This window comes from Metaplanococcus flavidus (assembly GCF_042675885.1).
GTDB classification, from domain to species: Bacteria; Bacillota; Bacilli; order Bacillales_A; family Planococcaceae; genus Planococcus; species Planococcus flavidus.
In genome coordinates this window covers 173,015-611,113 of sequence record NZ_JBHTKI010000008.1, presented here as the reverse complement: position 1 = coordinate 611,113, position 438,099 = coordinate 173,015, and the positions used below count along the sequence as shown (strand labels likewise).

Annotated in this window: 401 protein-coding genes, 1 tRNA gene, 2 pseudogenes and 3 other annotated features (1 of these 407 running past the window's edge); of the genes and pseudogenes, 319 read left to right on the top strand and 85 right to left on the bottom strand. The window is 44.6% G+C overall.

Features of this window, described 5'->3' with window-relative positions:
* Positions 1–551 precede the first annotated feature (551 nt).
* The 3 genes from galU (ACFQ1X_RS07880) (at position 552) to ACFQ1X_RS07870 (ending at position 4,987) form a co-directional block, all read left to right on the top strand.
* Entirely contained in the window at positions 552–1,436 is an 885-nt protein-coding gene (galU, locus tag ACFQ1X_RS07880; protein WP_144841564.1) for a UTP--glucose-1-phosphate uridylyltransferase GalU, read from the top strand.
* Positions 1,437–1,661: 225 nt separating this feature from the next.
* Entirely contained in the window at positions 1,662–2,681 is a 1,020-nt protein-coding gene (locus ACFQ1X_RS07875; protein WP_144841565.1) for a threonine aldolase family protein, read from the top strand.
* A 701-nt stretch (positions 2,682–3,382) separates the two neighbouring features.
* Positions 3,383–4,987, top strand: coding sequence for an Ig-like domain-containing protein (locus ACFQ1X_RS07870; protein ID WP_144841566.1), 1,605 nt, complete (start codon positions 3,383–3,385; stop codon positions 4,985–4,987).
* 184 nt (positions 4,988–5,171) lie between these two features.
* On the opposite strand, the gene ACFQ1X_RS07865 is transcribed toward ACFQ1X_RS07870, so the two are convergent.
* Positions 5,172–5,798 (bottom strand): hypothetical protein, encoded by a 627-nt coding sequence (locus ACFQ1X_RS07865; RefSeq protein ID WP_144841567.1) that lies wholly within the window; start codon positions 5,796–5,798, stop codon positions 5,172–5,174.
* A 180-nt stretch (positions 5,799–5,978) separates the two neighbouring features.
* Here ACFQ1X_RS07865 and ACFQ1X_RS07860 point away from each other — a divergent pair.
* Positions 5,979–7,469 (top strand): annotated as a pseudogene (locus ACFQ1X_RS07860) (BCCT family transporter).
* Positions 7,470–8,066: 597 nt separating this feature from the next.
* Here ACFQ1X_RS07860 and ACFQ1X_RS07855 read toward each other — a convergent pair.
* Positions 8,067–9,668: a glutathione ABC transporter substrate-binding protein gene (locus tag ACFQ1X_RS07855; protein WP_144841568.1), complete on the bottom strand. Its 1,602-nt coding sequence runs from the start codon at positions 9,666–9,668 to the stop codon at positions 8,067–8,069.
* 292 nt (positions 9,669–9,960) lie between these two features.
* Here ACFQ1X_RS07855 and ACFQ1X_RS07850 point away from each other — a divergent pair, with 292 nt between their 5' ends.
* The 3 genes from ACFQ1X_RS07850 (at position 9,961) to ACFQ1X_RS07840 (ending at position 12,323) form a co-directional block, all read left to right on the top strand.
* Positions 9,961–11,040: a M24 family metallopeptidase gene (locus tag ACFQ1X_RS07850; RefSeq protein WP_144841569.1), complete on the top strand. Its 1,080-nt coding sequence runs from the start codon at positions 9,961–9,963 to the stop codon at positions 11,038–11,040.
* Between the two features lie 629 nt (positions 11,041–11,669).
* Entirely contained in the window at positions 11,670–12,065 is a 396-nt protein-coding gene (locus ACFQ1X_RS07845) for a hypothetical protein (RefSeq protein WP_144841570.1), read from the top strand.
* A gap of 117 nt (positions 12,066–12,182) precedes the next feature.
* Complete coding sequence (locus ACFQ1X_RS07840; protein ID WP_379082007.1) at positions 12,183–12,323, top strand: hypothetical protein; 141 nt, start codon at positions 12,183–12,185, stop codon at positions 12,321–12,323.
* Positions 12,324–12,621: 298 nt separating this feature from the next.
* On the opposite strand, the gene ACFQ1X_RS07835 is transcribed toward ACFQ1X_RS07840, so the two are convergent.
* Positions 12,622–14,286, bottom strand: a complete 1,665-nt coding sequence (locus tag ACFQ1X_RS07835; RefSeq protein WP_144841571.1) for a formate--tetrahydrofolate ligase — start codon at positions 14,284–14,286, stop codon at positions 12,622–12,624.
* Between the two features lie 181 nt (positions 14,287–14,467).
* Between ACFQ1X_RS07835 and ACFQ1X_RS07830 the strand changes: the two genes are divergently transcribed.
* Positions 14,468–15,418 (top strand): ribose-phosphate diphosphokinase, encoded by a 951-nt coding sequence (locus ACFQ1X_RS07830; protein ID WP_144841572.1) that lies wholly within the window; start codon positions 14,468–14,470, stop codon positions 15,416–15,418.
* A gap of 613 nt (positions 15,419–16,031) precedes the next feature.
* On the opposite strand, the gene ACFQ1X_RS07825 is transcribed toward ACFQ1X_RS07830, so the two are convergent.
* Positions 16,032–17,198, bottom strand: coding sequence for a CDP-glycerol glycerophosphotransferase family protein (locus tag ACFQ1X_RS07825; RefSeq protein WP_379082003.1), 1,167 nt, complete (start codon positions 17,196–17,198; stop codon positions 16,032–16,034).
* Positions 17,198–17,590 carry a glycerol-3-phosphate cytidylyltransferase gene (gene tagD / locus ACFQ1X_RS07820; RefSeq protein WP_144841574.1) on the bottom strand — a complete coding sequence of 131 codons (393 nt, stop codon included), beginning with the start codon at positions 17,588–17,590 and terminating at the stop codon, positions 17,198–17,200. The genes ACFQ1X_RS07825 and tagD overlap by 1 nt, the downstream gene beginning before the upstream one ends.
* A gap of 117 nt (positions 17,591–17,707) precedes the next feature.
* On the opposite strand from tagD, the gene ACFQ1X_RS07815 reads away from it, so the two are divergent.
* The 3 genes from ACFQ1X_RS07815 to tagH are packed head-to-tail and all read left to right on the top strand — an operon-like array spanning position 17,708 to position 20,645.
* Positions 17,708–18,979, top strand: a complete 1,272-nt coding sequence (locus ACFQ1X_RS07815; RefSeq protein WP_144841575.1) for a CDP-glycerol glycerophosphotransferase family protein — start codon at positions 17,708–17,710, stop codon at positions 18,977–18,979.
* Between the two features lie 32 nt (positions 18,980–19,011).
* Positions 19,012–19,818 carry an ABC transporter permease gene (locus tag ACFQ1X_RS07810; RefSeq protein WP_144841576.1) on the top strand — a complete coding sequence of 269 codons (807 nt, stop codon included), beginning with the start codon at positions 19,012–19,014 and terminating at the stop codon, positions 19,816–19,818.
* A 17-nt stretch (positions 19,819–19,835) separates the two neighbouring features.
* Complete coding sequence (gene tagH, locus ACFQ1X_RS07805; RefSeq protein ID WP_144841577.1) at positions 19,836–20,645, top strand: teichoic acids export ABC transporter ATP-binding subunit TagH; 810 nt, start codon at positions 19,836–19,838, stop codon at positions 20,643–20,645.
* Positions 20,646–21,164: 519 nt separating this feature from the next.
* Here tagH and ACFQ1X_RS07800 read toward each other — a convergent pair.
* Positions 21,165–21,932: a WecB/TagA/CpsF family glycosyltransferase gene (locus ACFQ1X_RS07800; RefSeq protein WP_379081998.1), complete on the bottom strand. Its 768-nt coding sequence runs from the start codon at positions 21,930–21,932 to the stop codon at positions 21,165–21,167.
* Positions 21,933–22,617: 685 nt separating this feature from the next.
* Entirely contained in the window at positions 22,618–23,718 is a 1,101-nt protein-coding gene (locus tag ACFQ1X_RS07795) for an S-layer homology domain-containing protein (RefSeq protein WP_144838097.1), read from the bottom strand.
* Positions 23,719–24,253: 535 nt separating this feature from the next.
* Here ACFQ1X_RS07795 and ACFQ1X_RS07790 point away from each other — a divergent pair.
* From ACFQ1X_RS07790 to ACFQ1X_RS07765, 6 genes are all read left to right on the top strand, one after another.
* On the top strand, positions 24,254–25,621 hold the full coding sequence (locus ACFQ1X_RS07790; RefSeq protein WP_144838095.1) for a sugar phosphate nucleotidyltransferase: 1,368 nt from the start codon (positions 24,254–24,256) through the stop codon (positions 25,619–25,621).
* 90 nt (positions 25,622–25,711) lie between these two features.
* Entirely contained in the window at positions 25,712–26,665 is a 954-nt protein-coding gene (gene manA / locus ACFQ1X_RS07785) for a mannose-6-phosphate isomerase, class I (RefSeq protein ID WP_144838093.1), read from the top strand.
* Between the two features lie 292 nt (positions 26,666–26,957).
* Positions 26,958–28,016 (top strand): S-layer homology domain-containing protein, encoded by a 1,059-nt coding sequence (locus tag ACFQ1X_RS07780; protein WP_144838091.1) that lies wholly within the window; start codon positions 26,958–26,960, stop codon positions 28,014–28,016.
* A gap of 533 nt (positions 28,017–28,549) precedes the next feature.
* On the top strand, positions 28,550–29,140 hold the full coding sequence (locus ACFQ1X_RS07775) for a competence protein ComK (protein ID WP_144838089.1): 591 nt from the start codon (positions 28,550–28,552) through the stop codon (positions 29,138–29,140).
* A gap of 494 nt (positions 29,141–29,634) precedes the next feature.
* Positions 29,635–30,159 carry a DUF6241 domain-containing protein gene (locus ACFQ1X_RS07770; protein ID WP_144838087.1) on the top strand — a complete coding sequence of 175 codons (525 nt, stop codon included), beginning with the start codon at positions 29,635–29,637 and terminating at the stop codon, positions 30,157–30,159.
* Positions 30,160–30,532: 373 nt separating this feature from the next.
* Positions 30,533–31,075, top strand: a complete 543-nt coding sequence (locus ACFQ1X_RS07765; RefSeq protein WP_144838085.1) for a DUF2179 domain-containing protein — start codon at positions 30,533–30,535, stop codon at positions 31,073–31,075.
* 270 nt (positions 31,076–31,345) lie between these two features.
* Here ACFQ1X_RS07765 and ACFQ1X_RS07760 read toward each other — a convergent pair whose 3' ends face one another.
* Entirely contained in the window at positions 31,346–31,525 is a 180-nt protein-coding gene (locus ACFQ1X_RS07760) for a hypothetical protein (protein ID WP_144838084.1), read from the bottom strand.
* Positions 31,526–31,537: 12 nt separating this feature from the next.
* Entirely contained in the window at positions 31,538–32,404 is an 867-nt protein-coding gene (locus ACFQ1X_RS07755) for a metallophosphoesterase family protein (RefSeq protein ID WP_144838082.1), read from the bottom strand.
* 178 nt (positions 32,405–32,582) lie between these two features.
* Here ACFQ1X_RS07755 and ACFQ1X_RS07750 point away from each other — a divergent pair, with 178 nt between their 5' ends.
* From ACFQ1X_RS07750 to ACFQ1X_RS07740, 3 genes are all read left to right on the top strand, one after another.
* Positions 32,583–32,819, top strand: coding sequence for a hypothetical protein (locus ACFQ1X_RS07750; protein ID WP_144838080.1), 237 nt, complete (start codon positions 32,583–32,585; stop codon positions 32,817–32,819).
* Between the two features lie 530 nt (positions 32,820–33,349).
* Positions 33,350–33,646, top strand: coding sequence for a YrhK family protein (locus ACFQ1X_RS07745; RefSeq protein WP_144838078.1), 297 nt, complete (start codon positions 33,350–33,352; stop codon positions 33,644–33,646).
* A 156-nt stretch (positions 33,647–33,802) separates the two neighbouring features.
* On the top strand, positions 33,803–34,129 hold the full coding sequence (locus tag ACFQ1X_RS07740; protein WP_144838076.1) for a hypothetical protein: 327 nt from the start codon (positions 33,803–33,805) through the stop codon (positions 34,127–34,129).
* Between the two features lie 652 nt (positions 34,130–34,781).
* On the opposite strand, the gene ACFQ1X_RS07735 is transcribed toward ACFQ1X_RS07740, so the two are convergent.
* Positions 34,782–36,158, bottom strand: a complete 1,377-nt coding sequence (locus ACFQ1X_RS07735; protein ID WP_144838074.1) for an LA2681 family HEPN domain-containing protein — start codon at positions 36,156–36,158, stop codon at positions 34,782–34,784.
* 233 nt (positions 36,159–36,391) lie between these two features.
* Here ACFQ1X_RS07735 and ACFQ1X_RS07730 point away from each other — a divergent pair, with 233 nt between their 5' ends.
* Positions 36,392–38,182 (top strand): S9 family peptidase, encoded by a 1,791-nt coding sequence (locus ACFQ1X_RS07730; protein WP_144838072.1) that lies wholly within the window; start codon positions 36,392–36,394, stop codon positions 38,180–38,182.
* Between the two features lie 357 nt (positions 38,183–38,539).
* Here the strand turns inward: ACFQ1X_RS07730 and ACFQ1X_RS07725 are convergent, their stop codons facing one another.
* Complete coding sequence (locus tag ACFQ1X_RS07725) at positions 38,540–40,210, bottom strand: DUF2207 domain-containing protein (protein ID WP_144838070.1); 1,671 nt, start codon at positions 40,208–40,210, stop codon at positions 38,540–38,542.
* A 534-nt stretch (positions 40,211–40,744) separates the two neighbouring features.
* Between ACFQ1X_RS07725 and ACFQ1X_RS07720 the strand changes: the two genes are divergently transcribed.
* From ACFQ1X_RS07720 to ACFQ1X_RS07675, 10 genes are all read left to right on the top strand, one after another.
* Positions 40,745–41,722, top strand: coding sequence for a GNAT family N-acetyltransferase (locus ACFQ1X_RS07720; protein ID WP_144838068.1), 978 nt, complete (start codon positions 40,745–40,747; stop codon positions 41,720–41,722).
* Positions 41,723–42,053: 331 nt separating this feature from the next.
* Positions 42,054–42,800, top strand: coding sequence for a YveK family protein (locus tag ACFQ1X_RS07715; protein WP_144838066.1), 747 nt, complete (start codon positions 42,054–42,056; stop codon positions 42,798–42,800).
* On the top strand, positions 42,790–43,485 hold the full coding sequence (locus ACFQ1X_RS07710; RefSeq protein WP_144838103.1) for a CpsD/CapB family tyrosine-protein kinase: 696 nt from the start codon (positions 42,790–42,792) through the stop codon (positions 43,483–43,485). Before ACFQ1X_RS07715 ends, ACFQ1X_RS07710 begins: the two co-directional genes overlap by 11 nt.
* Before the next feature lie 180 nt (positions 43,486–43,665).
* Positions 43,666–44,784 carry a right-handed parallel beta-helix repeat-containing protein gene (locus tag ACFQ1X_RS07705; RefSeq protein WP_144838064.1) on the top strand — a complete coding sequence of 373 codons (1,119 nt, stop codon included), beginning with the start codon at positions 43,666–43,668 and terminating at the stop codon, positions 44,782–44,784.
* Positions 44,785–44,846: 62 nt separating this feature from the next.
* The gene (locus ACFQ1X_RS07700) at positions 44,847–45,821 is read left to right on the top strand and encodes a glycosyltransferase (protein WP_144838062.1); all 975 of its coding nucleotides are present in this window, start codon (positions 44,847–44,849) and stop codon (positions 45,819–45,821) included.
* Positions 45,822–45,863: 42 nt separating this feature from the next.
* The gene (locus ACFQ1X_RS07695) at positions 45,864–46,841 is read left to right on the top strand and encodes a GNAT family N-acetyltransferase (protein WP_144838060.1); all 978 of its coding nucleotides are present in this window, start codon (positions 45,864–45,866) and stop codon (positions 46,839–46,841) included.
* Positions 46,842–47,335: 494 nt separating this feature from the next.
* Complete coding sequence (locus ACFQ1X_RS07690; RefSeq protein WP_379081983.1) at positions 47,336–47,908, top strand: GNAT family N-acetyltransferase; 573 nt, start codon at positions 47,336–47,338, stop codon at positions 47,906–47,908.
* A 283-nt stretch (positions 47,909–48,191) separates the two neighbouring features.
* The gene (locus ACFQ1X_RS07685; RefSeq protein ID WP_144838056.1) at positions 48,192–49,421 is read left to right on the top strand and encodes a glycosyltransferase; all 1,230 of its coding nucleotides are present in this window, start codon (positions 48,192–48,194) and stop codon (positions 49,419–49,421) included.
* Positions 49,422–49,693: 272 nt separating this feature from the next.
* On the top strand, positions 49,694–50,683 hold the full coding sequence (locus tag ACFQ1X_RS07680; RefSeq protein WP_144838054.1) for a GNAT family N-acetyltransferase: 990 nt from the start codon (positions 49,694–49,696) through the stop codon (positions 50,681–50,683).
* Positions 50,684–50,702: 19 nt separating this feature from the next.
* Positions 50,703–51,674, top strand: coding sequence for a hypothetical protein (locus ACFQ1X_RS07675; RefSeq protein WP_144838052.1), 972 nt, complete (start codon positions 50,703–50,705; stop codon positions 51,672–51,674).
* A 255-nt stretch (positions 51,675–51,929) separates the two neighbouring features.
* Here ACFQ1X_RS07675 and ACFQ1X_RS07670 read toward each other — a convergent pair whose 3' ends face one another.
* A complete protein-coding gene (locus tag ACFQ1X_RS07670) occupies positions 51,930–52,928 on the bottom strand; it encodes a peptidoglycan bridge formation glycyltransferase FemA/FemB family protein (protein ID WP_144838050.1) in 999 nt (332 codons plus the stop codon).
* 632 nt (positions 52,929–53,560) lie between these two features.
* Positions 53,561–54,553 (bottom strand): GNAT family N-acetyltransferase, encoded by a 993-nt coding sequence (locus ACFQ1X_RS07665; RefSeq protein ID WP_144838048.1) that lies wholly within the window; start codon positions 54,551–54,553, stop codon positions 53,561–53,563.
* A gap of 620 nt (positions 54,554–55,173) precedes the next feature.
* Between ACFQ1X_RS07665 and ACFQ1X_RS07660 the strand changes: the two genes are divergently transcribed.
* From ACFQ1X_RS07660 to ACFQ1X_RS07615, 10 genes are all read left to right on the top strand, one after another.
* Positions 55,174–56,652 (top strand): lipopolysaccharide biosynthesis protein, encoded by a 1,479-nt coding sequence (locus ACFQ1X_RS07660; protein WP_144838046.1) that lies wholly within the window; start codon positions 55,174–55,176, stop codon positions 56,650–56,652.
* 37 nt (positions 56,653–56,689) lie between these two features.
* Positions 56,690–57,841: a DegT/DnrJ/EryC1/StrS family aminotransferase gene (locus ACFQ1X_RS07655; protein WP_144838044.1), complete on the top strand. Its 1,152-nt coding sequence runs from the start codon at positions 56,690–56,692 to the stop codon at positions 57,839–57,841.
* Between the two features lie 17 nt (positions 57,842–57,858).
* Complete coding sequence (gene rfbA, locus ACFQ1X_RS07650; RefSeq protein ID WP_144838042.1) at positions 57,859–58,746, top strand: glucose-1-phosphate thymidylyltransferase RfbA; 888 nt, start codon at positions 57,859–57,861, stop codon at positions 58,744–58,746.
* A 16-nt stretch (positions 58,747–58,762) separates the two neighbouring features.
* Positions 58,763–59,779, top strand: a complete 1,017-nt coding sequence (rfbB, locus tag ACFQ1X_RS07645) for a dTDP-glucose 4,6-dehydratase (protein ID WP_144838040.1) — start codon at positions 58,763–58,765, stop codon at positions 59,777–59,779.
* Positions 59,780–59,864: 85 nt separating this feature from the next.
* Positions 59,865–60,815, top strand: a complete 951-nt coding sequence (gene fcl, locus ACFQ1X_RS07640) for a GDP-L-fucose synthase (RefSeq protein WP_144838038.1) — start codon at positions 59,865–59,867, stop codon at positions 60,813–60,815.
* 10 nt (positions 60,816–60,825) lie between these two features.
* Positions 60,826–61,893: a GDP-mannose 4,6-dehydratase gene (gene gmd, locus ACFQ1X_RS07635; RefSeq protein WP_144838036.1), complete on the top strand. Its 1,068-nt coding sequence runs from the start codon at positions 60,826–60,828 to the stop codon at positions 61,891–61,893.
* Between the two features lie 100 nt (positions 61,894–61,993).
* Positions 61,994–63,346 (top strand): hypothetical protein, encoded by a 1,353-nt coding sequence (locus tag ACFQ1X_RS07630; RefSeq protein ID WP_379081975.1) that lies wholly within the window; start codon positions 61,994–61,996, stop codon positions 63,344–63,346.
* A gap of 44 nt (positions 63,347–63,390) precedes the next feature.
* Entirely contained in the window at positions 63,391–64,692 is a 1,302-nt protein-coding gene (locus ACFQ1X_RS07625) for a glycosyltransferase family 4 protein (protein ID WP_144838032.1), read from the top strand.
* A 629-nt stretch (positions 64,693–65,321) separates the two neighbouring features.
* The gene (locus ACFQ1X_RS07620) at positions 65,322–65,777 is read left to right on the top strand and encodes a hypothetical protein (protein WP_144838031.1); all 456 of its coding nucleotides are present in this window, start codon (positions 65,322–65,324) and stop codon (positions 65,775–65,777) included.
* 147 nt (positions 65,778–65,924) lie between these two features.
* Complete coding sequence (locus tag ACFQ1X_RS07615; RefSeq protein ID WP_144838029.1) at positions 65,925–66,395, top strand: VanZ family protein; 471 nt, start codon at positions 65,925–65,927, stop codon at positions 66,393–66,395.
* A gap of 65 nt (positions 66,396–66,460) precedes the next feature.
* Here ACFQ1X_RS07615 and ACFQ1X_RS07610 read toward each other — a convergent pair whose 3' ends face one another.
* Entirely contained in the window at positions 66,461–66,958 is a 498-nt protein-coding gene (locus ACFQ1X_RS07610) for an antibiotic biosynthesis monooxygenase family protein (protein WP_144838027.1), read from the bottom strand.
* Positions 66,959–67,747: 789 nt separating this feature from the next.
* On the opposite strand from ACFQ1X_RS07610, the gene ACFQ1X_RS07605 reads away from it, so the two are divergent.
* From ACFQ1X_RS07605 to ACFQ1X_RS07575, 6 genes are all read left to right on the top strand, one after another.
* Positions 67,748–68,419, top strand: coding sequence for a sugar transferase (locus tag ACFQ1X_RS07605; RefSeq protein WP_379081971.1), 672 nt, complete (start codon positions 67,748–67,750; stop codon positions 68,417–68,419).
* A 16-nt stretch (positions 68,420–68,435) separates the two neighbouring features.
* Complete coding sequence (locus ACFQ1X_RS07600) at positions 68,436–69,140, top strand: WecB/TagA/CpsF family glycosyltransferase (RefSeq protein WP_144838024.1); 705 nt, start codon at positions 68,436–68,438, stop codon at positions 69,138–69,140.
* The gene (locus ACFQ1X_RS07595) at positions 69,141–70,220 is read left to right on the top strand and encodes a glycosyltransferase family 2 protein (RefSeq protein WP_144838022.1); all 1,080 of its coding nucleotides are present in this window, start codon (positions 69,141–69,143) and stop codon (positions 70,218–70,220) included.
* A complete protein-coding gene (gene galE / locus ACFQ1X_RS07590; protein WP_144838021.1) occupies positions 70,221–71,267 on the top strand; it encodes a UDP-glucose 4-epimerase GalE in 1,047 nt (348 codons plus the stop codon).
* 149 nt (positions 71,268–71,416) lie between these two features.
* A complete protein-coding gene (galU, locus tag ACFQ1X_RS07585) occupies positions 71,417–72,304 on the top strand; it encodes a UTP--glucose-1-phosphate uridylyltransferase GalU (RefSeq protein WP_144838019.1) in 888 nt (295 codons plus the stop codon).
* Positions 72,305–72,461: 157 nt separating this feature from the next.
* Complete coding sequence (locus ACFQ1X_RS07575) at positions 72,462–72,698, top strand: DUF2537 domain-containing protein (RefSeq protein WP_407943667.1); 237 nt, start codon at positions 72,462–72,464, stop codon at positions 72,696–72,698.
* Between the two features lie 482 nt (positions 72,699–73,180).
* Here ACFQ1X_RS07575 and ACFQ1X_RS16525 read toward each other — a convergent pair.
* Positions 73,181–73,645, bottom strand: a pseudogene (locus ACFQ1X_RS16525) (polysaccharide deacetylase family protein); the annotation flags it as partial.
* Between the two features lie 436 nt (positions 73,646–74,081).
* Here ACFQ1X_RS16525 and ACFQ1X_RS07565 point away from each other — a divergent pair.
* Positions 74,082–75,122, top strand: coding sequence for a WxL protein peptidoglycan domain-containing protein (locus ACFQ1X_RS07565; protein ID WP_144838015.1), 1,041 nt, complete (start codon positions 74,082–74,084; stop codon positions 75,120–75,122).
* 111 nt (positions 75,123–75,233) lie between these two features.
* On the top strand, positions 75,234–76,097 hold the full coding sequence (locus ACFQ1X_RS07560; protein ID WP_144838013.1) for a DUF1028 domain-containing protein: 864 nt from the start codon (positions 75,234–75,236) through the stop codon (positions 76,095–76,097).
* 544 nt (positions 76,098–76,641) lie between these two features.
* Here ACFQ1X_RS07560 and ACFQ1X_RS07555 read toward each other — a convergent pair.
* Both ACFQ1X_RS07555 and ACFQ1X_RS07550 read right to left on the bottom strand, forming a co-directional pair.
* A complete protein-coding gene (locus tag ACFQ1X_RS07555) occupies positions 76,642–79,803 on the bottom strand; it encodes an efflux RND transporter permease subunit (protein ID WP_144838011.1) in 3,162 nt (1,053 codons plus the stop codon).
* 12 nt (positions 79,804–79,815) lie between these two features.
* The gene (locus ACFQ1X_RS07550; protein ID WP_144838009.1) at positions 79,816–80,637 is read right to left on the bottom strand and encodes a TetR/AcrR family transcriptional regulator; all 822 of its coding nucleotides are present in this window, start codon (positions 80,635–80,637) and stop codon (positions 79,816–79,818) included.
* Between the two features lie 238 nt (positions 80,638–80,875).
* On the opposite strand from ACFQ1X_RS07550, the gene ACFQ1X_RS07545 reads away from it, so the two are divergent.
* From ACFQ1X_RS07545 to ACFQ1X_RS07535, 3 genes are all read left to right on the top strand, one after another.
* A complete protein-coding gene (locus tag ACFQ1X_RS07545) occupies positions 80,876–81,397 on the top strand; it encodes a GyrI-like domain-containing protein (RefSeq protein WP_144838007.1) in 522 nt (173 codons plus the stop codon).
* 267 nt (positions 81,398–81,664) lie between these two features.
* Complete coding sequence (locus tag ACFQ1X_RS07540) at positions 81,665–82,168, top strand: sigma-70 family RNA polymerase sigma factor (RefSeq protein WP_144838005.1); 504 nt, start codon at positions 81,665–81,667, stop codon at positions 82,166–82,168.
* A gap of 105 nt (positions 82,169–82,273) precedes the next feature.
* Positions 82,274–83,527 (top strand): ATP-binding protein, encoded by a 1,254-nt coding sequence (locus tag ACFQ1X_RS07535; protein WP_379082032.1) that lies wholly within the window; start codon positions 82,274–82,276, stop codon positions 83,525–83,527.
* Positions 83,528–83,594: 67 nt separating this feature from the next.
* Here the strand turns inward: ACFQ1X_RS07535 and uvsE are convergent, their stop codons facing one another.
* Positions 83,595–84,476 (bottom strand): UV DNA damage repair endonuclease UvsE, encoded by an 882-nt coding sequence (gene uvsE / locus ACFQ1X_RS07530; protein ID WP_144838001.1) that lies wholly within the window; start codon positions 84,474–84,476, stop codon positions 83,595–83,597.
* Between the two features lie 95 nt (positions 84,477–84,571).
* Between uvsE and ACFQ1X_RS07525 the strand changes: the two genes are divergently transcribed.
* Both ACFQ1X_RS07525 and ACFQ1X_RS07520 read left to right on the top strand, forming a co-directional pair.
* On the top strand, positions 84,572–84,736 hold the full coding sequence (locus ACFQ1X_RS07525) for an SRPBCC family protein (protein WP_379081962.1): 165 nt from the start codon (positions 84,572–84,574) through the stop codon (positions 84,734–84,736).
* Between the two features lie 8 nt (positions 84,737–84,744).
* A complete protein-coding gene (locus ACFQ1X_RS07520; protein ID WP_144837999.1) occupies positions 84,745–85,056 on the top strand; it encodes an SRPBCC family protein in 312 nt (103 codons plus the stop codon).
* A 473-nt stretch (positions 85,057–85,529) separates the two neighbouring features.
* Here ACFQ1X_RS07520 and ACFQ1X_RS07515 read toward each other — a convergent pair whose 3' ends face one another.
* Positions 85,530–86,288 carry an NRDE family protein gene (locus ACFQ1X_RS07515; RefSeq protein ID WP_144837984.1) on the bottom strand — a complete coding sequence of 253 codons (759 nt, stop codon included), beginning with the start codon at positions 86,286–86,288 and terminating at the stop codon, positions 85,530–85,532.
* Positions 86,289–86,759: 471 nt separating this feature from the next.
* Between ACFQ1X_RS07515 and ACFQ1X_RS07510 the strand changes: the two genes are divergently transcribed.
* From ACFQ1X_RS07510 to ACFQ1X_RS07450, 13 genes are all read left to right on the top strand, one after another.
* Positions 86,760–88,427 carry a sensor domain-containing diguanylate cyclase gene (locus tag ACFQ1X_RS07510; RefSeq protein WP_144837982.1) on the top strand — a complete coding sequence of 556 codons (1,668 nt, stop codon included), beginning with the start codon at positions 86,760–86,762 and terminating at the stop codon, positions 88,425–88,427.
* A gap of 346 nt (positions 88,428–88,773) precedes the next feature.
* Positions 88,774–92,079, top strand: a complete 3,306-nt coding sequence (locus ACFQ1X_RS07505; protein ID WP_144837980.1) for an ATP-binding protein — start codon at positions 88,774–88,776, stop codon at positions 92,077–92,079.
* A 21-nt stretch (positions 92,080–92,100) separates the two neighbouring features.
* Positions 92,101–92,796 (top strand): response regulator transcription factor, encoded by a 696-nt coding sequence (locus ACFQ1X_RS07500; protein ID WP_144837978.1) that lies wholly within the window; start codon positions 92,101–92,103, stop codon positions 92,794–92,796.
* 201 nt (positions 92,797–92,997) lie between these two features.
* Positions 92,998–93,420, top strand: coding sequence for a DUF4870 domain-containing protein (locus tag ACFQ1X_RS07495; RefSeq protein WP_144837976.1), 423 nt, complete (start codon positions 92,998–93,000; stop codon positions 93,418–93,420).
* A 65-nt stretch (positions 93,421–93,485) separates the two neighbouring features.
* Positions 93,486–94,610 (top strand): phenylacetate--CoA ligase family protein, encoded by a 1,125-nt coding sequence (locus ACFQ1X_RS07490; protein WP_144837974.1) that lies wholly within the window; start codon positions 93,486–93,488, stop codon positions 94,608–94,610.
* On the top strand, positions 94,591–94,731 hold the full coding sequence (locus tag ACFQ1X_RS07485; protein WP_379081955.1) for a hypothetical protein: 141 nt from the start codon (positions 94,591–94,593) through the stop codon (positions 94,729–94,731). Before ACFQ1X_RS07490 ends, ACFQ1X_RS07485 begins: the two co-directional genes overlap by 20 nt.
* Positions 94,732–95,075: 344 nt before the next feature.
* Positions 95,076–96,221 (top strand): YeiH family protein, encoded by a 1,146-nt coding sequence (locus tag ACFQ1X_RS07480; protein ID WP_144837972.1) that lies wholly within the window; start codon positions 95,076–95,078, stop codon positions 96,219–96,221.
* 104 nt (positions 96,222–96,325) lie between these two features.
* Positions 96,326–96,655 carry a hypothetical protein gene (locus tag ACFQ1X_RS07475; RefSeq protein ID WP_144837970.1) on the top strand — a complete coding sequence of 110 codons (330 nt, stop codon included), beginning with the start codon at positions 96,326–96,328 and terminating at the stop codon, positions 96,653–96,655.
* Positions 96,656–96,789: 134 nt separating this feature from the next.
* Positions 96,790–97,095 carry an antibiotic biosynthesis monooxygenase family protein gene (locus ACFQ1X_RS07470; protein WP_144837968.1) on the top strand — a complete coding sequence of 102 codons (306 nt, stop codon included), beginning with the start codon at positions 96,790–96,792 and terminating at the stop codon, positions 97,093–97,095.
* On the top strand, positions 97,092–97,445 hold the full coding sequence (locus ACFQ1X_RS07465; RefSeq protein ID WP_144837966.1) for a hypothetical protein: 354 nt from the start codon (positions 97,092–97,094) through the stop codon (positions 97,443–97,445). Before ACFQ1X_RS07470 ends, ACFQ1X_RS07465 begins: the two co-directional genes overlap by 4 nt.
* 17 nt (positions 97,446–97,462) lie before the next feature.
* Entirely contained in the window at positions 97,463–98,119 is a 657-nt protein-coding gene (locus tag ACFQ1X_RS07460; RefSeq protein WP_379081949.1) for a cobalamin B12-binding domain-containing protein, read from the top strand.
* Positions 98,097–98,864, top strand: a complete 768-nt coding sequence (locus tag ACFQ1X_RS07455; RefSeq protein ID WP_144837962.1) for an STAS domain-containing protein — start codon at positions 98,097–98,099, stop codon at positions 98,862–98,864. The genes ACFQ1X_RS07460 and ACFQ1X_RS07455 overlap by 23 nt, the downstream gene beginning before the upstream one ends.
* A gap of 164 nt (positions 98,865–99,028) precedes the next feature.
* Positions 99,029–100,036: an LLM class flavin-dependent oxidoreductase gene (locus ACFQ1X_RS07450; protein WP_144837960.1), complete on the top strand. Its 1,008-nt coding sequence runs from the start codon at positions 99,029–99,031 to the stop codon at positions 100,034–100,036.
* 94 nt (positions 100,037–100,130) lie between these two features.
* On the opposite strand, the gene ACFQ1X_RS07445 is transcribed toward ACFQ1X_RS07450, so the two are convergent.
* Complete coding sequence (locus ACFQ1X_RS07445) at positions 100,131–100,304, bottom strand: hypothetical protein (protein ID WP_379081944.1); 174 nt, start codon at positions 100,302–100,304, stop codon at positions 100,131–100,133.
* 153 nt (positions 100,305–100,457) lie between these two features.
* On the opposite strand from ACFQ1X_RS07445, the gene ACFQ1X_RS07440 reads away from it, so the two are divergent.
* On the top strand, positions 100,458–101,249 hold the full coding sequence (locus ACFQ1X_RS07440; RefSeq protein ID WP_144837958.1) for a serine hydrolase: 792 nt from the start codon (positions 100,458–100,460) through the stop codon (positions 101,247–101,249).
* 316 nt (positions 101,250–101,565) lie between these two features.
* On the opposite strand, the gene ACFQ1X_RS07435 is transcribed toward ACFQ1X_RS07440, so the two are convergent.
* From ACFQ1X_RS07435 to ACFQ1X_RS07420, 4 genes are all read right to left on the bottom strand, one after another.
* Positions 101,566–102,459 carry a hypothetical protein gene (locus ACFQ1X_RS07435; RefSeq protein WP_379082029.1) on the bottom strand — a complete coding sequence of 298 codons (894 nt, stop codon included), beginning with the start codon at positions 102,457–102,459 and terminating at the stop codon, positions 101,566–101,568.
* A 153-nt stretch (positions 102,460–102,612) separates the two neighbouring features.
* The gene (locus ACFQ1X_RS07430) at positions 102,613–103,335 is read right to left on the bottom strand and encodes an amino acid ABC transporter ATP-binding protein (protein WP_144837956.1); all 723 of its coding nucleotides are present in this window, start codon (positions 103,333–103,335) and stop codon (positions 102,613–102,615) included.
* Positions 103,328–103,987: an amino acid ABC transporter permease gene (locus ACFQ1X_RS07425; RefSeq protein ID WP_144837954.1), complete on the bottom strand. Its 660-nt coding sequence runs from the start codon at positions 103,985–103,987 to the stop codon at positions 103,328–103,330. The genes ACFQ1X_RS07430 and ACFQ1X_RS07425 overlap by 8 nt, the downstream gene beginning before the upstream one ends.
* A 545-nt stretch (positions 103,988–104,532) precedes the next feature.
* Entirely contained in the window at positions 104,533–105,303 is a 771-nt protein-coding gene (locus ACFQ1X_RS07420; RefSeq protein ID WP_144837952.1) for a transporter substrate-binding domain-containing protein, read from the bottom strand.
* Between the two features lie 169 nt (positions 105,304–105,472).
* On the opposite strand from ACFQ1X_RS07420, the gene pcp reads away from it, so the two are divergent.
* Together pcp and ACFQ1X_RS07410 are read left to right on the top strand one after the other, a co-directional pair.
* A complete protein-coding gene (gene pcp, locus ACFQ1X_RS07415) occupies positions 105,473–106,114 on the top strand; it encodes a pyroglutamyl-peptidase I (protein WP_144837950.1) in 642 nt (213 codons plus the stop codon).
* Between the two features lie 36 nt (positions 106,115–106,150).
* Positions 106,151–106,360, top strand: coding sequence for a hypothetical protein (locus ACFQ1X_RS07410; RefSeq protein WP_144837948.1), 210 nt, complete (start codon positions 106,151–106,153; stop codon positions 106,358–106,360).
* Between the two features lie 58 nt (positions 106,361–106,418).
* Here the strand turns inward: ACFQ1X_RS07410 and ACFQ1X_RS07405 are convergent, their stop codons facing one another.
* A complete protein-coding gene (locus ACFQ1X_RS07405) occupies positions 106,419–107,084 on the bottom strand; it encodes an HAD family hydrolase (RefSeq protein ID WP_379081937.1) in 666 nt (221 codons plus the stop codon).
* Positions 107,085–107,223: 139 nt separating this feature from the next.
* Between ACFQ1X_RS07405 and ACFQ1X_RS07400 the strand changes: the two genes are divergently transcribed.
* The 5 genes from ACFQ1X_RS07400 to ACFQ1X_RS07380 all read left to right on the top strand — a co-directional run bounded on the left by ACFQ1X_RS07400 (position 107,224) and on the right by ACFQ1X_RS07380 (position 111,379).
* Positions 107,224–107,514: a hypothetical protein gene (locus tag ACFQ1X_RS07400; RefSeq protein ID WP_144837944.1), complete on the top strand. Its 291-nt coding sequence runs from the start codon at positions 107,224–107,226 to the stop codon at positions 107,512–107,514.
* A gap of 165 nt (positions 107,515–107,679) precedes the next feature.
* A complete protein-coding gene (locus ACFQ1X_RS07395; protein ID WP_144837942.1) occupies positions 107,680–108,063 on the top strand; it encodes a MerR family transcriptional regulator in 384 nt (127 codons plus the stop codon).
* Positions 108,060–109,562 (top strand): class I adenylate-forming enzyme family protein, encoded by a 1,503-nt coding sequence (locus ACFQ1X_RS07390; RefSeq protein ID WP_144837940.1) that lies wholly within the window; start codon positions 108,060–108,062, stop codon positions 109,560–109,562. The genes ACFQ1X_RS07395 and ACFQ1X_RS07390 overlap by 4 nt, the downstream gene beginning before the upstream one ends.
* Before the next feature lies 1 nt (position 109,563).
* Positions 109,564–111,237: an acyl-CoA dehydrogenase family protein gene (locus tag ACFQ1X_RS07385; RefSeq protein ID WP_144837938.1), complete on the top strand. Its 1,674-nt coding sequence runs from the start codon at positions 109,564–109,566 to the stop codon at positions 111,235–111,237.
* Positions 111,230–111,379 (top strand): hypothetical protein, encoded by a 150-nt coding sequence (locus tag ACFQ1X_RS07380; RefSeq protein WP_379081933.1) that lies wholly within the window; start codon positions 111,230–111,232, stop codon positions 111,377–111,379. The genes ACFQ1X_RS07385 and ACFQ1X_RS07380 overlap by 8 nt, the downstream gene beginning before the upstream one ends.
* A gap of 358 nt (positions 111,380–111,737) precedes the next feature.
* On the opposite strand, the gene yhfH is transcribed toward ACFQ1X_RS07380, so the two are convergent.
* From yhfH to aceA, 3 genes are read right to left on the bottom strand one after another with little or no spacing between them, the layout of a single operon-like run.
* Positions 111,738–111,869 carry a protein YhfH gene (gene yhfH, locus ACFQ1X_RS07375; protein ID WP_144837936.1) on the bottom strand — a complete coding sequence of 44 codons (132 nt, stop codon included), beginning with the start codon at positions 111,867–111,869 and terminating at the stop codon, positions 111,738–111,740.
* 19 nt (positions 111,870–111,888) lie between these two features.
* Entirely contained in the window at positions 111,889–113,481 is a 1,593-nt protein-coding gene (gene aceB, locus ACFQ1X_RS07370) for a malate synthase A (RefSeq protein ID WP_144837934.1), read from the bottom strand.
* Between the two features lie 5 nt (positions 113,482–113,486).
* Complete coding sequence (gene aceA, locus ACFQ1X_RS07365; RefSeq protein ID WP_144837932.1) at positions 113,487–114,779, bottom strand: isocitrate lyase; 1,293 nt, start codon at positions 114,777–114,779, stop codon at positions 113,487–113,489.
* Between the two features lie 170 nt (positions 114,780–114,949).
* Here aceA and ACFQ1X_RS07360 point away from each other — a divergent pair, with 170 nt between their 5' ends.
* Both ACFQ1X_RS07360 and ACFQ1X_RS07355 read left to right on the top strand, forming a co-directional pair.
* The gene (locus ACFQ1X_RS07360) at positions 114,950–115,600 is read left to right on the top strand and encodes a LytTR family DNA-binding domain-containing protein (protein WP_144837930.1); all 651 of its coding nucleotides are present in this window, start codon (positions 114,950–114,952) and stop codon (positions 115,598–115,600) included.
* A gap of 71 nt (positions 115,601–115,671) precedes the next feature.
* Positions 115,672–116,166, top strand: a complete 495-nt coding sequence (locus tag ACFQ1X_RS07355) for a cupin domain-containing protein (RefSeq protein ID WP_144837928.1) — start codon at positions 115,672–115,674, stop codon at positions 116,164–116,166.
* Positions 116,167–116,305: 139 nt separating this feature from the next.
* Here the strand turns inward: ACFQ1X_RS07355 and ACFQ1X_RS07350 are convergent, their stop codons facing one another.
* A complete protein-coding gene (locus ACFQ1X_RS07350) occupies positions 116,306–117,730 on the bottom strand; it encodes an NAD-dependent succinate-semialdehyde dehydrogenase (protein WP_144837926.1) in 1,425 nt (474 codons plus the stop codon).
* 207 nt (positions 117,731–117,937) lie between these two features.
* Here ACFQ1X_RS07350 and ACFQ1X_RS07345 point away from each other — a divergent pair, with 207 nt between their 5' ends.
* From ACFQ1X_RS07345 to ACFQ1X_RS07320, 6 genes are all read left to right on the top strand, one after another.
* Entirely contained in the window at positions 117,938–118,249 is a 312-nt protein-coding gene (locus tag ACFQ1X_RS07345) for a MarR family transcriptional regulator (RefSeq protein WP_144837924.1), read from the top strand.
* 376 nt (positions 118,250–118,625) lie between these two features.
* Positions 118,626–119,291, top strand: coding sequence for a YveK family protein (locus tag ACFQ1X_RS07340; RefSeq protein ID WP_144837922.1), 666 nt, complete (start codon positions 118,626–118,628; stop codon positions 119,289–119,291).
* 26 nt (positions 119,292–119,317) lie between these two features.
* On the top strand, positions 119,318–120,334 hold the full coding sequence (locus ACFQ1X_RS07335; RefSeq protein WP_144837920.1) for a GNAT family N-acetyltransferase: 1,017 nt from the start codon (positions 119,318–119,320) through the stop codon (positions 120,332–120,334).
* 25 nt (positions 120,335–120,359) lie between these two features.
* Complete coding sequence (locus ACFQ1X_RS07330; protein ID WP_144837918.1) at positions 120,360–120,821, top strand: hypothetical protein; 462 nt, start codon at positions 120,360–120,362, stop codon at positions 120,819–120,821.
* Positions 120,822–120,859: 38 nt separating this feature from the next.
* On the top strand, positions 120,860–121,246 hold the full coding sequence (locus tag ACFQ1X_RS07325) for an MGMT family protein (RefSeq protein WP_144837916.1): 387 nt from the start codon (positions 120,860–120,862) through the stop codon (positions 121,244–121,246).
* Positions 121,247–121,321: 75 nt separating this feature from the next.
* Positions 121,322–122,056 carry a gamma-glutamyl-gamma-aminobutyrate hydrolase family protein gene (locus ACFQ1X_RS07320; protein ID WP_144837914.1) on the top strand — a complete coding sequence of 245 codons (735 nt, stop codon included), beginning with the start codon at positions 121,322–121,324 and terminating at the stop codon, positions 122,054–122,056.
* Positions 122,057–122,100: 44 nt separating this feature from the next.
* Here ACFQ1X_RS07320 and ACFQ1X_RS07315 read toward each other — a convergent pair whose 3' ends face one another.
* Entirely contained in the window at positions 122,101–122,529 is a 429-nt protein-coding gene (locus tag ACFQ1X_RS07315) for a hypothetical protein (protein WP_144837912.1), read from the bottom strand.
* Complete coding sequence (locus ACFQ1X_RS07310; protein ID WP_144837910.1) at positions 122,526–123,833, bottom strand: helix-turn-helix domain-containing protein; 1,308 nt, start codon at positions 123,831–123,833, stop codon at positions 122,526–122,528. Before ACFQ1X_RS07310 ends, ACFQ1X_RS07315 begins: the two co-directional genes overlap by 4 nt.
* 372 nt (positions 123,834–124,205) lie before the next feature.
* Here ACFQ1X_RS07310 and ACFQ1X_RS07305 point away from each other — a divergent pair, with 372 nt between their 5' ends.
* Both ACFQ1X_RS07305 and ACFQ1X_RS07300 read left to right on the top strand, forming a co-directional pair.
* Positions 124,206–124,547: a general stress protein gene (locus tag ACFQ1X_RS07305; protein WP_379081922.1), complete on the top strand. Its 342-nt coding sequence runs from the start codon at positions 124,206–124,208 to the stop codon at positions 124,545–124,547.
* Positions 124,548–124,678: 131 nt separating this feature from the next.
* A complete protein-coding gene (locus ACFQ1X_RS07300) occupies positions 124,679–125,704 on the top strand; it encodes a general stress protein (RefSeq protein ID WP_144837906.1) in 1,026 nt (341 codons plus the stop codon).
* Between the two features lie 121 nt (positions 125,705–125,825).
* Here ACFQ1X_RS07300 and ACFQ1X_RS07295 read toward each other — a convergent pair whose 3' ends face one another.
* From ACFQ1X_RS07295 to secA2, 4 genes are all read right to left on the bottom strand, one after another.
* Complete coding sequence (locus ACFQ1X_RS07295) at positions 125,826–126,014, bottom strand: CsbD family protein (RefSeq protein WP_144837904.1); 189 nt, start codon at positions 126,012–126,014, stop codon at positions 125,826–125,828.
* Between the two features lie 95 nt (positions 126,015–126,109).
* Positions 126,110–126,418 (bottom strand): hypothetical protein, encoded by a 309-nt coding sequence (locus ACFQ1X_RS07290; protein ID WP_144837902.1) that lies wholly within the window; start codon positions 126,416–126,418, stop codon positions 126,110–126,112.
* Between the two features lie 169 nt (positions 126,419–126,587).
* Positions 126,588–127,484, bottom strand: coding sequence for an accessory Sec system S-layer assembly protein (locus ACFQ1X_RS07285; RefSeq protein ID WP_379081918.1), 897 nt, complete (start codon positions 127,482–127,484; stop codon positions 126,588–126,590).
* The gene (gene secA2, locus ACFQ1X_RS07280; protein ID WP_144837993.1) at positions 127,481–129,841 is read right to left on the bottom strand and encodes an accessory Sec system translocase SecA2; all 2,361 of its coding nucleotides are present in this window, start codon (positions 129,839–129,841) and stop codon (positions 127,481–127,483) included. Before secA2 ends, ACFQ1X_RS07285 begins: the two co-directional genes overlap by 4 nt.
* A 229-nt stretch (positions 129,842–130,070) precedes the next feature.
* Here secA2 and ACFQ1X_RS07275 point away from each other — a divergent pair, with 229 nt between their 5' ends.
* Positions 130,071–131,147: a glycosyltransferase family 4 protein gene (locus tag ACFQ1X_RS07275; RefSeq protein WP_144837898.1), complete on the top strand. Its 1,077-nt coding sequence runs from the start codon at positions 130,071–130,073 to the stop codon at positions 131,145–131,147.
* Between the two features lie 374 nt (positions 131,148–131,521).
* On the opposite strand, the gene ACFQ1X_RS07270 is transcribed toward ACFQ1X_RS07275, so the two are convergent.
* Together ACFQ1X_RS07270 and ACFQ1X_RS07265 are read right to left on the bottom strand one after the other, a co-directional pair.
* Positions 131,522–132,559 (bottom strand): LCP family protein, encoded by a 1,038-nt coding sequence (locus tag ACFQ1X_RS07270; protein ID WP_144837896.1) that lies wholly within the window; start codon positions 132,557–132,559, stop codon positions 131,522–131,524.
* A gap of 163 nt (positions 132,560–132,722) precedes the next feature.
* The gene (locus tag ACFQ1X_RS07265; RefSeq protein ID WP_379081914.1) at positions 132,723–133,358 is read right to left on the bottom strand and encodes a YigZ family protein; all 636 of its coding nucleotides are present in this window, start codon (positions 133,356–133,358) and stop codon (positions 132,723–132,725) included.
* A 155-nt stretch (positions 133,359–133,513) separates the two neighbouring features.
* Here ACFQ1X_RS07265 and ACFQ1X_RS07260 point away from each other — a divergent pair, with 155 nt between their 5' ends.
* The 6 genes from ACFQ1X_RS07260 to ACFQ1X_RS07235 all read left to right on the top strand — a co-directional run bounded on the left by ACFQ1X_RS07260 (position 133,514) and on the right by ACFQ1X_RS07235 (position 139,481).
* Entirely contained in the window at positions 133,514–134,659 is a 1,146-nt protein-coding gene (locus ACFQ1X_RS07260) for a sensor histidine kinase (protein ID WP_144837894.1), read from the top strand.
* A gap of 27 nt (positions 134,660–134,686) precedes the next feature.
* The gene (locus ACFQ1X_RS07255) at positions 134,687–135,361 is read left to right on the top strand and encodes a response regulator (RefSeq protein WP_144837892.1); all 675 of its coding nucleotides are present in this window, start codon (positions 134,687–134,689) and stop codon (positions 135,359–135,361) included.
* A 172-nt stretch (positions 135,362–135,533) separates the two neighbouring features.
* A complete protein-coding gene (locus tag ACFQ1X_RS07250; RefSeq protein WP_144837890.1) occupies positions 135,534–136,094 on the top strand; it encodes a DUF4440 domain-containing protein in 561 nt (186 codons plus the stop codon).
* 85 nt (positions 136,095–136,179) lie between these two features.
* Positions 136,180–137,019, top strand: coding sequence for a DegV family protein (locus ACFQ1X_RS07245; protein WP_144837888.1), 840 nt, complete (start codon positions 136,180–136,182; stop codon positions 137,017–137,019).
* A 480-nt stretch (positions 137,020–137,499) separates the two neighbouring features.
* On the top strand, positions 137,500–138,828 hold the full coding sequence (locus ACFQ1X_RS07240; RefSeq protein WP_144837886.1) for a DEAD/DEAH box helicase: 1,329 nt from the start codon (positions 137,500–137,502) through the stop codon (positions 138,826–138,828).
* On the top strand, positions 138,825–139,481 hold the full coding sequence (locus ACFQ1X_RS07235; protein WP_379081909.1) for a ComF family protein: 657 nt from the start codon (positions 138,825–138,827) through the stop codon (positions 139,479–139,481). The genes ACFQ1X_RS07240 and ACFQ1X_RS07235 overlap by 4 nt, the downstream gene beginning before the upstream one ends.
* A 634-nt stretch (positions 139,482–140,115) precedes the next feature.
* On the opposite strand, the gene ACFQ1X_RS07230 is transcribed toward ACFQ1X_RS07235, so the two are convergent.
* Entirely contained in the window at positions 140,116–140,823 is a 708-nt protein-coding gene (locus tag ACFQ1X_RS07230) for an SDR family NAD(P)-dependent oxidoreductase (RefSeq protein WP_144837884.1), read from the bottom strand.
* 129 nt (positions 140,824–140,952) lie between these two features.
* On the opposite strand from ACFQ1X_RS07230, the gene hpf reads away from it, so the two are divergent.
* The 12 genes from hpf to ACFQ1X_RS07170 all read left to right on the top strand — a co-directional run bounded on the left by hpf (position 140,953) and on the right by ACFQ1X_RS07170 (position 154,662).
* The gene (gene hpf, locus ACFQ1X_RS07225; protein WP_144837881.1) at positions 140,953–141,516 is read left to right on the top strand and encodes a ribosome hibernation-promoting factor, HPF/YfiA family; all 564 of its coding nucleotides are present in this window, start codon (positions 140,953–140,955) and stop codon (positions 141,514–141,516) included.
* A 345-nt stretch (positions 141,517–141,861) separates the two neighbouring features.
* Complete coding sequence (gene secA, locus ACFQ1X_RS07220; RefSeq protein WP_144837879.1) at positions 141,862–144,378, top strand: preprotein translocase subunit SecA; 2,517 nt, start codon at positions 141,862–141,864, stop codon at positions 144,376–144,378.
* Positions 144,379–144,443: 65 nt separating this feature from the next.
* Positions 144,444–145,545 (top strand): peptide chain release factor 2 gene (gene prfB / locus ACFQ1X_RS07215; RefSeq protein WP_144837987.1). Its coding sequence is split into 2 segments (ribosomal slippage): positions 144,444–144,515 and positions 144,517–145,545, totalling 1,101 coding nucleotides; the frame shifts between segments, so codons are not numbered across the junction.
* Positions 145,546–146,229: 684 nt separating this feature from the next.
* Positions 146,230–147,102 carry a YitT family protein gene (locus ACFQ1X_RS07210; RefSeq protein ID WP_144837877.1) on the top strand — a complete coding sequence of 291 codons (873 nt, stop codon included), beginning with the start codon at positions 146,230–146,232 and terminating at the stop codon, positions 147,100–147,102.
* 45 nt (positions 147,103–147,147) lie between these two features.
* Positions 147,148–147,510: a cytochrome c551 gene (gene cccB, locus ACFQ1X_RS07205; RefSeq protein ID WP_144837875.1), complete on the top strand. Its 363-nt coding sequence runs from the start codon at positions 147,148–147,150 to the stop codon at positions 147,508–147,510.
* 284 nt (positions 147,511–147,794) lie between these two features.
* Positions 147,795–148,481: a cell division ATP-binding protein FtsE gene (gene ftsE / locus ACFQ1X_RS07200; protein WP_144837873.1), complete on the top strand. Its 687-nt coding sequence runs from the start codon at positions 147,795–147,797 to the stop codon at positions 148,479–148,481.
* Positions 148,471–149,355, top strand: coding sequence for a permease-like cell division protein FtsX (gene ftsX / locus ACFQ1X_RS07195; RefSeq protein WP_144837871.1), 885 nt, complete (start codon positions 148,471–148,473; stop codon positions 149,353–149,355). The genes ftsE and ftsX overlap by 11 nt, the downstream gene beginning before the upstream one ends.
* A gap of 602 nt (positions 149,356–149,957) precedes the next feature.
* Positions 149,958–151,265, top strand: a complete 1,308-nt coding sequence (locus tag ACFQ1X_RS07190) for a murein hydrolase activator EnvC family protein (RefSeq protein WP_144837867.1) — start codon at positions 149,958–149,960, stop codon at positions 151,263–151,265.
* Positions 151,266–151,389: 124 nt separating this feature from the next.
* Complete coding sequence (locus ACFQ1X_RS07185; protein ID WP_144837865.1) at positions 151,390–151,965, top strand: peroxiredoxin family protein; 576 nt, start codon at positions 151,390–151,392, stop codon at positions 151,963–151,965.
* A 12-nt stretch (positions 151,966–151,977) separates the two neighbouring features.
* Positions 151,978–153,084, top strand: coding sequence for a trans-sulfuration enzyme family protein (locus ACFQ1X_RS07180; RefSeq protein WP_144837863.1), 1,107 nt, complete (start codon positions 151,978–151,980; stop codon positions 153,082–153,084).
* Between the two features lie 129 nt (positions 153,085–153,213).
* Positions 153,214–154,350, top strand: coding sequence for a PDZ domain-containing protein (locus ACFQ1X_RS07175; protein WP_379081900.1), 1,137 nt, complete (start codon positions 153,214–153,216; stop codon positions 154,348–154,350).
* 54 nt (positions 154,351–154,404) lie between these two features.
* Positions 154,405–154,662: a CsbA family protein gene (locus ACFQ1X_RS07170; protein ID WP_144837859.1), complete on the top strand. Its 258-nt coding sequence runs from the start codon at positions 154,405–154,407 to the stop codon at positions 154,660–154,662.
* 516 nt (positions 154,663–155,178) lie between these two features.
* Here the strand turns inward: ACFQ1X_RS07170 and ACFQ1X_RS07165 are convergent.
* Together ACFQ1X_RS07165 and ACFQ1X_RS07160 are read right to left on the bottom strand one after the other, a co-directional pair.
* Positions 155,179–155,484, bottom strand: a complete 306-nt coding sequence (locus ACFQ1X_RS07165) for an AzlD domain-containing protein (protein WP_144837857.1) — start codon at positions 155,482–155,484, stop codon at positions 155,179–155,181.
* Complete coding sequence (locus tag ACFQ1X_RS07160; protein WP_144837855.1) at positions 155,484–156,176, bottom strand: AzlC family ABC transporter permease; 693 nt, start codon at positions 156,174–156,176, stop codon at positions 155,484–155,486. The genes ACFQ1X_RS07165 and ACFQ1X_RS07160 overlap by 1 nt, the downstream gene beginning before the upstream one ends.
* Positions 156,177–156,686: 510 nt before the next feature.
* On the opposite strand from ACFQ1X_RS07160, the gene ACFQ1X_RS07155 reads away from it, so the two are divergent.
* The 7 genes from ACFQ1X_RS07155 (at position 156,687) to ACFQ1X_RS07125 (ending at position 168,821) form a co-directional block, all read left to right on the top strand.
* Positions 156,687–157,301 (top strand): TVP38/TMEM64 family protein, encoded by a 615-nt coding sequence (locus ACFQ1X_RS07155; RefSeq protein ID WP_144837853.1) that lies wholly within the window; start codon positions 156,687–156,689, stop codon positions 157,299–157,301.
* Positions 157,302–157,373: 72 nt separating this feature from the next.
* Positions 157,374–160,850: a helicase-exonuclease AddAB subunit AddB gene (addB, locus tag ACFQ1X_RS07150; protein WP_144837851.1), complete on the top strand. Its 3,477-nt coding sequence runs from the start codon at positions 157,374–157,376 to the stop codon at positions 160,848–160,850.
* A complete protein-coding gene (addA, locus tag ACFQ1X_RS07145) occupies positions 160,828–164,442 on the top strand; it encodes a helicase-exonuclease AddAB subunit AddA (RefSeq protein ID WP_144837849.1) in 3,615 nt (1,204 codons plus the stop codon). Before addB ends, addA begins: the two co-directional genes overlap by 23 nt.
* An 11-nt stretch (positions 164,443–164,453) precedes the next feature.
* Entirely contained in the window at positions 164,454–165,632 is a 1,179-nt protein-coding gene (locus ACFQ1X_RS07140) for a DUF418 domain-containing protein (protein ID WP_144837847.1), read from the top strand.
* A 42-nt stretch (positions 165,633–165,674) separates the two neighbouring features.
* Positions 165,675–166,574 (top strand): fumarylacetoacetate hydrolase family protein, encoded by a 900-nt coding sequence (locus ACFQ1X_RS07135; protein ID WP_144837845.1) that lies wholly within the window; start codon positions 165,675–165,677, stop codon positions 166,572–166,574.
* A 69-nt stretch (positions 166,575–166,643) separates the two neighbouring features.
* The gene (locus ACFQ1X_RS07130) at positions 166,644–167,018 is read left to right on the top strand and encodes a YisL family protein (protein ID WP_144837843.1); all 375 of its coding nucleotides are present in this window, start codon (positions 166,644–166,646) and stop codon (positions 167,016–167,018) included.
* A 339-nt stretch (positions 167,019–167,357) separates the two neighbouring features.
* Complete coding sequence (locus tag ACFQ1X_RS07125) at positions 167,358–168,821, top strand: alpha-amylase family glycosyl hydrolase (RefSeq protein WP_144837841.1); 1,464 nt, start codon at positions 167,358–167,360, stop codon at positions 168,819–168,821.
* Between the two features lie 608 nt (positions 168,822–169,429).
* Here ACFQ1X_RS07125 and ACFQ1X_RS07120 read toward each other — a convergent pair.
* Genes ACFQ1X_RS07120 through ACFQ1X_RS07110 form a run of 3 tightly spaced genes read right to left on the bottom strand, consistent with a single transcriptional unit; the run spans position 169,430 to position 172,463 of the window.
* Entirely contained in the window at positions 169,430–170,767 is a 1,338-nt protein-coding gene (locus ACFQ1X_RS07120) for a CoA-disulfide reductase (RefSeq protein ID WP_144837839.1), read from the bottom strand.
* Between the two features lie 15 nt (positions 170,768–170,782).
* Positions 170,783–171,637, bottom strand: a complete 855-nt coding sequence (locus ACFQ1X_RS07115; protein WP_144837837.1) for a DegV family protein — start codon at positions 171,635–171,637, stop codon at positions 170,783–170,785.
* A 16-nt stretch (positions 171,638–171,653) separates the two neighbouring features.
* Complete coding sequence (locus tag ACFQ1X_RS07110; protein ID WP_144837835.1) at positions 171,654–172,463, bottom strand: Cof-type HAD-IIB family hydrolase; 810 nt, start codon at positions 172,461–172,463, stop codon at positions 171,654–171,656.
* 220 nt (positions 172,464–172,683) lie between these two features.
* On the opposite strand from ACFQ1X_RS07110, the gene ACFQ1X_RS07105 reads away from it, so the two are divergent.
* The 3 genes from ACFQ1X_RS07105 (at position 172,684) to ACFQ1X_RS07095 (ending at position 176,100) form a co-directional block, all read left to right on the top strand.
* Positions 172,684–173,451 (top strand): serine aminopeptidase domain-containing protein, encoded by a 768-nt coding sequence (locus ACFQ1X_RS07105; RefSeq protein ID WP_144837833.1) that lies wholly within the window; start codon positions 172,684–172,686, stop codon positions 173,449–173,451.
* Between the two features lie 65 nt (positions 173,452–173,516).
* Complete coding sequence (locus ACFQ1X_RS07100; RefSeq protein WP_144837831.1) at positions 173,517–173,825, top strand: metal-sulfur cluster assembly factor; 309 nt, start codon at positions 173,517–173,519, stop codon at positions 173,823–173,825.
* 133 nt (positions 173,826–173,958) lie between these two features.
* On the top strand, positions 173,959–176,100 hold the full coding sequence (locus tag ACFQ1X_RS07095) for an ATP-dependent Clp protease ATP-binding subunit (RefSeq protein WP_144837829.1): 2,142 nt from the start codon (positions 173,959–173,961) through the stop codon (positions 176,098–176,100).
* 38 nt (positions 176,101–176,138) lie between these two features.
* Here ACFQ1X_RS07095 and ACFQ1X_RS07090 read toward each other — a convergent pair whose 3' ends face one another.
* Positions 176,139–176,324, bottom strand: a complete 186-nt coding sequence (locus ACFQ1X_RS07090; protein ID WP_144837827.1) for a DUF2929 family protein — start codon at positions 176,322–176,324, stop codon at positions 176,139–176,141.
* 187 nt (positions 176,325–176,511) lie between these two features.
* On the opposite strand from ACFQ1X_RS07090, the gene ACFQ1X_RS07085 reads away from it, so the two are divergent.
* The 7 genes from ACFQ1X_RS07085 to opp4C all read left to right on the top strand — a co-directional run bounded on the left by ACFQ1X_RS07085 (position 176,512) and on the right by opp4C (position 184,839).
* Positions 176,512–177,444 (top strand): beta-ketoacyl-ACP synthase III, encoded by a 933-nt coding sequence (locus ACFQ1X_RS07085; protein ID WP_144837825.1) that lies wholly within the window; start codon positions 176,512–176,514, stop codon positions 177,442–177,444.
* Between the two features lie 26 nt (positions 177,445–177,470).
* Positions 177,471–178,709 (top strand): beta-ketoacyl-ACP synthase II, encoded by a 1,239-nt coding sequence (gene fabF / locus ACFQ1X_RS07080; protein WP_144837823.1) that lies wholly within the window; start codon positions 177,471–177,473, stop codon positions 178,707–178,709.
* A gap of 258 nt (positions 178,710–178,967) precedes the next feature.
* Complete coding sequence (locus ACFQ1X_RS07075) at positions 178,968–180,014, top strand: ABC transporter ATP-binding protein (protein WP_144837821.1); 1,047 nt, start codon at positions 178,968–178,970, stop codon at positions 180,012–180,014.
* Complete coding sequence (locus ACFQ1X_RS07070; RefSeq protein ID WP_144837819.1) at positions 180,011–181,021, top strand: ABC transporter ATP-binding protein; 1,011 nt, start codon at positions 180,011–180,013, stop codon at positions 181,019–181,021. Before ACFQ1X_RS07075 ends, ACFQ1X_RS07070 begins: the two co-directional genes overlap by 4 nt.
* Positions 181,022–181,047: 26 nt before the next feature.
* A complete protein-coding gene (gene opp4A, locus ACFQ1X_RS07065; protein WP_144837817.1) occupies positions 181,048–182,790 on the top strand; it encodes an oligopeptide ABC transporter substrate-binding protein in 1,743 nt (580 codons plus the stop codon).
* A gap of 152 nt (positions 182,791–182,942) precedes the next feature.
* Positions 182,943–183,908 (top strand): oligopeptide ABC transporter permease, encoded by a 966-nt coding sequence (gene opp4B, locus ACFQ1X_RS07060; protein WP_144837815.1) that lies wholly within the window; start codon positions 182,943–182,945, stop codon positions 183,906–183,908.
* 13 nt (positions 183,909–183,921) lie between these two features.
* A complete protein-coding gene (gene opp4C / locus ACFQ1X_RS07055) occupies positions 183,922–184,839 on the top strand; it encodes an oligopeptide ABC transporter permease (RefSeq protein ID WP_379081883.1) in 918 nt (305 codons plus the stop codon).
* A 503-nt stretch (positions 184,840–185,342) separates the two neighbouring features.
* Here opp4C and trpS read toward each other — a convergent pair.
* Complete coding sequence (gene trpS, locus ACFQ1X_RS07050) at positions 185,343–186,356, bottom strand: tryptophan--tRNA ligase (protein WP_144837811.1); 1,014 nt, start codon at positions 186,354–186,356, stop codon at positions 185,343–185,345.
* A gap of 44 nt (positions 186,357–186,400) precedes the next feature.
* Positions 186,401–186,613, bottom strand: a binding site (T-box leader).
* 307 nt (positions 186,614–186,920) lie between these two features.
* Between trpS and ACFQ1X_RS07045 the strand changes: the two genes are divergently transcribed.
* The 5 genes from ACFQ1X_RS07045 (at position 186,921) to pepF (ending at position 193,505) form a co-directional block, all read left to right on the top strand.
* Complete coding sequence (locus ACFQ1X_RS07045; RefSeq protein ID WP_144837809.1) at positions 186,921–188,123, top strand: putative glycoside hydrolase; 1,203 nt, start codon at positions 186,921–186,923, stop codon at positions 188,121–188,123.
* A gap of 952 nt (positions 188,124–189,075) precedes the next feature.
* Positions 189,076–189,471 carry a transcriptional regulator SpxA gene (spxA, locus tag ACFQ1X_RS07040; protein ID WP_008429739.1) on the top strand — a complete coding sequence of 132 codons (396 nt, stop codon included), beginning with the start codon at positions 189,076–189,078 and terminating at the stop codon, positions 189,469–189,471.
* Between the two features lie 257 nt (positions 189,472–189,728).
* Entirely contained in the window at positions 189,729–190,391 is a 663-nt protein-coding gene (gene mecA, locus ACFQ1X_RS07035) for an adaptor protein MecA (RefSeq protein WP_144837807.1), read from the top strand.
* A 152-nt stretch (positions 190,392–190,543) separates the two neighbouring features.
* A complete protein-coding gene (locus ACFQ1X_RS07030) occupies positions 190,544–191,650 on the top strand; it encodes a competence protein CoiA (protein ID WP_379081879.1) in 1,107 nt (368 codons plus the stop codon).
* A gap of 46 nt (positions 191,651–191,696) precedes the next feature.
* On the top strand, positions 191,697–193,505 hold the full coding sequence (gene pepF / locus ACFQ1X_RS07025; protein WP_144837803.1) for an oligoendopeptidase F: 1,809 nt from the start codon (positions 191,697–191,699) through the stop codon (positions 193,503–193,505).
* Positions 193,506–193,806: 301 nt separating this feature from the next.
* On the opposite strand, the gene ACFQ1X_RS07020 is transcribed toward pepF, so the two are convergent.
* The 3 genes from ACFQ1X_RS07020 to ACFQ1X_RS07010 all read right to left on the bottom strand — a co-directional run bounded on the left by ACFQ1X_RS07020 (position 193,807) and on the right by ACFQ1X_RS07010 (position 195,707).
* Positions 193,807–194,604 carry a ClpXP adapter SpxH family protein gene (locus ACFQ1X_RS07020; RefSeq protein ID WP_144837801.1) on the bottom strand — a complete coding sequence of 266 codons (798 nt, stop codon included), beginning with the start codon at positions 194,602–194,604 and terminating at the stop codon, positions 193,807–193,809.
* Complete coding sequence (locus tag ACFQ1X_RS07015) at positions 194,601–194,999, bottom strand: globin domain-containing protein (RefSeq protein WP_144837799.1); 399 nt, start codon at positions 194,997–194,999, stop codon at positions 194,601–194,603. Before ACFQ1X_RS07015 ends, ACFQ1X_RS07020 begins: the two co-directional genes overlap by 4 nt.
* Before the next feature lie 105 nt (positions 195,000–195,104).
* Positions 195,105–195,707, bottom strand: a complete 603-nt coding sequence (locus ACFQ1X_RS07010; protein ID WP_144837797.1) for a CYTH domain-containing protein — start codon at positions 195,705–195,707, stop codon at positions 195,105–195,107.
* A 500-nt stretch (positions 195,708–196,207) separates the two neighbouring features.
* Here ACFQ1X_RS07010 and ACFQ1X_RS07005 point away from each other — a divergent pair, with 500 nt between their 5' ends.
* The 3 genes from ACFQ1X_RS07005 to ACFQ1X_RS06995 are packed head-to-tail and all read left to right on the top strand — an operon-like array spanning position 196,208 to position 198,563.
* Entirely contained in the window at positions 196,208–196,885 is a 678-nt protein-coding gene (locus ACFQ1X_RS07005) for a GTP pyrophosphokinase (protein WP_144837795.1), read from the top strand.
* Complete coding sequence (locus ACFQ1X_RS07000) at positions 196,882–197,688, top strand: NAD kinase (protein ID WP_144837793.1); 807 nt, start codon at positions 196,882–196,884, stop codon at positions 197,686–197,688. The genes ACFQ1X_RS07005 and ACFQ1X_RS07000 overlap by 4 nt, the downstream gene beginning before the upstream one ends.
* Complete coding sequence (locus tag ACFQ1X_RS06995) at positions 197,685–198,563, top strand: RluA family pseudouridine synthase (RefSeq protein ID WP_144837790.1); 879 nt, start codon at positions 197,685–197,687, stop codon at positions 198,561–198,563. The genes ACFQ1X_RS07000 and ACFQ1X_RS06995 overlap by 4 nt, the downstream gene beginning before the upstream one ends.
* Here the strand turns inward: ACFQ1X_RS06995 and prpE are convergent.
* The gene (gene prpE / locus ACFQ1X_RS06990) at positions 198,556–199,293 is read right to left on the bottom strand and encodes a bis(5'-nucleosyl)-tetraphosphatase PrpE (protein ID WP_144837788.1); all 738 of its coding nucleotides are present in this window, start codon (positions 199,291–199,293) and stop codon (positions 198,556–198,558) included. The two genes, ACFQ1X_RS06995 and prpE, sit on opposite strands and share 8 nt — an antisense overlap.
* Positions 199,294–199,393: 100 nt before the next feature.
* On the opposite strand from prpE, the gene mgtE reads away from it, so the two are divergent.
* Together mgtE and fabI are read left to right on the top strand one after the other, a co-directional pair.
* The gene (mgtE, locus tag ACFQ1X_RS06985) at positions 199,394–200,764 is read left to right on the top strand and encodes a magnesium transporter (RefSeq protein WP_144837785.1); all 1,371 of its coding nucleotides are present in this window, start codon (positions 199,394–199,396) and stop codon (positions 200,762–200,764) included.
* A 79-nt stretch (positions 200,765–200,843) separates the two neighbouring features.
* Positions 200,844–201,614, top strand: coding sequence for an enoyl-ACP reductase FabI (gene fabI / locus ACFQ1X_RS06980; RefSeq protein ID WP_144837783.1), 771 nt, complete (start codon positions 200,844–200,846; stop codon positions 201,612–201,614).
* Positions 201,615–202,370: 756 nt separating this feature from the next.
* Here the strand turns inward: fabI and ACFQ1X_RS06975 are convergent.
* The 3 genes from ACFQ1X_RS06975 to ACFQ1X_RS06965 all read right to left on the bottom strand — a co-directional run bounded on the left by ACFQ1X_RS06975 (position 202,371) and on the right by ACFQ1X_RS06965 (position 204,124).
* Positions 202,371–202,805 carry a GNAT family N-acetyltransferase gene (locus tag ACFQ1X_RS06975; protein WP_144837781.1) on the bottom strand — a complete coding sequence of 145 codons (435 nt, stop codon included), beginning with the start codon at positions 202,803–202,805 and terminating at the stop codon, positions 202,371–202,373.
* A complete protein-coding gene (locus ACFQ1X_RS06970) occupies positions 202,806–203,324 on the bottom strand; it encodes a YjcG family protein (RefSeq protein WP_144837779.1) in 519 nt (172 codons plus the stop codon).
* A 77-nt stretch (positions 203,325–203,401) separates the two neighbouring features.
* On the bottom strand, positions 203,402–204,124 hold the full coding sequence (locus ACFQ1X_RS06965; protein ID WP_144837777.1) for an alpha/beta hydrolase: 723 nt from the start codon (positions 204,122–204,124) through the stop codon (positions 203,402–203,404).
* Between the two features lie 103 nt (positions 204,125–204,227).
* Here ACFQ1X_RS06965 and ACFQ1X_RS06960 point away from each other — a divergent pair, with 103 nt between their 5' ends.
* The 4 genes from ACFQ1X_RS06960 (at position 204,228) to ACFQ1X_RS06945 (ending at position 208,515) form a co-directional block, all read left to right on the top strand.
* Entirely contained in the window at positions 204,228–204,821 is a 594-nt protein-coding gene (locus tag ACFQ1X_RS06960; protein WP_144837775.1) for a phosphatidylglycerophosphatase A family protein, read from the top strand.
* Positions 204,822–204,944: 123 nt separating this feature from the next.
* Complete coding sequence (locus tag ACFQ1X_RS06955; RefSeq protein ID WP_144837773.1) at positions 204,945–205,883, top strand: TAXI family TRAP transporter solute-binding subunit; 939 nt, start codon at positions 204,945–204,947, stop codon at positions 205,881–205,883.
* An 81-nt stretch (positions 205,884–205,964) separates the two neighbouring features.
* A complete protein-coding gene (locus ACFQ1X_RS06950; RefSeq protein WP_144837771.1) occupies positions 205,965–206,489 on the top strand; it encodes a DUF1850 domain-containing protein in 525 nt (174 codons plus the stop codon).
* Positions 206,479–208,515: a TRAP transporter permease gene (locus ACFQ1X_RS06945; RefSeq protein WP_144837769.1), complete on the top strand. Its 2,037-nt coding sequence runs from the start codon at positions 206,479–206,481 to the stop codon at positions 208,513–208,515. Before ACFQ1X_RS06950 ends, ACFQ1X_RS06945 begins: the two co-directional genes overlap by 11 nt.
* A 148-nt stretch (positions 208,516–208,663) precedes the next feature.
* Here the strand turns inward: ACFQ1X_RS06945 and ACFQ1X_RS06940 are convergent.
* From ACFQ1X_RS06940 to ACFQ1X_RS06930, 3 genes are all read right to left on the bottom strand, one after another.
* Positions 208,664–208,736, bottom strand: a tRNA-Val gene (locus tag ACFQ1X_RS06940).
* Positions 208,737–208,833: 97 nt separating this feature from the next.
* Positions 208,834–209,550 (bottom strand): thermonuclease family protein, encoded by a 717-nt coding sequence (locus ACFQ1X_RS06935; RefSeq protein ID WP_144837767.1) that lies wholly within the window; start codon positions 209,548–209,550, stop codon positions 208,834–208,836.
* Positions 209,551–209,679: 129 nt separating this feature from the next.
* Positions 209,680–209,823 (bottom strand): hypothetical protein, encoded by a 144-nt coding sequence (locus ACFQ1X_RS06930; RefSeq protein WP_379081866.1) that lies wholly within the window; start codon positions 209,821–209,823, stop codon positions 209,680–209,682.
* 123 nt (positions 209,824–209,946) lie between these two features.
* Here ACFQ1X_RS06930 and ACFQ1X_RS06925 point away from each other — a divergent pair, with 123 nt between their 5' ends.
* Together ACFQ1X_RS06925 and ACFQ1X_RS06920 are read left to right on the top strand one after the other, a co-directional pair.
* Complete coding sequence (locus ACFQ1X_RS06925) at positions 209,947–210,870, top strand: Gfo/Idh/MocA family protein (protein ID WP_144837765.1); 924 nt, start codon at positions 209,947–209,949, stop codon at positions 210,868–210,870.
* Positions 210,871–210,894: 24 nt separating this feature from the next.
* Positions 210,895–212,283: an aldehyde dehydrogenase gene (locus ACFQ1X_RS06920; protein ID WP_144837763.1), complete on the top strand. Its 1,389-nt coding sequence runs from the start codon at positions 210,895–210,897 to the stop codon at positions 212,281–212,283.
* A 162-nt stretch (positions 212,284–212,445) separates the two neighbouring features.
* Here ACFQ1X_RS06920 and ACFQ1X_RS06915 read toward each other — a convergent pair whose 3' ends face one another.
* Positions 212,446–214,017 carry an ATP-binding protein gene (locus ACFQ1X_RS06915; protein ID WP_144837761.1) on the bottom strand — a complete coding sequence of 524 codons (1,572 nt, stop codon included), beginning with the start codon at positions 214,015–214,017 and terminating at the stop codon, positions 212,446–212,448.
* Between the two features lie 103 nt (positions 214,018–214,120).
* On the opposite strand from ACFQ1X_RS06915, the gene ACFQ1X_RS06910 reads away from it, so the two are divergent.
* The 9 genes from ACFQ1X_RS06910 (at position 214,121) to ACFQ1X_RS06870 (ending at position 227,706) form a co-directional block, all read left to right on the top strand.
* Positions 214,121–215,173 carry a M42 family metallopeptidase gene (locus ACFQ1X_RS06910; protein WP_144837759.1) on the top strand — a complete coding sequence of 351 codons (1,053 nt, stop codon included), beginning with the start codon at positions 214,121–214,123 and terminating at the stop codon, positions 215,171–215,173.
* Positions 215,174–215,187: 14 nt separating this feature from the next.
* Positions 215,188–216,648: a UDP-N-acetylmuramoyl-L-alanyl-D-glutamate--2,6-diaminopimelate ligase gene (locus ACFQ1X_RS06905; RefSeq protein WP_144837757.1), complete on the top strand. Its 1,461-nt coding sequence runs from the start codon at positions 215,188–215,190 to the stop codon at positions 216,646–216,648.
* 106 nt (positions 216,649–216,754) lie between these two features.
* Positions 216,755–218,323 (top strand): peptide chain release factor 3, encoded by a 1,569-nt coding sequence (locus ACFQ1X_RS06900; RefSeq protein WP_144837755.1) that lies wholly within the window; start codon positions 216,755–216,757, stop codon positions 218,321–218,323.
* Between the two features lie 499 nt (positions 218,324–218,822).
* Positions 218,823–221,882 (top strand): efflux RND transporter permease subunit, encoded by a 3,060-nt coding sequence (locus ACFQ1X_RS06895; RefSeq protein WP_144837753.1) that lies wholly within the window; start codon positions 218,823–218,825, stop codon positions 221,880–221,882.
* A gap of 120 nt (positions 221,883–222,002) precedes the next feature.
* Positions 222,003–223,088 carry an SDR family oxidoreductase gene (locus ACFQ1X_RS06890; protein ID WP_144837751.1) on the top strand — a complete coding sequence of 362 codons (1,086 nt, stop codon included), beginning with the start codon at positions 222,003–222,005 and terminating at the stop codon, positions 223,086–223,088.
* A gap of 651 nt (positions 223,089–223,739) precedes the next feature.
* Complete coding sequence (gene sigI / locus ACFQ1X_RS06885) at positions 223,740–224,489, top strand: RNA polymerase sigma-I factor (protein ID WP_144837749.1); 750 nt, start codon at positions 223,740–223,742, stop codon at positions 224,487–224,489.
* Positions 224,489–225,691: an anti-sigma-I factor RsgI family protein gene (locus ACFQ1X_RS06880; protein WP_144837747.1), complete on the top strand. Its 1,203-nt coding sequence runs from the start codon at positions 224,489–224,491 to the stop codon at positions 225,689–225,691. Before sigI ends, ACFQ1X_RS06880 begins: the two co-directional genes overlap by 1 nt.
* A 131-nt stretch (positions 225,692–225,822) precedes the next feature.
* The gene (locus tag ACFQ1X_RS06875; RefSeq protein WP_144837745.1) at positions 225,823–227,172 is read left to right on the top strand and encodes a TrkH family potassium uptake protein; all 1,350 of its coding nucleotides are present in this window, start codon (positions 225,823–225,825) and stop codon (positions 227,170–227,172) included.
* A gap of 90 nt (positions 227,173–227,262) precedes the next feature.
* Positions 227,263–227,706, top strand: coding sequence for a MarR family winged helix-turn-helix transcriptional regulator (locus tag ACFQ1X_RS06870; RefSeq protein WP_144837743.1), 444 nt, complete (start codon positions 227,263–227,265; stop codon positions 227,704–227,706).
* A 42-nt stretch (positions 227,707–227,748) separates the two neighbouring features.
* Here ACFQ1X_RS06870 and ACFQ1X_RS06865 read toward each other — a convergent pair whose 3' ends face one another.
* Positions 227,749–228,456, bottom strand: a complete 708-nt coding sequence (locus tag ACFQ1X_RS06865; protein WP_379081857.1) for a hypothetical protein — start codon at positions 228,454–228,456, stop codon at positions 227,749–227,751.
* A 60-nt stretch (positions 228,457–228,516) separates the two neighbouring features.
* Positions 228,517–229,125 carry a CPBP family intramembrane glutamic endopeptidase gene (locus ACFQ1X_RS06860; RefSeq protein ID WP_144837739.1) on the bottom strand — a complete coding sequence of 203 codons (609 nt, stop codon included), beginning with the start codon at positions 229,123–229,125 and terminating at the stop codon, positions 228,517–228,519.
* 185 nt (positions 229,126–229,310) lie between these two features.
* On the opposite strand from ACFQ1X_RS06860, the gene ACFQ1X_RS06855 reads away from it, so the two are divergent.
* From ACFQ1X_RS06855 to ACFQ1X_RS06835, 5 genes are all read left to right on the top strand, one after another.
* Entirely contained in the window at positions 229,311–229,499 is a 189-nt protein-coding gene (locus ACFQ1X_RS06855; RefSeq protein WP_144837737.1) for a type 2 periplasmic-binding domain-containing protein, read from the top strand.
* 24 nt (positions 229,500–229,523) lie between these two features.
* Positions 229,524–230,459, top strand: a complete 936-nt coding sequence (locus tag ACFQ1X_RS06850) for an AAA family ATPase (RefSeq protein WP_144837735.1) — start codon at positions 229,524–229,526, stop codon at positions 230,457–230,459.
* Between the two features lies 1 nt (position 230,460).
* Positions 230,461–231,615: a DUF58 domain-containing protein gene (locus ACFQ1X_RS06845; RefSeq protein WP_144837733.1), complete on the top strand. Its 1,155-nt coding sequence runs from the start codon at positions 230,461–230,463 to the stop codon at positions 231,613–231,615.
* Positions 231,612–232,817, top strand: a complete 1,206-nt coding sequence (locus ACFQ1X_RS06840; RefSeq protein ID WP_144837731.1) for a hypothetical protein — start codon at positions 231,612–231,614, stop codon at positions 232,815–232,817. Before ACFQ1X_RS06845 ends, ACFQ1X_RS06840 begins: the two co-directional genes overlap by 4 nt.
* A 239-nt stretch (positions 232,818–233,056) precedes the next feature.
* A complete protein-coding gene (locus tag ACFQ1X_RS06835) occupies positions 233,057–233,944 on the top strand; it encodes an NAD(P)-dependent oxidoreductase (RefSeq protein WP_144837729.1) in 888 nt (295 codons plus the stop codon).
* Between the two features lie 16 nt (positions 233,945–233,960).
* On the opposite strand, the gene ACFQ1X_RS06830 is transcribed toward ACFQ1X_RS06835, so the two are convergent.
* Positions 233,961–234,422, bottom strand: coding sequence for a YkyB family protein (locus ACFQ1X_RS06830; protein WP_144837726.1), 462 nt, complete (start codon positions 234,420–234,422; stop codon positions 233,961–233,963).
* 166 nt (positions 234,423–234,588) lie between these two features.
* Between ACFQ1X_RS06830 and fadH the strand changes: the two genes are divergently transcribed.
* The 14 genes from fadH to ACFQ1X_RS06760 all read left to right on the top strand — a co-directional run bounded on the left by fadH (position 234,589) and on the right by ACFQ1X_RS06760 (position 252,035).
* On the top strand, positions 234,589–235,356 hold the full coding sequence (gene fadH / locus ACFQ1X_RS06825) for a 2,4-dienoyl-CoA reductase (protein ID WP_144837724.1): 768 nt from the start codon (positions 234,589–234,591) through the stop codon (positions 235,354–235,356).
* A 100-nt stretch (positions 235,357–235,456) separates the two neighbouring features.
* Complete coding sequence (gene cbpB / locus ACFQ1X_RS06820; protein ID WP_144837722.1) at positions 235,457–235,906, top strand: cyclic-di-AMP-binding protein CbpB; 450 nt, start codon at positions 235,457–235,459, stop codon at positions 235,904–235,906.
* 59 nt (positions 235,907–235,965) lie between these two features.
* Positions 235,966–237,444, top strand: coding sequence for an MDR family MFS transporter (locus ACFQ1X_RS06815; protein ID WP_144837720.1), 1,479 nt, complete (start codon positions 235,966–235,968; stop codon positions 237,442–237,444).
* Positions 237,434–238,309, top strand: coding sequence for a LysR family transcriptional regulator (locus ACFQ1X_RS06810; protein WP_144837718.1), 876 nt, complete (start codon positions 237,434–237,436; stop codon positions 238,307–238,309). Before ACFQ1X_RS06815 ends, ACFQ1X_RS06810 begins: the two co-directional genes overlap by 11 nt.
* A 66-nt stretch (positions 238,310–238,375) precedes the next feature.
* Positions 238,376–239,089, top strand: a complete 714-nt coding sequence (gene dapD / locus ACFQ1X_RS06805) for a 2,3,4,5-tetrahydropyridine-2,6-dicarboxylate N-acetyltransferase (RefSeq protein ID WP_144837716.1) — start codon at positions 238,376–238,378, stop codon at positions 239,087–239,089.
* Positions 239,090–239,100: 11 nt separating this feature from the next.
* Positions 239,101–240,216: an N-acetyldiaminopimelate deacetylase gene (locus tag ACFQ1X_RS06800; protein ID WP_144837714.1), complete on the top strand. Its 1,116-nt coding sequence runs from the start codon at positions 239,101–239,103 to the stop codon at positions 240,214–240,216.
* Positions 240,217–240,314: 98 nt separating this feature from the next.
* Entirely contained in the window at positions 240,315–242,675 is a 2,361-nt protein-coding gene (locus ACFQ1X_RS06795; protein WP_144837712.1) for a hypothetical protein, read from the top strand.
* Positions 242,672–243,607, top strand: coding sequence for an ABC transporter ATP-binding protein (locus ACFQ1X_RS06790; RefSeq protein WP_144837710.1), 936 nt, complete (start codon positions 242,672–242,674; stop codon positions 243,605–243,607). Before ACFQ1X_RS06795 ends, ACFQ1X_RS06790 begins: the two co-directional genes overlap by 4 nt.
* Positions 243,604–244,443 (top strand): ABC transporter permease, encoded by an 840-nt coding sequence (locus tag ACFQ1X_RS06785; RefSeq protein WP_144837708.1) that lies wholly within the window; start codon positions 243,604–243,606, stop codon positions 244,441–244,443. Before ACFQ1X_RS06790 ends, ACFQ1X_RS06785 begins: the two co-directional genes overlap by 4 nt.
* A 12-nt stretch (positions 244,444–244,455) precedes the next feature.
* On the top strand, positions 244,456–245,856 hold the full coding sequence (locus ACFQ1X_RS06780; RefSeq protein WP_144837706.1) for a putative sodium/potassium/calcium exchanger: 1,401 nt from the start codon (positions 244,456–244,458) through the stop codon (positions 245,854–245,856).
* 18 nt (positions 245,857–245,874) lie between these two features.
* Positions 245,875–246,867: an AAA family ATPase gene (locus ACFQ1X_RS06775; RefSeq protein ID WP_144837704.1), complete on the top strand. Its 993-nt coding sequence runs from the start codon at positions 245,875–245,877 to the stop codon at positions 246,865–246,867.
* Complete coding sequence (locus ACFQ1X_RS06770; RefSeq protein ID WP_144837702.1) at positions 246,864–247,724, top strand: DUF58 domain-containing protein; 861 nt, start codon at positions 246,864–246,866, stop codon at positions 247,722–247,724. Before ACFQ1X_RS06775 ends, ACFQ1X_RS06770 begins: the two co-directional genes overlap by 4 nt.
* Positions 247,725–247,735: 11 nt before the next feature.
* A complete protein-coding gene (locus tag ACFQ1X_RS06765) occupies positions 247,736–249,469 on the top strand; it encodes a vWA domain-containing protein (protein ID WP_144837699.1) in 1,734 nt (577 codons plus the stop codon).
* On the top strand, positions 249,450–252,035 hold the full coding sequence (locus ACFQ1X_RS06760; protein ID WP_144837697.1) for a VWA domain-containing protein: 2,586 nt from the start codon (positions 249,450–249,452) through the stop codon (positions 252,033–252,035). Before ACFQ1X_RS06765 ends, ACFQ1X_RS06760 begins: the two co-directional genes overlap by 20 nt.
* Before the next feature lie 58 nt (positions 252,036–252,093).
* On the opposite strand, the gene ACFQ1X_RS06755 is transcribed toward ACFQ1X_RS06760, so the two are convergent.
* The 6 genes from ACFQ1X_RS06755 to ACFQ1X_RS06730 all read right to left on the bottom strand — a co-directional run bounded on the left by ACFQ1X_RS06755 (position 252,094) and on the right by ACFQ1X_RS06730 (position 258,453).
* Positions 252,094–253,305, bottom strand: a complete 1,212-nt coding sequence (locus ACFQ1X_RS06755; protein WP_144837695.1) for an MFS transporter — start codon at positions 253,303–253,305, stop codon at positions 252,094–252,096.
* Between the two features lie 807 nt (positions 253,306–254,112).
* Positions 254,113–255,189 carry an ABC transporter substrate-binding protein gene (locus ACFQ1X_RS06750; protein WP_144837693.1) on the bottom strand — a complete coding sequence of 359 codons (1,077 nt, stop codon included), beginning with the start codon at positions 255,187–255,189 and terminating at the stop codon, positions 254,113–254,115.
* 2 nt (positions 255,190–255,191) lie between these two features.
* Positions 255,192–255,998 carry an ABC transporter permease gene (locus tag ACFQ1X_RS06745; RefSeq protein WP_144837691.1) on the bottom strand — a complete coding sequence of 269 codons (807 nt, stop codon included), beginning with the start codon at positions 255,996–255,998 and terminating at the stop codon, positions 255,192–255,194.
* Entirely contained in the window at positions 255,982–256,800 is an 819-nt protein-coding gene (locus ACFQ1X_RS06740) for an ABC transporter permease (protein ID WP_144837689.1), read from the bottom strand. Before ACFQ1X_RS06740 ends, ACFQ1X_RS06745 begins: the two co-directional genes overlap by 17 nt.
* The gene (locus ACFQ1X_RS06735; RefSeq protein WP_144837687.1) at positions 256,790–257,896 is read right to left on the bottom strand and encodes an ABC transporter ATP-binding protein; all 1,107 of its coding nucleotides are present in this window, start codon (positions 257,894–257,896) and stop codon (positions 256,790–256,792) included. Before ACFQ1X_RS06735 ends, ACFQ1X_RS06740 begins: the two co-directional genes overlap by 11 nt.
* 17 nt (positions 257,897–257,913) lie before the next feature.
* On the bottom strand, positions 257,914–258,453 hold the full coding sequence (locus ACFQ1X_RS06730; protein ID WP_144837685.1) for a helix-turn-helix domain-containing protein: 540 nt from the start codon (positions 258,451–258,453) through the stop codon (positions 257,914–257,916).
* Between the two features lie 304 nt (positions 258,454–258,757).
* Between ACFQ1X_RS06730 and ACFQ1X_RS06725 the strand changes: the two genes are divergently transcribed.
* Together ACFQ1X_RS06725 and ACFQ1X_RS06720 are read left to right on the top strand one after the other, a co-directional pair.
* Positions 258,758–259,051, top strand: coding sequence for a hypothetical protein (locus tag ACFQ1X_RS06725; protein ID WP_144837683.1), 294 nt, complete (start codon positions 258,758–258,760; stop codon positions 259,049–259,051).
* A gap of 79 nt (positions 259,052–259,130) precedes the next feature.
* Positions 259,131–259,790 (top strand): potassium channel family protein, encoded by a 660-nt coding sequence (locus ACFQ1X_RS06720; RefSeq protein ID WP_144837681.1) that lies wholly within the window; start codon positions 259,131–259,133, stop codon positions 259,788–259,790.
* A 307-nt stretch (positions 259,791–260,097) separates the two neighbouring features.
* Here ACFQ1X_RS06720 and rnjA read toward each other — a convergent pair whose 3' ends face one another.
* Positions 260,098–261,765: a ribonuclease J1 gene (gene rnjA / locus ACFQ1X_RS06715; RefSeq protein ID WP_144837679.1), complete on the bottom strand. Its 1,668-nt coding sequence runs from the start codon at positions 261,763–261,765 to the stop codon at positions 260,098–260,100.
* A gap of 2 nt (positions 261,766–261,767) precedes the next feature.
* On the bottom strand, positions 261,768–261,980 hold the full coding sequence (locus tag ACFQ1X_RS06710; protein WP_144837677.1) for a DNA-dependent RNA polymerase subunit epsilon: 213 nt from the start codon (positions 261,978–261,980) through the stop codon (positions 261,768–261,770).
* 287 nt (positions 261,981–262,267) lie between these two features.
* Between ACFQ1X_RS06710 and ACFQ1X_RS06705 the strand changes: the two genes are divergently transcribed.
* The gene (locus ACFQ1X_RS06705) at positions 262,268–263,038 is read left to right on the top strand and encodes a Cof-type HAD-IIB family hydrolase (protein WP_144837675.1); all 771 of its coding nucleotides are present in this window, start codon (positions 262,268–262,270) and stop codon (positions 263,036–263,038) included.
* Positions 263,039–263,086: 48 nt separating this feature from the next.
* On the opposite strand, the gene def (ACFQ1X_RS06700) is transcribed toward ACFQ1X_RS06705, so the two are convergent.
* Complete coding sequence (def, locus tag ACFQ1X_RS06700) at positions 263,087–263,653, bottom strand: peptide deformylase (protein WP_144837673.1); 567 nt, start codon at positions 263,651–263,653, stop codon at positions 263,087–263,089.
* Between the two features lie 146 nt (positions 263,654–263,799).
* Here def (ACFQ1X_RS06700) and ACFQ1X_RS06695 point away from each other — a divergent pair, with 146 nt between their 5' ends.
* The 6 genes from ACFQ1X_RS06695 (at position 263,800) to ACFQ1X_RS06670 (ending at position 270,622) form a co-directional block, all read left to right on the top strand.
* On the top strand, positions 263,800–264,444 hold the full coding sequence (locus tag ACFQ1X_RS06695; protein ID WP_144837671.1) for a YkyA family protein: 645 nt from the start codon (positions 263,800–263,802) through the stop codon (positions 264,442–264,444).
* A 253-nt stretch (positions 264,445–264,697) separates the two neighbouring features.
* Positions 264,698–265,810 (top strand): pyruvate dehydrogenase (acetyl-transferring) E1 component subunit alpha, encoded by a 1,113-nt coding sequence (gene pdhA / locus ACFQ1X_RS06690; RefSeq protein ID WP_144837669.1) that lies wholly within the window; start codon positions 264,698–264,700, stop codon positions 265,808–265,810.
* 3 nt (positions 265,811–265,813) lie between these two features.
* The gene (locus ACFQ1X_RS06685; protein WP_144837667.1) at positions 265,814–266,791 is read left to right on the top strand and encodes an alpha-ketoacid dehydrogenase subunit beta; all 978 of its coding nucleotides are present in this window, start codon (positions 265,814–265,816) and stop codon (positions 266,789–266,791) included.
* 27 nt (positions 266,792–266,818) lie between these two features.
* Positions 266,819–268,204, top strand: a complete 1,386-nt coding sequence (locus ACFQ1X_RS06680) for a dihydrolipoamide acetyltransferase family protein (RefSeq protein WP_144837665.1) — start codon at positions 266,819–266,821, stop codon at positions 268,202–268,204.
* Between the two features lie 4 nt (positions 268,205–268,208).
* On the top strand, positions 268,209–269,618 hold the full coding sequence (lpdA, locus tag ACFQ1X_RS06675) for a dihydrolipoyl dehydrogenase (RefSeq protein ID WP_144837663.1): 1,410 nt from the start codon (positions 268,209–268,211) through the stop codon (positions 269,616–269,618).
* 137 nt (positions 269,619–269,755) lie between these two features.
* Positions 269,756–270,622 (top strand): polysaccharide deacetylase family protein, encoded by an 867-nt coding sequence (locus ACFQ1X_RS06670; protein ID WP_144837661.1) that lies wholly within the window; start codon positions 269,756–269,758, stop codon positions 270,620–270,622.
* Between the two features lie 41 nt (positions 270,623–270,663).
* On the opposite strand, the gene ACFQ1X_RS06665 is transcribed toward ACFQ1X_RS06670, so the two are convergent.
* Positions 270,664–272,133, bottom strand: a complete 1,470-nt coding sequence (locus ACFQ1X_RS06665; protein ID WP_144837659.1) for an aminotransferase class I/II-fold pyridoxal phosphate-dependent enzyme — start codon at positions 272,131–272,133, stop codon at positions 270,664–270,666.
* 134 nt (positions 272,134–272,267) lie between these two features.
* Between ACFQ1X_RS06665 and ACFQ1X_RS06660 the strand changes: the two genes are divergently transcribed.
* Together ACFQ1X_RS06660 and ACFQ1X_RS06655 are read left to right on the top strand one after the other, a co-directional pair.
* Positions 272,268–273,233 (top strand): NAD(P)H-dependent flavin oxidoreductase, encoded by a 966-nt coding sequence (locus ACFQ1X_RS06660; RefSeq protein WP_144837657.1) that lies wholly within the window; start codon positions 272,268–272,270, stop codon positions 273,231–273,233.
* A gap of 14 nt (positions 273,234–273,247) precedes the next feature.
* Positions 273,248–273,523: a UPF0223 family protein gene (locus ACFQ1X_RS06655; protein WP_144837655.1), complete on the top strand. Its 276-nt coding sequence runs from the start codon at positions 273,248–273,250 to the stop codon at positions 273,521–273,523.
* A gap of 616 nt (positions 273,524–274,139) precedes the next feature.
* On the opposite strand, the gene ACFQ1X_RS06650 is transcribed toward ACFQ1X_RS06655, so the two are convergent.
* A complete protein-coding gene (locus ACFQ1X_RS06650) occupies positions 274,140–274,757 on the bottom strand; it encodes a YktB family protein (protein WP_144837619.1) in 618 nt (205 codons plus the stop codon).
* A 159-nt stretch (positions 274,758–274,916) separates the two neighbouring features.
* On the opposite strand from ACFQ1X_RS06650, the gene ACFQ1X_RS06645 reads away from it, so the two are divergent.
* From ACFQ1X_RS06645 to ACFQ1X_RS06635, 3 genes are all read left to right on the top strand, one after another.
* On the top strand, positions 274,917–275,111 hold the full coding sequence (locus tag ACFQ1X_RS06645) for a hypothetical protein (protein WP_144837617.1): 195 nt from the start codon (positions 274,917–274,919) through the stop codon (positions 275,109–275,111).
* Between the two features lie 88 nt (positions 275,112–275,199).
* Entirely contained in the window at positions 275,200–275,991 is a 792-nt protein-coding gene (locus ACFQ1X_RS06640; protein ID WP_144837615.1) for an inositol monophosphatase family protein, read from the top strand.
* A 337-nt stretch (positions 275,992–276,328) separates the two neighbouring features.
* Positions 276,329–276,610, top strand: a complete 282-nt coding sequence (locus ACFQ1X_RS06635; RefSeq protein ID WP_144837613.1) for a hypothetical protein — start codon at positions 276,329–276,331, stop codon at positions 276,608–276,610.
* A 23-nt stretch (positions 276,611–276,633) separates the two neighbouring features.
* On the opposite strand, the gene ACFQ1X_RS06630 is transcribed toward ACFQ1X_RS06635, so the two are convergent.
* Positions 276,634–276,819: a YlaF family protein gene (locus ACFQ1X_RS06630; RefSeq protein ID WP_144837611.1), complete on the bottom strand. Its 186-nt coding sequence runs from the start codon at positions 276,817–276,819 to the stop codon at positions 276,634–276,636.
* 110 nt (positions 276,820–276,929) lie between these two features.
* Between ACFQ1X_RS06630 and typA the strand changes: the two genes are divergently transcribed.
* The gene (gene typA, locus ACFQ1X_RS06625) at positions 276,930–278,777 is read left to right on the top strand and encodes a translational GTPase TypA (protein WP_144837609.1); all 1,848 of its coding nucleotides are present in this window, start codon (positions 276,930–276,932) and stop codon (positions 278,775–278,777) included.
* Between the two features lie 23 nt (positions 278,778–278,800).
* On the top strand, positions 278,801–279,127 hold the full coding sequence (locus tag ACFQ1X_RS06620; RefSeq protein ID WP_144837607.1) for a YlaH-like family protein: 327 nt from the start codon (positions 278,801–278,803) through the stop codon (positions 279,125–279,127).
* Here the strand turns inward: ACFQ1X_RS06620 and ACFQ1X_RS06615 are convergent.
* From ACFQ1X_RS06615 to ACFQ1X_RS06605, 3 genes are read right to left on the bottom strand one after another with little or no spacing between them, the layout of a single operon-like run.
* A complete protein-coding gene (locus tag ACFQ1X_RS06615) occupies positions 279,121–279,570 on the bottom strand; it encodes a hypothetical protein (RefSeq protein ID WP_144837605.1) in 450 nt (149 codons plus the stop codon). The two genes, ACFQ1X_RS06620 and ACFQ1X_RS06615, sit on opposite strands and share 7 nt — an antisense overlap.
* Positions 279,570–279,773: a YlaI family protein gene (locus ACFQ1X_RS06610; protein WP_144837603.1), complete on the bottom strand. Its 204-nt coding sequence runs from the start codon at positions 279,771–279,773 to the stop codon at positions 279,570–279,572. The genes ACFQ1X_RS06615 and ACFQ1X_RS06610 overlap by 1 nt, the downstream gene beginning before the upstream one ends.
* 12 nt (positions 279,774–279,785) lie before the next feature.
* Positions 279,786–280,292: a peptidyl-prolyl cis-trans isomerase gene (locus ACFQ1X_RS06605; RefSeq protein ID WP_144837601.1), complete on the bottom strand. Its 507-nt coding sequence runs from the start codon at positions 280,290–280,292 to the stop codon at positions 279,786–279,788.
* Positions 280,293–280,458: 166 nt separating this feature from the next.
* Between ACFQ1X_RS06605 and ACFQ1X_RS06600 the strand changes: the two genes are divergently transcribed.
* The 3 genes from ACFQ1X_RS06600 to pyc all read left to right on the top strand — a co-directional run bounded on the left by ACFQ1X_RS06600 (position 280,459) and on the right by pyc (position 285,768).
* Positions 280,459–280,740: a DUF1507 family protein gene (locus ACFQ1X_RS06600; RefSeq protein ID WP_144837599.1), complete on the top strand. Its 282-nt coding sequence runs from the start codon at positions 280,459–280,461 to the stop codon at positions 280,738–280,740.
* 405 nt (positions 280,741–281,145) lie between these two features.
* Entirely contained in the window at positions 281,146–282,312 is a 1,167-nt protein-coding gene (locus ACFQ1X_RS06595; RefSeq protein WP_144837597.1) for an FtsW/RodA/SpoVE family cell cycle protein, read from the top strand.
* 15 nt (positions 282,313–282,327) lie between these two features.
* Positions 282,328–285,768 (top strand): pyruvate carboxylase, encoded by a 3,441-nt coding sequence (pyc, locus tag ACFQ1X_RS06590; protein WP_144837595.1) that lies wholly within the window; start codon positions 282,328–282,330, stop codon positions 285,766–285,768.
* Positions 285,769–285,805: 37 nt separating this feature from the next.
* On the opposite strand, the gene ACFQ1X_RS06585 is transcribed toward pyc, so the two are convergent.
* Complete coding sequence (locus tag ACFQ1X_RS06585) at positions 285,806–286,717, bottom strand: COX15/CtaA family protein (protein WP_144837593.1); 912 nt, start codon at positions 286,715–286,717, stop codon at positions 285,806–285,808.
* Between the two features lie 348 nt (positions 286,718–287,065).
* Here ACFQ1X_RS06585 and cyoE point away from each other — a divergent pair, with 348 nt between their 5' ends.
* The 7 genes from cyoE (at position 287,066) to ACFQ1X_RS06550 (ending at position 293,533) form a co-directional block, all read left to right on the top strand.
* The gene (gene cyoE, locus ACFQ1X_RS06580) at positions 287,066–287,983 is read left to right on the top strand and encodes a heme o synthase (RefSeq protein WP_144837591.1); all 918 of its coding nucleotides are present in this window, start codon (positions 287,066–287,068) and stop codon (positions 287,981–287,983) included.
* A 46-nt stretch (positions 287,984–288,029) separates the two neighbouring features.
* The gene (coxB, locus tag ACFQ1X_RS06575) at positions 288,030–289,112 is read left to right on the top strand and encodes a cytochrome c oxidase subunit II (protein ID WP_144837590.1); all 1,083 of its coding nucleotides are present in this window, start codon (positions 288,030–288,032) and stop codon (positions 289,110–289,112) included.
* A gap of 33 nt (positions 289,113–289,145) precedes the next feature.
* Positions 289,146–291,035 carry a cytochrome c oxidase subunit I gene (locus tag ACFQ1X_RS06570; protein ID WP_144837587.1) on the top strand — a complete coding sequence of 630 codons (1,890 nt, stop codon included), beginning with the start codon at positions 289,146–289,148 and terminating at the stop codon, positions 291,033–291,035.
* Positions 291,022–291,648 (top strand): cytochrome (ubi)quinol oxidase subunit III, encoded by a 627-nt coding sequence (locus ACFQ1X_RS06565; protein ID WP_144837585.1) that lies wholly within the window; start codon positions 291,022–291,024, stop codon positions 291,646–291,648. Before ACFQ1X_RS06570 ends, ACFQ1X_RS06565 begins: the two co-directional genes overlap by 14 nt.
* Before the next feature lies 1 nt (position 291,649).
* A complete protein-coding gene (gene ctaF, locus ACFQ1X_RS06560) occupies positions 291,650–291,982 on the top strand; it encodes a cytochrome c oxidase subunit IVB (RefSeq protein WP_144837583.1) in 333 nt (110 codons plus the stop codon).
* Positions 291,983–292,123: 141 nt separating this feature from the next.
* Positions 292,124–293,047, top strand: a complete 924-nt coding sequence (ctaG, locus tag ACFQ1X_RS06555) for a cytochrome c oxidase assembly factor CtaG (protein WP_144837581.1) — start codon at positions 292,124–292,126, stop codon at positions 293,045–293,047.
* A gap of 24 nt (positions 293,048–293,071) precedes the next feature.
* Positions 293,072–293,533, top strand: coding sequence for a DUF420 domain-containing protein (locus ACFQ1X_RS06550; RefSeq protein WP_144837579.1), 462 nt, complete (start codon positions 293,072–293,074; stop codon positions 293,531–293,533).
* Between the two features lie 483 nt (positions 293,534–294,016).
* On the opposite strand, the gene ytvI is transcribed toward ACFQ1X_RS06550, so the two are convergent.
* Both ytvI and ACFQ1X_RS06540 read right to left on the bottom strand, forming a co-directional pair.
* Positions 294,017–295,075, bottom strand: a complete 1,059-nt coding sequence (gene ytvI / locus ACFQ1X_RS06545; RefSeq protein WP_144837577.1) for a sporulation integral membrane protein YtvI — start codon at positions 295,073–295,075, stop codon at positions 294,017–294,019.
* Between the two features lie 285 nt (positions 295,076–295,360).
* A complete protein-coding gene (locus tag ACFQ1X_RS06540; protein ID WP_379081820.1) occupies positions 295,361–295,726 on the bottom strand; it encodes a YugN family protein in 366 nt (121 codons plus the stop codon).
* Positions 295,727–295,868: 142 nt separating this feature from the next.
* On the opposite strand from ACFQ1X_RS06540, the gene ACFQ1X_RS06535 reads away from it, so the two are divergent.
* Positions 295,869–296,933 (top strand): CAP domain-containing protein, encoded by a 1,065-nt coding sequence (locus tag ACFQ1X_RS06535; RefSeq protein ID WP_144837573.1) that lies wholly within the window; start codon positions 295,869–295,871, stop codon positions 296,931–296,933.
* A 6-nt stretch (positions 296,934–296,939) separates the two neighbouring features.
* On the opposite strand, the gene ACFQ1X_RS06530 is transcribed toward ACFQ1X_RS06535, so the two are convergent.
* Entirely contained in the window at positions 296,940–297,422 is a 483-nt protein-coding gene (locus ACFQ1X_RS06530) for a PaaI family thioesterase (RefSeq protein ID WP_144837571.1), read from the bottom strand.
* Between the two features lie 74 nt (positions 297,423–297,496).
* Between ACFQ1X_RS06530 and ACFQ1X_RS06525 the strand changes: the two genes are divergently transcribed.
* A complete protein-coding gene (locus ACFQ1X_RS06525) occupies positions 297,497–297,943 on the top strand; it encodes a YlbF family regulator (RefSeq protein WP_144837569.1) in 447 nt (148 codons plus the stop codon).
* Positions 297,944–297,997: 54 nt separating this feature from the next.
* Here the strand turns inward: ACFQ1X_RS06525 and ACFQ1X_RS06520 are convergent, their stop codons facing one another.
* Positions 297,998–298,903 carry a glycerophosphodiester phosphodiesterase gene (locus ACFQ1X_RS06520; RefSeq protein WP_144837567.1) on the bottom strand — a complete coding sequence of 302 codons (906 nt, stop codon included), beginning with the start codon at positions 298,901–298,903 and terminating at the stop codon, positions 297,998–298,000.
* 162 nt (positions 298,904–299,065) lie between these two features.
* Between ACFQ1X_RS06520 and ACFQ1X_RS06515 the strand changes: the two genes are divergently transcribed.
* Positions 299,066–299,338, top strand: a complete 273-nt coding sequence (locus ACFQ1X_RS06515) for a YlbG family protein (protein WP_144837565.1) — start codon at positions 299,066–299,068, stop codon at positions 299,336–299,338.
* Here the strand turns inward: ACFQ1X_RS06515 and ACFQ1X_RS06510 are convergent, their stop codons facing one another.
* A complete protein-coding gene (locus ACFQ1X_RS06510; RefSeq protein WP_144837563.1) occupies positions 299,339–299,719 on the bottom strand; it encodes a DUF7147 family protein in 381 nt (126 codons plus the stop codon).
* A gap of 82 nt (positions 299,720–299,801) precedes the next feature.
* On the opposite strand from ACFQ1X_RS06510, the gene rsmD reads away from it, so the two are divergent.
* Genes rsmD through ACFQ1X_RS06495 form a run of 3 tightly spaced genes read left to right on the top strand, consistent with a single transcriptional unit; the run spans position 299,802 to position 301,931 of the window.
* Positions 299,802–300,377: a 16S rRNA (guanine(966)-N(2))-methyltransferase RsmD gene (gene rsmD / locus ACFQ1X_RS06505; RefSeq protein ID WP_144837561.1), complete on the top strand. Its 576-nt coding sequence runs from the start codon at positions 299,802–299,804 to the stop codon at positions 300,375–300,377.
* Positions 300,370–300,849, top strand: coding sequence for a pantetheine-phosphate adenylyltransferase (coaD, locus tag ACFQ1X_RS06500; protein ID WP_144837559.1), 480 nt, complete (start codon positions 300,370–300,372; stop codon positions 300,847–300,849). The genes rsmD and coaD overlap by 8 nt, the downstream gene beginning before the upstream one ends.
* A 56-nt stretch (positions 300,850–300,905) precedes the next feature.
* Positions 300,906–301,931, top strand: coding sequence for a SepM family pheromone-processing serine protease (locus ACFQ1X_RS06495; protein ID WP_144837557.1), 1,026 nt, complete (start codon positions 300,906–300,908; stop codon positions 301,929–301,931).
* Here the strand turns inward: ACFQ1X_RS06495 and ACFQ1X_RS06490 are convergent.
* A complete protein-coding gene (locus ACFQ1X_RS06490; protein WP_144837555.1) occupies positions 301,919–303,118 on the bottom strand; it encodes a nucleotidyltransferase in 1,200 nt (399 codons plus the stop codon). The genes ACFQ1X_RS06495 and ACFQ1X_RS06490 overlap by 13 nt on opposite strands.
* Before the next feature lie 127 nt (positions 303,119–303,245).
* Between ACFQ1X_RS06490 and ACFQ1X_RS06485 the strand changes: the two genes are divergently transcribed.
* The 51 genes from ACFQ1X_RS06485 (at position 303,246) to ACFQ1X_RS06235 (ending at position 355,002) form a co-directional block, all read left to right on the top strand.
* Positions 303,246–303,779, top strand: coding sequence for a YceD family protein (locus ACFQ1X_RS06485; protein WP_144837553.1), 534 nt, complete (start codon positions 303,246–303,248; stop codon positions 303,777–303,779).
* 24 nt (positions 303,780–303,803) lie between these two features.
* Entirely contained in the window at positions 303,804–303,980 is a 177-nt protein-coding gene (rpmF, locus tag ACFQ1X_RS06480) for a 50S ribosomal protein L32 (protein ID WP_033541041.1), read from the top strand.
* A 475-nt stretch (positions 303,981–304,455) separates the two neighbouring features.
* Entirely contained in the window at positions 304,456–305,208 is a 753-nt protein-coding gene (locus ACFQ1X_RS06475) for an enoyl-CoA hydratase/isomerase family protein (RefSeq protein WP_144837551.1), read from the top strand.
* A gap of 193 nt (positions 305,209–305,401) precedes the next feature.
* The gene (locus tag ACFQ1X_RS06470) at positions 305,402–306,751 is read left to right on the top strand and encodes an acetyl-CoA carboxylase biotin carboxylase subunit (RefSeq protein ID WP_144837549.1); all 1,350 of its coding nucleotides are present in this window, start codon (positions 305,402–305,404) and stop codon (positions 306,749–306,751) included.
* Positions 306,748–306,963 carry an acetyl-CoA carboxylase biotin carboxyl carrier protein subunit gene (locus ACFQ1X_RS06465; protein WP_084244969.1) on the top strand — a complete coding sequence of 72 codons (216 nt, stop codon included), beginning with the start codon at positions 306,748–306,750 and terminating at the stop codon, positions 306,961–306,963. The genes ACFQ1X_RS06470 and ACFQ1X_RS06465 overlap by 4 nt, the downstream gene beginning before the upstream one ends.
* Before the next feature lie 231 nt (positions 306,964–307,194).
* Entirely contained in the window at positions 307,195–308,745 is a 1,551-nt protein-coding gene (locus tag ACFQ1X_RS06460) for an acyl-CoA carboxylase subunit beta (RefSeq protein WP_144837547.1), read from the top strand.
* A gap of 262 nt (positions 308,746–309,007) precedes the next feature.
* A complete protein-coding gene (locus ACFQ1X_RS06455; RefSeq protein WP_144837545.1) occupies positions 309,008–309,868 on the top strand; it encodes a ketopantoate reductase family protein in 861 nt (286 codons plus the stop codon).
* The gene (locus tag ACFQ1X_RS06450; protein ID WP_144837652.1) at positions 309,868–310,242 is read left to right on the top strand and encodes a DUF3397 family protein; all 375 of its coding nucleotides are present in this window, start codon (positions 309,868–309,870) and stop codon (positions 310,240–310,242) included. Before ACFQ1X_RS06455 ends, ACFQ1X_RS06450 begins: the two co-directional genes overlap by 1 nt.
* Before the next feature lie 110 nt (positions 310,243–310,352).
* On the top strand, positions 310,353–311,972 hold the full coding sequence (bshC, locus tag ACFQ1X_RS06445) for a bacillithiol biosynthesis cysteine-adding enzyme BshC (RefSeq protein WP_144837543.1): 1,620 nt from the start codon (positions 310,353–310,355) through the stop codon (positions 311,970–311,972).
* 149 nt (positions 311,973–312,121) lie between these two features.
* Positions 312,122–312,553: a division/cell wall cluster transcriptional repressor MraZ gene (gene mraZ, locus ACFQ1X_RS06440; protein WP_144837541.1), complete on the top strand. Its 432-nt coding sequence runs from the start codon at positions 312,122–312,124 to the stop codon at positions 312,551–312,553.
* A 329-nt stretch (positions 312,554–312,882) separates the two neighbouring features.
* On the top strand, positions 312,883–313,821 hold the full coding sequence (rsmH, locus tag ACFQ1X_RS06435; protein ID WP_144837539.1) for a 16S rRNA (cytosine(1402)-N(4))-methyltransferase RsmH: 939 nt from the start codon (positions 312,883–312,885) through the stop codon (positions 313,819–313,821).
* Positions 313,822–313,833: 12 nt separating this feature from the next.
* On the top strand, positions 313,834–314,193 hold the full coding sequence (gene ftsL, locus ACFQ1X_RS06430) for a cell division protein FtsL (protein WP_144837537.1): 360 nt from the start codon (positions 313,834–313,836) through the stop codon (positions 314,191–314,193).
* Positions 314,190–316,427, top strand: a complete 2,238-nt coding sequence (locus tag ACFQ1X_RS06425) for a penicillin-binding transpeptidase domain-containing protein (RefSeq protein WP_144837535.1) — start codon at positions 314,190–314,192, stop codon at positions 316,425–316,427. Before ftsL ends, ACFQ1X_RS06425 begins: the two co-directional genes overlap by 4 nt.
* A gap of 23 nt (positions 316,428–316,450) precedes the next feature.
* Positions 316,451–317,419, top strand: coding sequence for a phospho-N-acetylmuramoyl-pentapeptide-transferase (gene mraY / locus ACFQ1X_RS06420; RefSeq protein WP_144837533.1), 969 nt, complete (start codon positions 316,451–316,453; stop codon positions 317,417–317,419).
* Entirely contained in the window at positions 317,420–318,784 is a 1,365-nt protein-coding gene (gene murD, locus ACFQ1X_RS06415) for a UDP-N-acetylmuramoyl-L-alanine--D-glutamate ligase (RefSeq protein ID WP_144837531.1), read from the top strand. It begins immediately after the preceding gene.
* A 416-nt stretch (positions 318,785–319,200) separates the two neighbouring features.
* The gene (locus ACFQ1X_RS06410) at positions 319,201–319,986 is read left to right on the top strand and encodes a cell division protein FtsQ/DivIB (protein WP_144837530.1); all 786 of its coding nucleotides are present in this window, start codon (positions 319,201–319,203) and stop codon (positions 319,984–319,986) included.
* Positions 319,964–320,689 carry a DUF881 domain-containing protein gene (locus tag ACFQ1X_RS06405; RefSeq protein ID WP_144837528.1) on the top strand — a complete coding sequence of 242 codons (726 nt, stop codon included), beginning with the start codon at positions 319,964–319,966 and terminating at the stop codon, positions 320,687–320,689. Before ACFQ1X_RS06410 ends, ACFQ1X_RS06405 begins: the two co-directional genes overlap by 23 nt.
* Before the next feature lie 16 nt (positions 320,690–320,705).
* Positions 320,706–321,422 carry a DUF881 domain-containing protein gene (locus tag ACFQ1X_RS06400; RefSeq protein ID WP_144837526.1) on the top strand — a complete coding sequence of 239 codons (717 nt, stop codon included), beginning with the start codon at positions 320,706–320,708 and terminating at the stop codon, positions 321,420–321,422.
* A 2-nt stretch (positions 321,423–321,424) separates the two neighbouring features.
* Positions 321,425–321,787, top strand: a complete 363-nt coding sequence (locus ACFQ1X_RS06395) for a small basic family protein (protein WP_144837524.1) — start codon at positions 321,425–321,427, stop codon at positions 321,785–321,787.
* A gap of 104 nt (positions 321,788–321,891) precedes the next feature.
* Positions 321,892–323,178, top strand: coding sequence for a cell division protein FtsA (ftsA, locus tag ACFQ1X_RS06390; RefSeq protein ID WP_144837522.1), 1,287 nt, complete (start codon positions 321,892–321,894; stop codon positions 323,176–323,178).
* Positions 323,179–323,332: 154 nt separating this feature from the next.
* Complete coding sequence (ftsZ, locus tag ACFQ1X_RS06385) at positions 323,333–324,514, top strand: cell division protein FtsZ (protein ID WP_144837520.1); 1,182 nt, start codon at positions 323,333–323,335, stop codon at positions 324,512–324,514.
* 111 nt (positions 324,515–324,625) lie between these two features.
* The gene (locus ACFQ1X_RS06380) at positions 324,626–325,294 is read left to right on the top strand and encodes a YggS family pyridoxal phosphate-dependent enzyme (RefSeq protein ID WP_144837518.1); all 669 of its coding nucleotides are present in this window, start codon (positions 324,626–324,628) and stop codon (positions 325,292–325,294) included.
* Complete coding sequence (locus ACFQ1X_RS06375; protein ID WP_144837516.1) at positions 325,294–325,764, top strand: cell division protein SepF; 471 nt, start codon at positions 325,294–325,296, stop codon at positions 325,762–325,764. The genes ACFQ1X_RS06380 and ACFQ1X_RS06375 overlap by 1 nt, the downstream gene beginning before the upstream one ends.
* A gap of 20 nt (positions 325,765–325,784) precedes the next feature.
* Positions 325,785–326,045 (top strand): YggT family protein, encoded by a 261-nt coding sequence (locus tag ACFQ1X_RS06370; protein ID WP_144837514.1) that lies wholly within the window; start codon positions 325,785–325,787, stop codon positions 326,043–326,045.
* A gap of 297 nt (positions 326,046–326,342) precedes the next feature.
* Positions 326,343–327,128, top strand: coding sequence for a YlmH family RNA-binding protein (locus ACFQ1X_RS06365; RefSeq protein ID WP_144837512.1), 786 nt, complete (start codon positions 326,343–326,345; stop codon positions 327,126–327,128).
* Between the two features lie 93 nt (positions 327,129–327,221).
* Entirely contained in the window at positions 327,222–327,743 is a 522-nt protein-coding gene (locus ACFQ1X_RS06360) for a DivIVA domain-containing protein (protein WP_144837510.1), read from the top strand.
* Positions 327,744–327,798: 55 nt separating this feature from the next.
* Positions 327,799–328,012, top strand: a binding site (T-box leader).
* Positions 328,013–328,055: 43 nt separating this feature from the next.
* Positions 328,056–330,818, top strand: a complete 2,763-nt coding sequence (gene ileS / locus ACFQ1X_RS06355; protein ID WP_144837508.1) for an isoleucine--tRNA ligase — start codon at positions 328,056–328,058, stop codon at positions 330,816–330,818.
* A gap of 412 nt (positions 330,819–331,230) precedes the next feature.
* Positions 331,231–331,707: a signal peptidase II gene (lspA, locus tag ACFQ1X_RS06350; RefSeq protein WP_144837506.1), complete on the top strand. Its 477-nt coding sequence runs from the start codon at positions 331,231–331,233 to the stop codon at positions 331,705–331,707.
* A 20-nt stretch (positions 331,708–331,727) separates the two neighbouring features.
* Positions 331,728–332,639, top strand: coding sequence for an RluA family pseudouridine synthase (locus ACFQ1X_RS06345; protein WP_144837650.1), 912 nt, complete (start codon positions 331,728–331,730; stop codon positions 332,637–332,639).
* A 188-nt stretch (positions 332,640–332,827) separates the two neighbouring features.
* Entirely contained in the window at positions 332,828–333,367 is a 540-nt protein-coding gene (gene pyrR / locus ACFQ1X_RS06340) for a bifunctional pyr operon transcriptional regulator/uracil phosphoribosyltransferase PyrR (RefSeq protein ID WP_144837648.1), read from the top strand.
* 24 nt (positions 333,368–333,391) lie between these two features.
* A complete protein-coding gene (locus ACFQ1X_RS06335) occupies positions 333,392–334,681 on the top strand; it encodes a solute carrier family 23 protein (RefSeq protein ID WP_144837504.1) in 1,290 nt (429 codons plus the stop codon).
* A 124-nt stretch (positions 334,682–334,805) separates the two neighbouring features.
* Positions 334,806–335,675: an aspartate carbamoyltransferase catalytic subunit gene (locus tag ACFQ1X_RS06330; protein ID WP_144837502.1), complete on the top strand. Its 870-nt coding sequence runs from the start codon at positions 334,806–334,808 to the stop codon at positions 335,673–335,675.
* A 2-nt stretch (positions 335,676–335,677) separates the two neighbouring features.
* Positions 335,678–336,958, top strand: coding sequence for a dihydroorotase (locus ACFQ1X_RS06325; protein WP_144837500.1), 1,281 nt, complete (start codon positions 335,678–335,680; stop codon positions 336,956–336,958).
* Positions 336,955–338,049, top strand: coding sequence for a carbamoyl phosphate synthase small subunit (locus ACFQ1X_RS06320; protein ID WP_144837498.1), 1,095 nt, complete (start codon positions 336,955–336,957; stop codon positions 338,047–338,049). Before ACFQ1X_RS06325 ends, ACFQ1X_RS06320 begins: the two co-directional genes overlap by 4 nt.
* A complete protein-coding gene (gene carB, locus ACFQ1X_RS06315) occupies positions 338,042–341,230 on the top strand; it encodes a carbamoyl-phosphate synthase large subunit (protein ID WP_144837496.1) in 3,189 nt (1,062 codons plus the stop codon). Before ACFQ1X_RS06320 ends, carB begins: the two co-directional genes overlap by 8 nt.
* A complete protein-coding gene (locus ACFQ1X_RS06310) occupies positions 341,227–341,994 on the top strand; it encodes a dihydroorotate dehydrogenase electron transfer subunit (RefSeq protein ID WP_144837494.1) in 768 nt (255 codons plus the stop codon). The genes carB and ACFQ1X_RS06310 overlap by 4 nt, the downstream gene beginning before the upstream one ends.
* Entirely contained in the window at positions 341,991–342,905 is a 915-nt protein-coding gene (locus tag ACFQ1X_RS06305; RefSeq protein ID WP_144837493.1) for a dihydroorotate dehydrogenase, read from the top strand. Before ACFQ1X_RS06310 ends, ACFQ1X_RS06305 begins: the two co-directional genes overlap by 4 nt.
* Entirely contained in the window at positions 342,902–343,594 is a 693-nt protein-coding gene (gene pyrF, locus ACFQ1X_RS06300; RefSeq protein ID WP_144837491.1) for an orotidine-5'-phosphate decarboxylase, read from the top strand. Before ACFQ1X_RS06305 ends, pyrF begins: the two co-directional genes overlap by 4 nt.
* On the top strand, positions 343,594–344,223 hold the full coding sequence (gene pyrE, locus ACFQ1X_RS06295) for an orotate phosphoribosyltransferase (RefSeq protein ID WP_144837489.1): 630 nt from the start codon (positions 343,594–343,596) through the stop codon (positions 344,221–344,223). The genes pyrF and pyrE overlap by 1 nt, the downstream gene beginning before the upstream one ends.
* Before the next feature lie 284 nt (positions 344,224–344,507).
* The gene (locus ACFQ1X_RS06290) at positions 344,508–344,999 is read left to right on the top strand and encodes a hypothetical protein (RefSeq protein ID WP_144837486.1); all 492 of its coding nucleotides are present in this window, start codon (positions 344,508–344,510) and stop codon (positions 344,997–344,999) included.
* A gap of 391 nt (positions 345,000–345,390) precedes the next feature.
* Positions 345,391–345,849, top strand: a complete 459-nt coding sequence (locus ACFQ1X_RS06285; RefSeq protein WP_144837483.1) for a hypothetical protein — start codon at positions 345,391–345,393, stop codon at positions 345,847–345,849.
* 445 nt (positions 345,850–346,294) lie between these two features.
* Positions 346,295–346,825 (top strand): sigma-70 family RNA polymerase sigma factor, encoded by a 531-nt coding sequence (locus ACFQ1X_RS06280; RefSeq protein ID WP_144837480.1) that lies wholly within the window; start codon positions 346,295–346,297, stop codon positions 346,823–346,825.
* Positions 346,826–346,829: 4 nt separating this feature from the next.
* A complete protein-coding gene (locus ACFQ1X_RS06275; RefSeq protein WP_379081787.1) occupies positions 346,830–347,813 on the top strand; it encodes an anti-sigma factor in 984 nt (327 codons plus the stop codon).
* Positions 347,814–348,338: 525 nt separating this feature from the next.
* Positions 348,339–348,671 carry a PadR family transcriptional regulator gene (locus ACFQ1X_RS06270; RefSeq protein WP_144837475.1) on the top strand — a complete coding sequence of 111 codons (333 nt, stop codon included), beginning with the start codon at positions 348,339–348,341 and terminating at the stop codon, positions 348,669–348,671.
* Positions 348,668–349,345 carry a DUF1129 family protein gene (locus ACFQ1X_RS06265; protein WP_144837472.1) on the top strand — a complete coding sequence of 226 codons (678 nt, stop codon included), beginning with the start codon at positions 348,668–348,670 and terminating at the stop codon, positions 349,343–349,345. Before ACFQ1X_RS06270 ends, ACFQ1X_RS06265 begins: the two co-directional genes overlap by 4 nt.
* A 183-nt stretch (positions 349,346–349,528) precedes the next feature.
* Positions 349,529–349,720 carry a hypothetical protein gene (locus tag ACFQ1X_RS06260; protein ID WP_144837469.1) on the top strand — a complete coding sequence of 64 codons (192 nt, stop codon included), beginning with the start codon at positions 349,529–349,531 and terminating at the stop codon, positions 349,718–349,720.
* A 78-nt stretch (positions 349,721–349,798) separates the two neighbouring features.
* On the top strand, positions 349,799–350,728 hold the full coding sequence (locus ACFQ1X_RS06255) for a DMT family transporter (RefSeq protein ID WP_144837467.1): 930 nt from the start codon (positions 349,799–349,801) through the stop codon (positions 350,726–350,728).
* 110 nt (positions 350,729–350,838) lie between these two features.
* A complete protein-coding gene (locus ACFQ1X_RS06250; protein ID WP_379081782.1) occupies positions 350,839–352,170 on the top strand; it encodes a D-serine ammonia-lyase in 1,332 nt (443 codons plus the stop codon).
* Positions 352,171–352,208: 38 nt separating this feature from the next.
* Entirely contained in the window at positions 352,209–352,523 is a 315-nt protein-coding gene (locus ACFQ1X_RS06245) for a TIGR04104 family putative zinc finger protein (RefSeq protein WP_144837465.1), read from the top strand.
* Positions 352,524–352,538: 15 nt separating this feature from the next.
* Positions 352,539–352,746: a binding site (T-box leader), on the top strand.
* 54 nt (positions 352,747–352,800) lie between these two features.
* The gene (gene argS / locus ACFQ1X_RS06240; protein ID WP_144837462.1) at positions 352,801–354,492 is read left to right on the top strand and encodes an arginine--tRNA ligase; all 1,692 of its coding nucleotides are present in this window, start codon (positions 352,801–352,803) and stop codon (positions 354,490–354,492) included.
* A gap of 78 nt (positions 354,493–354,570) precedes the next feature.
* On the top strand, positions 354,571–355,002 hold the full coding sequence (locus ACFQ1X_RS06235; RefSeq protein ID WP_144837459.1) for a VOC family protein: 432 nt from the start codon (positions 354,571–354,573) through the stop codon (positions 355,000–355,002).
* A 532-nt stretch (positions 355,003–355,534) separates the two neighbouring features.
* On the opposite strand, the gene ACFQ1X_RS06230 is transcribed toward ACFQ1X_RS06235, so the two are convergent.
* The 3 genes from ACFQ1X_RS06230 to ACFQ1X_RS06220 form a co-directional block, all read right to left on the bottom strand.
* Entirely contained in the window at positions 355,535–356,212 is a 678-nt protein-coding gene (locus tag ACFQ1X_RS06230; RefSeq protein ID WP_144837456.1) for an amino acid ABC transporter permease, read from the bottom strand.
* A 25-nt stretch (positions 356,213–356,237) separates the two neighbouring features.
* The gene (locus ACFQ1X_RS06225; RefSeq protein ID WP_144837453.1) at positions 356,238–357,080 is read right to left on the bottom strand and encodes a transporter substrate-binding domain-containing protein; all 843 of its coding nucleotides are present in this window, start codon (positions 357,078–357,080) and stop codon (positions 356,238–356,240) included.
* 182 nt (positions 357,081–357,262) lie between these two features.
* Positions 357,263–358,927: an Rqc2 family fibronectin-binding protein gene (locus ACFQ1X_RS06220; protein ID WP_144837450.1), complete on the bottom strand. Its 1,665-nt coding sequence runs from the start codon at positions 358,925–358,927 to the stop codon at positions 357,263–357,265.
* Between the two features lie 132 nt (positions 358,928–359,059).
* Between ACFQ1X_RS06220 and gmk the strand changes: the two genes are divergently transcribed.
* The 12 genes from gmk (at position 359,060) to ACFQ1X_RS06160 (ending at position 371,350) form a co-directional block, all read left to right on the top strand.
* A complete protein-coding gene (gene gmk, locus ACFQ1X_RS06215; RefSeq protein ID WP_144837447.1) occupies positions 359,060–359,680 on the top strand; it encodes a guanylate kinase in 621 nt (206 codons plus the stop codon).
* The gene (gene rpoZ / locus ACFQ1X_RS06210; RefSeq protein ID WP_144837443.1) at positions 359,680–359,904 is read left to right on the top strand and encodes a DNA-directed RNA polymerase subunit omega; all 225 of its coding nucleotides are present in this window, start codon (positions 359,680–359,682) and stop codon (positions 359,902–359,904) included. The genes gmk and rpoZ overlap by 1 nt, the downstream gene beginning before the upstream one ends.
* A 74-nt stretch (positions 359,905–359,978) precedes the next feature.
* On the top strand, positions 359,979–361,184 hold the full coding sequence (gene coaBC, locus ACFQ1X_RS06205) for a bifunctional phosphopantothenoylcysteine decarboxylase/phosphopantothenate--cysteine ligase CoaBC (protein WP_144837440.1): 1,206 nt from the start codon (positions 359,979–359,981) through the stop codon (positions 361,182–361,184).
* Entirely contained in the window at positions 361,174–363,570 is a 2,397-nt protein-coding gene (gene priA / locus ACFQ1X_RS06200) for a primosomal protein N' (protein ID WP_144837437.1), read from the top strand. The genes coaBC and priA overlap by 11 nt, the downstream gene beginning before the upstream one ends.
* Before the next feature lie 19 nt (positions 363,571–363,589).
* Positions 363,590–364,096, top strand: a complete 507-nt coding sequence (def, locus tag ACFQ1X_RS06195; RefSeq protein WP_144837433.1) for a peptide deformylase — start codon at positions 363,590–363,592, stop codon at positions 364,094–364,096.
* Positions 364,093–365,025 (top strand): methionyl-tRNA formyltransferase, encoded by a 933-nt coding sequence (gene fmt / locus ACFQ1X_RS06190; RefSeq protein WP_144837430.1) that lies wholly within the window; start codon positions 364,093–364,095, stop codon positions 365,023–365,025. The genes def (ACFQ1X_RS06195) and fmt overlap by 4 nt, the downstream gene beginning before the upstream one ends.
* On the top strand, positions 365,022–366,368 hold the full coding sequence (gene rsmB, locus ACFQ1X_RS06185) for a 16S rRNA (cytosine(967)-C(5))-methyltransferase RsmB (RefSeq protein WP_144837427.1): 1,347 nt from the start codon (positions 365,022–365,024) through the stop codon (positions 366,366–366,368). The genes fmt and rsmB overlap by 4 nt, the downstream gene beginning before the upstream one ends.
* Positions 366,369–366,411: 43 nt before the next feature.
* Positions 366,412–367,161 carry a Stp1/IreP family PP2C-type Ser/Thr phosphatase gene (locus ACFQ1X_RS06180; RefSeq protein WP_379082023.1) on the top strand — a complete coding sequence of 250 codons (750 nt, stop codon included), beginning with the start codon at positions 366,412–366,414 and terminating at the stop codon, positions 367,159–367,161.
* A 2-nt stretch (positions 367,162–367,163) separates the two neighbouring features.
* Positions 367,164–369,143, top strand: coding sequence for a Stk1 family PASTA domain-containing Ser/Thr kinase (pknB, locus tag ACFQ1X_RS06175; RefSeq protein ID WP_144837424.1), 1,980 nt, complete (start codon positions 367,164–367,166; stop codon positions 369,141–369,143).
* A gap of 14 nt (positions 369,144–369,157) precedes the next feature.
* A complete protein-coding gene (gene rsgA, locus ACFQ1X_RS06170; RefSeq protein WP_144837421.1) occupies positions 369,158–370,054 on the top strand; it encodes a ribosome small subunit-dependent GTPase A in 897 nt (298 codons plus the stop codon).
* Complete coding sequence (gene rpe / locus ACFQ1X_RS06165) at positions 370,047–370,712, top strand: ribulose-phosphate 3-epimerase (RefSeq protein ID WP_144837418.1); 666 nt, start codon at positions 370,047–370,049, stop codon at positions 370,710–370,712. The genes rsgA and rpe overlap by 8 nt, the downstream gene beginning before the upstream one ends.
* Positions 370,709–371,350, top strand: coding sequence for a thiamine diphosphokinase (locus tag ACFQ1X_RS06160; RefSeq protein WP_144837415.1), 642 nt, complete (start codon positions 370,709–370,711; stop codon positions 371,348–371,350). Before rpe ends, ACFQ1X_RS06160 begins: the two co-directional genes overlap by 4 nt.
* A gap of 410 nt (positions 371,351–371,760) precedes the next feature.
* Here ACFQ1X_RS06160 and rpmB read toward each other — a convergent pair whose 3' ends face one another.
* Positions 371,761–371,949, bottom strand: coding sequence for a 50S ribosomal protein L28 (rpmB, locus tag ACFQ1X_RS06155; RefSeq protein WP_117302738.1), 189 nt, complete (start codon positions 371,947–371,949; stop codon positions 371,761–371,763).
* 221 nt (positions 371,950–372,170) lie between these two features.
* Here rpmB and ACFQ1X_RS06150 point away from each other — a divergent pair, with 221 nt between their 5' ends.
* From ACFQ1X_RS06150 to ACFQ1X_RS05860, 59 genes are all read left to right on the top strand, one after another.
* Positions 372,171–372,533 carry an Asp23/Gls24 family envelope stress response protein gene (locus tag ACFQ1X_RS06150; RefSeq protein ID WP_144837412.1) on the top strand — a complete coding sequence of 121 codons (363 nt, stop codon included), beginning with the start codon at positions 372,171–372,173 and terminating at the stop codon, positions 372,531–372,533.
* An 18-nt stretch (positions 372,534–372,551) separates the two neighbouring features.
* Complete coding sequence (locus ACFQ1X_RS06145; protein WP_144837409.1) at positions 372,552–374,204, top strand: DAK2 domain-containing protein; 1,653 nt, start codon at positions 372,552–372,554, stop codon at positions 374,202–374,204.
* A gap of 539 nt (positions 374,205–374,743) precedes the next feature.
* Positions 374,744–375,406, top strand: coding sequence for an L-serine ammonia-lyase, iron-sulfur-dependent subunit beta (gene sdaAB, locus ACFQ1X_RS06140; protein WP_144837406.1), 663 nt, complete (start codon positions 374,744–374,746; stop codon positions 375,404–375,406).
* A gap of 16 nt (positions 375,407–375,422) precedes the next feature.
* Complete coding sequence (gene sdaAA, locus ACFQ1X_RS06135; protein WP_144837403.1) at positions 375,423–376,322, top strand: L-serine ammonia-lyase, iron-sulfur-dependent, subunit alpha; 900 nt, start codon at positions 375,423–375,425, stop codon at positions 376,320–376,322.
* Positions 376,312–378,354, top strand: a complete 2,043-nt coding sequence (recG, locus tag ACFQ1X_RS06130; protein WP_144837400.1) for an ATP-dependent DNA helicase RecG — start codon at positions 376,312–376,314, stop codon at positions 378,352–378,354. Before sdaAA ends, recG begins: the two co-directional genes overlap by 11 nt.
* A 91-nt stretch (positions 378,355–378,445) precedes the next feature.
* The gene (fapR, locus tag ACFQ1X_RS06125; RefSeq protein WP_144837397.1) at positions 378,446–379,030 is read left to right on the top strand and encodes a transcription factor FapR; all 585 of its coding nucleotides are present in this window, start codon (positions 378,446–378,448) and stop codon (positions 379,028–379,030) included.
* Entirely contained in the window at positions 379,027–380,019 is a 993-nt protein-coding gene (gene plsX, locus ACFQ1X_RS06120; protein WP_144837394.1) for a phosphate acyltransferase PlsX, read from the top strand. The genes fapR and plsX overlap by 4 nt, the downstream gene beginning before the upstream one ends.
* Positions 380,016–380,951 carry an ACP S-malonyltransferase gene (fabD, locus tag ACFQ1X_RS06115; protein ID WP_144837391.1) on the top strand — a complete coding sequence of 312 codons (936 nt, stop codon included), beginning with the start codon at positions 380,016–380,018 and terminating at the stop codon, positions 380,949–380,951. The genes plsX and fabD overlap by 4 nt, the downstream gene beginning before the upstream one ends.
* Complete coding sequence (gene fabG, locus ACFQ1X_RS06110; RefSeq protein WP_144837388.1) at positions 380,948–381,694, top strand: 3-oxoacyl-[acyl-carrier-protein] reductase; 747 nt, start codon at positions 380,948–380,950, stop codon at positions 381,692–381,694. Before fabD ends, fabG begins: the two co-directional genes overlap by 4 nt.
* A 40-nt stretch (positions 381,695–381,734) precedes the next feature.
* Positions 381,735–381,971, top strand: a complete 237-nt coding sequence (locus ACFQ1X_RS06105) for an acyl carrier protein (protein WP_117302720.1) — start codon at positions 381,735–381,737, stop codon at positions 381,969–381,971.
* A gap of 133 nt (positions 381,972–382,104) precedes the next feature.
* The gene (gene rnc / locus ACFQ1X_RS06100; protein WP_144837385.1) at positions 382,105–382,860 is read left to right on the top strand and encodes a ribonuclease III; all 756 of its coding nucleotides are present in this window, start codon (positions 382,105–382,107) and stop codon (positions 382,858–382,860) included.
* A 3-nt stretch (positions 382,861–382,863) separates the two neighbouring features.
* Positions 382,864–386,412 carry a chromosome segregation protein SMC gene (smc, locus tag ACFQ1X_RS06095; protein ID WP_144837382.1) on the top strand — a complete coding sequence of 1,183 codons (3,549 nt, stop codon included), beginning with the start codon at positions 382,864–382,866 and terminating at the stop codon, positions 386,410–386,412.
* 16 nt (positions 386,413–386,428) lie between these two features.
* Complete coding sequence (gene ftsY, locus ACFQ1X_RS06090; RefSeq protein ID WP_144837379.1) at positions 386,429–387,445, top strand: signal recognition particle-docking protein FtsY; 1,017 nt, start codon at positions 386,429–386,431, stop codon at positions 387,443–387,445.
* 67 nt (positions 387,446–387,512) lie between these two features.
* Positions 387,513–387,836 carry a putative DNA-binding protein gene (locus tag ACFQ1X_RS06085; protein WP_144837641.1) on the top strand — a complete coding sequence of 108 codons (324 nt, stop codon included), beginning with the start codon at positions 387,513–387,515 and terminating at the stop codon, positions 387,834–387,836.
* Between the two features lie 12 nt (positions 387,837–387,848).
* Positions 387,849–389,207: a signal recognition particle protein gene (gene ffh / locus ACFQ1X_RS06080; protein WP_144837376.1), complete on the top strand. Its 1,359-nt coding sequence runs from the start codon at positions 387,849–387,851 to the stop codon at positions 389,205–389,207.
* 93 nt (positions 389,208–389,300) lie between these two features.
* A complete protein-coding gene (rpsP, locus tag ACFQ1X_RS06075; protein ID WP_144837373.1) occupies positions 389,301–389,573 on the top strand; it encodes a 30S ribosomal protein S16 in 273 nt (90 codons plus the stop codon).
* A 13-nt stretch (positions 389,574–389,586) separates the two neighbouring features.
* On the top strand, positions 389,587–389,820 hold the full coding sequence (locus tag ACFQ1X_RS06070; protein ID WP_144837370.1) for a KH domain-containing protein: 234 nt from the start codon (positions 389,587–389,589) through the stop codon (positions 389,818–389,820).
* 438 nt (positions 389,821–390,258) lie between these two features.
* Positions 390,259–390,777 carry a ribosome maturation factor RimM gene (gene rimM, locus ACFQ1X_RS06065; RefSeq protein WP_144837367.1) on the top strand — a complete coding sequence of 173 codons (519 nt, stop codon included), beginning with the start codon at positions 390,259–390,261 and terminating at the stop codon, positions 390,775–390,777.
* Entirely contained in the window at positions 390,774–391,499 is a 726-nt protein-coding gene (trmD, locus tag ACFQ1X_RS06060) for a tRNA (guanosine(37)-N1)-methyltransferase TrmD (protein ID WP_144837365.1), read from the top strand. Before rimM ends, trmD begins: the two co-directional genes overlap by 4 nt.
* Before the next feature lie 135 nt (positions 391,500–391,634).
* The gene (rplS, locus tag ACFQ1X_RS06055) at positions 391,635–391,979 is read left to right on the top strand and encodes a 50S ribosomal protein L19 (RefSeq protein ID WP_144837361.1); all 345 of its coding nucleotides are present in this window, start codon (positions 391,635–391,637) and stop codon (positions 391,977–391,979) included.
* 100 nt (positions 391,980–392,079) lie between these two features.
* Entirely contained in the window at positions 392,080–392,637 is a 558-nt protein-coding gene (lepB, locus tag ACFQ1X_RS06050) for a signal peptidase I (RefSeq protein ID WP_144837358.1), read from the top strand.
* Positions 392,638–392,648: 11 nt separating this feature from the next.
* Complete coding sequence (gene ylqF / locus ACFQ1X_RS06045; RefSeq protein WP_144837355.1) at positions 392,649–393,518, top strand: ribosome biogenesis GTPase YlqF; 870 nt, start codon at positions 392,649–392,651, stop codon at positions 393,516–393,518.
* A gap of 110 nt (positions 393,519–393,628) precedes the next feature.
* Positions 393,629–394,405: a ribonuclease HII gene (locus ACFQ1X_RS06040; RefSeq protein WP_144837352.1), complete on the top strand. Its 777-nt coding sequence runs from the start codon at positions 393,629–393,631 to the stop codon at positions 394,403–394,405.
* A 136-nt stretch (positions 394,406–394,541) separates the two neighbouring features.
* The gene (sucC, locus tag ACFQ1X_RS06035) at positions 394,542–395,702 is read left to right on the top strand and encodes an ADP-forming succinate--CoA ligase subunit beta (RefSeq protein WP_144837349.1); all 1,161 of its coding nucleotides are present in this window, start codon (positions 394,542–394,544) and stop codon (positions 395,700–395,702) included.
* 18 nt (positions 395,703–395,720) lie between these two features.
* Positions 395,721–396,623, top strand: coding sequence for a succinate--CoA ligase subunit alpha (gene sucD / locus ACFQ1X_RS06030; RefSeq protein WP_144837346.1), 903 nt, complete (start codon positions 395,721–395,723; stop codon positions 396,621–396,623).
* Between the two features lie 290 nt (positions 396,624–396,913).
* Positions 396,914–397,807 (top strand): DNA-processing protein DprA, encoded by an 894-nt coding sequence (dprA, locus tag ACFQ1X_RS06025; protein WP_144837343.1) that lies wholly within the window; start codon positions 396,914–396,916, stop codon positions 397,805–397,807.
* A gap of 114 nt (positions 397,808–397,921) precedes the next feature.
* Positions 397,922–399,991, top strand: a complete 2,070-nt coding sequence (gene topA / locus ACFQ1X_RS06020) for a type I DNA topoisomerase (protein WP_144837340.1) — start codon at positions 397,922–397,924, stop codon at positions 399,989–399,991.
* A 19-nt stretch (positions 399,992–400,010) separates the two neighbouring features.
* Complete coding sequence (trmFO, locus tag ACFQ1X_RS06015; protein ID WP_144837337.1) at positions 400,011–401,321, top strand: FADH(2)-oxidizing methylenetetrahydrofolate--tRNA-(uracil(54)-C(5))-methyltransferase TrmFO; 1,311 nt, start codon at positions 400,011–400,013, stop codon at positions 401,319–401,321.
* A 112-nt stretch (positions 401,322–401,433) separates the two neighbouring features.
* Complete coding sequence (gene xerC / locus ACFQ1X_RS06010) at positions 401,434–402,327, top strand: tyrosine recombinase XerC (RefSeq protein WP_144837334.1); 894 nt, start codon at positions 401,434–401,436, stop codon at positions 402,325–402,327.
* 16 nt (positions 402,328–402,343) lie between these two features.
* Complete coding sequence (hslV, locus tag ACFQ1X_RS06005) at positions 402,344–402,892, top strand: ATP-dependent protease subunit HslV (protein WP_144837331.1); 549 nt, start codon at positions 402,344–402,346, stop codon at positions 402,890–402,892.
* Positions 402,889–404,286, top strand: a complete 1,398-nt coding sequence (gene hslU / locus ACFQ1X_RS06000) for an HslU--HslV peptidase ATPase subunit (RefSeq protein ID WP_144837327.1) — start codon at positions 402,889–402,891, stop codon at positions 404,284–404,286. Before hslV ends, hslU begins: the two co-directional genes overlap by 4 nt.
* A gap of 86 nt (positions 404,287–404,372) precedes the next feature.
* On the top strand, positions 404,373–405,152 hold the full coding sequence (gene codY, locus ACFQ1X_RS05995; RefSeq protein WP_144837324.1) for a GTP-sensing pleiotropic transcriptional regulator CodY: 780 nt from the start codon (positions 404,373–404,375) through the stop codon (positions 405,150–405,152).
* 731 nt (positions 405,153–405,883) lie between these two features.
* Positions 405,884–406,600: a 30S ribosomal protein S2 gene (rpsB, locus tag ACFQ1X_RS05990; RefSeq protein ID WP_144837321.1), complete on the top strand. Its 717-nt coding sequence runs from the start codon at positions 405,884–405,886 to the stop codon at positions 406,598–406,600.
* A gap of 86 nt (positions 406,601–406,686) precedes the next feature.
* Positions 406,687–407,571, top strand: coding sequence for a translation elongation factor Ts (tsf, locus tag ACFQ1X_RS05985; RefSeq protein ID WP_144837318.1), 885 nt, complete (start codon positions 406,687–406,689; stop codon positions 407,569–407,571).
* A gap of 81 nt (positions 407,572–407,652) precedes the next feature.
* Complete coding sequence (pyrH, locus tag ACFQ1X_RS05980) at positions 407,653–408,378, top strand: UMP kinase (RefSeq protein WP_144837315.1); 726 nt, start codon at positions 407,653–407,655, stop codon at positions 408,376–408,378.
* Positions 408,378–408,935: a ribosome recycling factor gene (gene frr / locus ACFQ1X_RS05975; protein ID WP_144837312.1), complete on the top strand. Its 558-nt coding sequence runs from the start codon at positions 408,378–408,380 to the stop codon at positions 408,933–408,935. The genes pyrH and frr overlap by 1 nt, the downstream gene beginning before the upstream one ends.
* A gap of 156 nt (positions 408,936–409,091) precedes the next feature.
* Positions 409,092–409,883 carry an isoprenyl transferase gene (locus tag ACFQ1X_RS05970; RefSeq protein ID WP_144837309.1) on the top strand — a complete coding sequence of 264 codons (792 nt, stop codon included), beginning with the start codon at positions 409,092–409,094 and terminating at the stop codon, positions 409,881–409,883.
* Complete coding sequence (locus ACFQ1X_RS05965) at positions 409,880–410,671, top strand: phosphatidate cytidylyltransferase (RefSeq protein ID WP_144837306.1); 792 nt, start codon at positions 409,880–409,882, stop codon at positions 410,669–410,671. The genes ACFQ1X_RS05970 and ACFQ1X_RS05965 overlap by 4 nt, the downstream gene beginning before the upstream one ends.
* A 14-nt stretch (positions 410,672–410,685) precedes the next feature.
* Entirely contained in the window at positions 410,686–411,831 is a 1,146-nt protein-coding gene (dxr, locus tag ACFQ1X_RS05960) for a 1-deoxy-D-xylulose-5-phosphate reductoisomerase (RefSeq protein ID WP_144837303.1), read from the top strand.
* Between the two features lie 41 nt (positions 411,832–411,872).
* Complete coding sequence (rseP, locus tag ACFQ1X_RS05955) at positions 411,873–413,132, top strand: RIP metalloprotease RseP (RefSeq protein ID WP_144837300.1); 1,260 nt, start codon at positions 411,873–411,875, stop codon at positions 413,130–413,132.
* A gap of 450 nt (positions 413,133–413,582) precedes the next feature.
* Positions 413,583–415,286 (top strand): proline--tRNA ligase, encoded by a 1,704-nt coding sequence (locus ACFQ1X_RS05950; RefSeq protein ID WP_144837297.1) that lies wholly within the window; start codon positions 413,583–413,585, stop codon positions 415,284–415,286.
* 389 nt (positions 415,287–415,675) lie between these two features.
* The gene (locus ACFQ1X_RS05945; protein ID WP_144837295.1) at positions 415,676–419,983 is read left to right on the top strand and encodes a PolC-type DNA polymerase III; all 4,308 of its coding nucleotides are present in this window, start codon (positions 415,676–415,678) and stop codon (positions 419,981–419,983) included.
* A 125-nt stretch (positions 419,984–420,108) separates the two neighbouring features.
* Positions 420,109–420,597 carry a ribosome maturation factor RimP gene (gene rimP / locus ACFQ1X_RS05940; protein WP_144837292.1) on the top strand — a complete coding sequence of 163 codons (489 nt, stop codon included), beginning with the start codon at positions 420,109–420,111 and terminating at the stop codon, positions 420,595–420,597.
* Positions 420,598–420,615: 18 nt separating this feature from the next.
* On the top strand, positions 420,616–421,743 hold the full coding sequence (gene nusA / locus ACFQ1X_RS05935) for a transcription termination factor NusA (protein WP_144837289.1): 1,128 nt from the start codon (positions 420,616–420,618) through the stop codon (positions 421,741–421,743).
* 20 nt (positions 421,744–421,763) lie between these two features.
* Positions 421,764–422,042: an RNase P modulator RnpM gene (rnpM, locus tag ACFQ1X_RS05930; RefSeq protein WP_144837286.1), complete on the top strand. Its 279-nt coding sequence runs from the start codon at positions 421,764–421,766 to the stop codon at positions 422,040–422,042.
* Position 422,043: 1 nt separating this feature from the next.
* A complete protein-coding gene (locus ACFQ1X_RS05925) occupies positions 422,044–422,364 on the top strand; it encodes a YlxQ family RNA-binding protein (RefSeq protein ID WP_144837283.1) in 321 nt (106 codons plus the stop codon).
* Between the two features lie 4 nt (positions 422,365–422,368).
* Positions 422,369–424,699, top strand: coding sequence for a translation initiation factor IF-2 (gene infB, locus ACFQ1X_RS05920; RefSeq protein WP_144837280.1), 2,331 nt, complete (start codon positions 422,369–422,371; stop codon positions 424,697–424,699).
* The gene (locus tag ACFQ1X_RS05915) at positions 424,696–424,974 is read left to right on the top strand and encodes a DUF503 domain-containing protein (protein WP_144837276.1); all 279 of its coding nucleotides are present in this window, start codon (positions 424,696–424,698) and stop codon (positions 424,972–424,974) included. Before infB ends, ACFQ1X_RS05915 begins: the two co-directional genes overlap by 4 nt.
* Positions 424,975–424,992: 18 nt before the next feature.
* The gene (gene rbfA / locus ACFQ1X_RS05910; RefSeq protein WP_144837272.1) at positions 424,993–425,346 is read left to right on the top strand and encodes a 30S ribosome-binding factor RbfA; all 354 of its coding nucleotides are present in this window, start codon (positions 424,993–424,995) and stop codon (positions 425,344–425,346) included.
* A 422-nt stretch (positions 425,347–425,768) separates the two neighbouring features.
* Positions 425,769–426,698 carry a tRNA pseudouridine(55) synthase TruB gene (gene truB, locus ACFQ1X_RS05905; RefSeq protein WP_144837269.1) on the top strand — a complete coding sequence of 310 codons (930 nt, stop codon included), beginning with the start codon at positions 425,769–425,771 and terminating at the stop codon, positions 426,696–426,698.
* Positions 426,699–426,702: 4 nt separating this feature from the next.
* Positions 426,703–427,647 (top strand): bifunctional riboflavin kinase/FAD synthetase, encoded by a 945-nt coding sequence (locus ACFQ1X_RS05900; RefSeq protein WP_144837266.1) that lies wholly within the window; start codon positions 426,703–426,705, stop codon positions 427,645–427,647.
* Between the two features lie 145 nt (positions 427,648–427,792).
* Positions 427,793–428,062, top strand: a complete 270-nt coding sequence (gene rpsO / locus ACFQ1X_RS05895) for a 30S ribosomal protein S15 (protein ID WP_084245326.1) — start codon at positions 427,793–427,795, stop codon at positions 428,060–428,062.
* 150 nt (positions 428,063–428,212) lie between these two features.
* Complete coding sequence (pnp, locus tag ACFQ1X_RS05890) at positions 428,213–430,324, top strand: polyribonucleotide nucleotidyltransferase (protein WP_144837263.1); 2,112 nt, start codon at positions 428,213–428,215, stop codon at positions 430,322–430,324.
* 73 nt (positions 430,325–430,397) lie between these two features.
* Positions 430,398–431,621, top strand: coding sequence for a M16 family metallopeptidase (locus ACFQ1X_RS05885; RefSeq protein ID WP_144837260.1), 1,224 nt, complete (start codon positions 430,398–430,400; stop codon positions 431,619–431,621).
* A gap of 111 nt (positions 431,622–431,732) precedes the next feature.
* Entirely contained in the window at positions 431,733–432,746 is a 1,014-nt protein-coding gene (locus ACFQ1X_RS05880) for an aspartate-semialdehyde dehydrogenase (RefSeq protein WP_379082019.1), read from the top strand.
* Between the two features lie 119 nt (positions 432,747–432,865).
* The gene (locus ACFQ1X_RS05875; protein WP_144837254.1) at positions 432,866–434,533 is read left to right on the top strand and encodes a ribonuclease J; all 1,668 of its coding nucleotides are present in this window, start codon (positions 432,866–432,868) and stop codon (positions 434,531–434,533) included.
* A gap of 80 nt (positions 434,534–434,613) precedes the next feature.
* Positions 434,614–436,941 carry an FtsK/SpoIIIE family DNA translocase gene (locus ACFQ1X_RS05870; RefSeq protein ID WP_144837251.1) on the top strand — a complete coding sequence of 776 codons (2,328 nt, stop codon included), beginning with the start codon at positions 434,614–434,616 and terminating at the stop codon, positions 436,939–436,941.
* Positions 436,942–437,120: 179 nt separating this feature from the next.
* Complete coding sequence (locus ACFQ1X_RS05865) at positions 437,121–437,849, top strand: GntR family transcriptional regulator (RefSeq protein ID WP_144837248.1); 729 nt, start codon at positions 437,121–437,123, stop codon at positions 437,847–437,849.
* Between the two features lie 47 nt (positions 437,850–437,896).
* A protein-coding gene (locus tag ACFQ1X_RS05860; RefSeq protein ID WP_144837245.1) for a BMP family lipoprotein crosses the window boundary here: on the top strand, positions 437,897–438,099 show its 5' portion. 871 nt of this gene lie beyond the right edge of the window; only the first 203 of its 1,074 coding nucleotides appear in the window; it begins with the start codon at positions 437,897–437,899; its stop codon lies beyond the right edge, outside the window.

Here is a 438,099-nt window from a genome sequence, read left to right as displayed (position 1 = left end):
GTGCTTTTCTTTTCGCAAATTTACTTGTCAAGGAACCATTTGAATTACAGAAGCGCTTTACAGCCGCACCGACTGGCTCAAGTTATATCGGTGCGAAAGTTGAGTTATTTATATATATTTTTTGTCCCGTCTGCTTTACTATTAGGTAGAAGGGTTTTGTTTTTTGTAAGCGTCTTACAAAAATAAGGCTTAAAAGGAGAGAGGGAAGAAGGCAACGCTTTCCCTGATAATATTGACTTGGCGAAAAGCTCGAGGTGCAGCATTTGATTTATTCGGTGATTTCGTTCCGTTTTTTGCGGCATTAATGGTTTCCATATGGCATATCGGTTTTCTGTCCGAATATCAAACCGGCTATATGCGGGTCACTTTTTTATGTGTTATCAGGATTTATTTTGGTATACAGCTATCACTCGAGACTGTCATATGGAATATCCAGTGCATCAAATCATAAGTTAACCGAAGTCTTCTGCGGAACAAAGATTGCATAAATTAACAAAAGGGTATTGTGAAGAACAATGCCGGAAAAAATCTGATCAAGGTGGTGTCATTGGATGAGAGTTAAAAAAGCAATTATTCCAGCAGCAGGTTTGGGCACAAGATTCCTCCCGGCAACAAAAGCGATGCCGAAAGAAATGTTGCCGATTGTTGATAAACCGACTATCCAATACATAGTTGAGGAAGCAATTGCCTCGGGGATTGAAGATATTATCATCGTGACCGGCAAAGGGAAGCGGGCGATCGAGGATCATTTTGATCATGCGTTTGAGCTCGAGGAGACATTGCTCAAAAAAGGGAAGACAGATATGCTGGATTCCGTTTTGCAGACTTCCAATGTTGAAATCCACTATATCCGCCAGAAACAGCCACTTGGTTTAGGGCATGCCATCTGGTCGGCGCGCAAGTTTATCGGAAACGAACCGTTTGCCGTCTTGTTGGGTGATGATATTGTAGAAAACGATGAGCCCGGCCTGCTTCAATTGATGGACCAGCATGAGCTGCTTGGAAAGAGTGTGATCGGCGTCAAGCAGGTGCCAGACGAAGATACATACCGTTACGGCATCATTGACCCCGTGTCAATCGATGGAAAACTGATCGAGGTCAATAAATTCGTCGAGAAGCCTGCGCCAGGGACTGCTCCTTCGAATTACGCCATCATGGGCCGCTACGTGCTTACACCAGAAATTTTTGATTTCCTGGGGGAACACCAACTGGGGGCCGGCGGCGAAATTCAATTGACGGATGCCATCCAAAAGTTGAATGGGAGCCAGTCTGTCTATGCCTATGAGTTTGACGGGCGCCGTTTCGATGTGGGGGAGAAATTCGGGTTTATCGAGACGACGATTGAGTTTGCTTTGAAGCGTCCCGAGTTGAGAAATCAGTTGTTGGAGTTGTTTGAGAAAAAACTTGATGAAGCCAACTTGAAATCGCTTAAATAAGCTGTTGTGCTCCCAAACAAGCCGTAGTGTCAAAACCGATTCACAGTTTACCAAAGAATGCATGAGGAATCCGGCAAATCCAGCAATGGAGCGGATTCTTCATGTTTTTTTATGTGCTGAGTTGCGCGGCTGTTTGGCCCCCGATTTAGCCGAATATGCATTTCATTCGAATGGACTACCCTAAGGGGAAATTCTGCTTTAAACTGGAGTGAGGAGGCGAATGCTATGACGAAGAAAATGTTTGCGAGCGACAACAATTCAGGGATTCATCCGGCCATTCTGGAAGCAATCGCTCAGGCGAATGAGGGCCATGTTCCCGCTTACGGAAGCGACTTTTATACGGCAGCGGCCATCAATAAATTTAAGGAACATTTCGGTGAACAATGCGATGTGGCATTTGTTTTTAATGGCACGGGGGCCAATGTGACAGGGCTGAAAGCGATGGTGCGCTCACATCAGGCAATCATCTGCACGGACGGCGCCCATATCAACTCCGATGAAGGCGGCGCAGCAGAAGGAATTATCGGCTGCAAATTACTGACTGTCCCTTCCGCGGACGGAAAACTGACAACCAGCGGAATTGAGCAGCACTTGCACAACATCGGCAACCAGCAGCGCAGCCAGCCGAAAGCCGTTTCCATTTCACAATGCACGGAACGCGGAACGGTTTATACAATTGACGAAATTAAGGAAATCACCCGCTTTGCCCATGACAACGGGCTTTATATACATATGGACGGTGCACGGCTGAGCAATGCCGCTGCCCATCTGGGTTGCAGTCTTGCTGAAATGACAGTGGACGCCGGTATCGACATGCTGGCGTTCGGCGGAACCAAGAATGGTCTGATGATGGGCGAGGCAGTGGTTTGCTTCAATAAAGAACTGGCTTCTGAGATTAAATATATCCGGAAACAGGGCATGCAGCTTGGATCTAAAATGCGTTTTATTGCTGCGCAATTCGACCGGCTGTTGACAGGGGAGTTGTGGCTGGATAATGCCGGCCACGCCAACCGGATGGCACAGCTGCTGGCGGACGGTTTATTGGCAGATCCCGAGATTTCACTATCTCAGCCGGTCGAGTCAAACGCGGTGTTCGCCACAATGCCGAGGGGACGCATTGAACAGCTGCTGAAGGAGCATTCATTTGCGGTATGGAATGAAGAAAGAAATGAAATCCGCCTCGTTACTTCTTTCGATACGACAGAAGAAGACGTCGAGAGCTTTCTTGCGGATGTTCAGAGATAGCCGTTTAGAGCAAGTAAAGAATAATGAGCACAAAACTCTATCCCTGCGAACTCAATGTTCAAGGCGATGGAGTTTTGCTGTTTATGCAGCAAAAGTGTGGCCATGAATTGTGCTGCTTAGTGGGAATAAAATTAATGAAAGTGAATTTGAGTGGGTGTTATCAGTTAGAAGGGTTAGGAAAGGGACAGGAATTGCGCGAACGTTGATATATTTTTCTGAACGGTGATATTTCTTTTTGAACGTTGATATATCCCCCTGAACGGAGATATAATTCGCTGAACGTTGATATCCGGAAATGCATCGACACCACAAACAGAAAAAGCAGCGCTAACAGCATCCAACAGCCTTCATTTTGCGTCAAAGCCCTTCAAAAACCAGGACCAAAAGACAGATGGATGCTTTTCGCAGGCGAAAAGCGAAAAAGCCATGCAGCCTCTCGATGAATCAGGCATCGGACCTCCTTAGCAGATTATATTTATAGTAGAAACTAAAAAACAGGGTGTACTTGTCTATGCAAGAAATGGCCTTATCCCGCTCACTGACGTTGAAACAAAGGCATTTTGGTGGAAATATGGGTCTGCAGGAGCTGGCTCTTTTCAAGCAGCAATATTTACAGCATTTCCATTCAAAATCATGCCTGTGATATAATTATTGGACAAATTCAACGTATGGATTGATTCCAATGATTTAGGAGTGGTTTTTTGACAAAAAAGATTTTATTGAGCCTGTTGTTGTTGGCAGCTGTTTTTATTGCCATAGTGCTGACAATGACTTTGACGAAGGAAGAAGATAACGTGGCGCCGGAAGTGCAGGGGCTGGAAAAGGATGTCTATAATGAGCCGGTCGCTCCGACTTTCAATGAAGGCACAGCTGAATTGAACGGCGAAGGGTTCGAAAGCGGTACAGCAATTTCAGAAGACGGCCATTATGTGCTGGAAGTGACGGATGACAGCGGGAATCAGGCAACCAAAGAATTCGCCATCGATCAAACTGCCCCGGAAAAACCGGCAGTTGATGGGGTTGATGATCAAACAGAAACTATAACGGGAAGTGCTGAAGCAGACAGCGAAGTGAAGGCCTGGTCAGACGACGCGCTTATTGCTGCCGGCAGCACAGATGAAGATGGTGCTTTCAGTTTGTCCATAACTCCGCAAGAGGCAGGATCCACCATCGGGGTTGCTGCAATAGATTCGGCGGGGAACCAAAGCGATTGGACTTCAATCGAAGTAAGCGATGTGACAGCGCCGAATGCACCGGAAGTGGCTGAAGTGTCTGACAGAGTCGATCAGATTGAAGGGCAGGCAGAGCCTGGTTCTAGTGTGGTCGTCTATGCCGGTGACGAGAAGCTGGCTGAAACAGCAGCTGAAGAAGGAAAATTCTCCGCCCCGGTTGAAAATTTAAGGGCCGGACAAGAACTTACAGTGTATGCAGTAGATGATGCGGGCAACAAGAGTGACGCAGTGACTTTGACGGTGTCAGACAAAACTGCCCCTCCTGCACCGGAAGTCAACACTGTTACGGAAGACATGACAACCATTTCAGGAAAAGCGGAGCCGGGAGCGGCGATTCAGGTTTACGCCGGAAACGATGAACTCGGTGAAACGGCTGCCAACAGCAATGGCGGTTTTGAAGTGGAAATCAGCAAGCAGGAGAGTGGGACGGATCTGGCCTTTATTGCCATCGATGCTGCAGGCAATAAAAGCGAGGCCCAGACAGTGAAAGTTGCCAGCGCCCGCTCACAAGAACCCGACAGCGATCCAGGTGAAAACCAGCAGGCTGTAGAACCAACCTATATCGACGGCGTTCTGGTTGTCAATAAAAAATATGGCCTTCCGCCGAGCTATGCGCCAGGCGTCGACCCGACAGCCCAGTCAGCGCTCGATAAGATGATTGCGGACGCTGAACAGGCCGGTCATGAACTTAGCGTCATCAGCACGTATAGAACCTATTCGTATCAGGAAAATCTGTACAACCGCTATGTAGATTCCCATGGTGAGGAGCAGGCCAAGAGATTCGCGGCGCTTCCGGGGCACAGCGAACACCAGACGGGCCTTGCTTTTGATCTGGGTGGCACGGAAAGTCAGGAAAATTGGCTGAGCGGGTCGTTCGGCGACACGCCTGCCGGCCAATGGCTCGCCGCGAATGCGCATAAGTACGGTTTTATCGTCCGTTATCCAAAGGGCAAAGAAGCCGTCACCGGCTATATGTATGAGCCCTGGCATTTCCGGTATCTGGGCGTCGACACCGCGACAAAAGTTTATAATAGCGGTTTGACGCTTGAAGAGTATTTGGGAATCAGCGGGTGATGAAGAGCGTTTGAAATCCGCAAAGAATTTAAAGTAGAAAAAGTAACCCCTTGCGTGGAAGCGCAAGGGGTTTTGTCGCGAAAACCAAAAATTGAAGATATGTAAGAGTGGTTGAAGAAACGGCCGGTTCTTTATATAGAAGGAATTTTTACGTTTTGATGGAAAAATTCATATCTGGGCGGATTCATTCTTCCTCAAAAAGCTCCAACGATTCCCCGGTATCCTTGAACACATCTATTGTCTCCCAATCGTATTGACCAGCGATTCGGCTGATTGCCCTCGCCGTCTTGTAATCCTGGGAATCATAAGGGATCGTCAGCTCCGCATCACCGTTCGAGAACGTATAGGCGAGAACGCGGGACGTGTTTGTTTCGACCGTCCGTGTGACTGCCGTTACGTCATTCCATGCAATGCTTGTTTCGGATAATGACCAGAATGAATTGACATGAACGCTGTCTTCCTCCAAATAGGAGTAATGATAAATGGAGAGGACGAAAAGGGGGAGGGCAAGCACCAGCAACACTACATGCAAGCCGGCCAGTTTGTAATCTTTCCGTTTCGTTTCCGCATACATTTTCGTGAACAGCAGTGAAAACAGTGTCAGACTTAGCCAGACCATACCGGCAGCAAAGCCTTGATACGCTGCTTGCGGGCGGATAAACGACCAGTGGTCATGCGAGAAGAACAACAGGTCCTGGAGAAACATGAGGACCACAACCGGCAGGATCGCAGCAGAAAGAAGCAATATTAACCCGGTTGTCAGAACATAGGGTATCAAAGTGTCGGAATCGGTATCGCGAAAAAACTTCATATCGTCCAACCTCCCAGTAATTACCTTTATTTTACCTTAGAAAACTGTTCCTGTATGCCTCTGAATTCAATTTTTTAAAAAGTATATTGAATCGTTTGAAAACTGAAAGTATATACTATAGTGATGACTTTCGGTATTCTTAACAACTATATATCGCAAAAAATCTTTACGGGAGGCAACATGAAGAAAGCCACAAAAGTTTTTTATATCGCATTTGCACTGGTCATTTTAACGGTCATTTTTGGTGTGGTTGCACCGGAAATGTTCGAAACAGCAACCGGCTATATCCGTTCTTTCATTAATACTGCATTCGGCTGGTATTACCTGGTCATTATGGCGGTTCTGCTGATTCTTGTTTTTGTCATCATCGTCAGTCCTTACGGAAAAATCCGATTGGGCAAAGATCGGGACAGACCGGAATTTTCCACCATCACCTGACTGGCAATGCTGTTTTCAGCCGGTATGGGAATCAGCCTCGTCTTTTACGGCGCGTCTGAACCGTTATCCCATTTCGCGGTGCAGTCTGCCACGGAAGAACTGGGCACGGATGCCGCCTTCAAAGAAGCTCTCCAGCGCTCGTATTACCACTGGGGCATCCATGTCTGGGCCATGTACGGCATCATCGCTTTATCACTCGCCTTTTTCCAATTCCGAAAAGGTGAACCTGCATTAATTTCATCAACATTGAAGCCGATTTTCGGCGACCGTATGAATGGCCCGCTCGGCACACTGGTCGACATCCTGGCTGTTTTCGCAACCGTCTTCGGTGTGGCCACTTCGCTCGGCTTTGGCGCTGCTCAAATTAATGGAGGAATTTCATATCTGTTCGGCGTTTCGCAAACGGAATGGATGCAATTGGTGATTATCGGCGTTGTCACGCTGCTGTTCATCATTTCCGCGTGGTCAGGATTGAATAAAGGAATTAAGTACTTGTCGAATACCAATATGGTATTGGCGGTTTCCTTACTGGTCCTCGTTTTAATTCTCGGTCCGACGATTCTGATTTTAAATATGTTTACGGAAACGTTTGGCGCATATATCCAGAATCTGATCAGCCTGAGTTTTGAATCCGCTCCGCTAGATGCCGAAAACCGCAGCTGGCTGGACGGCTGGACGATATTCTATTGGGCATGGTGGATTTCCTGGGAGCCATTTGTCAGCATGTTCATCGCGCGCGTCTCCAAAGGGCGCACAATCCGAGAGTTCCTGATCGGCGTCGTTTTGGCGCCAACCGTTTTCGGTTCTCTGTGGTTTGCAGCTTTTGGCGTTACAGCCATTGATATCCAAAAAAATGGTGTCGACTTGACGGCATTGCCGATTGACCAGACCCTGTTCGGTATGTTCAATGAAATGCCGGGAGGGATGATCCTGTCGATCATCGCCATCCTGCTGGTCAGTACGTTCTTTATCACATCTGCCGATTCGGCCACTTTTGTGTTGGGGATGCAATCCACCAATGGCTCACTGCTGCCAAGCAACCAGATCAAGATTCTGTGGGGCATTGCGCAGTCGCTGGTCGCGGCCATCCTGTTGTGGGTGGGCGGCCTGACCGCTGTACAGAATACGATCATTGTTGCGGCGCTGCCGTTTTCATTCGTCATGATCCTGATGGTCGTGGCGCTGTTCAAAGCGTTGAATGCGGAAATGGCATTGATCAAGAAGAAAAAGTGAAAGTAAGAGATTAGCCGTATCCGGATATTCCGGGTGCGGCTTTTGCTTTAGCATAGGTTCTGTTTTGGTTAGGGTAGTTATATAAGTCGAATCAATAAACATTTAGTAGTCGATATTCCGCAAAACAGCTTCGCTTGCCTGGGGGCTCGCGCTGAGCTAACTCGGTCTCGTTTCACTTCGTCCGAGTGGATCTCAGCACTTCGCTTGCTCCCCTGGGCGTCTTCGCTGTTTTGCTCCATATCTAAGTTATTATCCCAGCGCCGGAGAGTAGTATAATTACTGCTTCTTTACATCAACCTATATAACTAAAAATTGCTGCTAAACAGGGCGAACGCCGGAATATCCTCCTGAGCGCCGAATTATGCTGGTACGCCGACTTGTGAACTCGAAAAAGCAACTTAACAAGCTAATATAATATAAGAAAGGCATCTCTTTTTACCATTCTTCATTTAAAAACTAAAATTCAAAGACAAATGGATGCTTTTCGCAGGCGAAAAGCGAAAAAACCGTAAAGCTTTATAAGTGACTTTCAAAACTAAGACTATTAAACGCAAAAAAACATCCAATCCCGATTCACGGGATTGGATGTTCTTTACTTTATTGCTCGATTTTCACGTCTTTAAGATCGTAGATACCGGCTTCATCAATATCAAATCCGGTAACTGAATCGGCAACTCCAAGCAGGTATTCCTGGTGAAGCAGGAATGCCATTGGAGCTTCTTCCACAAGGATCTGTCCTGCGTCTTCATAAATCTCTTTTCGCTGGTCCGGGTCGCTTTCACGTCTTGCCTCGTCAAGCAATTCGTCGACTTCAGCATTTTCATAGAATGAACGGTTGCCGGGATTTCCTTTTTGGGAAGAATGGAACAATGTATACATCTGATAATCAGCGTCGCCTGTCGGGTTTGAATGGCCAAGGATGAACATATCGTGTTCACCGGCAGCTGTCTGATCGATGTAAGCGCCGAATTCCATTACTTCAATGGAAGCTTCGATGTTCAATTCGGCAAGAGCTTCCTGGACAAGGACCGCGATGGATTGGCGCTGCGGGTTGTCGTTCGTCCAGATGGAAGTTGTAAAGCCTTCCCCCATGCCGGCTTCTTCAAGAAGGGCACGCGCTTCGTCCATATCATACTCAATGGCTTCGACGTTTTCACTGTAGCCGAAGATGCCGGGTGCAATTGGACCGGTTGCCGGGATGGCATAATCTTCATAAATTCCGCTGATGATCGCTTCGCGGTCAATGGCATGAGAAATCGCCTGGCGTACCACTGGATTATTGAAAGGTTCTTTTTCTGTATTAAAACCAAGGTAAGCGATACTGGATCCAGCCTGCTGGTGGATATGGGCTTCATCGGAATTCTCGATGCGGCTGACTTCAGTTGGCTGGACCGGGTCGATAATATGGACGTTGCCGGTTTCGAGATCCGCCAAGCGGACCTGGGAATCCGGCACGACACGGAATGTTATCGTGTCAACATGAGCCGGTTCGCCCCAATAATCTTCATATTTGGAAAGAACGACTTCCGAGCCGGGATCCCATGATTCAAATTCCATGAATCCAGTGCCCACCGGATTGGCTGATACATAAGCGAATGGATCTTCGCCGTTTTCAATCGCTTCATAGTCCGCTTCAATGACAGCCGGTGAAATCATGCCGCCACTATTATGGGACAAATGGGAAAGGAGTGGTGAGAATGGGAATTCAGTGGAAATTTCCACTTCGTATTCGCCGACCACTTCGATATCAGTGATCATCTGGAATAAATTATAGCTTGGTGAACCCAGTTCTTCATCGAGCAAACGGTCGATATTCGTTTTTACCGCTTCAGCATTGAAGGGTTCGCCATCATGGAAAGTTACCCCTTCGCGCAATTTGAAGGAATATGTCGTTTCATCCACCGCTTCCCATGATTCGGCCAGAGATGGTTCAATTTCATTGTTGTCGCCAGTTTTTACAAGTGGTTCATAAATATTTTTCAAAACAACTGATGTAGGAACGTCTTTCCCGCCGTGCGGATCAAGAGATGAAGCATCGCTCAGCACTGCGAGAATCAGGTCGCCGCCGCTCGCCTCAGAATCTGTGCCGGAACCTTCTCCGCCGGATTGTGATTCTGCGTCATCACCGCCTGCACAAGCAGAAAGCACGAGCAACAGAAGCGCCAGGATAAAACCGATTTGATGTTTTTTGATCTGCATAATAATTCCCCCTAGTTGATATTCATTAGTTTTCGTAACAAATGAAATATTCTGTTAACAATTTATCATGATTATTAAGTTAGCACAACGTTATTAATGTTTAAACATATTTACGTTAATGGTTAATAAAACTAATCATAAAACTTCATCATTTGCTGTATCTGGTTTTATGGCTCGTTAATGCGCCACGATTAATCCGCAATTCTCACTTTTCGAAAAATATTAATTGTATTTGGAAAAATACTGTGTCACGCTCATTTATGAATGTTTGTAATATGAAGGAGTGGTTGGAATGAATAAACAACGGATTGATAGGTTGAGAAATAAAATGCTGGGAGACGGCCGGAAAGCGGCATTGGTGACTTCTCCTGAAAATCGGCTATACTTTTCCGGATTCAAAGGATCCAGCGGTATTCTTTTCATTACAGCAGAAGAAGCTTATTTGCTGACTGACTTCCGTTATATGGACCAGGCTGAACTTGAGGCCCCTGATTTGACGGTCTTGAACCATGACCGCAAGCCTTATGAAGCGGTGGCTGAACTGGTCAAGAAACACGGCATTCGGGAAGTCGGCATCGAAGAAGGCAAGCTGCCGCTCCAGGAGTTCCGTGAGCTGGAATCTTTGAACCCGGATGTTAATTTCTTCAATAGCGAACCCGGAGTTTTCGAACTGCGGATGATTAAAGATGACACTGAAATCGCCAATTTGAAAAAGGGGATCGCTATGTGCGACGCGGCTTTCGAGCACAGTTTGTCATTCATTCGCCCGGGCATGTCTGAAAAAGAACTCGGCCTCGAACTGGAATTCTTTATGCGCAAGGCAGGAGCCGGCGGCATCAAGGAAAATCATGTTATCGCGACAGGTCCGCGGGCTTCATTGCCGCATGGCCAGGCAACCGACCGCATCATCGAAGTTGGCGATTGGGTGAAGATGGACATCGGAGCGAAAGTCGAAGGGTATTACACGGATTTCACGCGGACAGTCGTTTTGGGGGAACCGACCGACAAACAAGTGGAAATCTATAATATAGTAAAACGGACACAGGAAGCCGCACTTGCAGCCATCGGCCCGGGTAAAACGTGTTCGGAATTGGACGCACTGGCGCGCGGCATCATCGCGGATGCCGGATACGGCGAAAACTTCGGCCACAGCCTCGGCCATTCGATCGGACTCGCGGTGCACGAAAGCCCTGCGATGCGTGCCACAGATCATACGGTCCTCGAACCCGGGATGGTCATCACGGTTGAACCCGGCATCTACATCCCGGGATGGGGCGGAGTCAGAATCGAAGACTTCCTCGTCATCACGGAAGACGGTTACGACAATTTAACGAAAGCGACGAAGGAGCTGCAGGTAATTCCTGTGTCCTAAATAACTTGAAAAGAAGCCGCATCCGGAAACCAAATGGTTTTTGGATGCGGCTTTTTTGTATTTATATCCATCTATTAAAATTGGGAGAGGGTCACCGCGGAGCTTTTGAAATGACTTTGCGAACTCAAAATATGCGATTCTTCCTGAAAATTGAATGGAGCAACTCTCCATTTTATGAAATATGCATAAAACTTTTTTCGAAAAATCATTATTTTGTAATCCTTTTTACATGTAAAAAATGAATAATGGCTCAGTGGATCTACTAGAAATTGGACGATATATATTTTCTTAATAGAAATGAAAGACTTATCATACCGCTGTATACTTGGTAAAACAGAAAACTGCGGCGGTAATTTCGGATTGAGAAGCAGGTGGGCGGGATGAAAACTTGTAGAACATTGTAGAACTTATGAAGGGCGAAAGTATACAAGAAAAATATAAAAAAGTCTGAATTATAAGACTTTTCGAAAACCTCTTTACATATTTTCACTTGTAATATAGGTTTATGGTATTGGTGTTGGAGCAAAAAATATTAAAATTTTGCTCATTGGTTATGAAACTATAACCAATTAAACAGGTGCCAGGTTTTATTTATTAAATAATATAGGTAAATAGAAGGAGTGAATTGAGTGGCAGGAACGAATTCCCTGACATTGGCAGCTGAGAACGAAAACGGGTTTATGGACATCGAAGTGGAATTGAACACAGAATTTTGGCGACTGAAAAAGAAACGGTTGAGCAAATTACGCAAACTCCGTAAAAAGCATGTCGACTGGTCGTTTGCAGATCCTTTTAAAATATTCCGGCATGACGAGGAAGCGTTAAACAAAGCTGAAATCTATCTGCTTCCCGAAGAGCTGCCCAATTTTACGCGGACTCTCATCGAGCATCCTAAATCTTTTCCTATCAATTATTCACAACACATGTCGATAGAGCGCGGAATTTATTGCCTGCGTTTAAATTCCAAGGAACCGTTCGAAGATTTTGCTGCGCGCCTTTCCAAAGCGCTCAGCGTTCTTATATAAATGAAAGGAGGGCCAATCCAACTTACTTTGATCCATTATTCAACAGTGAATTTGTATCTAACTGCTTATCCTTGTGACCAATGATTGCAATGAACAATACTGAGGAGGATGAATTAGATGACTGCTATTATCAAAGAAGAGAAAAAAATGGATACCGCGCCCAAAACCTATCTGAAAATGTACGAGAATTATATCGACGGCTACAGACAATACAAACAGGGAAAAGCCACTCCGGCGCCGAAGACGGCGAAGTCTTAAATTTACGCTATCACAATAATCGCATATAAATGAAGCAGCAATCTGACTGCACTAAAATTGTTGGGGATCCCTGGCGATTTGGACCGCACCTTCATTGTTAGAGACAACTAACAATGAAGGTGCGGTATTTATATAGAATAAAAGCGAAGGGGTCTCGTCATAAATTGGCGAAATACTTTGGCGGGGTTAAGATTTTAACGCTTTTCGCCTGCGAAAAGCATCCATTTGTCATTTTCTCTTTGCAAACACTCCAACAAAAAACCCCCAAAAGCCCGCAAGCCCTTGAGGATCCTCCTATTTAAAACAACCCGATTGCTTCACCATTCACTCCAACATCCATCTTCAATGCGGCCGGCTGTTTCGGCAGGCCGGGCATCGTCATAATGTCGCCCGTCAGGCACACCAGGAAACCGGCGCCGAGTTTCGGCATGATCTCCCGAATTGTGACGGTAAATCCTTCGGGACGTCCGAGCAATTTCGGCTGATCGGATAATGAGTATTGCGTTTTCGCCATGCAGATCGGCAAAGCGTCCCAGCCGTATTTCTTCAATTCCACCAGCTGTTTTTGCGCTTTATCGGTCAATTGAATATCCGCTCCACCGTATACTTTCTGAACGATGATGCGCAGTTTTTCTTCGACCGAATCGGTTTCCTCATACAAAAGAGAAAAGTTTTTCGGCCGATCCAGTTCCTGTTTCACTAACGCAGCCAACTCCAAACCGCCGGCTCCACCTTGCTCCCACACATTGGTCAGCGCAATAGCGACACCGGCCGCATCAGCCCATTCAATGATTTCATTGATTTCCGATTCGCTGTCCGTCACGAACCGGTTCAGCGCGACAACCGGTTCGATGCCGAACTGGCGGATTGTATCGACGTGTTTGGCGAGATTCACCATGCCTCGTCTGACCGCATCCGAATCCGTTTCAGCGAGCAAACCTTTTTCAATCCCGCCATGCATTTTCAGTGCACGCACCGTCGCTACGATGACGACCGCATCCGGGTGGAATCCGCCTTTGCGCGATTTGATGTGCATGAATTTTTCGGCCCCGAGGTCTGCTCCGAATCCTGCTTCGGTCACCACGATGTCCGCAAGCCTTCTGGCTGTGTTTGTCGCCATCAGCGAGTTGCAGCCGTGGGCGATATTCGCAAACGGTCCGCCGTGGATGATTGCGGGCGTGCCTTCAATCGTCTGCACCAAATTGGGTTTTAAAGCTTCTTTCAGCAATAAAGTCAGCGCCCCTTCAACTTCGAGGTCACGCACAGTAATCGGCAAACGATCATACGTATAGCCGATGACCATCCGCGCCAACCGTTCCTTTAAATCTTCCAACGAAGTCGCGAGGCACAGCACCGCCATAATTTCAGAAGCCACCGTAATATCGAAACCGTCCTGTCTCGGAATTCCTCCAGCCGGTCCACCGAGCCCGATTGTCACCTGGCGCAGCGCACGGTCATTGATGTCCAAAGCGCGTTTCCATGTGATACGTCTTGGGTCGATGTTCAATGAATTGCCCTGGTGCAGATGATTATCAATAAAAGCAGCCAGCGCGTTATTCGCTGACGTGATGGCGTGAATATCCCCCGTGAAATGGAGGTTGATGTCTTCCATCGGCAGCACCTGGGCAAAGCCGCCGCCCGTCGCGCCGCCTTTTACGCCCATGACCGGGCCAAGCGAAGGCTCACGAAGCGCGACCATGACCGATTCGTTCAGTTGATTGAATGCATCGGCAAGCCCGACCGTAACGGTAGATTTTCCTTCGCCGGCAGGTGTCGGGCTGATCGCCGTCACCAGCACGACTTTTCCGTGAGCCGTGGCAGTGGGCAACGCATTGACATTGATTTTCGCTTTGTATTTTCCGTATAACTCCAGCGCTTCATCCGGAATTCCGGCTCTTTCCGCAATTTCCTGAATGGGCAAAATCTTAGCATCAGCAGCAATCGATAAATCCGTAAACGACATTCATTCCCCAACTTTCATTTTTCTTTTTATTATAACCATAGGTGAAATGAAAAGGAAAAATTCGTGTTCAATAAATACAATGAATAGTGGAAATACCCCCTAACTATTGGCTATTGCACCTCGGAAGCGTTATCATTAAAGCAACGGAAACGTAATTAAATTATTAGAAGGAGGCTGTCCATTGCCTTATCAATTAAGAAAAAACTTCAAGCTTTTCGCCTTGAATTCAAATCCGGAGCTGGCGCAGGAAATCGCCGATCAGCTGGGCTGTGAATTGGGTAAAAGTTTCATCAAACACTTCAGTGATGGCGAAATTCAAATCAACATTGAAGAAAGTGTCCGGGGGGCAGATGTCTATCTGGTTCAGTCGACATCCCAGCCTGGCAATGAACATGTCATGGAACTGCTCATCATGATTGATGCGCTGAAGCGTGCATCCGCGAATACCATTAATGTGGTCATTCCTTATTACGGCTATGCGCGGCAGGACCGGAAGGCGAGTTCACGCGAACCGATCACGGCGAAGCTGGTGGCCAATATGCTGGAAAAAGCAGGGGCTACGCACATCATTACGATAGATTTTCATGCACCTCAAATCCAGGGATTCTTCAATCTACCGGTTGATCAGCTGCGCGGCGGCAAGATTCTATCGGAGCATTTCGCGGATAAGAGTCTGGAGGATGCAATTGTTGTAGCTCCGGACAACGGCGGCCTGGGAAGAGCCCGGAAACTGGCCGATCACCTGAACGTACCGATCGGTTTTATCGATAAACGCCAGATGAAGCCGGGGGAACCCGAAACGGTCAATATTGTCGGGGATATCAAAGGCAAGAACGTCATCATCATCGTGGATATCGTTGATACCGCAACGACAATTTCCACCGCTGCCAATGTCCTCGTTGAAAATGGTGCGAAAGCGGTTTATGCCTGCTGCACGCATGCTGTCCTCTCCGGCCAGGCGGTTCAAAAAATCGAAGAGTCGGCCCTCACGGAACTGGTTGTCACCAATACAATCCACGTGCCTGAAGAGAAACGCACTCCAAAAATCACTATCCTGTCCGTCGCACCACTGATGGCGGAAGCGATTGAACATGTCCACAATGAGAAGCCGGTAACACCATTATTTGAATAGCGAAAGATCTTGCGTAAGAAAACGTTGAATGCATACAAAACGAAGCCGTATCCGAAACCTTCCAGGGGTTTTGAATGCGGCTTTTGCAGTTGCAATATATTCGCTCTCCGGGGTTAAGCGGTGAATTTTCCAGTCTGTCAGAACATTCACTTCAGCTTAAGAACTCCTAGTCCCTATTCAATATCTTATACTTGAATATGTCCAGATTTCTAAGAGAATAATACCTGCTGAGACTCGTGCTTTTCGCTAAGCTTATCCAGCCTTGGACCATGGTATATTAATCTGACATTGAAAGCGGGTATAACTGAAGGGACCGTCATCCACTCTTTATAAAGTCTGAATAATCAGTTTTATTTATATCTATTTTTGCTGAATTGATTTATGATGGATGTAAAGATGTACGACTAAAAGGAGGAAGGTATCATGGGAGCAACCTTTGCGCTTGTGCCGATGCTAATCCTTGCACTCATTGCTGTTATTGCAATCCTGGCCTATTTTTTCCTGCACCACTGGGCAAAATAGGAAGAACGAACGAAAACCTGCATGTCGAAAAGGAGACTCGAAATCGGATGATTTCGAGTCTCCTTTTTTTGTATTGAATTCCGAAAATCATTTATAAATCTTTCAAGTCGTAAATCTCGTTGATCAATTTCCTGGCAGAAACACCATCGGAAAAAGCGTTCCACTGATTCTTGAACCGATCGATTTCAGTATAATTGATGTCCGGGTCTTTGATATGGGTTATCACTTCCGCCGTAGTTCGGGCTATTGGACCGGGGAAGGAGGCTTCGTCCATCGACCATAAACCATGGGTCCGGCTATAGGATTCCAGGTCATAGGTGAAGAAAATCATCTTCTTCTGCAGCAGTGAGAATTCTACAGGGATGGAGGAATAGTCTGTTACTAAAATATCGCTGACCACTAAAAGGTCATTTATCTGCGGATAATCACTGACCAAAATAATGCGTGAATCAGTAAAATTCTGAACCGCTTTTTGGACGGACGGATGTGCACGGATTAAAAGGACGTGACTGTCATCAAGTGCTTCAAGAAATTGTGATGCATCAAGTTCCATCTTCATCCGGCTAAGGGAATCCTTCCTGAAAGTCGGCGCATATAATATGACCGTTTTTCCTGCCAGCACGGGGTAACAGTCATATATCCGTTCCAATCCCTTTTGCATGGCTTTTTTGTCAAAGTAAAAATCGGTTTGAGGTACGCCGGTGTGCAAAATCCGGCTTGGATCCAGATGGAAAGCTTCGATGAAAATATCTTCCATCTGCTGTGAGCCGACCGGTATATAGTGAAATTGATCATAGACTTTCTGGAATCTCTTTTTTGCTTTGTGGCTTCTTTTGGCGGTTTCCGGATCACCCCAGCCGAATTTCTTGAAAGCTCCGGCAGCGTGCCATAACTGCACACATGTAACTTCTTTCTTAAAACGAATAGCCGACAATGCCCCTGCATAATTATCAATGAAAATGTATTTGGCTGTCGCGAGGTGGTAGATTGAATGGGTTATTTCCCATACATTTGCCGTCCCGCTGAAATATATAATCTTGTTGTCTGCTGGAATCGAAGAAAAATCAACTTTGCATTTTTTATCGTTAATAAAAATTAATTGCTGCCGACTGGATGAAGCTAACTCCCTTGCTGTGAAAAAGGCATTGTCACCAAACGTGGAAAGGAAAACAGTTTTATTTGTTAACGGAAATAATTTAAAAAATATAAAAGCAATTCTGGTTGCGCCAAGGTATAAAGAAATTAGAAGTTCCTTCATCATTGTTTATTCAAAAGGTCTGTTTTTATTTTACTTGTCGAAATACCATCCGTCCTTGGAATATAAATGACCTCGCAATAATCGGACAGTTCATCGAATTTTCCTTCCCAATCCGAGCCCATCACAAAGACAGCTACATGATTAGTCGTAATATCATCTGCCTTTTGGTCCCAGCTGGTTTCGGGAATCACTTCGTCCACATACTTAATAGCCTCCAATATCATCTTTCTTTCTTCAAATGAATGGTACGCCGCTTTTCCTTTGTGGGCATTGAACTCATCTGAAGAAAGCCCGACTATCAGATAGTCACCGAGCTGCTTCGCCTTTTTCAGGACATTTATATGGCCATGATGCAGTAAATCGAAGGTCCCATAGGTGATGACTTTTTTCATAGGCTTACTCACTCCATCCGATGGAATTTTATGAGTTATAATAAAATGTTATGAATATATATTATATGTTATCATTTTAAATAGCTAATGAAAATACTGAGCAGAAGAGGAAAATAAATGATTCTGTATAAAAAAGTGCAACGATTGACGGGGGACGACAGTTTCAGGTTTGCAAACGTTGAAGCTGGTTTTTTGAAAAAAGGGGTGGTAAACGGGATTGGCAGGCTAAAAAACAATGGAAGTTCCCTGCAATTATTCAAAATTTTATTCATTGTGACAGGACTCCTGCCCAAAAAGCGGAAGCTTGTCATTTTTGAAAGTTTTCATGCACAGCAATACAGTGACAGTCCCCGTGCGATTTATGAATACATGAAAGAACACCATCCCGACTACCAGTTGCTGTGGAGTGTTGACAAACAAGCACAGAGTCTGTTCCAGGACTTTGGGGTGCCATATCTGCGCCGCTTTTCTATCGCCTGGTTTCTCAATTTCCCACGTGCGAAATATTGGGTGAATAATGTCCGTTTGCCTGCCTGGATGCCAAAACCGAAAAAAACAGTCTATATCCAGACGTGGCACGGGACGCCTTTAAAAAAACTTGGCATCGATATCGAAGAAATTCATATGCCGGGTACCAATACAAGCAATTACAAAAAGAATTTTATAGTAGAATCGAGTAAATGGGATTACCTGGTATCCCCCAATTCATATTCCTCGGAGATTTTCAGAAGAGCTTTTCATTATCAGGGCAAAATTATTGAATCAGGATATCCGCGAAACGATCTGTTATCCCGCCATTCAACGAATGTAATCAGCCATGTGAAAAAACAGCTGGGAATCCCTGAAGACAAAAAAATAATGCTTTATGCACCGACGTGGCGTGACAATGAGTTCTATGAAAAAGGGAAATATAAATTCAAATTTCAATTCGATTTGGATAAATGGCAGCAGGAATTTGGCGAGGAATGGGTCCTGCTGTCAAGAATGCATTATCTGGTAGCTGAAAATTTCGATTTCTCAGCATATGAAGGAACAGTATTCAATGTCTCTTCATATCCGGATATTAGGGAGCTCTATTTGATGGCCGATCTGATGATCACTGATTATTCTTCGGTGTTTTTCGATTTTGCCATACTGGACCGGCCGATCGTTTTCTTTATGTATGACCTGGACCTGTATCGGGATCAGCTAAGGGGTTTTTATTTCGATATTGAAAAAGAAGCTCCTGGTCCGATTGCGGAGACAGAAGCAGAGCTGTTCGATGCACTAAATAACCTGAAAGATTCGGATGTCCAACTGAATCCGAAATTCAGCGTGTTCAAAGAGAAGTTTTCCTCGTTGGAAGATGGCAATGCGGCAGAACGGGTAGTACAAGCATTTTTGGAGTAATGTGAATGAAAGCGAGTAGGTGAGAATCCGGGATGAAGTCGATGATGAAAATACTGAAAGAACAATTCCAATATTTCTATTTGGTGAGAAGGCTTTCAGTTTATGAATTGCGGAGTTTGACGAGTGGGAATTATCTGGGGATGGCCTGGGAAATCATTAATCCGGCTATTCAAATTACGATCTATTGGTTTGTTTTTGGGTTCGGCATCCGGCAACGGGAACCTGTTGGCGATATACCTTATCTGCAGTGGATGTTTGCCGGAATATTGGTCTGGTTCTTTATCACCCAGGCAGTCATGAAAGGTTCCAAAGCGATTTACAGCAAGATAAAGATGCTGGCCAAGATGAATTTTCCGATGAGTGTCATCCCAAGCTATGTAATTTTCGCGCAATTTTATCCGCATTTAATCCTTTTGGGACTTGGCATCATCTTTCTGCAATTCATCGGATACCCGATTTCCATCTATTATATCCAATTGCCGCTTTATATGCTGGGGCTGCTTGCGTTCCTGTTCAGCCTGGTTTTGATCACCTCGACATTGACGACGATTGTCCGGGATGTGCAGATGCTGCTCCAGTCCATTATGAGGATGCTGTTGTATCTTTCTCCAATCCTTTGGCCACCGACTCTATTGCCGGAGACATGGCAACCTTATATGAAGTTAAATCCTTTTTATTATATAATCGAAGGGTATCGTTATTCTTTGCTCGGGGAAGGCTGGTACTTCCTGGAGAATCCGGTTTATACGGCATATTTTGTTGGAATTATCCTGATTACATTCGTAGTGGGTTCATATCTGCATGTGAAATTCAGAAATCAATTTATTGATTTCCTCTAAAATGGGAAGTGATGCCAATGGCAAAGTCAGTGGATGTCCAGAATGTATCGAAACGATATAAATTATACAAGAAAAAGTCTGAACGCCTGCTGGATTTGATCAATCCGGCCAAAGAATACGGGGAAGAATTTTTTGCTCTGAGGGATGTATCATTCAGTGTGGATGAAGGAGCCATAGTGGGTCTTATCGGCATAAACGGTTCCGGTAAATCGACATTAGCCAATATAATCGCAGGTGTTATTCCTGCTACTTCCGGCAAAGTCATCAGCAAAGGGAATGTTGCGTTAATAGCAGTTAATGCGGGACTTGATAATAAACTGACCGGCCGGGAGAATATCGAATTGAAACTTTTGATGCTTGGATTTTCCAGTCAGGAAATTGAAGAGATGGAAGAGGAAATTATTGAGTTTGCCGAGATTGAAAAATTCATCGATCAGCCCGTCAAGTCATACTCAAGCGGCATGAAGTCACGTTTGGGTTTCTCTATTTCTGTGCGGGTGGATCCGGATATTCTGATTATTGACGAAGCATTATCGGTAGGGGACAAAGCCTTCGCTGAAAAGAGCTTCAACAAAATGATGGAGTTCAAAGAAAAAGGAAAAACGATGTTCTTTGTCAGCCATTCAATTTCCCAAATGAGGAAGTTCTGCGATGAAATTGCCTGGCTGGAATTCGGTACACTCAAAGAATACGGACTGGCAGACAGTGTACTGGAAAAGTATGAGCAATTTCTTGAAGACTATAAAGAGATGACAAAAAAAGAGAAGGCGAATTATCGCCATGAAGTTTTAAAAAAATATGCTTCGGCAAAACAAAAAATCCTTTAAACGATTTGTTTAAAGGATTTTTCCATTTTGTTGAGAAAGTAAAAATGAAAGCCGATATTCCGCAAAACAGCTTGCTTGCCAAAACCCGTGCTCCTGCATCGCTGCGCTAGCTTCGTCGCAAAGCATTGGCCGAACTACCTTCGGCCAACACTTGGCTTGCGCTGAGCTAACTCGGCCTCGTTGCACTTCGCCCGAGTGGATCTTGCACTTCGTCGGCATTCGCCTGCTCCCCTGGGCGTCTTCGCTTTTTTGCTCCATATCTCAGCTTACTTTTTATAAAGGAATCGACGTTTAAGTGTGTGGTATGTGAGAAGGTGAACACTTGCATTAACAGCACAGAACAGAATGAAGCGGCAGGCGGCGACTCCATCGGGAACCAGAGCTAGTCCTGAGACCCCGCAAGAGCGAAGCGATGAGGAGGCTCAGGCAGCTCCCCGAGGAAAGCGTCCGCCTAGAGCGAAATGATTGGAGAAGTGGACAGTTTTTTGACAGCCTCAAAAAATCCTTTAAACGATTTGTTTAAAGGATTTTTCCATTCTCTTTTTTTAGGATCCTGCTCCTTTTCCACTTTTGCTTAAATACCAGCATAAGATAAAGAGGCAATTGCATCATTCTTTTTCCCCTGATGGGCTGAGTAAGCAAACGGTACAGCCATTCCAGATTGTGTTTAATCCAGAATTGAGGGGCACGTTTGGAATTCCCCGACAGGACATCAAAACTGCCGCCTACACCCATTAATACTGCATGTGGAAATAGATATTTATAATCAGCAATCCATTGTTCCTGCAACGGAGCACCAAGACCCACAAAGACAAAATCAGGTTTGGTTTCTGCAATTTCCAAGGCAATATCTTCCCCTAAGCCTGAATAGCCGTTTTTGGTTCCAGCAATTTTAAAATCATTATACAGTTCTAAGGCATTTAGTGCGGCTTTGCTTGCAACGCCTTCTTTCGAACCGAAAAAATATATTGTTTTCTTATGTTCACTTGCATGAGCCAAAAATATATGGAAGAGGTCATAACCGGTAATTTTTTCTGCCAGTGGCTGATCAAGTATTTTAGAAGCAAGCATTATTCCGCTGCCATCAGGAACGATATAGTTGGCCTGCAGAACTGATTTACGGTAGGAAGGGGAGTGCTTAGCAGTCATTATAATTTCAGGATTGGCAGTAACTATAAATATATTCTTTGTTTTAGAACTTAACTCTCCATAAATTCTCTCAAGAAAATCTTCCAGGCTTAGATTACTGATTGGAATATCCAGGATCATAACTTTATTGTAAGGCATACCCATCCTCCGTCCTTATAGAATACAGAGCTATAGCATCGAAGCTCTGGTTCATTTATTAGTGTCATGTACTGGGGAAAGCCTCTGCTTCTCCAATTAGAATACATTAAAAATTATAATATCACAATATTCGGAATATTTATATGACTATTGTTCGGGCCATAGCCGATTAGACTGTATTTTAACCTGAAAGTATCCGGTGTTGTCAGGCATCCATAAGCGAATAATGTCATTCCAAATGAAGAGAGACCCGGCAAACATTGCCGGGTCTCTCAGGCTGTCGAGAAACCGACAACTTCTCCAATCATTTCGCTCTAGGCGGACGCTCCTCTCGAGTTCAAAGTAAAATCAGAATGCTTTTTTCTTGAAATAGGCTTAAAATTTTTCTTTTAGAGAAAACAATCTGAGATATGGAGCAAAACAGCGAAGACGCCCAGGGGACCAAGCGAAGTGCTGAGATCCACTCGGGCGAAGTGAAACGAGACCGAGTTAGCTCAGCGCGAGCCAAGTGTTGGCCGAAGGTAGTTCGGCCAATGCTTTGCGACGAAGCTAGCGCAGCGATGCAGGAGCACGGGTTTTGGCAAGCGAAGCTGTTTTGCGGAATATCGGTTTTCATTTTTACTTTCTCAACAAGCTCAGAGACCCGGCAAACATTGCCGGGTCTCTCTTTGTCATTCCTTCAACTTTACACTGTCCAACGGTCGTTGATGATCGCCACTAATACCCAATCTCCGCTGCTGTTCTTCTCGAAAACCATGTTCAGGCTTTGCCAGTCCAAACCATCATATTGGTCTGTGCCCGGGAAATAGTATTCGACAATGGTGGCTTCGGGATACAGTTGATGGATAAACTCTGTTGCTGTTGGATAGTTGCGCCCGTAACGTTCTTTGGCGGTGTATGTGGCTTCCAACAAATATTCATCGTAATATTCGGCAGGCGTCAAATTGATTTCGAAACCGCTGCCGTCCTCATACCCCCATAAATAATCGTTCGAATCAGTCATGAAGCCGGAAAGTTCATCTTTCGTGAAAGTGACTCCGCCACTGTCGACGCAGCCGCCGGCATATGGGCAGAACTGTAATCCATCTTCAGAACTGACATAAGCTGCCACGTCAGCAAAATCCTCAGCCTGGAGCTCCGCAAGAATTTCATTGGCCGTCATCAGCAATTCCTGTTTATCAGGAATGAAGCTCGGTTCGATGGCGCGGGCCAGCATTGCCGCAAACTGAGCGCGTGTGACGGAAATGTCCGGACGGAACGTATTATCCGGATAACCGCGAACCACTCCTTGCTGGGCCAGCCTTGATACAGCATCGAATGCGTAATGGCTATCCGACATATCTAGGAAATTATTATCCGGCGCTTCCGGGAAATAGATCCCTCGGTCCAGCATTACTGCGGTGTGGGCACGGGTGGTGGTTCCGGTTGGCCGGAAATTGTCATTCTCATCACCGATGACTATTCCCGCATCAACAGCTGAAGAGATATAGCCGGAATACGGATGGCTGGCTGACACATCATTAAAACCAGTTGAGCGAGGGGTGTCGTCCAGGTTGAGAGCGCGTCCAATCATGGTGACAGCGTGAGCCCTGCTAACTGGATCATTTGGCCGGAAAGTGCCGTCAGGGTACCCATTGATGATTCCTTCTTCATACAAGTAAGCGATTTCAAAGGCGAACTGATGGTCTGCAAAGACGTCATCAAACAGAACAATAGCTTTGGCAGGAGACAGAAACGTACTGAACATCAGAATGGCGGCAGCAGCTAAAGATAAAATAATCTTCATCTTTATCCCTCCCTGTTTGATTTAATATTACCACAATGTGATGAATGGAGTAATGTTTTATTGTTATATATAATAATAAAATGACATTTATTTATTTCTGAAGATGCAAAAGCTAAAAACAGAATCCTGGAGCAAGAATTTCCTGTTAATACCATGTTCATGAATTGCAGAAACTCTGAACAGACCTGGATTCGTCATGAAATAAAGCGTGGCTGAAAGACCGGCTTTCTGTTCACCCAAATCACCTTGCTCTGAGTGATATCGAGTGCTGAAAATTATCGAACCAAGCTATGGAATTAATATTTTTTAAATACTCAGAATACTTAACCTTTATTTAACCTCGCATGATTATGCTGAGTGTACAAATTTTTTTTAGTGTTGAAAGATATCGTAAACAGGGAGGGATATCAAAGACATTATTAAAAATATGGTTGACAGGGACCCAGGCACTCACTGTGTTTTCTGTTTATCGACCTGAATGAGCAAAATGAATCTGTTCGAACCCGAACTTACTTTATGGATTAGGAGGGAACTCATGAAATTAGTATTGCTGTCCGGAGGATCCGGAAAAAGGCTGTGGCCATTATCCAATGATTCAAGATCGAAACAATTTTTGAAAGTTTTGAAAGATGCGGAAGGCAGAAAAGTGTCGATGGTGCAACGTGTGTGGGGGCAATTGGAAGAAAATAAGTTAGCTGCAGATTCTATTATAGCCACCGGTCATTCGCAGGTGGATATGATCAAAACCCAATTGGGACCTGAAGTACAGATCGTAACAGAGCCTGAGCGTCGGGATACATTCCCCGCAATCGCCCTTGCTGCAGTCTATTTGTATTCGCAGGGGACGGACCTGGACGAAGTGATTGCAATGCTGCCGGTCGATCCGTATGTGGAAGACAAGTTTTTCCAACGGGTGCTGGATCTTGAATTCGCATTAAGAAATTCAAATGCAAACTTGGCATTGATGGGTGTCACTCCTACTTTTCCTTCTGAAAAGTATGGCTATATTGTACCGAAGGATTTCGATAAAGATGAATGCTTTACAGTCGATTATTTTAAGGAAAAACCCGATGAAGCACTGGCTAAACATCTGATCGGAAAAAATGCTTTATGGAATTGCGGCGTTTTTGCTTTCAAATTAAAGTATATTATTGATCTTCTGATTGAAAAGAATATTCCGGTTGATTATGAAACACTTCTACAAAATTATCATCTGCTGCCGAAAAACAGTTTCGATTATGAAATTGTCGAAAAGGCGAAGCATATTATCACACTTTCCTACACTGGCTATTGGAAAGACCTCGGAACCTGGAATACCCTGACTGATGAAATGGCCACGATGGTTACCGGTAAAGGCATCATTGGAGAAGGTGTTAAGAATTCCCATATTGTCAATGAACTGGATGTTCCCGTCATTCTGTTGGGGCTGGACAATGTTGTAGTCGCTGCCAGTCCAGACGGCATTTTAGTCACCGACAAAGAGGGCAGTTCGAAAGTGAAAGAGTATGTCAAGGGCTTCGACGACCGGCCGATGTATGAAGAACGCAGTTGGGGCTGGTATCGCGTCCTTGAAAAAACGAAATACCCGGAAGGCAATGGTGTGCTGATTAAACGGCTGAATATCACTGCAGGAAAAAATTTGAGCTACCAAATGCATTATAAACGCAGTGAAGTATGGACAATCGTGAGAGGTGAGGGGATCTATGTCCTGAACAATCAGCTGCGGCACATACGCGCAGGGGATGTCATCTATAATTCTCTCGGGGAAAAACATGCAGTGAAAGCCATCACTGATATGGAAATCATTGAAGTTCAAACTGGCAGTGAATTGGTCGAAGAGGATATGCACTGCATTGCCGATGACTGGAATGATATCGAAGCTCTTTGCAAAATTACTATTTAAATGGACAGGTCACTCCGCTGTTTAAGCCCTTGCTGAAAAAGTTCACCAAAGTTCCAGTGAAAACTGATTATGAATGGAGGGGTCATTCCCGTGTATAGTGAACCTGTTTTTCTAGAACCGGCGTTTCAGGAGCGGATCTGGGGCGGTACCAAACTGCAGAAATTATACGGCTACAATATTCCCAGCGAATCCACTGGGGAAGCCTGGGTTATTTCTGCACATCAAAAAGGTCCATCTATTGTAATGAACGGGTTATTAAAAGGGAAAAGCTTATTGGAAGTATGGAAGGAGCATTCTTATTTATTTGGAAATATTACTGAATCGGAAACCTTCCCTCTGCTGACAAAAATACTGGATGCCAATGATGACTTGTCCGTCCAGGTACATCCGGATGATCTCTACGCCAGGGAAGTCGCTGAAGAAAAATTCGGTAAAACGGAATGCTGGTATATCCTTGATTGCGATGAAAATGCGGAGATCATTTTCGGACATTATGCACAAAATGAACAGGAATTTAAGGAAATGGTGACGAACGGAGATTGGACTGGACTGCTGCAGCGTCTGCGGGTGAAAAAGGGGGATTTCGTCTATGTTCCGAGCGGAACCCTTCACGCAATCGGGAAAGGGATCGTCATTCTGGAAACCCAGCAAAGTTCGGATATCACTTACCGTGTTTACGATTATGGACGGACCGATGCTGCCGGGAACTGCCGGGAACTGCATATTGAACAAGCCCTGGCTGTTACGAGCTGCCCCCATAAAGACACTGCCAAGACGGATGTTAAAGACATCAACGGGGATCTGGAGTCCACCCAATTGATCGTAGACAAATATTTCACTGTCTATCATTGGAAACTGGACGGCAAAACAACCACTCCTTTAAAGAAGGATTTCCTGCTCATGAGTGTGATTGAAGGTGATGGGGTAATTATGATTGATGGAAAAGGCTCGTTGCTCAAAAAAGGGGACAACTTCATACTGCCTGCCACAATCGAAGAATACGGTATTGAAGGCAATTTGGAGATTATTGTTTCTCACACTTAAAACTGCGGCTTTGCATCAGAGCAACTTCAGCTTATAAAAAACGACTTAAGTACACATATGCCGCCTTCGGAAGCCGTATAGGTTTTCGAAGGCGGCATTTTTATATTTAACTGGAAAGGTCAATGGTTATCATGTCGAACTCATCGGCCTAGTGTAGATTTGTAAATACTGATTTTAGGGTAATGTTTATTAATAAATATTTACTTTAATGATAAAAAAGTGATGTTTTCGGCTCTGTCAAATGCTAAAATATGTGTAAGAAACTGGTTTGCCTAATAGAGGAGTGATAAGTGTGAAGAAAGTGTCGGGTGTGCTTGTCGTGCTGTTGTCTTTGCTTTTGGTCCTGCCTGCTGCCGCTGCCCCGGATTTGCCGGAAAGCCATCCGTATTTTGAGGAAATAAATTATCTTTTGGAAAATGAAGTGATAAAAGGGTATCCAGACGGAACCATTCGGCCGAATGCGGAAGTGACACGTGCACAGGCAGCCATAATGATCGGGAGATTAAAGGACTTGGATGGCTCAGCACAAGCTACTCCTTTCAGTGATGTAGCAGCAGGTCATCCTGCCAGTGGCTATATCGCTGAAGCCGCAAAAGCCGGTTATTTCCTGGGTTCTGAAGACGGAACCTTCCGTCCAAATGCGCCAATCATTCGAGGGCATATGGCGTTGATCATGGAGCGCGTATTCGATCTTGCCTTTACGTTCAACGCGTCATTCACGGATGTGCCTCAAAACGCTTATTACGCCGGTGCCATCAGCAAAATCCTGGCAGCCAGCATCACCAACGGTTATCCGGATAACACGTTCCGTCCGCATCAGCCAGTGACGCGTGGACAATTTTCCGCATTTCTGGCACGCGCGCTTGAGCCGGAATTCAAAAATGATGCAGTGATTGCCCAGTCCTACCAAAAAGACAAAACCAAAACCTATGGCTACAGCATGTCAGACGGCACAACAGCCATCCATCGTTTTGAAGATGTGCCCGACCGCGGCGACCTGACTTATGGATTCATGTGGACGGTCGAAGTGGACGGCGACAGTTACGAATATCTGGAGCTTGAAAATTATGCGTTCTTTGCATTCGGCTATCCGTATTCGGAATACTCCCCGGCACTTGTCTACCCGGTTCAGATGGGCAAAACTTTCAATACCGGATTGGGCGATGAGTCTTTCATCCACACCATTACAGGAGTCGATAAAACCGTCGAAACAGCTTACAGAACATTTACAAATGCCGTGGAAGTGACCACGCAGGACGGCTTCAGGTATTATATGGTTGAAGGTTTTGCAGTTGTTAAGTCGATCAATCCTCAGGGAGTGGTTGAAAGTGAATTGATAAGCGTTGAATGAATAATTGCCGCATCCGAAAACCTTTATGGTCCTTCGGATGCGGTTTTTCTTTTTTAGATGAAACTATAATTCATTCTATATACCAAATAAAGCAAAAATTATAATTGACTAAAGGTTAGTTGTAAAGGTTTAAATGAAAAATTTTGAATGCTATAGAATAAGTAATTTTAATAGTAAAAAAGATACAAAATAATTAGACAATTTATAGGCATAAATATATAATTAACAAAGTGAGCATGAGAAGAAAGCGCATTCATTAGCATTCAGTTTAGATATCAGCCACCTTACATAAAGGTTGTAACTGAAGTTGAAAAAAGGTGCCAGAGCTCTTTGTTCATTTTTTAGATGTATAGCAGAAATGCATTTGGGAGGTGAGATGGAAGTGAGGTCAATATTGGTGGCAACAGAAAACCTCCGGATAGAGTAGTCTGCCCGACAACTATCCGGAGGTGGCAGTTGGACTGTACCAACTATAGGTTAGTATACTCCATTTTAGCTGAAAAAATAAGCTTTAACTAAAAGGGGATAGCCAAATGAGAAGAAAACCGAAGATTCATTTAGAAATGAAATGGGAATATGCAATTGGATCAGACACGATAATCATTATGCCCAACTTTGATGACAATGGATTTCTCCATTCTTTATTGGGCAAAAAGGAAAGTGTCTCGAAAGTCGGATTAAGTCCGTATGATCTGATTGATGTGAATTTGCGTTTCCGTGGTTCGAGTATGATTGGAGCCCTTGAAGGTGCTCAGGCGATACTCGGGAAAATGAATATGAACCCGCTGATTCTGGACAGGGAACGCGAGATTATCCTGTTTCCATGCAAATCACCGTTTCGTGAAGACTGTGTGTGGCTGGCGCTATCGCATGTCAAGCATTACCGGCACGCCGGCAAAAGCCTGACGCAGGTTGCACTCAGCAATGGCAGCACGATCACTCTTGATGTAAGCAAGCAGACATTCGAGAAAAAAATGCAGCGGGCTTATGAACTCCAGGGCAAGATGCGGTCACAACGGATGCAGTTTGACGGCAAAGTGATGGAAACGGGAGCCACCTACCACCTGAAGAAGAATAATGAACGCAGAAATTACGAAGATGGGATGTTGGAGGAGAAAGGCTAAAAGGGACTTCTTAATATAAAAGTAGAATTAATAATCTTTAGTAGCCGATATTCCGCAAAACAGCTTGCTTGCCTGGGGGCTTGCGCTGAGCTAACTCGGTCTCGTTTCACTTCGCCCGAGTGGATCTCAGCACTCGCTTGGTCCCCTGGGCGTCTGCGCTGTTTTGCTCCATATCTAAGTAACTCTCTTAGCGCCAAAGTGGTGGTAAATCAAATTCTTTTCTTCAACTCATTATAAAAGGAACATTTTAGCAATAAGATAAAAGTGACATTATAAAAGCACAAGGCTCCTGACCCTGGAGACTTGTGCTTTTTTCAGTGAGCCGAGTAGAAATGGAACATACTGCCAGGCATATTCGATGCAAGCATGCATATCTTCCTGTATACTTGGATGGGTCATATAGCATAGAAGAGGATAAGTTAGCTCATCTAGGCAAAATCATATATAAAAAAGGTCAAACAGAAAAGCTGTTGATCAATACAGGGGGACAATTTATGAAAACCATCTTAACAACAATAACGATTTCCATTCTGACATTAGCTGTAATCGCAGGTGCGGGTTATTGGTTCATCCAGGATTTCACGTCAAATGACGCGGAAGAAATCTCTGCAGTTGCAGATCAGATCGAAGAGCGAAAATTAAGCGATGATACTGTTGAAGCTTCAGACTCTGAAGGAACAGCCGATAAACCTGTGGAGGATATGCCGGAGGGTAAGCTGCAAACCTACTTGCATCAAATGACTCATCAGAAGATTGTGGCTGCCAAGAAAATAGGGGCCGTCGAAATGACAGACGAAAACATTGAAAACATGCTCAGGATTGTAAGGGGAAATAAAGAGTTCTATGAGCACAGCGAATTTTATGAAGAAACACTGGTGGCCTGGGAAAAAGGCGATTTCAGCAATGCAGTGTCTGCCCATAATACCATCTGGAATTGGCACGGGGGGACTGTGGGAAGAGCCACGGGACTGATGTCCGCAGAGCAGGAGCAAGCATTTGTAGAAAAGAATTTCAGATAGATGATAATAACAAAAATCAGGTGACCTTTAATTTATCGGTTACCTGATTTTTGTTTTCCTGGCAGGGAGCGGCCGGAGCATCCTCGCACGCTTCGAAAACCGTTGCTCCTGTCTCTGCACCGCCTGACGCTTCATTTTTTTCTTTCTCAACAAGCTCAATACCCGATCTGGATGCCAGAAGAGGAAAGGAAGCCGCTTTATCTTGCATGAATTTACACTATACATTGCATATAGCACTATCCTCGGCTTTCTTGTCTATGAGATATGCAGTAATTTGCGCAAATTACGTTTAATCTTTTTCGGCAGGGGAAAAAGAAAATAGCATAAAAATAATTATGGAAAATATTTCATAAATAAACGGAGGAGATTCTGTTTGGATATACATCCTCTCTTATTGGTACTCATCATTTTCAGTATCAGTCTGAGTTTCGTCACCCTGTCGACGATTCGGATGATCCTGACACTGAAAGGCTATCAATACTCGGCAGCGGCGCTGTCGGTCCTGGAAGTTGTAATCAATATTCTTGGTTTAGGGCTGGTGCTCGATAATATAGCGAATGTCCAGAATTTATTGGCCTATGCTTTCGGTTTTGCGGCAGGAATCGTCGTCGGTTCCAAAATTGAAGATAAACTGAGTCTGGGTTATGTGACAGCAACTGTCATTTCACAGGATAACAGCGGCGCACTTGCGGTGCAGCTGCGTGAGAAAGGCTACGGCGTAACGGACTGGGAAACGAATGGTTATGAAGGAAAACGCAGTTCGCTGCAGATTCTGATGCCAAAAAAACAGGAATTGAAGCTGTATAAGACGGTGAAAGAGCTGGATCCGAACGCCTTTGTCGTTGCTTATGATGCCAAAACGATTTACGGCGGATTCTGGATACGCGCCATTAAAAAACGGAATATGGTGCATTAAAAAGAGCGGGTGAGGTTAAAGCACACCCCCCTTGGAGTCTGGCGGCAAATTGTTTTTTCAGCAGGCATAAGACTTCAGAATGTGAGGTTTTTCATATTCCTGAATGGAATGCATTGTAATGCACAGCAAATAAAGGAAACGAGAAATAGCGTCGCTCCTGCAAGCCACGGGAGGACGTGTATTTTTATGGGCTCCTTATCTTTGCAATAAAATCGATATAAAGAAAAAAGCCAGGAATGAGGAGTAAATCCGAAATTCCTGGCTTTTTTACTATTTCTTTTTGTTTTTATCCTTGGGAGTTAATGGAGCAGTGTTATTGGCAACAAAGGGAACAGGGGAAGATGTTTCGTCCTGCTTTTTATCATTGTCATCAAATTCTTCCTGAATGTCCAGATTGGCCTGAGTTGCTTCATCTTCCTGTACATGGTGTTTCTTTTTATTGTCTTCCATATGAATCACCCCTTAAGTCAATTTGATTTTTTCAGCCACTAATGGGATGGCGTATTTAACGTCGGCTTCTGTTCCGAGAGGATGAGGATTAAGGCGGAAATGGTCGATCGCATTGCCGATTGCCTGTGCCTGCTGCCGGAGACTGGAATCATCAAATGGCACATAGTCGATTGAAATCATCGTTTCTGAGACTTCGATGACGCGTACAGCCTGCTCATCCAAAACGGCGGCGATTTGCAGGAATGTCCACTGCTCACGGGCTGCAATGGAGTTGAAGTGGTTATGTCCGTTGACATACAGGCCTGCATTCTGCTTTTTATTCAGTAAATCCCACACCGGAATATCCGGTGAAATGGAACGTTTTTCTTTGCTGGAGTTTTTGGTGGTGCCGTAAACCGGGTGGTGGCCAAAGGTGATGAGCGGCCGGGAGCCGGATTCTTCCACAACTTCGGCAAGCCAATACTGCTGCTCCGTGTCTAAGGTTCCGCCCCAGTCTTCATAATTCTGCTCCTGTGCCGTGTCGAGAAAGGCCAACACCGCGGTTTCGGTCGAAATGGAATGAAAGCGGTCCTGCTGGGTGATCTTCAGAACTTCTCCGCGTTTCATGGCGTACACATCGTGGTTGCCGAGCACATGGACAAAGGATTTCTGATGCTGGTCGATGATTGCATAAATATCCTCCAGTTCATCTTTCGTTCCAAAATTCGTCAAGTCGCCAATGGAGACATACAGGTCCGCGGGGATCGAGAAAAAATGCGCCATAAAGCTTTCATAAAACAATTGCCGTTCACCTTGCGACAAAGCATAGTCCTCTTTCACCGTAGGATAATGCAAATCGCCAATCACTGCAATTTTCATGCTTTCTCCAGCTCCTTTCATTCTCTTGCCAACTCCATTGTCCCAATCGTTTATGAAGGATGTGATAAGGGAGTGTTAAGAATTGTAAAGATGATGTATGAGCAATAAAAAACGCTGGTGTTATCTAAGGAACAGGAACTGATTATTTTATTTCCGGAGGGGTAAAGGATAGGAAAAGAATCCATATGGAGGGATAGCAATGACGAAAAAAGAAAATAACAATGAATCATTTATAGACAAGGTGAAGCAAACTTTTGATGGAAACGATAAAAAGGAACAAACGCAAAATGAAAAGCATGTCATCGAAAACCAACACGAAAACGCACCGGATGAAGGAAGAGAAGATGTGCCGACACAGGATAAGGTGATCCGGGACCCGGATACCGGTGAAGAAACGTTTATCAAAAATGATATTAAGAATTGGAAACGGAAATAAACTGTTTTGGATGCTGCTTTTGGGGGGAGATCCCAGAGGCGGCTTTTTTGCCGTTGCTTTGATTACTGCCCGCACCGGTCAAGAAAGAAAATAAATAAAGTTTGCTTGAGGGGGAGCGGAATGGAGATTTTCACAATCGGCCATTCGAGCTATTCAAAGAAATTTTCGGGAGGCTGCTGACAGACCATTCAATCGAAGTGCTGGCGGATGCTCGGGCATTTTGCTGCGCAATCAACAGACCCAAGAGAACACACCCGCAGATTTAATTTATCGAGTAGCCAATAGAATACTTAAGTGCAAAAAATGAAGGTTTCGTTTGGAAGAAAAGTCATGAAAAAGAGATTTAAAGAGGGTTAAATTTTCCGTTTATTCCCTCCAATTTTACTTTTATTTCTTTTTTGAAAAATAGGGTTGAAAATGATGCGATTCGGTTATGTATGGAGAAACAAAATAAAGTCTTCCCGTTGCTTTTACCCTTGGAGCCAATTAGCCGAAGCAGCTAGCCACTAGATGTTGAAGGAGGATAGTATATGCCCAGCATTAAAGATAAGGGAGATTGTCTCGAAATTACGACAGGGGCCTCAAGGGTGATTTTTACAAAGCATTGCAGACTCACAAGAACCATCAACGACTTGCTCGTTGGAACCTTTTTTGTGTTCGGCAGCTTGCTCAATCTTCTTGCCATTGCCGAGTTATACGGCAATCTGCTCTACTTGTCCGGCAGCCTGATTCTGGCTTGCCGCGCAGTTTACAGCGTCAAAGAGAACATCACTGTTCATCACGAAGTAAAGCTGGAACAACCGAATTTTGATGAGAAGATTTATTGAATGGCTCTCAAAGAGTTAATCAGGCCACGGAAATCAACTGGTTTCCGTGGCCTTTTTTGACTTCAGGGTTTATTGGGCTGAGGTTTAGAGAATACTTAGTAAGGAAGGCATCCTACATAAATGTCGTAAATTATGAATGAAAGGAGACTTATTATAATGAGTATGCAAAAAATCCAGACCAACGATTTGGTGAGGGACGAATACGGCAATCATTATCTGGTGGTTGGAGCGCATGAGGAAAAAGGCGTGTTGAAGAATATTCAAGTATCGAATTTATGGTACGAGCAGGCTTTCCGTGAACGTTTTGAAGATGCGAGCGGCGGCAAGTCAGTCGGCATCCAGCTGCAGGAGAAAGTGAACGGTTATATTGAAGAAACAGAGCGGAACGAACGTCCAATCTACGGCATCCGCGACCTGATTGTGAATCAGATCGATGTGTATGCAGTGGATATTACGAAGCCGCATCCGAATAGTGTGTTATAGGAAGAAATGTATATAAGTTGAACTAAATAAATTCTAATAGTCGATATTCCGCAAAACAGCTTCGCTTGCCTGGGGGCTTGCGCTGAGCTAACTCGGTCTCGTTTCACTTCGTCCGAGTGGATCTCAGCACTTCGCTTGGCCCCCTGGGCGTCTTCGCTGTTTTGCTCCATATCTAAGCTTTTTTTCTTCAGCGCTGGTACGGACCTAGTCCATAGCGTTGAAGCGTTATGTTTATAGTAACTCTTCAGTTCAAATTATATAGATGGCCACCTCCAAAAGACTTCTGTATCTATTGGAGGTGGTTTTTGGGTTTTTGAATGATAGGAATTTCCTGTAATTGAATAATTATAGATGAGCTGTTATTTTGTGCGCGGAAAAGCCGCTTTATGCCCGGCTAAATAACTATGCGTTATTAATGATAATAATATGTCGTCTACCTAGGACTCAGAATCAGCCTTCACCCCTCACCAAAGTTCAAAACCCCCTAGTGCATGCTTTTCGCCGAAACCCAGGCGAAAAGCGAAAAACCACAAGCCAAAAACTTCAGCCTTTTAAGGAAGCTTTCGAGTTTTGCGAAAGCTTTTCTATACAAATGTTTTCCCAAAACAAAAACCGCCTCTCTCTAAGAGGGAGACGGCTCAACGATTTGCATTTATTTTTTCCCTGACCCAATCGCAAACACCAGGTACATCAAGGCGTTGCGGGCTTTGAAACACGTCGACAAGGCGAGGCGTTCGAGTTCACCCTGGGTCACCTGATGCTTTCGGAGTTCGCCGGTTTGGGCGACTTCTTCTTTTTTAGTGATGACCTGCACAAAGCTGCGTTCCATCTGATCCCGCAATTGGAGAGAACGGATCATAGCAAGGTTCTGCGATTCGGAACGTTCGTAGCCGTACATTTCTTTAGATAACCAATATAATGCTTTTAATGCGCTGTTTTTGGTATCGCGGATGAACGGTTTGAGTTCGTTTTTCGGATGGTCGTCCTCGAACCAGATGCGCTGCATGCCGGCACGCGGGCTGCTGATTTCAAGTTCATAGTAATGGTTGAGGAATTGGGCGGTTTTATTGAATAAAGAAAAGGTTTGGCGGTACACCATCTTCAATTGCTCGTTGCGTTCAGGTTGGGACGGATCCTTTTCAAGAGCTTCGAAAAGCTGCTCGCGCTGTGCCGTGAATTCCGCAAAGAGGGAATCCATGAAAGCTTCAAGGAATACACCCTGCTCTTTGTCCTCGCCTTTATAGCGATAGCGAAGCGTATCGATTTTCATGGTGCCTTCCGGATCGACCTCATTATCCGGATTCAACAGCAAATGCTGCTTCGCACACCAATTACGATAGTCATTTTCACGGCCTTCGAAAAAGTTCGGCTTGTAATTTGCGGTGACGTCGACCGGCCCGATTTCATCCAACATTTTTTGTGCCAGCTTCAGGCGGTCTGCATAAAGCGCACTGCCATTGGCATCTTCGATATTTTCAATCCCTTGGCTCAACAGTTCACGCGCCTTATGGAGAGCGTCCGCTTTTTCTTCCTTGCCGGTCAGGAATGTGGAATAAAACAAGAGTCCCCAGCCGCGTTCCGCATCCTTGCGCTGATAGGACGGATCAGTAGTTTCAGACTCGACCATCTGCTCAAGCACATGCAGCCCATCAAGCGAGCGGCCCACATAAATCAGTACCTCGGCATAATTCAGGCAGATCTGGTTCCAGACAGTCGGTGGAACTTTGCCGCGGAATTGGAAAAATAAGCTTTCGAACAGGAACAGCTGCCGCTGTTTCATCGGGCTGTTCCAGGCTTTTTGCAATTGGTGGCGGATACCCAGCTGGCTCGACTCAAGAAGAATCGCCAGCGGGTAGGCAGTCTGCCCCTCCAAACGTTTTTTCAGGTGAGCGATGATGTCATTAAGCTTTTCCGGTTCCGTTTTCGATTTTTGGAACTCCTGCAAAAGTAATTGTGTCGCCTGGTATAATTCCTTTATTTCAAATTGCCCGTAGTCATCAGACTGGGCAATCTCCTGTAAATTTGTCATCGGGAAGCCTCCTTGGGTGTATGGTTCGTTCGAGTTTTGAGTCTTTTTAAAAGACTATTAAGCTATACAACTTCTATTGTAACGAAAAGGCGTGTGCTGGTCACCCCTCGTTATCAGAATTGCGTGGAATTTGGAACTGTCACCCAAGCAATTTTGCGCTATAATGGAAGATGTGTGCATAAGATTCAGTCATCTCAGAAGAAACAGAAAATAAGATTTCAGGAGGAAATACAATGATCAATTTTCCGAAACCAACAGTAGAGCAATTTTTCCGTACATATACAATTTCCGATTTTACGGTGAGTGCGGATGAGAAGCGGCTGATCTTCAGCTCAAATTTAAATGGCAATGTGAATTTATGGGCAATGGATTTGCCGGCAGGATTTCCCTATCTGTTCGCACAGCGGGACGAGTCCGTAAGTTTCATCAAAATTGATTCGGAAAACCGCTTTGTTTTGGCGGGTTATGATAAAGACGGCGATGAGAACCATCAGATTTACGCTTTGCCTTATGAAGGCGGGCTGCCGCAGCCGCTGATCACAGGCGAGCCGGATGAAAAATACTTTTTTGAACATTTAAGTGAAGACGGCCAACGCCTTTATTACGTTACATCAAACGGAAATCCGACTTTCCTGAATTCGCACGTCCGCAATCTGGAAGACGGAACGGATACGCTGCTTCATGAAGGGGAAGGAGGCGCGACTCAGCTGGTTGCCGTTTCCGACAATGAAGAAGCGATCGTCTATTCACGTGCCCTCGCCAACACTTACGTTACGTCATTTGTGAAAATCGGCGATGAAACTCATAACCTGACGCCGGATGCTTCCAAAGTCCATATCGCGTCTGAACCGGTATTCACGGATGACAACACCATTTACTTTGTGACCAATTATGACAGCGAATATAATTATGTGGCAAAATTTGAAATCGGTTCGAAGCAATTCTCAAAAGTTCTTGAGATTGACAATGAAAGCGTGGGCGACTTGAAATGGCATAAAGAGAGTTCCACTTTCTACGTTGCGACTGAAAAAGGAGTAAGTGATTTTCTTTACCGTTTCGATTTGAAAATGGAGAAACCGGAGAAACTGCAATTGCCTGCAGCGATCATTGATAAAATTCAAGTGGCCAAATCGGGCTCACTGTATTTATTGGGACGGAGCGCAACCGTACCACACAATATTTTCCGTTTGGAAAACGGCGGTGACTGGATGCAATTAACGAAGAACAATGTGCTTGGCCTGGGATCGGAGCATATGGTGGAACCGGATGTGGTTACGTATAAATCATTTGACGGGATGGAAATTGAGGCTTTATTGTTCAGGGCAAAACCTGAAAACGATAATGGCCATACGATTTTCTGGCCGCACGGTGGACCGCAGGCGGCGGAGCGGAAAATTTTCCGTTCGATGTTCCAATGTTTCCTGAACCGGGGCTATTCCATATTCGCACCGAATTTCCGTGGAAGCACAGGTTACGGCGCATCATTCGTCAAACTGGTCGAACAGGACTGGGGAGAAGGGCCGCGTCTCGATTGCCTGGCCGGAATCGAATGGCTGTTTGAAGAAGGCATCAGCGACCGCGAGAAATTATTCCTCGTCGGCGGAAGCTACGGAGGCTATATGGCATTATTGCTGCACGGCCGCCATCCGGAATATTTCAAAGCCGTCGTCGATATTTTCGGCGTATCGGATCTGTTCACTTTCTACAACTCGGTGCCGGAACATTGGAAGCCGATGATGGAACGCTGGATCGGCAACCCGGAACGTGATAAAGAGCGCTTTATCAAAGACACGCCAACGACTTACCTTGACGGCATGGTTAAGCCGATGCTGGTCATTCAGGGGGCAAAAGACCCGCGCGTCGTCAAAGAAGAGTCCGACCAGATCGTCGCCAAGCTGAAAGATGCCGGGCGCGACGTCGAATACCTGGTGTTGGAAGACGAAGGGCACGGTTTCTCGCGTAAAGAGAACGAGATTGCTGTGTATAGCCGGATGCTGGAGTTTTTAGGAAAGCATCAGGGGTAATACCGAAGAAAATAGAACCCGGAGCAAGCAGAAATCTCTGCTTGCTCCGGGTTCTTTGTGATTAAAGGGATGGAAATGATTTTAGTGATAAGTTTTTTGGTCTAGCGTGGGGTGGTGAATCGAGTAAATTAAGTTTGTGTGCGGTAAAACGGATTTGTGTGCGATTATCAAGATTTGTGTGCGATAAAACGAATTTGTGTGCGATTATCGAGATTTGTGTGCAGAAAGATATTTATTTGTGTTTATTGACATCTTTTTGCCAACCCCTCCCCCCTCAGAGAACACATCTACTGCTTGAATCGACTTTTCAAAAGAAAAAACCCCCGCATGCGCGAGGGCCACTTTCACGTCTAACTATTAAAAGGCGCCAGACCCGCCGCCACCGCCGCCGACTCCTGCACCAGAGCCAGCTGTGCCGGCGCCGCTTGCAGTGGCGTGGGTGGTGGAACCGGCCGTTACGAAGATGGCTGTCATGAATACCGGATTCATGATGAAACTAGTGCCATCTGCTGCCGTATCAGCGGATGTGAATACTGCCGCTTTCCGTTCGGCGGTTTTTTGGTCGCTGCCGAGAAGATAGGCGTAGGCGCGTTGTTTTTCATCTTTCGTCAAACGGTTCCATTGTTCGGAAGGCAATTCTTCCATCGCTTCTTTTAAGCGTCGCCAGTTTCGGCGGACTTCGTGCCCTTCCTGAGTGATGGGCGAATAGCCGATAGCGAAACCGAATGCCAGCATAGCCAGCACAATGGAAGCCGCCATCCAAGGAAATAACTCGTATATGCCGGTATAAATTGCGAGGCCGATGAACAGGATGCCTAGCCCGCCGACCGTCCAGCGAAGGACAGGATGTTTTTCACGAAAGCCTTTAGCTTTTACTTCGTCGCTGATGCCTTTATTCCATTCGGCAATCGCATTGTTGTAAGTTTCGTGATTGTCCTCATTCTCCGTATATACTTCGACTTGCTCCAGCGTAAATTCACGGCCGTCCCCGATCTCATCGAAAAGGAGTCCGATCAGCGCAGCTTCGTGCGCATGTTCAGTGTCCCTGTCGATCAGCTCGAAATGATTTTCCGACAATTGGCGGACATTGCCTTTTCGCATAAGCTCCATAATCGCAGCCGAAATAGTGTTCGGCGACAGGAAAGCGGAATTCGTGAAATGGAGCAGAGCCGGAATGCTCATCGTTTCCTTTGGCACGAAAAACTGATAAGGATAATTATTGATCTTCCGTTTGCGCTGGTATGCGCGCATCCAAACCAATAAAATCGTTGCGAGTAACAACGCACCGGCAATGGCTATGACCGGAATTCCGATATTTCTGGCCGTTTGTTGATTCTCTGCGAAAATAGCTGCTTCATTTTCCAATTCCTTACGGTCCGATGCAAGGTCATCGCGTATGGTCCCGTCCAGGGCAGCAGTTACAGGAAACAGTTCCGGTTCAAAAATGGCCCGGATGTCCGCATTTTCACCTTCAGGTACAGAGCCCATTTCAAAAATCACAGTGCCGTCGTTCATGATTCGTTGTGTTTCAAAAGCTTCATCATAGCCGAGCGCCTCCACGCTGTCAGAAGGGGCAGGAGGAACGACAGTAATTGTCATCTCGCCGTAATCACTTTCGTTGCTTTCATCAAAAAACGCCCAGTAGAATTGTGCGCCGTCTTCATATTTTTCGACGGCATTTTCGATTTGGTAAGTCAGCTCAATTTGAACAGTCTCATCGCCTTCGCCTTCACGGTAAATTTTATAAAGACCGTCTTCGGTCTCCACCCGCAAAGCTTCACCGTTTTCAGTAGCTTGGAAATTACCGATTGACGTTCCTTCCTTTTCGATCAGTCCGCGCGTGATGCCTTGGAAGTCATCTTCAAATTGATACGTAAACTGTTCGGTAACATCCGCTGTGCCGTCTTCGTTCAACAGGGCTTCAATTTGTACTTCCGATATTTCAAAATCGACAGCTGAAGCATGCGTTGGAACCAGCAGCACCAGAACGAAAGCCAGCAGAAAGGGAATTATTTTTTTGACCCTCATGGTTCATCACCTCTTGCTTAATGTATACGGACAGTGAGAGGAAAAGTTTCATCTGAAGTAAACCTGGGGTAAATCGAGAACTTTTCTGATCCGGGTTGTGCAGATTGAGGAAGAATATAAATCCCGTTCCCTGATGACTCCGTTTCAGCAGGGTGGGACATGAAGTTACATTCTTATCACCACAATAGTCAATGGGCTATGAAGGTTGACTAACTGATAATCTAAAGAATAATTTGATGCCGGGTATTATTTCGAACGAAAGCCAGAGTGAAGCAAATATTATATATGTAAATTAAATTATTTTTTTAGAATTATCTGTTATATCAGAATTCTTCATGCTAGAATATCGATATACTCCCCTTCGACATTAGTTTCAATTGTATAAAAGTATGCAGCAACGCAGATTTGGATATTCAGTAAATCGAGCTTTTCAAACTGTGTTGTAACCCAATTGATATCAGAAGAAGGGACGCGAAGAACCTTGTTGCTTATGCAATGAAAACTGGGAATTTTGCTTATAGAGGGGGCGATTACTTGAAGGACATTTATTTTGAAGAGGATTACGGCCGTTTATATGAAGGAATTGAAGGCGGGAAATGTGAAGTGTTTGAGTTTCAAAATGAAATGGGGAAAGTGCGCCATATGTTCATCAAACGGCCGATATCGTTGAAGCTCAGAGCTGATGCTGCATACGATTTGACTACGCCATATGGTTATGGGGGGCCGCTGGTCACAGAATTTGAAGAAGGTAAAAAAGTCGAATTGATCGAAGCCTTTTCTGATGCTTTCGGAAAGTATTGCAAGGAACAAAACATAGTCAGCGAACTGATCCGGTTTCATCCCGTTTTCAAAAATGCAGAGGATTTTGTCAGTCATTACGATATTGTCTTCAAACGTAAAACAGTTCAAACCAATCTGGCAGCTTCGGATGATCCCATTCTGAGTGAATATTCCGCTTCCTGCAGGCGGGACATCAGGCATGCGATCAAAGCGGGAGTGGAATACAAGGTGATTCAGGCGCCTGCTGATTTAATGAAATTTAAAGAAATATATCATTCCACCATGAAACGCAACGAAGCAGAGTCCATTTATTATTTCGATGATAATTATTTTTCAAGATGCCTTGAATCCTTTAAGGAAAACATCATTTTGATTGAAGTGATTTTTGAAGGCCGGACAATCGGGATGAGCCTGAATTTTATGTATGGAAATTTAATACATGTCCATTTGACAGGCACATTGCAGGAATTTCATTACCTGTCACCCGCCTATGTACTTCAATACGCCCTGGCTTTATGGGGAAAACAAAATGGCCTGGAACTGATCCATCATGGAGGCGGAAGGACTGGAGATAACGAGGATAAACTTTTTTTATTCAAGAAAAAATTCGGGAAAAATCAGGAACTGGAATACTTCATCGGCCGGAAAATATGGAACCAGCAAGCTTATAATGATTTATGCGCAGCGGCTGGAATGGTGGATGATACAGGAGCATTTCCCGCTTATCGATAAGCCTGGACAGAAAGTGGGCTATCAGCATGGTCGGCTGGAGTGGAATAACAAAACCGGTATATCAGGAAATTAAATGTTCTCCTGAAATACCGGTTTTGTTATAGAGTTTGAAAAGCACGTGCAGATATATGCGGGAAATTCTACTTGAAAATAAACCATTTCATGCACTCAACAAATTAGTGCATGCATTTAAATACAAAATTTTTAGAATTATTTAAATATTTTGTAAAAATGCTGGCTTAGGAAGGTCTAATAGCCTATAATAAACTTTGAATTAATAAAAATATAATCGATGCATATCCAATTAATCAAAAATAAAGGAGTGAAAGCAATGATAGAAGAAATAAGTCTGCGTCAAATAGTCGGTATTATAAGAAAGAAAATGGTTTTAATCCTGATTTTAACAGTTTTGGCAATCAGCATTGCTGCAGTGATCTCCATTTACATCCTGACGCCGACCTATCAAACTTCTACACAGTTATTAGTAAATCAGGAGCAGACAGTAGACGGTCAGCTGACTAACCAGGGGATCCAGACAGATTTACAATTGATAAACACCTACAGCAATATTATAAAAAGTCCGGTGATTTTGACGCAGGTCATCGAACAGTTGAATCTGGATACAACGGCAAAAGAACTTGTTGGCAGTATCACTGTCAACTCTTCTGCCGATTCGCAAATGATTGATATCGTGGTTGAACATGAACAACCCGCCACAGCTGTTCTTTTGGCAAATACGACCGCAGAAGTATTCGAAAGCGAAATACAAAATTTGATGAATGTGGATAATGTAAAAATAATGTGGCCAGCTGAAGAAACAGAAAACCCCGTGCCGGTTAAACCGAATTTGGTGGTGAACATGGCTGCTGCTGGAGCAGCCGGGCTGATTTTGGGCATTGGACTTTCCTTCATTTTGGCATATATGGACACGACAATAAAAAGTGAGGAAGATATAGAGAAATATTTGCAGCTGCCGCTACTCGGAATCATTTCTAAAATTGCCGAAGTAAAAGCGGAAAAAGAGCTTTCGCCAAAATCACTTAAAGAAAAGAGGCTCACCGCTTATGATGAAAAATAGGAAAAAGCATTTGGATGTGGCCCAAAGGAATTTGATCGCCTTTACAACTCCGCGTTCCTTGATGTCAGAACAATATCGGACTTTGCGGACAAATATTAATTTCTCATCCATTGATCAGGATATTAAGTCAATTGTCATAACTTCAGCGGCACCATCTGAAGGGAAGTCAACTACGGCATCAAATTTGGCGATTGTCTATGCTCAGGAAGGTAAAAACGTTCTGCTCATAGATGGAGATATGAGGAGACCGACAATGCATAATACATTTAATATCAGAAACATACATGGGTTATCCAGCGTCCTGTCCCGACAAAGTTCTATTGAAAGTTCTGTAAGAGTAACGGCTATAAATGGACTCGATATTTTGACATGCGGACCAATTCCACCAAATCCGGCAGAACTGTTATCATCTGACTCGATGGATATACTGATTGCCAAATTGAAAACGATGTATGACCTCCTCATCTTCGACTCGCCACCAATATTGTCAGTGGCGGACAGTCAAATATTGATAAATAAATGTGATAGTGCAATTTTGGTGTTAAGTTCCGGTGAGACTGTAAAACATGATGCAATCAAAGCGAAAGAAATAATCAATTCATCTAAAAGCAAACTCCTCGGGGTGGTTTTGAATAATGTGACGCTTTCCAAAAAAAGCATGTACAACAGTTATTTGGAATCCTAACAGTTTTTTTAAAGTCTATTTGAATAGGACTCTCATGCAAAAAGAGCATTCATAAACTCAGGAATCCTCTCCACACCAAATGGCGCGACTGATACAGTTGACTTAATTTCGATACAAAGGACGGAACTTGCATATTTTTAACATTAAACTCTGCAACAACGGAAGGGGTAAAGCCAGCGAATGAAAAAAAAATGGCGGTCAATTCTGCTCTTTGGTGCAGTCATCCTTGGAATGGTTTTACTGATAACGGAAAGTTACAGAGACAGGGGAAATAATTCGGCAGCAGTCAGTGATGCAAAAGGGGATGGAGTTGCTGATGATACACAAGCCATCCAACAAGCCATAGATGAAACTCCAGAAGGGGGAACACTTCAGATTGATGAAGGAATCTACAAATTAAGCAAAAATGAAGAACTTGTATCGGTGACCGGTTACGGAGAAGCATTTTTCGCACTGGAGATTACAAAACCCATTACTATTCTAATGGACGGTGCCGTTTTTAAAACGGAGACTGATAAAGAGTATGGGGTTTTTTGGATCCATGATACTGAAGAAGTCCATTTAATAGGCGGCGTCCTGCTGGGGGAAAAGATCCCGGAAAGCGGGTCCTTAATTTCTAACATCGCTGTAATGATTCAGGATACTCAAAAAAGCTCGGTAGATAGCCTGTATATGAAAAATCATTCCCAGGGGGTTCATCTTCATCATTCCGATAATAATACGGTGAGAAACGTCACTTCGGAATTTAATTTTGGATCTGGAATAATTAATTTCGCTTCGAATAACAATGTGATTGAATCTTGCACAATCCGCAATTCGGGTGATGGCCACCTGTCACTGTATGGAGTCGGCAAAGGCAACCTGGTGAAAAATTGTTTTGTATCAGAAGACAGGCCAGGTAATGATTCACAGCAGGGAATAACTGTGGAAAGTGAATTGAGCAGCATCATAGAGAACAATACAGTCACTGGCTTTTACTATGGCATTGACATTAAAAACGCATCGGATTCAAATATTATAAGATCCAATAATGTGTTTAATAACTATTACAATATTGCTGTCCGACCTGGAGACGGGGGAGGAAATCTCATGACTCCAAGTAATAATATCCAAATTATCAATAACCTGGCGCTCGATCCGCGTAATGAATCTGATAGGGGGATTTTTATAGGCATCGGAGAAGGGCATGTGGTGACGGGAAATGTTTTATATGAAGAGCATTTGGTTATTACGGATGAAGATTTAATGGAACAATATGATGATGAAAATTTTTATATAGACCATGGAAATGATGAATAACAGTTCAGATAGCCGCCTCGTATAAATAGCAGAAAATCTTACAATAGCAAGGAGCAGGAGTTATGAAAAAAGAGATATTGGTGAGTATTGATTGCCTGACTTATAATCATGGGGATTATATAGCAGAAACCATCGAAGGGTTTTTAATGCAAAAGACGGATTTTAATTTTGAAATCCTGATTCATGATGATGCTTCAACTGATCATACTGCTGAAGTTATCGATCAATATGTAAAAAAATTTCCGGATATGATTAAGCCGATCTATCAAAAAGAAAACCAATTTTCTCAGGGAATTGAAATAAATCAAGTAAATGAGCAGAGAGCTAAGGGCAAGTATGTAGCTCTTTGTGAAGGGGATGACTATTGGACAGATCCTTATAAATTACAGAAACAGGTGAATTACATGGAAACCAATCCTCAATGCAGCCTGTGTGTCCACGCTGCCTACAGGTTCTCTGAATTACGCAAAAAAATTATATCGAGAGTGCGACCGAGCCGGCAGGACAGAATATTTTCCGCTGATGAAATTATAGAAGGAGGAGGCGAACTGTTTCCAACTAATTCTATGATGTACCGGCGAGAAATAGCGGGAAGCATGCCTGCTTTTTATTTGGATACGGGGATTGGCGATTATCCTCTTGCTGTCCATTTAGCACATAATGGGGCGGTTTACTATATCGATGAAGTGATGTCGGTTTACCGGGTAGATGTAAAAGGCTCGTGGTCTGAAAGGAAGATATCGGATTTCAATGCAGCAGTTCTTCAAAACGAAGAGACAGCAAAGCTGTTGGATGCGATAAATGGCCATACAAATTTTCAATATGACGAGACGATTACTCGGACTAAGCGGAAAAATCGTTTCTACCTTTTACTGAGGCAACACAAGTTTAAAGAAGCATTCATAAAAGAACATAAAGAATTTTACCTGAATTCGGAATTTATTCGAAGGGCCGGTATGAAGGTGTTCAATCTGCCGGTTCTTTGGAAAAATACCAGCATACATCTCCCACGAAAAGCCGGACGATTGCCTAACTGATTGAAAAGAGAGGAAAAACTGGCAGAAAAGAGGGCGTTAAATTTGAAGGATTTATATTTTGAGGAAAATTACGGAAAACTGTATGAAAATATTGAAAACGGTACGTGTGAAACTTATGAATATCACCATGTTTTGGGAACAGTAAGGCATATGTTTATAAAGAGGCTGATTCCCGTACTGTCACATGCTGAAAATTATTTTGACCTGGTCACACCTTATGGCTATGGCGGACCAGTCATCTTGAATTGCACCAATGAAAATAAACAGGAATTAGTAGAGGAGTTTCAAACAGCTTTTGAAGGTTATTGCAAAAAGAACAACATTGTAAACGAGTTTGTCAGATTTCATCCGGTGCTGCAAAATGCACCAGATTTCAGCGGATGCTACGATTTGACTTTCAGGCGGAAAACTATAGGAATTAATCTTAAAGATTACGATGATCCCATTCAAAGTGAATTTTCAAAATCTAAACAAAAAAGTATTCAGAAGTCGCTAAAAGCAGGCGTTGAATACAAAATCACTATTAATCCATGTAATTTAGATGATTTTCAAAGAATGTATTTTGAAACTATGGAGCGGAAAAAAGCAGATGAAGTCTACTTTTTTGGAGAAAAATACTTTTCAAGACTCTTGAAGTATCTGGGCGACCATGTATTGATGGTGGAGATAATTCATGAAGGCGAAGTGATTGGAATGGGATTGAACTTTATATATGGGAAAATGATTCACATCCACCTTTCAGGGACCCGGCTGGACTCCCATCATTTAGCACCCAGTGTAATGTTGCGCTACGCTTTAGTGAAATGGGGGAAAGAGAACGGAATGGAACTGATTCATGAAGGAGGAGGGAAGAGCGGCAGCCCTGATGACCCCTTATATGTGTTCAAAAAACAATTTGGTAAAAATACAGAATTCAACTATTACGTCAGTTATAAAGTATGGAATGAAAAAATATATGAGATGTTGTGCAATTCTGTTGATGCCGACAACAAGGTAGGGGTTTTTCCCACTTATCAATAATCGGTTTGAGTCCTTAATGTTAATGCTCCAAAGAGGAATAGCATATAAAATATTGGATTTTGCATGGGAGGATACTGAACATGACGGTATTTCCGGATATCTATTTTTTGCCCGAATGGGGAAGCTATTTTGAGTCGAAAGAAGAAGCGGGGAAATCGACTATTTTTGAATTCAAGAATGAAATAGGGCATGTTTTTTATCAATTTATCCTGAGGGAAATTCCAACTGGATACGGGAAAACAAAACACTATGACATTATCACGCCGTACGGGTTCAGCGGACCGATTATCCTTCATTGCGAACCTGATCAAAAAAAGGAATTAGCAAAAATATTTAACGATAAGTTCCAAATATATTGCGAAGAAAATAACATAATAACGGAATACGTCAGGTTCAATCCATGGATCCAAAATTTAGACAATTGCAATCACATTTACGAGTTGCGCAATAATGGACATACCGTTTACATCGATTTAACTGTTAACGATTTTTTTATGAACGAATTTTCAGCTAAAACCAGAACTCAGGTAAGGAAAGCCAAGAAAAAAAACATTGAAATTGAATTCGATTACAGCGGATTCAGTACAAAAGAATTTCATCGCCTGTACCAGTTGATGGCAAAAAAGAATAATGTGGATAATGAATATTATTTGTTTTCAGAAGAATTTCTAAAGAATTCTTTTGAAGATTTAACCGGGAAACAATTTTTTGTAAACGCAATTTACGAAGGGGAATACATCTCCTCTTCCCTGGTGGTGCATCATGGAGATTATATGCATTACCATTTAACGGCGAATAATCCCGAGTACTATCATTTGGCGGCAAATAGCTTAATACTCTATGAAGCATGCCGCTGGGGGACAGAAAATGGAAAGAAAGAAATCCATCTTGGCGGTGGAACCAGCGAAATCATTAAATTTAAAAAAGGTTTCACCAAAACAGAGCCTTTGGATTTACTGATGGGAAAGAAAATCAGGAACCAGAAAATTTATGATGAACTTGTTGCTTTTAAAAGAAATACAACTGACTTATTAAATACAGGTTTTTTCCCCCTATACAGAGGATGAGCGGCAACTTTCGCGATTCCTGAAAAAGACCCCGTATAGCTGCTTTACTGGCTAGACGGGGTCTTTTCATTACAAGGATTTCAATATCGATAGTTTCAATAAGGATTTTGAAAAATCTGACTTTAATGCATTTTTATGATAAAATCAAATAAGAAGCGAGTAGTTGGTAGTGGGTATTGGTAATTATTTATTACATTTAAAAGTCCTTTCTCCTATTTTCAACGTTGGTGTATCTATTAAGTAATTAAGGCGAACGCTCTAAATCCCAGAAGGGGGCATGGATATGAAAATATTGCAGGTTAACACATTTTGCGGCATAGAAAGCACTGGCAGAATTGCAGTGGATATCCATTCTGTTTTGGAAGAACAAGGACATGATAGTTTCATTGCTTATGGCAGGGATCAAGCAAGGAATTGCTCCAACGCCATTAAAATTGGCGGGGATTTCAATAATTACGTTCATGTAGCGTTAAGCAGAACGCTGGACAAACATGGTTTTGGCTCTAAGAAAGCAACCGAAGAATTCCTGGCTAAAGTGGAAAAGTTAAAACCGGACGTTATACATTTGCATAATATCCACGGCTATTATTTGAACATTGAATTGTTGTTCAACTATTTGAAAAAGCTGAACAAACCTGTTATATGGACATTGCATGACTGTTGGTCTTTTACGGGCCACTGCGCAAATTTTGATTATATAAATTGTGATAAATGGAAAACGAATTGCCGGGATTGTCCTCAACTGGCAAGTTATCCCAAAAGCTTGCTCGTAGACAATTCAAAAGAAAACTTTCAGCGGAAGAGAGAAATCTTCAGGGGAGTGGAGAACCTTACCATTGTAACCCCATCGAAATGGCTGGGAGACTTAGTGAAAAAATCCTACCTGTCCGACTACTCTTTGCAGGTGATAAATAACGGGATTGACCTCGCTGTATTCAAGCCGACAGAAGGAGACTTTATTACAAATAATAACCTGGGTGGAAAATATATATTGCTGGGAGTAGCCAATGTATGGACAGAGAAAAAGGGATTGGACGATTTTATCGAACTGAGTTCGCTCTTGCGCGATGACACGGTTTTAGTGTTGGTGGGCTTGGATGATTCTCAAAGAAAAGAGCTGCCGGCAAATATTTTGCCGATCTCAAAAACGAAGGACGCGGTAGAACTTGCAGAAATTTATACCGCAGCCGATATTTTCTTGAATCCAACATATGAAGACAATTTTCCAACAACGAATTTGGAGGCTATGGCATGCGGGACTCCGGTAATTACTTACAATACCGGAGGCAGTATAGAGAGTGCCAGCAAAGAATGTGGTGTTATTGTTGAAAAAGGGGATGTAAAGGGTTTATTCACCGCTGTTAATGAGATAAGGGAAAAAGGGAAAAAGTTTTATGAGCATGCCAGTATCCAAAGGGCAACAAAACTTTATAACAAGAATGACCGGTTTTTAGAATACACGGAATTATACCGAAAAATGAATAAGGAAGCAGAACTCCACTTGATGAAATAAGGTGGTAAAGGGATTTGAAGATTTTGCAGAAGTGGGATTAACAGGAAGTTATACTGCGAGGATACTAATATGCTATTAATAAGCAGGGAAAGAGTTAAACGGATCCTGTTAATAAGTTGTACCGTGATTAAATTTCATGAAAAGTCAAAAAGTGTCGTCTGCTACGGAAAAAAAACGGTCACTAAAATTTTCTGGAATCCTGCACGGTTTCTAATCATTTCATAAGCATACTTTGAGTACAAATTAAAAATTGAATAGAAAGGAATGAGGGTATGACAACACTTCCCGATACTTATTTTTTGCCGGAATGGGGAAAGTATTTCGAAACGAAAGAAGAAGCGGGGGAGCACCAACTATTCGAATTAAAAAATGAGTGGGGTCACATATTTTATCAATTCATAAAAAGACCGATTCGGATACTAGATAGAGAAACAGGCTATTACGATACGATTACCCCTTATGGTTTCAGTGGACCCGTTATTTTGAATTGTAACGAAAACAGGAAAGAGGAACTGATCGCTTTATTTGATGCGGAATTTCAGCAATACTGCGAACACAATAATATTATCACTGAATATATACGGTTCAATCCCTGGCTGAAAAACCATTGTGATTTCAATGGGATTTATCAAATGAGGGGTCATGGGACGACTTTGTATATTGATCTGAATAAAGATGATTTCTTTATGGAAGAGTTTTCCTCTAATGCAAGAAGACAGGTTAGAAGAGGGATTAAAAACAACCTTGAAATCGAATTTGACTTTACAGGATTCAGTACAAAGGAATTTTACAGGCTTTATGAACTGATGGCCGAAAAGAATGAAATCGGGGACTATTACAGGTTTACGGAAGAGTTTCTGCACAACTCGTTCCAAGCTTTAAAAGGGAAACAATTTATTATCAGTGCAAAGCACGAGGGCAAATATGTGGGTGCTGCATTTATCCTTCACCACGGGGATTATCTCCATTACCATTTAGCAGCGACTGATCCGGAATGCTATCATTTAGCCAGCAATAGTCTGATTATCTATGAAATATGCCGTTGGGGACTCGAAAACAATAAAAAAGAATTACATTTGGGAGGGGCAGGTAAACTTGAGAATCTTTTGAAGTTTAAAAAAGGGTTCACAAAGTCCCCGGAATTGGATTTATTAATAGGAATGAAAACCAGAAATAAAGCAGTTTACGAGGAACTTGTAAATTTCAAGAAAAATATTGTGGAAATAAACAATGCAGAATTCTTCCCCTTGTATCGGGGATAGAAAACCAGGAGGAATAGGCATGAAAGAAATAGGCGGTTATTTTGGACTGGAAAATTTCAATGGAACGGAATACCATAACGATCTGATACCGCTTAATAATGGAAGAAACGCTCTGCAGTATTTAGTGAAAGCAAAAGGCATCAGAAAATTATACATTCCTTTTTACCTTTGCGATTCCGTCAGTGATATGCTGGTGAAAAAGGGCTACGACTTTGAATACTATCAAGTGAATGCCGATTTTACGCCTTCCTTTAGCAAAGCACTGGCAAAAGATGAATATTTATATATCGTCAATTTTTATGGACAACTTACAGATGAACTGATTATGGCACTGAAGCGGCAATTTGACCGGATCATCATCGACAATACACACGCTTTTTTTCAAAAACCCACGGCAGACACGGATACAATTTATTCGTGCCGGAAGTTCTTTGGCGTACCTGACGGGGCATATCTGTCCAGCGACAAAGCATTGGAAGAAGTACTGGAAATTGATGTATCCAAAGATCGGATGTCTTATATCCTCGGACGTTTTGAAGGGCAGGCTTCCGATTATTACCGTGATTATTTGGAAATCAATGAGTTATATGGAGAGGAACCCATACTTAAGATGTCGAAACTGACCCATAATATATTGAAAGCAATTGATTATGAGCAAATCCGACAGATTCGAAACGAAAATTTTAAATTTCTTCATAATGAATTAGAAGAAGAGAACCCGCTGAAGCTGGTTTCTCCGGATGGGCCATTCGCTTACCCGTTTTATATTGAAAATGGAATTGAAGTCAGAAAACAGCTGGCGCTGAAAAAGATTTATATCCCCACTCTCTGGCCGAATGTGCTGGATTTGGTGCCGAAAGAAAGCATGGAGTATCAATATGCCGCCAACATTCTTCCTTTGCCTTGCGATCAGCGCTATACCACAGAAGATATGAAATTCATGGCAGGAATTTTAAAAAGAAGTACCGTGAAGCTGACTGGAAATAAATAAAGCACAGATTAAATAGAGGCGAGAAGAAGGAAAAACCTTCTTCTCGCCTCTGCTTGTTGATAAAGAAATACGAAACTCCATATTGCGATAAACAGATGCATTTTCGGACCAAAAGGATGTGGGTCCAGCAGCATGCACTGCTGGATGTCGCGATGCCGGCTTCCCGCTGAAAACTTTTGCCCGGAGTGGAAAGATTAGATGTATCTAAATTTTTCCCTCTTTATAGAAATATTCAGTAATCGTTTTATTGAAGGGTCAGTTAAAAGCAGGATTTTCATTTTCCCTGTAGGCCGGAAAAAACTCCGTGTTGCGATTTACTTCTGCGGCTTCCATTAATTTTTCGTATAAATTTTTGTTCCAAACTTTGTATCCCACAAAATAATCGAATTCTGTATTTTTGCCGAACCTCTTTTTAAAAAGATAAAGGCCGTCTTCCGGGTCGGAGGTCACACCGCCCCCTGAATGTATGAGCTTGACTCCATTTTCTTTTCCCCATAGAGCTATGGCGTAGGTCAATACATAAACAGGGGATAAGTGGTGAAAGTCTTCAATACTGCCTGACAAATGCGTGTGCAAAATGTTGTTGTACAGAAAATGCAATTCCATTCCGATAACCTGATTATCGTACGTCGCTTCGACAAGAATCAGGTTTTTACCAAAAAAATTGAGACAGTCTGAAAAGTACTCATCATCAAAAAAGTAATGGGAAGATGCATCGATTCTTTTCATGGTGGCGTAATAAATTCTTTGAAACTCTTTCAAACTTTTTGGGTTAACAATCACATTGAATTCAACACCTGCGTTCAACGCTTTACGTATGGCTTTTTTGGTTGATTTTGAAAACTCTGTCTGAACTGGATCATCATAAGGTTTAAGCGTGGTGCCTGTAGTATTGCGCCTGAAATTTACAGTATAACAATCTTTGAAATCCTGTTCATTTGACAGCAAAGGATGAAATCGGACAAATTCACTGACAATATTGTTGTCAAAACAATATTTTTGGAATTCCAGTTGGAACTCTTGCACCAATTCTTCTTTATTGTTCTTACATTCAGTAATAACAGGACCGCCGTAGCCATAAGGAGTTACTAAATCATAGTAAGATTCACCTTTTAATTGGATTGGGATTTCCCGTTTGATAAAAAGGTGGCGGACAGATCCCAAGGAATGTTCAAATTCAAATACGACACATTTGCCATTTTCAACTTTTTCATACAAACGTCCATAGTTTTCTTCAAAATATATATCAAGCAATTAAAAGACCTCATTTCATTATGGATTTTAAACTAACGGAAGTTAAAAGGTCAGACAATTAAAATTGAAGCTTAACGGCTGAGGATAGTTAATTGGATGGAAAGACGGAGTGTATAACTTGATATTAATTTAATAGTAACGAAATACTATCACTATTTATAAGATTTTGCAATTTCAGTTAAGTTAAAAATGAAAAGTCAAGGAGCGGCGCAGGGAAGAAATAAGGGGAATTCAGAATGGGAACTTTTAATAATTGAGAATTCCATTAAATTTTAAAATTCTTTGTAAAGAGCAAGAAAAAGCCTGCAGAGCACTGTGCCGGCCAGCAACTTTAAACCATAAATTTTTTATCGCTTTCTCCAGTGTTGTCGCCAAGAGGCGGCCAAATCCTGTTTTAATCTGAATTAACTTAGGCTAGGCAGCTGTGGTGTTCTTCTTTTCGTTGTGACGAAAGAATAGCCCTTTCCATCTTTGCTACCTAGCCGTCTGTGCAATTTCTTCAATATATAGATCGTTCTTATACACAGTCAAAGCTTATGAAAATAAAAATTATGCGACCCAGCCTGCAGCTGAAATGAAGCCGTCCCTTTCCCTTTTTATAATGGTTAAGTAATGATGTTGGAAAGTGGCAATTAAAAGTTGTTTTTTCTTCTGTAAGCAGGAAAAAATTCTGTCTCGCTGTAAACTTGTGCGGCTTCCTTTAATTGCTCATATATTTTTTCATTCCAAACTTTGTACCCCACAAAATAGTTGAATTCTGTATTTTTGCCGAACCTTTTTTTAAAGAGATACAATTTGTCATTTAAATCACTTGTCCTGCCCCCGCCGGAATGGATGAGGTCGATGCCGTTTTCTTTTCCCCAAACCGTCAATCCGTACAGCATCAAATAGACAGGGGATAAGGGAAGGAATTTTTCCAATGTGCCGCCGAGATGGATGTGTATTGTATTTTTATATATAAAGTTCAAAGTCATCCCTATTACTTGGTTTTCATATATGGCCTCGACCAGTAAGATGTTTTTACTGAAGTATTTTAAGCAGTCGGAAAAATAGGTTTCATCGAAATAATAGATTGCATCTGCCTGATTTCTCTTCATCGTTGAATAATACAATTCCTGGAAAGCATCCAAACTTTCCGGGTTTACAGTGACCCGGTATGTGAGGCCTGCTTTTAGTGCTTGTTTAATGTTCATCCGTGCAGATTTAGAAAACTCTTCCTGAACCGGATTTTCAAAATCTTTGAGGTTGGTTCCAGTGGTGTTCCTTCTGAAACTGATATTATAGATTTTTGAAAAATCTTCTGCATTCGAAATGAAAGGGTGGAATCTTATGAACTCACTTACAATCCGCTGTTCATCACAGTGTTTTTGAAATGCATTTTGAAATTCTGCCGTCAATAGCGGCTTGTCTTCCTGTTCGCCGGTTATGATTATTGGTCCGCCGTATCCATACGGCGTTACCAGATCGTAATAAGTTTCATCACTGAGTTGAATCGGTATCTCCCGTTTTATATACATATGTCTAATAGTGCCCAAGGAGTGATGAAATTCAAACACTTCACATTTTCCTTCTTCAATTACTTCGTATAACTTGCCATAATCTTTTTCAAAATAAATATCCTTCAATTTTATAACCTCTTTTCCTCTTTAAATAACTTGCTCAAAAAAGAATTTCATAAATTTCATCAAGAAAACTAATAAAATCATGATAGTCGATATCCCGCACGCAGCCTGTTTTAAGCCAAACAAAAGGGTAGTCAGGATGGGGAAGCAAAAGACAAGTGTTCTTCCAGAGGTATAGCAGGAGCATTGGCCATTACAATGTTCAAAACCAAAAGGGCGGATAGAACCTGATTCTTTTGACCTTCTGTTTATAAGATTTAAATACAAAATATATAGAATCGTAAGATTATCATAACGTAAATCCGGAATTAAAAGACTAAATATTCGGATTTTTTATATATTCTTTTTAATTTTATTAAAAAATGAATCTTACTACAACCAAAAAATAAAAATTTTACAAATATTATAAAATAATATGAATAATCTAAAAAGTCAGTTACTTTAGATGTATAGTATGTTAGAATTAAAAAAAAGGTCGAGACTAAGTATAAAGTACTCTCCATGTGGTTGCTGGGTTTCTTCGTTTTCAAACCTTGTACAAAATGTCCTACAAGTTGGATGGCGATTTTATATTTTGTTGTTTTCTGGAATATAGAAAGAAACTTTAGGATAGGAGTCATTACATGAAACAACAAAATTCTTTGAAGAAAAAAACAATTGGAGGTTTGCTCTGGAGTTTCGGTGATTTAATGGGGAATCAAGGAATTCAATTTATCATCCAGATCATTTTAGCGAGGATGCTGCTACCGGAGCATTTCGGTTTAATCGGAATGATTATCGTTTTTATTGCGGTCTCCAATTCAATTGTTGACAGCGGATTTACCCAGGCGCTCATCCGAGAGCAAAATACGACTCAAACGGATTATTCCACAGTCTTCTATTTTAATTTAGCAGTTTCTATTCTCATTTATTTTTTTATGTACTTGATAGCACCTGCAGTCAGTGTTTTTTTTGGAGAACCGGAACTAATTTCTTTGCTGCGTGTTTTGACTTTAGGAATTATCATCAATGCATTCGGGATTATACCCAGAGCAATGTTTACGAAGGAAGTAAATTTTAAAGCGCAGGCTAAAGTGAATATGGCCGCGAGCATTATTTCCGGAGTGGTGGCAGTAGCGATGGCTTTGGCAGGATTTGGTGTTTGGAGTCTGGTGTTCAGGACATTGGCGCTGAATATAATACAATCACTTTTGCTGACTTTATCAAAAAGATGGCTCCCCTCATTTGTCTTCAGTATTACTTCATTTAAACGCTTATTCGGATTTGGATGGAAGCTTCTGGTGTCCGGCTTAATAGATACCATTTTCACGAATATCTATTTCGTGATCATCGGCAGACAGTATTCGACAGCACAGTTGGGTTATTATACTAATGCTTCTAAATTCTGTGATATGGCCGCGCAAAATTTATCAGCTACCATTCAACGTGTGACATATCCTGTGCTCAGCAGCATACAGAATGAAAAAGAAAGATTAAAGCAAAGTTATAGAAAAGTCATCAAATTGTCAGCTTTTATCATATTTCCGATAATGATTGGTCTGGCTGCGATAGCGGAGCCTCTTATCCTTTTTTTATTCGGAGCCCAATGGATGCCGATGGTGATTTACTTTCAACTCCTTTGTATCGGCGGAATGCTTTATCCTATCCATGCTTTGAATTTGAATATACTTCAAGTGAAAGGCAGATCCGACCTGTATCTTAATTTGGAAATATTGAAAATGGTTGTAGCCTCAATTTTAATTTTTTTGGCAATTTGGCTGAAACTTGGAATTTTCGGTTTAGTTGGAGCAGCGGTGCTGGATTCATATATTGCTTTGTTTATTAATACTTACTTTTCGGGCAAGTTGATCTCTTATACGGTTAAAGAACAGATGAAAGACCTGGTTCCGATTTACACAGTATCGGTCCTCATGGGGATAATCGTTTATGTTGCTGGTGCAGTTATTTCAGAGAATAACTTTTTGACAATGCTCATGCAAATTATTCTTGGCATCATTATTTACATGGGGATAAGCAAACTGGTGAAAATTGGGGAGTTGAATATTATTTTCCACTTGATCATGCCGGTTATCAAGAGATTAAATCCTATTAAATCGAACTGAAGCAAAATTTGAATTTCACAAAACAAGGAGGAAAAAGATGCTGAGTCCTTTTGAAAACCCCATTTATGTCACACGGCCGTTATTGCCGGATCTGGAAAATGTCAGCGGAAAACTCGAAGAGATATGGGAAAGTAAGCAAGTAACAAATAACGGCAAACAACTCACTTTATTAAGTAAGCAATTGCAGGAATACCTTCAAGCACAGCATCTTTCTATATTCAATAACGGGACTTTGGCTTTGTTGTTGGGGTTGAAAGCACTTGGGTTAAAAGGGGAAGTTATCACAACCCCATTTACATTTCCGGCAACAGTCCAAGCGCTCGACTGGAATCAGCTGACACCGGTATTTTGTGATATCGACCGGAAAACCCTGAATATTGATGCCAATAAAATAGAAAGTCTAATCACTGAAAATACCTCCGCAATTCTTGCCGTACATGTATTTGGCAATCCTTGCGAAACAGAAAAAATACAGAACATTGCAGATAAATACGGGCTGAAAGTCATATATGATGGAGCACATGCATTCGGTGCAAAAATTGGAGGGAATCCCATCAGTTCATACGGAGATATGACAATGTTCAGCTTCCATGCAACAAAACTCTTCAATACGGTTGAAGGAGGAGCTCTTACTTTCAGGGATGGAGAACTGGTCAGAAAACTCGACTTATTGAAGAATTTCGGTCTTTTGAATGGGGAAGAAGTTGTTTTATCCGGATTGAATGCCAAAATGAACGAAATTCAGGCAGGCATCGGCCTGGAAGTTCTGAAAATAGTGGAAGAAGAAAGAAAGAAAAGGCATCGCATCAAAAAAACCTATGAACAGCATTTGGCGGGTATTCCCGGAATCAGGATAATAACCAATTTAGAAAATGAACAAAGCAGCTATCAATATTTTGTGATCGAAATAGATAAAAACAAGTTCGGACGCTCAAGGGACTGGCTTCAAAAAAAACTGACAGAATACAATGTCTTTACGAGAAAGTATTTTTATCCTTTGTGCAGTGAATTTGATTGGTACACCCATCTTGAATCGGCACAAGGAAAGAATCTGCCAGTTGCAAACAAGTCTGTCGAACAAGTTTTATCATTACCCTTTTATGGAGAACTGGAACTCGACTCTGTCACTAAAATTTGCAGGATTTTTCAAGAACTTCATATCACTCAAGAAACCGTAACCCAATTATAAGAAATGAGGGATTATCGATGAAGGGTATTATTTTAGCTGGTGGAACAGGGACACGTTTATATCCGTTGACAAAATCCATTTCGAAACAGATGCTCCCGGTATATGACAAACCGATGATTTATTATCCACTGTCGGTCCTGATGCTGGCTGGCATCAAGGAAGTTCTGATTATCTCTACACCCAGGGATATAGCAGGTTTTTTGAGTTTGCTGGGCAATGGGCAAAAAATAGGAATGAAATTGGAATATGCAATTCAAGAACAACCTAACGGACTTGCCGAAGCGTTTACGATTGGCGAAAGCTTTATAGACGGTTCTCCCGTTGCGTTGGTTCTTGGAGATAATGTGTTTTATGGGTCGGATTTTGGAAGCAGGCTATTGGAGTCTGCTGAACTTAAGACGGGCAGTGTTATTTTCGGTTGCCATGTGGCTGATCCCAAAGCATATGGAGTAATTGAAGTGGATGACGAGATGAATATTCTTTCCATTGAAGAAAAACCTGAAAATCCAAAATCTTCGTATGCGGTTCCCGGTTTATACTTCTTCGACAACAAAGTCGTGGAAATCGCTAAAAAAGTAAAGCCTTCAAAACGGGGAGAAAAAGAAATAACAGCCGTCATAGAGGAATACCGGAAAAACGGAGAATTGAAGGTCAATATCATGGGCAGGGGGCTGGCGTGGCTTGACACGGGGACTCATGAAGCTTTACTGGAAGCTTCAAATTTTGTGGAAGCCATTCAAAAGAGGCAGGGACTTTACGTTGCCTGTATAGAAGAGATTGCATACCGGAGAGGCTATATTACAAAAGCTCAATTGGTGGAACTGGCTGAACCGCTTATCAAGACAGAATACGGCAAATATTTAATGGATATTTCCACCGAACGAAATTTGCAACCAAATAAATAAACCTAAGGAGCTTACAATGACAAAAATTTTAGTGACTGGCGGCGCAGGATTTATTGGCGGTAATTTTGTTCAATATATGTTGAAAAAGTACTCTGAATATGAAATTTATAATTTGGATATGTTGACTTATGCTGGAGATTTAACCAAACATCAGGAAATTGAACAATATAAAAATTACTCCTTTATAAACATGGATATAGCCGATCGCACTTCGATTGAAGCTTTATTTGAAGAAGAGGAATTCGACTATGTTGTACATTTTGCAGCAGAAAGCCATGTTGACCGTTCGATTGATGATCCGGCAATTTTTATCAGAACAAATGTCCTTGGAACCCAAGTCCTGCTTGATGCGGCCAAACAAATAAACGTAAAAAAATTCGTTCATGTTTCGACGGATGAGGTTTATGGAGAATTAGAGTTCGATTCTGATACATTTTTTGATGAAAATAGCCCAATACAGCCCAATAGCCCATACAGTGCAAGTAAAGCTTCTTCGGATCTGCTTGTCCGAGCATATAACGAGACGTATGGACTGCCGGTTAATATTACGCGCTGTTCCAATAATTACGGACCATATCATTTTCCGGAAAAGTTGATTCCTTTGACCATTTCAAGAGTTTTGAATGATCAGGAGGTGCCTGTTTACGGCAATGGCAATAATATTCGCGATTGGCTGCATGTTACCGATCATTGTTCCGCGATAGATCTAATAATGCATGAAGCGAAAAGCGGAGAAGTTTTCAATATCGGCGGCCATAATGAAAAGAGCAATCTGGAAGTCGTTCGAACGATTATCCGCTCTTTGGGGAAATCAGAAGATCTGATCAAATTTGTCACAGATCGGAAAGGGCATGATAAACGTTACGCTATCGATCCGACAAAACTGGAACAATTAGGCTGGAAACCTGTTTATGATTTTGAATCTGGCATCGCCCATACCGTTCAATGGTTTCTTGACAATAAGGACTGGTGGGAAAATATATTAAGCGGAGAATATCAATCATATTTTAAAAAGCAGTATACATTGAAATGAAGGTACTTCATTCAATCAGCATTCAAAATCGGAATGAATATAATAGAAAACAGAAACCAAAATAAACATACAAGGTGGGAAAAGCATGAATACAGAATCTAAAATTTATATAGCAGGCCACAGGGGTTTAGTGGGATCGGCTATAATGAGGTATTTGCAATCTAATGGCTATAATAATTTGGTTTATAGAACCCGTGCGGAACTGGACTTAAGAAAATGGGATGAAGTCAATCAGTTTTTCCAAGCAGAAAAGCCGGAATATGTTTTTTTGGCCGCAGCAAAAGTAGGAGGAATCGTTGCCAATAATACCTATCCAGCCGATTTTATAAGAGATAACATGCTCATTCAAACAAATGTCATCGATGCTTCATTTCAGAACGATATAAAGAAACTCCTTTTCTTGGGCAGTACTTGTATATATCCGAAATTTTCACCCCAGCCGATGAAAGAAGAATATTTACTGACAGGGGTATTAGAAGCGACAAATGAATCTTATGCAATCGCAAAAATAGCTGGTATCAAAATGTGTGAGTCCTACAACAGACAATATGGAACGAATTATATCTCTATAATGCCGACTAACCTCTATGGGCTCAATGACAATTTTGATCTTGAAAATTCTCATGTGCTTCCTGCGTTGATCAGGAAATTTCATGAAGCAAAAGTCAATTCTGAACCAGCAGTGGAAGTATGGGGAACAGGAAATCCGAGAAGGGAATTCATGTATTGCGATGATTTAGCTGATGCTGCAGTGTACTTAATGAATACGTATAACGGCAGCGAATTGATTAATGTTGGAGTAGGTAAAGACATTGCCATTCATCAATTAGCACAGCTGCTGAAAGATACCGTCGGATACAAAGGAGAAATTATCTTCAATACTTCTAAGCCGGATGGGGCGCCGCGCAAGTTAGTGGATATCACAAGGCTGACAGAATTAGGATGGGAAGCGAAAACGACTTTGGAAGAAGGTTTAGAGTTGACCTATGAATCATATTTAAAAGAGCTGAATAAAAAAAATCTGGTATCTAAATAAGGGGGATCATATGAAAATTGCATTGATTACAGGGGTTACTGGGCAGGATGGATCGTTTTTATCGGATTTTCTTTTAGAGAAAGGTTATGAAGTCCACGGCATCATTCGAAGAAGCTCCAGTTTTAATACGGAGAGAATTGAACATTTGTATATAGAAGAATTGAAATCGAGCGAAAATTTTTATATTCATTACGGAGACATCACGGATACTTCGAATATCATAAGGTTGATAAGCGAAATTAAACCGGATGAAATTTATAACCTGGCAGCAATGTCGCACGTCAAAGTATCTTTTGAAACTCCTGAATATACGGCGGATGTAGACGGTGTTGGCACGCTGCGTATTTTAGAAGCGGTGCGAATTTTAGGGATGGAGAAAAAAACACGGATATACCAGGCGTCGACTTCTGAGCTTTATGGCAAGGTGCAGGAAGTTCCACAAAAAGAAACAACGCCATTTTATCCCAGATCTCCTTATGCAGTCGCAAAATTATATGGGTTTTGGATTACCAAAAACTATCGCGAGTCCTATGACATGTTCGCGGTAAATGGAATTTTATTCAATCACGAATCCGAACGAAGAGGTGAAACTTTTGTAACTCGCAAAATCACGATGGCAGCTGCAAGGATTGCACATGGTAAACAGCAAAAATTATACTTAGGGAATTTGGATGCGAAACGTGATTGGGGTTACGCTAAAGATTATGTTGAGTGTATGTGGATGATTCTGCAGCATGACACGCCGGAAGATTTTGTTATAGCGACAGGCGAGATGCATACTGTCAGGGAATTTGCGACTTTATCATTCAAAAACCTCGGAATAGAAATAGAGTGGAAAGGACAAGGGATTGATGAAAGGGGTCTCAATAAAGCGACGGGAGAAGTGCTGGTAGAAGTTAAACCGGAATATTTCCGCCTTACAGAAGTTGAACAATTATTAGGCGACCCTTCGAAAGCCAAAAATCTTCTGGGATGGAATCCCACTAGTACGTCATTTGAAAAATTAGTGGAAATCATGGTGAAAAACGATTACAGATTGATTGAAAAAGAACGTGAAATGGATTTGAAATACAATTAATTACTGCATGCTGATGTGCATCAGCGCAATTGTTTCTTGCCAATGCATAGACTGGGTAATTCCCTGGGAGTGAAGGGATGATTTGATGGAGAACAATAGAATGTTGGATGACAAGATTGTGAAAATCATACCAATTCTCATTAATGTCCTTGCTGGAATTTCGCTTTTTTATTATTTGGTTAAAATTGATCAGCAATTTGTTAAGGATGACATATTCAATGTCATTATTCTGATTATTTTTACAGTGAAGTTTACAATGGATCTTTTGATTTTTAAAATTGGGTATGCTTCATTTTCTCTTATGCTCTTATTTCTCCCTATCGTAAGTCTGTTGGGATTTGCTCCACATGGAGAAGTGCAACCATTGTTTAATGATCCTACCCAATTGATTGAAAAACATTTTTATATACTGGCATTTTCTGCGCTATTTTTCTATTTTGTTTGGTCACTTTTGCTTCTGATTACGAAAAAATCTTTTGCACAATACGATTTTAAAGTATTGAGTTTCTTTTCAGGAGCTTCAGGCAGTCGCCTGTCAACATGGTTTTTTAGTATTGTGTCGATTGCAGCTGCGATAATTTACCTGCCGGATATACCGGGAAAGGCTTATCAAGACCTATCCGAAAGTCTGCTGCCGGGAAATGCGTGGAATTCTGTAGTGGCAATTTCTTATTTTTTCGTGTTAATAGGCTCGAGGAACAGCAGCATACGCAATATCGCCTTAGTATTTGTTCCCTTTTGGCTGCTTTCCCATTATGCGAGAGTAGATATTTTAGGTTTGATTTTAATCATGTATATAATAATTACCAATACAAAAAAAGGGAAGTTATTTATCCAAACCAACAAGTTTAGAAAAATAGGGATATTGGCTGTGGGAGTGTTAATATTTTCTTATTTGGGATTAGTAAGAGAAACAGGACTCATATTTGATGCGTCGGCAATCCTGGATTCGTTCTACAATCTTGTCAATTATCCGACAGTGCAGGACCTTATCTATTCTACGGCCGCTGCAATTGAAGTGAATCAGCAATACGGCAACACATATACATTGGTAAACTATATCCCTCAACTGGTGCCCTTCTTTTCAGGACTTGAAACAGCAGGAGCTTCCCATATAGTGGCATCTAATATACACACTAATTATGGCTTGCTCGTTTATGGAGAATATTACATGAACTATCAGGTGATTGGGATATTAATCGCTCCATTTTTAACTTTTTTCATTGTTTTTTTTCCGGCTTATTTACTTACTAAGATTTTCGGAGGGATCGGATTCGCTTTAGGTTATTATATGGTTGTAACCACTGTGCCACGCGTAATGTGGTATGGGTTCATTTATTATATTAAACCGATGCTGATCATCGTTCCTATATTCATCGTCATTTATCTGATCATTGTCAATTTTGAAAAAGAGTTGGCTGTTTTTGGCCAGAAAAGAAAACTGGAATCATAGTTTTTCATGGCATTCACAATCCCCCTACAGATAGGAAGGTCATTATGGATAATAAAAAAAAGATAACTTTCGTCATCAATTATTTTTATCCTGATCTTGCGGCTACAAGTCAATTGCTCACTGAGTTGACGAGTAATATCCAGCACGATTATGACATAACTGTCATCGCGGCGCAGCCGGGATATGCCGGAGAGAAAAATTATGGCGTCAAAATCTTTGAAGAGGATTTCCTGGAAGCCATAAAAGTAATTAGAATCAAGCTTCCAGAAGTCAATAAAAAATCAAAGATCAGCAGAATAAAATATATAGTCTCTTATTTTATACTGGCCAATACCGCTCTCTTGAAAGAGAAAAGGACCGATATCATCTTTACGATTTCTCAGCCCCCGGTGCTGGGCGGGTTAATTGGTTCGATCGGCAAATTCTTTAAACGTTCCAAGCATATTTACAGCATCCACGATTTTAATCCTGAACAAGCAGCTGCAGTGAAATATACAAATAACCAGTTTATTTTTGCTGTTGCGAAAGTGATTGATAAAATTAATTGCCGCTATGCGGATCACATTTTACTAGTGGGTAATGATATGGTTGAAACTTTAAAAGAGCGCTTCAAGCATAAAAATGTACCCGCGTATACTGTTATCAGCAACTGGACGAATGAGACTGAAATTCTCCCTCTGGATAAAGATCACGAAAAAGTAACAGGTTTCCTTAAGGAGAATGGAATTCAAGACAAGTTTATTGTTATGTATTCCGGTAATTTGGGACTCTACTACGATTTGGAGAATATTGTGAAAGTCTTTAAGAACTTTGATGATGTAGAAGATATAGTATTTCTCTTCATCGGCGAAGGCGCAGTAAAACAACAGATGCAGAATTATATAGAAAAAGAAAAACTGGAAAATGTGCTGTTTCTTCCTTACCAGCCTAAAGAATTCATACGTTATTCTTTGAATGCAGCGGACATTCATCTTGTAGTAAACCAAAAAGGCATAAAAGGGGTTTCTGTTCCGAGCAAAATTTATGGAGTGATGGCGGCTGGTAAATCAGTTCTAGGGGTGATAGAACGAGGCAGCGAAATAGACAGGCTGATTTCTGAGAGTGGCAATGGCATTGTTGTAGAACCGCAAGATTACAACGAGATTATCTCTGCTATAAAACAATTTTACAATATGGATAGAGATACTTTAAAAGAAATGGGGATGAATGGAAGGCAATACTTGGAGAAACATTTAACAAAAGCGACCTCGATCAATAAATATCGCGAGGTGTTTCACTCCCTGGCGTACTCTGGAGAAGATCTTGATGAAAACTCTATTGATAGTCAGCAACAGATTAAACAATGAAACTCGAGAATAAGTTATATGATTTCCGAACGGTACTCGAAATTTAATTTCGAGTACCGTTTTATTCGGTGATTTTTCAACAAAGTTAGCTCAGGAATGGGAGTAATAGTCATTATTTACTGATAATTCACATTTATTAGAAAAATAACTTGAATATTTAGGTATTTATAATTAGAATGAACTTATGAGTCATTCAGGTGAAGTAAAAAAGACTCGATGCCATATTTAATTCCGCTGCAATTTTGATGAAAAAATATTATTTTGTTATTCCGGCTTGTGAATTTAATGACTTTTCCAGAATTAATCATGTGCATTTCTAAAATTTGAAATCGAATGGAGGGGATAATATGACCTTGGTTTTATTATCCGGCGGTGGTTCAGAAAAGCCTCTATGGCCCTTTCAAATGATGCAAGGTCAATACAGTTTTTAAAGTCTTTAATGATCAGGATAGAAATAAGGTATCGATGATTAAGGGTAGGGAGGCAATTACAAGAAATGGGACTGGCAGGTAATTCACTCATTGCTGCAGGTCATTCACAAATAGACATGATCAAAAATCAGTTGGGAAAGAATAAGCACATATAGATTTAGGGTGAGACGCATATCGCGAATTTGAGGAGGCTGGGAAATGAGAATGGCTGACCAGAAGAAAATTCTTATTCTAGGCGGAACAAGACATATGATTGAGATAGTCAAAGCGGTGAGAAGGATGGGGATGTCGCCAATAGTCGTGGATGACATTATTGGCGCACCGGCAAAAGGCTATGCGGATAAATCGTTCAGCATAAATATTGGCGATATCGAAAAACTGGATAAAATTATTGAAGAAGAAAAGGTGAATGGAGTTTTCTCTGCTTTCGAAGGTATTAATGCCTGGCACGCCATCGCTCTGTGTAAAAAAGCCGGTTTGCCCTTATTTGCTGCGAATGACCAGTTGGGGATTATGCCAGACAATGAAAAATTCAAAGAAATCTGCAAACGTTTTGAAGTATTGATAATAGAACGATTTGAATTTACTGTTGAAGTCGAAGAAACAACCGCTTCAGCAGCATGGGAATTCCCGGCTCTGTTAAAAACGATTTAAAGATGATAAAACAGCTTTTATAAGTTCAGAAACAAAAAGCATAAAGGAAGCAGGCGATCTCATTGCCGGCTTCCTTTATTTTATCCTTTAATAAAGGATGCTATAATTATTGGTAGCGATTAAAGCCAGTAGAAAAGGAAGTTACAGATGCTGAAAAACAGAAAAGTTGCCTGGATAATTGCCATCGGCTGGATGGCAATCATTTTTATCTTGTCACACCAGCCGGGTACCGTCTCCAGCGGACTAAGTTCGGGAATCTCGGAAATGATCCTGGCTTTAGTTTCCGGTGCACTCCCGCAAATAGAGACGGAAATAGAAGGCTTCCACACCTTAATGCGTAAGAATGCTCATTTCATAGCGTATTTCATTTTGGGGATTTTACTTTTAAATGCACTCAAAAGTAATTCTTTTCCCACATCAAGAGATGCTATTGCCGCCTTTTTAATCGCTGTTTTTTATGCGATTACCGATGAATTTCATCAGCTGTTCATTGTTGGCAGGAGTGGAGAATTCCGGGATGTGATGATCGACAGCGCCGGAGCTGCAACAGGCATCTTTTCTTACTGGGCGATTCATTCTTTACTGAAAAAAAGAAAAAATCGACAGGGAAGTAATTGAACATCCTTATGTAAATAAAAACCCGGCAATCCTTCAAAGGCTGCCGGGTTATTAAATAACCTTATTCACTTCTCGTAAGTCTTCACAAAAGAGGGACGCGGGAAAACGTTCGCCTGTTTGTCAATTCCTTTTTCTGTGCCCCTTTTGGCGTGGGCATTGTTATAAGCTTCAGATTCCTGCCAGTTTTTAAATGCTTTCTCATCTTCCCATAAAGTCAGAATAACGTATGTATCCGAGTTGAGCGGACGCATAACGCGGATTGCTGCGAAACCGGGTTCTTTTTCAACAAGCCCTGCCCGATTGGAGAAACGGGATTCAAACAGGTCTTTCTTTTCCTCGCTTACGGGAATATTGTTGAATACTGCGAAATAGCCGTTATTAATATCCCCTACACTATTCAGAATCTCGTACGCTGAGGCCACAGGCAGGGTTGTTCCGCCGTAAGATTCCTGTAGAAGAACGGCTTCATTGTCATTCGTCATATAAATCAGCCTGTCACTTGGCAAGTTCGCCATGATTAGCATTGCATCATCGCGATGTCCTTCCCATTTGTGTAATTGCATTGTCAGCACCTCTTTTGTTTGATTTGTCCCTATCATTTTATCGTTTTTGGATACAGTATGCCATTTTCTGACCTTTCTTCTCTCGAAAGTCGCGGGAACAGAACCAGTGGGAATATCAATATATCTTTATGTAAGTAAAGCTGGGGTAAGCCTTCAATTGATGATATAATTTTTTATATGAAATTTCTGGAGTGTTGACGGCAGATTCATAAACAGGAATTTTTAATTATATTTTTCGGGGGAGTAAAGAGGCAAATTATGATATGGGGAATACTTGCAGCAGGCCTTACGTTTATCACGGCAATAACTGTGTCACTGGGGAAGATCAGCAGTCGCGGAGAGGGTATAACAGCCCGTCATCGAGAAGAGCTGCTTTCAAGAAGGCAGGACGTTGAATAAGCGAACTGTGTGAATTCAAAACGTACAAATTTATTGAAAATGCCTTATTTTGTAAAAGGCTTCAGAACTTTCTGGTTCTGAAGCCTTTTTTTGCTTGAAAAGAGAAATATTATAGGTATTATTAATTATATTTATTATTTTAACTTTGTTTTAACTATTATATAGTATCTTTTAGACTATTGAGAGAAACGATATTTAAGGCAAGGGGGACATATGGCTTAAATTAACGGAAAATTTACAATTTTCATTTTTCAGTTGATGAATGGACTGATTTTGATGAAAAAAACCAATTGGAAATTTCCAGTCCATGTTTTCAAGTCACGGTAATTCTAAAAGGCGGTGATTGCATTGGTAACGTCAGGCAACCGAAACGAAGAGGAAGTTAAAACAATGTCAGAAGATTTAACAATGGGGATGCCCGAAGTTTCTGAAGTGGTTGAAAAGAAAAAATCCGTATCATTTTATCCGCACATAAAAAGGTTCATGGATCTATTCATTTCAATCATAGGAATCGCAGTGCTTTCTCCGATGTTGGCACTTGTAATGCTGATGATCAAATTGGAAGACCCTCATGGAGCGATTTTCTTCAAACAGCAGAGAGTCGGCAAAGACGGTAAATTGTTCAATATGTATAAATTTCGTTCGATGGTCAGTAACGCCGAAGCCCTTAAGGCGTCATTAATTGACAAAAATGAAGCTTCGGGGCCGGTATTCAAAATTCGCTTCGATCCGAGAGTGACGAGAGTCGGATCGTTTATCAGAAGAACAAGCATTGACGAGTTGCCACAGCTTATTAATGTCCTGAAAGGTGAAATGACATTGGTGGGGCCACGGCCTGCTCTTCCTGATGAAGTTGAAAAATACACAGATTTCGAACTCCAGAGACTCGCTGTAACTCCCGGCCTTACCTGCTATTGGCAAGTGAGTGGCAGAAGCAGCATTGGTTTTGATGAATGGGTGAAAATGGACCTGCAATACATTGAGGAAAGAAATACTATTGTTGACTTGAAGTTGATATTTAAAACTGTTTTTGTATTGTTTGGCTCAAAAGACGCCTGTTGAATGGAGGAGCAGCCAAATGCTGGATTTTAACCACGAAGTGTGGAACTTTGATGAAAAAAACTTCAGGAAAATAGGGGATATCAAACTTGTCACGGCAAAAAAACAAGATATTTTGGAAGAACTGCACTTTCGATTGGTAACACAGCTGAAAACTCGCATTTTTTTCCTGAACGCCCATTGTTACAATGCCGCCAGGAAAAATCCGGGTTATTTAAGAAACCTGAACGCAGCAGAGTTTATATTAAATGATGGAATCGGGATTGAATTAGGTGCTCGGGCATTTAGCAATTCGAGGAAAGAAAGCTTGAACGGAATTAATTTCACCCCTGATGTGCTGAAGATTCTCAATCAGGAGAAAATGAGCTTGTATTTGCTTGGTGGGAATCCGGGAGTTGCTGAGAAGGCAGGAGTAAAAATTATGAGTGAATTTCCTGACATAATACTGTCGGGGAGCTGCAATGGATTTTTTACAGATCCGATAGAAGTTCTGAAAGATATCAATCAAGTTAAGCCGGACTTGTTGCTGGTAGGTATGGGAGTGCCGGCGCAGGAAAGTTGGATATCACATTATTTTGATGAATTGGATGTGACATTAATTATGGCCGTGGGTGCCTATTTTGATGTCGCCTCTTCTGATAAAACAAGATCACCGGTATTAAACAACAAGATTCAAAGAGTGGCAGAGAAGGTGAAATGGAAATTGGGGACGGAGAAGATTTGAATGGAATCCAGAGTAAGTGTAATCATCCCAACGTTTAATGGGGCGAAAAATTTATCCCGTGCTATTGACAGTGTTCTTGAGCAGACCTATAAATCGGTGGAAGTGATAGTGGTAGATGATAACGAGCCTGGAACAAGTGAACGGGATCAGACGGAAGAGGTAATGAAGAATTACAACAAATTCAGAAGTGTTAAATATATAAAACATTCAATGAATAAAATTAGCGCCGCTGCCCGCAATACAGGAATTGCAGCTTCATTGGGAAGCTATATATGCTTTCTGAACGATGATGACTTTTACCATCGGTCCCGCATCGCAAAGTGCCTGGCTCTGTTAAAAGCTAATCCTCAATATGAAGGGATCTATTGTGGAGTCGTCATTATTGATAAATCCAGTTACAACAGTATTGTACGACCTGTATGGCCTTTGACACAGAGAGAACTTCTATTGGATGGCAATACGTTGGGTACTGGAAGTAATTTTTTTTTAAGCCGGAAAGCCGTTGAATTTGTGGGAGGATTCGATGATAGGTTCATCCGCCATCAGGATATAGAATTCATGATTAGAATATTGGAAGATTTCAAAGTCCTTAATTTTGAGGAGATTATGATAGGCAAAGTCAAGGACGGAGTGAATAATCCTTCGAATTACAGTGAATTCAGGGAATTAAAGAAATTTTACATGCTTAAATTTGAAAATACAATAGACAGACTGGACCCGCCAGAGCGCAAACTCTTCTATATATACCAGTATGAAGATTTATTCCATGAGGCAATCAAATCCGGGCAAAAAGAATACATTTTCCAGAGTTTGCAGGAATTGAGCTTATTCAGAGAGATCACTTCTAAAGACAGGCTGCGAATATTGATAAGTGAGAAGCGTTTATACAAAAAAAGAATTTATATAATATTACGGCTGGTTTATGACAAGTCAAAAAACCGGAGAGTATCTTACCACTTGGAAAAGCAAATTGATCCCTCGGCAAAAAGTTATGTTTTCAATTTTCTTTGCGGAATAGGAACCGCTACAGAACATAAGACACGTTTTTCTGCGGATGGAACAAGGAATGGAGGGGCATGAATGATATTAATCACGGGCGGTGCAGGATATATAGGCAGCCATGCTGCGGTGGAATTATTGGAAAACGGTTATGACATCGTGATTTTGGATTCTTTGGTCAACGGCAGTTTAGAAGCAATCCTGAGAATTAAGGAATTGACTGGGAAAGAGTTTGAATTCTATCATGCAGACCTGATGGATATAGAACAATTGGAGAATATCTTCCGTCGGCATGATATTAAAGCGGTAATGCATTTTGCAGGACTGAAATCAGTTAATGAATCAGTTTCCACTCCTTTGCATTATTACGAAAAAAACATTTCAGGTACGCTAAACCTCTGCAAAATAATGAGTCAATTTAATGTCCGGGAACTTGTCTTCAGTTCATCTGCAACCGTATACCAGCCATCAGATAATCGACCTGTAGATGAGGATTCCCCTCTTGGTGCCACCAATCCTTATGGCCGAACCAAATTAATGATTGAGGAAATCCTGCATGATCTATATAAGTCAGACCCATTCTGGAAAATAGCTATACTTCGCTATTTCAATCCTATCGGGGCGCATATAAGTGGGAGGATCGGAGAAGATCCAACTGGGAGTCCAAATAATCTGATGCCCTATATCACCCAAGTCGCCATAGGCAGAAGGCCGTTACTGCAAGTTTTCGGTGAAGATTACGACACACCAGATGGCACGGGAATCAGGGATTATATCCATGTAACAGATTTAGTGAAGGGGCATCTGAAGGCGTTGGAATACCTTGCGGGCCATTCGGGCATTGAAACATTCAATTTAGGAACCGGAAAGGGATACAGTGTACTCGAGCTGATTAAGGCTTTTACTCTGGCTTCAGCTGTGAATATACCATATCAGGTGGTTGATAGACGTGACGGTGACATAGCGGTTTGCTATGCCAGTCCTGAAAAAGCAAAAAAGCGTCTGTTATGGAAGGCGGAAAAAAATCTATTGGAAATGTGTGAAGATGCCTGGAGATGGCAATCCATGAATCCTCATGGATATAGTGGAAATGAAGCGGAAATCGAAATTATTGCAGAGGTGAATTGACTGCTGAAAAGGTCAAGAAAATTTCCTGATGGCTTTCTGGAGAATGTAGTATATGAGGCTGAAGATTCAAAAGGAAATGAAGTAATAAAAACTTTTATGAATTAAGGTTGAAATGATGCAGTTTAACTGGAACTGGAAGGGGAGATGAAATGAAAAAAGTTAGAAAAGCGATCATTCCTGCTGCAGGTCTCGGAACAAGATTTTTGCCGCTGACAAAAGCCATGCCAAAAGAAATGCTCCCAATTATTGATAAACCGACCATCCAGTATATTGTGGAAGAAGCGGTGGCGTCAGGAATAGAAGACATCATAATAGTTACAGGGAAAGGCAAACGGGCGATTGAAGACCATTTTGATAATAATTTCGAACTTGAAGAAAACCTGATTAAAAAAGGGAAGTTTGAATTACTGGAAAAAGTACGGGATTCTTCCCAGGTCGAAATCCATTATATTCGCCAAAAAGAACCGAAAGGATTAGGGCATGCAGTTTGGACTGCCCGTAAATTTATCGGAGATGAACCATTTGCCGTATTGTTGGGTGACGATATTATCCGTTCGGAGAAGCCTTGTCTGAAGCAATTAATCGATCAATATATGGAAATCGGCTCTTCCATCATTGGCGTACAGTCAGTGGATGAAAATGAAACTCACCGCTATGGAATTGTGGATCCGGCTGGAGTTGATGGCCGCTGCTATAAAGTCAGAAATATGGTTGAAAAACCTGTTAAAGGAACGGCGCCTTCCAACCTGGCAATTATGGGCAGGTATATACTTACACCCGAAATTTTTCAATTTCTTGATAAACAGGAAGTTGGGGCTGGTGGCGAAATCCAGCTGACGGATGCCATCCAGGGACTGAACGAATTACAGAGCATCTATGCTTACGATTTTGAAGGGAAAAGATATGATGTGGGTGAAATGCTCGGGTTTATCCAGACTCAAATGGAGTTTGCTTTGGACCATGAGGAATATGGTGGAAGAGTGGAAGAAATGATGAAAAAGCTGCTTCGGGAACGGTCCATTGCAACCCTGCTTTAAGTGATTGGAAATGTTGAGATCCAAGAGTTCCAATGGTTTTGCTTATAGCCGCTGTTCGCGGTAATAAAAGAAGACAGGCCAGCACGTGATACCGCGTGCTTGGCCTTTTTTTCCAGTTTCCGTTTCTTCTTATCGAGGAATCGTCAACACCTGTCCGATGCTGAGTAAATTGACATTCGAGATATTACTGGCGGCTGCAATTCGGGCGACAGTCGTATTATATCTGACTGCAATGCTGTGCAGCGTATCTCCGGCTTTGACTGTGTACTTGACGCTGGTGGCTGGCGGTGGTGTCGTAGTGGCGCCCGGGATGACCAGAACTTGTCCGATGCGCAGGAAATTGACATTTGGCAGATTGTTAGCCGCTGCAATTTTGGCGACGGTGGTGTTGTAACGCTGGGCGATTCCATAAAGAGTGTCTCCCGCTTTGACCGTGTACTTAACGCTTGTGGCTGGCGGCGGTGTTGGTGTTGTCCCGGTGGTGCCTGGGATGATCAGGACCTGGCCGATGCTCAGAAAATTGATGTTTGGAATATTATTGGCGGCTGCGATTTTGGCAACTGTCGTGTTGAAACGTTGAGCAATTCCGTACAAGGTGTCTCCAGCCTTAACGGTATATTTGGTGCCGGTTGCTGGCGGGGCAGAAGGCGATTTCAATAATTGGGATATCGTCACAAATGAATAGCCTTTCGCTTTTAACTGGGTGATGATGTTCGGCAATGCAGTTGGCGTGCCTGTTGCGCCGGCTCCTGTGTGCATCAGAACGATGGACCCGGGAACAATATTATTCACCACTTTATTGGTGATTGTCGTTGCAGAATCACCGCGCCAGTCAATGGTATCGATATTCCAGTGAATGGTGTAGCCATATCCAGCTGCGCCAACTCCGGACAGGACGCTGGCATTAGTGTAGCCGTATGGCGCTCTGAAAATCGGCTTAGTTGTTTTGCCGGTCAAGTTCCGAATAATCGTTTCTGTCCGGTCGAGCTGTGATTTCATCTGGGTGGCTGTCAATGTTCTGAAATCCGGGTGGTTATAGGAATGATTGCCCAGTTGGTGGCCCTGGTTAGCAATATTCCTGATTCCCTGCGGATGATGTTCTGCGCCGGAACCTGTAAGGAAAAATGTCGCTTTCACGTTATGTGTGGAAAGGATGCTCAGAATCTTGTTGATGTTCGTTCCGTCCGCTCCATCATCAAATGTCAGCGCCACAACTTTGCTGGTAGTGTTGCCTTTCGTTATAAAAGTTGAACTGGCTGCTTCAGACTGGCCGCTGAAAGAAAACAGGCTGGTTAAGACCAATAGTATGGCTGCCGCAATCTTAAAAATTCTCGTGCCCACTATACTCACCCCTTTTTTTATTTACACTAATGGGTTGCCTTAGCGTATGTATAAAAATTTCGGGTAATATTATCTATGTAATTACATAATTGACACAGGAAAAGACGGAAATTAGGTTAATTTTATTATACCATATTTTAATTGAATAAAAAATAAGTTTTTATATTATTCAGATAATTATTTTTGCACTTTTATCTTTAGTGAATATCACACAAATATGTTTAACATAACAGAAAATGGGTAAAAAGCTTGATTTACTGTAACAGAACTTGTAATATAATTGTAATATATAAGAAAAGGTATTTAAACTGATTATGGTCAGTTACAACCTTCCTTGATTTGCTTAGCTTTACTTACAATTACATGGGAATCGCAGTTGTGTCAGGTCGACGCAACTTTTTATTTTTTGTAAGAATAATTTTACTGGAGGAACATTATGTCTTCACGTGTTCTAATACTTATTTTCCTGATGATCTTAATACCAATATCAGCTAATGCGGCGGACTCCGCAAATGATTTCGAAGTCGAGTTGCTGCCTGCAGAAGGCCAGCAAAGTTTTTCTGAAGGGTATTTTAATGTCGATGCCGGACCTGGTCAGCAAATAACGTTGAATTTCCGACTTACGAATACGAGTGACGAACCTATCGAATTGAATGCTGAAACTGTGGACGCCTGGACAGCAGAAACGGGTGGAATTCTGTACAGTGCAAATGCAGACTTGGATGAAGAAGACCATCCCCGTTTGACAGATCTGCTTATTGTACAGGAAACCATTAAGATTCCTGCTAACACAGTTGAAATTGTGCATTATCACTTTGATGTTCCATGGGATGCAAGCGGTACACTTCTTGGAGGTATTATGCTGACTACCGCGAATAATAGTCAGGAGCTTTCCATGGAGCCACTAAATGATGGCGGCAGCAATTATACATTTGAACAACTTGGCCAACAGCTTGTGGCAGTGAAGGTGAATATGCCTGAAAATTCGGCGGCCGGCTTTTCGCTGGGCAAAGCGCAATTCGATAGCAGTCAAAACCTGCTGACGATGAAAGTAGCGAATGGAAACTCGACGGTCCTGGAAAATGTTCAAGGCACTTACACAATTATGGACAAAGACGGAGAAACGATATTGAATGGAGTTATAGATTCTTTCGCAATGGCGCCTAAATCCGACATTCGTTTTCCGGTCGATCTGAAAGGGCATGTTTTCGAAGAAGGGAAATATGTGCTGTTGATTAAAGGCAGTGCAGACAAGAAAGAATTTTTTGCAGAAGAGAAGTTTTCCGTGTCCGGAACTCCACAGGCAGCATTTGCCAGCGAAGCAACGGCTCCTGAAGCATCAGGCGGCAATTTTCTTCCTGCAATTGCAATTTCGCTAGCGGCTTTATTCCTGCTGCTTCTTTTGTTTATGAAAATTGTTAAACGGAATGAAAAAGGTCAGTATATGAATTTGACGGATAAAAATAATTTACAATAGACGCGGATGCACCTGAATCGTTCAGGTGCAATTTTTTATGGCAATTTTTGTGTTGATTCCAATTAAAAATTTTGAAAATTAGGGTAAACTGAAATAAAGGGGGAATTGGAAATGAAAAAAGAGCAGTTGGTGGCGACGTTTTCCATAGTGGGGGCAGACCCGAAAACAGGGGAAGTGGGAGTTGGCGTTCAATCGAAATTTCTGGCAGTTGGCGCAGTGGTACCATGGGCAAAAGCGAATGTCGGTGCTGTAGCGACACAGTCATGGGCGAATACGAAATACGGACCGGAGGGTTTGGAACTTCTCGAGAAAGGATTATCACCGGAAGAAGTCATCGCTAAACTGGTGGCAGACGATCCGGGCCGCAATTTGCGCCAGGTGGCTGTCATCAATGCAGACGGCGAAGCCAGCGCATTTACCGGTGAAGAATGTTTTGAATGGGCGGGCCATAAAATCGGCAAAAACCATTCAGCTCAGGGAAATATCCTCGTCAGTGAAGAAACCGTATCGGCGATGAGCAATTCGTTCGAACAATCGACTGATCCACTGGCCGAACGCCTGATCAAAGCATTGGCTGCTGCTCAGCATGCAGGCGGAGACAGCCGCGGCAAACAATCCGCTGCAGTATATGTCCTGCAGGAAGGTGCGGGGTACGGTGGCTATAATGATGTCAAAGTGGACTTGCGTGTCGACGACCATCCCGAGCCAATCGAGGAATTATTGCGCTTGTACGAACTTCATAAAGTTTTCGGTGAAAGCACCGAAGAACAGCTCGCTATCGAAGGCGAACTTTTCGAGGAGATCAAAGGCCATCTAGTGCGCCTGGGTATGCTCGATACTGTGGACCACACCGGCTACAATGAAACCGTGAAAGAAGCATTGAAAACATTCACATTGCGCGAAAACTTCGACGACCGCTGGACAGATGAGCGGCTGATTGATGAAGTGGTGCTGGAGCATTTGCGGAAGAAATGAAGCACGTAGAGAATCTAATGGAAATGACCGGTTGGCTAAGGGGCTGATCGGTTTTTTTGATGTGGAGCGAGATAGGGTTGTTAAAGGGAAAGAGTAGATAGTAGGTTTTGGAAATATTTTCTATAATTATTTTTGGCGTTACATGAGGTGCGATTTGAGAGCTTTGGGGTGCGGTTAGAGGAGTTTGGGGTGCGATTCGAAAGAAATTTAACTCTGGTGAGAGAAATTGAAAAATAAATGTATAATATTTCCTATATACTTTCGGATAGTTGCGCTTTCCCATACATTAGTTGCGGAAATCATCCGATTAGTTGCGGAAATCATCCGATTAGTTGCGGAAATCAATCATTTTGTTGCGGAAATAACGAATTTAGTTGCGGTCACAAAAAATCACCCAATAATTACCTTTAGATTCACCATTAAACAGGGTGCTAACCACTTATACACTACCGTAAAAACGACTCACACTATAATTACCCACAAAAATAGGAGCCCTCCGACCGGAGGGCTCCATCCATCTTGCTCTTGAACTTAAAATTAAACTTTAATTTGCTTCTTTGCGTCTGAACTTCGCTGTCACTTCATAAACAATCGGTACGATGACTAATGTCAGCAAGGTGGAGCTGATCAATCCACCGATAACGGTGATGCCCAGTGCTTGGGAAATCAAACCGCCACCATCGCCCTCTGCACCTATTGCAAGAGGGATCAGCGCACCGATTGTTGCGAGTGCTGTCATCAGGATAGGACGGAGACGTGTAACGCCGCCTTCGAGAAGGGCTTCGCGTGTCGAGAGCCCTGCCTGTTCCATGTGAATAACCCGGTCAATCAGGACTATAGCGTTGGTGACCACGATACCGATCAGCATCAGGACACCAATCAACGCGTTGACGCTCAAAGCTTCTCCAGTGACCCACAGGGCTACCAATACACCGATTACAGTGAATGGCAATGAGAACAGGATGGCAAATGGAGCAAGTGCTCCGCCGAATGTCACAACCAATACAAAGTAAACAATAGCGATGGCAGCAAGCATTGCAAGGCCAAGCTGGGTGAACGATTCATTGATTTGTTCTGTAATACCGCCCTGATCGGTCGATACACCCGATGGCAAATCAAGATCTGCAACTTGTTCATCAATTTGGGCTGTAATTTCAGCTGCATTATTGCCGAGTACCTCTGCAGAAAGGGAAGCGTACATCTGGCTGTCTCTGCGATTGATTGTATCAGGAGATCTGCCTTCTTCGACTTCCATTACATCGCCAACTGTAACTGTAGTTCCCAGTGCGGTTGGAATTTCGACACCTGTTACATCGTCGATGCCATTGTACTCAGTTTCTTCCGTTTCAATATAAACATTAATCTCGTTATCTTCATGCTGCACTGTCGTCAGGACAGGAGCTTCACCGACATCGCTTAATGCCATGCCGATTTGGGCGGCGGTCAAGCCATTTTCGCTCAAGGCTTGCTGATCCGCTACTAATGTAAATTGATCGTACGCTTCAGTCAAACTCGATTCTGTATTTTCCAGGCCTTCGTGCTCTTCCATGAGGGGTTGGATTTGATCGATGGCTGCCTGGATGTCTTCTAAATTATCACCATAAACGAACAGTTCAAGGCCGGTTGCGCCCATTGCAGCAAAATCCATACTGGCCCATTCGCCGGATTCAGTGGAATCATTCAGGTCTTCGATCAATTTAGTGCTTTCATTGCTGAAGTCTTCAAAATCAGAATCATATTCGATATAGAATAATGCGGAATTATCTCCGCCTCCGCCCATTGCTACCATCGGATTGCCTCCGCCAAGCGAGTATTGGTACGAAGTAACGCCTTCACGGCCGTCGATTGAGTTTTCAGCATCGAGTGCGACGCCTTCAACGTCTTCCCGTGTTTGCCCTGGTTCTGGACTGTAAGTTGCCATGACCATCTTCTGTTCCTGTTCCGGAAGGAAAGTAACGCCGATAACAGGTAACAGGAACATACTTGCGGCAAGAAGGACAGATGCTCCGCCGAACGTGATGATTTTATGGTTTAAAGACCATTCCAATACACGTTTATAACCTGAAGCCATTTTGCCAGGTTTATGTTCTTTCTTCACTGTTTTATTGGCATCCAGATTATGCAATTGCTTGCGGTACATCAAATGCGCCATCATTGGTACTATCGTTACTGCCACTATTAATGAAGCAGATAATGCGAAAACCATTGCAAGGGCGAATGGCAGGAACAGTTCGCCAATTTGTCCACTGACGAGTGCCAACGGCAGGAATACCGCAATTGTTACGATTGTTGATGAGAAAATCGGAAGGAACATTTCCCGTGTTGCTTCACGGACCAATTCTTTGCCGCGCAGTTTTTCGCCACGTAAGCCCATGCGGCGGTAAATATTTTCAATGACCACAATGGAGTCATCGATAACCCGTCCGATTGCGACAGTCAATGCGCCGAGCGTCATGATATTCAGCGTGATATCCATCTGGTTCAATAAGAAAATTGCCATCAATAAAGATAAAGGAATCGAGATGATGGAAATAAGTGTCGTTTTAAAGCTGCGTAAGAACAGCAAAATGATGACGACAGCAAACAGGATTCCGAAAAAGGCTTTGCTGAGCATCGTTTCGACAGAATGCTCGATCGGTTCCGCCTGATCAAAAGTTGTTGCTATAGTCAAGCCGTAGTTTTCTTCAGCATCAGCGATGATATCTTTCACGTCATTGGCGACTTCCACTGTATTGGCATCCGGCGCCTTAACGATGGATATGCCAATTGATTCTTCACCATTTGTACGTGAAATCGATTCGGCTTCACTGACGACTTCAATTTCTGCCAGTTCACTCAAGGCTATTGTTGGTACACCTGCTGCAGCCGGTGTTTCAGCCGGCACTTCCGGCGCCGCCGGAGTTTCTCCGGGAACAGACGGGGTCTCACCCGGAATACCCCCATCAGGAGCTTGTGTCTGTTGCGGAATTGCTGGAATCTGCAGGTTCCGCAAATCCTCGACTGTTGTAATATTGCCGTCAATGACCAGGTTTTTCACTTCGCCGTCAAATTCGGTCAAACCGAGCGGGAACGTAAGATTGGAGCCCTGGATCAATTGCTGGATCGTTTCCTGTGTCAATCCGTACTCAGTCAATGCTGCATCATCAAAAGTCATGTTGACTTTTTGCATGCGCTGACCGGAAACTTGCGCGTCCGATAAGCCTTCGACTCCTTCAAGCATAGGAAGGACATTGTCTTCCACCGTGGCAGTCAATTCTTCCAAAGAACTTCCCGGGTTACTGATGCTTAACGTCAGAATCGGGAAAGCATCTATACTCAGCCGGGATACTTGCGGTTCTTCAGCTGCATCCGGAATTGAAATCTGCGACAAGGCATCTTCCAATTCCCGTGTGGCTTCGTCCATGTCCACTTCAAAAGCGTATTGGACCTGGATGGTTGACGCATTTGCCATCGATGACGACGTGGTCAATTCGACGCCATTCATATTCTGGATCCGCTGTTCCATTGGAATCGTAATTTCTTCCATAACTTCATCAGGTGCGGCGCCAGGGTAAACTGTGACAACCGTAACTGCCGGCAAGGTGATGCTTGGGATCGATTCCTGTTTCATTGTCAATCCGGCATAAAGTCCTGCCACGACGACCATTATGGTCAAAATCCATATGGCGAACTTATTATTTAATGAAAAATCGATAATTTTTTTCAACAAGGACACTCCTCAGTGATGATTCTTCAATAGAAGAATTTCTTTTTCAATTTGTTTTTCCTGCATCAAGTAAGCGGTAAGCGCGTCAACAAGAAAGTCGCGCGGCTCCTTCTGCTGGAGTTCCTGACGCAATAAATCGAGCGATCCCAGCAATGGTGTTGTGTTTTTTGAATACAGCTTAATTTTCGTTTCCATATCGGCGAAAAGGCTATTGATGGATAACTCACCACCAGCATCTTTAGCTGTAAAAACCGCTTCCATACCATTCAGTTGTTCCGTAATTGCTTCAATGGAGGAGGCGATAAAGCGGCTCAGTTTGTCCATGGATACCTGGCGGTTATCCAGTATGATTGTAATCATATATTCTTTTAAAATGCCTTCCACGACAATCGTCAAATCTTCCAGAAATGGTTCGATGTCTGTACCGAAGGCTTCGAGAAGGCTCTTTTGATGGAATTTGGAAGACGAACTGCGCATCTCCTGCATCAAAGCAGTCAAGTGTTCGTTATCGCCAGTTGGCATGTCTTTGAAAACCATTATGAAAAAATCACGATCAGCAAGCACGCTTTCAAGCTCAAATGCCAACTTTTTAGTAAATGCTTCTTTCGGTCCGAGGTCTTCAGAAATGTAAAGCCGTTCCATTTCTGCCAGCGTTTCCGTTTGGTAACGTTTCAGAATGCCGATCAACAGGCTTTCTTTGGAATCGTAATGTTTATAGAACGCTCCTTTTGAAATATCCACAGCCTGGGCAATTTCCTGAACCGAAGTTTGGTGAAAGCCTTTTATTGAAAATAAATGAACTGCGGCATTCATCAAATCTGTCTTTTTATTCATTGGATTCCTCCTTGTAACTACCGGGTCACCAAAAGTGACTGTCTGGTCATTAGTTAAAGCATATGGTTTTACGCCTCCAAAGTCAATTTGGCAATCAGGAAATATTATGTAGATATTGTGACTGGTTTTGGAAAAGCAGCGACATTCATATTAAGACTAACTTTTAGTAAAGAGGGTATTTTAACCATAAAAGATTATGCGGATATGTTGATCTGAAGGAAGGGGAGGAGGAGGTAAAATGACGCAGAGACTGTTTGAAGGGCAGAAAGTGGAGATAAAAGAAGAAAAGCCATACATCGCAATTCCTGTAGAAATGGAAATATTGGACCGTGGAGAAATAGCCGCTTTAGTTGAAGAAGTATACAGCTGGCTGAAGCGCAGGAAGATCGAACCCGCTGGCCAGCCATTTTGCCGGTATTGGGTAATGGGCGGTGTGGAAGAGAAGTTCAGTCTGGAAGTGGGTATACCCGTGGAACGCATGATTTCAGGGGATGAACGGATAGTTGCCAGCTTTATTCCCGGAGGGTCATATGCCTTTGCTGTTCACAAAGGGACGACCGAGTATTTGGATGATACATCCTATGCTTTGGAGAAATGGGCTGAGGACGAAGGGTTGGAACTCGATAAACGATATGAAGGGGAAACGGAGATTTGGAATGGCCGCTTTGAGTTTTTCGAGTACCAAACGAACGAAGGCAGCCATGACCAGAGCGACATTGTTGAGGTTGCTTTTCTGCTGATGCGGGACATCGCAGCTTGATATAAATTAAAACACCGGCACGCAGACAACAATCTGCGTGCCGGTGTTTTAATTTCCCGGGAAATATGCCGGAATTTCATAGGGAAACTATCTGTGATAACAATTTAAGTTTGCAGTCGATTCGCGGTCTGAAATGAAATTTCTCTATCAGCCAAAGCGGTTGTTTTGCAGGAGCAAACAGTCGAATCACCAAGTGGCTTGTATAAGCGGCTTCTTCTATTCTGAATTTACCCGGGAATAAACGAACGTTCAGAAGGAATATCTATAATGGGAAATGTCAGTGAATTTGAAGATTTTAATGATGTCGAAGAACAATATGCACCAATGATTTCAGCACTCATCCGGAAATTGCATATCTACCGCGATCACGAGGAATATCGGCAAGTCGGTAAGCTCGCACTTTGGCAAGCCTGGTCAAGATATGACGGAGACAAAGGGGACTTTACCCCTTTCGCTTTCCGGACTGTTCACGGGGCAATGCTTGACGAATTGGCTCGGGAAGGCAGATATGCCAAGCTGTTTCTATTGTCTGAAGGAGAACATTTCGAAAGCCTTGCAATGCCGGAACCGGCTGAAAAACTGCCGGAATGGCTGTTGAAAATCAATTTAAAGAATAAGGAGAGGCAATTGCTGAACGAATTATTTGTCGAAGACAAAGGCATCAAACAGCTGGCTGAGCTGTATGGCATTTCGGTTGCCGGCATGAAAAAGAAGAGGGAGAGGGTATTGAAAAAGATTAAAGAGAGCGAAACTTTCCTGAACAGGGATTGAAACGAGAAAATTTTAATTTGCGGAAATAAGTTCCTCGTCCCTTGAATTACTGTATAATAAATTCCGCGTAAGCCCATTTGAAAGCAGGTGCTGAATTTGTTCGAAATGATGACCGGCATGATCAATAATATATTTTTTATCATTTTTCCGATTGTGCTTTATCAAATGCTGGCCGGAGCAGGAAAACGCAATTTCTTTGTCGATTATCGGATAACAATGACAATCCTGTTTTCAATATCGATCATCCTGTGTATGGTATTTCCCTATCAATTCCTCACGGAGGAATATATATTCGATTTGCGGCAGGTACCGATGATTGTGGGTGCACTTTACGGTGGACCTGTCATCTCGGCTGTGCTGTTTCTGGTTTCAGCAATAGGCAGAATCATTATTGGTGGAGACGGCATGTATATCGCCATCCTTAACCAATTTGTCATTGCAGCCGGCGTACCGTTCCTCCGTCCCGCTTATATGCGGATGGAACGGGGGATGAAAGTCGCCACTGTTTTTGCTATTTCGCTCTTGTCCTTTATGTTTAATATGTTTGCCGGAAATATACTTTTCGGTGACCCGATACACGATATAATCGGAATATGGCTGATGCTGATGCTGAATCAGGGAATGATGATTGTTCTGACAGCTTTGCTGATTGAACATATCGTTCGGCAGGAACTTCTCCTTAATACATTGATGAAGCATGAAAAGCTGGAAAGCGTCAGCCATTTTGCCGCAGCCGTTTCCCATGAACTGCGAAACCCCATACAGAGCATCAAAGGTTTTATTCAGCTGATGCAGATGTATGATTACAGCCGTGAAAAACAGCTTGAATTCCACGATACAATATTGAACGAAATCAATGCAGCTGAAAGCCTGATTGACGATTACCTGATTTATGCCAAGCCCGTTTATGGTGAACTGGACCGGATGTCAGCGAATGATGAAGTTTGCGGTGTCCTGAAAATTCTCGGTCCATACGCAAACAGCAAGGACGTCGAACTCTTTTGCCATCGAGCTGAAGAAGAAGTGAGTATAGGTGGAGACCGGCAAAAATTCCGGCAGGCCATGGTGAATATCATCCGAAACGGTGTGGAAGCGATGCCGGATGGCGGTGAACTGAATGTCCGCATCAAAGCCACCACTTCAAAAATTTTCGTCGAAGTGGCCGATAGCGGTGTAGGCATGACAAAAGAGGAAGTCGAGCGTCTCGGTGAACCTTATTTTTCAAACAAAGTAAAAGGCACAGGGCTCGGCATGATGGTCACATACAGTGTCATTCATCAGATGAAAGGTTCGATTATCGTCGATTCCGAAAAAGGGTTAGGTACAGTATTCAAACTGGTCTTTCCCAAATTGGAATAATAGCTTGAAACGATTAAAACCGGCTGAAGAGCGGCAACGCTCTTTTCAGCCGGTTTTCCATTTCAGTTTATTTCTTTGCCTTTTCATCCAATGTTTTAAGAAACGGCAATACAGATTGTTCTTTTAATTTGGCTTCGAACATGATATCCGCATCGGTGCCGCCAAGCAACATTAATAATTCGTCAAAATCTTTTTCTGACACCAGCTCGTGATGGCGAAGATCCGTGAAACCTTCCTTGCCGCTGCTGATATGGATTTTCGGTGTGCCGTAACCTTTCCAGGTAGCTAAGATCTCAGCAAAATCGAGCGCTGTTCCGTCATTATTGCAATTATGATGATGGATATCAAAGCAGATCGGAACGCCGCACATTTTATGGACATCCAAAACATCACGTATGGTGAAGGTTTTATCGTCGTTTTCAAGGCGGACGCGTACACGGACGGATTCCGGCAATGCCAGATAAGTTTCTGCAAACTGCTTTTTGGCCTTGTCCTTATCGCCATAAGCTCCACCGGTATGGATGATTATGTCGTTGCCGCCCATCAAAGAAATCAGCTTTTCGTGGTAAATGAGGTCTTCAATAGCTTTTTCAACGACTTCCGGTCTTGGTGAATTCAACACAGTGTATTGTCCCGGGTGAACTGAAACACGCATCTGATGTGTTTCAACAATGTCACGAATCTGGCCGGCAATAAACAGGAAATCAGGGTCTTCCCACCAGATCCAGGTGTTTACCGGATGTGTCGAAAGCGGCACGATGGAGCTGGATGCCCGGTAAAAATAAATATCATTGGCAAGATTCCAATTGATGATGTCAAGTGTCGTCTGCATGTTTTTCAAAGTCAGTTCTTTGATCTTTTCAACGCCTTCTGATTGAGCAGTGGCAAGCCGCAAAGTCCGAAAAACGCTTTTCAACTCTGTGTTCATGCATGCATATCCTAATCTCATTTGCTTCACTCCCTGGAGTTTGTATACCCAAAATTCTGTTACAATATCCGTAGAAGATATTGGATAATTAAAATGTTGATATTGGAGGAATGATGATGCGCGCAGAAATCACGCAACAGGATGAAGGCTATAAGGCAGTATTTGAACGGACTTTGGATCACAATACAGACAGTGTCTGGAACATGCTGACAGACAACAGCCGTTTGGCGCAATGGTTTGATGAATTGCGGATAGGTGAAGCCGAAAAGATGGGAAACTGACTTTTGATATGGGAGAAGGAAAGTCAGAGGAATTAAAAATCACCGATTACGAAGAAGGGCATGTCCTCGCTTTCGAGTGGTGGGAGGATCATGTGCGATTTGAAGTGGAAAAGAAAAACGGGGAAAGCGTACTTCGCCTTGTGGAAACAATCCAGCGCGTCACACCTCAGACTGCCAAAGACTTAGCGGGCTGGCATGTCTGCCTGGATGTCATCGGAGCGATTCTTGATGATAGAAAAATTAACCGCGAAAACGAGTGGCAGCATTGGCACGAGGAATACAAACGTCTGCTCAACAGCATGACGGTGGAGTTCGAATGAATTAAAAAGGATTTCCGAAATATATTGCGACATAGAAGGTCTTGGACTTTGATGTCTCTAGCTTGTTGAGAAAGATAAAATGTAAACCGATATTGCGCAAAACAGCTTGCTTGCCTGGGGGCTTGCGCTGAGCTAACTAAAAACTCGTGCTCCTGCATCGCTGCGCTGCTTCGTCGCAAAGAGTTGCCCTCGCAGGCTTCGGTCAACTCTGCGCTGTTTTGCTCCATATCTCAGTTTGCTTTCTATAAAGGAATATCTTTTTAAGTTTTTTTCAAGAAGTAGGCACTCTAATTCTACTCAGAAGAACCAGAATAAAGCGACAGGTGGTGAAGAGCATCGGTTTTCAACGCGAGTGAAAGCTCAGGCGGCTCCCCGCGGAAAGCTTCCGCCTAGAGCGCAATGATTAGAGAAGTTGTCGGTTTCTCGACAGCCTGGCGACATAAAAGGTCAACACCTTTTATGTCGCTTTCTTTTTACGATACAGAAAACTGAAAACGCTGCTGGTTGCTGAATTCGCCTTTTTCATACGTACGTTCAGCAAAAGTTACATTATTATCATAATCAACCAGCAGCACAGTCGCTGAGCGGGTGCCGTATTCCGGGGTTTTGATGAATATTGGGGACAGGATGCGTTCGAATTCAAGGCCAACGCCTGAAACTGGCAGATGTGGATCGGCGGCTTGTTCCGAATCCCGCAGCAGCTCGAATAATGAATCAGGATCCACTTCATTTGCATCGTTCAAATAACTTTCCATGCTTTTTTTGCCTTTAACCACTTTGGGCCAGGGAGTATTGAGTAAATGATTGCTTAAGCCGTGAGTGCCGGGAGAGATTTTAATGATTTCTTGTTGAATGTTGCTGTAATAATAGAGATTATCCAGATCACCGAGCAATATGTTAAAACCGGTGTAGTCTTCGGGCTTGATTGCTTCCAAAAAATTTTCCGGCAGGGAATCCACAGCCAAATAATCCTTTACCAATGCACCGCGTGAGATTTTTCCTGTTTCGGGAAGAGAAGGATCCCGGTAATTGGTCAATGCAGCAAAACGGCCGGATTTGGTTACGCCGAGCCAAGTTCCCATTTGCTGTAAATCCCTTCCTGCGAGAAGGTCAGGATGATCAACCCAAAAATGAGCTTCCGCGGCAGGCCGGCCATAAAATTCATCCCGGTTCGCGGCCACAATCAACTTATACTTATGGTGTTGCCGGTATTGAAAAAGAATCAGACACATGCGCATGGCCTCCTTTCCTACTATTATATAGAAGGAACAGTGAGCTGGACAGCTTATGGATTTGTCTCCAGGGAAATTTAATAAGTGCATTTGTTTTAGGGAAAAGAAAAAATTGCTGATGTTTATCCTGATTTAATGAGTCATCCTGAATAAAAGTTAAAAATAATCTTTTATTACAGTGATATTAGGGATACAAATGTGAGCTGGCGGCAGAAGGGTGAGAAAAGTCCGAAGAAGTCGGGGTTCTAAAAGAAAATTTCTGTGCGTGTTTCCATGATATTAGTTTGATAAACTATTGGAAATAGAGGAATTTGAGATAAAATATTTAGAAGAAGACAGAATACCGAATCATAATTATAAAAAAAAAGTGGGACTATAGGTACATTTTAACTTTAATCTGATAAACTATATAAAGATATACAAGCGAAGATTTATATAACAGGAACAAAGGCATGGGAGGGGGGCAGTTATATGATTCAAGGTGCGGAGTCATTATCTTTTGAAAAGGCCTTAATGGATGGGGTTCAGGAAATGGTCTTTATCGTCCGAGTTGAAAAAGGTGAGTTTTTTTATGAATTCCTGAACAAGTCGGCAATGCAGAAGACGGAATTGGATGAATCGGCAATAGACAAGACATTTTTTGAGACACAAACTCTTGAGGTGGCGGAATTGGTATATTCCCAGTACAAAAAAGCATTGGAATCTGGAAATCAAATCGTATATGAAGACAGTTACTATGATCCCGCTGGAAATTTGCTTTTTTCTAAAACCCGCCTCACACCCATGTTAAACGATGATGGTGATTGCACCCATATTTTCAGCATTGTTCAGGATATTACCAACGAAGTGGAAGCGAAACAGGAAAGTATGGAGGCGTGGAAAAAACTCGAAGAAAGCCGCTCCTATTACCATTCCCTGTTTGAACATAATGCCGATGCAATTCTTACTTTGGATCTAAATGGACATATTAGAGGAGCAAACCCTGTTGGATTGAGGCTGAGTGGAATGGCGATGGAAGATTTGAGCGGCCGGCGTGTTCTGGATTTTGTTGTCCCCGAAGATCGCAGAAGAACATTGAAAAATTTTCGGAAAGCGAAAAACGGGTTTTATACGAATTTCCGGATTACCATCAGCCAGAAAAACAATTCCCGTCTCGGAGTTTTGGTGAAATTCATTCCCATAAAAATTCGTGAAGCGACAACCGGCTTTTATTTGATTGTTAAAGATATGCGTGAATTGGATCAAATGGTCGAAATGTATATGGAAAGTGAAAGGAACTTCCGGGTGATTGCGGAAAATGCCAATGACTTGATCATTTTGATCAATCATCGAAAGGAATATTTGTTTATTTCTCCATCACTGGAAACTATTTTTGGTTTTACTCCTGAAGAATATAAAGGCAAAGAGCCTTTCCACAATATTCATCCAGATGACCTGAACGGGCTTTACAGCACTTTAAGTTCATCTATTAAAAGTGGTGAAATTTGCAAGATGCGCGTCCGTGTCGCCCATAAAAAAGGTGACTGGATCTGGTCGGAATTGCATGGGACCCCAGTTTTTGACGACAATAATTCCTACAGCCACATGGTCATGATTGTTCGCGATGTATCTTTGCAAAAAGACTATGAAACAAAGCTGGAGTTTTTCGCCTACCATGATCCCTTGACTGGAATGCCAAACCGGCGTTTTTTCCAGGAGTCCCTGGAAAAAACGTTATTGGATTACCATAGAAAAAAAAAGGAATTTGCTGTATTGCTGCTGGATATCGACAAGTTCAAAGGAATTAATGACAAATGGGGACACGAGACAGGCGATGCGGTTATCAAAGAATTCGGCAGAAGGCTTCAAGCCGGAATTTGTAAAGAAGATTTGGCGGCTCGTCTGGGTGGCGATGAATTCATCATTTTATTGCCTGGGGCAGAAAATCCTGAATCAGCGATGAGAGTTGTTGAAAAGATCAGGAAAGCGATGAAGTTGCCCTGGATATTCGAAAATGCCGTACTGGAAATATCTACGAGCATAGGAATGACGATGCCTAAACCTGAATCGACTTTGTCTTCCATCTTGAAAGAAGCCGACAAGGCCATGTATGAAGAAAAAAATTATAAAAAACACTATTTTGATAACGACCGTTTGTAAGGTTTAATGCCTGCAGACGGTTTTTTTTGTATGACTTGTAAAATTTGTGGGAATAAAGTAATGATTGAATTTTATGAATTAAAAATATTCACTTTTTATATGCTTAATGGTATGATATGTATAACTACAAGTCCTGAAAAAATACCATTATATGTATTTTTAATTATAATTTTTCTTGATTTTTTAAAATTATTGTCAATGTCGTACCTTGCAGCTCAATATCTCAGATACTCTCTCAGCTAAAGCTTATCTTCCAGCGCCAAAACGTTTATCATGTTCATTCTTTGATTAAACTGATATAGCAACTTTAATTATTGGAATTTTTAGATATTTGAGGTGTGTGCAGATGAGCAGACTTTATAGGGAAAACCCGTTGATCATAAAGTTATCACTGGTGTTGCTGCTATTGTTTCTATTAGCTGCGCCAAGAACAGAGAATTCCGAGCAGGCAACTACGGACGGTGCCATTATATTAAACGGCTCGATGGATAAGAGGGACATCGATCAATCGATTTTTATTCTGAAAGACAACAAGCAGTCTTACACAATCGAAGATGTAACAATGCCGCCTGTACAATGGGGATTTATGCCAAACGCACAAGGTGTGGTCAATAAGGGCTTTACGGAAGCAGCTTATTGGATTCAATTTAACGTCAAAAACAGAGCTGAAGAAAAAGAATGGCTTCTTGAATTGCCGGTCCCCTGGCTTGAAAATGTGGTGCTTTACACTCCTCTTGGTGACGGTACGTATTCAATAAAAGAGGCTGGAAGAGACATAGCTGTCTCTGAAAGAGATTATTTACATCTCCATCATGTTTTTGATCTTGAATTCGGCGACCAGGAGTACACGACTTATTATTTGCAAGTTAGATCTGACGGACCGTTGCAACTGCCTTTAACAATATGGGAAAAAGATGAATTCCAGTCCCATTCACGTGCTATTACTGCATTAGTTGGCCTGTTGTCAGGTATTGGAATAGTTGGCACGATCTATTACCTCAGCCAATTTGTCAGACACCGGCAAAGGAGTTATCTATATTTTCTTGTTTTCGCCTTATCGGCCTTTTGCGGTCTTTCTGCCATGGCAGGTCTGACATTGTCCAATATTTGGCCGGAAACACCATTGTTTAATTTAAAGATTGTTTATGCGAATATCGGCATCACCAGTATATTCGCACTTCTCTATACAGAAAGTTTCCTGGATACAAGGCGACATTTCCCGGCTTTAAGAAAGGTCATCAAAATATTCATAGCAGCAAATGCAGTTTTGATGCTGTTGCTGTTCATTTTCGATGAAATTATTATGCCGTTCCTGCCTCTTACATTGCTTGCCAGTGCAGCACTGATGCTCGGGGTATCTGTAGCAAGCTGGAACAAGGGATTAAAATATGCGCGTTATTATACCGCAGGATCGGTACTTTTCCTGTTGGGCTCGAGCATTGCAATTTTACTGCTGTTCGGGATTTTTCCTTTGAGCATTCAAGCAGAAAACACAGTATACCTTTCTGTCGGAGCCTCTATTTTCCTTTCGGCATTTTCGTTGTCTGACAAGCAGGCATCAGCTGTTAACGAGAAACTGGAAAGGGAGAAAAAAGCTATTGAACGCCAGCGGCTGGCGATGGAATCACTTAAACACGCAAACGAACGGAAAGATGAATTATTGGAAATAACTTCCCACGGCCTCCGGACGCCTCTTTACGGTATGATAGGCATCGCGGAAACTTTGCAGGAATCAAATGCGGCTAAAATTTCCCCGACTGTAAACCAACAATTGGAAACAATTGTTTCCAATGGTAAAAAACTCGCGCATATGATTAATGCGATGCTGGATCTTTCCAAACTTAAACAAAATTCACTTGATATTCATGTGGAGCCTGTGAAACTCCATGTGCTAATCGGAAACGTACTCGAAATATGTCAGCCGCTGATGAAAAATGATAATGTACGTCTCTATGAAACCGTTTCTCATAACCTTCCGGAGGCGATTGCAGACCCCGACAGGTTTCGACAGATTCTTTATAACCTTGTAGAGAATTCCATCAATCACACTGACTCGGGAGAAATCGTCATTTCAGCAAAAAAATCAGGCAGACAATTGCTGGTGTCTGTCAGGGACACCGGTAAAGGAATTGAACAGGACCAACTTTTAAAATTATTTGAACCTTTCCATAAAAACAAAGACCGGCAACTGGAAAACAAGGGTGGTTCCGGTATTGGACTGAGCATTGCGAAACGTCTAGTGGAGTTGCACGGAGGCTGGTTGAAAGTGGAATCAGCTGTAGGTTCGGGCTCAACCTTCAGTTTTACTTTGCCCGTCTATGGGGCAGACGAGAAAGAGGTGGCTGCAGAAACAGAAATTTTCGCAATCGAAGAGCTCAGTGCCGCTGAAGTTGCGGAAAATGTTACAGCACGCAAAAAGAGTGCAGGACAAATATGTGTACTCGTGGTCGATTACAAAGAAGTCAATAGAAAAATATTGATTTATCAGCTTCAACAGGAGGGGTATTCTGTTCTTGGTACCAGTACAGGGCTGGAGGCAATCAGGCTGTTGGAAAATCAGGAAATCGATCTTGTGGTAGTTGACTGGTTCCTGGCAGATATGAGCGGGAATGAATTATGCCAGCATATACGAATGGATTATACTTTGACCGAACTGCCAATTCTCATGTTGTCGGAATTGGCCGGGGTGCAGGAGAAAAAGGATGCCTTTTCAGCCGGCGCTAACGATTATCTTTTGAAGCCATGTGATAAGGAAGAATTTTTACTCCGGGTCGAAACTCTTTCAAACCTCCGGACATTGACGCAGGAAATCACGAGTCTGAATTACTTTTTGGAGCGCAATGTAAAAGAACGAACAATGGCGCTTGAAATTACAAATATGAACCTGGTTACGGTGAATGATGAAATACAGGAAATGGAAAAATCCCGGAATGAAATGCTATCGACAATTTCGCATGAACTGGGTACGCCCATCACTCTTATCCACAGTTATATCCAGGCTGTCAAAGAAAGCATTATTGACGAAAAGAACCCGCGCTACCTGGATATGATCCATAACAAATTGTTGATGTTGGAGAGACTGACAGAAGACCTTGTGGAATTGGCAAAGTACAAATCGGGCAATATGACATTGCGCTTTGAAAGTGTTCGGGTTGCAGATTGGCAGGAACGGCTAATTCAAGGAATGGAAGCGGATGTTACCCAGAGCGGAAGGGTTTTTGAATACATCGAAACAAGCACAGAAGAATTGCAGGAGGGCTATCTCCTGTCAATCGACGTCAACAGGATTGACCAGGTCTTTTCGAATATTCTCTGGAACGCAGTGAAACACACTTCATCCATTGACGGGAAAATTTCTATAAGCACAGAAATTATCAGCAGGGACAAAAAAGATGGAATCCTTGATCCCGAGAACTTTGACGGTGAATTGATCATCAAGATTTCAGACACCGGCAATGGCATTTCAGAAGATATTCTGCCGCATATCTTTGACAGGTTCTTTAAAATGGACGTCCCGAACAAGCAGCAGGGAAGCGGCCTTGGCCTGGCGATTGCCAAAGAAATCATCCTTTCGCATAAAGGTGAAATTTGGGCTGAAAGCAAAATAGGGAAAGGAAGCACTTTCTATGTTGCATTGCCTTTGACAATATAAATCAGCTGGAGGAGTGATTGAATGAGTGAGGCAACTGTATTGATAGTCGAAGATGAAGAAGGCATCCGTGAATTGATCCGTCTATTCCTCATCAAGAAAGGATATCGAATTATTGAAGCGGAAGATGGTTACGAAGCAATGGACCAACTGGAAAAGGAAGAAGTGGATTTAATTCTTATGGACATAGAAATGCCTGGGATGAACGGGCTGGAAACCTGTGAACAGATCAGGCTCCAAACGAAAGTACCTATTCTTTTTGTCAGTTACCTGAAAGACCTGAATCATAAAATCCAGGGACTGGAAGCAGGTGGGGACGATTATATCACCAAACCCTTCGATTTCAATGAACTTGAAGCCCGCATTAAAGCAATCCTGCGGCGCAATGGCTGGACAAATGGAGAAGAGAGTAAGTTGGCTGTGCTGGAATATGAGGATCTTCAAATTCACCTGGATGCCCGGGAGCTTTTCGTCAGTGGAAAACCGGTGAAATTGTATCACAAGGAATTCCAGCTCCTGTTGCTGTTGGCGCAAACACCAAACAGGGTGTGGACAGCGGAGCAATTGTACGACCGTATATGGGGTTATTACTCGGAAGGAGATATCCAGACTGTCAAAGTCCATATCAGCAATCTAAGAAGAAAAGTGGAAAGAGATCCAGCCAAACCGGTATACATACATACCGTCAGAGGATTTGGCTATAAATTCACAGTTCACTGATTTGACAGGAACAGGTTAAAATAACTTGTATTTCAATCTCATAAATATAATTAGCTGAGGATGAGTTGTTCCTTAGCTTATTTGTGATATATAAATAGTGTCATTTTCTAAATTATCAGAAAATAAATCTCTTTTAACGTGATTTTAACCTTGTCTGAGTAGTATTGGCTTATATGAATTAAGAGTGAAGGAGGAACCCGAGTGGGTGAAAATGATTTTAAATTGCCGGAAGAAAAGCGGATACAGGATTTTGAATGCCAGACTGTTTTCAAGCGGCCAACGAATTCCAACATACGGTTGCCGGCGGAAACTTCCTTCGGGCTATCGGAGAATGTCGCAGGTTCACTAACCTATTTATTTGGTTTTATATCAGGCTTTCTCATGCTGATAATGGAACGTGAAAACCACTTTGTCCGATACCATGCCCTACAATCAATTTATATTACAGTAGTTTTTGTGAGCGTGTATTTATTGTTGGGAGCGTTGCCGATTATCGGTTGGATTTCGACTATGGCTCTAATATCGGCAGGGATGGTCCTGTGGATAATTTTAATGTTGGACGCATATAAAGGCAGATATACCAGGATGCTTTATATCAGTGACTTGGTGAATAAACAATTATGACCGGATAACTTATGATGAATGATAAAGAGGTATAACGGAATTAAAAAAGTTTAGGAGGTAAACGGATGCAAATCCAGCAAAGTCAGTTTTATGAAAAAATACCGATCTTCCTTCAAAACATATTGACCAGCTGGAACGGTTACCGGAAAACACGCAGCCGTTACGGCAATATCTATTATTCTTTTCTGATCGAATTGGAGAAACATCAATACCTGAATGAAAAATACACGAGAATGTACCAGGATCAGGAATTACAGCGGCTTCTTCATCACGCCATCGAACGGAGCCCATTTTACAGGGAATTCTATAAGGATATTGACATTGAAAAGATTAAAACCACAAATGACATGAAACTTCTTCCCGTACTTGATAGAGAAATGCTCCTTCAGAACATCCAGAGTGTTTATACCGTGAGTGTAAATGATGCAGTGGAAAGTGAAACAAGTTCTGATAAAGGCAGAGTGTTGAAACTATTGTTTACAAAAGAAGATGTTCAAAAGAAAAAAGCGTTCCTTGACTTTTTCAAAAAACAGCATGGAGCAATTAACCTGGAAATGAAAAGGGCTTCCTTCAGCTCCGGAAGATTCATTCCGGATAATCAGCAAACCAAGATTTTCTGGAGAGACAATTACTTTGTCAGACAGCGAATTTATTCCAGTTACAATTGCACCCAGGATAATGCAGCGGCATATATCAAAGATCTTGAAAAATACAAACCCGATTTCATCGACGGCCTCCCGTCTGCTATATACGAACTGGCAAAATACATCAACCGCAATAAGCTCATTCTTGCATTCAAGCCGGTTGCCATTTTTCCAGCAGGGGAAGAGGTCCAGCCCCATTACCGGGCAGAGATTGAAGAAGCATTTGATTGTCCGCTTAGGAACCGTTACAGTGCAACAGAAGCAGCCCCTCTGATTATGGAATGCGTTAAAGGAAAAATGCATTATAATCTTTTATCAGGCGTGATTGAGACGACTGAAGAAGGAAATATGATTGTTACAAATTTCAGCAGCTATGGCACGCCGCTCATCCGCTGTGAGATAGGCAATCGGGTGGATTTGCCTGATAAGGGTACAGTTTGTGAATGTGGGTCAGTCCATCCCATATTCGAAAAGATTCATCCCAGACCATATCAGCAGTACAAGATAGTAAAGGGGGGGAGCCCCATTGCCGCAATATTATCCTGAAGCGGTGGAAAAGTTTCCGGGCACATTGAATAAATTCAGGCTGTTAATTAACAGATCTTTCACTTTTAAGAAACAAACCGGAGTTGCGGCCAAATCAGATGCAGCCATGAAGCGCGTCTGAGAACATTCGTAAGTTGAAAATTTCAGCAGGAATACAACAAAAGATGGGGTGCTGCGATGAAACCATTGAATGCAGGCCGCTTTCGAACTGCTCATCAGCAAGCAACCAAGGTGTCAGGACAGAAGAAGCGCATACAAAGGTAATTTAAACCTTCAGAAGAACCTTGGCTTGATTTTGTTGTGTGAATCAACAGCTGTGAAACCGTGTAGAGACAGGCAATACCGTATGACCAGGCCGAATGGGGCCTGGTTTTATTCGTTGCACCAACTTTTCCGCCCTCCGTGACCAAGTTATTGATGATATTATGGGTAATATAGTATTAACCGGGACGGAGAGGCGAGTATATGGTGAAGAAAGAAAATGTTGCATATAAATTCTTGAAGTACTTTCAGGGCTTGCTGCTCAGTGCTGGTGTCATGATTGCTGGAATTTACGCTGCAGGACAGACTGGCATCTTATTGGTCGCGGGTGGCATCATGCCAGAGGGAAGTGCGAGTCCGATATCTGGAATTTTCACTGCCATACTGCTCGGCATACTGATTCGCAATGTCATCGGGCTACCGGCAGTTTTTGACGCAGGCATTGACTTTGTGGTGAAATATGCATTACGCGCAGGAATCATTCTTCTCGGTCTGCGTCTGAGCCTGAGCGAGGCGTTAAAATTGGGAGCATGGGGCTTGCCGCTGATCATTGCCTGTATCGGGACCGGCTTGTTCGTGACTTTGTATTTCACCCGCACATTGAATCAGTCAAACCGGCTTGGCACATTGATTGCCACCGGCACCGGGATATGCGGAGTCACAGCTATAATGGCAACGGCACCTGTTATTAAAGCAAAGGAAAACGAAATTTCCTATGCAGTTGCCAACATTACGATTTTCGGTTTGATCGGCATGCTGTTTTACCCGTATCTCGCACATTTCTTTTTTGCGGACGATCCCGTAAAAGCCGGGCTGTTTCTGGGAACCGCTATCCATGACACCGCCCAGGTCACCGGAGCGGCATTGATATATGCACAGGTTTTTGGGGCAAATGAAGTCATCGATGTCGCAACGATTACAAAACTGACACGCAACGTTTTCATCATTGCGGTCATTCCGTTTGTTTCCTACCTGTTTTTCCGTAATCGGAAGGGTGATGGAAAAGGGGGCGAATTGCCGAAATGGTATAAGCTGTTTCCGTTATTCATCCTTGGATTTCTGCTCCTGTCGCTGCTGCGTTCGATAGGTGACGCGACTGCAGTATCCAACGGCCAGGCTTTTGGGGTGTTGTCGCCAGGAGCATGGGAGGAATTCCACAGTTTCTGGAGTTCGTTCGGTTCCACGTATATGTTGGGCCTCGCTATGGCAGGTGTGGGATTGTCGACGAACCTGCGGGCTTTTAAAGGAATGGGAATCACACCGTTTTATATCGGGTTGATTGCGGCGGTTTCTGTCGGCTCGATCAGTTTGCTGTTGATTTGGCTGTTCGGTGATTTAGTGGCAGTTTAGCGATGCGGCTGCCATCTGATCCATGCATATATACGGAAAAGTGTTTATGCGTTTTTTGATTCCCTTCCACGGGTATAAATGGAGTAGACAAGGAGGAGATTTAGATGGAAATTCAAGCTGGACGGGATTTGCTGAAAGATGATTACGGCAATTATTACATTGTGTCAAACGTGTCAGGCGATTCTCTGACTATTATCAATGCGGCGTTGTATTATGCCTTCAACCAGATGATCGATGAAGAATTCGTGGCGAAGGCCCGTGAAATGTATCCGAATGAAATTGCTTGCGGCAAGTATTTCGCGGATCAGGTCATGCAGCACATTGAAGAGTTGGAACGGCCTGAATCCGCCGGCAGTATACTTCCGATTGAAAGTGTAAAAAACCATTATGAACTCCATGTCAAACCGATTTACGACGATTCATTCCATATGTAGGACGGAAGTCTTTGCGGATGCAAAGGCTTTTTTCTGTAGACAAAGAAAACAAAGGGCTTGTAATGTCGCTTTTAATACCGGAGTCATAATGCTATACTTATTTAATCGAAATTGGATTGGGGGATTCCCATATTATGTATATTGTAACTTCGACAGTAGTAGTGCCTCCGGAAAAAACGGATGAAGTAATCGGCATCTATCAGAAACGATCGAGGCGTGTGGATGCGAATGAAGGGTTTCATTCATTCAAACTGATACAAAACACAAAGAAGAAAAATGAGTTGACTGTGCATATGGAGTGGGAATCGAAAGGTGCTTATCTTGCCTGGGCACGGAGCCAGGAATTCAAGGAAATCCATGATATGGAGAAGAATTACCCGGATCAGGAGCTCGCCGGGATCACACCGATAGTTCGCCAATATGAGGTAGTTGCCGAATGAAAAGCGAAACAAAGCAATTGATTGCCGCTGAAACGGCAAAAAGTATATATGCGGCGTATCCAAATTTATGGGAGCGTTTTGGGGAAAAAGGTGTTATGCACACTGAAAAAGATAACCACCATCATTTGGACCATCTCGAAACAGCTTTTGATATAGATGATGATGCGATTTTTTTGGATTACACAAAGTGGCTGGAATCGGTGTTGAGCAGCCGCGGCGTCGAAACAGCGTTAATCGTCGATAATTTTGAGCGATTGATGAAAATATTGCCGGGCAAAGTGGAATTGGAAGAAGAAACATTCATGCTCGCTTGCTTAAAAAAAGCTAATGCATTATTGAATCAGGCATGAGGCAGAAGGAGGATGGCATGACTTTACAACCAAGGGAACTGGCAGAAATGTTTTTGGCCGGTGATGACGAAAAAGCTATGGAAATTGTTCTCGGGTATTTGGAGAATCATTCGCATGACGAGCTGTACCATGATCTGGTGACGCCAGCGATGTATCTGATCGGTGATTGGTGGCAGGAAAATATCATTTCAGTGGCAGATGAGCATTTGGCTACGGCAATCTGTGATTTTGTTGTATCCGCTGCTGAATTGAAGCGCAAGCCGAAAAAAGGCCAAGAACGAAAGGTCATGGTACTCGGACCGGAAGGAGAAGATCATTACATCGGACTGAAGATGGTATCGTCCTTATTCAAGGACCATGGCTGGCAGGTGAAATATATGGGTCCGGATCTTCCGCTGGATCCTGCACTCGAATCTGCGCGGCGCTGGAAACCAGACGTGATTGCCATGTCAGCGGCGCTTGCTTACCGGTTGCCTGCTCTCAAACGCTATTCGGAGGCGTTTCGGAAACTCGACTTCCAACCGACTGTCATTATCGGGGGAAGAGCAGTTGCGGCCGCAGACATTACGAAACTCCGTACCGAGGGGACTTTGGTCGTTAAGGATTTGCCGCAATTAAAAAACTGGCTGCAAACCGGAAAGGAAGCGGACAATGACTTCGACATCTCCATTTGACAGCTGGCCGCTGCCGGCTTACCAATTGAATAATAAGCTGGAAATTGTTGAATCTTCGGAAGCGGCCGATTCCATGTTCGGTAAAACAAACAATTTTTTGGAACTACTTGACGAAGGAAGCATAGCGAAAGCCCGCAATTTTCTCCAGTCTTCCAACATTTCGGGACCGGTTGAACTGGATTTTAAATTCAGTGAAGGTAATCTGAAACTCTGTGATCTTTTTTGCAAACGTGACAGTGAATTTATTTTGAATGTCATTGTTGTGCCGAAAGATGACCGGGTATCGAAAATTGCTGACCAGCTTTCCAATCTGCGCAGCCGGTTGCAAGAGACGAATTACGATCTGCTGCAGGAAAAAGAACAGACGGATAAATTGCTGCAGCGGGTGAATGAGTTATCCGCACCAACGATTGAGCTTGGAGAAGGCAATTTACTGATACCACTATTCGGTGATCTGGATTCTGCAAAGATTGAAGCGATCCGGGACCATATTTTAAAAGATGTCTATGAAAAAAACGCCGAGACGGTGATTCTGGACTTAACCGCAATGGACAAAATCAGTCCCGAAGGAATGGAGTATCTCAGTTCGCTCTTCCAAACTTTCAAAGTGATGGGAATCGGAAATATCATTACAGGCATTAATCCCCATCACGCAAAGGAATTGCATGCAATTCGATCAACCATTGATATGCATTTTGAAGCTTCCTTGGCCAAAGTGTTGTCAGAACGGCGTCTGGTGAATTGATGTGCCCTTGAAATTCAATACAGCTTTATAAGTCTGGGCATTTGCTCGGGCTTTTATTTTTTTACTAAAACTTTTTTTAACAAGTTAATAATCTCTCTGAGCTGGAAAGATGCCTGATTTGGGTAAATTCGCTACAATTATCGTGAGAAGGAGTGAAATCTATTATGCCAATAAAGAAATTCAACCATATACCACTGTCTGTGCTGGATCTTGCACCGATTAACGAAGGCGATGAAACAGCGCAAGCCTACAAAAACAGTGTGAACCTTGCACAGCATGTTGAGAAATTAGGTTTCAACCGTTTCTGGCTTGCGGAACATCATAATATGCCCGGAATCGGAAGCTCGGCAACTTCCGTGCTGATCGGCCATATTGCGGGCCACACTGCATCAATCCGTGTCGGCTCGGGCGGGGTGATGTTACCGAATCATGCGCCGCTTGTCATTGCGGAGCAATTTGGGACTTTGGAAACGATTTACCCGGGACGCATCGATCTCGGCCTTGGCCGTGCACCTGGAAGCGATCAGGGAACTTCCTACGCATTGCGCCGGACACTCGGCACTACAGGAGATGAATTTCCTCAACTTGTAGCGGAATTGGAGAATTATTTTTCACCGAATCCGGCGGGCCGTGTGAAAGCCTATCCGGGAACTGACTTGAAAATTCCAATTTGGCTGCTTGGTTCAAGCGGTTTCAGTGCTCAACTCGCAGCGCAAAAAGGTTTGCCGTTTTCATTCGCAAGCCATTTTGCACCCGATTATATGATGCAGGCTCTGCAATTGTATCACCAAAACTTCAAGCCATCGAAAGCACTCGAAAAGCCTTACGTAATGCTGGGTGTCAATATCATTGCCGCTGACACGCAGGAACGCGCGGAATGGCTCGCCACTTCCCAGCAACAGCAAATGTTCAGTTTAATGCGCGGCGAACCGACAACTTTCCGTGCACCGATTGATAAGATTGAAGAAGTATGGTCACCGCGTGAAATACAGATTTACCGTGAAAAAATGGCTTCCGAATCAACAATCGTCGGAACACCGGATCTTGTCCGTGAAAAACTGGCGGCTTTCATCAATAAAACAAGAGCGGACGAAATCATCGTCAACTCCCAAATTTTCCATCACGAAGACCGATTGCGTTCTTATGAAATCGTAGCGGATATGATGGAATAATATGAAAAAACCCCGCTGAAAAAAAGCGGGGTTTTCTATTGGGAATTTTATGCCGAATGAATTTTGGGGACTATGCGGCAGGACTTCGCATTGGTCAGTGAAGATCCTTCGCTTTGTCCACTCCGCGTTTCACTTCAGCAGGGGCGTCATCTTCTTCATTGAACGGTGCATATTCAGGGGCCCCTTCACCGATCATATTCAACGCAGCTTCATAATCCTCATCCATTTGACGTTCTATTTCCCTCAAATCCGAAAATTTGCGTTCCATATTTATCAGCCTCCTTCTGAGTCAGAATGCAGCACCAGCGGAAGAAGAGTGTCCCTTTACTCAAAGTATACTGATTTTTCAGTTTTTTTAAAGTGAAATGTCTTACTCTGTTCAAAGAAAAATATCGTATAATCAAGGAGTGGAGGTGGTCGTTTGGAAGCTCATAAAATACTGGAATCTCGAGTGAAAGGAGCGTTGGAAAGCTTTACAGGAAAGGCTTCTTCGGTGATTGAAACAAATAATTACCGAATCGATTTCAAAGGACATGAGCAACTGAAATCCGCCAGCACGATCAAATTGGCTGTGCTGTTGGAAGCATACCGGCAAATCGACCGGAATCTGCTGAAGCCTTATTCTATAATCAAGATGAAACCGGAAGATTTCACTGAAGGATCTGGTGTTCTATTCCATCTGAATTCTGTAAATGAACTTTCATTTGAAGATTTGTTGACCTTGATGATTATAGTTTCAGATAATACAGCATCCAATATCGCAATCCGTACAGTCGGAATGGATAGGGTCAATAAGCTGCTGCATGACTTGGATTGCAGTCAAACTTTGCTGGGCCGCGAATTTATGGACTTTGGGGCAGCACGCCAAGGACTGGATAATTTTACGTCTGCTGCAGATCTCGTCACCATGCTGAAAGCGGCGGATTCAGACGGCTTGTTATCGGAAGACAGCCGCAGACGCGTATTTCATATTTTGAAAAAACAACAAATACTGGCCAATTTACATGGCCGCATCGACGAAATGGAAGAAGTATCCATCGCCTCCAAATCCGGCAACCTGCCGGGAGTGGTGAATGACGCGGGGGTTTTCGAATACCGCGGCAATAAAGTCTATGCAGCCGTAGTTATAAATGATTCTCCAGACAACCACAGTGGCCAGGAACTGATCGCTGAGATCGGCAGCTATATTTATGACTGGCTGAAAACAAGCTAAAGCCCTTCTGATTAAGTTCAGAAGGGCTTTTCAGGCTGTAGAGAAATCGATGACTTCACCGATTATACCGCTTGTCATTCATTTCGGTTCTGTACAGAATGGATATATTCACTTTCTCACTTGCAACAAATTTAAACGTGTATTCCCTTATAGAAAGCAAACTGAGATATGGAGCAAAACAGCGCAGACGCCCAGGGGACCAAGCGAAGTGCTGAGATCCACTCGGGCGAAGTGAAACGAGACCGAGTTAGCTCAGCGCAAGCCCCCAGGCAAGCAAGCTGTTTTGCGGAATATCGGTTTCCGGTTTTTCTTTTTATTATTCTTGTGAAGCTTCCGCATTCAGCAGCATTGTTTCGAAATAGAGGGAAGGCGAGGTTTCATTCCATTCCTGTGAAGCGGGGTCTGCTGTCCGTTCGTCGATATAATCGTATGCCAGCTGCGTACGCGGGTCATCGGTAATCGGCAGTTTGACGAGCGGACCATCCGGTGTCAGCCAGTTCAACTGCTGGTAACGGTTACCGAGAGAAAAATCGATCCATTCATCTTCTGTTTCTTCATTTTCAAAAAACGGTTCGTCCGCAATCATCAGCCAAGTGTGCAAAAAATGTTTTGGCAGGAGCCAGAAACTTTTTTCCAGCATACCTTCTTCAATGGTGAAATTCGGGTTTTCCGTCCGCAGTTCATAAGCCTGTCCGTCATTGCCCTGGGGAATGATGCGGGACACATATAAATTGCCTTGCAGATAATGCTTGCCGCCAGCTGAAATAGTACCAAATGGATTGCTGGTCGGATCTTCTCCGAAAACGTCATCCGCTTCGCTTGAAACAGGACGCGGATTCCAGGATTTAATCTCGGCATCTTCAAGTTCTTGGTGGATCAATGTGATTGCAACTGGCAGCCATCCGGAATTATGAAGTTCATCAAAAAGGATGGTCACGCCATTTTCCAAAGTGCGTTCAGTCATCGTGTAAGTGCCGATATCCAAACCGACAAAGGTCATATTGCGTACGGCTGTCCTGTCCGTAGTATCTTCCGTAATTTCCGGTTCGCCAAATGTGACAAACGTCGGTTTCTTGATGGCAATAATGACGCCATCTTCATCATAGACCGTTTCTTCATTCGTCAGGAACATCACAGCTGTGAAAATGATCAGAGCCATAAAAAACACAACGAAAAATAGGATCATCAATTTTCTGAACAAAATTTCCACCTCGTATTTCATTAAAATGCAATGCCGCAATTATATCATGGCAATGAGCACTGTGGGGTCTACATTTATGAGCAAGGGATGAACGTTTGGACAATTAAAAACCCAGTGGAAGGTAAATATCCACTGGGTTGAATTTTATAGGGATTTCGAAAATCACAATACTTTCTCAAGGAAGCCCCGCGCCCGTTCCGTTTTTGGATTGGCAAAAAATGTGGCAGGTGTCCCTTCTTCAATGAGACTGCCGTGATCAAGGAAAATGACGCGGTCTGCCACTTCGCGGGCAAATCCCATTTCGTGGGTTACGACGACCATTGTCATGCCTGATTTCGCCAAATCTTTCATGACATCGAGCACTTCTTTGACCATTTCGGGATCGAGGGCAGAAGTGGGTTCATCGAACAGCAGCAGTTGGGGTTCCATTGCAAGTGCGCGGGCAATGGCAACACGCTGTTTCTGGCCTCCCGATAAACTGGAGGGATATGCGGCCGCTTTATCAGACAAACCAACTTTAGCCAGCAACAATTTCGCCTGTTCATTTGCATCCGTCCGTTTCAGGCCTTTCACTTTAATCGGTGCATATGTCAGGTTTTCCAGCACCGTCAAATGGGGGAACAGATGAAAATGCTGGAACACCATGCCGATCTGCTGGCGGCTCTTATCTATGTTCGCTCCTTTCGCTGTCAAATCGATATTATTGATCCGGATCGTGCCGGAGCTTGGCTGTTCCAAAAAATTCAGACAGCGAAGGAACGTTGACTTGCCAGATCCCGAGGGACCGATGATTGAGACGACTTCCCCCTGATTGATTGTCGTTGTAATATCATTCAGCACCAGGTTCGAGCCGAATTTTTTAAATAGATTCTGTACTTTAATCACTTAACTTCAGCCTCCGTTCAAACATTTTGCCTAGCACTGTAAGGACCATGACCATGCACCAATAGATGAATCCGACGAATAACAGCGGTTCGAAATTACGGAACAGGTCTGAACCGACAACTTGCGCGCGGCGCATCAGATCGAGATAGCCGATGGTCGACACGATAGCCGATTCTTTTGTCAGCGTGATAAATTCATTCATCAGGGCAGGCAATATATTTTTCAGCGCCTGTGGCAGGATGATGTCTTTCATCATCGTGCGGTAGGGAATGCCGAGTGCTTGTGCCGCTTCCATCTGGCCTTTGTCGACCGCCTGGATGCCGGCGCGGATGATTTCAGAAATATAAGCCGACGAGTTCAAGCCGAACGCAAGAACTGCTGACAGAAATGGATTGATGTCATAGCCGGTCAGCTGCGGAATCGAATAATAAATGATCATCAGCTGGAGGATCAGCGGTGTGCCGCGGAAGATGGAGGTATAAGCGTCAGCGAACCAGCGCAGCGACTTTGCCTTGCCAATTTTGAATAGCGCCAGCACCGTTCCGAGAATCGAACCCAGGATGATGGCGACAAAAACGAACTGGATCGTGGTCCATATCCCTTTCAGCATGAATGGTATGTAGGGTACTATTTGAGAAAAATCGAGGTTCATTAAGGTCAACTCTTTTCCGATTACAGATTTTGATAAAGGAAAATCAGGAGAAAAGTTTCCCCTGATTCAGCTATATAAGTTGAATTAATAATCTATAGTAGCCGATATTCCGCAAAACAGCTTCGCTTGCCAAAACCCGTGCTCCTGCATCGCTGCGCTAGCTTCGTCGCAAAGACTCGGCCGAACTCCCTTCGGCCAACTCTTGGCTCGCGCTGAGCTAACTCGGTCTCGTTTCACTTCGCCCGAGTGGATCTCGCACTTCGTCGGCATTCGCCTGCTCCCCTGGGCGTCTTCGCTGTTTTGCTCCATATCTCATATACTCTCTCCCTCAAAGTCACTTTTTAAGCGCCGGCGCGGCTCAGGAGCAGGCGAATGCCGACGGAGCAATAAGACGAGTGGTCTTCTCGGCTTATTGCGGGAGCTAAGGTCGCCAAACGTAGATGGCGCACCTTTGCGACGAGCAGTGCGCAGGAGCATAATCTTTGTCCTGTCCAAAGCGCCGAAGCGGTTTTAAATGATAATTCTTAAGTTCAACTTATATAGCTTTATTTTTCTTCACTCAGCCATTTATTCTGGAGTTCTTTCAGAAAACCGCTTTCTTCCGCTTTTGCCAGGGCTTCGTTGACCTCATCAACAAGATCGCTGCCTTTAGGGAAGGCTACAGCCATACCGGGTGAACTTGTCGTCGGATCGTCAAATGCTTCAAGGTCCTGCTGAGCCAGGTAGCCGAGCGCAACTTCTTTATCCATATAGGCGACTTCGATGCGGCCGGAGAGGATTTCCTGGATCAATGCACCGGAATCATCCAATGATTTCAATTCGAAATTGACATCTTCTTCTTCAATAATCTTGTTCGCGCCTTCTTCCTGGATGGTGCCGAGCTGAACGCCAACTGTCAATCCTTCCAAATCTTCCAGCGATTTTACGTCTGAGCCTTCAGCTGTCACGAACATTTCGCCTGAATGATTATACTCAGTGGAGAAATCGACATTTTCACGGCGTGAATCGGTTGCGGACATTCCAGCGATGACCATGTCGACACGGTCACTTTGCAGCGCACCTATCAGACCGTCGAATTTCATGTCTGTAATCTCAAGTTCATAACCAAGTTCATCCGCTATGTAATTGGCGAGGTCGATATCGAAGCCGACGATTTCGCCTGCTGGGTTCCGGGATTCAAAAGGTGCAAATTCTGCGGAGGTACCCATTTCCAATACTTTCTTTTCTGTCGAGTCGGCTGCTGTGCCATCGCCGCAAGCCCCGAGTACTAATGCTGCAGATGCCAATAATCCGATGAACAATGAATGCTTTTTCATAAATGATTCCTCCAAAAGTTAGTATTTTTATTCGTTGTATTGTATATTAATTCATTAAATATGCATTGTAAAGAGTAAACATACTAATTGATGAATATTTATGTATTTGAATTATTCTGCAATTTTCATTCTGATGTTGTATCATTAAAGTATGATAGGAGGTTGCGCAATGAAAAAATTGCTGTTGACGGGCTTTGAACCGTTTCTGGATTACACGTTGAATCCTACAATGAAAGTAGTGGAAGAGTTGGACAATACTTCTATAGGGGAGTATCAGGTTATAGGAAGAATACTGCCTGTTGATTTTGCGAGGGCTGGCAGCATGATCATCGATTTGATCGAAGAGATCCAACCCGACGCGGTGATTTCACTCGGATTGGCAGCAGGCCGTTTCAAAATGACACCGGAGCGGATTGCCATCAATTTTAAAGATGGCCCCGTTGATAATGAAGGGCACAAGCCTGTGGATGAACCGGTTCAATCGGAAGGTGAAGCGGCGTACCTGACGACTTTGCCCGTTCGCAAAATGGTGAAGCGGCTGATGGAAGAGGGATTGCCGGCAGATATATCGAATACAGCCGGCGCATATTTATGCAATAATGTTATGTACGAAGCGCTCCATTACGCAAAAATACATAGTAAAGACATTCTCTCTGGCTTTATCCACATGCCGGCTTCACACGAACTCGCAATTGAACACGGCAATCTTCCGAGTTGGCCACACCGTGATTTGGTGAAAGGTGTGCGTATCTGCATGGAGGTATTGGCGACAGAAGAATCAAAGGCGTTAAAAGCAGAAACTGTGATTTAGCCAATCATCGAATGCAAGGTGTAAAGGAGGCTGCTGATGGAGAAAGTTAAAATTCATCCGTTGATTCATGCATCATTAATAATAAGTTCACTTACTATGGCGCTTTATGCTTATCAGAATTTCAGTGGGGGGCAAATGGCATATGGCACAGTCCTTTCACTCATAAGTATTTTTATGATAGGATTGGTTGTTTTTGGGCTGAACAGAAATCGAAAAATCGATGAAGAACAGAATTTTGGAAACTGAATGAAAAAAACAGAGGGTCTTCAAGGCAAGTTGCCTGAAGACCCTCTGTTTTTTTCAATTAAATAATTTCCCATTTCCGCTGTTCCGCTACTGTGCGGAGGCGAGGTTCCGGTTGGACAGCAACCGGATTGCCGACTAGTTCGAGCACTGCAAGGTCAGAAAAACTGTCCCCATATGCAAAACTATTGGACCAGTCAATTTCCTGTCCGTCCAGCGCTTCGTAAATTTTTTCTGTTTTTAAAGAACCCTGTATGTGTGTAACGGGTGTCAGGTGATCGAGGATATCATCTTTATAATGAATTTCTGTTCCGATGATCTTTTCAATCGGCAATTTACTGGTTACTGCATGAAGCAAGGGCATGAACGCTCCTGATACCAGCATGACGTAATCGTTATCGGTAACATGCTGGCGCAGCCTTTCGACAACCCGGCTGTTCATATCATCGTGCATCTTGTCTGCAATTTCGCCGAAAAACTCTTCAAGTTCCGTTCGGCTGAAAGTCTCGAGTGCCATGAGATATGCCTGCACCGAACGTGCACGCATTTTTGCTTCCGGATAAATTTTTAATTTATGGCCTAGATACGGAGGCATGATTGCGCGGTAAAACTTGCGATAACGCAAACTGTGCTCCGGATGGTTTTTTAGATGAGCCATCATCAATTGAAAAGTTTCTTTCGAGTATAGTGTTCCGTCAAAATCGAATATTGCCACTCGCACAGTCATCACTCCGGTTTCATTGATCTTATTTTCTTCATCATAACGGAAACAGCCGTTTTCTTCCAGTAATCGGAAGATGTTTATCTATTTTCCCGGCCAGGGTATAGGAAAAGAAATCAGTATTATAGAGATAGGAGGAAAAAATATGCAGAAACAGCGCATCACTGTAGGATATGTGGAATTGACCAGCGAGGAATCGGAACGCTTATTTGAAAAATTGAGCACAGACAAAGGCATTGATAGTTATTCAGAGCTCCAGGGATTGATGGATGATTACGATTCACGTGTCATCGAACCACCGGAAGAACCATTGAAAGAAGTGCTCGGCGAAGAAGCGCCGGCTGAGGACTCCGATAAAGGCACCCGCTATATCGAAATTTTCAATAAGCTCGAAGACGATACTACTTATCGGATAAAATCATCCGTACAAGATTAGGATTGAAGGCCGGACATTTGGTGTCCGGCTATTTTTGTGGCTGGAATAAAATCCGTCTCCAGGCATCTTTTTTCTTCATATATAAATTCAAATAAGCGCTTGCGCTTTACGTTAACGTCAATGGTAAACTTAAACTATCAAAAAAGTCTGACAGGGAGGCGGGAGATGAAAACGATTCGGGAAGCAGCGGATGAATTCGGTATGACCACACGCACAATCCGTTATTATGAGGAACTGGGTATGCTGAAGCCGGAGCGTTTAGAAAATGGGCAGAGGGTGTATTCCAATGCCGAAATCGCGAAACTGAAGCTGATCGACAGAGGCAAGAAATACGGTTTTACACTGGATGAAATCAAAGAGATGGTGCTGCTGTTCGATGTGGACCGTTCGGGGAAAAAGCAATTGGAACGGACGATCGAATATGGCAGGAAACAGATTGGAATCATGGAAGAGCGGATTGAAGAATTGGAAACAATGAAAATAGAGATGGAATTTTTACTTGATGAATTTTCCATGAAGTTAGAAAATTTGAAGGGGATGGGAAAATGAATATTTCAGGTTTATTGGAGAGAAACGCCAGGAAATTTCCACAGACGGAAGCATTAGTTGGCATGGGGCAACGCCTGACTTTTGAGGAAATGGACCAAATGGCGAATAATGTGGCGCACGCTTTGCGCAAAAAAGGAATCACAGAAGGGGATAAAGTGGTTCTGTTCATGCCGAATGTGCCTGAATTCGTATTGGTCTATTTTGCGGTACAGCGATTGAAGGCAGTAATTGTACCGATCAATGCCAAGCTCTCCCAAAAAGAAGTCGAATATATCCTTGACCATTCAGATGCCAAAGCTTTGGTTGCGCATGAGCTATTGTTTGAAGCTGTTAAAGGCATTAAACCAGATGGGCTGTTACTGATTAAAACGGGTGAAACGACTGAAGGCTGGGAAAGTTTCGGTGAATTTGCAGTAAATGGTTCTTCTGAAAAAATATTTTCTGATGCCAAAGAAGATGAGCCGTCGACAATTCTTTATACTTCCGGTACCACTGGTCAGCCGAAAGGGGTTTTATTCAGCCACCGCAATGTATTGACGGTGGCCCAGATGATTTGCGTCGAAATGGAAATGAAACCTGAAAGCCGCTTGCTGCATATGATGCCGCTCAGCCATTCAGCGCCACTGCACCTCTTCCTGGCTGCCGGAATGATCGTTGGTGCGAAACATGTGCTGGTGCCGACGTTCACGCCGGATTTATTGCTGGACACAGTTGAAAAGGAACGGACGACTCATTTCTTTGGCGCACCGGTTGCCTATTTGATGACAGCCAAACATCCTGAAATCGCAGATCGTGATTTATCTTCGATGAAATGGTGGATTTACGGAAGCGCACCATTATCCGCTGGAGAAGTGAAGTTTGTGCAACAGGCATTCCGCACGGATAACCTTGTCTGTGTTTACGGGTTGACGGAAGCGGGCCCGAGCGGAACATTGATGACGGGTCCGGAACACTCCGAAAAAGCAGGTAGCATAGGAAAGCGGGCAGCCCTTCATACGGAAATCCGGATTGTGAATGACGCTGGCGAAGACGTGGAAAGCGGTGAGGTCGGAGAAATCCTGCTTCGCGGCGAAGGGAATATGCTTGGCTATTACAAGAACGATGAAGCAACAAAAGCGGTATTTACAGGCGATTGGTTGAAAACCGGTGACTTGGCTAAATTCGACGAAGACGGTTTTATTTGGATTATCGACCGCAAGAAGGATCTGATCATTTCCGGCGGAGTGAATATTTATCCGAAAGAAATTGAAGAGGTGCTGCTCAGCCATCCTGAAATCCATGAAACAGCTGTCATCGGCGTACCCCATGCGGAATGGGGCGAGACAGTCAAAGCTTACTTTGCTGCTTCCCGGGAACTGACTGCCGCGGAAATAAAAACATATGTCTCGGAACAATTGGCGAGTTTTAAAGTGCCAAGGCTGATTGAACAAGTGGAGGCATTGCCGCGTAACGCATCCGGCAAAATACTGAAACAGCCGCTGCGGGAAAGAGGTGTTTGAAATGGTGGTTTTGAAAGGGCAGGCACCTGCGGGTGAACGCAATTTCTATAATAAGGATGACACGCTGAAAAAGATTCTGGCAGATTCCCTGCCGGCAGATTTCCAGGCATACGCAGATCGGGAGTTATCTTCATTTGGCAGACTCGCCGCCAATGAAATCGATGAACGCGCACGCCATACCGACCGCGAAGGCGCACCCAAGCTGGAGAAATACGACCGGTTGGGTGAGGATATCTCGCATGTGTGGGTCAATGAAGGCTATAAGAAAACGGTGGAGGAAACATATGCGACAGGCATTGTCGGCTACGTGCATAAAGAAATCCCTGAACTCGGACGCAAAGGGAATTACATTTACAGTTTCGCACAAGGCTATTTGCTGTCGCAATCGGAGCCGGGATTTTATTGCCCGGTGACGTTGACGATGGCGACAGCGTATTTGCTGGACCATTTTGCGGACGACGATGTGAAGGCGCGTTTTCTGCCGCATGTCTGCGCAACAGGAGATATGGAATTATTTGAAGGCGCGACATTTTTGACGGAGCGCCAGGGCGGCTCGGATGTCGGGGCAAATGAAGTGAAGGCGGTTGAAACGGCTGCGGGATATCGCCTCTACGGTGAGAAGTATTTCGCCTCGAACGCCGGCATGGCCGGTGTGGCGATGGTGCTTGCCAGAATAGAGGGTGCTGCTGAAGGCTCTAGAGGACTGACTTTATTCGCGGTTCCTTGGCGTATTGAAGGAGAATTGAACGGCATCAAAATCCGCCGGCTGAAAGACAAGCTCGGCGTCCGTGCTGTGCCGTCGGGAGAAGTTGAATTTGATGGGGCGGAAGCCTATGTGGTCGGAGATTCGTCACAGGGCCTGAAGTATATGATGGAAGCGTTGAACCTGTCGCGGATCTGCAACGCTGTGGCATCGATCGGTATCATGAAACGCGCGCTTGACGAAGCCGCGGAATATGCGGACCGCCGCAACGCATTCGGCAGGAAGCTGACGGAATTTCCGATGGTGCAGGACAGTATGATGAAGCTGCGTGCCAAACAGGAATTTGAGACTGCGGCGATTTTTGATCTGATCGGACTTTACGATCGGGTGACTGCAGGTGAAGCTTCAGCTGAAGAACAGATATTGAACAGGCTGCTGATTGCGATTTTGAAAAAGGAATCGGCAGAACAGGCAATCCATTTTTCGCATGAAGCGATCGAGATGCACGGGGGCAATGGTTATATCGAAGATTTCGTGACGCCGCGTTTGCTGCGGGATGCCCAGGTACTGACCGTTTGGGAAGGGACGGCAAATATCCTCGGCCTCGAACTGATCCGTCTCGTCAATAAATTCGATGCACATAAAGTGTTTGTGCGTCATATCGAAGGACGCCTTGGCAAATTGTCTCCCGCGTCTGAAGTGGACGTAGTGCGCGGCAAGCTTGTAGAATCTCAAGATGAATTAACTGCTTTTGCCGGTTTTGACGCCGATTTGCAGACGTTCGAGGCAAAGGGCTTGATGCAGAAAATGGCGTGGCTGTTTGAAAATACAGTTGCGCTGGAATGGGCGGAGAAGCATGGTGGCATTTATGTACCGCTTGCTGAAATTTTCACGGAAATGACTTGGGATACACGTGTTATTGGCGGTGAAATGAAGACGGTGAAGCATTTTGGAGATGTGATGGGTGGATGAAGGTGAGGACGGCCGCAGAGATGGGATTCTGCGGCCGTTTTTTATTATTGTGATAACGGGGATTTCCATTTTAATGGATATACTGACCATAGGGGATGAAATACTGTCCGTTACAAGTCGAATACTGTCCATTGCATTTTAGACAGAGAATACAGCAGGTGAATTCCCTTGAATATTATTAATATTGATTGAAAATAAATGAAATTGTTAGCCATAGTAAAATTGAAATTCCAGTATTTGGCGATACTTTCCAATATGGCTTAAATACTTTCTATTTCATTATCTGGAATTAATTTGCATAATGCTGGAAACCAGATTGTCAGCCGATTTCCATTAATATGGATATACTATCCTGAATCACTCAAATACTATCCGGATCAGCCGAAATACTATCCGCAAAATCAAAATACTATCCTCAGCCGAAAAATACTATCCGCACACACTTCCGCACCACATAAAAAGGCGATCCGCAAACAGCGGACCGCCTCTCCAAACAAATTCTATTCTTCACCATGTCCCATGCAGCGTTCGCATTCGTAGACGATCGACTCGCGCTGTTCCTGGATTTCTGCTCCACATTCGCGGCATTCCTTCTTAGAACGTGTCCCGTAAGTTGTCTGCAAGTTTTTCATAATGATCTCCTCCAATAATTTAGTTTAGTTTGTCATACCCTGGCAGTGTCAGAAACTCAACAAAGTCACTTTCCAATGTCAATTTTGAAAATAATTCTCGGGCTGCGGCATAGTTGCCGGAAACATAAACTTCTTCGCCAACAAGATTTTTAATCTTATCGGTTTCTTCATCAAGGAAATCATGGAACAGGCTGACGTTGATCTTACGGCCATCTTCAAGGATTCCTTGTGGATGACGGATCCACTGCCAAACCTGGGAGCGGGAAATTTCAGCGGTCGCGGCGTCTTCCATCAGGTTGTTGATGGGAACAGCGCCGTTGCCCGATAGCCAGGATGCAATGTACTGGATGCCGACAGAGATGTTGGAGCGCAAGCCTTGCTCGGTTATCGTGCCGAGTGGGACTTCAACAAGCTCTTCAGCGGTGACGTTTACATCTTCACGCTGTCTGTCAATCTGGTTCGGTGTCGGCATATGTTCGTCGAATTGTTCCATCGCTACTCCGACCATTCCTGGATGAGCGACCCAGGTGCCATCGTGGCCGTCCGTCACTTCGCGGCGCTTGTCTTCTGCAACTTTCGCAAAAGCAGCGCTGTTGGCGGCATCATCACCTTTAACCGGTATCTGTGCAGCCATGCCGCCCATTGCCGGAGCACCCCTGCGGTGGCACGTTTTAATACACAATAATGTATAGGCGCGCATAAAGGGTACGGTCATCGTCACCTGGGAGCGGTCAGGGAAAATATAATCCGGATTGTTGCGCATCCGCTTGATGACGGAGAAGATGTAATCCCAGCGGCCACAGTTAAGGCCGGCGGAATGGTCACGCAGTTCATACAGGATTTCATCCATTTCAAACGCCGCGAGAATCGTTTCGATCAGCACCGTTGCGCGGATGGAACCGTGCGGAATGCCCAGCTCTTCTTGAGCGAAAACGAAAACATCATTCCATAACCGCGCTTCGAGATGGCTTTCGAGTTTCGGTAAATAGAAGTAAGGGCCGGTACCGCGGCCAATCAATTCTTTCGCGTTGTGGAAGAAATACAATCCGAAATCGACCAGGCTGCCGGAAGCGGCGCGTCCCGCGATTTCAATATTCTTCTCTGGCAGATGCCAACCGCGGGGGCGTACCATCAATACGGCCGTTTCTTCATTTAATACATATTTTTTACCGGTCTCCGGGATTTCAAAATCGATTTCACCCCGGACCGCGTCATATAAATTCACTTGTCCGTCAATCACGTTGAACCAATTCGGCGCAGTGGCATCTTCCAGATCCGCCATGAACATTTTCGCTCCGGAATTCAAAGCGTTGATGAGCATCTTGCGGTTGGTCGGACCTGTGATTTCAACACGCCGGTCTTTCATATCTTCCGGCAGGGGAGCCACCGACCAGTCGCCGTCCCGGATGTGTTTGGTTTCGGGCAGAAAATCGAGTTTTTTGCCGGAGTTCAATTCTTTCTGGCGCACCTGGCGCCGGTCCAGCAATTCACGCCGGCGCTGATCAAAATTCCGATGAAGCTTTTCAATAAATTCCAGCGCTTCCGGCGTCAGAATCTTTTCCATGTCCGGTGTGACAGGACCCGTGATTTTGATATCCGATTTGGTAAGCAATCCCTTCACCCTTTCGCCGTTTGGAATTGGTCCGCTTCTGTGGAACCTTTCATTGCTGTTGTTGAGCTTGTGCCGCCAGAAATGATCTGTGATACTTCGTCGAAGTAGCCTGTACCGACTTCGCGCTGGTGGCGTGTAGCCGTATAGCCTTTTTCTTCGCTGGCAAATTCAGCCTGCTGCAATTTCGAGTAAGCGGCCATGCCGTTGTCTTTATAATCATGCGCAAGCTCGAACATGCTGTGGTTGAGTGCATGGAAACCGGCCAATGTTACGAACTGGAATTTATAGCCCATTTTGCCGAGTTCGACCTGGTATTTCGCAATTGTTTCTTCATCCAGCTTCGCTTTCCAGTTGAATGAAGGCGAGCAATTATATGCGAGCAACTTGCCCGGAAATTCTGCATGGATAGCATCCGCGAATTGCTGAGCTTCCTCAAGGTTCGGATGCGATGTTTCGCACCACACTAAATCGGCATAGGGCGCATAAGCAAGGCCGCGCGCAATAGCCTGGTCAATTCCCGGATTTGTACGGTAGAAGCCCTCCGGTGTACGTTCACCGGTGATGAAACGATGGTCAGCAGGGTCGATGTCGCTGGTGATAAGATCCGCTGCATCGGCATCCGTTCTGGCGATCAATAGTGTCGGAACACCCAATACATCGGCTGCGAGTCTTGCAGATACCAGATTGCGTACGGCGTTTTGTGTCGGCTGCAACACTTTGCCGCCAAGATGGCCGCATTTTTTTTCTGAAGCCAATTGGTCTTCAAAGTGGACGCCGGCTGCTCCTGCTTCGATCATTGCTTTCATTAATTCAAAGACGTTCAGTGGACCGCCAAAACCGGCTTCCGCATCTGCCACGATTGGTGCGAACCAGTCGATGCCTTCCGTGCCTTCGACATTGTCGATCTGATCGGCGCGCTGCAATGCCTGGTTGATTTTCTTAACGACGTTCGGTACGGAATCCACAGGATACAAACTTTGATCCGGATACATCTGGCCAGCCGAGTTGGCATCTGCCGCCACTTGCCAGCCGCTCAGGTAAATCGCCTGAAGCCCGGCTTTGACTTGCTGGACTGCCTGGTTGCCAGTCAATGCTCCGAGTGCATTTACGAAATCTGTTTCATGGATGGAGCGGAAAAGACGCTCAGCACCACGTGTTGCCAATGTATATTCAATTTGCACAGAGCCGCGAAGCTTGACGACGTCTTCTGCGGAATAGGGCCGTTTAATGCCATTCCATCTTGTATCCTGTGCCCAACTCTTATTCAATTCCTCTATTTGCTGCTGCTTGCTCACCATCCAACCATTCCCTTCGAATATAAATTTTATTTAACTGTATTAATACAGTTTGTGTTGATGTATATTAATATATAACAGACGATTCCTGTTGTCTTAATTTTTGGATGAATAGTTTTATTCGCCGACGAAATGCGATATTTGCAGACAAAGAACCGGAAAGGGGCAAAAAGATGGAAAAAGCCTATATTGAACAAATCAGCCGTATGATCGGTGATTGGATTCCACAAGCTGCGTCAATTGCGGTGGCAGTAGGTGATTCTTATGTTTATGTCAAAATGGGAGAGCTTGATCTGCGTATTCGGGAGGGGGATCCGGTGCCAGCGGGGAGTGTGGCGGAACTGACTTTTCAAAAAGGGGTGAGGGTCGAAAAACTGGTGGAAAATTCTCCGCTGGGCTTTCCTTATTACGGCATCGGTTATCCAGTGGAATACAAGGGGCAGTCAGCGGCATTGATCGTCATATTACCGCCGAATCATCTGGTGACCCGAAAACCGCAGCTCGGTTTTCTGACTGGCAAATTGGATGATAATTGGCGGCCGGTAAAGGTCGAGCATGTGTCCCATATCGAAAGCAACCAGAAAAAGACGTGGTTCTATTCTGAAGAGGAAGCGTTCAGTACCATTTACACTTTAAAGGAGCTCAGATATCAATTGCCTGATTGTTTTCTGGTGATCCATCGATCTTTTATCGTGAATATCAATTATATAGAAGGAATCGCACGCGACATTTCATCCAATTACGTTTTGACAATGAAAGACGGCTCATTGCTGCCGGTCAGCCAGAACTATTCAGCCGCCATTCGCGAAAGGCTGGGATTCTGAAAAAGAACCTGCCTGATTAATATTTCGGAGGACGGGTAAAGTTCTGTAAAAAGACTTGGAGTGATGCAACAATGGCAGAAACAAAGTTCATTCATTTTGAAGATGATGGCATGATACCGAACAACGAGTCCTTGGCTGTCGTCCTATATCCAGGGGCATTCAAAGACAATCCTGAAAAAATCGACGAAACTTTTAATAATAATGATTGGACGAACAGCTGGACGAATGGCGTCTTCGATTATCACCATTACCACAGCAATACACACGAAGTCCTGGGTGTCCGTTCAGGTTCAGCGGTGCTTTTGATAGGCGGGGAACAGGGGCAAAAGCTGGAGGTCAATACGGGTGATGTGGCAGTACTTCCAGCTGGCACCGGCCATAAGAAGATATCCGCAAGCGATGATTTCCAGATTGTCGGTGCGTACCCGGGAGGTGTCAGCCCGAATAAGAAAATCGGCGACCTGGATGAGCGGCCGTATGTATTGGAAGATATCCAGAACACTCCACTGCCACAGAAGGATCCGGTTTATGGCAAAAATGGGCCAATACTTGACAACTGGAAATAAAAATAACCAAAAAACACTCCTGGCCGAATCCCGGCCGGGAGTGTTCTTTTTCTAGATAGCAAAAGCAGGGTGAGAGTGTGAACTGTATTTTTTCAAAAAAGGCTGAATGTGCAAAGTCGACCTTGATGTCGGCTGTCATCTATAACTGGATTGAAATGTACTTGGTTTCAAGGAACGCTTCCAGGCCTTCTTTACCGCCTTCTCTACCAATGCCACTTTCCTTCATGCCGCCAAATGGCGCTTGTGCAGCTGAAGGTAATCCATCATTCCAACCGACAATCCCATAATCCAGATTTTCAGCAAGGTATGTTCCGCGCGACATGCTTTCGGTAAAAAAGTACGCTGCCAGACCGAAGCGGGTATCATTTGCCAAATTGACAGCCTCTTCATCAGTTTGGAAACTCATGATCGGCGCAACTGGACCGAATGTCTCTTCATTCATGACCAGCATGTCCGAATTCGCATTTAATAATACGGTCGGATTGTAAAAATAGGAATCGTTTTCAGCGCTTCCATCTCCTCCGACCAATACTTTCGCCCCTTTGTCGACTGCATCCTGGACATGTTTCGCCACTTTGTCGTAACCGTCTTTATCGACGAGCGGACCAATCTGTACACCTTCATCGAGCCCGTTACCGACTTTCAGTTGCGAGGTGGCTTCCTGCAGTTTCTGTGAAAATTCCTCGACAATGCCTTCCTGCACATAGATGCGGTTTCCGCAGACACAAGTCTGGCCGGCATTGCGGAACTTGGAAGCCATAACGCCTTTAACGGCTTCTTCGATATTTGCATCGTCCAACACGATGATGGGTGCGTGGCCTCCAAGTTCCAGCGACAGGTTCAGCATCGTCTCGGAGCTTTGCTTCATCAGTTCTTTACCGATTTCAGTGGACCCGGTAAATGTCAGCTTACGAACTGAGGGATGGCTTGTAAATACTTTTCCGATTTTGCTGGCGCTTCCTGTCACCAGGTTGATGACGCCTTTCGGAAAACCGGCTTCTTCAGCCAATTCATAAATTCGAACAGCAGTTAACGGTGTTAACTTTGCGGGTTTGGCGACGAATGTACAACCAGCTGCCAGGGCGGGAGCCATTTTCCGGGCCATCATTGCAGCCGGGAAATTCCACGGTGTAATGGAAACGACAACGCCAACCGGCTGCTTATTGATTTGAATCCGCTTGTCCTCTTTGCTGGCAGGAATGCTCCGGCCGTATACGCGCTTACCTTCTTCAGCGAACCAGGAGATAAAAGCAGCTGAATATTCGATTTCACCGATCGCCTCGGCGAGGGGCTTGCCCATTTCCTTTGTCATGATTTCGGCAACTTCCTGTTTATTTTTCAACAGGAGATCGTGCCATTTCATCATTAATTCAGCGCGGTGATAAGCTGTCGTCTTCGACCAATCCGGAAAGGCCTCTGCAGCGGCTTCAATTGCCTTTGTCGCTTCTTCTTCTCCGCCGTTCGGCACCGTGCCCACCCGTTCACCGGTAGCCGGATTCATAACATCTATGACACCATCGCCATCAGTTGACCATTCTCCATTAATATAATGTCTTCCTTGCATTCAGAACCCTCCTTCTAAAAATTGAATCTACTTAACATATATACCCATATTCAAAATATGAAATCAAAATTAATTTGATACTTTAAACTTCACTTTTGAAAGAATAAGTAAATTTCAATACTTTTTAGTGAAAATATGACTACTTGGAAACGAATTGGGTATAGATGTGAAAAAGGAAACAAAAATGCAGGCAGGAGGTTGAGTTTGATGGCAATCAGTGAAAGCAGAAAAATGGGCTCGGAATCACTCACTGAAATTAAAGCTGGAGAAATATGCAGGGATTGTTTTGCTTCCGAATCCGAACGCATTGCTGAGACCGGTGAAATGTTCATAGATTACTTCGTCAAAAATGCAAGCGAGGATGGAGTACTATTTAAAACAATCAAAGAAATAACATCGGACAACAATATCCCGCATCAAACCTTATCCAAGGTCCTGAAAATTCTTGAAGAGAAAAAATTCATTTACAGGCGCAATGGAATCATCGGCTTAACTAAAAATACCCGATTAAAAAATTAATGTCAGCGCAATTTATTTAAATATTTAAATATAAATGAGATGCACGGCAGCATCCTAATGTTACAAGTGGTCTTCCCCAAAAAATTTAAAATGATTAACTAGCTGTTTAAAAAGCTGAATTCCCCCGAGGAATTCAGTTTTTTTATGGGCCATATTCCTAGTGATAGAATGAGTCTAAAGAATCAACTTAGTAATATTTGTAATATTTGTAATTATACTAATAGACTTTATGCTTACAAATAAATAATTTTATTTCATTTATATTAATAAAATAGTAGAAGTGAATGAATATGTGTGATATAAATGAACTATAAATTCAGAATTTTTAGATATAAAAGCGCATATTCTATTTCATTTTTATAAGGAGTGAAATTTTATGGCTGAAAAAGTCATGATATTCAATATTCTCAAGAGTTTGAAAAATCATTTGAAATTGATTGCAGGAATTGCGTTGGTTTCGATAATCATCATATGGTCTCTCGTAACGTTTATAATAGCCCCGCAATACGAGGCGAACAGTCAGATCCTTATTGAGCAAACATCCGGCGAACCGCTATCTCCAAATCATTTAGAGATTCAGAAGGATCCACAAGTCGTGAATGCTTACATTGCAATGATAAAAAGCCGGGGAGTGCTGACCTCTGCCATACAAGCGACCGGAAGTACGCTGACAACAGCAGAATTATATGAAAAAGTGAGCGTTACTAACGTTTCTGATTCACAGGTTTTAAATATCACTGTGACTGATAAAAACAGAATGATGGCAGGAGAGCTTGCCAATGCACTGGCAAACATAGCTGTTGCAGAAGCATGGGACCTTATGAAAATCAATAATCTCAACATTATCTCTAAAGCATCAGTAGAAGAAGTTCCGTCATTCCTGGAAGAGAATACCCTGTACGTCATGGCAATCGGTGGATTGTTCGGGTCAATAGTAGGCATATTATTGGCTTTTATTTCAGAATTATTCAATATGCTGTTCAGAACAGGCGTGCTGGTGCGCAGAAGAAAGCAGTCGAATTTTCAGACTGTATTTAAATAAACATGCTTCTCGAAGGGGGAACTCGTATGTATGAGCTGGTCTTATCCAGCCGCATAGCTCGATGGCAACAAATATTAGACCTTTTTAAAATTAGAGACATCTATTTCACACGGGATTACTTGCTGAGCGCACTGAAACTGGACCCTGGGGAAGCAATGCTCTTTTATTATATTGACGAAGAGGGGCATGGTGAAATTGTCTATCCCTTCATTAAGCGTCAGCTGATGAACGAGGAAACTTCATATTATGACATCACCAGCCCATTCGGTTATGGTGGACCTTTTTTGAAAATCAACAATGACGCCTCTAAGCTTGCGGCCAACTTCATTCGCACTTTCTCAGAATACTGCGGGAGTGAGAGAATATTGGCGGAATTCATCCGCTTCCATCCCGTATTGAACAACGCAGCTTTTTTTACAGATCAAATCGAAATGATTTCAGTCCATGACACTTACACTCTTCAGTTAAATGCGAATTTAAGTGAGAGTGAAGCAATAAAAAACAGTGGGATGGAGAGTGAGAAAGCTAATGGTTTTTCATTCAAAAAACTTGGCACCGTCAAACATATGTTCGAATTTTTGGTTCTGTATTATTCGACAATACGGAAAAATGAAGAAAAGGATAACTACTATTTTTTCACAAATGATTATTTTGAGTCCTTAGTGAGTTCCCTGGGTCCTGACTTGCAGCTATTTGGAATCTATAAAGACAGCAAGCTGCTTGCAGCTGCCTATGTTTTAGCTAAAGGCGAAACCATCTATCATCACTTAAGCGGTAAATCGGAAGACGAGATACCAGGGGAAGCTGAAACCGAACTTTTGAATAATATTGCTGAATGGGGAGCATCTTCAGGCTTCAAATATTTTCATATAGGCAATAAAAATCTATTGGCTTCAAGCGGGTCCGGAGAGAGTATACAACAACCATATTCAATAATGGCTTCGACGTATTTTATAGCGCGGCTGATCCATGATCGGGACAATTACGAGGCATTCCAGCCCTTAGAAGAAAAAGAACTGATTAAACGCTACGGCAATTCATAAATCGATTTTCAGGGAGGGAATTCTGATGAAATATCAACAATATAAAGGTGTAGTGGAAAGAGAGTATAAAATGTCTTTAAGAAAAATCATGCAGCAAATTTGTATAACAGAAGGTATGAACGCTGTGGAAGGGGCTAAAAAGCTGGGAATTGCCAAGGAAGTTTTTGTTTATTGGCAAGGCCATTTCCGGTTTCAAAAGAGACAGATCCTGTTCGATCAGACTGTCCAGGAACTGGTGGAAATGGAATCCTTATATTCAAAAGAACCTAAAAGAAAAGAAATGCCCCGAATGCCCGAATCATCAGATTCACTGGATGACCTGGAAGATGTAGTCGGCAGTTTAATCGAGTATTATAAATATATCCATTACAATAGTGAAGGCCTGTCATTGAAAACAGCTAAACTACCTTTGTACGAATTCAGCAAATCAGTGATTCGTGATTATAAAAATGGTAACCTAATCAAAGAGCTGCAGGTTGAAGGCTGATCTAAGAGAAAATCCATTTAAAAAGGAAGCAATTATTCATGGAGCTATTTACTCGAAATGCTATTCAAGTGATTCAGAATATACCCCCGGGGAAAGTGATGACCTACGGACAAATTGCAGCACAAGCAGGCAGTCCAAGAGGGGCGAGGCAAGTGGCAAGATTATTGCACAGCATGAGTAAGAAATATGAATTGCCCTGGCATCGAGTCCTTAACGCTCAAGGGAAAATTTCATTTCAGGATGAAGATAACCGCCTAACCCAAAAGATACTGCTGACAACTGAAGGTGTAATGGTTGGTGGGAACTGGAAAGTTGACCTTGTACAGTATCGGCATGATCCTGCAGCGATGTCAGCTGATATGGTTGGGGAAGCTTCAATGATTCGTATAAGCAACGACTCCGGCCCATATAAGGCAAATGTTTAATGCAATTGGTGGCATGGGTATACTAGCAAAGTAGAAAAAAGAAGGATTTTGCTGACAGGAAAGAGGTACCCATTCATGACAAATAGAAAAAAACCAGTGATTGGTATAACTGCAAGAGTTGAAAAAGATCAGACTTATACTTTGGATCCGGTTTACGGACAGGCAATCCTTAAGTCGGGTGGCTTGCCATTAATCGTGCCCATTGTAGACGAGGAAGACATCCCGTTATTATGTGAACGTCTGGATGGCCTGATAGTAACCGGCGGAGGCGATATTAACCCGGTCCTTTACGGTGAAGAGCCGCATCCAAGCCTTGGTGCAGTATATCCCGGCAGTGATTTATATGAAAAAGAACTTATCCTTGAATTCCTGAAACTTGATAAACCATTCATGGGAATGTGCCGTGGAATGCAAATGCTTAACGTAGCTCTTGGTGGCACCAATTATCAGGACTTGGATGCCGAGTATGAAGGGAAATTATATCAGCATCTGCAATTGGCTATGCGTACGCACCGAACGCATTCTATTGAATTGGAAGAAGACAGTCGTCTTTATCAGATCATGGGAGATAAGAAATTCCATGTCAACTCATTTCATCATCAGGCGGTGCGGGATGTTTCCGATAAACTGAAAGTATCGGCACGTGCTGCAGATGGAATGGTCGAGGCACTTGAAAGCACCGATTATCAGTTTGTACTGGGCATCCAATGGCATCCCGAAGAATTTGCCTTGCAGGGAGATCAGGCTTCTATTAATATTTTTGACAGGTTTGTGGAAGAATGCTTGGTAGATAAATATCAAAATCAATAGAAAAACGCTGCTCAACTCTGAGCAGCGTTTTTATTATAGGTGATTTAAGCTAATTTTGTAGTAATGGACCAAGGTTGTGGCCATTTATCAGCGGCGAGGAATTGGTAGCTCCAAGGTTGTGGCCATTTATCAGCGGCGAGGAATTGGTAGCTCCAAGGTTGTGGCCATTTATCAGCAGCAAGGGATTGATAGCTCCAAGGCTGCGGCCATTTATCAGCAGCAAGGGATTGATAGCTCCAAGGCTGCGGCCATTTATCAGCGGCGAGGAATTGGTAGCTCCAAGGCTGCGGCCATTTATCAGCGGCGAGGAATTGGTAGCTCCAAGGTTGCGGCCATTTATCAGCGGCGAGGAATTGGTAGCTTGTAGGCTGTGTATATTGATCAACTGTTTCAACAGGTGTAACGGCATTATTCCCTGTAAGTACTAATAAAGTTAACAGTGTTCCTATTAGAAATTTCGAAAATCTTTTCATATCTCTTCCCACTCCTCTTTAATTAATATGGTGTTTTTAAATGCGTTATTTGATTTTTTAAAGATTATTGATGCTTTTAAGTATTTATTTTGCTTGATATAAGTATTTCCTAATAACGTTAAGTAAAAACCTATTTCAAAATTCTTATTGTGAGCTTCTAATAAAGGTATAAATGTTTCAAGAAGATGATTTTCGAACTTCTCAAAATCATCCTTAAGGTAATAATATAGACACATAAACTCAATATAAATTTCCTTAAATGAATCATTGGATGGGCTGGATAAGCTTAAATTCTTTTCCTTGATTATAAGGTAGCCTTTTTCAAGTAAGTTTTGCGCTTCCTCCCATTCATTTAATTCAATATAACACTTAATCATTAGAGAGTATGCCAATAGAATATCTGAAGTATATTCATAGGGTTTATATTGTAGTGCACATTCCAGGTGTTTTACAGCTAATTCAAAATACTGAAATTGGAAATAGAAGTTTCCGTAATTATATTCTGTGTCAAATTTTAATGGTTCATCATCTAACTTGTTACCTATAGTTAATGCATGTTTAAAATGTTCTTTAGCTTTGATAAAGTTCCCTATTTTTTTCTCGTTAATAGCTATAGTTAAGTGACATTCAACTATCCGTTTTGGAACGAACTCCTGCTGATAAATTTTTAATGCCATTTCCGCATATTTTTTCCCCATACTTATCTTCAAACCAATCGACGCAGAAAGACCAATGGAGTAATATAAGTCTCCTAGTTCGGAAGCGGTAACCGAAGGGGGAGCAATTTTATCAGCCATTAAATATGTTTTAAGCGCCTGATCAAAATCATTTAAAATATAATGATAGTTCCCAATGTATTTATAAAACAAATAAAATTGCTCTTGGCTCATAAATTCTTTATAGCGTTCAATTTCTTTTATTTTTTCTTCGGCACTATCCAAGTCTCCAGTAATAATGAAATAGCGGATTTGCTGGATATTATACTCCAATTCTACATCTTCATTAGTTTGCAACAAAGGATGGTTATAAATGTCGGCATATTGTTCCATTATTTTCGCTTTATTTTTTGGATGTAATAATGAAGTCTTAAAATTTTTGACTAATACCCGACCGACAGGGTTTTCTTTTGGAGCAAGTGGTATCTCCAATTTTTTACAAAGTGCTTCAAGATCAGTCAGCGAAGGTTCTTTGGAGCCGGATTCAATTTTTTTCAGCTCTCTTGTTGAGAGAATCCCTGCTGCCAATTCTTCACTGCTGATTTTCTTTTTCAAACGATGGTATTTGATGCGCATTCCAGTATCCATTGACTCTCTCCTTTCCGTTTGCATGGGGAGAACTTCTATCATCCATGTAGGAGAGTTACTTTCAAACTTCTCCGGAACTTTCGAAAAGTCAGAAGTAGAAAGATTGCTTAATACGATAACATCCGCCTCCACATCTTAAGTATACTTTATTATATCTCTTATTTTCCCATTTTATCATCAATTTTCAAAATAAACTGCTTTTTTATTACAGTATACAAAAAATATAATAAAAAGGTGATAAATACCCATGGCAGCATAAATTCCGACACAAGATAGGCTCATCTAATTATCGGCTGTTATTTAGAAAAGTTTAGCCGTTCTGTCCATTAGGGTAAATAAAGTGTAATGACAAATGTCTTGGAGGTATCAATCATGGGCACTGAAAAAAAGGTGATGGCAGTCGTTTTTTCCGGCGATGATTTAATGAGGAAAATGGATGTCCTGAAAAATCAGGGTTACAGTGAAAGCGACATCCATTTGGTGGCTGACAACAACAAGCGTCTGGATACGATTGAAAACCGGACAGGAGTGGAAAGTGAAAGGGTCAATTCTTTCAAAGATAAATTTAAAAGTTTCGTAAGCGGGGAGAGCAGCGTTCGGGAAGGCATTAAATCTCTTGGCCTGACTGATCAGGAAACCGAACGTTATACTGCCCAGATTGCCAGAGGCGGAGTTCTTCTGTATATAGAAGAAGATCATTCAAAGGTATTGTAATCATCAACAGTATGAAACGCCCCTTCCTTCTAAAAGGAAAGGGGCTAATATTATCCATCAGCACAGGTTTTAGTATTCAGAAGGTTCGGGTAAACAGTATTAAGACGATCTTATAGGAGGCTGAAAAAATAATGAATCCGAAAAACAGAGAATTCGAAATGGTATATAGCCAGGAGGAAATGGAACAGCGTATAGAGCAATTAAAAATGCATGGCTACGGTGAAAATGATATCCATGTGCTGGCAAGGGATAAGGATGTCTTTAATTCCTATAACAGCAGGTCAAATGTAGACAGACATGAGGCGGAGTCTTTTTCCACGAAATTCAAATCTTTCTTCAGCGGAGAAGATACGGTCCATACTCAATTGAGGGATTTGGATCTTGATGAGCCAGTAATTGACAGATACAGTGAAGAAATCAAGAAGGGCGCAATTCTTTTATATACAGATGGGCAGGCAGTAAACCGGAATAGAGACAACGGTTCTTCATTCGGTGACGATACCAGAACTGTTGATAGTGATGACAGCAAACGCAACACAGCGTTCACGCCGTTTGGAAAAGACATCGAGCGGGATGGGCAAAAGTTCAATGATGAGAAAATCAGGGACAGCGATGTGAGAGCGAATTCAGACGTTGAGCGCACTGATGCCAACGAGCCATCATCCCGGACGATTGCTGAGGATTCAGAAAGAATTTATACTTCTGAAGTACGCCGCGAAGATCAACACGGGCACCCTAAATATGGCAATAAAACGAGGGATTCACGACTAGAAGGAGAGACCATCCATCCTATAACGGACAGACAGCCGGAAGATGAAAGTTCTTTGAAAGAAAAGAGTTTTGATCATGAACCACACCTTGAAACAGAAGCCCAGGAAGAAGATCTGAATCGTGAAGAAGGCGTTAATCGCAGACAGGATGAACCTTCACCAGGGGTAGATCCAAATTTGGGGCCAGCGCCTTTCGGCAGGGATTCAGAAGAAGAAAAACTGTTGAGAGACAATGATGGTGGAACTGGAACTTCTAAGGACGATCCGAAAAATTCGTTGGACGGGCATGATGACGTGGACAATCGCCATAACCCAAGAGATGAGAGACCATTCCATGAAGATGTGGAGAAGAAAACATCGACTCCGCCGACACCACGGCTATTTTAAACAGCTGCGGCCAGCGTCAGATTCAAAAAAGATAATCATGCAAAAGGGTTCCGCTCATGTAAATGAGCGGAACCCTTTTATTTAAGCCAAAAAAGAACCGGCCTCTCGGACCGGTTCTTCATCACTGATTCTTATTCACTTTGTTTTTAAAGTCGGCGGCGGCATTTTGAAAATTACCTTTGGTTTTGTCTGCTTTGCCTTCCCGCTGCTGTTGTTGATCGTCCGTCGCATTGCCCACCTGGTCTTTTATTTCACCTTTACCTTTGCTTACGGCGCTTTTAACTTTATCTGAAAACCCATCTTTGCTCATGTTATATTCCTCCTGAAATTCGTTTAATAATGGTATAACCTAATTGAGAGGAATTAAACATTAAGGAAAATGACGAAATAAAAACCTTCAGTGGATCACTGAAAGTTTTTTGGAACAGGCTGGCTTTGTATGGCTTTGAGAGTTTCCTTTGCGGCGTTTTGAATGTTCGTGCAAAGGTCCTCTTCTGCTAGACGTTTTAAAGTGGGAAGAGGAGTGAAGGAATTTTTCGCTACATTTCCCCTTACTTCGGCATGCTGGTCCATGGATAAGTCGACAAGTAATCCTGCACAAGTAATAGATTTGGCCAGTTCAGCCCGTTCTTGGTGCTGCATTTTCAGTACAGCTGCTTCATCCCAGGCAGACCAATCAGATAGACTTGTATAAAATTGCAGATTGCCATTCATGCAGTTTTTGCACCCCTATGTTATTGAAATATTCTAACTATAAAATATTATAGCATGGTTAGGGAAGTTATTCATTAAAACTAGATTAAATATATATTTTTTTAAAAAAATATGACACTTTGGTCCAGGAGAATATAAGTGACCTGAATCAGAATTTATCAATACAGATTTATTGAATTATCAATGCTTTCCATTTGGACATGTCTGGCTGAGCAATCAATACAGTTTCTTTCGGAAAGATAAACGTCCACGGTTTCGTTGTGTTGCTTTTGACAGTGAAATTAGTTAGTTCAAAAACCCCCTTGGCGACGGTGGCTTCATTTGCATCTCTTATTTCCAGTGGAACTTTATTTAACTGAACATTTTTATCACTGCCATTACGAATCAATATTGAAACAACAAGAGTCTCTTCATCTGTTAACTTTGCCTGAAATCCAGTTATATTTAATTCTTCGGGTTTTAGAGGGGGAAGTGATTCTACTAGCTTCGTTAAATGCTGTTGATCATCCAAAGACAGTTTTTCTTTCCACTCTGTATCCATATCTAATGAATGTTTCATTAATGATTTAAGATTGAAAGCCAGCTTCCAGCCTTCTGATGGTAATTCATATGATTTTATGTTTTGTTCATGAAATTCGAATATCCAAGGGAAATTTGAATTTCCCGGAATTTCACCAATACTGGCCAAATCGAACTTTTGTGAAGCGATCAATTTGTTTTGATTATCCAATAGCAATAATTCAGTATTGCCAAGTTTAACAGGTTTAGTTAAAGACGAGCGTATAAAAGCTTCGACATTCATAGAACGGTTATCCTGGTTCAGGCTAGTTGTAATTCCTGCCAATGAAATTTGATTTTGCTTGAGTGGCGGAAGTTCATTGGATAAAAATCTTAAAACATATTCTTGTTCTTTGCTGATTTTCCATTGTGTTGGAAGGGAAAGGACAGGCTTTAGAAGTTCGTTATTTTCAGCAGTTCCACTGGATTTTTCCAAAAGTGCTGCCGAGTCTATAGTGGAGTCTTTTCCTGTCTTTTCCTTTTTTTTGAAAAAATTAAATATACTCAACGGATGGCCTCCTTTAAATCTTTGCTGGATTTATAAGAAATATCCAACATTCTTGAAATTACCTGATAGCGGAATTGCTCAAAGCTTTGTGTGAAGAGTTCGAGACCTTCGCGCTGGTAAATTCTCATCGGGTCTTCCTGTTGGTAATGGCGCAAGCCAATCCCTTCTTTTAAATGCGTCATATTTTCCAGGTTCTTTACCCACATCGAATCTATTTGAGTTTTGGAAACTTCTAAAAACGTGTTCATGAAATTCTCATCGTTTTCGAAATCAGAGAAAGTGGAAATGATACTTTTGTTGGCCTTATTTATTTCATCAATAATTTGTTTTCTGCTTGCTTTATCTTTAGGAAGGTCCAATGGAAATCTATACAAGCTTCGGAGAGACTCTTGAAGGTAAGTTATATCTTCGTTGCTGAAATCCTCGGGTAATTTCTTTAAGATTAAAGATTCTGTGCTTGCATTCAGCATGGATTCCAGTATTTTGATAGCTTCTTTTCCGGATAGAATCCGGTCACGCAGATCAAAAACAAGCTTTCTTTGCTCATTGATAACATCATCAAGTTTCAGGTTATATTCTCTCATGGAGTAATGAGATCCTTCTACAATTCTTTGTGTTCTTTCAATTAATTCGTTGACATGCTTATTTAGTACTCTTCCGCTATCGTCATCGATGATTTTCTGTTTCAGTTTATCAATCTCTTCCTTGGCAAATCTTCTGAACATGTCGTCTTCAAGGGAAATTATAAATTGGGTAGAACCCGGATCTCCTTGTCGACCTGACCGGCCTCTCAACTGATTATCAATTCTGCGATTTTCATGTTTTTCAGTTCCGATGACATGTAATCCGCCGATTTCTGAGACACCCTCGCCAAGTACAATATCTGTTCCGCGGCCGGCCATATTAGTTGCGATGGTAATCTGGTTTTTTTGTCCAGCTTGTGCAATTAGCAGTACTTCCTGTTCAATACTTTTAGCATTTAATAATTGATAAGGCAATCCGGCGGAATGCAAATGTTTAGCTGCCTCTTCGGATTGAAGAATGGAAGTAGTCCCAATTAACACGGGTTGTCCGTTCATATGGCGCTCAGTGGCTTGCTTAATCAGCTCCTGATACTTTTGATCAGTGTTGACAAACACTTGGTCAGGCATATCGACACGAGCTCTGGGTTTGTTTGTAGGAATTTGAATGACGTCCATACTGTAGACTTCACGGAATTCGCCTTCCTGAGTTTTTGCTGTACCTGTCATTCCTGAAAGCAACGGATACATTCTAAAATAATTCTGTATAGTTATCTGTGATTGAGCTTTATTTTCTTCAGTAATTTCAAGATTTTCTTTTGCTTCAATCGCTTGATGCAAACCATCTGAAAGAGTGCGCCCTTCTAAAGTTCTTCCTGTAAACATATCGACCAGCAATACCTTGCCATCTTTAACAATGTAGTCAATATCCCGCTTGAATGTGACGTGAGCACGGACAGCCATTATTACATAATGATAGAGTGTCTGATGATCCAGCTCGTATAAATTCTCAACATCGAAAGCCGTTTCAACTTTTCCTATTCCGATATCTGTTAATGAAGTAGCTTTCGTTTCGTCGTCATATTCAAAATCTGTTCCAACTTTGAAGCGGGAAGCAAGGATTGAAGAAATACGGTGCAATTCTGAATTTGCAGGAGTTTTACCCGCGATGATCAATGGGGTTTTGGCCTCATCAATCAAAACACTGTCTACTTCATCTATAATTGCGTAGTTAAAAGATCTTTGTACTTTTTGAGATAATGAATGCACCATATTATCCCGCAAGTAATCAAAGCCAAATTCGGTTCCAACGCCATAGGTGATATCTGCATTGTATGCATCCTGTTTTTCAATGGAATCCATTAATGGCAGATTTAAACCAATTGAAAGACCTAAAAAGTCATGTATTTTTCCTATTTGTTCATAGTCCCTTTTGGCAAGGTATTCATTTACGGTAATGATGTGAACGCCTTTGCCTTCGAGTGCTCTCGCATAGGCCGGCAAAGAAGCGACTAAAGTTTTCCCTTCACCTGTAGGCATCTCAGCGATATTTCCTTCAACTAATGCGAGTCCTCCCATTAATTGAACATCAAAATGCCGCATATTTAAAACACGCTTGGATGCTTCTCGTACAACAGCAAAAGCATCAGGTAAAATTTGAGGGAACTTTTTCCCTGAATTTAAGTCCTCTTTAAAAGAATATGTCATTTTTTGAAGTTCTTCATCTGACATTTTTGAATAGAGAGGCTCAAGGCTGTTAATTTGTTTTATAAGCTTTTCGTATTTTTTTATATTTTTGAGGGATGGATTGTTTAAGCGATTAATTATAGATAACATGAAATAATTTCTCCTTTTTAGCGGTACAGATGCTTTATGTATTTTAGCAAACATTTCCCAAAAACTCCATACTGCTTATGTACTGTGAAATTTTGGATTTGAACAAATATGAAATAATAGAAATGCAAATGAATTCAAAAAGTTTATTTTTAATGTATATCGTGGTATATTCAAAATGAATTCTTATGTGAGTTTAGTATAATAAAGATGTGTCTTAAGGAGGAAAAGCATGCTTTACCTGACTTTGGTCTTGGCATTTATCGCTTCTCTAATTCTCACTCCTTTGGTTAAAAGGCTTGCTTTTCGTATCGGCGCGGTAGATCGACCGAACTATAGAAAGGTACATGCACGAATCATGCCAAGGTTGGGTGGATTAGCTATATTCGGATCATTTCTCATCGCCTACTTCATATTAAGGCCGGTAGATCCGATTTCCAATGCAGTAGAACCCGCCTTTATACCGATTACAACAGCCATTATTATTGGCGCATTTATCATAATCATAACAGGTGTATTCGATGACATGCTTGAAATTACAGCAAAAGCAAAAATGCTCGGCCAGTTGCTCGCTGCATCGATTGTTGTAATAGGTGGGGGATTGGAGATTTCCTTTATCAACCTGCCATTCGGTGGGGAAATTGATTTTGGTTATTTCAGTATCCCACTTACCATCGTCTGGATTATCGGCATAACAAATGCTATAAATCTGATAGATGGTCTCGATGGCTTAGCGGCCGGAGTTTCTTCAGTTGCCTTAATTACTTTAGCTATAATGGCCTTCATCATGGGTGATATTTTCGTCATGTCTACAGCTGCAATTCTTGCTGCCAGCTCGATTGGCTTCCTGTTTTATAATTTCCATCCGGCCAAGATTTTCATGGGAGATACCGGGGCATTATTCCTCGGCTTTATGATTTCTGTACTTGCCCTGATGGGTTTCAAAAACGTCACAATGGTTGCTTTAATCATTCCAGTCATTATGCTGGGCGTTCCTATTTCTGACACGTTCTTTGCTATTGTCAGACGTGTCCGTGAAAAACAGCCGATTTCCGCTGCGGATAAATCCCATTTGCATCATTGTCTCTTGAACATCGGATTTTCCCACAGTCAGACAGTCCTTATCATTTATGGTATTGCGGCACTGTTCGGATTGGCTGCATTGCTTTTTTCACAAGCAACGTTATGGGGAGGGATTCTTCTCTTGGGGGTAATGCTTCTGGCAATTGAGTTGTTTGTCGAAGTTGTGGGCCTTGCAGGCAAGAATTACCGTCCATTGATTAATTTGGTTAAAATGATCGGCAAATAAAAGAGTGATTACAAGTGCGTTAAACTTGTAATCACTCTTTTATATTTTTGAGGATAGAATTTATTGCCCAGAAAAAAGAGGCGCCATTTTGGGCGCCTCTTTATAGCTTGTTGAGAAAGAGAAAATGTAAACCGATATTACGCCAAACAGCTTGCTTGCCTGGGGGCTCGCGCTGAGCTAACTCGGTCTCGTTCCACTTCGCCCGAGTGGATCTCAGCACTTCGCTTGGCCCCCTGGGCGTCTGCGCTGTTTAGCTTCATATCTCAGATTACTTTCTACCAAGGAATACACGTTTATATCTATTTTACGTGGAAAAATGGACACTTCCGTTCTGCCTAGAGCGCAATGATTCGAGAAGTTGTCTCTTTTTTTGGCTAATTATCATAATCCTCGTGACCATATTCAGATGAATTATTGTCTGACAGAGTTGAAGTATCAGGTTTCAATCCCAGATGACTTTGCAAGACATCCTGAACTTCCATTAATGATTCCTGGTCGAGCTGCCAATAATAGATGCCTGTGGACATATCATCATAGCCGTCCAAAGTGATAGTTTCGACATCCGGTTTTCCGTTTTTCCCATACTCGAAAAATGATTGCATATCTTTAAAGGTCAAATCAGTTTTCATGTTATCTCCAACAGCATTAATGACATCAGCATATTTTGTAAAGGAGGTGGCTGATAAAGCTTTATCCATGATAGACTCTAAAATCATCTGCTGTCTCTTGCCCCGTTCAATATCATTGTCATAATGGCGTGTTCGGGCCAAAGCCAAAGCTTCACTGCCATTTACTTCTTGGATTCCTTCTTCAAGGCTGACAGCTCCGGCTTGATCATTTTCATCCTGTTCCTTTAAGTCGTAGGGAACATCCACAGTAATGCCGTCCAATGCATCGACTACATCAATGAATGCTTCGAAATCCATTCTTACGTAATAATCCACAGGAATATCAAGGAGGTTTTCAACAGACTCTATAGTTGAACTCGGTCCATTGAAGCCATACGCATGGGTTATCTTGTCTTCTATCCCTGCATCAGGGATGTATGTGTAAGTATCTCTTGGGATACTGACAAGTTTAACGGATTTATCCTCATTATTAAGCGTTGCAAGCACTAAAGCATCCGATCTGATTTTCCCGGACTTTTGATCTCGTTTGCTGCTGTCATCAACTCCGATGAACAAGATGGAAATATCGTCATGGAGAGGTTCCACTTTTTCTTCCCGCAAATCGGACATTTCACGATCGCCTGCGGTTTCATAAGCATTATCCGCTGCGTTTTCTGCTTTTTTCACCAGGTAAATTCCGAAAGCGGAAACACACAGCAATAACGAGACTGCCAATGTAAGTGCTATTTTAATGGCGGTCCTTCTTTTTGACGCTTTTGATTTACGGTAATTTTTACGATTCATGGTTATAGCTCCTCTAAGTAGGGATGGGCTAACCGAGCTAAAGATTCAGGTTTTACCAATCGATTTCTTCTGTATTAATAAAGCAGTGGTTTTACATAAACATAAGATCTTATTCCAACCAGTTAATTATACAGTTTTTTCTGCATCGAGTAAATATTTCGGCTCAAATAAAAGGGAATTCCAAATATTCTTTTGAAGTGCAATTTAAGGAAGATTGTCCGTTGGTCATTTCCTGCAGCCAAATACTGAACAGTTCTTCTTTCTGAACTGGCACATAGACGTACAGGTTGACGCTTTCTGTATATTCGATGTCTTTTAGCGGGTACTCGGACTGGCGGACTTCGTTTTCCACCTTGCCGAGCCAACTGTAATCCATCGACACTTTCACCAAAGAATGCAAACGCCTTTCAACAATGCCGGCGGCTGCAAGTGCTTCGGAGGCGGCTGTGCCGTAAGCGCGGATCAATCCGCCACTCCCCAACTTTATCCCCCCGAAGTAGCGGGTCACCACAATCACTGTATCTTTCAGTTGTTTTTTTTTCAATACTTCCAGGATAGGGACGCCGGCTGTTCCGCTTGGTTCCCCATCATCGTTCGCTTTTTGGATGTTATCATTTTCACCAAGCATATAGGCGGAACAATTATGGTTTGCGGAGCGATGCAGGGATTTTATGGAGTCGATGAATTCGGCAGCCTCCTGTTCGGTTTGTGCTCTGGCGACATAACCGATGAACCTGGATTTTTGAATGAGCAGTTCAGCACTGGCCGAACTGCCTGCAGTCATGTAAGATTCTCGCAATTTAAGACCCCCTGTTGTAAAATGAAATCAGATAATTTGTAATGTATATTTAATATTAACTTACTTATATAGTGATATACTTGTAAAAGCCTCTACAGGCATAAAGATATAACAATTATCGTATTTAGACGGAGATTATGTAAGGCGGTTTTGAAATGTTCAGAAGAGTTGATGGAAAAGAGATGGATTCCATTTATGATGAACTGCTGGCTAAAATGGAGCAGTCCAAAAGAGATTTTTTCATTATAAGTGAGCAAAGTCGCCAGGGGTACGAAGAAATGAAAGACGAACTTGAAGATGTTCGCCTGAATATTGCTGCCGTCATTAAAACCGGAGACTTATTGGAAGAAAAAACCCGCGCCGCAAGAAGGCGTCTCGCTGAAGTTTCAGGTTCATTCAATTCCTATACGGAAGAGCAGATCCGTCAATCTTATGAGATCGCAAATGATTTGCAGCTCCAATTGTCTGCCGCCAGATCCGAAGAGAAAACATACCGCCAAAAACGGGATGAGCTACAACGGCGTCTGCAAACATTATTACAAACTATCGAACGGGCTGAAAAGCTTGTCAATCAATTGAATATTACGATGAACTATCTTTCATCGGATTTTGAAGACGTTGAAGATGCATTTGAAAAGCCGCAGTTAAATCAAGATTATAGCCTGCGGATCATCGAAGCGCAAGAAGAAGAGAGAAAACGGCTATCGCGTGAAATCCACGATGGACCAGCGCAGATGATGGCAAATGTGCTGCTCAGATCGGATCTGATAGAGCGGACATATCGCGAAAAAGGCCCGGAGCCGGCTTTCAAAGAAATTTCCTCTCTTAAGGAAATGGTGCGCCATGCTTTGACCGAAGTCAGAAGAATTATATATGATCTCCGTCCCATGGCATTGGACGACCTGGGTCTTGTGCCGACGCTCAAAAAGTATATTGAGACAACTGCAGATTATAATCCCGGAACGGTACTTTCTTTTCACTCCAACGGAACTGAGAGAAGGTTGCCTTCAAGCTATGAAACATCCATATTCCGGCTTGTTCAAGAATCTATATCCAATGCAATCAGGCATGGAAAAGCAACGGTGATTAATGTAGATATCGAATGGCTGAAAGAACATGTAAATATTGTGGTAAGTGATAATGGTACAGGTTTTGATCAAAGTATAGTGAAAAATCAATCATTTGGCCTGATCGGGATGAAAGAAAGAATCGATTTGATAAAAGGGGATTTTATCATCAACTCCAATTTAGGTGAGGGGACAGTTTTAATGTTTCAAATCCCCTATGAATTGGGTAAATAAGATACGGTATTCAAGGAGGACAACGTAATGACAAAAATTATTATTGTAGACGATCACCAATTATTCCGTGAAGGCGTTAAAAGGATTCTTGACTTCGAAGAGACTTTTGAAGTAGTTGCCGAAGGCGGCGATGGAATGGAAGTCATCAAATTGTATGAAGAAAATGAACCGGATGTAGTATTGATGGATATCAATATGCCGCAGAAAAACGGGGTTGAAGCCACAGGGGAATTGATGGAGAAACATCCGGAAGCAAAAGTCATTATGCTGTCGATTCACGATGATGAATCCTACGTCACTCACGCATTAAAGACAGGTGCACTCGGGTACATGTTGAAAGAAATGGATGCTGAAGCAATCATCCAGGCGATTAAAGTCGTTGCCAAAGGGGGTTCTTATCTGCATCCAAAGGTCACACGCAACCTCGTGATGGAATTCCGCCGGTTGAGTGAACGGGAAAATAAAGGATCGTTCCACCAAACTGAAATCCGCCGTCCTTACCATTTGCTTACGAAACGGGAAAGCGAAGTCCTGCAATTATTGACTGATGGACAAAGCAACCGTATTATCGGTGAAACTTTATTCATTTCCGAAAAAACGGTCAAAAACCACGTTTCCAGCATACTTCAAAAAATGCAGGTGAATGACCGTACGCAAGCAGTGGTAACAGCCATTAAAAACGGTTGGGTTGAAGTAAGATAATTATAATTTCACTGCGATGGCTGAATGCCATCGCAGTTTTTGTGTTTTAAGGGACGTGTAAAAATGACTGGGATTAGGCAATAAAAAACACGAGGTTATCATGAAACTGACACAGTTTCTTCATTGATATAAAGAGTTTCCTATGTCAAAATGAGCGCAGGAGGAATGCCTGATGAAAAAGATGATATTGGCGACTGGCTTATTGATACTGCTTGCTGCCTGTTCTGAAGACAACAATGCTGCTGAGAACACAAACTCAGCAGAAGACAGCAACCTGCAAAATAAAAACGGTGCCGTAGACCACGGCATGGAAGATAAATCAGCCGGTTTCACGATGGATGGCGATGGAGAAGTGCTCGAGGCTGATGTTCCAGAAGAAGAAGCGGAAGCAATCCTCGCAGCTCACGGCGAGTATATTGCAGCTTTCAACGCTGAAGACATGGACCGTTATATGGCGGTCATTGCACAGGAGCCTGAAGGTTTTGATCGCGAAGAAGACCAGATTGCCTTGGAAGAAGCATTTGCTGCTTATGATGTAACATATTCCCCTTCGAACGAAACAATCGTTAAGTATTCACCTGAACGCGCGGAAGTATTTGCAGAGATCTCAGTAACCATGTCGGATACTGGATCAGAAGAAGAAACTGAGCAGAGCGGCAGACAGGTGGTAATTTTCAAGAAGGAAGAAGACGGCTGGAAAGTTAGCGGACTGCATTTTATAGGCAACCAATAAATATCCTTCCCGTTTTCGGCGGGAAGTTTTTTTATTGTCTATTAATTTAGCTGAACTTTGATAAAATAAAGGTGGAGGATGATTTATGGCAAAAACAGCAATTGTCACCGACAGCACTGCATACCTTGCTGCTGATGTCCGTGAAAAACACAATATCCATATGATTCCGCTGCAAATAACTTTCGGGCTGGAATCTTTCGAAGAGGAACGGGAAGTGACGGCAGATAAGTTCTATGCGAAAGCTGCTGGTGAGCAACCGAAAACATCACAGCCGCCGATCGGTGAATTCATTAATTTATACAAAAAGCTTGCTGTGGAGCACGATGAAATTTTATCAATCCACCTATCCAGTGGCATCAGCGGGACGTTTTCCGGGTCCCTTCAGGCGGCCAAGCTGATTGATAGTGCAGAGGTTTTTACTTATGATTCTGAAATTTCCTGTGCTATGCAAGGGTTTTATGTTTTAAAAGCTGCTGAAATGGCTGGCCAGGGAGCTGGTGCCCAAGAAATCGTAGAGCAGCTTGAAGTAATGAAACAGTCGATGCGCGCCTTTTTTATGGTGGAGGATTTAATGCATCTCCAGCGCGGCGGAAGGTTATCAGGGGCACAGGCAATTGTCGGCTCGATGCTGCAAATAAAGCCTTTGCTGCATTTCTGCGACACCAAAATTGTTCCATTCGAAAAAGTGCGCACCCGTAAAAGGGCGATGAGCCGTATTGTTTCTTTGCTGGAAGAAGACCTGCATTCCGGAAATGCGGTACAAGCGACAATTATTCATGCGAACCGTGAAGATGAGGCCATCCAGTGGAAAAAGGAACTTGAACAGAAATTCACAACAGTAGAATTTGATATTTCTTATTTTGGGCCGGTGATCGGTACACATTTAGGAGAAGGCTCAATGGGTCTTGGCTGGGTAAAAAAATGACCTGCCAAGGCTTTTTTTATAAAATTTAATCGGATGGAAATTAATTTATATAAATCGAGAAACTAATCCGGAGAACCCGATATTCCGCAAAACAGCTTCGCTTGCCTGGGGGCTCGCGCTGAGCTAACTCGGAACTTCGTCCGAGTGGATCTCAGCGCTTCGCTTGGTCCCCTGGGCGTCTTCGCTGTTTTGCTCCATATCTCCAGAGAGTTCTCACAGCGACGGCGCACCTCCGGACTGGACGAAGCAATAAGACGAGTGGTCTTCTCGGCTTATTGCGAAAGCCAAGGTGTGCAATACGAAGGTGGCGCCTCCTTTGCGATGAGCTTGCGCAGGAGCATAATCTATGTTGTGGCCCTTCTGCGACGAGCAGTGCGCAGGAACATAATCTTTGCTCTGTCCAAAGCGTCGAAGCGATATAAAATATTTTTCTTTGTTCAACTTATATAGTTAACCTATTAAAAGTAGAGGAGTTGAAACATGAACGAATTGCAGGAATTTTTAACCGGAAGAATATGGCTGCGGGATTTTACCCCGTTTCCACAAGAGATGATTGAAAAATCAATAAGAGAAGGTTTCATTCAGGTTCAAAAAGGAATTACAGAGAATCTGCAATGCGCCAGATGCCTCGAAATTTCACCGGAAAAAATTGTATCGTTCTGGTGCGCAAAATGTGAAGGGCAATGCCATTATTGCCGCCATTGTATCCGTATGGGGCGAGTCAGTACATGCACAGATCTGATCACCTGGAAAGAATCCCACACTATTTCCCCTTATTCCCATTCATTTCATTGGAATGGCGAACTCACAAAACTCCAGCAACAGGCTTCCGAAGAACTTGGGGACAGCCTGCATCAAAACAGATCCCATCTTATATATGCTGTCTGCGGGGCAGGCAAAACTGAATTATTGTTCTCGCCTCTCCATCAAGCGCTGTCGGAAGGCAAGCGGGTTTGTATAGCGGCGCCACGTACAGACGTGATTCTGGAATTATCGCCAAGGCTCCAAGCGGTTTTCCCGGAACTCATGATTCATACGCTTTACGGGGGTTCAACTTTTGAACCTGGATTTGCCCGGCTGGTCATGGCCACGACGCATCAACTTTATCGTTTCCAACACGCTTTTGATCTGGTGATTGTCGACGAAGCGGATGCTTTCCCGTATTCTTATGATCCGTCACTGGCACGCGCTGTCTCAAAATCTTTGAAACCGGGTGCACCGATCATCTATGTATCAGCTACGCCTTCCCCCAAATTACTGGAAAGCGTACCCCATCAATCGAAAATTTTCCGGCGCTTTCATGGCCATCCGCTTCCAGTGCCAATCTATCGTGCACTCTGGAATTACCGAAGATCTTTCCGTACCAATAAAATGCCAAAGAAGTTGGCGGATTGGATCATACAGAAATTGGAAAAGGGGGAGCCTTTTATGGTCTTTTTCCCAACCATTGAAATGATCCGACAGGCAGAACCATTATTCAAAGAGATTGACATCCGAATCGAAGCTGTGCATTCCAAAGATCCTGATCGTAAAGAAAAAGTCATGAAATTGAGGGCGGGAGAAATTCCCGGCATCTTGACTTCAACGATACTGGAAAGAGGGGTTACCATCGAAAATGTTCAAGTGGGAATTGTCGGTGCAGATGAAGATATCTTCGAAGCCTCCGCGTTAATTCAAATGGCCGGTCGCGCAGGGCGGTCAGGCAAGTTTCCGGAAGGGCAAGTAATTTTTTTTCATAACGGCGTTTCCTGGCAAATGGACAAAGCCCGGAATCTCATTAATTCATATAATGAGGAGGGGTTCCGGTGAATTGTTATTTATGCGGCAATAAATTGGAGTTGAACCCTTCGTGGAGAGATCTGTTCTTTTTGGATAAACTGGAAACGATCTGCAGAGGCTGCAGGGAAGCGTTTGAACCAATCATTGCGGGTTGCCGGATTTGTGGAGCTGGGGGATCTGAGCTTTGCAGCGAATGCAGCCGCTGGGAAACGACAGAATTCGGCGGATTGATTGATTTCGGAAAAACTTTGTATACTTACAATCCTGCTATGAAGGAATACCTGCATCAATTCAAATTTCTGCAGGATGCCATTTTATCCGAAGTGTTTGCCGAGGAACTGGCGGTTGCGATAAAGAAAACAATAGCTGTGGTTGTGCCAATACCGATGAATCCCTTGAAATTGAAGGTCCGCACTTTTGCGCAAGTCGACACCATGCTGCAGGCTGGAGGAGTCGGATTTCTGCATCTACTCCATAAAAATGAAGAGGTTCAAGGGGAAAAGACAAGGGAAGAACGTCTGGAAACCCGGGGATTATTCACTTTGAATGGTACTCCGGTCCCGAAAAAGGTGGTGCTTGTAGATGATATGTATACGACAGGAACCACGCTGCGCCTGGCCGCAAAGCTTCTGAAAGAGGCAGGTGCAGAAGAAGTGGGTTTCGTTGCACTGATAAGGGCTTGAAGTGATTTACAATAAACAACCTGAAAAGACGGGCAGCAATATGCCCGTCTTTTCAGGTTGTTGAGAAAGAAACATTAAAATCGATATTCCGCAAAACAGCTTCGCTTGCCAAAACCCGTGCTCCTGCATCGCTGCGCTAGCTTCGTCGCAAAGAGCCGGCCTTGCAGGCTACGGCCAACTCTTGGCTCGCGCTGAGCTAACTCGGTCTCGTTTCACTTCGTCCGAGTGGATCTTGCACTTCGTCGGCATTCGCCTGCTCCCCTGGGCGTCTGCGCTGTTTTGCTCCATATCTCAGATCGTTTTCTATAAAGGAATAGACGTTTAAGTGTGTTGTTTGTGAGAAGGTAAACACTTGCATTATCAGCACAGAACAGAATGAAGCGTCAGGCGGCGAAAGGCAAAGAGGTGCTCCTGCATCGCTTCGCTGCTTCGTCGCAAAGACTTGTCCTCGCATGCTTCGGCCAATATCTTTCCTGCGGGAAGCAGAGCGAGCCTGAGACCCCACAGTGAGCGAAGCGAGGGAGGAGGCTTAGGCTCGCTCCCCGCGGAAAGCGTTCGCCTAGAGCGAAATGATTGGAGAAGTTGTCGGTTTCTCGACAACCTGTAAAAGACGGGCAGGAATCAGCCCTTCTTTTTAATGTTCATAAATCATTTTTCGGGTCATGCCACCGTCAATTGTCAGGCATTCAGCTGTTATGAAAGAATTTTGTGGATTGGATAGGAACAGACAGGCGCGGGCAATGTCGGAAGTATTGCCGGCACGGCCACTCCAATGCTGTTGATGGTCAATTTCCCGCAAGTCGGCGGCATCGCCCGTATGAATCCAGCCCGGAGCGATGGAATTCACTCGTATATCTTTTTCACTCAGTGAAGCGGCGAGTGAATGGGTCAAAGCATAAATGCCGCCTTTTGAAGCGGAATACAGTTCCGTGTGCGGTTCTGACATAAACGCGCGGGTGGAAGCCATATTGACGATTGACCGAATATCGTCAGTCATGAACCTGGCCGCTTCCCTGCTGCAGATAAAGACCGATTTCAGATTCGTATCCAACACCCGGTTCCAGTCTTCTTCTTCAACTTCCCATATTGATTTGAATTCGGAAATGCCGGCATTATTGATCAGCACATGGATTGCCCCATGTTCAGCATGGAGTTGTTGCATGACTTTTTGGACTTGCTGAAAATTGCCGACGTCACACTCTTTGTATTCAACACCTTCAATCGAAACTTCTTGAATATCAAGAGCGATAACATTTGCTCCCTCTTTTACAAAATGTTCGGCAATGCTTTTACCGATCCCTTGGGCCGCGCCTGTAACGATGACCAGTTTATTTGTAAACATCGGCTTCACCTCCCTGTCATATAGTTTACCTTGAATTCATCTTGCTGAAACTATTTACGTTTTAAGAAGGATTCAAAAGGGAACATGTAGAAATGTAACAGTGCAAGAGATTAAGAAGGAGGAGTTAATATGCTGCAATTTAATATTAAAGGTGACAACATTGAAGTAACTCCAGCAATTCGAGACCACATTGAGAAAAAGGTTGAAAAGATCGAACGTTATTTCCCTGAAGGTACCAATGCAAATGCAATGGTCAACCTGAAAGCGATCAATAACAGTCAATCTAAAGTTGAAATTACAATACCGATGAAAAACCTGACATTGCGTGCCGAAGAGCGGCATGACGAATTATATGCAGCGGTGGATTTGATCGTCGGAAAACTCGAACGCCAAATCCGTAAATATAAAACAAAAGTGAATCGTAAATTCCGTGACCGTGAACCGACGGGCAAAGCTTTCGTTATGTTTGACAATAGTTTGAAAAATGAAGAAGAAGAGACTGAAGAAGATTTCACAATTGTCCGCACCAAGCAATTTGATCTGAAACCGATGGATGAGGAAGAAGCGGTATTGCAGATGAATATGCTTGGCCATAATTTCTTCGTATTCACGGATGCAGAAACAAATGATACAAACATCGTGTACAAACGGAAAGATGGCACCTATGGTTTAATCGAAACAAGTTCTTCTTAAGTATATATAGAAGGAAAAAATAATATAGATCTTTTAAAAGCTGTGCAGATTACGTAGTCTGCACAGCTTTTTACTATTTTCCGGTCATTGTATAAACCGGATTTTAAATAAGGAGGCGCCTGCTTTCCAGATACTGAAAAGTCGGAGAACTCGTGCTTTATGTGCTCTTCTTTGTTTGCACGGTTTTCTATGCAGTGTTAAAATGAAGAGTGAGATTTTCGGAAATCAGTGGATGTTCCGAACAAATTCGTTATTTTTAAAGCCTGTGGGCACATGACACATAAATAACAGCAATAGTGATCCAGCTGCTCGATTGAACTGGACCCTGTGCAAGGAGCGGTATAAATGTTAGGAGTATTAAACAAAGTATTTGACCCGAATAAGAGGGATTTAAAGAGACTTGAAAAAATTGCCGATACAGTGGAAGTGTTGGCATCCGATTATGCAGCACTCTCCGATGATGCCTTGAAAGCAAAAACAGAGCAATTTATCAATCGCCATGCAAAAGGCGAGTCACTTGATGATTTATTGCCTGAAGCTTTCGCGACAGTCAGAGAAGCATCAAAACGAGTGCTCGGACTATATCCTTTCCGCGTTCAGCTTATGGGAGCTGCGGCTCTCCACGAAGGCAATATTGCCGAGATGAAAACTGGTGAAGGGAAAACCTTGACTTCAACGATGGCAGTTTATCTGAATGCCATCAGCAAAAAAGGTGCTCATGTTGTCACGGTCAACGAATATTTGGCTAGCCGTGATGCTGAAGAAATGGGCAAATTGTATACGTGGCTTGGATTGACAGTCGGTTTGAATGTCAACAGCCTGACAAAAGAAGAGAAACATCAGGCTTACTTGGCTGACATCACATACAGCACAAACAATGAACTCGGTTTTGATTATTTGCGAGACAATATGGTTCTTTATAAAGAAGATATGGTCCAGCGCCCGTTGAATTTTGCGGTCATCGATGAAGTCGATTCCATTCTGATCGATGAAGCACGGACGCCGCTGATCATTTCCGGTCAGGCTGCCAAATCGGCTCAGCTCTATATGCAGGCCAATGCGTTCACGCGTATGCTGAGTAAGGATACGGACTACACTTACGACGAAACGACAAAAGGTGTTGTTTTGACTGAAGAAGGTATTGAAAAAGTCGAAAAGGCCTTCAACATCGAGAATTTATTTGATATTACTCATGTTCGTCTGAACCATGCCATCAACCAGTCATTGAAGGCACAAATCACGATGCACAATGATGTGGATTATGTCGTTCAGGATGGCGATGTTGTCATTGTCGACCAGTTTACCGGACGTTTGATGAAAGGCCGTCGTTATTCCGATGGTCTCCATCAGGCAATCGAAGCGAAAGAAGGCCTCGAAGTCCAAAACGAATCGATGACGATGGCGACCATTACGTTCCAGAATTTCTTCCGTATGTACGATAAATTATCGGGGATGACTGGTACAGCCAAAACTGAGGAAGAGGAATTCCGTAATATTTACAATATGAATGTTATTGCGATTCCGACGAATAAACCGATTGTCCGGGATGACCGGGTCGATCTGATCTATGCGAGTATTGAAGGGAAGTATCAAGCAGTTGGTGATGATATCGCTGAACGCAATAAAAACGGACAGCCCGTACTTGTCGGGACTGTCGCGATTGAAACTTCAGAAATCATTTCCGATTATTTGACGAAAAAAGGCGTTCGCCATTCGGTACTGAACGCGAAAAATCATGCTCACGAAGCCGAAATCATCCTGAACGCAGGACAAAAAGGCGCAGTTACCATCGCGACGAATATGGCCGGGCGCGGTACGGATATCAAGCTTGGTGAAGGTGTCGTTGAAGCAGGCGGCTTGGCTGTTCTGGGTACTGAGCGCCATGAATCCCGCCGGATCGATAACCAGCTGCGCGGACGTTCTGGCCGTCAGGGAGACCCGGGTGTAACTCAATTCTATCTCTCATTGGAAGATGATTTGATGCGCCGGTTCGGTTCCGATGCCATGCGCAATATGATGGGCAAACTGGGGATGGACGATTCACAGCCATTGCAATCACGCATGGTTACACGTTCTGTTGAGTCAGCCCAGAAACGGGTGGAGGGCAATAACTTCGATGCCCGGAAACGCTTGCTGCAATATGATGATGTTCTTCGCCAACAGCGCGAAATCATCTACAAAGAACGTATGGAAGTCCTGGAAACGGACAATATGCGTTCATTGGTCGAAAACATGATCGACAATACCGTCAACCGCGTGGTTTATTCACACACGACTGATGAGAAACCGGAAAATTGGCATTTGAAATCTCTTGCTGATGTTATTGCCGCTAATCTCTTACCTGAAAATACAGTGACTGAAAGGGATCTTCAGAATAAAACGCAGGAAGAATTGATTGATTTCATTAACGCGGAAATTACGAAATACTATGACGCGAAAGAACTTGAAATGACACCGGAGCGTATGCGGGAATTCGAAAAAGTAGTGTTGCTCCGTTCAATCGACACGAAATGGATCGATCATATCGATGCGATGGATCAGCTGCGCCAGGGAATCCATTTACGGGCTTATGGTCAAACCGATCCACTGCGTGAATATCAGCACGAAGGATTTGCTATGTTCGAAGCGATGGTGGAAGCTATCGAGGACGATGTTGCAAAATACGCATTAAAAGCGGAAATCCGCAACAACCTGCAGCGTGAAGAAGTGGCCAAAGGGCAGGCTGTCAACCCGAAAGAGGGCGGCGAAGCGGCTAAGAAGAAAAAAGAACCGGTCCGCAAAGACACTACGGTCGGCCGAAACGACCCATGCCCATGCGGCAGCGGCAAGAAGTTTAAAAATTGCCACGGTGCAACTGCATAAGAAACACCTAAGTGCCGAAGAGCTTATTGCTCTTCGGTGTTATTTTGAGGAGGACATTACAAATGATGGAATTAGCAGATATTCGAAACGAGCTCGACAAATCTTCCGCAAAACTTGCGGATTTCAGGGGGTCTCTTTGACTTAGAGAACAAAGAGGCACGAATCCAGGAATTGGATGAAATGATGATCGATCCTGATTTCTGGAACAACCAGGAGACCGCACAGGAAGTCATTTCCGAATTGAACGGTTTGAAAGAAATTGTCAATACGTATCATGACTTTGTGGATTCACAGGAAAACATGGAAATGACACTTGAGTTGCTGCGCGGAGAATCGGATGAAGAATTACACGAGGATCTGAGCCAGGAACTCAAGGTGTTTAAAGCGAAACTTGCTGACTATGAACTGCAAATGCTGTTGAGCGAACCGTATGATAAAAACAATGCCATTCTTGAGCTTCATCCGGGAGCTGGCGGAACAGAGTCCCAGGACTGGTGTCAAATGCTGCTGCGGATGTATACCCGCTGGGCTGAGAAACGCGGATTCAAAGTGGAGACGCTTGATTACCTGGCCGGTGATGAAGCCGGTGTCAAATCAGTGACACTTGGGATCAAAGGCCATAATGCATATGGCTATCTGAAAGCGGAAAAAGGTGTGCACCGCCTTGTCCGTATTTCGCCTTTCGACTCTTCTGGAAGACGTCACACTTCGTTCGTATCATGTGAAGTGATGCCCGAATTCACAGGAGAAATCGAAATTGATATTCGCACCGAAGACTTGAAGGTCGATACGTACCGGGCAAGCGGGGCCGGCGGTCAGCACATCAACACGACCGATTCAGCTGTTCGGATCACTCACTTGCCGACAGGTGCGGTTGTTACTTGCCAGCAGGAACGTTCCCAGATCAAAAACCGTGAAAAAGCGATGCAAATGCTGAAAGCAAAACTGTACGCATTGAAACTCGAAGAACAGGAAGCGCAGCTTCTTGAAATTCGCGGAGATCAAAAAGAAATCGGCTGGGGCAGCCAAATCCGCTCCTACGTATTCCACCCGTATTCAATGGTGAAAGATCACCGTACGAATTATGAAACCGGAAATCTTCAGGCAGTCATGGATGGAGATATCAGCGGCTTCATCAATTCGCTGCTGCGTTCGAAGATGCAATAAAGAAAAGCAACGGTGCCCGTTAAGCTCTGAAAGGCTAAGTCGGATCAGCGGCGACCAGAAGAGCTGGGTAGCTGGAGTCTGGACAATAATTAAGAAATCCCGCAGGCATCATGCCTGCGGGATTTTTCTAGTTAAAATACAGTCAACTTTTCCATTCAATACGCTCCAGCCCGGCTCTTTACATGGGCACGGTAAAAGACTGAACAGTTTGCACTGCCTACACCGAATTTCACTCTTTCGCTTTATACCATCATGGAGCTCTGCTTCATTCTAATTAAATGTATAATCTGGATGTAAGTTTTTTTACTAATTTACCTTTTTAAAGTTCTCATTTTATAGATAGCTATCCTAGGATATGGAGCAAAACAGCGCAGACGCCCAGGGGAGCAGGCGAATGCCGACGAAGTGCTGAAATCCACTCGGGCGAAGAGCCCGAGTTAGTTCAGTGCGAGCCAAGTGTTGGCCGAAGGTAATTCGGCCGACTCTTTGCGACGAAGCTAGCGCAGCGATGCAGGAGCACGGGTTTTGGCAAGCAAGCTGTTTTGCGGAATATCGTTTACCAAAGATTTTTTGCTTCACTCTGATGAAGTTCACAAGTTGCGCCCGCTTTGGTATACTCTGACAGGGCTTACAGTTTTAATATGCCGAAAAGAATACAACACAGGAAAGAGGAAACGCATTTTTATGTGGAAGAAAAATCAGCGCAATAGAAAAGAAACGCATCCATATTTGACTGAATTCATGGATTACATATTTGTCATCATCGGCTCAACCTTGGTCGCTATTTCATTTAACGTATTCCTGTTGCCAAACGAAGTTGCTTCAGGCGGCGTCAGCGGAATCAGTACGATACTCTATGGCCTTTTTGAGTGGAAACCCGCATTTGTCCAATGGGCATTCAATATTCCATTGTTTATCGCTGGTGTAATTCTCCTGGGCAAGAATTTCGGATTGAAATCAGCTGTGGGAACAATTTTCCTTCCTTTTATTGTATATTTGACTGAGGACTGGGAAGCCTGGACGATGAATCCGCTCCTTGGCGCGTTGTTCGGAGGAATTCTGGTAGGTCTGGGACTTGGCATCGTCTTCAGGGGAAGAGCATCAACAGGCGGAACGGATCTGGCCGCACAGATCATTACAAAGTTCACAGGTCTGACACTTGGCACAAGTATCGCTTTGATTGATGGCATGATTGTTTTGGCGGCAGCGGTTGTCTTTGATATCGAAAGAGGCCTGTATGCATTAATTGGACTTTATGTCACTTCCAAAACCATCGATCTGGTGCAGGTCGGTTTCGGGAGATCGAAACTTGTTTATATTATTACGACGAAGCAAATGGAAATTCGGGATGCGATTTATGAAGAAGTAGACCGCGGCGTCACAAAATTGACAGCTACCGGAGGCTATACCGATTCTGAACGGCCGATTCTAATGGTCGTTGTGCATCAAACTGAATTTACTAAGTTGAAGCAAGTGGTTAAAAATGCTGATCCATCGGCCTTTATAATTGTGTCAGATGCTTCTGAAGTATTAGGTGAAGGTTTCAAACGTGCATAACTCAGGTATACTGCTAGTAACTAGATATTTGAGGGAGGAAATATGATGAAAAAAAGCTTAATGGCATTATTGTTCGGCACAACGCTTATCTTAGGAGCTTGTGGAGGAGAAGATACGGCAGATCCTGAACCGGCTGAAGAAACGCCAACTGAAACGCCAACTGAAACACCGGCTGGTGAAGAAACTACTGTGGATGCGGAAGAGATCGTTAATCAGCAGTGCATCTCATGTCATGGGGAGAATTTGGAAGGGCAAGGGAATTTTCCACCTTTAAATGATGTAGGCTCCAGATTGTCAGAAGAAGAGATACTTACTGTCATTCTTGAAGGGCGCGGTCAAATGCCCGCAGAAATCATCGAGGGCGAAGAAGCGGAAGCTGTTGCAGCCTGGTTATCGGAGCAGGAATAAAGGAGAAATCACGTGAAAAACCGGCTATAAAAGCCGGTTTTTTTCTATGAGAAAATTATATCAAAATACAACAATGTTATTTAAAAGAATATTATTGAATAGGTAAAAAGAATTGTTAAATTTTCGTATTTCTATCCATTTACTTATTAATTGTTTCAATATCAAGGCCTAATTGATACAGAAATGTAATATAAAAAGGGTTTTAAAAGTGCTACAATGGGTTTGCTGGTTTTTTAAGGTACTTAATGTTTTTGTGAAATACAATATATTTAGGTGGTTATCTAATGATACAAATGAAGAATGTATATAAAAAATATCCGAACGGCATCGTTGCTCTCAACGGCATGAATGTTGAGATCAAACAAGGCGAGTTTGTGTATATAGTAGGCCCAAGTGGCGCCGGGAAATCGACGTTCATCAAAATGATCTACAGAGAAGAAAGCCCGACGTCTGGACAGATGCTAGTCAACGGAGTGGACCTTGCGAAAATCAAAAGAAAGAATGTTCCACTTCTTCGCCGTCAAATCGGTGTAGTGTTCCAGGATTTCAAATTGCTGCCTAGATTGAATGTCTATGAGAATGTGGCGTTTGCATTGGAAGTAATCGAAGAAAAACCGGAAGCCATCCGCAAACGGGTGCTGGAGGTTCTCGATATGGTAGGGCTGAAACACAAAGCCCGCATGTTCCCGAGAGAATTATCCGGTGGGGAGCAGCAACGGATTTCAGTTGCCCGCTCAATCGTCAATACACCCAAAGTGGTGATTGCAGATGAGCCGACTGGTAACCTGGACCCGGAAACTTCATGGGATATCATGAATCTTTTCGAACGCATCAACGCAAGCGGAACGACAATTCTAATGGCAACGCATAACCGGGAAATCGTTAATACGATGAGACACCGTGTTATAGCAATCGAAGGCGGGCTTATTGCACGTGATGAAGCTGGAGGTGACTACGGATATGAAGGCTAGAACTTTAGCACGCCATTTCCGGGAAAGCCTTAAAAGCCTCGGAAGAAACGGCTGGATGACATTTGCCTCCGTCAGTGCAGTTACAGTTACCTTGCTGCTTGTCGGGGTATTCGTTCTGATCATGATGAACTTGAACAAAGTTGCAGATGATCTTGAAAATGATGTAGAGATCAAATCCTTCATCTCTTTGGAAACAGATGAAGCCGCTGTTACAGAGATGGAAACAGCCATCCTGGGTTTGTCCGGAGTCGAATCGGTTAATTATTCGACAAAAGAGGCCGAACTATCCGATTTAGTACTTGATTTTGGAGATGAATTCAGTTTGTTCGAACAAAACAATCCGTTATTGGATGTTTTTTATGTAAAAGCGACGGAACCTCAGAAAACAGAAAGTGTTGCAAATGAAATTTCGAAATTGGAAGGCATTGAAGAAGTGAAGTACGGCGAAGGCAAAATCGAAAAACTGTTCACATTCCTGAACACCGGCCGTAACGTTGGCCTCGTTTTGATCCTCGCTTTACTGTTTACCGCAATGTTCCTGATTTCAAACACGATCCGCATCACAATTGTTGCGAGACGCCATGAAATCGAAATTATGAAATTAGTGGGAGCGACAAATTGGTTTGTCCGCATCCCGTTCATTCTTGAAGGAATGTGGCTCGGATTTCTTGGTTCAATCCTGCCAATCGGATTAGTAGTGGCACTTTACTATAATGTCACAGAACTGGTGCAGCCTAAATTGAGTGGCGAGATGATCCAATTACTGGACTTCGCACCATTCATCTACCAGGTAAGTGCGCTGATCCTTCTGATGGGTGTATTCATCGGAGTATGGGGAAGCTTCATGTCAATCCGCAAATTCCTGCGGGTCTAATAATAAGAAGTATTGAAAGCCGCTTCGGCGCTTTGGACAAGGGCAAAGATTATGCTCCTGCGCACTGCTCGTCGCAGAAGGGCCAAAACAAAGATTATGCTCCTGCGCACTGCTCGTCGCAGAAGGGCCAAAACAAAGATTATGCTCCTGCGCACTGCTCGTCGCAGAAGGGCCAAAACAAAGATTATGCTCCTGCGCACTGCTCGTCGCAGAAGGGCCAAAACAAAGATTATGCTCCTGCGCAAGCTCGTCGCAAAGGAGGTGCCATCTTCGTATGGCACACCTTGGCTCTCGCAATAAGCCGAGAAGAGCACTCGTCTTATTGCTTCGCCCAGTCCTGAGGCGCGCCGGTGCTAAGAGAAACACTCAAGAGATATGGAGCAAAACAGCGAAGACGCCCAGGGGACCAAGCGAAGTGCTGAGATCCACTCGGGCGAAGTGAAACGAGACCGAGTTAGCTCAGCGCGAGCCCCCAGGCAAGCGAAGCTGTTTTGCGGAATATCGACTATTATAATTTATTTGATTCATTAGATAGATAAAGAGTCGCAGAGAGAGAAAAGACAGATAGATAAAGAACGTAAAGCCGAAAGGGGAAAACGAACTTGAACTCTAAGTCGAAATGGATGTTGTCTGTTGTTTCAGCAATATTGGCACTGACGATGGTAATGCCATCGGTCAGCGCCAACGGTCTGAGCGAGCTGAAAAAAGAACAGCAGGAAGCTGAAAGAAAAAAGAACGAATTGAATTCGAATATTAATGAAAAAGCGAATGAAATCAGCAAAAATCAATCTACACTTGAAAAAATCGTAGCGGAAATCAATAAACTGGAAAACAAAATTACTGAAACGCAGGATAAAATGACTGCGGTGCAAGCTGAAATTGATCAAACGAAAACAGAAATCGATGAATTGAAAAACTCCATCGAAGAACTTGAAATTAAAATTGCAGAACGCGAAGAATTGCTTAAAGAGCGTGCACGCGCGATTCAATTGAGCGGCGGATCTGTTGATTATATCGATGTATTGTTAGGTGCAAACAGCTTTATCGATTTTATCGACCGTTTCTCGGCGGTGAATTTGCTGATTGAAGCAGACCGTGAAATCATGCGTGAACAAGCTGAAGACAAAGAACTTCTTGCGGAGCAAAAAGCTGAAGTTGAAAGCAAATTGGCAGAGCAGGAAAAAAGCAAAGCTGAATTGGAAGAGCTGAAATCTTCACTTGATGGTCAAAAGAAAGAGCAGGCTGGCTTGAAAGCGGATCTGGAAACAGAGCAGGCCCGCCTTGCTGAAGAAAAATCTGCACTTGAAGAAGAACATGAAGAAGTTATGGGCGTCAGCAACGCTCTTGAGAAGAAAATAGTTGAAGAACAGTCTCGTTTAGCAGAAATTGCTAAGAAGGCAGAAGAAGAACGCAAACGCAAAGAAGCAGCTGAACGAGCTGCAGCAAGCAAAAAAGTTTCCAATACTTCTGCAACGACTTACAGCGCACCTGTGAAAAACAATTCAGGGTTTATCCGGCCGGCAGCTGGCCGTCTATCATCTAATTATGGTGGACGCAATATTGGAGCAGGCAATGAGAACCACCTCGGTGTAGATATCGCGAACAGTACTGGTACTCCGATCCATGCATCAGCTTCCGGTTATGTATCTTTTGCTGGTTCTATGGGAGGTTACGGTAATGTAGTGATGATAACGCACTCGATCAATGGACAGCCTTATACTACTGTATACGCTCATAATAATTCGATTAGCGTATCTGTTGGACAAGCGGTTTCACAAGGTCAGCGCATTGCTGCAATGGGTAGCACTGGCCGTTCGACTGGTCCTCATTCACATTTTGAAATTCATATTGGATCTTGGAATGGCGCACGTTCAAATGCAGTTAACCCACTTAATTACATCGGCGGATAAATTATGTACCGGCATCGACACAGATGCCGGTTTTTTTCGCAATTTTTCCGCTTTTGTAAGTGGAACAGTGGCATCTATAGAAGGGTTTATCGTATGATAATATCCGAATGGAGTGGGAAGTTTCATGAAGAAAATCTTAGGGTTATCGCTTGTAGGAATTCTTATCATTCTGCTTGCAGTGGGGATTGTCCAAAGGAATGCCGCAGAGAAACAGGCAACCGACCGTTTGAATGAAGGCAGTGCTGTTGAATTTCTCCCGACCGATGAGGGTCTGGCAAAAGGTGAAACTGCGCCGGATTTTGAATTGACTACACTCGATGGGCAAACAGCCAGACTTTCGGATTATAAAGGAAAAAAAGTCATTTTGAATTTCTGGGCAACCTGGTGTCCGCCGTGCCGTGCTGAAATGCCGGATATGCAAGAATATTACGAGGAGCAGGCAGAAAAAGAAAATGTTGAAATTTTGGCTGTTAACCTGACAACAGAAGATAGGGGAATGGACAAAATCAACGCGTTCACTGAAGAGTTCAGTTTGACCTTCCCTATCCCGATGGATACCGAAGGGGAGATTGGAGAGCTGTATCAGGCTGCTGCCATTCCAACTTCATATATGATCGATACAGAAGGCCGTGTGCAGAACAAAATTGTCGGCCCCATGAACAAACAGATGATGGAAGACTTTATTGAAAATATGGAATAGGAGGTTTGGAATATGACAACTATTGAAACGAAATCCGTTCACACAGCCCAGATGGAGGAGCGCTCGATTCGCTCGAAGGTGATGCCGATTTATCAGACTTCAGCATTCGCCTTTTCATCATTGGAAGAATTGGAAGGTTATTACGAAGGCAACGGAACGTATTTGTATTCCAGAACAGCCAATCCGAATACAGATGCCCTCGGCCAGACAGTGGCTGATCTGGAAGGAGCACCCAAAGGTGTTTCGGCCTCATCAGGAACTTCGGCAATACTGGCGGGAATTTTGTCTGTCGTGAAGAGTGGAGATCATATCCTCGCCGCAGAGGACGTCTACGGAGGCACCTTTCTGTTATTGAAACAGGAACTTGCGCTGATGGGCATCCAGGTTCATTTCGCTGATTTTTCGGATATCAGTGCGGTTGAACAGATATTAATCGATTTCCCTGAAGTCCAGCTCATTTTCAGTGAATCGATAACAAATCCTTTCCTGCGGGAAGAGGATATCGAAGTGCTCAGCCAATTAAAAAAGCATTATCAGGTCAAAGTCATGATCGATAACACATTTGCGACGCCTTATACAGTGAAGCCATATGAATTCGGTGCGGACCTTGTTGCCCACAGCGCCACAAAATATCTCGGCGGCCACAGCGATGTGACAGCCGGCGTATTGACCGGAGATGCAGAACTGGTCACATTGGCTGAAAAGCGCATTGTCAATATGGGCTTGAACCTCAGTCCTTTTGAGGCATGGCTGACTATCCGTGGAATTAAAACTCTGGCTCTGCGCATGAAAGCCCAAACGGAAAACGCACAGTCAATTGCAGAGTATCTGACAACGAAAACTAAAGTATGGTATCCGGGGAAAGGCGCAATAGTGAGCTTTGAAGTTCCCGAGAGCATTGAAGTCCCTGCATTCTTTTCGTCACTGGGATGGATAAAAATCGTTCCGACGCTGGCCGGTGTTGAAACGACCGTTTCATATCCTTACGGAACATCGCACCGGGCGTTGTCCGAAGAAGAAAAAGAAAAAGTTGGCGTGACACGCCGCATCGTCCGGTTATCTGCCGGCATTGAAGGCAAAGATGATATTTTGGAGCAGTTGGCCGCGGCATTCGCTTGAATGCCGGCTTTCGAATGCATATGCTGAGCTTAAAAAGAATTACTGTATGCAGGGGTTCTTTGATACAATAGAAGCTAAGGTCAATAGCCGGTGAATGGATGGTGAACTAGGTTGGTCATGGAAGCTTTAATGGATATTGGAAGATTTTTTATAAATCCTGTCCTATACATAGCGCTGCTTGCAGCAATTTTACTAGGTTATTTCAGAGTGAAAAAGGAAAGAAGACTGTTTCGCACCCGAATCGTCTGGGGCTGGCGCGAATTCGGTGATTTACTGAAAGATGGCATTCTTTATGCGCTGCTCTTTTCCATATTGTTTTCTGCTGCCGGACTGGTGGTTCCGCTGGAATGGCTTATCGCCCTGACGCTGGTCAGCTCAGTTATATTAGTGTCAGGAATCTATCAATTGGCTTCTTTCATCTATATGGCCACTGCTGCTGCCGCTTTAGGGTGGCTGCTGCATCAATATAGTTGGTCGGTTCCATTTGGCATTTTCGATTACACAGGTTATCCGATTGCCTGGAATTGGTTACTGCCGGTCGCTTTGATCACAGGTGCAATGGTGTTCCTGGAAGGGCGTATGATAACCAGGCACGGGGCAGGAGCTTCTTCTCCAAGGTTACAGAAAACTTCCCGCGGAGGAACTGCACTCTACTATAAAACAAAACGCCTGTGGCTGATTCCGCTGTTTTTGGTAGTGCCTGGCGATTTGCTGGATTCCTATCTGCCATATTGGCCACAGTTTCCGATAGGGGAAAGCAGCTTTTCATTCTTCCTGTTTCCTGCAGTAATCGGGTTTCAAAATCGTGCACGGAAATCCTTGCCGCTGCATCTGTATCCGAAGCTCGGCAAAGGAGTATGGATACTCGGATTGGCAATTATTGTACTCGCCATGTTCTCCTATGTATGGCCGCCGATGGCATTGATTGCTTTGCTGTTCGGCGTACTGGCCAGAGCATCGATTTCAATTTTGGCTGCTCTAAAAGAAAATAAAGGCAATCATGCAGTGGCTCCCCAGTCAACAGGGGTTATGATCGTCGATGTTCTCGCCGATTCCCCCGCTGAAAAAATGGGGCTGCTGCGCGGAGAGGTTATCCGCAAAGTGAATGGACTGACAGTCACAAATGAAGCGGAACTCTATGAGGCGATACAAGTGAACGCGGCGCATTGCCGTCTTGAAGTGATCGATCATAATAAGGAGATGCGCCTGAGACAGCACGTCATCTTCAGGCACGATCATTATCGTCTGGGATTGATCGTTGTCTGATTGTTTAATGCAACAGAATGATGACCTTGAAATCTGGCACGAGGAGATGATTCCATGGAATCGATGATCACCAAAGTTTTACTGTCATTGCTGGTTCCGGGGCTTCTCGTAATCCTCTTTACAAGAGTGACTTTCAACCATATTGTCGGCTTGATCCTGACAGTAGCGCTGATTGCTGCTGCAGTTTATGCCGGCTATACGAACACCTGGTTTCTTTATATCATTAACGCCGCATCATTGACTGCGGGATTCTGGTACGCCACCAATATGTACAATCGAAGCAAAAAAGCCGACATTCATGAAGATGAATGACGGCTTTTGTTGATGTCGAAAAACCGATAACTTCTCCAATCATTTCGCTCTAGGCGGATGCTTTCCGCGGGGAGCGGCCTGAGCCTCCTCATCGCTTCGCTCTTGCGGGGTCTCAGGACACGCTCTGTTTCCCGCAGGAAAGACATTGGCCGAAGCCTGCGAGGGCAGGTCTTTGCGACGAAGCAGCGAAGCGATGCAGGAGCACCTCTTTGCTCTTCGCCGCCTGCCGCTTCATTCTGTTCTGTACAAAATGGAAGTGTCCACTTACTCACTTGCAACACACTTAAACGTCTATTCGTGTGTAGAAGACAAGCTGAGATATGGAGCAAAACAGCGAAGACGCCCAGGGGACCAAGCGAAGTGCTGAGATCCACTCGGACGAAGTGAAACGAGTCCGAGTTAGCTCAGCGCGAGCCCCCAGGCAAGCAAGCTGTTTTGCGCAATATCGATTTTCATGTTTCTTACTCAACAAGTTAAAAAGCCGACATTCATGTAGATGAATGTCGGCTTTTATTTCTATAGAAATAGACTATAAACTGCAAGCACGGCAATCGATCCCAGCACAACGACCATTACATTGGCTCCGAGGAAAGCAATGCCGAATGCTGCTGCAGCACCAATGACACCGAACCAGATGTTTTCCTGGATAAAGAAAATGGCCGGAAAAATTAAAGCGCCGAGTACAGCGAAAGGAATATTGCGCAATACATTCTGAATTGCAGGCGGCAGCTCACGTCCTTCCAAAAACGTTAATGGAATAGCGCGCGGAATATAAGTGACAATCGCCATGCCGAGAATAGTCCAACAGATCCAGGACCCCATCAGGAGCGTCCCCCTTTCGAAGAAATCAATTCAATAATGATAGCTGATGCCAAGGTGGATACCAGGATGGCCCATCCGGTGGTCAGCCATCCAGTAAAATAGAAAATGGAATTAAAGAGAGCCGCTATCGCAGCCAAGCTCAGGACTTTCCGATTGCCGCGCAACGAAGGGACGAGCAGGCCAACGAATAAGGCATAAAGTGCAATCGACATCGCGGCTTGGAGAAACTCAGGAAGGTTTGCTCCGATCAAATGGCCTAGAGCGGTGAATATTACCCAGCTGCCATAGGATATGACAATGACTCCAGCCGCAAAAGAAGTACGGAGGTTGTCTTCTTTCTGGATGGCCAGGACGGAAAAGGATTCATCCGTGATGCCGAATGCGTATAGCGCTTTTTTCCAACGCGCGTCGGGCTGCATTTTTTCATTCAGCGAAGCCGTCATCAGAAAATGGCGGATGTTCACGATGAACGTGTTCAGGATGATCACAGCTGGACCGACTCCAGCGGTGATTAAAGATAGAGATATGTACTGTGCTGCGCCTGCGAAGACGAAAATACTCATTGCTGTAGCTTCTAAAAGCGACAAACCTGTGGTTTTAGCCAGCAGCCCGAAAGTCAGTGCGACAGGGAAATACCCGATCGCTATACTGATACCCGCTTTCAAACCCGCAGAAAATCCGCGTTGATCCATCATTCTCTCTCCTTATATTAAATAATACTCTTTTCCAAAAAGGGGTAAAGAGTGTAAAGTAGTTATAATAGCATATCATAAGAAATGCGTAAGCGCCCTCTAAGCTCTGAAATCGTAAGGCGGATCAGCGGCGCGGCGTACTTTGCCGCGTAGTCTCGAAAAGCGGCAGTGCCTGCTCAGCTCTGACAGGCAAGAGATGGTCCAACTTTTTTTGGACCATCTCTTTGCGACGAAGCAGCATAGCGGCGTTCTTCGCCACGCAGCTGGTTTGACTTATATCCCGAAGAGCTGGGCGCTGGAGTCTGGACAAAGAAAAGCGAAAGCGCCCGTTAAGCTCTGAAAGGCCTAAGACGGATCAGCGGCGCGGCGTCCTTTGCCGCATAGCTGATATGGCTTATGACCCGAAGAGCTGGGCACTGGAGTCTGGACACAAAACCATCGGAATTTAGGGTTCGATGACAATAAAAAAATTGAAGCAGAAGGAATGAGCCTATGTCGGATTTCTTTTCCATGGAAAACATTACAGCGTTATACGAATCATACCGGTCCATCGGGCCGTTCATCGGTTTCCTGCTTCCTTTCATTGAAGCTTTCCTGCCCTTCCTGCCACTCTTTGTGTTTGTTTTTGCCAATGCGGGAGCATACGGCCTGCTGTTTGGTTTCCTGTTGTCATGGGGCGGATCAGTGGCGGGATCGTATTGCGTTTTCCTGATCATCCGCAAATATGGCCGTGCGAAGTTTTTAAACTTCATGACCAAGCATCATAAGGTGGAAAGGTTAATCCTGTGGGTGGAAAGAAACGGCTTTGGTCCGTTATTTCTATTATTATGTTTTCCGTTCACGCCTTCAGCACTTGTGAATCTAGTGGCCGGTCTGTCGAATATCAGTAAACACTATTATTTATGGACTTTGATAGCGGGCAAGGCAGTGATGGTGTTTACAATTACATACGTCGGCTACGATATTCGTTCTTTAATCACCAATCCTCTGCGTACCATAATCGTAATCCTTGTAATCGTGCTTCTTTATATAGTAGGAAAAATTATTGAGAAGAGGCTGAACAGGAAAGTGGAAGAAGATTTCCGCAGAGCTGCTGCTGACAAACAGGATACCGAAGACCGGTAAAGCACCGAAACTGGCTGAAAAGAGATAGATGTTGTAAAATAAGAACAAACGTTCTTAATGGAGGGTGTTCAAATGTCGTTAAGAATTATTTACGGACGCGCCGGTTCTGGAAAAACCCGCTTTATATTGGATGAAATTGTGGAAACATTAAAAGGGCAGGCGGATGGTGATCCACTATTCTTCATCGTGCCCGATCAAATGTCCTTTTCTACAGAATATCGACTGTCGTCGGCAGATGGCATGAATGGTATGATCCGTGCCCAGGCTGTAACTTTCAAACGGTTAGCCTGGCGGGTACTGCAGGAAGCCGGTGGCATCAGCCGCAAGGAAGTTGACAGTTTCGGCTATCGAATGCTGATACGAAGCTTGCTTGAAGAACACAGGGAAGAATTTCAGCTTTTTCGGCGCGCAGCTGGAAAGCGTGGATTCACCGATCAGATTGAACAGCTGATTAAAGAGTTTTCACGGTACTGCGTAGATTGCAGCGAATTGACGGAAATTCGCTCTTCCCTGGCCGATGCGGGTGCACCGCGCACCCTATTGGATAAAGCTGCAGATCTGGAATTGATACTGGCTGAAATCGAAACCCGCTTAGGAACTGTTTTTGTGGATTCTGAAGGGCATCTTGCACTACTGTCCGAGAAAATCCGTTACTCTGACCAGGTCAAAAATTCCGATATCTATATAGATGGTTTTGTAACATTTACTGCTCGCGAATATGAGATCATATTCGAACTGATGAAGCAGGCTAAATCCGTAACCATTGCATTGCCTATGGACGGGGGCGCTAATGCGAAAGATGAACAGGCGCTGTTTTTCCAATCTGCCTCTACTGCCCGCCGATTGGTCGATCATGCGCAACAACAAGGCATTGAAGTGGAGAACGCTGTGCATATGCCTTCACCAAAGCGTTATTCAAATCGGGAACTGGCACATGTTGAACGTCATTTTGACGATTACCCTTTGCAGAAAATAGAAGCTGAGGGACATGTCAAACTAATTGAAGCCGCTAATCGCCGAGCGGAAGTGCACGCGATGGCCCGTTTGATCCGGGAACAGGTTAGAAACGGTATGCGCTATAAGGACATTGCCGTGCTTTACCGGCAACCCGAGGTTTATGACGAACTGATCAATACGATTTTCCCGCAATACGAATTGCCTTATTTCATCAGCCAAAAAAAGTCCATGCTGCATCATCCATTAATCGAATTCTGCCGCTCGGTTCTCGAAGCTGTGCAATCGAATTATTCTTATGAGCCGGTCTTCCGAGCGATTAAAACGGACCTTTTCTTTCCTCAGGGAAGCGTTGGGAAATGGCGGGAACGCAGTGATGTTCTTGAAAATTTCGTCATCGCAAATGGAATATACGGTGATCGATGGTTCGAAGACAAACGCTGGTTTTATAAAAAATACCGCGGATTGGAATTTCATACGGGCATCCAGACCGATGAAGAAGTGGCGCTGCAGACAGAACTTCATGCAGTGCGTGATTTGGTGCGGGAACCGCTAGCGAAGCTGAAGGTGAAATTGGAAGGCTGTTCGACTGGCAAAGAAGTGGCGGAAGCGTTATTTCTGTTTGTTGAGGAAATGGACGTCTACGATAAAATGCTCGATCTCAAAGAACGTGAAGAATCGGAACACAGGCTTTTGGCAGCAGCGGAGCATGAGCAGGCCTGGAAACAGTGGATTGGTGTGCTGGATCAATTTGTCCTGATGTTCGGTGACAAAGAACTCGATCTGGCAGTAGCTGTCAAAATTCTGGATGAAGGTTTTGAAACGCTGGAGTTTTCACGGATTCCACCGTCTCTTGATGAAATCACAGTTTCCACAATAGATTTAGCCAGGCTAATGGATATAAAATCAGTATTTGTCATTGGAGCGAGCGATGGCGTGCTGCCGAAACGAATCGAGCAGGAAGGCTTGCTGACCGACACGGACCGCGAATGGTTTGCGAAAATTGGCTTTGAACTTGCCCCAAGCTCGAAGACGCGGCTGCTCGATGAAACATTTATGGCTTATCGTGCATTTACTGCCGCTTCCGACTTTCTGACGATATCCTATCCGATTGCAGATGAAGAAGGAAAGGCTTTACTGCCATCGATGTACATCCAAAAATTCATCGATATGCTCGGCGTTGAATTGACCCCGGCAGTGGTTGATCCTGAAGAGCTCAAACAGCCCGATCATATGAGTTATATATCGCATCCGAGGGCAGCGCTCGCTTATTTGTCCTCCCAGATCCGAAGCGGATCGCTAACCCCGGAATGGCAGGCTGTGCTTGCCTATTATAAGGATGATCCGTTTTGGTCTTCGGTTGTGGAAAGAATCCTGGAACCATCGAAACCGAATATTGCCGATCCCCTGCGGGAAGAAATCACAGAACCGTTATATGGTACGCCAATCTCTTCAAGTGTTTCGAGAGTTGAGACATTTTATGGTTGCCCTTATGCACATTTTGCGGCTTATGGTCTGCGCCTTGAAGAGCGCAGCCAATACAAACTGGCGCCACCCGCAATGGGCGATCTTTTTCACGCTGCCATCAAATGGATTTCAGATGAAGTCAACAGGTTGGACGTCTCCTGGTCTTCACTCAGCGAAAAAGAGTGCCGTGAGCTGGCGAAGCAGGCAATGGAGCAATTATCGCCGTATTTCGTAAACCACATTCTGATCAGTTCCCATCGTTATCGCTATATCCAGCATAAACTGCAGGCAATTATCAGGCAGACGGCCTTTATGCTCAGTAAACACGCGAAATACACCGGTTTTACCCCAGTTGCCCTCGAAGTTGGATTCGGTACGAAAGAATCGATTCCGCCATTGGACATCGCCTTGAGCAAAGGGCGTAAGATGAATCTCCGCGGCAGGATCGATCGAATCGATTCCACCGATATCAATGGCAAGCCCTATATTAGGGTAGTCGACTATAAGTCGTCGAAGCAGGGACTCGATCTCGGCGAAGTCTACCACGGCATCGCCCTGCAAACTTTTACGTATCTTGATGTTGCCTTGACACATTCTGACCGCTGGCTCGGACAGCAGGCGGAACCAGCGGGAGTGCTGTATTTCCATATGCACAATCCGATGCTGAAATCAACAAAGCTGATGACAGCAGAAGAAGTGGAAGAAGAAATGGCGCGTTCATTTAAAATGAACGGCCTGGTAGTTGAAGATGAGGAAGTCATCAAAGCCATGGACAGCGAAATTGACGGGTTTTCGAATATCATCCCTGTTCGCATGAATAAAAACGGCAGCATTTCAAAATCTCAATCGCGCACGGTCAGCAAAGATGATATGAACATCATCCGCCGTTTTGTACGCAATAAACACCAGGATGCAGGAAATGGCATATTGGATGGAGTCACTTCCATCACCCCGTATAAAGTGAAGGAAGACACGCCGTGCCAATTCTGTTCCTATCGTTCTGTGTGTCAATTCGATCCATCTGACCCGGAGCAGACTTACAGGAAATTACCGTCATTAACGTCTGAGAAGGCTGTTGAATTGATTCGAAAGGAGACTGGCGACCATGATTCCGATAAAACCGACTGATGCAACGTGGACCGATGAACAATGGCAGGCGATCTGGGCAAAAGGGCAGGATATGCTGGTCTCAGCGGCAGCAGGTTCCGGCAAGACTGCGGTTTTAATCAATCGAATGATCGAAAAAGTGCTTGATGAGAAGGACCCTGTTTCTGTCGACGAACTGCTGGTCGTAACTTTCACCAATGCATCTGCTGCCGAAATGCGCCACCGCATGTCGAAAGCGCTGGAAAAGGCTGTTGCTGAAAATCCGGATTCCAGACATTTAAGGCAGCAATTGCGTTTGATCAATAAAGCACAGATTTCCACATTGCATTCTTTCTGTTTGTCGGTCGTTAAGCAATACGCTTACCTGCTTGAAATAGATCCGGGCTTTCGGATTGCAGGGGAAACAGAAGCTGCGCTGCTTCGTGACGATGTACTCGAGGCGGTGCTTGAGTCCGCATACGAAGCGGAAAACGCAGAAGCAATTTATCGACTCGCTGACAGTTTCACAACTGATCGCAGCGACCAGGCAATGGAAGTGCTGGTCAGCAAATTATACGATTATTCACGGGTCCACCCGAATCCTGAGCAGTGGCTGGAGCAAGTTCCGTCTCTCTATAATGTGCCTGCGGATACGGCGATTGACGACCTGCCGTTTATCAATGACTTAAAGATGACAATACGCCATGCTTTTGAAGAAGCCCTGCAGCTGACAATGGAAGGTAATGATATGGCGCAGCAGCCGGAGGGACCAGCGATTCTGGCCGATACTTTTGAAATGGATGCGGAATTGATCAAAGCGGCAATAGCAGCCCTCGACGAATCCTGGATCAGCATTTATGAACTGTCCCAGAATTTCATTTGGCCTAAAGCGGGAAGCGTCAAAAAAGATTCGTGCGATCCAGTGCTTGCAGATGAAGCAAAATCATTACGCAATGAAGCGAAGAAAATCGTCAAAGGCATTACAGAAAGTTATTTTACGAGGAAGCCTGCCAGATTGCTTGATGAAATGCGTGAAATGGCGCCGTTGATGAAGACTTTGGTGGAATTGACCAATCGTTTCGCAGAACAATACAAGGCACTTAAAGTGGATCGGGCTATTGTGGACTTTTCGGATCTTGAGCATTATGCGCTCGAAATTTTAAGCGAAAACGGGAAGCCTTCAGCGATAGCCCATGAATATCGCAACCGATTCAAGGAAATTCTGGTTGATGAATACCAGGATACGAATATGCTGCAGGAAACGATTATCGGCTTCGTCAAATCAGGCGGAGAAACAGATGGCAACTTGTTTATGGTAGGAGATGTAAAACAATCGATCTACAGATTCCGATTAGCGGAGCCGATGCTGTTTCTGGGGAAATACAGCCGATTTACAAAAGAAGCGGAAGAAACGGGCATGAGTATCGACTTGAATGCAAACTTCCGCAGCCGCCAAGAGATTCTGGATGGCACCAATTACATCTTTTCACAAATTATGGGTGAGCGTGTCGGGGAAATTGATTATGATGAAGCGGCTGCACTGAAACATAAGGCTCCTTATCCTGAAATGGAAACCCCTATCGAACTTGTGCTGATTCATGAACCGGAGCTCGAAGAAGAACAGGAAACCGAGCCGGAGGATTTGGCAAAATCCCAGTGGGAAGCCAGGTTTATCGCACGGAAGATCCGCGAACTGATGGAGCAGGATACGTATGTTCATGATCCATGGACTAAAAGTAAGCGGCCGCTTGAATACCGCGATATTGTCGTATTGATGCGCTCTATGACCTGGTCGGGGGATTTTGATGATGAGTTCAAAATGGCCGGTATACCGCTGTATACGGAACTTTCCGGCGGCTATTTTGATGCACTTGAAGTGATGATCATGATGAATACGCTCAGGGTTATCGATAATCCGTATCAGGATGTGCCGCTTGTTTCCGTGTTGCGTGCGCCTTTTATCGGACTGCGGGAAAATGAGCTGGCCGAAATCAGGCTGGCAGCACCGCAGGCAACGTTTTACGATGCAGTAAAAACATTTATGCGCAGCGGCACTGGCATCGACAGAAAGGCGGCAGAAAAATTGCAGCGTTTCATGCTGCAGCTGGAAGACTGGCGAAACCTTGCCCGCCGCGGTTCCCTTGCAGAATTGATCTGGCAGGTGTACTTAGATACGAGTTATTATGAGATGGTCGGTTCGATGTCAAACGGCAAGCAGCGACAAGCCAATCTGCGCGCGCTTCATGACCGGGCATTGGAATATGAAAAAACTTCCTTCCGTGGTTTATTCCGATTTCTTCGGTTTATCGACCGGATGCGGGAGCGGGGAGATGATCTCGGCACGGCACGGTCGCTCAGTGAAAAAGAAAATGTCGTCAGGTTGATGACAGTCCATAAATCGAAAGGTCTTGAGTTTCCAGTCGTTTTTTTCGCGGGTACGGGACGCTCTTTCAACGAAATGGATTTCCGCAAATCCTATATGTTCGATCAGGACTATGGGCTGGCGGTCAAAGCAGTCAATCCCGACTCACGGGTCGAATATACTTCTCTGCCGTTTCTTGCCGTAAAAGAAAGAAAGCAACTGCAAATGAAAGCGGAGGAAATGCGCGTTCTCTATGTGGCGATGACCCGTGCAAAAGAGCGGCTGTTCCTTACTGCATCCATCAAGGACCCCGAATCTCTATTTGATCGCTGGAAAACGGCAGCACCTGAAGTCCGTCTGCCGGATTTCGTCCGTTCCCGCGCGAAAGGCTATCTGGACTGGATCGGTCCGGCAATCGCACGTCATCCGGATGCAGAAGAATTGTTGAACCGTTCAGGGACACTGCTTCCGCATCACTCCAGGTTCAATGTAGAAATAATCGAGAGTCAATCTCTTATGCCTGCGCCATTAGTAATTGAAGAGTTGGCAGCTGAACAGGGCAATATAGAAGAAATAGAAAAAGAAGTAACCAGCAGATTCAATTTTCAATATCCACACCAGCAATCTGTTGAAAAACGATCAAAGCAATCCGTTTCTGAGATGAAGCGCCTGCAAATGCTCCAACGGCTGGATGAACCCGAATCATTCATCCAAAGCATCGGCCCTTCCAAACGGACGATTCACGACCGACCAGATTTTCTGCAGGAAAAACGGCTGCAGGCATCAGACGTCGGTACAGCTGTACACTCGCTTATGCAGCATATTCCACTCGACAGAAAGCTGACAGCTGCCGAAATAATAGAAAAGATTGATACCCTGGTGGGCATGGAAATTTTATCGCCGGAAGAAGGGCGAGCCATTAAAGTTTCAGAGATTGAAGCTTTCTATTCCAGTGATACAGCCGGGCGACTCCTGAATGCCAAACAGATCAAGCGTGAAGTTCCGTTCACTTATGCCAAAGAAGATGCAGATGGCGATTACCAGATTATCCAGGGTATTGTCGATTGCCTGTTTGAAGAGGAAGATGGCTGGGTGCTATTGGATTATAAAACGGACAGGCTTTTTGGAATCGAAAACGTTCAAACTGAAATGAAAACGAGATATGAAGTTCAGCTGACCGTTTATACGGAAGCAGTAGAAGCCATTTTGCGTGTGCCGATCAAAGAAAAATTGCTGTATTTGTTTTCGGCAGAAAAAGAGATAATCATTTAGGGGGACACGTTGTGAGATTAGAACCGGTGACACTGGATGAACGGGTGGAATCGATTGATTTGATGAGAGGTTTTGCGCTACTCGGCATCCTGCTTATAAATATGCTGGCATTTCATTCCCCATTATCCTATATTGATCCTCATACCTGGTTTGATGGAGCAGGAGACCAGGCGATATTTACATTTCTCGATGTTTTTATACAGGCAAGTTTTTATCCGTTATTTGCTATGTTGTTCGGCTATGGCCTGGGTATGCAATTCCTGAGAGCGGAACAAAAAGAAAAACCTTTTGTTCCGATGGCGGCAAAAAGACTTACTGTGCTATTGATATTCGGCATTCTGCATGCGTTTCTCATCTGGTTCGGGGATATCCTGATCACTTATGCGATCATGGGCTTCCTGCTGATCGGCATGATGCGGCTCGAATCAAAATGGCTGCTGGGTTTGGGGATTATGGTATATGCGATTCCCCAAACCTTATTGCTGCTGATCCTGTTTGCTGCAGTTTCGATGGATCCAAGCTTTTACACAGGAATCCAGGAAGCGCAGAACTCGATTGCAGCATATGGCGGCGGTACATTTGCTGAAATTTTCAGGCAGCGTTACGACGATTGGATGTACAGCAATAATCCACTGAACTACTTTGTGCTTATTGTTACAATTCTTCCTTTTACAATGGTCGGGGCCGCTGCAGCCAAGTGGCGTCTGATTGAACGTGCCAATGAACTGAAGAAACTTTGGATCCAGCTTGCAGTGGGTGGCTTTGTGATCGGTTTACTGCTGAAGTTGACGCCTTACATTTTCAGCCCAAATATTGCGTTGAACTATTTGCAGGATATTTTTGGCGGCCCGCTGCTTTCGGTGGCCTATGCGGCAATCATTGCATTGCTGATCCAGAACAGACCGGTGCCGCGCCTTCTGCGTCCACTGGCGAAAGCCGGCAGGATGTCATTAACGACTTATATTACTCAATCGCTGATAGCCACAACGATATTTTACTCGTATGGTTTGGGGCTCTATGGGCAGGTTGACCTGCTGACAGGAACTTTGCTTGCAATCGGCATCTTTGTTGTTCAACTGATTTTTGCCGAACTCTGGTTATCAAAGTTCAGCCAGGGACCACTGGAAATTATTTGGAGAAAGATTACTTATGGATTAAATTTTGATAAATCCGGCAAATCGAATAATTAATGTGTATAATTAATGGAACTAAAGAAAAGGAGTGTTTATTAAATGAAGCTGTTATCATTTCGCTATGAAGGAAAAGAAGCATTTGGACCAAAAGTGAAAAAAGAAGAAGCCGTTTGGGACGTTGTGAAGATCCAAAGTGAATTAGAGGTTCTTCCGTCTTTTCCGGCACAGCTGATTGAAGGAATTTCGCAGGGAGTCGAATTTGTTGAGCAAATCCGCAAACTGGCTGATGCTGCTGCCAGTTCGGAGAATCCTGCTGATTTCAAACACTCTTTTTCGGATATTGAGTGGCTTGCCCCGATACCAAGAACACCAAAAAATGTTTTGTGCGTTGGCAGAAACTACTCTGAACACGCAAAAGAAATGGGTGGGGAAGCACCGGTTGATCTTGTTGTATTTACAAAATCTCCTGCATCCATTGCTGGCGACGGGGAAACAGTTCCGGTACACAGTGAATTAACGGATGCCTATGATTATGAGGGCGAACTTGCTGTTGTAATCGGAAAAGGGGGCAGCTCCATTCCAAAACAGATGGCCTATGATCACGTATTCGGTTATACGATTGCGAATGATCTGACTGCCCGCGATCTTCAGTCAAAGCATCAGCAATATTTCCTGGGCAAAAGCCTGGTGAAATCCTGTCCCATGGGACCTTATATCGTTACGAAAGACGAAGTTCCTCAATCACAGAACCTGTCGGTTGTCACAAAAGTGAATGAGGAAATACGTCAAAACGGCAATACGCAAGACATGATCCGCCGAGTGGATGACCTTATTTCGGAAATTTCGAAATATACCCCTCTTGAACCGGGGGATGTTATTTTAACAGGAACGCCAGCAGGGGTCGGCAAAGGTTTCAATCCGCCAAAATTCCTGAAAGCTGGCGATACCGTCAAAGTTTCAATCGAATCGATCGGCACACTCGTCACACATTTGTCATAGCCGATAGCTGCTATTGCTGTATGAAATTATGGTAGACTATAGGAGAACTATTTCAGAAGAGGTGACGATTTGGACTTTTTAACTGACACAACACATTTACACATTACGACCTGGGTCATCGCGTTGGTGCTGTTTCTCGCAGCGGCATTCATGAACCCGGAAAGCAAAGGCCGTAAGATTGTCCATATGGTACTGCGCTTGTTCTACATTCTGGTTATCATTACAGGATTGACTTTATTCATCGCACATTCCTCATTCGATGCAATGGAATACGGTTTGAAATTCCTATTCGGCATATTGACAATTGGAATGATGGAAATGGTGCTGGTACGAGGCAAGAAGGGGAAATCGGTGACAATGTTCTGGATTCTTTTTGTAGTATTCCTGCTTGTAACCATGTTCTACGGCTTCAAATTGCCGATCGGCTTTAATTTCTTCGCTTAATACCGGAAAAACGGGTGTCCAATGGATGCCCGTTTTTCTATTGATGAACAAAAAAGTATAGTGTTGCTTTAAAAAAGCGAATAGCTGTCCAGACTCCAACGACCAACTCCTCGGACTTAAGCTGCCCTTCCTGTGCGGCAAAGAGCGCCGCTTCGGAAGTTCATCTTAAGCCTTTCGGAGCTGAACGGCCGTTTCCGCTTTTCTATTGCAATTCACACTTTAGACGAAACTGGCTGCTATGAATTCAAATTTCCTCCGTTTTGAATAGCAGCAGCGTCGAGAGTTTGTTAAAATAGACCGAGTGGAAAGCAATGAACCTCATTGAAGGAGGATACAGGATTGAAAGTTAAATGGATTTCCGGCATATTAAGCGCCGCGCTGCTGCTGAGCCTGAGTGCTCCTGCATCAGCCGATGAGGCAAGAGCGCTGGAAGATGAAAGCATATACGATGTACTGGTGGACCGTTATTTCAATAAGCTGGGCGCAAATGATTATGATGTCATTGCAACAGATCCGGCTGCGTTTAACGGTGGGGATTTTGCCGGCCTGGCAGATCAACTTTTACACATAAAAGACATGGGCTTTACCGTCCTGTCGATTGGACCGGTTTTTGCAAGTGCTACATATGACGGCCAGGAAGTCATGGATTATAACCAATTCGAACGGCATTTTGGAACCGAGGAAGAATTTAACGATCTTTTGGATACCGTGCACGACAACGATATGAAATTAATGATCGATATACCGACGCAAAATGTAAGCAGCCAGCATGTCTGGGTGGATGAAAATCCGGATTGGTTCACCGAGAATGGAGATGGCACATACGCGTTGGACACATCGAACATGGACGCTCAGTCTGCGTTGACGGAATTTGTCAGCGGTTTTATCCAGCAATACGAGATCGATGGATTGAGACTGCAGCAAACGGAAGAAATAGCTCCGGATTTCATCAGATATTTTTCTCAGGCAATCAAAGAGATAAAAGATATCTATATTATCAGTGACGCGGAAATGGAACCTGTTGAAGGTCTGGATGCAGTCGTTTTGCCAGGTGTTGAAGAAACCCTGCGGAGCAGCTACAAGAATTTTGATGAAGGAACTTCAGATTTGCCGGAACTACTGGAAAACGCAGAAGGCAAATTGATTCAGGCCGATTCGCTGCGAGGCTCACGGGTAACATCCGATATAGTTGAATCACAAGGTTTTCCTCCGACGCGAATGCGTTTATTATTTACACAATTATTGACGATGCCTGGAATTCCGGTCGTCCAGTATGGTTCAGAAATCGCAATGAATGGCAGCGAGCTGCCTGAATCACATCAATTGTTGAATATGAATGTCGAGCAGGAATTGATTGATCATATCAACAATCTGAATTCATTGCGCAACTCTTCTGAAGCATTGCGGACAGGGGATTTGGAAATTCTTCACGAAGAAGATGGATGGCTGATTTATAAGCGCTCGAATGACGAGGAAACATGGATCATAGCAATCAATAATTCATCTGAAACAAAAAACTTTTCGGTGCCGGCTGAAACAGTGGGCAGTGACAAGCAGCTTCAGGGCTTATTTGAAAATGACATTGTGCGCCAGGGTGAAAATGGCGATTATCGGATCACCCTAGACCGTGAAATTGCTGAAACATTCCATGTGATCGATGAACAAGGATTCAATAAAGCCTATATTGCAGCTTTAGTGGTACTTTACGTCATGTTCATGATTTTCCTTTGGATAGTTTGGAGAAAAGGACGTCAGCGCAAAGCGGACGAAGCTGCCAAATCCAAAATAGTGCGCAGGACCTGACTTGAATCGAAGTTGTCCAAAGCTTCTGCCTTTAATTAATTTACACATTGTAATCGATATTCCGCAAAACAGCTTCGAAGGCAGTATCCGACGCCTGCGAGGATATTGCCTTTGCGACGAAGTGCGTAGCATTGCAGGAGCACGATTTTAAGGCTGCTCCTGTCTCTGCATCGCTACGCTAGCTTCGAGACATGAAAGGGCGTTGCATCGCTGCGCTAGCTTCGTCGCAAAGACTCGGCCGAACTCCCTTCGGCCAACTCTTGGCTTGCGCTGAGCTAACTCGGGACTTCGCCCGAGTGGATCTTGCACTTCGTCGGCATTCGCCTGCTCCCCTGGGCGTCTTCGCTGTTTCGCTCCATATCTTTAGAGAGTTCACTCAGCAAAGGCGCGGCTCCGGACTGAGCGGAGCAATAAGACGAGTGGGCTTCTCGGCTTATTGCGGGAGCCAAGGTCGCCATACGAAGATGGCGCACCTTTGCGACGAGCTTGCGCAGGAGCATAATCTTTGTACTGTCCACAGCGCCGCAGCGTTATATATACTATTTCTTAAGTTCAACTTATATATAGTAAATAAAAAACCGCAGGAGAATTTTTTCTCCTGCGGTTCTTTATTTCTTTTTATCTGCTTTATAGCCAACCATATTCACTGGATCTTTTGGTGAAGAATACGGCGGGGCGTAGCAAAGTTCGAGTGCTTGCAAATCATCGATCGTTAGACCCGCATAAATGGCTGTTGCAATGACATCAATACGTTTATCGACGCCTTTTGTGCCGAGGCATTGGGCTCCGTATAATTTTCTGCTATCCGGATTATAATGGACTTTCAGCTTAAGTTTTCCGTGATCAGGATAGTAACCGGCATTGGAATTGCCGTTATGAACGATTGATACGGAAGGTATTTCAAGATTCCGCAGCGTATTTTCATTCAATCCAGTCATGGCAACAGTCAGATTGAAGATTTTTAAAACAGATGTACCAAGCAGCCCCTTTTTTTCAATAGGCTCACCGTTAATATGTTTCGCGGCTATATAGGCCTGGCGGTGTGCAGGCCAGGCCAATGGAACACGTTTCGGCTCACCGGTGACTAAATCGAAGTTTTCGGTTGCATCCCCGATCGCATAAATTGATGGATCGTTGGTCTGCATGTAATCATTCGTCATGATTCCGCCAGTCGTTCCGATTTCCAGGCCTGCATCTTTAGCGAGTCCGACATTCGGTGCCAATCCGATGCTCATAATAATGAAGTCGGTTTCCAGTCTATCCCCGTTGGAGAGGGTTTGTGTACGCTGGTCAATTTCTGTGATATAAGCATTGGTTTGCAAGTGAACTTCGTTTAACAGCAGTTCTTTTTCTATTTCCCTGGAAATATCTTCATCCAGAATGGACATGATATAATCGGATTTATGGATGAGATGGACATCAATGCCGAGCTCTTTAATGTTTTCTGCCATTTCAAGCCCGATAAAGCCGGCACCTGAGATGGTACAGCTTTGCGGCTTATGGGATTGGATGTATTCTTTTATGGCAAGCATATCATTATAGCTGCGAAGCCGGAAGATATCGGCCGTTTGAGCGCCTTTGATGTCCGGCATTACAGCAGTGCCGCCCGGTGACAAAATCAATTTATCATAGCTTTCAAGAAACTGTTCTCCGGTTTCAAGATTTTTGACCCGGATACGCTTTTCTTTGCGGTCTATACCGGTCACTTCATGTTTTAAGTGGACCTCGATATTGCGTTTTTCCTTGAATTGTTCCGGGTTTGCCATCAGCAGAGATTCTTCGTCTTCGATGACTTCGCCGATTGCGTAGGGTGTACCGCAGGCAGCATAAGACATGACAGTATCACGATCAAATATTTTAATGATTGCATTTTTGTTGTAAAAGCGCAATTGGCCGGCCGACGTTGCACCGCCGCCCACAGCTCCGACAATAATGATTTTCTCCAAAGTCAAGACACCCCCTTAAGAATTCAATTTGTTCAAAAAGAATACAGCCAGTGTGCCGGGGCCTGTATGTGCTGCTATAACAGAACCGATCATATAGATTTCCACACTTTTTGGATTGAATTGCTTTTCAATGGCGTCTTTCATCAAATTGGCGAATTCTACGTCATCTCCATGGCTGATGGCGATGGTTTGCTTGTCCAGTTGCTCGCCGCGTTCTTCCATCAATTCCAGAATGCGTTTGATCACTTTTTTACGGCCGCGTAATTTTTCTATCGGGACCAGTTTGCCGTTTTCAACATGCAGGAGAGGCTTAATGTTCAGCAAACCGCCGACAAAAGCGCTTCCTTTTGAAATGCGGCCTCCTTTGGCCATATAATCAAGGTCTTCAACTGTGAACAGGCTTTCGGTATGTTCAGCCATAATACTGACGCGTTCGATGATCTCTTTTAACGGATGCCCCTGTGAACGCAACTTCACTGCCTCTTTAACCAGCATGCCATGTCCAAGAGAAGCTGCTTTCGTATCAAGTACGGTCAATTTCAAATCAGGATATTCCTCGCGGACTTGCTCAGATGCCATTATAGCTGTTCCGTATGTTCCCGATAACTCGGAAGAAAATGCGATATAAAAGCCTTCTTCTCCGTCTTTCGCCAATTGCTCAAAGGCATTCAGCATTTCATCGGGTGATACCTGTGACGTTTTAGGACGTATATCATTGCGGATCGCCTCATAAACCTTCGATGAATGGATGGTACGGATATCTTCATATTCATCGTTTTCAATGTGCACCCTTAATGGAAACAGGACCACATTTTCCTTCTCAAAAAAATCTTTCGGCAAGTCTGTTGCACTGTCAGCGAATATTCTCATTTCAATCCTCCTGTTCTTATTTTAAATTTAATCGGTCAATCAATAGTTCTGCAATTCCATCTTCATTATTGCTCAAAGTGATTTCGTTGGCTATATTTTTCAATGGTGAAATAGCATTCCCCATTGCGACACCCACACCTGCAAATTCGATCATTTCAAGATCATTGTCTTCGTCTCCGAAAGCAATGATGTGTTCTTTGGCGATGCCGAGCGATTTTGATACTTGGTCAAGCCCTACAGCCTTGCTGAGACCGCTTTTGACAATTTCGATAACATGCCACGGCGCACCCCATCTTCTGTGATCGATGACTTCAGCGTGCACCTGGTTAAGGTGTTCGTGGATCTGTCCGACTTTCTCATAAGGAGCATGGATCAGCATTGAAGTCGGATCCACTTTCAAGTAATTCCGTAAGTCGCCTGTGGTGATTGTTGGGTCACCGAACTTAAAAATATCCATCAATTTTTCATCGTGATGGTGGACATAGACGTCATCCAATACTTCGGCGACGATATTATGGAAATTAAAATCATGCATCGATTCGACCACTTCATGAACCGTTTCCAAGCCGATCGGTGTGTGGAATCTTCCCCAATTATTGTCTGCCGGGTGATGGACAAATGCGCCATTGAAGTTCACGATAGGGGTCGTTAATCCAAGTTCTTTATAATAAGCTTCACTTGAACGGTATGGCCGGCCGGTCGCGATCATTACCTGATGGCCGTTTGCCATCGCTTTTGCCAAGGTTCTTTTCGTTTTATCAGAAATAACTTTCTGATCTGTCAATAAAGTTCCATCCAGGTCGAGTACGATCAAATGTTGTTTCATTGGAAAAAACTCCTTTCTCTATATATACAGTTTAGCGATAAGGAGAAGGGTTAGTCAAAAAAACTTGGCGATTGCCATTGCAGGGAACGGGGGATGAGCAATTAACCCAGAGGTGAGTGGCATCTTTCCCCGAAACTCAGCGTCATAAGAAAGACGATACTTTTCATATGAAAGAATGGGAAATTTTTGGTAGGATAAAATCAAAGGAGGCTGGCAACCAGTGAATATTAGTAAAGAGAAATGGGGAGCAATCCCATTGCTTCATATATATCCGGAAGGTTCAGCAGATCAAAAGCTTCCAACGGTCATATTTCTTCATGGCCATATGAGTGCGAAAGAACATAATCTGCATTATGCTTACCAGCTGGCAGATAAAGGAATCCGGGTTTTATTGCCTGACGCGCATCTGCATGGTGAAAGAGAAGAGGGGCAGGATGCCATCCAGATGAGCCTAAGGTTTTGGGAGATTGTTTTAACCTCTATAGAAGAAGTCGGATTTATACATAAAATGGCGAAAGACAAAAGACTGGTGGACGGGGAGCCGGCCGTAGGGGGAACTTCGATGGGCGGAATCACCACACTCGGTGCAATGACGGTTTACCCGTGGATTCCCGCTGGCACAGTGATGATGGGTGCTGCGAATTATGTCGAGCTTGCAAATGCACAGATGTCCCAGTTCGAATCACGCGGCTTCACTTTACCGATTACAGAAGAAGAGCGGGACAATATGCTGGCGTCGCTTGCCCAATTTGATGGTACCAAAAAATTGGACAGTTTCAATGAACGCCCCCTTTTCTTCTGGCACGGTGAACAGGATACCATCGTTCCGTTCGGCCCCACTTATGATTTTTATAAGAAATTGAAGGCAAGGTATGCTAAGGCTGGTGAAAAAATTCAATTTCTCCGCGAAAAAGAGACGGGACATGCTGTAAGCCGTCCCGGAATGCTTGCTGCAACTGAATGGTTGTCCGATCATCTGCAAAGATAAGCGTGTCAATTTCATTCTATCCTGAAATTTGTTAAGATGGCATTAATAGAAAAGGAGGGATTGTCATGGATCAAGATATGAGAGACAGCATGATGGGAGCACTTGAAACAGTTATCGACCCTGAACTGGGCGTGGATATTGTAAACTTGGGGCTTGTATATGACGTTGATTTGTCAGAAGACGGATTTGCAGTAGTTACAATGACTTTAACTTCAATGGGTTGTCCAATGGGACCACAAATTGTTCAAATGGTCAAACAATCATTGTATGAATTGCCGGAAGTCGAAGAAGTCGATGTGAAAATCGTCTGGCAGCCGGTTTGGGGCAAGGAACATATGTCAAGATACGCAAAAATGGCGCTTGGCGTAAGATAAGTGTGAAAAACCTTTTTGGAAGCATTCTTCCAAAAAGGTTTTTTTATGGTAAATGAAAGTTGCATCCTTTCGGATTATTTCATATAATTAAATTAGTCAAAGAAGGTCAAAGAATATTGAGGAGGTCAACTTTATGCAATTCACTGCAAACAATGAAGCTCAAAAGTCACCTTTGGAACAATATGGCCGAAATATGGTGGAACAGGCGCAAGCCGGAAAATCGGATCCGGTCATTGGGCGGGATGAGGAAATCCGTAATGTGATTCGTATTTTGTCCCGCAAAACAAAAAATAACCCGGTGCTGATCGGTGAGCCAGGCGTCGGGAAAACTGCCATCGTCGAAGGGCTGGCACAACGGATAGTTCGGAATGATGTGCCGGAAGGCTTAAAAGAGCGAGTGATTTATGAACTCGATATGAGTGCATTGATTGCCGGGGCGAAATACCGGGGGGAATTCGAAGAGCGTCTTAAAGCGGTATTGAAGCAGGTAAAAGACAGTGAAGGGAAAATCATCCTGTTCATCGATGAAATCCACACCATCGTCGGTGCGGGAAAAACGGAGGGCGCAATGGATGCCGGCAATATGCTGAAGCCGATGCTTGCACGCGGTGAATTATATTGTATCGGAGCCACCACCTTGGATGAGTACCGGATGAATATTGAAAAAGATGCAGCACTCGAAAGGCGCTTCCAGCAGGTACTGGTCCGTGAACCTTCTGTTGAAGACACGGTATCAATACTGCGGGGATTGAAAGAGCGTTTTGAGCTGCACCACGCCGTTCGCATCCATGACCGTGCAATCGTTGCAGCGGCTGCCATGTCTGACCGTTATATTACAGAACGTTTTTTGCCGGACAAAGCGATCGATCTGATCGATGAGGCCTGTGCGATGATCCGGACAGAAATCGACTCAATGCCTCAGGAGTTGGATCAGGTGACACGCCGGCTGATGCAACTGGAAATTGAAGAACAGGCTTTGATGAAGGAAAAAGATGCAGCGAGCAAATCGCGTCTGGAAACTCTGCGCACCGAGATCAAGGAATTGAAGGAATCCTCTTCCGGAATGAAAAATCAATGGGAAGCAGAAAAAGAATCATTGAAAAAAATTCAGGAAAAGCGGGAACAGCTTGATCTGAACCGTCGCCAGCTTGAGGAAGCGGAGACTAAAGGTGATTACAGCAAAGCTGCGGAATTGCAGCACGGGCGAATCCCGGAATTGGAAAAAGCTTTGGCTGCTTTAGAAAGCAAGCTGGAACAGGAAGGGGCAGAGAGATTGCTCCGTGAAGAAGTGACTGAAGAAGAAATCGCCGGTATTGTGGCGCGCTGGACGGGTATTCCTGTAACAAAACTTGTGGAAGGCGAACGCGAAAAACTATTGCGCCTCGATGAAACGCTGAAAGAAAGAGTCATCGGCCAGGATAAAGCAGTCGCATTGGTGACAGAAGCGGTTTGGCGGGCACGTGCGGGGATTAAAGATGAAAGGAAACCGATTGGCTCATTTATTTTCCTTGGCCCGACCGGGGTCGGAAAAACAGAACTGGCCAAGTCTTTGGCTGCAAACCTGTTTGATTCGGAAGATCATTTTATCCGCATTGATATGTCGGAATACATGGAAAAACACAGCGTCTCGCGTCTGGTCGGTGCTCCTCCGGGATATATCGGCTACGAGGAGGGCGGCCAATTGACGGAAGCGGTCAGAAGAAATCCTTATTCGGTTGTACTTCTGGACGAAATTGAAAAAGCGCATCCGGATGTAGCGAATATTCTCCTGCAGATTCTGGATGATGGACGCATCACGGACAGCCAAGGGCGGCTCGTCAACTTTTCGAATACTGTCGTCATCATGACTTCGAATATCGGTTCATCGCACATTGGCGTAAAAGATGATGAACACGATATTGAAGATATCATCATGGTGGAATTGCGCAAGCATTTTAAACCGGAACTTTTGAATCGCATAGATGACATCGTTATCTTCCATGCACTGGACAATAGCCATTTTTATCATATAGCCAAGAAAATGATCAATGAACTGGCGGAGCGTTTGCAGCAGCAGGAAATCACATTGGAAGTCGATGATTCAGTCATCGATTACGTCCTTGAAGCAGGAACGGATCCTTTATTCGGCGCGCGGCCGCTGAAACGGTTCATTCAGCGTGAAATTGAAACACAGATCGCCCGTGAATTGATCAAAGGCGACATTTTACCGGATACTGTCATGTATCTGGAAATGATGGAAGACAATCAATTGAAGATAACCAAAAAAGAAGCGTAGGCCACTATGGCCTGCGCTTCTTTTTCATATTATAAATATTAATGTTTCTCTGGAGCAGGCGATTCTGGAATAATTGAACTGATGATGAAAATCAGTACGGAAACAACAAGTGACATGTATATTCCGTTCATAAAAATAAAGTCTACGTTCTGAACAGCACTAACAACGTAATTCAGCAATGAAATCAATAAAGCTGACCAGAAAAATGTTCCGATAAATTGCATCTGTTTCACCTCTGCATAAAATGTCTAACTTAATCATAGCACAGCTTCCGTTTTGCAGAAAGAAAGTTTCTTCATTATTAAAAGATTTTGTCTGAAATATGTCGGCAACTTGAAAATTCGAAAGCAATGACGTATTATTAACACCAGGTACTAAATACAACGAGCAAGTTGAAATGAGGGATCATCAATGAATGCTGGCATACTCGGTATAGGCAGATGCCTACCAGAAAAGATATTGACGAATCATGAACTCGAACAACGGATGGATACTTCAGATGAATGGATCCGTACGATGACCGGTATAGAAGAGCGCCGAATTGCCGGTGATGAGCAGGATACATCGGATATGGCCCGGGAAGCTGCGCAAAAAGCGATTGCAGATGCCGGGATTGATCCTTCAGAAATCGGTTTGATCCTTGTGGCAACGGTAACCGGGGACCAACCTTTCCCATCAATGTCCACCGTGATCCAACAGGAGATCGGGGCTGTGAATGCCGCGGCAATGGATATCTCTGCAGCATGCGCAGGTTTTATGTACGGAGTTGTGACCGCAAAACAATTTATCGATTCTGATGTTTATAAATATGTGCTGGTGGTCGGAGTTGAAAAACTCTCGAAAATTACTGATTGGGATGACCGCAACACAGCCGTCCTGTTTGGGGATGGAGCTGGAGCAGCGGTGCTCGGAAAAGTTTCTGAAGGCCGTGGAATCCTGTCGTTTGAATTGGGTGCTGACGGCAACGGGGCAAAACATTTGTATCAGGATGAATTCCTGAGAATGAATGGGCGGGAAGTTTTCAAATTTGCCGTCCGCCAGATGGGGGAGTCTGCGGTAAATGTCATAGAAAAGGCAGGACTTACCAAAGAAGACGTCGACTTTTTAATTCCTCATCAGGCAAACATCAGAATAATGGAAGCTTCCAGACAGCGACTCGAGCTGCCGATTGAAAAAATGTCCAAGACCATCCATAAATACGGCAATACCTCAGCGGCTTCAATTCCAATCTCTTTAGTGGAAGATGTAGAAGAAGGAAGAATCAAAGATGACGATGTGATTGTTATGGTCGGATTTGGTGGAGGATTGACGTGGGGCGGCATTGCAATGCGATGGGGCAAATAATCAGGAATGTGAAAGGACAGATCATAATGACGAATCGTCGTGTAGTTATAACGGGAATAGGAGCGGTCACACCGCTGGGAAATAATATCGAAACAACATGGGACGCTGTTAAAGAAGGGAAATCTGGTGTAGGGCCGCTGACAAGGCTGAACCCGGATGATTATTCAGCAAAGATTGCTGCAGAAGTAAAGGATTTTAATATAGAAGATTATATCGAAAAGAAAGAAGCAAGAAAAATGGACCGGTTCACACATTATGCGCTGGCAGCATCCATCATGGCGATGAAAGATTCAGGTTTGGAACTGGATGAGAAAACAGCTCTAAGAACCGGCGTTTGGATCGGCTCGGGCATTGGCGGAATGGAAACCATTGAAAATCAGATGAACGTCTTGAATACGCGGGGGGTTCGCCGCATCAGCCCGTTTTTAATCCCGATGATTATTCCGGATATGGCTTCAGGCCAAGTATCAATTCATTTTGGCGCTAAAGGCATCAATTCCTGTTCAGTGACTGCCTGTGCTTCCGGCACTAACTCCATCGGAGATGCTTTCCGTGTTATTCAACGGGGGGATGCAGACGCCATGATTTCCGGTGGTGCAGAAGCTCCGATTACTCAATTGTCTGTGGCCGGATTTACTGCCAACACGGCTTTGACGACAAATGAGGATGTAAATACTGCTTCAAGGCCATTCGATAAAAATCGTGATGGATTTGTCATCGGCGAAGGAGCCGGGATTGTCATTCTTGAAGAATATGAACATGCTAAAGCACGTGGAGCTAAGATTTACGCTGAAATCGTCGGCTATGGTTCTACAGGTGATGCGCATCACATAACTGCTCCAGCTCCGGGAGGAGAAGGTGCGGCAAGAGCCATGGATCAAGCTTTGGCTGACGCTGACATTGAAAAAACCTCTGTTGGCTATATCAACGCGCACGGCACGAGCACCCCCTATAACGATTTATTTGAAACGATGGCAGTCAAAACCGTGTTTGGTGAACACGCCTATAAACTGGGTATGAGCTCAACAAAATCCATGACAGGCCATCTCCTTGGTGCAGCGGGCGGCATCGAAGCAATCTTTACAGCTCTCGCACTGAAAGAAGGCATTATGCCTCCTACTATAAATTACGAAACGGCTGATGAGGAATGCGATTTGGATTATGTTCCAAATACAGCCAGAACTGCTGATTTCAATTTCGCAATGAGCAATTCATTGGGCTTCGGCGGACACAATGCATCACTAGTCTTTAAAAAATACGAATAACAATATTTGAGTATCACATCCTGCCTATTTAGCAGGATGTTTTTTAATATCTATATGTAAAAAGAATACTTAATTAAAATTTATGTAATTCTTTTAATCGTCGGAAACGTAGTAATAGCAAGGGGATTTTATCATTTTTCTTACAGATTTAACGATAAATTTATAAAATTACAAAAAAGACATTGATTATGTAAAGTTTTTGTAATAAACTTTACTCAAGTTGAATTTACAGAATAAAAGAATTTTGAGGTGTTCCTATTGACAGCAAATAATACTTTACATACACAAACACCGCTTTTACAGGTTCAAAATCTCCAAACAGGATTTAAAATCGACGGTGACTTCCACAATGCTGTGGAGGGCGTATCATTCGATGTCAAACGTAAACAAATTGTAGGGGTAGTTGGGGAATCGGGTTGTGGCAAAAGTGTTATGTCACTTTCGATCATGCAACTGCTACCGACTGGGATTGGTAAAATTCGCGGAGGCGAAGTTAAATTCGAAGGGGAAACGATTTCCACTCTTTCAGACAAAAAGATGAACGACATTCGAGGAAAAGATATTTCGATGATTTTCCAGGAACCGATGACTTCCCTGAATCCTGTTTTTACGATCGGATATCAAATAGAAGAAGTTATTTTGAACCACGAGAAAATATCGAAAAAACAAGCTCGTCTTCGCTCGGTTGCATTACTGAAAAGTGTGGGAATCCCACGAGCTGACAAAATTGTCGAAGAATATCCTCACCAATTATCAGGGGGAATGCGGCAGCGCGTGATGATTGCGATGGCAATCGCCTGCCAGCCAAAACTCTTGATAGCTGATGAACCGACAACCGCTTTGGATGTTACAGTACAGGCCCAAATCCTGGATCTGTTAAAAGGGATCCAGGAAGCGAACGATATGGCCATTATCCTGATCACTCATGATCTCGGTGTAGTAGCTGAAATCTGTGATGAAGTACTGGTCATGTATGCAGGTAAAATCGTTGAAAAAGCCACGGTTGATGAACTTTTCAATAATCCGAAACATCCTTATACGGATCTGTTGATGAAAGCTATTCCGAAAATGGATGAGGATGTTGAAGTTTTGGCGACAATCGATGGTCTGGTACCATCTGTGATGAACATGCCGGAAGTTGGATGCCGCTTTGCAAACCGTTGTCCAGCTGCAATGCCGGAATGTCTTACAGTAACACCGCAACTCGGTGATGTCGGACCGAACCACGAAGCTGCATGTCTGCTGTATGATACTAGCTGGCCGGCAGACTCAAAACCTAATAGAGAAGGAGCGTCCATGGCATGACAACAAGAGACTTTATCCAGGATAGAATTGACAGCCTTGAGAACCGGGACGTGCTTCTCGAAGTACAGAATCTTAAAACCTATTATCCGGTTACCGGAGGTTTCTTCAAACGAACAGTTGGGCATGTAAAAGCGGTAGATGATGTTTCATTCACCATTCGTAAAGGCGAGACACTTGGTCTTGTCGGTGAATCAGGGTGCGGCAAGTCGACAACAGGAAGAACAATCCTTCGGCTGCTGAAACCGACAGACGGCAAAATTCTTTTTGAAGGCAAGGAAATCACAAAGGTTTCCGGTTCCAAACTTCAAAAAGCCCGCCGCGATTTCCAGATGGTTTTCCAGGATCCTTACGCCAGTCTTAATCCGAAGCAAATGGTCGGAGACATTATTGCGGAACCGATTCTCAATTATGAGAAACGCAATAAGAAAGAGCTGGAACTGGAGATTAAAGCATTATTGACCAAGGTTGGACTGCCGGAAGCGGCATATTATAAATACGCTCACGAATTTTCGGGCGGCCAGCGTCAACGTATCGGGATAGCCCGTGCACTTGCGTTGAATCCAAAATTGATTGTGGCAGATGAGCCGGTTTCGGCACTAGATGTTTCTGTCCAATCGCAAGTTCTCAATCTGCTAAAAGAATTGCAGATTGAATTCGATCTTACTTATCTGTTTATCGCGCATGATCTCAGCGTCGTAAAACATATGAGCGATCGAATAGGTGTTATGTATTTGGGCAGTCTCGTTGAGGTTGCTTCAAATAGAGATTTATACAAGGAGCCGTTGCATCCTTACACACAAGCCTTGATTTCTGCGATCCCAGAACCGAATACGGCGATCAAGAAAGAACGAATTGTGCTTGAAGGGGATGTGCCAAGTCCGCAAAATCCTCCTACCGGTTGCCCGTTTCATACGCGGTGTCCGATGGCAATGGAAATCTGTTCGAAAGAAAAGCCTCCATTGAAAGAAGTGCGTCCTGGTCATCACGTTGCTTGCGTCTTGTACTAAATCAAAAAAATTATAGGGGGAAAATCATGAAAAAGAACAAATCGTTATTGTGGCTTTTCGCTCTGATTCTTGTCCTTTCTGCGTTCCTTGCAGCTTGTGGCGGAGATGATGGCGACACAACATCAGAAGATCCTACAGACACGGAAGAAACAGATACTGATACAGAAGATGCTGCTGAAGGAGAGCCTCAAACAGGCGGAACTTTGGTATACGGCATTGATGCACCACCTGAAGGGTTATTCTCTTCTGCTTTTTATGGCATCGCAACTGATTTTGAAGTAATCGATCTTTTCGATGAGGCTTTGATTTCTTATAACGAAAATCTTGAACCAGAGCCTAACGTAGCTTCATGGGAAACTGAAGACAACAAAGTCTTTAATTTCACATTCGAAGAAGGCGTTATGTGGCATAATGGCGAAGAACTTACAGTTAATGACTGGGTATTCGCATTAGAAACTCTTGCTGACCCGGATTATGAAGGTCCCCGTTACGCGAATGTACAAACAATCGAAGGCGCAGAAGCTTACCGCGCTGGAGAAGCTGATTCCATTTCAGGAATCGAAGTTGTAAGTGATTATGAAATCACAATCACTTTTGACAAGGCACGTGTTAACAACTTGACAAACCTTTGGGCATATCCACTTCCTGAAGCAGCTTTTGAAGGCATTGAAGTAGCAGATATGGCTTCTTCTGACCCGGTTATCTCAACTCCAATCGGAATTGGACCGTTTAAAGTAGATTCTATCGTAGCTGGAGAATCTGTTGAATTCTCTAAAAACGAAGATTATTGGAACGGTGATGTAAATCTTGATAAAATCGTTGTGCGTGTAATCGACAACTCTTCAGTAGTTGGAGCTTTGCAAAACGGCGATGTTGATATGATTTCTCTTCAGCCGGTTTCAGGACCTGAAGTTGAACCATTGGAAAATGTTGAAATCACTACTTATCCTGGCCTTTCTTACTACTATGTAGGATTCAAGCTTGGTAAATTCGACAGCGAATCACAAGAAATTGTTGAAGAACTTCCGAAATACCAGGATAAAGAATTACGTCAGGCTATGATGTATGCTCTTAACCGTCAGGAATGGGTTGATGCATTCTTCTTCGGTTATGCAAATGTAGTCAATGCTCCAGTACCAAGCTCTCACTGGAATGCAGCTGACAACAGCGAATTGAACACGTACGAATACGATCCGGAAAAAGCGATGGAAATGCTTGATGCTGCTGGATATGTAGATACAAATGACGATGGTTTCCGTGAAGATCCAAATGGTGATGAGTTTGTCGTTAAGTTCTCTCATTACGCAACAGGTAACCCAACATTTGAGTCACGCGCTCAAGCGATCACTCAATATTGGGAAGCAGTTGGACTTAAAACAGAATTGGAAATGGTAGAAGTTAACCTTTACTATGAAATGATTGAAAAAGATGATGCTTCCATCGAAACTTTCTTCGGCGGATGGGGTACTGGAACAGATCCAGATCCAACAGCAACATGGAAATCCGATCAACTATGGAACTACACGCGCTATAATAACCCTGAATCAGATCAATTACTTGACGATGCTTTAGACATCGAAGTAGTTGGAACTGATCAAGAAGCGCGTAAGGAACTTTATGTTGAATGGCAGAAGCTTCTAAACGAAGAAGTTCCAATGCTTTATATTGCTGAACTTGAAGAAATTGTTGCTTTGAACAACCGTGTAGGCGGAGTTGAATATGACGTTTCTGGTCAGAACAGCCCGGCTCAATGGTTCGTAACAGAATAATAGCGGTTAAACCTTCAACGATGGGCTGTCCGCAGTCCATCGTTGAATAATTTTATAAGAGGCTCTTATGCACGGTAAGGGACGTTTGGCACAAATTACTCTTACCGTGCCGAAGAGTGCAGCAGAGAACTTTACAGACAAGGAGAGTATAAATGCTTAAATATACGATTAGAAGAATACTTGGAATGATTCCAATGCTCATCCTTATTTCCGTTGTGGTGTTTTCACTGGCTAAGCTGATGCCCGGGGATTCATTGAGCGGGGAAATTGATCCTTTGAATACGAATCCTGAATATATCGCTGAAATGAGAGAGAAGTTGGGCTACAACGATCCGCTGCCTGTCCAATATTTCAATTGGATCACTGGATTCGTCCAAGGGGATTTCGGAAAATCCACCAAGTATAAACGTCCTGCATTTGATGTCATTATGGAGAAAATACCAAACACTTTACTTTTAGGGGTTACGTCTTTAATCATCACTTATATCTTGGCGTTTATGATGGGCATGTATTCCGGGCGCAAGCCTTACACGCTGGGTGATAATGCGATTGCCGGAATAAACTATATCATGCTCGCTATACCTTCTTTTGTTGCTGCCGTATTTGCAATTTACTTTTTCGCGTTCAATTTGAACTGGTTCCCATTTGGAGGATCTGTGGATATATTGATCGAGCAGGGAACGTTTGAATATTATCTCAGCAGATTGCATCATGTTATTTTGCCGGCCATTGTCTTGGGGGCATTGAGTACTGCTTCTTATACGCAATTCCTGCGGAACGATATCATCGAGAACTCACGCAAAGATTTTGTGCGTACTGCCAGAGCTAAAGGAACACCGATGAAGAAGATCTACAATGTGCACATTTTGAGAAACTCTATTATTCCTTTAGTGACTTTCCTTGGATTCGATTTTGCAGCATTGATCGGTGGAGCAATAATCACCGAAACGATCTTTACATATCCTGGAATCGGAATGCTGTTCCTGGATTCTGTAACAAGCCGTGATTACGCAACGTTGATGGCTTTGACAATGTTATTGTCATTCCTGACACTGGCAGGTAATTTGATCGCAGACTTACTGTACGGAGTCGTGGATCCACGAATTCGACTGGAATAAGGAGGAAGCAAAATTGGCATCATCAAACACATTAACTCAACAACAGAAGCCGGAACGCAGCTTGTCTCCTTGGCAGATTGCACGTAAAAAATTCTTTCATAACAAGTTGGCAATGATCAGTTCGTTCTTCATAATTCTTGTTACAGCGTTATCCTTTGCAGCACCGTTTCTGGGACCTTTTCTATCGCCGATTCCTGATGTGTCGCGGGTAAATATCGGTTCAATGAACATTCCCCCGAATGGGGAGCATATTCTTGGGACAGATAAAAGCGGACGTGATGTTTTAACCCGTCTGCTATACGGTGGCCGCATCTCATTGGTTGTCGGATTCAGTGCTACACTGATGGTAATCACGCTTGGAACGCTTGTAGGCTCAATTGCCGGATTCTTTGGCGGTTTTGTCGATAACTTATTGATGAGATTCACCGATTTTGTCCTGAACTTTCCATTTCTTGTATTCGTTATCGTATTAAATACAATTTTACGTGATACGATTGACGGAGTTTCAGTACTGATTATTGTAATCGGTGTCTTGAGCTGGGGCGGAGTCGCGAGACTGGTCCGAAGCAAAATCCTGGCTGAAAAAGAGAATGAATATGTACTTGCTGCTCTGTCAATCGGCTGTTCGCCATTGAAAGTTATCCGCAAGCATCTTCTTCCGAATGTTATCTCAACAATTATTGTACAGGCGACATTGATTTTTGCCAGTATGATTGTCGTTGAAGCGGCTCTCAGTTACTTAGGTTTCGGTGTTCCTCAATCAATTCCAAGTTGGGGCAACATGCTGTCTTCAGCAAACGAGCCTGATGTACTGCAAGGCAAACCGTGGATTTGGATGCCGCCAGCGCTAGTTCTTACGGCAACAATACTTTCCATCAACTTTATCGGGGAAGGCTTAAAGGATGCATTGAATCCTAAGTCTCTAAGATAGAAAAAAGTTCCGCACAAATTATTGTGCGGAACTTTTTTTGTGTTTGTTGAGAAAGAAACATGTAAATCGATATTCCACAAAACAGCTTGCTTGCAAAAAACCATGCTCCTGTCTCTGTCCCTGTCCCTGCATCGCTGCGCTAGCTTCGGGACATGAAAGGGCGTTGCATCGCTACGCTGCTTCGTCGCAAAGACTTGCCCTCGCAGGCTTCGGTCAACTCTTCGCGGTCGCTTTTCTTTGTCCAGACTCCAGCGGCCCAGCTCTTCGGGTCATAAGCCAGAACAGCTATGCGGCTGAAAACACGTTACTGCGGTGAGATGTTTTATGACCGTTGCTCCTGCATCGCTACGCTGCTTCGTCGCAAAGACTTGCCCTCGCAGGCTTCGGTCAACTCTTCGCGGTCGCTTTTCTTTGTCCAGACTCCAGCGGCCCAGCTCTTCGGGTCATAAGCCAGAATAGCTATGCGGCAAAAAGCGCCGCTTCGCTATCCCGTCTTATGCCTTTCAGAGCTTAACGGGCGCTGTCGCTTTTCTTGGCTTACGACCAAGTCCCATCGCATTCTCCATTTTCTTGAGTGTTTTATTCGCCAGGCTGGAAGCTTTTTCTGCGCCTTCATCAAGGATACGGTCAAGTTCTTCCGAGTTGACGAGGTTTGCATAGCGCTCCTGGATTGGTGCAATGTGTTCTGTCACAGCTTTCGCTACAGAAGCCTTGAAATCACCATAGCCGGCACCGTCATATTTTTTAGTAAGTTCATCGATTGAAGCCCCTGTAAGCGCTGCTTCGATTGTCAGGAGATTGGATACGCCCGGTTTGTTGATTGGATCATAACGGACAATCCCTTCTGAATCAGTGACAGCACTTTTAATTTTTTTCTCGATGGTCTTCAAATCATCAAGCAGGGTGATGATGGATTTCTTATTGTCATCCGATTTGCTCATCTTCTTGGTGGGGTCCTGCAGCGACATGATGCGTGCGCCATGTTTCGGTATACGAATTTCAGGAATCGTCAGAACATCGTTATATTTCCTATTGAAACGCTCTGCAAGATCGCGGGTCAGTTCAATGTGCTGCTTCTGGTCATCGCCGACTGGGACGATATTGGTTTGATACAATAAAATATCCGCAGCCATCAATGGGGGGTAGGTCAACAGCCCTGCTGAAACGGATACATTTTTCAGAGACTTGTCTTTGTATTGAGTCATGCGCTCCAGCTCGCCGATTGTCGCGACGCATTGCAGCATCCAACCAGCCTGAGCGTGTGCAGGCACTTCCGATTGAATAAATAAGGTGACTTTATCAGGGTCGATTCCGACGGCCAGATACAAGGCTGCAAGAGCTTTAATATTCTTACGGAGCTCGAGCCGGTCCTGAGGCATCGTAATAGCGTGTTGATCAACGATGCAAAAGATGCAATCGTATTCATCCTGAAGATCTGTAAACTGTTTGAAAGCACCAATATAATTACCCAATGTCACGGTGCCTGTTGGCTGAACGCCTGAAAATATTCGATTCATTCCATATTCCTCCTCAAAATAAAAAAACACAGCAAGCATCCCTGCAAAGGGACGAAGCTGTGTTTCCGTGGTACCACCCTAGTTGCCGTTTCCGGCCACTCTTCTTCATAACGTGAAGATAACGGAACAGGGTACTGGTAATTTTCACCTGCTCAGCTCGAAAGTCCATTCAATGCAAGCCTCCATCTGTTTGCACCAGCCACAGACTCTCTAATATAGAAGGAAATGCATTTACTCCTCTTTCTCAACGCTTATATATTTCTTCTATTATAGTACATCCTGGAAAAGGTTTGCAATACTAAAATCATGGAACCCTATACAAAGTTTCATTGCCGTTTCACTGATTTACCGGTATAATTCTAACGTATATAACAATCAACCCGGCAAATCCTAAAGTTTAGTATATATTCCATTATTGCTTGTCGGAGATCGATTGCAGGCCGCTAAAATATCATAAAAAATTTACAAATAACTAACTGTTGGATTGCTATATTTTTGTTTCAATTTGTCAAAATGATGATAAAATGGAATAAGAAAGACAACTGAGAGGATGTATAGTCGAAAATGAAAAAGATGAAATTGGCAGCTGCGACTGCTTTATTATTCACTGGCCTGGCAACGGCCCCCGCTATGGCAGCAACTGAAGATGCGCAGGACTTTACTACCCGTACATATAATACAGTGGAAATCAGTTCAGAGATGCTGGCGAGCTCGCAATTATTCAGATATAATTCGGGTTTGACGTTTGAATATCCTGATGCTGTTCGAGGCATATTCGTTACAGCCCATTCCGCTGGTGGAGCGCGTTTTGACAGTTTGATAGACCTGATCGGTTCAACCGATTTGAATGCCATGGTAATCGATATCAAAGAAGACTACGGATATTTGACGTATAAGCCTGAAGAAGGGTCGACTTTGGATGAATATGGAATCGGACAAAATTACATCAAAGATCCACGTGCGATGCTTGAACGTCTGGAAGAGGAAGAAATTTATCCAATCGCTCGGGTTGTAGTATTTAAAGACTCTGCTTTGGCAGATGCTAGACCTGAATTGTCATTTATGGATGGCAATTCAGTTTGGAAAAACGGCCGCGGTGAATCCTTTGTCAATCCTTACATGAAGGAAGTCTGGGATTATAATGTGGAAATTGCCATTGAAGCTGCAAAACTTGGTTTCAAGGAAATCCAATTCGATTATGTTCGGTTCCCGGAAGGTTTTGAGAACCGCGCAGAGACACTGAAGTATTCCAAAGGTGAGTACGATGGTGAAGAATACGACGGAGTGCAGAGCCGCGTAGACGCTGTAACTGATTTCGTTGCTTATGCACGCGAGCAGTTGGAACCGTATGACGTTGAAGTGTCTGTCGACATTTTCGGTTATTCCGCTACTTTGCCTGAAGCCCCGGGAATCGGACAGAACTTCTCAAAAATCTCTGAAAACGTGGATGTAATTTCATCGATGATCTATCCAAGCCACTGGACTTCTTATTTTGGCATTGCGAAACCGGATCTCGAGCCATACAAATTAGTGGACGAGTATTCGAAAGTCGAAAATGCAAAATTAGCTGAACTGGAGAATCCGCCGGTATCACGTCCGTGGCTGCAGGATTTCACCGCTTCTTACCTTGGGTCGGGTAATTACCTGCGCTACGGAAAAGCGGAAGTGGAAGCACAAATCAAGGCGTTGAACGATAACGGCATAGACGAATTCCTCTTATGGAATGCCGGCAACACTTATACTCCTGGTGTGGATTACACTCCGTGACAGTAAATGTTAAAAAGGACCTGAATTTTTTAATCAGGTCCTTTTTGGCTGTCGAGAAACCGACAACTACTCCAATCATTTCGCTCTAGGTGGAAGCTTTCCTCGGAGAGCTGCCTGAGCCTCCTCGCTCGCTTCGCGTTGAAAAACGATGCTCCTGCAGCGTTACACGCTTCGTCGCAAAGTTCGACCGAATACTGTTCGGTCAAACATTCACTGCGGGGTCTCAGGACTAGCTCTGGTTCCCGATGGAGTCGCCGCCTGTCGCTTCATTCTGTTCTGTGCTGATAATGCAAGTTTTCACTTTCTCACATACAACACACTTAAACATCTATTCCTTTAAAGAAAAAGATCTGAGATATGGAGCAAAACAGCGAAGACGCCCAGAGGACCAAGCGAAGTGCTGAGATCCACTCGGGCGAAGTGAAACGAGACCGAGTTAGCTCAGCGCGAGCCAAGAGTTGGCCGAAGATAGTTCGGCCGACTCTTTGCGACGAAGCTAGCGAAGCGATGCAGGAGCACGGGTTTTGGCAAGCGAAGCTGTTTTGCGCAATATCGGCTTTCATTTTTACTTTTTCAACAAGCTCAAAGGACCTGGTTTTTTAAATCAGCCCCTTTTTTTATGAAACTTTTCGCTCTGCAATTCGTACTAATAAGAGTAAGAACCAGTAAGAAGTTTTTTCAAAAAGAAATTTCTAATTGAGAATAAAAATATCTGTAAATTGAGTTTAGCTTTGTAAAATAACGGGTAAAAATATATTATAGAACTGAGGAAAGTGTTTAATTATAGCGATTTTGTGACAAACATTATGCAAATCCTATATTAATCTGCGAATTCTATATTCAATTCAGGTCAGTTATTGTATAATGAATGTAAACCTTCTAAATTAGACTCATTCTAATTTAGCAAGATAGAAATGTGATTCCCGAATCCGAAAGGAAGTGTTCAATTATGATGGTAACGCTATTTACTTCCCCAAGCTGTACATCTTGCCGAAAAGCAAAAGCGTGGTTGGAAGAGCATGATATTCCATATACAGAACGCAACATATTTTCAGAACCACTGACGATCAGCGAAATCAAAGAGATTTTACGCATGACGGAAGATGGAACAGATGAAATCATCTCAACTCGATCAAAAATTTTCCAAAAGCTTAATGTGGATGTTGAAAGCCTTCCACTTCAAAGATTGTATGAGTTAATTCAAGAACATCCAGGGCTATTGCGCCGGCCAATTATCATGGATGAAAAACGACTGCAAGTCGGTTATAACGAAGATGAAATTCGCCGGTTCCTCCCTCGTAAAGTGAGAGCATATCAATTGCTTGAAGCTCAGCGAATGGTGAACTGAAAATAAGCTAAAAAGCTGTCCGGCCTTTATGTCAATGCATAATGGATCTTTGGGCGGCTTTTCTGTATTTACTTCGGCTTAATGTCTTGCATTTCTGAGTGAATTGCAATAAACTCGAAACTAATTATCCGTCAGCATTTTGGGTGCACAGGCATTAACTTTCTCATAGAGTTCCAAACGCGATATAATAAATAGAGCAACAACGCACGGCTTATGAGGAAGATCCTCTTGGTCCAATTCGAAAGGAGAGGTGTAAAATGGATATAGAACGCATTAATGATAACACAGTCAAATTTTACATTTCCTATCTCGACGTTGAAGAACGTGGGTTCAGCCGTGACGAAATCTGGTTCAACAGAGACAAAAGCGAAGAGTTATTCTGGGAAATGATGGATGAAGTGAATGAGGAAGCTGATTTTGTAATGGAAGGTCCACTATGGATTCAGGTCCAGGCAATGGACAAAGGATTGGAAGTTACAGTGACGCGTGCTCAATTGACAAAAGACGGTCAAAAATTAGACATGCCAGATGATATAGAAGAACGCCGCAAAATGTTTGCAAATGAGGATTCGGATGCCGCTGGAACAGAATTCGATGAATTTGAACCTGTCTTCAACGAGCCCGATACCAAAAAATTGGAATATACTTTTATGCTGTCGGAAGTCGAGGAATTAGTTCCTCTTTCCAGACGATTGCAATATGTTCCAATTGAAACGGCTCTCTATCACTTCGAAGGTAAATACTACCTTCATATCAGCTTTGATGACATCCTGCACTCAGATGAAGATATTAAAGATCATTTAAGTGTACTCTCAGAATATCTGCCGCCATCTTCTGTTACGATCCATCGTCTTGAAGAATACGGCAAGGAAATTTTCAAAAAAGATGCATTATCCAATGTCTTGCATTACTTTGGATAACTCTGAACGCAATTCAATATTTATGAGCCTGAACGGATGAAAGCATGTATTCATCTCTTCAGGCTTTTTTATTTCGTAAATTGAACTGACAGATGCCAGACTATTGAATATTGTCTAAACATAAACACTCTTTTATAATAGATAAAAGGAGTGTGACAGCCATATTAATCGCCAAAACTGAAGGGGAACAAGTAATTGATCTGATTAAAAACTACAGCCGGCAGGAGCTGCTTGAGTTACGAAGCAATAGTAAATTTACTTGTCCGGACTGTGGGAATATCTTGTATTTAAAAATTGGCAACATCAAAATTCCCCATTTTGCCCATAAATCCCATTCTGACTGTGATTCATACAGTGAGTCGGAATCCTCTTTGCATCTGCAGGGCAAAATTTTGCTGCACAAATTCTTCACTGCTAAAAACTTCAAAGTGGAACTGGAAAAATATATGCCGGAAATTCGCCAGCGCGCTGATCTGCTGGTCGACAGCCGGACCGTAATTGAATTCCAGTGCAGTGCGATTTCTGCACATGATGTTGTAAGAAGGACTGCTGCTTACAAGGCGGTTGGATTATACCCGACTTGGATTTTCGGGAACAACGAAAAACCGGAAAACAGAATTCAAGTAATTCATTTGATGGAATATCAAAAGAAGATGCTGATCAACCATGAACATACCAAGTACCTGTTGCTGCTGAATCCGTCAACTGGACAATTCACTTATTATTCGAACTTATTCTTTATCAGCGGCAACCGCTGGGTGGGCAAAATAAGTTCTTTGCCTGCAAACAAACAGACATTTCCTTTTGCTGTTCCGAAAAGACTGGGCAGAAAAGACTTTGAAACGATGTATTCTGTTTTTGCACTGGCGAGAACTGCGTTCATCCGCTCTCAATTGTTTGCGAAAAACCGCTATCAAAATCCATTCTGGCTGCTCTGCTATAAACTGGGTTTGGATATAAGGAATGTGCCTGCAACAATCGGCGTCCCGATAGCCGGGGCGGAATGCATCGCTGAACATGCAGTCATCTGGCAATTAAAAACAGTCCGTGCACTCGAACAAGGCAAATCAGTTTCAGATCTGATTTCTTCCATGAAAATAAAGCTGAGCAACAAAGGCGATGCTGCGCAACTTGAAAAGGTGATGCAGGATTATACAAGTTTTATTCACTATATGGCAGGTCAAAACAACGACTGCGAAAGACAAATGGAAGGATTATATGATATCTATTGCAAAAGGGTACGAAAATTGAGAAAATAAAAACAAGTTCGACTCCCGAAAGAGAAGAACTAAGGAGGAATTGGAAATGGCGAATAAAATATTAAAGCGTGAAGAGATCCCTGTAGAATTGACTTGGAAGCTGGATGATATTTTCCCGACTGATGAAGCATGGGAAAGCGAATTCAAGGAAGTGGCAGCAATGGCCGAGAGAGCCGGTTCTTTTGAAGGGAAATTAAAAGAAGGGGCAGAATCCCTATTTGAAGTATTGACTTTTAAAGATGAAGTGTCTGAACGCCTGAGAAGGTTATATACATATTCCCATATGAGGTATGATCAGGACACCACCAATTCAAAATATCAGGCGTTGGACAGCCGCATTAAAGCTCTTTATGCCAAGATTTCAGCGGGCTTATCATTTTTGACGCCGGAAATCCTGGAACTTGATGAAGAAGTGTTGAATGGTTACGTTGAAAACCATGAAGGGTTGAAACTTTACAAGCATGCGCTGGACGAATTGAATTCAATGCGCCCGCATGTATTGCCAAAGGAACAAGAGTCCTTGCTTGCCCAATTATCAGAAGTTGTAAGTGCATCGTCCGAAACGTTCGGCATGCTGAATAATGCGGATCTGGAATTCCCGGAAATCAAAGATGAGAACGGCGAAACCGTACAGATTACGCACGGCAATTACATCCGCTTTCTTGAAAGCAAGGACCGCCGTGTGCGGGAAGATGCTTTCAAAGCTGTCTATGCAACTTACGGAAAATTCCTGAATACATTTGCTTCGACTTTGGCAGGAACGGTTAAGCGTGATAACGTCAATGCACGTGTCCGTAAGTATGATTCGGCAAGGCACGCCGCATTATCGGATGACCACATACCGGAAACTGTCTATGATAACCTGGTTGAGACGGTAAACAATAACTTGCATTTATTGCATCGCTATGCAGCTCTCCGCAAAGAAGTGCTTGGAATCGATAAAGTCCATATGTGGGATATGCACACACCATTGGTAAAAGAAGTGAAGATGGAAATCCCTTATGAAAAAGCGACTGGAATCATGCTGAAGGGTCTGTCCGCGCTTGGTGAAGAATATACCGGTATTGTTGAAGAAGGCATCCAGAACCGCTGGGTGGACGTCATGGAAAACAAAGGAAAACGAAGCGGCGCTTATTCATCAGGCGCTTATGGCACGAATCCTTATATCCTGATGAACTGGCAGGACAATGTCGATAACCTTTTTACATTGGCCCATGAATTTGGCCACAGTGTCCACAGCTATTACACACGCGCCTCACAGCCTTATGTGTATGGTGATTATTCCATCTTCGTAGCTGAAGTTGCATCGACGACAAACGAAGCCTTATTAAACGAATACATGGTGGAAACTTCGGAAGATGATCAGGAGCGGATTTACTTGTTGAATCATTGGCTGGACGGTTTCCGTGGCACGGTATTCCGCCAGACAATGTTTGCAGAATTTGAACATTTGATCCATAAGATGGACCAGGAAGGCGAAGCGCTGACAGCGGAACGCCTGACCGAAGTCTATTACGGGCTGAACAAGAAATACTTTGGGGAAGACGTGGCAGTTGATGAAGAGATCGGTATGGAATGGGCAAGAATTCCTCATTTCTACTATAATTATTATGTTTTCCAGTATGCTACAGGATTCAGTGCTGCAACAGCATTGAGCAAAGGTATTTTAGAAGAAGGACAGCCGGCAGTCGATCGTTTTATCAATGAGTTCCTGAAAGCGGGAAGTTCTGATTATCCGATCGAGGTTCTGAAAAAAGCAGGAGTCGATATGACTTCATCCTCACCAGTGGAAGAGGCCTGCAAAGTATTTGAACAGAAATTAACAGAACTCGAGAAATTATTGCTGAAAAAATAAATTAGGGAAGAACAGGCTCAGTATTACTGAGCCTGTTCTTTTTAGTTATCTTAATATAGTTAAAAAAATTTCATAACACTTACGATTATGACGAATTTGTGAATTCGTTTGTGAATTATTGCATAAACAATTATTCTGTGATAAATTTAGGTTGTGAAATAAATCACATACAAACATACACCCCTTTGTTTGAGCGTGAACATTTCTCCCATCCCCTTTGTGTAATGAAAAACGCCTGCCGGACGTGGCAGGCGTTTTTCTATGGTTCAAAAAATAAGCACGGCGCCCGAGGGCGCCATGCTTATTTTACTTTCCATAATGTTTCATCAGGTAAACAGATGCGTTCAACTTTTTGCTGGAGCATCTGTTTTTTCATTTCACGTTCAGCAGTTTCCTGCGAAATATTGTAAATGGACGCAATTTCTCTTGTCGCAATTGTCGTGTATTTTGTAAAAAGTTCTTCCAGTGACGGTGGAGCTTGTCTGTTTAATGGGTCGCTGCCAAGCATTTCCTGAAGGATTGTCAAATAAGTATCATATGAATGCAGTCCGGAAATTTTAACACCTTCGTCTTCTATACATTCATTAAAGAAGACTATGCTTGGAACTTCAGTGATCTCCATTTCCCTTGTAATCTGCAGATCGCATTGGAATGCTTTTGCTGTATGGACAGAATGGAAATCCTTTTTGAATTCTTCCTGGTCGAGATTGGCTTCTTGTGCAATTTCGAGTAGAACCTGATAGGAAGAAACATCTTTTATTTGCATAAACAACTGCTCCTGCAGTTTATGCAGAAATTGATTGCCTGCACGTTTGCCCTGCAATTCGGCCGCTTTGACTGCGACGGACGCCAATACAGGATGCGTCAGATTATCAGTGGAGAGTGAAGAGGTTTTTTGCTGGCTGTTCAAATTGAATAGTTTCGTGCTGAGAACAACACGCATGGAAAAATAATGGCCGTATTCAATTTGGAGCTTCCTCATGATGGACTGCAGTTCCCAGCATTCCATATTCAGAGGATCAAGAAAAATATACAGTTCCATGGGCTTTACCGGATTCGGGCTGTCATAAATCTGCTTTGCCAGGTCCAGGTTATTCACACCACTTCCTCCTCGCTGTCCGGTGCATTGACCATATGGTGAGCAGTCATCACAAGCCGGTTATAGAAGGTTTCACGGAATTTTCCGGTCAATCCGATTTCATCCATCGCTTCACTCATGCATTCAAGCCAAGCCTGAGCCCGTTCGGGAGTAATCGGAAAGGGATTATGCCTTGCTTTGAGTCTGGGATGTCCGTGTTCTTCAGAATATATATTGGGTCCGCCAAGGTATTGGGTCATGAATTGCTTCTGTTTTCTGGCGGTTTCCGATAGATCGTCAGGAAAAATAGCCTTGAGCTTTGGATGCATAGCGACGCGGGCATAAAATGCGTCCACCAATAGGGACAGGCGTTCCGCACCAATTTCTTCATACGGAATAATAGGTTTTCCAGTCATCAATATGTCTCCTTTGCTGTAGCTGTAAGTTCATTCTAACAACGCTGTGAAAATATCTCAAATAAATCGAACGCTTGAATGGGAAATAATGTATTTTAAATATTTTTATTCGATAATTTTATTCGTATTAATTCCTTTTTTTGCGGCATTCATGAAACGGGAAATCTTTTTATCTGTGCTGCGGAAGGGAATTTCGAAATCACGCAAGAACGCTTGAAACCGCTGTTTCCCAGCTTCAAAATCACTTACTTCGTATTCAATTTCAAAATCCTCGGTAGCGAGATACTCCGAATGGTCAAGCACCAGCAGGCCGGATTCATAGGGGAATTCGATCCGGTGGGTAGTCAGGCTGCCCAGAAGTGCCAGCGCATCAGATCCGAGTCCCATCTCCTTCAATGCTGCTGCGACTTCCGGTGCGGGAAAACTGCGTTTTTCAAAGATTTCTTCAACTTGTTGCGAATCGAGTTTGTCGGTAATTTCATAAAAGCCATTGTCCGCCGGTGTTTTCAACGTGCATTCGTATGTAGCGCCCTTTTGCCGGATCCGGAGTGCCGAACGGCGATCGCGCAATTTAAAATCCGTTGTATCAAAATAATGATTCACTTGTGTATGAGCGTCTTCAGCAGAGTAGCCGAAGCGGTCCATCAATTCTAAATATTCTTCTTCAGTCAATAAATTCTTGAATTCAATCTCAAGTTCTTTGGTCATCATCTGCACCTCACTTGATATTATTATGTGATAATTCGAGTCAAACTGCAACGAATCGCAGCGCTGTGTTAAAATATGACTAGATATTGAAATTAGATATGTTGAATTAATTAACTTATGTAGCCGATATTCCGCAAAACAGCTTGCTTGCCTGGGGGCTTGCGCTGAGCTAACTAAAACCCGTGCTCCTGCATCGCTTCGCTGCTTCGTCGCAAAGAGCTGCCCTCGCCAGCTTCGGTCAACTCTTCGCTGTTTTGCTCCATATCTAGATTTCACCTAGCGCCGGCGCGTTTCAGGACTGGGCGGAGCAATAAGACGAGTGCTCTTCTCGGCTTAGTGCGGGAGGCAAGGTATGCCATACGAAAATGGCACCTCCTTTGCGACGAGCTTGCGCAGGAGCATTAATCTTTGCACTGTCCTAAGCGCCGAAGCGATTTAGTATAATTTATAATTGAACAAACGACAAAAGAGAACATGCATACGAAAGCGGGGAAGCGGTTATGGGACAATGGGATCGATTTTTAGCGCCATATAAACAGGCTGTCGATGAACTGAAAATCAAATTCAAAGGCATGCGCAGACAATACGAAACCGATAATATCAATTCCCCGATCGAGTTTGTTACCGGCCGGGTCAAACCGATTGCCAGCATTTACGATAAGTCGCTCGAAAAAGGGATCCCTTTTGAGCCATCCCTCGAACTTGCCACTGAATTGCAGGATATTGCCGGTATCCGGATGATGTGCCAATTTGTCGGTGACATTGAAACAGTTGTAGAATTGCTCCGTAATCGCAAAGACCTTCGCATTGTGGAAGAAAAAGATTATATTTCCCGTGAGAAGCAGAGCGGTTATCGGTCGTATCATGTTATTGTCGAGTATCCGGTGCAGACCGTAAGCGGTGAACAGCTAATACTCGCTGAAATTCAAATACGGACGTTGGCGATGAATTTCTGGGCGTCCATAGAGCATTCGTTGAATTACAAATACAAAGGTGTTTTCCCCGATGAAATCAAACTGCGTTTGCAGCGGGCAGCTGAAGCGGCATTTCAGCTGGACGAAGAGATGTCGCAGATTCGGGATGAAATTCAGGAAGCCCAGGCATATTTTACAGAATACAAGGAATCACCAGGCACTCATTTTCCAAGAAACACAGACGGAGGGAGAAAAGAGAGATGAAATATTTCATAATATCCAGAAGTGATGATCTGTCGAATGATTTAATGGATAAAGCGCGTGCTTATCTGGAAGACTTTGGCATGGAATGGGAAGAGGAACAGCCGGATATCGTGCTGTCGATTGGCGGAGACGGAACGATGCTCCACGCTTTCCATAAATACAGCGACCAATTATCTACAGTGGCATTTGTCGGGATACATACGGGACATCTCGGTTTTTATGCGGATTGGAAGCCGATCGAGATTGAAAAACTGGTGCTGTCTATTGCTAAAAAAGAATATGAAGTGATTGAGTATCCGTTACTTGAAACAAGCATCCATTATCAAAACAAAGAAGAGCCTGCTGTTTATCTGGCCATGAACGAATCTACGGTAAAATCACCAGACGTTACGCTCGTTATGGACGTCATTTTAAATGAAGATCAATTTGAACGTTTCCGCGGAGACGGATTGTGTATGTCTACGCCATCAGGAAGTACGGCTTATAACAAAGCACTTGGCGGCGCAATCATTCATCCATCACTTCCCGCAATGCAGTTGACCGAGATGGCATCGATCAATAATCGTGTTTTCCGGACAGTCGGTGCTCCGCTGGTCCTGCCGGCACATCACCGTTGCGTGTTGCGTCCGGTGAAAGCACCGGATTTTATGGTGACAGTCGATCACCTTCAATTGCTCCATAAAGATGTGCGATCGATTGAATATCGGGTAGCAGAAGAAAAAGTAAGATTTGCCCGTTTCCGCCCATTCCCATTTTGGAGAAGGGTCCATGATTCGTTTATCGACAGCGAGGAATACCGATGAAGCCGTTTGAACTGAATTATACTGCCGACGCCAAAGGGTTGTTGCGTGAAGCCTTACAGGCATGGGGAATCTCTAAACGAACTCTTGCTTCTGTAAAGTATGGCGGCGGGCAAATATTGGTGAACAACAATGAAGTGACGGTCAGGCATCCCCTTGAAATTGGGGATGCTGTGACCGTTGTTTTTCCGTTGGAAGAGCTTGGCAAAGGTTTGCAGGCAGAAAGCGGTGAATTGACGATTATTTATGAGGATGAGGCCTTACTGATTGTCGATAAGCCACCTTTGCAAAACACGATTCCTTCGCGTGAACACCCTGTCGGAAGTCTGGCCAATGTGGTAGCCGGCCATTTTGAAAATCATAAGATACCGGCTACTCTGCATATTGTGACCAGGCTCGACCGTGATACGAGTGGTTTGGTCTGCATCGCAAAAAACCGGCATATTCATCATATGCTATCCGTTCAACAGCAGGAAAAGAAAATGTCCAGACGTTATGATGCGATTGTCCATGGCCTCACTGAGCAGGAAGAATTTACAATCACTGCGCCGATCGGAAGAAAAAATTCCAGTATTATAGAAAGGGAAGTTCGCATGGGTGGTCAGTTTGCGGAAACTGAAGTCAAGCTGCTCAAGGCATACACTGATTTCAGCCATCTCGAATTAAAGCTGAACACCGGGCGGACACATCAGATCCGGGTTCATTTAGCACATATCGGGCAACCTCTTGTAGGAGATGATCTTTATGGAGGAACCCGGGAAATGATCAGCCGCCAGGCACTTCATTGCCGGAGGCTCGAAATGATTCATCCGGTTTCTGGCCGGGCGCTCAGCTTCGAATCGCCGAATCGGGAAGATATGGCGGCGCTGATCAGGTAAATCGGTGGAATCGTTCCGGCTGGTAGGGCTGTTTTGAAGAGACTGAAACCAATTCTTTTTCAGGGAAACGGAATGCAGTCAATGATCCGCCGAAAACGCAGCCGGTATCAATATTCACCGTCCGGTTTATGACATAGGGCTCCTCGGTCGGCGTATGGCCGTAAACCACCCACGGTTTTCCTCGATAGGATTTCGCCCAATCCCGTCTCACCGGCCGGCCATCGGCATGGAATTTACCTGTAATGTCGCCATACAGCGTAAACACTGAGATTCTTTTGTTCAATGGCTCGCCGATCATGTCTTTTTTCAGCCCTGCATGGGCGACGATGAGATCGTCCCGAAGTACCTGGTACTGTGGCAGCGCCTCGTAAAAATGGATATATCGTTCACGAAATTCCTGTTGCTCCTTTTTCGGCAAAGCCTGCCACTCAGCGATGGTGATTTCCAGTCCATGTATCAGCTGCACCGAATTGCCTTTCATGTATCGGTAAAGTTTATCGCAATGGTTCCCAGGGGAATAAAACAGAATGCCCCGATCCTGCCGGGCGAATAATAATTCCAAAACAGCCAGCGAATCGGGACCGCGGTCCATGGCGTCGCCTACAAATGCAGGTTGTCTGCCTTCCGGATGGCTATGAATCCCATTGTCATAGTGATAGCCCAGTTTTTCGAGCAATTCCATCAGCTCATCAAAACAGCCATGAATGTCGCCAATTATGTCATATTTCATTTAAACACCTCATGAAATTAAATTAGTATATTATCTATTATAAGTGTAACGCAGTGGCCGCCCAAGCGGCTTGCTGCAAAATCGAAAGGAGGGAGCCGTAATGATGGAAGAAAAAATGATACGTGATGAAGAGTTGAATGAAGAAATACTGATACAGCTGCTGGAAAAAGGGCAAGTGGAGGAGTTCAGGGAGGAATTCCTGTCCCATCATCCATACGACCAGGCTGAATTCTATGAAAAAGCCGAGGCGGATATCCGCCAGCAGCTTTATGAGTATCTCTCTCCGAAAGAAATGGCTGATATTTTTGAAGCAATCGAATTGGACGACGATGAATACGAAGACCTTTTCAAAGAAATGAATGCCATGTATGCCGCAGACCTTCTATCCTTTATGTACCGGGATGATGCGGTTGATGTATTGAACAATTTAAGCAAAGATCAGGTTGCTAGCTACCTCACGATTATGCCGAAAGAGGCATCGCGGGAGATCAAAGATCTTCTGCATTATGAAGAGTATACGGCGGGTTCAATCATGACAACCGAATTCGTGGCCATCCCGAAAAATTCCACGGTCCGTTCCGCTATGAATATCCTCAGGAATGCTGCACCTGATGCAGAAACCATCTACTATGTGTTTGTCATCGATGAAGCGAAACGGCTTTCCGGAATTGTCACTTTGCGGGATCTGATCATCGCAGAAGAAGATACTCTGATAGAAACAATCATGAATGACCGCGTTGTCTCTGTATCAGTTGGGGAAGATCAGGAAGAAGTGGCACGCATGATCAAGGATTACGATTTCCTGGCAATACCGGTAGTCGATTTCCAGGATCACCTGCTGGGAATCATCACAGTGGATGATATTATCGATGTCCTGGATGAAGAAGCTTCGGATGACTACTCCAAGCTGGCAGCTGTCTCTGATATGGATAATTTTGATAAAGGCCCTTTAAGTGCTGCGAAAAAAAGACTGCCATGGTTGATTCTGCTGACATTCCTCGGTATGCTCACAGCAAATTTGATGGGGATGTTCGAATCCACTTTGGACCAGGTAGCCTTGCTTGCGGTATTCATTCCTTTGATTGCCGGAATGGCGGGTAACAGCGGTACGCAGGCGCTGGCTGTGGCAGTCCGTGGTATTGCCACAGGCGATATTGAAGAACAGAGCAAGACCAAGCTGCTCTATCGTGAAGCCGGAACCGGTCTGATAACAGGCCTTGTGTGTGGCATCGTCGTGGTAGGGCTGGTATATTTCTGGAAAGGTGAATTGCTCATCGGGTTGCTGGTTGGAACGGCGGTTGCGGGCTCCATTTTTGTTTCCACACTGGCAGGATCATTTATTCCGCTGTTGATCCATCGGCTGAAAATTGACCCTGCCGTAGCGTCCGGCCCCTTTATCACGACATTGAATGATATCATCTCCATACTAATCTATTTGGGACTGGCAACTACATTCTTAAGCAGCCTCTAGAAAAGTGCAAATTGCACTTTTCTTTTTTATGATGTAATATTAGTACCAGGTAACAATCAGATTTTCAGGAGGAATGACAATGTCGATATCACTAAAAGGCAAGACATTCGTAATTATGGGAGTGGCCAATAAACGAAGCATCGCTTGGGGAATTGCACGGTCACTGGATCAGTCAGGAGCAAACCTTATCTTTACATATGCCGGGGAACGTTTTGAGAAATCCGTGCGCGATCTGGTGGCAACCCTTGATGGGAACCACGAAACGATACTTCCATGTGATGTAACGAGCGATGAAGATGTGGAAAAATGTTTCGCGACGATCAAAGAACAGGCCGGCAAAATCGACGGACTGGCTCATTGCATTGCTTTCGCCAAAACGGAAGAACTTGCAGGAGATTTTTCTGAGACTTCGCGGGAAGGCTATTTATTGGCACAAAATATCAGCTCCTACTCACTGACGGTCATTTCAAAACACGCTAAGCCTTTAATGTCTGAAGGCGGCAGCATTGTTGCTTTGACGTATATTGGCGGAGAGCGTGTTATGTCCAATTATAATGTCATGGGAGTTGCGAAAGCAGCACTTGAAATGTCAGTGCGCTATCTGGCAGCGGATCTTGGCAAACTTGGAATCCGTGTCAACGCCATTTCATCTGGCCCAATCCGTACATTGTCTTCTAAAGGTGTCAGCGATTTCAATTCTGTGCTTCACGAAATAGAAGAAAAAGCGCCGCTTCACCGCAACACAACACCGGAAGAAGTCGGCGACACGGCGGTCTTCCTGTTCAGCAATATGTCCCGCGGAATCACCGGCGAAACAATCCATGTGGACAGCGGTTACCATGTTCTTTAAATAGCTGGATTTTTAAGCATGTTGAAAGCTTATTAAATGAAAACCGATATTCCGCAAAACAGCTTCGAAGACATTAGCCGAAGCATGCGAGGCTAAGTCTTTGCGACGAAGCAGCGAAGCGATGCAGGAGCACCCGAAGGGACTCGCACTTCGTCGAAACGAAGTTGGAAAGCTAACTCCGTTTCTGTCTCTGCATCGCTTCGCTAGCTTCGAGACATTAAAAAGCGTTGCTCCCCTGGGCGTCTTCGCTGTTTTGCTCCATATCTCAGATTTTTTTCTTATATAGGAGTATTCTCTAATGACTCTTCAATAAGGAGATTCTTCATTTATTTATATTCAACACCAGAATGAAGCGTTAGACGGCGAAGAGCAAAAATATGCTCCTGCATCGCTGCGCTAGCTTCGTCGCAAACGATTCGCGCTTGCGCTCTCGTTTCCTGCGGGAACGAGAGCGCGACTGAGACCCCGAGGGAAGGTTTGACCGAACAGCATTCGGTCGAACCTTTGGGACGAAGCGTGAAACGCTGCAACGGTTTTCTTGTCTCGAAGCTAGCGCAGCGATGCAACGTACTTTCATGTCCCGAAGCTAGCGTAAGCGATGCAGGGACAGAGACAGGAGCATCGGTTTTCGTAGCGACTGAGGAGGCTTAGGCCGCTCCCCGCGGAAAGCGTCCGTCTAGAGCGTAATGATTAGAGAAGTTAACTTGTTCTCGACAATCAAAAAAATCCAGCCCTCTAATTTTGAGGGCTGGATTTTTAATCGTGAAGATTCTTTTCCATTGTACGATGCGGGATTCCCGCGTCGAGGAATTCCGGAGAAGTCACGGTGTAGTTCAATTTTTCATAAAAAGGGATAGCGTACGACTGGGAGTTCAGCTTCAAGGTCGACATCCCTGCCGATCGCGCATATGACTCCATCGCATCCATCATCAGGACACCAACGTGCTGTCCGCGGAATTCAGGCAAAACTGAAACCCTTTCGACTTTACCGATGCCGTTTTCAATTTCGCGGATGCGTCCAGCAGCTATCGGCTGCTGAAGGTTATATCCGACGAAATGGGTGGCAGTGCTATCGTACTCGTCCATTTCGATATGAAGAGGCACTTGCTGTTCATCGACAAAGACTTTTCTGCGAATATCAAAGGCCTGTTCTTTTTCGAGTTCACTTTCAGCTATTTTTACTTTCTGCAATTATTGCTCATCTCCAGTCAGGCGGAATGTATCGTAGACTGTCCAAGAGCCGTCATCCAACTTATACAGAAGGTGAATCCGGTCAATTGTTTCTTCGTGGTCGATACCCGCCATTTTTAATTGTCCAAAAATATCAGAATGCTCGGAATCGGATAATTTTTGGGCAATCGTGATGTGAGGAACAAATGAATAATCCGGCATGCCACCGAAGAAGTCAGAATGCAGATCCTCATGCAGCTCAAGAATTTCCTGTACAGGTTCAACTTTGAAATAAAGTGTGTTGGTCACAGGTGAAAATGAGCTTACTCGCGTTGCATGAAGTTTGAAAGGTGTGTGGCGTTTAGCGATTTTCGCCATTTCTTCCACAATATCTTTAATTTCTGCGCCATTCGCTTCAAACTCATCCTTCAACGTAATATGAGGTGTAATCAACTCATAATGAGGGTCATAGCGTTTGCGATAAGAATTGGCGATGTCCTGTAATTTTTTGGACGGAAATGCTGCAACACCGTATTTCATAAATAGGCCTCCTCGTAAAATATAAATCTTAACTCCTTACAGTATAACAAAAGAAAGTATTAAATTGCGAATTCGGTTTAAACGCCAAAGTTTTGTATCAAAGCGCGTTTCAAATCCGGTTGCCAATATTTCCAGGTATGGCCGCCATCAAATTCCTCATAAAACAGCGGGAAAGATTTATCTTTCAGCAATTGATGCAGTTCCCGGTTGGGTTCGAGGAAATCCGCCGTTTTGCCAGACGTCAGTTTGACGTCTGTTTCGCCCTTGCCAATTACATGATAGACAGTAAAAGCATAGGCAGAATTGAAATTGGAAACAGTCTCCAACATTTCGGGTCCAACTTTTGGCGATTGGAGGATGACTCGGCCGAAAATATTGGGGTATTTCAAAGCGGCCATCAAACTGACGGTGGCTGCAAGTGAGTCGCCAATCAGTGTCCGACCCATACCAACCTGGTAAGTAGGATATTTTTCATCCAGGAAAGGAGCAAGTTCGTGGGCCAGGAATCTCAGATAAGCTGCATGCTGAGCGCCGGACGGTTCATATTTATTGTTTCTGTCCTCGACGCTCTTATAAGGGACTCCGACAAAAATAATGTTTTCAATTTCGCGGTTTTCCAGCAATTCGTCGACCACTCGGGGCACTCTGCCCAATTGGAAATAATCTTTGCCGTCGGATGCAATGACGATGCTGTATTTGTATAATGGTGAATAATTGTAAGGAAGGTGAACAAGCAACTGCATGTCTTCCTGCAATTCTTCACTGTAAAGCGTTAAATCTTCGACTTTTCCTTTATTCATGATGATGCCTCCTTGAGCGTTTTTGTATAAAAATTGTATCATATTCAGCGTGCAAGGTATAATGAGGGAGCAGGTATCCAAACAAGAGAGAGGGGTTTTTGATATGGAAGGAATCGATGGCGGGCAATACAGGGTACATTCAGATGCTGTGACGAAAGCTGCGCATGAGGCACTGGAAAGACGCGGTGTTTCAATTGAAGAAATTGCTAAAATCGTGTTTGAAATGCAGGAGCCTTTCAATGAAGGGCTGCAAATATCACATTGCATCGAATCGGTGGAAAGCGTTTTACAAAAAAGGGAGATGCAGCATGCCTTGCTGGTTGGCGTAGAACTGGACGTTCTGGCCGAACAGGGAAAGCTTTCAGCACCCTTGCAACAGATTGTCGATACGGACGAAGGGTTGTTCGGTGTTGATGAAATGATCGGGCTTGGTGCTGTATTGACTTATGGCAGTATCGCCGTTACAACATTCGGTCATCTTGATCGCAATAAAATTGGCGTCATCCGTGAACTTGATACAAAAGTAGGGGGGCAAGTCCATACATTTCTGGATGATCTGGTAGCCAGTATCGCAGCATGTGCAAGCGCAAGAATTGCGCATCGGCAACGGGATTTAGAGGAAAAAGGGAAAGATTTCAAAGATATTTCTCCTGATGAAACTGCTCCTGAGCTGCATGTGGATGGAACAGACACTTAAGGGCAATTACAACTTTCCTGTGTAAACGGTTACCCGATCGAAAATTGATTAACACTTGGATATAAAGTCATGGTATTATTACTTAAGAAACAAGTAAAAATTATAATAAGGGGAGGTCAAATTATGGCGAAAAAGAAATTAGGTTTATTCGCAGGAGTTGCGCTGGCTGGTTCAGTATTGCTGGCGGGATGTGGTGATGAACCAGAATTCATCAGTATCTTAACGGGGGGAACAACAGGAACTTATTACCCGTTGGGCGGAGCAATGGCCAATATCATTGAAGAGGAAACAGGTCTTGATACTACGGCTGAGGTATCACAGGCTTCTGCTGCAAATATGACTGCACTGGCTGACGGAGATGCAGAAATTGCATTCGTTCAGACGGATACCGCTTTCTATGCTTCAGAAGGTTCGAACATGTTCGATGGTGAAGTGATCGATACAGTTTCTGCCATCGGTGCATTGTATCCGGAAACAATCCAATTGGTAACAATTGAAGGTTCAGGAATCACTTCATTTGATGACCTTGCAGGAAAATCAATTTCCGTTGGAGCTCCAGGGTCAGGAACTTATATTAATGCTGAACAATTGCTTGAAATCCACGGATTGTCGATGGATGATATCGATGCTCAGAACCTTGACTTCGGCGAATCACAGGAAAGCCTTCAATCAGGACAAATCGACGCTGCTTTCATCACAGCAGGTACGCCGACAGGTGCTGTTGAAAGTTTAGGCGCTACTTCTGATGTAGTAATCGTTCCTGTTGAGCAGGACAAAGCCGATGAACTGATCGAGAAATATCCTTATTACGCTCACGATACTGTGCCATCAGGCATCTATGGCCTGACCGAAGAAGTTCCGACAGTTTCGGTATTGGCTATGCTTGTTGTACAAAATGATCTTTCTGAAGATCTTGTATACGACATTACGGCAGCCATCTATGAAAACACAGATCAGATCCAGCACGCAAAAGCTGAATTCATTCAGGCTGAAACGGCTCTTGATGGAATCGGAATCGATATCCATCCAGGTGCACAAAGATATTTTGATGAAGTAAACTAGTCGAATACTCTTGAATAACTGACGATAAAGCGAAAGCTTTATCGTCGTTATTTGTTTATGTACAATGGAGGAGAATAGCCCATGCGAACAAAATTCAAGCAGCGTATTCTTCTGATTCTGATTGCCCTCATATTAATCAGCTCCGCGTCAGTATTAATCCCGCTCCAAAGAAGTATCGTGTTTATCGACAGCGACACAAAGAGCCTGGCAGCGTATTCTCTATTGACTCAACCCCGCTTTAAGATAAAATATACACATTCAATCCATTTGTCCGACGTAATTGAAAGTTTTGAAGTCCTTCCCGATCACACTCTGAAGATGGTCGAGCTGGAATATGAGGATTTTAATATTGGAATGCCATCGAATGCAGGAGAAGGCGAGGTTTTTGTCGAAAAAGACGGTAAGTATTTCATTAAGAATATGGACAGGCAATTGGCTGAATTCCGTATCTTGATCGGCGATGTGGATGCCGGCCTTTTTCTGATGAAAAATGAGGAAGTCTATGATTTGAAAAAGACACTCGTCAGAGGGGGAACGTATACGTTTCGTATTCAGCGACTGTCTATTTTCCAGCAACTAAAAGGAGTGAATATTGATGAGCAATAAATTACCGCCGGAAGAACGGAAAGAGAAGAAACTGCCGCCGGAAGATGATGATACATACGTTTCCGAAGAAAAGCAGAAGGAAATTCTGCAAAGGTACGATCCTGAATCCAACACTCGTGATTTAGCTGGAATCATGAAACATGTCGTATTTTACGGCTTACTGGCATTTGCACTGTTTCAGCTGTATACCGCGATCTTTGGGCAATACACAGCTTATATTCAACGGTCTATTCACTTGGGCTTTGCACTGTCTTTGATTTTTATCCTGTTTCCCGCACGCAAGCGTAAAGGTGTCAAGCATAAAGTGGCCTGGTATGATTTTATTCTCGCATTGTTGTCAGTCGGTGTCGGTGCCTATTGGCCGATCATGTATGATGACCTGGTTTTCCGAATCGGAAGGGTTACTGAACCGGATCTGATAGTAGGGACAATAGCGGTGCTGTTGACGCTGGAAGCGACACGAAGAGCCGTGGGTATGCCAATCACAATCATTGCATCGTTATTCCTGACATATGCATTTTTTGGTCCTTATTTCCCTGGGTTCATGCGTCACAGAGGGCAGGATTTGGATTCATTGATCCAATTGATGTTCTTCACAACTGATGGTATACTCGGGACGCCAATCGGTGTTTCCGCCACCTTTATATTCACTTTCCTGCTCTTCGGCTCCTTCCTGGTGAAGACGGGAGTAGGCCAATACTTTAATGACCTGGCAGTTTCACTTGCCGGTAATTTGACCGGCGGACCTGCAAAAGTTGCAATCTTTTCGAGTGCCCTGCAGGGAACAATTTCCGGCAGCTCGGTAGCAAACGTAGTTACATCCGGTTCTTATACGATTCCAATGATGAAAAAATTGGGATATAAAAAGGAATTTGCCGGAGGCGTCGAAGCTGCCGCATCCACAGGCGGGCAATTGATGCCGCCGATCATGGGGGCCGCGGCTTTCCTGATGGTTGAATTTATCGGAGGTGTCACTTACTGGGAAATTGCCAAAGCGGCAGCGATACCAGCACTCCTCTATTTCACAGGCGTCTGGATCATGACGCATTTTGAAGCGAAGCGGATTGGCCTGAAAGGGCTGTCCCCGGAAGAAATGCCTGATCGCAAAGAAGTTTTGAAGAAAATCTATTTGCTGACACCGATTTTTGCGATCATCATTTTCCTGTTGATCGGTATTCCTACGATGCAAGCTGCATTATATGGGATTGTGCTGACGATTGTTGTCAGCTCATTCAATAAAGAAACGCGTTTAAATTTCAAAGACATGATTTATGCACTGGTTGATGGTGCCCGCACAGCGCTCGCGGTAGCAGCAGCTACCGCTGCAGCAGGTATCATCGTCGGAGTGGTCGTTAAAACCGGTCTTGGCCTGGGCCTTGCAAATGGACTGGTTTCTGCTTCAGGCGGAAACGTCCTGTTAACTTTATTCTTTACGATGCTGGCGGCAATTGTTCTTGGTATGGGTTCGCCGACAACGGCAAACTATGTAATCACATCCACAATTGCGGCTCCTGCCATCATCACGTTGCTGATGCTTGAATATCCTGAAGGTGCGGCGACGCCTTTAGTTGTAGCATTGTCTGCCCATCTATTCGTATTCTATTTCGGTATTATCGCCGATATAACCCCACCGGTAGCGCTGGCAGCATTCGCCGCCTCCGGTATTTCGGGCGGAGAGCCTATACGGACCGGTTTTAACGCCGCCAAACTGGCGATTGCCGCGTTCATCATTCCTTATATGTTCGTGCTGTCGCCTTCGCTGTTGATGATTGATACGACCTGGCCCGAACTCATATGGGTCCTGATCACCGCCATTACGGGGATGATTGCAATCGGGGCCGGTTTAATCGGTTACTGGTACCGCAAACTTTATTGGTTTGAACGGATTATCACATTTGTGACCGGTATTGCATTGATTTACCCTGAAGGGATGTCAGATTTAGTTGGTGCCGGAGTCTTTATCGTGTTGTTCATTATCCAATGGATCTCCCGCGATAAAAAAGAACCGAAGACTATCGAAGCTTAACCAGAACCGCCGAAAACGCGAAATTTTGCGGCTTTCGGCGGTTTGTTTATTGGCTGAATAACAACATAAAAAAGCCGCCACCCGAAGGTGACGGCTTTTTTCTTAGCAGACTTTGTTCCTAAAACCTGCTGCGGACTCTAAGGTCCTATGATTCCTACTGGGCTCGAACCAGCGACCTCTACCCTGTCAAGGTAGCGCTCTCCCAGCTGAGCTAAGGAATCGCATTTTTTTCAAGGACATTTATTATTATATCGCGCCAATGAAAAAAGTCAATACTCGGAGAAAGAATTCTATTTCAGTATAAACCTTCATGTTGACCTATTGGCCGGCACTTCTGAAACCATTGTCACGGGCTTCCTGTTCGGAACAAAACCATTCCTCCGGATTTGTTTGGCCATATGAATGGCTGCCGGGCATATGGTAAATCCTATCACCACTGCGGTTGATATTTCCTTTGATGTCGCAATCACCAGTTTCGGTCACAGTATTGCCGCTTTCTATTTCGCTGATTGCATCGCTGTCGAAGCCGCGGTCTGTTGCGTAATTGTCAAATTGCCAGACGCCGATGCGCTGTTCTTCAGCCAGCTGCTCAGCTTCTTTATACTCATCCAGATACCGTGTATTTGGCGGGAACACATAGGCGACCCGAGCATGGCCAGTTTCCAGAAGCTGCTCCTGTACACTTTCGCCGTCCACGTAAACATATGCCAGCAGACGGCTGTAGTCATCGAAACGATCACCGGCATCAAATTCAATCGATACATCGCCCGACTCGAGAAGTCTCCGGTTTTCCTCAGTCGCTTCTTTGCCAAGAGGCTGCTCGCCGTAGCTGGGATGATTGATTTCAGGGGTATCTACCAATAAGTACCTGACAGTCGTTTCCCTGCCATCGTATAAGATTCTGATCGTATCACCGTCGATAACATAAAGGACCTCGACAGGCACCTGGTTATCGTTTTCAGCAGTGTCAAAAGAATTGGTGGGGTTGCAAGCAGATAAAAACATAGTGATGAGAATAGCTGCTATCAGTTTCATGAAGATCGCCTCTTTCATATTCTCATTATATTTAGCTGGAACAGGAAATGCAAAACGCCTTTTTCAATATCTCAATTGAAAAAGGCGTTTTTATGTAGGCTTCCGACGGGAAATGAGGACTGTGCCCAATTAAAGCCGGGGCTCCATTTCCTGATTGGCTTCGCTGTAATAAAGAAAGGTTTCTTCTTCTATATCTTCAAGCTTCTCTTTGTTCAGGCCGATTTCCAATTGGCCGCTGAATACGGGTTCCCACCAATTTGTGTTTTCGTTCATAAATAAATTCCTCCTCTGAAATATTATGAGTTAATTGTTTGACTATTCCATACCCTTAAAGGTTACACTTATAAACAGCAGGTTCGAAAATAAGCCTTTTGGCCTTATAGGGAGAGATTGACCATGATTTCGATTGGTATTATAGGTGCTGGCATTGTTGGTGAGCGCATCATCAAGCAGATCCAGCAAGAAGACGGCATTGAAATAGTGGCGGTTTTCGATGGAAATCGCAGCCGTCTGGAAGAGCTGGAAAAGAATTATAGTGTACCGATTGCCGGTACTCTTGATGAAATCCTTTATTCAAAAGCTGACTGGATATATATCGGAACACCCCCAGCTTCTCACGCAGAAATCGCCAAACTCGCTGCGGATGCCGGTATCAATGTGTTAAGTGAAAAACCGCTTGCCCACGATGTGGCAGCTGGAGAACAAATGGTTAAGGCTGTCACAGAAAATCGGGTCCGCTCAGCGATGCACTTTCCTCTTATGTATAGCGCGGCGGTGCACGAATTGGCAAAACGCGCCAAAAACGGCAGTATTGGCAAGGTCCAAAGAATCGAGCTGCAGACAGTATTTCCCGTTTGGCCGCGTCCATGGCAGCAAACCCCATGGATTGCTTCAAGGCTCGAGGGAGGCTTTATACGTGAGATATTCCCGCATTATCTTCAATTGATTGAAAGGATTTTCGGGGAAATTTCATTCTCATCCCATCAGGTCACTTATCCGGAACAGCCGGATTTATGTGAAACAGGTGTGATTGCCCATGGAATCGCGAATGACAACATCCCGTTATTGGTATCGGGAATCAGTGGTGTTGGACAGAAAGAGCTTCTTCAATTTAAAATCTATGGAAGCGACGGCGTTTTGACATTGGAGAATTGGTCTCAGCTTTATGTCTCAGAAGGCCAGGGGGACAGGGTTGCGATTACGGATTTTGCAGAAGTGCCGAGCTTGTTTGAAGAAATGAAAGCAAAATCGACTGCGCTGGTGCCGTTCGAAGAAGGATTGAGTGTGCAGCGCCATATCGATCATTTAGTCCAGGAATAACCGAAATTTACAGGAGGCTATTACATGAATTTTAATGCCAATGATGTCGAAAGAATGATTCAGGAACAAAAGAACTTCTATTATACAGGTGCCACCCGCTCTGCTGATTTCCGCAAAGCACAACTCGAGAACCTCAAGCAGGCCATTATTGCCAACGAAGAAGTTGTCATTGAGGCACTGGAGCGGGATTTGGGGAAAAGTGAATTTGAAGCTTATGCAACGGAAATAGGCTTGGTACTCGACAGTATAGGCAATATGCAAAAGAATCTTGATGACTGGATGGAACCGGAAAAAATTAAGACGCCTTTGCATCTGCAGCCATCGAAAAGCTTTATTATCCGTGAGCCTTACGGTTCTGTTTTGATCATTGGACCTTTCAATTATCCATTCCAATTGGTGATGGAACCATTGATCGGGGCCATCGTGGGCGGTAATTGTGCCATCGTCAAGCCTTCTGAAACGACGCCGCATGTGGCACGCGCCGTGAGAATCGTCCTTGAAGAAGCATTCCCTACATATTTTGTGCGGGTTGTCGAAGGAGAACGCGACGAAGTGACGGCATTAATCCACGCTTCATTCGATTATATTTTCTTTACCGGCAGCGTGAAAGTCGGGAAAATCGTTATGAAAGCAGCTTCGGAAAGATTGACACCAATCACTTTGGAGCTGGGCGGCAAAAGCCCGGCGATCGTTGACCAAACTGCGGATCTTGATCTGGCAGCGAAACGAATTGCCTGGGGCAAACTGATGAATACGGGCCAAACGTGTATAGCACCTGATTATGTTTGTGTCCATGAATCCGTTAAAGACGAATTCATAAAGAAATTAACGAAAACCATCAGCGGCTTCTATGGCAAAAATGCGCAGGCAAGTCCGGATTACGGGCGAATCGTTTCGACCTCCCATTTCGACCGTTTGGCTGAAATTATCGAAAAAGAAGCAGCCAACATCGTTTACGGCGGTAAGACAGATCGTTCGAATCTTTATATCGAACCGACGGTGCTGGATAATATTTCCTGGAATGATCCTTCCATGGAAGATGAAATTTTCGGTCCGGTTTTGCCGATTATCACGTATCAGGATTTGCCGCTTCTTCTGCGCCAGATTCGTCAGCTCCCTAAGCCCCTGGCAGCATACATGTTCTCGGAAAACGAGCGGGCAACTGACTTTTTCCTTGAAGAATTGCCATTTGGCGGAGGCTGCATCAATGATACGATATCCCATATCGTCAATGTTAACTTGCCCTTCGGCGGAGTGGGGCCATCAGGCATGAACTCTTATCATGGCAAATGGAGTTTTGAAACCTTTACCCATGCCAAATCGATCCTGAAAAAATCGACGAAGTTATCGACGAATGTTTTATTTCCTCCTTATAAAAACAAAGTGAAATACGTCAAAGGAATATTGAAATAAGCGGTCTGCGGATTGCTACTATGACTTTGAAATTTAAAACGGCAAAATGGAATTCGAACTTGAAATCAATGCCGTCGATGGAACAATCCTGAAATTTGAGCAGGACGATGATGACGATTAAAAAATCCAATGAAAATAAACAGGAGCCATTGAGGCTCCTGTTTATTTTGTAGGCAGCAATACTTCGGCAATTGTTCCTTTTCCAGCTATGCTTTCCAGTTTCAGCGATCCGCCATGATCCTGAATGATCTTCTGTGAAATGAGAAGGCCAAGGCCAGTCCCATTTTCTTTGGTGGTATAAAACGGTTCGAAAATCCTGTTCAAACTTTCAGAAGACATGCCACCGCCATTGTCGGAAATTTTAATGGATACGTTTTTATCGCTTTCAGAAGAGATGGTCAGCTCGATCGTTCCACAAGGGTTTATAGCTTCAACTGAATTCTTTAACAGGTTAATAAAGACCTGTTTTAAGGAATTCTCCTCACCAGAAAGAGTATAATCCGTTTCACCGCTCCAATTCTCTTTAAAAACAATGCCTTTCAAATTGAATTCGGAACTGAAAAGGAGCGTCAGATTATCAATCAGCCCTCTGAGGCTTAAACTTTTTATTGCCGGGGCCTGAGGTTTGGCGAGAACCAGAAACTCACTGATGATCAAATTGATTCTTTCCAATTCAGAATGGATGATCTTAGTGTATTCAGGGTATGGATGTTTGGCGTCCTGCTGCATGATCTGAACAAAACCTGAAATGACCGTCATCGGGTTTCTGATTTCATGAGCGACACCGGCTGCAATTTCACCTGCGAGTTTCAACTTCTCACTTTGGAGGAGCAAATGTTCCGATTCTTTCTGGAAGCTGATATCCCTTGAAATGACGGATGTGGCAATGACTTTTCCTTTGTTGTCGAATATGGGAGAAAGTGTGATCTGAGCATGAAATCTGGTGCCATCCTTTTTCATATCAACTGTATCGAGCAAAGTGAAACTTTTTCCTTTCAATAACTCCAAAGCCTGCAGTTCAGCAACTTCATCTTTTTCTACAGGATAAGGTTTTATCTTTGTGCCGAAGGAATCTTTGGCTGACCATCCGTATAATTCCTCAAATGCCGGATTGATTGCAATTACCCTATTATCTTTATCAAATACTGCCATTGCATCTTTTGCTGTTTCAAAAAATAATTGAAGATACCCTTCACGGGATATGAGTGCTTCTTCCATAGATTTATTTTTTTCATGTAATTGCTGCCAGAGCCGGCTGAAATAAAATGTGTGGAAGAATGTGAGCAGCAGTACAACGGTCAGGAAAGTGAAGATAGTAAGATGATCATATTGCTGGATGGGCGTCCTGTCCAATTGCCCGAAAAAGAAAATCAGTATAAGAAGTTCAAACATCGTCCAGGCAGTCAAAACCACCATCGGCCTGAACGCGTTGGTGAGCGCTGCGGTAATTAGCGGTAAGGCAAAGTAAACAAGTGTCACTGCTGATAGTGACTCCAGATTTAAGATAAATAGATAAATGTTCATTGCATACAATAAGATTGCCCGCAGAGCTTTTACGTTTATCCGCTGTTTAAGCAGGTACAATACGAAATACACCAAAACGCCGAATATTGGAGCCCATTCGGCTGCATTGAATGGAAAAATTACATTTAAAAATATATGTAAAATACTGGCGAAACCGAATATGTGCAGAAATAATCTGTTTTTCTGTCGATTGGCATTCGAATGTTTCATTGCGCACCTCTGGAATTTGTTGGATTCATTAATAATACTACAGTAAAGACTGTGCGAAAACGTTGGATTTTGATATGATTAGACTATTAAGGGGGCATCATGCATGACATATCAATGGAATTCGAAAGAAACGATTGGGCTTTTGGGTGAATTGACAGGGATTCCGAGTCCTTCAGGTTATACTATGGAAATCATGGATACGATTAAAAAAATGATGGCCAGCTGGGAAGTAGAACATATTACAACAAATAAAGGCGGCATCATTGCTACAATCAAAGGAGAAAATGATGAGCGGCACCGATTATTGACCGCCCACGTGGATACGCTCGGGGCGATGGTCAAAGAAATCAAACCTTCCGGCCGTCTGAAACTTTCTCTTGTTGGGGGCTTTAAATTCAATGCGATTGAAGGAGAGAATTGCCTCATACATACTGCTTCCGGAAAAACATTGACTGGTACCATCCTGCTTCACCAGACGACTGTCCATGTCTACAAAGATGCTGGAACCGCAGAACGCAGTGCGGACAATATGGAAGTCAGAATTGATGAAAAAGCGTTTTCAGAAGATGCAGTCAGGGAACTTGGTATTGAGGTCGGTGATTTTGTGTCCTTTGATCCGAGGTTCGCAGCCCTTGAATCCGGTTTTGTCAAATCGCGCCATTTGGATGATAAGGCAAGCACAGCACTTTTGCTCCAATTGGTGAAGCATTTCAGTGAATCTTCCGAAAAGCTTCCATACACAACACACTTCTACATTTCCAATAACGAAGAAATCGGTTATGGTGGTAACTCCAATATTCCTCCTCAGACGGAAGAATATATTGCAGTCGACATGGGTGCTATTGGAGATGGCCAAACTTCTGATGAATATACAGTCTCCATTTGTGCAAAAGATTCAAGCGGACCGTACCATTACGGTTTAACCCGTCATCTGATCGCTTTGGCAAAGGATAAAAACATTGATTACAAAGTGGATATCTATCCATATTACGGCTCAGATGCATCAGCAGCGATCAGTGCAGGCTATGACGTAAAACATGCATTATTCGGTCCGGGAATAGAAGCTTCACATTCCTATGAACGGACTCATACAGATTCATTGAAAGCCTCGGCAGCATTGCTTTATGCATACGTAATGTCACCGCTGGTTTCCTGATTAGGAGGATTTTCATGAATAGCAGGGAGTTACTCGAAAATATTCCTTATAAACTTATCTCGGGAGAATTGCCTGAGAAAATTGAATACATCACGATGGATTCCAGAGAAGCCGTTCCGGGTTCATTGTTCGTCTGCATCGAAGGCTATACAGTCGATGGCCATGATTATGCCAAGCAGGCGACTGAATGTGGGGCTACGCTGATCCTTTCTGAAAAACCGGTTGAAGTGGAAGGGCCGGCGGTGCTGATTGTGGAAGATACCGTGCGCGCACTGGGCCAGCTGGCATCCAGATTTTACAGCTATCCCTCAAAAGATATCCAGATGATTGGAGTCACTGGGACGAACGGTAAAACCAGCGTAGCAGGAATGCTGCATTCGATGTTGATGGAATTGGGAGAAACGTCGGCATTGACTGGAACTATCGGTTTCAATTTGAATGGCGAATTGTTCCCTTCCGCAAATACGACTAGCGATGCTCTGACGACTCAGAAAATGATTGCGCGGGCAAAAGAGGCAGGCTGTTCACATATGACGATGGAGGTTTCATCTCATGGACTTGTGCTGGGCAGACTGGCAGGAGTTGAGTTCAACACGGCCATTTTTACAAACCTTACCCATGACCATCTTGATTTTCATGGGACGATGGAAGAATATGGCCATGCAAAAGGGCTGTTGTTCTCGCAACTCGGCCAGAATCTTCAGGAAAAGAAGCAGGCTGTTCTCAATGCGGATGATCCGTGGTCAGAACAATTTGAAAAAATGACTTCCCATTCAGTGTATACATATGGCATTGTCAATAATGCCTTGTTTAAAGCTGATAATATAGTCATGGACCACTTCGGAACTTCCTTCCGCTTATTGTGCCCTGAAGGCGAATTTCCGGTGTCAATGAAATTACTGGGGCATTTCAATGTCTCCAATGCATTGGCGGCAATTACGGCACTCTATGCAGAAGGCTTTGATTTGAAAAATATTCTGAAAGCGCTGGCGGCAATCGGCCCTGTCGAAGGCCGCATGCAAAAAGTTGTGATGGAAGCGCCAGTTACAGTGTACATCGATTATGCCCATACACCGGATGCTATTGAAAAAGCATTAGCAGCAGTTGCCGGTTTCAAAAAAAATAAAATCATTTTCCTCGTTGGCACCGGGGGCAACAGGGATAAATCGAAGCGGCCGAATATGGCGAAAAAAGCATCTTTTGCCGATTACGTGGTTTTGACCACTGATGATCCGAGAGATGAATCCTATGACAGCATTCTGAAAGACCTGGAAGTTGGTATGACGCATTCGAACTATGCTTGCATCGGCGACCGCGAAGAAGCGGTCAAACACGCTATCCAGCAGTCGGAGCCTGGTGATATCATTATTCTTGCCGGAAAAGGCCATGAGGATTATCAGATTATCGGAACGACGAAATATCCCCACAGTGACCAGGAAATTGCCAAACAGGAAGCAGTGAAAAAATTCAGTTGAAAAGAGGCCGTGAGCGGCTTCTTTTTTTATGGTACAGGGTTAAATGCCTTGTTTTTTCAGAAATCCTTCTCTAATATGAAGAGAGTAGATTAAAGGAGCGTAAAACATGTCAGTCCAAATTAAAAATGAAATTGAAAATAGAAGAACTTTTGCAATCATCTCCCACCCGGATGCCGGGAAAACGACCTTAACTGAAAAATTGCTGCTATTCGGTGGAGCCATTCGTGATGCCGGAACAGTCAAAGGGAAAAAAAGTGGGAAATTCGCTACATCCGATTGGATGGAAATCGAAAAGCAACGGGGAATTTCTGTTACCTCTTCGGTAATGCAGTTTGATTATGACGGACACCGGGTCAATATCCTGGACACTCCTGGTCACCAGGATTTCAGTGAAGACACCTACCGCACATTGATGGCAGTGGATAGCGCTGTCATGATTATCGACGTTGCGAAGGGAATAGAAGCGCAGACTGTGAAATTGTTTAAAGTCTGTAAAATGCGTGGCATTCCGATTTTCACATTCATCAACAAAATGGATCGCCAGGGTAAAGAGCCGTTGGAATTAATGGAAGAGTTAGAAGAAGTTCTTGGAATCCAGTCGTATGCCATGAACTGGCCGATCGGCATGGGGAAAGAATTTCTTGGTATTTATGACCGCTTTAACAAGCGTGTTGAACCTTTCCGCAGCGCAGGCGACAGATTCCTGCCGATTGACGAGGACGGGGAACTGGCAGTAGACCATGAAATGAAAAAGACTTCTTATTACACGCAGGCAATGGAGGATATTCAATTGCTCAATGAAGCCGGCAACGATTTTTCAATCGACCGTGTAAAAAAAGGCGAATTGACACCTGTTTTCTTCGGAAGTGCACTGGCCAATTTCGGCGTCCAGACTTTCCTGGAAACTTATCTGCAGTTTGCGCCGCCTCCTCAGCCGCGTATGACGAAAGAAGAAGACATTGTAGATCCGGTGGAAACTCCTTTTTCAGGGTTTGTCTTTAAGATTCAGGCCAATATGAATCCTGCCCACCGCGACCGGATTGCATTTGTCCGCATTGTTTCCGGAAAATTCGAGAAGGGGATGAACGTCACCTTGTCGCGTACCGGGAAGGCGTTCAGGCTTTCTCAGACGACCCAATTCCTGGCAGATGACCGTGAAATGGTAGCAGAGGCAGTTGCAGGTGATATTATCGGCTTGCACGATGTCGGCAATTATCAGATTGGCGACACGATTACGAGTGGCAAGAAGTTCCAATTCGAAAACCTGCCTCAATTTACACCGGAATTGTTTGTCAAAGTGACAGCGAAAAACGTCATGAAGCAAAAACATTTCCACAAAGGGATACTGCAGCTCGTACAGGAAGGCGCAATCCAGTATTACAAGACACTTCATATGGAAGAAGTCATTCTTGGTGCAGTAGGGCAATTGCAGTTCGAAGTATTCGAACACCGGATGAAAAATGAATACAATGTGGATGTCCGCATAGAACCGTTTGGTTCCAAAATCGCCAGATGGATTGAAAATGAGGAGGATGTCAAAGAATCGATGTCCAGCAGCCGCTCGATGCTGGTGAAAGACCGCTTCGATAATTTGGTGTTCCTTTTTGAAAACGAATTCGCCACACGCTGGTTCCAGGATAAGAACCCGGAAATCCGGCTTTACAGTTTACTGTAATCCCAAATAGTTATATTCGAAATCAGTTTAAAACCTGCCATAAGGCGGGTTTTTCTTTTTAATTATATAAGTTGAAGAAAAGAATTTGACTTACCACCTCTTCGGCGCTTTGGACAGAGCAAAGAATATGGTCCTGTGCAAGCTCGTCGCAAAGCAGGTGAGAAAACCAATCGTCTTATTATTGCTTCGCCCAGTCCGGAGACGCGCCGGCGCTAAGAGAGTTACTTAGATATGGAGCAAAACAGCGAAGTGTTGGCCGAAGGTAGTTCGGCCGACGCTTTGCGACGAAGCTAGCGCAGCGATGCAGGAGCACGGGTTTTGACAAGCAAGCTGTTTTGCGGAATATCGGCTACTAAAGATTATTTGTTCAACTTATATAGCAAGGAAAATTATGTTCACATTTTAATCAATTTCAATAAACTGTCAGAGGTTTAAGTTTGCGATGGCAGGCAGTTTTTCTTATGATAAAAGAACGAAGTATCAGAGAGGGTTTGACAAGATGCAATTAAGTGATTTCTCCATAAAAAGACCGGTATTGACGATGGTGACCATGTTTTTGGTTATTATTCTGGGTGCGGTGTCCTTCCTTAGGATTCCAGTTACTTTAATCCCCGAATTAAATCCGCCCATAGGGGTGGTGGTAACCAGTTACGATGGAGCCAGTCCTACAGAGGTTAACGAAACGGTGACAAAGCCTCTGGAAGCCAACCTTTCAACATTGCCTGGCATCGAGTCGATCCAGTCAACTTCTCAGGAAGGTTCAAATTTCATCCTTCTTGAATTTGACTGGTCCACCGAGATTGATGATGTTCAGAGTGACATTCTGCAACGCATCGATCAGACTTTCCTTCCGGAAGACGCCGGAACTCCTCAATTTCTGAAGTTTGATCCCTCCCAATTCCCGATTCTGCAATTGTCACTTCGGGCCACAGAGGCCGACGAGGACATTCGCGTTTTGGCAGAAGAACTGGAAACAGAATTGCTGCAGACCGAAGGAGTGGCAAATGTTAATATTTCAGGCAGTTTAATAGAAGAGATTTTAATTTCTCTGGACCAGGAACTGCTGGAAGAAAATGGCCTTCAGCAATCTGATATTGTGCAGGTGATCCAAGGAAGCAATATCTCTTTGCCGGGTGAACCGATTGAAAGTGAAGATGGACGGAATTTGACGACACGGATTATCAGCACATTGAACAGTCCTGAAGATATTGCAGATTTAGTGGTTACAGTAAATCCATTGGATGGCGAAAACCTGACAATCGGTGACGTTTCGGATGTTACGCTGGGTGAACGCGAACGCAGCAGCGAAACAAGAGCCAATCAGGAACCTGCTGTGCTGCTTTCAGCATTGCAGGAATCAGGAGCGAACACAGCAGATGTTTCCACTGCCTTCCAGGAACGACTGGACGAATTGCTCGAAGAAGAGAAATACAGTGCGGTAGAGGCTGACATCCTTTTTGACCAGGGGGATTATGTAAAGCTTGCTGTCGGAAATATTGGTCAAACATTAGTTTTTGGTGGTATTTTTGCCATGCTGGTCTTATTTTTCTTCCTGCGTGGAGTAAAAAGTCCGCTGATTATCGGCATTGCAATTCCTTATTCCGTCATTGTGACGTTTGTTCTAATGTATTTTGCCGATTTTGCACTGAATATTTTGACGCTCGGTGCACTGGCTTTGGGTATCGGGATGCTGGTCGATAACGCCATTGTTGTCATCGAGAATATTGAACGCCATCTGGCAATGGGCAAAGCTTCGAAAAAAGCGGCATCAGACGGAGCAAAAGAAGTGGCAGGGGCAATCACTGCTTCGACGCTCACTACAGTTGCAGTATTCGTGCCTGTCATCTTCATTTCCGGATTGATAGGCGAAATATTCTTTGAGTTTGCCCTGACAATTTCTTTCAGTCTGTTTGCTTCATTGGCAGTGGCATTGACCGTCATTCCGATGCTTGCATCCAGAATGCTGAGCAAGCCTAAAGGCAATGTTGAAGCGCGTAATAGAAGATCGAAAGGCCTTAAGAATTTTGAACGATCGATCAGATGGGCTTTACGCCACCGGGCGATTGTATTATTGATCACTTTGGTCTTTCTGGTGATCGGCGCTTTGGGTGTCTCCCAGGTGGGTACAGAATTTTTGCCGGCTACCGATGAAGGCTTTGTCAGTGTGTCCGTGGAGCTTGAAAATGGAGCAGCCACCTCAGCCACGAACGAAGTGGTTGCGATGATTGAAGAAGAACTGGAAACGGAAGAAGAAGTGGATGTTTATGTCAGTCTGGTGGGAACTTCCCAGCAGGGACAAGCTCAAGGTGCTGCTGAATCGAATGTGGCTGAGATTTATATCAAACTTGTAGATTTGGATGATCGAGAACGATCTGTTTTTGAGTTTGTTGATGATGTGCAGCCAACAATAAATGAAATAGTGGGCGAGCGTGCAGAAGTAGGATTCAATCTCCAGACTGCTGCAGGTTCATCACCGAACACACTGTCCTTTACAGTGACGGATACGGATCCTGTCAGATTGGATGAAGCCGTTCAACGGATCAATGATTCATTGAGCAGCCTGTCTACAGTCACCGAGTTGACGAATGACCGGGATGAAACCATTGATGAAATCCAGATGACCATCGACCGGGAGGCAGCTACCGAATATGGCATGGCTCCAGCGCAGATTGCTCAAACAGTAAATAATATTACAAGAGGTGTCCAAGCTTCTCAATTGATCACGGAACAGGATGAAGTTCTCGGAGTTTTTGTGGAAATCGATGAAGACTATCGAGACAGTTATGAGAACCTTCAGGAGCTCAGATTGCGTACGCCTTCCGGAACTTTTGTTGAATTGCAGGAGCTGGCAGACATTGAAATTGCCGAGGGTCCTGTGAGCATTCAACGCGTGGACCAGGCCGGCAGTGTAGCATTTACCCTTCAGCATCAGTCGGATGTTACGATGGGGGATATGTCGAGTGAAGTGGACGAAGCTTTAGAGGAGCTGAACCTCGATGAAGGAACCATGATCACATTCGGAGGAGACCGGGAATTGTTCGATAACGCCATCACCGACATGATTATGGCTGTTTTATTGGCGGTCGTACTCGTCTATCTGGTCATGGCAGCTCAATTTGAATCGTTCAAATATCCGTTTGTTATCATGTTTACTGTCCCGTTGATGGTAATCGGTGTCGCAATTGCGTTGTTCATTACACAGACACCAATCAGTATTACAGCTGTAATCGGCATACTGGTGCTCGTGGGAATTGTCGTAAATAACGGCATAGTGCTGGTGGATTACATCAATAAACGGAAAGACAGCGGGATGGAATCAGTTGATGCAATCATAACTTCGGTGCGTGACAGGATGCGTCCGATTCTCATGACTGCACTGACCACGATTCTGGGCTTGTCTCCTTTGGCGATAGGAATCGGCGAAGGAACGGAGATCAACCAGCCAATGGGGATAGCGGTCATCGGTGGTCTGATCAGTTCCACTTTCCTGACGCTTTATGTTGTCCCGGTTGTCTACAGCCTTTTTGATAAAGAAACAAGATTGATGAATAAAAAGTGAGCTCCCGGGCTCACTTTTTATTTTTGCATACTTTATTTGGAATATTTAGTATAATTGAAGAGCCAGAATTTTAATGCTTCAAACTATAACAAACATACATACATAGAGGAGGAAACTTGTTTGAGAGAAGCTGTATTTACAGGATTTCCGGGTTTCATTGCTAGCCAGTTAATCCGGAAATCGATTGGCCAGGACAAAGAAACCGGAATAACCGCAATAATTTTAGCTTCGGAGCGCAGCAATGCCGAAAGAGAAGCCGCCCGGATTCAGCAGGAAACCGGATGCCGTCCCATTCGGCTGTTGGAGGGAGATATCACGAAATCGGGGCTTGGTCTACAGCCGGAAGATAAAAGCCATCTGGAAAATAACAAGGTCATCTTTTGGCACCTTGCAGCAATCTATGATTTGGCAGTGCCGCGTGATTTGGCCTGGAAAGTCAATGTGGAAGGTACGGCCAACGTAAACAGCTTTGTTTCGGAGTTATCCAACCTGGAGCGCTATATGTATTTCAGTACGGCGTATGTTGCAGGAACCCGGCAAGGTGTTTTAAAAGAAGATGAATTGATCCGTCCGGAAGGGTTTAAGAACTTTTATGAAGAAACCAAGTTTGAAGCGGAAGTGCTGGTAGATGAGATGAAGGGAGACTTACCGGTCACAATTATCCGGCCAGGCATCGTACGGGGACATTCCAAAACTGGTGTAACGATTAAATTTGACGGTCCTTATTTTTTTCTGAATATGATTGACAGAATGCGGCATATGCCGGTCATCCCTTATATCGGAAATTCTTCTTCCTATATTAATGTGGTGCCGATTGATTACATATTGGAAGCTTCAATCTATCTGAGCCGTCTGGATGCGGCAGAAGGGCAGACCGTCCATTTAACCGATCCTGAACCCCATCCTGTAGAAGAGGTTTACCGTTCAATGGTTTATCACCACGCCGGCAAGGTCCCTAAAGGACGTCTTCCCAAAAAGGTGGCGTCACTGGGACTGGAATTGAAAGCAGTCAGGAAACTTCTTGGAGTTGAAATGGAAACTTTGGATTATATGGATTGGCCGGCGTCATTTGACACTGCCAATGCCCAGGAACTGTTGGCCGGCAGTGGAATTGAATGTGCCGATTTCCTGGAAACAATGCCCGAGATGGTGGCTTTTTATCAATTGCACAAACATGATAAAAGCTACCACATTCCAATCAAATGAAGTAACTATACGGTAGGGAGACTTTTGCCTTTTATCAGGCAAGGGTCTTCAGCTTGTTGAGAAATAAACATTAAAACCGATATTCCGCAAAACAGCTTCGCTTGCCAAAACCCGTGCTCCTGCATCGCTGTGCTGCTTCGTCGCAAAGAGCCGGCCTTGCAGGCTACGGCCAACTCTTGGCTCGCGCTGAGCTAACTCGGTCTCGTTGCACTTCGCCCGAGTGGATCTCAGCACTTCACTTGGACCCCTGGGCGTCTTCGCTTTTTTGCTCCATATCTCAGATTGCTTTCTCTAAGAGCATACACTTTTAAACCGATTTCAAGAAACAAGCATTCCGATTTTACATTGAACCTGTGTGAAGCGTCCGTCTACAGCGAAATGATTTGTAAAGGGGACAGTTTCTCGACAGCCTAAAGACCTCTGCCTTTTATCAGGCAAGGGTCTCTTTTATATTGTCAGAATACGTAGATCCAGAAGTAAAAAATTTTAAAGTCATTCGCTAAATAAATAAAAATATTTAAAGTTTATACCCCCATAAAAAGGGGTAGAGCGATCGAATCACTATGGTAGAAGGTATTGTTCATCCTTTTCTATTTTCTCAATAATCGTTACAATCAATAGTATTGAGAAAGAATAAGAAGAGGTGACCCTATGCTGCTGTCAGTATTTACCGGATATTTCAACCGTGGCGATAAGAAGGATGCAGAAACTCTGGCTATATTAGCCCAAAACGGCGATACACATGCAATGGATCATCTACTGTTTTCTTACGCCCCATTCATGAAAAAAACAGCAGGCCAGGTTTGCAAAAAGTTCATCAATGATCAGGATGAAGAATTCAGTATAGCAATGTCGGCATTTCACGAAGCGATTAACGGGTTTAATCAGGAAAAAAATGCTTCTTTTCTGACATTTGCGCATATGGTCATCCGCAGAAGAATCATCGACTTTATTCGAAAAGAAAACAGTCGGAACGATTTTTCCCATGATTTTCATGGATCGGCTGAAGAAGAAAATTCCAGAAGTGGTATAGATGCCTTGGGTTCAGTAAGGGACTATACCGAGAAGCAGCAGGCCGTTGCGCGTCGGGAAGAAATTGCTGAGTATGAAAAGATGCTTGCAAATTTTGATATGACTTTTCAAGACCTTGTCGAAGCCTCTCCATCTCATGAAGATGCCAGAATAACAGCTGTTCAGATTGCCCAATTGGTAGCAGAAACAGAAGAGTATTGGAATCATCTGCAGGAGAAAAAGAAACTGCCGGTCAAAGAGATAGAGAAACTGGTTGAAGTTTCCAGAAAAACGATTGAACGCAATAGAAAATACATAATCGCGGTAGCAATATTAATGATGAGTGATCTGCATTATTTGAAGGATTATTTAAAGGAGCGATTACGCTGATGAGAATGCAAAAAGGGCTGTGTGTCGAACTGAATGATAAGACTTCTGTATTCATCGGACCAAACGGAGAATTTGTCCATGGAACTCCAGCACGCGAAACCTCTGTCGGAGAAGAATGCTATTTTTATCCGAAGCAGATTTCAGCTGCAAAAAGAATGAAGATGATCAAACCGGTATGGATGTCTTTTGCAGCGGCTTCTGTTGTAGCAATCCTCTTTTTAGCCGTATTACTGCCGAAACAGGAAGCTTATGCTTATGTCCAGGTTCAAGTGAACCCCGGGATTGAACTGGGCATAGATGAAAATTACGATGTGGTGTCAATTCGTGAACTCAATGAAGATGGACTCAAACTGATTTCAGAACTGGATGAATGGGAGGATCATTCTCTTGACGAAATTCTTGATAAGGTCATCAAGCTATCAATGAGTGAAACTACCGATGAAATCATTATTACTACGATTCCCGATGAAAAGGATGCCATTGCCGATGAAGCAATTGTAAATGCAGTGATGGCAATTTCAGCCAAAGTGCTGGCAGGAGATGTGGCAGTGCGCCTGAAGGATGCTTCGAGAGCACAGTGGAGAAATTCGATTGAAGAAAAGGTGCCAGCTGGTCAATTGGTCACTGATTCGAAAAGTTTGCCTAACAAGAAAACAGAACAGAAGGATAACGAACGGTTGAAGATAAAAGAAGAACAAACAGATGTAGAGCAACAAAAAGAAAAACAAGTGAAGCCTGCAGACTATTTGAAAGATGAAGACCAAAAAACACCTGCTGATAAAGAAAAAGTTACACCTCCCGGCCAGAAGAAACGCCAGGACAAACCGGCAGCGGAAAAAGGGAAAACGGCACCGCCCGGACAAGATAAACGCAATGAAGTGCCAGGACAGAACAAAAAGAATAACAACGCAGAATCAAAAGATGAAAAAGGCAAAGAAACTGGTCCTGGCCAACAAAAAAAGAATGAAGATAGTGGCGAAGTAAAAGGCAACGGAAATGGTTCTTCAGTGAAAGTGAAGGACAAGTCACATCCGGATGCTAAGGAAAAGGGAAAAGGTGAAGCCAAACCTTCTAAAGGCAAAGATCATCCAGGCAACAAAGTTAAACCCAGAGAGAACCAAAGCGATAAATCTAATGGCCATGATGAAAACAAAAAAAACATTGAAAAAAATGGGAAATCAAACAAGGGGAAAAAAGAGTAATATGAAAAACAGCAGAAGTGCGCTTCTGCTGTTTTTTGAATGATACGATGTTAATTTTCGATTTCCCTTTCTTTTTTCAAATACTTTACTTAGAATAGGGAGATAACCGAAGTCGAAAGGATTTCCAGCATATGAATAAATCATTTCAAAAAATCCGGAATTTAACACCAGCTCAGGCAATTGCTGGCTATTATTTTGCGGCGATCAGCATTTCATTTATTTTATTAAGACTTCCGGGTGTTCATCAGCAGGGCGTCGAAATCCCGCTTATTGATACACTATTCACTGCAATCAGCGCTGTAAGCGTTACAGGGCTGACAGTCATTAACATTTCTGAAACATATACTGTATTCGGCATAGTGCTGATAATGTTTATTCTTCAGCTCGGAGGCATCGGGATCATGTCAATCGGGACTTTTTTCTGGTTATTGCTAGGGAAACGAATCGGTCTTCGCGAACGACAATTGATCATGGTCGACCACAACCAATTGAGTATGTCCGGTGTAGTGAAACTGATCCGAAACATCATCTCGATTCTTTTGCTGATTGAATTAGTCGGCGCCGTCATTCTTACTCTTTACTTTATGCAGTATTACGACACGTTCAGTGAAGCTTTGTTGCAAGGTGTTTTTGCGTCAGTTACAGCAACAACAAACGGTGGTTTTGATATTACAGGTGCTTCACTCGTGCCTTATTTTAACGATTATTTCGTCCAGGTAATCACCATGCTCCTCATCATTCTCGGAGCGATCGGTTTCCCTGTGCTGATAGAGTTAAAAGAATTTATATCCAATAAGGATAAAACATTCCGATTTTCACTTTTTACCAAAATAACCGTAAGCATGTTCGGAATTCTTTTGGCAGTCGGAACGCTGGGTATTCTTGCTCTTGAATCGTTCAAAGCATTCAAAGGGCTGTCATGGCACGAAACATTGTTTGCTGCCATTTTCCATTCGGTCTCCTCCCGTTCAGGGGGGCTTGTGACTTTTGATATCACCCAATTTGATGAGGCAACAAATGTATTCATGAGTGTCCTGATGTTTATCGGTGCTTCTCCAAGTTCCGCGGGTGGCGGAATTCGGACGACCACACTGGCAATTGCCATCCTGTTTCTCATCAACTTTGCGCGCAGCAAGAACACTATTCAGATTTTCAGTCGCGAAATTCAGTTGATTGATGTTTTCCGTTCGTATGCTGTTATAATCCTGGCCACTGGTATGGTCATTGTTTCCACGATGATTTTGTTCATCACTGAACCGGAAGCTTCTGCAATAGAAATCATTTTCGAGATTACTAGTGCGTTCGGGACTTGTGGGATGTCCCTGGGCATTACCGATGATTTATCTTCTGTCGGCAAATTCACGATTATGGTGCTGATGTTCATTGGCCGTGTCGGTTTGATCTCTTTCCTGTTCACCATTGGCGGAAAACCGGATCCTACAAAATTCCATTATCCAAAGGAACGCGTTATTATTGGGTGATCGTTAGGGAAATCCCAAGAGATGCCATTTTATTGGAAAAAGGCTATAATTTATTTTAAAGTGTTTATTAAGTGGAAAAGAGTGGATAGTATGAATGAAGAAATAAGGAGATCGCTAAAGTTATTTATCGTCATGTCTCGTGCACATAAAGCTATTTCTGAACAGGCAAACCAATTTTTTCAGGCAAGTGGAGTCAACCCGACTGAATTTGCTGTGATGGAATTGCTGTATCATAAAGGAAAGCAGCCTCTTCAGAAAATCGGCGGCAAAATCCTTCTCGCAAGCGGATCAATCACTTATGTTATCGATAAACTGGAAAAGCGCGGATATATTGCCAGGGTCAATTGTCCGACGGACCGCCGGGTGACGTATGCCGAGATCACGGAAGAAGGCAAAGAATTCATGGCACGCATTTTTCCGGAACATGAAAAAAATCTTCATGAACTGACGAGTTCGCTGTCAGCGGAAGAAAAAGATCAAGCAATCGAATTGATGAAGAAACTGGGCCTTTCCATTAAAGACTTATCTTATTAAAAAAGAACGGCCATCCTGAAATTCTCAGGATGGCCGTTCTTTTTAGTTTGCAGTAATTGTCTTGCCCATATTAAGGAAGTCTTCTGTGATGCCTGCTTCGGTAAGGTCGAAAATTGTAAGTTTAACAATCAAACCTTCTTTTTCATATGCAACGCCTGTAACTTTTCCGTTGTCGGTTGGAATTTCATACAACGAAGAGTTGATGAATTCATTCCCTTCAAATGCCGGGAGTTCAGTCAGCTGGGCGCTGTCATTGGAAGCCTGGACAGTTTGCTTTATCGATTCCTGTGCAAAGTCAAAATCTGTTTCTTCCGAAGTGAAAGTTTCAATTCGCATGAACAAAGCATCATTTTCTGTTGAGTAAACGACATCCTTGTTTGGTTCTTCCGCTGTCAGTTCAAAAGATGGCAAAAGATAAACTTCGTAAGAATTTGAGTCGCTGACAGTTAAAGTTCCATCATTCAAAGCCGGGTTTTCTTCTGAAGGTTCTTTAGCAGATTCTTCGCTTTCTTCAGCGGATTCAGTTGAATCTGCATCCTGTTCTTCTTCAGTACTTTCTTCTTCAGTACTTTCTTCTTCAGTACTTTCTTCTTCTGTGCTTTCATCTGAAGTTGCCGGATCATTTTGTTCCTCGACTGTTTCAGTGGATGTCTCTTCTGTTGTTCCTTCAGACGATTCGTCTGTACCGCACGCAGCCATTAAGCCGCTGACAGCCAATACGGATGCTGCCAAAAATAATTTTTTATTCATATAAATTCACTCCCTTTATAAAGTAGACGCATGACAATGAAAATCGTTTCACTATTATTTTCAAAAAGGAAAAACAATGAAGATTAAGACCATCAGGGTCAAATGCGTGATAATGAGCAAAGGCATGCTCTTTTTCTTTTCGTACAGGTAACCAAGGACCAAACCGACTGCCGTACCGGCAAATATTCCCGGCCAAAAATCTGCGAGCCATAACGTAAAGCCGAACAGTACAGATGCGACTGGAATGGCAATTGACACGGGCAAATATTGTTTCAACTGCTGTTGGACAAAACCTCTCCAGAAAAATTCCTCACCGGGTACGACGATAAACATCAGCAACAGCAGGTGCCAGACGGAATCCGGTGAAAAAATTGCGAGAAAGTCTGCAGTGGAGCTTGCAGAGCCAACCCCAAGGAACTGCAGAAAATGGTAACCGGCAAACAGCACTGCGTAAATTGCAAATGCTGCAGGAATGCCATAGGCAAATGATTGCCAGGTGCGCAATTCGTCTTTAATTTCGCTAAAAACGATGGCTGCCGATATGAGAATGAGCAATGCAAAAGTGTACATATACCAAAACACAGAGATGTCCTGGAATGCCAGGTGATAGAGGCCGTAAGCAATGGGCAGCATGAATAACAGTTTATGTTTAAGTAAAAAGCCTAGCATAATATCCTCCTATAATGTGAAAAGACAGTATTTGCCGTTTTATGGTAAATCAACGGATGCCTCCGAGCAATACTTAATGTATAATTTAGGAAAGAGCATAATTTTAGTATCCGGCAAACTCTTAGTCCGTTAAGTATTATAACAGAATTATGCAGCTGGAAATAACTCAAAAGGAGATTTGATAAATGACAGATTACAATGAATTATTAGACCAGTTAAAAGCGGGGGAAATCGAGTCTATTATGATCGAAAAAGAAGATTTTCTTTCTTTTCGTACAGTCCTGATCGCCCGTGAGGACTTCAAGCATTTTCGGGGGGAAGCATTCCATCACGGCAAAACGATCTACAAATATACACAAGAACCAAGTAAATAATTCAAATCAAAAGGGGTGCGTTAAATGGGGGATTTGAGAGAAGTTAAAGAACATTTGAACCAAATGGTTATAGGTCGCGAAAAAGAAATTGATTTCATGCTGATTGCATTGATCCAGCAGGGCCATGTTTTGCTGGAAAGTGTGCCGGGATCGGGCAAGACATGGATGGCTAAAGCGTTTGCCGGATCGTTCAGCGGGATGTTCCGCAGGCTGCAGTTCACGCCTGACGTTCTGCCGTCGGATGTAACAGGAATCCGATTCTTTAATCCGAAAAACCAGGAATTTGAATTGCGTCCTGGAGCGGTGATGGCGAATATTCTACTTGCTGATGAAATCAACCGGGCAACCCCGAGAACACAATCGAGCCTGCTCGAATCGATGGAAGAAAAGCAGGCGACCATCGATGGCGAAACACTTCAATTGCCAAAGCCATTCATGGTTATTGCCACTCAAAATCCGGTTGAATCCCAACAAGGAACATTTCCATTGCCCGCGGCACAATTGGACCGTTTTCTATTCCGTTTGGAAATCGGCTACCCGAGTTACGATGAAGAAATGTCGATCATCAGAAACTTCAGGGACAATGTCTCGCATAAAAAAGAAATCATGAACATCGCATCCATAGAAGATGTCGCAGCATGGTCGGAAGGGGCAAGCCACGTAGATGTCCATGAAGACATCGAAAAGTATATTCTGAATCTGGTTCGGGCAACCCGCGAGCATCCATCAATCGAACTTGGCCTAAGTTCGAGAGCAGCGCTTGCTATAGTCCATGCGGCACAGGGTAGGGCTTATTTGGATGGCCGTGATTTTGTCACACCCGATGACGTTAAATACATATTGGAACCAGTAGCCGTCCACCGCCTTCTTTTGACGGTCGAGGGCATGCTGGTCCACGACCCGGAAACATTGCTGCGGAATATTGCAGAATCTGTCGCATCGCCGGTGGAGGCTTATTGAAATGGAATGGGTACGCCATGATTTTGGAATGAAAAATACGAAATGGGCTTTAGCTTTTCTGCTGGTGCTGTTTTTCTCGTTCGTGGCGCTATTGCAATATGCCGCAGCGGCACTGATAGTTTTTATTGGAGTTATCATCTTGTTGCAATTGCTGTATTTTGAAAAAATTGGCGACAAACTGCAATTCAAGAATATCAGAAACAGAAAGCGGATTCTAAATGGAGGAGATTCTGAATGGGAATTGACTTTTGAAAATAAAGGCCTTCCAATTTGGGGCGCTAACCTGAAAATCTGGTTTATTGATGCAGTCCTTCCGGTGGATGGTGAAGGCGGAAATTTTACGGAACTTGTGGAAATAGACATCCCTTTCACAGTTGGCCATAAAGAGACGATTGCATTAAAAATTCCACTCACTGGCAATAGAAGAGGATTGTCGCGAATCAAAAAAATGGAGCTGACGGTTCCCCACCCTTTTGGGCAGGGCAAGCTCCTGCTCGAATACGGTGCTATGGTCCTGCAGGAACAGCTTGTTTACCCAAAACTCCACAAGGGCCAATTCAGGTATGCACCGTCCAAACAAAAGCCGGGTCAATTTAATTTGAAGGATTCCCTGTTTGAAGATCCGTTTCAGCCGGTCGGTACACGTGATTATGTCTCAACTGACCAATTTAACCAGATTCATTGGAAAGCGAGTGCGAGGCTGGGGACTTATCAGACGAAAGTATTTAACCATGTCGCCAATGAAGCGATGCTCTTTGTATTTAATGTTGCTGACCGTTTTGCGGCAATTGCGAATCTGGAGGAAAGAATCGAAGAGCTGGCATCATACATTGAAAATTGCTATAGCGAAGGAGTTCCTTATGCGCTCGCAATAAATGTTCGTTCTGCCGGCAAGACTCCATATCTTTATTTGCCGTCAGGAGAAGGAAGCCGGCAAAGGCAGAATGCTTTAGAGCTTCTTTCAATCATTTCCAAAAACAATTCCACGATGCCTTTCAACTCGATGATTGCCCATCTTGATCTTCATGTGGAATTGCCATATACAACTTACCTGTTAACGGACGATATTGAAAGTATCCGCACGTTTATACCGAAATGGAGCAATAAAACAGAGTTGAAAGTAATGCGCAATGCAGAAAGGCGGGTGCCGGCATGACAGCAAGATTTTCGTCTGCTTCAGCTTATTTGCTTGATGCTTTTCTGGTTGCTTTTGTCCTGTTGTTTTTAGAAGGGGGAGGAGCAATCCCCCTGGCCCTGATTTGGTTGGCTTTAACGTTTGTAACGGCACTTGCTGCTGTATTGATCAGCTGGAGAAAACCTTACAAGCCGCTGCCGGCTATTTTCACAGCGATTATAATTATGGCGATTGCATTGGCAGCCGGAGTAACTGTCGGTATTTTTATCGTGCTGACAATCATTTCTTTGTACAGGCTGCATGCGAGATTTTCAGAAATTGAAGACGGCAGCGAAGGTGAGGGCAGTTTTCTGGTCGTTTTCATTTTAACAATGACATTTGCTTTAATAATCACCCTCGTTAATCCGGCAACGGACCCGCAAAATCTGATTTGGGCTCTGTCGGCGGCTGCCATTGTATTCTACACAGTGACACGTCTGATGTTCCGTTATTTGGATGCGAGGAAAGACGGCGCGAAACTCTGGCATGGCCTTGCTGCCGGTGGGGGGATTGTATTTGTTTCCGGAATGGCCACCGCCTTGGTCTATTTATTTGCACCTGAAGTGAGGCATCTGGCAGGCAGGGTTGTGAACAGTATTATTGCAGTAGTCCTTTGGCCATTTGCTGGTCTGTATGACGAATTTGGGAAATTCATTGCCAGAGAAGGACAAAATATGTCGAATTCGGGTGGGGACCCGGAACCACCTCCAAGTGACACGCAATTATTTCAAGACGCAGAAACATTGGAATTCGATTATACGATCGGCACCGCCATCGTAGTTCTGCTCCTGCTGATCGGAGGCATACTGCTGATCCGGAAAATCAGAAAGGATACAGAGGAGAAAGCAGAGGAAAGTGCTGTCGAAACCAGTCGTTTCACAGCCCAACCAGAGGCTCCGGTTGAACCGGCGGCTGCCCCCAATTATGATATGGTCGATATTCATGAGATTCGCAGGGCTTTCCGGAAGTTTGAAGGAGAAGTGGCAGCTGTACAGAGAGGCCGTCTGGCACATGAGACCATCAGAGAATGGGCGAAGCGGGAAGAAGTGCCGGTATCCGAAACCTTTTTCCGCATCTATGATAAGGTGAGGTACGGCAGGGGCGGAATAGCAGCAAATGAAGCTTTTCCATTCCTGGAAGAACTGGAAAAAATAAAAATGAATTTATTCAAAGAAAATGTTTAAACCCCTATAGCAGTGGGCATACTAATAAAGAACACAGCAACATTCTCATTTCCCCCTTTTGTGGTCGGTCCAAGAAATTGGAACGGCCTCTTTTTTTGTCTTTTTTTATTTCTGAAGCCACCACTCTGCTTTCCCGTTTCTTGCCTTTTGGAGCTGAATGGGTGCCGTCGCTTTTCTTTGTAGTGAATATACTGAAGATTTTTGCTAAACTGAAGATAGCGAAAAAAAGGAGGATACATATGAAAGTTGGTTTCATTGGTACAGGAGTAATGGGCAGCAGCCTGGTCAAGCATTTGCTTGAGGGTGGCCACGAGGTTTCAATCTTTACGAGGACTGCAGCAAAAGCTGAAGATCTATTGGAAGCTGGAGCCCAGTGGAAGGAATCACCCAAATTGTTGGCACAAGATGCAGAAGTGATTTTTACGATGGTCGGCTATCCGATTGACGTGGAACAGATCTATTTTGGCGAAGAAGGCATCATCAATAACGCGAAAAAAGGAACCGTTCTCATCGATTTAACTACTTCTAAGCCTGAATTGGCGCAAAAAATTTACGATGCGTCCCGCCAGAAAGGGTTATCCTCGTTGGATGCGCCAGTTTCCGGAGGTGACGTGGGAGCCAGAAACGGTCTATTGTCCATCATGGTGGGGGGAGAAGAAGAGACATTCAAACAAATGCAGCCCCTATTGGATTTGTTCGGCGGCAACATTGTCCATCAGGGACAGGCGGGAGCTGGCCAGCATACTAAAATGTGCAACCAGATTATCATCGCTTCCAATATGATGGGGGTCAGTGAATCGTTAATTTATGCGCTGAAAGCGGGACTCGATCCGGAAACCGTCCTATTGTCCATTTCGTCCGGTGCTGCAGGATCGTGGTCACTGTCGAACCTTGCACCAAAAATGATTTCCCGTAATTTCGAACCCGGTTTTTATATTAAGCATTTCATCAAAGATATGAGGATTGCAGCTGAAGAAGCTGAACGCATGGGATTGGAACTGCCTGCTCTGCGGTTATCCCTCAGCCTGTTTGAAAGTCTGGCAGAAAGAGGGTACGAGGACAAAGGCACTCAGGCGCTGATTGTCCAATACGAAGACAGTAATTTAAAAGAGCCGAAGACTTTTTAGTCAACGGCTCCAGGCATCAATCGAAATATGACTTTTTCGGTGAATAAAATCTGTTCATTTCCCTCGGTTGATAGGATTTTGCAGGATTGGCAACGGCTTCGTCCCTTTTAACGGGCTGCAGCCCCGTTAATTCACTCAGAATTTCTTTAGCGGAACGCAAATTCATCCGACTGGCGGGGTTACGGAATGACTCATCCAGATGGCCCAGATGTTCGAGCTTTTCAAAGTCATCTTTTTTAGGCAGCATATGAAAATAATAATTTCCGCATTTTACGAGGACAGAAGATTGCTGTTGACTTTTTTGGGGGTTTTTACTGAAGTGCAGCCCTATTTTTTGAGCGCGGTTCTGAAGAATCATTTTATTTAATGCTTCTTTTTTCAAAGCATATAAATAATGATTGTCTGAAGCGGTTTTCGCGTGCCTGTTGACTGTGAATATTGCCTGCGCAATTTCATAATCCGTTCTGGAATTTGACATGTACTCATCCCTTTCAATTGGTGTCTATTCGTAAAACAACTTCATTATATCAAAATTTTCTTGCAATGTGTATCAGAAGTGAAAGGAATAAAGTATCTGTGTCTAAAAATGTAATAAATTAACGAAAATAACCTCGAAAAGCAGTTATAAAAGGGAGGAACTTCAAATGTTCAAAGATCAAACTATTATTATCACAGGTGGTTCAAGCGGTATGGGGTACCATATGGCAGAAAAATTCGCCGCAGAAGGAGCCAACGTCGTCATAACCGGGCGCGATATGGAAAAGTTGAATGAAGCAGTAAAAAAAATGGCCAGTTCGGCCGGGCAAGTCGAAGTTTTTCAAATGGATGTCCGTGAACCCGAACATGCCAAAGCAATGGTTAAATTTGCTCACGAAAAATTTGGCCGCATCGATGGGCTGATCAATAATGCTGCTGGAAACTTCATCGTGCATGCTGAAAAACTGTCGCCGAATGGTTGGAAATCTGTCGTGGATATCGTGTTGAATGGTACATTCTTCTGTTCGCATGCTGTCGGAAACTATTGGATCGAGAATGGCACCAAAGGAAATATTTTAAATATGCTTGCCACTTACGCATGGAATGCTGGCGCTGGAGTTGCCCACTCGGCTGCCGCCAAAGCGGGTGTTATGTCGTTGACCCGGACGCTTGCTGTGGAATGGGGCACACAATTTGGCATCCGAGTAAACGGCATTGCACCGGGGCCCATCGAGCGTACTGGCGGAGCGGATAAACTGTGGGAATCTGACAAAGCGGCAAAGCGCACGCTGGAGTCGATTCCACTTGGCCGCCTAGGCAAACCCGAAGAAATTGCGGAACTGGCTGCATTTATCATGTCCGATAAAGCTTCTTATATGAATGGCGAAATCGTCACTTTGGATGGCGGACAATGGCTGAATAAATTTCCTTTTTAAGTAAATGTTAGTCTCTTTTAAATAGTTTCAAGTTTTGTGATGTGTTATGATGAAATCGGAGTGATTAGCATCAATTTGTGATGCAAAAGGAGTAGAGCGCATGATTTCATTACCAAGCAAAGACTTTCTTGAAACTCAAATAGAAGATTTTATTATTTCCTCAGAAAAGGTGGCACACGTTCAACTGGGCAACAGTGCCGAACATGCATTGCTTGTGTTGACCAAGACGGGTTATTCCGCGATTCCTGTATTGGACATGAAATATCGTTTCAAAGGACTTATCAATACGCAGCGAATCACTGAGTCCATTTTAGGCTTGGATCACATTGAATATGAAAAATTACCGGAAATTAAAGTACAGGACATTATGCAGACGGATATCCCTTTGATAAGCATTAAAGAACGTTTTCAAAAAGCGCTGGACTTATTGATCGATCAAAACTTCCTTTGTGTGGTAGATGAAGACGGATTATTCATGGGGATTCTGACAAGACGCGTAGTGTTGAAGCAATTGAAAAAGCAGATTTATCAAATCAGAAATAGCCAGTGACTGGAAGGCCTCGAAGCAAGAGGCCTTTTTTGTGTCATTTGAAAAGAGGGCTCGGGATTATGAACACTACAAATCGGCCGCTGGTATTGGCATCTGTCATGTTGGCGATGTTCGTGGGAGCGGTAGAGGCGACAATCGTCGCGACAGCCATGCCAAGTATAGCGGCGGACCTCGGAGGGTTCTCGAAATACAGCTGGGTATTTTCAGCTTATTTATTGATGACTACAGTAACCGTGCTGATTTATGGCAAGTTGTCGGATATTTTTGGCCGGAAGCCGATCTTCACTTTCGGCATTCTGCTGTTTCTTTTTGGATCCCTTATGTGCGGACTGGCATCATCGATGGACCAATTGATCATATACCGCCTTATTCAGGGCATGGGCGCTGGAGCTGTATTGCCTATAGCCACCACCATTGTGGGAGACATTTACTCGGCAGAAGAACGTGCAAAAATACAGGGCTATTTAGCCAGCGTCTGGGGAATATCAGCAGTTTCAGGGCCGGCAATCGGAGGAATTCTTGTAGCAACTGTCGGCTGGGAATATGTATTTTGGGTAAATATTCCGCTCGGTATATTGGCATTGGCGGGTGTTGTCCTGTTTTTGAAAGAGCCGAAGAGAAATGGGCGCGCGACGATTGACTATGCCGGTGCATTGTTATTGACAGTTGGGTTGGTCAGTCTATTGTATCTGATGGTTGAGGGAGGCGTAGGTTTTGAATGGCTATCTTTGTCCGCCGCTCTTCTCCTGACAATTGCCCTACTTTCATTTGCGTTATTCGTATTCGTCGAGCGGAAGGCGAAAGATCCCATCATGCCATTTGATATCTGGAAAAACCGCACAATTCTTTACGCCAATCTCGTGTCGCTGGCTACCGGCATTATTCTTATTTCTGTTTCAAGTTATTTGCCAACTTATGTCACGGGCGTGATGGAACAGCCGGCCGCAATCGCAGGTTTTACACTGACTGCGATGTCAATCGGCTGGCCGATCGCCGCCACTGTATCAGGCCGCTTATTGATCCGATTCGGATATTTCCGCACCTCTCTTGCAGGTGGATTGTTCCTGGTGATCGGCGCGTTGCTGTTTGTTGTTATGCGTCCGGAATACGGTCCCTGGTGGGCTGCTTTATCGAGTTTTGTCATCGGGATAGGAATGGGGTTGACGAGCACAGCGTTTATCGTTTCCATTCAAAGCGCCGTCAATTACGACAAACGGGGAGTTGCCACGGCTTCGAATATGTTTATGCGAAATCTCGGCAGCACAATCGGTGTAGCGCTGCTTGGCACCGTTCTTAACACGTCGCTGCTGAATTATTTCTCGAAAAGCGATGAAGACTATAATCTCAACTCGATCAACTCGCTTTTGACGGTTGACAGCCGGGCGGATATGCCGGCTGATACGCTGCAATACCTGCAGCAGGGATTGTCATTGGCGCTGCAGAATGTCTATGCTTTAATGGCAGTTTTTGCTGTCATCAGCCTGATACTGATTTTCGGACTCCCACGTGATAAAGGAGTGAGAAAAAATGTCGAATGAAGAAATGATCATCAAAATTTTGGCCGAAGAAGGCAATATGAGAAAGGCTGCCGAAAGGCTTTTCCTCTCTCAACCGGCACTGTCCCAAAGACTGCAATCGATCGAGAAAGAGTGGGGGCAGCAATTATTCATCCGATCACAAAAAGGGCTGACACCGACTCCGGCAGGGGAACTGGTCATCGGCTACGCAAACGAGATGGTTCAGCGGAAGGAAGATATTTTCGAGGTGCTGCATACGCTGACTTCAGAAGTGCATGGAACGCTGAAAATTGCGTGTGCTTCAATTATCGGCCAAAACTGGCTGCCCAGAGTGCTGAAGGATTTTGTCACATTATATCCTCAAGCCAAAATCCAGCTGATTACCGGTTGGAGCTCAGAGATAACCCGTGCGCTTTATGAAGGCGAGGCGCATATTGGAATCGTGCGCGGCCATACCGACTGGAAAGGCAAGAAAATTCATTTATTCCGGGATACCCTGTATTTGGTCGATAAGGAAATAGAGTCGCTGGATGAAGTGATGAAAACTGAACGGCCGTTTATCCAATTTAAAAGTGATTCGAATTATTATGAGGAAATTCAACAGTGGTGGCAAAAGCATTTCGCCTCCAATCCAAAACGCCAGATTACAGTAGACCAGATAGAGACTTGTAAACAGATGGCCGTCAATGGCATCGGCTATGCAATTCTGCCTTCCATTACGCTGGACGGGACTGAAGATGTTCATACTGTGGCGATGGTCAGCAATGCCGAAGAGCTGGAATTGACAAGGGACACCTGGCTGATTGGCTATGAATCAGCGTTCGAATTGCGTCAAGTGACCGCTTTTGTGGAAATTGTTCAAAAACATGCCGCTTTATTAAGGTAGAGTGATGAATTTTAATGCCATATCCGTTATAATTACACCATCAACTATAGAAAGAGGTTTTAAACAATGAAACAAATGGATGCCAATGAAATTATTTCGTACATACAGAATGCAAAGAAATCCACACCTGTAAAAGTCTATGTTAAAGGCGAAGGTGTTGCCTCGCTGAATTATGGAGAGTCTGCGAAAGTATTCGGTGAAGGCAACCATGCGACAGTATTCGGCGAATGGTCCGATCTTGAAGCAGCATTGGAGCAGCACAGCTCTGCCATTGAAGATTTTGTGGTCGAAAATGACCGCCGCAATTCGGCAATTCCTTTGCTGGATATGAAAAACATCAACAGCCGCATTGAACCTGGAGCCTTTATCCGTGAAAATGTGGAAATCGGCAATAATTGCATCATCATGATGGGTGCAGTCATCAATATCGGTTCGGTGATCGGCGATGGCACGATGATTGACATGGGTGTCGTCATGGGCGGCCGTGCAACGGTTGGTAAAAATTGCCATATCGGTGCAGGGGCAGTTCTTGCCGGCGTTATCGAACCAGCCTCCGCAACACCGGTCATCGTTGAGGACAATGTAATGATAGGTGCCAACGCAGTTGTGCTGGAAGGTGTTCGCATCGGCCAGGGCGCAGTGGTGGCAGCTGGAGCAATCGTCATCGAAGACGTTCCGGAAAATGCGGTAGTGGGCGGCACACCGGCACGGGTGTTGAAATTGATGGATGAAAAAACACGTTCGAAAACGGAAATCAAGCAAGAATTACGTCAATTATAAGAAGGCCCGATATGGACCTTATTACGATAAGAAGAGAATTGCATATGATCCCGGAAATCGGCTTCCAGGAATTTAAAACACAGCAATACCTGCTGGAGAAGATCCGGTCGTTGCCCCAGGACCGATTGGAAATTGCGCAATGGAAAACAGGAGTCGCTGTGAAAGTGATCGGTCAAAATGCCACTAAGCTGATTGCCTGGCGTACGGATATTGACGGTCTTCCGATTGCAGAAAACACTGGATTGCCATACAGCTCCGCTCATGAAGGTTTTATGCATGCTTGCGGACATGATATCCATATGGCGAATGCACTCGGTCTGTTGGATCGATTGATTAAGAATCCGATTCAACAGGACGTCCTGATCATTTTCCAGCCTGCAGAAGAAAGACCGGGGGGAGCATTGCCGTTCCGTGAATGGCTGAAAACAGAGCGGCCGGATTTATGGCCGGATGAAATTTATGCCATGCATATCGCTCCTGATCTGCCGGTTGGAACAGTTGCAACGAAACCGGGGCTGCTCTTTGCCAACACTTCCGAGCTTTTCATCGATCTCCACGGAAAAGGCGGGCATGCCGCTTTTCCCCATTTGACGGAAGACATGGCGGTAGCAGGGGCATCCCTTTTGATGCAGCTGCAGACGATTGTCAGCCGAAACATCAACCCGATGGATTCGGCAGTTCTTACAGTCGGCAAATTCACAGCGGGAACTGTTCAGAATGTCATTGCGGAACATGCACGTCTCGAAGGAACGATCCGAACGTTAAATAATGAATCGATGCTGAAAATGAAACAGCGCATCGAAGCGATTTGCAAAGCTGTCGAAACCGGAGCCAATTGCCGTGTGTCCATCGACTATGGCGCTTCATACAGGGAAGTGGAAAATGACGCGGAATTAGCTGAGATGTTTTTGGATTTTGCAGAAGAGACCGATGGCATCACTGCTGTCCGTGCAGATGCTGCTATGACCGGGGAAGATTTCGGCTATTTCACCGAGCAGATATCCGGAATGATGTTCTGGGCAGGTGTAGCTTCGGAATTTGGGCTCCATCATGCTAAATTGGATCCCGATGAAAAAATTCTGGAATTCATGCCGGATTTCATCCATCGTTTTTTCAGTGAAGTATAAAAAAGCGGACAGCGACCAGCTGTCCGCTTTTTTTAGCTTAAAGGAACTAATTTCCTATTGGGGCGTACTAATCTATATAGGAGACAAGGGGGTGCATTATGCAGAAACGGCTTTCAATTGGCCTTATTATTTTTTCAGTATTCATTATTTGCAATTTTCCAATGAAGGCATCCGCTGAAGCAGATATTACCATCGATGCGGAAGCCGGTTTTGACAACAAGGTTAAATACAATCGGGGAGTACCGGTACAGATTACTGCCTCCAACAATGGAACGGCATTTTCCGGAGATCTCATTCTCGATTATTCCGAAAGCTATAACATAGGGGCGGGCCTCACAGTGCCACTCGATCTGGCAGCAGGAGAGAGCAAGACCTTTCAGCTGTCTTTGCCGGGAATGATGGACAATAGTTATTCTGGCAACGGTATCATGAATCAAACAATTTTCATTTATGAGGATGGCTGGGAAACGGGACGTTCCATCGACTTCCGTGGTACCAAATCACTTCGCCCAAATTATTATAATCCTGAAATCCTATTTATTGCTGCGTTGACCGAAAATGCCGACAGGTTGCGGGCGCTTGATGAACTGCAGCCAATAAGCGGTTCAAATGCGCAAGTCTTTCATTTCAATCAGCAGAGCGACATTCAGTTGCCCACTGATGTTTTAGCATGGGACACATTGGATTATTTGGTTTTAGATGATTTTCCATACAGCGATTTGCCACTCGAAACGCAGCAGACGGTAATGACCTGGCTCGATCAGGGAGGCAAAATTATTGTCGGGGCGGGGAGTAACCTGGAAGCGGCAACAGGCAATCTTGCTGATTTGCTTCCTTTAGAACTTTCTTCTCCTGAAGAAACAGCTGTACCTTTATTGGAGAGCCCGGTTGCAGCTTTCAATGCTGAATTGAATGATGGTGCACGGGTGATTCTGGAACAGGACGGCAGAATTTTGGCTGCAGAAAAAACGGTCGGGAGAGGTGCTGTGATTCAGACCGCTTTTTCACTTGGCGATGAACCCGTGACTACTCAACCGGGTTATGAACAGCTTCTAATGGGTTTACTTGATGCCGACCAGTCGGTACAGGCCTTTCAACAGAATCAGTCCATCAAAGAGAGAATGGCCATTGAAATAGGCAGAACAAATGAGTTGTTCGAAAGCTTTGCAGTTTCCAAAACCGCAATGTTCATCATTATCCTTTTGTATATTATCGTCGTGGTGCCAATTCTTTATATTGTCTTGAATAAAAAAGGCAAAAGGGAATATGCCTGGATGGCAATTCCGGCGATGGCCGTCCTTGCCTCTCTTGGAATTTTTGCTGCGGGCGCTAAGGACCGAATCGCAAATCCTCAAATTCAGCAGACAGGTTTTTTTGAAGTGGACGGCGATGGCGGGTTGAATGGATTTTATATGAATACACTCTTGTCGAATCGGAGCGGTAATTATGTATTTTCTTCACCTTCTGCAACAACCATGACGGCGACAGCTGGAAATCAGTTTTCCGGTGGACACAGGCACGATACTGCAATTCTTGAGAGCGGATCAAATGCAAGCAATTTAACAATCCGGAATATGCGATATTGGTCCGTTGCTTCCATTATAGGCGAATCTCACATTAACGGAAGCGGCGAATTTGAAATTGAACTGTCCCTGGAAAACGGCAATTTATCCGGCACAGTCCGAAATGCTTTTCCGTTTGCGGTCCAGGATGCAGCAATCTGGACAGGAACACGTCTGATGTCTATGGGGGATTTTGATCCGGGTGAAGAAAAGCAGGTAGCAGAAGTGGTGCAATCTGATTTGTTGCAACCCATATCTCCAATCGGTCAAACAGTTGGTCCACAAACAATGGCAAATGAAGAGCAGTTGAACGAGGCACGAAAACAGAGTGCGCTGGCGATGTCCTATGAACATCTCACCCACAGTGCAAGTTCACCGTATATAATCGCTTATACAAATGATGCAATTATTCCAGTTTCGTTGGAGTCACAGGAAGCCAGAATATCCGCCATCCATCTGCTGGCCCAAAGCTTTGAGCCGAATCTCAGCTTTGACGGGCAATTCAGCATCAATTCTGATGACTTGTCAATTGAGATGAAACCAATGAACCCACAGCTCATGATCCAGGATTATCCGGATAATCCTTATTTCTTCGGCTTGGAACCCGGAGGGTATATAGTGCAATATCAATTGCCCACCGCTTTGATGAGCGGTGAAACTACGTGGTCCGAACTTGAGATTTTGACAACTGCATCAGATTTGGTGTTTTCTGTTCTGCAGGTGGACACTGGAGAGTTTGAAACATTGTCGTCCGGCTCTGCAAATCTTTTTGAAAACAGCGATAGCTATATTTCAGATGAAGGCATAATCGAAATCAAATTGGATAAAGCGCAACAGACCGGCTATTCGGAAGTGACAATACCTGCAATTGAATTGGAAGGGGAGGTGCAGCCATGATTGAGATAAAAGGATTGACGAAAAAATATGGGTCCTTTTATGCTCTGAAGGATTTGAACTTGAAAATTGAAGAAGGAACAGTTTTCGGTTTTGTCGGAGCCAATGGTGCAGGGAAATCCACAACTTTTTCAATCCTGGCGACACTTTTGCAGCCGACCGCCGGAGAAGCCTGGATCAACGGAATCAGCATTTCGCAATATCCGCAGGAAGTGCGCAGGCAAATCGGTTACATGCCTGACTTTTTTGGTGTATACGATCAACTGAAGGCGGAAGAATACCTTGATTTTTACGGGGCCAGTTATGGATTGAATCCAACAGAGAGAACAGTTTTGATTCCTAAACTTCTTGAGTTGGTTAATCTCTCGAATAAGCGTGAAGAATATGTGGATCTCCTATCCAGAGGGATGAAACAGAGGCTTTGTCTGGCACGGGCATTGATCCATGACCCGAGTGTTCTGATTCTCGATGAACCGGCTTCGGGATTGGATCCGCGTGCGCGCGTCGAAATGCGGGAAATCTTACGCGAATTAAAAATGATGGGCAAAACGATTTTGATTTCTTCCCATATCCTTCCTGAGCTGGCGGAAATGTGCGACAGCATCGGTGTCATTGATTCTGGTGAATTGGTTGCCCATGGCTCTGTCAAAAGCATTCAGGAAAAACTTCAGAACGAAAAAGTGATTCGCGTTAAGATATACGGTCCGCTGGATGATGCTGTTTCATTCTTTGAAAACGATCCGCAAGTTTCCCAACTTTCGGTTATCGCTGATCGGCACATGGTCCAGTTTCTTTATAAAGGCGACAACGCCGACCAAATGGCATTACTTCGCAAAGCCATGGCAGCGGACCTTCCTGTATTAGCTTTCACTGAGGAAGAAACGAATCTAGAAGATGTCTTCATGGAAATAACGAAAGGGGTGGAATCGCTATGAGGGAGCTCCTTTCAAATCCTGTGCTGGTAAAAGAGATAAAACTGCGATTTCGAAATGCAAAAAGTTTTACAGGGCTGTTTTTCTATCTGATGGTGATGGGAATTTTCGTTTTCGGCTTTGTTTATCTGACCAGTTCGGTTTCGGGCAGCGGTTTTTTCCGTCCCGATGAAAGTTTTCTTCTTTTTACGATGTTGAGTTTTATCCAATTGGGGCTTATCCTTTTCATCACTCCAGGGCTCACTGCCGGAACGGTCAGCAGCGAGCGCGAAAAACAGACTTTGAATATCCTGTTGACCACCGCACAGAGCAGCTTCCAGATTATTTTCGGGAAATTGCTGTCCTCTATAGCATTCCTATTGCTGCTGCTGGTGTCAGGTCTGCCAATCTATAGTATGGTATTTTTATATGGCGGGGTATCGCCAAGCCAGGTTGCTGTAATATTCCTGTTTTATTTTTTGACTTTATTGGCCATCGGCAGTTTGGGCGTCATGTATTCAACCGTGACCAGACGTACTGTAGTATCCATGATCGCCAGTTTCAGCACGATGATTTTTCTGACAGTGGTCACTGGATTTTTTCTGATTTTGACCGTTTCGCTATCTCAAGCTGCGATGGGCACCGGAGTTTCCCCACTCAGCTACCTGTGGGCGAGCATCAATCCGGCAGTGGTCCTGATGACTTTGCTCGAGCCAAGCTGGAACGCAGAAATCATCAATATTACAGGGATTTCCATTCCGCTATGGGTGAGTTATGCGATATTTTATATCTGCATATTCCTGGGTTCGATGTGGCTGTCAGTCAGTAAATTGCGGGTCAATATGAATAAATACAGATAAGGAGAATGTTTTATGGACAACAGGAAAATCGCGAATTTCATCCGTAAAGCGAACCGTCGCCTGAAGCTGCAATTCATGTCAAAAACGCTTCAAATTGCCTTGGGGCTTGGATTGGCGTCGGCGCTTATCGTGACGCTGTTTTCAAGGTTGTCCATTTTTCCTTATTATGGATTTTATGCATATTCAGCAGCCGGGCTCATCATCGCAATTGTAATTGGGATGAGGATCAGCAAGATGCCCCGGCGCGAGCAGGCGATTTTTGAATTGGACCAGTATACACCTCATAATCAATTGCTTACCCTATTGCAGACACCTGTTGAAAATTCATTGGCAGCTGATTTGGCCAAAAGGACCGAAAAAGATATTCATTTCAGCTATCGATTGTTCAAACAAGAAAAGAACGATTGGTTTTCGGCGAAATGGCTGCTGGTTTCTTTAGGGCTTGCCATATTATTGCTGATCTCCTCACTATTTCCGGCTTCCAGCCAACTCGCAGCAAAAGACCATGAGCAGGAACAGGAATTAATACAAGAAATGATTGAAGAAGTGGAAAAAATAAAGGAACAAGGAGATTCATCCGTTGTCAGAAATGAGCTCGAGAGCCTGGAAGAAAAACTGGCCGAAAGCGAAACAGCAGAACAGGCTTTGCGTGAATTGGTGAAGAAACAAAAAGAGCTGGCGTTGAAACAGCAGGAGAAAGAAAAAGAAGATAAAGATAATGCAGCTGAAGAAGCCGACACCTTGGAACATGCTTCTTCACAATTGGCTGAGCAAGCAGGAAAAACCCAGACAGCATTGAGCGAAATGGGGAAATCGGTAGCGTTTGATCTGCAGGAATCGATTGCTGCAAATGATCTTTCCGGAGAAAATCCTGAAAGCAGCCAAGCTGAACCGAAGAACGGCAACGGTCAAAATGAATTGGCAGAAGAAGGTCAACAGGAAGACGCTAGCAGCGGGCAATCGGACAGCAGCCAGGGGGAAGGCGGTTCCGCTGAAGATGGTTCCGAACAAGCTTCCGGTGAGGAGGCGGGTGAAGGGTCAAGTGATGAATCGAATGATGCACAAGAAGGTCAAGGGAATTCAGAATCTGCCTCCGGCGGCGAGAGCGCAGCTTCCGGCGAGGGCAACGGGAAAGGCTCAGGACAAGGCTCAGGACAAGGCAGCCGAGAACTGCTCAGTATTCCATCAAGAATCGGTGGTACAGGAGAAACTGCTGTTGACGATGGTGAGTTGTCGGAAGGGGAAACAGAATCTTTCGAAGAAGGGCCGGTGGACGCAGAGCGCGGCATCGTGCGCCCTTACCGGGAAGTGGTGGGTTCTTACAGCGATTCCTATTTTTCCAGTGCAGAACGCATGAGACTTCCGCCAGATCTACAAAAGATAGTGGAACAGTATTTTTCAGCAATCGAATAATTGAAAGTGGGGAGAGCGATGACAGTTACAGCAGAACAATTTACGGAAATGAGTTCGAAATTACAGCAGGTCAGAGAGGAAGTCGGGCGCTTTATCGTCGGCCAGGACGAAGCTGTCGAGTTTTCAATTTATTCCATACTTTCAGATGGCCATACGCTTCTTGAAGGCCTGCCGGGAGTTGGCAAAACGATGCTGATCCGTTCGTTAGCGGAAGTGTTGGATCTGTCGTTTTCCCGCATTCAATTTACACCGGATCTGATGCCTTCGGATATTACGGGAACCAGTCTGATAGAGCGGGATCACGCGGGCAGGCAGCAATTCACTTTCCGGGAAGGTCCCATTTTCAGCCAGATGGTGCTGGCGGACGAAATCAATCGGGTAACTCCGAAAACGCAAAGCGCCCTGCTGGAAGCGATGGGAGAGAAAACAGTCACCGTGCTGGGGAATACAAAAGAGATGGCTCGTCCATTCTTTGTTTTGGCTACACAGAATCCAATCGAAATGGAAGGCACGTATCCATTGCCGGAAGCTCAAATGGACCGATTTCTATGCAAAATTAAACTGCCGTCGCCATCGCGTGACGAATTGGCAAAAATCGTGCGACGCACAACAGGCATTGAAGAGATTCGATTGGAAAAGATCATGAATGCGGAACAATTGATCGCTGCACAGCAGCTTGCAAAGGAAGTACTGATTGCTGATGATATCCTGATGGTGGCGGTCGACATAATCCAGCATACGGATCCTGCCCGGTCGGATATAGAAGACGTCAAACGGTTTGTGCAGTATGGCAGCGGACCGCGTGGACTGCAAAGCCTGATTCGTACTGCAAAAGCCCGCGCATTGTCGGAGGGACGATATCATGTCTCCATCGGCGATCTGAAATATGTTGCCAGGCCGGTTTTACGGCATCGGCTGCTGCTCAACTATGAAGGTGAAGCGGAAGGGGCCGACATTGACGCGTTGATCGGCCAGGTGCTGGATGTTTCCGGCAGAGGAAGTGCCAGATGAAATTTCTTCAATTGCCAGAGGACTGGATTTCCCGGCTGGGACGTTATTCAATCGGCACCAGGTCGAAAATACGGGGCCATCATAAAGGCTCCAATCGATCGAGAAGAATCGGTTCTTCGATGGATTTTTCCGATTACAGGGAATACCATGCCGGCGATGATGTGCGGCATATCGATTGGAATGTCTACGCAAGAACGGAAAAAGTCTATATCAAAAGATTTATGGATGAACAGGAAATGCGGATACATATCATGATTGACGGTTCGAAGTCCATGCAGGGCAAATGGCTGTTTACAAAACAGCTGGTTTTTTCACTCGGCTCCATCGTATTGATGAACGATGACAAGCTGACGATTTCTTTCGGTGAGAAAAATACGAAACCTTTCAAACAGAAAGGGAAATCCGCCCAAAAAATGTTCAATCACTTTCTCTCCACTATTCCTGAGGCTGGTGAAGAAGGTTTTGCAGCAACTGCCGACTTTCTGCCAGCGAAAGATTCGACCGTGCTGTTCATTTTGTCGGATGCACTCGAACCCCTTGAACATTGGCAGCATTTTTTCAGCAGGGCAGCAAAGTATTCAAAGGATATCCGTTTCCTGCACATATCGGATCAACAGGAACGGCAACCTCTTTTTCAGGGAGATCTGCGATTGATCGATGATGAAAGTTCAGATGCCTTTAATGTAACCATGACTGAGCGCATTGCAGAGGATTACAACCGGAAGCGGCTCGAACATGTTGATGGCCTGCAGGCTTTATGCCGCAAATACGGTGTCCAATATTTGCCGGTCCATATGGAGGACGGAATACAGAATATCATTATGCACCAATTGGTAAAACAAAAATGGCTCAGATGAGGTGAAGTGTAATGGGTATTTCAAATTGGGGGCTGGCCTGGACATTGATCATGCCCATTGCTCTCATCCTCTATTATTTCTATAGAAAGAAATACAAAGATCAGCAGGTTTCCTCAATTTTATATTGGCAGCAAGTGATGAAGGAAATGCAGGCATCGCCGTACCTGAAAAGCTTGCAGCATCATCTCCTTTTTTATCTGCAGCTGGCAGCACTCCTGCTGCTCGTCCTGTCCCTTTTAAATCCATATTTCAAGTCGGATGGCCTTGAAGGGGAAGAATTCATCTTTATTGTTGATACTTCCGCCTCAATGCTTGCAGGTTCGCCGAGTGGATTGGAGCAGCAAAAGGATTTGATGAAAGATTTGGCGGAAGAGGCACAAGGAAAGCCGGTGACCATCATCAACGCCGGCAGCACGCCTGAAATTTTGATCGGCCGGGAACGGTCTGTGGAAGATTTGCAGCAGGGAATCGAGTCTATTGATTCCGGTTATGAATCCGCAGAAATAGAGAAAGCGGTTTTATTTGCCGAAACTCTGCTTGAAGAAAATTCTGGAGTGATCCATATTTTTACGGATTCACTGGACCGGAATATTTTGGCCAATAAAACCGGAGCGGCATATGAAGTCCATGCCTTGAATGAGAAGCCGGCGAATGTTTCCTTGCGGCAATTCGGTACAGCAGAAGGGGCAACTGGTTACCGGGCAATTGTTCAAGTTTTGAATGACAGTGAATCACCTGTTTCAGGCGCGATTGAGTTATCGGGCGGCGAACATGGTGTCAGCACTGAAATCGAGTTGGAACCGGGGGAAGAAAAACTGATCCCATTCGAAAACTTGCCTGCCAATGAGCTTTGGCAGGCAACACTCGATGTTGAGGACGATTACATATGGGACAATCAGGCATTTACCTTTAACAGCCAATCGGTGGATGCTGTTATCATCGACAATGCATTGCATAATCTGGTTGCCAGGGGCGTTGAATCACTCGGAATCACCGGTAATTCCGCTTCAGCTGAAGAGCTTCCGAACTTCACCGGTATTCCACTAATTACAAACCAAAGCAATCTGATCGGTGGAAATTCGCCGATTTTATTGATCGGCAGAAATGATGAAACATCTTTTGCGGTTTCAGGAGGAGTGGAAACAGGCAACCATCCGCTTTTTGCCTACGCACCGATGGACGATGTGTATATATCTTCCTTGTATCCGGGTTTCGACAACTTCACGCCAGTCGCCACCGTCGACGGCCATCCATTCATCCAATTATCGCCACAAGGGGACATTATAGTTTTGGCGGACATTGAAGCAACCGACTGGCCGCTCAACCCGTCGTTTCCATTGTTTCTCTGGAGCGCAGTCAATGAATTAAGCGGCAGCGATGAATATCTGGGGACCTTTCTGCCAAAAGAGCGCCGGTCAATCGCTCTGGGCTCATCTGGCGGGGAATGGGAAATTTTCAAAGGGGAAGAATACCAATTTTCTCATATCGAAGGCGAAAGCAATTTCTGTGCTCCAAAAGAGCCTGGAATATACCGCGCTGTAAATGATGAAGAAACAAAAACTTTTATCGTCCAATTGAATAATGAAGAAAAAGTCCTCAACAGCGGACAAGATTATTCAGCCGGCAACTTAATCGATACAGAATCTTCAACGGAGCATTCTGTAATTCCTTGGCTCCTGCTGATTATCCTATTGTTGATGCTGGCAGAATGGGAGGTGTACCGTCGTGGAACTTCGTATCGATGAGCCGCTATGGCTATTGCTCCTGCTTCCGATGATATTTTACCTGTTGTTAACGGGTTGGAAAGGATTCAAAAAGGGTTCAAGGCTTTTTCGCGCATCATTCATTTTAAGGATTTTGAGTGTTTCAATCCTGATCTTGGCCCTGGCTTCGCCGGCCATTCATCAGCCGGTTGAAGGAGAGCAGATTATATTCCTGTGGGACCGTTCAGATTCAATGGCAGAGGCTGATACCGGAATTGAGGAACAACTTAATCGGGCAATGGCAGAAAAAGAAGATCATCAGTCAGCAGGGATTTTCACATTCGCTGAAGATTTCCAGTCTTTGGTTCACCTCTCTGCTGATTCGGATCTGCTGCCTGCCGAAAAACCGGTCAATGAATCCGGCAATACAGATATAGCGCAGGCGGTGGAACTGGCTGCGAACAGCGGAGAACAAAATGTGGCTACACGAATCGTGTTGATGAGCGACGGCAATGAAACCCGGTCATCCATTCTGGAGAGCCTCGAGCGCATCAAAGATGACAGAATTACGATTGACGTAATGCCAGTGGAACCGCCAGTAGGCAATGAAGCTGCATTGACTGAATTCCAAACGCCTGCCCAGGCTTTTTTGGGTGAAGAACTGGAGTTTTCATTGATCATCGAAGCTGACCAGGAGAGTACTGGAGAGCTAGTATTGAGCGTCGATGACACCGAAATTGACAGAATTCCGGCACAGCTCGAGCAAGGCAGGAATATTCTGTCCTACACATATAAAGCGGAAAGCGAAGGGCAACTGAAATTCGAAGCCGCCATCGAGATTGAAGGAGACGCATTTCTTCAGAACAATCGATTGACGAGCTTGACGGAAGTGGAAGGCCCGCCGGAAGTATTGATCGTTAGCGGAGAAGGCGACAGCCCAATCGCTGATTTAGTCGATCAGGAAAATATTCAAATCGAAGAAACACCAACTTCCGGTCTGCCGCAAAACTTGTCTTCAATACTTGCCTACGATGCGATCATTTTTGATAATGTATCAGGAACGCAAGTGGGGGAACAGACAATGGCAGTAATTGAACAGGCAGTAAAAGAATTCGGAATGGGCTTTATGATGGTGGGCGGGGATCAGAGCTTCGGTCTCGGCGGTTATTTCAAAACACCGATTGAAGAACTCTTGCCTGTTGCTATGGAAGTCACAGGGAAACACGAATTGCCTTCGCTTGGCCTTTTGATTGTCATGGACCGTTCCGGGAGCATGGCCGGACAGAAAATGGAATTGGCTAAAGAAGCAGCTGCACGGTCAGTCGAATTGCTTCGGGAAGATGACGTCGTAGGTGTTATCGCTTTTGACGACGCGCCTTGGCAGATCGTCCCAACCGGGAAACTTGGAGACCGGCAGCAAGCTGTCGATGATATTCTTTCGGTGGCACCTGGAGGCGGAACGGAGATTTATTCCTCACTTGCAGAGGCATACAGTCAATTGGAAAATAAGGATTTACAGCGCAAGCATATTATTCTGCTGACGGACGGCCAATCTGCATCGCCACATGATCCTTATGAACTGATTGAAAGAGGAGTGGATAACAAAATCACCCTTTCAACAGTTGCAATCGGCCAGGATGCCGACAGTGTCCTGCTCGAATCCCTGGCACAATCCGGCAATGGCAGATTCTATGACGTAAGGGATACAACGACGATTCCAGCGATCCTGTCCCGTGAGACGATTATGATGTCTCGAACTTATATTGTCGACGAACCTTTTACGCCGCTTGTTTATGAAAGTGCCTGGAGCCCTTTATTCACAGACGGAATTCCGCAAATCAACAGCTATATCACGACGACCGCCAAAGATACGGCAAGAGTCGTGGCAGAAAGTGAGCAACAGGATCCGGTGTTGGCGGAATGGAATTATGGACTGGGGAAAACTGTGGCATTCACTTCGGGCAGTGGTGCATGGAGCGGAGAATTTCAGAACTGGAGCAACTGGCCGGCTTTCTGGAATCGGAATATTTCTCAAATCCTGCCTTCTTTCACAGAAATGCCGTTTACGGTTACGAGAAAACAGCAAGGGATCTATACAATCGAAGATCCTTCTCAGGAATCCGCCATTCTCAATGTTGCTGTCATCAATGAAAGAGGAGAAGAAATTGCCATTCAATCTGAACCGGTTGCGCCCGGCAAAATCGACGTCCATATAGATGAAGAGCCAGGGCTCGTATTTTTCAGCATTTCCAATGAAACGGGTGCAGCCTATCGGACAGGCCTGACCATTCCTTATGGTGAGGAGTATCGCAGCAAGCCGGCCAATACGGAGCTTCTAACGACGATTGCGGAACAGAGCGGCGGGCAGGTGCTGGAAACTCTGGAACCTGCTTTCAGGGAAATTCCATATCGCAGCTTTTCTGTTCAGGATATACGGATTCCACTGATCTTGTTGGCGATGTTGCTGTTCTTTGCCGATATTACGATACGCCGGTTCGGCCTTCATTTGCCGGCGCTGTCCAAAAAATTAAATGATCACCCCCTGCCGGCAACTGCCGATAAAGGAATCGAACAATTATTAAAAGCCAAACGGCGGCATACAAAATAAAAACCTGTCCGAATTTTTATCGGACAGGTTTTTCATATCAAAGGAAATTTTCAAATTCTCAGCCCTCCGGTTCAGGGACAATATAGCGTGTTTCCTGGAGCAACTTCTGCTTTTTCGCCGACCAGCTGGATGCAATAAAGAAGCACACCATCAGGATGGCGGTCCCTGCAATATATGGGAAAATCATATTAATATCGAAAAGAATACCGGCAAGAGCAGGTCCAATCATATTGCCGAGGCTCATATAAGCATTGTTCATCCCTGCGGCATAGCCCTGCTGATCACCAGCCAATTTGGAGATGAGCGTATTGATCGCCGGTCGCAGCAGGGAGGCGGCAGTGAAGAATACTGCTGAAACCATCAAGATACTCCAGAAAGCATCAACAAACAGGATGCCGATCATTGCTGCCGCTGATAAGAGAAGGTTTACAAGAATCACTTTCATTTCACCGAAACGCTTGAACAGACGGTCGATGACAAATGTTTGGATGATGACGCCCACAAATCCTCCAATAGTTATGAGTATGGAAATTTCCTTCGGTGTAAACCCATGCTCTTTATCGACGAATAATGCAATTGTGGATTGGAAATTGGATAAACCGAAAGCAAAGATGAACATGACAATCAGCAATACGAAGTAAGGCATATAAATGGAACGCTTCATTTGTTGAAGTAAATTCTCATTTTTGTTTTCTGACTGCTGGATGGTCGGTGCCACATCCGGCAATGCGATATAGGACATGATTGCAGCCAACGTTGCGACCAATGCTGCGATATAAAATGGGAATTGGAGGCTGACTTCTGCAAGAAATCCACCAAAACCGGGTCCGATCATGAATCCCAGTGACATGGAAGCTCCGAGGAGGCCCATTCCTTTACCGCGCTCTTCATAGGTTGTGATATCGGCGACAAAAGCCATCATGGGCGGGATAAGGAATGCTGCCCCGAGGCCGCTGAAAAATCTGGCCAGATACAAAACCCACAACTCAGTGGCAAGTCCGAATACGAGCTGAGACATTCCGAAAATCAGCAAGCCTAAAATGATCAGTTTTTTTCTGCCGTATTTATCGGAAAGTTGACCTGAAAGCGGGGAGAACAGAAATTGGGCAAATGCGAAAGTGGCGATCAATGTACCGAGCACTTGGCCTGCAACACCAAAAGTATCCAAATAGGCAGGCATAATCGGGATGATCAGGCCGATTCCGCTCATGGCGATGAACATATTGAACATAAGGATATATAATGCGATTTTATTTGATTTTATTGCCATCAGGCGTCCTTCTTTCGTATATTACTTCGTGTGACTAAATTTCGTGATATTAACTTTGTTACTATACCCCATTTCAACAAAAAATAAAAGGAAACGGTACGGGGAACAAGTATTTTTGACCGTAGCATTTTCGACGAAGCTAGCGTTGCGTTGCCGGAGCATGGGGTTTAGAAAATATTTCAAAGGCAATTAAATTAATTTTTGCTTTAAATGAAAATAAAAAAAGAGTTAGGCAAAAGAAATTTGCCCAACTCTTTCAGTTTGTTGAGAAAGTAAAAATGAAAACCGATATTCCGCAAAACAGCTTCGCTTGCCTGGGGGCTCGCGCTGAGCTAACTCGGTCTCGTTTCACTTCGCCCGAGTGGATCTCAACACTTCGCTTGGTCCCCTGGGCGTCTTCGCTGTTTTGCTCCATATCTCGGCTCGTCTTCTGCAAAGGAATAGACGTTCAAGCGTATTGCAAGAGGGCAAATGGACACTTCCATTATCAGCACAGAATAGAATGAAGCGGCAGGCGGCGACTCCATCGGGAACCAGAGCGAGTCCTGAGACCCCGCAGGGAAGGTTTGACCGGACACCATTCGGTCGAACCTTTGCGACGAAGCGTGGAACGCTGCAACGGTTTTCTTGTCTCGAAGCTAGCGCAGCGATGCAGAGACAGGAGCATCGGTTTTTCGAAGCGAGCGAGGAGACTCAGGCAGCTCCCCGAGGAAAGCGTCCGTCTAAAGCGAAATGATTTGAGAAGTGAATAGTTTCTCGACAGCCTGAAAGAGTTAGGCAATAGAAATTTGCCCAACTCTTTTTTTGTTACTTCTCCATATCCATTTTAAATTCTAAAAACAGCTCATTATAGACACCGAGCATTTCGAGCCCGAGGTTTTCATAGACTTCAAGCCGCTCACGCATCTCTTCGGTCGGATAGAATCTCTCATCTTCGGTCACTTCCGGATCCATCAATTCTACAGCCGCCTGATTGGGAGTCGAGTATCCGACATAATCGGCGTTTTGGGCGGCTACTTCTGCATCAAGCATAAAGTCGATGAATTCATGTGCACCCTCTACATTATCGGCGGTTTTCGGGATGATCATATTATCGAACCATAGGTTGGAACCTTCTTCAGGCACCGAATAATCGATGTTTTCATTAATCCACATCATGTCAGCGGCCTGGCCGGACCAGGTGAGCGCCACTGCAGCTTCTTCTCGGCGCATCATCTCGACGATTTCATCACCGATGATGGCTTTGACATTCGGCCCCAGGGTTTTCAGTTTATCAGTCGCTTCACGCAATTCGTCCATGTCGGTTGAATTTAATGAATAACCTAAGCTGTTGAGGCCCATTCCAATCACCTCACGAGCCGAATCGACCAGAATGACTTCCTGGTCAAGCGCCGGATCCCACAGATCATCCCAGCTTTCAAAAGTCTGGCCATCAAGAAGGGAAGGGTTGAAGGCTATTCCGACAGTTCCCCAGAAATAAGGGATTGAATATTCATTGCCGGGGTCAAAGGGAAGGTCAAGGAAATAAGGATCGATATTTTCAAGGTTGGTGATCTTTTCAAGGTCAATCGGGTGAAGCAGATCCGATTCCTTCATTTTTTCAATGGCGTATTCGGAAGGCATGGCGACATCATAAGTCGTGCCGCCCTGTTCCACTTTTGTCATCATTGCTTCGTTGGAGTCGAAAGTTTCATAAATGACCGTAATCCCTGATTCCTCTTCAAATTGGCTGACGAGTTCGGGGTCGATATATTCACCCCAGTTATAAACGTTGATGGTACCGCCGCCGCCTGCAGAAGACGAATCTTCCAGCATTGAAACGACGTACATCAAGACCGCTGAAATCAAAATGATTGCTAAACTTGCGCGTACAATACTTTTCATGGTTAGTTTCCACCTCCTGGCGGCCGCACAGTCAGTCGCGTCCGGTTGTTGAAGAAGTAATAGCCCAGCACCAGACCAAGCGTCACAAGGAAGATCAAAGCGGAAAGGGCATTGATCGTGAGCGTAATGCCGGCACGTGCCATCGAATAGATTTCAACGGATAATGTGGCAAAGCCGTTGCCTGTGACAAAGAAAGTAACGGCAAAATCATCCAGTGAATAAGTCAGTGCCAGGAAGAATCCGGCAAATATACCCGGTTTGATATAAGGAATGATAACGCGTGTCAGGATATCTCTTTTGGATGCACCAAGATCGGTTGCGGCATCGATCAACGAATCGCTCATTTCCATCAGTTTTGGCAGAACCATGATGACGACAATCGGAATGCTGAAAGCGATATGGGAGATCAGCACTGAAGCGAAACCGAGCTTGATGCCGATCATTGTGAACAGGATCAGGAAGGACGCTCCGATGATTACGTCCGGGCTGACAATCAGGATCGTGTTCAAGGACAAAACAGCATTGCGCATTTTACGGTTGCGGATAAATACGATTCCGATTGCACCGAGGACCCCGATTGCTGTCGAGATCAACGCAGACAGTAGAGCGATGATCACCGTGTTCAAGACAATGATGATCAGCCGTGTATCATTGAATACAGCGGCGTAATGCTCGAGCGTAAACCCTTCAAAGCTGGACATCGTACCGCCGCTGTTGAAGGAATAGAAAATCAGATAAAAGATCGGGGCGTAAAGAATGATAAAAACAATGGCCAAATAAATTCGAGCTGTCTTACTTAATTTTTCCATTGATCGTACCTCCTTTTTCACCGGTCGCGATCATGATGATTATCATGAACAGGATCAGGAAAACAGCTATCGTAGAGCCCATGCCCCAGTTTTGGGTCACCAGGAATTGCTGTTCGATTGCTGTGCCAAGTGTGATAACTTTATTCCCCGCGATTAACCTGGTGATGACAAACAGCGACAAGGCAGGGATGAAGACAACCTGGATGCCTGCTTTCACGCCGTTGATCGCCAGTGGAAAAATGACGCGGGTAAAAGTGGTCCAGGAAGATGCGCCGAGATCCCGCGATGCATCGATCAAAGCCGGGTTGATGCGGTCAAGTGAATTGAAGATGGGAAGCACCATGAACGGGATGAAAATATAGACGGAAACAAAAATGAAACTGAAATCCGTGAACAGCAGCTGCAGCCGTTCGGACCCGATGGATGCCAATAAATTATTGGCGGGGCCATACAAGCCGAAAATTCCGATGAATGCATAGGCTTTCAGCAGCAAATTGATCCATGACGGAATGATGATGAGCAGCAGCCACAGATTTTTGTGCTTCGTTTTGGTCAGCCAATAAGCTGTCGGATAAGCCACCAGCAATGAAATCAAAGTGATCAGGAAAGCATACCAGAAAGAACTCAGCGTTAACCGTAAATAAACGGAAGAGAAAAAGTTCTTATAATTATCGAGCGTCAGATTACCGGCGATGTCGAAAAATGAAAAATAGACAACCAGGGCAATTGGCGCAATAACGAACATGACTATCCATAAATAATAGGGAATCAGGTAGAACGGATTGGTTGAATTATTTTTCATATCCTGCTGCTCCATAAGCTTCGAGTCTGGCGTCAAAGGCTTCTTCCGATTCGTTCAGCCGCATCACATGGATTGCTTCAGATTCAAAATCCAAGCCGATTTTTGATCCGACTTCCACTCTTTTCGTCGAATGTACCAGCCATTCATTGCCTACTTCATCAACCGTGGAAATTTCGTAATGGACTCCGCGGAATAATTGGCTGCCCACGGTCACGGTAATTTTTCCGCGGTCCACACGAGTGATGTGAAGGTCTTCCGGACGGATGACGATTTCCACTTTCTCATTTTTTGTGAGACCCTGATCCACACATTCGAATTCCTGATTGGCAAAACGCACGCGGTAGTCATCGATCATCACGGCATCAACGATATTCGATTCACCGATAAAATCGGCCACATAACGGTTGATCGGTTCATCATAGATATCCATTGGAGTTCCACTTTGCTGGATTTCACCAGTCTTCATAACAAAAATTTCATCCGACATGGCCAGCGCTTCTTCCTGGTCATGGGTGACGAAGATGAATGTTTTTCCGAGGCGCTTCTGCAGATCCCTCAATTCGTATTGCATTTCTGTCCGCAATTTCAAATCGAGGGCAGACAAAGGTTCGTCGAGCAGGATGACTTCCGGATCGTTGACGATGGCTCTTGCAATAGCGACCCGCTGGCGTTGTCCGCCTGACATTTCATCGATATTGCGCTTTTCATAACCATGAAGGTTTACAAATTCAAGTGCCTCCGAAACACGCTGCTCAATCTCTGGCTTTTTTAATTTCTTGATGCGCAGTCCGAATGCGACATTTTCAAAAACATTCAGATGCGGGAACAGGGCATAATCCTGGAATACTGTGTTAACCTGACGTTCGTTGGCAGGAAAATCATTGACGATTTCACCTTCTATATAAATGTCGCCTTTTGTGGGCTTGATGAATCCCGCAATCAACCGTAGAATGGTCGTCTTGCCGCACCCTGAAGGGCCGAGCAGCGTATAAAATTTTCCTCGCTGCAATTCGAAACTTACATTATTCAGCACAGTACCTGCACCTTCATAATTTTGTGTTACATTTTCAAATCGGATGATTGAATTTCCGGACATATATATTACCTCCTGTATTAAAGATATGAGTGGGTCGCCGTAATGATCATTTCGCATTTTTCTGGGCCGGCATTATATAATTGATGATGCTGAGAGGCCTCGAAGTAAATGGAATCACCAGCAACGGCAATATATTCTTCATCTCCCAGAACGAGGCGCACCTTACCTTCCAAAACGTAGATGAACGTCTCTGCGCGGGAGGGTTCAAATTTTTTGTATTGTCCGTTTGCAGACAATGTCAGATAGATGGGTTCCATTTCTTTCTTGTAGGAAGTGGGGATAAGCCAATCGACTTCAAAGCCGGCATCATCATCCTTAAAAATACGGTGATCTTTTGAAGAATAAATCACTTTCGCCGTTTCGGCGTCCTCGAAAAAATCCCTGGGTGTCGTACCCAGTACTTCCAGCAAAGTAAAGAAGGTTTCAATGGAAGGGGAATTCATGTCACGTTCAAGCTGTGAGATGAAACCTTTGCTCAAATCAGTGCGTTCTCCCAACTCTTCCTGTGTCAAACCATTCTTCAATCGCAGGCTTTTGATTTTTGAACCGATATCCATGGGCGACCCTCCCTAATTTTTGTATATCCAAAGAGTTTATCACTAGCAAACTTTTGAAATTTAAAGTTTAGTAAAAATATACTTTAAGTTTACAATTAATGCTATGAAAAATGCAATAACAATTACAAAAAATAAAGCTGAAATTTTTTATTTTAATTGGTCCGTATCTATTGCATTCTGCACGCTGTATTTACTATTATAGAGAAAGTGCAAAAAGATATTTTATTATAATGTAACCTACAATATGACAACGATTCATACACAAAGATAAAAAAGCCTTTTTACTAATTTGGGAGTGACCAGAATGAATGACAAAATGAATTTTTTCCTTGACCCGAAACATCGGGCAGTGCAAAAATCAACGATTATGAATTATAAACAAGACCAGCAGGGGCTTTACCTGGTGGCTAACAAAAAAATCATTAATTGGATGGAAGTCCACACGTATTGTCATCATTGCTTATCAGCTTTGACGTTCGACGATGAATTCGATGCAAGCTATTGCGCGAGCTGCAATGAATGGCGCGAGGAAGCTTGCAGCGACATTGACTGCGAATACTGTGAAAACCGACCGACACGACCACTGGACCCCCGCTGATAAGCGGGGTTTTTTTCTTCGCTTCCTGATGAAAAGAATATGGTAGACTAGAGCTGAGGCAAGGATTTGGAGGATGGTTATGAAAAAGGAATTTGTAGTTATAGGACTTGGAAGATTCGGGGGCAGCATTGTCCGTGAACTGATCGAACAGGATGCGGATGTTATGGCAATTGACAAGGATTCGGACAGAGTGGATGAATTCGCCAGCATCGCCACACAGGCAGTAGTTGCCGATACTACTGATGAATCAGTGTTAAAGTCGCTGGGCATCCGTAATTTTGAACATGTCATTGTCGCTATCGGGGAAAATATCCAGGCGAGCATTTTGACAACGCTGATGCTGAAAGAAATCGGTGTCAAGAAAATAACCGTGAAAGCCCAGAATGACTATCATGCGAAAGTGCTGGATAAAATCGGAGCCGATAAAGTCGTCCACCCTGAGCGTGATATGGGCATCCGCATTGCCCACAATATGCTGTCGAACAATGTCTTGGACTATCTCGAACTTTCAGATGAACATTCGATCATGGAAGTGAAGGCCAACGAGAGACTTGCGGGATTCACTCTGATCGGGCTCGATATCCGGGCAAATTATGGTATCAATATCGTGGCCATCAAGCGGGGCAAGGATATCATCGTTTCTCCACAGGCGGATATGGAAATCGAATTGCAGGATATTCTTATCATCATCGGCTCTGATGCGGATATCAACCGCTTTGAGAAGAAGATGCTGAACTAGAGTTTTTTATATTTCAGGCAAGTAAAAAGGAGGTCCCGATTTGGGACCTCCTTTTTATTTTGTTCTTCTGTGTCCAGACTCCAACGGCCAACTCCTCGGACTTAAGCTGTCCTTCCTGTGCGGCAAAGAACGCCACTTCGGAAGTTCATCTTAAGCCTTTCGGAGCTGTGCGGCCGTTTCCGCTTTTCTAGTGTCCAGACTCCGGCGACCCAGCTCTTCGGGTCATAAGTCAGCCCAGCTGCGCGGCCAAGGCCACTTCGCTGTTCTGTCTTATGCCTTTCAGAGCTTAACGGGTGCCGTCGCTTTTCTAGACTTCCATAATAACCGGAAGAACCATTGGACGGCGTTTTGTTTTCTCGTACAGATAAGGTCCGAGGACATCTGAAATATCATTCTTCAGTTCCGGCCAGTCCGTATCTTTGCCGTGGATTTTCTTTTTCAGGTGACGGTTCAGCATTTGTTGTGCTTCGTAGATCATCGTACCGGATTCGCGCATATAAACGAAACCGCGTGAGATGATGTCCGGTCCTGAAACCATTTTGTTATTTTTCATATCAACGCTGACTACCACAATGACCAATCCTTCTTCAGAAAGGACTCTGCGGTCGCGCAAGACGATATTGCCGATATCTCCGATGCCGCTGCCGTCGATGTAGACATCTCCGGAAGGGATTCTGCCAGCAACTGATGCTTCATCAGAACCCAATGCCAACACATCGCCGTTTTCCATAATGAATGTGTTTTCCGGTGGAACATCACAGTCAATAGCAAGTTGGGCATGCTGTTTCTGCATACGGTATTCACCGTGGATAGGCATGAAATATTTCGGTTGGATCAACCGAAGCATTAATTTATTCTCTTCCTGAGAACCGTGTCCTGATGTATGGATATTGTTCAGTGAGCCGTGGATAACATCAGCTCCTGCACGGAACAGCAGGTTAATCGTACGGTTGACACTGTACGTATTCCCCGGAATCGGAGAAGAAGAGAAGACCACTGTGTCATTTGGCTGAATTTGTATTTGACGGTGTGTACCGTTGGCAATGCGCGATAACGCAGCCATCGGTTCGCCCTGAGAACCTGTGCAGAGAATCAGCGCTTCATTTGCTGGGAGGCGATTCAAAGTCTGGGTATCGACAAACGCATCTTCAGGAGCATTGATGTAGCCCAGCTCACGTCCGATTGTCATGGCGTTTTCCATGCTTCGGCCGAAGACAGCAATTTTGCGGCCTTGTGCAACTGCTTCGTCCGTTACTTGCTGCAGACGATATATATTGGATGCGAAGGTAGCGAAAATCAGGCGTCCATCTACTTTGCGCATAATGTCTTTGATCGTATCGCCGACTTTTCGCTCGGACATTGTGAAGTCCGGTATCTCGGCATTTGTGCTGTCGGACAGGAGGCATAGAACACCTTCACTGCCGATTTGTGCCATTTTAAACAAGTTTGCCGGTTCGCCAACAGGAGTGAAATCGAATTTAAAATCACCTGTATGGACGATATTACCCGGTGGTGTTTTGACCACAATGCCGAAAGCATCGGGAATACTGTGGGTGACACTGAAAAAACTGACAGAAGTCTTACGGAACTTGATAACGTCATCTTCACCGATTTCAATCAATTTTGTCTGGCGAAGAAGGCCGTGCTCTTCCAGTTTTTTGCGCAGCAGCCCTAGAGCGAGCTTGCCGGCGTATACGGGAATATTGATTTTCTTTAATAAATAGGCAACACCGCCGATATGATCTTCGTGGCCGTGTGTGATGAAAAGGCCTTTGATCTTATCAGCGTTTTTAACCAAGTATGTGTAATCCGGAATAACGTAATCGATTCCGAGCAAATCGTCTTCCGGAAATTTGATGCCGGCATCAATCAGGATAATTTCATCCTGGAATTGGACCCCGTAAGTGTTTTTGCCGATTTCGCCCAGTCCGCCGAGCGCGAAAACAGCTGCTTGATCGTTTTTAACGAATTTCATATTCAGTCGATGCTCTCAACTTCATAATTTTGGCTGGCCTGTTCATATTCAAGATGGCTGCCTTCTAGCAATTGAACAAGCTCGATGTTGTAATTGCGGTCTTGCAGATGACTTCTGACTTCACGCTCGGATGAAGCTTCTACATATAGGCTCTGTGTGTTTTCGCGAACTGGAACCTCATTGCGGTTTTGCTGGTAATATACTTTAAAAATCATAGTTTGCTCTCCTTTTTCCACGTTCAAGATAAATTCACTTTCTTTATATTATCATGTCACTGTTTTAAAATAAAGAATAGCCCTTCTTATTTTGCGGAGAAGGGCTATAATAGCTATGCGATTTTCTTTTTGTTCATGATGCCGTTAAGCCTTCTGAGTAGTTTTCTTTTCAAACGCTTCAGCATGGCTGCTCACTCCTTATGTAAATAATACTGTATTTTCTGACAAAAGTAAAGAGGCGCAACAGCCGGCAAAGCCGGCCAGCCAAAGGATTGGAGATAGATAGAATGGGAAAATTATTACTGCTGGACATTGATGGGACTTTATTGAATTCACAGAAAGAACTGCCTGCTTCAGCATTTGAAGCGCTGCAGCAGGCAAGGGTCAATGGCCACGAATTGGCGATTGCAACGGGACGGGCACCTTTCATGTTCCCGGATTTACGGAAAAAATTGAATATAGAAACATTCATTTCATTCAACGGTCAGTATATTGTCCGCGATAATGAAGTGATCCATACAGAGGCTCTCGATCCGGAAATGCTGGAGAAGGTGTTTCGGTTCGCGGAAAAAAGAAATCATCCGCTTGTTTTCATGAATGGCAAAAAAATGGTTTCATCCATCGATTACCATCCGGATATCGATGAGAGCCTGAAAAGCCTGAAGTTTCCACATCCCGATACCGAATTGGATTTCCATCTGGATAATGATATTTATCAATCCTTGGTATTTTGTACGAAAGAAGAAGAAGCGCAATATCATGAAAATTTCAAGGACTTCCAATTTGTTCGGTGGCACCGGGTATCGTGCGATATTTTACCGAAAGGCGGATCAAAGGCGAGTGGCATCGAGAAATTGATTGCCAGCACCGGCCATGCTATCGAAAATACGATTGCTTTTGGGGATGGCCTGAACGATTTGCAGATGATGCAGACGGCAGGCTTCAGTGTAGCGATGGACAATGGGCACCGGGATACGAAAAGAGTGGCATCGCATATTACAGCGCATGTCGATGAAGATGGATTGGCAAAAGCGTTTGCACATCTTGGGCTGATTTAAAAGAAAAAAAAGGGGCTGACGGGATTTGCCCGCCAGCCTCTTTATGGATTATTCTGCTATATCCCTGGTGATGGCCACGGCATTTTCAATCTCCGCAAATGGGTTATCGGAATTGATGTGGTCATAGAACATGACACCGTTCAAATGGTCCAACTCGTGCTGAAACGCGATTGCCGGCAGTCCTTTCAGACGCAGCTTGTATTCATTGCCTTCCAGGTCAAAAGCTTTAATGGTTATTCTTGCATAGCGCGGAACATAGCCGGGAATCGATCGATCGACTGACAAACATCCCTCTCCAGAAGCAAGGTACGCTTTTTCGACCGAATGGCTGACAATTTTCGGGTTGATGGCAATGATGCTCAAATCTTCACCGGACTCTTCATCAAAATGAATGGCGAAAATGCGCTTGGGTTCATTAACTTGTGGCGCTGCAATCCCGACTCCCGGACGGAGGTCATATTTCTCGATCATTTCTTCGTCCTGGCTGTTGACTACATACTCCATCAATTCTTCGGCTAATTTCCTGTTTTCCTCAGTTAATGGAAATTCAACCTGCTCTGCTCTCTGGCGAAGTGTCGGGTGACCTTCGCGTATGATATCACTCATTAATATCAATCGACTCAATCCTTTCAATCATGGTGCATCTAACAAACAGTATAACGCAATGCAGCTGAGCTACAAAAGAAAATTTGCTTATATTAGCAGTTGTATTTTTTTGAGCATCATAATATAGTTAAACTATGCAATAAGGAGGGTTTCGATTGAAAAGATACATATTGACAGCAGGAATATCAAGTGCCCTACTTTTAAGCGCATGTTCAGGTCCTTCAACTGAAGAACAATTGGATGCAGTGCTGAAAGATACATTTGATGCAGAAAGTGATTACCGTGACACGCAAAGCCAAATGGAGGAGCTCGAATCCAGTGAACAGGAAAAATTCGAATCCATCATGGCATTGACCCAGGAACAACAGGAAGACGTCAGAACAAATGCTGAAGAAGCGCTTGCTTCTGTTGACGAGCGGCTGGAATTGCTTGAAACCGAAAAAGCTTCGATAGATTCGGCTGAAGAAGTTTTCCAGGAAATCGATACTGTTATCGAAGAAACTGAAGAAGAGGATCTGAAATCTGATCTGACTGCTTTAAAAACTACAATGAATGAACGATTTGATGCACACGAACAATTTGCAGCTGTATATGAAGAATTGGCGGCAGAACAAAAAGAACTTTACGAATTGCTGTTGAATGAAGAAACAGAATTGCAGGTGCTGCAGGAGAAAACAGTTACCGTCAATGACAAGAACCAGGAAGTGCAAAACGCTGTTACAGCTTTTAATGAGCAAACCGAACAGTTCAATGAAATGAAAAACAATCTTATTGAAAAAATGAATGCAGACAACGAATAAGCGGCCAATTGGCCGCTTTTTTCTGTGCTATAAAAGAGGTGAAATTACTGGCTGTTATATAGTACAGAGACCGCCGTGTCTATAATACAGTTTATTGGTTTTCGAATATTCTACGTATTTTAGATGCTTGCTGCATAAAGCTTCTCCATGATTGACCCTTAATATCATGTAACGTATACTGAAGAGGAATGTGCGCTTGTATTACTACCAATTGTTTAGAATCTTAATACAGATAAAAAGGAGAGTTGCTTTTATGGCTGCCAAAAAATCACAGCAGTTCGATCCAGTAAAGACACTGGGCGAAATCGAAGAAAAGTTTGAAATGTTCCAGATTTTAAATGAAGAAGGCGAAATTGTTAACGAAGAGGCAAATCCGGAGTTATCGGATGAGGAACTGCAGGAATTGATGAGAAGAATGGTTTACACCCGTATTCTTGATCAGCGTTCTATTTCACTTAACCGCCAGGGGCGCCTTGGTTTTTACGCGCCGACTGCGGGGCAGGAAGCATCTCAGATTGCATCTCATTTTGCATTGAAAAAAGAAGATTTCATCTTGCCGGGATATCGCGATGTCCCACAATTGATCTGGCACGGCTGGCCTCTTGAACAGGCGTTCCTTTTCTCACGCGGACATTTCATGGGGAACCAGATGCCCGAAGGCTTGAATGTTTTGCCACCGCAAATTATTATCGGTGCTCAGTTTATCCAGGCAACCGGAGTGGCGCTGGGCATGCAGAAACGTAAAAAAGAAGCAGTAGCTATTACTTACACAGGAGAAGGCGGTTCATCACAAGGTGATTTCTATGAAGGAATTAACTTTGCGGGATCTTTCCGTGCACCAGCTATTTTCATCGTTCAAAACAACCAGTATGCAATCTCAACACCTCGTGAAGTTCAGACTGCGGCGAAAACAATTGCTCAAAAAGCAGTAGCAGCCGGCATTCCAGGAATCTTTGTCGATGGCATGGATCCGCTTGCTGTTTACGCTGTGACACGTGATGCACGTGAACGCGCGATAAAAGGCGACGGACCGACTTTGATCGAAACATTCTGCTATCGCTACGGCCCTCATACAATGGCCGGTGATGACCCGACACGCTACCGTACTTCGGATATTGACAGCGAATGGGAAAAGAAAGATCCTCTCGTACGTTTCCGTAAATACCTTGAAGGCAAAGACCTTTGGAGTGAAGAGAAGGAAACAGAAGTGATGGAACAGGCTAAAGAAGAAATTAAAGCCGCGATTAAAAAAGCGGATGGAGCTCCGAAACAAAAAGTAACTGATTTGCTCGGAATCATGTATGAAGAAATGCCATTCAATGTAAAAGAGCAGATGGATATTTATAAAGCAAAGGAGTCGAAGTAAGCCATGGCACAAATGACAATGATCCAAGCGATTACTGACGCTCTGAAAACAGAGCTGAAAAATGATGAAAACGTTCTTGTTTTCGGTGAAGACGTAGGGAATAACGGCGGAGTTTTCCGTGCAACAGAAGGTTTGCAAAAAGAATTTGGTGAAGACCGTGTTTTCGATACACCTTTAGCTGAATCCGGAATTGGCGGACTGGCAATTGGTCTAGCCTTGCAAGGATACCGTCCGGTACCGGAAATCCAGTTTTTCGGATTTGTCTTTGAAGTAATGGATTCAATCAGTGGCCAGATGGCGCGCATGCGTTACCGCAGCGGCGGCAGCCAAAACGCACCTGTAACAATCCGTTCCCCATTCGGCGGCGGCGTCCATACTCCGGAAATGCATGCTGATTCACTTGAAGGGCTGATGGCAGCTTCACCAGGTTTGAAAGTGGTAATTCCATCAAACCCATATGATGCGAAAGGTTTGCTCATTTCAGCAATTCGCGATAACGACCCTGTTATTTTCCTTGAGCACATGAAACTTTACCGTTCTTTCCGTCAGGAAGTGCCGGAAGAGGAATATACGATTCCACTTGGCAAAGCGGATATTAAACGTGAAGGCAAAGACTTGACGATTATCGCCTACGGAGCAATGGTACAGGAAAGTTTGAAAGCTGCAGAAGAACTTGAAAAAGAAGAATACTCAGTAGAAGTCATCGATTTGCGTACTGTCCAGCCGCTTGATATTGAAACAATCGTTGCATCTGTTGAAAAAACCGGCCGTGCAATGGTCGTTCAGGAAGCTCAAAAACAAGCTGGGATTGCTGCGAATATCGTAGCGGAAATTATGGATCGTGCAATTCTAAGCCTTGATGCGCCTGTTCTGCGTGTAACAGCTCCAGATACTGTGTTTGCATTCTCACAGGCAGAGGAAGTTTGGCTTCCCAACGCTAAGGATATAGTAGAAACAGCGAAAAAAGTGCTAACTTTTTAAATAGATAGAGAAGAAAGGGTGAAACTGATGGCTTATGAATTTCGTTTGCCGGATATCGGAGAAGGTATCCATGAAGGTGAAATCGTAAAATGGTTCGTTAAAGCCGGTGACACGATTGAAGAAGATGACGTACTTGTCGAAATTCAAAATGACAAAGCAGTCGTTGAAATTCCTTCACCAGTCTCCGGAACAATTAAAGAAGTGCTGGTGGAAGAAGGCACCGTAGCTGTAGTCGGTGATGTGCTGGTTCGAATCGATTCTCCCGATGAAGACGGAGGAGAAGATGCGGCTCCTGAAGCGAAAGAACAAAAAGAAGAGCCGAAAGAAGCAGAAGAAACAGAAGAGCAAGTGCAGGCTGGCACTGCAGAATCAGGACAGGATGTTGAAAAAGCACCTGCTGAAGAGCAGCATCGCGGTGGTGATACTGGAGCAGGATCCCAACCACAGGCAGAAACAGAAGCTGATCCGAATGCCCGCATCATTGCCATGCCATCTGTCCGCAAATTTGCGCGTGATAAAGATGTAGATATCAAAAAAGTTAGTGGTTCTGGGAACAACGGCCGCATCATGAAAGAAGATATTGAAGCATTCTTGAGCGGCGATCAGAAAGCTGCTGAACCTGTTAAAGAAGAAGTTCCTGCAGAAAGTGCAGAGCAGAAAGAAGAAAAAGCACCTGCAGCGAAAGAAACGGCGTCAGTTCCTGAAGGTGAATTTCCGGAAACACGCGAAAAAATGTCCGGAATACGCAAAGCAATTGCAAAAGCCATGGTCCATTCCAAACATACAGCTCCGCACGTCGCTCTGATGGACGAAGTGGATGTAACGGAATTGGTGGCTCACCGCAAAAAATTCAAAGACATTGCTGCTGAAAAAGAAATCAAATTGACCTACCTTCCGTATGTAGTAAAAGCGCTGGTCAGCACATTGCGCGAATTCCCTGCATTGAATACATCGTTCGACGATGAAACAAGTGAAGTGATCCAGAAGCATTATTTCAATATCGGCATTGCAGCGGATACAGAAAAAGGCCTTATGGTTCCGGTCATAAAAAATGCAGACCGCAAATCGGTATTCGCAATTTCCGATGAAATCAATACACTTGCGACTAAAGCTCGTGACGGCAAATTGACTGCAGCGGAAATGAAAGGTGCATCCTGTTCGATTACGAACATCGGTTCTGCGGGAGGCCAATGGTTCACACCTGTCATCAACCATCCTGAAGTGGCAATTCTTGGAATCGGCCGCATCGCCGAAAAACCTGTGGTTAAAAATGGTGAAATTGTCGCAGCACCTGTGTTAGCATTATCATTGAGCTTCGATCACCGAATGATCGATGGAGCAACAGCGCAACATGCATTAAATCACATCAAGCGTTTGTTGAGTGAACCAGAATTACTATTAATGGAGGCGTAAAATTATGGTAGTAGGAGATTTTCCGATCGAAACAGATACGCTCGTCATCGGCTCAGGCCCTGGCGGATACGTTGCAGCAATCCGTGCAGCGCAAACTGGCCAAAAAGTAACAATCGTTGAAAAGGAATATATTGGTGGCGTTTGCCTGAACGTTGGGTGTATCCCTTCAAAAGCGATGATTTCTGTAGGACATCGTTTTGTGGAAGCTCAACATTCCGACGATATGGGTGTAGTTGCCAAAGAAGTGACGCTTAACTTTGAAAAAGCTCAGGCTTTCAAAGATGGCGTTGTAAAAAAATTGACCGGCGGCGTCGAGTCTTTATTGAAAGGCAATAAAGTTGAAATTGTCCGCGGTGAAGCCTATTTCGTAGATGAAAATACAGTTAAAGTAATGGACGATAAGTCTTCGCAAACGTATAAATTTAAAAATGCAATCATTGCTACAGGATCACGTCCAGTAGAGATTCCAACTTTTAAATTTACAGACCGTGTTATTAACTCTACAGGCGCATTGGCACTTACAGAACTTCCGAAAAAACTTGTCGTTATCGGCGGCGGTTATATTGGTACAGAGCTTGGTACTGCATTTGCGAATATGGGATCTGAAGTGACGATCCTTGAAGGTGCACCTGATATTCTTGCAGGATTTGAGAAACAGATGACTTCGATCGTTAAAAAAGGATTGAAGAAAAAAGGCGTTGAAGTGATCACGAAAGCTTCCGCTAAAGGTGTGGAAGAAACAGATTCAGGCGTTACTGTAACTTATGAGGCAGGCGGAGAAGAGAAAACCGTTGAAGCCGATTATGTATTGGTAACCGTGGGACGTCGTCCAAATACTGATGAAATGGGTCTTGAAGAGTTGAATGTCAAAATGAGCGAGCGCGGACTTATCGAAGTCGACAAACAATGCCGTACGAACATTTCGAATATCTATGCTATCGGTGATGTGGTAGCTGGCCTGCAATTGGCGCACAAAGCGTCTTATGAAGGTAAAGTTGCTGCAGAGGTAATTGCTGGCGAGAAGTCTGAAGTTGATTATATGGCTATTCCGGCTGTCTGCTTTACAGATCCGGAACTTGCAAGCGTCGGTTTGTCCGAGGAACAGGCAAAAGAAGAAGGATTCGAAGCTGCGGCTGCGAAGTTCCCATTTGCTGCAAACGGACGAGCACTGTCCTTAAATGCTACTGAAGGTTTTGTGAAGCTGGTGTCACGTAAATCTGACGGGTTATTGCTTGGAGCTCAAATTGTTGGAGCAGGCGCATCTGATATGATTGCAGAACTCGGATTGGCAATTGAAGCAGGAATGACTGTGGAAGATATCGCCATGACGATCCACGCTCATCCAACTTTGGCTGAGATTTCAATGGAAGCAGCAGAAGTTGCTATGGGAACTCCAATTCACATCGTAAAATAATTTAAATCTGTTACCTATAAAATTTCCCCTCTCTCGGAATTTTCTTTCCGGAAGAGGGTTTTTTTACATATTTGCTTTGATAATCGCTGTAGAAATGTGGTAATATTATGTGCGAAAGGGCTAAGGTGATACTAAGAATGATACATGCAAAATGGATTTTAATGGCAGCAGGATTGGCTCTTTTAACCGCTTGTTCAAGTGGTGAAGACAACTCGGCTGCAACTGAAAAAGAAGATACAGAAGAAGCGGCGACTGAAACTGCCGGAGAGAACACTGAAGAAGTCACAGATGAAACTACCGATGAAGCTACTGAAGAAAAAGATATCGAAGAACCTGAAGAGGAGCCGGAAGAAGTGGTGGAAACGGAGCCGCTTTACCGTGTCAACCCTGTAAACGCTTCGGTTGAGCCGATTGCTGATGCTAATGCACAAACTGTCTTATTGACCATTGATGATGCTCCCGACAAACATGGTGTTGAAATGGCGGAAACTTTAAAAGAATTGGGCGTACCGGCAATCTTTTTTGTAAATGGGCATTTTCTGGATACAGATGAAGAAAAAGAAAGCCTGAAAAAGATCCATGAGATGGGATTTGCCATAGGCAATCATACATATTCACATCCCAATCTAAAAACGATTACTGAAGAGCAGCAGCGTGAAGAAATTATTTCACTGAGTGACCTTGTTGAGGAAATCATAGGAGAACGCCCACAATTCTTCCGGGCACCTCATGGGGTAAATACTGATTTCAGCAGAGCACTGGTGAAAGAAGAAGGCATGGTTCTCATGAATTGGAGTTTCGGCTATGATTGGGAAAAGCAATATATGGAAGCGGACGCGTTGGCTGATATCATGGTAAATACAGAACTGATGCGCAACGGGGCAAACCTTCTGATGCACGACCGTGCCTGGTCGGCTGAAGCATTGCCGGCAATAGTGCAGGGCCTGAACGACAAAGGCTATGAATTTGTCGACCCGAACGAAATCGAAGGCGTACAGGAATAAAAAAATCCGGAAACCGTGGGATACCACGCTTCCGGATTTTTTTATCTTATGGCAAGCTGCTCTTTTATGACGCGCAGCAATTTTAACGTATCGTCTTCAGGACCCTGAACAGGCAATCCTGCTTCGACATTCATATGGATATATTCAATGTTTTCCTGTGTAATGATTTCCCCGGGAATAAAAATGGGGATGCCTGGAGGATATACCATGATGAATTCAGCAGAAATCCGGCCAACCGCTTCGTCAATTTTGACAACTTCCGTGCTGGCATAAAATGCATCACGGGGTGTCATTGCAAGGCGGGGAATATCCGGCAACAGAACGACAGGTTCAATGATGGCTGCTTCACTGTCATAGGCTTCGCTCATTCGTTGAAGAGCATTTACGAGCAGGTTCAATTCTTTTCGTGAATCTCCGATCGTGACCAGGCAAAGAATATTGTAAAGATCGGAAAGCTCAATCTCGATATTGGCATTTTCCCGCAGCCATTCTTCGGCCTGATGTCCAGTGATGCCGAGATTTTTGACACTGATCAGCAATTTAGTCGGATCCATATCAAACGTAGCGGAAGTTTTCAGCAGCTCTCTGCCGACACAATGCAGATGCGGGATTTTATTGATTCGCTTACGGGCATCAGTTGCAAGCCGTATCGTTTGGTCGATCAAATCTGTACCGTGAATGGCCAATTGCCTTCTGGCAGTATCCAACGAGGCAAGGATTGGATAGGATGTCGAAGTTGTCGTCAGCATTGATAGCGTAGACTGCACCCTTTTGGCCGACACCAAACCTTCACGGACATTCAGCACCGAGCTTTGCGTCATGGAACCGCCCAGCTTATGGACGGATGTGGCAGCCATATCGGCACCGGCCGCCATGGCGGACACAGGCAGGCTTTTATGAAAATGGATGTGGACGCCGTGCGCTTCATCTACAAGAACCGGTATCTTCCGGTCATGGGCAATTTCGACGATGCGTTTCAAATCAGCCGCAACCCCGAAATAGGTCGGATTGATGACGAGAACGGCTTTTGCATCCGGATATTCCATTAGGGCTTTTTCAACAGCTTCGGCTGAAATGCCGTGAGAAATGCCGAGTTCCGGGTCAACTTCCGGATGGATGAAGATTGGGATCGCTCCCGCAAAGACGATGGCTGACATGATCGATTTATGGACGTTCCGTGGAATCAGAATCTTGTCGTTCGGGCCGACCACGCTTAAAATCATTGTCATGATGGCGCCGCTTGTGCCTTGCACGGAGAAAAATGTATGGTCAGCGCCAAACGCTTCTGCCGCCAATTCCTGCGCTTTTTTGATGGCACCTTTAGGTGCGTGCAGATCATCAAGTGGTGCGATATTGATCAGATCTATGGAAAGAATATTATCGCCGACAAACTCTCGGAATGCGGGATCGACGCCCTGGCCTTTTTTATGGCCGGGAATATGGAATTGAATCGGGTGCCGGTTTCTGTGCTTCAGTAAAGCATCGAATAACGGAGTTTCTAATTGTGACAATGGATTACCACCTCGCTTATAAAAATGAAAACAAAGTGAATTATAGCATGTTGATGCAAGGTATTCTATAAAAATAAAAGGATTTAATCTGTCTTCATCGAATACAGGAGAAGCAGATAGAAAGGAGTGGCATAATGCAATTCAATACACGGATTACCGACTTGCTGGAAATCGAAGTACCAATCATACAGGGAGGACTTGCCTATCTGGCTTATGCAGAATTGGCGGCCGCAGTTTCAAATGCTGGTGGCCTCGGTCAAATTACGGCGATGAGCCTTGAGTCTCCCGAAAAATTGAAGGAAGAAATCCGTAAGGTAAGAAGATTGACAGATAAACCTTTTGGAGTCAATTTCGCCATTGGTGAGCACGGCAGGGAATTTTCACATATGCTGGATGTCGCGATTGAAGAAAAAGTGCCTGTCGTTTCCATGACAGGGGGAAATCCCACGCCCATCTTTGAACAGCTGGAAGGCACACCCCTCAAGAAACTTGTGTTGGTGGCTGCCCGTAAACAGGCTTTGAAAGCAGAGAAGCTGGGGGCGGATGCCGTTATGGTCGTTGGCCACGAAGGAGGAGGGCATCTCGGACGTGATGATATCGGCACAATGGTATTGATACCGCAAGTAGTGGATGCAGTATCGATACCTGTCATCGCCTCTGGCGGCATCGGGGATGGCCGCGGATTAATGGCTGCATTTGCGCTCGGTGCAGATGGCGTGGAAATGGGTACGCGTTTTATTGCAACGAAAGAATGTGTACACGCTTCAGAAGCCTATAAAAAAGCGCTGGTCCACAGCTCTGAAAGCGACACAGTCATTATAAAAAGAAGCATTGGGGCTCCGGCAAGAACTCTCAAAAACAACTGGACCGACAAAATCCTGGAGATTGAACACACGAGTCCGACGTATGAATCATTGAAGGATTATATAAGCGGCGAAGCCAATAAACGTTTTATTTATGAAGGCCATAATGACGAAGGATTCGGATGGGCCGGACAAGTGACCGGAATGATTCGCGACGTGCCGACTGTCCAGGAATTATTTGATAGAATGAAGGAAGAAGCTGCAGAAATCAGCCGGAAATGGGGCAGCTTTGAATAGAGGAGGAAGATACGATGGACTATTCATATCCTTTTTCGATGGAATGGACGACAGAAGAGATTGTTGATGTGGTGACGTTTTTTGAAGGAATAGAAATGGCATACGAAAAAGGCATCAGCCGTGAGGATATGATGGCAAGATACCGGAAATTCAAAGAAGTGGTGCCAGCCATTTCAGAAGAAAAAACGTATTTCAGGGAGTTTGAAGAAGAAAGCGGCTATGCCAGTTTTCCGGTGATCAAAGAACTGAAAGCATCGCCGACTGGTCCGATGCTCAAAATGAATAATTAGCAAAAACAAAACCGCAACGGGGTTGTCCGTTGCGGTTTCTGGCTGTTGAGAAGCCGACAACTTCTCCAATCATTACGCTCTAGGCGGACGCTTTCCGCGGGGAGCGGCCTGAGCCTCCTCAGTCGCTTTGAAAACCGATGCTCCTGCAGCGCCCTGCGCTTCGTCGCAAAGGTTCGACCGAATGGTGTTCGGTCAAACCTTCCCTCCGGGGTCTCAGGACACGCTCTGTTTCCCGCAGGAGTCGCCGCCTGCCGCTTCATTCTGTTGTGTGCAGAATGGAAGTGTCCACTTTCTCACGTGCAATACACTTAAACGTGTATTCCTTTATAGAAAGTGATCTGAGATATGGAGCAAAACAGCGAAGACGCCCAGGGGACCAAGCGAAGTGCTGAGATCCACTCGGGCGAAGTGAAACGAGACCGAGTTAGCTCAGCGCGAGCCAAGAGTTGGCCGAAGATAGTTCGGCCGACTCTTTGCGACGAAGCTAGCGAAGCGATGCAGGAGCACGGGTTTTGGCAAGCGAAGCTGTTTTGCGCAATATCGGTTTTCATGTTTGTTTCTCAATAAAACAAAAACCCACAACGGAATTTTCCGTTGCGGGTTTTTTTATCTTCTATTATTTATTCAGCATCAAATTATAAATCGGCAGCAATTCGTCAAATGTTTTTTCGACAAGTTCGTCGAATTGGCTTTTACTCAAGTTATCGGCCTGTTCCCGCTGCAAATGGCGGCCGATGACGAATTCCCCTTTTTTTACATCCCGTAAACGCCGCAAGAGCTGCTCAGCACCGGCTTCTCCCAAATCCTGCAAAGTGAAAGCTTCCGGTTTCATATGGTCTCCTGATACAACCATATCGCGTGGCAGTTTACTGATGGCTTCTGACTGCAACAGACGTTCAGCCATGGCGGATTTTCCTTTAGCTTCATAGATAACGGCCAGGATGATGAAGACATGGCTTTCCCACAGGCCGATCTGAAAATGCGGAACCGCTTTGTATCCCCGTTTGTTCGGGGCAAACGCTACCCAACTGTCATCTGGCGGATTGACGGTCCGCCGCATATGCTTAGCTACGTGCGGATGAAATTCTTCTCCGGTTTTACTTGAAAAATATGAAGAATATTGTTGTCCAAGCTCTTCGAATTTGGGCCGTACTTTTTCGATGAGCGCTGACATCCGGGCTTCAAGTCCGGGGGTTTCAAATACCTTGAAATGTTTCTCGTTCCAATAAGACATACTGCTGTTTCCTCCTTTAATTGCACATGAATAATATTTTACAGGACTTTAGCAAAATATTATAGAAAGACGTTTCTGATTAAAGGCAATCGGGTAAAGTCCCTTAACCGGATTAAATTTTCGAAATTATTGGAATCAAAAAGGGAAGGGGTGCTAATGATGAAACAGATGATCCAAATAATCCGCAAAGCCGATGTCGAAAAAGAGTATATCCACGTATTGAAGCTGGAACTAGATTATGAGCTTGCTTCCCTGTTTGATGCAATGCAGAATAAGAATGAGCGGGAAATGGAAAATAGCAAAAAACGGCTTCAGGAAATACACGTGGAACTGGAGGCACTTCATGCGCTTTAATATTTTTCATCTTTAAAGGCACTTGCTGGAGTATGACAGCGGGTGCCTTTTGACGTTATACTGGTGGAAACAGAGGAGGAAGCTTTTTATGGATTTGCACGAAATGGACAGATATATCAAATCGATCATCAAGGAAGCAGGGCATAGAATACGCAACTCTTTCCTTTCGGATATCTCAATAGAATCAAAATCTGATGCCGACGATCTCGTTACAAATATTGATAAAGAAATCGAACAATTTTTTATTTCACGCATCAACCGTGATTTTCCAGGCCACCGGATTTACGGTGAAGAGGGGTTCGGCGATGATATCCAGGACCATAAAGGCATCATATGGCTGCTGGACCCCATTGACGGGACGATGAATTTCGTTCATCAGAAAAGAAATTTTGCGATATCGCTCGGTGTTTATGAAGAAGGAATCGGCAAACTCGGGTACATATATGATGTTGTCAATGATGATTTATATCATGGTGTGCTGGGAGGAGGCGCCTATTATAACGATGAAAGGCTAAGCAAGCTGAAAGATACCGTGATCGGGGAATCAATCATTGCGATGAACGCCACCTGGGCGGTTCCAAACAGCTACTTCGACCACAAAGGGACTTTGCAATTGATACAGGATGTCCGTGGAATCAGATCCTATGGTTCGGCAGCTCTTGAACTTGCATACCTTGCCAGTGGAAGGGTGGATGCCTATCTGTCAATGAGGCTGTCACCTTGGGACATTGCTGGAGGCATGGTGATTGCCGGTGAAGTGGGTGCGATAGCCACCAACTTTAACGGGGCACCGGCGAATCTTTTGGAGCAGGATACGTTTCTCGCCGCAAACCCTTCCATTCATTCGCAAATACTCGAAAAATATATTTTGCCTAAATAAAAAAAGGATGCGAAGCCGCATCCTTTTTTCTGGCTGTCGAGAAACCGACAACTTCTCCAATCATTTCGCTCTAGGCGAACGCTTTCCTCGGGGAGCTGCCTGAGCCTCCTCGCTCGCTCCGAAAAACCGATGCTCCTGCAGCGTTCCACGCTTCGTCGCAAAGGTTCGACCGAATGGTGTTCGGTCAAACCTTCCCTGCGGGGTCTCAGGACTAGCTCTGGTTCCCGATGGAGTCGCCGCCTGCCGCTTCATTCTGTTCTGTGCTGATAATGCAAGTGTTCACCTTCTCACATACAACATCTAAACGTGTATTCCTTTATAGAAAGAGAGCTGAGATATGGAGCAAAACAGCGAAGACGCCCAGGGGAGCAGGCGAATGCCGACGAAGCTAGCGAAGCGATGCAGGAGCAGCCTTAAAATCGTGCTCCTGCAGTGCTGCGCACTTCGTCGCAAAGACAGTTTCCGTGCAGGACACGTCTACTGTCTTCGAAGCTGTTTTGCGGAATATCGGCTTTCATTTTTACTTTCTCAACAAGCTCAAAAAAAGGATGCGAAGCCGCATCCTTTTTTTGTTTCATTAATTAAAGATATTATTAACAAGATGAAAAATTTATCGTGATGCTTGCCATAAAAAATACTTACTTACAATAAACCGGCTTCGATCATTTCCCGTTTTTTTCTGAAACCGAAAACCATGATGACACCAAGCAAAGCGATTGCCAAAAGTACCATCGGCACGCTGCGGAATGCCACTGCAAGACCAATTCCAACCATTGCCAACAAGGCGGCTATAGAGTAAAGAGCGAAAATCCATTTACCATTTTTCATTTATTTTCCTCCTGCTAATTAGATGCTGAAATAAAATCTTAGGGTTTTTTCCCTGTATGTGCTATACTAGCACAGTTATAGGCACGAAAAAAGAATATTGGAGTGAAAATATGACTAACTTACGTAACGACCTTAGAAATATTGCGATTATTGCCCACGTCGACCATGGTAAAACGACACTTGTGGATCAGTTGCTGCAGCAATCAGGAATTTTCCGTTCGAATGAACATATGGATGAACGGGCGATGGATTCTAACGATATTGAAAGAGAACGCGGAATCACTATCCTTGCAAAAAACACTGCGATTCAATATAAAGATGCTAAAATCAACATTTTGGATACTCCGGGACACGCCGATTTTGGCGGAGAAGTGGAACGTATCATGAAAATGGTTGATGGCGTTCTTTTAGTGGTGGATGCATATGAAGGCTGTATGCCACAAACCCGCTTTGTATTGAAAAAAGCTCTTGAGCAAAACTTGAAACCTATCGTAGTTGTAAACAAAATTGACCGTGACTTTGCACGTCCTGAAGAAGTTGTTGACGAAGTCATCGAGTTGTTCATCGAACTGGAAGCTAACGATGAACAGTTGGAATTCCCTGTCATTTTTGCATCCGCTATGAATGGTACTGCGAGCCTTTCTCCAGATCCAAGCGATCAGGAAGAGACGATGCAGGTTCTTTACGATTCAATTTTGGATAACGTACCTGCACCTATCGATAACAGAGATGAGCCGCTTCAATTCCAGGTAGCCCTTCTTGATTATAATGATTATGTTGGACGTATCGGTATTGGCCGTGTATTCCGTGGCACAATCGAAGTCGGACAGTCTGTCGCGCTGATGAAGCTTGATGGATCAGTTAAAAATTTCCGTGTTACAAAAATCCATGGTTTCATGGGTCTTAAACGCATTGAAATCCAAAAAGCCGAAGCTGGTGACTTGATCGCCATTTCTGGTATGGAAGATATCAACGTTGGAGAAACTGTATGTCCTCAGGACCATCAGGAAGCTTTACCGATTCTCCGCATTGATGAACCAACTCTGCAAATGACTTTCCTTGTCAACAACAGCCCGTTTGCAGGTAAAGAAGGTAAATTCATCACATCAAGAAAAATTCAGGAACGTTTGGATGCCCAGTTGGAAACGGACGTTTCACTTCGTGTGGATCCAACGGATTCTCCTGATGCATGGGTTGTATCCGGACGCGGAGAATTGCATTTGTCGATTTTGATCGAGAACATGCGCCGTGAAGGATTTGAAATCCAAGTATCAAAACCGGAAGTTATTGTACGCATGGTTGATGGCGTTCGCTGTGAACCGGTTGAACGTGTGCAAGTTGATGTACCGGAAGAATATACTGGTGCGATCATTGAATCATTGGGTGAGCGTAAAGGTGAAATGCTTGATATGATCAACAACGGAAGTGGACAGGTTCGCCTTGTATTTAACGTTCCTGCTCGCGGATTGATCGGTTACACTACTGAATTCCTGACGCAGACTCGTGGCTACGGAATCATTAACCATACGTTTGACAGCTACCAGCCTGTAGCTTCCGGCCGTGTTGGCGGACGTCGCCAGGGTGTATTGGTATCCATGGAGCGCGGAAAAGTGTCGACTTATGGCTTGATGGGCATCGAAGACCGCGGAACTGCATTTGTTGAAGTTGGCGCTGAAATTTACGAAGGTATGATTGTCGGAGAACATAACCGCGACAGCGATTTGACAGTCAACATCGTGAAGATCAAAGCTGCGACAAACATCCGTTCAGCGAATAAAGACCAAACTACAACAATGAAAAAAGCACGTTTGATGAGTCTTGAAGAAGCGCTTGAATACTTGAACGACGATGAGTATTGCGAAATTACACCACAGACAATCCGTCTGCGTAAAAAGATTCTTGATAAAAACGAACGTGAGCGTGTGGCGAAAAAGAAAAAAGTTGCCATCGAAGAATAATCGAATGGAAGGATGTATAATCCATGGATGAACGTTCATTTGTCTATGATAGTATGTATCCGGTAGCCCGTTTGCTTTATCAGAATCTGCCGATTGAAGCAGCAGGATATGCGTTATTTGCAATAATCCTTCTACTGTCGGCTTTGGTATATAAACTGGGGTTTGCTAAAAAGCTGCCGCTCGGAAAAAACATCGTCATCGGCCTGTTTCTGGCAGCCGGTGGATTGGGGCTGACTTTTTTAGCTTTCTTCCTGCCGGTTGTGGAAGGTCTGGTCATTGCCGCGCTAATCCTGATTCTTTATAAAATCCGCTTATGGCGCGAAAAACGCGAAAACGCTGCATCTCATTGAGATGCAGCGTTTTTGCGTTCGAATGTTTTATAAAGTATCGGCAGCAATAAAGAATATGTCAGGTGGCCGAAAACCCAATAGGTGATGGCTTCCCAGTCGGTGAGACCTGGAACCTGATCTGTGATCGCCAGAGAAGATAGGATGAAATAGAGAAAATAAGTAGGCGAACAAAGGATCAGGCTCAAAACGGTCAATTGCCCGAATGTATAGGAGCGACGTTTTGCAAAATAGACATACACGATTCCGATCATTACGGAAACTGCTGTATGAAACAGGAATTCCGTCATTTCTGACCATTGAACATCACCAATAACCGGTATAAAATCAACATTCAATAACAGCAGATATACATTTACACCGGTTACGGACTGAATCCATTTAAACAATAAACCCAGTATCAGTCCGCTCCAAAATCCAATCCAGACACCTTTCAGGAACTTCATCAAAAGTCTTCCTCAATTTTGCGGGAACTTCGGTAAAAATGGAATTTCCCTGTTGCCAGCCGCTCTTTGGTGCGCAATTCGATTCGCTCGTTGCAGGTTTTGCACATATGAGTGTGGATCGGCCGGTTTCTAAGGCGCTTTGCCTCAAGGGTATCATCTACCAATTCCTCGATGGTATCGCAAATTACACATTTAACACGCATGATGGTTCACTCCTATTCTACCCTTATGGCTGTTACATTGGTTATCGGATTTTCCAGATTGCTTCCATCTGGCAGCAGTATATGGACTGGGCCGTCTTCGCGGAGCGGCTTGCCTTCATGGCTGAACTTGAGGACCAGACCCTTTGAAGTTTCGAGAGGGAAACTGTATTCGCCATTTGAGGATTCGAAAACGACAGTTTCTGCAGATTCGACAGGTTCTGCATTTTCAATGAAGGGTTTGAACAAAATGCCGAATGTACCTGTGAGCATTTCCTGTTTTTCCTGCTTTTTATATCTCTTTTCAGAATTCAGGGTAGGCGGCACAGTTGCACCTTCCATGATCTCGCGCGACCAATGTTCACCCATGCCGCGTTTGTATTCTTCCAGTTCGTCCCGCTTAACGCGCTCTTCGGTAAAATATTTTGCAAGATCCAGTTTGCGGTCATCGAAAATCCATACTGTGGGATCCAAAGTCAGTTTGAATTTCACATCACCTTTAATTTGAATGATAAATTCCATTAGTAAAACCCTCCATCTTGATAATAGCTCTCCTTTCAGTATACCTGTCTTTGTCAAGTTCCTAAAGTGATTGCTTCCGGTGAAGAGGAGGCTTGCAATTTCATTGTTTAAAAGATACACTTTAAACAGGTTGAACAGAAGAAATATCAGTAATGGGGGAGTCCTCATGGAGCACACAGAAGAACAAACTTATCAGCATAAAGCATTGGACCTCCTTAGAGCCGATGCAGAGAAAATAGAGCAGTTGATCAAGGTGCAAATGGACAATCTCACATTGCCATCCTGCCCTTTATATGAAGAAGTCCTGGATACTCAAATGTTCGGTCTGTCCCGCGAAATAGATTTTGCGGTGAAACTAGGGCTGATCGAGAAACATGAAGGCAAAAATTTAATGGATACGCTTGAGAAAAAATTATCAATACTGCACGAAGCGTACACGAATAAATAACACAAACTCAAACGATATTTGTTTGAGTTTTTTTACTAATAAAAAAAAGAGTGAAGTTTCAAATTATATAGGTTGAATCAAAGAATCAGTGAAGTATGCCGCTTCGGTGCTTTGGACAAGAGCAAAGACTATGCTCCTGCGCACTGCTCGTCGCAGAAGGACCAAAACAAAGACTATGCTCCTGCGCTAGGAAAGTAACTTTGATTGAGAGGGTATCTTAGATATGGAGCAAAACAGCGCAGATGCCCAGGGGCATAGGGTTAAATAAGCATGCTCCTGCATCGCAAAGACTTGACCTCGCAAGCTCCGGTCAAAGTCTTAGCAAGCTGTTTTGTGGAATATCGGCTACTACAGGTTTATTAGTTCAACCTATATACTACTAAAAAATTTAAATGAGGTTTGAATATGAAACAATACATAAAGCGGTACGCCGCTAATTTTGACTACCCTCTGCTTTTTGCCTACCTTGCGTTAACGCTTTTTGGCCTGGTTATGATTTACAGTGCGAGTATGGCATGGGCGGTAAACTATTACGATTGGCCGCCGGACACATTCTATAAACAACAAATCAGAAACCTTAGCATAGCTTTTCCTGCATTTATTCTGGCAGCTTTTTTTCCTTACAAGCATTTCAGCAAGAAATGGATGATGGCTTCCATCCTAAGTGTTGTATTCATCAGCCTGATACTTGTCCACTTTATCGGTACCACTAGAGGAGGTGCCCAAAGTTGGATCGAATTGGGATTTGCAAACCTCCAGCCTTCAGAAGTGGCGAAAGTCGGCATGATTTTCTACCTTGCAGGCGTTTTCTCCAATAAATACAACAAAGGCAATATAAATAAATTAAACGAATCCATTATGCCGCCGGTTATCATCCTCACTCTGGTACTGGTTTCCGTATTTCTGGAACCGGACCTTGGTTCAATGATGATTATTGGAGCAGTAGGCCTGTCAGTTATGGCTGCGAGTGGCATCAGATTTAAATCGTTTATGAAACTTGCAGCTATGGTCATAGGTGCAGCAATGCTGTTCATCGGGCCGGTCATGCTGTTTGCGTCGGATAGTATTTTCACTGAGAAGCGAATGGGAAGATTGGAGGCTTTTTTCAATCCTTTCACAGATGAACTTGGATTCGGAATGCAGATAGTAAATGGCTATCTGGCAATCGGCTCTGGTGGCCTCAGCGGTTTAGGGCTTGGTCAGTCAGTGCAGAAATTAGGTTACCTGCCGGAGCCGCATACAGACTTCATCATGTCGGTCATTGCGGAAGAACTGGGAGTCCTGGGGGTAGTATTCGTCATAGGGGGATTGGCTTTCATCGTACTTCGCGGCCTATATATCGCAATGACTACAAAAGATCCTTTGGCACGAATGCTTGCTGGTGGCGTAGCAAGTATGATTGGGATACAGTCTTTCGTAAATCTTGGCGGTTTGACGGGCATAATTCCGTTGACCGGTGTAACGCTGCCTTTTATAAGTTATGGCGGAACTTCCGTAATTTTGTTATCGTTAGCTATGGGAGTATTAATGAATGTCTCCATGTTCTACAAATATGAAAAAACAAAAAAATAAAGGGTGTGCTGCTTTGTGAAAAAAATTAGCAAAATTTTAGTGGCAAACCGCGGAGAAATCGCTATAAGGGTTTTCCGCGCATGTACAGAACTGAAAATTCCGACAGTTGCAATCTATTCACAAGAAGACAGTGGTTCTTATCACCGCTATAAAGCGGATGAATCCTATTTAGTGGGTAAAGGGAAAAAACCGATTGATGCTTATCTTGATATTGAAGATATCATTCGTATTGCAAAGGATACAGGAACAGATGCCGTTCATCCCGGCTACGGATTTTTATCGGAAAATGTTCATTTTGCACGACGCTGTGAAGAAGAAGGCATCATATTCATTGGCCCGACATCGAGGCATCTCGATATGTTCGGGGATAAAGTGAAAGCGCGTTCACAGGCGATTGCTGCGGGAATCCCTGTTATTCCGGGAACTGATGGACCGGTAGCCGATCTTAAAGAAGTAGAAGAATTCAGCAAAACAGCCGGTTTCCCATTGATGATCAAAGCCTCTCTTGGCGGCGGCGGGCGCGGCATGCGCATTGTACGCAATCACGGAGAACTGGCATCGGCATATGAACGGGCAAAGTCCGAAGCCAAAGCCGCTTTTGGATCCGATGAAATGTACGTGGAAAAATTTGTGGAAAAACCGAAGCATATCGAAGTGCAGATTCTGGGTGATACAGCCGGCAATATTGTCCATCTTTATGAGCGGGATTGTTCGATTCAGCGGCGCCATCAAAAAGTGGTGGAAATAGCACCGTCAAATTCAATCAACGACAAATTGCGCAATGAAATTTGTGATGCGGCTGTAAAACTCATGAAGAATATTGATTACATAAATGCAGGAACAGTCGAATTCCTTGTTTCCAATGATGAATTCTTTTTCATTGAAGTAAATCCGCGGATCCAGGTTGAACACACGATAACAGAAATGATCACTGGCATCGATATTGTGCATGCACAGATCCATATTGCCAGAGGCCATGAGCTTCACGGCGATGTCATAGCCATTCCGTCTCAGGATAAGATTCCGTTATTCGGTTTTGCCATCCAATCCCGGGTAACAACTGAAGATCCGGTCAACGATTTCATGCCGGATGCCGGCAGGCTGATGGTTTACCGTTCGGGTGGCGGTTTTGGGGTACGTCTTGATACAGGCAACGCCTTCCAGGGAGCGGTCATTTCTCCGTATTACGATTCACTATTAGTCAAATTGTCGACTTGGGCTTTGACCTTCAAAGAAGCCGCAGGCAAAATGGACCGTAATCTGCAAGAATTCCGCATACGCGGCATTAAAACAAATATTCCTTTTTTGGAAAATGTTGTAAAGCACCCTAAATTTATTAAAGGCGAATTTGATACCAGCTTTATTGATACCACACCGGAATTATTCTTATTCCCGGTGCGACAAGATAGAGGTACCAAATTATTGAGTTATATCGGGAATGTAACAGTTAATGGATTTCCCGGAATCGAAAAGAAAAAGAAACCGATTCATGCGGCTCCGAGAAAACCGGAAATCGATTTGTCCACAACTTTGCCACCCGGCACAAAACAGATTTTCGATGAAAGAGGTGCGGATGGGCTTGCTGCATGGATTCATGAGCAGGAAGACGTTCTGTTAACGGATACAACGTTCCGGGACGCCCATCAATCCCTGCTCGCAACACGCCTTCGTTCACATGATATGTTCGAGGTCGGCAAAGAGACGGCACGTTTGCAGCATGATCTGTTCTCGATGGAAATGTGGGGAGGGGCAACGTTTGATGTTTCATACCGTTTCCTCAAAGAAGACCCTTGGCAGCGTTTGATCAAGTTGCGGGAGCAGATGCCAAATGTTCTGTTGCAGATGCTTTTCCGTGGAGCTAATGCTGTAGGCTATAAAAATTATCCGGATAATGTCATCCGTGATTTTGTTCAGAAATCCGGTGAGGCCGGAATTGATGTTTTCCGTATTTTTGACAGCCTCAACTGGATTAAAGGAATGGAAGTGGCCATCGATGAAGTTCGTCAGAGCGGAAAGATTGCTGAAGCGGCGATTTGTTACACTGGTGATATTCTGGATCCGAGCAGAGATAAATATACAGTTCAATATTATAAAGATATGGCAAAAGAACTGGAGGCTTCAGGAGCTCACATTCTGGCCATCAAGGATATGGCCGGCTTGCTGAAACCGGAAGCGGCCTATCGACTGGTCTCTGAACTGAAAGATACGGTTAGCCTGCCAATTCATCTTCACACACACGATACGAGTGGTAATGGTATTTATATGTATTCGAAGGCGATCCAGGCAGGCGTTGATATCGTTGACACAGCTCTTGGAACGATGGCGGGTCTGACATCCCAGCCAAGTGCAAATTCGCTTTATTATGCAATGAACGGCAGTGGACGTGAAGTTCGAATGGATATACAGGCGGCTGAAAAGCTCTCGCATTATTGGGAAGATGTCCGTAAATACTACGGTGATTTCGAAAGTGGCATGAACAGCCCGCATTCTGAGATTTACGTGCACGAAATGCCAGGCGGACAATACAGCAATTTGCAGCAGCAGGCCAAAGCGGTCGGCCTCGGCATGCGCTGGGAAAATGTGAAAGAAATGTATTCACGCGTCAATATGCTTTTCGGTGATGTTGTGAAAGTTACACCTTCTTCAAAAGTTGTCGGAGACATGGCTTTGTTTATGGTACAGAATGATCTGGATGAAAAAACGGTAATCACACGCGGGGAATCGATCGACTTCCCGGAATCGGTTATCGAATTTTTTGAAGGGTATATCGGCCAGCCTCATGGCGGTTTTCCTGAAAAATTACAAAAAGTAATCTTAAAAGAGCGTAAGCCGATTACTGTGCGTCCGGGTGAATTGCTCGAACCGGCGGACTTTGATGAAATTGGCAAAATGCTTTTCGAAAAGCTCGATCGGCCGGTTACCAGCCATGAGCTTTTGGCATATGCGTTATATCCGAAAGTTTTCGAAGAATATACATTGACGAATAAAACGTTCGGCGATGTATCCGTTCTCGACACGCTGACTTTCCTTTATGGAATGAGACTTGGTGAAGAAATCGAAGTGGAGATCCAGAAAGGGAAAACGCTGATCATCAAACTGGTGTCAATCGGAGAACCGCAAAAAGACGGTACACGCTCGATTTATTTTGAATTGAACGGCCAGCCTCGTGAAGTGAGCATCACAGATATGACTGTTGAAACCGACAGTGCCGCAAAACCGAAGGCCGACCCTACCCAGGAAAGTCATATTGCGGCTACAATGCCGGGAACCGTCTTGAAAGTTGTGGCTGAAAGAGGAGCTAAAGTTAGAAGGGGAGACCACCTGTTGGTCACTGAAGCGATGAAGATGGAAACGACGGTACAGGCTCCATTTGATGGAACAATAACGGAGATCCATGTCAATGCAGCAGATGGCATATCAACCGGCGATTTGTTGATCGAAATGGAAAAAATTTAAAAAAGACAGCGGCGCATCCTGTGCGCCGCTGTCTTTTTTATGATTTGCCGTAGCTTCGTGAAACTAAAAGCACCATATAACACAATAAGCCGAATAATAATGTGATAAACAGGGAATGCAATAAAGCAACAGCCAGATTTAATTGGGTCAGAACGGCAAGCATCCCCGTGGTTGCCTGCATCATGACGATGGTGAATGCAATGATCCAGCCCCAGTAAATAACCCGCTGGTTTTTATAGTGCTTTATGGCATGCCACATGATTATGCCGATCCAGATAACGATCAGGCCAGCTGCGGCACGATGTCCCATTTGAACCCATTCATACATATTGGAAGGCAGCGCAAAGGAGTCGTTGCGGCACAGTGGCCAATCTGAACAAATTAAACTTGAATTTGTGTGGCGTACAAGAGCGCCTGTATAAATTACGATATAAGAATACAACACCACACCGATTGTGTGAAATTTTAACTTCCTCCCAATCCGAAGCTTTTCAGTTTCGAATTTACGATCCACTTCAAATATGAGGAGTGTCAGCAAGAGGACCGAGGCAAATGATATGAGAGAGATGCCGAAATGCAACGCAAGGATGAAATCACCTTGCCCCCATAATACTTGTGCGGCCCCGATAAGCGCCTGAAGAACCAGGAAGAAAACAGAAGTGACAGCTAAAAATTTCGTCTCGCGGACGTGGCCGAACTTTCTCCAGGCCCAGATAGCGAGAATCAGAATCAGAATGCTGACAGCGCCTGTAACTAGACGATGAGAAAACTCAATCAGCACTTCGGCGGTGATGACGTCCGGAATCAGTTGGCCGTTGCAACCGGGCCAGTGCCGGCCGCAGCCCATTCCGCTGTCAGTTTTGGTGACAAGCGCTCCACCCAGAAGGATGAAGAGCATACCGATTGTCGCTGCAACTGCAAATAACTTTATATATTTATTCTGCTGCAAGAAAGCCACCTACTTTTTCTATATGAAAATACAATTAAACGTCCGTAACCTGCATATTCGATAATAGCGAAAATCAGCCTAAAACACAACGGAAAATCAGTAATAGCGGAAACTTTCGATATTTGGACATATAAATTGCCACCTTCACAAACTGTTCAAAAACTATTATCTTTCACCATAAAAAAAGATGGTCCCATGTTGTATGATAAGGAGAGTGCATTTGAGGCTAACTCACTAATATACATAGCTTTTATCGGGAAATTTCAGTTATATGTAGAAATAGGGCTGGATTTTAGATATAGTTATGGTTAGCGGACTATGCTTACAACTTTGAAAGGAGGAGGTTTAATGTCAAACAGCCGGTCTTTGTCTGCTGAAACGCATGAAACTCCTGAAACAACCAGCTTTGTCCAAGACTTTTTGGCACTTATAAAAATTGGGATTGTCAATTCAAACCTGATTACGGTTTTCACCGGGCTGTGGCTGGCGTTTCAATTTTCTGGCGTAAATTTTTTGCAGCATATGGACATCCTCGTCTACACCCTGGTCGGATCAGCATTGATCATAGCGGGTTCTGCTGCCATGAATAATTATATTGATACGGATATCGATCCATTGATGGCGAGCAAGAGATCGCGGCCAACAGTGACGGGGAGATTTAAACCATCAGCTGTTTTGGCACTCGCCGTTTCTTTCATAGTTTTAGGCGAAATCTTTTTGTTTTCCGCTTCTGTTTCTGCTGGGGTACTGGGAATAGCAGGGATTCTGGCTTATGTCGTCCTTTATTCCATGTGGTCCAAGAGAAAGCATGTCAGTAATACAATTGTCGGCAGCATTTCAGGTGCCATTCCGCCGCTAATCGGCTGGGCTGCAGTTGAACCGACACTGGGAACTGGTGCATGGGCACTGTTTCTGATCATGTTCATCTGGCAGCCACCGCATTTTTATGCACTGGCTATGAAACGGACGGAAGAGTACCGTGCTGCAAATATCCCGATGCTGCCGGTGGTGAAAGGTTTCCACCGGACGAAAAAGTCTATGCTGGCTTGGGTTATATTCCTTTTTCCACTCCCATTTCTTTTACCGGAACTGGGAACAGGCTTCTTCATCTTAGCAACACTTTTGAATCTCGGCTGGCTCATACTTGCTATCCGTGGCTTTGGAGTGAAAGATGATCTGAAATGGGCGAAAAGTATGTTCATTTATTCACTGAACTACATGACGATCCTATTCGTCGCGATGATCATATTTGCCGTATTCGTCTAATTTCCAATACTTAAAACTTTAAAATGAGAGAGGGGTAAGAAAAGCTATGATGAAAGGACTTACTAACTGGCGTCTTTTCGCATTGATGACAGCATTGCTCGTCTTTCTGTCGGGCTGTGGGCGTGAAGAGGTTTCGACTCTGATCCCTGCTGGTAAGGTGGCGCAGGATCAATTCAATCTTCTGATTTTGTCATCTATTGTAATGATTTTCGTAATTCTAGTGGTATCGATCATTTATGTTCTGGCTATCGTTAAGTTCCGCCGCTCGAAACTTGGGGATGATATGATTCCTGAGCAAGTTGAAGGCAGCGCGAAACTTGAGTTTATCTGGACTGCTGTGCCGATTGTACTTCTATTAATCCTTGCTGTTCCAACAGTCTACTCAACCTTTGATTTGGCTGATGTTACAGCGATGGATTCTGTAAATGAAGAAGGAGAACAAAACCATCTTACGGTTAATGTGACTGCTTACCTTTATTGGTGGGAATTTGAATATCCGGAGCAGGGGATTGTAACTGCACAGGAATTAGTCGTTCCAACCGATGAAAGAGTTTACTTCAATTTAATCTCAGCAGATATCAAGCACTCCTTCTGGATTCCATCAGTAGGTGGTAAACTTGATGTTAACCCGGAAAACGTCAATAAATTCTATCTTGAATTCGACAAGCCCTCTTCAGAACTTGAAACGGGAGTTTTCTATGGAAAATGTGCGGAGCTTTGTGGCCCTTCACATGCATTGATGGATTTCAAAGTTAAATCTCTTGAACGTGAAGAATTTAACGAATGGGTAGCTGCAATGCAGGAAGAACCTGAACCTGCTTCTGAAACGCTTGCTCAAGACGGCGAAGAAATTTTTGGCAACAGCTGTATCAACTGCCACGCAGTTTCCGGTACTGGTCCAGCGGGGATGTCGGGGCCGAACGTGGCAACATTCGGCGATCGCAACCGTATTGCCGGATATTTGGAACATGATGAAGAAACTTTGAAAAACTGGATTGAAAATCCACAAGAATATAAACCAGGAAACTTAATGCCTGACGGTGCAACAAACAACGGTGGAGAACCATTCTCCGAAGAGGAATTGGATGCTCTTGCAGCATACCTGATGAGCCTGACTGTTGAGGAATAATAGAGTCAGAGTGTAAAAAAGGAGGTATACAGTGTGAGTTCTTTAGCTCAAAAACAAGGGATTGGCGCTATTTTATGGGATTACCTGACAACAGTAGACCATAAGAAAATCGCAATCCTCTATCTAATCTCAGGCGGCTTTTTCTTCCTTGTAGGTGGAGTCGAAGCGATGTTGATCCGGATCCAACTGATGAAAGCAGGAAATGATTTCCTGAGTGCTGGATTATATAATGAAATTATCACCATGCACGGTACAACCATGATATTCCTGGCAGCCATGCCTTTGCTCCTGGCGTTTATGAACGCCATTATGCCACTCCAAATTGGAGCGCGTGACGTAGCTTTCCCATTCTTGAACTCGTTGGGATTCTGGCTTTTCTTCTTCGGGGGAATCTTCCTGAACCTTTCTTGGTTCATGGGCGGCGCACCTGATGCAGGCTGGACAAACTACGCATCGCTCGCTTTGGCTTCTGAAGGCCACGGAATCGATTTCTATTCACTTGGGTTGACAATATCCGGGTTTGGTACATTGATAGCGGGGATTAACTTCCTTGTCACGATTATCAATATGCGTGCACCGGGTATGACTTATATGAGAATGCCATTGTTCACTTGGACGACTTTTGTCGCTTCAGCTTTGATTCTATTGGCTTTCCCACCACTTACTATCGGATTGTTCTTCATGATATTCGACCGATTGTTCGGTGCGAACTTCTTCGCAGTCAACATGGGGGGGAATACGATTATCTGGGAGCACTTATTCTGGATTTTCGGTCACCCGGAAGTTTACATTTTAATATTGCCGGCATTCGGTATATTCTCTGAAATCTTTGCGATTTTCTCGAGAAAACGCCTGTTCGGCTATACAGCAATAGTATTTGCTACTATCTTAATCGGCTTTTACGGGTTCATGGTATGGGCTCACCATATGTTCACCGTCGGTCTTGGACCAACTGCAAATGCAGTTTTCGCCTTGGCGACAATGATCATTGCTGTGCCAACTGGTATTAAAATCTTTAACTGGCTGCTGACAATTTGGGGAGGCAGCATTCACTTCAGCGTAGCAATGGTTTACGCAATCGCCTTTATTCCTTCATTTGTTGCTGGCGGAGTAACAGGTGTTATGCAGGCCATCGCGCCGCTCGATTACCAATTGCACGATTCTTACTTTATCGTCGCTCACTTCCATTACGTAATTGTAGGCGGGGTCGTATTGGGGCTTCTGGCAGGTACACATCTTTACTGGCCTAAAATGTTCGGAACAATGTTGAGCGAAAAACTAGGAATGGTTACATTCTGGTTCTTCTTCGTCGGATTCCATCTGACATTCTTCATTCAGCATTTCCTTGGATTGTTTGGTATGCCACGCCGCGTTTACACATTCAATGCTGACCAGGGCTGGGATCTATTCAACCTAATCAGTACTATTGGTGCGTTCTTTATGGCAATCGGTGTTCTTGTATTGCTTGTCAACATAGTATTGACTACTGTTAAAAATGTACGTGTCGGCAATGACCCTTGGGGTGACGGCCGTACGTTGGAGTGGGCGATACCATCGCCGCCGCCATTCTATAACTTTGCTCAAACTCCATTGGTTCGCGGTCTTGATACTTACTGGATCGAAAAAATGGAAGGCAATAAAGAAGGCATGGTTTATGCAGAGCCACTTGAGGACATCCATATGCCAAACGGTTCGATTATTCCATTAATCATGTCATTCGGGATGTTCGTTGCAGCATTCGGAGCTCTTTACTTCCTTGATGATACTAAGCCCTGGGCATTGGCAGTATTGATCATCGGTCTTGGAATCACTTTCGGTTCGATGCTGGTCCGTTCGTTGAAAGACGATCTAGGATTCCACATCACGAAAGAAGAATTGATCGAAGACGCTAAGAGAGGAGGCAACACCGATGGACCTAAATAAGAGATACACCGCTCAATCATGGCCAGATCATCCAGAAACGGCAACGTTGGAAGGTAAAAATAAGTTCGTCGGCTTCTGGTTGCTTCTGGCTGCTGAAACTGTAACTTTTGCTTCACTCTTTGCCACTTATCTGGCTTTAAAAGATAAAGGGCCACAAGGTTCTGAATTTACAGCAGCAGGATTATTCGAACTTCCGCTGGTATTCGCAATGACAATGATCCTTTTGACATCGTCATTGACGAGTGTTTATGCAATGCACCATATGAAGAACCATAATTTCAAAGCCATGCAGGCATGGTTGGGCATAACCGTATTGCTGGGAATAACTTTCCTGGGCCTTGAAATTTATGAATTTAATCATTACGTCCACTTAGGTTTCGGATTTACGCATAGTGCATTCAGTTCCGCTTTCTTTGTATTGGTCGGAACTCACGGTGCTCACGTATTGTTCGGTCTCAGCTGGTTTATCGCGTTAATGATCCGAAATTCAAAACGCGGTTTGAATATGTATAATGCACCTAAATTTTATCTTGCTGCACTTTACTGGCATTTCATTGACGTAGTATGGGTATTCATCTTTACTGTAGTCTATTTGATGGGAGTGATCGGTTAATATGGCACATGATACACCAGAAAAAATCAGATCACATTCAGAGCACGAATTCCTTAAGAAGAAAAGAACGACTGAAATGCGCCACCAATTAACGTCATTTGCAATCATGATTTTCCTTACATTGATTGCTTTCACAATGGTGGCGGCAGGCTTCTCTACTTATCTGATCGTTCCAATCATTCTTTTATTGGCTGCGATACAGGTTGTTCTTCAGCTGTATCATTTCATGCATTTGAGCAATAAAGGCATGGGAACAATTGCATTCTTCATGTTCAGTGGTATTTTTGTTGCTTTCATCACGGTTTTAGCTTTGGTCACAATCGTTTGGTGGTAAAAAATATACAGAAAATCCCCTTCATATTTGATGAAGGGGATTTTTATATTTGATAAGATAAAATGTCATGATTCGTTCATTGATATACGGGTGCTTCCGCTATATAATGAGGGTACTTATGGAAAAGGAGGTATGTTTGGCATGCCAATCAGTATTTTCGGATTTCAGGCTTTATGGAGTCCGTATTACTTAGTAGCCCTTGTCTTGATTACACTCCTTTATTTTTTCATCACCGTCAAATGGAGAGGGAAATTTAAAGACAGTGAACCTTTGCAACAGAAAGAAGCTCTGCTGTTCGTTTCAGGGATGGCTTTGTTATATATCATAAAAGGCTCTCCGATTGATCTGATGGGCCATATCATGTTTACGATGCATATGGTTCAGATGGCGTTGCTGCTGCTGCTGGTGCCGCCACTATTGATCATGGGTATTCCAACATGGCTGTGGAGATGGTTTATCGAACTGCCGATCATCAAACCGCTATTCCTCTTTTTTACAAAACCGATGCTGGCATTATTATTATTTGGCATTTTCTTTTCAGTGTACCATTTGCCGTTGGTTTTCGACTTTGTGAAACAGGACATGCTGCTCCATTCATTAATGAGCGGCACCCTTTTCATTCTCGCGATTTTCTACTGGTGGCCACTGGTCAATAAATTGGAGGGCATGCACAAATTCCACGGCTTGAAGAAACTCGGTTTTCTTTTTGCCTTAAGTGTTTTGATGACGCCTGCATGTGCGTTGATCATCTTCAGTGATGCCCCATTCTATGCAACTTACAGTGATGCGGATGCATGGTTGCAGGCGATGGCTTTATGTGTGCCGATCGGAACTTTATCCCAATTGAATCTGTCCGGACCCGAATTATTCTCTTCAATGTCTCTAATTGAGGATCAGCGGACGGGCGGTATAACAATGAAAATCATACAGGAATTAGTGTTTACCGTTTTCATTTGGCTGGTCTTCTATGAATGGCTGCGCAATGAAAACGACAATGCAGAAGAAATCACTGCAAAAGTTATGCAGGATCGAAAAGAGATGGCTTATCACCGACATAATGGTTAAAGCAGGAAAAGGGGATTAAAGAGAATGGATTTACCGTTATTGCCAACTATCAGCACATTTTTCATTGTACTTAGCGCTATTTTAGTAGCGATCGGCTGGAATTTAATCCGGCAGCGCAAGATTGAAGCACATAAAAAGATGATGCTGGCGGCCGGTGCTTCAGCGCTGACATTCTTCATCATTTATGCTTCACGGACGATTTTTGTCGGTAATACCGCATTCGGCGGCCCGGATGAGTATTTGATTTTCTATACAATCTTCCTGATATTCCATATTACCCTTGCTACCACGGGCGGCATAATGGGTTTGGTTACCATTTGGCTCGGATTGAAGAACCGTCTTGATAAGCACCGTAAAATTGGTCCTTATACAAGCGTTATCTGGTTCTTTACCGCAATTACAGGTGTAATGGTTTATCTTCTATTGTATGTAATTTATGAAGGCGGAGCGACAACATCCGTATTTAAAGCAATTCTGGGTGGATAAGAAAAAGGCGAATCTCACTGGGTTCTCTTTTTTGAGGCTGTCGAGAAACTGTCCACTTCTCCAATCATTTCGCTCTAGGCGGACGCTTCATTCTGTTTTGTGCAGAATGGAAGTCTCCACTTTCTCACGTGTAACACACTTAAACGTGTATTCCTTTATAGAAAGTGATTTGAGATATGGAGCAAAACAGCGCAGACGCCCAGGGGAGCAGGCGAATGCCGACGAAGCTAGCGCAGCGATGCAACGCCCTTTCATGTCTCGAAGCTAGCGTAGCGATGCAGAGACAGGAGCAGCCTTAAAATCGTGCTCCTGCAATGCTCCTGCAGTGCTACGCACTTCGTCGCAAAGGCAATATCCTCGCAGGCGTCGGATACTGCCTTCGAAGCTGTTTTGCGGAATATCGGTTTTCATTTTTACTTTCTCAACAAGTTGAAAAAGGAGAACCTCACTGGGTTCTCCTTTTTTAATGCGAATATTTTATTGTCATACCTTGAAATCGATTTTAATGATGCCCGCTTCGCGTGCTGACGTGAAGAGGATGACGATTAGCGGCCCGATAAAGAAACCAAGGAAACCGATCAGCTGCAACCCGATAAACATGGCGATCAACGTGGCCAGTGGAGACAAGCCGATTTGGGAACCCATAACTTTCGGTTCAACTGTCCGGCGGATAATCAGCAGCACCAGCGCAAGGACTGCCAATTGAGTGCCCTGAACTACATCGCCCGTGATGAATTCGTAAATGAACCATGGCGTCAAAACGATGATTGAGCCGAGAATAGGAATGAAATCTATGACCCAGATGATCAGGGACATGACAAGTGCGACTTCTGGCGCGATAAACATCAAGGCGACGAGTGAAACCAGGAAGATAATTACACTTACGAGAAATTGTGCCTTAAGAAATCCGAAAATCACATTATTCAAACGCGAAGCCATGAAGCGCACTTTTTCAGCTGTTGAATCTTTCAGTCTGCCAAACAGGATTCTTTTCAAATCATCCAGGTCTAGCATGAACAGGAACAGCGCAATGAGAAAAACGATAAAGCTGACAAGAAAAGAAGGGATTCCAGTCAAAAGGTTGGTGATTGAGTCATAATTGACGATTGTCAGGACCCAATCACGAATACCTTCAAGGAAAAGGGCTAATTCTGATTCAAAGGAATCGACAACTTCCACTGGCATTTCTTCGGATGACCGGAGAAAAAAATCTTGAATCTCTTTCCAAATGGACGATAAGCCATTGATGTATTCAGGCATATTCTGGGAAAAGTGAATCAGTCTTGCAATCAGATAAGTGACGGTCCAATAAAGGAAAGCTGAAACAATCAACAAAAATACGATGAAGGAAGTAATGACTGCAGACTTTCGCTGCCACTTAAAACGTTTTTGGAGAAACCCGACAAAGGGTTCAAGAAAAATCGCGGTTAGCAATGCCAATATTAATGGAATTGCAATCGGAATTATGTATATCGAAATTAGTATTAATAATGAGATAACAAGTACTGCGGTTAAAATCTTTTTATTCCACCATTTCGCCACGATAAACCTCCCCAAAACATTATATTGTTATTATATCAAGACAGTTGTAGAAAGAGAAAGTTTTAAAAAAATCCGCAGTTCAAAGTTGAACTGCGGTTTTCTGGCTGGATAAGTATCCTGACTTTTTAAAGTGTGTGGATGTTTGGTATTTGTGCTTCTTTGTCCAGACTCCGGCTGCCCAACTCTTCGGGTCATAAGCCAGCTCAGCTGCCGTGGCAAAAGACGCCACTCTGCTGATCCGTCTTAAGCCTTTCAGAGTTTAGCGGGCGCCGTCGCTTTTCTTTGTTAGACCTGAATTTCAAATGCCTTTAATTCGGATTTAATGGTCGCCAGGATATCAGCGCTGGTTTTTAGCAAATGTTCCGGGAAATGCTCATCTTCGCCGTATTCTACGCCAAATGGATAATAGTATTTGCCGATAGCAGGCTTCATGATTTTTACGGTTGCATCGCCGGCATCAATATCGCCGTCCACTGCATAAGCGAATACGCGCAAATAATAGCGTCCTTCATGGACATCAAATTTACGGTCGAATGTTACACGCTCGTAATCCCATTGTCCTTCTTTTGTTAATCCGTGTTTGCCCATAACGTGCTGGAGCAAATTGAAATCTACCAGAATGTCCTCAAGTCCTGTATTTTCAAAATACATAGGATCTCCTCCTCTATCTCAAAACTGACTCAATGCTCCTTTAATAATAGATGAAATTCACGCTTGTTGCAATGGCTAGATTGTGTCAGTATAGAGGCGGCTGTTATAATTGATGAAAACTATTGGAGAGGGTGGAAGTCGATTGAAGAATTTATTGCGTATCATGATATTTCTGTCGATCATCCTCATAACTTTTTTTTATTTCGATTCATCAATAAATGAGAATGATATTTTGGAAGCTCCGCGGCAAGCAGATCCACTGCCGGCTCAGGAGATTATTGAGCAACCATTAGTCGTGGAGCGGCCAGCAGAAGGGGTTTCAGTCTATATCGGCGGATCATCAGAAGACTGGATCGCCGATTATGGACAGCCTGAGCGAATTGAACCGTCTGCTTATGGATATGAATGGTGGGTTTATAACCAATCCTATTCAAATTACATGATGGTGGGCGTCAAGGAGCAAGAAGTGGTGCAGGTGTATACTGCCGGTACTGCAACCGATGCAAGCCCTTATAATATCGGACAGGTACTGGAAGAATTATACCGCTTCACAATTATAGAAGATGAAATCACGGTTAAATTCGGAACGAATATTTATACTTTCAGCCTCAGTGCAGAGGATCGGGAGACGAGGCTGCTTGTCAGCTTTGATGGCATTTATGCCCAGTTATATATTGACAAGGAAGATGGAATGCTGGAGGCGGTCCGGTTTATGGACGCCGAAACACTCATCCGCCATCAGCCCTACGAAATGATGTATGTCGGCGATTTGCTGGTTACTGCAAAACCGTCTTCCATGCTGCAGACGGCGATTGATAAAGCGAATGCAAAACAGGTTGTCGATTTGACGAATGTTTATCGGCTGCACCATCAGCAAAGACCTTTGATCGTCAACCCTGCAGTAAGTATGATCGCGGCAAGGCATAGCCAAAATGTGGCACGAAAAAATTTCTCATCTGATGAAATTGAACTTTTAACCCTGGAAGAGAGGCTTGAAAGTTCCAGTATCGTTTACGAGGAAGCCGCTGAAAATACTGCTTCCCAATATTTTGACGCTGCCGAAGCCGTGAATGGCTGGATAAATTCCGAAGACCACCGGGATTTAATCTACTCAAATCGCTTCAATCAAATCGGTGTAGGAGTTTTCGGGAAATATTACACCCAAAGCTTCTTGAGACAAGAACCGGCAAAGGCTGAAAAACAATAGAAACACTTACACTTTTGGAATGATGAAGAAAGAACCGGTGGATGTAGCGATATGCTTGCCGCCGGTTTCGTGGATATTTCCTTCAATCACCATTGTATGACGGCCTTGGCGAATGATCTTTGCTTCGGCTGTTATAGCAGTCTCAGTTGCAACCGCCAGATAATGGATTGCTAAATTGGTGGTCACGGCACCGAAACCTTCCGGGCATTTGCTGTTGGCTAATGTGCCCATGGCGGTGTCCAGCAGAACGGCTAGAATGCCCCCGTGAGGGATGTCTATATTATTATGGATAAAAGGGGTATTCGGTATGGTGACTGTCCAGCTGTCCTTCTGCTGCTGTCTGCTCATTCCGAGTGCGGCACTTAAATAGGTAGTAAATTCCCCGGTTTGTTTCTTTTCCAGATTTTCCAGAAATCTTGAGAGAATCCGGATATCTTCAGAAGTGCCGTTTTCAACGACCCTGTCAAATTGTGCAGTTAAATCCTTCATGATGACAACCCCTTATTTATGTATTAAAATTTTTGTAAGTTTGATATAATTGAACCGTAGAGGAGGTAAAAGCTGTGATCATGACCTACGAATGGGTTCAAATAACTGACTCTGCTGAAGAGTTAAGTAAAATGATACTACAATCAGAGCAGGCTGAGCAATATCGACAAGCTTATCATGCTGTTTACGATAATAAAGACCTGGCAGACGAAATCAACGCTTTTGCCCGGTTGAAAGATTTATATGAAGAGGTGCAGCGTTTCGGGAAATACCATCCGGATTATAAAGATGTCATGAAACGGATCCGTGTGGACAAACGCAGACTGGATCTGAACGAGCAAGTGGCTGGATTGCGGCTTGCTGAAAACGAGCTGCAGGATCTGATTGACCAGGTAAGTTTCATCATCGGACGGTCAGTATCTGAAGCGGTTAAGATTCCTTCAAGCAATCCGTTCTTTTCGTCAGAATCTTCCTGTGGGGGAAGCTGTGGAACGGGCGGCGGCTGTTCCTGCTCAGCATAACAAAAATCCGGTGGAGAAAAGCATGGCTTTTCTCCACCGGATTTTTTTTCTGACTTATTCAGCTTCTTTCAATGCTTCCACTGCCAAATCCGGTCGATCGGTGATGATGCCTTTAGCTCCTGCTGCGACCAATGCGCGCATCGCTTCCGGGTCGTTGATCGTCCAGTAATGGACAGGAACATTCAACTCGCCAAGGTATGAGATAAAGCGCGGTGATACAAGATTGAACACCGAAGAGCGGATCGGAATCTGGAACATATCCGCACGCGGCTGATAAAGATGGCCGAATTGGCTGTTAAAAGCAGCGTAAGCTTTCCGGATTTCATTTTCACCTGCGCCAATGGCAACGCGATTCTGTGCGTATAGATTGAAACGATCAATCTGCTCATCGAAGAAGCTTGTGACACCCACACGGTCCTGTGCACCAGCAGATTCAATCAGGCGCCACAGTTTTGATGGCATAAGACTGCCTTCATAAGTTTCAGGTGAATCTTTCATGTCGATGTTGACATACATTTCCGGGAACTCCTCAAGCAATTCGAGAAGTGTGACAATCTTTTCATTTGATCCACGGTAAGAATTTTGACCATCCAAATCCTCGAAATGATAGCCGAGGTCGAATGTGCGAATCTTTTCAAGCGTCATATCCGACACTTTGCCGGCCCCATCAGTTGTCCGGTCCAGAAATTCGTCGTGGAACACGATCAATTCTTCGTCGCTGGTAAGGCGTACGTCAATTTCAAAACCGTCAACACCTAAAGCGTGAGCCTTCTTGAATGCCGCCATCGTATTTTCCGGTGCCAAGGCAGAACCCCCGCGGTGTGCAAGAACCACTGGCCGGTCATATTCGAGTGCCACTTTCTCAGGTCGTGGATGTGTTGTAACCAACGCTTTTGAACCAGCCCAGGCAGCTGCTCCTACTGCGACTGCGGCTATGCCTATTTTCGTTTTTTTCCCCATGGCTATGTAATACCCCCTCATATAATATTGCTATAGTCATTATATCGAATTTTAAATAGTAATGTCAGTTATTACCCAATGACGGCTCAAAGTTCCCATAGTGGCGGTTGCGGCTCTTTTCTTTCCTATGGTATTCTAGAAGCTAAGAAAAGAGGGATGGCTATGCATGATCGCCAGGGACTTATTGTCTATGTGCATCATTTGAAACAGGCAAAATCATTGCGTAAGTATGGGCATGTTCATTTCATTTCACGGAGATTGAAATATGCCGTTCTATATATGGACCAGGATGTAATCGAATCAACGAAAGCAAAATTGCTGAAGCTGCCGTATGTTAAGCAGGTACTCGAATCCCAGCGTCCTTTCATCAAAACGGAATATGAAAATGCCAAACCCGATAAAGCAAAAGAATACGATTATAAAATCGGTCTTTGATCATTGCATCGGGGGAATATAATGGTTCAGCCGCAAAACGGAAATCAGATGGCTGAAATAGAATTTTCGGTCAGCGTAGATGGCAGAGTGCTTGACATCCATATGGATGGGCAGTTCTCCCAGAGCTTCAACCGTTTGTTCGAATATTTCGAGCCGTTTCGAATTTTCCGGAATGCCTTCCCGGCAAATGTAAATGGGCATGAAGTTGCCCTGAACTGCGGGTTTGAATACAGCTGCTGTGGATAATACAGGTTTGCCATCCATATCTTTCGTGTGGAAGACAAAACCGTGCATAAAACGGCTGCGGTTGTTCATAATCAATTCCCGGAGTTCGTAAATATCTCCGTAACCTTCTCCAAGCTCGATAAAACGCTGGATCATTTTAACACGTCCTTTCCAGTAACCATTCTACCATTTCAGGGATGGATTGCATCAATAAATTTATAAACTGGGAGGCACAAACATGCGTGTAGTTGCAGGTGAGGCTAAAGGTCTGCCATTAAAGGCGGTACCGGGCAATACAACCCGGCCGACGACGGATAAAGTGAAAGAATCTGTTTTTAATATGATCGGACCGTTTTTTGACGGCGGCAATGCACTGGATTTATTTGCCGGCAGCGGCGGTCTTGGTATTGAAGCTTTGAGCCGAGGCATCGATAAAGCCGTTTTTATCGATAAGGATGGAAAAGCTGTGGAAACAATCCGCGCCAACCTGGAAAAAACCCGCCTCTCAGCACAGGCGGAAGTGTATCGGAACGATGCCAAGCGGGCGATCAAAATCCTGAAGAAAAATGATTTTAAGGCGCGGTTGCTGTTTCTCGATCCGCCGTATCACATTACCGAAGCATACGAACTGATGGATTTTGCCGCAGAGACAGGAATTCTTACAGAGGATTCGATTGTCGTCTGTGAACATGAAAAAAGTGTAGTGCTGGCAGACCGGACAAAGTTTTTCGAACGGTTTAAAAATGAAAATTACGGTGGAATCGTCGTTTCGATTTATCGCTATGTAGGAGAAGAGGGAGAAACCAGTGAATAAAATTGCTGTCGTACCAGGAAGTTTTGATCCCATCACAATGGGGCATCTGGATATTATTAAAAGGGCGTCAAAGATTTTTGACGAAGTGAAAGTAGTTGTCATGAACAATTCTTCCAAAAATCCACTGTTTAATGTGGAAGAACGGATTGGACTGATTGCTGAAGTTACTTCTGAGATTCCGAATGTGACTGTTGATTCATTCGGCGGATTGTTGATTGACTACGCGGTGGAAGTTGAAGCGAACGCCATTATCAGAGGGCTTCGGGCCGTCTCGGATTTTGAGTATGAAATGCAGATTACTTCAATGAACCGCTTTTTGAATGAAGATATCGAGACACTGTTTATGGTGTCGAATAATCAGTATTCATTCCTCAGTTCAAGCATTGTCAAAGAAGTCGCCAAGTATAACGGAAAAATTACGGGCCTTGTACCGGAACCGGTAGAAATAGCCTTGAAGGGAAAATTCGACTGAGTCACGTGAAGCGTGGCTTTTTTTGCTATTCTGTTCGGAAATGAGAGGGTTGTTCGATGAAAAAAAATAAAACGATATTTTATCTGGTTTTGATTGGAATTGTCGTATTCGTTACCTTTTACCGAATGGACAGTTACATTACACGGCCAGGAAGTGCATATGAGTTGTCGCCGCTGGTGGCAGTTGAAAATGGTGATGAAGATGATGAAGGAAGTTTCAGCCTGATGACCATCTCCATGCTGAACGCAACTCCTGCTCTTTATCTGTATGCACAGTTCCAGGACGGCTATAAAATTCTGCCGCCTGAGCAAGTGCGCAGTCCGCATGAATCGGATGAAGAATATAATGTCCGCCAGCTGAAACTGATGTCTGATTCACAGGTCAATGCATTGAAGGCGGCTTTTGAAACAGCCGATCTTCCGTTCGAAGTCACAACAGGGGGCGTCTTTGTTTTAAACGTTCTCGAGGAAGGAGCGGCAGACGGTATTCTTGAACCCGGCGACCGCGTCCTGTCCATCGATGGCAACGGATTCGAAAGTCAGCAGGATTTTATCGACTATCTGGCTGACAAACAAGAAGGCGATTCAGTGGAATTGGTGATTGACCGGGAGGATCGGGAATTGATCGAAACGATTACGCTTGAGCCGCTGCCGACCGACCCTGAACGGGCGGGCCTCGGAATTTCGTTTGTGGAAGATAAGAGCATTACTACAGATCCGGAAGTTTCCATTGATTCTGAACAGATCGGCGGCCCTTCAGCCGGATTGATGTTCACTTTGGAAATCATCAATCAATTGCTTGATGAAGACATTACACAAGGCTATGATGTGGCCGGAACCGGAACAATGGAAAGTGAAGGGGAAGTTGGCCGCATCGGAGGCATTGACCAGAAAGTAATGGCCGCAGACAATGATGGTATGGAAATTTTCTTTGCGCCGGATGATGAAATTTCAGGTGACGGTGCAAGCAATTATCAAGTGGCAGTGGAAACTGCCGAGGAAATCGGCACGGATATGGAAATCGTGCCGGTAAAGACACTGCAGGATGCACTCGATTATCTTGAACAGCTTCAGCCGAAATAAATCGGCGGTGTGGTAAATTCTTTTTTAAGATTTCCTGCACCCATCCCCAGCATATACAGACTGCTGGCATGAATATCAAGCTTGCCCAAGTCATCCGTCAAATCGGCGGCACGACTAATCATGGGCAGCGTGATATTCTTTTTTTGTGCGTGAAGATAGTGGCGGCCGGCTTTTGTCATGCCGAGAAGCCGCAGATAAGATGGCTGATTGAAAGATTTTAATTGCTCCCATGTAAATCCTGTATAAATATGAGTCAGCATGCGCTGAATCCGGGTTCTGGTGAAGCGCTTGGATTTAACCAGCGCAAGAAAAGATTCAAAATCCTGTTCTTTGCGTGCTGCCTCATAGATGAGGTTTTCAATCCCTTCGGTCACTTCAGCAAAACGTCTGAGGTTGGCGGGACGGTCTTTTAAGATGGTATAGCGCAGCATGGGATAAAAAGTTTCCCAGCTGCCGAAATGGCCGTATTCACCGGCGAAACTTTGCAGCGCTTGAAGGGAAGGGGCAGGCAGGTATTTCGCAAGTTCCTTAATGGAGCCGCCTTCAAAAAATGCGTTCCGGATGCCTGTGGCACTCGCAATCGACATACCTTCAGTAATCGGTTCATGGTAATTTGCGCCAATCCGCTGGATTGTTAATGGACGCATGGAAGAAGAAATCCGGTCTGCCGCTTCTATATAATGGTAGCCCAAAATATTATTCGGTTTTGACAGGTCGGCAACTCCTTCTTCACCGTCAGTCACAGTTTGATAAGCTTTATTTAATGCTTTTGGATAACTGATACCGGATTGGATGGCATCATGTATTTCTTGCTGATAAAGAAGATTTTTACTGTTCAGCAATTGGCGGGATTTTAGAAAAGGATCAATATTGCCCTGTTCACTGCCGAAACAGAAAGATTCGCAGCCTATGGCATCCAGCAAAGTGATAGCGCCTCTGGCAAAATCCGAAGCTTGAGCAGTTGCATAAACATACGGCAATTCGATGACCAGATCGACCCCACTTGCCAAGGCCATTTCCGTCCGTTTCCATTTATCGGCAAAAGCCGGTTCTCCCCGCTGGAGAAACTGTCCGCTCATTACTGCGATTAAAATGTCCGCTCCCGAACTTTCTTTGGCACTCCGCGCATGGTGAAGGTGGCCATTATGAAACGGGTTATATTCGACAACGATGCCTGCAGCTTTCATTCGCTCAACTCCTTTGGTAAACTTAAGTCTAAGTATAACGATGTTGGGAATCGTGTGACAAGATTTTTTCTTGACATCTTTTTCTGCTCATTATATAATCAACTTTGTTGTCTTGAGGTGATTACTTATGAAAATAGCGATTCAACAGCTTCAAAAGCATCGCAGAGACGGGATGAAGATCGACCAGATGGTCAATCTTGAGGAAGTGAAGAAACGCAATAGCGATATTCGCGAAATCACCCCTATCCACGTCACAGGACATTGCACAATTGGTTCGCAACAACTCACGTGCCAGCTTCAGCTCAAAGGGATGTTAACATTGCCTTGCGCAAGGACTTGGGAAGATGTCGAGTTTCCTGTAGATATTGAATCGGTTGAAATCTTCACCTGGTCAGAACATGGCCTTGGAGGAACAGACGATAACGTTCACGCGGTCAAAACGGAAACAATTGATTTCCAGCCGGTCCTCGAAGAACTTATTCTCCTGGAAATACCGATGCAGGTCTTTAAGGAAAATGCCGATCAGGCCGTTATTAAAGGCGGCGATGACTGGTCATATTCGACAGACGAAGAAGTTCAGGCGGAGAAAGAAGAAGCACAACCAAAACCGGATCCAAGACTTGCTGATTTAGCAAAGTATTTCGATCAGTCAGATGAATAGAATCACTGTAAGGAGGTGTCACCAATGGCTGTACCGTTCAGAAGAACGTCCAAAACCGTTAAAAGAAAACGCCGTACGCATTTCAAATTGTCCGTGCCGGGCATGGTAACTTGCCCAAGCTGTGGCGAATCGAAATTGGCTCACCACGTCTGCAAAGCATGTGGATCATACAAAGGGAAAGAAGTAGTAGCAAGCAAATAAAACAGTATTTGCTGCTGAAAGGCTATTGAGAGGCCATGGCTCTCGATAGCCTTTTTCTCTGTACATATAACAAATAATATTTTATTTGTAATTCTGATATATAACGCTTCGGCGCTTTGGACAGGGCAAGGATTATGCTCCTGTACACTGCTCGTTGCAAAGGTGCGCCATCTTCGTTTGGCGACCTTAGCTCCAGCAATAAGCCGAAAAGACCACTCGTCTTTGCTCCGTCGGCATTTGCTTGCCCCTGAGCTGCGCCAGTCTCTAAGATATGGAGTAAAACAGCGAAGACGCCCAGGGGAGCAGAAACGGAGTGCGAGTTCCTTTGGGTGCTCCTGCATCGCTACGCTGCTTCGTCGCAAAGACTTAGCCTCGCGTGTGCTTCGGCTAATGTCTTCGCAGCCGTTTTACGCAATATCGGTTTATAATAATAATTAATCCAACTTACATACTCACATTCACGAGGTGAATAATAATGGCTTATAAAATCGACACGGCCGGCGGAATCATGACCTTTACGATCGACCGGCCAGAAATAAGAAATGCAATCAATGACGAAGTGATGCAAGGGCTCGAGGAGCTTGTCGAGCGCGCAACAACCGAACTGCCCCGGCTCGTGATCATTACGGCTGCCGGTGACAGGGCATTCTGTTCGGGTGGGGATCTGTCCGTGTTCCATGCCCTCGAAACGGAGGATGAGGCCTATCCGATGCTCAAGCGCATGGGCGATGTGCTTTATGCGGTCAAAACCTTGCCAGTGCCTGTAGCGGCTCTTCTGAACGGCACAGCGGTCGGCGGTGGTTGCGAAATTGCCACTGCTTGTGATTACCGGTTAGTCCGCAGCCACGCAAAAGCAGGCTTTATACAAGGGACGCTGGCAATCACCAGCGGCTGGGGCGGCGGAACGTATCTTTTTGAAGCCTTGCAGCATGATCATGCCTTAAAGATGCTCAGCGAAGCACGTCTTTATTCGGCTGATGAACTTCTGGCTAACGGATGGGCAACTGCCATCATCCGGGACGAAGCGGATATCGAGAACTTTTTGGAGTCCTTCCGCGAAGTCCTGCCGGAAGTGCACCGGGCATACAAAGAAATGGCGGTCAGAAGATGGCAGGCAGGCAATCTGGCGGAGCGGGTGGAAGCGGAGATCCGTCGATGCTCCCAATTATGGGCCAGTGAAGCGCACCACTCAGCTGTCGCCCGTTTTTTGAAGAAAGCCAAAAAATAGACTGCCTGAAACTGCCGCAGAAACTGCGGCAGTTTTTATTTGTTTAATTTTAACAGGTTTAAACCCTTCAGAAACCGCTGTTCAGAGCTTCGGCTGCCTATATATTCAGAAATTTATTTCAGCCAATAGTTGAAATCGCTTACAAACATCATATAGACTATAGAAGGGAGAAAACATAGGGGGTATTTCAAATATGAAGAAAATCCTGATTGCGAACCGTGGTGAAATTGCGCGCCGGATCATCCGCACGTGCGAGCGCCTCGGCATCGAAACTGTTGCTATCCATTCTGAGGCTGATGGGGATCTGCCTTATGCAAGCGAAGCGACAGAAGCTGTTTTGATCGGACCAAATCCGGTCGTACAGTCATACTTACAAGCGGAAAAAATCATTGAAGTGGCAAAAGAGCATAATGTGGATGCAATTCACCCGGGTTACGGCTTATTATCCGAAAACGCCGGATTTGCACGCAAAGTGAAAGAAGCCGGACTCGTTTTCATCGGCCCTGACAGTGACATCATTGACATGATGGGGGATAAAATCGAATCCCGCCGTGCCATGATCAAAGCGGGTGTGCCAGTAGTTCCGGGAACGGAAGAAGGAGTGGCAACACTTGAAGAAGCGATGGTAGAAGCCGGGAAAATCGGCTATCCGCTGATGCTGAAAGCGAGTGGCGGCGGTGGCGGCATTGGAATGGTGCGCTGTGAAAGTGAGCAAGCGCTCAGTCAACAATTCGATTCTGTAAAAAATCGCGCAAAAGCCTACTTCGGCAATGACGTCGTTTATCTTGAGAAATTCATTGCGGATGCCCGCCATATCGAAGTTCAGATATTCGGGGATTCACATGGCAATGTCGTTCATTTATTCGAACGGAATTGCTCTGTCCAGCGCCGCAACCAGAAAGTGATTGAAGAATCACCATCGCCGCATCTTCCGCAGGAAGTGCGTGAGCGTTTATGTGAGGCTTCCATACTTGCCGGTAAAGCTGTCGGATACAGCAATGCCGGAACTGTGGAGTTCATCGTTGATCAGTCGAACGAGTTTTATTTTCTTGAAATGAACACACGGCTGCAGGTGGAGCATCCGGTCACTGAAGAAGTGACGGGGATTGACCTGGTTGAATGGCAAATCGATGTTGCCCGTGGCGGCACATTGCCGGCGCAGGAAACGATTACGACCAAAGGCCATGCTATCGAATACCGGATTTACGCGGAAGACCCAAAAACCTTTTTCCCTTCTCCAGGCAAACTGGAGAAGATCGTATGGGGCAAAGATGCCCGGATTGAAACAGGGTATGAAGAAGGGAACTCCGTGACACCTTTTTATGATCCGATGATTTCAAAAGTGATCATAACTGGAGAAGACCGGCTGGAAGCAATTTCGAAATCTCAGAAGTTTTTCAATCATGCTACAATTGATGGGGTAAAAACGAATATTCCATTATTTAAGGAATTCATCGAATCACAGGAGTTCGTCTCGGGGGAATATGCAACAGCTGTATTGCCAAACTGGATGGAAAAATCGAAGGAGGAAAAGACAGTATGAAAGAATTAAAAGCGACAATGGCAGGTACAGTATTGAATGTATTGGTAGGAGAAGGCGATGCAGTGACAGCGGGCCAGGCCATTTTGACAATCGAATCCATGAAAATGGAGATCCCGGTCGAAGCTGAGTTTGCAGGATCTGTAGAAAAAGTGAATGTGGAAGTCGGCGGTTTCGTCAACGAAGGCGACACTTTGGTGACTTTGGGAGAATAAATGGATCGACATGTTGAACTAATAATCTTATAGAAACGATATTTCGCAAAACAGCTCGCTTGCCGGGGGCTCGCGCTGAGATCCAAGGCGTCTTCGCTGTTTTGCTACATATCTTAGAGACTCTCTCAACAAAAGCCACTTTCTCAGCGCCGGCTGGTCCAAAGCGCCGAAGCGTTATATTTATTCTATTTCTTTAATTCAATCTATATACAAGCAAAGGGGGCAGGCAGTATGACTAAAACGACTGAAACAACGGGGTATAACGATCGTCTCGAAGAAAAGCTGGCAAAAATATTTGCGGGCGGATTGCCGAAATACCATGACAAGATGAAAGAAAGCAATAAACTTTTTGTGCGTGACCGTTTAAAACTGCTTTTTGACGATGAAAACTATGCAGAAGATGGCCGTTTTGCCAATGTTGAAGCAGAAGGCCTTCCGGCTGACGGCGTCGTAACAGCTATCGGCAAAGTAAATGGCCAGACGGTTTGTGTCATGGCAAATGATTCCACTGTCAAAGCGGGTTCATGGGGCTCGCGGACGGTTGAGAAGATTATCCGCATTCAGGAAACGGCTGAAAAAATGCAGGTGCCGATGCTGTATCTTGTAGATTCTGCCGGTGCGCGCATCACTGATCAACTGGATATGTTCCCCAACCGCAGAGGGGCAGGGAAAATTTTCCACAACCAAGTAAGAATGTCCGGCATGGTGCCGCAGGTTTGCCTGTTGTTCGGACCATCTGCTGCAGGTGGAGCTTATATCCCAGCATTTTGTGACATTGTCATCATGGTGGAAGGCAATGCATCGATGTATCTTGGATCACCACGTATGGCTGAAAAAGTCATTGGCGAAAAAGTGACGCTCGAGGAAATGGGCGGAGCCCGCATGCACTGCACAGTCAGCGGAGTCGGCGACGTATTGGTGGCTTCAGAAGAAGAAGCGATTTCCGAAGCGCGCCGTTACCTGATGAACTTCCCTGCGAATTTTGCGGTAAAACCGGAAAAGCTGGAAGCTAAAGCAGCGAAAGCCGGCCGCAGCCTGGAAGCGATTATTCCGGAAAACCAAAATGCACCATTTGATATGTATGAATTAATCGATCAATTGATTGATGAAGGTTCGTTTTTTGATATCAAGAAATTGTTCGCGCCAGAAATGATTACTGGACTAGCCCGCATTGATGGCCAGGTTGTCGGCATTCTTGCAAACCAGCCGAAAGTAAAAGGCGGTGTATTATTCGGAGATTCAGCGGATAAAGGAGCGAAATTCATCAATCTTTGTGATGCTTTTTCGATTCCACTGCTTTTCCTGGCCGATGTACCAGGCTTCATGATCGGTACAAAAGTCGAACGTGCCGGCATTATCCGCCACGGAGCGAAATTCATCGCTGCCATGAGTTCAGCGACTGTGCCGAAGATTTCAGTCATCGTACGTAAAGCTTATGGTGCAGGACTTTACGCGATGGCAGGACCGGCTTTTGAACCGGATGTCTGTATCGCACTTCCTACAGCGCAAATTGCAGTTATGGGACCAGAAGCAGCGGTCAATGCGGTTTATTCGAATAAAATCGAGGCGATCGACGATCCGAAAGAACGCTTGAAATATGTACAGGAAAAACATCAGGAATACAAAGAGGAGATTGATATCTACCGTTTGGCTTCCGAGCTCATCATCGATGATATCGTGGCGCCGTCCGATCTTCGCCAAGTGTTATCGCAGCGGCTGGCAATCTATGATACAAAAGATTTACCGATGCCGTATCGAAAACATGCCGTTACTCCTGTATAATAAAACTTAACGAAAGTGGAGTCTGCCAAATCGGCAGGCTTCTTTTTTAAAAGGATAAGAAAGTATAACCTTTTTAGTTTAAAGGTTCTTAGAAGGAGTGTTTCCTTGTCCAGACTCCAGCGGCCCAGCTCTTCGGGTCATAAGTCAATCCAGCTGCGTGGCAAAGAACGCCACTTCGCTGGCTCGCCTTATGCATTTCAGAGCTTAACGGGCGCTGGCGCATTTCTTATAGAAATTCAATTTGTTCGCTGGGAGGAATATCATGAATTTTGTTGTTATTGGAGCAGGTGCAGTTGGAATGCTGACAGCTTCGCTGTTAAAAGAGGCGGGATGCGGTGTGTTATTGATTACCCGGAGGCGGGAGCAGGCGGAGCTGATCAATAAACAGGGGATCACGAAAGACGGAAAAGTCCATTACATAAAAGCGTCTGCTGAATGGGACAAAATTCCTGCGAATGCATATATGCTCATCACAGTGAAATACAGCCATTTGCCGGAAATAATCAGCGCATTAAAAAGAAAGTCTCTGGATAATCCGGTGGTCTTCATGCAAAACGGCATGATGCACCTGGAAATGCTGCGTAATTTGCCCCAAAAGAATATTGCCGCAGGAATCGTCGAACATGGCGCGTTGAAAGTCAGCGAAACAGAAGTGAGACATACCGGCAGAGGCATATTTAAATTCGCCTTGCTGAGGGGTGATGAGGAGCGATTCCTTCCGCTGCTAAAAATTAATGGCGTCAAAGCCGAATGGCACAAGGATTCCGACAAAATGCTGTTGCGCAAAGTATTGCTGAACAGCATGATCAATCCGCTGACGGCTTTATTATCTGTGAAGAACGGGGAATTATTGAGCAATCCCCATGCCTATGAATTATTGAAGAATGTTTATACGGAATTGTATACAGGGTTTCCGGAAATTGAAAAGCTGCTGCCTTTTGAACAGGTCACAGCTTTGTGTGCCGCCACAGCAGAAAATACCTCTTCCATGCTTGCCGATAAACTGGCAGGACGCCAATTGGAATTGGACACCATTCTGCTTTATATAATCAGGCGATCACCGTATACTCTTCCGATATTGCAGACTTTCTATCATTTATTGAAGGCGGCTGAAAAAGAGTGATGAATTTCGTCCACAATATTACTGCGATTTTCATTTTCGCGCCGTTTCTTGCATTTATCATCTTATTATTTCTTAGCCGTAAAAAACTCAAAAGAGGAGCGATAGGCTTTTCAGCTGACATCACAACATTTCTGTTATTTCTATCGGTTCCTGTTTCAGTTGAAGCCCTATGGGGTGTGAATATATCATTCGCTGTTTCTGTTACAGCAATTCTTATGGCGATGATTTTACTGGTCCTCGAATGGAAAAAAACAAAAGAAATTGAAATTCTGAAATATGTCAGGAAAACCTGGCGCCTTTATTTTCTTTTGCTGGCTGCGGGATACGTAATCATCTGGTTAACAGGTTTAGCATTGACGGTCATCAGTTTCTAGGGATGATTTGCGTCGGTGCTTTTTTTCTGCAGCTTGCAGGCTGATTTTTTTTCATGTATCCCCGGGTCTGATATAGTAGGTGTTATGTAATGGAAAAGGGGATTCGCAAGATGAAATTAGCACAACAAGTCGTACCACCTTCAAGTAATTTAATGAACGATTACATAAATGGGGATAAAAAGATTCTCCATTATTTTTCTTACAGTCCGGACCACGGCTCGTTGGAAAGCAGACAAAAACATATTCGGCATCACGGTGCTGACCGTGACGGCTTAACTGCAATTATTCGTGGTTATATGGAACCTTATGGCATCTCGGAAAAGGCTGAAGAACATCTCACCGATTTTCAGGAGGGTGCATCGGTTGTTATTACGGGCCAGCAGGCAGGACTTCTTACTGGGCCATTGTACACAATCCACAAAGCTATATCAGCGATTGTTTTGGCAAAAGAAGCGAAAACACAACTGGGTACAAATGTGGTGCCGGTTTTTTGGATTGCCGGAGAAGATCATGACCTGGCCGAAATCAGCCATTTATACCGAGAAGTGAATGGCCGTGTGGAAAAACTCATTTTCCCTCATATGGAATACGGCAAGAAGACGGCATCAACTGCCCATCTGAACAAAACGAAAATCAGAAGTTATCTTGAAGAATATTTCCGGAGTCTGCCTGAAACGGAACATTCAGCCGAATTGCAGCAAATGGTCTTCGGCTTTCTGGAAGAAACAGACACCTACACAGAATTTTTTTCGGCTTTCCTGAATCATTTCTTCCATAAGGAAGGGTTGTTATTTATCGATGCTGCCCACCCTGAATTGAGGAAATACGAATCAGCATATTTCAATCGGCTGATCAATTTTGCTCCCGCCATAGCCGATGAAGTATATACTGCCGAGCAGGAGTTGCTGGCTGCCGGCTATAATCCCTCCCTGTCCGCTGAAAAAGACGCGGCTAATCTTTTTATAACCATTAAAGGAGAGCGGATCCTTTTGAAACGGGAGGGGGACGTTTTTACCGGCAATAATGGAGCGGTCCAATTCAAAAGATCAGAATTACTGGAAATCGCTGAAAAAAACCCTGAAATGCTCAGCAACAATGTCGTGACGCGCCCATTGATGCAGGAAATGGTTTTTCCGGTTTTGGCATTCGTGGGTGGACCAGGTGAAATCGCCTATTGGTCGGTTCTGAAGAATGCTTTTGGATTGCTTGAAATGGAAATGCCAGTCGTTATGCCCCGACTTGGAATGACGATAGTCAACCGGAAAGTGCAGGTGCTGTTGGAAAAATACGGCCTATCATTCGAAGACCTGGTAATTGAGCAGAAAGCTTCGGTTTTGAAAGCAGAACTTCTCGATTCAATTCGGGACCGGGAAGCTGAAGAAATGATTGTCCAATTGGAAATGCAAATTCAGGACCAGTATAAAGAAATCAGGGAGAAGTTCACTGAAGTTAGCAGAGGGCTGACTCCTCTGGTTGAAAAGAATCTGCAATTCCATTTGAAACAGCTGGATTTCCTGAAGAATAAATTGGAGGATGAAGTGGTGCTGCAAAATTCCGTTCAATTCGAGCACTTAGATTTTCTTGAAAATGAATTGATGCCAAACGGTTCTCCTCAGGAACGAATTTTTAACCCGATTCCATATCTTAATGATTATGGAATGGACCTGGTGGACAAGCTTTTACGCTTGGATTTGAAATATGACAAAAATCACAAGGTCATCTATCTGTAAAACCTCTAAAGTCTGCTGCGGCAGGCTTTTTTGCGTCTCAAGAAGTTATTGTGAGATTATGTTTTGTAACATTTATGAAATATTTCAAAAACAAGTGGTGGGAAGTGGGGGATTGTGGTACATTAATTACAATAAGTGGGGTGAAGGGTATGTTCATGGGCGAATATCAACATAGCGTTGATTCAAAGGGGCGATTAATCGTGCCTGCTAAATTCCGTGAACTTCTTGGCGACAATTTTGTCATTACCAGGGGCCTGGATCAATGCTTATTCGGTTACACAATGGATGAATGGCAGAAGATCGAAGAGAAATTGAAAGAACTTCCTGTCACCAAAAAAGACGCACGTGCTTTCACACGATTCTTTTTCTCAGGGGCCACAGAAGTGGAACTTGATAAACAAGGACGCGTCAACATCCCCTCAACTTTGGTAACATACGCAAAACTTGAAAAAGAATGCATCATTCTGGGTGTCTCCAATCGATTTGAAATTTGGGCTAAGGACTCCTGGGAAGAATATTTTACAGAATCTGAAGACTCATTTAACGACATCGCAGAAAACCTGGTGGATTTTGACTTTTAATATTATATAAGTTGGATTAATGAATTAATTTTAGTACGCCGCTTCGGCGCTTTGGACAATGCTTCCGCAATAAGCCGAGAAGATCACTCGTCTTATTGCTTCGCTCAGTCCTGAGCCGCGCCGGCGCTTAAAGAGTAGCTTAGATATGGAGTAAAACAGCGCAGACGCCCAGGGCATTGGGTTAAATAAGCATGCGCCTGCATCGCTTCGCTGCTTCGTCGCAAAGACTTGACCTTGCAAGCTTCGGTCAAAGTCTTAGCAAGCTGTTTTGCGGAATAACGACTACGTAAGATTATTAATTCAACTTATATAGAAACGGAGGGAATGTATTGTTCAACCACACCACGGTTTTACTACATGAGACTGTCGATGGACTGAACATTCGTCCTGACGGCATATATGTGGATTGCACTCTAGGTGGTGCAGGACACAGTGAGTATATGGTCAAACAGCTTTCCGACGACGGCCATCTTTTTTGTTTCGATCAAGATGAAACAGCTATCGGGCATGCGAAAGAAAAGCTGAAAGATTATATACATAGAATTACTTTTATCCACGCCAACTTCAAAGACCTTAAAACGGAATTGGAAGAGCGTGGAATCGAAAAAGTAGACGGTATCCTGTACGATTTGGGTGTTTCATCTCCACAACTCGATACACCTGAACGAGGATTCAGCTACCACAATGATGCACCTCTCGATATGCGGATGGATCAAAGCGCCTCGCTGAGTGCATACGAAGTTGTGAATGATTGGGCTTTTGAAGACCTTGTGCGCATCTTTTACCGCTACGGAGAAGAAAAATTCTCTAAACAGATAGCGCGGAAAATTGAAGCAGCAAGAGATAAGGCACCGATCGAGACGACCGGACAATTGGTGGAGTGCATTAAAGACGGCATTCCTGCCTTTGCCAGAAGAACAGGCGGCCATCCGGCCAAACGCGTCTTTCAGGCAATCCGGATCGCAGTCAACGATGAACTCGGGGCAGCTGAAACTTCGTTGCAGGACGCCATCACGTTATTGGCGCCAAAAGGAAGGATCAGCGTCATCACTTTTCATTCGCTGGAAGACCGGATATGCAAGACGATTTTCAAAGAAGCTTCGTCTCTTCCGGAATTGCCACCGAATCTTCCCGTCATCCCTTCAGGCATGGAGCCTGTATTAAAGCTGATCACCCGAAAACCGATTCTGGCGTCAGAAGAAGAATTGGAGCATAATAACCGGTCACGGTCAGCGAAGTTGCGAATTGCAGAAAAAATCAGAGATTAAGGACGTGTTTTTATGGCGTTGAATGCAAGAAAAGAAACCTATATCCAACAGCCGGCCGTTCCTCACAAACCGAGTCAACAGCCGGTCAGAAAAAAAGCCCTCATAACCAAGGGCGAGAAAGTTTTATATTTATCTTTCCTGGCCGTATTCGTTATGTGTGCATTGCTGGTACTTCAGAATCAGTCTACAATTCAGGCGACCACTCACGAAATTCAGACAATTGAAAATGATATCAGTGAAATTCAGAGACAAAATACAGATTTGTCAGTGCAAGTAAGTGAACTTTCTACATATGAGCGCATTTGGTCAAAAGCGAAAGAGCTTGGTCTAAAATTGGATGAGCAAAATGTAAAGGTAGTGCCTGGGCAATGAAAAAAAAGTTTCGATTTCAATGGGGAGCCTTTCTGCTGTTTTTAGTTTTTGCAGGGCTCTTTTTCCTTTTATTGACAAGAATTGTCACGATTCAGGCAACTGGCCAGGTCGAAGGTCAGGAACTGGCAGCGAAAGCGGCAGCCAAATATAGCCAGGAAGAAGAACTTGCTGCGGAACGGGGAAAAATTCTTGACCGCACAGGAGAAATTATTGCAGAAGATACGCTGTCCTATAAGCTTGTTGCTGTACTGGATGAAAGGGCTACACAAAAAGCGAGCAAACCCCGCCATGTGACGGATATCGACAAAACAGCCGATATCCTCTCGGAATACATCGGAACACCACGTGAAAATATATATGAGACATTGCAAAAAGGGCAGGAAACAGACCGTTACCAGGTGGAGTTTGGCTCTGCTGGCCGTGAAATTAGCCATACGCAAATGCTCGAAATGAAAGAAGAAGATTTGCCGGGTGTTCTGTTTGTTCAAAACCTTAAGCGATTATACCCGAATGGGATTTTCGCTTCCCATTTAATCGGCTTTGCCATGAAAGAAGAACTTGAGAATGGGGACATGGTGACGAAAGGGAAAATGGGTCTGGAATTGATTTATGATGATATTCTGACCGGCGAAAACGGTAAAATGGAGTTTGATACCGATAGATGGGGCTTCCTTTTGCCAAATAATGAATCGGCAATTACGCCGGCAGTGGATGGATCAGATATTAAATTGACACTTGACAGAACATTGGAGAATTTTCTGGAAGACGCGATGTCGACTGTACAGGAGGAATATGAACCAACCCGGATGATTGCATTGATTGCCAATCCGAAAACTGGGGAAATCCTGGCGATGTCGCAACGTCCTTCTTTCAATCCAAACACCCGCGAAGGACTTTCAGAAAACTGGTTGAACGAAAGCATTCAATTAACAATTGAGCCGGGTTCACCGATGAAGATGTTCACATTGGCGGCGGCTGTTGAAGAAGGAAAATGGAAGCCGAATGATACTTATAAATCAGGATCGTATAAATTTGGCAACACTATAATCGGTGACCATAATGGACGAAGAGGGTGGGGAGAAATCACATATCTTGAAGGTTTCCAGCGCTCATCCAACGTGGCGATCGCTTATTTACTTGAACGCATCGGACCGGATATTTTCATGGACTACGTCGACGCCTTCGGTTTTGGCCAAAAAACGGGCATCGATCTTCCCGGAGAAGCGACTGGAACAATTCTGGATAATCATAATATCAATAAATTGACCACGGCGTTCGGCCAGGGCTCCACTGTGACGCCAATCCAGATGATTCAGGCTTCCACGGCTTTTGCCAACGACGGTATGATGATGAAACCTTATATTATAGACGAAATAAAAAATCGTGATACTGGCGAAGTTACGGTGAAAGGTGAACCGCAAGAGGCGGGGCAGCCAATTTCCGCTGAAACGGCTAAAGTCGTGCGTGATATTATGGCATCGACGGTAACGTCCGAGAATGGTTCCGCCAAAAGCTTTGCTTTGCAGGACTACACTGTTGCGGGCAAAACGGGCACAGCCCAGATTCCCGGTGCAGACGGCAAATATATGACCGGCAGCGATAATTATCTTTTCTCATTTGTCGGCATGGCGCCTGCCGAAGATCCTGAACTGGTGATGTACGTGGGAGTTCAGCAGCCGAAGATGAATGGAACTGCGTATGGCTCGAAGCCGGTAGCGGAAATATTCACTTCTGTTATGGAAAACGGATTGAAATATATGAATATCGAACCTGAAGATGCGGAAGAAACACCGGTGATCGATGTCGCTGACTATGCCGGACAAGCTTCAGATGAAGTGACAGCCGATTTGAGTTCGAAAGGTATTAATATAGTCACTACAGGAGTTTCCGGTAAAGTAAGTGCTCAATACCCGGCAGATGGGGAAGTGCTGTTGGCGGGAGGAACGGTCATCCTTCAGACTGAGGGAGAATCCGTATTGCCTGATTTTGCCGGATGGTCCAAGCGGGAGTTGCTTGCTTTTCAATCTCTCAGCGGATTATCATTGGAAATTGTAGGGCAGGGTTATGCAGTGAATCAAAGCTTATCGGCTGGAACTTCACTCCCGGAAGGTGAGCCTGTTGTTGTGAGGCTGCAAACTCCTGCGGATTCTTATAAAGAGCAAATGAAGGATGGTCCGGAAGGTATTCCGGTTGAAGATACGGAAGAAATAATTATAGAAGATACATCTGAATAGGAAGATGTTTAAAGGAGATCATTATGGAAGTTTATTTATTACTCGGATTTGGAATTGCTTTATTGTTGACTGCGGGATTAATGCCCGTATTTATCCCTTTGCTCCAACGCATGAAATTTGGACAAAGCATTCGCGCAGAAGGACCTGAATCACATATGAAGAAAACCGGAACACCGACAATGGGCGGTTTGGTTTTTCTTATCTCCATCATTCTGACAGCCCTGGCTGTAGCATTTTTCACAGATTTGCTGGTAACGGAGTTGATGATTCTTCTTCTGGTATTGTTCGGTTATGGATTGATCGGCTTCCTCGATGACTTCATAAAAGTAGTGCTGAAAAGGAATTTGGGACTCACTTCCCTTCAAAAACTTATTGCGCAAATCGTTATCGCGGTCATTTCCTTCTTTTTACTTGGAATGATTGATTTCGATACTGGACTGGTAATTCCATTCACAACCATTTCCATTGAATTATCAGTGCTTTATGTGTTGTTTATCATTTTCTGGTTAGTCGGATTTTCAAACGCAGTCAATTTGACGGATGGCCTCGACGGGTTAGTAGCCGGTACAGCATCGATTGCTTTTGCTGCATTCGGCGTATTGGCAATCCGACAGGATCAAGCCGCCATTGCCTTATTCACATTTATTGTGGCGGGTGCCTTGATCGGGTTCCTGATTTTCAATAAATACCCGGCAAAAGTTTTCATGGGCGATACAGGTTCGCTGGCACTCGGTGGAGCGCTTGCGATGGTATCAATTCTTTTGAAACAGGAATTGCTGCTGCTTCTGATCGGAATTGTTTTCGTAATCGAAACGGCATCAGTGATTCTGCAGGTCGGCAGCTTCAAATTAAGAAAGAAACGGATTTTCAAAATGAGCCCGATCCATCACCATTTCGAATTGAGCGGATGGTCCGAATGGAAAGTGGTCACTGTATTCTGGCTGGTTGGCTTGATCGCCGCTGTTATTGCTGTTTTATTGGAGGTAATGTAAATGAAAGATCTGGCGATGGTCCATCAGAAAAAAGTATTGGTACTTGGTTTGGCGAAGAGTGGATTTACAGCTGCACGCCTTTTGCATAAAATGGGTGCTTTTGTCACCGTCAATGACGCTAAACCTTTTGAAGAAAATCCTGAAGCCCGGGAACTGCTCAATCTTGGAGTAACGGTCATTTGTGGCCGCCACCCGGAAGATCTGCTTGAAGAAGGGTTTGAACTGCTTGTTAAAAACCCGGGAATTCCATATTCCAATCCGTTGATCCGGACAGCAAAGGAAAAAGGAATTCCGGTTTGGACCGAGATCGAGCTGGCATATAAAATAAGTGAAGCACCGTTTATCGGTATCACTGGTTCAAACGGTAAAACGACGACTACCACGCTGTTGTTCCATATGTTAAACCAGGATGGCAAGTCACCGTTGGTAGCGGGGAATATCGGAACAGTGGCAAGTGGAGTGGCAGAACACGCTAAGGCAGATAATGTCATTGTCACAGAATTGTCTTCATTCCAATTAAAAGGGACAGAAACGTTCCGCCCAAAAATCGCGATTGTAACGAACCTTTATGAAGCCCATCTCGATTACCATGAAACGTTGGAAGATTATGAAGCATCGAAAATGAAATTGACACAAAACCAGACCTCGGATGATTATTTTATCTATAATGCGGATCAGCCACATCTTGCTGCCTACGCAGCGAAATGCAAAGCCCGTCTTGTTCCTTTTACGTTAAAAGGAAAGAAGGAAGACAGCATCAGTGCGGATGATGAGTTCATCTATTGGCAAGGGGAAGAATTGATCGAACGCTCAAAGATTTTGCTGGGCGGACAGCATAACCTTGAAAATATACTGGCGGCTACAGCTGCGGCATTTTTATGGGGCGGGACAGAAGAAACTATTATCCGTGTCCTGACGTCCTTTACTGGAGTCAAACACCGTTCGCAGTTTATCGTTAATTGGAAAGGGCGAAAGTTTTACAATGATTCGAAAGCGACCAATGCGCTGGCGACAAAAAGTGCATTGGAAGCATTTCCCGGCAACATCGTCCTGTTGGCTGGCGGACTCGAACGAAACCACTCAATTGAAGAGTTGAGACCCTATATGAACCGGGTAAAAGCGCTGGTCACTTTTGGAGAAACATCCAACCGATTTGAGCAATTTGCATTGGACTGCGGTGTAGATGTAGTAGAAAAAGTTTCGGACATGCTTGGAGCAGTCGAAAAGGCGGTTAGTCATTCGAATGACGGAGATACAATTCTTTTATCGCCGGCCTGCGCAAGCTGGGACCAATATGAAAGTTTCGAAATCCGCGGCGATGCCTTTATCGAAGCGGTCAGAACTGTGACGGGAGCGGACGATTAAGTAAAGAAAAGCGACAGCGCCCGTTAAGCTCTGAAAGGCAAGAGATGGACCAAATGTAATTTGGGGCATCTCTTTGCGACGAAGCTAGCGTAGCGATGCAGGAGCAATACGGGTTTAGACGATTTGGCGAAGCGGCGTGTATTCAGCCGCACAGCCAAAGTGGCTTATGACCCGAAGAGCTGGGCCGCTGGAGTCTGGACAGAGAAAAGCGACAGCGCCCGTTAAGCTCTGAAAGGCATAAGACGATTTGGCGAAGCGGCGTGTTTTCAGCCGCACAGCCAAAGTGGCTTATGACCCGAAGAGCTGGGCCGCTGGAGTCTGGACAGAGAAAAGCGACAGCGCCCGTTAAGCTCCTTCCAAAACTGATACAAATTCAAAATCCAACCAATTCATATCTTAAGAAAGGAGCAGCAATTATGGATAAAGTGATTGATATTGAAGAACGCATCCCTACGCTACGTGAGCGTCGGCGAAAAAGAACCAATCGCAAATTCCTGGCATTGCTGTTCATTTTCCTGATTTTATTGGCTGCATTGATTTACAGTCAGACCAAATTCAGCAAAATTCAATCCATCACTGTCGTCGGCGCTTCTCTATACGAAGAGTCGGATTATATTGAAGCGAGCATGCTTGCAGAAGGTGATTCGATGTGGTCTTTCAGCTCGGAAGACACGGAGCAGGCCATCAGTAAACTGGACTGGGTTGAAACAGTTGCAGTTGACAAAAGATGGCTGACCGGAGTAGAAATCGCAATAACTGAATATCCTTCAATAGGTTTTCTTGAAAAAGAGAATGGCTATCAGAAATTGTTGGCGAACGGACATGCAGTGGAACTGCCTGTCGACAATGTTGATGGACCGATTTTTACAAATTTTGAAAACCCGGAAACCCGGCTGGAGCTTTCAACCCAATTGGAGCAACTCGATTCGGAAGTTTCGAATATGCTGTCGCAACTGCTGTTGACCAAAGGTGAAAGCTCATCCGCGAATGTCACAATATATATGACAGATGGCAATGAAATTCGGGCAAAATTAAACAGCCTGGCAGAAAAACTAACCTATTATCCTTCTCTTATAGCTCAACTTGAAGGCGGCCAAAAAGGGGTTTTCGATATGGAGGTAGGCATTACCTTCCGCTCTTATGACGACGTCTACGGTCCGCCGAAGGAGGTAGGGGAAGATGAAGAAACAGAGCAACCGTAAACAGTCAAAAATCAGTAAATCCATTATCTTTTCGATGGTTTTCCTGGTTTTGGGCTTCATACTTTCATACTCTTACAGCCTTTCGCAGGCAAGAGACGGCGGCGCCGATTATGCAGCTGACTCACAATTCGAAGAGGAAGAACGAATTCGCGAAGAGCTGATCGAACAGCAGGAACGCAATAAAACATTGCGCGAAGAAATGCAGGCCAAGCAGAATGAACTTCAGGAATATGAAAGTTCCTTTTCGGACGGAGAAGAAGTTTTTAGTGAATTGGCCGAAGAAGCTGAAATGCTCCGCCGCTATACCGGATTGATGCCGGTGGAAGGCGAGGGCTTGAAGGTTGTTTTGGAAGACGGGGAATATGGGGCACAGGACGTCAATCCAAATGAATATATTGTGCATGAAAGCCATGTTTTCCAGGTGATCCATGAAATGTATATTTCAGGGGCGGAAGCGATTTCAGTGAATGGCCAAAGAATCCATTCAAACTCGACAATCGTTTGCACAGGTCCGGTCATCGAAGTGGATGGGGTGCAGTATCCGGCACCATTCATCATCGAAGGAATCGGCAATCCGGAAGTTCTTGCAGCTTCCATGGAGTTGTCTGGGGGAGTTCTCGATCAGTTGGTCAATGATAATGTAATTGTTACTATAAACCAAGGGGTGGCCATTTCAATGCCCGCCCTGCTGTCAGAATCATGATTGAGGGGGAAGTTGCATGAAAAAGAAAGTCTTTTCCCGGTTTACGATGATCCTATTTATCATCGGCCTGATGACCGCAATCCAATTCAATACGATCAATGAACCGGACACCCGGGACACACGTGATGTTTGGGAAATCAGGCAGGAGCTTTCCAGGGAAAAGCAGCTTCACTCTGAATTATTATCTGAAATTGGAACGCTTGATGACACATTGTCTAAATACGGGCAGACGTTGAGCGACAGTCCCGAACAGGCCCTGAGAGATACGGTTGAAGAACTCAGGCAAAAAGCGGGTCTGGCAGACAGCAGCGGACCTGGTTTTCCTATTTACATCGAACCGTCAGCTGAAGCAGTGGCAAGCGGGCAGAACATTGAAGAAATTTCCCCGCAGCTATTGATCCAGTTTGTAAATGAAATTAACAGGTTCAACGGAATCGACATGTCGATCGATGGCAAACGAATCGTCAACAACAGTCCGATACGGGATATAAATGGGCAGACCACAATCAACGCAAAACCGGTGGGAACTCCGCCATTTGAAATAAAGGTAGTCGCCGACACATTTGAGAATGCTGAAAAACTTTATAATCATTTAAAGGCGTCACAGATTCTGGATAGCTTTTATATTGATAATCTTTCGGTCGATGTAAGGGAGCCGCAAGACGAAATCACGGTCGAAGCATATGAAGAAGAGCTGAAGCTCGAACATCTGAGAGCGGCGGAGGGGGAATAGGTATGTGGCTATCGATTTTGGGGCTGATTCTGGGAGTTTCACTTGGACTCCTGACAGATATGAGAATTCCGCCCGAATACGCAAACTATTTATCAATCGCAGTTCTGGCAGCATTGGACACGCTTTTTGGTGGCATACGGGCACATCTTCAGCACGTCTATGACGATAAAGTATTTGTGTCAGGCTTCTTCTTTAATATCCTGCTGGCAGCCGGGCTGGCATTTCTGGGAGTTCATCTTGGAGTCGATTTGTATCTGGCAGCCATCTTCGCTTTCGGAGTCAGGCTGTTTCAGAATATAGCAGTTATCCGGCGTATTTTACTGAGCAAATGGTCTGGCAAAAAAGAAATACAGCAATCAGTTTGAATTTTCTGATGAAATGAAAAAATATTGCATCTAATTACTTAGACAAGGTGTATAATTTACAATAGAATAATAGTTAATGGAATAATATAAGGAGGTGCCACGAATTGAGCCAGTCAGAATTGTATGTAAGTTTAGATATCGGGTCTTCGTCGGTAAAAGTTTTAATCGGAGAAATGGCCAATAAATCGTTGCACGTCATCGGTGTTGGCAATGTTAAATCAAACGGCATTAAAAAAGGTGCTATCGTTGATATAGATGCGACTGTGCAATCCATCAAGAAAGCGGTCGACCAGGCTGAACGAATGATCGGCAAGTCGATTCACGAAGTCGTACTTGGAATTCCCGCCAATAAAATGATGCTGCAGCCCGTCAAAGGGGTAGTGGCAGTCAATAGTGAAAACCGCGAAATTACAGATGATGATATGGATCGTGTCCTTGAAGCGGCACAAGTTATGTCTATTCCCCCAGAACGGGAATTGGTTAACATAATTCCTGAGCAATATATAGTAGACCATTTGGATGAAATTAAAGATCCGCGAGGTATGATTGGGATTCGACTAGAGATGGATGGTACAATGGTGACAACATCCAAGACGATTCTGCATAATGTGCTTCGTTGCGTTGAAAGGGCCGGTCTCCAAATCCGGGACATTTATCCTCAACCACTCGCAGCCGGATACTATGCGTTAACGGAAGATGAAAAGAATCATGGAACTGCCTGTATCGATATCGGCGGCGGATCCACTTCAATTGCTATTTTCCAGGATGGACATCTGACTGAGTCATCAGTTATTCCGGTCGGTGGCGACCATGTTACAAAAGATTTATCCATCGTGCTGAAAACACCAACTGATCAGGCTGAAAAGATTAAACTTGATTATGGCCATGCTTTTTATGATAATGCTTCTGAAGATGAATTGTTCGAAGTTCCGGTAATCGGTTCAGATACAAAAGAGCAATACAGTCAAAAATACATATCCGAAATAATCGGAGTTCGCCTGGAAGAACTTTTCGAATTGATTTTGGATGAATTTTATCGTTTGGGTGTTCAGGACCTTCCAGGAGGAGTCGTTTTAACCGGCGGCATGGCTAAGCTTGAAGGCCTTCCGGAATTGGCGAGAAATATACTTCAAACCCGCGTACGCCTCTTCACTCCTGAATATATCGGAGTAAGAGAGCCGCAATACACGACTTCGGTCGGACTGATCCAATATGCATATATGGATGACGTTTATTACGGGCGCATTGGCAGCGGAGCAGCTTTGGGCAATCCTCAAAAGCTTGAACAGGAACCGAAGCCACAAAAACAAAGGCAGCAAAAACAGCCAAAAGAAGATGGCGAAGGCGTTGTGACAAAAGCCAAGAAAATGTTTGATCGGTTTTTCGAATAAGAAATGCGCAAGCGCCATGCAACTGTGGAGTTTGGATTGAAAAACACAATTCTTGAAGCTCTTTTAAACTAAAAAAGTAATACTTTCTTATTCAATAATAAAAACATTGCATCATGCTTCATCTCAGAGCAGAGCAATTTTAGGAGGAAAAAGAATGTTGGAATTTGATACATCAGTTGATGCTATGGCAGTAATTAAAGTTATCGGTGTCGGCGGCGGCGGAAACAATGCTGTAAACCGTATGATCGAACACGGTGTTCAAGGTGTTGAATTTATCGCAGTAAATACAGATGCCCAGGCACTCAACTTGTCAAGAGCTGAAGTACGTCTTCAAATCGGCGGGAAACTTACTCGCGGTCTTGGTGCCGGTGCTAATCCGGAAGTGGGTAAAAAAGCAGCTGAAGAAAGCAAGGAACAGATTGAAGAAGCATTGCGCGGAGCGGATATGGTATTCGTAACTGCCGGTATGGGCGGTGGAACAGGAACAGGAGCTGCTCCTGTAATCGCGGCTATCGCAAAAGAACTTGGCGCTTTGACAGTAGGCGTCGTAACACGTCCATTCACTTTCGAAGGACGTAAACGTTCGACACAGGCGATTGGCGGAATCGGTCAGATGAAAGAATCTGTTGATACGCTTATTGTCATTCCGAATGACCGTTTACTTGAGATCGTAGATAAAAATACTCCAATGCTCGAAGCATTCAGAGAAGCGGATAACGTTCTTCGCCAGGGTGTTCAGGGTATTTCGGATCTGATTGCAGTTCCTGGACTTATCAACCTTGACTTTGCAGACGTTAAAACGATTATGTCGAACAAAGGTTCAGCGTTGATGGGTATCGGCGTATCTTCAGGGGAAAACCGTGCTTCTGAAGCCGCTAAAAAAGCGGTTTCGAGTCCATTGCTTGAAGTTTCAGTCGACGGAGCAAAAGGTGTTCTTATGAACATTACCGGCGGATCGAACTTAAGCCTTTATGAAGTTCAGGAAGCAGCGGATATTGTTGCATCAGCATCTGATGAAGATGTGAACATGATCTTCGGTTCTGTTATCAATGATAATTTGAAAGATGAAATTATCGTGACAGTAATTGCCACTGGTTTCAATGAGGAGCAACTGCAGCCGAGAACTCCAAGAGGCTCAGGACTGAACTCAAGCCGTGTGCAATCCATTCAGCAACAACAGGCACCTCAGCCGACACTTCGTGAAGCACGCCGCGAGGAGCAGCGTCGCGAAGAACAAGCTCCTGTTTATCAACAGGAACCGGTACGCCAGGAAAAGCCGCAGGATGACGCTTTGGATATCCCGACTTTCCTTCGCAATCGGCAAAAACGACGTTAATCCAGACAGCTGCCGATCCGGCAGCTGTTTTTTTATCCCGATTAGCGCAATTGATAAATAACCTCATACTTGGTACAATTAACTGAACATCTAAGGAAAAGTTGTGAATTGATGAAACCTATTGAACCGGTATATAAAGAGCTACGTGAAGAATTGGATTCCATCAGAGAAGGAATCGAAGTTATCGCTGTCACCAAACAGGTGGGTGTCGAGCGGACCAGGGAAGCTGTCGAGGCAGGCATCAAACATCTCGGTGAAAATCGGCCTGAAGGGTTTCTTTTGAAATCTGAAACGATCAAAGACGATGTCAATTGGCATTTTATCGGCAATCTGCAGAGCCGTAAGGTGAAGGAAATCATTAACCGGATTGATTTTCTTCATTCTCTGGACCGCATGAGCCTGGCCAAAGAAATACAGAAACGCGCTGACCACGCCATCAATTGTTTTGTGCAGGTCAATGTCGCAAAAGAAGAATCCAAAAGTGGCATTATGCCTGAAGAAACATTAGAGTTTATCAAATCCTTGGAAAAATATGATAAAATTAATATAATAGGATTAATGACAATGGCTCCGAATGTTGAAGATGAAGAAGTACTGCGGCACGTTTTCCGCGGCCTGAAGTCTTTACAAACGGAAGTTGCCGAAAAAAATTGGCCCCATGCCCCGTGTACGGAATGTTCGATGGGCATGTCCAACGATTATTTGATAGCAGCGCAGGAAGGCGCGACGTTCGTTCGCATCGGGACTGCATTAATAGGTTCAGAAAGTGAGGCAGAGTGATGAGCATTAAAAATTCATTCAAGAATTTCTTTTATTTAGAGGAATACGAAGAAGATCAGCCGCAACAGCAAAACCAGCAGGCTTCCCGCAACGAAAAACAATCCATCAGCCCTGAAATCCGCAAATCACCGAAAGAGCGGCGTCAGAAAGCAACTGAAGCAAGTACACCGAACCTGGTAAGTTTGCAGACTGCCGCAGCCAAATCGTCAAAAGTTCATTTGGCCGAACCACGCGTGTATGCGGAAGCTCAGGATATAGCGGAACATTTGAAGAGCAAACGCGCGGTTGTGGTGAATCTTCAGCGCATAGAAAAAAGTCAGGGTCTGCGGATCATTGATTTCCTGAGTGGGACAGTATATGCACTTGGTGGAGATATCCAGCGCATTGGAACGGATATTTTCCTGTGCGTCCCTGATACGGTTGAAGTGGACGGTGCAATTTCAGATTTTTATTACGATGAAGAACAATAAAAGAGGTGCATAAATAACTAATGGCAATTATCGAAATGTTAATTTTAAATGCAGTGAACATCTATTTCTACCTCATTATCGCCAGTGTCCTGATGAGTTGGATTCCAAGCCTTAAAGAGTCGAAATTCGGCCAGTTTATTACGAGTTTGACAGATCCTTACCTGGACATATTCAGAAAGTTCATACCGCCACTCGGTATGATCGACATTTCGCCGATCATCGCTATTTATGCGTTGCTATTGGCAAGCAGAGGCATTTCAGTATTATTCGGAATGATATAAGTTGAACCTCACGTTGAGTGGGGTTTTTTTCTTGAAAAAACTCTATATTAGTAGAAAAAAGGAATTCGCCTTTTATCCCGCTTCGGCGCTTATAGAGTAGCTTAGATATGGAGCAAAACAGCGAAGAGTTGGACGAAGCCTGCGAGGACAGCTCTTTGCGACGAAGCAGCGCAGCGATGCAGGAGCACGGGTTTTGGTTAGCTCGACGCGAGCCCCCCGGAAAGCAAGCTGTTTTGCGGAATATCGAATACTGAAGAATTATTAGTTCAGATATATATAAAAGAAAGGGGCAGCATCATGGATTCCATTTTTCAGCATTTCCGGAAAGAAGAGCAGCAATTTATCGAACAGGTTTCCGGCTGGATGAATGAAGTCGAAGACCGCTATACACCGAAACTCACTGATTTTCTGGATCCCCGCGAACGATTCATCGTCCAGTCGGTACTGGGCTCGAACGACATCAGGATGGATTCGCTCGGCCTGTTTCCGGATGCCGAACGCCAAAGGGTCCTTTTGTATCCATCCTATTACGAACCGACAGCAGAAGATTTTCAAATCACCGTATTCGAATTGAAGTATCCGGTTAAATTCGTCACACTTCGCCATCCGGATATTTTAGGGTCGCTGATGTCAGTCGGGCTCGACCGGAGCAAATTCGGTGATATCCGAATTGACGGTGAACGTATTCAATTTGCTGTGGCAGATGAAGTGAGCCTCTATCTCAAAACCAATTTCGTATCAGCCGCAAAAGTCAAAGTGCAATTACTCGAAGTGGAGGACGTTGCCGAAATGATTACAGCAACGGAAGAGTGGCACGATGAATCCCATACCGTCAGTTCGATGAGACTCGATACAGTAATGAGTTCCGTCTATAATATCTCTCGCCAGAAAGCTTCCGCATTAATTCACGGTGGCAAAGTAAAAGTGAATTGGACGGTGCAGGAACAGCCTTCTTTCGAATTGCATGAATCGGATATGGTATCTTCAAGAGGATTTGGCCGCATCAAAGTGCTGATGGTCGAAGGAAGAACAAAAAAAGACAAAATCAGACTGCAGATCGGCCGGTTGGAACAACGGAAATAGTCCATGCATGGAATCTGAAAAATTATACTGATATTTCATGCGATTGGCGGTATAATGGAAAATAACAAACATAATTTAAGGAGAGTGCACTGAATGCCTTTGTCCCCGTTGGATATACATAATAAAGAATTCAGCAAAGCGTTTCGCGGATACCAGGAAGATGAAGTGAACGAATTCCTAGATCAGATCATCAAGGATTACGAAATTCTGATGAAAGACAAAAAGGATCTTGAAGAACGCTTGAAACAGACCGACGAACGTGTCGGCCATTTCACAACAATCGAAGGAACTTTGCAAAAATCCATCGTCATTGCACAGGAAGCTGCAGAAGAAGTCCGCCGCAATGCCCAAAAAGAAGCAAAGCTTATTGTCCGTGAAGCAGAGAAAAACGGAGACCGCATCGTCAATGAATCGTTGACAAAAGCACGCCGTATTGCAATGGAAATCGAAGAGCTGAAGAAACAGTCGAAAGTTTTCCGCAACCGTTTCAAAATGATTGTGGAAGCGCAGCTTGACCTGATTGATACCGACGATTGGGAAACCCTGATGGAATATGATGTCGATACGACGACACTTGATAAATTGGAAGACAATAACGAAGACTACCGTCCTTGACTAAGAGTGCCACACTCTTTATAATTACGGCATACTAGAATCAGCAATTATTATACAAAATGCGTTGACGGAGACAGTATTTACAGCCATTCAGCAAAAGCGAGCCGGGGACAGTGAAAGCCCGGTGCTGAAAGCTGTAAAGAAAATCACTCCTGAGCAGAGCCGGGGAAAAACAGTATCCGGATCCGTTTCACCACGATACGGTGTTCGAGTGGCAGCTGATGGCTGCAACAAGGGTGGTACCGCGAGTCTGGCTTCTCGTCCCTTTCCAGGGATGGGAGGCTTTTTATTATGTTTACAGGAGGAATTAGGATGGATTACAAAGATACATTATTGATGCCGAAAACAGATTTCCCGATGCGAGGCAATTTACCGAACCGGGAACCGGAAATGCAAACGAAATGGGAAGAAATGGATATTTATAAAAAGGTACAGGAACGTACGAAGGATATGCCGTTTTTCGTTCTTCATGACGGACCGCCTTACGCCAATGGCGATTTGCATATGGGGCACGCACTGAACAAGGTTCTAAAGGATATGATCGTCCGTTCGCGTTCGATGATGGGCTTCCACGCGCCATACGTTCCAGGCTGGGATACGCACGGCCTTCCGATTGAACAGGCTCTGACCAATAAAGGCGTCAACCGCAAAGAGATGACGCTGGCGGAATTCCGCAAACTGTGTGAAGAATATGCCTATGAACAAATCGACAGCCAACGCACTCAATTTAAACGCATCGGTGTACGCGGTGACTGGGACAACCCGTATGTTACGTTAAAACCTGCCTATGAAGCACGCCAGATCGAAGTTTTCGGATCGATGGCGAATAAAGGTTATATTTACAAGGGATTGAAACCGGTTTATTGGTCGCCGTCAAGTGAATCATCACTTGCCGAAGCTGAAATCGAATATCATGACAAAAAATCTCCTTCTATTTATGTATCATTCCCTGTGACGGACGGCAAAGGAGTTCTTGCAGAAGGTACTAAATTCATCATCTGGACGACAACTCCATGGACCATTCCGGCGAACCTCGGGATTACGGTTCACGAAAAACTCGATTACATCGAAGTGGAAGCGAAAGGATCGCTTTATGTCATCGCCCGTGAATTGCTGGATGATGTCGCTTCTGAACTTGGCTGGGAAGATCATAAAGTTGTACGCGAAATGAAAGGTGCAGAACTGGATAATATTCTTGCGAAGCATCCTTTATATGACCGCACGTCGCTGGTTATGCTCGGCGAACATGTTACTGTCGATTCAGGAACAGGCTGTGTCCATACAGCACCTGGCCACGGGGAAGATGACTTTTTGGTTGGTAAAAAATACGGTCTTGATGTTCTGTGCCCGGTCGATGAAAAAGGTGTCTTTACAGAAGAAGCACCAGGATTCGCAGGCCAGTTCTATGATAAAGCCAATAAAGCGATTACGGAAGCATTGGAAGCTGCAGGAGCTTTAGAAGCACTGTCATTCATCACACACTCTTATCCACATGACTGGCGCACAAAAAAACCGGTCATTTACCGTGCGACTGCACAATGGTTCGTGTCGATCGATGCTTTCCGTGATAATATCCTGAAAGCCATCAAAGATACTTCGTTCACGCCGGCGTGGGGTGAAACGCGTCTGTTCAATATGCTGCGTGACCGCGGAGATTGGAATATTTCCCGCCAGCGTGTATGGGGCGTACCGATTCCGGTATTTTATGCTGAAAATGGCGATCCGATCATCACTCAGGAAACAATTGCACATATTGCTGATCTGTTCAGAGAACACGGTTCCAATATTTGGTTCGAGCGTCCTGCGGCTGAATTGCTGCCATCAGGTTTCGAACATCCAAGCAGCCCGAACGGCATTTTCACAAAAGAATTGGATATCATGGATGTCTGGTTTGATTCCGGTTCATCCCACCAGGCTGTTTTGGATGAGCGGGAAGACCTGCAATATCCGGCAGATCTCTATCTCGAAGGCTCCGATCAATACCGCGGCTGGTTCAATTCGTCGCTTACGACAAGTGTTGCCATCAACGGCATTGCTCCATATAAAGGAATTCTGAGCCACGGCTTTACGCTGGACGGCAATGGCCGCAAAATGAGTAAATCACTCGGCAACGTCATCGTCCCGGCAAAAGTGATGAATCAGATGGGTGCAGACATTCTCCGCCTGTGGGTGGCATCAGTCGATTATACGGCGGATGTCCGCGTATCGGATGAGAACTTCAAACAAGTGTCGGAAGTATACCGCAAAATCCGCAACACACTGAAATTTATTCACGGCAACCTTGCTGATTTCAATGAAAAAGAAGATCGTGTGGCATTCGAAGATATGCGCGAAATGGATCAATATATGGCGATGAAATTGCAGAAGATGATCGAAACAGCCCGCAAAGGTTATGAAACTTATGAATTCGCAACGATCTACAATGCTTTGAACAATTATTGCGCGAACGATTTAAGTTCCTTCTATTTGGATGTTGCCAAAGATGTCGTCTACATTGAAGCTGCCGATCATCCGCACCGCCGCGCAATGCAGACAGTAATGTTCGATTCATTGATGGCCATCCTGAAATTGTCTGCGCCGATCATTCCGCATACAGCTGATGAAATGTGGTCGTACCTTGGCTTTGTTGATGAAGACAGCGTCCAGTTGACTGATTTTCCTGAAGCGGTTGTGAATGACGGATTTAAAGACCTTGAAGCGAAATGGTCCAAATTCATGACTGTCCGCGACGATGTGCTGAAAGCGCTGGAAGAAGCACGTGCAGCGAAAACCATCGGTAAGTCACTTGAAGCCAAAGTCACTGTCTACGGTTCTGAAGAAACGAAAAACCTGCTTGCCTCTGTCGATGACAATGTGGCACAGCTGTTGATCGTATCCAATTATAATTTTGGTGGATCTCCTGAACAAGCACCGGCTGATGCATTGGTGTTAAATCACGTAACTGTATCGGTTGAAAAATCCGAAGGTGATAAATGTGAGCGCTGCTGGACGATTTCAGATAAAATCGGCCAAAGCGAAGCACACCCGACGTTATGCCCACGATGCGCAGATGTAGTAGAGAAGCATTATAGCTAAGTTGAAATTCTAAATAAATCTTTAGAGAACGCTTGGCGCTTAGGACAAAGCTCCCGCTATAAGCCGAGAAGAGCATTCGTCTTATAGCTTCGCTCAGTCCATAGCCGCGCCGGCGCTTAGAGAGTGACTTTTGCTGAGCCAGTCTCCAAGATATGGAGCAAAACAGTGAAGACGCCCAGGGGACCAAGCGAAGTGCTGAGATCCACTCGGACGAAGTCCCGAGTTAGCTCAGCACAAGCCCCCAGGCAAGCGCAGCTGTTTTGCGGAATATCGGTTAATAATGATTATTACTTCAAAAAGTATTAAAAAATTGCGAGGTCTGGAGAACCGGAAAGCCGGCTCTCCGGACCTTCACTTTTTATAAGGGAAATGTGTTAAAATAGAATGACAGATGATTTGACGGGGGAAACATATGTTTATATATTATGGAATCGCATTGCTAATCATTGCTGCAGATCAGTTTACCAAATGGCTGGTCCTGCAGAATATGGAGCTGGGCGAACGGATACCTGTGATTGAACCGTATCTTGCTTGGCTGTCGCATCGCAACCGGGGTGCTGCCTGGGGGATGCTGGAAGGGCAGATGTGGCTGTTTGGTGTAATTACAGTTGCGGTGATTATAGGAATTCTTTATTACTTCCATAAACACGCCCAGGGACAGCCACTGTTTCAAATGAGCCTGATGATAATACTGGGCGGCGCTATAGGAAACTTTATTGACAGAATGCTCCGCGGTGAAGTCGTCGACTTTGTCGATGTCCTGATCCCTGGAATCAATTATCATTTTCCAATATTCAATGTTGCCGATGCTGCACTGACAATCGGGGTTATCCTGATGATCGTATTCGTGATCTATGACGAAAAACAAGAAAAGAAAAAGGTGTCTTAATGGAAGATTTAACTATACAAATCGAAGATTTAACAATAGAAATCACGGAAGAAATGGCCGGAGAAAGAATCGATAAAGCGGTTTCTTCGATTGATGAAGACTGGTCGCGCTCGCAAATTGCCAATTGGGTCAAAGATGGAGCGGTCAGAGTCAATGGCGAAATCGTCAAACCGAATTATAAAGTGCGTCTGGAAGACGTAATCATCGTTACGCCGCCGATACCGGAAGAGCTCGACGTTGTGCCAGAAGATCTTGATCTTGAAATCATTTATGAAGATTCGGATGTGCTGGTGGTCAACAAGCCGAAGGGCATGGTCGTTCATCCGGCTCCAGGCCATTCAAAAGGTACCCTTGTCAATGGCCTGATGTATCATTGCACCGATTTATCGGGAATCAATGGCGTCGTCCGTCCTGGGATTGTCCACCGGATCGATAAAGATACGTCGGGCTTGCTGATGGTCGCAAAAAACGACGCATCGCACACCTCGCTCGTCAATCAATTGGTCAGAAAAAGTGTGACACGGAAATATCTTGCACTTGTTCATGGACATATTCCGCATGACAAAGGCACAATCGAAGCTCCGATTGCGCGTGACCCGAAAGAACGCCAGAATATGGCAATCGTTGATAAGGGCAAACATGCGGTGACGCATTTCCGTGTTCTCGAACGCTTCGGTAATTTTACGCTGGTTGAATGCCGGCTTGAGACAGGTCGTACACACCAGATTCGTGTCCATATGAAATACATCGGATTCCCGCTTGTCGGCGATCCGAAATACGGACCGAAGAAAACGATGGATATCGGCGGCCAGGCGCTGCATGCAGAAGTGATCGGTTTTGATCATCCGAAAACTGGTGAATACATGGAATACTCGGCAGAAATGCCTGGGGAATTCGCAGAACTTCTGGAATCTCTTCGAAAGAAGGATTGACAAAACCGCGAGTTATTCTTTATACTTGAAAAAACCAATCGAATAATAACACCTTTAAAAACGGTCCAGAGAGGCCGAGAAGGTATTTACGCAAGCCGGAAGTCTGTCTTCCGTCTGGAATTTTCTGCGCATATATCCTCCTGCCCTCTGGCAGGAGGTTTTTTTATTTGTCCAAAGGAGATGAGACAATGGTGGAAAAAGCGGATATTCTGGACGAGCAGGCGATGGCGAGGGCCATTACGCGCATTGCCCATGAAATCATTGAACGAAACAAAGGAATCGATGACATCATCCTGGTCGGCATCAAAACACGAGGCGCGTTCATTGCGAAGCGGCTGGCTGAGAAAGTGGAGAAGATCGAAGGCAAGGCGATCAAGACCGGGGAACTCGATATCACCTTGTACCGCGATGACTTGAGTGTCAAAAACAGAAATAAAGAACCATTGGTCCAGCAGGTGGACATCGAACACAGCATCGAAGGGCAGAAAGTGGTGCTGGTTGATGACGTCCTGTTTACGGGCCGCACTGTGCGAGCGGCGATGGATGCTGTCATGGACATCGGAAGACCGGCTCAGATCCAGTTAGCGGTGCTGATTGACCGCGGACACAGGGAACTGCCGATCCGTTCGGATTACGTTGGGAAGAATATCCCGACATCAAGCAATGAACGCATCGTTGTTGAAATGAAAGAAAGCGACGGCAAAGACCGCGTAGCAATACACGAATAGTAGAGAGAGACGGGGGAGACAGTTTTGAACGAAGCAGTACTCGATATAAAAGATAAACCGAAAACCGGCCAGTGGATCTCACTGAGCCTTCAACATATGTTCGCCATGTTCGGCGCAACGATTCTTGTTCCGCAGCTTGTAGGTCTCAGCCCGGCGATTGCACTGCTGACAAGCGGCATCGCCACTATCGTTTTCTTATTGATCACGCAATTCAAAGTGCCGGCGTATCTGGGATCATCATTTGCCTTTATCGTGCCGATCCAGGTTGCAACAGAGTCTGGTGGCATCGGATCGGCAATGATCGGGGCGATGTTCGTCTCTGCCGTTTATGCACTTGTGTCACTGATCATTTGGAAAACCGGTTATCAGTGGCTGATGAAAATTCTGCCGCCAATCGTAGTCGGTCCGGTCATCATCGTCATCGGCTTGGCATTATCGGGCACTGCAGTCGATATGGCAATGACTATTCCTGCAGCAGGTAATACCACGGAATACAGCCTGCTTCACTTTTCAGCAGCAATCGTCACTCTGCTGACAGCAATCGTCTGTACGATTTATTTTAAAAACATCATTTCGTTAATGCCGATTTTGATCGGTCTGATTGTCGGCTATGCTTACTCAGCAGCTATCGGCATCATCGATTTTACGAAAATTGGAGAAGCCAATTGGTTTGCAGTCCCCGACTTCCTGCTTCCGGGTTTTGATTATTCTTTCCAGGTCACACCGACATTGCTGTTCATTATGGTGCCGATTGCAATTGTCACCATTTCAGAACATATCGGGCATCAGCTGGTGCTCGGCAAGATCGTCGACCGCAATTACATAAAAGATCCGGGATTGCACCGCTCAATTTTAGGCGATGGCCTCGGAACCTTTATTTCTTCACTAGTTGGTGGACCACCCAAAACGACATACGGTGAAAACATTGGCGTCCTGGCCATTACCCGCGTATTCAGTGTTTACGTGATCCTGGGTGCAGCCGTCTTTGCCATCTTCTTCTCTTTCGCTGGAAAATTGATGGCGGCCATCGAAACGATTCCGACCGCTGTGCTTGGCGGTATATCGATCCTGCTGTTCGGGATCATCGCATCATCAGGACTTCGTATGCTGGTCGACAATAATATTGATTTCGGCAATAAACGCAATCTGGTCATTTCATCCGTCATCCTCGTTATCGGGATCGGCGGAGCAAGATTGGAATTCAGCGAAACCTTCGTAATTGAAGGAATGGCTCTTGCAGCAATCATTGGTGTGATACTCAACCTGGTGCTGCCGGGTCTGGATAAAGAAGAATTTGACGACGGAACTGAATAAACACCTTTTAATGAATGTCCAGAGAGGCATGGAAAGGGTTGAAAGATACGGGCGAAGTCTGCCTTTATTTCCTCACACCTTCCTGCTCTCAGGAAGGTGTTTTTTTACGGAAGGGGATGTGACCATGGCAAATTTATTGACAATGAAGTCTCTGACAAATGACAGCATCATGAAGTTGATAGGCCGGGCGGCAGACTTTGAAAATGGGGAGCGCATTGAGCTCGGCGGAACAGTCGCCAATCTGTTTTTCGAACCGAGCACCCGTACCAAGATGAGCTTTGAAATGGCGGAACATAAACTGGGGTTGACGTCATTGCCTTTTGAAACCAGCTTCTCCAGTGTGCTGAAAGGCGAAACGCTGTATGATACGGTGAAAACGTTGGAAGCGATCGGAGTGGATGGAGTCGTTATACGTCATCCGGAAGAAGAGTATTACCGGCAGCTCGAAGGTATCGGCGTCGCAGTGATCAACGGCGGTGACGGCTCCGGCCAGCATCCCACGCAGTCATTGCTCGACTTGTATACAATATGGCAGGAGTTCGGCCGTTTTGAAAACCTCCATGTAACGATTGCCGGCGACATCGCCCATAGCCGGGTGGCGAAATCGAATGCTGCAGCTCTTGCGCAATTGGGTGCGAAAGTATCGTTCGTGTGTCCGCCGGAATGGAGCGGCGATTTTGAAAGCTCGGACCGCCTGGATGATTATATAGAAGAAACTGATGTGCTCATGCTGCTCCGTGTGCAGCACGAACGCCACGAAGGCGGCGAACTGTTGGCAAAAGAGGGTTATCACGAAAGTTACGGGCTTACTGTAGAACGTGAATCGAAAATGAAAGATTCGGCAATTATCATGCATCCGGCTCCAATCAACAGAGATGTTGAAATAGCCGACAGCCTGGTGGAATGTGAACGTTCACGGATTTTTAAACAAATGACCAACGGAGTATTCATCCGGATGGCCGTTCTGGAATATGCACTGAAAGGGAGAGATTGATTATGAATTTATTCATTAAAAATGTAAACATGTTGCAGGAAGGCGAATTAACTCCGGTCAACATCCGAATCGCCGGTGGAAAGATAGAGGAAATTGGGAAAGAACTCAAAGCACAGGGCGAAAAAGAAATTGACGGCAAAGGCCGGATGATCGCACCAGGGTTTGTCGATGTCCACGTTCATTTGCGTGAACCGGGCGGCGAACAGAAAGAGACGATTGACAGCGGGACGAAATCAGCGGCAAGAGGCGGTTACACGACAATCTGCGCTATGCCGAATACACGTCCGGTACCGGATACGAAAGAAAACCTGCAGCACGTCAATGGTTTGATCGACAAGAATGCGCTCATCCGGGTTTTGCCGTATGCTTCCATAACCATCAGAGAAGCGGGGAAAGAACGGACTAATTTGGAAGAACTGAAAGAGAACGGCGCCTTCGCGTTTACTGATGACGGTGTCGGAATCCAGGAAGCGGGTATGATGTTCGAAGCAATGAAGGATGCGGCTGCCATCGACATGGCGATTGTGGCACATTGCGAAGATAACAGCCTGATCTACGGAGGCGTTATGCATGACGGCAAACGCAGTCGCGAACTTGGTTTAAAAGGCATACCTGCTATTGCGGAATCGGTGCATATCGCACGGGATATTCTGCTGGCTGAAGCGGCTGGCGCACATTACCACGTCTGCCACGTGTCGACAAAAGAATCAGTGCGTGTCATTCGGGATGCAAAACGCGCAGGTGTGAGAGTGACGGCCGAAGTGACGCCGCATCATTTGCTGTTGACGGAAGATGACATTCCCGGGGACGACGCCAATTACAAGATGAACCCCCCGCTTCGCGCAAAAGAGGATTACGACGCTTTGCACGAAGGGTTACTTGACGGAACGCTTGATTTTATTGCCACGGACCACGCGCCGCATACTATGGAAGAAAAAGCGAACGGCATGGACAAGGCGCCGTTCGGAATCGTCGGATTTGAAACGGCGTTTCCGCTGCTGCATACAAAATTTGTCGAGACGGGAGTATGGACACTCGAGCAATTGATCGACTGGATGACGAAAAAACCGGCAGCAGTATTCGGCTTGCCGTATGGCACTATAGAAAAAGGGCAGACAGCGGACCTGGTGTTGCTCGACCTTGAAAAAGAACAGGCGATCGATGTGGAGAAATTTGCATCAAAAGGGAAAAACACACCGTTTGGCGGCTGGAGTTGCAAAGGCTGGCCGGTAATGACCGTGTTCGGCGGAGAAATCGTATGGCAGGAGGAGGCTCATCAATGAAACGTTATTTAATCCTGGAAGATGGCACGATATTTGAAGGAACTGCTTTTGGAAGTGATGATGCATCGGTTGGGGAAATCGTCTTCAACACAAGCATGACAGGCTACCAGGAAATTTTATCTGATCCGTCTTACTGCGGACAGATCGTCACGATGACGTATCCGCTGATCGGCAATTACGGCATAAACAGTGATGATTTCGAATCGATTGAACCGGCAGTCAAAGGCATGGTGGTGCGGGAACTGGCGGAGTATCCGTCAAATTTCAGAAATAAATCGACGCTGTGCGAATTATTCAAGACAAAAGGCATTCCGGGCATCACGGGAATCGATACGCGCAAGCTGACTCGTCTGATCCGTTCAAAAGGAGCGATCAAAGGCATCCTGACGGCAGCGGGAGAAGAAGTGCAAATCGATGAAGTCATCCGCCAGCTTCAAGGCATGCCGTTGCAGACAGACCAGGTTGCCCAGGTTTCCACCGCACGCCCATATCCGAGTCCGGGACGCGGCAAACGCGTAGTATTGATTGATTACGGAATGAAGCATGGCATCCTGCGTGAACTCAATAATCGTGACTGTGATGTCATCGTGGTTCCTTATAACACGAGCTCACAGGAAATTCTTGCCTGGGGACCGGACGGCGTCATGCTGTCAAACGGTCCCGGAGATCCGAAAGACGTGGAAGAATGCGTCCAAGTGGTAGGTGAGCTGCTCGGCCAGGTTCCGGTGTTCGGAATTTGCCTCGGGCACCAATTATTCGCCCGCGCATGTGGAGCGGACACATTCAAATTGAAATTCGGCCACCGCGGCGGCAACCATCCGGTCCGCAATCTGGAAACAGGCAAAATCGAAATTACTTCACAAAATCACGGCTATGCCGTAAATGAAGATACATTGCAGGGAACACGTTTGAAAGTGACGCACCAGGCTTTGAACGACGGTACAAACGAAGGTCTCAGCCACTTGGATTATCCTGCTTTCACTGTGCAATACCATCCGGAGTCTTCCCCAGGACCGGAAGATTCTAATTATCTGTTTGACCATTTTATCGAAATGATGAGTGCAAATCGAAAGGAGCAGCAATATGCCTAAAAGACAAGACATCCAAAGTATCCTCGTAATCGGGTCCGGCCCGATCGTCATCGGGCAGGCTGCAGAATTTGACTATGCTGGAACGCAGGCATGCCTCGCTTTAAGAGAAGAAGGCTACCGCGTTATCCTGATCAACTCGAATCCGGCCACTATCATGACGGATACGGAAATTGCAGACAAAGTGTATATTGAACCGATCACACTCGAATTCGTCAGCCGCATCCTGCGGAAAGAACGTCCTGATGCTGTTCTGGCAACGCTGGGCGGCCAAACAGGCTTGAATATGGCCATTGAACTGGACGAATCGGGAATTCTTGACGAATTAGGAATCGAAATTCTGGGAACAAAACTGGAAGCGATCCATAAAGCGGAAGACCGCGATCTTTTCCGTACACTGATGAATGAACTCGGGGAACCGGTTCCGGATTCTGATATTATCCATAATTTGGATGAAGCTAAAGCGTTTGTGGACCGCATCGGCTACCCGGTCATTGTTCGCCCTGCATTCACGATGGGTGGAACTGGTGGCGGAATCTGCCACAACGATGAACAACTGAAAGAAATCGTCTCAAGCGGTTTGAAATACAGCCCGGTGACGCAATGTCTCCTTGAAAAATCAATCGCAGGATTCAAGGAAATCGAATACGAAGTGATGCGTGATGCCAACGACACGGCGATTGTGGTCTGCAACATGGAAAACATTGACCCCGTAGGCATCCATACCGGTGATTCGATTGTTGTGGCACCGAGCCAGACCTTGTCTGACCGCGAATACCAAATGCTGCGCAATGTGTCCCTGAAAATCATCCGCGCCCTCAAAATCGAAGGTGGCTGCAACGTGCAGCTTGCGCTTGACCCGGACAGCTTCAATTACTTCATCATCGAAGTGAACCCGCGCGTCAGCCGGTCATCAGCGCTTGCTTCCAAAGCAACGGGCTATCCGATTGCCAAACTGGCCGCAAAAATCGCGGTCGGACTGACATTGGATGAAATGATGAACCCTGTGACAGGGCGCACATATGCTGCGTTTGAACCGGCACTCGATTATGTGGTAACAAAAATACCGCGCTGGCCGTTCGATAAATTCGAAGCGGCAAAACGGAATCTCGGCACGCAGATGAAAGCGACCGGCGAAGTCATGGCGATGGGCCGGACATTTGAGGAATCCATACTCAAAGCTGTCCGCTCGCTCGAAACCGGACAATTCCATCTGGAGTTGAAAAATGCCGATGCGATGAGCGACGAATGGATTGAAAAACGGATCCGCCGGGCAGGCGATGAGCGATTGTTCTTTATTGGCGAAGCGCTGCGACGCGGTGTGACGATCGAAACGATTCACGACTGGAGCCAAATCGATCTGTTCTTCCTGAATAAATTTCAGAACATAGTTCAGTATGAAGAGAATTTGACACAAAATCCTTATGATTATGACGCGACGAAAAAAGCCAAACGCCTGGGCTTTGCTGACCGTACGATTGCGAAATTATGGGATACGACGGAACAGCAGGTTTATAACTGGCGCAAAGAACACAAATTGATGCCGGTCTATAAAATGGTGGATACCTGTGCAGCGGAATTTGAATCGGAAACACCTTATTTCTACGGAACCTATGAAGATGAAAACGAGTCGGTCCGGACGGATAAAGAAAGCGTCATCGTTCTGGGATCGGGTCCCATCCGCATCGGACAGGGAGTGGAATTCGATTATGCCACCGTGCATTCAGTTTGGGCCATCCAGGAAGCTGGCTATGAGGCAATTATCATCAATAACAATCCGGAAACAGTGAGTACCGACTTTTCGATTTCGGATAAACTCTATTTCGAACCGCTGACGATTGAAGACGTTATGCATATCGTCGATCTGGAACAGCCGAAAGGTGTAGTGGTCCAGTTCGGTGGGCAGACAGCAATCAATTTGGCTGACAAACTGGAACAGAACGGCGTGAAAATTCTCGGGACGACGCTTGAAGATACCGACCGTGCGGAAAACCGTAATAAATTCGAGGCTGCACTGAATGAAATCGGCATCCCTCAGCCACTCGGCAAAACGGCTGTTTCTAAAGAAGAGGCGGTTGTAATTGCCAATAACATCGGCTATCCGGTATTGGTGCGACCTTCCTATGTTCTTGGCGGACGCGCAATGGAAATCGTCTACAATGAAAATGACTTGAACTATTATATGGAACACGCTGTAGAAGCGAGCCCGGAGCATCCGGTGCTGGTCGACCGTTACCTAACAGGAATCGAAGTGGAAGTGGATGCCATTTCAGACGGTGAAAACGTGCTGATTCCAGGAATCATGGAACATATCGAGCGCGCAGGAGTCCATTCCGGTGACTCGATCGCAGTTTACCCGACGCAGAATCTTTCACAGAATCTCGTAGATACGCTGGTCGATTACACGACACGTCTTGCAAAAGGCTTTAACATTGTCGGATTGCTGAATATCCAGTATGTAGTTTCAAAAGGGGACATCTTTGTTATTGAAGTCAACCCGCGCTCAAGCCGCACAGTGCCATTCATGAGCAAAATCATTTCGATCCCGATGGCCAATATCGCTACCAAAGCCATACTCGGCCAAAGCATTATTGACCAGGGCTACACACCAGGACTCGTTCCGAAAGTCAGCGGTGTCTATGTAAAAGTCCCGGTATTTTCATTCGCGAAGCTGCGCCGTGTCGATATCACGCTCGGACCAGAAATGAAATCGACCGGCGAAGTCATGGGCAAAGATACGACCCTGGAAAAAGCGCTTTACAAGGGGCTTGCTGCAGCCGGAATGGAAATTAAAGACCACGGCACTGTGCTGCTGACAGTAGCGGACAAAGACAAGACAGAAGCAATCGGACTTGCCAAACGATTCAAATCAATCGGCTACCAGATCATGGCGACAGGCGGCACCGCAGCTGCTTTCGAAGAAGCGGGAATAGCTGTTGCACCGATCGGCAAAATCGGGGCAGAAGGCAGAACCTTGCTTGATGTAATTCAAAGCGGAGATGCCCAGATCGTCATCAACACGCTGACAAAAGGCAAACAGCCGGAACGCGACGGTTTCCGCATACGCCGCGAATCGGTGGAAAACGGTGTGCCTTGCCTGACTTCGCTTGATACCGCTGCAGCAATGCTGCGTGTCATTGAATCGATGACATTTTCTGCAGAAGAAATGGGGGCAGGCAGATGATCCGACAACAGCGAATGAAAGTGCTTGCCCAGCAGTCCATTGCGAGGCATATCTTCGAACTGACGGTCCAAGGCAGTTTGGTCGAGGAAATGGCTGAACCGGGTCAATTCGTCCATGTCCGTGTGGCAGACAGTTTTGAACCTTTGCTGCGGCGTCCGATTTCAATTGCTTCTATTGATAAAGAAAATAACAGCTTCACAATGATTTATCGCTCTGAAGGGCGCGGCACACAAATTTTGTCTGAAAAAAGAAGCGGGGACGAAATTGATGTCCTCGGTCCGCTCGGCCACGGTTTTCCGGTGGAAGAAGCAGAGAAAAAAGCTTACCTGATTGGTGGCGGCATCGGTGTACCACCCCTCTACGAACTCGCCAAACAGCTGAACAGCCGGGGCATCGAAACAGTGCATATCCTCGGATTTGAAAGCAAAGAAGCGATATTCTATGAAGAGAAATTTAAAGCGTTTGGCGAAACGCATATTGCGACAGTTGACGGTTCACACGGAACGGAAGGATTCGTCACTCATATTTTGAATGAATTGCCCCATGATTTTGATACGTATTTCAGCTGCGGACCGACTGCGATGCTCGAAGCTGTGCAATGGGCATATCCACAGAAGAAAGGTTTTCTTTCCTACGAGCAGCGGATGGGCTGCGGCATCGGGGCTTGTTTCGCCTGCGTTTGCCGTACAACAAAATCAGAAACGGATTACATCAAAGTCTGCTCGGACGGACCAGTATTCCCGGCAGGAGTGGTGATTTCATGATCGATATGACGATAAAACTACCAGGACTCGAATTAAAAAACCCGATCATGCCGGCATCAGGCTGTTTTGGATTCGGCAAAGAATACACACAATTCTATGATCTGTCACAGCTTGGCGCAATCATGATCAAAGCAACGACTGTGGAAACACGGCTCGGCAATCCGACACCGCGCGTTGCGGAAACTGCTGCGGGAATGCTGAATGCCATCGGACTTCAAAACCCTGGACTGGAAAAAGTGTTCGGCGTGGAACTGCCGTGGCTCGAGCAATTTGATGTACCGATCATCGCCAATGTTGCAGGAACCACAACGGAAGATTATGTGGAAGTGGCACGCGAAGTTTCCAAAGCAGCAAATGTCCATGCGCTGGAAATCAACATTTCCTGCCCGAATGTCAAAAGGGGCGGAATCACTTTCGGAACGGATCCTGCAGTCGCACGTGAATTGACAAGAGCGGTGAAAGAAGTTTCTTCGGTGCCGGTTTACATTAAATTATCGCCGAACGTAACGGACATCGTTTCGATTGCCAAAGCTGTCGAAGAAGGCGGCGCCGACGGCATCACGATGATCAACACCTTGCTCGGCATGCGTCTCGATCCAAAAACCGGACGCCCGGTCATCGCTAACATCACCGGCGGCTTGTCAGGTCCAGCCATCAAACCCGTAGCGCTCCGTATGGTTTACGAAGTGAGCAAACAAACGAACTTGCCGATCATCGGCATGGGCGGCGTGACGGATGTGGATGATGTCATCGATTTCCTGTCGGCCGGTGCCAGCGCAGTCGCTGTCGGCACAGCCAACTTCGTCAATCCGTTTGTATGCCCGGAAATCATCGGCAAACTGCCGGAGCGGCTGCATGAACTGGGATACGACTCTGTACAGGAAGTTATCGGAAGGAGCCATCGTCTATGAGAAATGTCAGACCGATCATCGCATTGGATTTTGCTTCGAAAGAACAAACACTGGAATTTCTGAGTAATTTTGATGAAAGCTTATTCGTAAAAATCGGAATGGAATTGTTTTATCAGGAAGGTCCGGAGCTCGTGCGCGAAGTCAATAAACGCGGGCATGACGTCTTCCTGGACCTGAAGCTCCATGACATTCCGAATACCGTTGAATCGGCCATGCGCGGCATTGCAAAATTGGAAGTGGCGATGGTCAATGTCCACGCGGCAGGCGGCCTGAAAATGATGAAGGCGGCAAAGCGTGGGCTCGAAGGAAGCAAGACCCAATTGATTGCGGTGACACAATTGACGTCTACGAGTGAAGAACAGATGCAGAAAGAGCAATTGATTAATGCCACTCTGGAAGATTCCGTTGTCCACTATGCGAGGCTGGCGGACGAAGCCGGACTTGATGGTGTGGTTTGTTCGGTTCACGAAGCTGAAGCAATTGGTGACGCATGCGGTGAAGAGTTCCTGCGGGTGACTCCAGGAATCCGGCCGGCACAAGTGTCAGTGGATGACCAAAGGAGAGTCGCAACTCCAGCCCAAGCACGGGCACAGGGCTCGACACATATCGTAGTGGGGCGGGCGATAACAAAAGCGGCAGATCCAAAAGACAGCTATCGTCAAATAGCTGCAGAATGGAGGGGTGAATGATGAAAAGGGAAACAGCCAGGCATTTATTGGATATTGGAGCAGTTGAATTGCGTCCGCAAGATCCATTTACTTGGGCATCCGGAGTGAAATCACCGATCTATTGTGATAACCGCCTGACGATGTCGTATCCGAAAGTGCGCAAGGAAATCGCCAAAGGATTAGCAGACAAAATCAAGGAATTTTATCCGCAATGCGAAGTTGTGGCAGGAACGGCAACAGCCGGAATTCCGCATGCCGCTTGGGTCAGTGACCGTCTGGAGCTGCCGATGGTGTATGTGCGGTCGAAGCCGAAAGAGCACGGCCAGGGCAATATGGTCGAAGGCAAAGTGGAACCAGGCAAAAAAGTCGTAGTTGTGGAAGACCTGATTTCAAAAGGCGGTTCGGTAATCCAGGCGGCAAAGGGCTTAGAGCAGGCAGGATTCGAAGTGCTCGGCATCGTCGCCATATTTACATACGATTTGCCGCAATCGGTCGAAGCGATCGAAGAAGCAGGTTTCACTTTCCACACGCTTACTGATTTTCCGGCGCTTGTCGAAGAAGCGGCGAGTTCAGGGGCAATCGAGCAGGGAGACTTGCCGATGCTTGAAGAATGGCACGCACAATTGAAAGCTGGGACTTTGAAAAGCTGATCCTTATGGGTCGGCTTTTTGCTGTTTTATAGGGGGATTAATGATGGGGGAAATATATTTCTGTTTACAATTTCAGTTCGGAAATGTATGAGATTAGGTGGGATGTTCGTAAAGTGTTTTGACAAGTTTACGAACGCTTTTTATGGCCACTTTCAGCTGTTTTTAAAGCGTTCGTAAATGTGTACTTTTACGAACGCTCTAAAATGAAAAGTTTGAAACTGAAGTTAGCACTGTAACTTTTTACTGCTTAGCTAGTCTAATAGAAATAAAAGGCGGAGTACAAAATGAATTATAAGATACTATATATAATTATAGCGATTATTTTTTTTATAGCTGGTTGTTCTCAAGAAAAGGAAGTTATTAAACATGAAGAAAACAATAGTACTTCTGCGGAAAATAGAAAGGACACAATTCAAAAACCACCCAACTTAAAAGTAAGTGTAAATGGAGAAGCGTTTATGGCTGCTTCGCATGGCTATTCGTGGAGTTATTATGATGAAGAAGAAAAGAGCATGGCCAGTATAAGTGCAGAAGTTGTACCTGTTTCTGATTTAATCGGGAACCGGAAAGGTCCTGCCGTAAATTCGGATACCTCTATTGAACTTAAATTTGAAGAAGAACCAATCTCTTACGAGGTATATGTGTCGGGGTCTTTCCCTTCTAATAGGGGAACTGACGTAGTTATAGATAAGCAAAGCGGGAGAACTATATATGAAGTTAAAGGCATTTGGGAACAAGGAACTGGATATTACGTTTTCCCTTTAACGATTGAATAAACTCTTTCAACACCAATTTGCATTAAAATCCCTTATTTCACTGTATTTCGAAGTGAATCCAGCAAAAATTAAGTTACTAGAAAAAAGATACCTTCATAAGGCTGCTTTATAAAGTCATAAAGCTGGAATCCCAAAAAGATATAGGGTTTACATATCAATGATCATCAGAAGGGAAGGAACTCCATTGAGCTCCTTCCCTTTTTCGTTCGGAGAAGTGTACTTTTACGAACGGTTTTATTTCCAGAATTGTCTATCTATTAATTCTAATTTTAAGTATATTTAAATTAGAAGGTCAGAATCAATCTGTTAATTATTCAACTAACGTGACTGCAATCTTTAATAAGGTTATTCATCTTTGCTGCAAAGTTTTTAATAAAAGGGGGGCATAAACTTGAAGAGGATTTTTTTAATAGTTTTTTTATCGCTGGTATCCGTTTTTATCTTAAGTGCGTGCGGTAATGTGGAGAAAGCTCAACATATTGAGGTATACGTTATTGAAATATTGGAGGAAAACGCTGAAGGTTTTTCCGAAATGACGGGTTACAAGAAAGTAAATGCAATTACCAATACAGAAGCAAGTGAAAATCATGTGGAAACAGATATTAAAGCGATTGAGGACTTTTATGATACAGAAGGAAATTATATACGAACAGAAATCATCCATTCAAGATTTGATAAATCTCACATTACCAAAGCCGAAGATAGTGAAGAACGTAAGGAAGAAATTAAGGAACCATCAACAATCCTAATTCAAGATGATAGTATAGAACATTTTAAATTAGAGAATATGACAAAGGAAGAGAAAGAAAAAGTGAAAGAACATGTACTATCTTTCATGGATATGCTATAAGTCATATTTCGCTAACGGGTGCTTTAGTGGAATAAAAACATTATTACTATATGGAACTTCTATAAAAATGGGAGCTCTAATTTATCAACAATATACTTTAGCATAGCCAAATTGTATAAATAGAAACAAAGGACTTACTATTCTTCATTGAATCAGTTTACATATCATGAGGTTATCAGTAGTAGCTGTAAATCATATAGAAAACACAAAGAGGGAGAGGGGTGCTAATTGGCACCTTTCTTCCTCTATTATTTTTGAAATTGTCATTTTACGCCCGCTCTATTTACAAATACAAAATAAAAAGTGTGATAAAGATCAGTAATATGGAAAGAGTAAGACAAAATTCAGAGAAACTGGAATTTTTCCGGTAATTCTTTTTGGTAAACTGTAACATTAGAGAGAATGAAACGTGTTAGCAGTAGAAAATTAATGAAGGGGGGAACGAATGAAAAATTATCAGCTGGAAGACCTGTTTAAACTTTATTCGAAACCTCTTTATTATTATCTATGGAAAATGTCCGGTTCTGCACATCTGGCGGAAGATTTGACACAGGAAACTTTTGTAAGAGCGACGATTTCACTCGAAACCTATGAAGGGGAAGAGGCACGTGCTTGGTTGTTCAAAGTGGCCCGAAATGTCTATATTGATGAATGGCGAAAAAGAAAGCGCAGGCAGGCCATTTATATGTTGAAGTTTTTTCGATCGAGTGAGGAAATGATTAGTCCGTATGGTTTGCCGGAAGAAGCCATTTTGGCACAAGAAGGAGCAAGCGATTTGAAAGAATTGCTTGAACTCTTGCCGGAACATTACAGGACGATCCTTTATTTAAGGGAGAATGAGCAATTCAGTTACGCTGAAATTGGAGTGGCTTTGGATTTATCAGAGAACCAGGTAAAGGTCAATCTGTACCGAGCCAGAAAAAAGCTGGAATCAGTTGCGAAAAAGAAAGGGTGGCAGTATGACAGAGTGGAATAAAGAATTGGAAAAACGAATTTTAAAGAAATCCCGTTTCACGTTAACAATTCGGATTCTCCGGCTTTTGTTTTGGGGCTTTTTGGTCTATTTCATTTATATAATTTTGTTAAACTTTACTGTTGATCGATTACATATAGCAGAAGAAAATAATTTTTACACAAAACTTGCGCTTGACTGGAGAGTTCCGAATGTCAGAGGGACATTCGATTTCACTGAAGAAGAAGTTACTGTTTTCGGTACTAAAAAGATTTCCTACCCTTTGGTCAAGAAAGTAGGGAAATCAGATATTGTCATAGGAACAGCAGACGTTACGAAACGGATTTCAAATTCCAATTCCAATATAAACTACAAGCATCCTGGCAAGGAACATCTTAATGAGTTTTCTTTTTATTATCCAGAAGATCCTCAAAGCGGAAAAAAGCTGACGGCGAATGCGGAACCGAATGTATGGGAGACGCTTGACATGCTCCATGAAGGAACTGTTGCGGAAGTAGCATTTTCAATGGATCGATTTATGACACCCGAAGAGCTAATTCGCCTACTAGAACCCTACGATCTCAGTATTGTTTGGATGTCCCTGCACACAGGAGAATTTGAAGATTTTACTCCGGGCAGCGCGGGGGGAAGCGGGACTGGTGTATCAGTATACGATGGCATCGGACTAGTTGGAACACGAAGTGTATCAGACGATTTCCTCTCCGCCACACTAGCGCATCAATTGGATCAGACAAGTATTGAAGAAAGCCAAAAGGCAATGCTGGAAAATATGGAAACCCTGCTTTCTGAGAAGCCTTCTGCCTATCATGAATTCTTCTTAGGACTAGGCCATTTAAATGAACGTTACGATTACCTTAAGGAGAATGGATTTACAGTATATGGGGCAGTTGTTACAGGGCCAGTCAAAGAGCTTTTTAAACTTGCGGACGAAGAGAGGATTCAAGGAGAACAACTTGGCGAAGTAGAATTATGGAATTGGGAGAATCCATGATCCTGTAATATATATATCTAAGGATGAAAAATCGTAGCGAATTTAATTGAACCAAATGATTACACCATTTTATAATTCTTAATACATGTAAGGCAGTACCTTATAGAACAGCGAGCTTACTTAATATATGACGGCTTATCAGAAATACAACCAAAAAAATCATTAATAATCAGATGATGGCAGAGGCTTTCAACATAGCATCTGCCATCATCTTTTTTATTAAATAGGAAAAAGTTTTTTGCAGATTGATTTCCGGATAGTAGGGACAGACATGCCGGTTAAAAACAATATTTCAAAAAATCCCTAAAGAAAGAGATTTAGCAAATTACGATGGCTGAAGATTTAAAGATGGTATGGCAGACATTTAGTCTCATTATAAAGTACTTAAATCCGTTTACAGATTCAATAAAGCCTTGACATTAAATTCAGGTGATTTTATACTAAAGGTAACTACTCGGCAATACAAAGTAGCTTATTTTTTGCGCAGCTATCTTGTTAGACCGAGTACCGGAAGAGGTGAACGGTTTGGCACTTCGTAGCCAATTGTTAAAAGGGGTTTTGGATGCCTGTGTCATGGCGGTTGTGGAAGAAGAAGCGGTGTATGGATACGAATTATCGCAAAAGCTTCAAACTATCGGATTGCCGGACATCAGTGATGGAACAATTTATCCGGTGCTGGTGAGGCTGCAGAAGAATGGTTTTATTCGCGGAGAAATGAGGCCATCAGCATCAGGTCCAAATCGCAAATATTATTTTTTGACGGACAGCGGCAAAGAGGAACTGCGGAAAATTTCGGCTGAATGGGAAGAAATCGCCGTGCCTGTAAGCGAATTATTGAGAAGGAGTGAAGATGCATGAGGTCAGCAGCATTATTGATCGAAGAAAACAACCAAAAACGGGAATTGCTGAATGAGGAAAATCTTAGGCTTTACGAAGAATTTCTGCTGTATATCCGGACAGATTTGCGTGTTGATGAGCAGGCGGGGGAAGAAGTGTTGATGGATTTGCTGGACCATCTCCTGGAGGCGCAGGAAGAAGGTAAAGCGGCTTCTGAATTGTTCGGTGAATCTCCACAAGCATATGCGAATGAGATGATTGAAGCATTGCCGAAGGAGAAAAAGCGCAATGCCGCATTATTTATCTTTTCGCAGGTGCTGTCTCTCGCTGGATGGTTCAGTATTATGTTCGGCGTCGTTTCTTTAATCATGTCATTCTTTCAGGAAGTGGATACATCAATTTCACTTGGAAACTTACTCGTGATTTTCGGCTCCGTCGTAGTATTTTCGCTTTCTGCGGTATCGGTTGTTTTCAAGATCGTCCGCACGACTTTGTTCGGTCCAAAGAAAAAAAGGATTTTGGGTTATGTGAAAGCCGGTTTGTTCGGTGGGGGCGCTGTTGGACTGATCATCCTTCTGTCCTGGATTATTCCCGATTTCGGTCCGGTGATCCAGCTGGAGTGGTGGGTGTATGTCCTGACTGGTTTGTTGTTGATCGCAGCCTATAAATTGATGGGACAATTGAATTTATACTGACATGATATTATTCCCGGCAGACGCGATTCTGCCGGGATTTTTTATGGAAATAAATCCACTGTATTCATCTATCTTTCAGAAACTTGAATGGTAAAATAAGTCTAAAAATTTATGATTAAATGTGGATGGATAATTTAGAGTGAATTCGTTATCAAAGGGTTAACATCGGAAGGAAGAGTGAGTATGAAAAAGAGAAAGATAGACAGTACTTATTTCTATGTTATTATCGGTGCAATAGGCATGCTCATGCTTGTGTTTGGCCTTCTCAATGATATATCGCTCTTTGGAACCGCAGCTACACCAAATTTCTTATTAACTTTTGCCGGGTTTATGATATTAGTCCATCACATTTACTATTTAGAAAAAACTGTTTAAATTACATACTGAAGAATGAAGAAAGATTGGTGAACCCCATCCTGCGGGAACTTATCAAAGAGGGGAAGGAGGGTTCTGATGAATCGGTTAAAAGGAATTGCAATGATCGTGACCGGTGCGGCCCTCTGGGGGGCATCAGGTCCAATGATGGAATGGGTGCTGGAAGTTTACGGAATTTCGGTTTCATTTCTGCTGACGCTCCGTCTGATTATCGCGGGTGCCCTGCTGCTTGTGTTTTTGAAAATGAAGAAAGTGAAAATCCTTTCCGTTTTCCACGGTGGTATCTGGGTGCGGCAGCTGCTGATCTTTTCTGTACTCGGCATGCTCGGGGTCCAGTTCAGCTTTGTTTCAGCAATTGAAACGAGCAATGCGGTGGTAGCCACTTTGTTTCAGTTTTTGGCTCCGCTTTATATTATTATTTTCATATCAATGAGACATAAAAAACTGCCGCCTGCCTACCAGATAATCGGAATGGCCGGTACTTTGGTGGGGCTTTTCCTGTTATTGACGAATGGGCAGTTTGATGAACTTGCTGTCAGCGGCCCGGCACTTTTCTGGGGGGTAATGGTGGGGCTGTCTTTCGCCTTTTACACTCTTTATCCAGGCCGTCTCATGGGGGAATGGGGCGTGCTTCTCATTGTCGGCTGGTCCATGCTGTTCGGTGGAATTTTTCTGGGGATCGTCAATCCGGTATTTCTGTCGGATGACTGGCCGCTCCTGGCTGAACCCGGGGTATCACTTGGCATTTTAGCAATCATTATTGTCGGAACCCTGGCGTTTATCCTGTTCCTGAGCAGCATGCGTTTCATATCGCCTGTGGAAACAAGTATCCTGTCAGCATTCGAACCTCTGACTGCAATCATCATTACAGCTGTCTGGTTCGGACAATTTTTAGAACCAGTCCAGTTTATCGGCACATTTATCATGTTGGTTTTTGTGACGTGGCTGTCCCTTGTCGGAGCAGAGAAAAAAGATGAAACGGCAGAAGAGGAAATATCCTATGAATAAATGACTGTAAAAGGGTGCATTCATCTGACAAGCTGCGGGAAACTGAAAATAACGACTTTTTCATGTATGATGGAATCAGGAGCAACCATTCAGCAGAAAGGGTGATTTGCGTGTCATTTTCACAACAGCAAATAAAAAATTGGCAACAAAAATATCCGTTATTAACCAAAATCACTGATTTTCAGCCGGTATTCTGGCTTAATCCGAAACTGCAGCCGCTATCAGAAGCCGGCACGCTTCGTGCAAGCTATGAAGAGATGCAGGAAGCTGAAAATTTATGGCACCGATTCGCCCCGTTTCTCGCAGCATCATTCCCGGAAACAGCCGCTGCCGGTGGGATCATCGAGTCGCCTTTAAAAGAAATCGGTAATACTAAAAAATCATTGGAAAATACTTACGGTGTAAAAGTCCCCGGTAAACTGTTTTTGAAATGCGACAACGAACTGGCGGTAGCGGGATCAATCAAAGCACGCGGAGGATTTTACGAAGTGCTCCATTACGCGGAACAATTGGCGATCGATAATGGCATGATCACTAAACAGGATAACTACAGTAAATTTGCAAGCGATGAATTCAGAGATTTTTTCAGCCAGTATTCAATAGGCGTAGGGTCTACCGGCAATCTGGGTCTCAGCATCGGCATTATCAGTGCAAAACTCGGCTTTTCGGTATCGGTTTATATGTCAGCTGATGCAAAGGCATGGAAAAAGGAATTGCTGCGGGCAAAAGGTGCCATCGTCCATGAATTTGAAGGCGATTTTGGAGAAGCCATCCTGGAAGGCCGCCAGCAGACCAAGGAAAATCCGAAAGCCTATTTTGTCGACGATGAGAACTCCAAACACCTTTTCCTTGGCTACAGTACAGCAGCCTTTCGCGTGAAGAAACAATTGGATGAACTGAATATCCAAGTGGATGCGGACAACCCTTTGGTTGTTTATTTGCCATGCGGCGTGGGCGGTTCACCTGGTGGCATAACATTCGGGTTAAAGCAGATTTACGGGGATGCGGTCCATTGCTTTTATGTGGAACCGACCCATTCCCCTTCAGTGCTGGTCGGTTTGATGACCGGCGAGAAAGAGAAAGTTTGCGTCCAGGATTTCGGCATCGACAATCTGACCGAAGGCGACGGGCTCGCAGTTGGCAGGCCCTCAAGTTTCGCCTCATCGATCAGTGAAAAGTTGATCAGCGGAATTTATACATTGGAAGACGAAGACTTGTTCCGTTTATTGGCGATTTTGGCCGATGGCGATGGCATCTTTGTCGAACCATCTGCGGCATCCTCCCTACTGGGTCCGGTCGAGCTCAGCAAAACGCAGTATTTTTCAGAACGCGGACTGGATGCAGAAAAGGCGACGCATATCTCCTGGTCGACAGGGGGCGCTTTGGTGCCAGAGGAACAAATGCAGGAAATGTACCAAAGAGGCAGGAATGCACTCGAATAAAAAACACAGGTTTTCAGTTACGTGAAAGGACAGGATCGATGCAAAAATGTACAGAATGCCAACAACCATTCAAGTGGAGCCAGTTTTTTCTATCGCTATGGCTCGCTTTTCAGCCGGTAAAGTGCCGGAATTGCGGAACCGAGTATAATGTTGCCAACACGTCACGATTGTTGGCGACATTATTGCTGCTGGTGCCGGTTATTTATATTTTTATTTTCATGCAGGAACTGGAGCTGTCAGAAATTTTAATTCCAATTGTTTCGGTGATTGCAGTTATTTCAGTTATTCTTCCTTTTATCATGAAGTATGAGAAAAAGAAAATAGAAGTTGACACAAATAATGGAAATCGCTAAGATAGTAAAAATACATAAAATTCTGGGAAGATAAGAGTAGGAATGCGTATGGTCCAAGCGAACCGGGGAAGGTGTGAGCCCGGCGGCCGGCGTAATCTGAAACGCATATCTGAGAAACTGCCTGAACTTTGAGTAGGGTATGTCGGCTGACGCCGTTATCGTTTATAAGCCGGCCCGGAATTCGGGCAATCAGAGTGGTACCGCGGGAAATCCCGTCTCTAATTAATTTTAGAGACGGGATTTTTTTAGGTTTTCAGGAAAAAGGGGGAGAAAGATTATGGACTATAAAAGAATATTTGCAGAGGAAATTTCAAACATTTTGGAAGACGCCATGACAGTGGAAGCGGTCATGGCGCTTGTGGAAAAACCGAGGTTCGACAACCAGGGAGATTTGGCATTTCCCTGTTTTACACTGGCGAAGATTGAGAAACAAGCCCCGTATAAAATTGCAGAGAGGCTGGCGGAACAACTATCGCATCCTTTTTTTGAAGGAGTGGTTGCGGAAGGGCCATACGTCAACTGCTTCCTGAATAAATCTCATGTCAGCGAACAGGTCCTGAATCAAATTCTGGTTGAAAGAGGGGGATTCGGAAATGGCAATATTGGACAAGGCAAAAATATCACCATCGACTTTTCTTCCCCGAATATTGCGAAACCATTTTCAATGGGCCATCTAAGATCGACAGTCATCGGCAATTCATTGGCTAAAATTGTTGAAAAAGTTGGATACAAGGCAGTGAAAATCAATCACCTGGGCGATTGGGGAACCCAGTTTGGCAAATTGATCGTCGCCTATAAAAAATGGGGACAGGAAGATTTGATGAAACAGGATCCGATTCCCGAATTATTGACTTTATATATTAAATTTCATGAAGAAGCTGAAAAGGATTCCGCTTTGGAAGATGAAGCCAGACTGTGGTTCAAAAAATTGGAGGACGGCGACAGTGAAGCGGAGGCGCTGTGGAGATGGTTCAAGGATGAGTCGCTGAAGGAATTCGGGAAAATTTATGAGTTGTTGGAAGTGGAGTTCGATTCTTTGGCAGGCGAAGCTTTTTACAATGATAAGATGGCTGCTACTATCGAGCTGTTGAAAGACAGAGACTTGCTGGCAGAATCTCAGGGTGCGGAAGTGATCGATTTATCACAAGAAGGGTTGCCGCCATTTCTGATCAGAAAAAGTGACGGAGCGACGCTTTACGGCACGAGAGACCTGACAGCGGCTTTTTACAGAAAAGAGAATTATCAATTTGCCGAATCTCTTTATGTGGTGGGGCAGGAACAGACGCTTCACTTTAAGCAATTGAAGCTGGGGTTGAAAAAGATGGGATTCGGCTGGGCAGATGATATGGCACACATCCCTTTCGGATTTATCCTGAAGGATGGCAAAAAGATGTCGACCCGAAAAGGCAAAGTGGTCCTGTTGGATAAAGTATTAAAAGAGGCGATGGAACTCGCGGAGAAAAATATAGAAGAGCGAAATCCGACATTGGCGAATAAAGCCGAAACCGCGAAAATGGTCGGAGTGGGGGCAGTGATTTTTCATGATCTAAAAAATGAACGCATGAATAATGTGGAGTTCTCGCTGGAGGATATGCTGCGCTTTGAGGGTGCAACGGGACCTTATGTACAATATACGCATGCCAGAGGCTGTTCGATTCTAAGAAAATCCGGCATTGCTGCCGACAAGCTTATGCCAACCGGCTTGAACGACAGCTACAGCTGGGAAATCATCAAACAATTGATGAATTTTCAGGATACGATCAAAAGAAGCTACGAACAAAAAGAGCCATCTGTCATTGCGAAGTATGCTATAAGCCTGGCACAGGATTTTAATAGATATTATAGTCAGGTAAAAGTGTTGGAAGACGACATTCAGAAAGAAGGAAGGCTGGCTTTGGTGTTCTCTGTCACCATAGTGTTGAAAGAAAGCCTTCGCTTGCTCGGGGTAAATACGCCGTCCGAAATGTAAAATTCTCAGCTGCTTGCAGGACTGTTCCAGTTTCCCCCGAATAGTATAGGCAACCGTAAAAAATGAAAGGAGAAACCCATGGCTATCCAATCTAAGCATCTTTTTGTGAATCTCCCGGTAAAAGACCTGGACAAATCAATGACTTTTTTCAGTGACATAGGATTTGAATTTAATGAACAGATGACAGACAAGAATGCCGCCTGCCTGATTGTCGGCCCGAATATGTTTGTGATGCTGCTAGTGGAAGAGTTTTTTAAGACATTTTCCAAAAAGCAATTGGCCGATCCCCGCACCAGCACGGAAGTGATTATTTCAATCAGCACAGACAGCCGAGCTGGAGTAGACGAATTGGTCAATGACGCTTTGTCTGCAGGCGGCACTGTATCAAATGACAAAATGGACAATGAATTCATGTACGGCTGGAGTTTTGAAGATATCGATGGACATTTGTGGGAAGTAATGTATATGCCGGAAGATGATGATGACAGAGACGAGGATTTTTATGCTTGAAAAGGCATTTTGAAAGGACAGGCAAACATGCCTGTCCTTTTTTAGCTTGTTGAGAAAGAAAAAATTGTAATCGATATTCCGCAAAACAGATTCGAAGACATTAGCCGACGTTTGCGTGGCTGAGTCTTTGCGACGAAGCAGCGCAGCGATGCAACGCTCTTCCATGTCCCGAAGCTAGCGCAGCGATGCAGGGACAGAGACAGAGACAGGAGAACGGGTTTATAACTGGCTAAGTTAAGTGTATCAACCGAGTGGATCTTGCACTTCGTCGGCATCCGCCGGCTCCTCTGGGAGTCTTCGCTGTTTTGCTCCATATCTCAGGTTGTTTTCTATAAAAGCCTTAAAATCGCTGATAAACCGAAGAAAATCGCTGATAAACAATAAAAAACCGCTGATAAAGCAGAATGTACCCTTTAGGTTCATCACACGTTAAATATCCTGGATTTATTAAGATGAAACCGAATTTCCTGGCATAATTAATCGTAAAAAAAGGAGGCCACGAGTTTCCATGGCCTCCGATATAACTGCTATTCTATAAATACTCCGCATAACGTTTCTCCAGGTAATTCTGAAGCACTGTCATGACCGAACAAATCGCCCAATAGATCAGCGCCACCAAAATCAACAATGTCAGCAGATCGTATTCGCGTGCTCCCACAATACGGGCTTTCTGGAAAATTTCCGGGACCGTAATCATCGCGGCAAGTGAAGAGGCTTTGATGAGATCGAGGTAAACGTTCGACAGCGGTGGCACCGCGATCCGCACTGACTGCGGCAGGATGATGCGGCGCATCGCCTGCCAATAGGTCAGGCCGAGCGCAGTAGATGATTCCCATTGGCCTTTATCAACGGAAGCGAGGGAAGACCTGAACACTTCCGCGATATAGGCAGCGGAGTTGATGCTGAAGCCGATCAAAGCTGCCTGGACAGCTGTAAATTCAATGCCGATGACCGGCATTGCAAAATACAGCAGGAACAGGATGACCAGAATCGGCACACCGCGCATGAAGGATATGTAGAGCCTTGCGGGCCATTGCATAATTTTTCTAGGAGAAGTCCGGGCAAGTGCCAGGAAAAATCCGATTACCAATCCGCAAAGCATGCTGACCATAGATATCAGCAGTGTATACCAGATGCCTTCCAGCACATAGGGGAGGGATTCGATCGCCAAAACCGGATCGAACAGCAATCCCCATTCAATTTCATTCATCGAATCCCTCCATTTTTCTTTGGTTTTATTCCTCTATATCCGGCTTCTCAGATACATCTGCACCACCGAAGAATTCTTCGGAGATTTCAGTGATCGTGCCGTCTTCAAGCATTTCTTCCAACACTCGATTAACATTTTCAGCCAATTCTTCGTTGTCTTCATTCATTACAAGACCAACTTCAGATGGAGCATATTTGATATCCGGGTGAATCGTGATATTCATATCCGGGAACGCCGCTACGCCGAAAGTGGACAGGTAATAATCATTCAATATGACATCAGTACGGCCAATTGATACATCCCGCAAATACACTTCATTGGATGCATTATCATAAGTTACTTCTTCAGCCCCATATTCACGTGCAATCTGCATATAGATGGAAGTTGAAGCGCCGGCCGCTTTTTTGCCTTCAAGATCTTCAAGTGATGAAATTCCGGAAAGATCGTCTTCACGGACAACTGCTGTTCCATAAGAATGCTTAATAGGTGTAGAGAATATGAACTCTTCTGCGCGCTCTTCTGTGATTTCAATATCATTTGCGGCGATATCGACTTGGCCGGTCTGCACGCTCGACAACATTTCATCAAAGCCCATTTCTTTGAATTCAATTTCAAGTTCGAGTCGCTCAGCCACTTCGCGGGCAACTTCAACTTCAAAACCTGTAAGTTCATCAGAATCCGCATCGCGGAAAGATGTAGCCAATAAAGTGCCCGATGTAGCAACAGTCAAACTGCCTTCTTCCTGAATTTCATCCCAGGCAGTTGTTTCTTCGGTTTCACTGCTGTCGCTTCCACCGCAAGCTGCAAGCGCAAGTGTTGATGCCGCCAATAATCCAGCGAGTGGAAAAACTTTTGTATATTTCACCATATCAAAACCCCCAATTTTTTTATTCCTCTAAAAACATAGCATTAAGAAGTGGGAAGGGCAATAAGAGAGAACCTGAATTTAAAATCACAGAACATTCCACCAAATATATAATAAAATATATTTATTATGTAAACAATTAAAAGAAACCGGTTCACCTTAAGGTGAACCGGTTTTCAGGCTGCTTATTTTTTCAGTTTAATGACCAGTTCCTCGTCCGGAGTGACGAAGACCGTCTTTTGTTCAAAATAGATGACGAAGCCTGGCTTTGAACCATTCGGCTTTTTCACCTGCCGGACTTCTGTATAATCCACAGGAACAGAGGAAGATTCTCTTGCTTTGCTGAAATAAGCGGCGATCGAAGCGGCTTCCAGGATCGTATCTTCGTCCGGATTGTCAGAATGGATGATGACATGGGAACCTGGTATATCCTTGGTGTGCAGCCAGGTGTCTGATTTTGCTGCTACTTTAAACGTGACATAATCATTCTGTTTATTGTTTTTGCCGACAGAGATAGGCACGCCGGTGCTGGAAACATAAGGTTCCACTTTCGGTTTCACCGGTTTTTTCTTTTTCTTCGTTTTTTGCGCTTTCATAAAGCCCTGCTCGGCAAGTTCTTCGCGGATTTCTTCTATATCAGAAATCCCGGCCTGCTGAACCTGGGACATTAATGTTTCGAAATAACCGATATCATCTTCGGTTTTTTCGATTTGTTCCTGTGTTTTGATAACAGCGATTTTGGCTTTTTGGTAACGCGAATAAAACTTCTGTGAATTTTCGATCGGCGTTTTTCGGGGATCGAGGGGAATTATTACTTTTTCTTCATTATAGTAATTGTCCACTTCGATTTCCTTCATGCCTTTTTGCATGCGGTGAAGATTGGCCATGATCAACTCGCCATTCAATTGCAGCTGGTCGCGTTTTTCTGCCTGATCCTGTTCTTTTTTCAATTTTTTCAGTTTCAACTTCAGTTTCGAAATTTCATTTTGCAGCCAGCGCTCCAGATCTCCAGCCTGTTGTTTGACGCGATCCCGTTCGGCTTTCGCATAATACATCCGGTCGAGCAGCTCACCAAGGTTCGGATAGTTTAACCGTGTTCCTGCGATGTGTTCGAGCTGCGTGGCAGAGAAAAAACTTTTGCCGTCCTGTTCGACAAAATAACCTGTCGGCGAATCTTTGCTGAAATCTTCCAGGAATTCAGCAACTGCAGATTTCTTATCTGCTGCTGTTGTGAGGCGATGATGCAATTCACGCGCAGTGAGCGGCGAAAAACCGGCAAAGGAATTGACTAACTCTTTTTCGTCATGGTCCATGAGCATCTCGCCGTTCGTAAATGGATCCTTCTTATTCTGTGACGGCGGAAATACATACGGCTGTCCGGGGAGAATGGTACGGAATGAATTGACGCTCGGCGGCAGATGTTTCAGGCTGTCAAGAATCATCATTCTTTCAGAGTCGACCAGAATGACGTTCGAATGCCTGCCCATCATTTCGACATGCAGTTCCCGCTCGATGTCGTCACCGATTTCATTTTTCGCTTTAATTTTCAAAATGATGAGGCGGTCCATGCCATGCTGGGTAATTTCCGTGATAACGCCGCCTTCGATATGTTTACGGAGCAGCATACAGAACATAGGCGGTTCGGATGGGTTGATATTCGCCTCTTTCGACAAATGTATACGTGAATAGGACGGGTGGATCGAAATCAATAATTTATGGTTGCTTCCTTGTGAACGGATATGGAGCAGCAGTTCAAGCTGATTGGGCTGATGAACTTTTGAAATTCTTCCGCTGACCAGTTGCTGCAGTTCGCTGGTCATCGCTTTTGTAAATAATCCATCAAATGCCATGAAAATCCCTCTTTCAAATCGTTTTGTTCCATCTTATCATTTCCAGCGTGTATTATGATATAATAAGACAGTTAGTTACAAAACGAAGAATATAGACCGGACATATTGGCGGTGGTTAAGGTGGTTAATGAAATGAGAAAACAACGCGGACTGCTGATCGTGTTATCAGGGCCTTCCGGTGTCGGTAAAGGCACAGTCAGAAAAGAGCTGTTCTCACAGCCGGATACGAATTATGAATACTCCATATCGATGACGACGCGCTCGCCCCGCGAGGGCGAAGTGGATGAAGTCGATTATTTTTTCAAGACACGCACCGAGTTCGAAGATTTGATCGAACAGGGACAATTGCTGGAATACGCAGAATTTGTCGGCAATTATTATGGCACACCACTGGAGTATGTCAACAAAATGCGCGATGCAGGACGAGACGTATTTCTCGAAATCGAAGTGCAGGGAGCTGCGCAGGTCCGCGACAAAGTTCCGGATGGCCTGTTCATCTTCCTCGCGCCGCCAAGTCTTTCAGAATTGGAAGAACGGCTGGTGGGACGCGGCACCGAATCCGAAGAAGTGATCGCTTCAAGGTTAGGTGCAGCGAGGCAGGAACTAGAGATGATGAATCTTTATGATTATGTCGTCGAGAACGATGAAGTGGAAAACGCGTGTGACCGCATTAACGCCATCATTATAGCGGAACATTGCAAGCGTGAACGTGTAGAAAAAAGATATTTTGATATGCTAAAGGAGAATGCCTGATGTTATACCCATCCGTAGACAAATTAAAGAGCCGTATCGATTCGAAATACTCGTTGGTGGCTCTTGCTTCCAAACGTGCCCGCCAATTGCATGAACACGGCGATGATAAATTGGCGAGCTATACTTCCGCAAAACCTGTAGGCAAAGCACTCGAAGAGATCGCAGAAGGTGCTTTGACGCAAGTGCGTCAGGACGAAGCTGCAATCTATGAAGATGAAATTTAACCATTAATCACAATTGACGACTCCCAGAGCAAATTTGTTCTTTGGGAGTTTGTTGTTTAGAAAGGGTGTTTTCATTGTTGGTGAATCGTAGGATTTTATTGTGCGTGAGCGGTGGGATTGCCGTTTACAAGGCTGTTGCACTGGTCAGTAAATTATCACAGGCGGGAGCGGATGTGAAGGTCATCATGACAGATTCCGCCCGGCAATTTGTGCAGCCGTTGAGCTTCCAGGTGATGTCCCGTAACGATGTCTATTTTGATACGTTTGATGAAAAGGACTCAGCAGTGATTGCGCATATTGATCTTGCCGACTGGGCAGACCTGATCATCGTGGCACCCGCAACGGCAAACGTCATCGGCAAACTGGCGAATGGCATCGGCGACGATATGGTGACAACCACGCTGCTGGCGGCAACTGCTCCGATTTGGGTTGCACCGGCGATGAATGTGCATATGTATGATCATCCGGCAGTTAAGCGCAATATCGACCGCCTTCACGCGGATGGCGTCCGTTTCATTGAGCCGTCAGAAGGTTTTTTGGCTTGCGGTTATGTCGGCAAAGGGCGCCTCGAGGAGCCTGAAAAAATTACGGAATTGGTCAGCGGTTTTTTAGGCCGGGAACCGCTTTTGAAAGGCAAAAAAGTTCTGGTTACGGCAGGGCCGACTCGTGAGCGGATTGATCCGGTCCGCTTTTTGACGAACTTTTCAAGTGGCAAGATGGGTTATGCTATAGCCGAAGCCGCTGCTGAATTGGGAGCGGAAACGGTTCTGATCAGCGGTCCCGTTTCCTTGCCGGCACCACCAGGAGTCAAAAGGATTTTTGTCGAAAGTGCAGAAGAAATGCTGCAGGCGGTAAAGGCCGAATTCAGCGATTCGGATTTTGTCATCAAAACGGCGGCAGTTGCCGATTACCGGCCAAAGTCAGTCCACGGGCAAAAGATGAAAAAACAGGAAGGCGATTCTTCCATAGAATTGGAGCGTACTTCAGATATTCTTCAATATTTGGGTTCCCAAAAAGATTCGCAGGTTCTTATCGGCTTTGCGGCGGAAACGAACGATGTCAGCCATTACGCAAAAAATAAACTGGAACGGAAAAATGCCGATTATATCATCGCCAACGATGTCACAGAATCACAGGCCGGATTCGAATCGGAAACCAATCGAGTGACGGTTTTTGGCAAAGCGGATTTTGAAAAATCTTTCGAAATGCTTCCTAAACAAGAGTTGGCCCGCAAATTGCTGAGGCTGATCATCGAAAGGGAAATGCCTAATGATCGCTGAAGTTATAGTTGATGTGGCTGCCCACCCGATTGACCGGCCGTTCGATTATGTAGTGCCTGAGAAACTCTCAGCACTTGCCCAGCCGGGTATGCGGGTGAAAGTTCCTTTTGGACCCAGAAAAGTCCTCGGGTTTATCACGAAAGTCAAAGAGACTTCCGATTTCGATCCAAACCGGATGAAACCGATTCATGAATTGATGGACGTTGTTCCAGTGCTGAATAAAGAAATGCTTCGGATGGCTGAATGGATGAAAGTGCAAACGGTCTGTTTTGAAATTGATGCATTACAGGTAATGGTTCCGGCAGCGCTTCGTGCAAAGTATGAAAAACGCTTTGTGCTTAATGCCGGCCTTGAAGAGGTTGATTCCCGTTTGCACCCTTATTTCGGAGACAAACCATTTGTCCGAAGCCAGGATGCAGAAGATGTATTCGGTTTATTGAAAAAAGAGATGGATAAGGGCACAGTTATTGCCGATACCAATATCCAACAGCAGACCGCTGTAAAAAAAGTCCGGATGATCCATATTTCAGATTCTCTGGAGAAGTTGGATTCAGTTGAAATTCGTGCCAATGCCAAGCAACAATTGAAATTGATGGCATTTATGAAAAAGAATCCCGGGCTCGCCATCGAATCATCCGAACTGCAGAAGGCCGCTGGGGTAACTTTGCCTACAATATACAGCCTGGCCGAAAAGGGCGCAGCGGATCTGTCGAATGTGGAAACATACCGCGACCCGAAGATGCTCTCAGAAATCGAAAAAAAAGAAAACCTTGTGCTGACAGAAGCTCAGCAGCAGGCTTTTGATGCAATAGCTCAATCACTCAATACTCCAAGAACGTTTCTGCTGCATGGCATTACCGGAAGCGGCAAAACCGAAATTTATCTGCAGACGATTGAACAGGTACTGAAGAGCGGGAAAGAAGCAATTATGCTTGTCCCTGAAATTTCATTGACCCCCCAAATGACCTTGCGTTTTAAAGAACGCTTCGGAGACATGGTCGCAGTACTCCACAGTGGACTGTCAGCTGGCGAGAAATACGATGAGTGGCGGAAAATCCAGCGCGGCGAAGTGAAAGTGGTTGTCGGTGCGAGATCCGCAATATTTGCCCCCTTTGAGAATCTTGGATTGATCATTCTCGATGAAGAACATGAATCCAGCTATAAACAGGATGATTCTCCACGCTACCATGCGCGGGATATGGCCATTTGGCGGGGAGAATACCATAATTGTCCGGTTATTCTCGGAAGCGCAACTCCTTCGCTCGAGTCATATGCCCGTGCCCAAAAAGGGGTCTACGAATTGCTTGTGCTGGAAAAGCGCGCGCGCAACCAGCCTTTGCCGGCTGTCCATATTGTCGATATGCGGGAAGAACTGAGAACGGGCAACCGTTCCATGTTTTCAGTGCAAATGGCAGATGCGATCCGAGATCGTCTGGAGAAAGGAGAACAGACCGTCTTGTTCCTAAATAAGCGCGGCTATTCTTCTTTTGTTCTGTGCCGGGATTGCGGAACGGTGATGCAATGCCCGAATTGTGATATATCACTGACTTACCATCGTTCGAGTGAAATGATGAAATGCCATTATTGCGGCTATGACGAACGGGTGCCGCATACTTGCCCGGAATGTGAAAGCGAACATATCCGCTTTTTCGGCACCGGTACACAGAAAGTCGAAGAAGAATTGGCGAAACTGGTTCCGGAAGCCCGCGTATTGCGAATGGACGTTGATACCACAAGGAATAAAGGTGCACATGAAAAAATTCTCAACGCTTTCGGCGAAGGGAAGGCAGATATTCTCCTCGGGACCCAAATGATAGCCAAAGGGCTCGATTTTCCGAATATAACCCTCGTAGGTGTATTATCAGCAGATACTACATTGCATCTGCCGGATTTCCGAGCAGCTGAAAAAACCTATCAATTGCTGACCCAGGTCAGCGGACGTGCCGGACGCGATGTACTTCCAGGCACTGTTTTCGTACAATCCTATACGCCGGAACATTATGCAATCACTTTTGCAAAAGATCAATTATATGAACCTTTCTTTGATCAGGAAATGGCGATGAGGCGGGCCAGTGGCTATCCTCCTTACTATTATGTCGTCAACATCCAATTCACGCATGAAGACCTGATGACCGTTTCGGAATATGCCCGGCAGACCGTTGAATATCTGCGGCAGCATTTATCCGACCGGACACTTATCATCGGGCCATCTGCTTCATTGATTGCCCGCGTCAACAATAGATATAGATATCAATGTTTGATAAAATACAAAAAAGAGCCGAAACTGACTGAAGTGATGCAGCAATTGATCAAAATCTACCGTTCCGAATGGCTTAAAAAAGGGGCGACTTTGGCGATCGACATGAATCCGACTTCAGTGATGTAGCAGAAATGAGGAAATGACAATGGCAATACGCACAATAGTAAAACACCCCAGCGAAGTGCTGGAAACAGTTTGTTCGCCGATTACAACGTTCGACCAGAACCTTGGAATTCTGTTGGACGACATGCACGAAACGATGATCGAAGCCGACGGAGTCGGCATAGCCGCTCCTCAGGTGGGGACAGCGGTGCGGGCAGCGATCGTTGACTTCCGCGAAGGACAGGACCGTATTGAAATGCTCAATCCTGAACTTGTTTTATATGAAGGAAGCGATACAGATATCGAAGGCTGTTTGAGCTTCCCCGGAGTTTACGGTGAAGTTGAACGTTACGATCGTATCAAAATCAAAGCACAGGAACGCGACGGTTCATGGTATGAACTGGAAGCTGAAGGCTACGAAGCCCGTGCGATCCTGCACGAAATGGATCATTTGGACGGTATCCTGTTCACCAGCAAGATCACAAAATTCATCACTCAGGAAGAGTTGGATGAAATGATCCGTGCCCAGGAAGAGGAGGAAGAGATTTGACAAAAATCGTCTTTATGGGAACGCCCGCTTTTTCAGTTCCGATTCTCCGTATGCTCGTTGAAGAGGGATATGATGTGCTTTCCGTTGTGACGCAACCGGACCGCCCGGTTGGCCGCAAGAAAGTGCTCACGCCGACACCGGTTAAGGAAGAAGCGCTGCGACTGGGCTTACCGGTCTACCAGCCTCAGAAACTGAAAAATCCGGAAGAACTACAAGTTGTATTGGATCTGCAACCGGATTTAGTGGTGACTGCGGCTTTCGGGCAAATTCTGCCGACTGAAATTTTGGAGACCCCAAAATTGGGGGCCATCAATGTCCATGCCTCACTTTTGCCGGATTACCGTGGAGGTGCGCCAATCCACCAGGCTATCATGGATGGCAAAACGGAAACCGGCGTAACCATCATGTACATGGTGGACCGTCTGGATGCTGGAGATATTATTTCCCAAACGACCGTGCCGATCGAAAGGCACGACCATACCGGCAGCATGTTTGATAAACTCAGCGTTGCTGGAACCGAATTATTGAAAGAAACGCTTCCATCCATTGTGGCGGGTAAAAATGAGCGCATTCCGCAGGACGACACCAAAGTGACTTATGCACGCAATATTTCTCGCGAGCAGGAGCGCATCGACTGGAACCGCTCTGCACAGGAGATCTTTAATCAGGTCCGCGGACTTCATCCGTGGCCGGTTGCTTATACGACCTTCAATAACGATAATATGAAAATCTGGTGGTCCGAAATTTTCGATGAAACGACAAAGGGCAAACCTGGCGAAGTCGTTAGGCTCTCTGAAGATGCCATCCATGTCCAAACCGGCAAAGGCGTCCTCGCCATCACCGAGTTGCAGCCGGCAGGCAAGAAACGGATGTCGGCGAAAGATTATTTAACCGGACCTAAAATACAGGCAGGAGATTTCTTTGAATGAAAAATAAAAAATTGCACGGCAATGTCCGCGATGCTGCATTTTCGATTCTGTGGGCTGTGGAAAATAAACAGGCTTACAGTAATCTATTGCTGCATCAGACCATAGAAAGCTACGGCATCTCGGCAAAAAACCGCGGTTTGCTGACTGAAATAACATATGGCACACTTCAGCATCAATTGACATTGGATTATTATCTTGAACCTTTTTTGAAAGGGAAAGTGGAGCCCTGGGTGAAAACCTTATTGCGGATGTCACTCTATCAAATAGTTTATCTCGACCGAGTCCCTTCCCATGCTGTAATCCACGAAGCTGTGGAAATAGCCAAAAGGCGGGGCCATGGAGGAGTCGCTTCTTTAGTGAACGGTGTGCTTCGGTCAGTCCAGCGTTCCGGCGTGCGCTCTTTTAATGTGATTGCGGATCCGATTGAAAAGATCTCGATCGAAACAAGCCATCCGGTCTGGATGATCAAACGCTGGGCAGAACAATTCGGCCTTGAAAAGACGCGTGAAATGGCTTTGGAAAACAATAAAATCCCATCTCAGACTGTGCGAGTCAATACGGTCAAGGCGACGGTTGATGAAGTGATTGAAATGCTCGAATCCGAGGGTCTTGAAGCGGTACGCAGCAAAATCATTCCGGAATGCCTGGTCGTAACTGGCGGCCAACCGGCTCGGACAACGACATTTGATAAAGGTTTCATCACCATTCAGGATGAAAGTTCGATGCTGCCTTCCTACGCACTCCAGCTGGAGCCAGGGATGAAAGTGCTTGATATGTGTGCAGCGCCCGGAGGAAAATCGACGCATATCGCAGAAAAGTTAGAAAATAAAGGAATGCTTTTTTCGATGGACCTGCATCCGCATAAAGTGAAGCTGATTCAGGAATCCGCAGACCGTTTGGGTCATTCCGTTATTGCAACGGAAGTTGGAGACGGCAAAAAGAGCGTTGAACGATTCGGCAAAGAACAGTTTGACCGGATATTGGTCGATGCCCCTTGCAGCGGGCTTGGTGTAATCAAGCGGAAACCTGACATCAAATACACGAAAAAAGAAGAGGATTTCAACCGCCTGCAGGAAATCCAGATTGAATTGATGGATCAGGCGGCGGAGTTGCTGAAACCCGGCGGCATACTGGTTTACAGTACCTGCACAGTGGATAATATGGAAAACCGCGGAACCGCCGAAAGATTTTTAAAGAATCACCCGGAAATGGAAAAAATCCAGGCTTTATTGCCTGAAGCGCTGGGTATTAAACACACTGGTTTCGTACAGGTTTTTCCGCAGGATTTTGGAAGTGACGGCTTTTTCATCGCTGCCTTCCGCAAAACAGAAGCAATTGATTAATCAGCAATTCTAATTGAATCGGGATGGGGTGTAGAAGTTGTTGTTGTTTCAGTATGTCATGGAAAGTGATACAGGAAAAAAACGGGAAGTGAATGAGGACCGTGTGGCGGTCCTCAAGAGGCCTGACGGTTTGATGCTGGCGATGGTCGCAGATGGAATGGGCGGCCATAATGCCGGTGACGTAGCGAGTGAAATGACGGTTGATGCAATGAGCAGACATTTCATGACAGCCGATAGAGAAAATTTTGCTACCGTTGAAAGCAAAAAAAGATGGCTGGATGATAAGATCAGAAAGATTAACTCCGAAGTTTTCGATTATGCCGAAAAAAATCCCGAATGCAAAGGTATGGGGACGACGCTGATAGCAGCTCTTATCGAAGAAAATCTTTGCATAGTTTGCCACATTGGTGACAGCAGGGTCTACACATTCAACGGTAAAGCCGAACAGATTACACGGGACCATTCTTACGTAAATATTCTTGTCGACAATGGAGAAATCAGCGAAGAAGAAGCTGAAGACCATCCGAAAAAAAACTGGATTGTCCGGGCACTCGGAACAGAACGTGGAATTGAAGGGGAAATGCTGGAGCTTGAACTCACCGATAATTCTTATGTCCTCATCTGTTCTGACGGTCTCAGCAATAAAATAACCAAAAACGAAATCGCAGAAATTGTAGGTTCCCATGTGCCACTATCCCAAAAAGGGAAAGATCTTGTTGATCTTGCCAATGAAAAGGGAGGAGAAGACAATATCTCGTTTGTGCTTCTTGCCTCTAAAGTTGGGGAGGTATAAGTATGTTAATCGGCAGAAATATCAATGGCCGCTATAAGATCAAGGAATTGATTGGCGGAGGCGGCATGTCGAATGTCTATCTGGCCAATGATATGATTTTGGACCGGGACATTGCCATTAAAATACTGCGTTACGATTTTTCGAATGAAGAAGAGCTCCGAAGAAGGTTCCAACGGGAAGCGCTGTCGACAACCAGCCTGGCCCATCCGAACATCGTCAATATTTTCGATGTTGGTGAAGATGGGGCGATGCCATATCTGGTCATGGAATATGTACCGGGAAAAACGTTGAAAGAATACATAATCGAACATTCACCAATAGCTCCCGAACGGGCTGTGAAGATTATGAAACAATTGGCTTCTGCTTTGGCACATGCTCATCATAACCAGATCGTGCACCGGGATATAAAGCCGCAAAACATTTTGATGGATGCAGAAGGGAATGTGAAGATTTCCGATTTTGGAATTGCGATGGCTTTGAGCGCCACTTCTTATACGCAAACCAATTCTGTGCTCGGAACGGTCCATTATCTATCTCCCGAACAGGCGCGAGGTGGCAATGCCACAAAGAAATCGGACATTTATTCCCTCGGCATCGTTATGTATGAATTATTGACGGGCAGGTTGCCATTTTCAGGCGAATCGGCAGTTTCAATAGCTTTGAAGCATTTACAGACCGAGACGCCATCTTTACGGGAAATCGTTCCGACAATTCCGCAAAGTCTGGAAAATGTCGTATTAAAAGCTACTGCTAAAGATGCTCAACACCGCTACCAGTCGGCTGACGAAATGGATGAAGATCTTTCAACCGTGCTGTTACCGGAGCGGCTCAATGAACCGAAATTTGCTGCACCGATTGACCAGGATGCCACACGTGCTATGCCGGCCATTAAAGATTCATCACCTTTTGTCAATGCGGAAGAAACCATCACCAATGCTTCTTCGAAAAAACTTAATTCCAAAGCAGGGAAAGGTCAGCAACCACCAAAAAATGAAAAAAAGAGAAAATTACCATGGGTTGTAGGAATTATTTTATTCCTGGTAATTGGGGGCTTATCCGTCGCACTGGCATTTCCGGATCTCTTCGGTCCGCAACAGGCCGCAGTGCCCGATGTATCAGGAATGGAGCGCGATGAAGCGATTGAAGAGCTTGAATCTTTCGGTTTTGAAATTGGAGAAGAGCGTGAACGTTATTCTGAAGAAGTCGAAGCAGGTTACGTCATCCGAACTATTCCTGAAGCTGGAAAAATGCGAAGTGTGGAATCCGAAATTCAACTTTATTTAAGTACAGGCAAGGAATCATTCGAGATGTCCGATTATGTAGGCCGCAATATCGAACAGACGCTTGAACTGTTGGCATCCCGGTTTTTTTCGATAGATCAGACAGAAGAGTTTTCGGATGAACCTGCTGGAGAAATTCTGGAACAGAATCCGGAAGCTGGCAGCCAGATCGTACCCAGCGAAACAGAATTGGAATTTGTTGTGAGCAAAGGAAAAGACATGCGATCGGTAGGAGACCTCGCTGGATATGATGAGGCAGCTCTCAGTAAATACGCGCGTTCTACAGGTTTCCATATTAATATTGTCGATGAGGAAGCATCGAATGAAGCGGCAGTAGGAACAGTGATTTCGCAAACACCTGGAGCCGGCAGTGAACTGGAAGTAGGCAGTGCCATTGATGTAGTGTTGTCTTCCGGTCCACGCGAATTGCCACAGAAAACTTATATCCATACCGTGCAGATTCCATATGCACCTGAAACGCCGGAGGAAGAAGGCGAAGAACCGGTGGAGCAGTTGATCCAAATCTACATTCAGGATGAGACCCGGACAATGGCGGAACCTGTTGAAGAATTCTTCATTACAGAAGACGATGAACGCCGGATTGAATTGCAGATTGCAGAAGGAAACCAGGCAGTTTACCGCATTTTGCGTGATGGCACAGTGATCAATGAAGAAACCATTGAATACAACAATGTTGAATAAAAAGGAGGAAATATATGCCGAAAGGTCAAATAAGAAAAGCGCTCAGCGGGTTTTATTATGTATTGGATGAGGACGGCAAACGGTATATCCAATGCCGCGGCCGAGGTGTATTCCGCAACAGGCAAATCTCGCCGCTGGTCGGGGATTTTGTGGATTACAAAGCGGATAATGACCTGGAAGGAACCATTTTGCACGTTTACGAACGCAAAAATGAACTGGTTCGTCCACCAATTTCGAATATCGACCAGGCACTTCTTGTATTTTCGGCCAAGCAGCCGGATTTTCACCCGCTCTTATTGGACCGTTTCCTGACCGCCATTGAATCCCATGGCATCACACCGGTGATTTGCCTGACCAAGATGGATTTGCTCAATGAAGCAGAAAAAGAAAAAATTATGAAGTATGCAGCTGATTACGAAAAAATCGGCTATGAAGTCATTCCGACGTATATTGATGATCCGAATCTTCAGCAGCGGCTCCTGCCGGTTCTGGAAGAGAAAATCAGTGTGCTCGCCGGGCAGTCGGGGGTAGGAAAGTCAACGATGCTGAATACAATTCTGCCGTCGCTTGAACTGAAAACCGATGATATTTCCAAAGCTTTAAATCGTGGGAAGCATACCACTCGACACGTGGAATTGATCGCGGTAAACAGCGGTCTGCTGGCAGATACACCCGGGTTCAGTTCTTTCGAATTTGACACGATGGAAAAGGAAGAGCTGTCAGGCTGTTTCCCGGAAATGGCAGAACGGTCGAACAGCTGCAAATTCCGGGAATGCCTCCATTTGAATGAACCGAAATGCGCTATCAAAGCAGCGGTGGATTCAGGCGAAATTCCTGAATATCGATATAAACACTATTTGAAATTTTTGGAAGAAATTATGACAAGAAAGCCGAGGTATTCCAATGATTAAAATTGCACCTTCAATTTTAGCCGCAAATTTCTCGAAACTTGGAGAGGAAATTGCGGAAGTCGAAAAAGCAGGGGCTGACTGGATCCATATCGATGTTATGGATGGCCATTTTGTTCCGAATATTTCATTTGGAGCAGTTGTCATGGAAGCGATCCGTCCGTTGACAAAACTGCCGTTTGATGTCCATCTGATGATTGAAAATGCTGATCGCTATGTCGAAGACTTCGCAAAAGCCGGAGCGGATTATATTACTGTTCATGTTGAAGCAAGTCCGCATCTGCACAGAACCATTCAATTGATCCGGTCGTTCGGTGTCAAACCGGGAGTCGTCCTGAATCCGCATACTCCGATAGAATCGATTTTACCGATACTTGAAGACATTGACCTGGTGCTGTTCATGACAGTGAATCCGGGCTTCGGCGGACAGAAATTCATCGAATCCGTATTACCGAAAGTGGAGCAATTGGCCCGAATTATCAAAGACAAAGACTTGGACATCGATATCGAAATCGATGGCGGCATCAATGAAGAAACCATTGTCGCTTGTGCCAAAGCCGGCGCCAATGTATTTGTTGCCGGATCGGCCATTTTTGGAAATGTTGACCGAGCAGCTGCTCTTCAACGCATTAAAAAGGCTGGTCAAGAGGCGATATCATGAAAGTGATCATATTGGCAGGAGGTCCGGCAGCAGATTTGCCGGACTTTTCATTATGGCCTAAAGACGTTTTTATCGGAGTGGACGAAGGGGCCTTCAGCCTTATCGAGAGAGGCATCAAGCCGGCTGCAGCAGTCGGGGATTTCGATTCGGTTACAGTCGAGCAATTCAACAGAATCAAACAAATTTTGCCGGATGTTGAAGCGGCAGCTGCTGAAAAAGATGAGACAGACACCGAAATGGCACTGGAAAAAGCGATGACTTTCAATCCGGATACAGTTATTATTACAGGCGTTACCGGCGGTCGTCTCGATCATTATATGAGCGCTTTGCACGGTATTTACTCCTATCATCTGAGGTACCCCAGGACAGAGTTTTTTCTGATCAATAAACAGAATCGCATCCGTTTTCTGAAAGCAGGAAAGCATAAAATTCAAAGGGACGGCCGATACCGCTTTGTTTCTTTTTATCCATTTGCAGAGGAAATTACAGGTTTCAGCCTGAAAGGTTTCAAATACTTGGTACATGATGAAAAGATCCCTTTCGGCTCGACCCGCTACATCAGCAACGAATTAGATGGCGCAGGTGAGGTCTCTTTTATAGAAGGAAACTGCATCATGATCGAAAGTGCGGATGAGTAGGAGAAGATTAGTGACTGTTGGATGTGTTGAACTAATAAATTTACAGTAGTAGATATTCCGCAAAACAGCTTGCTTGCCTGGGGGCTCGCGCTGAGCTAACTCGGGCATTCGCCCGAGTGGATCTTGCACTTCGTCGGCATTCGCCTGCTCCCCTGGGCGTCTGCGCTGTTTTGCTCCATATCTTAGAGACTTTCTCAACCAAAGTTAATCACCCAGCGCCGGCGCGGCTCAGGACTGGGCGGAGCTATAAGACGAGTGCTCTTCTCGGCTTATAGCGGGAGCCTTGTCCAAAGCGCCGAAGCGATATATAAAAAGTTGATTCTTTAATTCAACAAATAGAGTAATTAAAAATCTCTACGAAAAAATGCCAGGCTGACGAATGTCAGACCTGGCATTATCCATGAGAACGATTAAACGCGCTCAACTTTTCCTGATTTCATTGCTCTTGCAGAAACCCATACGCGTTTCGGTTTGCCGTCAACAAGGATGCGAACTTTTTGAAGGTTTGCTCCCCATGTACGTTTTGTCGAATTCATTGCGTGTGAACGAGCATTTCCGGCGCGAGCTTTACGTCCGCTAATTGCACATACTTTAGCCATGTAAGTACCTCCTCACAAGTGAAGCTGAAAATTATGATAGAATTTCAGTTCGTTTTTCATTTCACATACTTTAATAATTTACCATAGACATTTGCGGTTTGCAACTAATTTTCCATCCCTTTAAAGAAAAAAACCTTTACACCCAAAAACGCCGGCTTTTCTTATAATGAGCTTTGTTGTAGAATGAAAAGAGTGAAATAGGACTCGAGGAGGAATTCTTAATGTCGATTGAAATAAAAAATGACTTTGGTCAAATCGATATCTCCAATGATGTGATTGCTCAAATCGCTGGAGGAGCTGCAATCGAATGTTACGGCATTGTAGGAATGGCGACAAAACATCAGATACGTGATGGACTGACTGATATACTGCGAAAAGAGAATTTTGCCAAAGGTGTGATTGTGCGCCAGGAAGGCAGCGATCTGAACATAGATATGTATGTCATCATCAGTTACGGCACCAAAATTTCTGAAGTGGCCTACCAGGTGCAGTCTAAAGTGAAATATACAATTACAAAAACACTTGGCATGCCCGTTAAGGCTGTAAACATTTATGTTCAGGGAGTTCGAGTCACGAACCCGTAGGAGGAGGAAGAATCGGTTATGAAGTCATTAAACGGTGTTAAATTCGCCGAAATGGTACAGATGGGTTCCCATCATTTGTTCCAGAACGCGGATTATGTAGATGCATTAAACGTTTTTCCGGTGCCTGACGGCGATACTGGAACGAACATGAATTTATCCATGACATCAGGGGCAAAAGAAACAGAAGCAAATGCGGAAGAGCATATCGGCAAGACGGCTTCTGCCTTGTCCAAAGGCCTCCTGATGGGCGCACGCGGAAATTCGGGCGTTATCCTGTCCCAATTATTCCGTGGATTCAGCAAAGCGATTGTCAATGAAAAGGAATTATCAGCAAAGCAATTGGCTGAGGCTTTTCAGCATGGAGTTGAAACGGCCTATAAAGCGGTAATGAAACCTGTAGAAGGCACGATACTTACAGTAGCGAAAGATTCTGCTGCCAAAGGAGTCGAATTGGCAAAAGATGAAAGCGATATTATTGTGGTATTCGAAGGGATTGTTACGGAAGCTAAAGCTTCACTCGAAAGAACCCCTGACCTCTTGCCGGTTTTAAAAGAAGTAGGAGTAGTGGATAGCGGCGGGCAAGGTCTTGTATATGTCTATGAAGGCTTTTTAGCATGTCTGAAAGGCGAGGAATTGCCTGAGAAGCATGTCAATAACTCCATGACGGACCTGGTAAGCGCAGAACATCATAAAACGATTGCCGGTTTTATGGATACGGCGGATATCGAGTTCGGCTATTGCACCGAATTCATGGTGAAGTTCGAAGAGGGCAAAAAGCAATTTGAAGAAGCTTCCTTCCGCACGGATTTAAGCGCTTACGGGGATTCTCTTCTTGTCATCGCGGACGACGAAGTGGCCAAAATCCATATCCATTCCGAAGAACCGGGGAAAGTTCTTACATACGGCCAGGATTATGGCAGCCTGATCAGCATGAAAATAGAAAACATGCGTCAGCAGCATATCGATATTGTCGGCGAAAATTTTAAAAAAGAAGGCAAAAAGCAGGAAGCGACTCATCCATACGCTGTCGTCACAGTGGCAATGGGTGAAGGTGTCGCGGAATTATTGCGCAGCATCGGAGCGTCTTACGTTATTGAGGGCGGCCAGACGATGAACCCTTCAACAGAAGACATTGTCAACGCCATCAAATCCGTTTCTGCCGAGCGCGTCCTGATTTTGCCGAACAATAAAAACATCATTATGGCTGCAGAGCAGGCCGCTGAGATTCTTGAAATCGAAGCTGCTGTGGTGCCGACGAAAGACGTACCACAGGGAATGGCTGCTTTGCTTGCCTTTAATCCATCGGCGAGTGTCGAAGAAAACCGTGAAACGATGACCGGGGCATCCAAACATGTGAAATCGGGTTCTGTGACCTTTGCGGTCCGTGATACTTCAATTGACGGGATTTCCATCAAAAAAGATGACTTTATGGGAATTTCTGAAGGCAAGATTGTCGTGTCAAATAAACAGCTGGAAAATGTAACGGAAGAATTGGTGAAAAAACTCATCGACGAAGATTCTGAAATTGTTACAATTCTTTACGGAGAAGATGTAACGGAAGAAGACGCGAAGAAGCTTGGCGAATACATCGAGTCACTGAATGATGAAGTGGAAGTCGAAATCCACAACGGCAAACAGCCGCTCTATCCTTACATTCTTTCTGTTGAATAAATGAATAGAAAGGTTGAACTAAAGAATTATTTTCCATATCGCTTCGGCGCTTTGGACTAAGCTCCCGCAATAAGCCGAGAAGACCACTCGTCTTATTGCTTCGCCCCGTCCCTGAGCCGCGCCGGCGCTAGGACAGTGGCTTTAATTGAGATAGTATAAGAGATATGGAGGAAAACAGCGAAGACGCCCAGGGGAGCAGAAACGGCGTTGGCTTTCCAACGTCGTTTCGACGAAGTGCGAATCTCTCCAGTGCTCCTGCATCGCTGCGCTGCTTCGTCGCAAAGACTTAGCCTCGCATGCTTCGGCTAATGTCTTCGAAGCTGTTTTGCGGAATATCGGTTATTAAAATATATTTGTTCAACTTATATAGATCTTCAAATCGGCTGAAAAAAGCTTATCCTTTTTTCAGCCGGTTTTTTATTTCGTATTCGTTTCCAGACGCTTGCTCCCTTAGTGCAAAAGCTTTATTATCTTTGTCTAAAGCATTCATATCGTGTAAACTGGAGCTATACGCAAATTGAGAGAAAGGGGTTTGAGCCATGAAGTTCAAATCTGTTTTTGATATAATCGGTCCGGTCATGATTGGGCCATCTTCTTCACATACAGCGGGAGCAGCCCGCATAGGCAGAGTAGCAAGGGATTTATTCGGCCGCCAGCCGGATTGGGCAAAAATCCATCTTTACGGCTCATTCGCTGAAACCTATAAAGGACACAGCACGGATGTCGCTATTGTTGGAGGCCTTCTTGACTACGATACTGATGATGAACGCATAAAAACTTCTTTCGAAGAAGCGGCTCAGGCCGGAATGGAATTTGAATTTATTGCGGAGACGGGCCATACGGATCATCCGAATACGGCGCGCGTTGTTATTGGCGACGCCCAGTCCGAAATGTCGATGGTCGGTATTTCTATCGGCGGCGGCAAAATCGAAATCACCGAATTGAACGGTTTCCCTCTTCGGCTGTCAGGAAATCATCCGGCAATCCTCGTGGTGCACGATGACCGTTCGGGGTGTATTGCAAACGTTTCCAATTGTTTGTATAAATACGATATCAACATTGGTCATATGGAAGTGTCACGCCGCCAAAGAGGTGAAATGGCTTTGATGGTCATCGAAGTGGATCAGACGGTTGATAAAGTGGTAATGGATGAACTGCGGCAGTTGCCGAATATCACACAAGTAACAAGAATCGCTGATTAAACAGGAGGATATAATAATGGATGTTTTATTCCGCAACGTTAAAGAATTGGTCCAACGGGCTGAGGATGAAAATAAATTGATTTCAGAAATTATGATCGAACAGGAGATTATCATCACCCAGCGCACGCGCGAAGAAATCATGGTGCAGATGGAGCGCAATCTGACTGTGATGGAAGAAGCGGTCGAAAAAGGGCTGAAAGGCGTGCATTCGGTTTCCGGCTTGACTGGCGGAGATGCTGTATTGTTGCAGGCTTATATTGAAAAAGGCAATTCACTGTCGGGCAACCTTATGCTTGATGCGGTCAGTAAAGCGGTCGCGACAAATGAAGTGAATGCTGCGATGGGCACAATCTGTGCGACACCGACAGCGGGTTCTGCAGGTGTCGTTCCGGGTACTTTGTTTGCGGTGAAAAATCAATTGAATCCGACGCGGGAACAAATGATCCGTTATTTATTCACGTCAGGTGCGTTCGGTTTTGTCGTAGCAAATAATGCTTCGATTTCCGGTGCTGCCGGCGGATGCCAGGCGGAAGTCGGTTCTGCAGCGGCAATGGCTGCGGCGGCAATCGTTGAAATGGCAGGGGGAACGGCGCAGCAAAGTTCGGAAGCATTTGCTATCACGATGAAGAATATGCTGGGGCTGGTTTGCGATCCGGTTGCCGGATTAGTGGAAGTTCCTTGTGTGAAACGTAACGCAATGGGCGCATCGAACGCAGTTGTGGCAGCGGACATGGCATTAGCGGGAGTAACAAGCCGCATCCCATGTGATGAAGTCATCGGCGCAATGTTCGAAATCGGACAGTCGATGCCGAGTGCGTTGAAGGAAACCGCGAAAGGCGGACTCGCGGCAACTCCGACAGGCAAATGGCTGGAGTCGAAAATTTTCGGCGGAGCCGTGGTCGGCAGTGGCAAGTAAAGATAGTGTCGCCGTCCTCAAGGGCGTTGGCAAACAGGCAGCTGAAACTTTGAAGGAAATGAACATTGAAACGATCGATGATCTGATTATGACATTTCCGTACCGCCATGAAGATTTTCAGCTGAAAGATCTGGTGGACACGCCGCATAATGAACGTGTAACTGTGGAGGGAAGGGTCGAAAGCGAGCCTTCCGTCCTTTTTTTAGGAAAAAATAAATCACGGACGACCGTCCAGGTGATGGTGGGCCGCCATTTGATCAAGGCGGTGTTTTTCAACCAGCATTATGTGAAAACCAAATTGCACATCGGAGAAATCATTACGCTGACAGGCAAATGGGACCGGGGTCGGCAAATTATCACCGTGTCCAATCATTCGATGGGCCCCCGCACAGACGGGGCGGACTTTGAACCAGTCTACAGCCTGAAAGGGTCGATCCACCAGAAAACCTTCCGTAAACTGATGCGCCAGGCACTTGATTTGGCGAAAGGTGATTTGGAAGAATGTATTCCACAGAAGTTTATGGTGGAGTATAAATTGGCGCCATTGGCTGAAGCGCTGGAATGGGTTCATTTTCCACCGGACGGTGAATCACTGAAACAGGCGCGCCGCCGCTTTGTTTATGAGGAACTGTTGATGTTCCAATTAAAAATGCAGGCGCTGCGCAAAAAGAACCGGGAAGAAGAAGGCGGATCGTTCATTGATTATGATGTAGAGAAGGTCCGCAATTTCGTTCAATCCCTGCCCTACGAATTGACTGGCGCACAAAAACGCGTGGTCAATGAAATATCCAAAGATATGAAAGAACCGTTCCGCATGAACCGGTTGCTGCAGGGAGATGTAGGATCCGGCAAGACTGTGGTCGCTGCGATATCCCTCTATGCAACTGTAACGGCCGGTTTACAAGGAGCGCTGATGGCGCCAACTGAAATTCTGGCTGAGCAGCATGCCAATACACTGGCAGAATGGTTCGGGGAGTTTCCGATTAACATAGCTTTATTGACCGGTTCAGTAAAAGGGAAAAGACGCCAGTTAATACTCGAACAATTGGCAAAAGGTGAAATCGACGTACTTATCGGCACCCATGCGCTCATTCAACCCGACGTCCAGTTCAAGAAACTCGGGCTCGTCATTACGGATGAGCAGCATCGTTTCGGAGTCGACCAACGGCGTGTATTGAAAGACAAAGGCTATAATCCCGATGTTTTGTTTATGACTGCGACACCGATTCCCCGTACACTGGCAATTTCCGCATTTGGAGAAATGGATGTATCGGTTATCGACGAAATGCCGGTCGGCCGCAAGGACATCCAGACTTTCTGGATGAAGAAAGACATGTTCGGAAAAATTGTTGGACGGATGGAAAAGGAACTCGCCGCAGGCCGGCAAGCTTACGTCATATGTCCATTGATCGAAGAGTCGGACAAATTGGACTTTCAGAATGCGGTTGAACTTTTCAGCCAGTTATCAAGTTACTTCCACGGTAAATATACTGTCGGGCTCATGCATGGACGTCTCCATTCTGACGAAAAGGAAGAAACGATGCGTTCCTTCACGGAAGGGGAAATTGCCGTTCTGGTATCGACGACTGTCGTAGAAGTCGGAGTCAATGTGCCGAACGCATCCTTTATGCTGATTTATGATGCCGAACGATTCGGGTTGTCTCAACTTCATCAGTTGAGAGGCCGTGTCGGGCGTGGCAGTGAGCAGTCCTATTGTGTACTGTTGGCGGATCCCAAAACGGAAATCGGTAAAGAACGAATGACTTCGATGACTGAAACGAACGATGGTTTCGTGTTGGCGGAGAAGGATCTGAAATTAAGGGGACCAGGAGATTTCTTTGGCCGTAAACAAAGCGGTATTCCAGAATTTAAAATGGCAGATCTGATCCACGATTACAGGGCACTTGAAACAGCGCGCAAAGACGCGGAAAGTTTGATCAACAGTGATGAATTCTGGACCGACAGTGAAACCGAATGCCTGCGGAGATTGCTGGAGGAATCCGGCGCATTGTCGATGGCACGGCTGGATTGAGGATGTGGGGGATGAGATTCGCCCTTGCATTCTTTTTTTTATTTCCATATACTGATATTAGTACCAAGTGCTAATAGCGGGCGGTGACAATGTGAAACGTACAAAAAGAGAGCGGCAAACAGCGTTAAAGAAATCGATAGTTGAAAATCCGTTCGTGACAGACGAAGAGCTGTCGGCTGAATTTGATGTCAGTGTACAGACAATCAGGCTCGACCGAATGGAACTGGCGATTCCGGAACTGCGTGAGCGAATAAAACACGTGGCTGTAAAAACTTTTGAAGATGAAGTGAAGTCACTTCCGATTGATGAAGTGATCGGTGAAATCATCGATATCGAATTGGATGAAAAAGCGATATCTATTTTTGATGTCAAACCGGAACATGTTTTTCAGCGCAATCAGATAGCCCGTGGGCATCACTTGTTTGCTCAGGCGAATTCACTGGCTGTGGCGGTTATGAATGAAGAGCTGGCATTGACTGTGAAATCGGAATTGCAATTCCTGCGTCCCGTCAAGGCGGGACAGCGGATTGTGGCAAAAGCTGTAGTGAGCGAAAGGCAACCAGAAAAGAACAGGGCATTTGTAAAAGTCGTTTCAACGGTTGACCAGGTAACAGTTTTTATCGGCACATTTGAGATGTATCGAATGACGGAGCAAAGTGAAGGTGAAGTTATATGAAGATAGCAGTAGATGCAATGGGCGGTGACAACGCTCCAAAAGAAATAATTGAAGGTGTATTTAAAGCGCTGGAAGAATTCAAAGATCTGGAAATCCAACTTTTCGGCCATCAGGAAAAAATGCAGTCATATTTGAAGGATCATGAGCGATTGACAATTTTCCATTGTGAAGAAAAGATCGAAGCCGAGGATGACCCAGTGCGGTCGGTCAGAAGGAAGAAGGACGCTTCGATGGTGCGGATGGCGCAGGCGGTTAAAGATGGAACAGCTGACGCTTGCGTTTCTGCCGGCAATACGGGCGGCCTGATGTCAGCAGGGCTGTTTATAGTCGGACGTATCGATGGAATAGACCGTCCGGCGCTGGCGCCGACATTGCCGACTATTGACGGTAAAGGCTTTGTGATGCTGGATATGGGAGCGAACGCCGAAGCGCGTCCGGAGCATCTTGTCCAATATGCCATCATGGGCAGCATCTATGCCGAAAAAGTCCGCGGCATTCAAAATCCGACTGTCGGTTTATTGAATATTGGCACGGAAGAGAAAAAGGGCAATGACCTGACAAAAGCGGCATTCCCGTTATTGAAGGAAGCCCCGATCAATTTTATCGGCAATGTGGAGTCCCGTGATTTATTGAACGGAGCAGCAGACGTTGTGGTGACGGATGGGTTTACAGGAAATATGGTATTAAAGACGATTGAAGGCACCGCGATGAATGTTTTCGCGATGATCAAAGATGTTTTTACTTCTTCAATGAAGAACAAACTGGCAGCTGCAGTCGTAAAAGAGGATATGCGCGGTTTGAAAGGGATGCTGGATTACAGTGAGTATGGTGGAGCGGGCTTGTTCGGCCTGAAAGCACCCGTCATCAAAGCGCACGGTTCATCCAACAGCAATGCTTTTTTCAATGCAATCCGCCAGACCCGTACGATGATTGAATTTGATGTTACCGGCACGATCTACAACACGGTGAAAAAGGAGCAGGCAGAATGACGAAAATAGCATTTATCTATCCAGGACAAGGTTCCCAGACAATCGGAATGGGCGAAAGCTTTTTAAGCGACGAACGAAGCCGCGGTTTTTTTGATATAGCTGATAACGAACTCGGCCTCGAGTTATCCACATTGATGCTCGAAGGGCCAGCGGAAGAGCTGACCCTTACATATCATGCGCAACCGGCATTATTGACAGTCAGCTCGATGATTACGGAACGTTTGGCGCGGGAAGGCATTGTGCCATCCTACACAGCGGGCCACAGTTTGGGAGAATACAGTGCGTTGGTTGCTTCCGGTGTCATGACGTTTGAAAATGCCGTGAAAATCGTACATCAGCGCGGACTTTTCATGAATGACGCTGTACCTGCCGGTGAAGGAACAATGGCTGCGATTCTTGGAATGGAAAGCAAAGATCTTGAAGAAATTACAGATCGTGTGACGGATTCAACCGGTGTGGTGCAATTGGCGAACTTGAACAGTCCGGGCCAAATCGTTATATCCGGAAATAAAGCGGCAGTCGAGGAAGCTTGCAAATTGGCAAGAGAACACGGGGCTAAACGTGCAATTCCACTCGATGTCAGTGGCCCGTTCCATTCCGAATTGATGCGTCCGGCTTCACAGGATCTATCGGAAGTTTTAAGCAAAGCATTTCTATTGGATGCCCACGTTCCTGTAGTAGCCAATGTGAACGCGGAAGCGGAAACGAATGCTGCGCAGATTCAGGATCTTCTGGTCCGCCAATTACACTCTCCGGTTTTATGGGAACAATCGGTACGCAAAATGATCGAACTGGGAGTCACGGTATTCGTTGAAATCGGTCCTGGCAAAGTATTGAGCGGCTTAGTGAAAAAAATTGACCGTTCGGTGACTGTATTGCCTGTAAACGATTTGGAGTCCTGCGAAAAAGCGATAGAGGAGCTGAAAAAATGAGCGACCTTACAGGAAAGACTGCAATTGTCACGGGTGCTTCGAGAGGCATCGGAGCTGAAATCGCCAGACGCTTTGCGGAAGCGGGAGCGAAGGTAGTCGTCAATTACAGCGGCAGCCAGCAGAAAGCGGAAGCTGTGGTGGAGGCGATCAAAGAGAATGGCGGCGAAGCAATCGCAGTAAAAGCGAACGTTTCGGATGCAGAAGCTGTTAAAGCGATGGTCGAAGAAGCGATGTCCACTTTCGGCTCTGTTGATATTCTGGTCAATAACGCTGGAATCACCCGCGACAATCTGATGATGAGGATGAAAGATGACGAATGGGATGATGTCATCAACACCAATCTGAAAGGTGTGTTTGTCTGCACGAAGGCGGTTACGCGCCAGATGATGAAACAGCGTTCCGGCCGGATCGTCAATATCGCTTCAATCGTGGGCGTAATGGGCAACGCGGGCCAGGCGAATTATGTCGCTTCAAAAGCGGGTGTCATCGGTTTGACGAAGACGACAGCACGTGAACTGGCGAGCAGGGGCATAACTGCGAATGCAGTCGCGCCAGGTTTTATTACCACTGATATGACAGATGGGTTGAATGAAGAAATTCAACAGTCGATGATGGCACAAATTCCGCTTGGCCGTTTTGGCAAGCCGGAAGAAGTGGCGAAAGCCGCATTGTTCCTGGCATCGGATGAAGCGTCTTATGTGACTGGCCAGACGCTGCATCTTGACGGCGGGATGGTCATGTAATTCGGTTTTCTGTATACTGCATTGAGGGGAGGTGACGACATTGGCAACAGTATTGGAGAGAGTAACGAAAGTAATCGTGGATCGTCTGGGTGTAGAAGAGAATGAAGTGAAACTTGAAGCTTCTTTCACAGGAGACCTTGGTGCGGACTCATTGGATGTAGTTGAATTGGTTATGGAGCTTGAAGACGAATTCGATATGGAAATTTCTGATGAAGATGCAGAAGGTATGGCTACAGTAGGAGACGCCGTTTCTTACATTGAGAAGAAACAAGCGTAAATTTTAATATGAATAGAATGACCTTGACGCATAATCGCCTGCAACTGGAGCGATTATGCGTCAATTCTTTTTTGCGTTAAAGTTCGAAAACAGGTAAAATTGATGGAAGAACATCATAGGAAGGCAGATAAAAATGGCAATGAAAAAAAACGTAAACTCACAAAAGCCTGGAGTGCTGAAAGAAAGTGTCATCAAAGCGTTCCAACAGCTTCAACAGGAACTGGATGTCAACTTTCAAAATCCTGCACTGCTCTATCAAGCTTTCACCCATTCATCTTATGTGAATGAGCATCGCCGAAAAAAATTCACGGACAACGAGCGCCTCGAATTTCTGGGTGACGCGGTGTTGGAATTATCGGTTTCCCATTATCTTTATATGAAATATCCCGATATGAGCGAAGGGGAATTGACGAAATTGCGGGCAACAATCGTCTGCGAGCCTTCACTTGTAATTTTTGCAAATGAGCTGAACTTCGGAAAATACATCCTGCTTGGCAAAGGCGAAGAGCTGACCGGCGGGCGCACGCGTCCGGCACTGCTTGCTGATGTATTCGAATCATTTGTAGGGGCTTTGTACTTGGATCAGGGACTCGAACCGGTCGTTTCATTCCTGGAAGTGATTCTTTTCCCGAAAGTGGAAATCGGTGCTTTTTCGCATGTGATGGATTATAAGAGCCAATTGCAGGAAATCGTGCAGCAAAAGAATTCCGGAACATTGAGCTATGAAATTATCGATGAAAAAGGACCTGCGCACAGCCGCATATTTGTAACGCGCGTCACACTGGCCGACAAAGAGCTGGGCATTGGGAATGGACGGTCCAAAAAAGAAGCGGAACAGCAGGCTGCTCAGCTGGCAATCCGTAAATTGCAGGAAGCAATGGAGGACTAGAGAATGTTTTTGAAGAGATTGGAAGTCATGGGATTCAAATCGTTCGCTGATCGCATTGGCATCGATTTTGTGCCCGGTGTTACAGCAGTCGTGGGTCCGAATGGCAGCGGGAAAAGCAATGTTACCGACGCCATTCGTTGGGTCCTTGGAGAACAATCAGCAAAATCATTGCGCGGTGGGAAGATGGAAGACGTCATTTTTGCCGGCAGTGATTCACGAAAACCTTTGAATTTTGCCGAAGTTACTTTGGTTCTGGATAATACAGATGGCCGCGTCCCTCTCGATTACAGCGAAGTCAGCGTAACGAGAAGGGTTTTTCGAAGTGGGGAAAGTGCCTATCTATTAAACAAGCAAAATTGCAGACTGAAGGATATTATAGACCTTTTCATGGACTCAGGGCTCGGAAAAGAAGCCTTTTCCATCATTTCGCAGGGACGAGTGGATGAAATCCTTAACAGCAAAGCGGAGGAACGCCGTTCTATTTTCGAAGAAGCTGCAGGTGTGCTGAAATACAAGCAGCGCAAGAAAAAGGCGGAAGTGAAGCTGAATGAAACCGATGAAAACCTGAATCGTGTATTGGATATTCTCCACGAGTTGGATGGCCGCATGGAACCGCTGCAGATTCAGGCTTCCGCTGCACGCGACTTTCTCGATATGAGCGAAGAGCTTAAGGATTCGGACATCGCCCTATTGGCATTCGACGCTGACCGGCTAACGACTGAACTAGAGCAACTTGGCAAAGATGCCGAAGCGCAAATTGCAAAAGAGCAGGAATTATCGGGAGAAATTGCTGCCAAAGAAGAAACGGTTTCCCACATACGTAAACTGCTGGCCAAACTTGATGGGGAAATTGATGCGGAACAGAGCAGCCTGATTGAAGCCAGCGCTGAAACGGAAAAATGGGAAGGCCGCAAATTGCTGATGTCTGAGAAGAAGCATAACGCGGACCGCCAGGCAAAGCAGCTGCAGGAAAGTCTCGACGCCGAACTGGCGGAACTCGAATTGCTGACGGCCAAGCACGAAGAGCAGCTGGGGCTGCTGGAAGAACGGAAGTTGGAACAGCAAAAGATCCGGGATTCCATACGGTTGCTGGAAGAACAATTGAGCAAGACGCCAGCCGATATTGAAAATGAAATCGAATCGTTCAAATCGCAGTATATTGAATTGATGAACGAGCAGGCGACCGTCAAAAATGAATTAAAGAATATCGATCTTCAACAGCAGCAATTGTCGGAATCGACCAGCAGAATTGCGTTGCAACAGGAGGATTTCGACAGTGAGCTGCAGCGGCTTGAAAAGGAAAGAGCCGAAGCTGAAAGAAAACACGACACTATTAAAACGCTTCTCGAAGAAAAGCGCAGTTTATATCGGGAAACCGAAACTGTTTACCAGCAATTAAAAGCTTCATTTGATAAAAAACAAAATTTGCTGTTCCAGGCCTACCAATCGCAAAAGCAAATGGATTCACGCATAGAGACGCTGCAGGAATTGGAAGCTGATTTTTCGGGCTTTTTCCAAGGGGTGCGGGAAGTGCTTCAAGCGCGTGAAAAGGGCGAATTATCCGGAATTGTCGGTGCAGTAGCGGAAATAGCCCAAGTGGATCAGGATTATGCCAAAGCGATTGAAACGGCGCTGGGGGCTTCGAGCCAGCATATCGTCACGGCAAACGAGGAAGATGCGCGTAAAGCGATCAACTTCCTGCGTGAAAAAAGAGCAGGCCGCTCCACTTTCCTGCCGATGACAGTCATGAAACCAAGAACGATTCCGGAACATACACTAGCTTCTGTTCGCCAGCATCCGTCATTTATTAAAATGGCGTTTGAATTGGTGGATTACGAACAGGCTTACAGCATGATCATCGAGAATCTTCTTGGCAACGTCATCATTGCCGACGACCTGAAGGGCGCTACAGCAATTGCGAAAATGATCGGCAACAGATACAGAGTCGTAACACTGGACGGAGACATCGTCAATGCTGGCGGTTCAATGACCGGCGGTGCCAATAAAACACAGGCCTCGTTCTTCACCAGAAAAGCGGAATTGGAACAATTACAGGAACAGTCAAAAGAAATGAAGAACACGATTGCACTTGCAGAAAAGACCGTAAAAACAGAGCAGTCCGAAGTCCACAGCACAGAACGGAAACTGAATGATCTGCGTTCTGATGGCGAGAAATACCGGGATCTGGAATCGGAGCGGGCAATGACGCTGCGTGAAATTAACGCGGTGCTCAACACGACGAAAGAGCGATATAGAGTCTTCCAGGCTGAACAGAAAAACAAAGGTTCCGATCTCGATGCGGTAACCGGACGCAAAGAAACGGCATCCAACAGGCTTGGTGAAATAACGGCGGAACTTTCCGGCACATCAGCGCGGATTGAGGAATTGACCCAATTCAAGCAGCAAAATGAAAGTGCCCGGGATGCGGTGCTGGCCAGGTTTGCAGATGAGAAATCAAAAATAGCTGTCATGAAAGAACGAGTCAATCAGCTGACCCAAAGTGAGGCCGAATTGCTGGAGCGCCGGAATAAGAGCGCACGCAAACTGGATGAAATTCGGTCAGAACTCGAGTGGATGCAATCAGAAGAAGCGGCTAAAGTTTATTCTGATGAAGAAATTATTGCGCAGATCACCAATTGGACGCGTAAAAAGCAGGCTGGACAACAGAAGAACAGCGAGCTGAAAGAACGGCGCACTGCAAGTCAAGGAGAGTTGACCACATTGGAGCAGGAGCTGAAAGAAATTCAGCGGCTTCATAAAGGCTTTGTTGAAGCGATCCGCATTTGTGAAGTCAAATCGACACGGCTGGATGTTCAAATTCAGAGCCTTCACGCCCAACTTGAAACCAATTACGAACTTACACTCGAACAGGCGATGCAATATGAACTTGCGGACGAGGAAGATATTGTGCGCAAAAAAGTCAAATTGCTGAAGCAGTCCATCGATGAACTGGGTCCGGTAAATATCGGCTCCATCGAGGAATTCGACCACGTTGCGGAACGCCATAGTTTCCTGACCGAGCAGCGCAATGACCTGAATGAGGCAAAAGAGACCCTTCGGACAGTCATCCGGGAAATGGACGAAGAAATGACGACCCGTTTTGATGAGACTTTCCATGCCATCCGCACTCATTTCCAACGGGTGTTCAAAGAGTTGTTCGGGGGTGGTTCGGCAGATCTCGTGCTGACCAACCCGGAGAATATGCTGGCTACAGGAGTGGAAATCATCGCTCAGCCGCCCGGCAAAAAGCTGCAGAATCTCAGTTTGCTTTCCGGAGGCGAACGGGCGTTGACTGCAATCGCGTTACTATTCGCCATCCTGAACATACGCCCTGTGCCGTTCTGTATACTTGATGAAGTGGAAGCTGCACTCGATGAATCGAATGTCGTGCGCTATAGCCAATACTTGAAGAAATTCAGTGAAGACACACAATTTATCGTCATCACCCACCGCAAAGGGACGATGGAGGGCGCGGATGTGCTCTACGGCATTACAATGCAGGAATCAGGCATATCCAAGCTCGTTTCTGTTAAATTGCAGGAACAACTATAAATCGAGGAGTGATCAAATGAGTTTTTTCAAAAAGCTGAAAGATAAATTTGCCGGCAATGCCGAGGAAGAGCAATCAACAGAGAAATACAAAGAAGGACTGGAAAAAACCCGTACCGGATTTACTTCGAAAATAAATGATCTTGTAGCGAAATACCGTAAAGTGGATGAGGATTTCTTCGAAGAATTGGAAGAAGTCCTGTTGCAGGCGGACGTCGGATTTGAAACAGTTATCGAATTGATGGATGATTTACGCTACGAAGTGCAGCGCAAGAATGTCCGGGACACTTCCAATGTGCAATCGGTCATTTCTGAAAAATTGGTGGAAATATATCAAGCGGGCGATGCTGAATTGAATGAAATCAATTTCGCTGATGGTCTGACTGTCATCCTGATGGTGGGCGTCAATGGAGTCGGCAAGACGACGACCATCGGCAAACTGGCTCACCGCTTTAAAAATGAGGGCAAATCGGTCATGCTGGCCGCCGGTGATACATTCCGTGCCGGGGCAATCGAACAATTGGATGTGTGGGGACAGCGTGTAGGCGTTGATGTCATCAAACAGGCAGCCGGTTCCGATCCTGCCGCGGTCATGTACGACGCGGTTCGCTCGGCGAAATCCCGGGGCGTGGATGTATTGATCTGCGATACGGCGGGACGCCTTCAGAACAAAGTCAATCTGATGAACGAACTCCAAAAAGTTCATCGCGTCATTTCGCGTGAGGTGCCTGGCGCTCCGCATGAAGTGCTGTTGGCGCTTGATGCCACCACAGGACAGAACGCTATGATCCAGGCACAGACGTTCAAGGACGTCACCGAAGTAACGGGCATCGTTCTGACTAAACTGGACGGCACAGCCAAAGGCGGCATCGTATTGGCGATCCGCAATAAATTGAAGATTCCTGTGAAATTTGTCGGACTTGGCGAGAAGTTGGATGATCTTCAGCCATTCGATCCGCAAAAGTATGTTTATGGCCTGTTCGCTGAAGGTTTGGATAAGGAAGAACAGCTTGAAGAAGGTTCTGCAGACAAGTAAAAGTACTTGACACCTGAATTCATTTTCAGTATGGTTGTTGGTAGAATGAACGGGGTGAGCAGAAATGATGGGCTTGGAAAAAACAACGCGAATGAATTATCTGTTCGATTTCTATCAGGAATTGCTGACGCCAAAACAGCGCAGTTATATGATGCTGTATTATTTGGATGACCATTCTTTGGGTGAAATTGCTGAAGAATACAATATCACCCGCCAGGCGGTTTATGATAATATCCGCCGGACTGAAGCGATGCTTGAAGAATATGAAGCAAAGCTGCAGCTGTTTGATAAATTTAAACGGCGGCAGGAACTGGTTTCTTCATTTGAAAAAGAGCCTTTCACTGATGAATCGATCCGGAAATTTCTCAGTGAATTAAAAGAATGGGATTAGGAGGCGGAACGAATGGCATTTGAAGGTTTATCCGAACGCCTGCAAGGCACCATGACAAAGATTAAAGGCAAGGGCAAGGTGACTGAAGCAGACGTTAAGGACATGATGCGTGAAGTCCGCTTTGCGTTAATCGAAGCGGATGTTAACTTGAAGGTCGTCAAGGAATTCGTCAAAAAAGTAAGTGAACGCGCTGCAGGTTCGGACGTTATGGAAAGTCTGACACCAGGCCAGCAAGTCGTGAAAATCGTAAAAGATGAGTTAACGGAATTGATGGGCGGGGAAGAGAGTAAAATCAACTTTTCGACCAAACAGCCTACTGTCATCATGATGGTCGGTCTCCAGGGTGCCGGTAAAACGACTACTACTGGTAAACTGGCTGGTTTGCTGCGCAAAAAGCATAATCGCAAACCTTTACTTGTTGCGGCTGATGTATACCGTCCTGCGGCAATTCAGCAATTGGAAACGATCGGCAAGCAGCTGACGATTCCTGTGTTTTCAAAAGGCACAGATATGTCTCCGGTTGAAATAGCACGGCAGGCAATTGAGCATGCTAAAGCGGAACATATGGATACCGTAATCATTGATACTGCAGGCCGTCTGCATGTTGACGAAGATTTGATGCAGGAGTTGAAAGATATCCGCGCATTAAAAGAGCCCGATGAAATCTTCCTGGTCGTCGATGCGATGACCGGACAGGATGCCGTCAATGTGGCGCAAAGCTTCGATGAAGCCATCGGTATATCAGGCGTCGTTTTGACAAAACTTGATGGTGATACAAGGGGCGGTGCGGCATTATCGATCCGTACGGTTACCCAAAAACCGATTAAATTCATCGGTATGGGCGAAAAATTGGATGCGCTCGATGTGTTCCATCCGGAACGTATGGCTTCCCGGATTCTCGGCATGGGCGATATGTTGTCTCTGATTGAAAAAGCGCAGACCAATGTCGATGAAGAAAAAGCGAAACAGCTGGAAGAGAAATTCCGCACGTCTTCATTTACATTCGATGATTTTCTGGAACAGCTCGCTCAGGTGAAGCAGATGGGACCGCTGGATGAAATCCTGAAAATGATGCCCGGCGCCAATAAAATCAAAGGGCTGGAAAACGCAAAAGTGGATGAAAGCCAGATGGGCCGTGTCGAAGCCATCATCTATTCGATGACGACTCAAGAAAAAACAACTCCTGAAATCATCAACGCAAACCGCAAAAAAAGGATTGCCAGGGGATCAGGAACTTCGATACAGGATGTTAACCGCCTGTTGAAACAATTTGAAGATATGAAGAAAATGATGAAACAAATGTCCGGAATGGGCGGCAAAAAAGGAAAGAAAAAGATGTCGATGCCAGGTCTGGACTCACTTTTTAAATAATTTTTTAAGGTGTTAAGAAAAAATACTTTACAAACTATTTAAAGCTTGCTAATATAATATCTTGTGTGAAACTATTCGGAGGTGCTTTAAAAAATGGCAGTAAAAATTCGCTTAAAACGTATGGGAGCTAAAAAATCTCCTTTTTACCGTATCGTAGTAGCTGACTCACGTGCTCCACGTGACGGCCGTCAAATCCAGACAGTAGGTACTTACAACCCGCTGACAGTTCCAGCTGAAGTTAAAATCGACGAAGAATTGGCGTTGAAATGGCTTCACGATGGTGCTAAACCATCTGATACTGTTCGTAACTTGTTTTCTCAAAAAGGCCTTATGGAGAAATTCCATAACGACAAATTAAACAAGTAAGGGAGATTTTCTTATGAAGCAGCTGATTGAAACCGTTGTGAAACCGCTGGTCGATCATCCGGAAGAAGTTCGTATCGTAATTGACGAAAATAACAGCCGTATTGTCTACAAGCTTTCTGTTCATCAGGAAGATACCGGGAAAATTATCGGTAAGCAAGGCCGTGTGGCGAAAGCCATCCGCGCCATTGTGTATTCAGCAGCAGGCAATCATCATAAGAAGAAAACTTACCTCGATATTGTGGATTGAGTAAAAGGAAGGAGCCCCGGTTCCTTCCTTTTTTCTTGGGAATTGTCGGGATAGCCGATATTCCGCAAAACAGCTTGCTTGCCAAAACCCGTGCTCCTGCATCGCTGCGCTGCTTCGTCGCAAAGCCTTGTCCTCGCAGGCTTCGGTCAAGGCTTGGCTCGCGCTGAGCTAACTCGGGCTCGTTTCACTTCGCCCAAGTGGATCTTGCACTTCGTCGTCATTCGCCTGCTCCCCTGGGCGTCTTCGATGTTTTGCTCCATATCTCAGGTACTCTCTCAATCAAAGCTACTTTCTCAGCGCCGGCGCGCCTATGGACTGAGCGAAGCAATAAGACGAGTGCACTTCTCGGCTTATTGCGGGAGCTTTGTCCTAAGCGCCGAAGCGGTTACTTAATAATTTTTTATAATAGAAATACTGAAACAGAAAGGATGTTTGTGCGTGGAATGGTTTAATGTTGGGAAAATCGTAAATACTCACGGCATCCGGGGAGAGGTGCGGGTTTTATCCCGTACTGATTTTCCGGAAGAGCGTTTCGCAGTCGGCACGAAACTGGGCCTTTTCAAAAAGGATGCCAAAAAGCCGATCATGGTAAAAATCGCGAGCCACAGGCAGCATAAGAATTTCGAGCTGCTGACGTTTGAAGGCTATCCGAATATCAATGATGTGGAAGAGTTCAAGGATTCGTATTTGCGGATTGCGGAACATGACCTTACAGAATTGGAAGACGGCGCATTCTATCACCATGAAATCCTCGGGTGCACAGTATTCACGGACGATGGCCGGGAACTGGGCAAAATCACTGAAATTTTGGAGACCGGCGCAAACGATGTGTGGGAAGTGACCCCATCTGCCGGCAAAAAGCATTACATTCCTTATATCGAAGATGTGGTAAAGGAAATTGATGTGGAAGACAGAAAAGTGACCATCGAAGTCATGGAAGGTTTGTTGAACGAATGAAGATCAATGTCCTTTCTTTATTTCCAGCAATGTTCGAAGGTGTATTCAATCAGTCGATGATGAAAAAAGCGCAGGAGAAGGATGCGGTAACATTTGCCGTTGCCGATTTCAGGGACTTTGCCGACAACAAACGGCAGGTCGATGATTATCCATTCGGTGGAGGAGCCGGCATGGTCTTGAAACCGGAGCCGGTGTTCAATGCTGTAGAGGCGCTTTCCGGCGACAGCAAACCGCGTGTCATCCTGATGTGCCCGCAAGGCGAGCGCTTCACGCAACAAAAGGCGGAAGAACTTGCGCAGGAAGATGAATTGATTTTCATCTGCGGCCATTACGAAGGATATGATGAGCGGATCAGGGACCATTTAGTGACAGATGAAATCTCCATCGGGGATTTCGTTCTCACCGGGGGAGAACTTGCCGCAATGACCGTTATTGACAGTGTCGTGCGTCTGTTGCCCGGTGTGCTCGGCAATTCCGATTCACCGGTAAAAGATTCCTTTTCGACAGGCTTCCTTGAACACCCGCAATACACGCGGCCAGCCGAGTATCGCGGGTGGAAAGTTCCGGAAGTGCTGACTTCGGGCAATCATGGCCTGGTCGATAAATGGCGTGAAGAGCAGACCTTGAAAAGAACGCTCGAACGCCGTCCGGATCTGCTTGAGAGGATTGATTTGACTGCAGCCCAAAAGAAGATTTTGGATGAGCTGACAAAAGGAAAATGATTATAGATTAACTCTTGCAATAGCTTTTGCTTAGTGATAACATGGAGTCTGTACTTTTATGTGAAGTACAGGATCACGGTGTTCCGCTGCAATCGTTAAATGGCTGTAAGAGCATCTGTAGAAGGAGAGAAAACCATGCAAAACATTATTACAGAAATCACAAAAGAACAGCTTCGTACGGATCTTCCGAAGTTCCGTCCTGGAGACACTGTTCGCGTCCACGTTAAAGTTGTCGAGGGTACACGCGAACGTATTCAGGTATACGAAGGAGTTGTAATTGGCCGTCGCGGAGGCGGGATCAGTGAATCATTCACGGTCCGCAAAATCTCTTACGGTGTTGGTGTTGAACGTACATTCCCTGTACACACGCCAAAAATTGCTCAACTTGAAGTTACCCGTCGCGGTAAAGTTCGTCGTGCGAAACTGTACTACTTGCGTAACCTTCGCGGTAAAGCAGCACGCATCAAAGAAATTCGATAAGATTGCAATGCAGAAAGAGGGCGTCCGCGCCCTCTTTCTTTTTTGCTTAAATGTAAATATCCTTGTACAATTAAAACACAAAGCATAGGGAGGAACCCGCATGGAAACAGAAGTGAAAAAGAAAAATGAAGTTTGGGAATGGTCAAAGGCTTTATTGATAGCATTCGGCCTCGCGGCAATTATCCGGATCTTCCTTTTCACACCGATTGTGGTCGATGGCGAATCGATGATGCCGACGCTTGAACATGGCGATCGCATGATTGTCAATAAAATCGGTTATAACATTGGGGCACCGGAGAGGTTCGACATCATCGTTTTTCATGCGCCTGAAGCAAAAGATTATATCAAGCGGATCATCGGCCTTCCTGGCGATCACGTTGCATATGAAGATGATCAACTATACATCAACGGGGAACCGGTTGATGAGCCGTATCTCGATGACTATAAAGAAGGCATCAACGGGACATTTACAGAAGATTTCACGCTTGAAGAAAAGATTAATGCGGGCACTGTCCCTGAAGGAACAGTTTTTGTAATGGGAGATAACCGCCGGCACAGCAAAGACAGCCGAATTATTGGCGTAGTTCCGATGGAAGAAGTGGTCGGCAGCACGAGTTTTGTATTCTGGCCGTTTGAAGAGGCTGGAATTGTGAAGTAAGGAGAGGTTTTATGACGATACAATGGTTCCCGGGACATATGGCGAAAGCCCGGAGAGAAGTTACGGAAAAACTGAAATTGGTAGATATTATTTTTGAATTGGTGGATGCAAGGCTTCCTTTATCATCACGAAATCCGATGATCGATCAGGTGATACAGCATAAACCGCGGTTGATTATCCTGAACAAGATGGATATGGCAGATGACACGGAAACCAAAAAATGGATCCGTTATTTTGAAGGACAAGGCACACGTGCAGTCGCCATCAACTCGCTTGAAGGAAAAGGGCTGCAGGCGGTAACGAAAGCTTCCAAAGAGATTCTGAAGGAAAAATGGGATCGCATGATTGCCAAAGGCATCAAACCGCGGGCCATCCGTGCGATGATTGTCGGCATACCGAACGTCGGGAAATCGACATTGATCAATCGGCTGTCGAAAAAGAGCCTTGCAAAAACAGGTAATATGCCGGGTGTGACAAAAGCCCAGCAATGGATTAAAGTCGGCAAGGAAATTGAATTGCTTGATACGCCCGGTATTCTGTGGCCAAAATTCGAAGATCCGGAAACCGGCTTTAAACTGGCGGTAACCGGTGCCATCAAAGATACTGTCATCGAGATGGAGGAATTGGCCATCTATGCGCTGAAGTTTTTGGAAGAGCGTTATCCGGAGCGTTTATTCGAGCGTTATGGCATCGATCATGTCGACGAAGAGATTGTTCATACGTTTAATCATATAGCCAAGAAGCGGCGCTTCGTGGCACATGATGGCGAAGTGGATTATGAAATGACAGCTGAAGCCATTATCCGCGATATTCGCAATCAGTATCTTGGCAGAGTTACATTTGATTATAAAGATGAAATGATTGTGAAAGAAGAGGAATAATATAGCAGCAGGCAACTAAAAGAGGCTGATCCTGATTCGGGATAGCCTCTTTTCTTGTATCCTGCTTTGCGCTATACATACAAAAAAGCCGTTCAGGAAGGAGCATCTTAATGGAAAAAATCACAGCGATCCGTGAGAAATTATCCAAGGCAGTAATATGGGAGCCGTGGATGGATAAACTGGGGGCGGATGACAGGAACTCGGTGCAGAAACTCCTGGCATCCTGGAAACGTAAAAAAGAGCTTCATGAAAAGAAGATGGAGAATCACAAAGCCAAACAGGATTTCGACGATTCCTTTAAACAACAAGAAGATTGGAAAATTGCCGGTATCGACGAAGCAGGGCGGGGACCGCTCGCCGGCCCGGTAGTCACTGCCGCGGTCATCCTGCCGGAAGAATGTCCGACGCTGCTCGGACTGGATGATTCGAAAAAAATACCCAAAGCGAAGCGGGAACAGTTTGCCGAAGAAATTAAAAAAATTGCGATCAGTTACGCCGTACATATCCAACCGCCGGAAGAGATAGACAGACTGAATATTTATCAGGCTACCAAAGTGTCAATGGCTGAAGCTGCTGCGGCGCTTCGTCCTGCCCCGTCCATGGTGCTGGCGGATGCGATGCAGATTGACATAGGGGTTCCATGCGAATCGATCATCAAAGGGGACGCGAAAAGTCTGGCGATTGCAGCAGCATCCATTTTGGCAAAGACCGGAAGGGACGCCATCATGGCAGAATATGCAATTCAATTTCCTGAATACGGCTTTGACCAACATTCAGGCTACGGAACAAAGTCACATTTGGATGCCATCGATTTACATGGGCCTACTTCGATTCACAGGCGGACATTCGAACCCGTTAAAGGAATTTTGGCCGGCGCTGTGAACTAACAGATGCATTCATAAACAATTGAATATTCCAAGTATTCATGAGGTTGGCTGTATACTGTGGACATTCTGTGGCAACTTTATTACAATGATAGAGGCAATAAAATTAAGAGACAGATGTTTGATTGGAGGATGACAGATGAATATCCATGAATATCAAGGAAAAGAACTCCTCAGACAATACGGCGTAGCAGTTTCTTACGGCACCGTTGCTTTTTCTCCGGAAGAAGCAGTGAAAGCTGCAAAAGAACTGAGTACGGATGTTGTCGTGGTAAAAGCACAAATCCACGCAGGTGGACGAGGAAAAGCCGGCGGTGTAAAAATCGCTAAAAACCTCGATGAAGTCCGCGCTTACGCGAAAGAACTTTTAGGTAAAGTTCTTGTGACTCACCAAACAGGACCAGAAGGCAAAGAAATTAAGCGTCTTCTGATCGAAGAAGGATCTGACATCAAGAAAGAATACTATGTCGGATTGGTGCTTGACCGCCAAACTTCACGCGTCACTCTTATGGGTTCTGAAGAAGGCGGAGTTGATATCGAAGAAGTTTCTGAAAACACTCCTGAAAAAATCTTCAAAGAAGTAATTGATCCGGTAATCGGTCTGACTGGTTTCCAGGCACGCCGTATGGCATTCAACATGAACATTCCGCCGAAGCTTATTAATAAAGCAGCGAAATTCATGCTTGGCCTTTACACCGTGTTCATCGAGAAAGATGCTTCAATCGTTGAAATCAACCCGTTGGTTGAAACTGGCGACGGCGATATTCTGGCGCTTGATGCAAAATTCGATTTCGATGAAAACGCTCTATACCGCCACAAAGACATTGTGGAACTTCGTGATTTCGACGAAGAGGATCCAAAAGAAATCGAAGCTTCCAAGTATGACTTGAGCTACATTTCTTTAGACGGGAACATCGGCTGTATGGTTAACGGCGCCGGACTTGCTATGGCAACTATGGACACGATCAACTATTACGGCGGAACACCCGCTAACTTCCTTGACGTTGGGGGCGGTGCCACTGCTGAGAAAGTAACGGAAGCATTCAAAATCATTCTTTCTGATAAGAATGTAAAAGGAATCTTCGTTAACATTTTCGGCGGTATCATGAAATGTGACATCATTGCGGAAGGCGTAATCCAAGCTGCTAAAGAAGTAAGCCTGGACGTACCTCTAGTCGTTCGCCTTGAAGGAACTAACGTAGAAATCGGTAAAAAACTGCTGAATGAATCAGGTCTTAATATTGTTGCTGCCGGTACAATGGCAGACGGCGCTAAACAGATCGTAGAACTCGTAGGCTAAAGAAGGGCAGGGACAAAAATGAGTGTATACATTAATAAAGACACAAAAGTGCTTGTACAGGGAATTACAGGGTCAACTGCCCTTTTCCATACAAAGCAAATGCTCGAATATGGAACAAAAATCGTTGCAGGTGTAACACCAGGCAAAGGCGGAACTGAAGCTGAAGGCGTACCCGTCTTCAATACTGTAGAAGATGCAGTAAAAGCTACAGGAGCTAATGTATCTGTAATTTATGTACCGGCTCCTTTCGCCGCTGACGCAATTCTTGAAGCTGTTGAAGCTGAACTTGACATGGCAATCTGTATCACTGAGCATATTCCAGTTTTGGATATGGTGAAAGTGAGAAGATACATGGAAGGCAAGAAAACACGTCTGGTTGGACCGAACTGTCCTGGCGTTATTACTCCTGACGAATGTAAAATCGGCATCATGCCTGGATACATTCATAAAAAAGGACATGTCGGTGTTGTTTCACGCTCTGGTACTTTGACGTACGAAGCGACTCACCAATTGTCTGAAGAAGGAATCGGCCAATCGACTGCTGTCGGTATCGGCGGAGACCCTGTCAACGGCACGAACTTTATCGATGTATTGAAAGCGTTCAATGAAGATGAAGATACGTATGCTGTTGTTATGATCGGTGAAATCGGCGGTACTGCTGAAGAAGAAGCTGCGGAATGGGTTAAAGCTAATATGACGAAACCTGTTGTCGGCTTTATCGGCGGACAAACTGCACCTGAAGGAAAACGCATGGGCCACGCTGGTGCGATCATTTCCGGAGGTAAAGGAACTGCTGCAGACAAGATCAAAGCAATGAACGAAGCTGGAATCGAAGTTGCAGACACTCCATCAGTAATCGGCGAAACTTTGATCAAAGTGATTAAAGAAAAAGGCCTGTACGACGCTTGTAAAACACATTAATATGTTAACGCGGAACCGTAACTGGTTCCGCGTTTTTTTATGGTTCATAAACGATATTCCACAAAACAGCTTCGAAGACATTAGCCGAAGCATGCGAGGCTAAGTCTTTGCGACGAGCACTGCGCAGGAGCATAATCTTTGCTCTTTCCAGAGCGCCGAAGCGGTATAAATAAGCTAATTACTTAATATACATTTAAAACTTCTATTTACATGATCTGCCTATACGTCTACTATAGGAATTAAGTTGCACTTCATCCCGGTCAGGCATCCACAAAGAATGGAGGAACTTTATGGATAAAATGTTCGAACACCGCTTACTGGCTTTGCATTATATTTACCCCCAACCGCTCAATCGCATCAAACGGCTGATGATTGACGATCCGCATCTCGAATACCTGGAAAAAAGGCCTGCCTACGAAATCAGCCAATTGCTCGGAATTAGACATGAAACGGCAATATCGCTGAAATCCGGCTATCTGAAATCCTTGAATACCCCCTATTCTGAAACTTATGAAAAACATAAGATACTCCCCATATCTTATAACCACCCTAATTATCCACAAAGCCTTTTCCATTTAATCGATCCACCCGCCATCCTTTATGCTAAAGGCAACTCGGATTTATTGCACAATGAAAATCGGATAGGTGTTATAGGCGCCAGAAAAGCATCAATCTATTCCCAGAAAGCGATGGACGCCATTGTTCCTGACCTGGTGGCGGCTGGTTTTGTCATTGTCAGCGGTTTGGCGAAAGGGGCAGATGCCATGGCTCATAAAACAGCTATCCAACTTGGCGGAAAAACGATTGCAGTGACAGGGAGCGGATTTTTGCATCCTTATCCAAAAGAGAACAGGGAATTGAATATTATAATAGAAGAAACTCAACTCGTTATTACCGAATATCCACCTTATATGCAGCCGAAAAGATGGAATTTCCCCATGAGAAACCGTATCATCAGCGGCTTGGTGAAAGGTGTGCTTGTAACCGAGGCGGCACTGAAAAGCGGAACTCTCAGCACGATAGAACATGCTCTTGAGCACGGAAAAGATATCTTTGCAGTTCCCGGGGATATCAGCTCAACCCTGTCAGACGGTCCGCATAAATTGATTTCTGAGGGCGCAAAACCTGTTTGGAACGGGTTTCAGGTACTCGAAGAATACGCAGAAATTCGCGTTATGAAATAAGTGATGAAATGAAATACCTTGCATTCAGCCATAAACTGTTATACATTTTGCACAGGTATTTCTTATTTATACAGTTTGTAAAAGTTTAAGAAACCTCTATGAGGAGGAATTATGATGTCGGATTTTTTAGTGATTGTGGAATCGCCCGCAAAGGCGAAAACAATCGAACGGTATTTGGGAAAAAAGTATAAAGTCCGCGCTTCTTTAGGACATTTACGCGATTTACCCCGCAGCCAGATGGGCGTGGACGTTGAAAACAATTTTGAACCCCGCTATATTACGATTCGCGGGAAAGGCCCAATTTTACAAGATCTTAAAAAAGAAGCGAAAAAAGCGAAGAAAGTCTTTCTCGCGGCTGACCCCGACAGAGAAGGGGAAGCAATTGCATGGCATTTAGCCCAATCACTTGGAGTGGATTTGGACTCTGATTGCCGCGTTGTTTTCAATGAAATTACGAAAGATGCCATAAAAGATTCATTTAAACAACCACGTAAAATCGATATGGATCTGGTGGATGCCCAGCAGGCGCGCCGTATCCTGGACCGTCTCGTCGGTTACAGCATCAGTCCATTATTATGGAAAAAAGTCAAAAAAGGCTTATCGGCTGGCCGGGTACAATCAGTTGCCCTGCGGCTCGTCATTGACCGTGAAAATGAAATCAAAGTATTTGAACCTGAAGAATACTGGTCCATTACGGGTGAATTCGAAAAAGCCAAAAAGAAATTTGAAGCGCAATTCTATGGCAATGCCGATGGCAAGATGAATCTTGAGAATGAAGATGACGTCAAAGCGGTAATGGCTACCATGAAAGGTAAAAACTTCAAAGTGAACCGCGTCGTGAAAAAGGAAAGAAAGAGAAATCCCTCTCCTTCCTTCACCACTTCATCCCTGCAGCAGGAAGCTGCCCGAAAATTGAACTTCCGCGCCAAAAAGACCATGATGCTTGCTCAACAGCTTTATGAAGGTATTTCAGTCGGCAAGGAAGGGGTAACCGGTCTGATCACTTATATGAGAACGGATTCCACCCGTATTTCCGATACAGCCAAACAAGATACCATAAAATTCATTGAAGAAAAATATGGATCGGAATTTGTCACGAAATCAGCAGCGGCAAAACAGTCCTCTAAATCACAGGATGCGCACGAAGCTGTTCGTCCGACCAGTGTGCTTCGTACACCGGAATCGCTGAAGAGCATCCTGTCGCGCGATCTTTACCGATTATACAAATTGATATGGGACCGCTTTGTGGCGAGCCAGATGAGCCCGGCAGTTCTAGATACAGTAATGGCAGAGCTTCAGAATGGTGAAGCTGTGTTCCGTGCTAACGGCTCTCAGGTTAAATTCCCTGGATTCATGAAAGTGTATGTCGAAGGAACGGATGATAAAACCGAAGACAAAGACAACATCCTTCCGGAAATGAAAGAAGGGGACAAAGTAAAAGCTGTTGCAATTGATCCGAAACAGCATTTCACCCAGCCGCCGCCACGATTTACGGAAGCCCGTCTTGTACGCACGCTGGAAGAGTTGGGAATAGGCCGGCCATCCACTTACGCCCCTACACTGGATACGATTCAAAAACGGGGCTATGTAACGTTGGACGCGAAGCGTTTTATTCCGACGGAGCTAGGCGAAATTGTCCACAGCCTGGTGCTGGAATTTTTCCCGGATATTCTGAACATCGAATTCACGGCGAAAATGGAACACGATCTCGACAGTGTTGAAGACGGTGATATCGAATGGAAAAAAATCATAGCTGAGTTTTTCACCGGATTTGCAAAAGATATCGAAGTGGCTGAAAATGAAATGGAGAAAGTCCAGATCAAAGATGAGCCTGCAGGCGAAGATTGTGAGCAATGTGGCTCTCCGATGGTCTTCAAACTTGGTCGATACGGCAAATTCATGGCGTGCAGCAATTTTCCGGAATGCCGCAATACAAAAGCCATTGTTAAACACACAGGCGTTAAGTGCCCGACATGTAAAGAAGGCGAAATCGTTGAACGGAAGAGTAAGAAGAAACGTATTTTCTACGGTTGCGAACGCTATCCCGAATGTGAATTTGTATCATGGGATAAACCGATAGAGCGGCCGTGCCCGAAATGCAGCGAACTTTTAGTTGAAAAGAAAGTGAAAAAAGGCGTTCAGATCAATTGTGTAAATTGTGATTATCAGGAAGAAGTACAATAATTAACCGAGGTGTTCAACAATGACAAAAACCATCAATGTAATCGGAGCAGGACTCGCCGGCAGTGAAGCCGCATGGCAAATCGCCAAACGGGGAGTCAATGTCCGTTTATATGAAATGCGGCCGGTCAAACAAACGCCAGCCCACCATACAGACAAATTCGCGGAATTGGTATGCAGCAACTCGCTGCGTGCGAACTCACTGACCAATGCGGTCGGCGTGATAAAAGAAGAAATGCGGATGATGGATTCTGTCATCATCGAAGCTGCTGATGGCGCATCAGTGCCAGCAGGCGGCGCGCTGGCAGTGGACCGGCATGAATTTGCAGGAGCTGTGACGGACAAAGTCCGCAATCATCCGCTCGTTGAAGTGATTAACGAAGAAGTAACGGAAATTCCAGAAGGCATCACGATTATCGCAACTGGCCCTCTGACGTCTCCCGCACTGGCGGAAAAAGTGCGCAAATTGACAGGGGAAGAGTATCTTTATTTTTATGATGCTGCAGCACCGATTGTAGAAAAAGACAGCATTGACATGGACAAAGTCTATTTGAAATCGCGCTATGATAAAGGCGAAGCTGCTTATTTGAATTGTCCGATGACGGAAGAAGAGTTCAAACGTTTCCACACGGCTTTGGTTGAAGCGGAAGTTGTGCCTTTAAAGGAATTCGAAAAAGAGATTTATTTTGAAGGCTGTATGCCGGTTGAAGTTATGGCCGCGAGAGGCGAAAAGACATTGACTTTCGGTCCGATGAAACCTGTCGGCCTGGAAGATCCTAAAACCGGAGAACGGCCATATGCAGTTGTTCAGCTGCGCCAGGATGATGCAGCCGGCACTCTTTATAATATTGTCGGATTCCAGACTCACTTGAAATGGGGACCTCAAAAAGAAGTATTGAAACTCATTCCAGGTTTGGAAAATGTTGAAATCGTCCGTTATGGAGTTATGCACCGCAACACGTTCATCAATTCGCCACGGGTCTTGAAACCGACCTATCAATTGAAAGCCAATCCGAATATTTTCTTCGCCGGCCAAATGACCGGAGTCGAAGGGTATGTAGAATCTGCAGGCAGCGGTCTATTGGCCGGCGTCAATGCAGCAAAACTGGCGTTGGGCGAAGAGTTGGTTGTCTTCCCGGCAGATACTGCGCTCGGCAGTATGGCTCGTTATATCACGGAAGCGGACGGTGAGAATTTCCAGCCGATGAATATCAACTTCGGATTGTTTCCGGACCTTGGTGAACGCATCCGTTCAAAACAAGAGCGCGCAGAGCGTCACGCGAACCGTGCACTTAACTCAATTCGAAATTATTTGAATATGGTATCAGTTTAATTGATAAAAGCCTCTAAATCTTGCTATAATTTAGAGGCTTTTATTATTGTGCTGTAACAATCAAGTTAGCACATGTGCGGAGCTTTAAAGAGCGGAAAGGCAGGGAAATGTAATGGACAAAAATGAAATGGTCCGGTCTTTCATCAGCTATATTCAATTGGAAAAGAATTATTCCGAGCACACCGTCCATCATTATGAATACGATTTGGCCGGTTTTTTTCTGTTTTTGGAAAGTGAAGGCGTAAATGACCTGAAGCAGGTCGAGTATCTGCATGCACGCAATTATGTGACGAAACTATATGATGAACAATTATCCCGGCCGACAGTATCCCGGAAAATTTCGTCCATCCGTTCTTTCTTCAAATATGGAAACCGTGAATTCGGACTCAGGGAGGAAGCGTTCCGCTCCCTCTACCACCCGAAAAAAGAAGAGCGGCTCCCCCAGTTTTTCTATGAGGAAGAACTGCAGGCGCTTTTTGAGTCGGTTAAGGGGGAAGATAAACTGTCGATCCGCAATACCGCATTGCTCGAACTTTTGTATGCTACCGGCATGCGGGTCAGCGAATGCGTCTCTATCCGGATGAAAGATCTCGATCGCCATATGCAGATCGTCAAAGTGATGGGGAAAGGGCGCAAAGAGCGCTACATACCATATGGTCAGTTTGCCCATGACGCGCTGGAACATTATATCGAAGAAGTTCGTCCTAAATTAATGAAAAACACGGAGCATGAGGGTCTGTTTGTTAATAACCGTGGAGACCTCGTGACGGATCGTGGGATTCGGCACATTCTGAACGAATGTATGAAAAAGGCTTCAGCCAATTCCAATATCTACCCGCATATGATCCGCCATAGTTTTGCCACGCATCTTTTGAATAACGGTGCAGATCTTCGGACGGTCCAGGAATTGCTTGGCCATTCCCATCTGGCTTCAACTCAGGTTTATACACATGTGACAAAAGAGCATTTAAGAAAAACGTATTTGAATTCACATCCGCGAGCATAGAGAGGGGAATATATATATGGAACAATTTCATGCCACCACGATATTTGCTGTTCGCCATAACGGTGAATGTGCAATGTCTGGTGATGGACAAGTGACTTTCGGCAATGCCGTGGTCATGAAACATACAGCAAGAAAAGTGCGTACGCTTTACAATGGACAGGTACTTACCGGCTTTGCCGGTTCAGTAGCCGATGCTTTCACTCTTTTTGAAATGTTCGAAGGCAAACTTACCGAATATAATGGAAATCTTCAACGGGCGGCAGTCGAACTCGCAAAGCAATGGCGTGGAGACAAAATGCTGCGCCAGCTGGAAGCAATGCTGATTGTGATGAATAGAAATGAATTGCTTTTAGTGTCAGGCACAGGGGAAGTCATCGAACCGGATGACGGCATCCTGGCAATCGGTTCGGGGGGGAATTATGCCCTGGCAGCAGGCCGTGCCTTGAAAAAATATGCAGGCGATAATATGACTGCGAAGGAAATCGCACAGTCGGCACTGGAAACCGCAGCAGATATTTGTGTTTATACCAATCATCAGATTGTAGTGGAGGAGCTGTCAAAATGAAAACCCAAACGGATTTAACCCCAAGACAGATAACTGAGCATTTGGACCGCTATATTGTCGGGCAGAAGGATGCCAAGCGATCTATAGCCATCGCTCTGCGCAATCGCTATAGAAGAAGCCGGCTGGATGAAGAAATGCGTGAAGAAGTGATTCCGAAGAACATCCTGATGATCGGACCGACGGGTGTCGGAAAAACAGAAATCGCAAGACGCATCGCGAAGTTGACCGGGGCACCGTTCATAAAAGTGGAAGCAACAAAATTTACCGAAGTCGGTTATGTCGGCCGCGATGTCGAATCGATGGTTCGGGATCTCGTCGAAGCTTCCGTGCGAATTGTGAAGGAAGAAAAGTTCGAGGCAGTAAAAGGCAAAGCAGAAGCTGCTGCCAATGAACGCATTGTGAAACTGCTGGCGCCCTCAATGAAAAAAAAGCAGACAAGCCAGAACCCGCTTGAAATGATGTTCGGCCAAAAATTCGAACAGGACGAAGAGGAACCAACCGCTGAAGTGGAAGTCCGCGTTAAAAGAAGGGAAATCGCCGAAGACCTGAAAGCCGGGAAACTTGAAGACGAATGGCTCAATGTGGAAGTGCTCGAGAATACGCCATCCATGTTTGATGCATTGCAGGGCTCGGGTATGGAGCAGATGGGCGCTAATATGCAGGATGCCCTTTCCTCGTTAATGCCGAAGAAAAAGAAAAAACGCCGCCTGCAGGTAAAAGAAGCGAGGCGACTGCTTGCTGCCGAAGAAGCGGCCAAGATGGTCGACGATGAAGAAGTGGCAAGTGAAGCGATCGACCGCGCTGAACAGCAGGGCATCATCTTCATCGACGAAATGGACAAAATTGCCAGCAAGAACAATTCGTCTTCGGCCGATGTTTCGCGTGAAGGCGTGCAGCGGGATATTCTGCCGATTGTGGAAGGTTCTACTGTGTCGACAAAATATGGCTCTGTTAAAACGGATTATATGCTGTTCGTTGCAGCAGGGGCTTTCCATATGTCCAAACCCTCTGATCTCATCCCGGAACTGCAGGGCCGCTTCCCGATCCGTGTCGAACTTCAGAAGCTGGAAGTGGAGGATTTTGTTAAAATTCTGACGGAACCGAAACATTCTTTATTGAATCAATATAAAGCGCTTCTCGAAACAGAGGGAATTGTGGTAAACTTCAATGATGCCTCAATCGTCAGACTTGCGGAAATTGCGTATGAAGTAAATCAGGACACCGATAATATTGGAGCCCGTCGACTGCATACGATTTTAGAGCGGCTGCTCGAAGATCTGTCCTTTGAAGCTTCAGAAATCAGTCCCGCGCAAATAGATGTTACACCTCAATATGTGAACGATAAACTTGAGAATGTGGCGAAAAATAAAGATTTGTCACAATTTATTCTATAACTCAAGTCAAAACAGTTCCCTTAAAGAGTAAAAAGCTTTAGAATATTGAATAAATACGGTAAGAATTATGTAGGAGGTTCATTTAAATGAATTTATTGGGAAAAACAAGACGAATTAACTCGATGCTGCAAGCAGCAGCCGGCAAGCCGGTAAACTTTAAGGATATGGCTGAAACTTTAAGCGAAGTCATCGAATGCAACGCGTTCGTTGTCAGCCGCAAAGGTAAAGTCCTTGGCTATGCCATCAATCAGCAGATTGAAAATGAACGGATGAAAGGCATGCTTGAAGAGCGCCAGTTTCCGGTCGAATACACACAAAACCTTTCAAACATCAACGAAACATCCGCTAACCTGGATATGAGCAGCGAACATACGATTTTCCCAGTTGAAGAACGTGAATTGTTCAAAGACGGCCTGACTACAATCGTGCCGATCATTGGTGGCGGCGAACGCCTTGGAACACTTCTTCTTGGACGTGTTAATGCGCAGTTCCAGGACGACGATTTAATCCTTGGTGAATACGGCGCAACAGTTGTCGGGATGGAAATCCTGCGCGAAAAAGGCGACCGCATTGAAGAGGAAGCACGCAGCAAAGCAGTTGTTCAAATGGCAATTTCTTCACTGTCATACAGTGAGCTTGAAGCCATTGAACATATTTTTGAAGAGCTTGATGGCAACGAAGGTTTGCTTGTCGCTTCAAAAATCGCTGACCGCGTCGGCATCACTCGTTCAGTAATCGTCAACGCACTTCGTAAACTTGAAAGTGCCGGAGTAATCGAATCACGTTCACTTGGGATGAAAGGGACTTACATCAAAGTTCTTAACACGAAATTCCTTGCTGAACTTGAGCAATTGAAAATGAACTAATTGAAATTGGAAGACACCGGATTTTTTCCGGTGTCTTTTTTCTTTTACTGAATTAATATTTTAATGTAACCGATATTCCGCAAAACAGCTTCGAAGACAGTAGACGTGTCCTGCACGGAAACTGTCTTTGCGACGAAGTGCGCAGCACTGCAGGAGCACGATTTTAAGGCTGCTCCTGCATCGCTTCGCTAGCTTCGTCGCAAAGCGCCGGCCGAACTACCTTCGGCCAACACTTGGCTCGCACTGAGCTAACTCGGGCTCGTTGCACTTCGCCCGAGTGGATCTCAGCACTTCGCTTGGTCCCCTGGGCGTCTTCGCTGTTTTGCTCCATATCTCAGAATGTATTCTGTAAAGAGGTTTTTTATTTTAATTTTTCGAAAAGCAGTCACTCCGATTCTAAACAGAATTAGAATGTAGCGTCAGACGGCGACTCCTGCGGGAAATAGAGCGAGACTAAGACCCCACAGGCAGCGGAGCGGCCGAGGAGGCTTAGGCCGCTCCCCGCGGAAAGCGTCCGTCTAGAGCGTAATGATTAGTGAGTCTACAGCTTATCGATAGCTTTTTTATTTCCAGGAGAAACCTGTTGCGCAATCGGACAATACCGTGTTATAATTTCAAATGGTGTTAAATACACACGCATTCGGATTTGTTCCGCTGGTGCCCTTACTGGGTAACGGTTCAAAGAAGAAGAATGCGGAGGGAAAAAAATAACCTATCAGGAGGAAACACAAATGTCAGTAATTTCTATGAAACAATTGCTTGAAGCTGGTGTACACTTTGGCCACCAGACTCGCCGTTGGAACCCGAAAATGAAAAAATATATTTTCGTTGAACGTAACGGTATCTACATCATCGATCTTCAAAAAACAGTCCGCAAATTGGAAGAAGCTTACAGCTTCATGAAACAAGTGGGCGAAGAAGGCGGTAAAGTACTATTCGTTGGTACGAAAAAACAAGCTCAGGACGCGATCAAAGAAGAAGCAGAACGTTCTGGCAACTACTACATCAACCAACGCTGGTTGGGTGGAACACTTACTAACTTCGGCACAATCCAAAAACGTGTGAATCGCATGAAACAAATCGAGCGCATGGAAGAAGATGGAACTTTCGATGTTCTGCCGAAAAAAGAAGTTGTACAATTGAACAAAGAGCACGATCGTCTTGTTAAATTCCTTGGCGGTATCCGTGACATGAACGGTCTTCCGGACGTAATGTTCGTAGTTGACCCACGCAAAGAACGCATCGCAGTTGCTGAAGCTATGAAATTGAACATTCCAATCGTTGGTATCGTTGATACAAACTGTGATCCGGATGAAATCGATTATGTAATTCCTGCAAACGATGATGCAATCCGCGCAGTAAAACTTTTGACTGGGAAAATGGCTGACGCATTGCTTGAGTCTAAACCGGAAGAAGAAGAAGAAACTCCAGCTGAAGCTGCTGAGTAATTCACAATGAAGTACAGGTGATAAGCGGCCAAACCCTCTTATCACCTTTTTTTGAGAAAACGTATATCTTAAGGAGGAAAATAATCATGGCAGTTACAGCTCAAATGGTAAAAGAATTGCGTGAAAAAACTGGTGCAGGTATGATGGACTGCAAAAAAGCACTTGTAGAAACAAATGGCGATATGGAAGCGGCATTGGATTTCCTGCGTGAAAAAGGCCTTTCAAGCGCTTCTAAAAAAGCGGACCGCATTGCTGCGGAAGGTACTACTTCAATTATGGTTGAAGGAAACGAAGCAGTTATTTATGAAGTCAACGCTGAAACGGATTTCGTAGCTAAAAACGAAGGCTTCCAAGTTCTTGTAAAAGAATTGGGCGAGCATTTATTGGCTACAAAACCAGCTACAGTGGAAGAAGCGACAGCTTCTACAATGTCTAATGGCTTGACAGTTGCGGATCACATTTCAAATGCTATCGCGAAGATTGGTGAAAAAATCACTTTGCGCCGCTTTGAAATCCGCACGAAATCAGATGCAGATGCTTTCGGTCCTTACCTTCACATGGGTGGACGCATTTCAGTATTGGTCTTGCTTGAAAACACGACTGATTCAGATGCAGCACGGGACATCGCTATGCATATTGCAGCATTGAACCCGCAGTATATATCACGCGACGAAGTTTCAGCTGAAGAAGTTGAAAAAGAGCGCAAAGTATTGACTGAACAAGCATTAAGCGAAGGCAAGCCTGAAAAAATTGTTGCGAAAATGGTTGAAGGCCGTCTGGGCAAATTCTTCGAAGACGTTTGTTTGCTTGACCAGGCTTTCGTTAAAAATTCTGATCAAAAAGTCCGTGATTTCGCAGCTTCAACTGGCGGCAGCGTGAAAGAATTTATCCGTTACGAAGTTGGAGAAGGCATTGAAAAACGCGAAGATAACTTTGCTGATGAAGTAATGAGCCAAGTAAACAAAAAATAAGATCCTTTTTATAGCATTATCTCGGGGAACACTGAAAGGTGTTCCCTATTTTTCAATAAATAGTTAAAATGGAGGTTACCGATGAGTGTTCAGCAGTATAAACGCATTGTATTAAAACTTAGTGGAGAAGCGATGGCAGGCGGACAAGGTTTCGGACTATCTCCTGAAATCATTAAATCTGTAGCAGCCCAAGTAAAAGAAGTCGTTGAACTTGGCGTCGAAGTTGCCGTGGTCGTTGGTGGCGGCAACATCTGGAGAGGTAAGGTCGGTTCGGAAATGGGGATGGACCGAGCGACTGCCGATTATATGGGGATGCTTGCAACGGTCATGAACTCATTGGCATTGCAGGATTCGCTTGAAAAGCAGGAAGTGGAAACACGAGTGCTTTCTTCTATTGAAATGCGCCAGGTCGCAGAGCCTTATATCCGCAGACGTGCAATGCGTCATCTAGAAAAGAAACGGGTCGTAATTTTTGCGGCAGGAACCGGTAACCCTTATTTCTCTACAGATACTACTGCAGCACTTCGTGCGGCTGAAATCGAAGCTGATGTGATTTTGATGGCGAAAAACAATGTTGACGGTGTTTATTCCGCAGATCCAAAAACTGACAGTACTGCCATCAAATACGAAGAATTATCTTATTTGGAAGTGATCCAGCAAGGATTGCAAGTAATGGATTCTACAGCGTCCACACTTTGTATGGACAATGATATTCCACTCGTAGTATTCTCTATTATGGAAAATGGAAATATAAAACGAGCTGTTCAGGGTGAAAAAATCGGAACAGTTGTGAGGAGAGACATATAATGCCGAAATCTGTGATGAATGATACCACTGCAAAAATGACGAACGCAATACAGGCTTACTCACGCGAGCTTTCATCAATTCGCGCCGGCCGAGCAACCCCTTCCATTCTTGATCGGTTGACAGTCGATTATTACGGAGCAGCTACCCCAATCAACCAGGTAGCTGGTGTATCGGTACCGGAAGCTCGCATGATCATGATCCAGCCATACGATAAGTCTGTACTCGGGGATATCGAAAAAGCGATTCTAAAATCCGATATTGGATTGAATCCTTCGAATGATGGTTCGGTTATCCGCCTTGCTGTACCTGCTCTGACTGAGGAACGCCGCAAAGAGCTCGTAAAAGATGTGAAAAAAGAAGCGGAAGTTGCTAAAGTCAACATCCGTAATATCCGACGTGATGCCAACGATGAGTTTAAAAAGCTTCAGAAGAAAAGCGAAATCACAGAAGATGATTTGCGCAGCTATTCCGATGACGTTCAAAAACTTACGGATAACAACATCGCAAAAATTGACGAAATGGCAAAAGATAAAGAAAAAGAGATTATGGAAGTATAAAAACGAACTTCATAAGCTTTCACGCGTCCTGTATAGTATAGCAGGGCGCTTTTTCATGCCGAAAAACACGGCTATGAGAAAGATAGGGCACAACAGTGTTTTTTTTGATATGATAAGGGGTAGACATGCCGATTTGTAATAGGTGGAGGATTAATTATGATAAATAAATTATTAAAACGAAATACGGAAACTGTGATCGGTGATTTAGAGCGCCTGTCGATGGTCCGTGATGGGATTATCCCTTCACATATTGCCATTATTATGGACGGCAATGGCCGGTGGGCAAAAAAACGTTCACTTCCACGTGTAGCAGGACATCACGAGGGAATGAAAACCGTGCGTAAAATCACCCGTTTGGCAAATAGCCTTGACGTTGACGTATTGACTTTATATGCATTTTCCACAGAAAATTGGAAACGGCCAAAAGTGGAAGTGGATTTTTTGATGAGGCTCCCTGAAGAGTTTCTTTCGACATTCCTACCGGAGCTGGTGGCTGAAAATGTCAAAGTTGAAATGATGGGGGATCATACGAATCTTCCTGCACATACATTAAGAGCAATAACCAAAGCGAAGGAAGCCACGAAAGACAACACCGGATTGATTTTAAATTTCGCGTTGAATTATGGCAGCAGAGCGGAAATCGTGGATTCGGTAAAATTGTTGGCAGCTCAAGTGGCAGCTGGAACCTTGGATCCCGAGGAAATCACGGAAGAACATATCAGTTCCGGTTTGATGACCAACTCATTGCCAGAACCGGATCTATTGATACGTACCAGTGGAGAAGTGCGTTTGAGCAATTTCATGCTCTGGCAACTGGCCTATACCGAATTTTGGTTTACTGATACATTGTGGCCGGATTTCAACGAAGATTCTTTGATTGAGGCAATTGACAATTACCAGAAGAGAAATCGCCGTTTTGGAGGGTTGAAAGGGGAAGAAGCACAGTGAAAGAGCGTCTTATAACCGGAGCAATCGCCATGGCATTTTTTATACCATTTGTAGTATTCGGCGGAACTCCCTTTACCATACTTGTTCTGATACTGGGAACCATTGGTTTCCAGGAATTATTAAAAATGAAAGGCCGCACACTTTGGAGTGTTCCCGGCCTTATTTCCCTTTTGGCATTATATGCTTTTATGATGCCGGGTGAATGGACTCTGCAAGTATCTGAATGGACTGGATACACAAAAGTGGAATTCGCTTTTATCGCAGTCATTTTACTGCTTATACATACTGTAATCGTTAAAAACAGCTTTACTTTCGATGATGCGGCCTTTGCCATTCTTGGCACCCTTTATGTCGGAATGGGCTTTCTCTATCTGATCGAAACCCGGGAAGAGAGCCTCGCTTATCTGATTTATGCGTTGTTGGTTGTCTGGTTCACTGATTCAGGCGCTTATTTCACCGGCAGAAAATTCGGCAAGCGTAAACTTTGGCCGGAAATCTCACCAAATAAAACTATCGAAGGATTTATCGGCGGCATCATTTATGCCATCGTGGCAGCTTTGGTGTTCGATTATTTCGTGGACCTGAACAAACCCATTTACATTATCATCATTGTTACAGTCGTCGCATCAGTATTCGGACAGATGGGGGATTTAGTCGAGTCTGCCTTGAAACGGCATTTCAACGTCAAAGACTCGGGGAAACTCCTGCCGGGACACGGCGGGGTTCTTGACCGTTTTGACAGTATCCTTTTCGTTATGCCGCTGCTGCATTTTTTACATTTCATCTAAGGGGGGAATCCTGAATGGGCAAAAAAATCATTTTACTTGGGGCGACGGGATCGATTGGCGTCCAAACAATTGATATCATACGGGAGCATCCCGAACAATTTTCACTTACCGGATTTTCGGCAGGAAGAAATATGGAACTGGCGAGAAAAATCATCAAAGAATTCGAACCGGAAATCGTCTGTGTGCAAAATGAACAGGATGCGGAAGCATTAAGCCGGGAATTTCCGCGGACTGCTTTTGTTTTCGGCGGAAGAGGTTTAATTGAAACAGCAGTCTATGACGCTGATGTGCTTGTCAATGCGGTAATCGGAAGTGTCGGACTGGAGCCGACACTCGAGGCGATTAAATTGGGGCGTACTATTGCAATCGCCAATAAAGAAACGCTTGTCACCGCAGGGCATCTGGTCATGGAAAGCGCAAAGCGTTATGGCGCTGAGATATTGCCGGTGGACAGTGAGCATTCTGCCTTGTTCCAATCCTTGAACGGGGAAAAGCTTGAGCAAGCCACAAAATTGATCCTGACCGCTTCCGGAGGCAGCTTTCGCGATTCGAACAGGGACCAGCTGAAGGACGTTACAGTAAAAGAAGCTTTGGATCATCCGAATTGGTCGATGGGCGCAAAAATCACAATCGATTCAGCAACGATGGTTAATAAAGGCCTGGAAGTCATCGAAGCAAACGTACTTTTTGATTTTGCTTATGATGATATCGAAGTGCTTCTGCACAGGGAAAGCATCATCCACTCAATGGTTGAATTTCAGGATACAAGCGTCATGGCGCAACTAGGTACACCGGATATGCGGGTACCGATCCAATATGCCTTAACTTTTCCTGATCGTCTGCCGCGGCCGAATGCTAAACGTCTGAACCTGGCTGAAATCGGCAAATTGCATTTCCGGGAAATGGATTATGTAAGATTCCGTGCTCTGCAATTGGCGTTTGATGCAGGCCGCACGGGTGGAACGATGACGACTGTCCTGAATGCGGCAAATGAACAGGCCGTTGCGCTGTTTTTGGATGGAAGGATCAAATTCCTTCAAATCGAGGAAATAATCGAACGTGCAATGGATGCACATAACCCAATCCTTTCACCCGATTTGGAAACAATTTTGCATGTCGATTCCGAAACAAGAAAAACAGTTCTGAACATGCTAAAATAACTAAAGATTAAAACCGAAAAGGTTTATAAGGATGGGTTCAAATGGAGACAGTCATATCGTTTATCATAATTTTCGGCGCTTTAGTATTTTTTCATGAGTTAGGCCATTTCATTTTTGCAAAACGTGCCGGTATTCTGGTGCGTGAGTTTGCAATCGGTATGGGTCCGAAAATACTCGGCATTACAAAAGGAGAAACCATCTATACCATTCGGCTGCTGCCGATTGGCGGTTATGTCCGGATGGCCGGAGAAGAAATGGACCGAATCATTCTTCAGGCGGGACACCGTATCGGTGTACTAGTGGATGAAAAGGGTCTTGCCAAGAAAATCATTTTAAATCAAAAAACAATATACCCAGACATCCTGTTTCTTGAAGTTGAAGATGCGGATCTCGAAAAGGAATTATATATCAAAGGTTACGATGAAGAGGATCAACTGGTCCGGCTTGATGTGGCAAGAGATGCAGTGGTGGAAGAAAACGGCAGGGAAACTGTGCTGGCTCCACAGGATCGTCAATTCGACTCAAAGAGCCTCGGCCACCGTTTCATGACAATTTTCGCCGGTCCGTTATTCAATTTCATCCTTGCCTTCTTTATTTTCTCGGCCATCGGTCTTCTGCAGGGAGTTCCGACGAATGAACCCATCATCACAGAAGTGACAGATGACAGCCCGGCTCAGGAAGCGGGTATGGAAGCAGGGGATTTGATTACCCAAGTGGAAGGCAATACGATTACCAGCTGGAACGAACTCGTGGATTCTGTCCAGGATCAAGCTGGAAATCCACTTGATTTCAGCGTCGAGCGCGACGGTGAGACAGTCGAATTCAACATCACACCTGAATTATCCGAGCAGCCTCAAGGAGATGTCGGAGTTATTGGTGTGCTGTACGAGAGTCCTCGCGAGCAGGATTTCTTCGGTTCGTTTGTCTATGGAGCTGAAACGACTGTTTTCTGGTTCAAGGAAATTTTCCGATTGTTGGGAATGCTGGTGACAGGGCAATTTACAATTGATGCATTGTCCGGCCCTGTTGGCATCTACAAAACGACCGAAGAGGTTGCAAAATACGGTATATTTACATTGATGAGCTGGGCTGGGATGCTGAGCATCAACCTGGGAATCATGAATTTACTGCCGCTGCCGGCTCTTGACGGAGGACGTCTCATGTTCTTTGTTCTGGAAGGATTGCGGGGCAAACCCGTTGATCGGCAGAAAGAGGGAATGGTCCATTTTGTCGGCATCATGCTGCTCATGCTGCTCATGATCGTCGTCACGTGGAATGATATCCAGAAGTTCTTTTTCTAATAAATTTTAGGTTAGTTGAACAAAATAATATGGAAATATAAAACGCTTCGGCGCTTTGGACAAGGGCAGAGACTATGCTCCTGCGCAAGCTCGTCGCAAAGGAGGTGCCATCTTCGTTTGGCACATCTTGGCTCCCGCAATAAGCCGAGAAGACCACTCGTCTTTTGCTCCGTCGGCATTCGCCTGCTCCTGAGCCGCGCCGGCGCTGAGAGAATTGCTTAGATATGGAGCAAAACAGCGAAGTGTTGGCCGAAGGTAGTTCGGCCGACGCTTTGCGACGAAGCAGCGCAGCGATGCAGGAGCACATGTTTTGAATTTATTCGATTCAAGCCCCCAGGCAAGCAAGCTGTTTTGCGGAATATCGGTTATGAATAATTTATTCAACTTATATAAGTTATAAGAAATTCAATACCCGTTTTAAAAATTTCAGTCAGTTGAGGTGTATTTGGAATGAAACAATCAGCAACTTTTATCCCTACATTACGTGAAACGCCTGCAGATGCAGAAGTCAGATCGCATCAATTATTGCTCCGGGCAGGTTTTATCCGCCAGAATACAAGCGGCATCTATTCTTTCCTGCCACTTGGCAAGCGCGTTCTTGATAAAGTGGAAAAAATCATCCGCGAGGAAATGGAAAATGCGGACAGTGTGGAAGTATTCCTGCCTGCAATGCAGCAGGCGGAGCTTTGGCAGGAAACTGGCCGCTGGTATTCGTATGGCGAAGAATTGATGAGATTGAAAGACCGCAACGGGCGGGAATTTGCACTCGGTGCCACTCACGAGGAAGTTATCACGGATCTATTGCGCGACGAGATTAAATCCTATAAGAAATTGCCATTGAATCTTTATCAGATTCAATCGAAGTTCCGTGATGAAAAACGTCCGCGTTTCGGATTGCTGCGCGGCCGCGAATTCCTGATGAAGGATGCCTATTCATTCCATGCCACAACCGAAAGCCTCGATGAAACTTACGATGTTATGATGCAGGCTTATAAAAATATCTTCTCGCGCCTCGGCTTGGATTTCCGTATGGTTATTGCTGACTCTGGTGCTATCGGCGGAAAAGATAACCACGAGTTTATGGTCTTATCTGAAATCGGGGAAGACACCATCGCTTATTCTGACAAATCTTCCTATGCGGCCAATATCGAAATGGCACAAGTAAATGTTGATTATAAGATTCCAACAGAAGCAGCTGAAGAACTTGAGAAAGTGGCGACTCCTGACCAGAAAACGATTACTCAGGTTGCAGAATTTCTCGGAACAGATGCAGAACATTGCATTAAGACCCTCATATTTAAAGCAGACGAAGAATTTATCGTCGTTTTATCGCGCGGTGATCACGAAATCAATGACGTCAAAGTCAAACATGCGGCTGATGCCAAACTTGTCGAAATGGCGACACCTGAAGAAGTGAAACAATTGATCGGCTGTGAAATCGGCTCGATCGGACCTGTAGCTTTGCCGGAAGATATCCGGGTCTTCGCTGACAATGCACTCCAAACAATCGTCAACGGAATTGCCGGCGCCAATGAAGAAGGCCAGCATTATAAAAATGTGACACCGGGTCATGACTTCCAAGTGGAAAAATATGCAGACCTGCGTTTCATCAAAGAAGGCGACCCATCTCCGGACGGCGAAGGAACGATCAAATTCGCTGAAGGAATCGAAGTCGGACATATTTTCAAATTGGGTACACGCTACAGTGAGGATATGAAAGCGACCATCTTAAATGATCAGGGACGCGCTGTTCCTTACATCATGGGCTGCTATGGGATAGGAGTTTCCCGCGTGGTTGCTGCCGTAGCTGAACAATTCAATGATGAAAACGGCTTTACATGGCCGCAAGTTGTTGCACCTTACGATATCCACTTGGTACCGATAAGTGTCAAAGATGACGTTCAACGGGAAACTGCAGAAGAAATCTACAAACTGCTTAAGTCGAACGGGTTTGAAGTATTGATCGACGATCGCAACGAACGTGCAGGTGTGAAATTTACAGATGCTGATTTGATCGGGTTGCCGGTCCGCATTACAGTCGGCAAAAAAGCCGCAGAAGGAATTCTGGAAGTTAAAATCCGTAATACCGGAGAGATGTTTGAGTGGAAAAAGGAAGAATTGCTCCAAAATTTACAGCAGATTATTCAAAAATAACCGCCAAAATCTGATATGATGAAAGGAAAGCACAGCATGTGCTTTCCTTTCTTTTTCTTATTTTATGAATAAATAGGTTTTACTAGAGAATAAGGTTGTAAAGGTTGAACTAAAATATTTTATATACGGCTTTGGCGCTTTGGACAAGCCTTTGCTGAGGGTGAGGGAACTCACTAGAGATATGGAGCAAAACAGCTCAGACGCCCAGGGGACCAAGCGAAGTGCTGAGATCCACTCGGACGCAGTCCCGAGTTAGCTCAGCGCAAGCCCCCAGGCAAGCAAGCTATTTTGCGGAATATCGGTTGCAAAAGATTATTAGATTAATTTATATAGAAACAAAAATTATACCCGGGTTCCAACGGTTTATTAAATTAGTGAAGGGGATAGTTATGACAAACCAGCAAGATCCAAAGATGCGTTTAAAGCTACTTCTTCAGCATCTCGATTTGACAGATGATGTACATATGCCTTATTTCGAAGAGGCTGAACTGACACGGATGACTGTCCATAAAAAAGAGCGGACGTGGCGCTTTACCATAAAACTTGAAAAAATCTTGCCCTTAAAACTTTTTCTGTTGCTGAAAGAACGGCTGCATTCGACCTTTTCTCCGATTGCCGCTGTCCAATTGATAATCGTTACAGAAAGCGGCAGTGCCGATCCGGAGCAAATAAATGCCTATTGGCGTTACGCAGTTGATGAATTGGCAGATATGGCTCCTCCGCTGCGCGAACGTTTATTGAACCAGACACCTCAATGGAGCGGCAGTAAACTCTTGCTGAATTGCGGGCACGAACATGAAATGATGGCATTGAAATCGAAATACACCGATAAGCTTGCCGCTGTCTACCAGCAATTCGGGTTTCCTCGTTTCGCCATCGATTTCCAATTGGCGGAAGGCGATCACCAGGCGGCGCATGAAGCATTTATGGAAGAACGCCGGGCTGAAGAAGAAGAGATGGCCAAAAAGGCTTTGAATGATATGAAGAAACGGGAAACCGACAGAAAAGAGAACGGCACCCCTTCCGGACCATTCCAGATGGGCAGCAATATCAAACCGGATGAACCGATCGCTGAAATACGTTCCATCATAGATGAAGAACGCCGAATTACGGTGGAGGGTTATGTTTTTGATGCGGAAGTGCGTGAACTGCGAAGCGGCCGTTCATTGCTCACCGTTAAAATAACGGATTATACGGATTCTATACTTGTGAAAATGTTTTCCCGCGACAACGATGATGCCAATTTGATGAAGAACATCCAAAAAGGCATGTGGCTGAAGGCGCGCGGATCCATACAAACAGACACATTCGTCCGCGACCTCGTCATGATGGCGCAGGATATGGTGGAAATCAAGCCGCAATTGCGTCAGGATACTGCCATTGAAAAACGTGTGGAACTTCATTTGCATACGCCGATGAGCCAAATGGACGCTGTCTCGTCAGTGGACTCGCTCGTGGCTCAGGCCGCGAAATGGGGGCATCCTGCGATAGCCATCACGGACCATGCTGGTGTGCAGTCGTTTCCGGATGCATATGCCGCCAGCAAAAAACACGGCATCAAAGCAATATTCGGCCTTGAAGCCAATCTGGTGGATGACGGGGTGCCGATCGCATTTGAAGAGCGGCACGTTTTGCTGGAAGAGGAAACGTTCGTGGTATTCGATTTAGAGACCACAGGCTTATCTGCCGTTTATGATACGATCATCGAACTCGCAGCCGTCAAGATCAAAGGCGGCCAAATCGTTGATAAATTTGAAAGCTTCGCAAATCCGCATCACCCCTTGTCTGACACGACTACCGATCTGACAGGCATTACGGATGATATGGTCAAAGATGCACCGGAAGTGGAAGAAGTAATCCGCAATTACCACGAATGGGCAGGCGACCACATCATGGTGGCGCACAATGCTTCTTTCGATATGGGCTTTTTGTACGTTGCCTACAAGAAATTCGGCATTGATAAAAAACATGCCACAATTGATACGCTGGAACTTGCCCGTATGCTCCATCCGGAATTAAAAAATCACCGCTTGAACACATTGGCAAAAAAATTCGGCATCGAGTTGACTCAGCACCACCGTGCCATCTATGACACGGAAGCTACTTCTTACTTGCTGACGCATTTACTGAAGGAAGCGGATCAAAAAGGCATATTTTATCATGATGAACTGAATAAATATGTGGGAGCTGGCGATGCATACAAACGCTCACGGCCTACCCATGTGACCCTTTTAGCACAAAATGATGCAGGGCTTAAGAATCTCTTTAAACTGGTGTCTGCATCTCACATCAATTATTTTTACCGTGTGCCGCGAATTCCAAGATCGCTCCTGCAAAAACACCGCGAAGGACTGCTTGTCGGCTCAGGCTGTGACAAAGGTGAGCTTTTCGAAGCGGTCATGCAGAAATCGATGGAAGAAGTGGAACGCATCGCCGAGTTTTACGATTATCTCGAAGTGCACCCGAAAGAAGTCTATGCTCCACTCATTGAACGGGAATTAATTCGCGATGAGTGGAATCTGGAAGACATTATCCGGAAACTGGTGAAAGTCAGCAAAAAGCTTGATAAACCGCTTGTTGCTACCGGAAACGTCCATTATTTGGATGAAAATGATGCGATTTTCCGACAGGTTCTGATTGGTTCACAGGGTGGCGCGAATCCCCTGAACCGTTCGAAACTGCCGAAAGTGCATTTCCGTACAACGGCTGACATGCTGGAAGCCTTTGATTTCCTTGGAGAAGACACAGCAAAACAAATAGTTGTGGAAAACTCCAATAGGATCGCTGATATGATCGACACAGTCAAGCCGATAAAAGATGATCTCTACACGCCGAAAATCGAAGGGGCGGACGAGGAAGTCCGAGAACTCAGCTATAACATGGCGAGACAGATTTACGGCGACGAACTTCCGGAAATTGTGGAAGCGCGCATCGAAAAGGAATTAAAATCGATAATCGGACATGGTTTCGCGGTAATTTATCTTATTTCGCACAAACTTGTTAAAAAATCACTGGATGATGGCTATCTGGTTGGTTCAAGGGGTTCTGTAGGGTCCTCACTTGTGGCTACGTTAACTGAAATTACGGAAGTGAATCCGTTGCCGCCGCATTATATTTGTTCACAATGCCAAAAATCGGAATTCTTTGATGACGGTTCAGTGGGCTCCGGTTTTGACCTGGAAGATAAAAGTTGCCCGGATTGCCATATCCCTTATAAAAAAGAAGGACAGGATATTCCGTTTGAAACTTTCCTGGGCTTTAAAGGAGATAAAGTACCCGATATCGATTTGAACTTCAGTGGTGAGTACCAGGCGAAAGCCCATAATTACACGAAGGAACTTTTCGGTGAAGATAATGTATTCCGCGCCGGCACAATCGGTACTGTGGCTGAGAAAACAGCCTACGGATATGTGCGCGGTTATGCGAATGACCGCGAAATGACGATCCGTGGTGCGGAAATCGATCGTCTGGTTCAAGGATGCACAGGCGTTAAGCGCAGCACCGGACAGCATCCCGGCGGAATAATCGTCGTGCCGGATTACATGGACATCTATGATTTTTCACCGATTCAATTTCCCGCTGATGCACAGGACTCGGAATGGAAGACGACGCATTTTGATTTCCATTCGATCCACGATAATTTATTGAAACTCGATATTCTGGGACACGATGATCCGACGGTGATCCGCATGCTTCAGGATTTATCCGGAATCGATCCGAAGACGATTCCGACCGATGATCCCGAAGTGATGAAGATTTTTTCCGGCACTGAATCTCTGGGTGTGACGGAAGAACAAATCGGCTGTAAAACAGCAACTTACGGCATTCCGGAGTTTGGCACACGTTTTGTGCGCCAGATGCTGGAAGAAACGAAGCCGACAACTTTCTCAGAATTGGTTCAGATATCAGGACTGTCCCACGGAACCGATGTGTGGCTGAGCAATGCCCAGGAACTGATCAAAAATGGAACTTGCCAGCTGTCTGACGTAATCGGCTGCCGGGATGATATTATGGTGTACCTGATTTATCAGGGGCTTGAATCATCGATGGCATTTAAGATTATGGAAGCGGTCCGTAAAGGTAAAGGGTTGACCCCTGAGTTCGAAGCAGCTATGAAAGAAGAAGGCGTGCCGAACTGGTATATCGAATCGTGCAAAAAGATCAAATACATGTTCCCCAAAGCGCACGCCGCAGCTTATGTATTGATGGCGGTGCGGATCGCTTATTTCAAAGTGCACTTCCCGATACTTTATTACGCAGCATACTTTACCGTGCGCGCAGAAGATTTTGATGTCAACGCGATGGCAAAAGGATCTCACGCCATCCGTTCGAAAATTTCAGAAATCAATGCGAAAGGGCTCGAGGCTTCAACCAAAGAGAAGAACTTGCTGACGGTCATGGAATTGTCTCTTGAAATGACGGAACGCGGTTTTTCATTTCAGAAAGTCGATCTTTATAAGTCGGAAGCGGACGAGTTCATCATTGACGGTACTACACTGATTCCGCCGTTCAATGCCATACCGGGACTCGGCACAAATGCCGCCAAGTCAATCGTTGCGGCCAGAAAACAAGGAGACTTCCTGTCTAAAGAAGATCTTCAACAGCGTGGACGCGTTTCGAAAACGATCATCGAATACATGGATGACCATGGCTGTCTGGAAGGAATGCCTGAAGCCAACCAGTTGTCGCTGTTCTAGTCAGTTGCACTGCTATGCCAACCGTGGTATTATTGAAGTAACATTTACTGATAGCTCTGTCGCAGAAGAGTGGGTTCTCCCGCTCTTTTCTGTTTGTAATGGCAAAAAAATGGCGGGAGGCATGTATGAGCAAAATTACAGAACAAATCGAAAAAATCGCACAGCCCATCACAGATGAGCTGAACCTGGAACTGGTGGATGTGGAATTCCTTAAAGAAGGACGCAGCTGGTTTTTGCGTGTCTATGTAGACAATCCGGAAGCACCAATTGATATTGAACAATGTGCAACAGTCAGTGAACGGCTGAGCGAGATCCTGGATGAACTTGATCCGATCGAGCAGAATTATTTCCTTGAAGTCTCTTCACCCGGGGCAGAACGCCCGCTGAAGAAAGCAAAAGATTTTGATAACGCTATCGGTAAATTTATTTACATCAAAACCTATGAACCGATTTTGGATGCCAAGGAGTTTGAAGGGCATCTGCAGTCGTATAACGAAGAAGAAGTGCAAATCGAAGTTAAAATCAAAACCCGCAGAAAAACGATCGTGATACCGAGACAGAAAATAGCTGTAATCCGGCTTGCAATTGATTTTTCAGCTAAACCTGATCGATGAACCTAGGAGTGAATAAAAATGAGCAGTGAGTTATTAAATGCTTTAGAGGCATTGGAGAAACAAAAAGGAATTTCGCGTGATGTCTTGATTGAAGCGATCGAAGCGGCATTGGTGACGGCGTATAAGCGCAATTTCAACCAGGCGCAAAATGTGCGTGTCGATTTGAATCTGGATACAGGAACAATGCTTGTCTATTCGAGAAAAGATGTTGTGGAAGAAGTTGAAGACGAGCGTCTGCAGATTTCTTTGGAAGATGCCACAACGATCAACCCGGCTTATGAAATCGGGGATGTAGTGGAAGAAGAAGTGACTCCGCGTAATTTCGGCCGCATCGCAGCACAGACTGCCAAGCAAGTCGTTACACAGCGTGTGCGCGAAGCAGAACGTGGTCTTGTATTTGAAGAGTTCGTCGATCGTGCCGATGATATTGTAAACGGAATTGTCGAGCGTATGGATGCACGGAATCTATATGTCGGCCTTGGCAAAGTGGAAGCGGTTTTGCCGCAGACTGAGCAAATGCCGAACGAATCCTACCAGCCGCACGAACGTATCAAGGTCTATATTACAAAAGTCGAGCGCACAACGCGCGGCCCACAGGTTTTCGTGTCAAGAACACATCCGGGCCTTCTGCGCCGTTTGTTCGAAACGGAAGTTCCTGAAATCTATGATGGTATCGTTGAGATCAAATCGATAGCCCGCGAAGCAGGCGATCGTTCGAAGATTTCTGTAATGGCCCATCGTGAAGATATCGATCCGGTCGGCTCATGTGTTGGCTCCAAAGGAGCGCGTGTTCAAACCATCGTCAATGAACTCAGTGGGGAAAAGATTGACATCGTCGAATGGTCGGAAGAGCCGGTAACATTTGTGGCAAATGCCCTCAGTCCCTCAAAAGTTCTTGATGTCCAAGTGAACGAAGAGGAAAAATCGACAACTGTCGTGGTTCCTGATTATCAATTGTCACTGGCCATCGGTAAACGTGGCCAAAACGCCCGTCTGGCAGCCAAATTGACAGGTTGGAAAATTGATATCAAGAGTGAAACCGATGCACGCGAGATGGGCATTTACCCAAATCCTGATGCGGACATCGAATTGACTGATTCCGGTGAAGAAGCGGATGACTTCGATTTTTACGACGAAAAAGAATAAGAAAGATAAGGTGATGTCCGTTGGCTCTGCAAAAAAAAATTCCACTCAGGAAGTGTGTAGCTACAGGCGAGATGCATCCTAAAAAAGAAATGATCCGCATTGTCCGGTCAAAAGAAGGCGAAGTAAGTGTCGATCTTACCGGCAAAAAATCCGGGCGCGGAGCCTATGTTTCCAAATCGGAGGCGGCGATAGCAGCTGCCAAAAAGAAAAAGGTGCTCGACAAGCAATTGGAAGTAAAGGTACCTGAGGAAATATACGAGGAATTGCTTCGTGTCGTATTAAGAGAGCAGTTGAAGTAAAATGGACACAAAACAACAAATTCTTCAGATTCTGGGTCTTGCCACAAGAGCGAGAATGACGATTACTGGAGAAGGAATGACTATTAACGAAGTGCGTAGTGGCAATGCAAAACTTGTTTTGGTTGCCGAAGATGCTTCAGAAAATACCAGCAAAAAACTGCATGATAAATGCAGCTATTATAAAGTCGACATTGAAACTTTCGGAACTCGTTTCGAAATTGGACATGCAGTCGGCAAAGAAGAGCGCGTAGTTATGGCGATTACTGATAAAGGATTCGCCAAAAAACTAAAGAGCTTGTTCGATGAAAATAACCGGGGGTGAGCAGATGACCAAAATTCGAGTACATGAATACGCGAAAAAAGTAGATAAGCCAAGCAAAGAAATCATCCAGCAACTAACTAAAATGGATATTTCTGTGACGAATCATATGTCAACATTAGAGGATAATGCTGTTTCAAAATTGGACGGCATTTATAAAAAATCTTCATCAGCTTCAACAACACCAGCTCCAACTAAACCACAGAACCAAAACCAGAGCCGTCCACAGGGACAGGGAGCGCGTCCTCAAGGTCAATCTCGTCCACAAGGCGGACAAAGCGGAACACGTCCAGCCGGCCAGGGGCAATCCCGACCAGCAGGCCAAAACCGTCCGGGACAAGGCCAATCACGTCCTGCTGCAGCACCAAGTCAAGGACAATCCCGTTCTCAGGGAAATGGCCAAAGACCGGCAGCTCCAGCTAAATCAGGATCGAACTTTACACCGAAAGCCGCTAAACCGACAGCAGGCCCAGGACAGCGCAATTCCAAACGTCCTAGTGGCGGAGGCCAGAACCGCAATCGTAAAGGCAAACAGCAGCGCCCGGTAAATCCGTTGCCGCCAATGCCTAAAAGAGAAAAGGAATTACCGGCTAAAATCACTTTCAGTGAATCATTGACTGTAGGTGAACTGGCGAAAAAATTAGGACGCGAGCCTTCTGAAATCATCAAAAAATTGTTCATGCTTGGTGTAATGGCTACCATTAACCAGGAGTTGGATAAAGACGCAATCGAATTGATCTGCGCGGAATACGAAGTGGAAGTGGAAGAAGAAATCCTGGTTGATAAAACTGACCTTGAAGTTTATTTTGAGCCGGAAGATGAAAGCTTAAATGAAGAACGTCCACCTGTTGTAACCATCATGGGGCACGTCGATCACGGTAAAACAACTTTGCTTGATTCAATCCGCCACACAAAAGTGACGGCAGGAGAAGCTGGCGGAATCACGCAGCATATCGGCGCCTACCAGGTTGATGAAAACGGCAAGAAAATCACTTTCCTTGATACACCAGGACACGCCGCCTTTACGACGATGCGTGCCCGTGGAGCAAAAGTTACGGATCTTGCAATAATTGTCGTGGCAGCTGATGACGGTGTTATGCCACAGACAGTTGAAGCGATCAATCATGCTAAAGCGGCAGAAGTGCCAATTATCATCGCTGTCAACAAAATGGACAAACCAAGTGCCAATCCGGACCGCGTTATGCAAGAATTGACTGAGCACGGCCTTGTAGCTGAAGCTTGGGGCGGAGATACGATTTTCGTTCCACTTTCTGCATTGAACGGTGAAGGAATCGATACTTTGCTGGAAATGATTCTTCTTGTATCAGAAGTGGGAGAATTGAAAGCGAATCCTGCGAGACGTGCTATCGGTACGGTTATCGAAGCGGAACTTGATAAAGGCCGCGGTTCTGTTGCGACCCTTCTTGTTCAGGATGGTACATTGAATGTCGGTGACCCGATTGTTGTCGGCAACACATTCGGCCGTGTCAGAGCAATGGTTTCTGATACCGGACGCCGTGTCAAAGAAGCTGGCCCGTCAATGCCTGTAGAAATCACAGGTTTGAATGATGTTCCGCAGGCAGGCGACCGCTTTGTTGTATTCGAAGATGAAAGAACAGCACGTTCAGTTGGCGAAAGCCGCGCAACTTCTGCGTTGCAGGTTCAGCGTTCAGAAAAAACCCGTGTAACACTTGATAATCTTTTTGATCAATTGAAACAGGGCGAAATGAAAGAATTGAACTTGATTGTCAAAGCTGACGTACAAGGTGCGGTTGAAGCAATGGCTGCTTCCCTTCTGAAAATTGATGTGGAAGGCGTTAACGTTAAAATTATCCACACAGGTGCTGGTGCTATTACGGAATCGGATATCTCCCTTGCAGCGGCTTCCAATGCCATTGTAATCGGATTTAACGTCCGTCCGGATGCCAACGCGAAACGTGCAGCAGATGCTGAAGGCGTGGATATCCGTTTACACCGCATCATTTATAAAGTAATAGAAGAAATCGAGTTTGCCATGAAGGGCTTGCTTGATCCTGAGTTCGAAGAGAAAATCATCGGCCAGGCAGAAGTTCGCAGCACATTCAAAGTATCGAAAGTCGGAACGATTGCCGGAAGCTATGTAACAGAAGGCAAAATCACCCGCGACAGCGGTGTCCGTGTAATCCGCGAAGGCATTGTTGTATTCGAAGGCGAAATGGATACACTGAAACGCTTCAAAGATGATGCTAAAGAAGTAGCTAAAGGCTATGAATGCGGTATCACGATCAAAAAATTCAATGACGTTAAAGAAGGCGACATTATTGAAGCATATGTAATGGAAGAAATCATAAGAAAATGATCCTTTACATGGAATGCGAATTTTTCATCCCTACTGCGCATTCATTGAAAGAAAAAAGAGCCGTGGTGAAAAGCATGCTGACCCGGTCGAAACAAAAGTTTAATGTTTCCGGCGCCGAAATTGATCACCAGAATGTCTGGCAGCGTACGCGTATAGCTTTTGTCACAGTTTCTTCTTCAAAAGAGCTGGCGGAAAAAGAAATGGCGCAGGTGCTGTATTATCTGGAAAGCAATCCGGCGTGGGAATGCCTTGAACATCATCAAGAATATCTGTAAGAACGAGGTGGATAAGCAATGACAATGCGCGCTAATCGTGTAGGCGAACAAATGAAAAAAGAGCTCAGCGAAATTATCAGCCGTAAGCTGAAAGATCCACGGATCGGATTTGTCACAGTGACTGATGTTGAAGTTACCGGAGATCTCCAACAGGCTACGGTTTATATCAGCGTCCTGGGCAACGATGCTGAAAAAGAGCAGACTTTGCTCGGCTTATCGAAATCCAAAGGGTTTATCCGTTCAGAGATCGGACAACGGATACGGTTGCGCAAAACTCCTGAATTATCGTTTGAAATAGATTCTTCAGTAGCATACGGAAACCGCATCGACAGTCTTCTGCGGGATATCAAAGAACCGAATGACGAACAATAAAATCAAGCCTGCTGTCTAGTTCTTAGATTGCAGGCTTTTTTACATATTTATATAAGATGAACTAAAAATCTGCAATAATCGACATTCCGCAAAACAGCTCGCTTGCCGGGGGCTCGCGCTGAGCTAACTCGGTCTCGTTACACTTCGCCCGAGTGGATCTCAGCACTTCGCTTGATCCCCAAGGCGTCTTCGCTGTTTTGCTCCATATCTAAGCAATTCTCTCAGCACCGGCGCGGCTCAGGAGAATGCGTAGGCCGACGGAGCAAAAGACGAGTGGTCATCTCGGCTTATTGCGGAAGGCAAGGTGTGCCAAACAAAGATGGCACCTCCTTTGCGACGAGCTTGCGCAGGAGCATAATTTTGGCACTGTCCATAGCGCCGAAGCGTTGTATAAAGAATTATATAAAAGGGGGTTGAAAGGGATGGCTATTAACGGAATCCTTCCATTATGGAAAGAAAAAGGCATGACGTCCCACGATTGCGTATTTAAATTGCGGAAAATACTGAAGACGAAAAAAGTCGGCCATACAGGGACGCTGGACCCGGCAGTGGAGGGGGTACTGCCAATTTGCATCGGCAACACCACAAAAGTGGCTGAATACATCACGGATCAGGGAAAGACCTATGAAGCGGAAGTGGCCATCGGATTTTCGACTGAGACTGAAGATGCCACCGGTGAAATGGTCGAACGCAATCCGGATGATAAGAAAATAACACGTGCACAATTACTGGCTGTGCTTGAGGGGTTGACCGGGGAAATTACGCAGATTCCTCCGATGTATTCTGCCGTTAAAGTGAACGGCAAGAAGTTATATGAATATGCCAGAGCGGGAATTGCTGTAGAGCGTCCGGTCAGAAAAGCCCGGATTGATTCCATCGAATTGCTGGACAGTGCTGAGGAATGGACTGGAGTCGATATCCATTTCCGAATTCGAATCGAGTGTGGAAAAGGAACTTATATTCGGACTCTTGCCGTCCAGATCGGAGAGGCGCTTGGCTATCCGGCACATATGTCGGAATTGACCCGCACGCAGTCCGGAAAATTCACACGACAACATTGTTTCACACTTGCTGAAGTTGCCGAATTTGCGCAAAATGAAAAAGTGGAGGAAATTTTAAAGCCGCTCGTTTACGCTCTGAGCGCTTTTCCGGCAGTCGAAGTGGAACCGGCAGAATTATTTGCAATGAAAAATGGCCAGGTGATGGAAATGCATCCTTTGCTGGAATCAAACCAGCTTCTTGTGTTTACCCGCAACGGCAGTCCATTTGCTTTATATAAGAAGCATCCTGAAAAACCGGGCAAGATGAAACCGGAAAAAATGTTCGGATTACCGACTGAGGGCGAGGTTTAAGAAAATGAAGATTGTCCATTTGAATTATCCCAACCATATGAAACCGGAAGAACAATTGGGGCCTCTATCGATGGCGCTTGGCTTTTTTGATGGCGTGCATAAAGGCCATCAGAAGGTAATTGGAGAAGCTCTGGAAAAAGCGCAGCAACTGGATGCGAAATCAGCGGTCATGACATTTGATCCGCATCCTTCACTGGTGCTTGGTGGCAGGAAAGAAGAGATGGTCTACATTACACCGCTGCAACAGAAAATGGATATCTTAAAGGAAATGGGCGTCGATGTCTGTTTTATCGTGCGCTTTACATCCGATTTCGCCCAATTGCAGCCCGAAGAGTTCATCAGCCATTTCATTGAAGATCTCGGTGTGGTTCATGTCAGCGCCGGATTTGATTTTTCATTCGGGGCAAAAGGGCAAGGCAATATGGAATTGATGAAGAGTTTCAGCAATGGCCGGTTCGGAGTCAGCGTAATAGGCAAGCTCGAGGACGGGCAGCAAAAGATCAGTTCCACCAGAATCCGTGAGCATTTGAAATCCGGGAGAGTTGAAGAGGTTTGCCGATTATCCGGTCGGCCGTTCAAAGTATCGGGGACCGTCATTAATGGAGACAAGCGGGGTCGCACGATCGGTTTCCCGACCGCCAATGTCGAACCGGATCTTGGCACGTTTGTACCTGGCAGAGGCGTTTATGCCGTTCGACTTCATGTCCAGGACGAAATTCACGATGGTGTATGCAACGTCGGCTTCAAACCAACTTTCAACAACCCCGACCATAAAAAACTTGTGATTGAAGTCCATATTTTCGATTTCAATCGGGATATTTATGGGGAGCGGGTTACTGTTGATTGGCATAAACGAATTCGTGACGAACAGAAATTTTCCGGCATTGATGAATTGAAAGCGCAAATAGAAAGGGACAAGCAGGAAGCTGTCCAGTTTTTCCGGTCCTGAACATGGGCACATCATCCGGTTGATTTTCAAATTGCCGTGTGCTATGATTTATACGTACGAAAAGTACTAACCGTTGCTTGGCAATCCGAATCACCAACGTTTGCTCGGTAATTGGGGCTATCAGAAATTAGGAGGTGGAAACAGTATGGCAATCACTCAAGAACGTAAAAATGAATTGATCAATGAATACAAAGTGCATGACACAGATACTGGGTCTGCAGAAATTCAAATCGCCATTCTTACAGAAGACATCAACAACCTGAATGAGCACTTACGTACTCACAAAAAAGATCACCATTCACGCCGTGGTCTATTCAAAATGGTTGGACGCCGTCGTAACTTGTTGAAATATCTTCGTGAAAACGACGTTGCTCGTTACCGCGAACTAATCGCAAGACTTGGCCTACGCCGATAATAGCAATCAGTAAAAGCGGGATTCGTCCCGCTTTTTCTTTATGGATAAAATTTTCCGCATACAATCGCACAGCGAATGCTTTTTTTGATACACTACTAGTAATGGATACATAAAACTGTCTATACATTTGGAAGAGAGAGGAGCTCGATTATGGAGCAAACTAAAAAGGTTTACAAATTCGATTGGGCAGGCCGTGAATTACAGGTCGAAGTCGGCCAATTGGCAAAACAGGCAAATGGAGCAGCATTGATCCGTTACGGAGATACAGCGGTACTATCGACTTCAACAGCTTCTAAAACACCGAAGCCATTGGACTTCTTCCCGTTGACTGTCAACTATGAAGAGCGTCTTTATGCAGTAGGTAAAATTCCTGGAGGCTTCATCAAGCGTGAAGGACGTCCATCGGAGAAAGCGACATTGACAAGCCGTCTTATCGACCGCCCGATTCGTCCGCTTTTCCCAGACGGCTTCCGTAACGAAGTGCAAGTAATATCAATGGTTATGTCAGTGGATCAGGATTGTCCATCAGAAATGGCGGCAATGTTCGGATCTTCATTGTCATTGATGATTTCCGATATCCCATTTGATGGACCGATTGCCGGTGTTATCGTCGGGCTTATCGACGGGGAATACATCATTAACCCGACAAACGATCAACTGGAAAAAAGCTCCATTAACTTGATCGTAGCAGGAACAAAAGACGCCATCAACATGGTTGAAGCAGGAGCTAAGGAAGTTTCTGAAGAAATCATTTTGGAAGCGATCATGTTTGGCCATGAAGAAATCAAGAAATTGATTGCCTTCCAGGAAGAGATTGCAGCAGAAGTCGGAAAAGCCAAGACGGATATTCAATTATTCGAATTGGATGCTGAACTTTCTGCGACAATCAAAGATTCTGTCGAAGATGAGTTGAATGCGGCTGTTCAGATCAATGAAAAGCAGGCACGCAATGAAGCAATCGATGAAGTGAAAAAACGTGTTTTGGAACAGTACGAAGAATCTGATGCGGATGTTAAAAAACAGGCCGGCCAGATTTTGGATAAAATGGTTAAAGAAGAAGTCCGCCGTTTGATTACGGATGAAAAAATCCGTCCGGATGGGCGGGGCCCTTCAGAAATCCGTGCATTGTCTTCAGAAGTCGGACTTCTGGCACGGACGCACGGATCGGGATTGTTCACACGTGGGCAAACCCAGGCAATGAGCATTTGTACACTTGGCGCGTTAGGTGATGTACAAATCATCGACGGCCTTGGAATCGAAGATACAAAACGATTTATGCACCATTACAATTTCCCGTTATTCTCAGTCGGTGAAACCGGCTTCCTGCGTGGCCCTGGCCGCCGGGAAATCGGACACGGTGCACTTGGTGAACGTGCACTCGAAGCTGTCATTCCTAACGAAAAAGATTTCCCATACACAATCCGCCTGGTGGCTGAAGTGCTGGAGTCGAATGGATCGACTTCACAGGCAAGCATTTGTGCTTCAACACTGGCAATGATGGATGCGGGTGTTCCTTTGAAAGCGCCGGTAGCCGGTATTGCAATGGGTCTTGTGAAAAAAGGCGACAATTACACAGTGCTGTCGGATATCCAGGGAATGGAAGATTACCTGGGCGACATGGACTTTAAAGTAGCCGGTACTTCTGAAGGCATTACTGCACTTCAGATGGATATCAAAATCGAGGGACTGTCACGTGCAATTCTTGAAGAGGCGTTGACACAAGCGAAGATAGGCCGTGTTCACATCCTGGAATCGATGTTAGCGACTATTTCCGGACCACGGGAACAATTGTCTAAATTCGCACCGAAGATTATCATGGTCAAGATCAATCCCGATAAGATCCGCGATGTAATCGGACCGGGTGGAAAAGTGATCAATAAGATCATTGATGAAACCGGCGTCAAGATTGATACAGAGCAGGACGGCACCATCTTCATTTCTTCAGTCGATGAAGAAATGAACGCCAAAGCGAAAGCGATGATTGAAAATATCGTACGTGAAGCGAAAGTCGGAGAATATTACGAAGGAAAAGTGAGACGCATTGAGAAATTCGGTGCATTCGTCGAATTATTCCCAGGCAAAGATGGTCTTCTCCACATTTCGGAAATCCAGGAAGAGCGGACGAAGGATGTAGAAGATGTGCTGAAAATGGATCAGGTTTTGAAAGTGAAGGTTATTGAGATTGATCGTCAGGGACGCGTCAACCTTTCCCGCAAGATTGTATTGAAAGAAGAAAAAGAAGAGGCTGAAAAAGCTAACTAAGAAAAACTAACCAAGAAAAACAATGAATTGCCAACGAAAGTTGGCAATTTTTTCTTATTGGAGGGAATTAGGAATGGCAGAAACTTATATTTGTCAGAATGGGGTTCGAATCGTTTCGGAACAAATTTCGTATTTCCGTTCTGTAGCAGTGGGCGTTTTCATTAAAGTGGGGTCGCGCGATGAAGAACCGCAGGAAAACGGCATGACCCACTTTATCGAGCATATGCTGTTCAAAGGTACCCCGACAAGGTCGGCAAAAGATATTGCCAGGGAGTTTGACCGGATCGGAGGCGATATCAATGCCTATACATCGAAGGAATATACTTGTTATTACGCAAAAGTTGTCGACCATCACGCGGGCCTTGCAGTCGATATTTTGGCAGATATGTTTTTCAATTCCCAAATGGACCCTGTGGAAATTGAACGGGAACGGCAAGTGGTGCTCGAAGAAATCAGCATGACTGAAGACATGCCTGATGATGATGTCCATGAGCAGCTGTGGCGTGTCATGTATCCGCAGCATCCAATGGGTGCACCGATTCTTGGCCTCGAAGCAACGCTTCAGACGTTTGATGCCCATAAAATCCGGGATTTCATGAATCGCTTTTATATTCCATCGAATACCGTCATTTCTGTGGCGGGCAAAATAACCCCCGAGCTGATTGAGAAAATTGAAGAACTTTTCGGCGGCTTTACCAAAAGCGGCACCATTAAACCTTATGTGACTCCTGAATTTACTGCAGGCACTTCAGAAAAATTTAAGGACATCGAACAGGGGCATCTCTGCTACGGATTTCCCGGCCTTTCCATGACTGATCCACATCTTTATGATATGGCTGTGATGAATAATATTTTGGGCGGAACGATGTCGTCCAGGCTGTTTCAGGAAATTCGGGAAGAGCATGGGCTCGCCTATTCCATCTTTTCCTACCATTCCGCCTATTCGGACCATGGCACATTGGCGATTTATGGCGGTACATCGAATGAACAGCTGCCGGACCTCCAGGAGAAGATTTTGGAGTCAATCGGCAATATGCAGAGCGGCGGACTGACGCAGCTCGAAGTGGAGGATTCAAAAGAACAGTTCAAAGGAAATCTGCTGCTTGGAATGGAAAGCACCAGCTCACGCATGAGCCGCAACGGCAAGCACGAGTTGCTGATGGGACGGCTTATTACCTTTGATGACGTTTTGAAGAAAATCGATGAAGTTTCGATGGAAAAAGTTCAATACACATTGGAGCTTTTGAAAACGCCTCCTGCCCAATCGATCATCCGCTCGAAAGAGGCAAGCTCGTAAATTTGAGGGTATTGCTTTTCGATTCAGTGCGTCAGTGCGTTGAATTATGATACAATTATCCAAATTATCATTGAAGGAGAGAGTCGAGTGAAAACCTATAATGTAGCAATCATGGGTGCAACGGGCGCCGTTGGACAGCAAATGAAGGAGCAATTAGAGAAACGGGAGTTTCCTGTCAACGAAATCCGTTTCCTGTCTTCGAGCCGCTCAGCTGGCAAAGAAATCGATTTTAAAGGACAAACATATATTGTGCAGGAAGCGATGCCGGAATCATTTGAAGGAATCGACATCGCGCTGTTCAGTGCAGGCGGCAGCGTTTCTGAAAAATTTGCACCGGAAGCAGTCAAACGCGGGGCCATCGTCATTGATAATACAAGCGCATTCCGCATGGATCCGGAAGTGCCGCTGGTTGTGCCGGAAGTTAATAAAAGCGATCTTTCCTTGCATAAAGGCATTATCTCGAATCCCAATTGCTCGACCATTCAAATGGTCTGTGCGCTGCAGCCATTAAAAGAACAATTCGGCATTAGCAAAGTTGTGGTTTCCACCTATCAGGCCGTGTCAGGTGCAGGAATCGATGCCATCAACGAATTAAAAGAGCAGGCGGATGCCGGCTTTGACGAGGCGAAAAAGGCACAGGCAAAAATGCTGCCGGTGAAATCGGGCGATAAGCATTACCCGATCGCTTATAATGCCATCCCGCAGATTGATGTTTTTGCGGACAATGGCTATACTCTCGAAGAAATGAAAATGATCAACGAAACGAAGAAAATCATGCATGACGACAATCTTTCCGTTGCGGCAACATGTGTCCGTCTGCCGGTTGTCACCGGCCATTCGGAATCTGTCTATGTTGAACTGGGAGCGGCACCGACTCTTGCTGAAATAAAAGACGCAATCGCTGCTGCACCAGGTGTGACATTGATGGATGATCCGTCAGCACAACTCTATCCGATGCCATTGATGGCAGCCGGACTGGACGATGTGTTTGTCGGTCGCGTCCGCTTGGATCTGGACAATCCGCAAGGTTTCCATCTATGGGTCGTTTCCGACAACCTCGTAAAAGGTGCTGCCCTAAACTCGGTGCAGATTGCGGAAGCATTGATCGAAGAAAATATAATCTGATAACCCAAAATACACCGGCGAACCCGCCGGTTTATTTTTTTCTTTGGACTGTTTCCTTCGATTCCCGTATAATAGATTTTATGGATGTGTACGGGGAAATTTTTTTAGGAGGAAATAAATTGAGTAAAATTAAAAATGAACTTATTAAAGTAATACCGTTAGGCGGCGTCGGTGAAATCGGCAAAGCAATGTACGTAATTGAAATCGATCAGGATCTTTTCGTTGTAGACAGCGGATTGATGTTCCCGGAAGATGAAATGCTCGGAGTGGACATCGTGATTCCGGATGTCACTTATCTGGAAGAGAATAAAGACCGGGTAAAAGGGATCTTCCTTACACACGGGCACGAAGATGCAATCGGTTCGATCGCTTACCTGTTGAAAAAAGTGCAAGCACCAGTTTATGGTTCGAAGTTGACGATCGGGCTTGCAAAAGAACATGTAAAAGAACAAGGTTCACTGAAACAAGTGAAATTTTTTGAAGTAACGAATAAGAGCCGCATGAATTTTGATACCACGCACGTTACATTCTTCCATACGACACACAGCATACCGGATGCGCTTGGTATTGTCTTCCATACATCAGAAGGGGCAATTGTCCATACCGGTGAGTTTAAATTTGATCAATCGGCAAAAGGAAGCTACCGTCCGGATATCGCGAAAATGGCGAAATTGGGAGAAGATGGCGTTTTGATGCTGCTATCTGATTCAACGGAAGCGGAGCGTCCTGGATATACAACTTCTGAAATTGTCATTGAGGACCACCTTCAGTCAGAATTCCGGAAAGCGGAAGGCAGAATTCTTGTGTCGTTGTATTCATCAAACTTCATCCGCATCCAGCAAGTTTTCGATATTGCACAGGCGACTGGCAAGAAAGTTGCAGTGGTGGGCAGAAGCCTTGAAAGCAGCTATGAGGTGGGAGTTCGACTCGGTTATTTAGATGCAGGAGAAGATACGGTTATTTCTTTGAAAGAGCTGGATGACCACCGTGATGAAGAAGTGGTCATCATCGTTACAGGCAATCAGGGTGAGCCGCTGGAAGCACTCGATAAGATGGTCCGCAAACAGCATCAAGATGTAAGAATCAAAGAAACGGATACAGTCCTTATTACTTTCACACCTTCACCAGGCATGGAAGTTCCGATGTACCAGACGATGAATAAATTGGCCAAAGCAGGCGCAAATGTCCTGACATCCAGCAAAAAAGTCCACGTATCAGGTCACGGCAGCCAGGAAGATCTGAAAATGATGCTGAACATGATGAAACCGAAATATTTCATCCCCATCCAGGGTGAATATAAAATGCTGATCGCCCATTCAAAATTGGCACAGCAGGTCGGTTTGCAGAAATCCCAGATCTTTATTGCTGATAAAGGGGATATCGTTGAATATAAAGCCGGAAAAGTTCGCATGAGCGGACGGGTTACCGCAGGAAATGTTCTGATTGATGGCATCGGAATCGGTGATGTCGGCAATATTGTCCTGCGCGACCGTAAATTGCTTTCCCAGGATGGAATTTTTATTGTCGTTGTAACTTTGAATCGCAAACAGAAAAAAATTGCTTCCGGTCCGGAAATGATTTCCCGCGGATTTGTTTATGTCCGCGAGTCGGAAGAATTGATGGATGAATCGGCAAAACTGGTAACAAAAGTTGTGGAGAAATACGTCACGCGCGAAACGTTTGAATGGAATAATATTAAGCAGGAAATTCGTGACACGTTGAATTCCTATCTATTCCAGCAAACGAAACGCCGTCCGATGATCATCCCGATTATTATGGAATATTAAGATAGAACAAGTAAAAGGATTTCCATACCGATCTATCGGGGGAAATCCTTTTTCGATTACATAGGAAATGAGGGGAAAATATGCCTCGCAGTGGACAGAAAAAGAAAAAGAAAAAAGTTTTGAAATCAAAGGCGAACAAGAAAAACGTTCAGCATGTGCCTTCAATCCTCTTTGAAATAATTGGAATTTTGATGCTGGGCACAGCAGCTTTAATGGCGTTTCAGCTGGGCAAAGTGGGGCGCATGCTCCAAAATTCTGCGGAATATCTGACAGGTTATCTGGCATTTTTGATTCCCATTGCCTTAGTGTTATTGGCAATCTATATAATGGTCAAGCGAAATTGGCCGAAACCGCAGATCCGGACAATTACTGGTACGATTTTTGTATTGACCGGCGCTTTTCTGATCAGCCATCTTATTTGGGCATCGGGCTCCATTTTGCCAATCACTTCTTCAAACGTATTGGGTGAAACAAGCAAATCCATCCAAGTGAGTGGCACTGTCTGGACCGAATTCACAGCCATTGGCGGAGGCATGATCGGCGCTATGCTTTATGCGGTGTTGCATGTGCTGTTTGAGACAGCAGGAACCTGGATTGTAGCCCTCATCATTCTTTCGATCGGTGCCATCATCCTTACCGGACGCACAGCAGCTCCTTTCATTGCTGAAAAGATTCCAAGCATGCAGCCATTGCTTCAATCCATCGGCAAGCGTTTCTCCAAGCCGGTGAAGAAGGAAAAGAAAAAAGCGATTGAAGCTGATGGGAATTCAGGCAACGATAAGTTCATCGATGCAAACGAACCGGAACTGAACGAGGAATATGACAATGAAACAGTTTATATGGATTCTCCACAGGAACCGATCATTTCAGCGTTTACAGAAAATGTGAAGCCGAAACAGCCGGAAACACCAAAAGAAGCGAAACCGGAAACCGAAACTGTTTCTGACAGCGATGTTCAATTATTGACTACTGCCGAAGAAATGGAAAATGAGGAGTATCAATTGCCTCCGATAGATTTGCTGACGCTGCCGCCGCACAGCGATCAGAGCGGAGAATATTCCGGCATACAGAAAAATGCGAAAAAACTGGAGAAAACCTTCCAAAGTTTCGGTGTTCGTGCAAAAGTTACCCAAGTACATCTGGGACCGGCTGTCACGAAATACGAAGTGCTTCCTGACACTGGCGTAAAAGTCAGCAAAATTGTCAGCCTTCATGATGATCTGGCACTGGCGCTCGCCGCAAGGGATATTCGAATAGAAGCACCGATTCCCGGAAAATCTGCGATTGGCATCGAAGTTCCCAATACGGAAGTGGCGATTGTCAGCCTGCGTGAAGTGCTGGAGTCGGCAGAGAACAATAAACCGGAGTCGAAATTATTGTTCGGCCTTGGTCGCGATGTCACTGGACAGGCGGTAATGACCGAATTGAACAAAATGCCACACCTCCTGGTAGCAGGGTCAACAGGAAGCGGTAAATCGGTATGCATCAACGGCATCATCACCAGCATCATCATGCGCGCTAAACCGCATGAAGTAAAAATGATGATGATCGATCCGAAAATGGTCGAGCTGAATGTCTATAACGGCATCCCGCATTTATTGGCACCGGTCGTAACTGACCCGCGTAAAGCAGCGCAGGCTTTAAAAAAAATCGTTTCAGAAATGGAGCGGCGGTATGAATTGTTTTCTCATACCGGTACAAGAAATATCGAAGGCTATAATGAATACGTCAGAGTATTTAATGAAGAGAATGAAGATAAACATCCCAAATTACCGTTTATCGTGGTCATTGTGGATGAGCTTGCAGATTTGATGATGGTAGCTTCCAATGAAGTCGAAGATGCTATCACCCGCCTGGCGCAAATGGCACGCGCTGCGGGAATCCATTTGATCATCGCCACGCAGCGTCCGAGTGTCAACGTCATCACGGGTGTCATCAAAGCAAATATACCCTCAAGAATCGCCTTTGCCGTGTCATCTGCCATCGATTCCCGCACGATTCTGGATATGGGCGGAGCGGAAAAATTACTGGGCCGCGGAGATATGCTGTTCCTTGGAGCCGGCCAGTCAAAACCTGTGCGTGTGCAGGGGGCATTCCTGTCTGATAGTGAAGTGGAGAAAATTGTGGACTTTGCCATTGAACAGCAAAAAGCTCAATACCAGGAAGATATGATACCGACCGAAATTGAAGAAAAGAGCATCGATTCTGAAACTGATGAAATTTATGACGATGCTGTCCAATTGGTAACCGAAATGCAGACAGCATCCGTTTCTATGCTGCAGCGCAGATTCCGTGTTGGCTATTCCCGTGCAGCCCGAATTATCGATCAGATGGAACAACGCGGAGTCGTGGGACCATATGAAGGAAGCAAACCCCGCACTGTTTTAGTTCAAAAGCATGAAGAATAACTAGGGACAAAAGGATTTTTCGTGACATATTACGTGCATTATTCAAGGCTTTTAGCTGGAAAATTCGCGAAATTCGACAAAACACTATTTATTTCGTTGGAAATAAGTGTTATAGTAATTTTGATTAGTAGGAATGTTTTACATCAGATGTCTGATCTCTGTCATTGGTGGTGAATCGTATGACAATTAAATCGGATCATCGGGCGTTGTATCTCCAGGTGATCGATCGGATGAAGCAGGATATTGCTGCCGGAATATACAAAGAGAAAGAAAAGTTGCCTTCCGAATTCGAACTCGCAAAAACACTTGGAGTCAGCCGCGCCACCTTACGTGAAGCGCTAAGGCTGCTGGAAGAAGAAAATATCATAGTCAGGCGCCACGGGGTAGGTACATTCGTCAATCCGAAACCGCTGTTTACATCGGGCATCGAACAATTGACCAGCGTCTCTGAAACAATCAGAAATGCGGGAATGGAGCCTGGCTCAATTTATTTGAGCACCTCCGAGAACCCGGCTTCTGAAGATGATATAAAACGCTTACATTGCAAACCCGAAGATTCAGTAATTACAATTGAAAGGGTCCGGACAGCGAACGGGGAACCTGTCGTCTATTGCATCGACAAGGTTGTATCCAGCTTTATGCCGGATGATTTTCTCGGAAGGGCCGAAAGTTCGATTTTCTCGGCAATCGAGGAAAGTGGGGAAACCTACATCAGTTATGCAGTGACTTACATCGATCCGATCGGATACCATGAAGATGCGTCTCCGATTTTAGAATGTGATCCGGAAACTGCTTTATTGGAATTAAAACAGCTCCACTATGATACAGACGATCAAGTGGTGCTTTATTCAAAGAATTACTTCAGGGCTGATAAATTCAGTTTCCACGTAGTTCGAAAACGTGTGTAAAACAAACTATTCCTGCTAATATCAAAAAAACCTTGGGGGTTATTACATTGACAAAACGTAAATTTGGTCTAGGTCTTTCTTTAATGCTTGCTGCTGGTATGCTTGCTGCTTGCGGCAGTGACGACGATGCTTCAACCGACACAACAACTGGTGACGGCGGAGAAGGAGAAGCTACTGAAGAAACAAGTGATATCTCTGTAGCAATGGTTACAGATGTCGGCGGTATCGACGATAAATCTTTCAACCAATC

Excerpts from the sequence above, each read along its gene's own strand:
- ACFQ1X_RS06495 (WP_144837557.1), top strand. The coding sequence starts at position 300,906 with ATGAAAAAAAATAAAACGATATTTTATCTGGTTTTGATTGGAATTGTC.
- ACFQ1X_RS06765 (WP_144837699.1), top strand. The coding sequence starts at position 247,736 with ATGGGTATTTCAAATTGGGGGCTGGCCTGGACATTGATCATGCCCATT.
- ACFQ1X_RS07500 (WP_144837978.1), top strand. The coding sequence starts at position 92,101 with ATGAGTGAGGCAACTGTATTGATAGTCGAAGATGAAGAAGGCATCCGT.
- hslU (WP_144837327.1), top strand. The coding sequence starts at position 402,889 with ATGAAAACCCAAACGGATTTAACCCCAAGACAGATAACTGAGCATTTG.
- ACFQ1X_RS07605 (WP_379081971.1), top strand. The coding sequence starts at position 67,748 with ATGTCAGAAGATTTAACAATGGGGATGCCCGAAGTTTCTGAAGTGGTT.
- ACFQ1X_RS07330 (WP_144837918.1), top strand. The coding sequence starts at position 120,360 with ATGAAATATCAACAATATAAAGGTGTAGTGGAAAGAGAGTATAAAATG.
- ACFQ1X_RS07725 (WP_144838070.1), bottom strand. The coding sequence starts at position 40,210 with ATGAGGGTCAAAAAAATAATTCCCTTTCTGCTGGCTTTCGTTCTGGTG.
- ACFQ1X_RS07490 (WP_144837974.1), top strand. The coding sequence starts at position 93,486 with ATGCAAATCCAGCAAAGTCAGTTTTATGAAAAAATACCGATCTTCCTT.
- uvsE (WP_144838001.1), bottom strand. The coding sequence starts at position 84,476 with ATGAGATTAGGATATGCATGCATGAACACAGAGTTGAAAAGCGTTTTT.
- ACFQ1X_RS05885 (WP_144837260.1), top strand. The coding sequence starts at position 430,398 with ATGGCAGAAACTTATATTTGTCAGAATGGGGTTCGAATCGTTTCGGAA.
- gmd (WP_144838036.1), top strand. The coding sequence starts at position 60,826 with ATGAAAATTGCATTGATTACAGGGGTTACTGGGCAGGATGGATCGTTT.
- cyoE (WP_144837591.1), top strand. The coding sequence starts at position 287,066 with ATGTCAAACAGCCGGTCTTTGTCTGCTGAAACGCATGAAACTCCTGAA.
- aceA (WP_144837932.1), bottom strand. The coding sequence starts at position 114,779 with ATGGTGAGCAAGCAGCAGCAAATAGAGGAATTGAATAAGAGTTGGGCA.
- ACFQ1X_RS07675 (WP_144838052.1), top strand. The coding sequence starts at position 50,703 with ATGAAAGAAATAGGCGGTTATTTTGGACTGGAAAATTTCAATGGAACG.
- ACFQ1X_RS06725 (WP_144837683.1), top strand. The coding sequence starts at position 258,758 with ATGAATGACAAAATGAATTTTTTCCTTGACCCGAAACATCGGGCAGTG.
- ACFQ1X_RS07510 (WP_144837982.1), top strand. The coding sequence starts at position 86,760 with ATGATTCAAGGTGCGGAGTCATTATCTTTTGAAAAGGCCTTAATGGAT.
- ACFQ1X_RS07745 (WP_144838078.1), top strand. The coding sequence starts at position 33,350 with ATGCCCAGCATTAAAGATAAGGGAGATTGTCTCGAAATTACGACAGGG.
- ACFQ1X_RS07775 (WP_144838089.1), top strand. The coding sequence starts at position 28,550 with ATGAGAAGAAAACCGAAGATTCATTTAGAAATGAAATGGGAATATGCA.
- ACFQ1X_RS06790 (WP_144837710.1), top strand. The coding sequence starts at position 242,672 with ATGATTGAGATAAAAGGATTGACGAAAAAATATGGGTCCTTTTATGCT.
- trmFO (WP_144837337.1), top strand. The coding sequence starts at position 400,011 with ATGACAAAAACCATCAATGTAATCGGAGCAGGACTCGCCGGCAGTGAA.
- ACFQ1X_RS06995 (WP_144837790.1), top strand. The coding sequence starts at position 197,685 with ATGAAGCCGTTTGAACTGAATTATACTGCCGACGCCAAAGGGTTGTTG.
- ACFQ1X_RS06900 (WP_144837755.1), top strand. The coding sequence starts at position 216,755 with ATGTCAGTCCAAATTAAAAATGAAATTGAAAATAGAAGAACTTTTGCA.
- ACFQ1X_RS05915 (WP_144837276.1), top strand. The coding sequence starts at position 424,696 with ATGATCCTTTACATGGAATGCGAATTTTTCATCCCTACTGCGCATTCA.
- ACFQ1X_RS07240 (WP_144837886.1), top strand. The coding sequence starts at position 137,500 with ATGAACGAATTGCAGGAATTTTTAACCGGAAGAATATGGCTGCGGGAT.
- ACFQ1X_RS06735 (WP_144837687.1), bottom strand. The coding sequence starts at position 257,896 with ATGTCCGGAAATTCAATCATCCGATTTGAAAATGTAACACAAAATTAT.
- ACFQ1X_RS07300 (WP_144837906.1), top strand. The coding sequence starts at position 124,679 with ATGAATCCGAAAAACAGAGAATTCGAAATGGTATATAGCCAGGAGGAA.
- ctaG (WP_144837581.1), top strand. The coding sequence starts at position 292,124 with ATGCCAATCAGTATTTTCGGATTTCAGGCTTTATGGAGTCCGTATTAC.
- pyrE (WP_144837489.1), top strand. The coding sequence starts at position 343,594 with ATGAAAAGGGAAACAGCCAGGCATTTATTGGATATTGGAGCAGTTGAA.
- ACFQ1X_RS07100 (WP_144837831.1), top strand. The coding sequence starts at position 173,517 with ATGGATCAAGATATGAGAGACAGCATGATGGGAGCACTTGAAACAGTT.
- ACFQ1X_RS07865 (WP_144841567.1), bottom strand. The coding sequence starts at position 5,798 with ATGAAGTTTTTTCGCGATACCGATTCCGACACTTTGATACCCTATGTT.
- ACFQ1X_RS07600 (WP_144838024.1), top strand. The coding sequence starts at position 68,436 with ATGCTGGATTTTAACCACGAAGTGTGGAACTTTGATGAAAAAAACTTC.
- ACFQ1X_RS07450 (WP_144837960.1), top strand. The coding sequence starts at position 99,029 with ATGCCAATAAAGAAATTCAACCATATACCACTGTCTGTGCTGGATCTT.
- ACFQ1X_RS06085 (WP_144837641.1), top strand. The coding sequence starts at position 387,513 with ATGGGCTTGGAAAAAACAACGCGAATGAATTATCTGTTCGATTTCTAT.
- tagH (WP_144841577.1), top strand. The coding sequence starts at position 19,836 with ATGGCAAAGTCAGTGGATGTCCAGAATGTATCGAAACGATATAAATTA.
- ACFQ1X_RS06260 (WP_144837469.1), top strand. The coding sequence starts at position 349,529 with ATGAAAAAGAGAAAGATAGACAGTACTTATTTCTATGTTATTATCGGT.
- ACFQ1X_RS07390 (WP_144837940.1), top strand. The coding sequence starts at position 108,060 with ATGAATATTTCAGGTTTATTGGAGAGAAACGCCAGGAAATTTCCACAG.
- rseP (WP_144837300.1), top strand. The coding sequence starts at position 411,873 with ATGGAGACAGTCATATCGTTTATCATAATTTTCGGCGCTTTAGTATTT.
- ACFQ1X_RS07405 (WP_379081937.1), bottom strand. The coding sequence starts at position 107,084 with ATGACTGTGCGAGTGGCAATATTCGATTTTGACGGAACACTATACTCG.
- trmD (WP_144837365.1), top strand. The coding sequence starts at position 390,774 with ATGAAGATCAATGTCCTTTCTTTATTTCCAGCAATGTTCGAAGGTGTA.
- ACFQ1X_RS07730 (WP_144838072.1), top strand. The coding sequence starts at position 36,392 with ATGATCAATTTTCCGAAACCAACAGTAGAGCAATTTTTCCGTACATAT.
- ACFQ1X_RS06405 (WP_144837528.1), top strand. The coding sequence starts at position 319,964 with ATGAAGAAACAGAGCAACCGTAAACAGTCAAAAATCAGTAAATCCATT.
- ACFQ1X_RS06235 (WP_144837459.1), top strand. The coding sequence starts at position 354,571 with ATGGCTATCCAATCTAAGCATCTTTTTGTGAATCTCCCGGTAAAAGAC.
- dapD (WP_144837716.1), top strand. The coding sequence starts at position 238,376 with ATGAAACAAATGGATGCCAATGAAATTATTTCGTACATACAGAATGCA.
- rplS (WP_144837361.1), top strand. The coding sequence starts at position 391,635 with ATGCAAAACATTATTACAGAAATCACAAAAGAACAGCTTCGTACGGAT.
- ACFQ1X_RS07525 (WP_379081962.1), top strand. The coding sequence starts at position 84,572 with ATGCGCGCAGAAATCACGCAACAGGATGAAGGCTATAAGGCAGTATTT.
- pcp (WP_144837950.1), top strand. The coding sequence starts at position 105,473 with ATGAAAAAATTGCTGTTGACGGGCTTTGAACCGTTTCTGGATTACACG.
- ACFQ1X_RS07445 (WP_379081944.1), bottom strand. The coding sequence starts at position 100,304 with ATGGAACGCAAATTTTCGGATTTGAGGGAAATAGAACGTCAAATGGAT.
- ACFQ1X_RS06740 (WP_144837689.1), bottom strand. The coding sequence starts at position 256,800 with ATGAAAAATAATTCAACCAATCCGTTCTACCTGATTCCCTATTATTTA.
- ACFQ1X_RS06600 (WP_144837599.1), top strand. The coding sequence starts at position 280,459 with ATGGAGCACACAGAAGAACAAACTTATCAGCATAAAGCATTGGACCTC.
- mecA (WP_144837807.1), top strand. The coding sequence starts at position 189,729 with ATGGATATAGAACGCATTAATGATAACACAGTCAAATTTTACATTTCC.
- opp4A (WP_144837817.1), top strand. The coding sequence starts at position 181,048 with ATGAAAAAGAACAAATCGTTATTGTGGCTTTTCGCTCTGATTCTTGTC.
- galU (WP_144841564.1), top strand. The coding sequence starts at position 552 with ATGAGAGTTAAAAAAGCAATTATTCCAGCAGCAGGTTTGGGCACAAGA.
- ACFQ1X_RS07755 (WP_144838082.1), bottom strand. The coding sequence starts at position 32,404 with ATGAAAGGAGCTGGAGAAAGCATGAAAATTGCAGTGATTGGCGATTTG.
- ACFQ1X_RS06720 (WP_144837681.1), top strand. The coding sequence starts at position 259,131 with ATGAAAAAGGAATTTGTAGTTATAGGACTTGGAAGATTCGGGGGCAGC.
- ACFQ1X_RS07325 (WP_144837916.1), top strand. The coding sequence starts at position 120,860 with ATGGAGCTATTTACTCGAAATGCTATTCAAGTGATTCAGAATATACCC.
- ACFQ1X_RS06815 (WP_144837720.1), top strand. The coding sequence starts at position 235,966 with ATGAACACTACAAATCGGCCGCTGGTATTGGCATCTGTCATGTTGGCG.
- ACFQ1X_RS06835 (WP_144837729.1), top strand. The coding sequence starts at position 233,057 with ATGAAAGTTGGTTTCATTGGTACAGGAGTAATGGGCAGCAGCCTGGTC.
- ACFQ1X_RS07010 (WP_144837797.1), bottom strand. The coding sequence starts at position 195,707 with ATGACCAAAGAACTTGAGATTGAATTCAAGAATTTATTGACTGAAGAA.
- ACFQ1X_RS07520 (WP_144837999.1), top strand. The coding sequence starts at position 84,745 with ATGGGAGAAGGAAAGTCAGAGGAATTAAAAATCACCGATTACGAAGAA.
- ACFQ1X_RS07395 (WP_144837942.1), top strand. The coding sequence starts at position 107,680 with ATGAAAACGATTCGGGAAGCAGCGGATGAATTCGGTATGACCACACGC.
- rpe (WP_144837418.1), top strand. The coding sequence starts at position 370,047 with ATGATTAAAATTGCACCTTCAATTTTAGCCGCAAATTTCTCGAAACTT.
- nusA (WP_144837289.1), top strand. The coding sequence starts at position 420,616 with ATGAGCAGTGAGTTATTAAATGCTTTAGAGGCATTGGAGAAACAAAAA.
- rfbA (WP_144838042.1), top strand. The coding sequence starts at position 57,859 with ATGAAGGGTATTATTTTAGCTGGTGGAACAGGGACACGTTTATATCCG.
- ACFQ1X_RS07800 (WP_379081998.1), bottom strand. The coding sequence starts at position 21,932 with ATGCCTTACAATAAAGTTATGATCCTGGATATTCCAATCAGTAATCTA.
- ACFQ1X_RS07505 (WP_144837980.1), top strand. The coding sequence starts at position 88,774 with ATGAGCAGACTTTATAGGGAAAACCCGTTGATCATAAAGTTATCACTG.
- ACFQ1X_RS06770 (WP_144837702.1), top strand. The coding sequence starts at position 246,864 with ATGAAATTTCTTCAATTGCCAGAGGACTGGATTTCCCGGCTGGGACGT.
- ACFQ1X_RS06455 (WP_144837545.1), top strand. The coding sequence starts at position 309,008 with ATGAATTTTGTTGTTATTGGAGCAGGTGCAGTTGGAATGCTGACAGCT.
- sucD (WP_144837346.1), top strand. The coding sequence starts at position 395,721 with ATGAGTGTATACATTAATAAAGACACAAAAGTGCTTGTACAGGGAATT.
- ACFQ1X_RS06450 (WP_144837652.1), top strand. The coding sequence starts at position 309,868 with ATGAATTTCGTCCACAATATTACTGCGATTTTCATTTTCGCGCCGTTT.
- yhfH (WP_144837936.1), bottom strand. The coding sequence starts at position 111,869 with ATGAAAAACTTGCAGACAACTTACGGGACACGTTCTAAGAAGGAATGC.
- ACFQ1X_RS06070 (WP_144837370.1), top strand. The coding sequence starts at position 389,587 with ATGAAGCAGCTGATTGAAACCGTTGTGAAACCGCTGGTCGATCATCCG.
- ACFQ1X_RS07535 (WP_379082032.1), top strand. The coding sequence starts at position 82,274 with ATGATGACCGGCATGATCAATAATATATTTTTTATCATTTTTCCGATT.
- ACFQ1X_RS07715 (WP_144838066.1), top strand. The coding sequence starts at position 42,054 with ATGATAGAAGAAATAAGTCTGCGTCAAATAGTCGGTATTATAAGAAAG.
- codY (WP_144837324.1), top strand. The coding sequence starts at position 404,373 with ATGAATTTATTGGGAAAAACAAGACGAATTAACTCGATGCTGCAAGCA.
- ftsX (WP_144837871.1), top strand. The coding sequence starts at position 148,471 with ATGAAGGCTAGAACTTTAGCACGCCATTTCCGGGAAAGCCTTAAAAGC.
- ACFQ1X_RS07795 (WP_144838097.1), bottom strand. The coding sequence starts at position 23,718 with ATGAAGATTATTTTATCTTTAGCTGCTGCCGCCATTCTGATGTTCAGT.
- ACFQ1X_RS06230 (WP_144837456.1), bottom strand. The coding sequence starts at position 356,212 with ATGAATGAAATTGAATGGGGATTGCTGTTCGATCCGGTTTTGGCGATC.
- rimP (WP_144837292.1), top strand. The coding sequence starts at position 420,109 with ATGAGCAAAATTACAGAACAAATCGAAAAAATCGCACAGCCCATCACA.
- ACFQ1X_RS06755 (WP_144837695.1), bottom strand. The coding sequence starts at position 253,305 with ATGGCAATAAAATCAAATAAAATCGCATTATATATCCTTATGTTCAAT.
- ACFQ1X_RS06605 (WP_144837601.1), bottom strand. The coding sequence starts at position 280,292 with ATGGAATTTATCATTCAAATTAAAGGTGATGTGAAATTCAAACTGACT.
- ACFQ1X_RS07245 (WP_144837888.1), top strand. The coding sequence starts at position 136,180 with ATGGCAAAAACAGCAATTGTCACCGACAGCACTGCATACCTTGCTGCT.
- dprA (WP_144837343.1), top strand. The coding sequence starts at position 396,914 with ATGGATAAAATGTTCGAACACCGCTTACTGGCTTTGCATTATATTTAC.
- ACFQ1X_RS06970 (WP_144837779.1), bottom strand. The coding sequence starts at position 203,324 with ATGAAATACGGTGTTGCAGCATTTCCGTCCAAAAAATTACAGGACATC.
- ACFQ1X_RS06895 (WP_144837753.1), top strand. The coding sequence starts at position 218,823 with ATGCAATTAAGTGATTTCTCCATAAAAAGACCGGTATTGACGATGGTG.
- ACFQ1X_RS07260 (WP_144837894.1), top strand. The coding sequence starts at position 133,514 with ATGTTCAGAAGAGTTGATGGAAAAGAGATGGATTCCATTTATGATGAA.
- mraY (WP_144837533.1), top strand. The coding sequence starts at position 316,451 with ATGGAAGTTTATTTATTACTCGGATTTGGAATTGCTTTATTGTTGACT.
- ACFQ1X_RS07815 (WP_144841575.1), top strand. The coding sequence starts at position 17,708 with ATGATTCTGTATAAAAAAGTGCAACGATTGACGGGGGACGACAGTTTC.
- ACFQ1X_RS07310 (WP_144837910.1), bottom strand. The coding sequence starts at position 123,833 with ATGGATACTGGAATGCGCATCAAATACCATCGTTTGAAAAAGAAAATC.
- ACFQ1X_RS06865 (WP_379081857.1), bottom strand. The coding sequence starts at position 228,456 with ATGAATAAAAAATTATTTTTGGCAGCATCCGTATTGGCTGTCAGCGGC.
- rpsP (WP_144837373.1), top strand. The coding sequence starts at position 389,301 with ATGGCAGTAAAAATTCGCTTAAAACGTATGGGAGCTAAAAAATCTCCT.
- ACFQ1X_RS06145 (WP_144837409.1), top strand. The coding sequence starts at position 372,552 with ATGAAGTCATTAAACGGTGTTAAATTCGCCGAAATGGTACAGATGGGT.
- ACFQ1X_RS07085 (WP_144837825.1), top strand. The coding sequence starts at position 176,512 with ATGAATGCTGGCATACTCGGTATAGGCAGATGCCTACCAGAAAAGATA.
- ACFQ1X_RS05950 (WP_144837297.1), top strand. The coding sequence starts at position 413,583 with ATGAAACAATCAGCAACTTTTATCCCTACATTACGTGAAACGCCTGCA.
- ACFQ1X_RS07170 (WP_144837859.1), top strand. The coding sequence starts at position 154,405 with ATGGAATCGATGATCACCAAAGTTTTACTGTCATTGCTGGTTCCGGGG.
- pyrH (WP_144837315.1), top strand. The coding sequence starts at position 407,653 with ATGAGTGTTCAGCAGTATAAACGCATTGTATTAAAACTTAGTGGAGAA.
- rpsO (WP_084245326.1), top strand. The coding sequence starts at position 427,793 with ATGGCAATCACTCAAGAACGTAAAAATGAATTGATCAATGAATACAAA.
- infB (WP_144837280.1), top strand. The coding sequence starts at position 422,369 with ATGACCAAAATTCGAGTACATGAATACGCGAAAAAAGTAGATAAGCCA.
- ACFQ1X_RS07855 (WP_144841568.1), bottom strand. The coding sequence starts at position 9,668 with ATGCAGATCAAAAAACATCAAATCGGTTTTATCCTGGCGCTTCTGTTG.
- ACFQ1X_RS07810 (WP_144841576.1), top strand. The coding sequence starts at position 19,012 with ATGAAGTCGATGATGAAAATACTGAAAGAACAATTCCAATATTTCTAT.
- fabG (WP_144837388.1), top strand. The coding sequence starts at position 380,948 with ATGAGCGACCTTACAGGAAAGACTGCAATTGTCACGGGTGCTTCGAGA.
- ACFQ1X_RS07480 (WP_144837972.1), top strand. The coding sequence starts at position 95,076 with ATGGTGAAGAAAGAAAATGTTGCATATAAATTCTTGAAGTACTTTCAG.
- gmk (WP_144837447.1), top strand. The coding sequence starts at position 359,060 with ATGAGAAAACAACGCGGACTGCTGATCGTGTTATCAGGGCCTTCCGGT.
- ACFQ1X_RS07850 (WP_144841569.1), top strand. The coding sequence starts at position 9,961 with ATGAATAAACAACGGATTGATAGGTTGAGAAATAAAATGCTGGGAGAC.
- ACFQ1X_RS07275 (WP_144837898.1), top strand. The coding sequence starts at position 130,071 with ATGCTTTACCTGACTTTGGTCTTGGCATTTATCGCTTCTCTAATTCTC.
- ACFQ1X_RS06510 (WP_144837563.1), bottom strand. The coding sequence starts at position 299,719 with ATGATCCAGCGTTTTATCGAGCTTGGAGAAGGTTACGGAGATATTTAC.
- ACFQ1X_RS07015 (WP_144837799.1), bottom strand. The coding sequence starts at position 194,999 with ATGACTGGAAAACCTATTATTCCGTATGAAGAAATTGGTGCGGAACGC.
- sucC (WP_144837349.1), top strand. The coding sequence starts at position 394,542 with ATGAATATCCATGAATATCAAGGAAAAGAACTCCTCAGACAATACGGC.
- ACFQ1X_RS07420 (WP_144837952.1), bottom strand. The coding sequence starts at position 105,303 with ATGAAAAAGCATTCATTGTTCATCGGATTATTGGCATCTGCAGCATTA.
- ACFQ1X_RS05970 (WP_144837309.1), top strand. The coding sequence starts at position 409,092 with ATGATAAATAAATTATTAAAACGAAATACGGAAACTGTGATCGGTGAT.
- cccB (WP_144837875.1), top strand. The coding sequence starts at position 147,148 with ATGAAAAAAAGCTTAATGGCATTATTGTTCGGCACAACGCTTATCTTA.
- ACFQ1X_RS06365 (WP_144837512.1), top strand. The coding sequence starts at position 326,343 with ATGGATTCCATTTTTCAGCATTTCCGGAAAGAAGAGCAGCAATTTATC.
- pnp (WP_144837263.1), top strand. The coding sequence starts at position 428,213 with ATGGAGCAAACTAAAAAGGTTTACAAATTCGATTGGGCAGGCCGTGAA.
- ACFQ1X_RS06920 (WP_144837763.1), top strand. The coding sequence starts at position 210,895 with ATGAATTTTAATGCCAATGATGTCGAAAGAATGATTCAGGAACAAAAG.
- ACFQ1X_RS07735 (WP_144838074.1), bottom strand. The coding sequence starts at position 36,158 with ATGACAAATTTACAGGAGATTGCCCAGTCTGATGACTACGGGCAATTT.
- ACFQ1X_RS06955 (WP_144837773.1), top strand. The coding sequence starts at position 204,945 with ATGGCGAAAAAGAAATTAGGTTTATTCGCAGGAGTTGCGCTGGCTGGT.
- ACFQ1X_RS06845 (WP_144837733.1), top strand. The coding sequence starts at position 230,461 with ATGGAATGGGTACGCCATGATTTTGGAATGAAAAATACGAAATGGGCT.
- ACFQ1X_RS07615 (WP_144838029.1), top strand. The coding sequence starts at position 65,925 with ATGCTGAAAAACAGAAAAGTTGCCTGGATAATTGCCATCGGCTGGATG.
- hpf (WP_144837881.1), top strand. The coding sequence starts at position 140,953 with ATGCTGCAATTTAATATTAAAGGTGACAACATTGAAGTAACTCCAGCA.
- trpS (WP_144837811.1), bottom strand. The coding sequence starts at position 186,356 with ATGAATCGAATATTTTCAGGCGTTCAGCCAACAGGCACCGTGACATTG.
- ACFQ1X_RS06370 (WP_144837514.1), top strand. The coding sequence starts at position 325,785 with ATGGCAATTATCGAAATGTTAATTTTAAATGCAGTGAACATCTATTTC.
- ACFQ1X_RS06795 (WP_144837712.1), top strand. The coding sequence starts at position 240,315 with ATGCAGAAACGGCTTTCAATTGGCCTTATTATTTTTTCAGTATTCATT.
- ACFQ1X_RS06830 (WP_144837726.1), bottom strand. The coding sequence starts at position 234,422 with ATGTCAAATTCCAGAACGGATTATGAAATTGCGCAGGCAATATTCACA.
- ACFQ1X_RS06745 (WP_144837691.1), bottom strand. The coding sequence starts at position 255,998 with ATGGAAAAATTAAGTAAGACAGCTCGAATTTATTTGGCCATTGTTTTT.
- rpoZ (WP_144837443.1), top strand. The coding sequence starts at position 359,680 with ATGTTATACCCATCCGTAGACAAATTAAAGAGCCGTATCGATTCGAAA.
- cbpB (WP_144837722.1), top strand. The coding sequence starts at position 235,457 with ATGATTTCATTACCAAGCAAAGACTTTCTTGAAACTCAAATAGAAGAT.
- ACFQ1X_RS06360 (WP_144837510.1), top strand. The coding sequence starts at position 327,222 with ATGCCTTTGTCCCCGTTGGATATACATAATAAAGAATTCAGCAAAGCG.
- ACFQ1X_RS07455 (WP_144837962.1), top strand. The coding sequence starts at position 98,097 with ATGACTTCGACATCTCCATTTGACAGCTGGCCGCTGCCGGCTTACCAA.
- sdaAB (WP_144837406.1), top strand. The coding sequence starts at position 374,744 with ATGAAGTTCAAATCTGTTTTTGATATAATCGGTCCGGTCATGATTGGG.
- ACFQ1X_RS06915 (WP_144837761.1), bottom strand. The coding sequence starts at position 214,017 with ATGAAACATTCGAATGCCAATCGACAGAAAAACAGATTATTTCTGCAC.
- ACFQ1X_RS07360 (WP_144837930.1), top strand. The coding sequence starts at position 114,950 with ATGGAAAAAGCCTATATTGAACAAATCAGCCGTATGATCGGTGATTGG.
- ACFQ1X_RS06470 (WP_144837549.1), top strand. The coding sequence starts at position 305,402 with ATGAAGAAAATCCTGATTGCGAACCGTGGTGAAATTGCGCGCCGGATC.
- ACFQ1X_RS06610 (WP_144837603.1), bottom strand. The coding sequence starts at position 279,773 with ATGCGTGTTAAATGTGTAATTTGCGATACCATCGAGGAATTGGTAGAT.
- ACFQ1X_RS07660 (WP_144838046.1), top strand. The coding sequence starts at position 55,174 with ATGAAACAACAAAATTCTTTGAAGAAAAAAACAATTGGAGGTTTGCTC.
- ACFQ1X_RS07790 (WP_144838095.1), top strand. The coding sequence starts at position 24,254 with ATGAAATTAGTATTGCTGTCCGGAGGATCCGGAAAAAGGCTGTGGCCA.
- ACFQ1X_RS06465 (WP_084244969.1), top strand. The coding sequence starts at position 306,748 with ATGAAAGAATTAAAAGCGACAATGGCAGGTACAGTATTGAATGTATTG.
- ACFQ1X_RS06875 (WP_144837745.1), top strand. The coding sequence starts at position 225,823 with ATGAATAAATCATTTCAAAAAATCCGGAATTTAACACCAGCTCAGGCA.
- sigI (WP_144837749.1), top strand. The coding sequence starts at position 223,740 with ATGCTGCTGTCAGTATTTACCGGATATTTCAACCGTGGCGATAAGAAG.
- ACFQ1X_RS07355 (WP_144837928.1), top strand. The coding sequence starts at position 115,672 with ATGGCAGAAACAAAGTTCATTCATTTTGAAGATGATGGCATGATACCG.
- ACFQ1X_RS07250 (WP_144837890.1), top strand. The coding sequence starts at position 135,534 with ATGAAAAAGATGATATTGGCGACTGGCTTATTGATACTGCTTGCTGCC.
- opp4B (WP_144837815.1), top strand. The coding sequence starts at position 182,943 with ATGCTTAAATATACGATTAGAAGAATACTTGGAATGATTCCAATGCTC.
- ACFQ1X_RS07295 (WP_144837904.1), bottom strand. The coding sequence starts at position 126,014 with ATGAGCAAAGATGGGTTTTCAGATAAAGTTAAAAGCGCCGTAAGCAAA.
- ACFQ1X_RS06160 (WP_144837415.1), top strand. The coding sequence starts at position 370,709 with ATGAAAGTGATCATATTGGCAGGAGGTCCGGCAGCAGATTTGCCGGAC.
- ACFQ1X_RS07760 (WP_144838084.1), bottom strand. The coding sequence starts at position 31,525 with ATGGAAGACAATAAAAAGAAACACCATGTACAGGAAGATGAAGCAACT.
- ACFQ1X_RS05945 (WP_144837295.1), top strand. The coding sequence starts at position 415,676 with ATGACAAACCAGCAAGATCCAAAGATGCGTTTAAAGCTACTTCTTCAG.
- ACFQ1X_RS05870 (WP_144837251.1), top strand. The coding sequence starts at position 434,614 with ATGCCTCGCAGTGGACAGAAAAAGAAAAAGAAAAAAGTTTTGAAATCA.
- ACFQ1X_RS06540 (WP_379081820.1), bottom strand. The coding sequence starts at position 295,726 with ATGTATTTTGAAAATACAGGACTTGAGGACATTCTGGTAGATTTCAAT.
- ACFQ1X_RS07875 (WP_144841565.1), top strand. The coding sequence starts at position 1,662 with ATGACGAAGAAAATGTTTGCGAGCGACAACAATTCAGGGATTCATCCG.
- ACFQ1X_RS06515 (WP_144837565.1), top strand. The coding sequence starts at position 299,066 with ATGCATGATCGCCAGGGACTTATTGTCTATGTGCATCATTTGAAACAG.
- secA (WP_144837879.1), top strand. The coding sequence starts at position 141,862 with ATGTTAGGAGTATTAAACAAAGTATTTGACCCGAATAAGAGGGATTTA.
- ACFQ1X_RS06255 (WP_144837467.1), top strand. The coding sequence starts at position 349,799 with ATGAATCGGTTAAAAGGAATTGCAATGATCGTGACCGGTGCGGCCCTC.
- ACFQ1X_RS07685 (WP_144838056.1), top strand. The coding sequence starts at position 48,192 with ATGAAAATATTGCAGGTTAACACATTTTGCGGCATAGAAAGCACTGGC.
- galU (WP_144838019.1), top strand. The coding sequence starts at position 71,417 with ATGAAAAAAGTTAGAAAAGCGATCATTCCTGCTGCAGGTCTCGGAACA.
- coxB (WP_144837590.1), top strand. The coding sequence starts at position 288,030 with ATGATGAAAGGACTTACTAACTGGCGTCTTTTCGCATTGATGACAGCA.
- ACFQ1X_RS06730 (WP_144837685.1), bottom strand. The coding sequence starts at position 258,453 with ATGGATATCGGTTCAAAAATCAAAAGCCTGCGATTGAAGAATGGTTTG.
- topA (WP_144837340.1), top strand. The coding sequence starts at position 397,922 with ATGTCGGATTTTTTAGTGATTGTGGAATCGCCCGCAAAGGCGAAAACA.
- ylqF (WP_144837355.1), top strand. The coding sequence starts at position 392,649 with ATGACGATACAATGGTTCCCGGGACATATGGCGAAAGCCCGGAGAGAA.
- pdhA (WP_144837669.1), top strand. The coding sequence starts at position 264,698 with ATGGCTGCCAAAAAATCACAGCAGTTCGATCCAGTAAAGACACTGGGC.
- ACFQ1X_RS06490 (WP_144837555.1), bottom strand. The coding sequence starts at position 303,118 with ATGAAAGCTGCAGGCATCGTTGTCGAATATAACCCGTTTCATAATGGC.
- def (WP_144837433.1), top strand. The coding sequence starts at position 363,590 with ATGGCAATACGCACAATAGTAAAACACCCCAGCGAAGTGCTGGAAACA.
- lspA (WP_144837506.1), top strand. The coding sequence starts at position 331,231 with ATGTTTATATATTATGGAATCGCATTGCTAATCATTGCTGCAGATCAG.
- ACFQ1X_RS07655 (WP_144838044.1), top strand. The coding sequence starts at position 56,690 with ATGCTGAGTCCTTTTGAAAACCCCATTTATGTCACACGGCCGTTATTG.
- ACFQ1X_RS07160 (WP_144837855.1), bottom strand. The coding sequence starts at position 156,176 with ATGGATCAACGCGGATTTTCTGCGGGTTTGAAAGCGGGTATCAGTATA.
- mgtE (WP_144837785.1), top strand. The coding sequence starts at position 199,394 with ATGATGGAAGAAAAAATGATACGTGATGAAGAGTTGAATGAAGAAATA.
- ACFQ1X_RS06615 (WP_144837605.1), bottom strand. The coding sequence starts at position 279,570 with ATGAAGTTCCTGAAAGGTGTCTGGATTGGATTTTGGAGCGGACTGATA.
- ACFQ1X_RS06640 (WP_144837615.1), top strand. The coding sequence starts at position 275,200 with ATGGATTTGCACGAAATGGACAGATATATCAAATCGATCATCAAGGAA.
- ACFQ1X_RS07565 (WP_144838015.1), top strand. The coding sequence starts at position 74,082 with ATGTCTTCACGTGTTCTAATACTTATTTTCCTGATGATCTTAATACCA.
- carB (WP_144837496.1), top strand. The coding sequence starts at position 338,042 with ATGCCTAAAAGACAAGACATCCAAAGTATCCTCGTAATCGGGTCCGGC.
- lepB (WP_144837358.1), top strand. The coding sequence starts at position 392,080 with ATGGAAACAGAAGTGAAAAAGAAAAATGAAGTTTGGGAATGGTCAAAG.
- ACFQ1X_RS06485 (WP_144837553.1), top strand. The coding sequence starts at position 303,246 with ATGAAAATAGCGATTCAACAGCTTCAAAAGCATCGCAGAGACGGGATG.
- rsmB (WP_144837427.1), top strand. The coding sequence starts at position 365,022 with ATGAAAAATAAAAAATTGCACGGCAATGTCCGCGATGCTGCATTTTCG.
- ACFQ1X_RS06750 (WP_144837693.1), bottom strand. The coding sequence starts at position 255,189 with ATGAAAAGTATTGTACGCGCAAGTTTAGCAATCATTTTGATTTCAGCG.
- rsgA (WP_144837421.1), top strand. The coding sequence starts at position 369,158 with ATGCCGAAAGGTCAAATAAGAAAAGCGCTCAGCGGGTTTTATTATGTA.
- ACFQ1X_RS07550 (WP_144838009.1), bottom strand. The coding sequence starts at position 80,637 with ATGAATAAAAAGACAGATTTGATGAATGCCGCAGTTCATTTATTTTCA.
- ACFQ1X_RS06290 (WP_144837486.1), top strand. The coding sequence starts at position 344,508 with ATGAATTATAAGATACTATATATAATTATAGCGATTATTTTTTTTATA.
- rbfA (WP_144837272.1), top strand. The coding sequence starts at position 424,993 with ATGACAATGCGCGCTAATCGTGTAGGCGAACAAATGAAAAAAGAGCTC.
- ACFQ1X_RS06880 (WP_144837747.1), top strand. The coding sequence starts at position 224,489 with ATGAGAATGCAAAAAGGGCTGTGTGTCGAACTGAATGATAAGACTTCT.
- ACFQ1X_RS06520 (WP_144837567.1), bottom strand. The coding sequence starts at position 298,903 with ATGGGGAAAAAAACGAAAATAGGCATAGCCGCAGTCGCAGTAGGAGCA.
- rpsB (WP_144837321.1), top strand. The coding sequence starts at position 405,884 with ATGTCAGTAATTTCTATGAAACAATTGCTTGAAGCTGGTGTACACTTT.
- pknB (WP_144837424.1), top strand. The coding sequence starts at position 367,164 with ATGTTAATCGGCAGAAATATCAATGGCCGCTATAAGATCAAGGAATTG.
- ACFQ1X_RS06840 (WP_144837731.1), top strand. The coding sequence starts at position 231,612 with ATGACAGCAAGATTTTCGTCTGCTTCAGCTTATTTGCTTGATGCTTTT.
- ACFQ1X_RS07175 (WP_379081900.1), top strand. The coding sequence starts at position 153,214 with ATGGATATTGGAAGATTTTTTATAAATCCTGTCCTATACATAGCGCTG.
- ACFQ1X_RS06965 (WP_144837777.1), bottom strand. The coding sequence starts at position 204,124 with ATGAATAAAGGAAAAGTCGAAGATTTAACGCTTTACAGTGAAGAATTG.
- fcl (WP_144838038.1), top strand. The coding sequence starts at position 59,865 with ATGAATACAGAATCTAAAATTTATATAGCAGGCCACAGGGGTTTAGTG.
- addA (WP_144837849.1), top strand. The coding sequence starts at position 160,828 with ATGATTCCGATAAAACCGACTGATGCAACGTGGACCGATGAACAATGG.
- ACFQ1X_RS07425 (WP_144837954.1), bottom strand. The coding sequence starts at position 103,987 with ATGAACCTCGATTTTTCTCAAATAGTACCCTACATACCATTCATGCTG.
- ACFQ1X_RS07045 (WP_144837809.1), top strand. The coding sequence starts at position 186,921 with ATGAAAAAGATGAAATTGGCAGCTGCGACTGCTTTATTATTCACTGGC.
- ACFQ1X_RS06685 (WP_144837667.1), top strand. The coding sequence starts at position 265,814 with ATGGCACAAATGACAATGATCCAAGCGATTACTGACGCTCTGAAAACA.
- ACFQ1X_RS06460 (WP_144837547.1), top strand. The coding sequence starts at position 307,195 with ATGACTAAAACGACTGAAACAACGGGGTATAACGATCGTCTCGAAGAA.
- ACFQ1X_RS06325 (WP_144837500.1), top strand. The coding sequence starts at position 335,678 with ATGAATTTATTCATTAAAAATGTAAACATGTTGCAGGAAGGCGAATTA.
- ACFQ1X_RS07340 (WP_144837922.1), top strand. The coding sequence starts at position 118,626 with ATGGCTGAAAAAGTCATGATATTCAATATTCTCAAGAGTTTGAAAAAT.
- ACFQ1X_RS07595 (WP_144838022.1), top strand. The coding sequence starts at position 69,141 with ATGGAATCCAGAGTAAGTGTAATCATCCCAACGTTTAATGGGGCGAAA.
- spxA (WP_008429739.1), top strand. The coding sequence starts at position 189,076 with ATGGTAACGCTATTTACTTCCCCAAGCTGTACATCTTGCCGAAAAGCA.
- ACFQ1X_RS07335 (WP_144837920.1), top strand. The coding sequence starts at position 119,318 with ATGTATGAGCTGGTCTTATCCAGCCGCATAGCTCGATGGCAACAAATA.
- ACFQ1X_RS07620 (WP_144838031.1), top strand. The coding sequence starts at position 65,322 with ATGAGAATGGCTGACCAGAAGAAAATTCTTATTCTAGGCGGAACAAGA.
- ACFQ1X_RS06870 (WP_144837743.1), top strand. The coding sequence starts at position 227,263 with ATGAATGAAGAAATAAGGAGATCGCTAAAGTTATTTATCGTCATGTCT.
- ACFQ1X_RS07750 (WP_144838080.1), top strand. The coding sequence starts at position 32,583 with ATGACGAAAAAAGAAAATAACAATGAATCATTTATAGACAAGGTGAAG.
- ACFQ1X_RS07350 (WP_144837926.1), bottom strand. The coding sequence starts at position 117,730 with ATGCAAGGAAGACATTATATTAATGGAGAATGGTCAACTGATGGCGAT.
- ACFQ1X_RS07180 (WP_144837863.1), top strand. The coding sequence starts at position 151,978 with ATGACAACTATTGAAACGAAATCCGTTCACACAGCCCAGATGGAGGAG.
- mraZ (WP_144837541.1), top strand. The coding sequence starts at position 312,122 with ATGTTCATGGGCGAATATCAACATAGCGTTGATTCAAAGGGGCGATTA.
- secA2 (WP_144837993.1), bottom strand. The coding sequence starts at position 129,841 with ATGTTATCTATAATTAATCGCTTAAACAATCCATCCCTCAAAAATATA.
- ACFQ1X_RS06565 (WP_144837585.1), top strand. The coding sequence starts at position 291,022 with ATGGACCTAAATAAGAGATACACCGCTCAATCATGGCCAGATCATCCA.
- ACFQ1X_RS05865 (WP_144837248.1), top strand. The coding sequence starts at position 437,121 with ATGACAATTAAATCGGATCATCGGGCGTTGTATCTCCAGGTGATCGAT.
- ACFQ1X_RS07575 (WP_407943667.1), top strand. The coding sequence starts at position 72,462 with ATGCTGAGTAAATTGACATTCGAGATATTACTGGCGGCTGCAATTCGG.
- ACFQ1X_RS06550 (WP_144837579.1), top strand. The coding sequence starts at position 293,072 with ATGGATTTACCGTTATTGCCAACTATCAGCACATTTTTCATTGTACTT.
- ACFQ1X_RS06800 (WP_144837714.1), top strand. The coding sequence starts at position 239,101 with ATGGACCTTATTACGATAAGAAGAGAATTGCATATGATCCCGGAAATC.
- sdaAA (WP_144837403.1), top strand. The coding sequence starts at position 375,423 with ATGGATGTTTTATTCCGCAACGTTAAAGAATTGGTCCAACGGGCTGAG.
- ACFQ1X_RS07560 (WP_144838013.1), top strand. The coding sequence starts at position 75,234 with ATGAAAAAAGAGCAGTTGGTGGCGACGTTTTCCATAGTGGGGGCAGAC.
- ACFQ1X_RS06670 (WP_144837661.1), top strand. The coding sequence starts at position 269,756 with ATGATACATGCAAAATGGATTTTAATGGCAGCAGGATTGGCTCTTTTA.
- galE (WP_144838021.1), top strand. The coding sequence starts at position 70,221 with ATGATATTAATCACGGGCGGTGCAGGATATATAGGCAGCCATGCTGCG.
- ACFQ1X_RS06475 (WP_144837551.1), top strand. The coding sequence starts at position 304,456 with ATGGCTTATAAAATCGACACGGCCGGCGGAATCATGACCTTTACGATC.
- ftsY (WP_144837379.1), top strand. The coding sequence starts at position 386,429 with ATGAGTTTTTTCAAAAAGCTGAAAGATAAATTTGCCGGCAATGCCGAG.
- ACFQ1X_RS07135 (WP_144837845.1), top strand. The coding sequence starts at position 165,675 with ATGAAGCTGTTATCATTTCGCTATGAAGGAAAAGAAGCATTTGGACCA.
- ACFQ1X_RS06645 (WP_144837617.1), top strand. The coding sequence starts at position 274,917 with ATGAAACAGATGATCCAAATAATCCGCAAAGCCGATGTCGAAAAAGAG.
- ACFQ1X_RS07625 (WP_144838032.1), top strand. The coding sequence starts at position 63,391 with ATGGATAATAAAAAAAAGATAACTTTCGTCATCAATTATTTTTATCCT.
- ACFQ1X_RS07270 (WP_144837896.1), bottom strand. The coding sequence starts at position 132,559 with ATGAATCGTAAAAATTACCGTAAATCAAAAGCGTCAAAAAGAAGGACC.
- ACFQ1X_RS06150 (WP_144837412.1), top strand. The coding sequence starts at position 372,171 with ATGTCGATTGAAATAAAAAATGACTTTGGTCAAATCGATATCTCCAAT.
- ACFQ1X_RS06320 (WP_144837498.1), top strand. The coding sequence starts at position 336,955 with ATGAAACGTTATTTAATCCTGGAAGATGGCACGATATTTGAAGGAACT.
- ACFQ1X_RS05900 (WP_144837266.1), top strand. The coding sequence starts at position 426,703 with ATGAAGATTGTCCATTTGAATTATCCCAACCATATGAAACCGGAAGAA.
- rpmB (WP_117302738.1), bottom strand. The coding sequence starts at position 371,949 with ATGGCTAAAGTATGTGCAATTAGCGGACGTAAAGCTCGCGCCGGAAAT.
- ACFQ1X_RS06850 (WP_144837735.1), top strand. The coding sequence starts at position 229,524 with ATGGGGGATTTGAGAGAAGTTAAAGAACATTTGAACCAAATGGTTATA.
- ACFQ1X_RS06310 (WP_144837494.1), top strand. The coding sequence starts at position 341,227 with ATGATCCGACAACAGCGAATGAAAGTGCTTGCCCAGCAGTCCATTGCG.
- ACFQ1X_RS07610 (WP_144838027.1), bottom strand. The coding sequence starts at position 66,958 with ATGCAATTACACAAATGGGAAGGACATCGCGATGATGCAATGCTAATC.
- ACFQ1X_RS06935 (WP_144837767.1), bottom strand. The coding sequence starts at position 209,550 with ATGAAACTGATAGCAGCTATTCTCATCACTATGTTTTTATCTGCTTGC.
- ACFQ1X_RS06225 (WP_144837453.1), bottom strand. The coding sequence starts at position 357,080 with ATGGTGAAATATACAAAAGTTTTTCCACTCGCTGGATTATTGGCGGCA.
- ACFQ1X_RS06710 (WP_144837677.1), bottom strand. The coding sequence starts at position 261,980 with ATGATTTTTAAAGTATATTACCAGCAAAACCGCAATGAGGTTCCAGTT.
- ACFQ1X_RS06040 (WP_144837352.1), top strand. The coding sequence starts at position 393,629 with ATGGAAAAAATCACAGCGATCCGTGAGAAATTATCCAAGGCAGTAATA.
- ACFQ1X_RS07710 (WP_144838103.1), top strand. The coding sequence starts at position 42,790 with ATGAAAAATAGGAAAAAGCATTTGGATGTGGCCCAAAGGAATTTGATC.
- rpmF (WP_033541041.1), top strand. The coding sequence starts at position 303,804 with ATGGCTGTACCGTTCAGAAGAACGTCCAAAACCGTTAAAAGAAAACGC.
- ACFQ1X_RS06635 (WP_144837613.1), top strand. The coding sequence starts at position 276,329 with ATGGAGCAAAACAGCGAAGACGCCCAGGGGAGCAGGCGAATGCCGACG.
- plsX (WP_144837394.1), top strand. The coding sequence starts at position 379,027 with ATGAAGATAGCAGTAGATGCAATGGGCGGTGACAACGCTCCAAAAGAA.
- pyrF (WP_144837491.1), top strand. The coding sequence starts at position 342,902 with ATGAGAAATGTCAGACCGATCATCGCATTGGATTTTGCTTCGAAAGAA.
- lpdA (WP_144837663.1), top strand. The coding sequence starts at position 268,209 with ATGGTAGTAGGAGATTTTCCGATCGAAACAGATACGCTCGTCATCGGC.
- ACFQ1X_RS06650 (WP_144837619.1), bottom strand. The coding sequence starts at position 274,757 with ATGTCTTATTGGAACGAGAAACATTTCAAGGTATTTGAAACCCCCGGA.
- xerC (WP_144837334.1), top strand. The coding sequence starts at position 401,434 with ATGGACAAAAATGAAATGGTCCGGTCTTTCATCAGCTATATTCAATTG.
- argS (WP_144837462.1), top strand. The coding sequence starts at position 352,801 with ATGGACTATAAAAGAATATTTGCAGAGGAAATTTCAAACATTTTGGAA.
- ACFQ1X_RS06305 (WP_144837493.1), top strand. The coding sequence starts at position 341,991 with ATGATCGATATGACGATAAAACTACCAGGACTCGAATTAAAAAACCCG.
- ACFQ1X_RS07705 (WP_144838064.1), top strand. The coding sequence starts at position 43,666 with ATGAAAAAAAAATGGCGGTCAATTCTGCTCTTTGGTGCAGTCATCCTT.
- pepF (WP_144837803.1), top strand. The coding sequence starts at position 191,697 with ATGGCGAATAAAATATTAAAGCGTGAAGAGATCCCTGTAGAATTGACT.
- ACFQ1X_RS06400 (WP_144837526.1), top strand. The coding sequence starts at position 320,706 with ATGAAAAAGAAAGTCTTTTCCCGGTTTACGATGATCCTATTTATCATC.
- ACFQ1X_RS07290 (WP_144837902.1), bottom strand. The coding sequence starts at position 126,418 with ATGAATGGCAATCTGCAATTTTATACAAGTCTATCTGATTGGTCTGCC.
- ftsE (WP_144837873.1), top strand. The coding sequence starts at position 147,795 with ATGATACAAATGAAGAATGTATATAAAAAATATCCGAACGGCATCGTT.
- ftsL (WP_144837537.1), top strand. The coding sequence starts at position 313,834 with ATGGCGTTGAATGCAAGAAAAGAAACCTATATCCAACAGCCGGCCGTT.
- ACFQ1X_RS06620 (WP_144837607.1), top strand. The coding sequence starts at position 278,801 with ATGGATGAACGTTCATTTGTCTATGATAGTATGTATCCGGTAGCCCGT.
- ACFQ1X_RS06530 (WP_144837571.1), bottom strand. The coding sequence starts at position 297,422 with ATGAAGGATTTAACTGCACAATTTGACAGGGTCGTTGAAAACGGCACT.
- ACFQ1X_RS06910 (WP_144837759.1), top strand. The coding sequence starts at position 214,121 with ATGACATATCAATGGAATTCGAAAGAAACGATTGGGCTTTTGGGTGAA.
- ACFQ1X_RS07090 (WP_144837827.1), bottom strand. The coding sequence starts at position 176,324 with ATGCAATTTATCGGAACATTTTTCTGGTCAGCTTTATTGATTTCATTG.
- ffh (WP_144837376.1), top strand. The coding sequence starts at position 387,849 with ATGGCATTTGAAGGTTTATCCGAACGCCTGCAAGGCACCATGACAAAG.
- hslV (WP_144837331.1), top strand. The coding sequence starts at position 402,344 with ATGGAACAATTTCATGCCACCACGATATTTGCTGTTCGCCATAACGGT.
- ACFQ1X_RS07840 (WP_379082007.1), top strand. The coding sequence starts at position 12,183 with ATGACTGCTATTATCAAAGAAGAGAAAAAAATGGATACCGCGCCCAAA.
- ACFQ1X_RS06925 (WP_144837765.1), top strand. The coding sequence starts at position 209,947 with ATGATTTCGATTGGTATTATAGGTGCTGGCATTGTTGGTGAGCGCATC.
- ACFQ1X_RS07540 (WP_144838005.1), top strand. The coding sequence starts at position 81,665 with ATGGGAAATGTCAGTGAATTTGAAGATTTTAATGATGTCGAAGAACAA.
- typA (WP_144837609.1), top strand. The coding sequence starts at position 276,930 with ATGACTAACTTACGTAACGACCTTAGAAATATTGCGATTATTGCCCAC.
- ACFQ1X_RS07320 (WP_144837914.1), top strand. The coding sequence starts at position 121,322 with ATGACAAATAGAAAAAAACCAGTGATTGGTATAACTGCAAGAGTTGAA.
- ACFQ1X_RS07115 (WP_144837837.1), bottom strand. The coding sequence starts at position 171,637 with ATGAGAATATTCGCTGACAGTGCAACAGACTTGCCGAAAGATTTTTTT.
- ACFQ1X_RS06905 (WP_144837757.1), top strand. The coding sequence starts at position 215,188 with ATGAATAGCAGGGAGTTACTCGAAAATATTCCTTATAAACTTATCTCG.
- ACFQ1X_RS06855 (WP_144837737.1), top strand. The coding sequence starts at position 229,311 with ATGACAGATTACAATGAATTATTAGACCAGTTAAAAGCGGGGGAAATC.
- ctaF (WP_144837583.1), top strand. The coding sequence starts at position 291,650 with ATGGCACATGATACACCAGAAAAAATCAGATCACATTCAGAGCACGAA.
- fabF (WP_144837823.1), top strand. The coding sequence starts at position 177,471 with ATGACGAATCGTCGTGTAGTTATAACGGGAATAGGAGCGGTCACACCG.
- rsmD (WP_144837561.1), top strand. The coding sequence starts at position 299,802 with ATGCGTGTAGTTGCAGGTGAGGCTAAAGGTCTGCCATTAAAGGCGGTA.
- ACFQ1X_RS07740 (WP_144838076.1), top strand. The coding sequence starts at position 33,803 with ATGAGTATGCAAAAAATCCAGACCAACGATTTGGTGAGGGACGAATAC.
- ACFQ1X_RS06595 (WP_144837597.1), top strand. The coding sequence starts at position 281,146 with ATGAAACAATACATAAAGCGGTACGCCGCTAATTTTGACTACCCTCTG.
- ACFQ1X_RS07470 (WP_144837968.1), top strand. The coding sequence starts at position 96,790 with ATGTATATTGTAACTTCGACAGTAGTAGTGCCTCCGGAAAAAACGGAT.
- ftsZ (WP_144837520.1), top strand. The coding sequence starts at position 323,333 with ATGTTGGAATTTGATACATCAGTTGATGCTATGGCAGTAATTAAAGTT.
- truB (WP_144837269.1), top strand. The coding sequence starts at position 425,769 with ATGGCTATTAACGGAATCCTTCCATTATGGAAAGAAAAAGGCATGACG.
- ACFQ1X_RS06265 (WP_144837472.1), top strand. The coding sequence starts at position 348,668 with ATGAGGTCAGCAGCATTATTGATCGAAGAAAACAACCAAAAACGGGAA.
- ACFQ1X_RS07305 (WP_379081922.1), top strand. The coding sequence starts at position 124,206 with ATGGGCACTGAAAAAAAGGTGATGGCAGTCGTTTTTTCCGGCGATGAT.
- addB (WP_144837851.1), top strand. The coding sequence starts at position 157,374 with ATGTCGTTAAGAATTATTTACGGACGCGCCGGTTCTGGAAAAACCCGC.
- bshC (WP_144837543.1), top strand. The coding sequence starts at position 310,353 with ATGAAATTAGCACAACAAGTCGTACCACCTTCAAGTAATTTAATGAAC.
- ACFQ1X_RS07095 (WP_144837829.1), top strand. The coding sequence starts at position 173,959 with ATGCAATTCACTGCAAACAATGAAGCTCAAAAGTCACCTTTGGAACAA.
- ACFQ1X_RS07515 (WP_144837984.1), bottom strand. The coding sequence starts at position 86,288 with ATGTGTCTGATTCTTTTTCAATACCGGCAACACCATAAGTATAAGTTG.
- ACFQ1X_RS07475 (WP_144837970.1), top strand. The coding sequence starts at position 96,326 with ATGGAAATTCAAGCTGGACGGGATTTGCTGAAAGATGATTACGGCAAT.
- tagD (WP_144841574.1), bottom strand. The coding sequence starts at position 17,590 with ATGAAAAAAGTCATCACCTATGGGACCTTCGATTTACTGCATCATGGC.
- ACFQ1X_RS07070 (WP_144837819.1), top strand. The coding sequence starts at position 180,011 with ATGACAACAAGAGACTTTATCCAGGATAGAATTGACAGCCTTGAGAAC.
- ACFQ1X_RS05880 (WP_379082019.1), top strand. The coding sequence starts at position 431,733 with ATGGGTGCAACGGGCGCCGTTGGACAGCAAATGAAGGAGCAATTAGAG.
- ACFQ1X_RS07770 (WP_144838087.1), top strand. The coding sequence starts at position 29,635 with ATGAAAACCATCTTAACAACAATAACGATTTCCATTCTGACATTAGCT.
- ACFQ1X_RS07345 (WP_144837924.1), top strand. The coding sequence starts at position 117,938 with ATGGCAATCAGTGAAAGCAGAAAAATGGGCTCGGAATCACTCACTGAA.
- ACFQ1X_RS07630 (WP_379081975.1), top strand. The coding sequence starts at position 61,994 with ATGTTGGATGACAAGATTGTGAAAATCATACCAATTCTCATTAATGTC.
- ACFQ1X_RS06425 (WP_144837535.1), top strand. The coding sequence starts at position 314,190 with ATGAAAAAAAAGTTTCGATTTCAATGGGGAGCCTTTCTGCTGTTTTTA.
- ACFQ1X_RS06410 (WP_144837530.1), top strand. The coding sequence starts at position 319,201 with ATGGATAAAGTGATTGATATTGAAGAACGCATCCCTACGCTACGTGAG.
- ACFQ1X_RS06960 (WP_144837775.1), top strand. The coding sequence starts at position 204,228 with ATGGAAGGAATCGATGGCGGGCAATACAGGGTACATTCAGATGCTGTG.
- ACFQ1X_RS07825 (WP_379082003.1), bottom strand. The coding sequence starts at position 17,198 with ATGAAGGAACTTCTAATTTCTTTATACCTTGGCGCAACCAGAATTGCT.
- ACFQ1X_RS06860 (WP_144837739.1), bottom strand. The coding sequence starts at position 229,125 with ATGCTAGGCTTTTTACTTAAACATAAACTGTTATTCATGCTGCCCATT.
- ACFQ1X_RS06660 (WP_144837657.1), top strand. The coding sequence starts at position 272,268 with ATGCAATTCAATACACGGATTACCGACTTGCTGGAAATCGAAGTACCA.
- ACFQ1X_RS06785 (WP_144837708.1), top strand. The coding sequence starts at position 243,604 with ATGAGGGAGCTCCTTTCAAATCCTGTGCTGGTAAAAGAGATAAAACTG.
- ACFQ1X_RS07465 (WP_144837966.1), top strand. The coding sequence starts at position 97,092 with ATGAAAAGCGAAACAAAGCAATTGATTGCCGCTGAAACGGCAAAAAGT.
- ACFQ1X_RS07110 (WP_144837835.1), bottom strand. The coding sequence starts at position 172,463 with ATGAAACAACATTTGATCGTACTCGACCTGGATGGAACTTTATTGACA.
- ACFQ1X_RS07210 (WP_144837877.1), top strand. The coding sequence starts at position 146,230 with ATGTGGAAGAAAAATCAGCGCAATAGAAAAGAAACGCATCCATATTTG.
- tsf (WP_144837318.1), top strand. The coding sequence starts at position 406,687 with ATGGCAGTTACAGCTCAAATGGTAAAAGAATTGCGTGAAAAAACTGGT.
- ACFQ1X_RS06945 (WP_144837769.1), top strand. The coding sequence starts at position 206,479 with ATGAGCAATAAATTACCGCCGGAAGAACGGAAAGAGAAGAAACTGCCG.
- frr (WP_144837312.1), top strand. The coding sequence starts at position 408,378 with ATGCCGAAATCTGTGATGAATGATACCACTGCAAAAATGACGAACGCA.
- fabI (WP_144837783.1), top strand. The coding sequence starts at position 200,844 with ATGTCGATATCACTAAAAGGCAAGACATTCGTAATTATGGGAGTGGCC.
- ACFQ1X_RS06950 (WP_144837771.1), top strand. The coding sequence starts at position 205,965 with ATGCGAACAAAATTCAAGCAGCGTATTCTTCTGATTCTGATTGCCCTC.
- ACFQ1X_RS06630 (WP_144837611.1), bottom strand. The coding sequence starts at position 276,819 with ATGAAAAATGGTAAATGGATTTTCGCTCTTTACTCTATAGCCGCCTTG.
- ACFQ1X_RS07460 (WP_379081949.1), top strand. The coding sequence starts at position 97,463 with ATGACTTTACAACCAAGGGAACTGGCAGAAATGTTTTTGGCCGGTGAT.
- fadH (WP_144837724.1), top strand. The coding sequence starts at position 234,589 with ATGTTCAAAGATCAAACTATTATTATCACAGGTGGTTCAAGCGGTATG.
- ACFQ1X_RS07165 (WP_144837857.1), bottom strand. The coding sequence starts at position 155,484 with ATGGGGTCCTGGATCTGTTGGACTATTCTCGGCATGGCGATTGTCACT.
- ACFQ1X_RS06780 (WP_144837706.1), top strand. The coding sequence starts at position 244,456 with ATGGACAACAGGAAAATCGCGAATTTCATCCGTAAAGCGAACCGTCGC.
- ACFQ1X_RS06380 (WP_144837518.1), top strand. The coding sequence starts at position 324,626 with ATGAAACCTATTGAACCGGTATATAAAGAGCTACGTGAAGAATTGGAT.
- rnjA (WP_144837679.1), bottom strand. The coding sequence starts at position 261,765 with ATGAAATTCGTTAAAAACGATCAAGCAGCTGTTTTCGCGCTCGGCGGA.
- rfbB (WP_144838040.1), top strand. The coding sequence starts at position 58,763 with ATGACAAAAATTTTAGTGACTGGCGGCGCAGGATTTATTGGCGGTAAT.
- ACFQ1X_RS07230 (WP_144837884.1), bottom strand. The coding sequence starts at position 140,823 with ATGTTTACAAATAAACTGGTCATCGTTACAGGCGCGGCCCAAGGGATC.
- ACFQ1X_RS06280 (WP_144837480.1), top strand. The coding sequence starts at position 346,295 with ATGAAAAATTATCAGCTGGAAGACCTGTTTAAACTTTATTCGAAACCT.
- ACFQ1X_RS06395 (WP_144837524.1), top strand. The coding sequence starts at position 321,425 with ATGTGGCTATCGATTTTGGGGCTGATTCTGGGAGTTTCACTTGGACTC.
- dxr (WP_144837303.1), top strand. The coding sequence starts at position 410,686 with ATGGGCAAAAAAATCATTTTACTTGGGGCGACGGGATCGATTGGCGTC.
- ACFQ1X_RS06655 (WP_144837655.1), top strand. The coding sequence starts at position 273,248 with ATGGACTATTCATATCCTTTTTCGATGGAATGGACGACAGAAGAGATT.
- ACFQ1X_RS07700 (WP_144838062.1), top strand. The coding sequence starts at position 44,847 with ATGAAAAAAGAGATATTGGTGAGTATTGATTGCCTGACTTATAATCAT.
- fabD (WP_144837391.1), top strand. The coding sequence starts at position 380,016 with ATGACGAAAATAGCATTTATCTATCCAGGACAAGGTTCCCAGACAATC.
- ACFQ1X_RS05925 (WP_144837283.1), top strand. The coding sequence starts at position 422,044 with ATGGACACAAAACAACAAATTCTTCAGATTCTGGGTCTTGCCACAAGA.
- ACFQ1X_RS06375 (WP_144837516.1), top strand. The coding sequence starts at position 325,294 with ATGAGCATTAAAAATTCATTCAAGAATTTCTTTTATTTAGAGGAATAC.
- smc (WP_144837382.1), top strand. The coding sequence starts at position 382,864 with ATGTTTTTGAAGAGATTGGAAGTCATGGGATTCAAATCGTTCGCTGAT.
- rnc (WP_144837385.1), top strand. The coding sequence starts at position 382,105 with ATGGCAATGAAAAAAAACGTAAACTCACAAAAGCCTGGAGTGCTGAAA.
- ACFQ1X_RS06930 (WP_379081866.1), bottom strand. The coding sequence starts at position 209,823 with ATGAACGAAAACACAAATTGGTGGGAACCCGTATTCAGCGGCCAATTG.
- ACFQ1X_RS07000 (WP_144837793.1), top strand. The coding sequence starts at position 196,882 with ATGAAATATTTCATAATATCCAGAAGTGATGATCTGTCGAATGATTTA.
- ACFQ1X_RS07690 (WP_379081983.1), top strand. The coding sequence starts at position 47,336 with ATGAACGAATTTTCAGCTAAAACCAGAACTCAGGTAAGGAAAGCCAAG.
- murD (WP_144837531.1), top strand. The coding sequence starts at position 317,420 with ATGAAAGATCTGGCGATGGTCCATCAGAAAAAAGTATTGGTACTTGGT.
- ACFQ1X_RS06705 (WP_144837675.1), top strand. The coding sequence starts at position 262,268 with ATGGGAAAATTATTACTGCTGGACATTGATGGGACTTTATTGAATTCA.
- ACFQ1X_RS07155 (WP_144837853.1), top strand. The coding sequence starts at position 156,687 with ATGGAAAACATTACAGCGTTATACGAATCATACCGGTCCATCGGGCCG.
- ileS (WP_144837508.1), top strand. The coding sequence starts at position 328,056 with ATGGATTACAAAGATACATTATTGATGCCGAAAACAGATTTCCCGATG.
- ACFQ1X_RS07835 (WP_144841571.1), bottom strand. The coding sequence starts at position 14,286 with ATGTCGTTTACGGATTTATCGATTGCTGCTGATGCTAAGATTTTGCCC.
- ACFQ1X_RS07385 (WP_144837938.1), top strand. The coding sequence starts at position 109,564 with ATGGTGGTTTTGAAAGGGCAGGCACCTGCGGGTGAACGCAATTTCTAT.
- prpE (WP_144837788.1), bottom strand. The coding sequence starts at position 199,293 with ATGAAATATGACATAATTGGCGACATTCATGGCTGTTTTGATGAGCTG.
- ACFQ1X_RS06245 (WP_144837465.1), top strand. The coding sequence starts at position 352,209 with ATGCAAAAATGTACAGAATGCCAACAACCATTCAAGTGGAGCCAGTTT.
- pyrR (WP_144837648.1), top strand. The coding sequence starts at position 332,828 with ATGGTGGAAAAAGCGGATATTCTGGACGAGCAGGCGATGGCGAGGGCC.
- ACFQ1X_RS06775 (WP_144837704.1), top strand. The coding sequence starts at position 245,875 with ATGACAGTTACAGCAGAACAATTTACGGAAATGAGTTCGAAATTACAG.
- ACFQ1X_RS07005 (WP_144837795.1), top strand. The coding sequence starts at position 196,208 with ATGGGACAATGGGATCGATTTTTAGCGCCATATAAACAGGCTGTCGAT.
- ACFQ1X_RS07410 (WP_144837948.1), top strand. The coding sequence starts at position 106,151 with ATGGAGAAAGTTAAAATTCATCCGTTGATTCATGCATCATTAATAATA.
- ACFQ1X_RS06220 (WP_144837450.1), bottom strand. The coding sequence starts at position 358,927 with ATGGCATTTGATGGATTATTTACAAAAGCGATGACCAGCGAACTGCAG.
- ACFQ1X_RS07400 (WP_144837944.1), top strand. The coding sequence starts at position 107,224 with ATGCAGAAACAGCGCATCACTGTAGGATATGTGGAATTGACCAGCGAG.
- ACFQ1X_RS07185 (WP_144837865.1), top strand. The coding sequence starts at position 151,390 with ATGAAGAAAATCTTAGGGTTATCGCTTGTAGGAATTCTTATCATTCTG.
- ACFQ1X_RS07255 (WP_144837892.1), top strand. The coding sequence starts at position 134,687 with ATGACAAAAATTATTATTGTAGACGATCACCAATTATTCCGTGAAGGC.
- ACFQ1X_RS06810 (WP_144837718.1), top strand. The coding sequence starts at position 237,434 with ATGTCGAATGAAGAAATGATCATCAAAATTTTGGCCGAAGAAGGCAAT.
- ACFQ1X_RS07315 (WP_144837912.1), bottom strand. The coding sequence starts at position 122,529 with ATGAAAAGATTTTCGAAATTTCTAATAGGAACACTGTTAACTTTATTA.
- ACFQ1X_RS07680 (WP_144838054.1), top strand. The coding sequence starts at position 49,694 with ATGACAACACTTCCCGATACTTATTTTTTGCCGGAATGGGGAAAGTAT.
- ACFQ1X_RS06330 (WP_144837502.1), top strand. The coding sequence starts at position 334,806 with ATGGCAAATTTATTGACAATGAAGTCTCTGACAAATGACAGCATCATG.
- ACFQ1X_RS06680 (WP_144837665.1), top strand. The coding sequence starts at position 266,819 with ATGGCTTATGAATTTCGTTTGCCGGATATCGGAGAAGGTATCCATGAA.
- ACFQ1X_RS07545 (WP_144838007.1), top strand. The coding sequence starts at position 80,876 with ATGACGCAGAGACTGTTTGAAGGGCAGAAAGTGGAGATAAAAGAAGAA.
- priA (WP_144837437.1), top strand. The coding sequence starts at position 361,174 with ATGATCGCTGAAGTTATAGTTGATGTGGCTGCCCACCCGATTGACCGG.